389 protein-coding genes, 15 tRNA genes, 4 pseudogenes and 3 CRISPR repeat arrays (1 of these 411 only partly in view) are annotated in these 461373 nt (G+C 70.3%); of the genes and pseudogenes, 142 read left to right on the forward strand and 266 right to left on the reverse strand.

Going from position 1 to position 461373, the window contains the following annotated elements; translation table 11 throughout:
* The first annotated feature begins 45 nt into the window (after positions 1-45).
* Positions 46-423: a DUF1330 domain-containing protein gene (locus KIK06_RS13385; RefSeq protein ID WP_268643368.1), complete on the forward strand. Its 378-nt coding sequence runs from the start codon at positions 46-48 to the stop codon at positions 421-423.
* A 72-nt stretch (positions 424-495) separates the two neighbouring features.
* On the opposite strand, the gene KIK06_RS13390 is transcribed toward KIK06_RS13385, so the two are convergent.
* From KIK06_RS13390 to KIK06_RS13455, 14 genes are all read right to left on the reverse strand, one after another.
* Positions 496-1608, reverse strand: a complete 1113-nt coding sequence (locus KIK06_RS13390) for a vanadium-dependent haloperoxidase (protein ID WP_268643369.1) — start codon at positions 1606-1608, stop codon at positions 496-498.
* Between the two features lie 654 nt (positions 1609-2262).
* A complete protein-coding gene (locus tag KIK06_RS13395; RefSeq protein ID WP_268643370.1) occupies positions 2263-3240 on the reverse strand; it encodes an NAD(P)-dependent alcohol dehydrogenase in 978 nt (325 codons plus the stop codon).
* A gap of 3 nt (positions 3241-3243) precedes the next feature.
* Entirely contained in the window at positions 3244-3513 is a 270-nt protein-coding gene (locus KIK06_RS13400; RefSeq protein ID WP_268643371.1) for a hypothetical protein, read from the reverse strand.
* Entirely contained in the window at positions 3513-3863 is a 351-nt protein-coding gene (locus KIK06_RS13405; RefSeq protein WP_017597988.1) for an ArsR/SmtB family transcription factor, read from the reverse strand. The genes KIK06_RS13400 and KIK06_RS13405 overlap by 1 nt, the downstream gene beginning before the upstream one ends.
* 260 nt (positions 3864-4123) lie before the next feature.
* Entirely contained in the window at positions 4124-5413 is a 1290-nt protein-coding gene (locus tag KIK06_RS13410) for a thymidine phosphorylase (protein WP_268643372.1), read from the reverse strand.
* Positions 5414-5496: 83 nt separating this feature from the next.
* Complete coding sequence (locus tag KIK06_RS13415; protein WP_017597986.1) at positions 5497-5928, reverse strand: cytidine deaminase; 432 nt, start codon at positions 5926-5928, stop codon at positions 5497-5499.
* Entirely contained in the window at positions 5907-7169 is a 1263-nt protein-coding gene (locus KIK06_RS13420; RefSeq protein ID WP_017597985.1) for an ABC transporter permease, read from the reverse strand. The genes KIK06_RS13415 and KIK06_RS13420 overlap by 22 nt, the downstream gene beginning before the upstream one ends.
* Positions 7166-8719, reverse strand: a complete 1554-nt coding sequence (locus KIK06_RS13425) for an ABC transporter permease subunit (RefSeq protein WP_268643374.1) — start codon at positions 8717-8719, stop codon at positions 7166-7168. The genes KIK06_RS13420 and KIK06_RS13425 overlap by 4 nt, the downstream gene beginning before the upstream one ends.
* A complete protein-coding gene (locus KIK06_RS13430) occupies positions 8716-10326 on the reverse strand; it encodes an ABC transporter ATP-binding protein (RefSeq protein ID WP_017597983.1) in 1611 nt (536 codons plus the stop codon). Before KIK06_RS13430 ends, KIK06_RS13425 begins: the two co-directional genes overlap by 4 nt.
* Before the next feature lie 160 nt (positions 10327-10486).
* Positions 10487-11542 carry a BMP family lipoprotein gene (locus KIK06_RS13435; protein WP_017597982.1) on the reverse strand — a complete coding sequence of 352 codons (1056 nt, stop codon included), beginning with the start codon at positions 11540-11542 and terminating at the stop codon, positions 10487-10489.
* 336 nt (positions 11543-11878) lie between these two features.
* Positions 11879-12610 (reverse strand): alpha/beta fold hydrolase, encoded by a 732-nt coding sequence (locus KIK06_RS13440; RefSeq protein WP_268643377.1) that lies wholly within the window; start codon positions 12608-12610, stop codon positions 11879-11881.
* 139 nt (positions 12611-12749) lie between these two features.
* Positions 12750-13094, reverse strand: coding sequence for a biotin/lipoyl-containing protein (locus tag KIK06_RS13445; RefSeq protein WP_268643379.1), 345 nt, complete (start codon positions 13092-13094; stop codon positions 12750-12752).
* 6 nt (positions 13095-13100) lie between these two features.
* Positions 13101-14120: an alpha-ketoacid dehydrogenase subunit beta gene (locus KIK06_RS13450; RefSeq protein WP_017597979.1), complete on the reverse strand. Its 1020-nt coding sequence runs from the start codon at positions 14118-14120 to the stop codon at positions 13101-13103.
* Positions 14117-15157 carry a thiamine pyrophosphate-dependent dehydrogenase E1 component subunit alpha gene (locus KIK06_RS13455; protein WP_017597978.1) on the reverse strand — a complete coding sequence of 347 codons (1041 nt, stop codon included), beginning with the start codon at positions 15155-15157 and terminating at the stop codon, positions 14117-14119. Before KIK06_RS13455 ends, KIK06_RS13450 begins: the two co-directional genes overlap by 4 nt.
* Positions 15158-15966: 809 nt before the next feature.
* On the opposite strand from KIK06_RS13455, the gene KIK06_RS13460 reads away from it, so the two are divergent.
* A complete protein-coding gene (locus KIK06_RS13460) occupies positions 15967-16458 on the forward strand; it encodes an Lrp/AsnC family transcriptional regulator (RefSeq protein ID WP_017597977.1) in 492 nt (163 codons plus the stop codon).
* Positions 16459-16474: 16 nt separating this feature from the next.
* On the opposite strand, the gene KIK06_RS13465 is transcribed toward KIK06_RS13460, so the two are convergent.
* The 7 genes from KIK06_RS13465 to KIK06_RS13495 form a co-directional block, all read right to left on the reverse strand.
* The gene (locus tag KIK06_RS13465) at positions 16475-18142 is read right to left on the reverse strand and encodes a phospho-sugar mutase (RefSeq protein ID WP_268643381.1); all 1668 of its coding nucleotides are present in this window, start codon (positions 18140-18142) and stop codon (positions 16475-16477) included.
* A 192-nt stretch (positions 18143-18334) separates the two neighbouring features.
* Positions 18335-19132 (reverse strand): purine-nucleoside phosphorylase, encoded by a 798-nt coding sequence (locus tag KIK06_RS13470; protein ID WP_268643383.1) that lies wholly within the window; start codon positions 19130-19132, stop codon positions 18335-18337.
* Complete coding sequence (locus KIK06_RS13475) at positions 19129-19773, reverse strand: GNAT family N-acetyltransferase (RefSeq protein WP_017597974.1); 645 nt, start codon at positions 19771-19773, stop codon at positions 19129-19131. Before KIK06_RS13475 ends, KIK06_RS13470 begins: the two co-directional genes overlap by 4 nt.
* Before the next feature lie 58 nt (positions 19774-19831).
* Entirely contained in the window at positions 19832-20743 is a 912-nt protein-coding gene (locus KIK06_RS13480; RefSeq protein WP_026127491.1) for an aldehyde dehydrogenase family protein, read from the reverse strand.
* Positions 20736-22166, reverse strand: coding sequence for an aldehyde dehydrogenase family protein (locus KIK06_RS13485; RefSeq protein ID WP_017597972.1), 1431 nt, complete (start codon positions 22164-22166; stop codon positions 20736-20738). The genes KIK06_RS13480 and KIK06_RS13485 overlap by 8 nt, the downstream gene beginning before the upstream one ends.
* 4 nt (positions 22167-22170) lie before the next feature.
* Positions 22171-23112, reverse strand: coding sequence for a deoxyribose-phosphate aldolase (deoC, locus tag KIK06_RS13490; protein WP_017597971.1), 942 nt, complete (start codon positions 23110-23112; stop codon positions 22171-22173).
* 281 nt (positions 23113-23393) lie between these two features.
* Entirely contained in the window at positions 23394-24782 is a 1389-nt protein-coding gene (locus KIK06_RS13495; RefSeq protein WP_017597970.1) for a sugar porter family MFS transporter, read from the reverse strand.
* A 243-nt stretch (positions 24783-25025) separates the two neighbouring features.
* Between KIK06_RS13495 and KIK06_RS13500 the strand changes: the two genes are divergently transcribed.
* Positions 25026-25703 carry a hypothetical protein gene (locus KIK06_RS13500; protein ID WP_017597969.1) on the forward strand — a complete coding sequence of 226 codons (678 nt, stop codon included), beginning with the start codon at positions 25026-25028 and terminating at the stop codon, positions 25701-25703.
* A gap of 125 nt (positions 25704-25828) precedes the next feature.
* Here the strand turns inward: KIK06_RS13500 and KIK06_RS13505 are convergent, their stop codons facing one another.
* The 5 genes from KIK06_RS13505 to KIK06_RS13525 form a co-directional block, all read right to left on the reverse strand.
* Positions 25829-27085, reverse strand: a complete 1257-nt coding sequence (locus tag KIK06_RS13505) for a heparan-alpha-glucosaminide N-acetyltransferase domain-containing protein (protein ID WP_268643385.1) — start codon at positions 27083-27085, stop codon at positions 25829-25831.
* Between the two features lie 82 nt (positions 27086-27167).
* On the reverse strand, positions 27168-29240 hold the full coding sequence (locus KIK06_RS13510; RefSeq protein ID WP_268643387.1) for an acetoacetate--CoA ligase: 2073 nt from the start codon (positions 29238-29240) through the stop codon (positions 27168-27170).
* 266 nt (positions 29241-29506) lie between these two features.
* On the reverse strand, positions 29507-30181 hold the full coding sequence (locus KIK06_RS13515) for an HAD family hydrolase (protein ID WP_017597966.1): 675 nt from the start codon (positions 30179-30181) through the stop codon (positions 29507-29509).
* 80 nt (positions 30182-30261) lie between these two features.
* Positions 30262-30882: a DUF4126 domain-containing protein gene (locus tag KIK06_RS13520; RefSeq protein ID WP_268643389.1), complete on the reverse strand. Its 621-nt coding sequence runs from the start codon at positions 30880-30882 to the stop codon at positions 30262-30264.
* A gap of 147 nt (positions 30883-31029) precedes the next feature.
* On the reverse strand, positions 31030-32421 hold the full coding sequence (locus KIK06_RS13525) for a hypothetical protein (protein WP_268643390.1): 1392 nt from the start codon (positions 32419-32421) through the stop codon (positions 31030-31032).
* Positions 32422-32745: 324 nt separating this feature from the next.
* Between KIK06_RS13525 and KIK06_RS13530 the strand changes: the two genes are divergently transcribed.
* Together KIK06_RS13530 and KIK06_RS13535 are read left to right on the forward strand one after the other, a co-directional pair.
* Positions 32746-33036, forward strand: coding sequence for a metal-sensitive transcriptional regulator (locus KIK06_RS13530; RefSeq protein WP_017597964.1), 291 nt, complete (start codon positions 32746-32748; stop codon positions 33034-33036).
* Positions 33037-33159: 123 nt separating this feature from the next.
* On the forward strand, positions 33160-33516 hold the full coding sequence (locus KIK06_RS13535) for a hypothetical protein (protein WP_268643392.1): 357 nt from the start codon (positions 33160-33162) through the stop codon (positions 33514-33516).
* Between the two features lie 24 nt (positions 33517-33540).
* On the opposite strand, the gene KIK06_RS13540 is transcribed toward KIK06_RS13535, so the two are convergent.
* Positions 33541-34917, reverse strand: coding sequence for an NAD(P)/FAD-dependent oxidoreductase (locus tag KIK06_RS13540; protein ID WP_268643394.1), 1377 nt, complete (start codon positions 34915-34917; stop codon positions 33541-33543).
* A 266-nt stretch (positions 34918-35183) separates the two neighbouring features.
* Between KIK06_RS13540 and KIK06_RS13545 the strand changes: the two genes are divergently transcribed.
* Both KIK06_RS13545 and KIK06_RS13550 read left to right on the forward strand, forming a co-directional pair.
* Positions 35184-35603 (forward strand): hypothetical protein, encoded by a 420-nt coding sequence (locus KIK06_RS13545; protein ID WP_268643395.1) that lies wholly within the window; start codon positions 35184-35186, stop codon positions 35601-35603.
* Between the two features lie 141 nt (positions 35604-35744).
* Positions 35745-36782 (forward strand): alpha/beta hydrolase, encoded by a 1038-nt coding sequence (locus KIK06_RS13550; RefSeq protein WP_017597961.1) that lies wholly within the window; start codon positions 35745-35747, stop codon positions 36780-36782.
* A gap of 55 nt (positions 36783-36837) precedes the next feature.
* Here KIK06_RS13550 and KIK06_RS13555 read toward each other — a convergent pair whose 3' ends face one another.
* Both KIK06_RS13555 and KIK06_RS13560 read right to left on the reverse strand, forming a co-directional pair.
* Positions 36838-38310, reverse strand: coding sequence for a catalase (locus KIK06_RS13555; protein ID WP_268643396.1), 1473 nt, complete (start codon positions 38308-38310; stop codon positions 36838-36840).
* A 97-nt stretch (positions 38311-38407) separates the two neighbouring features.
* Positions 38408-39022, reverse strand: a complete 615-nt coding sequence (locus KIK06_RS13560; RefSeq protein WP_017597959.1) for an SACE_7040 family transcriptional regulator — start codon at positions 39020-39022, stop codon at positions 38408-38410.
* A 134-nt stretch (positions 39023-39156) separates the two neighbouring features.
* Between KIK06_RS13560 and KIK06_RS13565 the strand changes: the two genes are divergently transcribed.
* The 5 genes from KIK06_RS13565 to KIK06_RS13585 all read left to right on the forward strand — a co-directional run bounded on the left by KIK06_RS13565 (position 39157) and on the right by KIK06_RS13585 (position 45646).
* The gene (locus tag KIK06_RS13565) at positions 39157-40767 is read left to right on the forward strand and encodes a carboxyl transferase domain-containing protein (protein ID WP_268645979.1); all 1611 of its coding nucleotides are present in this window, start codon (positions 39157-39159) and stop codon (positions 40765-40767) included.
* A gap of 7 nt (positions 40768-40774) precedes the next feature.
* Positions 40775-42868, forward strand: a complete 2094-nt coding sequence (locus KIK06_RS13570; RefSeq protein WP_268643397.1) for an acetyl/propionyl/methylcrotonyl-CoA carboxylase subunit alpha — start codon at positions 40775-40777, stop codon at positions 42866-42868.
* Positions 42865-44022: an acyl-CoA dehydrogenase family protein gene (locus KIK06_RS13575; RefSeq protein WP_268643398.1), complete on the forward strand. Its 1158-nt coding sequence runs from the start codon at positions 42865-42867 to the stop codon at positions 44020-44022. The genes KIK06_RS13570 and KIK06_RS13575 overlap by 4 nt, the downstream gene beginning before the upstream one ends.
* A gap of 478 nt (positions 44023-44500) precedes the next feature.
* On the forward strand, positions 44501-45178 hold the full coding sequence (locus tag KIK06_RS13580; RefSeq protein WP_026127488.1) for a hypothetical protein: 678 nt from the start codon (positions 44501-44503) through the stop codon (positions 45176-45178).
* 309 nt (positions 45179-45487) lie between these two features.
* Positions 45488-45646 (forward strand): hypothetical protein, encoded by a 159-nt coding sequence (locus KIK06_RS13585; RefSeq protein ID WP_017597951.1) that lies wholly within the window; start codon positions 45488-45490, stop codon positions 45644-45646.
* A 175-nt stretch (positions 45647-45821) separates the two neighbouring features.
* Here the strand turns inward: KIK06_RS13585 and thrS are convergent, their stop codons facing one another.
* Complete coding sequence (gene thrS / locus KIK06_RS13590) at positions 45822-47798, reverse strand: threonine--tRNA ligase (protein ID WP_268643399.1); 1977 nt, start codon at positions 47796-47798, stop codon at positions 45822-45824.
* A 501-nt stretch (positions 47799-48299) separates the two neighbouring features.
* On the opposite strand from thrS, the gene KIK06_RS13595 reads away from it, so the two are divergent.
* Complete coding sequence (locus KIK06_RS13595; protein ID WP_268643401.1) at positions 48300-48599, forward strand: PGPGW domain-containing protein; 300 nt, start codon at positions 48300-48302, stop codon at positions 48597-48599.
* Positions 48600-48739: 140 nt separating this feature from the next.
* Here KIK06_RS13595 and KIK06_RS13600 read toward each other — a convergent pair.
* Positions 48740-48813 (reverse strand) — tRNA-Val (locus tag KIK06_RS13600).
* 475 nt (positions 48814-49288) lie between these two features.
* Here KIK06_RS13600 and KIK06_RS13605 point away from each other — a divergent pair.
* Positions 49289-49711: an SsgA family sporulation/cell division regulator gene (locus KIK06_RS13605; RefSeq protein ID WP_268643402.1), complete on the forward strand. Its 423-nt coding sequence runs from the start codon at positions 49289-49291 to the stop codon at positions 49709-49711.
* 91 nt (positions 49712-49802) lie between these two features.
* Here KIK06_RS13605 and KIK06_RS13610 read toward each other — a convergent pair whose 3' ends face one another.
* Complete coding sequence (locus KIK06_RS13610; protein WP_268643403.1) at positions 49803-50645, reverse strand: aminotransferase class IV; 843 nt, start codon at positions 50643-50645, stop codon at positions 49803-49805.
* Between the two features lie 399 nt (positions 50646-51044).
* On the opposite strand from KIK06_RS13610, the gene KIK06_RS13615 reads away from it, so the two are divergent.
* From KIK06_RS13615 to KIK06_RS13635, 5 genes are all read left to right on the forward strand, one after another.
* Positions 51045-51476: a roadblock/LC7 domain-containing protein gene (locus KIK06_RS13615; RefSeq protein WP_017597946.1), complete on the forward strand. Its 432-nt coding sequence runs from the start codon at positions 51045-51047 to the stop codon at positions 51474-51476.
* A 180-nt stretch (positions 51477-51656) separates the two neighbouring features.
* Positions 51657-51729, forward strand: a tRNA-Gly gene (locus tag KIK06_RS13620).
* A gap of 63 nt (positions 51730-51792) precedes the next feature.
* Positions 51793-51865 (forward strand) — tRNA-Gly (locus KIK06_RS13625).
* A gap of 45 nt (positions 51866-51910) precedes the next feature.
* Positions 51911-51985: transfer RNA gene (locus KIK06_RS13630), tRNA-Cys, on the forward strand.
* Between the two features lie 21 nt (positions 51986-52006).
* Positions 52007-52080, forward strand: a tRNA-Val gene (locus KIK06_RS13635).
* A 247-nt stretch (positions 52081-52327) separates the two neighbouring features.
* Here the strand turns inward: KIK06_RS13635 and KIK06_RS13640 are convergent.
* A complete protein-coding gene (locus tag KIK06_RS13640; protein WP_017597945.1) occupies positions 52328-54079 on the reverse strand; it encodes a Na+/H+ antiporter NhaC family protein in 1752 nt (583 codons plus the stop codon).
* Positions 54080-54453: 374 nt separating this feature from the next.
* Between KIK06_RS13640 and sph the strand changes: the two genes are divergently transcribed.
* The gene (sph, locus tag KIK06_RS13645) at positions 54454-55377 is read left to right on the forward strand and encodes a sphingomyelin phosphodiesterase (protein ID WP_268643406.1); all 924 of its coding nucleotides are present in this window, start codon (positions 54454-54456) and stop codon (positions 55375-55377) included.
* Between the two features lie 162 nt (positions 55378-55539).
* Positions 55540-55857: an SHOCT domain-containing protein gene (locus KIK06_RS13650; RefSeq protein WP_442789769.1), complete on the forward strand. Its 318-nt coding sequence runs from the start codon at positions 55540-55542 to the stop codon at positions 55855-55857.
* Positions 55858-55901: 44 nt separating this feature from the next.
* Here the strand turns inward: KIK06_RS13650 and KIK06_RS13655 are convergent, their stop codons facing one another.
* From KIK06_RS13655 to KIK06_RS13665, 3 genes are all read right to left on the reverse strand, one after another.
* Complete coding sequence (locus KIK06_RS13655; protein ID WP_268643407.1) at positions 55902-56786, reverse strand: SCO6745 family protein; 885 nt, start codon at positions 56784-56786, stop codon at positions 55902-55904.
* Positions 56787-56906: 120 nt separating this feature from the next.
* The gene (locus KIK06_RS13660; RefSeq protein ID WP_442789770.1) at positions 56907-58334 is read right to left on the reverse strand and encodes a TrkH family potassium uptake protein; all 1428 of its coding nucleotides are present in this window, start codon (positions 58332-58334) and stop codon (positions 56907-56909) included.
* Complete coding sequence (locus KIK06_RS13665; protein ID WP_268643409.1) at positions 58331-59071, reverse strand: response regulator; 741 nt, start codon at positions 59069-59071, stop codon at positions 58331-58333. Before KIK06_RS13665 ends, KIK06_RS13660 begins: the two co-directional genes overlap by 4 nt.
* A 277-nt stretch (positions 59072-59348) precedes the next feature.
* On the opposite strand from KIK06_RS13665, the gene KIK06_RS13670 reads away from it, so the two are divergent.
* Positions 59349-62006, forward strand: a complete 2658-nt coding sequence (locus KIK06_RS13670; RefSeq protein WP_268643410.1) for a sensor histidine kinase — start codon at positions 59349-59351, stop codon at positions 62004-62006.
* Here KIK06_RS13670 and KIK06_RS13675 read toward each other — a convergent pair.
* Positions 61996-62757 carry an SDR family NAD(P)-dependent oxidoreductase gene (locus KIK06_RS13675; protein ID WP_268643412.1) on the reverse strand — a complete coding sequence of 254 codons (762 nt, stop codon included), beginning with the start codon at positions 62755-62757 and terminating at the stop codon, positions 61996-61998. The genes KIK06_RS13670 and KIK06_RS13675 overlap by 11 nt on opposite strands.
* Positions 62758-62877: 120 nt before the next feature.
* Positions 62878-63450 carry a TetR/AcrR family transcriptional regulator gene (locus tag KIK06_RS13680; RefSeq protein ID WP_017597931.1) on the reverse strand — a complete coding sequence of 191 codons (573 nt, stop codon included), beginning with the start codon at positions 63448-63450 and terminating at the stop codon, positions 62878-62880.
* A gap of 129 nt (positions 63451-63579) precedes the next feature.
* Between KIK06_RS13680 and KIK06_RS13685 the strand changes: the two genes are divergently transcribed.
* Positions 63580-64536, forward strand: coding sequence for an SDR family NAD(P)-dependent oxidoreductase (locus KIK06_RS13685; RefSeq protein ID WP_268643413.1), 957 nt, complete (start codon positions 63580-63582; stop codon positions 64534-64536).
* A 201-nt stretch (positions 64537-64737) separates the two neighbouring features.
* Positions 64738-65247 carry a DUF7144 family membrane protein gene (locus tag KIK06_RS13690; RefSeq protein ID WP_017597929.1) on the forward strand — a complete coding sequence of 170 codons (510 nt, stop codon included), beginning with the start codon at positions 64738-64740 and terminating at the stop codon, positions 65245-65247.
* Positions 65248-65348: 101 nt separating this feature from the next.
* Here KIK06_RS13690 and KIK06_RS13695 read toward each other — a convergent pair whose 3' ends face one another.
* Positions 65349-67166 carry an AMP-dependent synthetase/ligase gene (locus KIK06_RS13695; protein ID WP_268643415.1) on the reverse strand — a complete coding sequence of 606 codons (1818 nt, stop codon included), beginning with the start codon at positions 67164-67166 and terminating at the stop codon, positions 65349-65351.
* A gap of 116 nt (positions 67167-67282) precedes the next feature.
* A complete protein-coding gene (locus tag KIK06_RS13700; RefSeq protein ID WP_017597927.1) occupies positions 67283-67729 on the reverse strand; it encodes a carboxymuconolactone decarboxylase family protein in 447 nt (148 codons plus the stop codon).
* Positions 67730-67904: 175 nt separating this feature from the next.
* Between KIK06_RS13700 and KIK06_RS13705 the strand changes: the two genes are divergently transcribed.
* Entirely contained in the window at positions 67905-69317 is a 1413-nt protein-coding gene (locus KIK06_RS13705) for an MATE family efflux transporter (RefSeq protein ID WP_268643417.1), read from the forward strand.
* A 65-nt stretch (positions 69318-69382) separates the two neighbouring features.
* On the opposite strand, the gene KIK06_RS13710 is transcribed toward KIK06_RS13705, so the two are convergent.
* Positions 69383-70867 carry an FAD-dependent monooxygenase gene (locus tag KIK06_RS13710; protein WP_268643418.1) on the reverse strand — a complete coding sequence of 495 codons (1485 nt, stop codon included), beginning with the start codon at positions 70865-70867 and terminating at the stop codon, positions 69383-69385.
* Positions 70868-70987: 120 nt separating this feature from the next.
* Between KIK06_RS13710 and KIK06_RS13715 the strand changes: the two genes are divergently transcribed.
* Positions 70988-71560, forward strand: a complete 573-nt coding sequence (locus KIK06_RS13715; protein ID WP_268643419.1) for a TetR/AcrR family transcriptional regulator — start codon at positions 70988-70990, stop codon at positions 71558-71560.
* On the opposite strand, the gene KIK06_RS13720 is transcribed toward KIK06_RS13715, so the two are convergent.
* Complete coding sequence (locus KIK06_RS13720) at positions 71557-72192, reverse strand: TetR/AcrR family transcriptional regulator (protein ID WP_017597923.1); 636 nt, start codon at positions 72190-72192, stop codon at positions 71557-71559. The genes KIK06_RS13715 and KIK06_RS13720 overlap by 4 nt on opposite strands.
* A gap of 162 nt (positions 72193-72354) precedes the next feature.
* On the opposite strand from KIK06_RS13720, the gene KIK06_RS13725 reads away from it, so the two are divergent.
* Positions 72355-73530: an acyl-CoA dehydrogenase family protein gene (locus KIK06_RS13725; protein ID WP_268643421.1), complete on the forward strand. Its 1176-nt coding sequence runs from the start codon at positions 72355-72357 to the stop codon at positions 73528-73530.
* Positions 73531-73625: 95 nt separating this feature from the next.
* Here KIK06_RS13725 and KIK06_RS13730 read toward each other — a convergent pair whose 3' ends face one another.
* The 3 genes from KIK06_RS13730 to KIK06_RS13740 form a co-directional block, all read right to left on the reverse strand.
* Positions 73626-73997 carry an FKBP-type peptidyl-prolyl cis-trans isomerase gene (locus KIK06_RS13730; protein WP_017597922.1) on the reverse strand — a complete coding sequence of 124 codons (372 nt, stop codon included), beginning with the start codon at positions 73995-73997 and terminating at the stop codon, positions 73626-73628.
* Between the two features lie 93 nt (positions 73998-74090).
* A complete protein-coding gene (manA, locus tag KIK06_RS13735) occupies positions 74091-75281 on the reverse strand; it encodes a mannose-6-phosphate isomerase, class I (protein WP_268643423.1) in 1191 nt (396 codons plus the stop codon).
* A gap of 350 nt (positions 75282-75631) precedes the next feature.
* Positions 75632-76183 (reverse strand): TetR/AcrR family transcriptional regulator, encoded by a 552-nt coding sequence (locus tag KIK06_RS13740; RefSeq protein WP_268643424.1) that lies wholly within the window; start codon positions 76181-76183, stop codon positions 75632-75634.
* 172 nt (positions 76184-76355) lie between these two features.
* Here KIK06_RS13740 and KIK06_RS13745 point away from each other — a divergent pair, with 172 nt between their 5' ends.
* Positions 76356-77987, forward strand: coding sequence for an MFS transporter (locus KIK06_RS13745; RefSeq protein ID WP_268643425.1), 1632 nt, complete (start codon positions 76356-76358; stop codon positions 77985-77987).
* Between the two features lie 257 nt (positions 77988-78244).
* On the opposite strand, the gene KIK06_RS13750 is transcribed toward KIK06_RS13745, so the two are convergent.
* Positions 78245-79441: a molybdopterin molybdotransferase MoeA gene (locus tag KIK06_RS13750; protein WP_268645986.1), complete on the reverse strand. Its 1197-nt coding sequence runs from the start codon at positions 79439-79441 to the stop codon at positions 78245-78247.
* Between the two features lie 215 nt (positions 79442-79656).
* Between KIK06_RS13750 and KIK06_RS13755 the strand changes: the two genes are divergently transcribed.
* From KIK06_RS13755 to KIK06_RS13765, 3 genes are all read left to right on the forward strand, one after another.
* Positions 79657-79729 (forward strand) — tRNA-Gly (locus tag KIK06_RS13755).
* 36 nt (positions 79730-79765) lie between these two features.
* Positions 79766-79836, forward strand: a tRNA-Cys gene (locus KIK06_RS13760).
* A 14-nt stretch (positions 79837-79850) separates the two neighbouring features.
* Positions 79851-79927, forward strand: a tRNA-Val gene (locus tag KIK06_RS13765).
* A 270-nt stretch (positions 79928-80197) separates the two neighbouring features.
* Here the strand turns inward: KIK06_RS13765 and KIK06_RS13770 are convergent.
* From KIK06_RS13770 to KIK06_RS13780, 3 genes are all read right to left on the reverse strand, one after another.
* Complete coding sequence (locus KIK06_RS13770; protein WP_268643426.1) at positions 80198-80416, reverse strand: BldC family transcriptional regulator; 219 nt, start codon at positions 80414-80416, stop codon at positions 80198-80200.
* Positions 80417-80451: 35 nt separating this feature from the next.
* Positions 80452-80622 carry a hypothetical protein gene (locus KIK06_RS13775; protein WP_268643427.1) on the reverse strand — a complete coding sequence of 57 codons (171 nt, stop codon included), beginning with the start codon at positions 80620-80622 and terminating at the stop codon, positions 80452-80454.
* Positions 80623-80961: 339 nt separating this feature from the next.
* The gene (locus KIK06_RS13780) at positions 80962-81468 is read right to left on the reverse strand and encodes an ATP-binding protein (RefSeq protein WP_268643429.1); all 507 of its coding nucleotides are present in this window, start codon (positions 81466-81468) and stop codon (positions 80962-80964) included.
* Between the two features lie 188 nt (positions 81469-81656).
* Here KIK06_RS13780 and KIK06_RS13785 point away from each other — a divergent pair, with 188 nt between their 5' ends.
* Both KIK06_RS13785 and KIK06_RS13790 read left to right on the forward strand, forming a co-directional pair.
* Positions 81657-82541 (forward strand): helix-turn-helix domain-containing protein, encoded by an 885-nt coding sequence (locus KIK06_RS13785; protein WP_268643430.1) that lies wholly within the window; start codon positions 81657-81659, stop codon positions 82539-82541.
* Complete coding sequence (locus tag KIK06_RS13790; RefSeq protein WP_268643431.1) at positions 82538-82732, forward strand: DUF397 domain-containing protein; 195 nt, start codon at positions 82538-82540, stop codon at positions 82730-82732. Before KIK06_RS13785 ends, KIK06_RS13790 begins: the two co-directional genes overlap by 4 nt.
* 75 nt (positions 82733-82807) lie before the next feature.
* Here KIK06_RS13790 and KIK06_RS13795 read toward each other — a convergent pair whose 3' ends face one another.
* From KIK06_RS13795 to fxlM (KIK06_RS13815), 5 genes are all read right to left on the reverse strand, one after another.
* The gene (locus tag KIK06_RS13795) at positions 82808-83740 is read right to left on the reverse strand and encodes a thiopeptide-type bacteriocin biosynthesis protein (RefSeq protein ID WP_268643433.1); all 933 of its coding nucleotides are present in this window, start codon (positions 83738-83740) and stop codon (positions 82808-82810) included.
* Positions 83741-83796: 56 nt separating this feature from the next.
* Positions 83797-85041 (reverse strand): lanthionine synthetase C family protein, encoded by a 1245-nt coding sequence (locus KIK06_RS13800; protein ID WP_268643434.1) that lies wholly within the window; start codon positions 85039-85041, stop codon positions 83797-83799.
* Positions 85038-88118 (reverse strand): lantibiotic dehydratase, encoded by a 3081-nt coding sequence (locus tag KIK06_RS13805; RefSeq protein ID WP_268643435.1) that lies wholly within the window; start codon positions 88116-88118, stop codon positions 85038-85040. Before KIK06_RS13805 ends, KIK06_RS13800 begins: the two co-directional genes overlap by 4 nt.
* 85 nt (positions 88119-88203) lie before the next feature.
* A complete protein-coding gene (locus KIK06_RS13810; protein WP_268643436.1) occupies positions 88204-88410 on the reverse strand; it encodes an FxLD family lanthipeptide in 207 nt (68 codons plus the stop codon).
* Between the two features lie 53 nt (positions 88411-88463).
* Positions 88464-89708 carry a methyltransferase, FxLD system gene (gene fxlM, locus KIK06_RS13815; RefSeq protein WP_268643438.1) on the reverse strand — a complete coding sequence of 415 codons (1245 nt, stop codon included), beginning with the start codon at positions 89706-89708 and terminating at the stop codon, positions 88464-88466.
* A gap of 224 nt (positions 89709-89932) precedes the next feature.
* On the opposite strand from fxlM (KIK06_RS13815), the gene KIK06_RS13820 reads away from it, so the two are divergent.
* The gene (locus tag KIK06_RS13820) at positions 89933-90658 is read left to right on the forward strand and encodes an HAD family hydrolase (RefSeq protein WP_268643439.1); all 726 of its coding nucleotides are present in this window, start codon (positions 89933-89935) and stop codon (positions 90656-90658) included.
* On the opposite strand, the gene KIK06_RS13825 is transcribed toward KIK06_RS13820, so the two are convergent.
* Entirely contained in the window at positions 90628-91890 is a 1263-nt protein-coding gene (locus tag KIK06_RS13825) for a hypothetical protein (RefSeq protein WP_268643441.1), read from the reverse strand. The two genes, KIK06_RS13820 and KIK06_RS13825, sit on opposite strands and share 31 nt — an antisense overlap.
* A 235-nt stretch (positions 91891-92125) precedes the next feature.
* Positions 92126-92520: direct repeats of the CRISPR family, unit length 29 nt; unit sequence CGGTCCATCCCCGCGTCTGCGGGGCTCAC.
* 816 nt (positions 92521-93336) lie between these two features.
* Between KIK06_RS13825 and KIK06_RS13830 the strand changes: the two genes are divergently transcribed.
* Positions 93337-94710: a DUF2254 family protein gene (locus tag KIK06_RS13830; RefSeq protein ID WP_268643443.1), complete on the forward strand. Its 1374-nt coding sequence runs from the start codon at positions 93337-93339 to the stop codon at positions 94708-94710.
* Positions 94711-94721: 11 nt separating this feature from the next.
* Here the strand turns inward: KIK06_RS13830 and KIK06_RS13835 are convergent, their stop codons facing one another.
* Positions 94722-95681, reverse strand: a complete 960-nt coding sequence (locus KIK06_RS13835; RefSeq protein ID WP_268643444.1) for a GlxA family transcriptional regulator — start codon at positions 95679-95681, stop codon at positions 94722-94724.
* 70 nt (positions 95682-95751) lie between these two features.
* Between KIK06_RS13835 and KIK06_RS13840 the strand changes: the two genes are divergently transcribed.
* Positions 95752-96729: an NADP-dependent oxidoreductase gene (locus KIK06_RS13840; RefSeq protein ID WP_268643446.1), complete on the forward strand. Its 978-nt coding sequence runs from the start codon at positions 95752-95754 to the stop codon at positions 96727-96729.
* Between the two features lie 72 nt (positions 96730-96801).
* Here KIK06_RS13840 and KIK06_RS13845 read toward each other — a convergent pair whose 3' ends face one another.
* The 7 genes from KIK06_RS13845 to KIK06_RS13875 all read right to left on the reverse strand — a co-directional run bounded on the left by KIK06_RS13845 (position 96802) and on the right by KIK06_RS13875 (position 104690).
* Positions 96802-99045, reverse strand: a complete 2244-nt coding sequence (locus KIK06_RS13845) for a xanthine dehydrogenase family protein molybdopterin-binding subunit (protein ID WP_268643447.1) — start codon at positions 99043-99045, stop codon at positions 96802-96804.
* Entirely contained in the window at positions 99042-100046 is a 1005-nt protein-coding gene (locus KIK06_RS13850; protein WP_268643448.1) for an FAD binding domain-containing protein, read from the reverse strand. Before KIK06_RS13850 ends, KIK06_RS13845 begins: the two co-directional genes overlap by 4 nt.
* The gene (locus KIK06_RS13855) at positions 100046-100627 is read right to left on the reverse strand and encodes a (2Fe-2S)-binding protein (RefSeq protein ID WP_268643449.1); all 582 of its coding nucleotides are present in this window, start codon (positions 100625-100627) and stop codon (positions 100046-100048) included. Before KIK06_RS13855 ends, KIK06_RS13850 begins: the two co-directional genes overlap by 1 nt.
* A 215-nt stretch (positions 100628-100842) precedes the next feature.
* A complete protein-coding gene (locus KIK06_RS13860) occupies positions 100843-101631 on the reverse strand; it encodes an SAM-dependent methyltransferase (protein ID WP_268643450.1) in 789 nt (262 codons plus the stop codon).
* Positions 101632-101794: 163 nt separating this feature from the next.
* Positions 101795-102166: a cyclophilin-like fold protein gene (locus KIK06_RS13865; protein WP_268643451.1), complete on the reverse strand. Its 372-nt coding sequence runs from the start codon at positions 102164-102166 to the stop codon at positions 101795-101797.
* Positions 102167-102246: 80 nt separating this feature from the next.
* A complete protein-coding gene (locus tag KIK06_RS13870) occupies positions 102247-103461 on the reverse strand; it encodes an MFS transporter (RefSeq protein ID WP_268643453.1) in 1215 nt (404 codons plus the stop codon).
* A 236-nt stretch (positions 103462-103697) separates the two neighbouring features.
* Entirely contained in the window at positions 103698-104690 is a 993-nt protein-coding gene (locus KIK06_RS13875) for a LacI family DNA-binding transcriptional regulator (RefSeq protein WP_017597906.1), read from the reverse strand.
* A 254-nt stretch (positions 104691-104944) separates the two neighbouring features.
* Between KIK06_RS13875 and KIK06_RS13880 the strand changes: the two genes are divergently transcribed.
* From KIK06_RS13880 to rpsN, 5 genes are all read left to right on the forward strand, one after another.
* Entirely contained in the window at positions 104945-105367 is a 423-nt protein-coding gene (locus tag KIK06_RS13880) for a CBS domain-containing protein (protein WP_017597905.1), read from the forward strand.
* Between the two features lie 242 nt (positions 105368-105609).
* On the forward strand, positions 105610-106704 hold the full coding sequence (locus tag KIK06_RS13885; protein WP_017597904.1) for a GTP-binding protein: 1095 nt from the start codon (positions 105610-105612) through the stop codon (positions 106702-106704).
* Between the two features lie 13 nt (positions 106705-106717).
* The gene (rpsR, locus tag KIK06_RS13890; RefSeq protein WP_268643454.1) at positions 106718-106978 is read left to right on the forward strand and encodes a 30S ribosomal protein S18; all 261 of its coding nucleotides are present in this window, start codon (positions 106718-106720) and stop codon (positions 106976-106978) included.
* Between the two features lie 42 nt (positions 106979-107020).
* A complete protein-coding gene (rpmB, locus tag KIK06_RS13895; RefSeq protein WP_017597902.1) occupies positions 107021-107257 on the forward strand; it encodes a 50S ribosomal protein L28 in 237 nt (78 codons plus the stop codon).
* Between the two features lies 1 nt (position 107258).
* Positions 107259-107564: a 30S ribosomal protein S14 gene (gene rpsN / locus KIK06_RS13900; protein ID WP_017597901.1), complete on the forward strand. Its 306-nt coding sequence runs from the start codon at positions 107259-107261 to the stop codon at positions 107562-107564.
* Positions 107565-107591: 27 nt separating this feature from the next.
* Here rpsN and KIK06_RS13905 read toward each other — a convergent pair whose 3' ends face one another.
* A complete protein-coding gene (locus KIK06_RS13905; protein ID WP_268643455.1) occupies positions 107592-108044 on the reverse strand; it encodes a hypothetical protein in 453 nt (150 codons plus the stop codon).
* 115 nt (positions 108045-108159) lie between these two features.
* Positions 108160-108783 (reverse strand): LysE/ArgO family amino acid transporter, encoded by a 624-nt coding sequence (locus tag KIK06_RS13910; RefSeq protein WP_268643456.1) that lies wholly within the window; start codon positions 108781-108783, stop codon positions 108160-108162.
* A 72-nt stretch (positions 108784-108855) separates the two neighbouring features.
* Between KIK06_RS13910 and KIK06_RS13915 the strand changes: the two genes are divergently transcribed.
* Positions 108856-109752: a LysR family transcriptional regulator ArgP gene (locus KIK06_RS13915; protein WP_268643457.1), complete on the forward strand. Its 897-nt coding sequence runs from the start codon at positions 108856-108858 to the stop codon at positions 109750-109752.
* A 230-nt stretch (positions 109753-109982) separates the two neighbouring features.
* A complete protein-coding gene (locus KIK06_RS13920) occupies positions 109983-111188 on the forward strand; it encodes a PucR family transcriptional regulator (protein WP_268643458.1) in 1206 nt (401 codons plus the stop codon).
* Positions 111189-111199: 11 nt separating this feature from the next.
* Here the strand turns inward: KIK06_RS13920 and KIK06_RS13925 are convergent, their stop codons facing one another.
* Positions 111200-112168 (reverse strand): LLM class F420-dependent oxidoreductase, encoded by a 969-nt coding sequence (locus KIK06_RS13925; protein WP_268643459.1) that lies wholly within the window; start codon positions 112166-112168, stop codon positions 111200-111202.
* A 263-nt stretch (positions 112169-112431) separates the two neighbouring features.
* Here KIK06_RS13925 and KIK06_RS13930 point away from each other — a divergent pair, with 263 nt between their 5' ends.
* The 4 genes from KIK06_RS13930 (at position 112432) to KIK06_RS13945 (ending at position 115584) form a co-directional block, all read left to right on the forward strand.
* On the forward strand, positions 112432-112962 hold the full coding sequence (locus KIK06_RS13930; RefSeq protein ID WP_268643460.1) for a YbhB/YbcL family Raf kinase inhibitor-like protein: 531 nt from the start codon (positions 112432-112434) through the stop codon (positions 112960-112962).
* A gap of 247 nt (positions 112963-113209) precedes the next feature.
* On the forward strand, positions 113210-114205 hold the full coding sequence (locus tag KIK06_RS13935) for an ATP-grasp domain-containing protein (protein WP_268645989.1): 996 nt from the start codon (positions 113210-113212) through the stop codon (positions 114203-114205).
* Positions 114206-114219: 14 nt separating this feature from the next.
* Positions 114220-114990: a 3'(2'),5'-bisphosphate nucleotidase CysQ family protein gene (locus tag KIK06_RS13940; RefSeq protein WP_442789825.1), complete on the forward strand. Its 771-nt coding sequence runs from the start codon at positions 114220-114222 to the stop codon at positions 114988-114990.
* Between the two features lie 126 nt (positions 114991-115116).
* On the forward strand, positions 115117-115584 hold the full coding sequence (locus tag KIK06_RS13945; protein WP_086003002.1) for a DUF1707 SHOCT-like domain-containing protein: 468 nt from the start codon (positions 115117-115119) through the stop codon (positions 115582-115584).
* Positions 115585-115878: 294 nt separating this feature from the next.
* Here KIK06_RS13945 and KIK06_RS13950 read toward each other — a convergent pair whose 3' ends face one another.
* The gene (locus tag KIK06_RS13950) at positions 115879-116373 is read right to left on the reverse strand and encodes a DUF3145 domain-containing protein (protein WP_026127479.1); all 495 of its coding nucleotides are present in this window, start codon (positions 116371-116373) and stop codon (positions 115879-115881) included.
* A gap of 475 nt (positions 116374-116848) precedes the next feature.
* Here KIK06_RS13950 and KIK06_RS13955 point away from each other — a divergent pair, with 475 nt between their 5' ends.
* From KIK06_RS13955 to KIK06_RS13965, 3 genes are all read left to right on the forward strand, one after another.
* A complete protein-coding gene (locus tag KIK06_RS13955) occupies positions 116849-117316 on the forward strand; it encodes an RNA polymerase sigma factor (RefSeq protein ID WP_327084684.1) in 468 nt (155 codons plus the stop codon).
* Positions 117313-117735, forward strand: a complete 423-nt coding sequence (locus KIK06_RS13960) for a hypothetical protein (RefSeq protein ID WP_017597888.1) — start codon at positions 117313-117315, stop codon at positions 117733-117735. The genes KIK06_RS13955 and KIK06_RS13960 overlap by 4 nt, the downstream gene beginning before the upstream one ends.
* Before the next feature lie 285 nt (positions 117736-118020).
* Positions 118021-120111 (forward strand): CHAT domain-containing protein, encoded by a 2091-nt coding sequence (locus tag KIK06_RS13965; RefSeq protein WP_268643463.1) that lies wholly within the window; start codon positions 118021-118023, stop codon positions 120109-120111.
* Positions 120112-120143: 32 nt separating this feature from the next.
* Here KIK06_RS13965 and KIK06_RS13970 read toward each other — a convergent pair whose 3' ends face one another.
* The 4 genes from KIK06_RS13970 to KIK06_RS13985 form a co-directional block, all read right to left on the reverse strand.
* A complete protein-coding gene (locus KIK06_RS13970) occupies positions 120144-120797 on the reverse strand; it encodes an MBL fold metallo-hydrolase (protein ID WP_017597886.1) in 654 nt (217 codons plus the stop codon).
* A gap of 129 nt (positions 120798-120926) precedes the next feature.
* Positions 120927-121748: an enoyl-CoA hydratase-related protein gene (locus KIK06_RS13975; protein ID WP_017597885.1), complete on the reverse strand. Its 822-nt coding sequence runs from the start codon at positions 121746-121748 to the stop codon at positions 120927-120929.
* Positions 121749-122043: 295 nt separating this feature from the next.
* Complete coding sequence (locus KIK06_RS13980; protein WP_040688619.1) at positions 122044-122637, reverse strand: DUF5998 family protein; 594 nt, start codon at positions 122635-122637, stop codon at positions 122044-122046.
* Between the two features lie 68 nt (positions 122638-122705).
* The gene (locus KIK06_RS13985; protein WP_017597883.1) at positions 122706-125423 is read right to left on the reverse strand and encodes a bifunctional acetate--CoA ligase family protein/GNAT family N-acetyltransferase; all 2718 of its coding nucleotides are present in this window, start codon (positions 125421-125423) and stop codon (positions 122706-122708) included.
* Between the two features lie 249 nt (positions 125424-125672).
* On the opposite strand from KIK06_RS13985, the gene KIK06_RS13990 reads away from it, so the two are divergent.
* On the forward strand, positions 125673-126608 hold the full coding sequence (locus KIK06_RS13990; RefSeq protein WP_268643465.1) for a carbohydrate kinase family protein: 936 nt from the start codon (positions 125673-125675) through the stop codon (positions 126606-126608).
* A gap of 217 nt (positions 126609-126825) precedes the next feature.
* Here the strand turns inward: KIK06_RS13990 and KIK06_RS13995 are convergent, their stop codons facing one another.
* Positions 126826-129048 carry a RecQ family ATP-dependent DNA helicase gene (locus KIK06_RS13995; protein WP_268643466.1) on the reverse strand — a complete coding sequence of 741 codons (2223 nt, stop codon included), beginning with the start codon at positions 129046-129048 and terminating at the stop codon, positions 126826-126828.
* 238 nt (positions 129049-129286) lie between these two features.
* On the opposite strand from KIK06_RS13995, the pseudogene KIK06_RS14000 reads away from it, so the two are divergent.
* A pseudogene (locus KIK06_RS14000) lies at positions 129287-129892 on the forward strand (glycosyl hydrolase); the annotation flags it as partial.
* A gap of 164 nt (positions 129893-130056) precedes the next feature.
* Here the strand turns inward: KIK06_RS14000 and KIK06_RS14005 are convergent.
* Complete coding sequence (locus KIK06_RS14005; protein WP_268643467.1) at positions 130057-131217, reverse strand: RNA-guided endonuclease InsQ/TnpB family protein; 1161 nt, start codon at positions 131215-131217, stop codon at positions 130057-130059.
* A 52-nt stretch (positions 131218-131269) separates the two neighbouring features.
* Here KIK06_RS14005 and KIK06_RS14010 point away from each other — a divergent pair.
* The 5 genes and pseudogenes from KIK06_RS14010 to KIK06_RS14030 form a co-directional block, all read left to right on the forward strand.
* Positions 131270-131851 (forward strand): annotated as a pseudogene (locus tag KIK06_RS14010) (hypothetical protein); the annotation flags it as partial.
* A gap of 179 nt (positions 131852-132030) precedes the next feature.
* Complete coding sequence (locus KIK06_RS14015; RefSeq protein WP_268643468.1) at positions 132031-134517, forward strand: DNA gyrase/topoisomerase IV subunit A; 2487 nt, start codon at positions 132031-132033, stop codon at positions 134515-134517.
* Positions 134518-134595: 78 nt separating this feature from the next.
* A complete protein-coding gene (locus KIK06_RS14020; protein ID WP_268643469.1) occupies positions 134596-135126 on the forward strand; it encodes a beta-class carbonic anhydrase in 531 nt (176 codons plus the stop codon).
* A gap of 225 nt (positions 135127-135351) precedes the next feature.
* Positions 135352-135678 (forward strand): tetratricopeptide repeat protein, encoded by a 327-nt coding sequence (locus KIK06_RS14025; protein ID WP_026127474.1) that lies wholly within the window; start codon positions 135352-135354, stop codon positions 135676-135678.
* Between the two features lie 119 nt (positions 135679-135797).
* A complete protein-coding gene (locus tag KIK06_RS14030) occupies positions 135798-136952 on the forward strand; it encodes a PLP-dependent cysteine synthase family protein (RefSeq protein ID WP_268643471.1) in 1155 nt (384 codons plus the stop codon).
* Between the two features lie 191 nt (positions 136953-137143).
* Here KIK06_RS14030 and KIK06_RS14035 read toward each other — a convergent pair whose 3' ends face one another.
* On the reverse strand, positions 137144-139249 hold the full coding sequence (locus KIK06_RS14035; protein WP_017597873.1) for a DNA gyrase/topoisomerase IV subunit B: 2106 nt from the start codon (positions 139247-139249) through the stop codon (positions 137144-137146).
* Between the two features lie 460 nt (positions 139250-139709).
* Between KIK06_RS14035 and KIK06_RS14040 the strand changes: the two genes are divergently transcribed.
* Entirely contained in the window at positions 139710-139934 is a 225-nt protein-coding gene (locus tag KIK06_RS14040; protein ID WP_017597872.1) for a DUF7455 domain-containing protein, read from the forward strand.
* Between the two features lie 142 nt (positions 139935-140076).
* Here the strand turns inward: KIK06_RS14040 and KIK06_RS14045 are convergent, their stop codons facing one another.
* Positions 140077-140787, reverse strand: a complete 711-nt coding sequence (locus KIK06_RS14045) for a GNAT family N-acetyltransferase (protein ID WP_268643472.1) — start codon at positions 140785-140787, stop codon at positions 140077-140079.
* Between the two features lie 105 nt (positions 140788-140892).
* On the opposite strand from KIK06_RS14045, the gene yaaA reads away from it, so the two are divergent.
* Entirely contained in the window at positions 140893-141690 is a 798-nt protein-coding gene (gene yaaA, locus KIK06_RS14050) for a peroxide stress protein YaaA (protein ID WP_268643473.1), read from the forward strand.
* Positions 141691-141963: 273 nt separating this feature from the next.
* Here yaaA and KIK06_RS14055 read toward each other — a convergent pair whose 3' ends face one another.
* Together KIK06_RS14055 and KIK06_RS14060 are read right to left on the reverse strand one after the other, a co-directional pair.
* On the reverse strand, positions 141964-143523 hold the full coding sequence (locus KIK06_RS14055) for an RNA polymerase sigma factor (RefSeq protein WP_442789771.1): 1560 nt from the start codon (positions 143521-143523) through the stop codon (positions 141964-141966).
* 349 nt (positions 143524-143872) lie between these two features.
* A complete protein-coding gene (locus KIK06_RS14060) occupies positions 143873-145930 on the reverse strand; it encodes a SpoIIE family protein phosphatase (protein ID WP_268643475.1) in 2058 nt (685 codons plus the stop codon).
* A 453-nt stretch (positions 145931-146383) separates the two neighbouring features.
* Here KIK06_RS14060 and KIK06_RS14065 point away from each other — a divergent pair, with 453 nt between their 5' ends.
* Both KIK06_RS14065 and KIK06_RS14070 read left to right on the forward strand, forming a co-directional pair.
* Positions 146384-146659 carry a hypothetical protein gene (locus KIK06_RS14065; protein WP_017597867.1) on the forward strand — a complete coding sequence of 92 codons (276 nt, stop codon included), beginning with the start codon at positions 146384-146386 and terminating at the stop codon, positions 146657-146659.
* 46 nt (positions 146660-146705) lie between these two features.
* Entirely contained in the window at positions 146706-148310 is a 1605-nt protein-coding gene (locus tag KIK06_RS14070; protein WP_268645991.1) for a hypothetical protein, read from the forward strand.
* A gap of 41 nt (positions 148311-148351) precedes the next feature.
* On the opposite strand, the gene KIK06_RS14075 is transcribed toward KIK06_RS14070, so the two are convergent.
* From KIK06_RS14075 to KIK06_RS14090, 4 genes are all read right to left on the reverse strand, one after another.
* The gene (locus tag KIK06_RS14075) at positions 148352-149149 is read right to left on the reverse strand and encodes a tyrosine-protein phosphatase (RefSeq protein WP_026127469.1); all 798 of its coding nucleotides are present in this window, start codon (positions 149147-149149) and stop codon (positions 148352-148354) included.
* Between the two features lie 50 nt (positions 149150-149199).
* Positions 149200-149940, reverse strand: coding sequence for a nucleotidyltransferase family protein (locus KIK06_RS14080; RefSeq protein ID WP_017597864.1), 741 nt, complete (start codon positions 149938-149940; stop codon positions 149200-149202).
* A gap of 59 nt (positions 149941-149999) precedes the next feature.
* Positions 150000-152447, reverse strand: a complete 2448-nt coding sequence (locus KIK06_RS14085) for an AAA family ATPase (protein WP_268643476.1) — start codon at positions 152445-152447, stop codon at positions 150000-150002.
* A gap of 246 nt (positions 152448-152693) precedes the next feature.
* Positions 152694-153446 (reverse strand): ribonuclease HII, encoded by a 753-nt coding sequence (locus KIK06_RS14090; RefSeq protein ID WP_268643478.1) that lies wholly within the window; start codon positions 153444-153446, stop codon positions 152694-152696.
* A gap of 116 nt (positions 153447-153562) precedes the next feature.
* Here KIK06_RS14090 and KIK06_RS14095 point away from each other — a divergent pair, with 116 nt between their 5' ends.
* The 3 genes from KIK06_RS14095 (at position 153563) to KIK06_RS14105 (ending at position 155251) form a co-directional block, all read left to right on the forward strand.
* Entirely contained in the window at positions 153563-154153 is a 591-nt protein-coding gene (locus KIK06_RS14095; RefSeq protein ID WP_268643479.1) for a DoxX family protein, read from the forward strand.
* 72 nt (positions 154154-154225) lie between these two features.
* Entirely contained in the window at positions 154226-154885 is a 660-nt protein-coding gene (locus KIK06_RS14100; RefSeq protein ID WP_268643480.1) for a hypothetical protein, read from the forward strand.
* Positions 154886-155059: 174 nt separating this feature from the next.
* Positions 155060-155251 (forward strand): hypothetical protein, encoded by a 192-nt coding sequence (locus tag KIK06_RS14105; RefSeq protein ID WP_268643481.1) that lies wholly within the window; start codon positions 155060-155062, stop codon positions 155249-155251.
* A gap of 116 nt (positions 155252-155367) precedes the next feature.
* Here KIK06_RS14105 and KIK06_RS14110 read toward each other — a convergent pair whose 3' ends face one another.
* Together KIK06_RS14110 and KIK06_RS14115 are read right to left on the reverse strand one after the other, a co-directional pair.
* Complete coding sequence (locus KIK06_RS14110) at positions 155368-156816, reverse strand: SPFH domain-containing protein (RefSeq protein ID WP_268643482.1); 1449 nt, start codon at positions 156814-156816, stop codon at positions 155368-155370.
* Complete coding sequence (locus tag KIK06_RS14115) at positions 156813-158492, reverse strand: SPFH domain-containing protein (protein WP_268643483.1); 1680 nt, start codon at positions 158490-158492, stop codon at positions 156813-156815. The genes KIK06_RS14110 and KIK06_RS14115 overlap by 4 nt, the downstream gene beginning before the upstream one ends.
* A 313-nt stretch (positions 158493-158805) precedes the next feature.
* On the opposite strand from KIK06_RS14115, the gene KIK06_RS14120 reads away from it, so the two are divergent.
* On the forward strand, positions 158806-159111 hold the full coding sequence (locus KIK06_RS14120) for a hypothetical protein (protein WP_268643485.1): 306 nt from the start codon (positions 158806-158808) through the stop codon (positions 159109-159111).
* Positions 159112-159129: 18 nt separating this feature from the next.
* On the opposite strand, the gene KIK06_RS14125 is transcribed toward KIK06_RS14120, so the two are convergent.
* The 5 genes from KIK06_RS14125 to nrdR all read right to left on the reverse strand — a co-directional run bounded on the left by KIK06_RS14125 (position 159130) and on the right by nrdR (position 165224).
* Positions 159130-159564, reverse strand: a complete 435-nt coding sequence (locus KIK06_RS14125; RefSeq protein WP_017597855.1) for a CBS domain-containing protein — start codon at positions 159562-159564, stop codon at positions 159130-159132.
* A 168-nt stretch (positions 159565-159732) separates the two neighbouring features.
* Positions 159733-160095 (reverse strand): cytotoxic translational repressor of toxin-antitoxin stability system, encoded by a 363-nt coding sequence (locus KIK06_RS14130; protein ID WP_268643486.1) that lies wholly within the window; start codon positions 160093-160095, stop codon positions 159733-159735.
* Positions 160096-160154: 59 nt separating this feature from the next.
* The gene (locus KIK06_RS14135) at positions 160155-160571 is read right to left on the reverse strand and encodes a hypothetical protein (protein ID WP_017597853.1); all 417 of its coding nucleotides are present in this window, start codon (positions 160569-160571) and stop codon (positions 160155-160157) included.
* A 91-nt stretch (positions 160572-160662) separates the two neighbouring features.
* On the reverse strand, positions 160663-164691 hold the full coding sequence (locus tag KIK06_RS14140; RefSeq protein ID WP_268643488.1) for a vitamin B12-dependent ribonucleotide reductase: 4029 nt from the start codon (positions 164689-164691) through the stop codon (positions 160663-160665).
* Positions 164692-164750: 59 nt separating this feature from the next.
* Complete coding sequence (gene nrdR, locus KIK06_RS14145) at positions 164751-165224, reverse strand: transcriptional regulator NrdR (RefSeq protein ID WP_026127463.1); 474 nt, start codon at positions 165222-165224, stop codon at positions 164751-164753.
* 648 nt (positions 165225-165872) lie between these two features.
* Between nrdR and lexA the strand changes: the two genes are divergently transcribed.
* Both lexA and KIK06_RS14155 read left to right on the forward strand, forming a co-directional pair.
* On the forward strand, positions 165873-166589 hold the full coding sequence (gene lexA, locus KIK06_RS14150; protein WP_017597850.1) for a transcriptional repressor LexA: 717 nt from the start codon (positions 165873-165875) through the stop codon (positions 166587-166589).
* A 94-nt stretch (positions 166590-166683) separates the two neighbouring features.
* A complete protein-coding gene (locus tag KIK06_RS14155) occupies positions 166684-167757 on the forward strand; it encodes an alpha/beta hydrolase family protein (RefSeq protein WP_268643489.1) in 1074 nt (357 codons plus the stop codon).
* Positions 167758-167779: 22 nt separating this feature from the next.
* Here KIK06_RS14155 and KIK06_RS14160 read toward each other — a convergent pair whose 3' ends face one another.
* The 3 genes from KIK06_RS14160 to leuS all read right to left on the reverse strand — a co-directional run bounded on the left by KIK06_RS14160 (position 167780) and on the right by leuS (position 171614).
* Positions 167780-168418: a hypothetical protein gene (locus KIK06_RS14160; protein WP_017597848.1), complete on the reverse strand. Its 639-nt coding sequence runs from the start codon at positions 168416-168418 to the stop codon at positions 167780-167782.
* Positions 168415-169026, reverse strand: a complete 612-nt coding sequence (locus tag KIK06_RS14165; RefSeq protein WP_268643490.1) for a hypothetical protein — start codon at positions 169024-169026, stop codon at positions 168415-168417. Before KIK06_RS14165 ends, KIK06_RS14160 begins: the two co-directional genes overlap by 4 nt.
* Positions 169027-169118: 92 nt before the next feature.
* Positions 169119-171614: a leucine--tRNA ligase gene (gene leuS / locus KIK06_RS14170; protein WP_268643492.1), complete on the reverse strand. Its 2496-nt coding sequence runs from the start codon at positions 171612-171614 to the stop codon at positions 169119-169121.
* Positions 171615-171962: 348 nt separating this feature from the next.
* Here leuS and KIK06_RS14175 point away from each other — a divergent pair, with 348 nt between their 5' ends.
* Positions 171963-173519, forward strand: coding sequence for a long-chain-fatty-acid--CoA ligase (locus KIK06_RS14175; RefSeq protein WP_017597846.1), 1557 nt, complete (start codon positions 171963-171965; stop codon positions 173517-173519).
* A 98-nt stretch (positions 173520-173617) separates the two neighbouring features.
* Here KIK06_RS14175 and KIK06_RS14180 read toward each other — a convergent pair whose 3' ends face one another.
* A complete protein-coding gene (locus KIK06_RS14180) occupies positions 173618-174514 on the reverse strand; it encodes a carbohydrate ABC transporter permease (protein WP_193789744.1) in 897 nt (298 codons plus the stop codon).
* Positions 174515-174684: 170 nt separating this feature from the next.
* On the opposite strand from KIK06_RS14180, the gene KIK06_RS14185 reads away from it, so the two are divergent.
* Positions 174685-174972, forward strand: coding sequence for a hypothetical protein (locus KIK06_RS14185; protein WP_017597844.1), 288 nt, complete (start codon positions 174685-174687; stop codon positions 174970-174972).
* A gap of 47 nt (positions 174973-175019) precedes the next feature.
* Here KIK06_RS14185 and KIK06_RS14190 read toward each other — a convergent pair whose 3' ends face one another.
* The 5 genes from KIK06_RS14190 to KIK06_RS14210 all read right to left on the reverse strand — a co-directional run bounded on the left by KIK06_RS14190 (position 175020) and on the right by KIK06_RS14210 (position 180877).
* A complete protein-coding gene (locus KIK06_RS14190; protein ID WP_017597843.1) occupies positions 175020-175898 on the reverse strand; it encodes a carbohydrate ABC transporter permease in 879 nt (292 codons plus the stop codon).
* 137 nt (positions 175899-176035) lie between these two features.
* A complete protein-coding gene (locus KIK06_RS14195) occupies positions 176036-177316 on the reverse strand; it encodes a sugar ABC transporter substrate-binding protein (protein WP_026127461.1) in 1281 nt (426 codons plus the stop codon).
* Between the two features lie 145 nt (positions 177317-177461).
* Entirely contained in the window at positions 177462-177959 is a 498-nt protein-coding gene (locus tag KIK06_RS14200; RefSeq protein ID WP_017597841.1) for a hypothetical protein, read from the reverse strand.
* Between the two features lie 126 nt (positions 177960-178085).
* Complete coding sequence (locus KIK06_RS14205) at positions 178086-179372, reverse strand: SAM-dependent methyltransferase (RefSeq protein ID WP_268643494.1); 1287 nt, start codon at positions 179370-179372, stop codon at positions 178086-178088.
* Between the two features lie 59 nt (positions 179373-179431).
* The gene (locus KIK06_RS14210) at positions 179432-180877 is read right to left on the reverse strand and encodes an FAD-binding oxidoreductase (RefSeq protein WP_268643495.1); all 1446 of its coding nucleotides are present in this window, start codon (positions 180875-180877) and stop codon (positions 179432-179434) included.
* 280 nt (positions 180878-181157) lie between these two features.
* Between KIK06_RS14210 and KIK06_RS14215 the strand changes: the two genes are divergently transcribed.
* A complete protein-coding gene (locus KIK06_RS14215) occupies positions 181158-181949 on the forward strand; it encodes a glutamate racemase (protein ID WP_193789743.1) in 792 nt (263 codons plus the stop codon).
* On the opposite strand, the gene KIK06_RS14220 is transcribed toward KIK06_RS14215, so the two are convergent.
* On the reverse strand, positions 181892-183427 hold the full coding sequence (locus KIK06_RS14220) for a hypothetical protein (protein WP_268643496.1): 1536 nt from the start codon (positions 183425-183427) through the stop codon (positions 181892-181894). The two genes, KIK06_RS14215 and KIK06_RS14220, sit on opposite strands and share 58 nt — an antisense overlap.
* A 543-nt stretch (positions 183428-183970) precedes the next feature.
* Here KIK06_RS14220 and KIK06_RS14225 point away from each other — a divergent pair.
* Complete coding sequence (locus KIK06_RS14225) at positions 183971-184318, forward strand: hypothetical protein (RefSeq protein WP_017597835.1); 348 nt, start codon at positions 183971-183973, stop codon at positions 184316-184318.
* Positions 184319-184500: 182 nt separating this feature from the next.
* Positions 184501-185025: a DUF6315 family protein gene (locus KIK06_RS14230; protein WP_026127460.1), complete on the forward strand. Its 525-nt coding sequence runs from the start codon at positions 184501-184503 to the stop codon at positions 185023-185025.
* A 66-nt stretch (positions 185026-185091) separates the two neighbouring features.
* Here the strand turns inward: KIK06_RS14230 and KIK06_RS14235 are convergent, their stop codons facing one another.
* From KIK06_RS14235 to KIK06_RS14265, 7 genes are all read right to left on the reverse strand, one after another.
* Positions 185092-187173 carry an ATP-dependent DNA helicase gene (locus KIK06_RS14235; RefSeq protein WP_268643497.1) on the reverse strand — a complete coding sequence of 694 codons (2082 nt, stop codon included), beginning with the start codon at positions 187171-187173 and terminating at the stop codon, positions 185092-185094.
* 160 nt (positions 187174-187333) lie between these two features.
* Positions 187334-187777 carry a hypothetical protein gene (locus KIK06_RS14240; RefSeq protein ID WP_268643499.1) on the reverse strand — a complete coding sequence of 148 codons (444 nt, stop codon included), beginning with the start codon at positions 187775-187777 and terminating at the stop codon, positions 187334-187336.
* Between the two features lie 389 nt (positions 187778-188166).
* A tRNA-Ala gene (locus KIK06_RS14245) sits at positions 188167-188239 on the reverse strand.
* A 110-nt stretch (positions 188240-188349) separates the two neighbouring features.
* Complete coding sequence (locus KIK06_RS14250) at positions 188350-189180, reverse strand: energy-coupling factor transporter transmembrane component T family protein (RefSeq protein WP_268643500.1); 831 nt, start codon at positions 189178-189180, stop codon at positions 188350-188352.
* On the reverse strand, positions 189173-190933 hold the full coding sequence (locus KIK06_RS14255; RefSeq protein ID WP_268643501.1) for an ABC transporter ATP-binding protein: 1761 nt from the start codon (positions 190931-190933) through the stop codon (positions 189173-189175). The genes KIK06_RS14250 and KIK06_RS14255 overlap by 8 nt, the downstream gene beginning before the upstream one ends.
* Entirely contained in the window at positions 190930-191862 is a 933-nt protein-coding gene (locus tag KIK06_RS14260) for a hypothetical protein (protein ID WP_017597830.1), read from the reverse strand. The genes KIK06_RS14255 and KIK06_RS14260 overlap by 4 nt, the downstream gene beginning before the upstream one ends.
* 10 nt (positions 191863-191872) lie before the next feature.
* Positions 191873-193504, reverse strand: coding sequence for an HAD-IA family hydrolase (locus tag KIK06_RS14265; protein WP_268643502.1), 1632 nt, complete (start codon positions 193502-193504; stop codon positions 191873-191875).
* 154 nt (positions 193505-193658) lie between these two features.
* On the opposite strand from KIK06_RS14265, the gene KIK06_RS14270 reads away from it, so the two are divergent.
* Together KIK06_RS14270 and KIK06_RS14275 are read left to right on the forward strand one after the other, a co-directional pair.
* Positions 193659-194687: a LacI family DNA-binding transcriptional regulator gene (locus KIK06_RS14270; RefSeq protein ID WP_040688565.1), complete on the forward strand. Its 1029-nt coding sequence runs from the start codon at positions 193659-193661 to the stop codon at positions 194685-194687.
* Positions 194688-195150: 463 nt separating this feature from the next.
* Positions 195151-196245 (forward strand): amidohydrolase family protein, encoded by a 1095-nt coding sequence (locus tag KIK06_RS14275; protein ID WP_268643503.1) that lies wholly within the window; start codon positions 195151-195153, stop codon positions 196243-196245.
* Positions 196246-196439: 194 nt separating this feature from the next.
* Here the strand turns inward: KIK06_RS14275 and KIK06_RS14280 are convergent.
* Positions 196440-196512, reverse strand: a tRNA-Ala gene (locus KIK06_RS14280).
* A gap of 153 nt (positions 196513-196665) precedes the next feature.
* On the opposite strand from KIK06_RS14280, the gene KIK06_RS14285 reads away from it, so the two are divergent.
* Positions 196666-196959: a GroES family chaperonin gene (locus KIK06_RS14285; RefSeq protein ID WP_017597826.1), complete on the forward strand. Its 294-nt coding sequence runs from the start codon at positions 196666-196668 to the stop codon at positions 196957-196959.
* A 47-nt stretch (positions 196960-197006) separates the two neighbouring features.
* On the opposite strand, the gene KIK06_RS14290 is transcribed toward KIK06_RS14285, so the two are convergent.
* Positions 197007-197597 carry a TetR/AcrR family transcriptional regulator gene (locus tag KIK06_RS14290; RefSeq protein ID WP_268643505.1) on the reverse strand — a complete coding sequence of 197 codons (591 nt, stop codon included), beginning with the start codon at positions 197595-197597 and terminating at the stop codon, positions 197007-197009.
* 142 nt (positions 197598-197739) lie between these two features.
* Here KIK06_RS14290 and KIK06_RS14295 point away from each other — a divergent pair, with 142 nt between their 5' ends.
* The gene (locus KIK06_RS14295; RefSeq protein WP_268645992.1) at positions 197740-199509 is read left to right on the forward strand and encodes an ABC transporter ATP-binding protein; all 1770 of its coding nucleotides are present in this window, start codon (positions 197740-197742) and stop codon (positions 199507-199509) included.
* A gap of 7 nt (positions 199510-199516) precedes the next feature.
* Here the strand turns inward: KIK06_RS14295 and KIK06_RS14300 are convergent, their stop codons facing one another.
* The 3 genes from KIK06_RS14300 to KIK06_RS14310 are packed head-to-tail and all read right to left on the reverse strand — an operon-like array spanning position 199517 to position 202609.
* On the reverse strand, positions 199517-200422 hold the full coding sequence (locus tag KIK06_RS14300) for a carbohydrate ABC transporter permease (protein WP_017597823.1): 906 nt from the start codon (positions 200420-200422) through the stop codon (positions 199517-199519).
* Positions 200419-201267 carry a carbohydrate ABC transporter permease gene (locus KIK06_RS14305; RefSeq protein WP_268645994.1) on the reverse strand — a complete coding sequence of 283 codons (849 nt, stop codon included), beginning with the start codon at positions 201265-201267 and terminating at the stop codon, positions 200419-200421. Before KIK06_RS14305 ends, KIK06_RS14300 begins: the two co-directional genes overlap by 4 nt.
* Before the next feature lie 55 nt (positions 201268-201322).
* Entirely contained in the window at positions 201323-202609 is a 1287-nt protein-coding gene (locus KIK06_RS14310) for an ABC transporter substrate-binding protein (protein ID WP_268643506.1), read from the reverse strand.
* 333 nt (positions 202610-202942) lie between these two features.
* Here KIK06_RS14310 and KIK06_RS14315 point away from each other — a divergent pair, with 333 nt between their 5' ends.
* On the forward strand, positions 202943-204571 hold the full coding sequence (locus tag KIK06_RS14315) for a glycoside hydrolase family 13 protein (RefSeq protein WP_268643507.1): 1629 nt from the start codon (positions 202943-202945) through the stop codon (positions 204569-204571).
* 93 nt (positions 204572-204664) lie between these two features.
* On the opposite strand, the gene KIK06_RS14320 is transcribed toward KIK06_RS14315, so the two are convergent.
* From KIK06_RS14320 to nadD, 6 genes are all read right to left on the reverse strand, one after another.
* Positions 204665-205444 (reverse strand): hypothetical protein, encoded by a 780-nt coding sequence (locus KIK06_RS14320; protein WP_268643508.1) that lies wholly within the window; start codon positions 205442-205444, stop codon positions 204665-204667.
* 296 nt (positions 205445-205740) lie between these two features.
* Positions 205741-206298, reverse strand: a complete 558-nt coding sequence (locus tag KIK06_RS14325; protein WP_268643509.1) for a hypothetical protein — start codon at positions 206296-206298, stop codon at positions 205741-205743.
* A 280-nt stretch (positions 206299-206578) separates the two neighbouring features.
* Positions 206579-206651 (reverse strand) — tRNA-Ala (locus KIK06_RS14330).
* An 83-nt stretch (positions 206652-206734) separates the two neighbouring features.
* Positions 206735-207361 (reverse strand): histidine phosphatase family protein, encoded by a 627-nt coding sequence (locus KIK06_RS14335; protein WP_017597819.1) that lies wholly within the window; start codon positions 207359-207361, stop codon positions 206735-206737.
* 26 nt (positions 207362-207387) lie between these two features.
* On the reverse strand, positions 207388-207786 hold the full coding sequence (rsfS, locus tag KIK06_RS14340) for a ribosome silencing factor (RefSeq protein ID WP_017597818.1): 399 nt from the start codon (positions 207784-207786) through the stop codon (positions 207388-207390).
* Between the two features lie 17 nt (positions 207787-207803).
* Positions 207804-208376: a nicotinate-nucleotide adenylyltransferase gene (gene nadD / locus KIK06_RS14345; RefSeq protein WP_268645995.1), complete on the reverse strand. Its 573-nt coding sequence runs from the start codon at positions 208374-208376 to the stop codon at positions 207804-207806.
* 289 nt (positions 208377-208665) lie between these two features.
* On the opposite strand from nadD, the gene KIK06_RS14350 reads away from it, so the two are divergent.
* Positions 208666-209700, forward strand: coding sequence for a M48 family metallopeptidase (locus KIK06_RS14350; protein WP_017597816.1), 1035 nt, complete (start codon positions 208666-208668; stop codon positions 209698-209700).
* 67 nt (positions 209701-209767) lie between these two features.
* On the opposite strand, the gene KIK06_RS14355 is transcribed toward KIK06_RS14350, so the two are convergent.
* The 4 genes from KIK06_RS14355 to KIK06_RS14370 form a co-directional block, all read right to left on the reverse strand.
* Positions 209768-210496, reverse strand: a complete 729-nt coding sequence (locus KIK06_RS14355) for an alpha/beta hydrolase family protein (protein WP_268643510.1) — start codon at positions 210494-210496, stop codon at positions 209768-209770.
* Positions 210497-210523: 27 nt separating this feature from the next.
* Positions 210524-212887 carry a bifunctional salicylyl-CoA 5-hydroxylase/oxidoreductase gene (locus KIK06_RS14360; protein WP_268643511.1) on the reverse strand — a complete coding sequence of 788 codons (2364 nt, stop codon included), beginning with the start codon at positions 212885-212887 and terminating at the stop codon, positions 210524-210526.
* Positions 212888-213022: 135 nt separating this feature from the next.
* Positions 213023-214639 carry an AMP-binding protein gene (locus tag KIK06_RS14365; RefSeq protein WP_268643512.1) on the reverse strand — a complete coding sequence of 539 codons (1617 nt, stop codon included), beginning with the start codon at positions 214637-214639 and terminating at the stop codon, positions 213023-213025.
* A 21-nt stretch (positions 214640-214660) separates the two neighbouring features.
* The gene (locus KIK06_RS14370) at positions 214661-215818 is read right to left on the reverse strand and encodes an acyl-CoA dehydrogenase family protein (protein WP_268643514.1); all 1158 of its coding nucleotides are present in this window, start codon (positions 215816-215818) and stop codon (positions 214661-214663) included.
* 156 nt (positions 215819-215974) lie between these two features.
* On the opposite strand from KIK06_RS14370, the gene KIK06_RS14375 reads away from it, so the two are divergent.
* Positions 215975-216865, forward strand: coding sequence for a PaaX family transcriptional regulator (locus KIK06_RS14375; RefSeq protein ID WP_442789772.1), 891 nt, complete (start codon positions 215975-215977; stop codon positions 216863-216865).
* Here KIK06_RS14375 and KIK06_RS14380 read toward each other — a convergent pair.
* The 5 genes from KIK06_RS14380 to KIK06_RS14400 form a co-directional block, all read right to left on the reverse strand.
* Positions 216855-217292, reverse strand: coding sequence for a RidA family protein (locus tag KIK06_RS14380; RefSeq protein ID WP_017597810.1), 438 nt, complete (start codon positions 217290-217292; stop codon positions 216855-216857). The two genes, KIK06_RS14375 and KIK06_RS14380, sit on opposite strands and share 11 nt — an antisense overlap.
* Complete coding sequence (locus KIK06_RS14385) at positions 217292-218119, reverse strand: enoyl-CoA hydratase family protein (RefSeq protein ID WP_268643515.1); 828 nt, start codon at positions 218117-218119, stop codon at positions 217292-217294. Before KIK06_RS14385 ends, KIK06_RS14380 begins: the two co-directional genes overlap by 1 nt.
* Positions 218116-218880 (reverse strand): SDR family NAD(P)-dependent oxidoreductase, encoded by a 765-nt coding sequence (locus KIK06_RS14390; RefSeq protein ID WP_268643516.1) that lies wholly within the window; start codon positions 218878-218880, stop codon positions 218116-218118. The genes KIK06_RS14385 and KIK06_RS14390 overlap by 4 nt, the downstream gene beginning before the upstream one ends.
* Positions 218881-219032: 152 nt before the next feature.
* Positions 219033-220004: a hypothetical protein gene (locus tag KIK06_RS14395; protein ID WP_017597807.1), complete on the reverse strand. Its 972-nt coding sequence runs from the start codon at positions 220002-220004 to the stop codon at positions 219033-219035.
* 290 nt (positions 220005-220294) lie between these two features.
* Positions 220295-221569 (reverse strand): glutamate-5-semialdehyde dehydrogenase, encoded by a 1275-nt coding sequence (locus tag KIK06_RS14400; protein ID WP_268643517.1) that lies wholly within the window; start codon positions 221567-221569, stop codon positions 220295-220297.
* 605 nt (positions 221570-222174) lie between these two features.
* Here KIK06_RS14400 and KIK06_RS14405 point away from each other — a divergent pair.
* The 3 genes from KIK06_RS14405 (at position 222175) to KIK06_RS14415 (ending at position 225021) form a co-directional block, all read left to right on the forward strand.
* Positions 222175-223383, forward strand: coding sequence for an AMP-dependent synthetase (locus KIK06_RS14405; RefSeq protein WP_268643519.1), 1209 nt, complete (start codon positions 222175-222177; stop codon positions 223381-223383).
* A 92-nt stretch (positions 223384-223475) separates the two neighbouring features.
* Positions 223476-224441 carry an aldo/keto reductase gene (locus tag KIK06_RS14410; protein ID WP_268643521.1) on the forward strand — a complete coding sequence of 322 codons (966 nt, stop codon included), beginning with the start codon at positions 223476-223478 and terminating at the stop codon, positions 224439-224441.
* 115 nt (positions 224442-224556) lie between these two features.
* Positions 224557-225021 carry a MarR family winged helix-turn-helix transcriptional regulator gene (locus tag KIK06_RS14415; protein WP_268643522.1) on the forward strand — a complete coding sequence of 155 codons (465 nt, stop codon included), beginning with the start codon at positions 224557-224559 and terminating at the stop codon, positions 225019-225021.
* A gap of 65 nt (positions 225022-225086) precedes the next feature.
* On the opposite strand, the gene KIK06_RS14420 is transcribed toward KIK06_RS14415, so the two are convergent.
* The 7 genes from KIK06_RS14420 to KIK06_RS14450 form a co-directional block, all read right to left on the reverse strand.
* A complete protein-coding gene (locus KIK06_RS14420; RefSeq protein ID WP_017597802.1) occupies positions 225087-225320 on the reverse strand; it encodes a hypothetical protein in 234 nt (77 codons plus the stop codon).
* A 125-nt stretch (positions 225321-225445) separates the two neighbouring features.
* On the reverse strand, positions 225446-227005 hold the full coding sequence (locus KIK06_RS14425; protein ID WP_268643523.1) for an acyl-CoA carboxylase subunit beta: 1560 nt from the start codon (positions 227003-227005) through the stop codon (positions 225446-225448).
* A complete protein-coding gene (locus KIK06_RS14430) occupies positions 227005-228060 on the reverse strand; it encodes a 3-oxoacyl-ACP synthase III family protein (protein WP_268643524.1) in 1056 nt (351 codons plus the stop codon). The genes KIK06_RS14425 and KIK06_RS14430 overlap by 1 nt, the downstream gene beginning before the upstream one ends.
* A gap of 141 nt (positions 228061-228201) precedes the next feature.
* Entirely contained in the window at positions 228202-228930 is a 729-nt protein-coding gene (locus KIK06_RS14435; protein ID WP_268643526.1) for an HAD family hydrolase, read from the reverse strand.
* Between the two features lie 48 nt (positions 228931-228978).
* Positions 228979-230064, reverse strand: coding sequence for a ScbA/BarX family gamma-butyrolactone biosynthesis protein (locus tag KIK06_RS14440; protein ID WP_268643528.1), 1086 nt, complete (start codon positions 230062-230064; stop codon positions 228979-228981).
* A 261-nt stretch (positions 230065-230325) separates the two neighbouring features.
* Positions 230326-231387: an aldo/keto reductase gene (locus KIK06_RS14445; RefSeq protein ID WP_017597797.1), complete on the reverse strand. Its 1062-nt coding sequence runs from the start codon at positions 231385-231387 to the stop codon at positions 230326-230328.
* 61 nt (positions 231388-231448) lie between these two features.
* Complete coding sequence (locus tag KIK06_RS14450; protein ID WP_268643529.1) at positions 231449-232990, reverse strand: MFS transporter; 1542 nt, start codon at positions 232988-232990, stop codon at positions 231449-231451.
* Positions 232991-233137: 147 nt separating this feature from the next.
* Between KIK06_RS14450 and KIK06_RS14455 the strand changes: the two genes are divergently transcribed.
* Positions 233138-234757 carry an FAD-dependent monooxygenase gene (locus KIK06_RS14455; RefSeq protein ID WP_268643530.1) on the forward strand — a complete coding sequence of 540 codons (1620 nt, stop codon included), beginning with the start codon at positions 233138-233140 and terminating at the stop codon, positions 234755-234757.
* A gap of 77 nt (positions 234758-234834) precedes the next feature.
* On the opposite strand, the gene KIK06_RS14460 is transcribed toward KIK06_RS14455, so the two are convergent.
* Entirely contained in the window at positions 234835-236055 is a 1221-nt protein-coding gene (locus KIK06_RS14460) for a CynX/NimT family MFS transporter (protein ID WP_040688550.1), read from the reverse strand.
* A gap of 238 nt (positions 236056-236293) precedes the next feature.
* Between KIK06_RS14460 and KIK06_RS14465 the strand changes: the two genes are divergently transcribed.
* Complete coding sequence (locus tag KIK06_RS14465) at positions 236294-236590, forward strand: putative quinol monooxygenase (RefSeq protein WP_017597793.1); 297 nt, start codon at positions 236294-236296, stop codon at positions 236588-236590.
* 107 nt (positions 236591-236697) lie between these two features.
* On the opposite strand, the gene KIK06_RS14470 is transcribed toward KIK06_RS14465, so the two are convergent.
* Positions 236698-237750, reverse strand: a complete 1053-nt coding sequence (locus KIK06_RS14470; protein ID WP_017597792.1) for an aldo/keto reductase — start codon at positions 237748-237750, stop codon at positions 236698-236700.
* A gap of 169 nt (positions 237751-237919) precedes the next feature.
* On the opposite strand from KIK06_RS14470, the gene KIK06_RS14475 reads away from it, so the two are divergent.
* A complete protein-coding gene (locus KIK06_RS14475) occupies positions 237920-238882 on the forward strand; it encodes a cyclase family protein (protein ID WP_268643531.1) in 963 nt (320 codons plus the stop codon).
* 87 nt (positions 238883-238969) lie between these two features.
* On the opposite strand, the gene KIK06_RS14480 is transcribed toward KIK06_RS14475, so the two are convergent.
* The 17 genes from KIK06_RS14480 to KIK06_RS14560 form a co-directional block, all read right to left on the reverse strand.
* Positions 238970-239416 carry a type II toxin-antitoxin system PemK/MazF family toxin gene (locus KIK06_RS14480; RefSeq protein WP_017597790.1) on the reverse strand — a complete coding sequence of 149 codons (447 nt, stop codon included), beginning with the start codon at positions 239414-239416 and terminating at the stop codon, positions 238970-238972.
* A 58-nt stretch (positions 239417-239474) separates the two neighbouring features.
* A complete protein-coding gene (locus KIK06_RS14485) occupies positions 239475-240323 on the reverse strand; it encodes an endo alpha-1,4 polygalactosaminidase (RefSeq protein WP_268643532.1) in 849 nt (282 codons plus the stop codon).
* Positions 240320-241477, reverse strand: a complete 1158-nt coding sequence (gene proB / locus KIK06_RS14490) for a glutamate 5-kinase (protein ID WP_268643533.1) — start codon at positions 241475-241477, stop codon at positions 240320-240322. The genes KIK06_RS14485 and proB overlap by 4 nt, the downstream gene beginning before the upstream one ends.
* A gap of 96 nt (positions 241478-241573) precedes the next feature.
* Complete coding sequence (gene obgE, locus KIK06_RS14495; protein ID WP_268643534.1) at positions 241574-242938, reverse strand: GTPase ObgE; 1365 nt, start codon at positions 242936-242938, stop codon at positions 241574-241576.
* A gap of 132 nt (positions 242939-243070) precedes the next feature.
* Positions 243071-243331, reverse strand: a complete 261-nt coding sequence (rpmA, locus tag KIK06_RS14500; RefSeq protein WP_017597786.1) for a 50S ribosomal protein L27 — start codon at positions 243329-243331, stop codon at positions 243071-243073.
* Between the two features lie 13 nt (positions 243332-243344).
* Positions 243345-243656 carry a 50S ribosomal protein L21 gene (rplU, locus tag KIK06_RS14505; RefSeq protein ID WP_017597785.1) on the reverse strand — a complete coding sequence of 104 codons (312 nt, stop codon included), beginning with the start codon at positions 243654-243656 and terminating at the stop codon, positions 243345-243347.
* A gap of 596 nt (positions 243657-244252) precedes the next feature.
* Positions 244253-247297 carry a ribonuclease E/G gene (locus tag KIK06_RS14510; RefSeq protein ID WP_268643535.1) on the reverse strand — a complete coding sequence of 1015 codons (3045 nt, stop codon included), beginning with the start codon at positions 247295-247297 and terminating at the stop codon, positions 244253-244255.
* Positions 247298-247455: 158 nt separating this feature from the next.
* Positions 247456-248235: a TIGR03936 family radical SAM-associated protein gene (locus KIK06_RS14515; protein ID WP_017597784.1), complete on the reverse strand. Its 780-nt coding sequence runs from the start codon at positions 248233-248235 to the stop codon at positions 247456-247458.
* Between the two features lie 544 nt (positions 248236-248779).
* Positions 248780-250717 (reverse strand): TIGR03960 family B12-binding radical SAM protein, encoded by a 1938-nt coding sequence (locus KIK06_RS14520; RefSeq protein WP_268643536.1) that lies wholly within the window; start codon positions 250715-250717, stop codon positions 248780-248782.
* A gap of 62 nt (positions 250718-250779) precedes the next feature.
* Complete coding sequence (gene rodA, locus KIK06_RS14525) at positions 250780-251952, reverse strand: rod shape-determining protein RodA (RefSeq protein WP_026127451.1); 1173 nt, start codon at positions 251950-251952, stop codon at positions 250780-250782.
* Positions 251953-251955: 3 nt separating this feature from the next.
* Positions 251956-254124 (reverse strand): penicillin-binding protein 2, encoded by a 2169-nt coding sequence (gene mrdA / locus KIK06_RS14530; protein WP_268643538.1) that lies wholly within the window; start codon positions 254122-254124, stop codon positions 251956-251958.
* Positions 254125-254128: 4 nt separating this feature from the next.
* Positions 254129-254689, reverse strand: a complete 561-nt coding sequence (gene mreD, locus KIK06_RS14535) for a rod shape-determining protein MreD (RefSeq protein WP_017597779.1) — start codon at positions 254687-254689, stop codon at positions 254129-254131.
* Positions 254686-255585, reverse strand: coding sequence for a rod shape-determining protein MreC (gene mreC, locus KIK06_RS14540; RefSeq protein ID WP_017597778.1), 900 nt, complete (start codon positions 255583-255585; stop codon positions 254686-254688). The genes mreD and mreC overlap by 4 nt, the downstream gene beginning before the upstream one ends.
* A gap of 1 nt (position 255586) precedes the next feature.
* Entirely contained in the window at positions 255587-256621 is a 1035-nt protein-coding gene (locus tag KIK06_RS14545) for a rod shape-determining protein (protein ID WP_026127449.1), read from the reverse strand.
* Between the two features lie 367 nt (positions 256622-256988).
* Positions 256989-257396 carry a nucleoside-diphosphate kinase gene (gene ndk / locus KIK06_RS14550; protein WP_017597776.1) on the reverse strand — a complete coding sequence of 136 codons (408 nt, stop codon included), beginning with the start codon at positions 257394-257396 and terminating at the stop codon, positions 256989-256991.
* 184 nt (positions 257397-257580) lie between these two features.
* Complete coding sequence (locus tag KIK06_RS14555; protein WP_268643539.1) at positions 257581-257973, reverse strand: DUF4233 domain-containing protein; 393 nt, start codon at positions 257971-257973, stop codon at positions 257581-257583.
* Positions 257974-258003: 30 nt separating this feature from the next.
* Positions 258004-259356 carry a bifunctional folylpolyglutamate synthase/dihydrofolate synthase gene (locus KIK06_RS14560; RefSeq protein ID WP_017597774.1) on the reverse strand — a complete coding sequence of 451 codons (1353 nt, stop codon included), beginning with the start codon at positions 259354-259356 and terminating at the stop codon, positions 258004-258006.
* Positions 259357-259468: 112 nt separating this feature from the next.
* On the opposite strand from KIK06_RS14560, the gene KIK06_RS14565 reads away from it, so the two are divergent.
* Positions 259469-260725: a hypothetical protein gene (locus KIK06_RS14565; RefSeq protein ID WP_268643540.1), complete on the forward strand. Its 1257-nt coding sequence runs from the start codon at positions 259469-259471 to the stop codon at positions 260723-260725.
* A gap of 244 nt (positions 260726-260969) precedes the next feature.
* On the opposite strand, the gene KIK06_RS14570 is transcribed toward KIK06_RS14565, so the two are convergent.
* From KIK06_RS14570 to KIK06_RS14580, 3 genes are all read right to left on the reverse strand, one after another.
* Positions 260970-262397, reverse strand: a complete 1428-nt coding sequence (locus tag KIK06_RS14570) for an LVIVD repeat-containing protein (protein WP_268643541.1) — start codon at positions 262395-262397, stop codon at positions 260970-260972.
* A gap of 202 nt (positions 262398-262599) precedes the next feature.
* Positions 262600-264009, reverse strand: coding sequence for an LVIVD repeat-containing protein (locus KIK06_RS14575; RefSeq protein WP_268643542.1), 1410 nt, complete (start codon positions 264007-264009; stop codon positions 262600-262602).
* 134 nt (positions 264010-264143) lie between these two features.
* Complete coding sequence (locus KIK06_RS14580; RefSeq protein ID WP_026128007.1) at positions 264144-265526, reverse strand: LVIVD repeat-containing protein; 1383 nt, start codon at positions 265524-265526, stop codon at positions 264144-264146.
* Between the two features lie 280 nt (positions 265527-265806).
* On the opposite strand from KIK06_RS14580, the gene KIK06_RS14585 reads away from it, so the two are divergent.
* Positions 265807-266514, forward strand: a complete 708-nt coding sequence (locus KIK06_RS14585) for a DUF305 domain-containing protein (protein ID WP_268643543.1) — start codon at positions 265807-265809, stop codon at positions 266512-266514.
* A gap of 195 nt (positions 266515-266709) precedes the next feature.
* On the opposite strand, the gene clpX is transcribed toward KIK06_RS14585, so the two are convergent.
* From clpX to KIK06_RS14610, 5 genes are all read right to left on the reverse strand, one after another.
* Positions 266710-267984: an ATP-dependent Clp protease ATP-binding subunit ClpX gene (gene clpX, locus KIK06_RS14590; protein ID WP_017600894.1), complete on the reverse strand. Its 1275-nt coding sequence runs from the start codon at positions 267982-267984 to the stop codon at positions 266710-266712.
* Positions 267985-268278: 294 nt separating this feature from the next.
* Complete coding sequence (locus tag KIK06_RS14595; RefSeq protein WP_268643544.1) at positions 268279-268935, reverse strand: ATP-dependent Clp protease proteolytic subunit; 657 nt, start codon at positions 268933-268935, stop codon at positions 268279-268281.
* A 49-nt stretch (positions 268936-268984) separates the two neighbouring features.
* Positions 268985-269617 carry a ClpP family protease gene (locus tag KIK06_RS14600; RefSeq protein ID WP_083924307.1) on the reverse strand — a complete coding sequence of 211 codons (633 nt, stop codon included), beginning with the start codon at positions 269615-269617 and terminating at the stop codon, positions 268985-268987.
* Positions 269618-269825: 208 nt separating this feature from the next.
* Complete coding sequence (gene tig, locus KIK06_RS14605; RefSeq protein WP_017600897.1) at positions 269826-271247, reverse strand: trigger factor; 1422 nt, start codon at positions 271245-271247, stop codon at positions 269826-269828.
* A gap of 227 nt (positions 271248-271474) precedes the next feature.
* Positions 271475-271549 (reverse strand) — tRNA-Pro (locus KIK06_RS14610).
* A 116-nt stretch (positions 271550-271665) separates the two neighbouring features.
* On the opposite strand from KIK06_RS14610, the gene KIK06_RS14615 reads away from it, so the two are divergent.
* Positions 271666-271736, forward strand: a tRNA-Gly gene (locus KIK06_RS14615).
* Between the two features lie 209 nt (positions 271737-271945).
* On the opposite strand, the gene KIK06_RS14620 is transcribed toward KIK06_RS14615, so the two are convergent.
* Positions 271946-272263 (reverse strand): hypothetical protein, encoded by a 318-nt coding sequence (locus tag KIK06_RS14620; RefSeq protein WP_017600898.1) that lies wholly within the window; start codon positions 272261-272263, stop codon positions 271946-271948.
* A gap of 183 nt (positions 272264-272446) precedes the next feature.
* Here KIK06_RS14620 and KIK06_RS14625 point away from each other — a divergent pair, with 183 nt between their 5' ends.
* A complete protein-coding gene (locus KIK06_RS14625; protein WP_026128009.1) occupies positions 272447-272950 on the forward strand; it encodes an adenylyltransferase/cytidyltransferase family protein in 504 nt (167 codons plus the stop codon).
* A gap of 120 nt (positions 272951-273070) precedes the next feature.
* Complete coding sequence (locus KIK06_RS14630; protein ID WP_268643547.1) at positions 273071-274933, forward strand: ABC transporter ATP-binding protein; 1863 nt, start codon at positions 273071-273073, stop codon at positions 274931-274933.
* Between the two features lie 33 nt (positions 274934-274966).
* Here KIK06_RS14630 and KIK06_RS14635 read toward each other — a convergent pair whose 3' ends face one another.
* From KIK06_RS14635 to KIK06_RS14675, 9 genes are all read right to left on the reverse strand, one after another.
* On the reverse strand, positions 274967-275545 hold the full coding sequence (locus KIK06_RS14635) for a hypothetical protein (protein ID WP_040690877.1): 579 nt from the start codon (positions 275543-275545) through the stop codon (positions 274967-274969).
* Positions 275546-275723: 178 nt separating this feature from the next.
* Complete coding sequence (locus KIK06_RS14640) at positions 275724-275924, reverse strand: Rv0909 family putative TA system antitoxin (protein ID WP_017600903.1); 201 nt, start codon at positions 275922-275924, stop codon at positions 275724-275726.
* A gap of 103 nt (positions 275925-276027) precedes the next feature.
* Positions 276028-277371 (reverse strand): magnesium transporter, encoded by a 1344-nt coding sequence (gene mgtE / locus KIK06_RS14645; protein ID WP_268643548.1) that lies wholly within the window; start codon positions 277369-277371, stop codon positions 276028-276030.
* Between the two features lie 258 nt (positions 277372-277629).
* Positions 277630-278733 (reverse strand): PP2C family protein-serine/threonine phosphatase, encoded by a 1104-nt coding sequence (locus KIK06_RS14650; RefSeq protein WP_017600905.1) that lies wholly within the window; start codon positions 278731-278733, stop codon positions 277630-277632.
* A gap of 448 nt (positions 278734-279181) precedes the next feature.
* Positions 279182-279649: a ribose-5-phosphate isomerase gene (locus KIK06_RS14655; protein ID WP_026128010.1), complete on the reverse strand. Its 468-nt coding sequence runs from the start codon at positions 279647-279649 to the stop codon at positions 279182-279184.
* 95 nt (positions 279650-279744) lie between these two features.
* Positions 279745-279888, reverse strand: a complete 144-nt coding sequence (locus KIK06_RS14660) for a hypothetical protein (RefSeq protein ID WP_017600907.1) — start codon at positions 279886-279888, stop codon at positions 279745-279747.
* Between the two features lie 150 nt (positions 279889-280038).
* Entirely contained in the window at positions 280039-281460 is a 1422-nt protein-coding gene (locus KIK06_RS14665) for an aldehyde dehydrogenase family protein (protein WP_268643549.1), read from the reverse strand.
* Between the two features lie 173 nt (positions 281461-281633).
* Positions 281634-281852 (reverse strand): hypothetical protein, encoded by a 219-nt coding sequence (locus KIK06_RS14670; RefSeq protein ID WP_017600909.1) that lies wholly within the window; start codon positions 281850-281852, stop codon positions 281634-281636.
* A 52-nt stretch (positions 281853-281904) separates the two neighbouring features.
* Positions 281905-282552, reverse strand: coding sequence for a mycothiol-dependent nitroreductase Rv2466c family protein (locus tag KIK06_RS14675; protein WP_017600910.1), 648 nt, complete (start codon positions 282550-282552; stop codon positions 281905-281907).
* Between the two features lie 219 nt (positions 282553-282771).
* On the opposite strand from KIK06_RS14675, the gene pepN reads away from it, so the two are divergent.
* Both pepN and KIK06_RS14685 read left to right on the forward strand, forming a co-directional pair.
* Positions 282772-285321, forward strand: a complete 2550-nt coding sequence (gene pepN / locus KIK06_RS14680; protein WP_268643551.1) for an aminopeptidase N — start codon at positions 282772-282774, stop codon at positions 285319-285321.
* A gap of 123 nt (positions 285322-285444) precedes the next feature.
* A complete protein-coding gene (locus tag KIK06_RS14685) occupies positions 285445-285849 on the forward strand; it encodes an SMI1/KNR4 family protein (RefSeq protein ID WP_268643552.1) in 405 nt (134 codons plus the stop codon).
* A gap of 139 nt (positions 285850-285988) precedes the next feature.
* Here the strand turns inward: KIK06_RS14685 and malQ are convergent, their stop codons facing one another.
* Positions 285989-288025 carry a 4-alpha-glucanotransferase gene (gene malQ, locus KIK06_RS14690; protein WP_268643553.1) on the reverse strand — a complete coding sequence of 679 codons (2037 nt, stop codon included), beginning with the start codon at positions 288023-288025 and terminating at the stop codon, positions 285989-285991.
* Positions 288026-288153: 128 nt separating this feature from the next.
* On the opposite strand from malQ, the gene KIK06_RS14695 reads away from it, so the two are divergent.
* Complete coding sequence (locus KIK06_RS14695) at positions 288154-289440, forward strand: MFS transporter (protein WP_268643555.1); 1287 nt, start codon at positions 288154-288156, stop codon at positions 289438-289440.
* A 69-nt stretch (positions 289441-289509) separates the two neighbouring features.
* Here the strand turns inward: KIK06_RS14695 and KIK06_RS14700 are convergent, their stop codons facing one another.
* Positions 289510-290946: an amidase gene (locus tag KIK06_RS14700; RefSeq protein WP_268643557.1), complete on the reverse strand. Its 1437-nt coding sequence runs from the start codon at positions 290944-290946 to the stop codon at positions 289510-289512.
* Between the two features lie 191 nt (positions 290947-291137).
* Between KIK06_RS14700 and KIK06_RS14705 the strand changes: the two genes are divergently transcribed.
* From KIK06_RS14705 to KIK06_RS14715, 3 genes are all read left to right on the forward strand, one after another.
* Positions 291138-291944 carry a nuclease-related domain-containing protein gene (locus tag KIK06_RS14705; protein ID WP_017600916.1) on the forward strand — a complete coding sequence of 269 codons (807 nt, stop codon included), beginning with the start codon at positions 291138-291140 and terminating at the stop codon, positions 291942-291944.
* Positions 291945-292172: 228 nt separating this feature from the next.
* A complete protein-coding gene (ilvD, locus tag KIK06_RS14710; protein ID WP_083924308.1) occupies positions 292173-294035 on the forward strand; it encodes a dihydroxy-acid dehydratase in 1863 nt (620 codons plus the stop codon).
* 110 nt (positions 294036-294145) lie between these two features.
* On the forward strand, positions 294146-295105 hold the full coding sequence (locus KIK06_RS14715; RefSeq protein WP_268643050.1) for an IS481 family transposase: 960 nt from the start codon (positions 294146-294148) through the stop codon (positions 295103-295105).
* An 80-nt stretch (positions 295106-295185) separates the two neighbouring features.
* Here KIK06_RS14715 and KIK06_RS14720 read toward each other — a convergent pair whose 3' ends face one another.
* Positions 295186-295392, reverse strand: a complete 207-nt coding sequence (locus KIK06_RS14720; RefSeq protein WP_017600918.1) for an FmdB family zinc ribbon protein — start codon at positions 295390-295392, stop codon at positions 295186-295188.
* 163 nt (positions 295393-295555) lie between these two features.
* On the reverse strand, positions 295556-296056 hold the full coding sequence (locus KIK06_RS14725) for an HNH endonuclease (RefSeq protein ID WP_017600919.1): 501 nt from the start codon (positions 296054-296056) through the stop codon (positions 295556-295558).
* Positions 296057-296435: 379 nt separating this feature from the next.
* Here KIK06_RS14725 and KIK06_RS14730 point away from each other — a divergent pair, with 379 nt between their 5' ends.
* Together KIK06_RS14730 and KIK06_RS14735 are read left to right on the forward strand one after the other, a co-directional pair.
* Positions 296436-298532: a prolyl oligopeptidase family serine peptidase gene (locus KIK06_RS14730; RefSeq protein WP_268643560.1), complete on the forward strand. Its 2097-nt coding sequence runs from the start codon at positions 296436-296438 to the stop codon at positions 298530-298532.
* 133 nt (positions 298533-298665) lie between these two features.
* The gene (locus KIK06_RS14735) at positions 298666-299109 is read left to right on the forward strand and encodes an acyl-CoA thioesterase (protein WP_017600921.1); all 444 of its coding nucleotides are present in this window, start codon (positions 298666-298668) and stop codon (positions 299107-299109) included.
* Between the two features lie 28 nt (positions 299110-299137).
* Here the strand turns inward: KIK06_RS14735 and KIK06_RS14740 are convergent, their stop codons facing one another.
* The 10 genes from KIK06_RS14740 to cobT all read right to left on the reverse strand — a co-directional run bounded on the left by KIK06_RS14740 (position 299138) and on the right by cobT (position 315979).
* Positions 299138-299662, reverse strand: a complete 525-nt coding sequence (locus KIK06_RS14740) for a globin (RefSeq protein WP_026128012.1) — start codon at positions 299660-299662, stop codon at positions 299138-299140.
* A 98-nt stretch (positions 299663-299760) separates the two neighbouring features.
* The gene (locus KIK06_RS14745; RefSeq protein ID WP_268643562.1) at positions 299761-300525 is read right to left on the reverse strand and encodes an arginase family protein; all 765 of its coding nucleotides are present in this window, start codon (positions 300523-300525) and stop codon (positions 299761-299763) included.
* 128 nt (positions 300526-300653) lie between these two features.
* Positions 300654-302318 carry an energy-dependent translational throttle protein EttA gene (gene ettA, locus KIK06_RS14750; protein ID WP_017600924.1) on the reverse strand — a complete coding sequence of 555 codons (1665 nt, stop codon included), beginning with the start codon at positions 302316-302318 and terminating at the stop codon, positions 300654-300656.
* Positions 302319-302653: 335 nt separating this feature from the next.
* The gene (locus KIK06_RS14755) at positions 302654-303370 is read right to left on the reverse strand and encodes a hypothetical protein (RefSeq protein ID WP_268643564.1); all 717 of its coding nucleotides are present in this window, start codon (positions 303368-303370) and stop codon (positions 302654-302656) included.
* 152 nt (positions 303371-303522) lie between these two features.
* The gene (locus KIK06_RS14760) at positions 303523-304731 is read right to left on the reverse strand and encodes a DUF4192 domain-containing protein (RefSeq protein WP_268643565.1); all 1209 of its coding nucleotides are present in this window, start codon (positions 304729-304731) and stop codon (positions 303523-303525) included.
* A gap of 254 nt (positions 304732-304985) precedes the next feature.
* Entirely contained in the window at positions 304986-306350 is a 1365-nt protein-coding gene (locus KIK06_RS14765) for a sensor domain-containing diguanylate cyclase (protein WP_268643566.1), read from the reverse strand.
* A 580-nt stretch (positions 306351-306930) separates the two neighbouring features.
* Entirely contained in the window at positions 306931-309933 is a 3003-nt protein-coding gene (locus KIK06_RS14770; protein ID WP_268643567.1) for a GTPase, read from the reverse strand.
* Positions 309930-311822, reverse strand: coding sequence for a GTPase (locus KIK06_RS14775; protein WP_268643568.1), 1893 nt, complete (start codon positions 311820-311822; stop codon positions 309930-309932). The genes KIK06_RS14770 and KIK06_RS14775 overlap by 4 nt, the downstream gene beginning before the upstream one ends.
* Before the next feature lie 72 nt (positions 311823-311894).
* Entirely contained in the window at positions 311895-313175 is a 1281-nt protein-coding gene (cobA, locus tag KIK06_RS14780) for a uroporphyrinogen-III C-methyltransferase (protein WP_268643569.1), read from the reverse strand.
* A gap of 218 nt (positions 313176-313393) precedes the next feature.
* Positions 313394-315979 (reverse strand): nicotinate-nucleotide--dimethylbenzimidazole phosphoribosyltransferase, encoded by a 2586-nt coding sequence (cobT, locus tag KIK06_RS14785; protein ID WP_268643570.1) that lies wholly within the window; start codon positions 315977-315979, stop codon positions 313394-313396.
* Positions 315980-316537: 558 nt separating this feature from the next.
* Here cobT and KIK06_RS14790 point away from each other — a divergent pair.
* Both KIK06_RS14790 and KIK06_RS14795 read left to right on the forward strand, forming a co-directional pair.
* Positions 316538-317653, forward strand: a complete 1116-nt coding sequence (locus tag KIK06_RS14790; RefSeq protein ID WP_268643571.1) for a peptidoglycan recognition protein family protein — start codon at positions 316538-316540, stop codon at positions 317651-317653.
* A 189-nt stretch (positions 317654-317842) separates the two neighbouring features.
* Positions 317843-318433 carry a GNAT family N-acetyltransferase gene (locus KIK06_RS14795; RefSeq protein ID WP_268643572.1) on the forward strand — a complete coding sequence of 197 codons (591 nt, stop codon included), beginning with the start codon at positions 317843-317845 and terminating at the stop codon, positions 318431-318433.
* Positions 318434-318669: 236 nt separating this feature from the next.
* Here the strand turns inward: KIK06_RS14795 and KIK06_RS14800 are convergent, their stop codons facing one another.
* Complete coding sequence (locus KIK06_RS14800) at positions 318670-318957, reverse strand: DUF6504 family protein (protein WP_268643573.1); 288 nt, start codon at positions 318955-318957, stop codon at positions 318670-318672.
* A 316-nt stretch (positions 318958-319273) separates the two neighbouring features.
* Here KIK06_RS14800 and KIK06_RS14805 point away from each other — a divergent pair, with 316 nt between their 5' ends.
* Together KIK06_RS14805 and KIK06_RS14810 are read left to right on the forward strand one after the other, a co-directional pair.
* Positions 319274-321571 (forward strand): serine/threonine-protein kinase, encoded by a 2298-nt coding sequence (locus tag KIK06_RS14805; protein WP_268643574.1) that lies wholly within the window; start codon positions 319274-319276, stop codon positions 321569-321571.
* Between the two features lie 77 nt (positions 321572-321648).
* Complete coding sequence (locus KIK06_RS14810) at positions 321649-322614, forward strand: quinone oxidoreductase family protein (RefSeq protein ID WP_268643576.1); 966 nt, start codon at positions 321649-321651, stop codon at positions 322612-322614.
* A 56-nt stretch (positions 322615-322670) separates the two neighbouring features.
* Here the strand turns inward: KIK06_RS14810 and KIK06_RS14815 are convergent, their stop codons facing one another.
* The 3 genes from KIK06_RS14815 to KIK06_RS14825 all read right to left on the reverse strand — a co-directional run bounded on the left by KIK06_RS14815 (position 322671) and on the right by KIK06_RS14825 (position 327485).
* The gene (locus tag KIK06_RS14815; RefSeq protein WP_268643577.1) at positions 322671-323756 is read right to left on the reverse strand and encodes an SPFH domain-containing protein; all 1086 of its coding nucleotides are present in this window, start codon (positions 323754-323756) and stop codon (positions 322671-322673) included.
* Positions 323757-323829: 73 nt separating this feature from the next.
* On the reverse strand, positions 323830-324270 hold the full coding sequence (locus KIK06_RS14820; protein ID WP_268643579.1) for an NfeD family protein: 441 nt from the start codon (positions 324268-324270) through the stop codon (positions 323830-323832).
* Between the two features lie 308 nt (positions 324271-324578).
* Positions 324579-327485 (reverse strand): penicillin acylase family protein, encoded by a 2907-nt coding sequence (locus KIK06_RS14825; RefSeq protein WP_268643581.1) that lies wholly within the window; start codon positions 327483-327485, stop codon positions 324579-324581.
* Between the two features lie 310 nt (positions 327486-327795).
* Between KIK06_RS14825 and KIK06_RS14830 the strand changes: the two genes are divergently transcribed.
* Complete coding sequence (locus KIK06_RS14830) at positions 327796-328305, forward strand: hypothetical protein (RefSeq protein WP_268643582.1); 510 nt, start codon at positions 327796-327798, stop codon at positions 328303-328305.
* Here KIK06_RS14830 and KIK06_RS14835 read toward each other — a convergent pair.
* On the reverse strand, positions 328277-329227 hold the full coding sequence (locus tag KIK06_RS14835) for a cobalamin biosynthesis protein (protein ID WP_268643583.1): 951 nt from the start codon (positions 329225-329227) through the stop codon (positions 328277-328279). The two genes, KIK06_RS14830 and KIK06_RS14835, sit on opposite strands and share 29 nt — an antisense overlap.
* Positions 329228-329782: 555 nt before the next feature.
* On the opposite strand from KIK06_RS14835, the gene KIK06_RS14840 reads away from it, so the two are divergent.
* A tRNA-Arg gene (locus KIK06_RS14840) sits at positions 329783-329858 on the forward strand.
* Positions 329859-330900: 1042 nt separating this feature from the next.
* Here KIK06_RS14840 and KIK06_RS14845 read toward each other — a convergent pair.
* Entirely contained in the window at positions 330901-331833 is a 933-nt protein-coding gene (locus KIK06_RS14845; protein WP_268643585.1) for a hypothetical protein, read from the reverse strand.
* Between the two features lie 568 nt (positions 331834-332401).
* On the opposite strand from KIK06_RS14845, the gene KIK06_RS14850 reads away from it, so the two are divergent.
* Positions 332402-335785: a CHAT domain-containing protein gene (locus KIK06_RS14850; RefSeq protein WP_268643587.1), complete on the forward strand. Its 3384-nt coding sequence runs from the start codon at positions 332402-332404 to the stop codon at positions 335783-335785.
* 329 nt (positions 335786-336114) lie between these two features.
* On the opposite strand, the gene KIK06_RS14855 is transcribed toward KIK06_RS14850, so the two are convergent.
* From KIK06_RS14855 to KIK06_RS15025, 35 genes are all read right to left on the reverse strand, one after another.
* Positions 336115-336804 carry a DCL family protein gene (locus KIK06_RS14855; protein ID WP_268643588.1) on the reverse strand — a complete coding sequence of 230 codons (690 nt, stop codon included), beginning with the start codon at positions 336802-336804 and terminating at the stop codon, positions 336115-336117.
* Positions 336805-337224: 420 nt separating this feature from the next.
* On the reverse strand, positions 337225-338691 hold the full coding sequence (locus tag KIK06_RS14860; RefSeq protein WP_268643590.1) for a tyrosine-type recombinase/integrase: 1467 nt from the start codon (positions 338689-338691) through the stop codon (positions 337225-337227).
* Positions 338692-338967: a helix-turn-helix transcriptional regulator gene (locus KIK06_RS14865; protein WP_268643591.1), complete on the reverse strand. Its 276-nt coding sequence runs from the start codon at positions 338965-338967 to the stop codon at positions 338692-338694. It lies immediately after the preceding gene.
* A gap of 350 nt (positions 338968-339317) precedes the next feature.
* On the reverse strand, positions 339318-339710 hold the full coding sequence (locus KIK06_RS14870; protein ID WP_268643592.1) for a hypothetical protein: 393 nt from the start codon (positions 339708-339710) through the stop codon (positions 339318-339320).
* Entirely contained in the window at positions 339707-340684 is a 978-nt protein-coding gene (locus tag KIK06_RS14875) for a TRM11 family SAM-dependent methyltransferase (RefSeq protein WP_268643593.1), read from the reverse strand. The genes KIK06_RS14870 and KIK06_RS14875 overlap by 4 nt, the downstream gene beginning before the upstream one ends.
* The gene (locus KIK06_RS14880) at positions 340681-341427 is read right to left on the reverse strand and encodes a hypothetical protein (RefSeq protein ID WP_268643594.1); all 747 of its coding nucleotides are present in this window, start codon (positions 341425-341427) and stop codon (positions 340681-340683) included. The genes KIK06_RS14875 and KIK06_RS14880 overlap by 4 nt, the downstream gene beginning before the upstream one ends.
* A gap of 171 nt (positions 341428-341598) precedes the next feature.
* Positions 341599-341967, reverse strand: a complete 369-nt coding sequence (locus KIK06_RS14885; protein ID WP_268643595.1) for a hypothetical protein — start codon at positions 341965-341967, stop codon at positions 341599-341601.
* A gap of 72 nt (positions 341968-342039) precedes the next feature.
* Positions 342040-342840, reverse strand: coding sequence for a MarR family transcriptional regulator (locus tag KIK06_RS14890; RefSeq protein ID WP_268643596.1), 801 nt, complete (start codon positions 342838-342840; stop codon positions 342040-342042).
* An 81-nt stretch (positions 342841-342921) separates the two neighbouring features.
* Complete coding sequence (locus tag KIK06_RS14895) at positions 342922-343566, reverse strand: hypothetical protein (RefSeq protein ID WP_268643597.1); 645 nt, start codon at positions 343564-343566, stop codon at positions 342922-342924.
* A gap of 116 nt (positions 343567-343682) precedes the next feature.
* The gene (locus KIK06_RS14900; RefSeq protein WP_268643598.1) at positions 343683-344309 is read right to left on the reverse strand and encodes a hypothetical protein; all 627 of its coding nucleotides are present in this window, start codon (positions 344307-344309) and stop codon (positions 343683-343685) included.
* A gap of 118 nt (positions 344310-344427) precedes the next feature.
* Positions 344428-345048 carry a hypothetical protein gene (locus KIK06_RS14905; RefSeq protein ID WP_268643599.1) on the reverse strand — a complete coding sequence of 207 codons (621 nt, stop codon included), beginning with the start codon at positions 345046-345048 and terminating at the stop codon, positions 344428-344430.
* Positions 345049-345162: 114 nt separating this feature from the next.
* Entirely contained in the window at positions 345163-345783 is a 621-nt protein-coding gene (locus KIK06_RS14910) for a hypothetical protein (RefSeq protein WP_268643600.1), read from the reverse strand.
* 132 nt (positions 345784-345915) lie between these two features.
* Positions 345916-346158 (reverse strand): hypothetical protein, encoded by a 243-nt coding sequence (locus KIK06_RS14915; protein WP_268643601.1) that lies wholly within the window; start codon positions 346156-346158, stop codon positions 345916-345918.
* A 28-nt stretch (positions 346159-346186) separates the two neighbouring features.
* Entirely contained in the window at positions 346187-346495 is a 309-nt protein-coding gene (locus KIK06_RS14920) for a hypothetical protein (protein WP_268643603.1), read from the reverse strand.
* Positions 346496-347285: 790 nt separating this feature from the next.
* On the reverse strand, positions 347286-349925 hold the full coding sequence (locus KIK06_RS14925; protein WP_268643604.1) for an OmpA family protein: 2640 nt from the start codon (positions 349923-349925) through the stop codon (positions 347286-347288).
* A gap of 85 nt (positions 349926-350010) precedes the next feature.
* Entirely contained in the window at positions 350011-350427 is a 417-nt protein-coding gene (locus KIK06_RS14930) for a pilus assembly protein TadG-related protein (RefSeq protein WP_268643605.1), read from the reverse strand.
* Positions 350424-350801 carry a TadE/TadG family type IV pilus assembly protein gene (locus tag KIK06_RS14935; RefSeq protein ID WP_268643607.1) on the reverse strand — a complete coding sequence of 126 codons (378 nt, stop codon included), beginning with the start codon at positions 350799-350801 and terminating at the stop codon, positions 350424-350426. Before KIK06_RS14935 ends, KIK06_RS14930 begins: the two co-directional genes overlap by 4 nt.
* 62 nt (positions 350802-350863) lie before the next feature.
* Positions 350864-351253 carry a TadE/TadG family type IV pilus assembly protein gene (locus KIK06_RS14940; RefSeq protein ID WP_268643608.1) on the reverse strand — a complete coding sequence of 130 codons (390 nt, stop codon included), beginning with the start codon at positions 351251-351253 and terminating at the stop codon, positions 350864-350866.
* A gap of 223 nt (positions 351254-351476) precedes the next feature.
* Positions 351477-352142 (reverse strand): type II secretion system F family protein, encoded by a 666-nt coding sequence (locus tag KIK06_RS14945; RefSeq protein WP_268643609.1) that lies wholly within the window; start codon positions 352140-352142, stop codon positions 351477-351479.
* Between the two features lie 206 nt (positions 352143-352348).
* A complete protein-coding gene (locus tag KIK06_RS14950; RefSeq protein WP_268643610.1) occupies positions 352349-353251 on the reverse strand; it encodes a type II secretion system F family protein in 903 nt (300 codons plus the stop codon).
* Positions 353251-354567: a CpaF family protein gene (locus KIK06_RS14955; protein ID WP_268643611.1), complete on the reverse strand. Its 1317-nt coding sequence runs from the start codon at positions 354565-354567 to the stop codon at positions 353251-353253. The genes KIK06_RS14950 and KIK06_RS14955 overlap by 1 nt, the downstream gene beginning before the upstream one ends.
* Positions 354564-355487: a hypothetical protein gene (locus tag KIK06_RS14960; protein ID WP_268643612.1), complete on the reverse strand. Its 924-nt coding sequence runs from the start codon at positions 355485-355487 to the stop codon at positions 354564-354566. Before KIK06_RS14960 ends, KIK06_RS14955 begins: the two co-directional genes overlap by 4 nt.
* Complete coding sequence (locus tag KIK06_RS14965) at positions 355484-356020, reverse strand: SAF domain-containing protein (protein WP_268643613.1); 537 nt, start codon at positions 356018-356020, stop codon at positions 355484-355486. The genes KIK06_RS14960 and KIK06_RS14965 overlap by 4 nt, the downstream gene beginning before the upstream one ends.
* Before the next feature lie 220 nt (positions 356021-356240).
* Positions 356241-356747 (reverse strand): hypothetical protein, encoded by a 507-nt coding sequence (locus KIK06_RS14970; protein ID WP_268643614.1) that lies wholly within the window; start codon positions 356745-356747, stop codon positions 356241-356243.
* Positions 356748-357019: 272 nt separating this feature from the next.
* Positions 357020-357385, reverse strand: coding sequence for a hypothetical protein (locus KIK06_RS14975; RefSeq protein ID WP_268643615.1), 366 nt, complete (start codon positions 357383-357385; stop codon positions 357020-357022).
* 1479 nt (positions 357386-358864) lie between these two features.
* Entirely contained in the window at positions 358865-359932 is a 1068-nt protein-coding gene (locus KIK06_RS14980; RefSeq protein ID WP_268643616.1) for a C40 family peptidase, read from the reverse strand.
* Entirely contained in the window at positions 359929-360780 is an 852-nt protein-coding gene (locus tag KIK06_RS14985; RefSeq protein WP_268643618.1) for a replication-relaxation family protein, read from the reverse strand. Before KIK06_RS14985 ends, KIK06_RS14980 begins: the two co-directional genes overlap by 4 nt.
* Entirely contained in the window at positions 360773-363121 is a 2349-nt protein-coding gene (locus KIK06_RS14990) for a type IV secretory system conjugative DNA transfer family protein (RefSeq protein WP_268643620.1), read from the reverse strand. The genes KIK06_RS14985 and KIK06_RS14990 overlap by 8 nt, the downstream gene beginning before the upstream one ends.
* Positions 363121-364962, reverse strand: a complete 1842-nt coding sequence (locus KIK06_RS14995) for a VirB4 family type IV secretion system protein (RefSeq protein WP_268643621.1) — start codon at positions 364960-364962, stop codon at positions 363121-363123. The genes KIK06_RS14990 and KIK06_RS14995 overlap by 1 nt, the downstream gene beginning before the upstream one ends.
* On the reverse strand, positions 364962-365933 hold the full coding sequence (locus tag KIK06_RS15000; protein ID WP_268643622.1) for a PrgI family protein: 972 nt from the start codon (positions 365931-365933) through the stop codon (positions 364962-364964). The genes KIK06_RS14995 and KIK06_RS15000 overlap by 1 nt, the downstream gene beginning before the upstream one ends.
* 24 nt (positions 365934-365957) lie before the next feature.
* A complete protein-coding gene (locus tag KIK06_RS15005) occupies positions 365958-367676 on the reverse strand; it encodes a hypothetical protein (RefSeq protein WP_268643623.1) in 1719 nt (572 codons plus the stop codon).
* A 137-nt stretch (positions 367677-367813) separates the two neighbouring features.
* Positions 367814-368248 carry a hypothetical protein gene (locus KIK06_RS15010; RefSeq protein WP_268643624.1) on the reverse strand — a complete coding sequence of 145 codons (435 nt, stop codon included), beginning with the start codon at positions 368246-368248 and terminating at the stop codon, positions 367814-367816.
* Between the two features lie 84 nt (positions 368249-368332).
* A complete protein-coding gene (locus KIK06_RS15015) occupies positions 368333-369157 on the reverse strand; it encodes a sigma-70 family RNA polymerase sigma factor (RefSeq protein WP_268643625.1) in 825 nt (274 codons plus the stop codon).
* Positions 369158-369843: 686 nt separating this feature from the next.
* Positions 369844-370329: a hypothetical protein gene (locus KIK06_RS15020; RefSeq protein WP_268643626.1), complete on the reverse strand. Its 486-nt coding sequence runs from the start codon at positions 370327-370329 to the stop codon at positions 369844-369846.
* Complete coding sequence (locus tag KIK06_RS15025) at positions 370326-371822, reverse strand: helix-turn-helix domain-containing protein (RefSeq protein ID WP_268643627.1); 1497 nt, start codon at positions 371820-371822, stop codon at positions 370326-370328. Before KIK06_RS15025 ends, KIK06_RS15020 begins: the two co-directional genes overlap by 4 nt.
* Before the next feature lie 111 nt (positions 371823-371933).
* Between KIK06_RS15025 and KIK06_RS29380 the strand changes: the two genes are divergently transcribed.
* The 8 genes from KIK06_RS29380 (at position 371934) to KIK06_RS15060 (ending at position 381259) form a co-directional block, all read left to right on the forward strand.
* Positions 371934-372479, forward strand: a complete 546-nt coding sequence (locus KIK06_RS29380) for an ATP-binding protein (protein WP_442789773.1) — start codon at positions 371934-371936, stop codon at positions 372477-372479.
* Positions 372480-372582: 103 nt separating this feature from the next.
* Positions 372583-373791, forward strand: a complete 1209-nt coding sequence (gene fxlM, locus KIK06_RS15030) for a methyltransferase, FxLD system (RefSeq protein ID WP_268643628.1) — start codon at positions 372583-372585, stop codon at positions 373789-373791.
* Between the two features lie 50 nt (positions 373792-373841).
* Positions 373842-373997: an FxLD family lanthipeptide gene (locus tag KIK06_RS15035; RefSeq protein ID WP_268643629.1), complete on the forward strand. Its 156-nt coding sequence runs from the start codon at positions 373842-373844 to the stop codon at positions 373995-373997.
* 71 nt (positions 373998-374068) lie between these two features.
* Positions 374069-377092 carry a lantibiotic dehydratase gene (locus tag KIK06_RS15040; RefSeq protein WP_268643630.1) on the forward strand — a complete coding sequence of 1008 codons (3024 nt, stop codon included), beginning with the start codon at positions 374069-374071 and terminating at the stop codon, positions 377090-377092.
* A complete protein-coding gene (locus KIK06_RS15045) occupies positions 377089-378366 on the forward strand; it encodes a lanthionine synthetase C family protein (protein WP_268643631.1) in 1278 nt (425 codons plus the stop codon). The genes KIK06_RS15040 and KIK06_RS15045 overlap by 4 nt, the downstream gene beginning before the upstream one ends.
* A 23-nt stretch (positions 378367-378389) precedes the next feature.
* Positions 378390-379199 (forward strand): thiopeptide-type bacteriocin biosynthesis protein, encoded by an 810-nt coding sequence (locus tag KIK06_RS15050; protein ID WP_268643632.1) that lies wholly within the window; start codon positions 378390-378392, stop codon positions 379197-379199.
* Entirely contained in the window at positions 379196-380323 is a 1128-nt protein-coding gene (locus tag KIK06_RS15055) for a hypothetical protein (RefSeq protein WP_268643633.1), read from the forward strand. The genes KIK06_RS15050 and KIK06_RS15055 overlap by 4 nt, the downstream gene beginning before the upstream one ends.
* Before the next feature lie 120 nt (positions 380324-380443).
* On the forward strand, positions 380444-381259 hold the full coding sequence (locus KIK06_RS15060) for a class I SAM-dependent methyltransferase (RefSeq protein WP_268643634.1): 816 nt from the start codon (positions 380444-380446) through the stop codon (positions 381257-381259).
* Between the two features lie 430 nt (positions 381260-381689).
* On the opposite strand, the gene KIK06_RS15065 is transcribed toward KIK06_RS15060, so the two are convergent.
* Entirely contained in the window at positions 381690-382289 is a 600-nt protein-coding gene (locus tag KIK06_RS15065; protein WP_268643635.1) for a hypothetical protein, read from the reverse strand.
* Complete coding sequence (locus KIK06_RS15070; RefSeq protein WP_268643636.1) at positions 382286-382468, reverse strand: hypothetical protein; 183 nt, start codon at positions 382466-382468, stop codon at positions 382286-382288. Before KIK06_RS15070 ends, KIK06_RS15065 begins: the two co-directional genes overlap by 4 nt.
* 593 nt (positions 382469-383061) lie before the next feature.
* Between KIK06_RS15070 and KIK06_RS15075 the strand changes: the two genes are divergently transcribed.
* Complete coding sequence (locus KIK06_RS15075; RefSeq protein WP_268643637.1) at positions 383062-383214, forward strand: hypothetical protein; 153 nt, start codon at positions 383062-383064, stop codon at positions 383212-383214.
* Between the two features lie 104 nt (positions 383215-383318).
* Positions 383319-385181: direct repeats of the CRISPR family, unit length 30 nt; unit sequence GTTGCTACCCCTCGCAGGGGCGATGAAGGC.
* Between the two features lie 135 nt (positions 385182-385316).
* Here KIK06_RS15075 and cas2 read toward each other — a convergent pair.
* From cas2 to KIK06_RS15110, 7 genes are read right to left on the reverse strand one after another with little or no spacing between them, the layout of a single operon-like run.
* Positions 385317-385580 (reverse strand): CRISPR-associated endonuclease Cas2, encoded by a 264-nt coding sequence (gene cas2, locus KIK06_RS15080; protein ID WP_268643638.1) that lies wholly within the window; start codon positions 385578-385580, stop codon positions 385317-385319.
* 6 nt (positions 385581-385586) lie between these two features.
* Positions 385587-386567 (reverse strand): type I-B CRISPR-associated endonuclease Cas1b, encoded by a 981-nt coding sequence (cas1b, locus tag KIK06_RS15085; RefSeq protein WP_268643639.1) that lies wholly within the window; start codon positions 386565-386567, stop codon positions 385587-385589.
* Positions 386567-387064: a CRISPR-associated protein Cas4 gene (locus KIK06_RS15090; protein ID WP_268643640.1), complete on the reverse strand. Its 498-nt coding sequence runs from the start codon at positions 387062-387064 to the stop codon at positions 386567-386569. Before KIK06_RS15090 ends, cas1b begins: the two co-directional genes overlap by 1 nt.
* Positions 387061-390135: a CRISPR-associated helicase Cas3' gene (gene cas3 / locus KIK06_RS15095; protein WP_268643641.1), complete on the reverse strand. Its 3075-nt coding sequence runs from the start codon at positions 390133-390135 to the stop codon at positions 387061-387063. The genes KIK06_RS15090 and cas3 overlap by 4 nt, the downstream gene beginning before the upstream one ends.
* Positions 390132-391160: a type I-B CRISPR-associated protein Cas7/Cst2/DevR gene (gene cas7i / locus KIK06_RS15100; RefSeq protein WP_268643643.1), complete on the reverse strand. Its 1029-nt coding sequence runs from the start codon at positions 391158-391160 to the stop codon at positions 390132-390134. Before cas7i ends, cas3 begins: the two co-directional genes overlap by 4 nt.
* On the reverse strand, positions 391161-392567 hold the full coding sequence (locus KIK06_RS15105) for a hypothetical protein (RefSeq protein ID WP_268643644.1): 1407 nt from the start codon (positions 392565-392567) through the stop codon (positions 391161-391163). It abuts the gene before it with no gap.
* The gene (locus KIK06_RS15110; protein ID WP_268643646.1) at positions 392564-393292 is read right to left on the reverse strand and encodes a CRISPR-associated endoribonuclease Cas6; all 729 of its coding nucleotides are present in this window, start codon (positions 393290-393292) and stop codon (positions 392564-392566) included. Before KIK06_RS15110 ends, KIK06_RS15105 begins: the two co-directional genes overlap by 4 nt.
* A gap of 442 nt (positions 393293-393734) precedes the next feature.
* On the opposite strand from KIK06_RS15110, the gene KIK06_RS15115 reads away from it, so the two are divergent.
* From KIK06_RS15115 to KIK06_RS15130, 4 genes are all read left to right on the forward strand, one after another.
* On the forward strand, positions 393735-393896 hold the full coding sequence (locus KIK06_RS15115; RefSeq protein ID WP_268643647.1) for a hypothetical protein: 162 nt from the start codon (positions 393735-393737) through the stop codon (positions 393894-393896).
* A 624-nt stretch (positions 393897-394520) separates the two neighbouring features.
* A CRISPR array of direct repeats spans positions 394521-395471; the repeat unit is 30 nt; unit sequence GTTGCTACCCCTCGCAGGGGCGATGAAGAC.
* A gap of 615 nt (positions 395472-396086) precedes the next feature.
* Positions 396087-396362, forward strand: a complete 276-nt coding sequence (locus KIK06_RS15120; RefSeq protein ID WP_268643649.1) for a transposase family protein — start codon at positions 396087-396089, stop codon at positions 396360-396362.
* 4 nt (positions 396363-396366) lie between these two features.
* A complete protein-coding gene (locus KIK06_RS15125) occupies positions 396367-397176 on the forward strand; it encodes an ISAs1 family transposase (protein ID WP_268646000.1) in 810 nt (269 codons plus the stop codon).
* Positions 397177-397308: 132 nt separating this feature from the next.
* Positions 397309-398346, forward strand: a complete 1038-nt coding sequence (locus KIK06_RS15130; RefSeq protein ID WP_268646002.1) for an IS3 family transposase — start codon at positions 397309-397311, stop codon at positions 398344-398346.
* Between the two features lie 7 nt (positions 398347-398353).
* On the opposite strand, the gene KIK06_RS15135 is transcribed toward KIK06_RS15130, so the two are convergent.
* From KIK06_RS15135 to KIK06_RS15145, 3 genes are all read right to left on the reverse strand, one after another.
* Positions 398354-398734, reverse strand: a complete 381-nt coding sequence (locus KIK06_RS15135) for an IS3 family transposase (RefSeq protein WP_268643650.1) — start codon at positions 398732-398734, stop codon at positions 398354-398356.
* A 457-nt stretch (positions 398735-399191) separates the two neighbouring features.
* A complete protein-coding gene (locus KIK06_RS15140; protein ID WP_268643651.1) occupies positions 399192-405005 on the reverse strand; it encodes an RHS repeat domain-containing protein in 5814 nt (1937 codons plus the stop codon).
* An 814-nt stretch (positions 405006-405819) separates the two neighbouring features.
* A complete protein-coding gene (locus tag KIK06_RS15145; RefSeq protein WP_268643652.1) occupies positions 405820-409314 on the reverse strand; it encodes a LamG-like jellyroll fold domain-containing protein in 3495 nt (1164 codons plus the stop codon).
* Positions 409315-410027: 713 nt separating this feature from the next.
* Here KIK06_RS15145 and KIK06_RS15150 point away from each other — a divergent pair.
* The 4 genes from KIK06_RS15150 to KIK06_RS15165 all read left to right on the forward strand — a co-directional run bounded on the left by KIK06_RS15150 (position 410028) and on the right by KIK06_RS15165 (position 414053).
* On the forward strand, positions 410028-411794 hold the full coding sequence (locus KIK06_RS15150; protein ID WP_268643653.1) for a stealth conserved region 3 domain-containing protein: 1767 nt from the start codon (positions 410028-410030) through the stop codon (positions 411792-411794).
* 228 nt (positions 411795-412022) lie between these two features.
* Positions 412023-412409, forward strand: a complete 387-nt coding sequence (locus tag KIK06_RS15155; RefSeq protein ID WP_268643654.1) for a hypothetical protein — start codon at positions 412023-412025, stop codon at positions 412407-412409.
* A 232-nt stretch (positions 412410-412641) separates the two neighbouring features.
* Positions 412642-412712, forward strand: a tRNA-Ser gene (locus KIK06_RS15160).
* Positions 412713-413327: 615 nt separating this feature from the next.
* On the forward strand, positions 413328-414053 hold the full coding sequence (locus tag KIK06_RS15165; RefSeq protein ID WP_268643655.1) for a hypothetical protein: 726 nt from the start codon (positions 413328-413330) through the stop codon (positions 414051-414053).
* A gap of 259 nt (positions 414054-414312) precedes the next feature.
* Here the strand turns inward: KIK06_RS15165 and KIK06_RS15170 are convergent, their stop codons facing one another.
* From KIK06_RS15170 to KIK06_RS15185, 4 genes are all read right to left on the reverse strand, one after another.
* Positions 414313-415800, reverse strand: coding sequence for a tyrosine-type recombinase/integrase (locus KIK06_RS15170; RefSeq protein WP_268643656.1), 1488 nt, complete (start codon positions 415798-415800; stop codon positions 414313-414315).
* On the reverse strand, positions 415801-416070 hold the full coding sequence (locus KIK06_RS15175) for a helix-turn-helix domain-containing protein (protein WP_268643657.1): 270 nt from the start codon (positions 416068-416070) through the stop codon (positions 415801-415803).
* 727 nt (positions 416071-416797) lie between these two features.
* Positions 416798-417481, reverse strand: coding sequence for an ArsR/SmtB family transcription factor (locus KIK06_RS15180; RefSeq protein WP_268643658.1), 684 nt, complete (start codon positions 417479-417481; stop codon positions 416798-416800).
* Positions 417482-417626: 145 nt separating this feature from the next.
* Entirely contained in the window at positions 417627-417752 is a 126-nt protein-coding gene (locus KIK06_RS15185) for a hypothetical protein (RefSeq protein ID WP_268643659.1), read from the reverse strand.
* Positions 417753-418920: 1168 nt separating this feature from the next.
* Here KIK06_RS15185 and KIK06_RS15190 point away from each other — a divergent pair.
* Positions 418921-419667, forward strand: a complete 747-nt coding sequence (locus tag KIK06_RS15190) for a hypothetical protein (protein ID WP_268643660.1) — start codon at positions 418921-418923, stop codon at positions 419665-419667.
* A 151-nt stretch (positions 419668-419818) separates the two neighbouring features.
* On the opposite strand, the gene KIK06_RS15195 is transcribed toward KIK06_RS15190, so the two are convergent.
* From KIK06_RS15195 to KIK06_RS15220, 6 genes are all read right to left on the reverse strand, one after another.
* The gene (locus KIK06_RS15195; protein ID WP_268643661.1) at positions 419819-420199 is read right to left on the reverse strand and encodes a hypothetical protein; all 381 of its coding nucleotides are present in this window, start codon (positions 420197-420199) and stop codon (positions 419819-419821) included.
* 792 nt (positions 420200-420991) lie between these two features.
* Positions 420992-421840, reverse strand: a complete 849-nt coding sequence (locus tag KIK06_RS15200) for a replication-relaxation family protein (protein ID WP_268643662.1) — start codon at positions 421838-421840, stop codon at positions 420992-420994.
* Positions 421837-423603: a type IV secretory system conjugative DNA transfer family protein gene (locus KIK06_RS15205; protein ID WP_268643664.1), complete on the reverse strand. Its 1767-nt coding sequence runs from the start codon at positions 423601-423603 to the stop codon at positions 421837-421839. Before KIK06_RS15205 ends, KIK06_RS15200 begins: the two co-directional genes overlap by 4 nt.
* A complete protein-coding gene (locus KIK06_RS15210) occupies positions 423522-424238 on the reverse strand; it encodes a hypothetical protein (protein WP_268643665.1) in 717 nt (238 codons plus the stop codon). Before KIK06_RS15210 ends, KIK06_RS15205 begins: the two co-directional genes overlap by 82 nt.
* Before the next feature lie 635 nt (positions 424239-424873).
* On the reverse strand, positions 424874-425347 hold the full coding sequence (locus KIK06_RS15215; RefSeq protein ID WP_268643667.1) for an SAM-dependent methyltransferase: 474 nt from the start codon (positions 425345-425347) through the stop codon (positions 424874-424876).
* Positions 425348-425382: 35 nt separating this feature from the next.
* Entirely contained in the window at positions 425383-426540 is a 1158-nt protein-coding gene (locus KIK06_RS15220; RefSeq protein ID WP_268643668.1) for a hypothetical protein, read from the reverse strand.
* A 173-nt stretch (positions 426541-426713) separates the two neighbouring features.
* Here KIK06_RS15220 and KIK06_RS15225 point away from each other — a divergent pair, with 173 nt between their 5' ends.
* The 5 genes from KIK06_RS15225 to KIK06_RS15245 all read left to right on the forward strand — a co-directional run bounded on the left by KIK06_RS15225 (position 426714) and on the right by KIK06_RS15245 (position 430884).
* Positions 426714-427262, forward strand: a complete 549-nt coding sequence (locus KIK06_RS15225; RefSeq protein WP_268643669.1) for an ATP-binding protein — start codon at positions 426714-426716, stop codon at positions 427260-427262.
* Positions 427263-427580: 318 nt separating this feature from the next.
* Positions 427581-428375 (forward strand): DNA-3-methyladenine glycosylase family protein, encoded by a 795-nt coding sequence (locus tag KIK06_RS15230; protein WP_268643670.1) that lies wholly within the window; start codon positions 427581-427583, stop codon positions 428373-428375.
* Positions 428350-429816, forward strand: a complete 1467-nt coding sequence (locus KIK06_RS15235; RefSeq protein ID WP_268643671.1) for a B12-binding domain-containing radical SAM protein — start codon at positions 428350-428352, stop codon at positions 429814-429816. The genes KIK06_RS15230 and KIK06_RS15235 overlap by 26 nt, the downstream gene beginning before the upstream one ends.
* On the forward strand, positions 429813-430433 hold the full coding sequence (tmk, locus tag KIK06_RS15240; RefSeq protein ID WP_268643673.1) for a dTMP kinase: 621 nt from the start codon (positions 429813-429815) through the stop codon (positions 430431-430433). Before KIK06_RS15235 ends, tmk begins: the two co-directional genes overlap by 4 nt.
* Before the next feature lie 19 nt (positions 430434-430452).
* Positions 430453-430884, forward strand: coding sequence for an NUDIX hydrolase (locus KIK06_RS15245; RefSeq protein WP_268643674.1), 432 nt, complete (start codon positions 430453-430455; stop codon positions 430882-430884).
* Between the two features lies 1 nt (position 430885).
* Here the strand turns inward: KIK06_RS15245 and KIK06_RS15250 are convergent, their stop codons facing one another.
* Positions 430886-431422, reverse strand: coding sequence for a class IV adenylate cyclase (locus KIK06_RS15250; protein WP_268643676.1), 537 nt, complete (start codon positions 431420-431422; stop codon positions 430886-430888).
* 871 nt (positions 431423-432293) lie between these two features.
* Here KIK06_RS15250 and KIK06_RS15255 point away from each other — a divergent pair.
* Positions 432294-432440 (forward strand): hypothetical protein, encoded by a 147-nt coding sequence (locus KIK06_RS15255; protein ID WP_268643677.1) that lies wholly within the window; start codon positions 432294-432296, stop codon positions 432438-432440.
* 9 nt (positions 432441-432449) lie between these two features.
* Here KIK06_RS15255 and KIK06_RS15260 read toward each other — a convergent pair whose 3' ends face one another.
* From KIK06_RS15260 to KIK06_RS15275, 4 genes are all read right to left on the reverse strand, one after another.
* A complete protein-coding gene (locus KIK06_RS15260) occupies positions 432450-433148 on the reverse strand; it encodes a Crp/Fnr family transcriptional regulator (protein WP_268643678.1) in 699 nt (232 codons plus the stop codon).
* Between the two features lie 55 nt (positions 433149-433203).
* A complete protein-coding gene (locus KIK06_RS15265; protein ID WP_268643679.1) occupies positions 433204-433638 on the reverse strand; it encodes a hypothetical protein in 435 nt (144 codons plus the stop codon).
* Between the two features lie 113 nt (positions 433639-433751).
* Complete coding sequence (locus tag KIK06_RS15270; RefSeq protein ID WP_268643680.1) at positions 433752-434540, reverse strand: class I SAM-dependent methyltransferase; 789 nt, start codon at positions 434538-434540, stop codon at positions 433752-433754.
* 26 nt (positions 434541-434566) lie between these two features.
* Positions 434567-435301 (reverse strand): Crp/Fnr family transcriptional regulator, encoded by a 735-nt coding sequence (locus KIK06_RS15275; RefSeq protein ID WP_268643681.1) that lies wholly within the window; start codon positions 435299-435301, stop codon positions 434567-434569.
* A gap of 222 nt (positions 435302-435523) precedes the next feature.
* Here KIK06_RS15275 and KIK06_RS15280 point away from each other — a divergent pair, with 222 nt between their 5' ends.
* Both KIK06_RS15280 and KIK06_RS15285 read left to right on the forward strand, forming a co-directional pair.
* The gene (locus tag KIK06_RS15280; protein ID WP_268643682.1) at positions 435524-435958 is read left to right on the forward strand and encodes a hypothetical protein; all 435 of its coding nucleotides are present in this window, start codon (positions 435524-435526) and stop codon (positions 435956-435958) included.
* Positions 435959-435960: 2 nt separating this feature from the next.
* Complete coding sequence (locus tag KIK06_RS15285; protein WP_268643683.1) at positions 435961-436221, forward strand: thioredoxin family protein; 261 nt, start codon at positions 435961-435963, stop codon at positions 436219-436221.
* Positions 436222-436256: 35 nt separating this feature from the next.
* On the opposite strand, the gene KIK06_RS15290 is transcribed toward KIK06_RS15285, so the two are convergent.
* The 4 genes from KIK06_RS15290 to KIK06_RS15305 all read right to left on the reverse strand — a co-directional run bounded on the left by KIK06_RS15290 (position 436257) and on the right by KIK06_RS15305 (position 440308).
* Positions 436257-437636: a dihydrolipoyl dehydrogenase family protein gene (locus KIK06_RS15290; protein ID WP_268643684.1), complete on the reverse strand. Its 1380-nt coding sequence runs from the start codon at positions 437634-437636 to the stop codon at positions 436257-436259.
* Between the two features lie 61 nt (positions 437637-437697).
* Entirely contained in the window at positions 437698-438585 is an 888-nt protein-coding gene (locus KIK06_RS15295; RefSeq protein ID WP_268643685.1) for a cytochrome c biogenesis CcdA family protein, read from the reverse strand.
* On the reverse strand, positions 438585-439133 hold the full coding sequence (locus KIK06_RS15300) for a redoxin domain-containing protein (RefSeq protein ID WP_268643686.1): 549 nt from the start codon (positions 439131-439133) through the stop codon (positions 438585-438587). The genes KIK06_RS15295 and KIK06_RS15300 overlap by 1 nt, the downstream gene beginning before the upstream one ends.
* Before the next feature lie 2 nt (positions 439134-439135).
* Positions 439136-440308: a DUF3179 domain-containing protein gene (locus KIK06_RS15305; protein ID WP_268646005.1), complete on the reverse strand. Its 1173-nt coding sequence runs from the start codon at positions 440306-440308 to the stop codon at positions 439136-439138.
* A 453-nt stretch (positions 440309-440761) separates the two neighbouring features.
* Between KIK06_RS15305 and KIK06_RS15310 the strand changes: the two genes are divergently transcribed.
* Both KIK06_RS15310 and KIK06_RS15315 read left to right on the forward strand, forming a co-directional pair.
* Positions 440762-442372, forward strand: a complete 1611-nt coding sequence (locus KIK06_RS15310) for a radical SAM protein (RefSeq protein ID WP_268643687.1) — start codon at positions 440762-440764, stop codon at positions 442370-442372.
* Positions 442369-443193, forward strand: a complete 825-nt coding sequence (locus KIK06_RS15315; protein ID WP_268643688.1) for a class I SAM-dependent methyltransferase — start codon at positions 442369-442371, stop codon at positions 443191-443193. The genes KIK06_RS15310 and KIK06_RS15315 overlap by 4 nt, the downstream gene beginning before the upstream one ends.
* Before the next feature lie 86 nt (positions 443194-443279).
* Here the strand turns inward: KIK06_RS15315 and KIK06_RS15320 are convergent, their stop codons facing one another.
* The 4 genes and pseudogenes from KIK06_RS15320 to KIK06_RS15335 all read right to left on the reverse strand — a co-directional run.
* Complete coding sequence (locus tag KIK06_RS15320) at positions 443280-443675, reverse strand: hypothetical protein (RefSeq protein ID WP_268643689.1); 396 nt, start codon at positions 443673-443675, stop codon at positions 443280-443282.
* Positions 443672-443968, reverse strand: a complete 297-nt coding sequence (locus KIK06_RS15325; protein ID WP_268643690.1) for a DUF427 domain-containing protein — start codon at positions 443966-443968, stop codon at positions 443672-443674. Before KIK06_RS15325 ends, KIK06_RS15320 begins: the two co-directional genes overlap by 4 nt.
* Positions 443969-444073: 105 nt before the next feature.
* A complete protein-coding gene (locus KIK06_RS15330; RefSeq protein WP_268643691.1) occupies positions 444074-444388 on the reverse strand; it encodes a DF family (seleno)protein in 315 nt (104 codons plus the stop codon).
* Positions 444389-445124: 736 nt separating this feature from the next.
* Positions 445125-445526, reverse strand: a pseudogene (locus tag KIK06_RS15335) (type I-E CRISPR-associated protein Cas6/Cse3/CasE); the annotation flags it as partial.
* An 876-nt stretch (positions 445527-446402) separates the two neighbouring features.
* On the opposite strand from KIK06_RS15335, the gene istA reads away from it, so the two are divergent.
* Positions 446403-447911 (forward strand): IS21 family transposase, encoded by a 1509-nt coding sequence (gene istA / locus KIK06_RS15340; RefSeq protein ID WP_017602407.1) that lies wholly within the window; start codon positions 446403-446405, stop codon positions 447909-447911.
* Complete coding sequence (gene istB / locus KIK06_RS15345; RefSeq protein WP_268641605.1) at positions 447911-448702, forward strand: IS21-like element helper ATPase IstB; 792 nt, start codon at positions 447911-447913, stop codon at positions 448700-448702. The genes istA and istB overlap by 1 nt, the downstream gene beginning before the upstream one ends.
* 535 nt (positions 448703-449237) lie before the next feature.
* Here istB and KIK06_RS15350 read toward each other — a convergent pair.
* Positions 449238-449534, reverse strand: a complete 297-nt coding sequence (locus KIK06_RS15350; RefSeq protein WP_268643692.1) for an Imm32 family immunity protein — start codon at positions 449532-449534, stop codon at positions 449238-449240.
* Between the two features lie 73 nt (positions 449535-449607).
* Here KIK06_RS15350 and KIK06_RS15355 point away from each other — a divergent pair, with 73 nt between their 5' ends.
* Together KIK06_RS15355 and KIK06_RS15360 are read left to right on the forward strand one after the other, a co-directional pair.
* On the forward strand, positions 449608-449814 hold the full coding sequence (locus KIK06_RS15355) for a hypothetical protein (RefSeq protein WP_268643693.1): 207 nt from the start codon (positions 449608-449610) through the stop codon (positions 449812-449814).
* Positions 449815-449863: 49 nt separating this feature from the next.
* A complete protein-coding gene (locus KIK06_RS15360; RefSeq protein ID WP_268643694.1) occupies positions 449864-450550 on the forward strand; it encodes a hypothetical protein in 687 nt (228 codons plus the stop codon).
* Between the two features lie 161 nt (positions 450551-450711).
* Here KIK06_RS15360 and KIK06_RS15365 read toward each other — a convergent pair whose 3' ends face one another.
* The 3 genes from KIK06_RS15365 to KIK06_RS15370 form a co-directional block, all read right to left on the reverse strand.
* A complete protein-coding gene (locus KIK06_RS15365) occupies positions 450712-451119 on the reverse strand; it encodes a hypothetical protein (protein WP_268643695.1) in 408 nt (135 codons plus the stop codon).
* The gene (locus KIK06_RS29385; RefSeq protein WP_442789826.1) at positions 451037-451522 is read right to left on the reverse strand and encodes a transposase; all 486 of its coding nucleotides are present in this window, start codon (positions 451520-451522) and stop codon (positions 451037-451039) included. Before KIK06_RS29385 ends, KIK06_RS15365 begins: the two co-directional genes overlap by 83 nt.
* Before the next feature lie 171 nt (positions 451523-451693).
* Entirely contained in the window at positions 451694-452257 is a 564-nt protein-coding gene (locus KIK06_RS15370; protein ID WP_268643696.1) for a dihydrofolate reductase family protein, read from the reverse strand.
* 319 nt (positions 452258-452576) lie between these two features.
* Here KIK06_RS15370 and KIK06_RS15375 point away from each other — a divergent pair.
* From KIK06_RS15375 to KIK06_RS15395, 5 genes and pseudogenes are all read left to right on the forward strand, one after another.
* Positions 452577-452735: pseudogene (locus tag KIK06_RS15375) on the forward strand (DUF397 domain-containing protein); the annotation flags it as partial.
* A 229-nt stretch (positions 452736-452964) separates the two neighbouring features.
* Entirely contained in the window at positions 452965-453546 is a 582-nt protein-coding gene (locus KIK06_RS15380; RefSeq protein ID WP_268643697.1) for a dihydrofolate reductase family protein, read from the forward strand.
* Between the two features lie 35 nt (positions 453547-453581).
* Entirely contained in the window at positions 453582-453956 is a 375-nt protein-coding gene (locus tag KIK06_RS15385) for a YciI family protein (protein WP_268643698.1), read from the forward strand.
* Entirely contained in the window at positions 453956-455179 is a 1224-nt protein-coding gene (locus KIK06_RS15390) for an RNA polymerase sigma factor (protein WP_268643699.1), read from the forward strand. The genes KIK06_RS15385 and KIK06_RS15390 overlap by 1 nt, the downstream gene beginning before the upstream one ends.
* Before the next feature lie 746 nt (positions 455180-455925).
* Positions 455926-458109, forward strand: coding sequence for a WD40 repeat domain-containing serine/threonine protein kinase (locus KIK06_RS15395; RefSeq protein ID WP_268643700.1), 2184 nt, complete (start codon positions 455926-455928; stop codon positions 458107-458109).
* A 214-nt stretch (positions 458110-458323) separates the two neighbouring features.
* On the opposite strand, the gene KIK06_RS15400 is transcribed toward KIK06_RS15395, so the two are convergent.
* From KIK06_RS15400 to KIK06_RS15410, 3 genes are all read right to left on the reverse strand, one after another.
* Positions 458324-459025, reverse strand: coding sequence for a hypothetical protein (locus tag KIK06_RS15400; protein ID WP_268643701.1), 702 nt, complete (start codon positions 459023-459025; stop codon positions 458324-458326).
* A 154-nt stretch (positions 459026-459179) separates the two neighbouring features.
* Positions 459180-460646 carry a tyrosine-type recombinase/integrase gene (locus tag KIK06_RS15405; RefSeq protein ID WP_268643702.1) on the reverse strand — a complete coding sequence of 489 codons (1467 nt, stop codon included), beginning with the start codon at positions 460644-460646 and terminating at the stop codon, positions 459180-459182.
* A 104-nt stretch (positions 460647-460750) separates the two neighbouring features.
* Positions 460751-461373 carry the 3' portion of a hypothetical protein gene (locus KIK06_RS15410; RefSeq protein ID WP_268643704.1) on the reverse strand. 382 nt of this gene lie beyond the right edge of the window, so only the last 623 of its 1005 coding nucleotides appear in the window; the start codon falls outside the window, past its right edge; the stop codon is at positions 460751-460753.

Consider the following 461373-nt stretch of genomic DNA (forward strand, 5'->3'; position numbering starts at 1 on the left):
CGGCGCACGCCCCCTGGCGCGGCCGGTCACGACAAGGAGCCACCGATGGCAGTCGACCCCTCAGGAACCACCCTGTCCGCAGCGCTGTCCGAGGTCCCGGACGGCCCCGTCGTCATGCTCAACCTGTTGCGCTTCGCCCCGGACGGCCGTTCCTTCTACGAGGAGTACTCGCGTCGTGCGGGCCGCTTCCTGAGGAAGTACGGAGCCGAACTGCTCTACGCGGGCGACGGCACGACGCCCCTGGTCGCCGAGGACGGCCAGGACTGGGACGCGGTGCTGCTCGTGCGCTACCCCAGCCGCGAGGCGTTCGGCCGCATGGTCGCCGACCCCGGGTACCAGGAGATCACGCACCTGCGCGCCCGCGCCCTGAGCGAAGCCGTCCTCCAGCCGACCGTTCCGTGGACGTCCGGCCGCGACGCGTGACCCGGTGGCCTCCGACGGCCGCGCCGGGCCGGAGCCCGGTGCGGCCGTCGCCCGCCTCGGAGCGGAGCCCGGTCAGTCCAGGGCGCGAACGACGTGTTCGGCCACCTCGTACCCGTGTTCCAGGGAGCGCTCGTTGGTCAGCCGGTAGTGGCATCCCGCGTAGAGGCGGCTGTCGGCCACCTCCTGGGCCGCCGCGGTGATGCTCGGCAGGTGGCGGGTCACCCCCACGGCGTGCGGATCGTCGGTCGTGGCCCTGTAGTCGAGATCAGCGGTGCCGAAGTGGTGGGAGACCGCCCCCGCCCAGGCCCCCGCCACGGACGCGTGGCCGGACAGGTAGGACGGGTGGTTCGGGGCGAAGTGCCGGCCCCGGGTGTCGGCGGACAACGGCTGCCAGTCCGGATCGGGCGAGGTCCGGTAGTTGCCGTCCGTGTCCGCCATCCGGATGGCGTGGTGGGGACGCCAGTGGTCCACCTCCGTCTCGAACTTGGCGTCCCACGCCGTGATGACCACGTCCGCGATCGCCACCGCGTGGAGGGTGAACAGCCGGGCGGTCTCGAAGGTGGTGGCGTACGGCCGGTGCGCCCGGACCAGGATGCCCGTGTGCTCGTACAACTGGCCCAGCTTGTAGGTGCCGTCCAGATCGTTGGCCCAGAACCGGGCCATCTCGGTCTGGTCGGGCGTGCGCTCGGTCGAATCGGCGCCGCCGAGCGTCCGGACCAGCTCCACCTCCTCGGCGTAGAGCTCGCTGGCCAGGCGTTCCCTCGTGCTCTCGAACCCGCCCCACGGTTCCGGGCGCAACTGGGATCCGCGCCTCAGAACGAACGGCCGCACCCTGCCCCAGTGCGGCTCGATGACGGGGACGCCCGGGTTCGGCCGCCAGTGTCCCGGTTCGAGGACCGGAACGTATTCGACGGTCCGGTTCCAGCCGTCGTCCCTCCGGTGGCGGAGCATGGCCCGTGCGGTCCGCAGCCCGGCGCGCCGACCCAGGTCATGGTCCCGCGACCCCACACGGTAGGCCCCCCGGGCGACACGCAGGTCCTCGGAGAAGTCCAGTCGCGGGAAAAGGGCGTCCAGCGTCGTGTACGCCGCGTGGTCGATCGCCGGATCCAGTGCCCCCTCCCGGCCGCCGATGAGATCGCTCGTGTCCGTCAGGTAGAACTTTCCGCGGGACTCGACGGAACCCACGACATCGCCTATCGCCAAATTCATCATGGCCCCCGCCCGGGAGAGAGGACCCGGTCCGCCAGGGGTTTTCCGAAACGCACCGATGAGGACCTTGTTCCAGTAAAGGACATGGTCCGCAATTCGGATTTCCGCAGCCGCGTTCCCCGCCGCCGCAGGGAGGAAAGTGGCACCGATCGCGGCTCCGGCCATCGCCTTGAGGCCGCTCCGCCTGGTGAATTCGGGCATGTCTCGCGATTCCCATCCATGGTCGCACGAATGTCTCTCGGACGTTCCTGACCGCGAATCGACGCGAGCACGGAACACCCGAAGACACGGATTACTGATGCACGCAACACTCCAATCCGCGATCTTCGGAAAGAGAAGGGCGACAATCCTTCACCTACCGATGTTTGACGCGATCATCACCCGCCTTTTTGACCCCGACGCCACCTCCGGAGAAGGCGATGATTCGATGGCATCCGATAGCCGGACATCACCGGGTCCGACCGCAACGGCCCCGTTCTCGCGCGTGATCCGCGACGACTCGACCACGGACGCCGCGGAGAGGCGCCGGCGAACGCTCACGTGTCGGCCGGCCCCGACCACCGGCTGAGGCCGAACACACGAGGGGCCGCACCGGAACCCGTCCGCTGCGGCCCTCCGGCACCGGTCGGATCAGTCCTCCCCGGACATCCGCATGACGACGGCCCCCTTCTTGTGTCCGGCGTCGACGTACCCGTGCGCCTCGACCGCCCGGTCCAGCGGATAGCTACGGTCGATGACCGCCCGGATCGTTCCGGCCTCGGCGAGCCCCCTGATCAGCACGAGGTCCCTGGCCTTGTCCGGAGCCGGTCTCAGCCCCGTGAGCGCGATGCTGGCCCTCTTCCGCCCGAGCCTCGTCCACATCGTCTGACCCATGATCGCCATGCTGGAGACGGTCGTGAGGTAGTGCCCGCCCACCTTGAGCGCGCGGCGACAGCGCCCGAACGAACTCTTCCCGACCGCGTCGAAGACCACGTCGTAGGCTTCTCGGGCCTCGGTGAAGTCCTCGGCGGTGTGGTCGATCACCCGGTGGGCGCCCAGGGACCGGACCAGGTCGGCGTTGCCGCCGCTGCACACCGCGGTGACCTCGACGCCCATGTGCGCGGCCAGCTGGACCGCCGCGCTGCCGATGCTTCCGGAGGCGCCGTTGACGAGGATCGACCGACCGGGCCGGAGCCGGGCCGCGTCGCGCAGGAAGGGCAGCGCGGTCAGCGCCCCCTCGGACACGGCGACCGTCTCGGCGTGGGTCAGGGCGGAGGACTTCGCGACCACGGGTGCGTCCTGGGGCACGCACACGTACTCGGCGTGGGTCCCGAAGCGGGGGCTGAGGGCGACCACCTCGTCCCCGGGCGCGAAGTCGCGCACGTCCTCTCCGACGGCCTCGACCCGTCCCGCGCAGTCGGCGCCGAGCGTGGGGTACTTGGGGCGGAACGGCCCGAAGGCGAGTCTGGCGGGCAGGGGCTCACCCCGGCGGGCGGCGCCGTCCACAGCGGTGACCGTCGCCGCGTGGACCCGGATGAGCAACTCGTCGGACCTGGGGGTGGGTGTGGGGACCTCCTCCACGTTCAGCACGTCGGGAGGGCCGAAGGCACGGTGGACGACCGCTCTCATGCGCTACTCCACCGTCCGCAGGATCTGTTCGATGGACGTGGCGCGCGTGCGCAGTTCGGCGAGGTCGGCGGCGGTCCGCTGCTGGGAGTCGAGGGTGTTCTCGGCGAGCTGCTCGTACCGGTGGACGAGCTGACGGAGGTCGTCGCGCTGCGCGGCCTCCAGCTTGGTCTTGCGCATGTCGAGGAATCCGGCCATCGCGCCGCCGATGAGGATGGTCGCCATGATCAGCACGCCGAGCCCGAGGATGGCGCCCGGCCAGGTGGTGAAGTCCATCAGGACTGCTCCTTCGTGTGGGAACCCTTGCCCGGGTCCGCTGTGGTGAGGGTGGCGGCCGCCTCGGCCAGGGCCGACGGCGACAGTCGCACGTCGAAGTCGGTGACGTCGTAGTACTTCATGGCCTTGCCGTCGTCGGAGAGCTCCAGGGCCCCGACGATCAGTCCAGCCGCCTCCAGGCGTCGCAGGTGCATGTGAAGGAGGGGGCGGCTGATGCCGATCTCGCGGGCGAGGCCGCTCACGTAGTTCCGGCGGGCGGCCAGCGACGCGATGATGCGCACACGCAGCGGATGGGACAGCGCCGCCAGCATGTCGACCAGCTCGTCGCCGGTGGGCGGTGATGCTGTCATCGCTCTCCTTCACCTGAAAGGTTTCTCTTACATATGAAAGTAGTGTCCGTCCCTTGGGAAAGCAAGACCTTCTCACCGGGATCGCCCGAAACCGGGGCGGGGGCGTCGCCGGACACGGGGCCGGGCGCCTCGCCCGATCCGCATCCGCCCGTGACCCGCGCTCGGGGCCAGGTCCATGACCGACGTATCGGCCCCGAACACACGAGGGGCCGCACCGGAACCCGTCTTCCGGTGCGGCCCCTCGCCGGGTCAGCGCGCGATCAGGCCACGCGGTCGATGACCAGCGGCCGAGCCTCGTACTCCGCGTCCGCCTCGATCTCGAACGCGCCCTCCAGGGCCTCGGCCGCGCGGTCGAACCGCTCGGCCTCGTCCGCGTGCAGGGTGAACAGCGGCTCGCCCGCCGCGACCGTCTCCCCCGGCTTGGCGTGCAGGGTCACCCCCGCGCCGAAGGACACCGCGTCCTCCTTGCGCTCTCGCCCGGCGCCGAGCCGCCACGCGGCCAGCCCCACCTGGTAGGCGTCCAGCCGGGTGAGGGTCCCCGACACGGGCGCCAGCACCACGCGGGTCTCGGCGGCCTCCGGCAGCGGCGCGTCCGGGTCGCCGCCCTGCGCCCGGACGATCTCCTTCCACGACGCCAGCGCGCTGCCGTCCCTGAGCGCCTCGGCCGGGTCCTTGACCCCGTCCCGGCCGGGCGTGAGCCCGGCGGCGGCCAGCATCTCCCGGGCCAGCGCCACGGTCAGCTCCACCACGTCGGCGGGGCCGCCCCCGGAGAGCACCTCGACCGCCTCGGCCACCTCCAGCGCGTTGCCGACCCGGCGGCCGAGCGGCGTGGACATGTCGGTGAGCAGCGCGACCGTGCGCACCCCGTGGTCGTTGCCGATGTCCACCATCGTGCGCGCCAGCTCCCGGGCGGAGTCGACGTCCTTCATGAACGCGCCGGAACCCACCTTGACGTCCAGGACGAGCGACCCGGTGCCCTCGGCGAGCTTCTTGCTCATGATCGACGCGGAGATCATGGGGATCGACTCGACCGTCCCGGTCACGTCGCGCAGCGCGTACAGCTTGCGGTCGGCGGGCGCGAGCCCGGTCCCGGCCGCGCAGATGACGCCGCCGGTGCCGGAGAGCACCGCGCGCATCTCGTCCGTGCTGAGCGAGGCCCGCCACCCGGGGATCGACTCCAGCTTGTCCAGGGTGCCGCCCGTGTGCCCCAGCCCCCGTCCGGACAGCTGCGGCACGGCCGCGCCGCAGGCCGCCACGGTGGGCGTGAGCGGCAGGGTGATCTTGTCGCCCACGCCGCCGGTCGAGTGCTTGTCCGTGGTGGGCCGCTCCAGGTCGGAGAAGTCCAGCCGGTCACCGGACGCGAGCATCGCCTCGGTCCAGCGGCTCACCTCGCCCCGGTTCATCCCGCGCAGGAAGACCGCCATGGCCAGCGCGGACATCTGCTCCTCGGCGACCTCGCCCCTGGTGTAGGCGTCGATCACCCAGTCGATCTGTTCGGGAGTGAGCTCCGCGCCGTCGCGCTTGGCCCTGATGATCTCGATGACGTCCATGTCCTGTTCCCCTTCTTCGCGGAACCGTGGCTGAAAAGGCGTCTCCCCGGCACCGGATCTCCGGCGCCGGGGAGACGTCCCGGTCACTGCGTGAGGTTGTGCGGCCCGAAGGCCTGCGGAAGCACCTGGTCCATGGTCAGGACCCCCTCGGGGGTGTCGACCAACAGGTGCGGCCCGCCGTGTTCGTACAGCAGCTGTCGGCAGCGCCCGCACGGCATGAGGGTCTCCCCCTCGCCGTCCACGCAGCTGAACGCGGTCAGCCGCCCGCCGCCGGAGGCGTGCAGGGCGCTGACCAGACCGCACTCCGCGCACAGGGCGAGCCCGTAGGAGGCGTTCTCCACGTTGCAGCCGCTGACGATCCGACCGTCGTCGACCAGGGCCGCGGCGCCCACCGGGTACCGCGAGTAGGGTGCGTAGGCGTTCCCCATGGCCTGCCGGGCGACCGCGCGCAGCGCCGCCCAGTCCACGGTCCCGGGATCCGGGGCTGTGTCCGTCATGACCGGCTCGCCCTCCACTGCTTACCGATGCCCGCGGGTGGCCGCAGGCTCTGCGAGGCCAGCGACAGCACCAGCAGGGTCGCGATGTGCGGGCTGTAGGTGGCCAGCTCCCGGGGCAGGGAGTCGGTGGTGAAGTACCAGACCAGCAGCAGGAGACCGGCCAGCGCACCGGCGACGGCCAGGCCCTTGCGGTCGGAGCGGACCTGCCAGATCGCGACCGCGAGCAGCGCCACCGCCAGGAGCAGCAGCAGGGCGTGGATCGCCTCGCCGCCACCGCGCACCTGGAGGGCGTCGGTGTAGCCGAACAGGCCGGCGCCCATGGCCAGGCCGCCGGGCCGCCAGTTGCCGAAGATCATCGCGGCCAGACCGATGTACCCGCGGCCGCCGGTCTGACCCTCCTGGTAGATGTTGGACGCGACGATCGCGAGGAACACGCCGCCCATGCCCGCCAGGCCGCCGGAGATGACCACGGCGATGTACTTGAAGCTGTACACGGGCACGCCCAGGGACTCGGCGGCGTCGGGGTTCTCACCGACCGACCGCAGCCGCAGCCCGAACCTGGTCTTCCACAGCAGCAGGTAGGTCACCGGGATCATGAGCAGCGCGATGAGGGTCAGCGCCGACATCCGCGTGGTCAGTCCGATCACCAGCGACGCCAGGTCGCCGACCAGGAAGATCCCGCTGTCGGCGACGGGCTCCAGCACGCCCGGCAGCCACGGCAGGTTCAGGGTCGGGAACGACGGCGTCGTCGGGGACTGCGCCGCGCCCGCGCCGGGCACGTCCGAGTAGAGCAGGATCGACATGTACCGCATCGCGCCGAGCGCGAGGATGTTGATCGCCACACCGGAGACGATGTGGTCGACCGCGAAGGTCACCGTGGCCACCGCGTGCAGCAGGCCGCCCAGCATGCCGCCGAGCACGCCCGCCATCAGGCCGATCCAGGGGTTGTCGAAGGACCACGCGAAGTAGGCCCCGAACCACGTGCCCAGGATCATCATGCCTTCGAGGCCGATGTTGATGATGCCGGAGCGCTCCGCCCACAGACCGCCCAGACCGGCCAGGCCGATGGGCACCGCGAAGGCGAGCGTGGTGTTGATGGTGCCCGCGTCGGTGAGCATGTCCTGGCCCGTGATGACCCGCAGCCCCGACAGGGCCACGAACACCGCGCAGGTCAGGGTGAGGAAGCGCCACCTGGCCCATCCCCGAGGACGGTACGGCGACTCGTGCACCGCCTCCGTGACGTTGAGTTCCTGGCTCACTGTGCCTCCCCGCCGCGTTCGCCGTCGGTCTTCGGGCCGGTCTCGCCCTCAGCGCCGGACGTGGGCGCGGCGCCCACCGGTTCGGCGGCCACGGTCGTGGCGCCGAGCTGCTTGCCGATCTGCTGCTGCTGGTAGCGGCGGCCCCAGCGGTGCACGACCTCGTAGACCACGACGACCGTGAGCACGATGGTGGCCTGCGCGATGACCGCGATCTCCTGCGGGATGTTGTCGAAGGGCAGGATGTTGGCCGCCTGGGTCAGGAACGACCAGAACAGGGCGGCGAAGACGATGCCCACCGGGTGGTTGCGGCCCAGCAGGGCGATGGCGATGCCGATGAAGCCGATGCCGGTGGGGAAGTCCAACGCGTAGTAGTGCGCGCTCCCCAGCAGCTGGGGCAGGCCCACCAGACCGGCGACCATGCCCGAGAAGAGCATGGACAGGAACACCATCTTCTTGACGTTGATGCCGCTGGCCTCGGCCGCCGACTGCGACTGGCCCGTGGAGCGCAGCTCGAAGCCGAATCGGGTGCGGTTGAGCATCACCGAGTAGCCGACGCCGACCGCGACGGCCAGGAACACCAGGCCGAAGATCTCCCGGTCCGAACCGAGGAAGAACGCGGGGATCCCGGGGACCCACGACGACTCGGGCAGCGGCGGGGTACCGATGTTGTTGGTGCTGATCTGGACCGCGAGGCGGTCGGTGCTCAGCAGGTAGGCGGTGATGCCGGTGGCGATCGCGTTGAGCATGATCGTGGAGATCACCTCGGACACGCCCCGGGCGACCTTGAGGTACCCGGCGATGCCCGCCCAGGCGCCGCCCACGGCCACCGCCACGACGATCATGACGAGCTGGCTGAACGGCGGCGGCAGGATGAGGTAGCCGCCCACGGCTGCCGACAGCAGGGCCGCCAGCCGGTACTGGCCGTCGACACCGATGTTGAACAGCTTCATCTTGAAGCCGATCGCCACGGCCACGGCGGCCAGGTAGTAGGTGGTGCTGTCGTTGATGATCTGCACCATGCTGTCCGGCCGGGTGCCGTACTCCAGCATCCGGGCGAACGTCGCCATCGGGTCGATGCCGCTGAGCAGCAGCACGAGCGCGGTCACCGCGATCGCGATCAGCCCGGCCGCGAACACGGCGGCGAAGGACAGCGCCAGCAGCGCCGACAGGCGGTGGAACAGCAGGAAGGTCAGCGCCGAGCCGATGACGGCGCCGACGGCCGCGGCCACCGGTTCGATCAACTGCAGGTCCAGCAGCCACGCCGACAGCAGCCCGGAGACCACCGACAGCACCAGGGCCGTCGGCAACACGAGGGTGTTGTGCAGCGCGGTGCCCTTCTCGTCCGTCCCGGCGGCGGCGACACGGCGCTCGGGCGGCACGATGTTGTGGGTCACGGCCACGAAGGCGAAGGCCGCGGTGACGCCGATGATCAGCGCCGCCCACCACAGCAGCGCCATGTCGAGGGCGAACGTGACACCCGTGCCCAGGACCACCGCGATGGCGAAAGCCGCGGGTCCGGGGAGCGGGCGTCGGTTGTCAGAGGTCTTCACGACTCGCCCCCGTCCTCGTCGGCACGGTCAGTACCCTCAGCACCGCTGTCACTCTCCGTGGAACCGCCTCCCGCGCGCAGTCCGGCGCCGGTCATGGCCGAGCCCAGCTGTTCGGGGGTGACGGTGGTCGGGTCGGCCTCCGCGACCAGGCGGCCGCGGAGGATCACGTGGATCGTGTCGGACATGCCGATCAGCTCGTCCAGGTCGGCGGAGATCAGCAGCACCGCCAGGCCGGCGGCGCGGGCCTCGCGCAGCTGCTCCCAGATGGCCGACTGGGCGCCCACGTCCACACCGCGCGTGGGGTGCGCGGCGACCAGGAAGCGCGGCTGACCGCTCATCTCCCGGCCGATGATGAACTTCTGCTGGTTGCCGCCGGACAGCGCGTCGGCGATGACGTCGATGTTGGGCGTGCGCACGTCGTACTCGGCGACGATGCGCTCGGAGTCGGCGCGCGCCCCCACCCTGTTGATCCAGGGTCCGCGCACACTGGGCGCCTTGGTCTGGTGGCCCAGGATGCGGTTCTCCCACAGCGGGGACTCCAGCAGCACACCGTGCCGGTGACGGTCCTCGGGGATGTAGCCGACACCCGCCTCGCGGATGCGCAGCGTGGACCAGCCGGTGACGTCCTGGCCCTCCAGGCGGATGCGGCCCGAGGCGAGGTGGCGCATGCCCATGATGGCCTCGATCAGCTCGGACTGGCCGTTGCCCTCGACACCGGCGATACCGACGATCTCGCCGCGGTGGATGTCGACGCTGACCTCGTCCACGAGCGGGCGCCCCTCCGGGGAGCGGACGGTGACCCCGTCGAGCGAGAGCACGACGTGGTCGGTCACGGTGGACTCGCGCAGCTCCGGGACGGGCAGTTCGCCGCCGACCATGAGGGTGGCCAGTTCCCGGGCGGTGGTGGTGCTCGGGTCGGCGGTGGCCACCGTGGTCCCCCGGCGGATGACGGTGATGTCGTCGGCGACGGACAGGACCTCGTCGAGCTTGTGCGAGATGAAGATGACGGTCAGGCCCTCGCGCTTGAGCTCGCGCAGGTTGTCGAAGAGCTCGTCGACCTCCTGCGGGACCAGGACGGCGGTGGGCTCGTCGAGGATGATCGTCTCGGCGCCCCGGTAGAGGACCTTGAGGATCTCCACCCGCTGGCGGTCGCCGACGCCCAGGTCCTCCATCAGGCGGTCGGGCTCGACGCCCAGGCCGTACTGGGCGGACAGCTTCTGGATCTCGGCACGGGCGCGCCTGCCGATGCCGTGGCGGCGCTCGGCGCCCAGGACCACGTTCTCCAGGACGGTGAGGTTGTCCGCGAGCATGAAGTGCTGGTGCACCATGCCGATGCCGTGGCGGATCGCGTCGGAGGGCGAGTGGAAGCGCACCTCCTGACCCTTGACCGTGATGGTGCCCTCGTCGGGGCGGTGCATCCCGTACAGGGTCTTCATCAGCGTGGACTTACCCGCACCGTTCTCGCCGACGATGGCGTGCACGGTACCGGGAGCCACGGTGATGTCGATGTCGTGGTTGGCCACGACTCCGGGAAAACGCTTGGTGATCCCGTGCAGCTCGACGGCGGGGGTTCGGCTCGACCCGCCGCCCGATGACGTGCTGCTCATCTGTCTCCTCGTGGAACTGGCGGCGGGGCGTGGGGGGCGTGTCGGCCTCCGGACGCCGTCGTCGCGAAGCGGCAACCGGCAGCGGCACCGGGCGCGGGTCCTCCGCGCTCCGGTGCCGCCTCCGGTGCGGTGCCACGGGACCGGCCCGTGGCGCGGCGTGTTACGGGGCGGTCGGGACCTCGATCTCGCCGTCGATGATCTGCTGCTTGTACCCGTCGAGCTCCTCGACCAGCGGATCGATGAGCTCCTCGTTGGACTGGGTGTAGTCCACACCGCCCGAGGCCAGGTCGAAGCGCTGGATGCCGCCCTCGACGTCGCCCTCGACGGCGTCCTGGATCAGCTCGTACACGGCCACGTCCACCTGCTTGATGGCGGAGGTGAGCACGTACGGCTTCTGGTCGTCCTCGGCGTTCGCGTACTGGTCGCTGTCGACACCGATGAACAGGAAGTCGTTCTCCACGGCGGCCTGGAGGACACCGTTGCCGGAGGCCCCGGCGGCGTGGTAGACGACGTCCGCGCCGCGGTCGTACTGGGCCTGGGCGGTCTCGCGGCCCGCGGCGGGGTCGCTGAAGCCGCTGAAGTCCGGCGGCTGGCTGATGTAGTCGATCTCGATCTCGATGTCATCGCTGACGTGCTCGGCACCCGCGACGAACCCGGCCTCGAACTTCTGGATCAGCGGGGTCTCGACACCGCCGATGAAGCCGACGTGGTCGTCCTCCGTGGACAGCGCCGCGGCGGCGCCGGCCAGGAAGGAGGCCTGCTCCTCGGCGAAGACCAGGCTGGTCACGTTGTGGAGGCCCTCGATCTCGGAGTCCACGATCGCGAAGTGGACGTCGGGGTACTCCTCGGCGACGGCCTGGACGGACTCGGCGTAGGCGAACCCGACGGCGATGACGACGTCGAAGCCCTCGTTGGCCATGGTCGCCAGGCGCTCTTCCTTGGCGGACTCGGGCTCGCCGTCGGCGGGCTCGAAGTCACGTGTCTCCACTCCCAGAGACTCGGCGGCCTGGGTCAGACCTCGGTAGGCCGAGTCGTTGAACGAGCGGTCGCCACGTCCGCCGACGTCGTAGGCCAGGCCGACGCGGACGTCGGAGGTCTCCTCGCCGCCGTTGCCGCCGCCGTCACTGGCGTTGTCGGTCGCGTTGTCACACGCGGTGAGGGCCAGCACACCCGCCGCCGCGGCGGCGGCGAACTTGGCCGCGTTGCTGCGCTTCACTTCGGTAACTCTCCCCTTCGCCCTCTCAGCGGCCCGCATTCATCACGGATCCGACCTGAGTTCTGTTGCCGGACAATATCCGCTGGTGGAAAGTACACGTGACATGCGGACTGAGTTGTTATGAAGGCGAGAGCTGAGAGACACGACGCCTCACCCGACTCTTGCCGGGCAAGCCCCGTGTGACGGCGGCCAGATTCCCGTTCCTCCTTATCCGACCTGAGGTTCTCCGGCGCGGAGAGGGGTTTTCACACCCCGCCCCCGGTCGATTACCATGTGTCACACGCCCCCGCCGGAGCCACGACGCGACTCCGGCGGAGCCATCCGGTCTAGACCGGACTATCCAACCAGGAAGTCCACGACGGCCTGCTTGAAGACACGCGAGGACACCGCGTTGGCGTGGTCTCGCCCGGGGATCTCGACATGCGTCCCGCCGCAGCGGACCGCCAGGTCCTCGGCTCCCGTCGCGAGCGTATCCCGGGCGCCGGAGACGAGCAGGAGGGGCACGCCGACGGGCTTGGGGTCCTCGGTGAACGGGCGGGCGGCCTGGCCTCGCGCGCAGGCGGCCAGCGCGTCGGCGTCGTTGCCCGGGAGCCCGGCCACGGTCCGGAAGACCTGGTCGAAGGGGGTGTCGCCGGCGCCGGGTGCGGACAGGTCGGCGTCGGCGAAGGCGTTGACCGGTCCGAAACCGCCCAGGGCGGCGCGCCGCACCCGGTCGGGGGCGGTCAGGGCCAGGTCCCAGGCCAGACGGGAGCCCATGGAGTAACCGACCAGGTCGACCCGGTCCACCGCGAGCTCGTCGAGCAGGCCCAGCAGGTCGGCGGTGAAGCGTTCGGGCAGGTAGGAGGCCTCGTCGAGGGGCTTGTCACTGGCGCCGTGACCGCGCAGGTCCGGGCCCAGCACGCGCAGTCCGGCTCCGCCGAGCGCCTGCGGCCATCCCGCGGCGGACCAATTCATACCGAAGTCGGTGCCGAATCCGTGCAGAAGTAGGACCGGCACGGCACCCGCCGGTTCACCCGGAGGCAAATCCGCATAGCGCATTGTCACGTCACCGACCAGATTCGCGGTCATGATTCCCCAATCGATTGTGGACTTGGTGTTTCACCCAGGAAAAACCGAAGGCCCAATCAGATGTTCCTATAAACGCCACCGGAGATTTCCGGTATACGTTTGTGGTTACATCCGAACGGGCCTTCTGACGTGGTGGTCCTCAGTCCGTCGGCGGCTTCAGCCGCACGCGGCGCGCGGGCTTGGCCTCCTCCGTCGGGACCTTTCCGACGATGCCCGCCTGAGGGGCTTGGTCACTCACCGTGACGGCGAAGGTGACGAGGGGTGCCCCCACCGGGACGACCTCGTCCTCCTCCGCGTGCAGGGTGACCACCCTGCCCTCGGTCGGCGAGGGGATGACCACGGCGGACTTGGTGGTCTCGACCTCCACCAGCGGGGCGTTGCGCTCGACGCGGTCGCCGACGGCGACCTGCCACTCCAGGACGGTGGCCTCGACCAGTCCCTCGCCGAGGTCGGGAAGGGTGAAGGTGGTGTTGTCCTCTGCCATGGTCGTCTAGTACTCCAGGGTCCGTTGCACCGCGAGCAGGACGCGGTCGATGGTCGGCAGGTACTGCGGCTCCAGGGGACCCGCGGGATAGGGGACGTCGAATCCGGTGACGCGCTGGACGGGGGCGGACAGGTCGCGGAAGCAGCTCTCCGTGACCAGGGCGGCCACCTCCGCGCCCAGTCCGGCGGTGAGCGGGGCCTCGTGGACGACGACGGCGCGCTTGGTGCGGGCGACCGAGGCGGCCAGCCCGGCGGCGTCGATCGGCTTGAGCCAGCGCAGGTCCAGCACCTCCAGGTCCACGCCGTCCTCCGCCGCCAATTCGGCGACCTGGAGGCAGCGGTGCACCATGGCGCCCCAGGCGATGAGGGTGGCGTGGCGTCCGGGGCGGACGACACGGCTGGTGCCGATCGGAGTGGTGGGTTCCAGGAGCTGGACGGGTTTGCGGTCCCAGTAGCGGGCCTTGGGCTCCATGAACACGACCGGGTCGTCGGAGCGGACCGACTGGAGCAGCAGGGTGTAGGCGTCGCCCGCGTCGGAGGGGGCGGCCACCTTGAGTCCGGGCGTGTGCGCGAAGAGCGCCTCCAGGCTCTCGCCGTGGTGCTCGGGCGCCTGGATCCCGCCGAAGGAGGGCAGGCGCAGGGTGATCGGCATGGGCGCGGCCCCCCGGGTCCGGTAGTTCATCCGGGCGACCTGGTTGACGATCTGGTCGATGGCCGGGTACGCGAAGCCGTCGAACTGGAGCTCGGGCACCGGGCGCCAACCGTTCATGGCCAGGCCGACCGCCATGCCCATGATCGCGGACTCGGCCAGGGGGGTGTCGAAGACACGCTGGTCGCCGAACTCCTTCTGGAGCCCGTCGGTGACGCGGAAGACGCCTCCCAGGGCGCCGACGTCCTCACCGAAGACGAGGGTGTCGGGGTCCTCGGCGAGCAGGACCCGCAGGGCGCGGTTGATCGCCTGCTGCATGGACAGTTCGACGGTGGTGGCGGTCGCGGGGGCGTCGGCCCGTTCGATCAGCTCGGTCACAGCTCGACCTCTTCCTGCCAGACACGGCGCTGCCGGGTCAGCTCGTCGGTGGTCTCCCGGAAGACGTGCGTGAACAGCTCGGAGCCGTCCGGTTCGGGCGCGGCGGCCACGCCGTCGCGGATGGCCTCGGCGCGCGTCCTGGCCGCGGCGTCCACCTCGGCGAGCGACTCCTCGTCGGCGTGCCCGGCCTCGACCAGGGCCGCGCGCAGCAGGTCGAGGGGGTCCCGGCGGCGCCAGCGCTCGGTGTCGGCCTCGTCCCGGTAGCGGCCGGGGTCGTCGGAGGTGGAGTGCGGCTCGACACGGTAGGTCAGCGCCTCGATCAGGGTGGGGCCCTCGCCGCGGCGGGCGCGGGCCACCGCCGCGGCGGTGGCCTGGTACACGGCCCCGGCGTCGTTGCCGTCGACCAGGACACCGGGCATCCCGTAGCCCTCGGCTCGCGCGCGGACCGAGCCGCCGGCGACCTGGCGGTGGTTGGGGACCGACAGCGCCCACTGGTTGTTCTGGCAGAAGAAGACGACGGGGGCGGCCATGACCCCGGCGAAGTTCATCGCCTCGTGGACGTCGCCCTCCGAGCTGGCCCCGTCCCCGAAGTAGGCCAGGGCGACGCCGTCGTCGCCGCGCAGCCGTTCACCGACGGCCCAGCCGACCGCGTGCGGCACGGGTCCGCCGACCACGGCGTTGATCGCGCCGAAGCGGGAGGCCATGACGTCGTACAGGCCGCCGTGCCACAGGGCGCGGTGGGTGGCCATGTAGCCGACCATCTCCACTCCGTAGGCCAGGGCGGAGGCCATCTCGCGGTAGGTGGGGAAGACGAAGTCCCGCTCGGGGTCCATGGCCGCGGCGCTGGCGACCTGGGCGGCCTCCTGACCGCGCACGGACACGTAGGCGGGGAAGACGCCCTGGCGCTGGAGGGCGATGGCCTCGGCGTCCAGGTCGCGCGCGGTCCGCATGTGGCGGTAGAGCGCGCGGGTGAGGTCGGGCGGCAGGTGGTCCACGGCGATGGATCCCCGGCCCTCCGGCTCATCGTCGGAAGGCACTGGGCGCGCGGCCCCTCCCTCTCCGCGAAGCGGACTCTGGGGCGATGGCGGGCGACGGGTGGGCATGGTCGAGCGGCTCCCAACGTGGCCCCGCGCGTGGTGACGCGGTCGGGGCTCGGGTGTCACGGTCCTACCCGTGATTCTCCGGACATCTCGACAGAATAGCTAGATACATGGCCATAGTTGATACAAATGAGGACGTAGAGCAGCCAAATGTTCTTAGATGTCTAACATGGGCACGCAGTCTCGGCAGAAAACGGCACATCATGCGATACACCGCGAACCGGACCTCGCTCCACCCTGACTCCACACCGACCGGAACTCGGGACGACCGTGCCGCGCCCCCACCTCGAAGGCACGCCACGCGAGGACGGAATCACCGCGCGTAGTGCACCGAGCGTAGCCGTCGCTCCTGGCCACATGTGGACAACGTGCCGCCATGAGCGGGAATCAATGCGACAAACAGCAACAGAAAGGACCACAAGAGGAGAAGTTCTGTCACGTTTGCCGAAGCGCGGTGTAGTTACTCACGGGTCAGGGAAACCCCCGCCCCAGCGATGTCATCCACCTTGAGTACAGTCAGACTCCCCCGACCCGACACCACTCCCGTCGGGCCCGCGCGAGGTCTCCCGGAACGTTCCTCCGCGGTTATCCCCCTCCCGGGACGGCGGCGCCCACCCTCGGCCGCCCAATCTCGCGGACTGAGATCCCAATGGACGAGAACAACGTTTACCTGGTAGTTCGTTAGCCCCGGTCAAAGACGACGGAAGGGGCGGACACTGGCACAAGAGCACACGAGGAGCACGCACATGGCCATGGGCGACCAGCGCAGGAGCGGCCGGCGGCCGGACTCCACCGACCAGACCATCCTGAGCGCCCTCGCCAAGGACGCGCGGACCGGGATCACGGAGATCGCCGCACTGGCCAACGTCTCCAGGGCCACGGCCTACAACCGGATCAAGCGGCTCACCGACGAGGGCGTCATCCGCGGGTACTCCGTGGTGACCGACCACGCCAAGATGGGGCTCGGCGTCACCGCGCTCGTCCTCATCTCCGGAAGCCAGCCGGACTGGCGCGCCAACCGCGAGATCCTGTCCTCCTACCCCGAGATCGAGTACTGCTGGTACGTGGTGGGATCGGCGGACATCGTCCTCCTCGTCCGCGTCTCCGACACCAACCAGCTGCGCGACCTGATCCTCACCCGGCTCCAGTCCCTCCCCGGTGTGACCGACACCCAGACGCTCACCGTGATCGACGAGGTCGTCCACCGCCCCGTCGTGGAGCCCCCCGAGTTCGAGTGAACCGCCCGAGGCGGGCTCAGGCCCCGACCACCCCGGCGACCGAGGACACCAGGTCCGCGAGCAGCGCGGCACCCCGCGCACGAGCGGCCGCCACGTCCGCGTCCGCGTCCAGAACCACCTCGACGTAGGCCTTGAGTTTGGGCTCGGTGCCCGAGGGCCGCAGCGTCACCCGACCCCAGACACCACCCTCCAGCCGGAAACGCAGGGCGTCGGTCGGGGGAAGCCCCTCGTGGCCCCCGGAGAAGTCGTCGACCCCGGCCACCTTCAGGGGACCGAACTCCGTGGGCGGCTCGGCACGCAACCGCCGCATCGCCGCCGAGATCACTGACAGGTCCTTCACTCGCACCGAGAGCTGGTCGCTCAGGTGCAGGCCGTACCGGCGCGCCTGGTCGTCCAACAGATCCACCAGCGTGCGCCCCTCGCGCCGGGCCTCGGCCGCGAGCGCCGCCATCACCAGCGCCGCGCCGATACCGTCCTTGTCGGCCACGGGGCGGCCCCCGTCACCGCCGACGCAGTACCCCAGCGCCTCCTCGTAGGCGAAGACCGGCCGCCGACCGGGACCGCCGGCCCGGGCCAGCCACTTGAACCCGGTGAGGGTCTCCTCGTAGTGCACCCCCCGGTCGCGGGCGATCTTGCCCAGCAGACTGGAGGACACGATCGAGGTCGCCACCGCCCGGTCGGCCCCGGAGGTGTGGTCGAGCACGTACTCGGCCAACAGACCGCCGACCTCGTTGCCCGTGAGCAGCCCGTGGCCGGGCACCGCGACGGCGAGCCGGTCGGCGTCGGGGTCGTTGGCCAGCACCAGGTCGGCCTTCCCGGCCCGCCCGGCCTCGATCGCCAGGTCCATCGCCCCCGGTTCCTCGGGGTTGGGGAACTCCACGGTCGGGAAGTCGGGATCGGGGGCGAACTGGACGTCGACCACGGACGGGCGGGCGAACCCCGCCCGCTCCATGGCGGCCAGCAGCACCTCGCCGCCCACGCCGTGCATCGGCGTGTAGGCGATGGCCAGGTCCCGGTCGGCGCCCAGCGGCAGGGCGGTGACCGCCGCCAGATAGCGCTCGACCGCCTCCTCCCCCAGGACCGTCCAGTCCCGGCCCAGCGGCAGGTCACCGAGCGGTCCGACGGCGTCGATGGCCGCGGAGATCTCCGCGTCGACCGGGGCGACGATCTGGGCGCCCGCGTTCGGGCCGTCCCCACCGACGTAGACCTTGTACCCGTTGTCCCGCGGCGGGTTGTGGCTGGCGGTGACCATGATCCCGGCGTCGGCGCCCAGATCGCGCACGCCGAACGCCAGGACGGGGGTGGGCAGGGGGCGCGGCAGCACCGACACCCGGTGCCCGGCCCCGGTGAGCACCGCCGCGCTCGCCTCGGCGAAGTCCGCCGAACCGTGGCGGGCGTCGTACCCGACGACCACGTGGCTCCCGGCGGCCAGCCAGGCGCCGATCCCGGCGGCCGCACGCATGACCACGGCCCGGTTCATGCGGCCCGGGCCCGCGCCCAGCTCTCCCCTCAGTCCGGCGGTACCGAACTCCAGGCGGGCGGAGAAGCGGTCCTCGAGGTCGGCCAGGGCCGCGGCGTCACCGGACTCGACGCGGTCCAGCAGGGCGCCCAACTCCTCACGGGTGGCGGGGTCGGGGTCCTCGGCGAGCCACTGTCGGGCGCGGGCGACGGTGTCGGCGGTCATCGGAGTCCTTCGTTCTGGGTCGTGTTCGTGGAACGGTCACCCCAGGGGGTGTTGCTCGGGCGCCGCAGGGGTTCTCCAGGATCGAGGCTGCGCCGGAGGCGTCGGGCGCGGGCGCCCGCCCCGCCGCGGAGCGGTCCCGGGCGGTGGCGGGCGACGGGCGGGCCGAAGCGGCAGGCCCCGCACGAACACCGGCTAGAGCTTGGCCACGATGTCGGCGAGCAGGCGGCCGACCGTCCCGGCGGCGTCGCGCCCGGTGGCCAGCACGTCCTCGTGGTCCAGATTTGCGCCTTCCAGCCCGGCCGCCACGTTGGTGACCAGGGACATCCCCAGGACCTGGGCGCCGGCCGCGCGGGCGGCGATGGCCTCCAGCACGGTGGACATGCCGACGAGGTCGGCGCCCATGGCCCGCAGCATGCGGATCTCGGCGGGCGTCTCGAAGTGCGGACCGGGCATCGCCGCGTAGACACCCTCGGGCAGCTCGGGGGCGACCTCGCGGGCCAGGGCCCGCAGTTTGGGGCTGTAGGTCTCACTGAGGTCGACGAACTCGGCGCCGGTCAAAGGTGAGCGCGCCGTCATGTTCATGTGGTCGCAGATGAGCACGGGCGAGCCGACGGAGTAGTCGGGGTTGATGCCGCCCGCGGCGTTGGTGAGCACGATGGTCGTGGCCCCGGCGGCGACGGCGGTGCGTACGTTGTGCACGACGGCGTCGGTGCCGTGCCCCTCGTACAGGTGGGTGCGGCCCAGGAAGGCGAGCAGGTTCCGTTCCCCGTCGCGCACGCTGCGCAGCGTGCCGCTGTGGCCGTCGACGGCGGGCGGTAGGAAGCCCGGCAGCTCGGCCGTGGCCACCTCGTGGGTGGACTCGCCCAGAAGGTCGGCGGCGGGCGCCCAGCCCGAACCCATGACCAGGGCGACGTCGTAGCTGTCCACTCCGGTACGCGAGCGCAGCTCGGTCGCGGCTTCCTCGGCGATGGCCTGGGGTGTGCGGGTCACTGCTGGTTCTCCGTTCGTTCGGGCCGAGGCTTCGGCAAAGGACGGTGGCACGCTCCCGTGCGCACGGGCCGGGACAGGACGAGCTGCGGTCCGCTGAGGTCGTCGAGGTGGGTGCGCCCCGTGGGGGCGAACCCGGCCGACCGGTAGGTGCGCCGACCCACCTCGTTGGCCTCGTTGACGCACAGCACGATCTCCGTGGCGCGGGGAGCTACCCCAGCCACGAGCAGGTCGAGCAGGGGCGCGGAGCAGGCTGTCCTGCCCACACCGAGACCCTGCCACGCGGGGATGACGTAGAAGGCGCGTAGGAGCACCGCGTGCTCCGGCGTGTCGACCAGGTCGCGCAGGTGGCCGACCCGGTCGACGATCCCGAAACCGGCGCAGGCCTCGCGCGCCGTCTCGGGATCGGCGGCGTCGGCGCCGGTGCGCACGACGGCGAACGGGACGCGCGCGGGGTCGGCGTCGGCGCTCGGCAGGGTCTGTACCGGAAGTCCGGTGTACCGGGACTGTCCGGGTGCCAGGCGGTGGCGGAGCACCGTCTCCCGCAGCACGGCGACCTCCGCTGCGGTCCGGTCGAGCCGGACCAGGCGCAGGCCGCGCACGCGTGCCGTGCCCGGGCGCTCGGTCGGTGTGTGGGTCGCCACGATCGCTCCTCGTTGGCCGCGTCGGACCGGGACCCGGACGGGCCCCGGTCCGCCAGTGTTACACCCCGATCGGGTGCCAGACCGTCTTGGTCTCCAGGAACGGCGTCATCCGGGCGGTGCCCGGGTCGGGATCGAGCCAGGCGTCCTCTCCCCCGTCGGCACCGGGCCCGGGCCGCAGGACCCGGGTGAGGGTGGTGGCCGCGGCCTCCTCGAACTCGGCCGCCAGGTCCCCGGCACCGGTCAGGTCCAGGGCGTTGACGTCGGCGTGCGAGGCCAGGTGCGGACCGATCTCCGGCACCCGTCCGGTGAGCAGGTTGACCACGCCGCCCGGCACGTCCGAGGTGGCCAGCACCTCGGCCAGGTCGACCGCGGCCAGGGGCGCGCTCTCGGAGACGACCACGACGGCGGTGTTGCCGGTGGCGATGACCGGCGCCAGCACGGAGGTCAGTCCGAGCAGCGGGGCGCCCTGCGGCGCGAACACGGCCACGACGCCCGTCGGCTCGGGGGCGGAGTGGTTGTAGTAGGGGCCGGAGACGGGGTTGGCGCCGCCCAGCACCTGGGCGACCTTGTCCGTCCAGCCCGCGTAGTAGACCCAGCGGTCGATCGCCGCCGAGACGGCCTCGTCGGCGGCGGCGCGCGACAGCCCCTGGGCACGCTCGGCACCGGCGGCGAACTGGTCGCGGCGCCCTTCCAGGACCTCGGCGACCCGGTACAGGATCTGTCCCCGGTTGTAGGCGGTGCGCGACGACCAGCCCCCGAAGGCCTTGCGCGCGGCCGCGACGGCGTCGCGCGCGTCCTTGCGGGAGGCCAGTGCGGCGTTGGCGAGGTGGTCGCCGTCGGTGGAGGTCACGGGGTAGCACCTGCCCGATTCCGAACGCGGGAACGCCCCGCCCAGGTAGAGCTTGTACGTCTTGCGGACCGCCAGGCGCGGGGGCTTCGGCGCCTCAGCGGTCCTGCGCTGCTTAGCCAAGGTAGGCCTCCAAACCGTGCCGTCCGCCCTCGCGGCCGTATCCCGACTCCTTGTAGCCGCCGAAGGGACTGGTCGGGTCGAACTTGTTGAACGTGTTGGACCAGATGACGCCCGCGCGCAGGCGCTCGGCCGTCCACAGCATGCGGGAGCCCTTCTCCGTCCACACGCCCGCGGAGAGTCCGTACGGGGAGTTGTTGGCCTTGGCCACCGCCTCCTCCGGGGTACGGAAGGTGAGTACGGACAGCACCGGCCCGAAGATCTCCTCGCGGGCGACACGGTGTGCCTGGCTGACGCCGGTGAGGACGGTGGGGGCGAACCAGTAGCCGGCCGACGGCAGCTCGCAGGACGGCGACCAGCGCTGCACGCCCTCCTCCTCGACGGTGTCGGTCAGCTCCCGGATCCGCTCCAGCTGGGCGGCGGAGTTGATCGCGCCGATGTCGGTGTTCTTGTCCAGCGGGTCGCCGAGTCGGAGCTTGCCGATCCGCTCCTTGAGCTTGGGCAGCAGCTCGTCGGCGATCGACTCCTGGACCAGCAGGCGCGACCCCGCGCAGCACACGTGGCCCTGGTTGAAGAAGATGCCGGAGACGATCCCCTCGACCGCCTGGTCGACGGCGGCGTCGTCGTAGACGATGTTGGCGCCCTTGCCGCCCAGCTCCAGGGTCACGCGCTTGCCGGTGCCCGCGACCGAGCGGGCGATCTGGCGGCCGACCTCGGTGGAGCCGGTGAAGGCGACCTTGTCGGTGCCGGGGTGTTCCACGAGGGTCCGCCCGGTCTCGCCCGCGCCGGTGACGATGTTGACCACGCCCGGGGGCAGATCGGCCTCCTGGCAGATCTCGGCGAAGACCAGCGCGCTCAGCGGCGTGGTCTCGGCGGGCTTGAGCACGACCGTGTTGCCGGTGGCCAGGGCCGGGGCGATCTTCCACGCGAGCATGAGCAGCGGGAAGTTCCACGGGATGATCTGGGCGGCCACGCCGAGGGGGCGCGGGTCGCGGCCGAGCCCCGCGTGGGCGAGCTTGTCGGCCCAGCCCGCGTAGTAGAAGAAGTGCGCGGCGACCAGGGGGAGGTCGACGTCGCGGGTCTCCTTGATGGGTTTGCCGTTGTCCATCGACTCCAGGACGGCGAGCTCACGGGAGCGTTCCTGGATGATCCGGGCGATCCGGAAGAGGTACTTGCCGCGCTCGGCGCCGGACATCCGGCTCCACACGGTGTCGTGGGCGCGGCGGGCGGCGGCCACCGCCCGGTCGACGTCGGCCTCCCCCGCGACCGCGAAGCGGGCGAGCTCGGTCTCGTCGGCGGGGTTGACCGTCGGCAGGGTCCCAGCGCCCTCGGCGGGGGTGAACTCACCGTCGATGAACAGGTCATAGGTGTCGCGCAGGCGGACGACGGAGCGGGACTCCGGCGCGGGCGCGTAGTCGAAGATCACGGCTCTAGTCCAGCGTGTAGTAGTCGGGGCCCGGGTAGGTGCCGGTGCTGAGCCTGGTGCGCTGCATGAGCAGGTCGTTGAGCAGGCTGGAGGCACCGATGCGGAACAGGTCGGGGGACAGCCAGTCGGGACCGGCGACCTCGTTGACCATGACCAGTTGGCGGATGGCGTCCTTGGAGGTGCGGATGCCGCCCGCGGGTTTGACGCCCACGTGCCTGCCGGTGGCGGCGTGGTGGTCGCGCACGGCCTCCAGCATGACCAGGACGACGGGCGGGGTGGCCGCCGGGGACACCTTGCCCGTCGACGTCTTGATGAAGTCGGCGCCGGCGTGGATGGCCAGGTGGGAGGCGCGGCGGACGTTGTCGTACGTGACCAGTTCGCCGGTCTCCAGGATGACCTTCAGGTGCGCGGTCGCGCAGGCCTCCTTGACCGCGACGATCTCGTCGTACACCTTCTTGTAGTCGCCGGACAGGAAGGCGCCGCGGTCGATGACCATGTCGATCTCACTCGCGCCGTCGGCCACCGCGCAGCGGGTGTCGGCGAGTTTGACCTCCAGGGGCGCGCGCCCGGCCGGGAAGGCCGTGGCGACCGACGCGACGCCGATGCCGGTGCCCCGCAGGGCCTCGACGGCGGTGGCGACGCGGTCGGGGTAGACGCACACGGCGCCCACCTTGGGAACGGTCCGGTCGGCCGGATCGGGGAGGGCGGCCTTGGCGCACAGGGCGCGGACCTTGCCGGGCGTGTCGGCGCCCTCCAGAGTGGTGAGGTCCACCATCCGGATGGCCAGGTCGATGGCCTGCCGTTTGGCGGTGGTCTTGATGGACCGTGTGGCCAGGTCCTGGGCACGGGTCCGCGCTCCGACCTCGTCAACGCCGGGGAGTCCGTGGAGGAAGACCCGGAGCGCGCGGTTGGTCGTGGCCTCGAATGCGGTGTGGGGCACGGGCACCTACAGCTCGATGGAACGGTGTGTTCCGCTGTGGCCAGCGGAAACGGGCTCTCCGGCGCGGTACGGGCATCCCGTCCGGGCCGTCAGGCAGTCACCATAACCCCGGTCCGCGCGGGCGTCAGTACCCGCGCGGACCGCGCCGACCAAGGTTGGAGGAGCATCCAACCCGACAGAGATGGAGCATTAGGATGATCCTCTAACTTGGCCGCGAAAACCCCCATAAATCGCCCCTCGCCCCCGAAGGCCACCCGCCGAGACGAGGAGCGCGGTCTAGACCGGACTCATCCCATCTCCTCCAGCGAGCGGCCCTTGGTCTCGGGCACCCACCGGAGGACGAACGGGATCGAGAGCAGGGCGAACAGCGCGTACAGCACGTAGGAACCCGACAGGTTCCACTCCGACAGCGAGGGGAAGCTGACGGTGATCAGCCAGTTGGCGACCCACTGCGCGCACGCGGCGACACCGAGGGCGGCGGCCCGGATGCGGTTGGGGAACATCTCGCCGAGCATCACCCACACGACCACGCCCCAGGAGAGGGCGAAGAAGAGCACGAACGCGTGTGCGGCGACCAGGGCGACGGCGCCCTGGAGATCGGGCAGGGCGATCCCGGCGGCGGTCTCGGTCGTGAAGGAGAACGCCCACGCCGCCAGGCCGAGCGAGACGGCCATACCGGCCGAACCCACCACGGCCAGCGGCTTGCGGCCGACCCGGTCGACGAGCAGCATCGCGATCACGGTGCCGATGATGTTGATGATCGACGTGGTGAACGAGTAGAGGAAGGAACCGCTCGGGTCGACACCGACCGACTGCCACAGCGAGGAGCTGTAGTAGAAGATCACGTTGATGCCGACCAGCTGCTGGAAGACCGACAGGCCGATACCGACCCACACGATGGGCAGCAGACCGGCGCGACCGCCCATGAGGTCGCGGAGCGTGGACCTGTGCTCGCTGCGCATCCGCTCGTCGATCCGGGCGACCTCGGCGTCCAGGTCGACACCGGCGGGCTCGACCGTCGCGAGCACCCGCTTGGCCTCCTCCCTCCGCCCCCGGGCGACCAGGTAACGCGGCGACTCGGGGATGCGCAGCGCCAGCAGTCCGTAGACCACGGCCGGAACCACCTCGACGCCCAGCATCACCTGCCAGGCCTCCAGGCCCATCAGCGTGCCGCGCTGCTCGCCCCCGGCGAGAGCGAGCAGCCCCCAGTTGACCAGCTGGGAGATGGCGATGCCCAGGACGATCGCGGCCTGCTGGAACGAGGCGAGCCGCCCCCGGTAGGCGGCCGGCGCCACCTCGGCGATGTAGGCCGGGGCGATGACCGAGGCCATCCCGATGGCCACACCGCCCAGGGCGCGCCAGAACGCCAGGTCCCAGACCGCGATGGGCAGCATGGAGCCCAGCGCGCTGATCGTGAACAGCACCGCGGCGAACTGCATGACCCTGGGCCGGCCGACGCGGTCGGCCAGGCGGCCCGCGGCCATGGCGCCCGCCGCCGCGCCGAGCAGGGGGATGGCGATGACCGCGCCGAGCAGCCCCGACCCGACACCGAACCTGCCCCGGATCCCCTCGACCGCCCCGTTGATCACGGCGCTGTCGTAGCCGAAGAGGAAACCGCCCATCGCCGCCGCCGCGGCGATGAAGACGACGTAACGCAGGTGAGGGCCGGCCGACATCCTCGGTCTCGCCGGTGACGTGGTGCTCACGTGATCTCCTTGCCATCGTCAACTTGAGGGAAACGCCGGATGATGGCGCTCACAACTTCAAGAAGTGTAAACAAACTAGTGATGCAAGGCACAAGTCAGGCACAACATAGAAACCTTGTGTTCAAGGAATAAACACACGAGACCCCACCTACAGGGCGACAGTGGCGCAGGTGTGATCTGCATCATATGAGCGGCCGCCAGTAATCTGTGGGCATGGCGGAGTTCCGAATCAGCAGTGACGACCAGATCGACCTGCGCAGGATGGCCGCGGCGCTCGTGGAGTCCCAGGGATGGGCGCGCGAGGAGGTCAGCATCTGGGACACCCGCCGTGGCGAGGTGATCGTGACCGTGGACGACGCGCTGCTGCGCGGTCCACAGGAGGACCCGCTCAACCGCCCTCGGCACACACCGCACGACGTCCACGCGGCCTGCGAGTGGCTGCGGCGCGAGGACCCGTCACTGCGTCGCGTCGACTTCCCGACCCTGCGGCGGGAGACGGCGCGCTTCTTCTCCGCCGGGTGGACCCTGGCCGACGTGCGGCACGCGCTGGCCCACCGCCCCGACCACACGCCGTGGGAGAAGGGGCCGGAGGGAACGGACTGGCTGCGCGCCCGCCTGGGGGCCTGGCGCACCCCGGACGGGGACATCCGCCCCTCGAGGTCCCAGGAGGCGGCGCAGCTGCGGGTGATCAGCCGCGCGGGGCTGCCCATGGACATCGGCCTGCCCGAGGACGCCGAGGTCGCCCACCGGCCGGTGGCGCGTCCGGAGGTGGCACGGTCGGCCGCCGACGACGCGCGGCGGCTGATCCAGCAGAACACCCGGACCACGACCGACTCCCTGGCCCACCGGGACCGCACCGCCGACCACATCACCCGCCCGGATCGGACGTAGGCGGTGCCCGCCGTCTCGGCCGGGCCGGACGCTCGTTCCTCGCCGGGGCGCAGGCAGCCCTGACGGCACCCGTACAAGGACCACCGCGGTCACCCGCTCCCGGGGAACGGGCCCGGTGACCGGCCTCAGCCGCCCCTCGCCTGTCTGGCCTCCGCCACGCTCACGTCCACCCCGTCGGCGATCACGCCCAGGAGGGACTCCAACGGCCCCCGCCCCACGGCGATCCGCCACAGGACCGCGAACACGGCCGCCCCCAGGACGAACCACTCCAGCAGCCACGGAGAGCGCCACTCCCCGCTCGACAGACCGATGACGACGGCGATCGCGAACAGATGGCCGGTGTAGACGGTCAGCGGCATCCGCCCCACCGACGACAGCGGGTACATGAGCCGGCGCGCGCGCTCGGCCAGCCACACACACGCCACGATGACGATCAGCGCCTGGCCCACCGCCTGGGCGATCTCGAACGTGGTGCCGGTGTGCGGTGTGCCCACCGCCAGCCACCACCAACTGTCCGTCGGCACCTGACCGGAGATGGAGTACATCTCATCCTCCACCCCGGCGCGCAGTGACTCCAACAGCACCGGATCGGTGGCCACGGTCGAGGGCCGGCCCACCGTCATCGGTCCTCCCGCCACCGCCAGGCGATCCAACCCGCCCAGCGGGTGCAGCAGGAGCCACGATCCCCCGTAGGCGAACACGCTCAGCCCCGCGCCCACCGCGAGCAGCCGCCACCTCACGGCGGTGGCGGACAGGTCCGTGCGGCCGAGCGCCATGCCCGCGTACACGAAGGCCATGAAGGTGATCGCCGGGTAGTAGCCGGTCAGGAGGAACTCGGTGACCGAACCGAGCGAGGACAGCCGGGGTTCGGGCGCCCCCATGGCCGAACGCAGCGCGAACGACACGGCTGGACCGACGACCGCGAGCACGCCCGCCACCGCCCACAGCGCCCCGGCGCGGAGCCGCACCAGCGGCAGGGCCAGCAGGAAGTAGCCCGCGTAGTAGGTGAGGATGATCGCGACGGGCACGCCCATCAGGTCGAGGAGGACGCCCAGCAGGCCGATGACCGCCGCGCGGGTCACGACGCGTACGGTGGCGCCGCGCAGCGCCTCACCGTCCGAGGGCGTGGTGCGGCCGGTCATGAAGGCCAGGGACAGTCCGGCCAGGAGGGCGAAGAGCGCGGAGGAGTTGCCGCGCACGAACGTGTGCAGGGCGGTGGCGCCGTCCTCGGGCAACAGCCCGACCGAGGCCACCCCCAGGTGCACGGTGAACATCCCGAACACGGCGAGGGCTCGGGCGGCGTCGATACCGTCGATCCTGGGGCTGGGGACCGTGGAGTCGGTGGCGGCTCTGGGACTGTCGTCGGATCGGTTCTGGGCCACGTTCGTCAGGCTATGCCCATACTTTCATCCGGCCCAACCCCGCGGGCGCGTGGTCCGACGCACCCGCGGGGAGGCCGACGCCTCAGACCTGGCCGGACGGGCGGTCGGTCAGCCGGGTGAAGTAGTCGAGCGCCTCCGGGTTGGCCAGCGAGTCGCGGCTGACCACCTTGTCGGGGCTCTCCCCCATGAGGATCCGCTTGACCGGGACCTCCAGGACCTTGCCCGACAGGGTGCGGGGAACGGCGCTGATCGCGCGGACGCGGTCGGGCACGTGTCTGGGTGAACAGTCGGTGCGCACCCGACGGGCGATCTCCTTGGGCAGGTCTCCCTCCAGGTCCGCGCCGGGGCGCAGGACGGTGAACAGCTCGATCTTCGACGACCCGTCCTTTTGGGGAACGTCCACGACCAGGGCGTCGACGACCTCGTCCAGGGCGAGGACGGCACGGTAGATCTCGCTGGTGCCCATGCGCACGCCGCCGCGGTTGATGGTCGAGTCGGAGCGGCCGTAGATGATCGCGGTCCCCCGGTCGGTGATCTCGATCCAGTCCCCGTGCCGCCAGATCCCCGGGTAGACGGAGAAGTAACTGTCGCGCAGCCGCTCACCGTCCGGGTCGCCCCAGAAGCGGACCGGCATGGACGGGGCGGGCTGGGTGACCACCAACTCGCCCACCTCGCCGACGAGCTCCTTGCCGTCCGGGTCCCAGGAGGCCACGGCGAAGCCGAGCGCCCGGGACTGGATCTCGCCCTCGTACACGGGCAGGGTGGGCGTGCCGCCGACCAGGCAGCTGCACACGTCCGTGCCCCCGCTCGTGGAGAACAGCCACAGGTCGTCACCGAACTCCTCGTACACCCAGGTGAAGGCCTCAGGGCTGAGCGGGGACCCGGTGGAGCCGATCGCGCGGAGCGCGGACAGGTCACGCCCCTGGCGCGGGCGCACGCCTTCCTTCATGCAGGACGACAGGAACCCCGCACTGGTGCCGAAGACCGTGACGCCCGCCCGCTCGGCGAGGTCCCACAGCGCACCGAGGTCCGGCATGGGAGGTTCCGCGGCCGAAGGCCGTCCGTTGAGGGTGGTGGGCGACGGGTGGGCCGGGCTGCCGTCGTACAGGACGATGGACGCCTTGGTCAGCAGCACGCTGGCCAGGAAGTTCCACATCATCCAGCCCGTGGTGGTGAACCAGAAGACCCGGTCGTCCTCGCGGGCGTCCAGGTGGAGGTGGAGGTTCTTGAGCTGTTCGAGGAGGATCCCGCCGTGGCCGTGCACGATGGCCTTGGGCAGGCCCGTGGTGCCGGAGGAGTAGAGCACCCAGAGGGGGTGGTCGAAGGGGACGGGGGTGAACTCCAGCTCGGGTTCGGCGCCGTCGGCGGACGCGGGGCCCTCCAGCGCGCTCCAGGGCTCGGTGTCCGCCACCTCGGCGCCGGGGGTGAGGTAGTCCAGCAGCACGGTGTGCTCGACGGTGGGCAGGGCCTCACGCAGCTCCGCCACGACGGGGCGGCGGTCGAAGTCCTTGCCCCCGTAGCGGTACCCGTCCACGGCCAGGAGCACCTTCGGTTCGATCTGCGCGAACCGGTCGATGACGCTGCGCACGCCGAAGTCGGGCGAGCAGGAGGACCACACCGCGCCGAGGGAGGCGACCGCGTAGAACGCGGCGATGGTCTCGGGCAGGTTGGGCAGGTAGGCGACCACCCGGTCGCCCGGGCCCACACCGCGCTCACGCAGGCCGGCGGCGATCGCGGCGGTGCGGCGGCGCAGTTCGCCCCAGGTCCACTCGCCCAGGGGACGCAGTTCGGTCGCGTGGCGGATGGCGACCGCGTCGTCGTCACGGCCCTCGAAGATGTGCCGGGCGTAATTGAGGGTGGCGCCGGGGAACCAGCGCGCGCCCGGCATGATCCGCTCGGCGAGGACGCTCTCGTAGGGGGTCTGCGACCGAACTCCGTAGTACTCCCAGATCGCCTGCCAGAACCCCTCGATGTCGGTGGCCGACCATCGCCACAGGGCGTCGTAGTCGAACGCCTCCAGGGTGGTCGCGCCCTCGCCGAAGGCGCGGACCCCCTTGTGTTCCGTCGCCCAGCGGGCGAACGCGACGATGTTCGAGGAGTCGGCCGTGGCCTCGTCCGGCTCCCAGAGCACACGGGGCACGCTGCTCTCCGTCATTGGCCAGCCTTCCCAGTCGCATGGCTGTGTGTGAATGTGAGACCCATATAACACCACCGTGTGGTCGGGCTTCCGCCCCGCCCCTCGGGGTTGCGAAGGACGGGGCCGGACCCGGATCCGGCGACGGGATCGCAGGTCACCACGGCCGTGTGGGAGATGTGGCGGGTCCACCCACACAAGGGCGCGAGGGGGTGGGAAGGCCATCTTGACGACCACGGGAAGGCCGTGTGATGGGATGACCGGACGTCACGCGGAGTGACTCTGGGTCAGACTCCACGCAGGGCCGCGACGGCGGCGACCGGCGAGTCGACGACCGTGGCCCCGGTCGCCTCCAGCCGTTCCCGGGCCATGAGCCCGCTGGCGACCAGGAGCGCGTTCGCCCCGGCCTCGTGCGCGGCGCGCGCGTCGTCGTCGATGTCCCCGATCAGCACGACCTTGGCGGGGTCGACCCCCTGCCGGTCGAGGTGGTGCACGAGGTGCTCGGCCTTGGAGTCCTTCACGGTCGCGAATCGGCGACCGTCCACGCGGGTGAAGTGCGCGTCGAGGCCGCGCTCGGCGATCAGCGGGACCAGGTGTTCGTGGGAGGCCATGGACAGCAGTGACTGCGTGCCTCCGCCGCCGACCCAGTCGTGCAACACGTCCGGTACTCCGTCGGCCAGTGTGCAGCGGGGCAGGTGCTCGAGGTAGCTGCGATCGTAGAGCTCCTCGGCCTCGTCCCACTCACCGTCCTCGAAGGCACGGCCCAGCAGGTCCTCGTAGCAGGGAATGAGGGGACGCCGGAACACGGAGCGCCAGTACTCCATCTCCACGGGCGCGCGGCCGAACCTGGCGCACACGGCGTTCACCGCGGCGAGGTTGGCGTGGTTGTCGTCCAGGAGGGTGCCGTTCCAGTCCCAGACGATGTGGGTGATGTCGCGTCGGTCAAAAGTCGTCTCAGCCATTGTGAGCACCTTATGGGCAGCGGGTCGACACCGGAATGCGTCGTTCGCCACCCCGCCACCCGGTCATCCCCCTGGTCGTCTCAGGTCACGTCCCGTCCGGCGGCGCGTTCCTCACGCCGCCGCGCCCTCAGCCGGCGCCTGCGCCGCACGGCCCAGACACCGGTCAGGACCATGCAGGGGAACACGATGAGGATGAGGATCGGCAGCACGATCGCCAGAACCGCCGTGACGGCGCTGACGACGTCTTCGATCACGGAGACCACCGGGCCGCCCACACCACCGGTCAGGGTGTTGACCACCGGCCGGGACACGGCCTTGAGGACGTGGAAGACGAGTGCGACGACGACACCCGCCAGGACCGCGCTCCAGTCGACGCCGTCAGCGGCGGCCGTGGCGCCCAGGTCGGACAGCTCGACGGAGGTCGCGCCCGCGCCGAACGTGACGCCTCCGGCGGAGGGGCGGATCACGGTCTGGACGGCGTCGTTGAGGCTGTCCAGGGCGGGGACCTTGTCGGCGACGAACTCGACCACCAGAAGGACCGTGAGGCACACGAGGGTGACGGGGTGCTCCAGCCACGACCAGGTGGGCCCGAGGGGGACGAGGTCGGTGAAGCGGGCGAGCAGGCCGACCAGGAGGAGGGGAATGTAGGCGTTCAGCCCCGACGCCGAGGACAGCCCCAGGCCGGTGAGGGTGGCGATCATGCGCTTCCTTCGTGTTCTCCGTGGCGGAGGGGGCGTACCCGTGGCACGCCCCCTCACTACGCCGGTGTACACGTGTTGACGCGCATCCGCCGCCCGCGGTTTCGGCCCGGGGCACGGGCCCGCGGTCCGGCCCCGGGGCAGCCCGGATCAGCTCCGGCGCCTCCGAGCGGCGATCAGCGCGGTGACACCGGCCGAGACGACCACGAGTCCGGCGACGACCATGGCGGCGATCCCGGTCCCGGTCAGCGCGAGACGGTCACCGAAACCGCCCTCGGGCTGGACCACCGTCCACTCGTCGGCGCCGCCCGTCCCGAACTCGGTCTCGACGTCGGACCCGACACCCGCGTCAGGCCCGGTGTCCGTGCCGGACTCGGCGTCGACCACCGCCCGACCGTCCTCGTGCGAGAGGCGGTGGGAGTCATACGGGTAGTACGGATCGTCCGTCGGCGACGGCGTCGGGTTCGGAGACGGCTCAGGGCTGGGCTCCGGCGAAGGCTCAGGGCTGGGCTCCGGGCTGGGGCTCGGAGACGGCGAGGGCTCCGGGCTGGGCGAGGGTTCCGGACTCGGGCTGGGCTCTGGGCTGGGCTCCGGCGAAGGCTCCGGGGTGGGCGAAGGAGTCGGTTCCGGACTCGGCTCCGGGCTCGGAGACGGCGAGGGCTCCGGACTCGGCTCCGGGCTCGGAGAAGGACTGGGACTCGGGCTCGGAGAAGGCGAGGGCTCCGGGCTGGGCGACGGGTCCAGTGGAGCGCAGTCCATCGTGACATCGCCCAGGACCAGGTCGAAGAGCATCACCGTCTCTCCGGTGGGCTGCCCGCTCTCGTCCAGGAGTCGGGCCGTGGCCGACAGGGCGAGCTCCGCGTGCCCCCGGCTCCCCTCGACTTCCTGGACCTGCTGGGTGGTCACGGAGACCCGGACACCGGACGTCCCCGGCCCGTAGTCACCCGTGAAGTCGAGGGCGGTCGTCTGGAGTTGCTGGGAGACGGGGACCGACCGCCCGAAGACCGACACGGACACCGCCGCGGTCAGGAAGATGGGGTCGTGCGGGTAGGTGCAGTTGACGCTGTTCTGCCAGGTGGCGACGTCCAGGACCTGGGTGAGTCCGCCAGCGGCCGGTGTCCCCTCGTTCACGATCACCTGGGCGGGTCCGGCCGTACCCTCGGGCTGCGGCACCAGCAACTGGGTGAACGCCCCGTCGGCCCTGGCACGCGCGCTCGACGGGTTGAGGGTGGTCTCCACGACGGCGGTCCCCGTCGCGGAGGGGACGTTGGCGTCGATCACCGACGCGGGCCCGGAACCGACGACCCACTCCTCCGTGGCGTCGGCGCCGCCGACCTCGACCACGCCCCGGCTGCCCGTGACGGCTCCGGGGCCGTAGACGTCCGGATCCAGCGTGAGCTGGGCCCACGTGCTCGTCGCGTAGGGCGTCGCGGGCTGGGCCTCCACCTTGGGCATGCCGAAGGTGGCGCCGACGACGATCAGCCCGGACGCAGTCAGCGCCGAGACCGACGCGACAGCGCCTGTCCGAGCCTTTCTCAGCACAGTTTCACGAAGCGTATTCAAAGAATCACCCTATGTAGTTAATGCTGGCCAGACTGTCCAACGTTAGCCAGCGGATGTGGGCGCGGCCGGAGCACCAGACGACGACACGCGTCAAGATCGGGCAAACTTCAAGGACCGGAACCGAGAGCCGGCGAGCGGGCGCCCCCACCCGATTCGCGTGGAGAACCTCCCCACGCCGAACCGGCCGGAACGCGCGCACTCCGGCCGCGCGCATCGGAGGAATACACCCGAACCCTCCGCCATTGAATACCGCGTAGGGGTATACTCATCGCATCTGAACAGGGACGACACGGAAACGGCGACATGGCGGCAACGCACGGCTACAGCAACGACAAGCAGAGTCACATCAACCGACTGCGCCGCATCGAGGGACAGATCCGCGGCCTCCAGCGCATGGTCGAGGACGACCAGTACTGCATCGACATCCTCACCCAGACCTCGGCGGTGAACAAGGCACTGCGTTCCTTCGCCCTGTCCATGCTCGACGAACACCTCAAGCACTGCGTCGCGCACGCCGTCGCCAGTGGCGGCGACGAGGCCGACGAGAAGGTCCGCGAGGCCTCCGAAGCGATCGCCCGACTGGTCCGTTCCTGACCCCCGACCCCCGCGGCCTCCCCTCGGCCCGCGCGGCGCGACGAACGTGCCGCATGTCCCCCACCCTCCCGTCCTCCGCCCCAGGAGAACAGCCGTTCCCGCGAGATCGAACACCGACTGGCCGTGCCCGTGCTCGTGTCGGCACTCGCCTCCGTGCCCGCCGTCTTCCTCGGCCCATGGGTGGTGGAACCCGGTCGACCGTCGGTGGTGTGGTCACGCGGCTCGCCGGGCTCCTGTCTCTGGGTCGGGTGGGCCGTGCTCTTCGCGCTGGCCGAGAACCGGCGCGCGTGGCTGCGCGAGCACCCGTGGATGACGGTCATCGCGGCCGCAACGGTCCCCGCCGTCCTGTTCGCGCTCGGCCCCGGCCCTGGTCCCGCGGCGGCGGACGGGGCTGAGCACCCCTGGCGCCGTCTCCGGGACCTCCGCTCCCCCGAAGGTCCCGAACACAGGCGGAGCTCCGGGGGCACCGGGCCCCGGTGACGGCGAACCGCCAGAGCCCGGTCCTCAGTCCTCGCCGAAACGCGCGCGCAGGTTCTCCATCAGCCGGGCGCCCTCCCTGCGTGAGGTGTCCACGTCCAGGTAGTCCACAGCCTCCTTGTCCACGAACGAGGACGGCCTACCGTCGTCCGCGAACCCCAGTCGGGACACCTCGCCCCCGGTGAACGCGCGGATCGCCCAGTTGGACAGGATCCGGGCTCGGGCGGGCGTGGAGGGCACGGACGCCAGGTGGTAGCCGCGTGTGGCCGCGAGCGCGGGCGGTCCGCTCAGGTCGAACTTGAGCACGCGGGCCAGCGCGTCCTTGCCGCTCAGGTCCACGACCAGCCCCATGTCACGATGCCGGAACTCCTGGAGCGGGCGCCCGAGGATGGAGGAGACCACGTTCGCGGCGACCGTGGCGGCCTGACGGCTGGCGTACTGCGCGGTCGGAGGGCAGTAGGTGTGCTCCGTGTGGGCGAGATTGGGAACCGCGGCGGCGTCGCCGAGCGCGAACACGTCGTCCAGTCCGGGGACCCGCAGGTCGGTGCCGACCTCCAGTCGCCCGCGCTCCGTGGGCTTGCCCAGCGTCTCCATGAGCGGGCTCGGCGCGACACCGGCCGTCCAGATGAGGGTGCGGCAGGGCAGGGCCCGCCCGTCGGTCAGGACGACCTTGTCCGCGGTGACGTCACGGACGGTGACCTTGAGCTTGACCTCGATGCCCATGCCGCGCAGCATGTCGAGCGCCTTGCGGCCGAGGCGGTCGCCGAGTTCGGGCAGGACCTTGGGTGCGATGTCGACCAGGTGCCAGCTGATCGCCGACCGCAGTTCCGGGTACCGGCGCGCGGCCTCCTCGGTGAGCCGCAACAGTGAGGCCGCGGTCTCCACTCCGGTGTAGCCGCCCCCGACCACGATGAACCGGCAGCGTTCCTCCCGTTCGATCGGGTCGCGGCTGTCGTTGGCCAGTTCCAACTGGGCGAGTATGTGATCGCGCAGCAGCACGGCTTCGGCGAGGGTCTTGGCTCCGTAGGCGTGCTCGGTCAGCCCGGGGATGTCGAAGGACCGGGTGAGCCCGCCGGGCGCGAGGACCAGGCGGTCGTAGGGGCACGGCGCGAGCTCACCGGTCGAGCGCCGGACGACGACCATCCGGTCCGCCGTGTCGACCCCCACCGCGTGTCCGGGGATGAGCCTGGTGTCGCGGGTGAGCCGGTGCACGGACATCGCGACGGACTGGGGAGTGAGCAGCCCGGACGCGACCTGGGGCAGCAGCGGGCTGTAGAGCATGTAGTCGTGCGGGGCGACGAGGGCGATGTCGGCCATCCCCCTCGGGATCCGGCGTTCGAGGTGACGCAGGGTGTGGAGCCCGCCGAAACCCGCTCCGACCACCACGATACGAGGCCGAGACATCAGTTCACCGTTCCTTCTGCGCGTCTGGTCACCACCGAACGCGGGCGTACCCGTCGGCGGGTGTCCGTACGGCCCCGCGAGGACGACCCGCACGAGAGGTTTGCGCGCCTTTATTGACCTTTGTCCGTGTCCACGAAAGCCATACGGGCACTTCAGCACCCCGTAACCCACACATGACCTGACAAGACGGACACTTGTTGACTGTGTGTGGTTATGAGATCACAGAATGCATGACCACGTGAGACCGAAGGGAGCAGGGAACGCGTATGCGTGCGTTCACCAAGATCGCCGTCGCCTCGGCACTGGCCGGGGGACTGTCCGTCGTCGGGCTGGGAAGTGCCCTCGCCCAGCCGCCGGACGACCCGGTGGAGACGGTGGAGGAGACCACCGAGGGGGTCACCGAGACCGCTGAGGCGGCGGCCGGGGACGTCCCCGAGCTGTCGCCGGAAGCGGCGGCCCTGCTGGAGGACCCGGCGGTCCAGGAGCTCCTGTCGAACCCGGACGCCGTCGAGCTGCTGAGCGACCCCGACGCGCTGGCGGTCATCGAGCGGCTCCTCGCCACGGACGACCCTCTCGGCACCCTTGGAGCGGTCGACACCGGCGCGGTCGAGGACGTCACCGAACCCGTCGGCGGCGTGGAGGACACGGTCGGTGGGGCGACCGACCCCGTCGGCGGCCTGGTCTGAGCCGCGGTTCACACCGCACCCCCCGGGGCGCCCGCCTCGGGGGGTGCGGCACGCGTGGACACCGCACACCGCACGTCCGACCGCGGCGCGGTCGCGCCGCACCGATCCGACACCGATTCCCATCCCACGGGAGACACAGCGATGACCGCAAGAAAGATCGTGCTGGAGGACGCGGCACGCGCGTTCGCCGACGCCAACTCCACGGAGCCGTTCATCTACCAGCTCCCGCCGCACGAGGGCCGCGAGGTCCTGGAGAACGTCCAGAGCGGCTACGGAGTGATGAAGCCCGACGTCGACGCCGAGTGGACCACGATCTCGGGAGGACCGACCGGGCAGGTCCCGGTACGCGTCGTCCGGCCGTCCGGCGCCACCGGAGTGCTTCCGGCGATCCTCTACATCCACGGGGCCGGGTGGGTCTTCGGCAGTTCGCGCACCCACGACCGCCTCGTCCGGGAGCTGGCCGTCCGCACCGGGGCCGCGGTGGTCTTCCCCGAGTACGACCGCTCGCCCGAGGCCAGGTACCCGACCGCCATCGAGCAGAACTACACCGTCGCGCGGTGGGTGACGCGCCACGGCGCCGACAGGGGGCTGGACGCCCAACGCATGGCGGTGTGCGGGGACTCCGTGGGCGGCAACATGGCGATCGCGATGACCCTGATGGCCAAGGAGCGCGGTGACGTGCACCTGCGGGGGCAGGCCCTGTTCTACCCCGTCACCGACGCGAACTTCGACACCGGGTCCTACCGTGAGTTCGCCACGGGCTACTTCCTCAACCGGGACGGGATGATCTGGTTCTGGGACCAGTACACCCAGGACCCGGAGCAGCGCGCCGAGATCACCGCCTCACCGCTGCGCGCCTCGATCGACCGGTTGCGCGACCTGCCGCCCGCCCTCGTGCTCAACGGGGAGGCCGACGTGCTCCGCGACGAGGGCGAGGCCTACGCCAACAGGCTGCGCGAGGCCGGGGTCCCGGTGACGGCGGTGCGATTCCAGGGCATGATCCACGACTTCATGATGCTGGACGCTCTGCGCGAGACCCACGCCAACCGGGCCGCTCTCGTGCTCGCGGCGAACTTCCTCGGCGAGGTGCTGGAGACCACGGCCGCGGTGCCCCGCCAGCGCGCCGAGAGCGCGCGATCGGGGTCCTCCGCCGAGGCGGGACGTCCCACAGGATCCTGACAGAACCGACGGGGCCGCGGGAGAAACTCCCGTGGCCCCGCCCTCGTGGTCCCGTTCAGCCGCCGTTGAGCTCGGTGGCCACGCGCTCGCCGATGTCGGAGTCGATGTCACGCCAGTACTTCAGCGCGCGGGAGAGCACGCCCTGGTCGGTGACCGTGGACATGTGTCCGGCGATGTTGGACACCAGGCGCGCCCTGGCCGCGTCGTCCATGACGTCGTTGATGAGCGCCCGGGGCTGGACGAAGTCGTCGTCGTCCCGGTGCCGGCTGTAGGCCTCGCGGACCAGCTCGCCCGCCTCGACCTGCCAGCCCGTCGGGTCCACCCCCGTCTGGTCCCCGGCGTCGGGGCCGCCGAAGGAGTTCGGGTGGTACACCTGGGCGGTCCCCGGCGGGTAGGAGCGCATCCGCCCGTCCTTGGAGTAGGAGCGCACCGGCACGCGCGGCCGGTTGGGCGGGAGCTCGTCGTAGTTGACGCCGATCCGGTACCGGTGCGTGTCGGGGTAGGAGAACAGGCGGGCGAGCAGCATCTTGTCCGGGGACGGACCGACGCCCGGTACCAGGTTCGACGGCTCGAAGGCCGCCTGCTCGACGTGGATGAAGTGGTTCTCCGGGTTCTCCTCCAGCGTCATCCGCCCGACCTCGATCAGCGGATAGTCGCCGTGCGGCCACACCTTGGTCAGGTCGAAGGGGTTGAACCGGTAGTCCGCCGCGTCCTCCAGCGGCATGATCTGCACCTTCAGCGTCCACGACGGGTGGTCGCCGCGCTCGATCGCCATGTACAGGTCGCGCCGGTAGTGGTCGGCGTCGGCCCCGGCGAGCCGGTCGGCGTCGGCCTGGGTGAGGAAGTCGGCGCCCTGGTCGGTGACGAAGTGGTACTTGACCCACACCCGCCTGCCCTCGGCGTTGACCCACATGTAGGTGTGCGAGCTGTAGCCGTTCATGTGGCGGAAGTTCTTCGGGACGCCCCGGTCACCCATGAGCCAGGTCACCTGGTGCGCCGACTCCGGGGACAGCGACCAGTAGTCCCACTGCATCGTGTTGTCGCGCAGCCCCGTGCGCGGGTCGCGCTTCTGGGAGCGGATGAAGTCCTGGAACTTCTGCGGGTCGCGCATGAAGAACACCGGGGTGTTGTTGCCGACCATGTCGTAGTTGCCCTCGCGGGTGTAGAACTTCAGCGCGAATCCGCGCGGGTCCCGCCAGGTGTCCGGGCTGCCGAGCTCGCCCGCGACGCTGGAGAAACGCGCGAGCATCGGGGTCTGTCGGCCCGGTTGGAACACGTCCGCCCGCGTGAACTCGCTGACGTCGTTCGTCACCCGGAAGGTCCCGTAGGCGCCGCTGCCCTTGGCGTGCACCACCCGCTCCGGGACGCGTTCCCGGTTGAAGTGGGCCATCTTCTCGATCAGGTAGGCGTCGTGCAGGACCAGCGGCCCGTCCCGGCCCACACTCAGCGAGTGCTCGTCGCTGGCCACGGGCGTACCCGCGTTGGTGGTGGTGATCGGCTCACCGCTTCGTCCAGGGCCCTCGACCATGGAACTCCCCCCTCGTCCACGCTTTCGCGTCCCCGGAGGTCGGGGCCCCGGGGACGTGTCCGAGGCGTGGCCTACCCGGGGGCCGGTCAAGGTACGGTCAACGCGCGGACGCGGGGCCCAAAGCCCCGGCGGAGGGCGGCGGTTCGGGAACGGTGAGCGCGGCGGTGCCCATGGTCAGCAGGAGCTCGGCCATCCGGTCGCGTGGCAGTTCGCCCAGACTGTGCGGGGTGGAGTTGAGCAGGCCGAAGGTGGCGTGGACGGCGGCGCGCAGGGTGACGCGCGAGGCCTTGGGACGCAGCGCGGCCAGGACGTCCACCCACTCCTCCACGTAGCCGCGTTGTAGTCGGCGGACGCGGCGGCGGTCCGCCTCCGTGAGGTTGCCCAGTTCCCGGTCGTGGACGGTGATCAGCGCGGGTTCGTCCAGTGAGAAGGCGATATGGCCGCGCAGGAGCAGCTCCAGGGCCTCCTCAGGGGCCGAGGCGCGTGCCACGAGCTCCGCGCCGCGCCGGGCGAGCCGTTCACTGATGTCGACGAGGACCTCGCCGAGCAGGGCCTCCTTTCCCGGGAAGTGCCGGTACAGCGCGGGACCCGTGGTGCCCACGGCCCGGCCGAGTTCGTCGATGGTCACGCCCCGGTACCCGCGTTCGGCGAAGAGTCGGGCCGCCGCGCCCAGGATCGCCGTTCGGCGTTCGATCGTCGGTCTCGGCCCCATCCGCCCCGCCTCTCGTCGATTCCGCGGCGGCGCGCCGCCCCGCCTCTGGACACCCATGTTAGTAGTTATTAACATCACAGAAGTTAGTGAGCATTAACATCCCTCCACGAGAGGACACCATGAGCAGGGCATCCGTGCTCGGTTCGGCGGTCGACACCGCCGGACCCGCGTTCGCCGCCAACGACGCGGCGAACCGCGCCCTCGCCCTGGAGCTGCGGGAACGGATCGCCACCGCAGCCCTGGGCGGCCCGGAGAAGACCCGGGCACGCCACGTCGAACGCGGCAAGCTCCTACCGCGCGACCGCGTCGACCTCCTCCTCGACCCCGGCTCCCCGTTCCTGGAGATCTCCCCGCTGGCCGCCTACGGCTTGTACGGGAAGGACGGGCAGGACGCGCCGGGGGCGGGGATGATCGCGGGCGTCGGACAGGTGGCCGGTCGCCCCGTGGTCGTGGTCGCTAACGACGCCACGGTCAAGGGCGGCAGTTACTACCCGATGACGGTCAAGAAGCACCTGCGCGCGCAGGAGGTGGCTCTGCACAACCGCCTGCCGTGCGTCTACCTCGCCGACTCCGGGGGCGCCTTCCTGCCGATGCAGGACGAGGTGTTCCCCGACCGCGAGCACTTCGGACGGATCTTCTACAACCAGGCCACCATGTCCCGGCTCGGCATCCCGCAGATCGCGGCCGTGCTGGGTTCGTGCACGGCCGGGGGCGCCTACGTCCCGGCGATGAGCGACGAGGCGGTCATCGTCCGCGAGCAGGGCACGATCTTCCTGGGCGGGCCCCCGCTGGTCAAGGCCGCCACGGGGGAGGTCGTCACGGCCGAGGAGCTGGGCGGAGGCGACCTGCACTCCCGGGTCTCCGGCGTCACCGACCACCTGGCCGACGACGACGCCCACGCCCTCACCCTCGTGCGGCGCGTCGCCGACACCCTGGGGCCGCCCGGCCCCCCGGCCTGGGAGACGCGCGAACCGCGCCCGCCCGAGCTGGACCCCGAGGAGCTGTACGGGGTGGTCCCCTCCGACACCCGCACCCCCTACGACGTGCGGGAGGTCATCGGCCGGATCGTCGACGGCAGCGAGTTCACCGAGTTCAAGGCCGAGTACGGCACGACCCTGGTCACCGGGTTCGCGCACCTGCACGGCCACCCGGTCGGGATCATCGCCAACAACGGCATCCTGTTCGCCGAGTCGGCGCTCAAGGGCGCCCACTTCATCGAGCTGTGCGACCGCCGCGGCATCCCCCTGGTCTTCCTCCAGAACATCTCCGGCTTCATGGTCGGCCGCGACTACGAGGCGGGCGGGATCGCCAAGCACGGCGCGAAGATGGTCACCGCCGTGGCCTGCGCCCGCGTCCCCAAGTTCACCGTGGTCGTCGGCGGATCCTTCGGGGCGGGCAACTACAGCATGTGCGGCCGCGCCTACTCCCCCCGGTTCCTGTGGATGTGGCCTAACGCCCGGATCTCGGTGATGGGCGGCGAACAGGCCGCGTCCGTGCTCTCCACCGTCCGCCGCGACCAGCTGGCCGCCCGGGGCGAGGAGTGGTCGGCCGAGGACGAGGAGGCGTTCAAGGCGCCCATCCGCGACCAGTACGAGGATCAGGGCAGCCCCTACTACTCCACCGCCCGCCTGTGGGACGACGGCGTCATCGACCCCGTCGACACCCGCGAGGTGCTCGCCATGGCCCTGTCCGCCGCCCGCCACGCGCCGCTGGAGCCGGTGGGCTACGGCGTCTTCCGGATGTGAGGAACCCGTGACCACGACCTCCGTACCCACGGCGACCGTACTCGTCGCCAACCGGGGCGAGATCGCCCTGAGAATCCTGCGCACGCTACGGCGGATGGGAATCGGATCGGTGGCGGTGTACACCGACGCCGACGCTGACGCGCCGCACACCCTGGCCGCCGACCTGGCCCTGCGGGTCGACGGCTATCTGGACGCCCCCGCGATCGTCGCCGCCGCCCTGGAGGCCGGGGCGACGATGGTCCACCCCGGCTACGGCTTCCTGTCCGAGAACGCCGACTTCGCCCGGGCCTGCGCGGACGCGGGCCTCACGTTCGTCGGCCCGCCCGCCTCCGCGATCGAGGCGATGGGCGACAAGATCCGCGCCAAGGACACCGTCGCCGCCGCCGGGGTGCCCGTCCTCGGCGGGTTCACCGAGAAGCCCGGACGGCCGCTGTCGGACGAGGAGCTGGTGGTGGCGGCCGAGTCCACGGGCTACCCGCTGCTCATCAAGCCCTCCGCGGGCGGGGGCGGCAAGGGGATGCGGGCCGTCCACTCCCCGGACACGCTGCTGGCCGACGCCGCCGCGGCGCGCCGGGAGGCGCTGGCCTCGTTCGGGGACGCCACGCTGCTCGTGGAACGCCTGGTCCAGCGCCCCCGCCACATCGAGGTCCAGGTGCTGGCCGACCGCCACGGCAACGTCGTCCACCTGGGCGAGCGCGAGTGCAGCCTGCAACGCCGCCACCAGAAGGTGGTCGAGGAGGCGCCCTCACCACTGCTCACCGGGGCCCAGCGGGAGCGGATGGGCCGGGCCGCGGTCGCCGCCGCCCGGGCCTGCGGTTACGAGGGGGCGGGCACGGTCGAGTTCATCGCCGAGTCTGCGGCCGACGGCGAACTGTCCTTCTCCTTCCTGGAGATGAACACCCGCCTGCAGGTCGAGCACCCGGTCACCGAGGAGGTCGTGACGGTCGGCGGCGTACGCGGCGTCGACCTCGTCGAACTCCAGGTGCGTGTGGCCCTGGACGACCCGCTGCCGTTCGGCCAGGACGACGTGGGCTTCGAGGGCCACGCGGTGGAGTCGCGGATCTACGCCGAGGACGCCGACCGAGGCTTCCTGCCGAGCGGCGGACCGATCCTGGCCCTGTCCGAGCCCTCCGGCCACGGGGTTCGGGTGGACTCGGGGATCGCCGAGGGCGGCGAGGTGACCTCCGCCTTCGACCCCATGCTCGCCAAGGTGATCACGTGGGGCCCCGACCGCGCCGAGGCGCTGCGCCGGATGGACGCGGCCCTGGCCGGCTACCTGCTGCTGGGCTGTGTCACCAATACCGCCTACCTGCGTCGACTGCTCCGTCACCCCCGTGTCGTGGCCGGGGACCTGAGCACCGACCTCATCGCGTCCTCGCCCCCCGAACCCGCTCCGGACCGCGTTCCGGAGGAGGTCTACGTGGCCGCCGCCCTGGACCATCAGCTCGACCTGGAACCCGTCGCCACCGCCGACCGGTTCGCCGTCCCCGACGGGTGGCGGATGGGCGGCCCCGCGTGGACGCGGTGGCGGCTGCGTGCGCCCCGGCACGACTCCGCGGTCGTGTACGTGCGCCGGGTGGCGGCCGGGTCGTACCTGGTGCGGGTGGACGGGGAGGAGACCGCGCCCGTCGCGGCCCGCGCCCGCCGTTCCTCCGACGGCAGGCGGCTGACCGTCACCCACGCGGGGCGCACGCGCTCCTACACCCGTGTCCACGACACGGCCACCGCCCACCGCTGGCTGGGTGCCGACGGCGTGGCGTGGACCCTGCACGAGGAGCCCGTGGCCGCCGCCCTGCGCGACGACGAGGCCGCCGCCGACGGCACCGTGCGCAGCCCCATGCCGGGCACGGTGCTCGCCGTTCCGGTCGAGGTGGGGCAGCACGTCACGGCGGGCACCGCGCTGGCCGTCGTCGAGGCCATGAAGATGGAGCACTCCGTGCCCTCCCCGATCGACGGGACCGTCACCGACGTGGCGGTCCGACCGGGCGCGTCCGTACCGATGGACGCCGTCCTGGTGACCGTCACACCCGACGGGACGGAGGACACCACCGCCGACCCGTCCGAACCCACCCCCGCCACCAGCGAGGAGACCACACGATGAACCGCCATGAGCTGTCGACCGAGCACGCTGACCTCCGGGCCTCCGTCGAGGAGTTCGCACGCACCGAGGTCGCGCCCGTGATCGGTGACTTCTACGAGCGGGACGCCTTCCCGTACGAGGTCATCGCCAAGATGGGGCGGATGGGCCTGTTCGGGCTGCCGTTCCCGGAGGAGTACGGGGGGATGGGCGGGGACTACTTCGCCCTGTGCCTGGCCCTGGAGGAGCTGGCCCGGGTCGACTCGTCGGTGGCGATCACGCTGGAGGCCGGCGTGTCGCTGGGCGCGATGCCGATCTTCCGGTTCGGCAGCGAGGAGCAGCGGAAGACCTACCTGCCCAGGCTGTGCTCGGGTGAGGCGCTGGGCGCGTTCGGGCTGACCGAGCCGGACGGCGGGTCGGACGCGGGCGCGACCAAGACCACGGCGCGGCTGGAGGACGGCGAGTGGGTGATCAACGGGACCAAGTCGTTCATCACCAACTCGGGGACCGACATCACGGCGCTGGTGACGGTCACGGCGGTGACGGGACGGCGTGAGGACGGGCGGCCGGAGATCTCGTCGATCCTGGTGCCCTCGGGGACACCGGGGTTCGCGGTCGGGCAGAAGTACTCGAAGGTGGGCTGGAACGCCTCCGACACCAACGAGCTGGTCTTCGAGGACTGCCGGGTGCCCGAGGCCAACCTGGTGGGGGAGCGTGGACGGGGGTACGCGCAGTTCCTGCGGATCCTCGACGAGGGACGCATCGCGATCGCGGCGCTGTCGGTGGGGCTCGCCCAGGGCTGCGTGGACGAGAGCGTGCGCTACGCCCACGAGCGGAGCGCGTTCGGTCACCACATCGGGCACTACCAGGCGATCCAGTTCAAGATCGCCGAGATGGAGGCGCGGGCGCACACGGCGCGGCTGGCCTACTACGACGCCGCGTCCCGGATGCTGGCGGGCGAGCCGTTCAAGAAGGAGGCGGCGGTCGCCAAACTGGTGGCCTCCAACGCGGCGATGGACAACGCGCGTGATGCCACGCAGGTGTTCGGCGGGTACGGATTCATGAACGAGTACCCCGTGGGCCGGTTCTACCGGGACGCCAAGATCCTGGAGATCGGCGAGGGCACGAGCGAGGTGCAGAAGATGCTCATCGCCCGTGAACTGGGCCTGCCCGCCTGATCCGCGGCAGTGGAAGGCCCTCGGGAACGGTGGTGTTCCCGGGGGCCGGTTCCGTCCGTGTTTCGCGGGCCGGTCCGGGGACCGCGGCCGTGGCCGGTTCCGGACAGCCCGAACTGTCCGTGCCCACCGGGTGACCGTACGGTGTACGCGGCGCGAACGAACCGTGGGCCCCATTCCGACCGAGGGAACGAACCCGCTGGTCACAGCGGTGACCACACGGACGGTGGTGGAGCGGGGGCCCGTCGTGGTGCCGGTGCCCACAGGGATCCGCGCGGGTCTGGGAATCGCACGGGGTGTGCGTGACCCCCGGGACCGGCGGGGGTACGACCGGATAGGGGTGACAAGCACCCACGATCAGCACAGAATGGACTCACACGGCCAGGCCCCCTCATACCGGGTCCCGTACCCGAACCGCGCACAGCGGCCCCGCCACGGGTGACGAGGCCGTTCCACGTTCCCCAGCCGGAGGAGACACCGGATGGAAGGCGCTCTGTCAGTGATCGCACTGGTGGCCGTCGTGGTGTCGGCGGGCGCGATCACGGTCGCCGCGCATTTCCGCAAGGACCGGGCGGCCGAGCTCCGCTCCTGGGCCCACGAGCACGGATGGCACTACACCGATCACCATCCGCGGCCCCTGGAGGACACGGTGCTCCCCCGGGCCGTCCACGGCCAGCACGCGCGGTCCCAGTACGTCCTCACCGGGCGGCGCGGAACTCATCTGGTCACCGCTTTCGAGTACACGCACGCCGCCTCGGCGAGTGACCGGCGGGGCACCGGCCGCTCGCGGCACACGTACCGGATCGTGGCCGTGCGCACACCGGGCCCCAACGCGGAACTGGAGATCCGCCGACGCGTGGTGCCCCGTCCGGTCGCCGACGGGACCGAGCCGATCGACGCCGTGTTCGATCTGACCTTCCACACCGCGGGCAGCGACACCGCGTTCACCCGCGCGGTCCTGGACCGGGCGACCAGAGCCTGGCTGCTGGCCGACACCCGTTCCCGGTCCCTTCCCGTGCGCTTCTCCGGCGACCACGTCCTGACCTGGGCGCCCATGCGGCTGGATCCGGACCGGGCGCTCACCGCCGCCGACTACCTCATCGACCTCGTGAACCGGGTGCCGACGACGGCGTGGCACGGCCGCCCGACCGGCCGTTGACCGGCGGGCCGGGGAGGAATCGGAGCCTGCCGACCGACGGACGAGAACTCCGCGCGTGCGGTGCTCGTCCGGGCGGGGCTGAGCCCGGCTGGCGCCGAGGGCGAAGGCCCCGGGCGTCCGCGGGGCGTTCGGGCGGCCTGAGCCAGGAATCCCCACCTATCCCATGAGGGGAGGGAACTCATCTGAGAATCCCCTTCCTCCGGGGAGGGGGCAGTCACAACCGTGTGTACGTGGGACGGAACATGCCGTGCCAGGTGTGAAGGCAAGATAAAATCCGGCTTGCCCCAACGCACAAGGAGTATCATCCCCATGAGCGACCCCAACGCCACGCACAGTATCTCCCGGGCGGAGCTCTTCAAGGACGACGACGAGGAGCGGACCGCGCCGGACCCCAACGCCACGGCCCGGATCTCGCGTGAGGAGCTCTTCAAGGACGACGAGCCGCCGGCGCCCCGAAGCGAGCGCTGACCCACCGCCCCGTCCCGGGTGCGGCGGCCAATCCCCGCCCCGAAACCTCGGGCACGATGTCCTCTGGCAATCGTCGGTTGGCGGCCCACTCGCGGCACGGGGCGCGTCCGGGACGTGTTCCGCGGATACGACGAGCGCCCATCCGGACGTCCGGATGGGCGCTCTCGTGTGTGGGTCAGCGGCGCTCGCGTACGGCGGCCACGATCTCGGCCACCGCCTCGTCGATCGGCACCCCGTTGTTCTGCGACCCGTCCCGGTAACGGAACGACACCGCGTTCTTGCTGATGTCCTCGTCACCGGCCAGCAGCATGAAGGGCACCTTCTGCTTCTGGGCGTTGCGGATCTTCTTCTGCATCCGGTCGTCGCTGGCGTCCACCTCGACCCGGATGCCCTCGGCCCGCAGCTTGGCCTCGATCTCGCGCAGATAGGGAACGTGCTCGTCGGCGATCGGGATGCCGACGGCCTGGACCGGGGCCAGCCACGCCGGGAAGGCGCCCGCGTAGTGCTCCAGGAGGACGGCGAAGAACCGCTCGATGGAGCCGAACAGGGCACGGTGGATCATCACCGGGCGCTGGCGGGAACCGTCCGCGGCGGTGTACTCCAGGTCGAAGCGCTCCGGCAGGTTGAAGTCCAGCTGAATCGTGGACATCTGCCAGGTGCGCCCGATGGCGTCCTTGGCCTGCACCGAGATCTTGGGACCGTAGAACGCGGCCCCGCCCGGGTCCATGACCAGCTCCAGACCCTGCTTCTCCGCGGCCTGGCGCAGGGTGTCGGTGGCCTCCGCCCACACGTGGTCGTCACCGATGTACTTCTCCGGGTCCTTGGTGGACAGCTCCAGGTAGAAGTCGTCGAGCCCGTAGTCGCGCAGCAGGTCCAGCACGAAGGTCAGCAGCGAGTCGAGCTCGTCCGCCATCTGCTCCTTGGTGCAGTAGATGTGCGCGTCGTCCTGGGTGAACCCCCGGGCTCGGGTGAGGCCGTGCACCACGCCGGACTTCTCGTACCGGTACACGGTGCCGAACTCGAACAGGCGCAGCGGCAGCTCACGGTAGGAGCGCCCGCGCGCGTCGAAGATCAGGTTGTGCATCGGGCAGTTCATCGGCTTCAGGTAGTAGTCCTGACCGCCGTCGAGCTGCATGGGGGGGTACATGCCGTCCGCGTACCAGTCCAGGTGCCCCGACTTCTCGAACAGGGTGCTCTTGGTGGCGTGCGGGGAGTAGACGAACTCGTAGTCGCCCTCCTCGTGCCGCTTGCGCGAGTAGTCCTCCATCACACGGCGGATGATCCCGCCCTTGGGGTGGAAGACGGCGAGACCGGAGCCGATCTCGTCGGGGATGGAGAACAGGTCCAGCTCCGAGCCGAGTTTGCGGTGGTCGCGCTTCTCCGCCTCCTCCAGGAAGGTCAGGTAGGCCTTGAGGGCGTCCTTGTTCTCCCACGCGGTGCCGTACACGCGCTGCAGCTGCGGGTTGGTCTCCTTGCCCCGCCAGTAGGCGGCGGCGGTGCGCATGAGCTTGAAGGCCGGGATGACCTTGGTGGTGGGCAGGTGCGGCCCCCGGCACAGATCCTTCCAGCACTGCTCACCGGTGCGCGGATGGATGTTGTCGTAGATGGTCAGCTCACCCGCGCCGACCTCGACGCCGGCGCCCTCGGCGGCCTCGGCCGCGTCGCTGCCCTTGATGCCGATGAGCTCGAGCTTGTACGGCTCGGTGGCCAGTTCGGCGCGGGCCTCCTCATCGGAGACGACCCGGCGGTCGAAACGCTGCCCCTGCTTGATGATCTGCTGCATCTTCTTCTCGATGCTCTTCAGGTCAGCGGGGGTGAACGGCTCGGCGACGTCGAAGTCGTAGTAGAAACCGTTCTCCACGGGCGGGCCGATGCCCAGCTTGGCCTCGGGGAAGAGCTCCTGGACCGCCTGGGCGAGGACGTGGGCGGTGGAGTGGCGCAGGATCGCCCGCCCCTCCTCGGAGTCGATGGCGATCGGCTCGACCACGTCGCCGTCGGCCAGCTCGCGGTCGAGATCGCGCGGCTCACCGTTGACCATCGCCGCGATCACGGTCCTGCCGTCGGCTTCCAGGGCCTGACCCGCCGTGGTCGTGGCCGCCACCGCACGCGGGGTTCCGGCGAGGGTGATGTGCAGCTCAGGCGCGGCGGACACGGTGACTCCTAGGGATGTGTGGTTCGTGGTCGGCGCCGGGGCCGCCGCGTGCGGGCGGCCAGGCGTTTCGCGTCCGATGGTATCGGCTTCGCGTACGCACCGCTTCGCGTTGTCCACAGGCCGAGGGGCGGTCACGACCCTCGATTCGGTCGCATGATTTCGGATACGCGGGATGGTCCCCGGACACACCCCTACGAAGGAGGAGGAAGGAGCAGCATCACCGATCCCCACCGAATCTGTCATGGATCGTCACGGTATTCCCGGGATCGCTGGCTCCCCCACCGTGGAGCATTGATCAACTCACTGAGATCGGTGACAATCAGCTGACATCCGATCGCCCCCAGCCCGACCCGAATCCGCCCACTCGTTCCGACCGAATACTGTGAGCGCATGTCACCGAGCCCTTCCCAAGGTCCGCCGGCCCCGGAGACATCCCCCTCTTCTGCTCGTGTTCGCCGATGGCGGCGGCTGCGGGCGCGGTTCCGACTCTTTCGCCGACGCATGCACTCGCATCCGGCTCTCCACCTGACCTGGCGCGTGGTGGTCACCACGGTGGCGGTCCTCGTCATCGTGGCCGGTCTCGTGATGATGGTGTTCCCCGGCCCCGGAGCGGCCTCGGTCGTCCTCGGCCTGTTCATCCTGAGCTCGGAGTTCCACTGGGCCCACCGGCTCCTGCGCCCCGCGCGCACGTGGTTCCGCCGCGCGGAGCGGTTGGGCAACCGCCTCAAGGACGACCTCCTGAGCCGCCTCCGCGCCCGCAGGGCCGCCAGGAGGGGCCTCACCGCCCCCGACCCCGACTAGGGCACCCGGAACGCCCCGCGCGTGGGTCCGCCGTCCCTTCCGGCCCGCCCGCCCGGCCGGGGCGCGGGAGCCGCGGCCGCGCGGATCGCGGACGACGAAGGGGCCGGCCCCGTTTCCACGGAGCCGGCCCCTTCCTCATGTGGGCGATACTGGACTCGAACCAGTGACCTCGTCGGTGTGAACGACGCGCTCTAGCCAACTGAGCTAATCGCCCTTGAGCTGTTGCCCTGTCCGCCCTGTCGGCCGGACAACAAAGACTCTAGCGCATCTTCGGGGGTGGTCCGCGCACCCGTCCGCACCCCCGGGATCTCGGGTGTGTGACAGAGGCCACATTTCACCCCGGAAGCCCGCCCGGTCCTGCCAAGATGTGGCCCGGATCCCCGCTCTGAGAAGGAGATCCGGCCCCCGCGGAACCCGCGGGGACCCCCATCTCATTACCCTGGCGTGACGTGGGCCACCCGACATTGGGAAATCTTTGGTTTCCCCTGGTCATTACAGTGACGAAGGATCGGGAAGCCGCCATGCGGCACGCTGGCCCCGAGGAGCGGACAGCGCGGTCTCCGGTCCCACCCGACCAAGAAAGTCTCCGTACTCACGTCATAGTCCGCGGACGGCCGCGTTGGAGCGAGTGAGACGGCAACCGACCCGCGCCGCAACAGCAGGGCCGGACGAGAAAAGGTTTGGCGAACATGAACAGTAGCGACACCACTGCCACCGCCGAGCTGGGCCTGCGGCTCGTGGTCCCCGAACGCACCTCGGTGCCCCTGGTCGCGCGACTCGACTACAGCTCGAATGACCCGTACGCGATTCGGGTCGCCTTCCACACCGGCGAGGACGACCCCGTCGAGTGGATCTTCGCCCGCGAACTCCTCACCGTCGGCATCGTGCGCCCGGTGGGCGAGGGCGACGTCCGCGTGTGGCCCTCCAAGGACGACAGCGGGGACCGTACCGTGAGCATCTCGCTCTCCTCCCCCTTCGGGCAGGCCGAGTTCGACACCCAGGTCTCGCCGCTGGCCGAGTTCCTGCACCGCACGTACGAGATCGTGCCCGCCGGCCAGGAGCCCACGTTCGTGGACCTGGACGAGGAGATCCAGCAACACCTGAACCCCTGACCCACCCGCACGGACACGACTGGGGGACGGCGCCCGACGGCGCCGTCCCCCAGTCGTGTCCTCAGGCCTCCGGTGGCCTTCCCGGAACCGCTCAGGGGTCGATGAGGGCCGCGGCCCGCTCGGCGAACACCGCGGCCGCCTTCACGGTGACCGGACCCGGCCCCGCGCAGACCTCCCGCCCGTCGATGCGCAGGATCGCCTGGACGTCGCGCCCGGTCGACGTCAGGAAGGCCTCCGAGACCTCGGGGAGGCGTTCCATGGGTACGTCCTCCTCCTCACCGCCGAACCACTCCAGGACGAGTTCCCGGGTGATACCCGCCAGCGGCCCGGCCGACAGCGGCGGGGTGACCAGCCTGCCGTCCAGCACCACGAAAACGTTGCTCCCGGTGCCTTCGCAGAGGTTGCCGCTCACATTGCGAAAGACGGACTCGGAGGCGCCTCTCGCCCTCGCGTGCGCGAGCGCGCGCACGTTGTCGGCGTAGGAGGTGGTCTTGAGGCCCGCCAGCGCACCGAACTCGTTGCGCGGCCAAGGCGACAGGGCGACCTCGGCCGTGGGCGCGATCGTCGGGAACGGGCTGACGGCCACGATCGCCGTCTGCTCTCCCGACAGGCGGTCCGACCCCAGCGGTCCGGTGCCGTCGGTGACGGTGATCCGCACGCGCGCGTCGGCGATCTCGGGGTTGGCCGCCAGCGCCAGGGCCACTCCGTCGGCGATCAGGTCCAGATCGGGTTCGGCCAGGCCGAGGCCGGTGGCGGAGCGGGCGAGCCTGCGCAGGTGCCGCGTGAGCGCGAACGGGCGCCCCTCCCGGGCCCGCACCGTCTCGAAGACACCGTCGCCGACCGTGATGCCGTGGTCGAACACGGGGATGAGCGCCTCGCCCTCATCCACGACCGTGCCGCGGCCGAAACCGGCCCCGGCGATCCACACCTTCATCCCAACCCCCAAGTCCTGTCGTGCCCCCTCGGGCGATGACACACCGTCGATCCTGCCACCCCCGTCCGACCTGGGACGCGACCACCCCGACCTCGGCCGCCTCCCCGTACCCGTGACAGCGGCGGCTTGGCAAGCCCCGTGTCCGGCACCGGCCGCCGGTCTGCTTTCTGATTCGCTGTTCACACGGCATCACGACTGGTCACGGGACCGGTTCCCGCCTCCGGACCACCCCGGTCACGGCCAACGGACCGGACAGATAAGTTACGAATGACTATCATCTGGGCAACGCTTATGCGGGACCGGTGCACGCTGTCGACCGCCACCCCCACAGGGCGGGACAGCCGCGCACCGCGCGCGAGTCCCCTCACGCCCGACCGACTGACAGAGCAAAAGAGAGCCATGACCCCACCGAGCACTGCACGTGGAGAACTCAGCTGGCTGCTGGACGACCTCCTCACCCGCGCCTCCGGTACGCAGCACGCCATCGTCCTGTCCACCGACGGACTCCTCATGGCCACCTCCAGCGGGCTGGAACGCCCGGCCGCCGAACACCTGTCCGCGATCGCCTCGGGGCTGCACAGCCTCGCGGGCGGAGCGAGCAAGCAGTTCTCCGCGGGCGGGATCCGCCAGAGCATCATCGAGATGGACCGCGCCTTCCTGTTCGTGGCCGCGGCGGGCGAGGGCGCCTGCATGGCACTGATGTCGGACGCCGACAGCGACGTCGGCCTCATCGCCTACGAGATGAACAAGGTGATCGAGAGGGTCGGCCAATACCTCTCGGCGCCGCCACGCCCGGACATGCCGTCCACCCCCGCGCACGTAGAGAAGTAGGTAGGGAGCGTCATCCGGGCGGGCCGACCGGGGCGGGCCGCGGGCGCGAGGCCTGCCGCGGGGGGAGCGGTAGCACGCCCGGAGAAAGCCGATTTCGCGCTTGGCCAGGAATCCGCTACAGTTCTTAACGCAGCGAGCGGGGCGGCCGGCAGGACCGGCCGGACCGGAAGGACTCGCCGCGCGGACGTGGCTCAGCTGGTAGAGCATCACCTTGCCAAGGTGAGGGTCGCGGGTTCGAATCCCGTCGTCCGCTCGGAAAAGGTGTGGTTCCCTCCCGGAGTGGACCACACCGATCCGGGCCGAGCCCGGATCACACGCGGACGTGGCTCAGCTGGTAGAGCATCACCTTGCCAAGGTGAGGGTCGCGGGTTCGAATCCCGTCGTCCGCTCGAGGAGGCCCGCACGGGTCGGAGCAGGCCCTCGTGCCCTTCCTTGCCGGAGTGTCCGAGTGGCTTAGGTAAGGGACTGCAAATCCCTGCACACGGGTTCGATTCCCGTCTCCGGCTCCATGGATCTCATCCTCCAGATGAGGGCGGTTAGCTCAGTTGGTTAGAGCGCTACCTTGACACGGTAGAGGTCACAGGTTCGAATCCTGTATCGCCCACGGACTCAGGACGACCCTGCTCGGGGGCCTTTGGCCGCCTCGCAGGGTCGTCCGTCGTGTTTACCGGGGGGAGACCCCCGAGCTACCCCCCTGCGGTTGAGGTCGCGCAGATCGACGAGGTGGGCGGGGCACTCTCTCGCAACGCGGGGCTTCGCCCCAGAGGTTGTCGTTGGCTTGCCCAGGGTCCACTCCACTCCGGAACGACCCTGTTCGCGCGTGAACGCGCTCGCCGGGTCGTTTCGTCGTTTCACTCCACCTTCCGCCCCAGGAACCTCAGCCCGACCACGGCGACCACCGCGCACAGAACCAGCGCCGCCCACCAGGGCAGACCGAGACCGATCGGGAGCAGCCCCAGCACGAGTACCACCCCGGCCACGGTCAGGGCGTACGGCAGCTGCGTGCGCACGTGGTCGATGACGTCGCACTGGGACGCCAGGGAGGAGATGACCGTGGTGTCGGAGATCGGCGAGCAGTGATCGCCCCACACCGACCCCGCGAGGATGGTCGAGACAGCGGCGAACAGGATGGGGTGGCCGTCGGGCGCGGCCAGACCGCGCGCCTCCAGGGCGGCCCAGGCCAGCGGAACCGCGAGCGGCGTCAGGATGCCCATCGTCCCCCAGCTCGTCCCGGTGGCGAAGGCCACCGCCGCGGCGATCACGAACAGCAGGGCCGGAAGGAGGAACAGCGGGATCGCCTCACCGAGCGCGCCCGCGATGAACTCCGCGGTGCCCAGCCGGGCGGTGAGGTCGGACAGAGCCCAGGCCAGGGTCAGGATGATGACCACGTACAGCACGCACTTGAGACCCGCGAACCACGCGTCGACGATCTCGCCCATGGTCAGGATCCGCTGCCCCATGCTCATCGCGGCCGCCACGACCAGTCCCAGGAGCGACCCCCACAGCAGCGACGAGAACGGGTCACCGGCCCCCACGATCTCGATGACGGTGTCGCCCTCCCCGGTGGCGAGCAGTCCGACCACCGTGGTGACGACCAGGACCAGGATCGGGACCAGGGCGTTGACCAGCCTGCGCGGCGTCTCCTCGGCCGGGGCCAGTTCGTCCGCCTCCCCTCCGACGCCCAGGTGGGATCCCTCGCGCAGGACCTCCCCCGTGGAGCGCGCCCGGCGCTCGGCGGCCAGCATCGGACCGAAGTCGCGGCCCGTCAGAGCGACCGCGAAGACGAACACGATCGCCAGGATCGGGTACAGCGCGTACCGCAGCGACTCGACGAAGACCGCGAAGCCGTTCATGGCCAGGCCCGTCCCGGCGACGGCGTCGTCGATCAGCACCACCTGGAAGCCGATCCAGGTCGACAGCAGCGCGAGTGTCGCCACCGGCGCCGCCGTGGAGTCGACGATGTAGGCGAGCTTCTCCCGCGACACGTTCAGCCGGTCCAGGATCGGGCGCATCGTGTTACCGACCACCAGAGTGTTGGCGTAGTCGTCGAAGAAGACGGCCACGCCCAGGCCCGCGGTGACGGTCTGGCCCCCGCGCGGGGTACCGGCCCACCGGGTCACCGCGCGCACGATCCCGTCGGTGCCGCCGTTCTTGCGGATCACCCCCACCAGGCCACCGATCATCAGCGTGAACACCACGATCATCACGTGATCGGGGTCGGCGAGCGCCTCGACGGCGTACACGCCCGCCGAGTCGAGCAGTGAGGTCAGCAGGCCGGCCGGGGACAGCCCCTCCAGGAGCCACGCTCCCAGCCAGATACCCGCGAACAGGGCGGGCAGGATCTGCCTGGTCGCGAGCGCGAGGCCGATCGCCAGGAGGGGCGGCAGGATCGACCACCAGCGGCCCGTCGCCACGGTGTCCGCCTCCTGCGCGGGGTCGGCGGGTACGGGCGCGGCCCCCACCCCGGAGGCGAAGGCGCCCAGGGCGACCACAGCGACGCCGGCGAGCAACAGCGCGCCGCCGCTGCTCCGCCACCGCCCGGGGCGCGGCGCACGGGGTCCTTGGGCCCGGCCGTCCTCCGTGGTCGGTCTGATCCGTGTCATGGCCGTTCCTTCCGGGCGGGTACCGTCGGGCGGGCTGATGTTCCGGGCGTAGGTGCGGGGTCATCGGTGATCGACGGGTACCTCGACAGTCGCCCACCTCAAGGCGCCGAACGCCGAACGACCGCGCGAATTGTCCTTTTGGGGAACGGCCTTTACCGTCGCCGTCGACGGCACCGGCTCCGAGTGCCGGTGCGCGGCCCGTCCTCGGCGGCGGCCGGCGTGGACTCAGGGGCACCACGCTCGCACCCATGGTGAAGGGACGGGTCACGGGGGTCCAACGGCCACGCTTTCGCTACCGACAAGTAACCCACTGGTGCCCGGTTAGCGTTCTGGGATGGTCAGGCTGTGCCCTCGTGTACAGACGAATTGCCCCCATGATTCTCGCCGCACTCATCCCCCTCCTCGTCGCGGCCGTCCCCGCCTCAGCCGACGACGGACGGACACCCCGCATCACCACCTACAACGCCTACCTGCTGCCCACCGCGCTCTACCCCAACTGGGGCCAGTCGATCCGCGCCGACCTGATCGTCCAGGACGGCGTCGTCTCCGGCCAGGACGTCGTGGTGCTCCAGGAGCTGTTCGACAACTCCTCGGCCGCCATCCTGCGCGAGGGGATCTCCGAGGAGTACCCGCACGGCACCCCCGTGGTCGGCCGCTCGCGCGACGGCTGGGACGAAACCTCCGGCTACCGCTCCTACACGACGACCAACGGCGGTGTGAGCATCCACAGCACGTGGCCGATCACCCGGCGGGAGCAGCACATCTTCACCCGCGCCTGCGGCTCCGACTGGTTCGCCAACAAGGGCTTCGCCTACGTGGAGCTCGACACCCCCGACGGCCCCCTGCACGTCCTGGGCACCCACATGCAGTCGGAGGACAGCGCCTGCTCCGACGGTGAGGACGAGGAGATCCGCACCCACCAACTGGGCCAGATCCGCGACTTCGTCGACGCCACCGTCCCCGACGACGAACCCGTCTACCTCGCCGGTGACCTGAACATCGTCGGCGGCGGCCAGGAGTGGGAGCAGGCCCTCAAGCGGCTCGACGCCGTCGAGCCGACCCACGCGGGCGCCCCCTACTCCTGGGACACCGAGACCAACTCCATCGCCCGCTACAACTACCCGGACTGGCCGTCGGAGCACCTCGACCACGTGCTGCCGATCCGCAACTCCGCCGCGCCCGCGTCCTACGTCAACGAAACGCGCGACGTGCACAGCGAACCGTGGACGGTCTGGTCGTGGGGCCGGTCCTACACCTACGAGGACTACTCCGACCACTACCCCGTCTTCGGCGGCTGAGCTTTGTCGTGACGTTCCTCGGGCGCGCTTTCCGGACCCCTCCGGAGCGCGCCCCTCGTCGTCTCCGCGTCCGGGAGCGCCCTGGGCCGACCGCGCGCCCGGGAGTAGCGTGGAGGGGGAGTTCCTCCTGATGGACGCACCCGGACGGAGTGAGGAGCCATCATGTGGCAGATTCTACTGTCCGTCCCCGCGAACGGGGATGGCTGGGGAGACCATCCGTGGCCGATGGGTCCGGGAATGATGAACCCGTGGCTGATGGGCGGTTGGGCGATGGGCGCTTGGGCTCTCGGCGCCCTCCTCCTCATCGCCCTCGTGGTGGTGCTCGCGGTCTGGCTGGGCCGGTCGGGAGGCTCCCGGGGCGCGGCCGCACCGGGTCCGTCGGTGACGGACTCCGCGCTGGCCGAACTCCGACGACGCTACGCCACGGGCGAGATCTCCCGTGAGGAGTACTTCCAGAGGAAGACCGACCTCGAGCAGTGAACCGGCCGGACGGCGTCGCGCGCCGTCCGGCCGGTCCTGGGCGCTCAGGAACGCTTGGCCGCCCTCCAGGGCATGAGCTCCTCGATCAGCGGCCGTGACAGCGGCGCGCCGAGTTCGGCCAGCTCCGCGCAGCCGTCCGAGCCCAGGACCGCGTAGGGCGCACGGGCCGACCGGTCCGTGGCCTCCTCGATCTCGTCCCTGCGCCGCCGCCCCTCGGGGGTCAGCGCGGGATCGGACTCGTCGGTGATCCACCCCTTTTCGCGCAGTCGCTCCGTGGCCCGGTCCCACTCCTCGTCCGACCACGCCCTGGTGGTCTTCAACAGCTTCGTAGGCAGGGCGTTTCCGGCCACCACGTGCGTGATCAGGGCCTCCAACCCGCTCAGGCCCGCCAGTGCCAGGGCGGCGACGTGACCGTCGCCGCGGTACTCGCGCAGCCGGGTCTGCGCGTGCCACAGGACCATGTGCGGTTCCTCCGGCCAGGGCAGGGCGGCGTGGGCGGCGTAGAGCGGGCGACCGGCGACGTCGTCGGCCACCGCAGCGGCCGCGCGGCGGGCGAGTTCGGCCGCGCGGGCGAGTTCCGGCGAGTCGACGGTGTCACCCAGGACGCGGCGCAGGGTGGCGTCCGCGGCGGCGTGGCGAGCGGCGAGGATCCGTTCGGGTGCGGCGAGCTCCCACACCTGGGGGACGGTCGAGCGGACGATCTCGGGGTTGAAGTTGTAGAAGGTGGCGGCCACGACCTCGGCCGACACCGGGCCCATCGCGGCGGCGCGCGGGCCGAAGTAGGCCGCCCAAGCCTTCAGACCCAGCTCCTCGTAGGCCGCGGTGGCCTCCGGCGAGAAGTAGATCATGGAGTGGTAGGGCTCCAGGGACTGCCAGGCACGGCGGGCGTCGCCGGTGCTCACCGTGTCCCCGGGGATGTGGTCGCTCATGAAACGCGGGTCTCCTCTCGGCGCGGATCGGGGCCGCACCGGAACGCAAAATACCGACCGGGAGGTATGGGGGTCAACGGATCCGCTCGGCGCCTGTGGACGACCGCGGGGCGACACCGCCTAACCGACGATCGGGCGCTCCTCGGGGAGTTCGTAGCGGCGCGCGCGCCGACGCAGCGCGAGCGCCGAGGCCAGGGTGATCGGACCGATCCTGCCCACGAACATGAGGAAGACGATGAGCACCTCCCCAGCCGCCGGAAGTTGGCCCGTGATGCCCGTCGACAGGCCGACCGTGCCGAAGGCCGAGGTCACCTCGAACAGGATCTGGTCGAGCGTGAACGGGGTCATCATCATCAGCGCGAGGGTGGACGTCATGACCAGGCCGACGGCGAGCAGGACCACGGTGGTGGCCTGCGAGGCGACTCCCGTGGCCAGACGGCGGCCGGCCACGTGGACGCTCGGCTCGCCGCGCACGTTCGCGTAGACCACGAAGGCCAGCAGGGCGAAGGTGGTCACCTTGATCCCGCCCGCGGTCCCGGCGCTGCCACCGCCGACGAACATCAGGATGTCGGTGACGAGCAGGGTCGAGGTGTTCATCTCGCCGAACGGCAGGCTGTTGAACCCGGCCGTGCGCGGCATGACCGCCTGGAAGAACGCCGCGAGGATCCTGCCCCGCAGGTCGAGCACGCCCATGGTGGCCGGGTTGTTCCACTCCAGGGTGAGGAAGGCGACGAACCCGACCAGCAGCAGCACGGCGGTGGTGGTCAGGGTGATCCTGGCGTGCAGGGACCAGCGGTAGGCCTTGCGTCCCTTGCGGGTGAACCACCACAGCTCCACCCACACGGGAAAGCCCAGACCGCCCGCGATGACCGCGAGCGCCACGGGAACGCTGATCCACGGGTCCGCCACGAACCCTTCGAGGCTGTCGGAGAACAGGGCGAACCCGGCGTTGTTGAAGGCCGAGACCGCGTGGAACACCCCGAGGTAGAGGGCGTGGCCCACGGGCTCCCCGTAGCCGAGCCACCAGCGCAGCCAGAGGACCGCCGCGAGGATCGACTCCGCCACGACCGTCACCAGGAGGACGCCCGTCACCAACTGGCGTACGTCCCCCAGGGTCAGCGCCTTGGCCTCCGACCTGGCGCGCACGGCCATGCGCAGCCCGAGTTTGCGGCCGACCACCAGGGTCAGCACCGTGGCCAGCGTCATGATGCCGAAGCCGCCGACCTGGATCAGTGCCAGGATCACGACCTCACCGAACGTGGACCAGTACACGGGTGTGTCCACGACGATCAGGCCGGTCACGCACACCGCGGAGGTCGCGGTGAACAGTGCTGTGACGAACGGGGGCGCCTCCCCCGTCTCCGTGGCGACGGGCAGTGACAGCAGGACCGTGCCGACCAGGATCACCGAGGCGAACGCCCCGGCCGTCAGCTGGGGCGGCCTCGCCCACCCGGACAGCCCCCGGAGGGCGCGGTCGGCCCGTCCGCGCGCCCTCAACCGCAGCCGGGACAGGCGCGACCCCACGCGCCCCCGACCCCGCGTGATCACTCCCGGCCTCCGCGTGCGCCCTCCGCGCCGCCGAGGCCGCCGCCCGCCGCCCCGGAGGGGAGGAAGCGGTACCCCAGACCGGGGTCGGTGATGAAGTAGCGCGGGCGCGGCGGGTCGGGCTCCAGCCGCTGCCGGATCTGGGTCATGAAGACCCTCAGGTAGTTGGTCTCGCGGCCGTAGGCCGGACCCCACACCTCGCGCAGCAGGTGCTCGTAGGTGACCAGGCGCCCGGCCTCCCGGGCGAGGACCTCCACGATGTGCCACTGCCGCGGGGTCAGGCGGACCCGCGTGCCCGCCCGGAGGACCTGCTTGGTCGCCAGGTCGACCGTGAAGTCGGCGGTCTCCACCACCGCCTGTTCCTCCGGTGGCGTGGAGCGCCGCATCGCCGCCCTGACCCGGGCGAACAGCTCGTCCATGCCGAACGGTTTGATGACGTAGTCGTCAGCGCCCAGGTCCAGGGCGCGCACCTTGGTCGCCTCGGTGTCGCGTCCCGACAGCACGACGATCGGCACACCCGACCAGCCGCGGAGCCCACGGACGACGTCCAGCCCGTCCAGGCCGGGCAGGCCCAGGTCGAGCAGGACGAGGTCGGGGTGGTGCCGGGCCGCGAGGCGCAGCGCGGCCTCACCGGTTCCCGCCAGGTCGGCGGTGTAACCGCGTGCCCTCAGGTTCACCTCGAGGGTCTTGCGGATCCGCGGGTCGTCGTCGACGACCAGGATGTGGTGTGTCGTGTCCATGGGGGCGTTCAGTCCTCCACCCGAACGGAACACCAGGTCAGCGTCCGTTTCGGGCTTCTCGTGCGGAGACGATGGTATGCCGTGGCGCCGCCGGGTCACGCGCGACGGCACCGGGCGGGCACCGGATCGACTCTGGAGGACCGTGACCAGGCCCGACAAGCGCGACAATGCCCTCTTAGCGCCTCAGGGCCGGAAATTAGCGGTTCGTTAGCGGCAATCCGTCAGAAATGCCCGGTCAGCGACGTAAGAATGGGTTCCCGGAGAGGGGGCCGCACCGATGGAACGTGGCCGACTGCGCATCTACCTGGGCGCCGCGCCCGGCGTGGGCAAGACGTGTCGGATGCTGGAGGAGGCGCACCGGCGCCTCGGCCGCGGAACCGACGTCGTCGTCGGCTTCGTCGAGACGCACGGGCGCGTCACGACGGCGGCGATGCTCGAGGGTCTGGAGGTCGTCGCGCGCCGGACCGTCACCCACCGCGGCGGCGCTTCCGAGGAGATGGACCTGGACGCCGTCCTGGAACGCGCGCCACAGGTCGTCCTGGTCGACGACCTCGCCCACACCAACGTCCCCGGCGGCGCCCACACCAAACGCTGGCAGGACGTCCAGACCCTGCTCGACGCGGGAATCACGGTGCTGTCCACCGTGGACGTCCAGCACCTGGAGTCGCTCAACGACGTCGTCGCCCGGATCACGGGCGTCACCCAACACGAGACCGTCCCGGACGCGTGGGTCCGCCAGGCCGGGCAGATCGAACTGGTCGACATGACCCCCGAGGCACTGCGCCGGAGGATGGCGCACGGCAACGTCTACGGCCCCGAGGGGATCGACGCGGCGCTGGGCGGCTACTTCCGGGTCGGTAACCTCACCGCCCTGCGCGAGCTCGCGCTGCTGTGGCTGGCCGACCGGGTCGACGCGGAGCTCGGCCGGTACCGGGACGAGCACGACGTCGCCACCACCTGGGAGGCGCGCGAGCGGGTCGTGGTCGCCCTCACCGGTGGTCCCGAGGGCGAGACCCTCATTCGCCGGGCCACCCGGATCGCCGCCCGGAGCAAGGGCGCCGACCTCATGGCCGTGCACGTGGCGCGCGGCGACGGGCTGGGCGGCACCGACCCCTCACGGCTCGCCCGGCAACGCGTGCTTGTCGAGGACCTGGGCGGGACCTACCACCAGGTGCTGGGCGAGGACGTGCCGACGGCGCTGATCGAATTCGCGCGTGCGGTCAACGCCACGCAACTGGTGCTGGGCGCCAGCAGGCGCGGCAGGGTGGCCCACATGATCTCACCCGGGGTCGGGGTCACCACGGCCGCGGTGTCCGGGTCGATCGACGTCCACCTGGTCGCCCACGACGGGACGAACACGGGCCGGCGGTCGGACCCGGCACCGGGCGCGCTCTCCCGCCGCCGCAGGCTGGCGGGCTTCGCCCTGGCGCTGACCGTGCTGCCCCTGGTGGTGTTCGGGATCGGCCTGCCCCGCGACGAGAGCTCGTTCCCCAGCGGTGTCCTACTGGTACTCGCGACGGTCACGACCACGTCACTGGTCGGCGGTATGCGACCCGCCGTCGCAACGGCCCTGGGCGGCTTCCTGCTGCTCAACTTCCTCTACACGGAGCCGTACCGCACCTTCGCCATCGGCTCGCCGCAGCACCTGCTCGCGCTCGTGGTGTTCCTCGTGGTGGCCGTGTCGGTGAGCGTGGTGGTGGACCGGTCGGCCCGCCGCACCCGGCAGGCCGCCCAGGCCGGCGCCGAGGCCAGGACACTGGCGGCCGTGGCGGGCGCGGTTCTGCGAGGATCCCGCCCCTTGGAGGCCCTGCTCGAACAGCTTCAGGAGACCTTCTCCCTGACGTCGGTGGCGCTGGTCGAGCGGTCGCCCGGCGCGCCGGCCGCGCCGGCCGGACCGGACCACCGCACGGACCCGGACCTGTGGACGGTGGTGGCCGCCGTCGGGAATCCCCCGTCGCCGGCCCCCGGCGGCTGTGACGTGGACGTGCCCATCGACGACTCCCTCGCCCTCGCCCTGCACGGCCGCCGCCTGGCCGCGGGCGACCGGAGGATCGTCGAGGCGTTCGCCGCGCAGGCCGCGCTCGCTCTGCGCCAGGGCAGGCTGGCCGACGAGGCGGCCGCGGCCAGACCCCTGGCCGAGGCCGACCGCATGCGCACCGCCCTGCTGGCCGCGGTCAGCCACGACCTGCGCGCCCCCCTGGCCTCCGCGAAGGCCTCGGTCACCAGCCTGCGCAGCACGGAGGTGAGCTTCGGCCCGGAGGATCGGGCCGAACTCCTGGCCACGGCCGACGAGTCCCTGGACCTGCTGACCGCCCTGGTCGCCGACCTGCTGGACATGAGCCGCCTCCAGGCGGGGGTGATGGGCGTGTCCGCCACCGAGCTGCCCCTGAAGGAGAGCGTGCTCCGCGCGCTGGACGAGCTGGGTGAGGGGGGACGGTCGGTCCGGGTCGACGTCCCGGCTGAGCTGCCCCTGGTCACGGCCGACCCGGGCCTGCTCGAACGGGTGCTGGTCAACGTCGTCGGCAACGCGCTGCGGTTCAGCCCGCCCGACGCCCCGCCCACGGTCACGGCCGCGGCCTTCGAGGACGGTGTCCGGGTGCGGATCGTCGACCACGGGCCCGGCGTTCCGGAGCAGGAGATGGGGCACATGTTCGTCCCCTTCCAGCGGCTGGGCGACACCGAGCACGACGCCGGTCTCGGTCTGGGGCTGGCGCTCTCGCGCGGGCTGGTCGAGGCCATGGGCGGCGCGATGGTGCCGGAGACCACCCCGGGCGGCGGCCTGACCATGGGCCTCACCCTCCCGTCGGCGGCCGACGGGAGGGAGGACCCCGTGCGGACCGGGAGGGCGGACCCGCACGGCGGCGCGGCGGGCCGCCTCCCCGCCGGCGGAGGCCGGGACGGAGAGGGCCCGCCGCGTCAGGGGCTCAGGCCGTGACGCCCCCGTCCACCACCAGGTCGTGGCCGACCGCGAAGCCCGCCTCGTCCGAGGCGAGCCAGAGCACGGCGGAGCTGATCTCGTCGAGGTCGCCGATCCGCCCCACGGGGACGGAGGAGGCGAACCGGGCCGCGCGCTGTTCCTCGCTCTCACCCGGGAGCAGGGACATCGGCGCGTCCACGGGACCGGGGCTGACGGCGTTGATCCGGACGCCGTCGCCGATGTGGTCGAGCGCCGCGGCGCGGGTCAGGTGGCTCAGGGCGGCTTTGGAGGCCCCGTAGGCCGCCATTCCGGCCAGCCGCTGGTGGGCGCCGATGTTGGAGGAGGTGTTGACGATCGCCCCGCCGCCGTGCGCGCGCATGTGGGCGATCTCGTGGCGCATGGCGAGGAACACACCGGTGACGTTGACGTCCAGGACGCGCCGCCACGTGTCCGGGTCCAGGTCGGCGACCGGGGCGGCCTGGCCGAGGATCCCGGCGTTGTTGTGCGCGACGTCGAGCCCGCCGTGGCGCTCCACGACGGTCGCGACCATGCGCTCGACCTCCTCCTCACGCGTGACGTCGGCGCGGATGAGGTCGGCCCGTCCGCCGTCCTTCGTGATCAGCGCGACGGTCTCGGCCAGGTTCGCCTCGGTGGTTCCGGCCACCACCACGGTGGCGCCCTCACCGGCGAAGGCGCGGGCGGTGGCACGGCCGATGCCGCCGCCCCCTCCCACGACGAGGACGGTGCGGTCGGTGAAACGCGCGGTCATGTGGGTCTCCTCGGGTCGGTCCCTCCGACGCGCGCTCTGGCTGGGTCGGAAGGAAGCATTTTTCCAGAATGATCGTTCTTGAATTTGGGCATGAGAACGCCCGGGAAGGGCGTTGGCCGCTCAGCCCAGAGCGGCCAGCGCCTCCCGGGCGGCGTCGCGGATCCTGGCGGGGTCGTCCGCCCCCCGCGCGGCCACGCGCATCCCCTGGAGCAGGACCAGCAGGAACCGCGCCAGCGCGCGGGGGCTTCGGTCCTCGGACAGCTCCCCCTGGGCGCGCGCCCGCGTCAGGGCCGAGGTCAGCGCGGTCTCCACAAGGTTCCAGTTGGCCTCGACCCGGCGCCCGACCACGGGGTCGCACGGGGCCATCTCCACCGCGGAGTTGACCACGAGGCAGCCGTCGCGGTCGGTGACGGCGTCCTCGGCGTAGCGCTCCACGATCGAGCGGACGGCCGGCAGGACCGGCCCGGGCTGGGAGAGCAGGCCGACGAAGTCGACCCCCTCCTCCACGTACCGGTCGTGGGCCCGCACGTACAGCTCGTGCTTGCCGCCGAAGGTCGAGTACAGACTGGCCCTGCTGATGCCCAGGTGCTCGACGAGGTCGGCCATCGAGGTCGCCTCGTACCCCTTGCGCCGGAACAGGTCCACGGCCTTGCGCAGAACGGCGTCCGGATCGAACTCCTTGGTTCTCGCCATGTCCGTGACCCTAACCCTTTCGAGAACGATCGGTCAAGAAAAGAGGTGCGTCCCCAGCGGCCGCGGGTACGCGTCGACGCGCGCCCCGTGGTTGCCCTGGAGCGCGCTCCAGGTCCTAGGGTGCGGGGCATGACGACACCGCAGAAGACGATCGGATCCGGGTTCGGCCCGCGCAGCACCGCGAAGGAGGTCCTGGAGGGGATCGACCTCACCGGCCGGACGGCCGTGGTGACCGGCGGCTACTCGGGGATCGGGCTGGAGACGACCCGGGCCCTGGCCGCCGCGGGCGCCCGGGTGGTGGTCCCGGCCCGCAGGCCGGAGTCCGCGGAAAGGGAACTGGCGGGGATCGAGGGCGCCGAGGTCGACACCCTCGACCTGTCCGACCTGGACAGCGTGCGCGCGTTCACCGAACGCCTCCTGTCCACGGGCCGCACGATCGACGTCCTCGTCAACAACGCCGGGATCATGGCCTGCCCCCGGTGGACGGCGGGGCCGGGCTGGGAGTACCAGTTCGCCACCAACCACCTGGGGCACTTCGCCCTCACCAACCGGCTGTGGCCCGCCCTCGCCGACGGCGGGGCCCGGGTCGTGTCGGTCTCCTCGGCCGGGCACCACAACTCGCCGATCCGCTGGGACGACCCGTGGTTCGAGGACGGCTACGACCGCTGGAAGGCCTACGGTCAGGCCAAGACCGCCAACGTGCTCTTCGCCGTCCACCTCGACCGGCTGGGCGAGGCGTCCGGCGTGCGGGCGTTCTCCCTGCATCCGGGCGCGATCCTCACCCCGCTGCAACGCCACATGGCCAAGGAGGAGATGGTCGCCAACGGGTGGATCGACGAGGACGGCAACCTGGCCGACCCGTCGTTCAAGACCCCGGAGCAGGGCGCGGCCACGCAGGTCTGGGCCGCCACATCGCCTCAGTTGGCGGGGATGGGCGGAGTGTACTGCGAGGACTGCGAGATCGCCGCGCCCGCGGGAACCGACGACACGCGCCCCGGGGTGCGCTCCCACGCCACCGATCCCGGACAGGCCGAACGGCTGTGGGCGTTCTCCGCCGAACTCACGGGGGTGGACGCCTTCGCCTGAGGCCTGTCGGCCCCTCTCGGGGCGCCCCGTCCCGTCCCGACCGGTTTTGCCGGATCCGAAACGAACGCTGGGCTCCCGGTGACCGACCCTGTCGGATGATGAACGAGCGGTATGTGTACCAACGCACTCGTCTGTGACACCCGTGGAGCCGTACCCGGAGTCCGACCTCGGTCCGTCCGGACGGCCGGTTAGGAGCACGCCATGCGGACATCATCCGCCAACGGCTGGCAGTTCTTCGTCGCGACACTCATGATCGTCATCGGTGCGATCAACATCGTGCAGGGCGTGGTCGCGCTCGTGACCCCCGGTTTCTACGCGGTGACGGAGACCGGCATGCTCGTGTGGGAGTACGGGGCCTGGGGCGCGCTCCTCGGCATCTGGGGCGCCGTCCTCGTCATCGCGGGTCTGGCCGTGCTGTCGGGCAGCACCTGGGCCCGGGTGTTCGGCGTCGTGCTCGCCGCGATCAACATCATCGCCCAGCTGGCCTTCCTGGTGGCCATGCCGCTGTGGTCGGTCGTCGCGATCGCCGTCAACGTCCTGGTGATCTACGGCATGACCGCCGGATGGCCCTCAGCGGAGGAGATGGAGCCCGAACGTCAGGAGGCCGCCTACCGCAGCGGCTACCGGGCGGCCCACGAGGCGCCGCGCGGCGCGAAGAGCGCGCAAGGGTCGACCGAGCAGTCCAGCGGACGCGAACAGACGACCGGCTGACCACCGTTCGCCGGATCCCGGCGCCGTTCCACCGGAGCACCGTCCCCGCCCGACCATCCCGGGCGGGGACGTTCCCGTGTCCGGCCCGGTCCGACCGCCCTTCACCCCTCGTAGAGGCGGTCCAGCGCGGCGCGGTGGCGCTCGACCACCACCCTGCGGCGGAGCTTGAGCGTCGGTGTCAGTTCCCCGCTCTGCGGCCCCCACTCCTCCGCCAGCAGTACGTGGCGCCGGATCCGTTCGGGGCGGCTGAGCCGCGCGTTGGCGGACTCGACCGCGCGCTCCACCTCCGTGACCACGACCGGGTGTTCGACCAGGGAGCGCACGTCGCCACCGGTGTCGATCCCGCGCGCCTCGGCCCACACCGGAGCGGTCTCCGGGTCCAGGACGAGCAAGGCGACCAGGTAGGGGCGGCCGTCACCATGGGCGAGTGCCTGCCCGACCAGCGGATGCTCCTTGAGCGCGCTCTCCACCAGGGCGGGCGACACGTTCTTGCCCCCGGAGGTGATGATCAGCTCCTTCTTGCGGTCGGTGATCCACAGGAACCCCTCATCGTCGAGGCGTCCGACGTCGCCGGTGGCGAACCACCCCTCGGTGTCCGTGGCGGACGCCACCGAACCGTCCGCGCCCAGGTAGCCCTGGAAGAGGGAGGGGCCCTGGACGAACACCTCCCCGTCGTCACCGAGCCGGACCCGTGTCCCAGGGATCGGACGTCCGACCGACCCCGTCCGGAAACCGGTGCGCGGGCTGTTCACCGTGGCCACACCGGAGGTCTCGGTCAGCCCCCACGCGTCCATGACGCGCACGCCGAGCCCGGCCCAGAAGCGCAGGACCTCGACGGGCATCGGCGCCGAGGCGCAGGAGGCCCAGGTGACGCGGTCGAGTCCCACCTGGGCGAGGATCGGTTCCAGGACGCGGGCGCGCTCCCGCTCGAAGCGCTCGCCCAGGTCGGCGGGGATCCCTCCGCCGCGTTCGTGGTGAACGGCGTACTCGGTGGCCACGGCCCGTGCGCGGTCCACGGCGGCGCGTCGGTCCTCCGGCAACCGGGCCAGGCCCGCCCGGAGCGCGGAGGCCAGCTTCTCCCACACGCGCGGGACCCCGAAGAACTGCGGTGGCCGCACATGCCTGAGGACGTCGGGAAGGACCGCCGGATCCTCGCACATCCACACGTGCGACGCGCGCACCAGCGGCAGGTACAGGCCGAGCATGCGCTCGGCGATGTGGGCGAGCGGCAGGTAACAGATGTGGGCGGCGTGCCGGGGCGCCTCGATGACCGCGTCCAGCGCCACGGCGTTGCTGAGGACGTCGCGGTGGGTCACGGCGACGCCCTTGGGGTCGCCGGTGGTCCCGGAGGTGTACATGACGGTCAGGAGGTGGTCGGGGGTCAGGTCGCGCCAGCCTTCGGCCGCCGCCTCCCCCGGCGCGGCGGCCGCATCCGCCAACCCGGTGTGGCCCCGGTCGGGCTCGGCGCCGTCCACGACGACGAGCCGTTCGAGCGGGACGTCGTCCACGTGGAGGAGGTCCTCCCAGGGTTCGGCGGTGGCGGAGTCGCCGACCACGGCGAGGCGGGCCCGGCTGTGCCGTGCGATGTAGGCGATCTGGCCGGGGGCGGAGGTGGTGTAGACGGTCGTGGTGACGGCTCCGAGGTGGACCAGGGCGAGGTCGCAGAGCCAGTGCTCGGGACGGTTGCCCATCATGAGGAGGGTGTGGTCGCCGGGTCGAACGCCGAGGGCCGCGAGGCGCCCGGCGAGGTCGGCCACCCGGTGGCGGACGCCGGCCCAGGTGAGCGTGGACCACTCGGAGGAGTCAGGGTCCTTCCAGGACAGCGCTGGCAGGTCGGGATGGTCGGCGGCGTTGCGCCGGAGGAGGGAGCAGATCGTGTGGTCGGTGGTGTCACGGTCGACGGAGACATCGGAGGTCATGCCGAACTCCCGGAGTTCGTCCTGACGGGGTCAGGAGGGAACCGACTGCGTCGGTCCACTGTCACACGAACACGCGCCTGCGGGGAGGGGTTCGCGGGAGCGGCCGTGACCGCGGCTCAGCGCCTGCGCGGGTGCAGTCCGCTGGTGATCGCGAGCCGGTTGTAGAGGTTGATCATGGCGATGGCGGTCATCAGCGCGGCCACCTGCTCGTCGGAGAAGTGCCCGGCGACGGCGGTGTAGGTCGCGTCGGACACCCCGCCCTCGCCCATGCGGGTCATCTCGTCGGTGAGCGCCAGCACGGCACGTTCGGCGTCGGTGAACAGGTCCCCCGCCTCGTGCCAGGTGGACACCTGGAAGAGGCGCTGCTGGGTCTCGCCCGCGTCCAGCGCCCGCCGGGTGTGCAGGTCGACGCAGAACGCACAGCCGTTGAGGATCGAGGAACGCAGTTTCAGCAGTTCCAGGAGGGTGGTGTCGAGGTGCTCGCCGACGACCTTGTCGACCTCGTCGAGTTTGCGGTACGCCTCGGGAAGCTTCTTGGACCAGATCACGCGCTTCTCGGCCATGGTGCCCTCCCGTGACGGCCTCGATCCCCCGCGCCCGCGCGGGGTGTGTCGGCGTTCACGCTACCAACCGACCGGGCGCGGATCCCACCGACCGCCGCCGCCGCGTGTCCGGGGCCGACTGCTACCTTCCGTACCGACCCCGCCACGGAGCACCGTCCGCCGTCGAAGGGAGCACATGTCCGAGCGACCGGCCGATCCCCCCGTCCCCGTCCCTGGATCCGGCGCCCGGGTCACCGGGCCGGAGGCGCCCCGCGGCGGCGGCGCTCCCGGGGACACGCCGCCCGAATCCGTCGGCCGCCTGGCGCGCGCCATCGCGGGCAAGGCCGTGCCGCTGTACCTGTCGATGCTGGCCACGATGGCCGGAAGCATGGTCACCGCAGGTGTTCTCGGCAATGCCGGCACCGCCGCGCTGGCCGCGCACGCGCTGGTCGTCGCCGTCCTCAACCCCGTGCTCATGTTGACGCAGGGCGCCCTGCGCGGGTCGATGCCCTTCGTCGCCGAGCACGAGGACGACCCCGACGCGCTCGCCCCGGTCGTGCGGCACAGCGCTCTGCTGGCCGTGCTCATGGGGTCGCTGGGCGGCTCACTCGTCGCGTCGGTGCCGCTGTGGGCCGGACCGCTGGGGGTCGCCGAACCCACGGTGGCGGCTCTGGGGACCTACCCCCCGCTCATGGGCGCGTGGGTGGTACTGGCGGCGGTGAAGTCGTCGATGACCGTGCTGCTCATCGGGTTGGGGCGTGGTCGGAGCGTCCTGGCCCTGAGCCTGGTGAGCACGGGGACGGCGGTCGTGCTGACCCCGGCCCTGATCCTCGGCGCCGGGCCCGCTCCGGAGTTGGGGCTGGCCGGGGCGGCGGTGGCGTTGCTCGTCGACGGGGGCCTCACGGTGCTGCTGGCGATGTACGTCGTCCGCCGGCGCACCGTCCTGCGGGCGATCCCGGTCTGGCGCGGCGCGCCCCGGTGGTCCGGTGTCTGGGTGATCGCGCGGGTGGGTCTGCCCACGGGCTCGACCCTGCTCGTCAAGTTCGGGACGATGAGCGTGCTGGCGATGGCGGTGGCCCGGACCACCGCCGCGGACGCGGCCACCCATCAGCTGCTGGTCGTCATCGCCTCATTCGCCTTCCTGCCCGCCGTGGCCGCCGGTCAGGCCTCGATCCCGTTCACCGCCAGGGCCGCCGGGCGGGGCGACCGGGCGGGGGTGCGGCGCTCGGTGGCGGCGGGCTACCTGGTGTCGCTGCCGGTCGTGGCGTTGAGCACCGCGGCGATCTGGGTGGCGTCGGCGCCGGTGGTGGGGCTGCTCACCGCCGACCCGCAGGTACGGGCCGGGGTGGCCGCCCTGCTGCCGGTGCTGTTCGTCGTGACGGTGCTCGACGCCGCGCAGTCGCAGCCCGGCATGGGTCTGATGGGGATCCGGAACACGCTGCCGTCCTTGTACTCGTTCGCGGTCTGCTACGGGCTGCTGGCGCTGGCCGCGGTCCCGCTCGCCGGGTTGGGCGGGCTCACCCTGCTGTGGGCCGCGTACGCGGTGGCGACGCTGGGTCTCGTGGTCGGGCAGGGGCTGGCGTTCCGGCGGCTGTCGGCCCGCGTGTGAACGGGTGGCCCGGCCCCGGGAGGCCGGGCCGCGAAGGCGCGTTCGGACGGTCACGAGCACCGGCCTCAGCGGATCGCGGGCGCCGTCCCGGCCCACTCGGTGAGCACCCGGGTGAGGTCGTCCGATCCGGAGGCGCGGCCGCTCCAGGCGGTGTGACCGTCGGGTCGGACCAGCAGGACGTCGGCGCCGTGCGGCAGCGCCCCCTCGGCCCGCACCGCGTGGACCCGCTCTCCCCAGGGCTCGGCGGCGGTGGCGGCGGCACCGTTCGGCGAGGTGTCGACCAGGGTGAAGCGCACCGCGTCCATCAGCGCGAACAGCCGCGTGGGCGCCCCGTCGACCCGCAGGTCCAGGTCGGGCACCCGCTCCCCCGCGCCCGTCGAGCCGACCAGGGTGTCGGGCAGGTCGTAGGAGAACCCGATGCCGGACATCATGCCCAACACGGCGCGGGACACGCGCTCGTTGGCGACCAGCCGGGGCACCACGTAGGGACGCAGGGCGCGGACCGGACCGGAGGCGACGACCATGCGGGTGACCGTGTCGGTCAGACGCAGGGTCGCGCGGCCGACGGGGTGGCGTTCGGCCTCGTAGGAGTCGAGGAGCCAGGAGGGCGCCCAGCCCCGCTCGACCGCCGCCAGCTTCCACCCCAGGTTGGCGGCGTCCTGGAGTCCAGTGTTCATACCCATTCCGCCGATCGGCGAGTGGACGTGCGCGGCGTCGCCGGCGAGCAGGACGCGGCCGACGCGGTAGTGCTCGGCTTGGCGGCGCTCGCTGAGGAAGCGGGTGGACCAACGCATCTCGGCGGCCCGGACCCGGCCCCGGGTGAGGCGGTCGAGGGAGGCGTTCAGCTCCCCCTTGGTCACGGGCTCGGTGAGGGGCGCCTCCTCACGGGTGCGGTCCCACACCACGGCGCGGAACCAGCCGTCTCCGAAGGGCGGCAGCAGAGCGAAGCCGTCGGCGGCGATGAACGGGTTGACCGCGTTGGGCAGGTCGTTGTCCAGGCGGACGTCGGCGATCATGATGTGCGTCTGGTATCTGCGGCCGGTGAAGGGGACGCCGATGAGGCCGCGGACGGCGCTGTGGGCGCCGTCGGCGCCCACGACGTGGTCGGCCCGCTCGGTGTGCTCGCCCTCGGCGGTGCGGACGGTGAGGGTGACGCCGTCCCCGTCCTGGGTGAGACCGATGACCTCGGCGCCCCGGACGATGGGAACGCCCAACCGCTCGACCCTGCGCCGCAGCAGGATCTCCGTCCGGGCCTGCTGGACCATGAGGACGTAGGGGTAGCGGCTGTCGAGGCGGCTGATGTCGACGGAGAAGCCGCGCGTGCCGAAGCTCGCGCGCAGCTCGGGGACGGTGAAGCCCTGCTCCACGAGTTCGTCGGCGATACCGCGGACCTCCAGCAGTTCCAGGGAGCGGGCGTGGACGGCGAAGGCCCGGGTCAGGTTGGACTCCTCGGCCCGGCGCTCCAGGATCGTGACGTCCACCCCGGCCTCGGCCAGGTCTCCGGCGAGCATGAGTCCGGTGGGGCCGGACCCGACGACGATGACGCTCATGACGTGCTCCTTCGGGGGTGTGGTGCCGCTCGAGCAACATCCGGTACTCTTAGTTCCGGTATCTTCAGTACCGATACTATGAGTACCGGAATCAAAGTCAAGACCCCGAAGGTGGACATCATGAGTGGAGGTCGCGGAGGCCGCCGCCCCGACCCGGCCGTGGACGCGTCGATCCTCGACGCCGCGGCGGAACTACTGGTCGAGCGCGGTTTCGACCTGACCTTCGACGACGTGGCCGCACGCGCCGGCGTCGGCCGTACGAGTGTCTTTCGCCGCTACGCCACCAAGCGGGACCTCGTGGTGGCCGCGGCGGAGAGCATCACGATCGACCGCGTGGAGGTGCCCGACACCGGCTCCCTGGACACCGACCTGTCCGCCGCGGTGACGACGGCCTACACCCTCTTCTCCCAGCCGCGGCTGCAGGCCATGGCCCGACACGCACTCGCGGCGACCCTCCTGGACCAGGAGGGCGGGGCGGTCCTGCGCACGATCCTCGCGCGGCGACTGGACATGGTGACCGGGCTGCTCGACCGCGCCGTCGCACGCGGCGACCTCGCCCACTCCGGGAACGCCCCGCTGGTCGCCGACCTGCTGTCAGGGGTGATCATGGCCCGGCTGGCCTCGGGCGCGCCGCTGCCCCGGGGCGAGGACGCCGAACGCGTCGCCCGCGCCCTGGCGGCGGCCGCCCGCTAGGACTCCGCGCGCACGCGCTCGAAGAGGGGGGTGAGGCCGTCGAGGAAGGCGGACAGCGCCAGCTCGAAGCTGGCCTCGTCGATCTCCGCGGCGTGGTCGGGCAGCCGGTGCGCCTGGGACAGGTTCGGATAGCGGTCGCGGTACACCCGCACGTCGTCGTCGAACCCACGCGCGAAGGACTGGGTGGCGGCGCCCACCACGAGGTACTTGGTCGAGGCCCCGATCATCGTGGCGTAGCGCGGCGGCCAGCCCGCGCGCACGAGACCGCCGTGGACCGCGTTCGCCCGACTCAGCGCGTCCTCCCGGCGTCCGGGGCCGGCGGCGATCACCGGCACCAGGTTGGGGTGCGCGGAGAGGGCGGCGTGGTAGGAGCGGGCCCAGGCGGCGACACCCCCGCGCCAGTCCTCCTTCTCGAAACCGGAGACGTCGACCCGGGAGGTCACCTCGTCGGCCACCTCACCGAGCAGCTCCTCCTTGGTGCGGTAGTGGCTGTACAGGGACGCCGCCTGCACGTCCAGCTCCTGGGCGAGCTTGCGCATGGACAGGCCGTCCAGGCCCTCCCTGTCGATCAGCTCCAGGGCGGCCGCACGGATGGCCTGCCTGCTCAGGATCGGCGTCTTGGGTCGGGCCACGGACTGCTCCCCTTCTCGGTTCTCGCGGCGGACGGTCCGGCCACCTCGGCCCGATCATCGCACGTCCGGATGGCATCCGTGACCGCCCGACCCCTTGCACACCGGGTGGGGGAGGTCGTACTCTCACATAACCGAACGCCGTTAGGTTATTGGGAGCAGGCCGTGATCGACTTCTCGTTGAGTGAAGAACAGCGCGCCGTCCGCGACTGGGTGCGGACCTTCGTGGAGCGCGAACTCATCCCCCTGGAGAACGAGGTGTTGCGGCGCGAACGCGCGGGCCACACCCCGGGACTCACCGCCGAGGAACGCGACGGACTGCGCGCGCTCGCCCGCAAGTCCGACTTCTGGGGAGTGGAGACCCCGGTCGAGTACGGCGGGATGGGCCTCGACCCGATCACGGCCGCGATCATCGAGATCGAACTGGGCCGGTCCTTCGTCTCGTTCCGGTTCGGCGGCGAGGCCGACAACATCCTCTACCACGCCAACGACCAGCAGAAGGAGCGCTACCTCCTGCCCACGATCGAGGGCGAGCGCAAGTCCTGCTTCGCCATCACCGAGCCGGGCGCCGGATCGGACGCCAAGGCGATCCGCACCCGGGCCGTCCGAGACGGCGACACGTGGGTGATCAACGGCGAGAAGACCTTCATCACCGGCGGCCACGAGGCCGACTTCGCGATGGTCTTCGCCGTCACCGACCCCGACAAGGGCGCGAACGGCGGTGTGACCTGCTTCCTGGTCGACCGCGACATGGGCTGGACCTCCGAGCCCATCGACACCATGGGCGAGCGTCGCCCCGCCGCCCTGGTCCTGCAGGACGTGCGCGTGCCGCACGAGAACATCCTCGGTGAGGAGGGGCGCGGCTTCGCGCTGGCCATGCAGTGGATCGGCAAGGGCCGCTACCTGCTGCCCGCCCGCGCCCTGGGCGGGTGCGAGCGGCTGCTCGGCATGGCCATCGAGTACGCCAAGACCCGGGAGACCTTCGGCGCGCCGATCGCCGACAGACAGGCGATCCAGTGGATGATCGCCGACTCCCAGACGGAGATCGAGGCGCTGCGTCTGCTGGTCCTGCACGCCGCCTGGCAGGTCTCGGTCGGTCGCGACTCCCGGCACGCCCAGTCCATCGCCAAGCTGTTCGGCGGGGTCAAGGCCAACGAGATCGTCGACCGCGTCATGCAGATCCACGGCGGCATGGGCTACACGCGCGAGCTGCCGATCGAACGCTGGTACCGCGACCTGCGGCTGCTGCGGATCTTCGAGGGAACCGACGAGATCCAGCGCCGCACGATCGCCCGCGACCTGCTCAAGGGCCATGTAACCGTGGGCGCGACCCTGAGCTAGGGGCGGGAACGGGACGGGGCCCGGTCCGCGCCTTCCGCGCGCGGTCCGGGCCCCTCCTGCGTGTCCGGTGCCACGCGGCACCGGACACCCGGGTCCTACTTGACGCCGACCAGGTCGACGACGAAGATCAGCGTCTCGTTCGGCTTGATGGGGCCCACGCCGCTCTCACCGTAGGCCAGGTGCGGGGGGATGACCAGCTTGCGGCGGCCGCCCACGCGCATGCCCAGCACCCCCTGCTCCCAACCGGGGATGACCCGGCCGGCGCCGAGCTTGAAGCCCAGCGTCTGGCCGCGGTTCCAGCTGGCGTCGAACTCCTCGCCCGTGGAGTGGGCGACACCGACGTAGTGGACGTCGACGTTGCTGCCGTGACCGGCCTGCTCGCCCTCACCGATCGTGATGTCGGTGATCTCCAGGTCCGCGGGCGGCGGGCCGTCGGGCATGTCGATCTCCGGACGCTCAAGCGCCATGGTGGTACCCCTCGTGTCTCATCGGCGTGATGCGGAAAGGGCCCAGGGTATCGGCGCGAACGGGTACTCCGTGGCGAACTGCCCGGCCGGGGGTCAGTACGCCTGGTCACCCACGGTGGCCGCGACGACGTGGCCGTGCCCCTCCACCTTGATCGGGCCGTTGTCGGCCCGCACGAACACCGACTCGCCGCGTTGGAGGGTGATCCCGCGACCGACCTCGGCGACCAGCTCGACCTCGCCTCGCAGCGCCAGCACCACGGTCGGCCCCTCTCCGGGCAGGTGGGCGGCCACGCGGCCGGGGCCGATCTCGTGGAGGGCGAACTCGGGGGCGGCCGGTCGGAACTCGCGGCGGCCGTCCATGAGGCCGGGGCGGGCGTAGGGGATCGGCAGGACCGAGAAGTCCACCACGTCCAGCAGCTCGGGGGCGTCCACGTGCTTGCACGTCAGCCCGGCCCGCAGCACGTTATCGGAGCTGGCCATGACCTCCACGGCCGTACCCCGCAGGTAGGCGTGCATGTTCCCGGCGGGCAGGAAGAGCGCCTGTCCGGGCCAGAGGGTGACCCGGTTGAGCAGCAGGGCGGCCACCGCCCCGGGATCGCCGGGGTAGCGGTCGGCCAACTCGGTGATGACCCGAGCGTGCGCGCCGCGGCCGCCGGAGGCCGACCACTCGGCGACGAACTCGCCGATCAGCCGCTCCCGGTCCGCCGCGGACAGCGTGAGCAGGCGGGTGAGGGCGGAGCGCAGGGCGTCGTGGGTGTCGGGGGCGGCGAGGTCCTCACGCAGCAGTCGGGCCAGAGCGCAGTCCAGTCCCTCCAGGTCGGCGCGGGCGGCGGCGGGTTCGCGGAAGCCGCACAGTGCCTCGAAGGGTTCCAGGGCCAGGAGGAGCTCGGGTTTGTGGTGGGGGTCGCGGTAGTTGCGGTGCGGCGCGTCGACGGGGATGCCCGCGCGCTCCTCGGCGTCGAAGCCCGACCGCGCGCGCTCGGCGTCCGGGTGCACCTGGAGGGACAGGGGCGCCTCGGCGGCCAGGAACTTCAGGAGGAAGGGGAGGCGGGCGCCGAAGCGTTCGGTGGTCCTGCGCCCGAGCACGCGGTGGGGGTCGTCGGCGATGAGGCGGGGCAGGGATCTGGGGCCTTCGTCACAGTGCGCGGTACTGGGTGCGCCGTGGTGGGCGCCCAACCACAGTTCGGCCTGGGGCGTGCCGTCCGGCTCGGTGCCCAGGAGCCGCGGAATCGCGGTTCGCGCGCCCCAGGCGTACGGCCGTACCTGGTTGGTGAGCCTGTGCATCGGCTCCCCGCCTTCCCGTCTGCGTGTTCTCACCCCGTGGACGCTCCGGCGAGGCGGGACCAGTCTCGCGAAGCACGGCGGCCGGGTCGACCTGGCGTGCCCCACTCACTGAGGTAGTGCACACTTCACCTCGCCAGGTGGGCGGGCACCCGACGACCGCGGGGCCCGGTTGCGGCTACGAAGTTACTGGCAAGTAAACCACGATCGGGGGCGTGTGAACAGCACCACACGGTCACCTCCCCCACACCCTTTCGGCACGACCGCTCCACACGGCCGGGACAGGGTGGGAGCCGCTCCGTGTCGGTGATCCTTCCCAGGCCGTGGCACCGGACACACGTCCTCGCGTCGGCTCAGCGGGGGCGGCGCACCCTGTCGGAGGCCTCGACCAGGCGGTCGAACATCTGCTGGCGCAGCGCCGGGTCGGGCTGGGGCAGCCCGGCGATCGCGGCCATGTACAGGCCGTCGCCCGCGCGCAGGATGATCTCGGCCAGCACCGGGTCGGTGAGCTCCTCGTGCAGGAGTTCGCCCCACCGCGTGAAGAGGTTCTGGACCAGGCAGACGGCTTCCTCGGACAGATCCTCCTGGCCGCGCAGCGCGGCGATGACGGCCCAGTAGAGCTCGCGCTCCTCCGGACTCTGCGGGAGCGAGGTGCGCAGGAACACGCGGACCACGCCCTCGCCGCCCTCACGGGCCTCGCGAAACTCCTCCTCGGCGAGCGCGCTGAGGCGGTCGATCAGACCCGTGAGCAGGGCGGCCTTGGAGGGGAAGTGGTACAGCAGGCCGCCCTTGGAGACCGATGCCGCACGCGCGACCGCCTCCAGGGTCACTGCGGTGTAGCCCTCGTTGATGAGGATGTCCTGGAGGGCGTCGAGGATGCGGTCACGGGTGTTCGATGCGTTCACGATTGACACTGTACCGGCTGGACGGTACTGTACCGTCTGGACGGTTCAAGAATCCCGGAGTGTGTCTCCGGTCGATCACCCTCCCCCGCCGATCCGGAACCCCTGTTCCCGTCCGGCGGCACCGCGCCTCCGATCCGTGCGGCGCGCCACTATCGAGACGTAACGAGGAAAGATGAGTTTCGGCAAGGCCGGCCGCGGCCTGATCCCCACGCTCGGCCCCCGAGGGGCCGCCCCCGCGCTCGCGGGTCCGCGTGAGTGGGCCGCGCTCGCCGTTCTGGTCCTGCCCGTCGTCCTGATCTCCGTCGACATGACCGTGCTCGGGTTCGCGGTTCCCCAGCTGAGCGAGGAGCTGCGGCCCAGCGCGGGCCAGCTGCTGTGGATCATCGACATCTACGGCTTCATCCTGGCCGGACTGCTGATCACCATGGGGTCCCTGGGCGACCGCGTCGGCCGCCGCCGACTGCTGATGGTCGGCTCCGCGGCCTTCGGCGGCGCGTCCCTGCTGGCCGCGTTCGCGCCCACCCCCGAGGTGCTCGTCGTGGCCCGTGCCCTGCTGGGCGTGGCGGGCGCGTCGCTGATGCCCTCCACCCTGTCCCTGCTGCGCAACACCTTCCTCGACGCCCGCCAACGGCTGCTGGCCATCGCCATCTGGGCGTCGGGCTTCTCCGCCGGAGCCGCGCTCGGCCCGATCCTGGGCGGATGGCTGCTGGAGCACTTCTCCTGGGGTTCGGTCTTCCTGATCAACCTGCCGGTGATGGCGCTGATCCTGGTGTTCGTCCCGCTCCTGGTCCGCGAGTCGCGCGATCCGCGACCGGGGCGGATGGACCTGCCCAGCGTGGTGCTGTCGATGGCGACGATGCTGCCCGCCGTGTACGGGATCAAGAAGCTCGCCACCGAGGGGCTCGCGGTGGTGCCCGCCGCGAGCCTGGTGGTCGGCCTGGCCCTGGGCGCCGTGTTCGTCCGGCGACAGCTGGTCCTGGAGGATCCGCTCATCGACGTGGACCTGTTCCGGTCGCGGGTCTTCAGCGTCGCGGTCGTCACGAACCTGATGATCGTGTTCTCACTGGTCGCGTCCCTGTTCTTCCTCACGCAGTACCTCCAGTTGGTGCTGGGTGTCTCGCCGATGCGCGCGGGGTACGTGCTGCTGCCGGGGCTGGTGCTGTCGGTGCTGGCGAGCTTCGTCGCCGTGCGGGCCGCCCGTCGGCTCAGCCTGGCGACGGTGATCGGCTCGGCCCTCGTGGTGACCGCGTCGGGGTTCGCGGTGCTCGTGTTCGCCTCCGCGAACGACACCGCCACCGGTGTGGCGGTCGTGGCCGTGGGCTTCGGCCTGATCGCCACCGGCGCCGGTTTCGCCGAGACCCTGACCAACGGGGCGATCATGTCGGCCGCCCCGCCGCGGCGCGCCGGTGCGGCCTCGGCGATCTCCGAGACCGCCTACGAGCTGGGCGGCGCACTCGGCGTCGCGGTGCTGGGCAGCGTGCTGACCGGTTTCTACCAGTCCGGGCTGGCCGGGGTCGAGGACGTTCCCGCGCCCGCCATGGAGCGGGCGCGGGAGACCCTGGGCGGGGCCGCCAACGCCGCGGCCGACCTGGGTGGGACGGCCGGCGGCGACCTGCTGGACGCGGCGCGGACCGCGTTCACCGGCGGAATGCACGTGACGAGCGTCATCGCCGCGCTGATCGTGCTGACCGCCGCAGTCCAGGCGTGGGTGCTGCTGCGGAAGGAGACCGCCCCGGCCGCGGAGGGCCAGCGGGACGGGGACGGCGCGTCGGCCGCGCGGCCGCGGGAGCGGTCGCGCGGATAGGCCGTGTTTCTTGGGTCCTCCGCTGCGCTTCGGACCGTGTTCGGGCGCCCCAACGGCCAGGGATGCCTCATCCTCGGCCACGCCTGACGCTCGTTCCTCGCTCGCGGATCGCCTCGTCGTGCAGCACCCTGGCGGCACCCGAACGACACCCCTGCGGGTGACCGTTCCAGGAACAGGCCCTGGCCGGACGGGCGTCGGCCCCGGGGAGTCCTCCTCGGGGCCGACGCCCGTCCGGGGCCGGTGGTGCCCGTGACCGGTCAGGGCAGGCGGACGAGTTCCACGTCGGAGCCGTCCCAGCCGGGCGGCACCACGGCGTAGGCGTCGGCGTTGGCGGCTCCGCGCAGGCTGCCCGGGCGGTCGTGGCCCACGGGACGGGCACACCCTCCGGACACGCGCACGGGGACGAGACGGGTGTCGTGGGGGTGCGGGCGCACGTCGCCCTCCAGCGGCACCGACGCGGTGTCCAGGCTCGGGTCCGGCCGCCCCGCCATGGCGGTGACCAGGGGGACCAAAAGTGTGAGCGCCGCGACGAGGGCGGCGCCGGGGTTGCCCGGCAGGCCCACGAACGCGGTGCCGTCGGCGTGCGCGAGCACCTGCGGGTGGCCCGGCCGGCAGGCGACGCCGTCCACGGCGACATCGGCGCCGAGGTCGGTCAGGACCGCGCGGAAATGGTCGGCGGGACCCTTCGACGACGAGCCGCACACGGCGACCACGTCGGCGCCCGTCCCGGTGAGGGCCCCGCGCAGGGTCCCCCGGTCGTCGCCCAGGCGGAGCACGCGCGTGACCCGCGCCCCCGCCCACCGCGCGACCCCCGGCAGGACCGGGCCGATGGCGTCGCGCACGGTGCCCTCCCCCGGCAGCCCGGAGTCGGCGACCTCGTCGCCGGTGACGATCACGGTCACTCGGGGCCGGCGGACGGGCAGGGTCTCGTGGCCGAGGCTGGCGGCCAGGCCGAGCGCGGCCGGGGTGACCACGGTTCCCCGTGTGAGAACAGTCTCTCCCGGCGCGATCTCCTCGCCCGACCAGCGCACGTGCCGCCCCGGGGTGACGTCGCCCGCGACCCGCCCCTCCCCGACCGTCGCCCCCTCATAGGGCAGGACCGCCTCGGCGCCCTTGGGCACGTGGGCGCCGGTGGCGATCTCGACGGCCTCACCCGGACGCAGCCCCTCGCGCGGCGTCGGCGCTCCGGCCAACCGCCTGCCCGCCAACCGCCACGGCCCCTCCCCCGCCACCGCGTAGCCGTCCATGGCCGAGGCGTCGTAGGCGGGCAGGCCGACCAGGGCGCGCACGTCGTCGCCGAGGACGGCGTCCAGGGCGTCCTCCAGGGGGATCTCGCGCGGGGGAAGTGCGAGTTCGAGGCCGAGGCGGCGCGCCGCCTCACGGGCCTCCCGCCACGACCGCTGTGCGCCGTGTCCCGGGTCTCCCGTCGTGGGGACGCCCCCGGTCCCGTCCATGCCGCCTCCCCCGTCGTTCGCGCAGGTGCTCTCCATTGTTCACCCCTCGGTATGACGCGGACGTTAAGCGCCGCTCACGCCGTGGCTCGGGCCCCGGACGAGGGGACGCGCACCGGTCGCGCGCTGGGCCGATTTGCCGTCTGCCGACTTTCCGCTAGAGTTCTTACCAGCAGCACGGCGGGGGCCACGGAAACGGGGCCCGGGCCGAGCGGCAAGCGGACGTGGCTCAGCTGGTAGAGCATCACCTTGCCAAGGTGAGGGTCGCGGGTTCGAATCCCGTCGTCCGCTCGGAGGAGACGCGGGGCCTCGCGCCCCGCGTGTCTCGGTGGAGTGGCCGAGAGGCGAGGCAGCGGCCTGCAAAGCCGTCTACACGGGTTCAAATCCCGTCTCCACCTCCCATGCTTCACACGGGCGGTTAGCTCAGTTGGTTAGAGCGCTACCTTGACACGGTAGAGGTCACAGGTTCGAATCCTGTATCGCCCACCAGCATCACCCTCGAAACGGGCTCCTTCGGGAGCCCGTTCTCGTTGTGTCCGGGGTTGCGTTCCTCGGCCTCCGACGGCGAAGCGAAGAGCCTGCCGCGCTCCCGGTCCGTGGTCGACAGGCGGTGCCAGCAGTCACTCTCGAAACCTACAGATCCCGTGCACCCGAAGCAGGACTCCGGGCACACGGGACCATCGGATGCGACGTCGATCCCGGCAACAGTGATCAGCCAAGCTGACCGTGCGACCGTTCCACGACCGAGGGTCGCCCCGATCAGGGGCCGGACTGGTCGGTTCCGTACAGGAAGGAACGCACCTCGACCTCGCAGTAGCGGCGGTGGCCGCCCAAGGTGCGGAACGAGCGCAACTTCCCCGACTTGGCCCACCGCGTGACCGTCGCGGGGGCCACGTGGAACATGGCCGCTACCTCAGCGGGGGTCAGCAGGGACTCCGGCTCGCGGGTCGGCAGAGCACGCCTGTCAGTCTCGGCCATGTCGTCGTCTCCTCGCGGTGTCGGATGCAGGGCGCTCACCTCCCGATCCCCAGCGCGAGTGCGCCACGGACCAAGGCGGCGAGTTCGTCGAACTCCCCTGGCGCCCCCTTCTCCTGCTCCCACTGCTGGAAGGGCGGGCGGGGCAGGGTGTAGCGCCGAGGGTCGGTGGGGTCGTCCATACGGATCGGCTGCGGCGCGGGCAGCAACTCGATCTCCTGGTGCGGCGTTCGCGACAGTGGCGTTCGGGTCGGACGTCGTCGGCAGTGGCGGCCACGTGGCGGAGCGAGCATCCGCTCGAGCCACGTGCGCACTTGGGCGATAAGGTGCATTTGTCAGCGCTCCATGAAGCGTTGGCCACACCCCGGGGCCGGCTGCACGGCCGCCGGGGTCGTTCAGTTCGTGAAGAGGGACTCGGGCGTTCCAGGTGGGAGAAACTGCTCGCCCCGTGTGGACCTCGACCACCTGGAGGGTCCGCGGTACGCCGTCGCGTCGGGGACGCGCTCGTCGGTCCGGACTTTCGGTACACGTGGGCGGTCCGACCAGAGCTAGACCGCTGGGGCCGAGACGCTGTCGCGCGCGAAGCGCAACAGGATCTCCTTGCCCCCGGTGACACTGGCCCCGGTGGAGGTGGAGCGCACCCAGCACTCGCCTCGGCAGGCCGTACGGGCGAGGAACAGCCCTCGACCGTGCTTCTCGCTCCACCTCGGGATCGCCGGACACCTCAGGCGCTCCTCGACCGGCAGGGCCGTTCGGGGGTCACCGTCGCCCACCCCGACCCACAGGGCTCGGTCGTCGAGGTAGAGCCTCAGCCGCCAGGGCTTGGGCGCGTAGCGCTCGGCGTTCGCCACCAACTCACCCACGGCTTCCTCGATCTGCGGCACCTGCTCCGCGTGGGAGCCGAAGCTGCCCACGATGAGACGGGTCGCCTTCCGAGCGAGCCTGGCGGGCAGGCAGCCGTCCACCAGCTCCAGGTGACAGACGCACTGCTCTGCGGTCGGGAATCGGATCAGCGCGGATGGGCAGCCACCCGCGGTCGACATGTTCTTGGCCATGACAGGCCTCCGGAGAGAACTTCTCTGAATCCAGCCACCCGAACAGGAATGGGTGGCATGCTTACGCCCATGATGACTACGCAAGACTGAGAATGCAAGGTATGCGTTCTCAATCTTTCAAGGATCGGAGTAGCATGAGCCCGAGAGTGATCGCCGCGCAAGCCATGCCCAGGAACGGGAGTGTGGACATGCCAGCCAAGAAGCCGACCCGCACCCTCCGTATGAGGAGACTCGCCGCGGAGCTGCGCAGGCTGAGGGACTCCGCCGACCTCACTCGTGAGGACGTGACCGAGGCGACCAGGATCAACGGTTCGACGCTCTACCGGATCGAGTACGCGCAGGCACGCCCCCAGCTCCGCACACTCCACACCCTGTGCGACCTGTACAAGGTGAGCGACGACAAGCGCGACGAACTGCTGGCGCTCACGAAGAACTCGGGCCAGCAGGGGTGGCTGGAGACCTACCCCTCCGAGCTGCCGACCGAATACACCAACTACATCCTCTTCGAGTCCGAGGCCCGGACGATCCGCAACTACGAGAGCCTGTTCGTCCCCGGTCTCCTCCAGACCGAGGACTACGCCCGGGCCGTCGTCAGGGGAACACTGCCCCTGGCCACCGACGACCAGGTCGAGGACCGTGTCCGCGCCCGCGTGAAGCGACAGGAGCTGCTGCACAGGAGCGACCCGCTCCGGTTGCGTGCCGTCGTGGACGAGGCCGTACTGCACCGAACGGTGGGCGGTCCACGTGTGATGCGGGAACAGCTCCTGCACCTCGCCACCATGGCCAAGCTCCCGCACATCGAGTTGCAGGTCATCAGGTTCGGAGCCGGTGCCCACCCCGGCATGCCCGGATCGTTCGTGCTGATCGACTTCCCGGATCCGGCCGACCCCGCCGTCGTCTACATCGACAGCATGGCCGGTGACCTCTTCCTCGAGGGAGAGGTCGACATCGACCGCTACTCCCTGATGATGGAGCAGCTGGTGGGCCTGGCCGACAGCCCGGACTCCTCACGGAAGCTCGTCGCGTCCATGGCCGCGGGCATGATGGAGAAGGACAAGGAGGCAGCAGAATGACGACCAGCAGCAGAGAACCGGCCGGTGCGTGGTTCACCAGCAGCTACAGCAGCGGCAACGGCCAGTGCGTCCAGGTCCGGCACCAGCCCGAAGGAGCGGCCGTCCGGGACTCGGTCCATCCCGGCAAGGGGACACTGAACTTCTCAGCCGTGGAGTGGACCTCCTTCCTGGAGGACCTGAAGGCACGGTAGGGAACCCCATCGACCGCCAGGCAGGGTTGCCTGGCGGTGCGGAGTGCCTCGCGTTCCTGGACGACACGGAATCCGTCAACACGACGGATCGAGGATGGCCGCCCGCGCGGCCCAGGCGAGGACACTCTGCGTGCGAGGGGCGAGGCCGAGACGGTTCCAGTGGAAGATCGCGTGATAGGCGATCACGTGACGCAGCCCGCGATCGAGGACGCCTTTCCGGGCTGACGAACCCAGGGCCTGACCCGCGACGCGGAAGGCATCGGCGTGTTCCGAGGCGAACGCCGCAGTTCGTGTCTCACCGAACAACGGTCCGTCCGGCGCGGTGTCGGCCATCAGGATGGTCCTGACATCCGCGGACAGCACATACAACCGGTCGGACGGTACATCGGCGGGGAGAGGGCGTTCCTCGGCGATCCGGTGCCACACGTCGCCCTGCTCGTACCACTCCAGCCCGGCCGCACGCATCAGCACCGTGAGCAACAGGACGGAGAGTTCACGGTGGCCGATGGGGGCCGCCTCCCGGGAGGCGAGTTCCAGGATCGAGCGGCTGTCGGCGTGGAAGAGTCGGTGCGCGACCGCGACCCCTTCAGCCCCTCCGAACGCTGGGGTCTCGGGTTCGTACACCCCTGGCCACCAGGCTCGGACGTGTCCACTGGAGACCAGTCCGTCCAGGACTTCGGCGAGCCGGACCCTCGCTTCGAGGCCGTGGGTGCTGGTGGACAGCCGAAGCCGCCAGCAGGGGTACTTGCGGATGAACCACCACACTCCCCCGTACTGCTTCTCCATGCGAAGCAGGAGAGGCAGGAGGTGGGTGGCGGCGATGTCGTCCGCCGCAGCCCAGTCGGTGAACTCGACGTAGGTCTGCCGCCAACCGGCACCGCTGTGCTCGTGAACGGCTCGGTGTCCGGCCTGGAGGAAGACTTCGGTGGCCATGGTCAGGTCGTCGGTCTCGATCCCGTACCGGGCGGCGGTTCGGTCCGGGGGTTCCCCCTGCAGAACCGTGAGCACGGCGCGAGCGGTGGCGTCCGCCTTCTCCGTCGGTAGGTCGCCGGGCGGCGGGGGTCCTAGTCGATGAGCAGGCATGCGTCCCATCCCGAGATCGGCGCCGTGTCTGTGGTCAGGGTCATCAGGGCGAGGGCGGTACCTGCGGCCCCTTCGAGGAACCCCGGGTTCTCGCTCGCTCCCTTGAGGTGGACCTGTTGGACCAGGGCGTGGCCCAGGTCCAACAGGTGTGCGGCCAGTGTGGGGGTGGAGGCGTCGCGGGCGGCCCGCCATACGGTCTGGTAGACGCCCGCCCAGCCATGGCACAGACCGGCGTCGATGAGACGTGCCGTCTGGACGGGGTCGGCCAGGCAACGGTCGAGCGCATCCTCGAAGGCACGTTGGCGGTGGGTGTCTCCGGTGGCGATCGCGGCGAGCTGTCCCGCTCGGGCGATCCCGGGAGTGCCGTAGCACCAGCTCGGCCGTGCCGGGCCTGGCTGGAGGGGATGCCCGGTCCGCAGCTCGGCGGTGGTGACGTGCTCGGGCCACCACGGCCCGGTCGGTCCCTCCTGCCGCCAGGCGTCGAGCCACCCGGTGATCGCGGCGAGGGCCTCCCTGTGCCGGTCCACCCACCGTCCGCGCCGCCCGGCCTGCGCCAGAAGCATCAGCGGGCCGGTGATGCCGTGTGCTGCGCCGTGATTGCTGTGACCGCCGTAGGCGTCGCTCGGTACTTGCTTGTGGGGATCGTGGGTGACCCACCAGCCGGGGCGGGTCTCACCGTCGACGCGCAGGGGTCGGCTGAGGGCGACGAGGTAGTCGAGGACGCGTTCGAGAGCGGCACCGCCGGGGTCGCGGTGCAGGAGGTAGGCGCCGATCCCGGTGAGCCCGTGGAACAGGTCGTACTCGCCGAAGACGGGGAGTTCACCGCTGCGGATGCGAGCCATCGCCCTGTCGACGCGGCGGTGGGCGAGCTCGGTGACGTGGTGATCCATGAGCTGTCGGGCCTCCGCGTATCGTGAGTCGTCACCCTGGGCGACGGCAGTGAGAACGAAAGCGAGGGCCGGAGCACCCATGAGGAGGCCAACGGTGTCGGCGGCACTGATCTCCCCCGACGCGGCGTGGGTGATCCACCGACGGGCCACCGACCAGGTGCCATGTCCGGTGTGGGCACGCTCGATGTGCACCAGCGCGGTCCCGGCCGCGCCGTGGGCGAGGGACTGTCCCCACCATCGGTCTCCCTCGGGTGCTGGTCCGGGTCCCGCCAGGCGTTCGGCGAGCTCCTCGACCAGGAGGGCCGGTGTGGTGGGTGCGGTGTATGACGTGGTCACTGAACCTCCGTCCTGTGGGCGAGGTGGCCGAGCGCGCAGGATCGCGCCAAGGCGGTAGTGGCGCGTTCTCGGTCGGGATCGACACCGAGGGCGCGGACGTGATGTTGGTGGAGCAGCGATCGCAGTACCGCGAGCGGGTCTCGTTCGACGGCCAGGTGCTCGCGGTACGAGGCGAGCGCTTCGGCTCGGGTCTCCCAGGCGTCGGCCACGTCCTGGCCGCCGGGGAGGGAGCGGAGCCGTGTGTGATCACCCGGCCGTTCGACCAGCGCACGCGCCTGTTCGCGTACCCGGCGATCCACTCGACCTGGTTGGCGGGGCAGGTGTTCCACGAGCCAGGACATGCCCTGTTCAGGGCTGGTGGCGAACGACGCGGACAGGTCGACCATGCTGGCCGCGGCGAGGGCCTGTCCATCGTGTCCGGCCTTCTCCGCCGTGTGGATCTGTGCCAGCGCGGCGGCCGAGTCCGAGGAGAACACGGCTTCCGCCGCGTCCATCACCGGCCCGTGGCCGTAGCGACCGGTCTGCGGCTCATGGGTGGCCAAGGTCAGCCCGGAGACCAGACGGGCGTCGCGCAGCCCCTCGGCCCAGTCGTGTGCCTGCTCGGCCGCCCAGCCGTAGACGTCCTCGTCAACGAGGCGTACGTACAGCTCCAGGTACTGGTCGGCGTCGGGGCGTAGGAGGTCGCGGTGGCGCCCGAACCACCACCGTGGCGCTTCGAGGTCGTGCAGCAGCGGCGGCAGGTGGTGGGTGAGGATCTCGTCGTAGCGGTGGGGGTGAGCGTGGACCTGGGCGTACAGAACCGGGGAACGGCCGGGAAGGTGGGCCGTGCTGGAAGGGGGCGACCTGATACTGGCGGTGCGTCGTACGGGCTCGAGTGCGGACGTACCCGTGTGGGTGAGGACGAGGAGCAGTTCGTGGGGTCGGCCGATCCAGCCCAGTTCCTGGGCGGTGGTGGTCTCGCGCAGCTCCAGCCGCGGGTGGGCGTCCAGCCGGGAGCGGAGCAGGCGTCGGTGTAGTGGGTGGGACAGGTCCAGGGGTAGGCGCTGATCGTGCTCGACCACCGCCACACGCTCGGGTACGCGTAGCCGGATTCGCCATGCCGCCAACGCCGCTTCCCAGTCCTGAGCGGTCGCGGACGGGCCGGGGAGGTCATGGCGGTCGAGGAGCCATCGGGCCGGGAACAGGACAGTGTCGCGGTAGCGGACGCGTGGCAGGTAGGGCAGGTACGTGGCGACGCCGAAGTCAAAGTCTCGGTAGACGGCACAGCGGGCGGTAGTGAGCTCGGCCAGGAAGCGGGCGAGCGGTGGAGTGTGAACCCCGGCTTCCAAAGCGTGTGTCACGCGGGGTTCGACGCGTCGGCCGGTGGAGAGCTGGACGAGGTCGAAGCGGCGGGCGTCGGCGGTGACCGCCAGGTCCGACAGTGGCACGATCCCGCGGGCGGGTTCGCGGTGTTCGCCGAGGGGGATGACGTGCTCGAGCAGCTGGGTGGTGCGCGCGACGTTGTCGTTGCGGCGCCGACGGGGTGCGAACGACAGCTGCGCGGCGACAGCGTCATCCGTGACTCGGTAGGTGGCGGCGAGGCGGTCCCGTTCGCGCTCGGGCAGCAGGTGCGTGGCTCTCCCGGCCATGCTGCTGCCCGGTCGCGGCGCTCCCGTCACGACCAGGCGGAACCTCCCCTGAGTCAGTGCCTCCACGGACGGCGCGCAGACCTGTACGGACACCTCGATCCGTGGCGCGCACATCGGGTCCGCGCCGTCGTCGTCCGCCAGTTCGTCGACCACCCGCCGGGTCAGGACGATCTCCTCACTCCCCTCCAGCAACGCCTGTTGGACGAGGGCGAGGATCGTCTCGTCGCGGTCCTGCACCTGCCGCGCGGCACGCCGGTGCGCGGACCCCAGGTACCCGGCTGGTAGTCCGAGTCCGCTGTCGGCGACCAGCTCCTCGACGGGGACCACCGCCCCCGGGCCGTACCGTGCCCGGAACCGGGCGTGGTAGTCGCGCCATTGGGGGTAGCCGAACCGGTGGGGTGTCAGCCGGTAGAGCACCCCGACCGCCTCCTCCGCTTCACGCACCAACCGCTCGGGGACGTGCACCTCGCAGTCCAGGGCGGTGTCCACGACCAGGGGTACCGGGGCGATGTCGCTGAGGTTTCGCATCCGCTCCACCAGGTGCGCTCGCTCCGGGGCCGAGGCCGTGGTGCCGTGACCGGTGAGATCGTCCCGGACCGCGTACAGGTCCTTCACGAGGGGTGCGATCTCGTCGATGTCGTGGGCGCCCACGGAGTCGAGCTCGGCGCACACATGACCCAGCGTGTCCAGGTGGGTCATCGGCGGCCACAGGCTGGTGATCAACAGGTTCTGGGTGAGCAGGCCGTCCAGGACCGCCGCGATCCGGTCGTCGCCCGCGGTTGGGAAGCGCTCGGCCAGTCGAGCGCGGAGTTCGGCGTAGGGAAACGGGGAGTCGGCGATCTCCAGCGCCGCTGTGACGGGGCCGGTACGGCGTACGGACACCTCGATGGGGGCCATGTGGTGCGTACGGCCGTTCGTTGGCGGCCCCGGTGCGACGATCCGATCTCCCCGTGCTCGCGCCGTGTCGTTGGTGACCACCCGTAGCCGGTGGCGTAGCTCCCGGCACCGATGCAGTCGGTCGATGACGTCGGTGAGCCACTCGGCGTCGGTCCTGAGCAAGACCTGGTGATCGCCTCCCCACACGACACGGGGAGCGTTCGTGACCTGCACCACCGCAACACCCGCGAACAGCCCGAAGGGGGTGGGGCGCCGCTGCCATCGCAGCAGGTAGGAGGCCAGCGACACCAGGGCCTTGCGCGCCCGCCTCTCGTCTGGGCACTCCCCCGACAGCACATCCTCGATCCGTCGGCACAACGCTGGGCTGGCCATGCCCATCGCGTCACGTACCTCGTTCCGCGCCCACACGCGAGCGGCCCATGCCTTCCCCGCTGCGAGCCCGCCCTCCTCGAACAGGTCGACGTCGTCGGGCAGGTCCAGTCCTCCGGGGTCGGTGCTGGCGCGCAGCAGGGCACCACCCCGCCACCGGTAGGTGAACGGTGATCTGGGCACGACCGGTCCTTCCTTGCTGGGGGTGCGGCGAAGGAGAACGTCGGGGTGGCGGGAACGGTCTCCCGCCACCCCGGGGGGGCTGGAATCAGAAGGGGTCGGCGACGTAGGAGTTGCAGGCCGACGCGCCGTTCTGGCACGTGTTGCCGCAACCGTCACTGGTCGAGCACTGGAGCTTGCCGTTGGGGTGGGTGGCCACGACGACCTTCACGTCGAGCGTGAACTCGTCCTCGACGTCGGTCTCCGGGAATCCGGCCACGGCTGGGCTCTCGCCCAGGACAGCGGTGATCGTCATCGGAAGCGCTCTCCTTGTCTACGAGGGGTGTGGAACGGCCCGGCCCTTGGCGCTCATTTCGCCGCGGGCCAGGAGAACACGACGCGGCTGTGCTCCTTGTCGATGACCGTGTCCCCGAGCAGCCGCTCCTCGAGGGTGTCGGCGGGAAAAACGGTGATCAACGGACCGGGTCCGCCCCGCTGCTCTCGGCTCCACGCACGCAGGTGCGCGGCCACCTTCTCCGCGAACTCGGCGCCCTGCGGCCCGAAGGCATGCACGCCGTACTCGACGAACAGGCCGTCGTCCGTGCGACGGGTGAGCAGGTAGGCGAAGTTGCCGTCCTCGACCGCGGCCATCGAGAAGGAGGGGTGGTTCGGCTCCACCAGTCCGGTGTCCAGGTCCGGGTCGACGGCCATGACGCAGAAGCCCGGCAGCATCGTCGCCAGGTAGAGCTGCAACGTCCCGATCGGTTCCCGAGGCTCGACCTTCACCCCGGTCCAGGCCTCCGCTCGGGGTGTGCGGACCGCGTTGTCCAGCAGGTGCGGGTTCACGGGAAGTCCGTCGTCGAACCGCAGCCCGATCTCGCCGGTGCCCCGCACCAGGAGCAGTTGCTCATCGTGGGCGCCCGTGCCCTGCATGGGGACGAAGCCGCAGACCAGGGCCGAATCGCTCACCAGATGGTCACCGTGGCGGGCGAACCCGATCGAGCGGGTCAGGCTGCGTGTCCGCAGGGGCACCACGAGTCGCCCGTGCTCCGCGAGTTGGGAGATCCACGCCGGGGGAATGTCCCACGCTCCGGCGGTGACGATGATCCTGTCCCAGGGCGCGTGTTCGGATACACCGTCCTCGGCATCGGTGTGCAGGGTGTGGACCCGTTCGTAGCCGGTCTCCGCCAGCAGTCGCCGTGTTCGGGAGGTCACGTCCGGGTCGATGTCGACCGTGACGACGTCGCCGGAATCGCCCACCAGCTCGGCCATGAGGGCGGCGTTGTAGCCGCCGGAGCCTACTTCCAGCACCTTCATGCCGGGCTCGATCCGGGCCTGCTCCAGCATCATCGCCTGGACCTGCGGCGCGGACACCGAGCTCAGGGAGATCCCGTGTTCGTCCCGCTTGGTGACCACGGCGGTGAAGGGCTCGTACGCCTCCTCCAGGGTCGCCTCGGGCGCGAACCGGTGCCGGGGAACCGCGCGCAGCGCCTGTTCGACGCGTGGAGAGAGCAGGAGGCCTCCCAGAGCGTCGGGCTCCTTGAGGCTCTCCACCATCGCGTTGCGCAAGTCCTCCGCTGACCTGGTGGTTCCGTCCACCGCGCCTGTCGTCACCCGGATCCTCCCTCGTCGGTTCCTCGACGACAGCAGTCTTCCGTCTGGAGGGTCAATGGCCTATGCGCGCACGCATAATCTCCACGTTCGAATTATGCGATGCGTTCGATTCTTGCACCTTGAACTGTGAGGACAACCCCAACAAGTACAGGGATCCGGTTCGGGAACGTTCCTTCTTCGCTCGGGAGGGTTGAGTTCGAATCGGGGTGTGCGACGATGCGATCGTGACGCCTTCTCTGACGAACCGCCTCATCCTGTGGGATATCGACCACACCCTCCTCTCCATCGGCCCGGTCAGCCGGGAGATCTACGCCGTGGCCTTCGAGACCGTCACCGGATCACGCCAGACCGCCATGGTCGACATGGCCGGACGCACCGAGCACGCCATCATCCGCGACACCCTGAAGCTGAACGGCCACGAGCCCAACGACGACCTCGTGGACTCCTTCTATGACGCCCTGGGCCAAGCCGCCCTGGGGTTGACGGACCGTATGGTCTCCCAGGGGCGTGCCCTACCCGGCGGGCGGGAGGCGATCAAGGCGATCGGGGAAGCTGGGGGCACGCAGAGCCTGGTCACCGGCAATATCCGCTCGATCGCTCTGGCCAAGCTCCAGGCGTTCGGACTTTATGAAGGGCTGGAACTCGACACCGGCGGCTACGGTGACCACAGCAGCGACCGGGCGCGGCTGGTCGAGTTCGCGATCGCCCAGACCAGCGCCGTCATCGGCACGACCTTCAGCCCCTCCGCCACCGTCGTCATCGGCGACACCCCCAACGACGTGCACGGAGCCCACACAGCCGGGGCGTATGTGGTCGCGGTCGCGACGGGACACAGCAGCCGCGCGGAACTACTCGACGCCGGGGCGGACGCCGCCCTCGAGGACCTGCGTGACACCAGGCACCTGCTTCAGGTGATCGCTCAGCTCACCGGTTCCCCCGCTGAAGACTGAGGTGTGGTCAGGCCCTGGGAGCGGCACAGGAACCGCTGTGCGGGCTCGGCCACCTTCCACACGAGGACTTCGGATCGGAACTCGCCAATGCGATCGTTGACACGCGGGGAACGGATCGTCTCCGCCAACTCCACAGCCTTCGTCGCGACGGCACACGCGGTCTCGACGTCACCCAAGGCCAGATGTGCTCGCGCTACACGGACCAGATAGTGGGACTGATCCCGGAGCCGGTGCGGAGCTCGCTCCTTGAGCAAGGTGAGAGCGGAGTTGAGTGCGGTGATGGCTTCGTCGAAGAGGCCCAGGTCGAGGTAGGTGGCTCCGGTTTGGGCGGCCACCTCCACCTCGTCCACATAGGACACCCACACGGGAGACTCCCCGGCACGACGGGCGTGGTCAAAGGCGGTGTGCATCCGTTCGATGCTGGATCGGGCGTCGCTGAGGTTGCCCAGCTTGGCGTGGGCGCGTGCCAGTCGCGCGTGCAGCGTCGAGGTGACCAGCGGGGAGGCCGCCGCGCCGATCTCCACGGCGGTTCGCGCCAGGGCCAGAGCCTGCCGGGGTCTGTTCAGGTAGGTGTCCTGCAAGCTCCAGTAGGACAGTGCGCTGGCCGCGAGATCGGTGTCACCGGTTTCGTGCCCGGCGTAGATCGCCGTGGTCAGATGCCTACGGGCGGCTCCGTGGTTTCCGGCGTCCATCGCGATCCACCCGACCATCTGGCTGAGCGGGCCGAGCGTGTCCATACCGCTGCCGTCGCGATCCACCGCGGCGGACAACTGCGAGAGGTACCGGTCGAGGGGTAGAAACAGATCTCCGCCTCCCACCTGGTCGTCCAGGGAGACAATCGCCGCAAGCACACCGTCCGCTTGGTGAGTGATCCGAGCACGCTGGGGAGATCTGGTGGAGCGCCAAAGGTTTTCCTGAAGAGTGAGCAGGTCACGGGGGAAGCCTCGGTCCGGTGCGTGCCCGGGAGAAGGAACAGGGGTCTCCTGCGGTGTGGTCAGCTCCGGGTTATCCCCCACACCAGGCGCTCCGAGCCCTTCGAGGGCCTGGTAAGCCCTGCGGCGGTCGGTGAGGCCGCGTCCGGCCTCGGCCCGGGTGATGGTGCTCTGCGCAACCCTGCACATACTCGCCAGGGCTTCCTGCGTCAGGGACGACACCCGGCGCCGCAGGAACCGCACCACGGCCTGGGCGTCGCGTTCGCGCACCGCCACGATCACCTCTGGATCCCGCCACACCCACGCGGGGATACAGGCACACGCGCGCGAGTCCTCGCCGCGAGGACGGCCGCAGTTCCTGCACAGCATCGGGCTCTCCCGTCGTCACCTGGGGGCGTGATGAGAAGCGGTCAAGCGTAACCACTCGATGAGCCTCTCTCAACGAGTTCCATTTCCATACGCGGCTGAGGTTCAGGGCCTGGGCAATGTCTCCGATCTGATCGAACTCAACTGTTGACGGTGACCCGAGCACCATCAGTTCATCCCCGCGTCTGCGGGGCTCACTCCTTGCGCGATTCGTGTGGGCATGATGTCTCCGGTCCATCCCCGCGTCCACGGGGCTCACACAGCGAGCTGTCCGCTGTGGGTGTAGAAGTGCGGTCCATCCCCGCGTCTGCGGGGCTCACACAGCGAGCTGTCCGCTGTGGGTGTAGAAGTGCGGTCCATCCCCGCGTCTGCGGGGCTCACCAACCTGTCGGCTCTGCGGAAGTCAGACGAGTCGGTCCATCCCCGCGTCTGCGGGGCTCACATCACCACGAAGAAGAAGGAAAACATGTACGTCGGTCCATCCCCGCGTCTGCGGGGCTCACGAGCGCGCCCATGCGCCCGTGTAGCGGCCCTCCGGTCCATCCCCGCGTCTGCGGGGCTCACAGCAAATGACCTGCAACAACGCCAAGCGTTATCTTCCCGCAACATCAGATAGCGATGACAGGACCGCACACCACTCAGGTTCGCCGTTGCACAGCGAGAACTCGAACATGTGCGAGTAGAACACCACCGCTACGCTCCCCCACGAGCAGAAGTATGGTCACGACGCCGACCCACCGTGGCCATCGAAGAACTCCATCCTCATCACCCTTTCATGATGCCCAAGTGATCTCCACGGGGAGAGAGCCACCCTCGAGGGATCTCCGGGAGACGCGAAGATCCCACAACAAAACCCTCTGAACTTCACGGATGCCTGTCAGCGCAGGTCGCTGAGACCTTCGAACCACCTTGAAACGGTAGAGGTCACAAGTTCGAATCCTGTATCGCCCACCAGCCGCCCCCACGCACACGGCAGATTCTCGGAATATCCCGACAAACCACAACGCCGTGTTCCCACGCGCTCCGCACTCCCGCGGCGGGCTCGCGCACGGCTTCGCCAAGACGGTCCCAAGGGGAGCACCGCTGTTCTCCGTACCCCGGTCATCGGGGTTCCGTGCCCGGTCGCGGGCGTCCGCGATGATCGGGGGAACCGAGCGGCGGAGGGCCCATGCCGGACGAGACGACCCCCGAGCGCGGCCGCCGGGCGTCGCGCCACCGCCTCCCGCGCGGGAGGGACACCGGTCACGTGCCCGGGACGAACGTTCCCATGGGTCGCGCCGACCACGGCGCCCGGAGTCACCGACCACCGACGAAGGACATCCGCGTCCGCGCGGTCCCGTCCGCGGGCGGGCCGGTGACCGGAAGGCACCGGAGCGCGACGTGAGCGGTCCCGACACTCCCGCGTCCCGGCGCCGTGCCGGGCGCCGCCGTGAGAGCCGGGCCGAACGCCGCGCGTGGGCCCGCCTCCGCTCCCACCTGCGCGGCAGGTCGATGTGGGGTGTACCGTTCCGCCTGTTCCTGACCGCGATCGCGGTCGGCCTCCTCGTCCCGTGGTTCGACCGTGCGCTGGCCCGGGTGCTGCGCCCCTACCCCGACCTCGACACGGGGACCATCGCGGGCATCCTGGGCACGATCTCCGGCGCGATGATGACCCTGTCCGGTCTCGTCTTCACCGCGCTGACCGCCGCGATGAGCTTCAGCACCACCTCGCTGTCGGTCCGCATCGTCCCGGTGTTCAGGCAGGACGCCGTCATCCGGTGGGGGCTGGGGCTGTTCGTCGGGACGTTCATCTACTCCCTGATCGTCGCCGTGGGCATCGCGACGGGAGTGCACGACCGCAAACCGTGGGTGGCCACCTCCGTCGCCGTGATCGCCACGGTCGGGTGCGGGACCATGTTCATCGCCGTCGTCGTCCGGGTCTGCCAGCAGCTGAGTCCCGCGATCCTCCTCCGACGCCTCGCCGCGGACGGCTACAGGGGGATGGGGTTCGACCCCGCCCCGTTCCACACCGAGGCGGCGACCGTGTCCGGGCGGCACCTGCCGGAGGGGCACGTCGTCCGCAGGACGAGGGCGCTCAGGCACGGGGACACCCTGTTGGCGGTGCACACCCGGCGGCTCCTCGACATCGAGGCCGGCTGGGGCATGCGGATCGAACTCGTCCCCATGGCCGGCACGGCGGTGCGGTACGGCGGGATCCTGTTCAGGACGAGCGCGCCCACCTCGTCGTCCCAGAACGCCCGGCTGCTCAGGGCCCTGGCGTTCGGCGACACCTACTCCCCCCACAGCGGGCCCTTCGGCGCGATCAGGTCCATGGCCGACATCGCGCTCAAGGCCCTGTCCCCCGCGGTCAACGACCCGACCAGGGCCGTCCAGACGCTCGACCGGATCGAGGACATCCTGGCGAGACTGTCCCCCCGGATCGCGGCGGAGCAGGACGCACTCGCGGGCGACCCCGACGCCACCATCGTCCAGGCGTGGTCCCGCGGCTGGGAGGACCACGTCGCGGCGGGGACCGACGAGATCCGGCAGTTCGGCACGTCCTCAGTGCAGGTCCAACGACGCCTGCGCGCGCTGTACACCTCACTGCTCGCCCAGTGTCCCTCCGAACAGCACCCGCCGCTGCGGGAGCGGATCGACGCGCTGGACCGCGGCGCCGGCCGGTGGTGGACCGATCCGCTGGACCGGCGGCTGTCCGCCGCCGACCCGCAGGGCCTGGGCACGGAACGCGGGCTACCCCCCGAGCGGACGAGCTGACCGGGGCGGGTTCAGGAGGCGTCGGCCAGCGCGCCCCGGAACGTCCGGCGGTAGGCGAGGGGCGTCACGCCGATCGCGGCGCGCAGATGCTGGCGGAGCGAGGTCCCCGTGGCGAAGCCCACCAGCCCGGCGATCTCGTCCACCGGCAGATCCGTGGACTCCAGCAGGTGCCGGGCCCGCAGGACGCGCTGCTGGATCAGCCAGCGCCCCGGGCTCACCCCCACCTCCTCGTTGAAGCGGCGGACGAACGTCCGCAGGCTCATGCGGGCGTGGTCGGCCAGCTCCGCGAGGGTGAGCGGCTCGTGGAGACGCTCCAACGCCCACTGCCGGGTGGCGGCCGTGCCGTGACGCGGGTCCTCGGGCATCGGCTGCTCGATGTACTGGGCCTGGCCACCGTCCCGCCACGGGGGGACCACGCAGGTCCGTGCGGCGCGGTTGGCGACCTCGCTGCCGTGGTCCCGGCGCACCAGGTGCAGGCACAGGTCGACCCCCGCGGCGGCGCCCGCCGAGGTCAGCACGTCACCGTCGTCGACGAACAACACGTCCGCGTCCAGGTCCACCGCCGGGTACCAGGAACGGAACACGTCGGCGAGCCGCCAGTGGGTGGTGGCCGGCCGGCCGTCGAGCAGGCCCGCTCCCGCCAGGACGAACGCACCGGTGCAGAGCGAGACGAGACGCGTCCCGGGCGCCACAGTCCCCAGCGCCTCCCTGACCGCCTGGGAGGGTTCGCGGGTGACGTGAGCCATGTCGACCGACGGGACCACCACGGTGTCGGCCGAGGCCAGGACCTGCGCCCCGTGCTCGACGGCGATCGAGAAGTCGGCGTTGCCGCGCACCGGACGGCCGTCGACCGAGCAGGTCACGACCTCGTACCGGCCGGGGGCGGCGCCGAGGACGCGGCTCGGGATCCCCAGTTCGAACGGGTAGACGCCCTCCAGGGCCAGGACGGCGACACGATGGATTCCGGTCATGGCAGGATCATATCCAAAGATGGCAATCATGCCATGGCACCCCTTGGTCGGCGGCGGCCAGGATGGACACATGACGACGACGAACGACACCGCTCCCGACGCCCCGACCATGCGGGCGATCAGCCAGGACGCCTACGGTTCCCCGGACGTCCTCACCGAGGTCCGGATCCCGCGACCCTCCCCCGGCCCCAGCGAGATCCTGGTCTCCGTCCGCGCCGCCGGGGTCAACCCCACCGACTGGAAGCACCGCGCGAACAGCCTGTTCCTCAACCGGCTCCCACTCGTCCTGGGGTGGGACGTCTCCGGCGTGGTCGAGGAGGTCGGCTTCGGCGTCACCCTCTTCAAGCCCGGTGACGAGGTCTTCGGCATGCTTCCCTACCCCCACGGGGTCGGCTCCCACGCGGAGTACGTGACCGGGCCCGCCCGCGCCTTCGCCCGCAAGCCCGCGGGGATCGACCACGTGCAGGCGGGCGCCCTCCCCCTCGCGGCCCTCACCGCCCATCAGGCGCTCGTCGACACCGCCGGGGTCGCCTCCGGGCAGCGGGTGCTCGTCCACGCGGCGGCCGGAGGCGTCGGCCACCTCGCGGTACAGATCGCCAAGGCCCGTGGCGCCCACGTCATCGGCACCGCGAGCGCGCCCAAGCACGACTTCCTGCGGGGAATCGGGGCCGATGAGGTGATCGACTACCGGTCCGTCGACTTCACGGAGGCGACCGGCGACATCGACGTGGTCCTGGACCCGCTGTCCGGGGACACCCGGGCCCGCTCCCTGGACGTGCTGCGGCCCGGCGGGACCCTCGTGTCGATCCTTCCGGGCGGGTCACCGCAGGAGGCGGAGAAGGCCGCGCGGCTGGGTGTGCGGGTCGAGACCCTCCTGGTCGAGGCCGACCACGCCGGGATGGGCGCGATCGCGGACCTGGTGGACAAGGACGCCCTGCGGGCCCACGTCGAAGCCTCCTTCCCGCTCGCCGAGGCGGCCAAGGCGCACGAGTCCGGTGAGACCGGGCGCGTGACGGGCAAGCTCGTCCTCGTGGTCGGGGAGGGCTGACCCACCCGCCGGACCGCGACGGCGGCCGGGGCGGGGCTGCGCGCCCCGCCCCGGCCGACCCTCGGGTCACGGCTACGCCAGCACCGACTCGATGGTGATCGGCAGGTCGTGGAAGCGGCGCCCCGTCGCGTGGAACACCGCGTTGGCGATCGCCGGGGCGACGCCCACCTGGCCCACCTCACCGACGCCCTTGACACCGAGCGGGTTGACGACCCGGTCCTCGACCTCGATCATCTCCACCTCGACGTCCGGCGCGTCCGCGTTGACCGGCAGCAGGTACTCGGCCAGGCTCGCGTTGGCCCACCGGCCCTGCTGGGGCTCCATGTGGGTGGCCTCCAGGAGCGCCTGCCCCACCCCCCAGAGCATGCCGCCCATGAGCTGGCTCCGCGCGGTCTTGCGGTTGAGCACCCGTCCGGGCGCGAACACCCCCGTCAACCGGCGCACCCGGACCAGGCCGAGGTCCGGGTCGACCCCCACCTCGGCGAACTGGGCGCCGAAGGTGGCCATGCCGTAGCCGGTGTCCTGCGCGGGCGGCTCCCACGCGCCGAGCGCGTCGGCGTCGAACATCATGTGCCGCCGCAGCAGGTCGGAGTAGGTCTCCCCGGTCTCCGGGGTCTCACGCAGGAACATGCGCCCCTCGGCCACCGCGACCCCGGCCGGGTCGGCGCCGTGCAGCGGGGACTCCGGATCGGCGAGCGCCTGTCCGACGAGCTGGTCCCGCAGCGCCGTCGCGGCGGTGTGCACCGCGGCGCTGACCGCACCGGACCCGGCCGAACCGACGGCGGCCACCGTGTTGGGCAGCTCGGTGTCCCCGTAGTGGACGGCGACCGCCTCGGTCTCCACCCCCAGGGCCTGCGCCGCGACCTGGGCCATGATCGTGCCCACGCCGGTGCCGAAGTCGGAGGAGCCGGTCTCGATGACCGCCCTCCCGTCGGCGTACACGCGCGCGCGGGCCCGCTGAGGGCTCATGGGCGTGTAGACGGGGTAGATCGCGCTGGCCATGCCCGTACCCACGAGCCAGTTCCCGTCCCGGCGTGAACCGGGGATGGGGTCGCGCAGCCTCCAGCCGAACAGTTCCGCGCCGCGCTCGTAGCACTCCCGCAGCCCCTTGCTCGACCACGGATTACCCGTCCCCGGGTCGGTGTCGGCGTGGTTGCGCAGCCGCAGCTCGATCGGGTCGACGCCGAGCTCGTAGGCGAGCTCGTCCATGGCCGTCTCCAGTGCGAAGACACCCGACCCCTCACCGGGGGCGCGCATGAACGTCGGCGTCATGGTGTTCGCCCTGACCAGACGGAAGACACCCTCGTAGTTCGGGCAGGCGTACAACTGCGCCGTCGGGCCGATCGACGGCTCGGCCCAGTCGTCGAAGGGCGAGGTCGGCGAGATCTTGTGGTGACGGATCGCGGTCAGCGTCCCGTCCTCGCGCGCCCCCAGGGTCAGGGTGTGCTCCTGCTCCTCCCGGTGTCCGGCCCCGGTGAACATCTGTTCCCGGTTCAGCGACAGCGTGACCGGCGCCCGCACGTGCTGGGCGGCCATCGCCGCGAGGGTGGGGTGTGCGTGGATCATCGCCTTGGAGCCGAAGCTCCCGCCGACGAACTCGCTGACCACCCGGACGTCCGACGGCGCGATCCCCAGCAGTTCGGCGACGCTGAGCCGGGTCGCCGTGGGGCCCTGCGTGGTGTCGTACAGGGTCAGCCGGGTGTCCTCCCACACCGCGGTGGCGGCGTGGGTCTCGATCGGGTTGTGGTGGTTGGCCGCGAGGTGGCAGGTGCGCTCCATGACCACGTCGGCCTCGCGCAGCCCGGCCTCGACGTCGCCGCGCTCGACCCGCCCGGGGGCGAGGCCGGCGAAGACGCGTTCGGGTTCGTAGGCGTCGTCGCGCCCCTGCTCGATCGTGGTGACCGCCGGTTCCAGCGCGTAGGTGACCCCGACCAGCTCGGCGGCGTGCTCGGCCCTCTCCAGCGTGTCGGCGACGACCATCGCCACGGGCTGACCCGCGTAGTGCACCCGTTCGTCCTGCATCGGGAAGAAGCTCTGGCCGTGCGCGGTGGTGCCCGCCAGTGAGGCGATCGGCCGCGGCTCGACCGCCACACGCGGCAGGTTGTGATGGGTGAGCACGGCCAGGACACCGTCGACGGCCAGGGCCTCGGAGGTGTCGATGTCGGTGACGCGGCCGTGGGCGATCTCCGAGACGACCAGGACCGCGTGGGTGGTGCCCGGCGGGCGCTGCTCGGCGGAGTAGCGGGCGGCGCCGGTGACCTTGGCGTGGCCGTCGACCCGGTCGACGGCCCGGCCGATCTGTGATCCGGTGCTCATGCGTTCCCTCCCCGTCCTCGCTTTGACTCCACCGTCTCCAGGGCACGCACCATGGTCCGCTGGGCGAGTGTGATCTTGAAGGAGTTCATGCTCCGGGGTACGGCGTCGGCCAGCTCCGCCACGGCCGCGTCCTCGAACGCGGCCCGCCGTGCCGGGGCTCCGGTGAGGATGGCCTCGGCGTGCCGTGCCCGCCACGGCTTGGTGGCGACCCCACCCAGTCCGATACGGGCCTCGGCGATGATCCCTCGCTCGATCCGCAGGACCACCGCGGCCGAGGCGAGGGCGAACTCGTAGGATTGGCGGTCGCGCACCTTCAGGTAGTGGGAGGTGCGAGCCGCGGGGTTCGCGGGTACCTCGATGGCGGTGATCAGCTCGCCGTGGGCGATCGGGTGTTCGCGATCGGGCGTGTTCCCCGGCAACGGGAAGAAGTCGTCGAAGGCGACGGTCCGCGAGCCGTCGGGGCCCCGGAGGTGGACGATCGCGTCGAGCGTGGTCAAGGCCACCGCGACGTCGGACGGGTGTGTGGCGATGCAGTGCTCGCTGGTGCCCAGGACCGCGTGGGTGCGGTTGAACCCGTTCATGGCCGCGCATCCGCTACCGGGTTCACGTTTGTTGCACGCCTGGTCCACGTCCCGGAAGTAGGAGCAGCGCACCTTCTGCATGAGGTTGCCGCCCATGGTGGCCATGTTGCGCAGCTGCGCGGAGGCGCCCTTCTCCAGGGCCTCGGCGATGACCGGGTAGCGTTCACGTACCGCGGGGTGCGCGGCCACGTCGCTCATCCTGGCCAGACCGCCGAGGCGCAGCCCGCCGTCGGGGAGGTCCTCGATCGCGGCGATGGGCAGGTCGTTGATGTCGACCACGCGGCGGGGTCGGGCGACCCGGATCCGGAGCATGTCGACCTCGGTGGTTCCGCCCGCGAGGAACTCGCTGCCGGGGTCGCCGCCGACCTCGGCGATGGCCGTGGCCACGTCGGACACGCGCTTGTAGGCGAAGGAGCGCATCACCGACCCCCTTCCCGCGTGGCCTCGTCCGCGTCGCGCACCTGCCGGATCGCGGAACGGATGTTCGGGTAGGCGGCGCAGCGGCAGATGTTGCCGCTCATCCACTCGGCGATCTCCGCGTCGTCGGAGGCGTGCCCCTCCTCGATGAGGGCGACGGCCGACATCAGCTGGCCGGGTGTGCAGTATCCGCACTGGAAGGCGTCGTTGTCGACGAAGGCCCGCTGCATCGGGTGGAGGCGGTCCTCCTCGGCCAGCCCCTCGACGGTGGTGATCTCGCGCCCCTCGCAGGCGACGGCCAGGGTCAGGCAGGCGACCACGCGGCGTCCGTCGACCCAGACGGTACAGGCCCCGCAGGCCCCCTGGTTGCAGCCCTTCTTGGGGCCGGTGACATCGAGGCGCTCGCGCAGGGCGTCGAGCAGGCTCACCCTGGGTTCGACGCGAACCCCGTGCGTGGTCCCGTTGACGGTCAATGTGATGTCGACCGGTTCCGGGCCGATCTCGGCATCCCTGGGCCGGATACCCCTGGCCTGCTCCGGGATGCTCGGTGCGACGGTTCCGGTGCGGTTGCTGGGCGGCTTCATCGGAGCCCCCTCGGGAGCGGCGTGCGGTGCGTACTCATTGCGATCCCCCTGGTCACGCTGGTGCCGTGGCGCCACGGACGACTCCTGAGGATGCTCTCAACCCGATGTGTACCGCGCGTGTGAATGAGCCCCAGTGGATGGCAATATCCCGCAAAGATCCGCTGGGGCGGGGCCCGTTCGGGCGGCGGGGTCACGGCCGCCGCCGAGTCCTCGGGTCAGGGCTTGCGGCCCACTCCGCCGAACTGGGCGATCTCGCGTGCCTCGCCGACCTCGGCCGGGTCCGGGCGCCAGAACGGGATCGAGCACACCCCCGGTTCCAGGAGCTCCAGACCGTCGAAGAAGGCCTCGATCTCCTTGACGCCGCGCAGGTGGTAGGGGATGGCCGCACCCTCGTTCCACGCCGCGGTGGCCGCCACGATCGCCTCGCCGGTGTTCGTGCTGTCGCACATGGCGAAGAAGCTGCCGGGGGGAAGCGCCTCCTGGTAGGTGCGCACGATCTCGTGGGTGCGCTCCTCGACCGGCTGGTGGCCGAGGGTGCCCAGGCAGGTCAGCGCGATCGGCCGACCGAAGTCCAGGTGTTGGCGCACCTGGCCCAGGAGCGCCTCGGGCTCGCGCAGGTCGGCGTCGATGTAATGGGTGGTTCCGGAGGTGACGCCGGTGAGCAGGGCACGCGCGTGGGCGAGCACCATGGGGTCGTTGTCGACGTAGACCACCCGGGCGTCCGGCGCGACGGACTGGGCGACCTCATGCGTGTTGTTCACGGTGGGCAACCCGGTGCCGATGTCCAGGAACTGCCGGACCCCGTGCTCCCGCGCCAGGTGGGTGACGACCCGGACGAGGAAGGCCCGTTCGGCGCGGGCGATCTCGACGATCTCGGGGAAGGCCCGTTCGATCTGCTCGCCGAGTTCGCGGTCGACCGGGTAGTTGTCCTTTCCGCCCAACCAGTAGTTCCACACCCGCGCCGAATGGGCCACGGTCGTGTCGATGGGGGGAGTGTCCGTCATGGGCGCCTCTCGCCAGGGTCGTGGTGGTGTTCCGGCCTCGCATTCTCGTGCTCCCGGAACCCGCCACGCAAGCCGGACCGCCTACACCGCAAGGCTTCCCGACGGAGTCGCCCGTCGGCCCGGGGGCGTGTGCGACCTCGCCCCCGGACCGACGCGCGGGCCCTCACCCGTCGCGCTCGACCCTGACGGTGTCGCCGTCGCCGACCTCGGCGAGGGCGCGGTGGTCGCCGTCGATCCGGCCGAGCACGTTGGCCGCGCTGGCGAGTCTGCTCTCCGGCCCGACGGAGATCGGCGTGGGGCCGAAGGGCAGGGCGAGCGCCGATCCGGCCAGCCAGTAGCAGACGGTGCCGGGATCGACGGTGTCGGTCGCGTCGTCCTCGCGCTCGGCCTCCACGGGGACGGCGAAGTACACCTCGTCGCCCCACGTGTTGACCGACGACTCGATGGGCAGGGCGTCCCAGAGGGCTTCGGAGGTCGGGGTGCTGTCGAGCGTGGCGGTCACCGAGCCGCCGGCCCAGGAGATGCGGATCCTCATGTGACCTGTGTATCGGGTGGCGATAGCGGAGCTCACACCGGGGTATCCATAATGCAGATATTGAATTCCGAATTGCGGAACTACTGTGCGGCCTGGAGGCCGGATTCCGCCTCCCGCGCCCCCTCCGGGTGCCCGCCCGCCCGGGGACCGGAACGGTCCAGCGAGGCGGAGAACAGTGCGACACCGAGCCCGACGAGGGCCAGGACCACGCCGATCACGGCGGGCGACGTGTACCCCAGCCCCATGCTGATCCCCACCCCGCCCAACCAGGCGCCCCCGGCGTTGGCGAGGTTGAAGGCCGAGTGGTTGGAGGCCGAGGCCAGCGAGGGCGCCGCGGCGGCCTTGTTCATCACGAGCACCTGGAGCGGCGTCACCACGGCGGACCCGGTCGCGCCGAGGGCCAGGACGGCGATCGCGGCGGTCCAGGGGTGGTGCACCGCGAAGACGAAGAGGGCCAGCACGACCGCCAGGCAGACGAGGGCGCCGTGGATCGTCGGACGCAGGGCCCGGTCGGCCAGCGGGCCGATGACCAGCGAGCCGATCGTCATCCCGGTGCCGAAGAGCGCCAGGACGAACGGCACGCCGCCGGGCGCCATCCCGGCCAGCTCGGTCATCATCGGCGAGATGTAGCTGTAGACCGCGAACACCCCGGCGAACCCGAAGACCGCGGTGGTCAGACCGAGGAGGACCTGCTGGCCGCCCAGCGCGGACAGCTCGTGTCGGAGTCCTCCCCCGCCGAACGCGGACGCCGGCATCCGGGGCACGAAGAGCGCGATCCCCACCAGGGCGAGCGCGGCGACGGCGGCCACGGCCAGGAAGGCCACCCGCCAGCCGAGGAGCTGGCCCAGGAAGGTGCCCGCGGGGACGCCCACGATGTTCGCGACGGTCAGACCGAGGAACATGCGCGCCACCGCGGTCGCCCTGCGGTCGGGGCGGGCGGTGTGCGCGGCGACCAGCGCGCCCACGCCGAAGAAGGCGCCGTGCGGAAGGCCCGCCAGGACCCGGGCGGCGAACACCGTCCCGAAGCCGGGGGCCACGACGGTCGCGACGTTGCCGAGCAGGAAGAGCCCCATGAAGATCAGCAGGACGGCCTTGCGCGGCACACGCGTGCTCAGGGCCGTGAGCAGCGGCGCGCCGACCACCACTCCCCCGGCGTAGGCGGAGATCAGGTATCCGGCGGTCGCGACCGGGACGTCCAGATCCGTGGCGACCTCGGGCAGCAGACCCATGATCACGAACTCGGTAGTACCGATGGCGAACGCTCCGACGGCGAGAGCGAGCAGGGCCAGAGGCATGGGTGTGCCCCCTTTCACGACGGTGGACGCGGGGTGGGCGTGCGAACGGGAACCCAGGGGTGTGGGCCGACATGGTCGGGGCGGACCCCGACCACCGATTTGGCACGTGCTAAATCCAGGGTCGCAGCTCTCCGGGGCCGAACCCAACCACTCGGACGTGTGATCTCCCTCGCGGCGGCCGGAAGGCGGGGCACGGACCCACCCGCGCGCGGGTCCGCCCCGGCGGCGGATCCGGGTCAGCGCGCGTCCGGCCTCGGCGGCCCGGTGCTCCCTCGGACGCTGAGCGTGGGCTCCAGGACGACGTGCCTGGCGTCCGTGCGCCCCTCGTCCAGCCGCTCGGCCGCGCACCCCATCGCGATCCGCGCCATCAGCGCCGCGTCCTGCCGGACGGAGGTGAGGTCGACGAAGGACAGGCGAGCGGTCCGGCTGTCGTCGTAACCGACCACGGACACGTCCCGCGGAGCGTGGACGCCCGCGCGGACGAACGTCTCCAACAGGCCGAGCGCGCAGCGATCGTTGCTCGCGACCACGGCGGTGGGCAGGCGGTCGCGCGTCAGGAGTGCGCGAGCCGCCCGCGCGCCCGACTCCTCGGAGTAGTCGCCCGCGATGACGTCGGCGAACGGGCCGAGGCCGTGGGCGCGCATCGCCTCGGCGTAGCCCTGCCTGCGTTCCGGCGCGCCGGGCAGGTCCGCGCCGTCGACGTGCGTGATGGCGCGGTGCCCCAGCGCGACCAGGTGGTCCACCGCCTGACGCACCCCGTCGGCGTCGGCGGTCCGGACGCTGTCGGTGCCCTCCACCCCCGTGCGCTGACCGATCTCCACCACGGGGACCTGCGCCGCGATCGTGGCCAGGTGGGCGGGGGCCGCGGCGGAGAGTCCGATGAGGATGAGGGCCTCACAGCGCAGACCCAACAGGTCGTCGATGGACTCGCGCTCATCCCGCGTGGACAGCAGAGCGCTGAGCACGACGCCGTAGTCCAGTGCGGCGGCGGCCGGGTAGACGGCCTCGACGAGGTGGACGTCGAGCGGATGCTCCATGGTGAACAGCACCCCGACCTGGCGGCTGCGGGCCCGGCGCAGCAGTCGGGCCGTCTTGTCCGCGCAGTACCCGATCTCCTCCGCGGCCCGCAGGACCCTTTGCCGCGTCGCCGCGCTCGGCCCGGGGCGGTCGCTCATCACCAGGGACACCAGCTGCCGGGACACCCCGACGCGCGCCGCGACGTCGGCCATCGTCGGCCGACGCGCGGGAATCCCTCCTGACCGCGCGCCGCCCGTGCTCCCGGTTTCCGGCATCCCGTCCCCTCACCGCCCGGCGTCTCGTGCCGCCGATGGTAGCGGCATCGGCGAGGATCCCCGACAGGGGCGGGAAACCGGCGTCGGCACAGGCTCCGACCTGCTCCGAAGCGCGCCCCGCCAGGTTTGGCCCCTACGGGAACGGCTAGGGGTCCAATGCGGGACGCACACCGAAGGAAGGGAGAGGGATCATGCCGAGGACCATCTCCGAACTGATGACGAGCCCCGCGCGCACGGTCGGGCCGGACACGTCCCTGCGGGCCGTGTCCCGCATCATGCGGGACGAGAACGTCGGCGACGTGATCGTGACCCACGAGGACGGCTCGCTCATGGGCATCCTCACCGACCGCGACATCGTCGTGCGCTGCCTGGCGGCCGGCGGGGACTGTGACACCCAGACCGCGGGCGCCACCTGCAGCGCGCACGTGGCGACGGTTCCGCCGCAGTGCCGGGTCTCGGAGGCCGTGGACATGATGCGGTCCAAGGCGGTGCGCCGCCTGCCCGTGGTGGACGACGAGGACGTCGTGGGGATCATCTCGATCGGCGACCTGGCCCAGGCGGTCGACGAACACTCGGCGCTGGCCGACGTCAGCTCCGCCGAACCGAACCGCTGAACTCCCACCGCGGGACGGTGCCCTGACCCGAGCGGGGCACGGGCGCCCCCGGACAGTGAGACGGCCGCCACGTCCCACCGGGCCGCCCACGGGGGACGGCCCGGGGCGTGGCGGTCCCGCACGCCCCCTCCCCCTCGCCCACCGACCCGTCGGCTCCGGGGTCGGTCGCACGTAGGTTACGATAATGATTATCGTTTCCATTTTAAGAACGGAGGTCACCCCCGATGGAGCCGACAAGCCCCATGCGCGTGGCCGTGGTCACCGGACTGCACCGCGCCGCGCGCGGACGGACGGTGGACGCGCTGCTCGCGGCGGTGCCGAGGTCGGTGGCGGTCCACCACGACCTCGAGGAGATCAGTGAGGGGCGCGTCCACCGCGTCACCCGCGACCGCTGGGGACCCCTTGACCGTACCCCGGTCGAACTGGACCACCTGTGCGCGTCGTGCACCCTGCGCGAGGACCTCGTGCCCCTCTTGCTGCGACTGGCCGCCGAGGGTGAGCACTCCCTGTGCGTCGTGGAGGCCTGGGACGTCGTCGAGCCCCGAACGGTCGCCGAGGTCATCGCCGCCCAGCGCGAGCTGGACCTGGTCGCCGCCCTGACCGCGGTGGCCGCCGACCGCCTGCTCCCCGACCTGGCCACACACGACGACCTGCGCGACCGCGGCTTGGACATCGCGGTGGAGGACGATCGGACCGTCGCCGAGGTCCTGGCGCACCAGATCGAGTACCCCACCGCCGTGGTCCTGCACGGGACCCGGCACCGCGACGAGGCGCGCTCGCTGCTGGAACAGCTCAATCCGGCCGCCGCCGTCGTCACGCCCGGAGCGGGCCTGGCCGATCTCACGCACGGCCGGTTCGACCCCGAGGCCGCCGCCAATCGCACCAACCCCGCGTGGGCGCGGTACAGCCCGCGCACGGACGGCCGGGTGAGCACCGTGACCTGGTCCCGCAGGAGGCCACTGCATCCCGAGCGCACCCATGAGGCCCTGGAACGGCTGGTCTCGGCCGGGTTGCGCAGCCGGGGGCGGATCTGGCTGGCCAGCCGACCCGACACCCTCCTGGTCTGGGACGCCCACAGCGACGCCCTGGTCCTGGAGAGCGGCGGCCCGTGGCTGGACGCCCTGCCCGGAGCCGCCATGGAGATGGTTTCCGAGGCGCGGCGCTTCGCCGCCCGGCTGGACTGGGACCCGGTCGTCGGGGACCGAGGGCAGCACCTGGCCTTCACCGGGGTCGACCTGGACACCGAGGGCCTGGTCGCGCTGCTCGACTCGTGCCTCATCACCGAGGAGGAGACCGGGCGGCCACTCCGGAACGACCCCTTCGCCGACGCCCTGTGAGAAAGGAATCCCCATGAGCGCCACACCCCGGCGGGCCGGCGGGCGCGGCCCGTCCCGCAGGTTCGCCAACCCGCTCGGCGACGCCGACCACGTCGACTACAAGGACGTCGATCTGCTGCGCAGGTTCATCTCCGAGAAGGGCAAGATCCGCAGCCGTCGGGTCACACGGGTGACCGCCAAGCAGCAGCGGCTCATCACCGCCGCGGTGAAGAACGCCCGCGAGATGGCCCTGCTCCCCTACCCGTCCAACACTCCAGCGACCAGGAAATCCTGATCGCGCACAGGAAACCCCGACCGAACGACCGAGAGGAACACCGTGTCACGCGTCTGCCAGGTGACGGGCCGCGCCCCGAGCTTCGGGAACGCCGTCTCCCACTCGCACCGGCGCACCCGCCGCCGATTCGACCCGAACATCCAGAGCAAGCGGTACTGGCTGCCCAGTGAGAACCGCTACGTCCGACTGCGGGTGAGCGCCAAGGGCATGCGCGTCATCGACGCACAGGGCATCGAACGGGTGGTCGCCCAGATCCGGGCGCGCGGGGAGAGGGTCTGAGATGGCCAAGAAGAGCAAGATCGCCCGGAACGAGCACCGCGGGCGCGTCGTGGCCCGGTACGCCGAGCGGCGGGCCGAACTCAAGCGGATCATCCGGAGCCCGGAGACGGGCCCGGAGGAGCGTGCGGCCGCCGTGCGCGAGCTCCAGCGCCAGCCCCGCGACGCCAGCGCGACGCGCGTACGCAACCGGGACTCGGTGGACGGCCGTCCGCGCGGGTACCTGCGCAGGTTCGGGCTGTCCCGGATCCGGTTCCGCGAGGCGGCCCACCGCGGGGAGCTGCCCGGCGTGACCAAGTCCAGCTGGTAGGCGTGAGCCCCGGGGCGTGCGGACGGGTCAGGCCGTCCGCACGCCCGTGACGCGCTGGAGCGCCAGGGCCGCGAGCCCGCACAGCCCGCCCGCGATCGTCCCGGTCACCAGGCTGCTGACCACCGCGAACCCTCGGATGATGACGGCCTGTGCCGCCGGGGCGAGGTCCGCGAGGTCGCCGCCGAGCGCGGGTGGGTCGTCGCCCCACGAGATGTTCCACAGCAGCTGGTGTCCGAGGGCGAGGAAGACACCCGAGATCAGCCCGACCGCCAACAGGGTCACGAGGGGGTTGGGCACCCGCCGGACCAGGACCACGGCGATCCACACCAGCGGGGGCACGAAGACGAACACACCGTTGACGAACGTGCCCTCCTCGAGGACGGACAGGTCGTGCAGGACCACCCGGGGCACCGAGAGCAGGGCCAGGAGCACGAGTACGGGGAACGACAGGCCGAGGGCGGCCCTCTTCTGAACGGTCATGGGACCAACGTAGGAGCGGGGCCGCGACCGGCGCGTCGTCTCCGAAGCGCGTCCCGCTACGCCGGGAGGCGTGTCCCGGGCCGCCCCTCGACGTAGGGCGTGTCCGCGGGCGGAGTCAGCCGCCGAGGGCCAGGCGGGCGCCCAGGGAGAGCATGACCACGGCGATCACCCCGTCCAGGACCCGCCACGCGCCCGGCCGGGAGAACACCGGGCGCAGGAGCCGGGCCCCGAAGCCCAGGGCGAAGAACCACAGGAAGCTGGCGGTCACGGCGCCGCGCACCCACCACCAGCGCGCCTCCCCGTCCTGCTGGTTGGCGACGGAGCCGAGGAAGACCACCGTGTCGAGGTACACGTGCGGATTGAGCCAGGTCAGGGCGAAGGCGGTGACGACGGCCGGCCCGAGCCGCAGGGAGCGCGGTGCCCCGTCGGAGGTGAGGGCGCCGGGACGCATGACCCGGAGCGCCGCGAGCAGGCCGTACACCACCAGGAACCCGGCGCCGAGGACGCGCACCGCGACGAGCGCCGTCGGCACCGCTTCGATGACCGCGCCGACGCCGAGGACCCCGGCGGTGATGAGGACGGCGTCCGACAGGGCGCAGACCAGGACCACGGCCAGGACCGTGCGGGGGCGACCGTCGATGCCGAGCCGGAGGACGTAGGCGTTCTGGGCGCCGATGGCCACGATGAGGGCGAGCCCGGTTCCCAGGCCGAGCACCGCCGCGAGCAGGGATTCGTTCACGTCCGGAACGTTAGGATCTCCGGAGTGTGCAGTAAAGCTAAACTTTCTTAGAACCCTTAAGAAAGGCTAAGGATGCCCTTCCAGTTCGACCACCTGCGCACCCTCACCACATTGGTGGACGAGGGGACCTTCGAGGCGGCCGCCCGCCGGTTGCACGTGACCGCCTCGGCCGTCTCGCAGCGGATCCGGACGATGGAGCAGACCGCGGGCAAGGTCCTGGTGCAGCGCACCAACCCGGTGGCGCCCACCGCGGCGGGCGACGTGGTCCTGCGCTACGCCCGGCAGGTGGTCCTCCTGGACGGGGACGTGCTGGCCGAACTCCAGGCCTGGGAGGGCGGCGCCGACCGGGTCCCCGTCCCGCTGGCGGTCAACGCCGACAGCCTGTCCACGTGGTTCCTGGAGGCGCTCGCCGAACTCCCCGCCGACCTGGGCGCGGTGTTCGACGTCCACCGGGAGGACGAGGAGCACACCACGTCGCTGCTGCGCTCCGGGGCGGTGATGGCCGCCGTCACCTCGACCCCGGAGGCGGTCCAGGGGTGCGCGGTCGAGGGCCTGGGGACCATGCGCTACCAGGCCGTGTGCGCTCCGGGCTTCGCCGCCGGGCACCTGGGCGACCCGGTCGACGTGGAGCGGCTCGTGGACGCCCCGGTGGTCAACTTCGACCGCAAGGACGAACTCCAGGACCAGTTCCTGCGGAACCTGACCGGACACGAGCCGAGCGCGCCGTGCCACTTCATCCCGGCCTCGACGGACTTCGCCAAGACCATCCTGCTCGGGCTCGGGTGGGGGGTGGTGCCCGAACAGCAGTGCCTGGCGCAGATCGAGGCGGGGCGGCTGGTCGCGCTCGCGCCCGACCACCCGGTGGACGTGCGGCTGTACTGGCAGCGCTGGAACCTGCGGTCGCCGCTGCTGGACCGGGTGTCGGAGGGGGTGCGGGCCTCCGCCGCCGCCCACCTGCACCCGCTGTAGCCGTGGTGGCCCCGGTCGCCGAGCGACGGCGCGGCGAGGGGGCGGGGGAACGCACGCGCCGCGCACGGTGCGCCGCGGACCGGGGTTGTCGGCGCGGCGGCCCTCTGGTGGGATGGGACCGCGGTGCGCCGCCCCCGGCGGGCCGCGTCAACGATGGGACTTTCTGGCGCACGGAGCACGCGCGGGCGTGCCACGACCGGCCTCGGCCGTGCGTCCGCGCCGGAGGTGGCATGTCGTATCCGCGGTGGCAGGAGACTGCGACGGACCCGTTCTCCCGGTTCCCCCCGGGTGTGGGCGCTCGGCTGCGCCCCCTGGTGCCGGGGCTGGCGCGGAGCACGGTCGAGGCGGTCCGACGCCGCGCGGAGGCGCACGGCCCGTCCTTGGATCCCGGTGAGGCCGAGGCGTGGCGCGGGCTGATCGCGTCGGCGGCGTACGCGTTCCTCGACCGGGCCGAGGGCGGCCGCCCCTTCGACGGGCCCGCCGGCGTCACCGAGGAGTTCCGCGCGTTCGGAGCCGGTGAGGCTCGCGGCGGGCGGACGCTGGAGCGCCTGCACACCGGGACGCGCACGGCGGTGGCGATCGCGTGGCGGCGGCTGGCGGTCACGGACGCGTTCACCCGCCAGGACGTGGTGGTCCTGGGCGAGGCGCTGTTCGCCTTCCAGGAGGAGGTCACCGCGGCCGCCGCCGAGGGCCACGCCGAGGTACGCCGGGCCGACGCCGACCAGCGCGAGCGCGGACGGACACGGCTGCTGGAGGAGTTGCTGGCGGGGGTCGGCGGCGACAGCGGAGCGGTGCCGGCGCTGGCCCGGGCGGCGCGGTGGCGGGTCCCCGACCGGGTGGCGGTGGCGGTGCTGCTGCCCGGGAAGAAGTCCGCGCCCCCCGCACTGCCGTCCGACGTCCTGGTGGACCTGGAGCGGAGCGAGCCGTGCGCGTTGGTGCCCGATCCGGACGGGCCCGGACGGCTGCGGACCCTGGAGCGATCGCTGCGCGGCGGCTCGGCGACCCTGGGACCGAGCGTGGCGCCGGAGGAGGCGCCCGTCTCACTCTCGCGGGCCCGTGACCTGGCTGACCTGGTCCGTTCCGGGGTGGTGCCCGGGGGTGGCGTCGTACGGTGGGCCGATCACCTGTCGACTCTGCTGCTGTCACGGGACACCGCTCTGATGGCGGAGCTGGCGCGAAGGCGACTGGCTCCGATGGCGCGGCTCCGGTCGCCCCAGCGGGACCGGATGGCCGACACTCTGCTGGCGTGGTTGGAGACGGGGTTCAACGCCAACGAGGCGGCGGTCCGGCTGCGTGTGCACCCGCAGACCGTACGGTACCGGATACGCAGGTTGGACGAGCTGTTCGGCCCGCGCCTGCGTGACCCGGGGGCCCGGTTCGAGCTGGAGCTGGTGCTGCGCGCCCGCCGCCTGCTGGGGCCGTTGGAGTCGCGTTGACCCCGACGGCGTCAGGTCACGGGGGCGAGCGCGCGCACGGCGGCCACGGGGTCGCCGGGCACGAGCGGCGCGATGACGGGGGTGGTCACCCCGGCGTCGGCGTAGGCGCGGATCCGCTCACGGCAGTACTCCGCGGGGCCGTGCACGATCAGGTCGTCCACGACCGAGTCGGGGATGGCCTCCAGCGCGCCCTTGCGGTCGCCCTCGTCCCACGCCTTCCACATGGGGGTGAGCTCCTCGCGTCCGAGCCATTCGTGGAAGGCCCGGTAGACGGGGACGTTGAGGTAAGCGGAGATGGCCCAGCGGCCGATGCCCCGGGCCGTGTCCGGATCGGTGTCGGGGATCGCGAAGATCCGGGCGACCACCTCCCGGTCCCGCCCGTCCTCGGCGGCTCCGCGCACGTGGGGGGCGACCGTGCGCACGTCCTCGGCGGACAGCCAGTTGATGATCGCCCCGTCGCCCTCGCGTCCCGCCAGCCGCAGCATGCCCGGTCGCAGGGCCGCGACGAACAGCGGAGGGGCCTGTTCGGGCACCGCCCCGAGGGTGAACCCCTGAACGGAGAAGGTGTCGTACTCGGCCTTGACCTTCGCTCCGGTCAGCGCCTCGCGGAGGAAGCGCAGGGTGTCGCGGATCCGCTTGTAGGGCTCCGTGAAGGGGATGGAGTTCCACCTCTCCACGATGACGTTGGACGAGGTGCCGATTCCCAGCGCGAAGCGGCCGGGCGCGGCGGCGGCCATCGCGGCGGCGCTCATCGCCAGGGTCGCGGGACCGCGCGTGTACACGGGAACGATGGCTGTGCCCAGCCGAAGGCTCGGCGCCCACACACTGGCGAGGGCGAGCGGTGTGAAGGCGTCGGCGCCGTTGGCCTCGGCCGACCAGACGTCGGTGTAGCCGAGGTCGGGCAGCTGCTCGATGACGGACCTCTGTTCCAGGAGGGGGACCCCCTCCAAGGGGATGGTGATGCCCCAGCGAGCGGTCATGGCGACTCCCTGTCGGTGGATCGGATACCGAATCTGGTTCGTGTCCGCTGTCGCCCCCGACCATACCGCGCGGTCGGTATGTCGTCTCCCCCGGGCGGTGCCGTCCAACACGGCGAGTACCCGGATGCGACGGAGTATCCCCGTGAGGCGTATGTTCAGAGAACCTGACGGAACGCCGTACCCGGCGCGGACCGACGTACCGGCACGACGTCGTGTCCGTCAGGTACCGGACCCACTCCCGCGAACGAAGGAGGACCCCGATCGTGGCCATGCCACCCTCCCCCTACGACTTCCTGCCCGAGCTGCCGACGTTCACCCTGACCAGTGACGACGTAGCCGACGGGAAGACCCTGTCCAAGCCCCAGGTCAGCGGGATCATGGGGGCGGGCGGCGAGGACGTCTCGCCGCACCTGTCCTGGAGCGGTTTCCCCGAGGGGACGCGGAGCTTCGCCGTCACCTGCTTCGACCCCGACGCGCCGACCGCCAGCGGATTCTGGCACTGGTCGGTGTGCAACATCCCGGTCGAGGTGACCGAGTTGGCGGCGGGCGCCGCGAACAGTTCCGGTCTGCCGGAATCGGCCGTGACCGTGCGCAACGACGCCGGGGGCCACGGCTACGTCGGCGCCGCGCCGCCGCCCGGGCACGGACCGCACCGCTACATGTTCGCGGTCCACGCCGTGGACGTGCCCCGCCTCGACGTGGACGCCTCGGCCAGCCCCGCCTTCGTCGGTTTCAACCTGTTCTCGCACGCCATCGCGCGTGCGGTCATCGCGCCCGTGTACGAGCGCGCCTGAGGACGGACCGACCTGATCGGGGGCGGGTGCGCGGCGTCGCCGGGCACCCGCCCCCGCCCCTCTCCCTCCCGGGGGCGTGGGATACACGCGCGAGGGGCCCTTTCGGTTGACACCGCAACCGGATTCGGCCAAGACCGGGGTGAACTCCGCCCGGGCCCCCTAGGCTCGTCGCACGGTCGTCCCGACCGCCCCCACACCCCGGGAGGGATCAGCGGTGCCCCAGCAACCAGCGACGAGGCCGACGGTCGTGGTGACGACGGCGGGTTCGGCCCCGACCCCCGGCACCATCCTCCACCTGCGCGAGGCGGGGTTCCGGGTGGTCGCCACCGACATCGACCCCGCCGCACCCGGCCTGTACCTCGCCGATCGCGGATACCTGGTGCCCCCCGGCGACGGCGACGCCTTCCTGCCCCGGATGCGGGAGCTGTGCGCACGGGAGCGGGCGGTCGCGGTGGTCCCCCTCGTGGACGAGGAGCTGGTCCCGATCGCGGCGCTCGCCGACGACGGAGTGGCCGTGCTGCTCCCCCGGGCGGAGTTCGTCGCGACCTGCCTCGACAAGGCGCTGCTCATGCGGCGACTGGACGCGGCCGGGATCGGTGTCCCCCGCACCTGGTCGGCGACGGACTGGCCGTCCGACGCCGCGGACGCCCCCGGCGGGTTCGTCGTCAAGCCCCGCAGCGGCCGGGGCAGCCGCGGCGTGGCGGTCATCGGCTCCCGTGAGGACCTGCCCCGGGTCGTGTCCGAGGGCGGGTACGCGGCCGAGGACCTCATCGTCCAGGAGTGCGTCACCGGCCCCGAGTTCACGGTGTCGGTGGTGGTGTGGCGCGACGGCCGGGTGCAGGCGGTGGTGCCCAAGGAGGTGGTCCTCAAACAGGGGGTCACCCGGTACGCGGTGACGCGCCGCGCCCCGGCGGTGGCGGAGTCCTGCCGGGCCGTGCAGTCGGCCCTGCGCGCCGACGGGCCGTTCAACGTGCAGTTGTGCCTGGACGCCGAGGGCAGGCCCCGGATCTTCGAGATCAACCCGCGCTTCTCCTCGACGGCCGCGTTGACGGCGGCGGCCGGGGTCGACGAGATCGCGGGCCTGCTGCGACAGGCGGTCGCGGACGGGCCGCCGCTGACCGACACGTGGCGGGAGGGCGTGGCGATGGTACGGCGGTGGACGGACGAGTTCATCAGCGAGGAGGAGTTCACCTCGCACGGCCTGTCCCCCGCTCCCGAGGCGGCCGGGACGGTGTCCCGGTGAACGGCGCGCACCCGATGGCGGAGGCGGCCGCGGCGGCGGTCACGGAGGTCGGCGCCCTGCTCAAGGAGTGGCGCACCGACCCCGACGCGCTCGGCGGTGTCTGGGAGGGGAGCCAGTTCAAGGCACGGGCCGACGCCATGGCGCACCGCGCGCTGTCCGAGCGGCTGTCGGCGATCGACCGGGAGGTCCCCGTGGTGAGCGAGGAGGACCCGGCGTCGCTGGTCCGGGAACGGCCGCCGCGCTACTGGTTGATCGACCCCATCGACGGGACCGCCAGCTACACCCACGGGTTCCCGGGCTACGTCACCCAGGCCGCCCTGGTGGTCGACGGCCGACCCGAGGTGGCGGCCGTGTTCGCCCCGGAGACCGCGACGCTGTACACGGCCGTCCGGGGCCGGGGCGCCCGGCGGAACGGCCGGCTCCTGACCGAGGGCACGCAGGCGCCACCCGGGACGGGTGTGCTCACCGACAACACGCCCGAGCCCCGGGGGATCGCCCGGCGGATCTACGACCACTTCGGGTACGGCGGCTACCTGGAGAGCGGCAGCATAGCGCTGAAGCTGTGCAGGGTGGCCGAGGGGTCGGCGCATCTGTTCGTCAAGGACGTACCCGTGCGCGACTGGGACGTGGCCGCGCCCTCACTCGTGCTGGAGGAGGCGGGGGGCCGGGTCACCCGGCTGGACGGGTCCGGGTTCGGTTACCGGGGGAGCTACGAGCACACGGGCCTGGTGGGCGCCGCCGACCCCGCGACGGCCCTCGCCGTCATCCGCTGGTTAACGTCCTGACCTGCGCGGACATCAGACGTCAGGAGAGATCTGAGGGAAACCGCGAACCGGCCCCGCAGCGCCCTTCCCCGCATCCGACACGGCGCGTATGGTGTGGTCACCAACCGCGCTTGCTGGGGGTGGGAAGTGGGGCACCGACGTCTGCCTCCGCACCAGATGCGCGCCTCGGACGCCGAACGCGACCGTACGGTCGACCACCTCACCGTCGCGTTCGTGGAGGGTCGCCTGGACCTGGAGGAGTACGACCGCCGGGTGGGCCTGGCCCTGTCCTCGGTGCTGGTCGGGGAGCTGTGGTCGCTGACCACGGACCTCCCCCGCCCCGAGGGCTCGCGACCGGAGCCGGGCCCCGCCTCGGACCCGCGCCGGGAGCACGGTTCCGCCGCCGGGGACCTCGCCCCGACCGTGCCGGTGCGCGAGTGGGGCGACGAGTGGCGGTGGTGGGCGGGCGTCGCGGCCGTCCTCACCGCCGTGTGGGCGGTGGTGAGCCTGACGGCGGGTGAACTCGTACCGTACTGGCCGCTGGTGCCGTTGGGTGTCTGGGGGGCCGTGCTGGTCGCGGCCACCATCTGGCCCGGCGAGGACGGGCCGCGCTGAGGTTCCGGGCAGTGGCGAACCGGGCCGGTCACACCGCGGCCCCTTCGAGGCGGTCCCGGCCCTGCTCCGCGCCCCCGCCGGTCCCGGCCTCGGGCCACCGCACCGGGATCCGTGGCTCGTCCACAGCCCCGAGGAAGCACCTTGTCGAGCACCACACGACGGGAGACCCTAGATAAGGGGGTTCTCGATCCCCACCCGCCTCGTCGTGTCCTCAGGCCCTCCAGGCGTTCTCAGGTCCCCCGGGCGTCCCTGTCGCGCACCGCCCCGGATGTCGCGGTCCCGGCCCTGGCCGCCTCAGCCCACCGCGTGGAGCCAGCGGACCGGGGCTCCGTCGCCCGCGTACCGGAACGGCTCCAGCTCCTCGTCCCAGGCCCGCCCCATGAGGTGTTCGATCTCCGCGGCCAGGTCGGCGCCGCCCGCCGCGGATCGCGCCATCGCGTCGCGCAAGCGCCCCTCGGGCACGAGTACCTCGCCCGCGGCGCTGGTGATCGCGGTGAACATCCCCAAGGACGGCGTGTAGCTGTAGCGCACGCCGTCACACCCGGGCGACCCCTCCTCGGTCACCTCGAAGCGCAGGCGCTGCCACGAGTTCAGCGCCGAGGCCACCTCACCCGCGGTCCCCGGTCGGCCCTGCCAGTTCAGCTCGGCGCGGTGGTGGCCGGGGGCCGCCGGCTGCGCGACCCAGTCGAGTTTCACGGGTACGCCAACGACGCCCGCGACCGCCCACTCGACGTGTGGGCACAGCGCCGCGGGCGCTGAGTGGACGTACAAGACGCCACGTGCGGACACCGAACCTCCTGATACGAACGAGTGCGCTTCCCCGACGCCCTCGTACTTCACGAGAAGGTTGCAGACCCGCCTGAACACCTTTCGCCCCATTGTGCCCTAAGGGCTCTCTGGGTACCAGCGGTAACACCGGGATTTGCGGTGTTCCCACCGCGCCCAGGGCACCCAGGGACTAGCGTGACACCCGGAGCGGACAGGGAGTCTGATCATAGTGGGGGCGGGTGTGCCAGACCAGCCGTACGAGGGCATGAGCAGCCCCTCTTGCTCCCGGGGCACAGTGCTGTGGACCGATACCGGGAACGAAACCCCTTCCGCCTTGCCGGTTCCGGCCACTTCCACCCCGGAATCCACCGACCCCGCACCTTCCGAATCCGCTGACCCCGCACCTGCCGAATCCGCCGATCCCCCCGTTCTGGAACCCAGCGACGCCGACCTCGTCCGAGGCGCGCGGGAGGGCGACCCGCGGGCGTGGGAGGGTATCGTCGACCGCCACCTGCCCCTCGTGAACGCGATCGCCCGCTCCTACCGCCTCCCCGCCCCCGACCGCGAGGACGCGGTCCAAACCGTGTGGCTCACCCTCAACCAACACCTGCCGCGGCTCCGCTCCCCCGACCGGCTCCGCGCCTGGCTGCGCCGCGTCACCAACGACGTGTGCGCCCGCCAGCGCCGCCACGGCGCACGGCAGAGCCCGGTCGCCCCGGACGTCCTCACCCGCCTCCCCTTCCCCGACGGCCCCGACCTCGAATCCCAATACCTGGATCGGGAGCGGCACGAGGAACTGCACAGGGCGATCCGCCATCTGTCCCCACAGGACCGGATCGTGGCCCTGAGCCTCCTCGACGACACCCCGCGCGACCCGAACGCCCACGACGGCCCCCGCGTCGACGCCAACCAGCGCCGCCGTGTCAGGCGCCGGCTCCGCCGCATCCTGGAGGACCCGCGTTGAGGAAACCCACCGACCGCCTCCCCCCGTGGGCCACGGCCGGCCGGGACGCGGCCCTGGCCGCCTTCGACCGCCGCGACGACACCGCCGACCTCGCCGAGCTCACACTCCAGACACCGCCGGTCCCCGAGGACGCGCGCGGCACCGACGGTGCCCTGCTGACCACACTGCGGTTCGACCACGGTGACCTCGCCCTGGACCTGAGGATCCGTGTCCACGACACACACCGCTCCCTGTCCGGGCTGGTCACCGGGGACTTCGCGTTCGCCACCGTGGACATCCGGTACCCGGGCTCCGCCGATCGCCTCCGCGTCGGCGCCGACGGCCGCTTCTCCGTGTCCGGACTCCGGCGTGGGCCGCTCAGCCTCGCCCTGCACCGGACGGGCCACCCCCCGCTCGTCACGGGCTGGTTCGCCGTCTGAGCCCCGACGGAGCGACGGGCGGCCCGGAGACCGGGCACTCCGAGGGCGTCTGTCACGCACCGGCCGCCACAGAACAGGACACTCCGAATGCGGGTTCGGAACACACACGAACCCGGTGCGGTGCACCCGCCTTCACCCCGTTCGTCCGCGTTCGCCCCCGGCCCTTTTCCACAGGTTGTCCGCCAGGGCTCCCCCGCACGCCCGCCCGCTGCTATCAGTGGTTCCGAGCGGTTCCCGCGGCGCACCGGGCCCGAGCCACCCCCTCGCGAAAGGCGGCGCGCACACGTGACCTCCAACGTCCACCGGTCCGACCCACCGTCCGGCCGCCACCTCCTGGCCCGGGTCAGGCGCGGGGTGCGGCTGGCACGCAGCGGCCTGTTCGAGACCACGGCCGACCTCCTCACCGACACCCACCGCCGCCTGCGCGGCCACCCCGTCGCCGAGGACGCGCCGGTCCTTCCGGGAGTCCTGGTCAACCTGGGGTTGGCCCAGACCATGTGCGGCCGTTTCGGCCAGGCCGAGGACCACCTCGCCGAGGCGCACACGCTCACCAGCGAACGCGGGCTCCCGCTCATGGGCCTGGTCGCGCGGCACAACCAGGGGTGCCTCGCCCTCTACCGGGGCGACACCGTCACGGCCATCGACACCTTCCTGGGCCTGCTCCCCCGTCTGCCGGCCGCGCGACGCGAGGCCCTGCACGTGGACCTGGCCGAGGCCCTGCTGTCGGAGGGGCTGGTCGAGGAGGCCGCCGCCACCCTTGACGAGGGGCCGTGCGTCGAAGACGGCTCGACCTCCGCGACCGCCCTGCTCGTGGAGGCCAAACTGCGTTTCCTGGAGGGGGACCGCCAACGCGCGGGCGAACTCACGCGGAAGGTGCGGGGCACGTTCGGACCGGGATCGCTGTGGTACCGGCTGGCGGCCCGTCTCGAACGCATCACCCTCGCCCCCGCACGGCCCACGCGGACGAGTCCGCGCGCGACCGCGAGCGCGGTTCCGGGATCGACCCCGGTCGGCCGGGCCAGGAACGGTCTGCGCATCCGGATCCCCCTCGCCGCCCCGTCCGCGCCGTCCCACGGGCGGGCCGCCCCTCGGCGGGCCCTGGACGTCCTGGAGCGAGGGACCGCGCCCATCCCCGGCCCATGGCTGGGAGCCGCCGCCCACGACCCCCATGTCGTCCGCGCCGGCCTGGAGCTCGCTCTCCTCGCCGGGACGGCCGCGACCGCCCTGGAGTGGGCGGAGCTGACCCGTACCTGGGCGGCCGCGCACGTCCCGGGGCCGCACGAACCCGCCGCCCCGGCCCTGACCGATCTGGCCGGGCGGTACCGTGCCGCCCTCGCCCACGGCCGAGGACCGCGGGCCGACCATCACGCGCGGCTGTGGGAGGCGGCCCGATGGCGCGTGTGCCGCACGCCCGCCGAGGGGCGCGCCGCACCTCCCGCACCGGAGCCGGTCACCGCCGAACTGTTGGACAGGCTGGGGTCGGACCGGGCGTTCGTCCACCTCACCTGGGCCGGGCAGGACGCCGTCGCCCTGGTCGCGGTGGCCGGGAAGGTGCACGCGCGCCCCCTGGGCCCGCTCTCCCCCACCGTCCATGCCCTGGCGCGGTTCACGCACGCGCTTCCGGCACCGGTGGGCCGCCTTCGCTCGGTGTCGGTCCGCGACGCCGCGGCGGAGGTGTCCCGGCTACTCCTGGCGCCGGTCCTGCCCCTGGTCGGAGACCGTCCGTTGGTGATGGCGGCCGATCCGCGCCTGGGCGACCCGCCGTGGGGGATGCTGCCCGCCCTGTGCGGACGGCCGGTGGACCTCGTGCCCACCGCACGGTTCTGGGTGGAGCACGCCGACCGGGCACGCCCGCCGTCGGAGCGTGTCCTGCTGGTGGCCGCACCCGCGCCCGACGGTGCCCGGCGGGAGGTGAGCGCGCTGACCCGCGTGTATCCGGGAGCACGTGTCCTCGACGGGGAAGGAGCTCGGTTGACCGAGGTGCTCACCGGGTTCGCGGACGCCGACATCGTTCACCTGGCCGGGCACGGCCACGTCCCCGACCGCGTACCCCTGCTCGCCTCGGTCGACCTGGCGGACGGCCCTCTGCTCGCCCGCGACCTGACCGGACTCACCACCGCGCCCGCCCTGGTGACCCTCTCGACCTGCTGGAACGGGCGCGGTTTCGGCGGTGTCACGGGAACCCCGTCGGGGTTCGTCGGCGCCCTGCACGCCCGCGGCGTACACACGGTGGTGGCCAGCCCGGTCCCCGTCCGGGACGCCGAGACAGAGGAGGCCATGGTGCGCTTCCACCGGGCGTTGGCGGCGGGGGTCCCGGCGTCCGAGGCGGTGGCCCTCCACCTCGGACCGGCCGGGTTCTGCTGCTTCGGCGCCTGATCGGACGCCCGGGCCGGTGGCTGCCCGGGCGACTACCAGCCGCGCTCGCTCCACTCCGGGAGCTTCGGGCGTTCGGCGCCCAGCGTGGTGTCACGTCCGTGCCCCGGGTAGACCCAGGTGTCGTCGGCCAGCTCGTCGAACAGGCGCTCGCTCACGTCGGCGAAGAGGGAACGGAAGTCCTCGTCGCGCAGCGTGCGGCCGACCCCGCCCGGGAACAGGGAGTCACCGGTGAACAGGTGGGTGTGTCCTTCGGGGTCGTCGTAGCGCAACGCGATCGACCCCGGCGTGTGCCCGCGCAGGTGGATCACGCTCAGGAAGCACTCGCCGACGGGCACCCGCGCGCCGTGTTCGACGGGCTCGTCCACGGACACGGGGAGCTCTTCCCCGTCGACGGGGTGGGCGACCGTACGGGCGCCGGTCTGGCCGACGACCTCGGCGAGGGCCCTCCAGTGGTCCTGGTGGCGGTGGGTGGTGATCACGCGGGCCAGTCCCCGCTCACCGATGAGGTCGAGGATGCGATCCGCCTCGTCGGCGGCGTCGATCAGGACACCCTCACCCGTGGCCCGGCAACGCAGCAGGTAGACGTTGTTGTCCATGGGGCCGACGGCGAGTTTGGCGATCGTCAGATGCGGTAGTTGGCGCAGGTCGGCGGGACCGCCGACCCTGGTATCTCCGGAGTAGCTCACTCCCCCATTGTGGCCCGTCCGCCGACGGCGACGCACCCGGGCCGAGATCGGACGCCCGGGTCACCGGAGCGTCCGACCTCTGGCCGCGGTCGGACGCGGCAACGGCGGGCCGCGGCCCCGCGGGGTCGGTTACTGGGCCCAGCGGGGAGGACGCTTCTCGAAGAAGGCCGCGCGGCCCTCGGCCGCGTCCTCTCCGGCGAAGAACTCGGCGGACAGCTCTCCCATGCGGGTGAAGGCCTCGGTGCGCCGGTCGACGGTGGCCAGGGCGCCGGAGCCGAGGTCGTCCAGGAGCTGCTTGGTGCGCGACAGCGCGCGCGGCGCCGACCCGCGCAGCCCCTGAAGGACCGCGTCCACGGCGTGCGTCATGTCCCGGTCCGGAACCGCCTGGGTGATCAGCCCGGCCTTGGCCGCCGCTGAGGCGTCGAACAGCTCCCCGGTGAGGAAGTAACGGCTGAGCTGGCGCGAGTGCATCCGCGCGGACACCGGGACGGAGATGATCGCCGGCACCACGCCGATGCGCACCTCGGTGAAGGCGAACGTCGCGCTCTTGGGCGCCAGCGCGATATCGGCGGAGGCCACCAGCCCGATCCCGCCCGCACGGGCAGCGCCGTTGAGTACCGCGATGACGGGTTTGGGGGCGCCCATGATCTGCTCGAAGATGGCCGGAAGCTCCGGCGCCGGTTCGACCGGCTCACCCCGAAGCGCCGCGCCGACCTCCTTCAGGTCGGCCCCGGCGCAAAAGACCGGCCCGGTCCCCGTGAGCACGATCCCGCGCACCTCGTCGTCGGCCATCGCGTCGGAGAGGGCCTTGGACAGTTCCGAGCGCAGCCGGGCGGACAGGGCGTTGCGGTTGCGGGGGGAGTCCATGGTGACCGTGGCGATGGCACGGTCGACGGTCAGGCGTACCAGGGGGGCGTCGTCCGGGGACTCCGGGGACGGGTGCTGCGTCATCGCAGACTGACCTTTCTCCGTGTGGGCGCGCGTCCGGGGGGACGCGGCGCGCACGTGCCCGGTTTGTGGCCTGGCACGTCTCGCTTGTGGCGGTATGCACGAATCCGGTTCAACCTTAGACGGATGGATTATTAAGGCACCACGCCTCCCCGCACCGTGTTCATTAAGTCCCTGTCACGGTTGTGTTTTTGGGTGCTCACCCGCCCGCCCGTCGCCCTCCACCACCCTCAACGGACGCCTCCGGCGCGGCTTCTCCCTCTTCGTCGCCCTCCACCACCCTCAACGGAGGTACCGGCTACCGGGCCGTCACCGCGGAGAGGGCGTCGGCGAAGTTCATCATCGCCGAGACCGCGGCGGCCCCGTCGGCGGCCTCGCTCACGCGCAGGGTGAGCGGCTCGGCCGTGATCGCCCCGGTGTACCCGTGGTCGAGTTCGCAGGTCTCGTCCGCGCAGGAGGCGGGTTCGAGGTCGATGTGAGCGGCGGTACCCCAGTTCACGGACAGGTTGACGCTCAGCACCAGCTCGCTCGGCAGGCTACCGGGCGTGTACTGGGCGGGGTTGGGGACCACCCGGGTGAGCGCGACCGACTGGACGTTACCGATCTGGATGCTGTCGGTGGTGGTCGACGCGTGCGAGGCACCGCCCGGCTCCGTGGGCGGGTGCTCGTCGGTGTGACACACCACGAGCCGGGTCGCGGTCAACAGCATCACGGTGATGTGCCGCCGCATCTCCATGGCCGGGTCGAAGGTCGCCTCGTGGTGGACGATGAAGGCTTCGGCGTCCTCGTCCCCCAAAGCCGTGGCGACGGCGTCGATCACCAGCGTGGGGTAGTACCCGCTCCGCTCGATCTCCAGCCGCCAGTCGGTGGACACGGCACGTGATTTCCTCATACTCCTATCCTGCCCTCTCCGGGCGACACTTCGCGACCGGGACGGCCAACGCCCGGACCAGCCCATGATCAGAAGGTCACCCCTCGCAGTCGGCGGGGGCCGACGTCGGGCCGGACCTCGGGAGCCTCACGCAACCACATACGTGCTCCCAGCACGTGCGCCCCGGTGGCGTTGACCAGAACCGGGTCCAGGTCCACGTACCCGATCTCGGGGAAGGCCTCGACCAGGCGCGACACCCGGATGAGCAGCTCCTCCAACGCCTCCACGTTGGGCTGTTCAGCCAGCGAGGTCGCGCCGGCGGGCAGTCCGAAGAGCAGGGGCGCGGCCCGGACGGCGTGGATGAGGTCGGCCGCGTCCATGTCCGTGAGGGGCGCCAGACGGAAGGAGCGGTCGTCGAGCAGCTCGGCGGTCACGTCGGCCAGTCCGAAGGAGACCACCGAACCGAACGACTTGTTGTCGCCGGCACGGACCACCGTGGGCACGCCGGGGGCGGCCATGCGCTGCACCACGAGATCGGCGTCCGCGCCGAAGCGGTCGTGCAGCGACAGGTAGGCGCTGCGCACATCGTCCGGGGTGCGCAGGTCGGCGCGTACGAACGTGCCGCCCGCCCGGACCCGCAGGTCGGGGGCGTCGGCCTTGACCACGACGGGGTAGCCGAGTTCACCAGCGGCCACCACGGCCTCGTCGGCGGACGTGACCGGGATGTCGGGATAGGCGGCGATGCCGTAGCAGGCCAGGAGGTCGCGCGCGTCCTCACTGGAGATCGCCGTCTCCTCGTCGTAACGGCGCTCCCCGCCGAACCAGGCGATCGTGTCCTCGCCGGGCGTGCCCTTGAGCGCGCGGGCGATGGTGGCGCGGGCCCGGGCGCGGTCGATGTCGGGCAGCTCCGGGTGGCGTCCGGGCTTGCGGTCGCGCCACTGGGCGTAGCGCGTGGCGTGGGCGAGCGCGCGTACCGCGTCCTCCGGTGAGGGGTAGGAGGGGACCGAACCGCGCAGCGTCTCCCCCCGCTCACCGACGTGGCGCAGCTCCTCGGGGATGCCCTGGCGGGCCAGGTACGTGGTGACCACCGGTTTGTCCGATCCCAGGGAGCGGGCGCGCAGCACGCGGGCGACGTCGTCACCGATCGGCTGGAGGGCGGGGACGAAGACGACCACGACCGAGTGCACGTCCTCCGCCGCCAGGGCGGTCTCCAGGGCCAGGTCGAAGTCCTCCGCCGTGGCCTGCGGGCCGAGGTTGACCGGCTCGTGCGGCTTGAGCCCCTGGCGCACGGCCGCATCCTTGACCAGGAGTTCCAGGGAATCGGAATTGCCGATGATGCCGACCTTCGGCCCCTCCGGCAGAGGTTGGTAGGCGAACACCTGGGCCGCGTCGAACATCTGCGTGATGTCGTCGACCCGCACCACGCCCGCCTGCTGGAACAGCGATGTGACCGCGTAGTCGGGCAGCGCGAGCCCGCCCGCGGCGTGTCCGGTCGGGGTGGCCTGAGCCGACCCACCGCTGCGCACCGCCACGACCGGCTTCTGCTTGGCCAGGCGACGGGCCAGCCGGGTGAACTTGCGCGGGTTGCCGAGCGACTCCAGGTACTGGAGCACGACCTCGGTGGCGGGGTCCTCCTGCCAGTACTGGACCAGGTCGTTGCCGGACACGTCGGCGCGATTGCCCGCGGAGACGAAGGTCGACAGCCCCATACCGCGTTCGGCGACGCGCTGGAGGATGGCGCGGCCGAGAGCGCCCGACTGGGAGAAGAAACCGATGGGCCCGCGTGGGGGCAGATCGGGGGAGAGGGTGGCGTTGAGTGAGACCGCCGGGTCGCTGTTGGCGATGCCCAGGCAGTTGGGTCCGACGACGCGCATCCCGGCGGCGCGGGCGGTACGCACGAGTTCGTCCTGTCGGGCGCGGCCCTCGGGGCCGACCTCACCGAACCCGGAGCTGACCACGACGAGGCCGTGCACGCCCTTCTCCGCGCACTGCTCGACGACCTCGGTGACGGCCTCGGCCCGTACCGCGACGACGGCCAGGTCGACCTGGTCGGGGATGTCGAGCACGGACGGGTAGGCGCGCACGCCCACGACCGCCTTGGCCTCGGGGTGGACCGGGTAGACCGGGCCCTGGAACTCACCGCCGAGGAGGTTGCGCAGCGCGGTCTGCCCGATGGTGTGCGCGGTGCGGCTGGCACCGATCACGGCCACGGACTCCGGGAAGAGCAAACGGGCGATCGAGCGCGACTCGGCGCGCTGCTCGCGGGCCTGCATGACTTCCTTCGCGTCATCCGTGGGCTGGAGGTCCAGGGTGAGCCGGATGACGCCCTCGTCGAACGTCTGCTGGGCCGTGTACCCGGCCTCACGGAAGACGTTGATCATCCGGCGGTTCTCGGGCAGGACGTCCGCGATGAACCGGCGCACGCCGCGCTCACGGGCGGCGGCGCCGATGTGCTCCAACAGAACCGAGGCCAACCCGCGCCCCTGGTGGGCGTCCTCCACCACGAAGGCGACCTCGGCCTCCTCCGGGGCGACCTTGTCGTAACGCACCACAGCGACGAGGGAGTCGGAGATGGTGGCCACCAGCGCCACGCGGTCCTCGTAGTCGACGGTGGTGAACCTGCGCACGTCACGGTCGGACAGCCGCGGGTAGGGCGCGAAGAAGCGGTAGTAGATCGTCTCCGGGGAGAGGCGTGAGTGGAACTCCCGGAGGAGGTCGGCGTCGTCAGGGGTGATGGGGCGCAGGTGCGCGGTGCCTCCGTCGGTGAGGACGACGTCGGCTTCCCAGTGGTTCGGGTAGGACTGCACGACTGCGAGACTAGACGACATTCGGTCGAATCTGGGGAAAGTCCATGCGGGAGGCCCGAAATGACGGGGTGCCGGTCCACCGCGCCGGAGGTCTCCGACACGAGCGGTCCGGTCGCGACGCACCGCCTGACGTGTCCTGTCGTGTATCCATGGCGCCGTCACTTCGTTACACGCCGCTGATCGTTAACCTGTTAACGTCGTGCGAGCACGGATTCTCACAACTCGGTGGTGGCTGGCGAAATGACACGAGTGGTCGTAATCGGTGACCTCATGACCGATGCCGTCGCGCAGGCGTTCCACCCGTTGGCCCGCGGCAGCGACACGCCTGCGTCCGTGACCATGTACGGCGGCGGTTCCGGCGCGAACATCGCCTCGTGGCTGGCCGTCGAGGGCGTCGACACGACGTTCGTGGGCCGCCGCGGCTCCGACATCACCGGCCGGACCCGTGAGATGGAGCTCATGGGGTACGGCCTGGACTCGCGCATGGTGATGGACCCGGAGCGGCCGACCGGAACGTGCGTCGTCATGATCACCCACCGCGGTGACCGGACGATGCTGAGCGACCCCGGCGCCAACGCCCGGCTCCAGCCCGAGGACCTGCCCCGCGACGTGTTCACCCCGGACGCGCACCTGCACGTGTCCGGGTACACCCTGATCAACCCCGACTCCCGGCGCGCCGCCCGGGTGGCGCTGCGCATGGCACGCGAGAGCGGCATGTCCATCTCGGTGGACGGCGGCTCCCACGCCCCGCTGGAACGCGCGGGCGCGGAGGACTTCCTGGAGTGGACGCAGGGCGTGCGGCTGCTGTTCGCCAACCTCCCCCAGGCCAAGGTGCTGTCCGGCAAGGAGGAGCCGGAGGCCGCCGCCAAGGTGCTGACGGCGCACTACCCCAACGTCGTGCTCAAGCTCGGCGAGGAGGGCGGCCTGTGGGCGTCCAAGACCCGCGAGGGCGTGGTGTCCGCCCCGGCCGAGCCGGTCGATCCGAAGCCGGGGTCGGTCGGCGCCGGTGACGCGTTCATCGCCGGGTTCCTGCCCGAGTGGCTGGCGGGCCGCCACCCGAAGGAGGCACTGGGTCGGGCGCACCGGCTCGCGGCGCGCGCCCTGCACCAGCCGGGTGCCCGCCCCGATCTGGGTGAGGGACAGCCGGTCCGCCGCGGCGCGCCGCGGGGACAGCGGCTGCGGTAGGCGGCGCTTGTTCCTGGCCTGCCCGGAGCCCGCCACCGGCCGGGGCCGCTTCGCGATGGGGCGGGCACCCTCAACCGACGTCTTCGACGCGACACCCACTCTGCACGAGCCCCCGAACGGCCAGGATCCTGCCCGTCCGTCGCCCTCCGCCACCCTCGACCGGCGCCTTACAGCGCAGTGACCTCCTCAACGACGGGCAGCATCCACCACACACGCCCTAGCCCCCGTTCGTGGCCAGGGTGAAGGGCAACACCTCGGGAGCCCCGGCCCGGCGTAGGAGGGCCGCACCCACGGTCAGGCTCCACCCCGTGTCCGTGTGGTCGTCCACCAGCAGCACCGGGCCCGGTGTTCCCGCTTGGAGGTCCACCAGACGCTGAGCCGTCTCATCGCCCAGAACCAGCTCCGAGTACACCTGGTGCAGACGCAGAGCGCTGTTGTGCCGTCTGGGCCCGGGGCCGCTCTCGGACCGGTACCCCAGCGCCCCGACCGGGGCCAGACGGCCCAGGTCGCAGAGTCTGCGCGCCAGGTCGGTGATCATCGCCGGCCTGGTGAGCGAGGGCATGACCACCACCCCCACCGGTCGGCGCTCCCATCCCCACGTGGCCAGGACCCGCACGACGCCCTGGAGCACGCGGTCGCTGACCGGTTCGTCGGGAGCGTCCTCGGCGAGGATGCGGCGCAGTTCGGTACCCCAGCCGACATCGGTGAGACGGGCCAGGGCCCGCCCCTCACCCGCGCGCAGCTCCTCCTTGATCTTCCCGGACAGTGTCACGCCCAGGGCGTCCATACCCGTGGGCCACTGGCGCCGGGGCGTGATCGGGGTTCCGGGCCGGTCCAGATGGTCGGCGGCCGCCGCGCGCCGCCCGGGATCGACGTCGGTGGGCCAGTACTCTCCGGTGCACACGTCGCAGCGTCCGCACGGCTCGGCCTGCGCGTCGTCCAGTTGACGCCGCAGGAACTCCATCCGGCAGGTGTCGGTGGACAGGTAGTCGAGCATGGCGCGCTGCTCCCGCTCGCGCGCCTCGGCGACGGCGGCGTAGCGTTCGGCGTCGTACTCCCAGGGCAGCCCGGTGGCGGTCCAGCCGCCGCGCACACGCCGGACCGCGCCGTCCACGTCGAGGACCTTGAGCATCTGCTCCAGCCTGGTGCGCCGCAGGTCCACACGGGTCTCCAGGCGCGCGACGGACATCGGCGCCCCCTCGGCCGCCAGGACGGCGAGGGTCTCGCGCACGGTGGCCTCCGGCGGGAAGGAGAGTCCGGCGAAGTACTCCCAGATCTGTGTGTCCTCCCGGCCGGGCAGCAGGACCACCTCGGCCCGTTCCACTCCGCGGCCCGCGCGTCCGACCTGCTGGTAGTAGGAGATCGGTGACTGCGGGGCGCCCAGGTGGACGACGAATCCGAGGTCGGGCTTGTCGAAGCCCATTCCCAGGGCACTCGTGGCCACCAGCGCCTTGACCCGGTTGGCCAGCAGGTCGTCCTCGGCGCGGCGCCGCTCGTCCGGGTCGGTCTGACCGGTGTAGGCGCGTACGTCCAGCCCCTGTTCGGAGAGGAACCGCGCGGTCTCCAGCGCCGCGCTGACGGTGAGCGTGTACACGATGCCCGACCCCTGGATCTTGGGCAGGTGCTCGGCCAGCCAGCTGAGCCGGGCGGTGGGGTCGGGCAGGCGTGCGACGGCCAGCCGCAGGCTCTCCCGCTCCAGGGAGCCGCGGAGGACGAGGGTGTCCTGACGCGTGTCACCCGAGCGGAGCTGTTCGGCGACGTCGCGGGTGACGCGCTCGTTGGCCGTGGCGGTGGTCGCGAGGACCGGGACGCCGTCGGGCAGGTCGTGCAGCAGGGAGCGGATCCTGCGGTAGTCGGGGCGAAAGTCGTGTCCCCAGTCCGACACGCAGTGCGCCTCGTCGATGACGACCAGGCCCGCCCCGGCGGCCAGTTCGGGCAGGACGCGGTCGCGGAACTCGGGGTTGTTCAGCCGTTCCGGGCTGACCAGCAGCACGTCCACCTCCCCGGCGGACACGTCGGCGTAGACGGTCTCCCACGCGGTGGTGTTGGCGCTGTTGATGGTGCGCGCCCGGATCCCGGCGCGCTCGGCGGCGGAGATCTGGTTCCGCATCAGGGCCAGCAACGGGGAGACGATGACGGTGGGCCCCGCCCCCTCGGCGCGCCGCAGGGCCGTGGCCACGAAGTACACGGCGGACTTGCCCCAGCCGGTGCGCTGGACGACCAGTGCTCTGCGACGCTCGGCGACCAGGGCGTGGATGGCGGTCCATTGATCCTCGCGCAGCCGCGCCGACTCCCCCGCCAACGCGCGCAGGTGCCGTTCGGCCGCCGCGCGCAGCGCGCCGTCGTGGGCCGGGCCCCCGTGGTCACGGGAGGCGTCGCGGCCGACGGGCCCGTCCGGGTCGGTCTCGGTGGTGTGCGCGTCGCCAGCAGGTGTCGCCATGCGTTCCTTGGTACCAGAGCGGAGGGACGTCGGAGCGGTTGTCCACAGCCCCGGCCGCCCGAACGGGGCGGGTTCGGCCCCCGTCTCCCCGGGACCTCCACCGACCACCACCTTCGGTAACGACCCGATAACTCCTCCGTCTGCCCTCATTGCCCACGGGTCACCCTTCCACCCACACTCGACCCCGACGTCCTGGGAGCGCTTCCATTCCCTACCCGCTACCGGAAGGAATGCCCCCATGAGAACCCCCCGCCCACCCGCGGACCCGCCCCCAACGCCGCTCAGCGTCCGCGCACGCCGCGGAGTGCTCGCCACCGCGACCGCCCTGGTCTGCGCCGCAGCCGTGACGGCCGCCCCACCTCCCGCCTCCGCCGCCGACGGCCCCGTCGGCTCCGGCGGCTCCGGCGGCTACACGGAGGGTCTGCCCGAGGGAGCCCCCGGTCCCTCGGACCTGAACGGCACGCCGGTCGCCCCCAAGGTCACCGACGACTTCGACGGCCCCGCCCCCACCAACGAGTGGTGGTCGTCGCTCATCTTCCAGCGCTACCCGGACAACCCGTACGGCGAGAACCTGTTCGCCCACCCCTTCAGCTTCCGCCCCCGCGCCGAGGGACTGGAGGTCGGCTATCCGGAACAGCACCGGATCGTCGCCGACGGACTCAAGGACGAGTACCCCCACCCCGCCGACCTGTCGATGGGCGTGGACGGCCTCACCTCCCCCGACACCAGGGTGGCCGACCACGGCGACTGGACCGTGACCCCCCGCTGGGAGGGGAACGGCCGGACTCTGCGCGTCACCGTCGGCCAGGGTCTGCCCTTCTCCTACGCCGACACCACGGGCGGCCTTCACCGACGTACCAGAGGAGCACTACGGCTTGACTTCCTCCCCTTGTCTGAGGGGATTCCGACCGGACCCAACGGCCTGGCCAGTGCCGCGCGCCTCACAGCAGCGGCTGGTTCCCGCTTCACCGACATGGCATCCCAGAGGTCTCCGCGGACTGGCACGGTTCACCCCGAAGGGCTAGTCCATCCGCGCATCAGGGTGTTCTGTGCCGCGTTCACGTCAGCATGGGCTGTGTGCCCGCATCCGGTGCACCGGAACCGCGATTGGCTCTCTCGCGACGCCGGGTCCACATGCTGGCACTCGACACAGGTCTGCGACGTGTAGGCGGGATTGACCTCCATGATCCGGGTCCCCGTGTGTCGGGCCTTGTTCACACAGGCGAGCTTGAAACCGTGCCACCCCTTGGCCAGGATCGCCCGGTTCAAACCCGCCTTCTGCCGAACGTTGTGGCCGGGAGCACCAGCGGTCCCCTTGGCGGACCGGGTCATGCCCGCCGTGTTCAGCTTCTCCAGGACCACGACCGCGTTCTTCTCGCACAGCACGTGCGCGGTCTGCGCAGCGAAGTCGGCACGCCGGGCACGCACCCGCCCGGTCAGTCTCGACAGCGCCACCTTGGTCCTGGCCCGGTTGGCGCTCCCTGTGCGCTGACGGGACAGCCGTCGCCGCAGACGCCGTTCGCGCTCGTGCTCCTTCGGCGACTGGAAGACCCGGTCGAACAGGTCCCCGTCACTGGTGGCCACCGCGACCGCGACCCCACGGTCCACACCCACCGCCGAGTCCGGCGCCGTGTGCGTCTTGGGTGTGCACTCACCGTCCTCGCACAGCAGCGACACGTACCAGTGGGCGCCGTCCCAGGAGACCGTGGCCGACCGGACCACGCCCTTGGGGGCGCGGGACCACCGGAACCGCACCCACCCCAGCTTGGGCAGCTTCACCCGGCCCCACCTACGGCCCAGCCGCTCCACGATGATCTGTTTGGCATCAGGGAACCGGTAGGAGGGCTTCCACCGTCCCTTGGCACGCCAGCGCACGTGGAACGTGCCATGGTCCCGGCAGGCACGGTCCAGATCTGTGAGGGTCTGCTGGAGAATGTGGGACGGTGCCGCCTTCAGCCAGGTCTCCTCGCGTTTGGCTTCGGCGAGTTGGGCGGCTTGCAGGTGGTAGCCGCAGAACGGCTGGTCGTATCCGCGCCGCCATCGTTGGACGGCCTGGCGGCGTTGATCAAGGGCGATGTTCCACACCGCACGGCAGATGTCGCCGTACTCCTCGCACCGCCCGGTCTGTTCGTTGGTGAGCGCCAGCCGATACCGGAACCCTGTCAACACCGTGGAAACACCTCCCCTCGATCCAACACAGCACCGTAATGGCGGCCACCGACATTCCGGGGGGCGCGGCTGCCCCGACGGCCCCCGCGCCCTGAGCCTCTTCGAGGAGCGGTGGACCTCGTACGAACCCGAGGCGGGTGAGTCCAGGCCGCACACCTACCAGTGGGTGTCGACCCTGGCCGAGGTGGGGACCGTGGACACCGCCGTCACGGCGGACACCGCGCACTACGCGGTCTTCGACGACGGCGGAGAGCGCACCCACACCGCGTTCAACCCGTCCGACACGCCGTTGGCCGTGACCTTCTCCGACGGAACTCGGCTCGACGTGGAGCCGCGCTCACTGGCGTCCACCACGGGTGAGGGCGGTGATCCCGGCGGCCCCACCGCCCTCTCCCTGCCCGTGGACTCCGGCGACGCGGTCGCCAACGCGGTCCAGATCCGTGTGGTCTACGACCTGGAGGGCTGGGAGGACTACACCCACGGCCGGGGACCGCTGAGCGCTGAGGGGTCCCTCGGCGACCTGAACGGCGGATCCGTCCGCGTCGAGCTGTGGAGCGCCCTGGGCGAGGCCCCCTCGACGGTCCTGACCGGGGCCGAGGACGGCGCCACCGTCACGATCCCCTTCTCCGACTGACGTCGGGGGCGGGGCCGACACGGCCCGGCTCCCAGCGTGGGGTGGTTTCCGTACCTGTTCGTGTGCGGGGCGGAAACCACCCCACGCATGCCCAAAACCCCCACAGTCGCACGGGTCACACGCCCCCAACCACGGGCCGACGTACGTTTCAGTCTCTGGAACAGGACAGAATTACGGTCATGGCCCGTACAACTTCCCGTCCCCCCGAGGATCTCGCCGAGAAGATCATCGACATCGACGTCTCCGAGGAGATGCGCGGCAGCTTCCTGGAGTACGCGTACTCGGTCATCTACCAGCGCGCGCTACCCGACGCCCGTGACGGCATGAAGCCCGTCCAGCGGCGGATCCTCTACCAGATGAACGAGATGGGGCTCCGCCCCGACCGCGGTCACGTCAAGTGCGCCCGCGTCGTCGGTGAGGTCATGGGCCGCCTGCACCCCCACGGCGACAGCGCCATCTACGACGCCCTGGTCCGGCTCAGCCAGTCCTTCGCCATGCGCGTACCGCTGGTCGACGGCCACGGCAACTTCGGTTCGCTCGGCGGCGACGACGCCCCCGCCGCCATGCGCTACACCGAGGCCCGTCTGGAGCGCAGCGCCGAACTCCTGGTCTCGTCCATCGACGAGAACGTCGTCGACTTCAAGCCGAACTACGACGGCCAGGAGACCGAGCCGGAGGTGCTGCCCGCGGCCTTCCCCAACCTCCTGGTCAACGGAGCCTCCGGCATCGCGGTCGGCATGGCCACCAACATGGCCCCGCACAACCTGGGCGAGGTCGTCGCCGCCGCACGCCACCTGATCGCCCACCCCGACGCCACCCTGGAGGAGCTCACCGAGTTCGTCCCGGGACCGGACCTGCCCACCGGCGGCACCATCGTCGGCCTGGACGGCGTCCGCGACGCCTACCGGAAGGGCCGGGGCACGTTCAAGACGCGCGCCACCGTCTCGATCGAGAAGGTGTCCGCCCGCCGCACCGGCCTGATCGTCACCGAGCTCCCCTACAGCGTGGGCCCGGAGAAGGTCATCAGCCGCATCAAGGAGCTGGTGCAGTCCAAGAAGCTCCAGGGCATCTCCGACCTCAAGGACCTCACCGACCGCAACCAGGGGCTGCGCCTGGTCATCGAGCTCAAGAACGGGTTCAACCCCGAGGCGGTCCTGGAGGAGCTCTACCGGCTCACGCCGATGGAGGAGTCCTTCGGCATCAACAACGTCGCCCTCGTCGACGGCCAGCCGCAGACCCTCGGCCTGCGCGAGCTGCTCCAGGTCTACGTCGACCACCGGCTCGACGTGGTCCGCCGCCGCAGCGAGTTCCGCAGGAGCAAGCGTCAGGAGCGTCTGCACCTGGTCGACGGCCTGCTCGTCGCGCTGCTCGACATCGACCGCGTGATCGCCCTGATCCGGGAGGCCGACGACACCGCCGCCGCCCGCGAGTCCCTCATGGGCGCCTACGAACTGTCCGAGATCCAGGCGCGCTACATCCTGGACACCCCGCTGCGGCGTCTGACCCGCTTCGACCGGCTGGAGCTGGAGACCGAGCGCGAGCAGCTCAACAAGGAGATCGCCGAGCTCACGTCCATCCTGGAGTCGGACAAGAAGCTGCGCCGCGTGGTGTCCAAGGAGCTCGCCGAGGTCTCGAAGAAGTTCGCCACCCCGCGCCGCACCCAGCTGCGCGAGAGCGACGGCGCCGCACGTGGCGCGGTGGTCCCCCTGGAGATGGCCGACCAGGCCTGCCACGTCCTGCTCGGCGTCGACGGCACCGTCGGCCGCAGCAAGGGCGCCGCCCCGCCGAGGATGTACGAGGGCCTGCGCACCAGACACGACGCGATCGCCACGGCCGTGCCCACGACCTCGCGTTCGGACGTCGGTCTCGTCACCGACCTGGGTCGGATGATCCGCGTTCCCGTCCTGGAGATCCCCGAACTCCCCGATGAGAGCGACGAACGACCGCCCCTGGCCGCCGGCCTGGACGTGGGCGAGTTCGTCGAGCTCGACGGGGACGAACGGGTGGTCTCGGTGGTGTCGATGGACACCTCCGGGCCCGGCTTCGCCGTGGGCACCGAGGGGGGTGTGGTCAAGCGGGTCGCCCCCGACTTCCCGCCCAACAAGGACGACTTCGAGGTCATCACGCTCAAGGACGGCGACCGCCTGGTCGGCGCCACCCAGCTGTCCACCGGTGAGGAGGACCTGGCGTTCGTCACCTCCGAGGCCCAGCTGCTGCGCTTCTCCGCGACCACCGTGCGCCCGCAGGGCCGTCCGGCGGGAGGTGTGGCGGGCGTCCGTCTGCCGGAGGAGGCGCGTGTCCTGTGGTTCGGCGCGGTCCACTCCCCCGAGGACTCGGTCGTGGTGACCGTCTCCGGTTCCTCCCACGCGCTGGAGGGCACCCAGGCCGGATCGGCCAAGGTCACCCCGTTCGAGGCCTATCCGTCGAAGGGTCGGGCGACCGGCGGGGTACGCTGCCACCGTTACCTCAAGGGCGAGGACACGCTGCTCTTCGCCTGGATCGGCAGGGCGCCGGCCCGGGCTTCGCGCGCGGACGGCAAGCCCGTGCGGCTGCCCGACACCAGCGAGCGCCGCGACGGATCCGGCGAGCCGCTCCCGCGTGCCATCACCACGGTGGGAACCGGGCGCACCAGTGTCGGGATCACCGCCCCCGAGAACAGCGTTTGAGTGTGTTGCAACACGCCGTGTACATGGGCCTGGTTCCATGTACACGGCCCATGACCATGGAGACAGGAGTGACCCGACGTGAGTGAGTCCCACGACCCCGCCCCCGCGCAGGGCGCCTTCGACGACGTGTTCGCCGCCAACGACGACTACGTGGCCGAGTTCGCCCTGCACGGCCTCAAGCCCGTGGCCGCCCGGGGACTGGCTCTGGTGACCTGCATGGACTCCAGGATCGAACCCCTGGACATGCTGGGACTCAAGCCCGGCGACGCCAAGATCCTCCGGAACGCGGGCGCCCGGGTGACCGACGACACCCTGCGCACGCTCGTCCTGGCCGTGTACCTGCTGGGTGTGGAGCGGGTCCTCGTCCTTCCCCACACGCGCTGCAGGATGGCGTCGGTGCCGGGTGACGACGCCGTGCACGACCTCATCCAGGAGAAGTACGGGGTGGACACCCGCAGCCTGGAGTTCCACACCAACAGCGACCAGATCGGCGCGCTCAAGCACGACCTGGAGCGGATCCGCCACCACCCGCTGCTGCCCGCGGGCCTGCCGGTGGCCGGCGCGATCTACGACGTGGACTCGGGCCGGATCACCCCCGCCGACGTCTGACCCGCGGCCTGGCGCCCCGACCGCATCCGTCCCCCGGAGGGACCGACGGCCGTGCCCGTGTGTGCACGCGGCACCGTCCGGGGATCTCTCCAGTGGGGACGGGTGCGGCGGGGTGGTGCTCCACGAGTGCGCGCCGTGCCGTTTCCTCCCCGTGTCTCGTCTGGGAATGCGGTCACCACGGTGGCCGTTGTGATCCGGGACGGCCCCGCCGTCGAGAGGAGCACCGTGGAAGAGAACACCTACGAGATCTTCAACCGCGCACGCATGTTCATGGAGCTGGGCGACCCGATCTACGCCGCCCGCACCCTGGAGCCGATCGTCGAACACGAGCCGAACAGCCGCTCCCTCCTGGAACTGCTCGGCCGCGCCTACTTCCACTCGGCGCAGCTCAGGAAGGCCGAACGGACCTTCCGCAGGATCATCGAACTGGACCCCGTCGACAACTGGGCCCACATCGCGCTCGCGCGCACCCTGGAACGCCAGAGCCGCCACGAGGAGGCCTCGACCTACCGGCGCATGCACGCCGCGATGTCCGGCGGGTCCCTCGACTGAACCGCCCTGGGCGCCGCTCCGCCGATCCGGCGGGGCCGCCCGCGCGGCTCTCCCCGACACCCGCGCACCCCGGGCACAGCGGGGCGAAGCGCCGGTCCGCAGCGGCTACGCTGCTGATCATGGCACGTCCGACAGCCCCCGACAGCCCTGATCCCTCCCATGACCCCGCGTGCGTGGACCGGTCCAGCGATCGTGCCCGCGCCTGGGCCGACGAGGCGGTCCGCAGGGTCGTCGCCGACGCCAACCGCTCGGCCGACACGCACCTGCACGTGTTCCCGCTGCCGCCCGAGTGGGGCATCGACCTGTACCTGAAGGACGAGTCGGTGCACCCCACCGGCAGTCTCAAGCACCGCTTGGCGCGTTCGCTGTTCCTCTACGGGCTGGCCAACGGCTGGATCACCGAGGGCACCACCATCGTGGAGGCCAGTTCGGGCTCCACCGCCGTGTCGGAGGCCTATTTCGCGCAGTTGGTCGGACTGGATTTCGTCACGGTCCTCCCCCGCAGGACGAGCCCGGAGAAGATCGCGCTGATCGAGCGCTACGGGGGCCGGTGCCACTTCGTCGACTCCCCGCCGGACATGTACACCGAGGCCGAACGGCTCGCCCGGGAGACCAACGGCCACTACATGGACCAGTTCACCTACGCCGAGCGCGCCACCGACTGGCGGGGCAACAACAACATCGCGGAGTCGATCTTCGAACAGCTCTCGATGGAGCGCTACCCCTGCCCCGAGTGGATCGTGGTGGGCGCGGGCACGGGCGGCACGTCCGCCACCATCGGCCGCTACCTGCGCTACCGGCGGTTGGGCACCCGACTGTCGGTCGTGGACCCGGAGAACTCGGCGTTCTTCCCCGGCTGGGTGACCGGCGCGACCGACTACGCCACGGGGATGCCGTCGCGGATCGAGGGCATCGGCCGCCCGCGTATGGAGCCGAGCTTCGTCCCGTCGGTGATCGACCTGATGATGCCGGTGCCCGACGCCGCGAGCATCGCCGCGATGCGTCACCTGCACGAGGTCACCGGCCTGTGCGCGGGCGGCTCCACCGGCACCAACCTGTGGGGCGTGTGGCACCTGGTGGCCAGGATGCTCCGTGAGGGCCGCAAGGGCAGTGTGGTCACCCTGATCTGCGATGGCGGCGAACGGTACCAGCACAGCTACTACGACGACGCCTGGGTGGCGGAGCGGGGCCTGGACCCGGCCCCCTACCGTGCGGCCATCGATCGGCTGCTCGAGAGCGGGGACTGGGCCCCGCCGAGCCCGCCCGGGACCTAGGTTCCTGGACGGGCCGAAGCGCGGCGGCAGGCCCCAGGGAGTTTGACGTTCGGGCGTCGGCAGGGTTCTGCACGACGAGGCGAGCCGCGTAGCGAGGAACGAGCGATAGGCGCCGCCGAGGAGGAAGAATTCCTGCCTCTTTGGGCGCCCGAACACGGGCCAAAGCGAAGCGGAGGCCCCAAGAGGCACAGTCAGGTGTCGATGCGGGCGACGTCCAGCTCTTGGGCGCCCTCCTGGATGAACCTGCGGCGGGGCGCCACCTCGTTGCCCATGAGCAGGTTGAACACCGAGGCGGCTTCCTCGGCCTGCTCCACCCGGATACGGCGGAGGGTGCGCCGACGCGGGTCCATGGTCGTCTCGGCCAGCTGGTCGGCGTCCATCTCGCCCAGACCCTTGTACCGCTGGACCGGTTCCTTCCAGGAGATCTTCCGCTTCTCCAGGTCCAGCAGCGTGCGCGACAGCTCGGCGTCGGAGTAGGTGTAGATGTAGCGGTCCTCGGGCCTGGCGCCGCGCTTGCGCCGGGTGTTGGTCAGCTCGATGCGGTGCAACGGCGGGACCGCGGCGTACACCCGGCCCGCCTCCAGCATGGGCCGCATGTAGCGGTAGATGAGGGTGAGCAGCAGGCACCGGATGTGCGCGCCGTCCACGTCGGCGTCGGCCATGAGGATGATCCGGCCGTAGCGGGCGGCGTCGATGTCGAACGTGCGGCCCGATCCCGCGCCGACCACCTGGAGGATCGCGGCGCACTCGGCGTTCTTGAGCATGTCGGTGACCGACGACTTCTGCACGTTGAGGATCTTGCCCCGGATCGGCAGGAGCGCCTGGAACTCGGAGTCGCGGGCCAGCTTGGCGGTTCCCAGCGCCGAGTCGCCCTCGACGATGAACAGTTCGCTGTGCTCCAGACCCTCGCTGCGACAGTCCACGAGCTTGGCGGGCAGCGCCGAGTTCTCCAGCGCGTTCTTGCGCCGCTGGGTCTCGCGCTGCTGGCGTGCCGCGAGCCGGGCCTTGGCCGCGCCGACGACCTTCTCCAGGACCGTGCGCGCCTTGGCCTTCTCGGCCTTCTTGGTGGAGGTGAGGAACTCGCGCAGCTCCTTGCCGACCACCTGGGAGACGATCCGGGAAGCCGCGGAGGTGCCCAGGATCTCCTTGGTCTGCCCCTCGAACTGCGGTTCGGGCAGGCGGACGGTGACGACCGCGGTCAGGCCCTCCTGGGTGTCGTCCTTGGTGACGGGGTCGTCATTGGTCTTGAGCAGCTTGGTGGCGCGCAGCTGGTCGTTGATCACCCGGACCAGGGCGCGCTCGAAGCCGTTGAGGTGCGTGCCGCCCTTGGGGGTGGCGATGACGTTGACGAAGGAGCGGACGGTGGTGTCGTAGCCGGTGCCCCAGCGCAGGGCCACGTCCACGTCCAGGCGGCGCTCGACGTCGGCCGGGACCATGTGTCCGGCGTCGTCCAGGACCGGGACGGTCTCGTTGAAGGTGCCCGAGCCCTGGATGCGCAGGACGTCGCTGACCGGCTCGTCCGGCGCGAGGAAGGTGCAGAACTCGCTGATACCGCCGTCGAAGCGGAACTCCTCGGTGTAGGCGGGCTCACCGTCCGCGCGCTCGTCGCGCACGGCGATGGTCAGACCCGGGACGAGGAAGGCCGTCTGGCGGGCGCGGTCGAGGAGGGACTCGCGGGCGATCTCGGCGCCCTTGAGGAAGATCTGCATGTCCGGCCAGAAGCGGATCCGGGTGCCGGTGATCTTCTTGGCGACCTTGCGGACCTGCTCCAGTCCGGAGACCGGCGTGAACTCGGCGTCGGGCCCGGCCCCCGCGAAGCGGCCCGCGATGCCCCTGCGGAAGCTGATCGCGTGCGTGTGCCCCTGCCGGTCGACCTCGACGTCGACCCGCGCGGACAGGGCGTTGACGACGGAGGCGCCGACGCCGTGCAGGCCGCCGGAGGCGGTGTAGGAGCCCGAGCCGAACTTGCCACCCGCGTGGAGCTTGGTCATGACCAGCTCGACACCGGACAGGCCGGACTTGGGTTCGGCGTCCACCGGGATGCCGCGGCCGTCGTCGCTGACCGAGACGGAGCCGTCGGAGTGGAGCGTGACGTCGATCCGGCCGCAGAAGCCGCCCAACGCCTCGTCGACGGAGTTGTCGATGATCTCCCACATGCAGTGGGTCAGGCCTCGGCTGTCGGTGGAGCCGATGTACATGCCCGGCCGTTTGCGTACCGCCTCCAGGCCCTCCAGGACCGACAGGTGCCGAGCGGAGTAATCCTCGGGGTCGTGGACGGCTGCGGTCAAGGCGGTCACTCGGACATCTCCTGCGTCTTGAGGGCCTTTGGAGCTCTGATGCGGTGCGTGCCCTTTGTACCGCGCCGCACCGACGAAAGGGGGCAGGCCACGGCGTGCCGGTCGGTTTCCACGTGGTGGAGTGAGCGGGGTCGTGGGCCACCTGAGTCGCGTCCGGCGTCGTCGCCGGGGGCCGCCCGTGTCGGGCCGCGTGGACGCGGCGACGGGTGCTGCCCCGCGCGAGACTACCACCTCCTGTGGATGCGACCTGGATACTCCCACTTTCTGGGGATGCCGGAGCCACACAAGGGGTATCAACAAGGCAGGGAACCGACAGCGGGCGACAAAGACCCCATCTCGTTCATCCGGGGAGCCAACCGGGCGGATTCCGCTGTCGGCGTACAGCCGAACCGGTTGGGAACGTCTGGGGGCGGTTAGATGTTGTCAGAGGTGACTAACGCCGAGTATTGAGGATGGCGAAGTGACTGGAACCCTTGCCCCCACCCAGCAGCTGACGGCTGCCGACCGTTGTGACCGCTGTGGTGCACAGGCGTACGTCCGAGTGCTCTTGAACTCCGGCGGCGAGCTTCTCTTCTGCGCGCACCACATGCGGAAGCACGACGAATCCCTCCGCAAGATCGCCTCGGACATCCAGGACGAGACGGACAGGCTCCACGAGAGCAAGGCCACCGCCGACGAGCGTTAGCCACGAACGGACAACTTCACACGGAAGTACGGAACGTGCGGCGGCGGCCCCGGAAGGGGTCGCCGCCCTCTCTCGTGTGTGACACGGGTGCACCACGGCCCCGGTGGGCCCCGCCTGCGGTTCGACCACCGCCCCGCGTCCCCTACGGTTCGCCCACGCGGTAGTGGTAGCGGTCCACCTCGCTGAAACCCGCGCGTTCGTAGGCCCGCAACGCCGCCGCGTTGTCCTCCAGGACCAGCAGGTAGGCCCGCTCGGCGCCCCTGTCCCGCCCCCAGGCGAGCAGCGCCCCGATGATCTCCCGGGCGAGCCCGAGCCCCCGGACCTTCGGCTCCGTGAACATGTTGTACAGCCCGACCCATCCGTCAGCGGCCGCCGCACACCCCCGGGCCCCGCCCGACGTCTCCACGGCGTACCCCATGACCGGGACGCGGTCCATGATCCGGTGCTGGCCCTCCGCGACCCGCGTGTCCACGCCCTCCGCCGACCACAGCGCCCGCCACCGCGTGTCGGGCCGCGACGCCACCTCGACCCTGGCCTGCGCCAAAGCCGCGGAGTCACCCACGTCACCGATGTCGCGCACCATGACCATGGCGGCGCGGCCCTTCGTGTACCCGCGTGCGGCCAGGTTCCGGTCCAGGTCGTCCATCCCCCTCCAGACCTGTACCGCCGGGGGCGCCCCGCGCTCACGGTAGAACCGCTCGACGGTCTCCACCCGTGCGGCGGCCGGGTCCAGGAGCACGGCCGAATTGGCGCGGAAGGTCACCCCGCCCGCGTAGCCCAGGTGCCATCCGTCGGTGACGCACACCTCCTCCGGCGGCCAGTCCCTGGCGATCCTGCGTGCCCACGCGTGCATCCCGAGCCCCTCGACGCTTCCGATGATCCGACGATGCTAGTGGCGACCCCGTACCATGGCAGGGCCGATCCGGCTCTCCACCCGCAGTACCAGGGAAGTCCCACCATGCTCATCTTGCTGCCGCCGTCCGAGGGCAAGGCCACCTCCGGCGAGGGGCCGCGTCTGGACCCGGCCTCGCTGACCCTCCCCGAACTGACCGGGGCCCGCGACGAGGTCGCGGCGGCGCTGGCCGAGGTGTGCTCGGGCCCGGAGGAAACGGCCCTGGAGGTCCTGGGCCTGTCCCCGGGCCAGGCGGACGCGCTCAAGCGCAACCTGGACCTGGCCACCGCGCCGACCCTGCGCGCCGCCGACCTGTACACGGGCGTGCTCTACGACCGCCTGGGGCTGCCCTCGCTGCTCGACTCCCCCGCCGCCGAACGCACGCGCGAGCGCGTCCTGGTGTTCTCCGGGTTGTGGGGCGTGGTCGGGCCCGAGGACAGGGTGCCGCCCTACCGCCTGTCGATGGGGGTCACACTGCCCCCGCTGGGCGGACTGGGGGCGTACTGGCGGCGCGCCATGAGCGGCCCGCTGGGTGGGCTGGCCGAGGACCGGATGCTGGTCGACTGCCGCTCGTCCGCCTACGCCGCCGCGTTCCGGCCGAAGGGGGCCGCGGCCGAGCGCACGGTCGCCGTCCGGGTCCTGCGCGAGCGGGTCGTCGACGGGCAGACGCGCCGCTCGGTGGTCAGCCACATGGCCAAGGCCACGCGCGGCGACATCGCGCGCGTGCTCCTGACCGAGGGGGTGGACGCCACCACCCCGGACGAACTGGTGGCCGCCCTGCGCGACCTCGGGCACACGGTGGAGCTCCAGCCCGCGGCCAAGCCGGGGACCGCGCGCGCCATGGACGTCGTCATCCGCGACTGACCGGCACTGACACACGTAGGGGGACGACCGCGACGGTCGTCCCCCTACGTCATGCCTTTATCCCGCACCTACACCCCGGGTGACAGCATGGCTGCTGTCGGATGGACGTCGACACACCCTGGAACACATGGGGGAAGCGCCCGGTGCGCCCGAGGACACGCGGGGATCGCCACACCCGCGGGCGGCGGGGCGAAAGCGGACCGGTGTGCCGTCCCGAGGGATCGGGGCGGCACACCGGAAACGGCCTTTCAGGTCGTTGCTACCCGGACCGGCCTAGTCCAGGTAGTCACGGAGCACCTGCGAACGCGACGGGTGACGGAGCTTCGACATCGTCTTGCTCTCGATCTGCCGGATGCGCTCGCGGGTGACCCCGTAGACCTTGCCGATCTCGTCTAAAGTCTTCGGCTGGCCGTCGGTGAGACCGAAGCGCATGGAGACCACGCCGGCCTCGCGCTCGGACAGGGTGTCCAGGACCGAGTGCAGCTGCTCCTGCAGGAGCGTGAAGCTGACCGCCTCACCCGGCTGGATGGCCTCGGAGTCCTCGATGAGGTCACCGAACTCGCTGTCGCCGTCCTCGCCCAGCGGGGTGTGCAGGGAAATCGGCTCACGGCCGTACTTTTGGACCTCGACCACCTTTTCAGGGGTCATGTCCAGTTCCTTGGCCAGCTCCTCCGGGGTGGGCTCGCGGCCCAGGTCCTGGAGCATCTGGCGCTGGACGCGGGCCAGCTTGTTGATGACCTCGACCATGTGCACCGGAATGCGGATGGTGCGCGCCTGGTCGGCCATCGCGCGGGTGATCGCCTGGCGGATCCACCACGTGGCGTAGGTGGAGAACTTGAAGCCCTTGGTGTAGTCGAACTTCTCCACCGCGCGGATCAGACCCAGGTTGCCCTCCTGGATCAGGTCCAGGAACAGCATCCCGCGCCCGGTGTAGCGCTTGGCCAGCGACACGACCAGTCGGAGGTTGGCCTCCAACAGGTGCTTCTTGGCGCGGCCACCGTCCTCGGCGATCCACTCCAGCTCGTCGCGCAGCTCGAAGCTGAGGACGTCGCCCTCCTCGGAGAGCTTCTCCTCGGCGAACAGCCCGGCCTCGATCCGCTTGGCGAGCTCGACCTCCTGTTCGGCGTTGAGCAGCGGCACCTTACCGATCTGCTTCAGGTAGTCCTTGACCGGGTCCGCGGTGGCACCGGCCGCGACCACCTGGGCGGCGGGAGCGTCGTCGTCATCGTCGTACAGGACGAAGGACTCGTCCTCGGACTTGGGCACGGTGGGCGCGCCGACGGCCTCGGGCTTGGCGGGCTTGGTGTCCTTGTCCGTGGCGTCCGCCGGGTCCTCGACCAGTTCCAGCTCGGCGCCGGTGTGTTCGAGGTCGTCCAGCCCCTCGTCCGCGAACTCCCCCGCGGGCGCCAGTTCGAGGTCCTTCTTGGCCGACTTCTTGGTGGCGGTCGCCTTCTTGGCGGTCGTCGTCTTCTTGGCCGTGGTCTTCTTCGGCGCCGCCTTCTTGGCGGTCGTCGTCTTCTTGGCCGGGGTCTTCTTGGCAGCCGTGGTGTCGGTGGGCGCGTCCTCGGCGTCGGCCGAGCCGACGACGGCGGTCACCGTCTCCGGCTGCTGCTGGGCGGCCGCGGCGCGCGCGGGCTTGGCCGACCGCGTGGCCGTGGTCTTGGTGGACCTGGTCGAGGTGGACCGCGTGGTCGCCGTCTTGCGCCGGGGAGCCTTGCGCCGCGAGGAGGCCGACTCGGGCACTCGTACGGTCACGTCCTCCTTGGCGAGGATGCGAAGCACGGACTGCGCCTGCGACATCGGGATTTCGGCCTCTTCGAAGGCACGGCGCACGTCCTCGGGCTCAAGAAAGCCCTGGGACCGCCCACGCTCGATCAGCTGCTGAATGACGGGCTCTTGCAGTGACTCGGACTGCTTCGAGCGAGTCGAACTGGCAGATGACACAAACACCTCTCGAACGGACGTGTGGCGAGATTGTCGGACCCGGTTGGTCCGCCTGGCCGGGACCGGGCGCGCGCCCTCTCCCACCTGCGGCCTGGGATCGTCCCCACTGGGGCGGGGAAGCCGTTTGTCTATCAAGCGTATGCGCTCTCGGAGGTCATCCCCCTGGAGGATCACCCCCGCGTCGCGGGGCGGAACGGCTTCTTCACTGTAGGCAAGGCAATGGACTTGTTCGTACGGTCTACCGCTCCGACGCGGAGTCGATCACCGGAAGCTGAACGGCGAGCAGTGTGACGTCGTCGTCCTGCTCGTACCCTTCGAGCATGCTCTCAACAAGGTACTCCAGCATCTGATGTGGGTCGCCCACAGCCTCCGGGGGCGCCGAGGCGGCCACGCGGACCAACTCGTCGAGACCGGAGGCGACGGACCGTTTGCGGTTCTCAACCAGACCATCGGAGTAGAGGGCGACGGTGTTACCGGGTTGCACGAAGAATTTGTGGTGACCTCTGGGAGTGCTGACCCCGAGCGGCGTGTCGGGCTCCCCTTCGAGCAGCGAGGGGCCCGCGTTGCCCGCGACCACGAGCGGGGGCAGGTGTCCCGCGTTGCTCAGGTCCAGCTGGCCGGTGACCGGGTCGAGGACGAAGTAGACCAGGGTGGTGACCTGGTCCATCCCCTCGGTGGCGTCGAACATCCGGTCCAGCCCGGTGAGGACGTCGGCGGGTTCGGGCATGTTGAAGGCCAGAGCGCGCAGCGCGTTGCGGATACGGCTCATCCCCGCGGCGGCGGGAATGCCCTTGCCCATGACGTCGCCGAGCACACCGGCCACGCGCCCGCAGGGCAGCGGGAAGGCGTCGTACCAGTCACCGCCCACCTGCACGTGCTGGGAGCCCGAACGGTAGTAGGCGGCCAGGCGCACCCCGCTGACCTCGGGGAGCTCCTCGGGCAGGAGGCTGTGCTGAAGCGCCTGCGCGGTGTCGTGTTCGCGCTCGTAGAGCTGGGCCCGCCCCACGGCCAGGGCGCACTGGCCGGCGAGTGCCTCCAGGAACACGCGTTCCTCGTCGGTGACCTCGCGCGGCGCGGTGAAGGACAGGCGCAGCGCGCCGATGGTCCGGCCCGCGATCGCCATCGGCAGGGCGACCCAGGCGCGTTCCGGGGTGGCCTCGACCAACTCGTCGACCTCCGGCGCGCCCTCGAACAGCGCGCGCAGCTCAGCCGGGTTCGCGGCCAGGCACGGCGCCTGGTCGGCGACGGCGCGGGCGGCGGGGTCGGGGTGTTCGAGCGAGAACGAGGCCCGGGGCGGCGCGTGGGCGTGTTCGGTGGCCATGGCGCGCAGGCGGAGACGGTCGCGGTCGTACAGGACGACACGGGTGTGGTCGGCGCCCACACCGGAGTGACCGATCTCGGACATGGCCCCCACGACGTCGTCGACGGTGAGCGCCTCAGCGAGGTCGGAGGTGGCCTTCTGGAGGCGGGCGGTGCGCATGGCCGCCTCACCCAGCTGCTGGTTGAGCCGCTGGCGAAGTTCGTCAGCCTCGCGTTCGGTGGTGACGTCCACGAACGTGCCGATCCACTCGACAGTTTCGGTCCCGTCCTTGATCGGATTTGCGCGCGCCCGGTAATGGTCGTAACCGCCTGAGCGGGTCCGCACCCGGAACATGGCGTCGAAGGGGGTCACGTCCAGCACGGCGTCGTTCCACGCCCGCTCGACCCGGGTGCGGTCGTCGGGGTGAACCGCCCCGAGCCATCCCCGTCCCAGGTAGGCCTCGACGTCCTGACCGGTGACGGAACGCCACTGGGGACAATCCTCGTGCATGTCTCCGCCGGGTCCGGCCGCCCAAACGATCTGGTGGCCCGCCTGCAGCAGGGCACGCAACCGCCGTTCGTCGCGTCGGGCCGCCGCGGACTCGTGTTCCCGAGCGGCGATGAGTCCGACCTGGTCCTCCCCGGTGTCAGGGTCGGCGACCGGGAACCAGGTCAGGTCCCAGACCTGTCCCCGCGCGGTCCGGAACCGGTCCCGGACCGCGTCTCCACCGCCGCGCACGGCGGCCAGGGAGGCGCGCTGGGCCGCGGCTCCGGCCGCATCGCCCGACTCCTCCAGCAGTTCGGCGGGGGTTCGGCCCAGGCACTGGGCCGGAGCGAGGCCGAACATGGTGGCGAGCCGCTGGTTGACGGTCCCCAACCGATCGTCCGAGCCGATCAGGGCGAATCCGACGGGGGCGTCGATGAGAAGCGATTTCACCGCGTCTGGCAGTTCTGCCCCCTCGATCCGGGGTGGCGGAATGGACGTCTCGGCGCTCACCTGCTCGACACCTCCGGAACCGTCGGACTCCCCATCCGTTTTCGTTGGGGACGCGACTCCTCTCGGCCGCTGTCACCGCTCAAGCATAAGACACACCCGCCCCCGCGCAACGGCCCCTGTGGACGGCCCGGCCCGGACACGGAAGGTCAGGAGCGGGCCACACCCCGCCCGTGAAACGGTCAACCGGCTGTTTTCCTCCGGCGTTTCGCCACCATTGCGCGGTCGGCGACGTGCGACCGGTTTCCGACGTGAACTCCGAAACCAGGTCACTATGTGCCTGAAAAGTCCAATTCACACCGTTGAGCTGCGTTGATGGAGGGACCAGAGTAAACGCTGTCCCCCCAAGGTTTTGTCAACAGCGCACCGCGACGGGGGTTGACAGTCCGTTCAGAACAAGTGGAATGGGTGGAGGTCACCGTCCAGGCCATCTTCCAGCAAGGGGTGTGAGCGAGAATGCTCCAGACCTTCCCGGTCCAGGATCTCAGGCGGATCTCGGCGAGGCTCCACGACGAGTTCAGCGACCTGTCCCATCGTTGTGTCGAGCGCTGTGTCAGTGACACATGGAACTGCGTCGAGCACCTGGGCATCGCGGTCACTCCGCACCTGGTAGAGAGGGTCGCCCGCGAGCACCTGGAGGCGATGATCAACTCCGTGCCCCCGCCCCGCCGTCCACAGGCGGGGCCACGTTCCGGCGGCACTGGCATACCCTCAGGTGGTGCCCACCCCTGAGCCTCCCACCGGACCCGAACCTGTTCCCGGCGCCGTCTTCGACGAGATGCTGCGCGCCGCCCGAGCCCTGCTGGCCATGCGCGACCCCCTGGACGCGGAGCTGGCCTTCAGCGAGATGCTCGGAAGCTGGTGGGGGGAGCACGTCCCGGGTGTGGACGTCGAGCGGCTCCTCGGCGAGGGGTTGGTCGCGCACGCCACCGCCTCCGGCAAACCGGCGGGGCTGGGTGTGCTGGCGGCCGTCAGCGCCCTGGGCACTTCCCCGGCCCAGCGCCACCTGGCCGAACAGGGGATGATCGCGCTCAGGGAGCGCGGCCTCCAGGTGCCCGAGTGGGCCTCCCAGCTCGGCGCCGTCACCCCGCTGGCCGCCTACGTCCACGGCGACCGGTTCGGTGACACCGACGACGTCGTGTGCGTGTTCGGCCGGGGACGGGACGGGGGCGCGGCGGCCCCACCGCCGGAGCACGCCCTGATCCTGGTGGTGGACCACAATGGCGGCGGGCTCCTGCGTGACGCGTGGGTCACCTCCAAGGTCGACCAGCTACTCGACCAGTGCCGGGCCCGGGCCGAGGAGGACGACTCCACCCGATTCTCCCCGTTGGGCCTCGGCGCGGCACGCGCCCTGCTCACACGCGCCCTGGAACGGACCGACCTGGTCGTGAGCGGTGCGTCCGCCGATCCCGGCGCGGGCCCCACGGTGCACGCCGTCGGGCTGGGCGCGGCCGATCTCATCGGCGGGTCCCTGGCCGCCCACTACGCGTTCGCCCGCTCCCGTGTCCGGGCTCTCCCGGCCCCGGACGGCGACGCCCCGCCCGTCCCGGTATGGCGGCGCGACAGCCGCGCCGTGCTCGCGGCGCGCTTCCTGGCCTCGGACGAGGCCGCCGGTCTCTCGGACTCCTACGCCGCCAGCCGCTGCGCCGACCACATCATCGCCTACGGCTGCGACGTGGACTCCGGACGGCCGCTGCGGGTCAGCCCCCGCAAGGCGGAGGCGTTCCTGCTGCACTGGCTGCCCGGCCGCGTCGTGCTGCTGCCGGAGGAGCAGGAGGCGATGCCGCACGTCCTGGCGGCGTGGGTGCGTTGGGCGGGCGCGCTCTCGCGCTTGTCGGAGGCCGCCGTGGGCGCCACGCTCGACGCCGTGTGGGAGTCCACCGGCCCCTTCGTGCGCGTCTACCGGGACCCGGCCCGCCCGCTGGGGCTGCGTCAGGAGGCGGTGCGCCGCCTGCTGCCCGACGGTGACTTCGCCGCACTCGCACGGCGGATGTTCGCGTTCCCGTTGCTGGCCAGCGAGATCGTCGCGGGCGCACCGGAGGAGTTCGACCCCGCCACCCGGCGCGGCCGCCGGGCGCTGCTTCGTCTGGACCACTACGGCGAGTACGAGGCGGCCACCCCGCACAGCGGCCGCCACTCCAGCGGGCAGGACCACTGGTACCGCCCGGTGACCGGGACCGACCCCGAGCGCGAGCGGGAGCTGGACCGGCACGAACGGCTCGCCGAACGGCTCTGGCACGGGCGTCCCGCGCACCTGTGGCGGGCGGCGCGGCGCCTGCTCGACCGGGGCGTGGACCGGCCCACCGTGCTGGCCGCCCTGGGCTCGGAGCTGGAGGCGGCCTCCGACGAGACGGACCTGCGCCGCCGCCTGGACTCGCTCTAAGCCCCTGCGGGCGACGCCCGAGCCCGCGAGCCCGCATCAATTCAGTGCAGCATGCGTTCCCGCAGCCGCTCCACGGTGCCGTCGGAGAGCCGGAGACCCTCGGTGACGTAGGAGTCGAAGGATCCGTACACCTCGTCGACCCGCGACAGCGCGGTGTCCAGGTACTCGGAGCGGACCCGTGTCATGGGCGCCAGGTCCTCCCAGTCGAGCCCGCTGTTCGCCGACAGCTTGCGCATCCACCGTTCGGTGCTCTCCTGGCGCTCGTTGCTCACCAGGTAGTCGGCGACGATCGTCACGTGGTCGACGCCCAGCAGGCGCAGGAGCAGCGCCGCTCCCCAACCGGTGCGGTCCTTGCCCGCGCTGCAGTGGAAGACGAGGGCGGTGGGGCCCTCGGCGGCGCGCTCGACCAGGTCGCGGTAGCCCTTCAAGGCCGTGGTGTCCGTGACCAGTGCCCGGTAGACGGCGTGCATGAAGCGTTCGGCCGCGCCGTCGCCGAACGTGGCGCGGGCGGCCTCGGGGTCGGCGAGTACGTCCTCGAGGTTGGCCCCGACCGTGTCGGGGTCCTGCACGGCCACGGCCGCGTACTCGGCCCCGGCGGGCGTGATGTCGGGCAGGCTCGCCCGCGCGCGGGGCGTGCGCAGGTCGACCAGCTGGCGGATGCCCAGGCCGTGGTAGACGGGCAGATCCTCGTCGGAGACCGAGTGCAGGGCGTCGGAGCGGAAGAGGACACCGGTGCGGACCGTGTGTCCTGAGGTGGTGCGGTGGCCGCCGAGGTCGCGGAAGTTGGGGGCGCTGGGGAGGATGAATCCGTCTTTTGTCACGTTCGTGACGATACCCACCCACCCCAGCACCGGGTCAGCCCGTGTCCGACGTCCCGGGGAAGAAGCGTTTAACGGGGCTGCTCGGCCTCGCGCATGGCGGTGATCGCCTCGCCCGCCTCCTTGACGTCCTTGGCGGTGTCCACTCCGCGCCAGAATCCGTCGATGCGGTAGGCCGTCAGTCGGCCCTCCTCGGCGAGGTGGGGGAAGGTGGAGGACTCGTGGTCGCCCTTGGCCGGCAGCAGGGGGGTGATCCCCGGCTCGAACAGGTAGACCCCCGCGTTGATCCACACCGGTAGCAGCGGGCTCTGGGTGAACCCCTCGATACGGTCCTGGTCGTCGACGTCGACGATGCCCCACGTGGTGCGGAACTGCGACAGGGCCAGGGTGGCCAGCCCGCCGCGCTCGCGGTGGTGGGCGGTCATCGCGTCGAGCGGGAACCAGGTGAGCACGTCACCGTTGAGCGCGAAGTAGGGCGCCTCCTGGTCGCGCAGTCCGGTGGCGGCGTAGCGGAGGGCGCCGCCCCGGCCGAGCGGTTCGTCCTCGACCAACAGGGTGATCTGCGGCCCCTCCGTCCGGGCGGACAGGTGGTCGCGCAGCACTTCGGCCTTGTAGCCGCAGGAGACGACGACCTGCTCGACGCCGTGGGAGACCAGCCACTCCAACTGGTAGTCGATGATCGGGCGTCCGGCCACCTCGACCATCGCCTTGGGTCGGGTGTCGGTGTAGGGCCGCAGCCGCGTGGCCTGGCCACCGGCGAGGATGAGCGCCTGGGTGACGGGAGGCGCGGAAGGTGAGGGTGTCGCGGTCATGGATCGGACCCTAGCAGTCGGGCGCACGGGCTCCGAGGCCGTGTGGCGGGGCCCGCTTCTCAGGCCTGCTGGGTGGCGTCGGCGTAGGCCAGACGGACGTCGGCGCTGGTGACCACGGTGAGCTGGGCCGCGGTGGCGGTCTCGCCGACATCCCGGGAGACCCGCAGGTCGCGGTGGGAACACGCCCTCTCGAACAGGGAGCGGGCGAAGCGCCCGTTGCCGAGCTCGTCGATCCAGCCCTCCGCGCACACGTGCGTGAAGATGCTGTGCAGGTCCTCGCGCGCGCCGTCGTCGAAGGCGTCGCCGGTACGCGCCGCGACCGCCTCGGCGATCGCGGTCAGCTCCTCGGCGGTGTAGGAGGGGAAGCGCACGCGTACGTTGAACCGCGAGGACAGGCCGGAGTTGGAGGCGAGGAAACGCTCCATCTCACCGGGGTACCCGGCCAGGACCACGACGAGCCGGTCCCGGTCGTCCTCGGCCCGCTTGAGCAGGGTCTGCACGGCCTCGGCCCCGAACGCGTCGCCGCCACTGTAACCAGGGTTGACCAGGGAGTAGGCCTCGTCGACGAACAGCACCCCGCCCAGGGCCCGGTCGACCAGGCGGTTGGTGCGGATCGCGGTGGCGCCCAGGTGCTCACCGACCAGATCGGCGCGCTGGGCCTCGACCACCTCGGCCCGGCCGAGGAGCCCCAGCGCGGAGAAGACCCGGCCGAGGACGCGCGCGACCGTGGTCTTGCCGGTTCCGGGCGGCCCGGAGAAGACGAAGTGCCGCATGGGCGCCTGGTTGAGCAGTCCCTGTTCCTCGCGGAGCTTGGCGACCCGGAGCTGGGCGACGATCGAGCGGACCTGTTCCTTGACCGGTTCCAACCCGATCATGGCGTCCAGTTCGGCCATCGCCTCCTCGATGCCGGGCACCGTGCCGAAACCGGGCAGGTGGGAGGTGAGTTCGCCGTAGGCCGCGGCCACGTCGGCGGCGCGGACCGTGATGAGCTCCTCGGCTTCGGGGCGCGGCGCGGGTTCCCCTCCCCGCGCACCGGCCGTGACCACACGCACGTCGCGGGCCTGGGCGGCCTTCTCCACCACCGAGCGGGCGAAGCGCCCGTTGCCGAGCTCGTCGACCGCCTCGATCCGCACCGCCTGGTCGAAGCCGCGCCGAAGCGACCGGGCCGCGTCGTCGTCGAGGCTGTCGCCCCGTTGGGCCACGAGGGACTCGGCGATACGGAACAGCTCGTCCGCGGAGTAGCTGGGAAAGGTGATGCGGGTGGCGAAGCGCGAGGCCAGACCGGGGTTGGAGGCCAGGAAGGCGTCCATCTCCTGCTCGTACCCCGCGAGGACGACCACGAGCCGGTCCCGGTCGTCCTCGGCCCGCTTGAGCAGGGTCTGCACGGCCTCGTTGCCGAACCGGTCAGGCTGGCCGTCTCCCTCGTTGACCAGGGAGTAGGCCTCGTCGATGAAGAGCACCCCGCCCAGAGCCCGGTCGATGAGCTCGTTGGTGCGGATCGCGGTGGCCCCCAGGTACTCACCGACCAGATCGGCGCGCTGGGCCTCCACGACGCGTGCGGTGGGCAGCAAACCGAAGGAGTGGAAGATCGTGGCCAGGGCGCGGGCGACGCTGGTCTTACCGGTGCCGGGAGGGCCGGAGAAGACCAGGTGGCGCAGGGGCCGCTCGACCGGGAACCCGGCGTCGGCGCGTAGCCGGGCGGCCTCGATGGAGGCGGCGAGTCCCCGGACCTGCTGTTTGACGGGGTCGAGGCCGATCATGGCTTCCAGCTCGGCCAGGGCCTGGTCGACCGGCACGGGCTCGGTGCCGTCGTCGGAGGCACCCCCGCCGTGTGTCGCGCGGTTTGCGTCGCCCATACGGCCGCGTACCGGCTCGGAGTCGGTCCGGGCCGCGCGGCCACCGCCCGGTCGGCTGTCCGTGGCCGGCCTCGCACGGGCGGAACCGCCCTCCTTGACGATCTGTCGGGAGGCGGCCAGCCGCCACACCAGGCAGGCCCCGGCGGCGACGTAGAGCAGCGCGATCCCCCAGGAGGCGGGGAGCGGGGGGATCACCATCCCCGCCAGGGCCAGGGAGAACCCCGCGACGAGTCCGGCGGTGAGGGACAGCGCCGCGGTGTGCCACACGGGGAACTCACGCACACGGCTCGCGGCGAGGACGACGAGCGGGGGCACCGGGAGGAGCAGAAGCGTCACCGGTTCCCCGACGAGCGGGATCTGGAACAGGGGAACGGCCACCGTCAGCCACACGACGCACACCAGCACCGTGACGAACGCGTCGAGGGAGCGCATCAGGGCCGCGAGGAGCAGGAGGAGGGCGAGGGTGACGGTGACCGTGGCCAGGACCGGCAGGCTCACCACGAGGGCGACGACGGCGACCACCGTGACCAGGACCAGAGCGGCCACCAGCCGCCTGCCGGGGGGGACGCGGTGGTACAGGGCGCGCACCCGCGCGAGGCCGGACGCGCGTCCCGGTTCCGCGGCGGCGGTGGAGTGCGTATCGCGCGTCATCCATACCCTTCCTGCCTGGGGGTCCGTGGGAGGTCGGCTCTCCTGACCGTGGGGGCCGGGCCGGGGCGGCGCCGGAGGGGACCGGTTCCACAGCCATGGCTACGGCCCCAGCCTTGCCCGAAGTGGTGTGGATGTCCAGTGCGAGGCGGCGTGTCGCGCCCGGGGGACCCGGATCCGGACCGGGCCCCGTTCCCGTCCCGTGGCACGGACGCGCCGGTCCTCGGGCGGCCGCCGTCCGCACGGGCCTCACAGCAGGGACAGCTGCTCACCCTGGTCCTCGGGGCCGCCGCCGCGCGCGCCGGGCGCCGACCCGGCGGTGGGCGCGGTGCCCTCGCGATACGTGCGCAGATGGCGCCAGCGGGGCAGGGCATCGAGGTAGGACCAGCTCAACCGGTGGTGCGGGGTGGGACCGGACTCGGCGAGGGTCGCGCGGTGGACGGGCGAGGGATACCCGGCGGCGCCGTCGAAGCCGTATCCGGGGTGGTCGGCGTCCAACTCGGCCATGAACGCGTCCCTGCGCACCTTGGCCAGGATCGCGGCGGCCGCGACGCTCACACATGTCAGGTCGCCCTTGACCTGGGTGCGCACCCGCCAGGGGCGGCCGATGAAGTCGTGGCGGCCGTCGAGGATCACCGCGTCGGGGCGTGCCGACAGGCCCTCGAGAGCGCGCCGGGCGGCGCGGTGCAGCGCCTCGGTCATCCCCACCTCGTCGATCTCGGCGGGCTCGGACCAGCCGAAGGCGTGGTCGGCGACCCAGGGGGCCAACCGTTCGGCGAGTTCCCGGCGGCGCTTGGGGGTGAGCCGTTTGGAGTCGGTCAGCCCCGCGGGCGGGGCGCCCTCACCGGGCACGGCCGCGCAGACCAGCAGCGGGCCGGCCCACGCACCGCGCCCGACCTCGTCCATCCCCGCGACGATCCGGGCGCCGCCCGCACGGAGTTCGTCCTCCACCTCGAACGTGGGGGCTGCGGGCGGGACGGCTCTCGTGGATGCGGTGCTCACCCGACCACCATAGGGGTTTGCGCGACTCACCGGGCGTGACGTCACGCCACCCACGGCTACGTTGGGTAGTTTTCGCTTGTCGGCACAGCCACGATCGAACCCCAGGAGGGGTGGACATGCTGTCCACCAGGAGCCGCCCCCGCGTCCGCCGAGGAAACCTGTACGACGTCGTCGCCGCCCTCACCCGGGTGGGAGCCGGCTGGATGTTCGCCGAACACGGCCTGGACCTTCGGGGGCGGACCGGCGAGGTGTCCGCCCGGCTGCCCGACCCCGGATCGACGGTCGCGGGCGCCCTGGCCCCCGCACTTCCGGCGTTGCTGATCGGGTTGTCGATCGCCTTCGCCGTGGGACTGCTCACATGGCTGTCCGGCCCCCTCCTCGCGGCGGTCGCCCTGGTCGGCGCGCTCACCGCGCAGAGCGGCGGGGCGGACCCGTCCCCGTTCGGCTCATGGTCGACGACAGCGCTGGTCACCGCGGTGTGCGTACTCATGGCCGTCCGCGGCGGCCGCTGGTCATGGGACCACCTGATACTGACCCCCGCGACCGTCGACCCCTCCCGGTCCGGCGCCCGGACCCGAGCCCCCGCCCGAGAGGCGGCGCCCGCCCGGCACGATGCTCCCCCCTTTTCCCCCAGACGCCCCGAACACGCTCCGCCACTGCTCTATCCTGTGGGTGAGGCCGCTCTTGGACGGCCGTCTCGACTGTGACGCGGCCGGTTCGACCCTTCGGCGTGCCCGCCGGACCGTGTCGCGAGGACGCGGATTCGACGGAGGGAACGCATGTCCGCCGCAGGTTCCGGTTCGGCCCCTGACGGGTCCGTGGCCAAACTGATCGAGATCGCGGAGCCGCCGACTCTCGGCCAGCGCCTGATCAGCTGGGCCTCACGTCCGCCCGGCCGGCTCTACATCCCCGCGTGCGCGGCCGTCGCGCTCATCCTGGTCTTCGAGGACAGCGTTCCCGCCGGGCACCTGCCCGCGTTCACCGTCGGCCTGGTCTGCGGGCTGCTGCTCGCCGCGATGGGCGCTCTGCGGTTGGGGATCGCGCTGGCCGTCGCCCGCCCGATGATTCGCCACTACTGGCTGCGGTGGGTCTCCGCGCCGCTGATCGCGGCCACCGCCCTCGGACTGTCCGGTGCCGACGTGCCCCTCCAACTGCGGATGGCGGCGTCCACCGACCAACTGCTGGAGCTCGCGGGACGGGTCGAGGACGGTGGGACCGCCGCGCGCGACGGCGCGTGGACGGGGGCCTATCCGCTGGAGGAGGTCTCGGTCTCCGGTGACCTCATCCACTTCACGGTCGACGGCGCCGGGCTGCTGGACCCCGCGGCCGGATTCGCCCACAGCGCGCAGGACCTCCCCGTCGGCGTGTTCGTCCCGGGGCAGGGCTCCCGGATCTACGAGCACGTGTCCGGCGACTGGTACGTGTGGGTGAGTCACTGAGGGAGGTTCCTCCCGCCGCACACGAAGGCACGACGGCGCCTTTTCCGGGCCTTTTGCCGCTCGCTGCCGTGCTCACACCCGGCTCTCACCTTGGGTCTGTAGACAGGGGGCATCCCCCGGGAAGGGTCCCCTGACCCCTCCTCCACGGCTCCACCGACCCCGAGGAGATGCCCCATGCGTGAGTTCGCCCTCACCCTCCACCTGCGCATCCATGACTCCATCACCGCGCTGCGCCGAGCGCACGCCACCGGTGACGACGACCTGGCCAGCAGCCTGGCGGGCGAGGTGGAGGACCTCGTGGAGATCGCCGTACGCAACGGCATCGACATCGCGGCGGGCTACGCCTCCCTCTCCGTCGTGGGGTGAGGACCAGCCCCTCATCCGCCACGAGGAGGACCGGACGAACATGAGGACCCGCGACGGGCGTCGCGGGTCCTCGTCGGTTCCGACTCCGGCGGCCGGGCACCGAGCCGGGGCGGGGGTCAGCGCCGGCCGTACCCCTCGCCGCGTTCGAACTGCTGACGCATCGCGACGTCCTGCTGACGCTGGTACTCCTCCGCCATCCGCTGCTGGCGCTCGGCGGCGGCCGCGACCGTGCCCTGGGCGGACTCCAGCACGTCCTGAGCACCCGCCGCGGACGTGACGGAGGCGTCCCGGTGCGGTGCCGTACCGTCGAGCACCCTCGGCAGCAGCTGCGCGGTGAGCAGGGTGGACAGCGCCGAGGAGTCACCCGAACCGGTCTCGGTCTGCACCACCACCGGGCGCGGCGCCCGCTCCGCGAGCGCGGCGCCCACGTCCAGACGACGGCGGGCCAGTTCGTACTCCAGCACCGCCCGGTTGTCGCGGTAGGCGGTGGCCAGCCGCCGCTGGGCCTTGGCCTCGTTCTCGGCGGCGACCAGGTCGGCGCGGCCACGCGTCTCGATCTCGTACCGCACCCGCTGCGCCTCGGTCTCCTGCTCCTCGAGCATCTGCGCCACGTCCTTGCGCGCCTTGTTGAGGGAGGCGTTGACCTCGACGATCTTGGCGTCACGGGTCTTCTTGGAGCGCTCGATGTCCATGAGGAGGGTGTCGATGCGGCGCTTGCGCGTCAGCTCCCACTCCTGCTCGTAGGCGACGAGCTCCTTGGCGACCCGCTCCCGGGTGGCCAGGTGCTGCTGGTACTGGTTGGGCAACTGCACGTCGGGGATGTTGCAGCCGGTGATGCGCACGCCGTACTTCTCCAGCTGGGAGTTGAGCAGGCGCCGCATGTCCTCGACGTTGGATCCGCGCAGGTCGTAGGCGGACTCGGTGTTGACCAGCCGGCTGCGCTGGCGGATGGCGTCCTGGACGGCGCTGGAGAGCACCAGGTCGAAGTTGCTCGCCCCGATGATCGTCACGAACCGGGTCGGGTCGATGATCTGGAACTTGAGGAAGAACTCGATCGACTTCAGCGGCACGTTCTCCCGGGTCGGGCACGCCAGGACCGGAGCCGTGTAGGGGATCTCGGTACGGGTGTCGACCACGAAGTCCACCCGGGACCAGGGGTGCCACAGGTAGTGGCGGCCCGGCCCGATCTCACCGACGATGGCGCCGTACCTGGTGAGGATTCCGTGGGTCCCCTCCTCGATCTCGACGATCGAGCCGCGCCACCACCACAGACCGGCGACGGCGACGCTCAGCAGGCCGACGAGCATGGTGGGGATCGCCAGGAGGGTGTAGAAGATCTCGCCGGCGCCGAGCGTGGCGTTCAGAGCCATCATCAGCGCCGAGCTGAGGGCGAACAGGCCGAACCAGAGCGGCACGGTCCAGCGCAGGCCGCGGGTGTCGCGCGGGATGACGACGGGGACGAGCACGCCCTGGTCGCCGCCGCGCAGCAGACCGGCCAGGTCTCCCCAGGAGGCGAGCGACTCCTTGATGCTGGAACCGCCACCGGTGTTCACGGACTGGCTCATCGGGAAGAACCTCCCTGGTTGGGTCCGAAGTCATCGGTGTCCTGCGGAGCCTCCGCGAGGCGTCCGTCGATGGCCTCCTCCGAGACCGACTGGCGGATCTCCTCCACCAGGTCCTCGCCCGGGTCCTCGCCCTCCGCCGGCTGGCGCCGCTGGGGGTCGGGGTCCGCGACGAGGGCGCTGATCTCCTGCTCGCGTTCGGCGATGCGGGCGGAGATCTCGCTCAGTCGGGCGCGGATGGCCTCCATGTCCGCTTCGGAGAACAGGGAGGTGTCGCTCTGGCCGATGATCTCCTGGGCGATACGCAGGTAGTCGACGGAGGCGGTGTCGCCCGAACCGATCCGCAGGACCTGCGGGAGGCTGTCGGCGACGGCCTCCAGCTTGTCGAGGAGGTTCTCGCGGAAGCGGTAGTTGAGGATCTCGGGGGCCTCGGCGGCACTGACCGCGCGGATGTCCAGGGCCTGGGCCTGGAGGAGGGCCGAGTTCGCGTTGGCCTCGGACTCGGCCTCGACGAAGCGCTGGCGGGCCAGCGCTCGCGCCCGGTTGGTCTCGCGCTCCAGGGCGGTGTCCATCTGCGCCTGGTACTGGGCGATGTCCGCCTGGATCGCCGAGAGCGTCTCGTTGAGGGTGGCCAGCTCCTTGTTCAGGTCGCCCTCGTTCTGCTCCTTGCGCAACTGGAGCTCGTACTCGAAGGTGTAGGCGTCCTTGGCCACGCGCACCATCTCCGGCGCCGCCAGGTCCATCCGGTACTCCTGGCTGGAGGGCTCGGCGTGGGTGATGTTGGCGCTGGTCAGGATGACGATCCCGCCGAACTGCCGGTTGAGCTGGTCGAGCAGGGCGTGGGTGCTCTCACCGACCATGTCGTAGATCGCCGAGGCCTCCTGCTCGTAGATGAGGCTGCGGGTGGTCTCGCTGATCGCGTTGTTGAGCTTCTCCTGGAAGCCGTGCACGCCGCCCAGGGTGTAGACGAAGCCGGTCGCGTCCGCGATCCGGAACTGGACGAACAGGTCGACCGAGGCCTGGACGCCGCTCTTGGTGGGGGCGGAGCGGATGGGGGCGTTGAAGGGGTACTCGCGCGTGGTGTTGACGATGTAGGAGACGCGCTTCCAGGGGTTGAGCAGGGTGACCCGGCCGGGGCGGAAGTTGTCCTCCCGCTTACCGAAGCGGGTGACGATCGCCTCGCAGCCCTCCGGGACCATCACCATGCCCTGGCGCCACCACATGAACGCCGTGACGGCGACGGTGACGATCCAGTAGTGGATGCCGAAGAAGGGGTTGAGGAGGGGGTTCGCCCCGGTGAGCGAGGCCGGGATGAGGACGGCGAAGGCGCCGAGGAGGCCGAGGACCACCAGCGCGATCGCCGGGAGCATCGTGAGGAACGTGCGGCCGCGGGGGATGACCATGGGGCAGATGACGTGGACCGGGCCGCTGTGGCCGCGCTCGTGGTAGCTGCGGTTGAGCGCCTCACCCGCGTTGTTGAGCGAGGTGGTCTTCTGTTCGATCCGGGTCCCGACGGACTCGCCCTGCTCGCGTGCGGCGATGAAGTCGCGGGGGTCCAGGCCACCTCCCCCGTCGGACTGGTCCGAGACCTGTTGGACGGCGCTGGCCATCACCTGGCGCGGATCGCCCCCCTGGGCGACGGCGTCGGCGGCGCCGCGCACGGTCTGCGCGAACGACATAGGCGTGGACTCCTTGCTGGCGGAGACGGGGAACTATCGGGTTCGACGCGGCGTACCCCTGCTCGGTTCCAGGTCGGAGTGGGTACGCGAGCAGGATCGGCCGTAGTGGACAGGACCAACTGTCCCATGGGTCACGCCCGAAACCCATTGCTCGTGTCCTGAGTGTGACCGGCGCGGACACCGGGGCTCTCCGGCGCGGTGCCCCTGAGGGGCCGCCCCACGTGCGTGCCGGATGGTGGTGCCCGCGGACCGGGGGTTAACGTCGTTCGCGGGGCCGCGCCACGAGGCGGCCACGACGAGGAGGAGCCATCCGATGACTTCGGTACCGACCGCAGCACTGACCACCGCGGGGCTGATCGGCGGCTACGCCACCGCCCGTGCCACCGGCAACCGCCCGCTGGGCGGGGTGGTGCTGGCGGCCTTCGGCGCGGCGGCGTTCGAGACGTGGCGCCGGCGCTCGGGCGTGGGGACCGCGATCGCGCTGAGCGGGGTGTACGTGGGGGCGTTCGGTCTGGCGCACCCGCTGGCGAAGAAGGTCGGCTCCTGGCCCGCCGTCCTGGGCGTGACCGCCGCGACGGCGGCCGTCGCGGTCGCCGTGGGGGACCGGGCGCACGAGTAGGGAGCCGGCCCCGGGGGGTCAGGCGCGGCGGCCCTGGATGTAGGCCTCCAGCGCGGCTCGGTCGTCCTCCAGCACGCTCAGGCGGCTCTTGACGACGTCGCCGATGCTGACGATGCCCACGAGCCTGCCCCCGGAGAGCACCGGGACGTGGCGGAAGCGGCGCAGGGTCATCGCCTCACTGACGTCCTCGACGGTGTCCTCGGTGGTACAGGTGAAGACGTCGCCGGTCATGATGGCTGCGACGGGGGCGGCGAGGAGTTCGGGGCCGGAGCGGTCAAGACCCCGGACGACGTCCCTCTCGGAGACGATGCCGACGACGCGGTCGCCCTCGGCGACGACGACGGCGCCGATCTCGTGTCGGGCGAGTTCGGTGAGCAGGAACGCGACGGTCGCGTCGGGGGCGACACTGACCACCTCCGTCCCCTTGGACCGGAGGATCCCGGAGATCAGCATGGCGGACCACCTTCCGCTGGCGGGGGCGCTCGGTCCCGAAGGGTTACCCGCTCCCCCGCCCCGTCAACCACAGGTCTGGACCAACCGTGCGCTCTGTGTGAAGCCCCGGACCACCGCCCCGCTCACGGGCTTCACGGCTCAACGGACGCGGCTCCCCGAGGCTCGGCCTCAGCCGCCCCCGATCCAGTACCGCTGAAGCCTGACGAGCGCCTCCTCCTTGCTCATCTGCGCAATGTCCGCCTCATGGAGACCGAGCTTGGAGATCAGCAGGTGAACGAGGTCGGCGGGCAGTGCCTCCGCAAGCGGTACGGGTACTCCCCGGTCAGGAGGGGCACCATCACGGACGCACGCCCAGAACGCGGCCTCGTCGACATCGAGCTGGTCCCGGAGGATGTGCGCCCACATACTCCTCCCGCAGTCGGTCCGATCCGCAGGTCGGGACACCCTGGTACGCAGGATCCGACCGTCCGGCAGGTCCAACTCGTAGGTGATGTGGTGGGTTCCGGTACCACCGCGGGTGTTTCGTACCACCCTCCACCCTTCTGCCTTGCAGAAGCGGTCATGGTCCTCGCGTGTGGGCCGTGGCCAGGTCACTGCGCCTCCCCCACGAGCCAGTCGCGCAGCTGCCCATCACTGCTGAGGCTGATCAGCTGGACCAACCCCCAGTTCTCCCGGTGGTTGGGAGCGTCGAGCAGGTGGTCCTGCCAGTCCTCCGCGTACTCCCTCAGGGCACCGACCATCTCGCTGAGGGCCTCGTCGAAGGACCCCCCGTCAGCGGCGACGGGCAGTCCCGGAATGAACACGGACCAGCCTTCGGCCTCGGACACCACCTGCGCACGGGACGGGGTGACCGTCGCGAGGCAGTGGCGCAGTCTCTCGACGTCCACGACGGCGGTTCTGACCGACTCCCGCCGGACCGTGGCGACCCGACCGCTCTCCGCCGCGTCCAGGAGGTTCTTGAGGTGGGTGCGAGCCTCGGTGTAGCTGTCGTAGTGCACGGATGCCATGGCGGAACCTCCATCAGAGCGGGCTCTCAGACTGCCACCAAGGGTTGAGTACGCCAAGTACGCGAAGTACTTATCCCTCGAACGCACGCGGTCAGCTGCACCCGCTGGTGGCGCCGCAGCCCTCGCAGGCGTAGCAGCTACCGGACGGACGCATCTTCGTGCCGCAGGTCATGCACAACGGGGCGTCCGCGACGAAGCCCTGCTGCCGCTCCATCAGCTCGGTGCTGGAGTGCGGCTCCTCGGGGTCCGGCCCCTCCTCAGCGGCGGGCGGCGCGCCGGTGTCCCGGGAAGCGTCGTCCCGGGCCGCCCGGGTGGCGGCCGACTGGGCGAGCGACTCCACCTCGGCGGCCACCTGGGACGGGTCCTCGCCCTCGGCCCGGGCCCTGCGCTCGTCGGCCGAGAGCACGCCCAGGGCGGCGCGTTCCTCGTAGGGCAGGTGGTCCAACGCGAGGCGGCGGAAGATGTAGTCCATGACCGACTGCGCCATGCGGACGTCCGGATCGTCGGTCACACCGGCCGGGTCGAAGCGCATGTTCGTGAACTTCTCCACGTAGGTCTCCAGGGGGACCCCGTACTGGAGCGCGATGGAGACGGCGATGGAGAAGGCGTCCATCACCCCCGCCAGGGTGGACCCCTGCTTGCCGAGCTTGAGGAACACCTCGCCCAGACCGTCGTCAGGGTAGGAGCCCGCGGTGATGTAGCCCTCGGCGCCGCCGACGGAGAACGAGGTCGTCTCGCTGGGGCGCTTCTTGGGCAGACGGCGGCGGACCGGGCGGACCTCCTCGGCCGCCGGGGGCTCGGCCGCGCTTCCCGCGTCCCCGGCGGCGCGGGTGGACAACGGCTGCCCGACCTTGCAGTTGTCCCGGTAGACGGCGAGCGCCTTGAGCCCCCTGCGCCAGCCCTCCAGGTAGAGGTGCTCGAAGTCGGCGACCGTGGCCTCCTCCGGGACGTTGACCGTCTTGGAGATGGCCCCGGACAGGAAGGGCTGCACGGCGGACATCATGCGGATGTGGCCCATCGGCTCGATGTAGCGGCGGCCCATCGCGCAGTCGAACACCTCGTGGTGTTCGGGGCTCAGCCCGGGCGCGTCCACGACGTGGCCGTGCTCGGACACGTACTCGACGATCGCCTCGATCCGCTCGTCCTGGTAGCCGAGGGTGCGCAGGGCGCGCGGCACGGCCTGGTTGACGATCCGCATGGACCCGCCGCCGGCCAGTTTCTTGAACTTGACCAGCGAGAAGTCCGGTTCGATGCCGGTGGTGTCGCAGTCCATCATGAAGCCGATGGTTCCCGTGGGTGCGAGCAGGCTCGCCTGGGCGTTGCGCCAGCCATGCCGTTCCCCCAGGCGCAGGCATCGCGCCCACTCCCGGGTGGCCGCCTCGTGGATCGGCTCCTCCAGTGTGCCGACGGTGCGCAGGTCGTCGTTGGCGGCGGCGTGCTTGCGCATGACCCGCTGGTGCGCCCGGGCGTTGCGTTCGTACCCGTCGTAGGGTCCGACCGCCCCGGCCAGTTCGGCGCTACGGCGGTAGGCGGTCGCGGTCATGAGCGAGGTGATCGAGGCGGCGACGGCACGGCCGCCGTCGGAGTCGTAGGCGTGGCCGGTGGCCATCAGCAGGGCGCCGAGGTTGGCGTAGCCGACACCGAGCTGGCGGTAGGCACGGGTGGTCTCCCCGATCCGCTCCGTGGGGAAGTCGGCGAAGGCGACGGAGACGTCCATCGCCGTGAGAACCAGCTCCGTGAGCCGGGTGAACGTCTCCACGTCGAAGGTGCCGTCCTCGCGCAGGAACCTCAGCAGGTTGATCGAGGCGAGGTTGCAGGAGGAGTCGTCCAGGTGCACGTATTCCGAACAGTTGGCCACAACAGTGCTACCCACGATGTAGGAGTGGTTGCGGGGTTCGGTCAGGTTGTAGGTCGTCTCGAACCCCTGGGACTCGCGGGAGACCAGACGGACCGAGCTGTCGGTGTTGTACACACGACGGAAGTCCAGAGCGTCCTGGAGCCTGTCGCTCTTGCTCTCGATGGTGAAGTTGACGAGAGCGGAGAAGTCGTACAGGAACCTGCTGGAGATCCGCAGATCGACGAACGGACCATCGCTTCCGTAGGTGACGGCGCTGCCGTCCTTGCGCACATAGGAGAACGTGTCCGGCTTGCCGTCGGAGGTCTTGTAGACGCGGCTGGCGATCCCGAAGGGAGCGAGCAGTTCCTGTACCTCGCGCGCGAGCCGCTCGGAACGGGTGCTCAAACCGACGTAGCGCGTCCCGTTGGGCTGGTCGACCGCACAACCGTCGGCGTCGAACAGCCCTCGGAGGAACTCCAGGACCGTGTCCTCAGGTGCCTCGAAGAGCGACGCGGGAACGCACTTGTCCGCCGCGCGGCCTCCGAGTCCGAGGGCACGCACGAACGCCGCCATCGCCTGACGTGTGACCCTGAGCTGCTGGGTCCCGTTCGGTTGGCGGCTGGGCTTGCTGCGGCGCCCGGTGAGGCGTTCGATCAGAGCCTGGTGACGGGGGAGCACGGACTCCTGTTCCTCGGCGGTGCCGTAGACGGTCACGACACTGGCCTCGCCGACCGACCCGTCCCCCACGAGCCAGCCGAGGTAGTGGGCGAGGTCCGCGTCCTCGTCCCACTTCTCGGGGAGGGTGAGTGGGGTCGTGCCAGGCCTCTCCGACGCCGAACGGGCGGCGTCCAGCGCGGCTCTGGGAATCTGGCGAACGGGGTTGGAACGAGGAGCGTACCGGAAGGAGCGGACGATGCGGTCGTCATTTCCCAAGTCCTGCGCCCGGACCCATCCCCGGTTGCTGGTCCACACACGATGACTGGGCGTACAGCGCAGAGCCGAGCCGTCGGAGAAGCGCAACTCGACGATCTCGTTGGTCCCGGTGACCATGTACCGGGTGGGTACCGTGGCCACGACCGAGTCACACGTCTCCCCGGCAGCCGTGACGTCGTTGGTGTAGACCGAGAAGGACTCCCCCCGGGCGGCACGCTCGACGAGCTGACCGATGGGGATGTGCCCCCGGTCGGTCAGTACCCGCTGATCCGCCGGGAAGCACGGGTTGCTCGCGCTGATCCGGCCGGTCTCCGGGTTGGTGTGCCAGTCCTGGATGGCCCCGTCGTACTGGATGCCCGGATCGGCGCACTCCCAGGCGGCGCGGGCCATGCGGTGGAACAGCTCCCCGGCGTCGACGGTGGCGATGACCTCGCCCGTCGTACGGGAGGTGAGACCGAAGTCGGCGCCGCTCTCGACCGCGCGCATGAACGCGTCGCAGACCCGGACCGAGTTGTTGGCGTTCTGGTACTGGACGCTGAACATGTCGGCGCCGCCCAGGTCGACGTCGAAGCCCGCGTCGCGCAGGGCGCGGATCTTGTGCTCCTCGTGCGCCTTGGTCTCGACGAACTCCTCGATGTCGGGGTGGTCGACGTCCAGCACGACCATCTTGGCGGCCCGACGGGTGGCACCGCCGGACTTGATCGTCCCGGCCGAGGCGTCGGCGCCGCGCATGAAGGAGACCGGCCCCGAGGCCATGCCGCCGGAGGAGAGCGGTTCCCGGCTGGAGCGGATGCGGGACAGGTTCACACCCGCGCCGGAGCCGCCCTTGAAGATGATCCCCTCCTCCTTGTACCAGTCGAGGATCGACTCCATGGTGTCGTCGACGGAGAGGATGAAGCACGCCGAGACCTGCTGCGGTGAGGTCGTGCCGACGTTGAACCAGACGGGCGAGTTGAAACTGAACAGCTGATGGACGAGCGCGTACTTGAGTTCGTGGTCGAAGGTCTCGGCGTCCTCGTCCCCCGCGAAGTAACCGTGCGAACGGCCGGTCTCGGTGTAGACCCCCACGACGCGGTCGATGATCTGTTTGAGGCTCCACTCGCGTTCGGGGGTTCCGAGCGCCCCCCGGAAGTACTTGCTCGCCACGATCTGGGTGGCGTTCATCGACCACGAGGTGGGGAACTCCACACCGCGCTGCTCGAAATTGACCGTTCCGTCGCGCCAGTTGGTCATGACGACGTCACGGCGTTCCCATTCGAGGGTGTCGTAGGGGTGGACACCGGGTGTGGTGAGGACGCGCCTCATCCTGAGCCCCTCGGGGCCCGTCTGGTCACTCGTGCTCTTCGTCATGACGGCATTCCCCCCGAGAACGCGTCGACGGCACGGCTCCCGGCCGTGCGGTGGAGGTGTTACTCCCCGTCCGCGCCGGACCCGACCTCGTGGTCCTGGCGCAGGCTGGCGATCTCGGCCTCGAAGTCGGCGAGGCTCTCGAAACCGCGGTAGACGCTGGCGAAGTGCAGGTAGGCGACCTCGTCGAGTTCGCGCATGGGACCGAGGATGGCCAGTCCGATCTCATGCGCCGGCACCTCGGCCAGTCCCCGGCTGCGGATCTCCTCCTCGACCCGCTGGCCGAGCTTGGCGAGGGCGTCCTCGGAGACGGGGCGGCCCTGGCAGGCTCTGCGCACCCCGGCGATGACCTTGGTGCGACTGAAGGGCTCGGTGACGCCGGAGCGCTTGGCGACCATCAGAAGGACGGTCTCCTGTGTGGTGAATCTGCGCTCGCACGCGGGGCAGGACCGGCGGCGGCGGATGGCCGCACCGTCGTCGGTGGACCTGCTGTCGATCACCCGGGTGTCCGGATGGCGGCAGAACGGACAATACATCCCTGTTCACCTGCTTCCCTCGCGACGACCCGCACATCCACTTAACCACAACTTCTGGGCTTCCACCCCACCAACACACCCAGATGTTGTGGTCGAACCTCAACGACCACGGATGAGGCCGCGACCTTCGACGAACACGCACCCCGTGCGCGCCCGGGCGGCCGCGCACGGGAACACGGACACCGACGCTCGGAGGGGGAGGGGATCGGCGGACGACCCGCAGGGGGTGGACCGGGCCGCCCGAAACCCACTTCCCAGGGTACCGCCGACGCGCCGCCCGACCGCCGCGGACGGGCCGCCCGGAAAACGCGATCGCCGCCCCCGCAGGCGATCGCGCACGAACACCGACGCGGGGCGACCGGGCCCGCTCGTACACGGGCGCGCTCGTGTTGGCGCATTCCCGGGACACCGGGACGGGTACACGTGTACACGTAAGTGGAGGCCAGGAATTGACCGCGAAAACGCGCGAGCAATTGTCCGCAGCCTCGAACGCTTGTTTGATATCACCGTCAGCAACGACTAATGTTGACGTTGATTTCACTCCGGTTTCGCCGTCACGTGGACCCCAGGGTCGGCGCGGTCGCGGATCGGACGTGGCCAGTCACACAAGCAGGCCCTGACCGAACCGAACGCCGAGGAGGCCCGGCCGTGCCGGAGGAGAATCCCGGAACCACCACCGTCCTCTCGCCCGTGGGCGATGCGGACGGGCCGACGCCCGACGCTCCCAAACTCACGGCGCGTCAGCAGAGCGTGCTGAACTGTATCCAGCGGTACGTAAGGGAACGCGGTTTCCCGCCCTCGATAAGGGAAATCGGCGACGCCGTCGGCCTGTCCAGCCCCTCCAGCGTGGCGCACCAGCTCAAGGTGCTCCAGCGCAAGGGCTACCTGCACCGCGACCAGAACCGCCCCCGCGCCGTCGAACTGCGCACCCCCGGCCGCTCGTCCGGCGCGAAGGCGGACCCCGCGGAGTTCACCGCCGACGCCTCGCGTGCCGCCGCCGTGCCGCTCGTCGGCCGGATCGCCGCGGGTGGTCCGATCCTGGCCGAGGAGTCCGTGGAGGACGTGCTCTCCCTCCCGCGCCAGCTGGTCGGAGAGGGACGGCTGTTCATGCTCACCGTGGTCGGCGACTCGATGACGGACGCCGCCATCACCGACGGCGACATGGTCGTGGTCCGCCAGCAGCAGGACGCCAACAACGGCGACATCGTGGCCGCCCTGCTGGACGACGAGGCCACGGTCAAGGTCCTGCGCCGCGAGGACGACGGCCACGTGTGGCTCCTGCCCCGCAACGAGGCCTACGAGCCCATCAACGGGGACGACGCCACCATCCTCGGCAAGGTCGTCGCGGTCATGCGCCGCGTCTGACGCCGATCCCGCGTCCCCGGTCCGTCCGCGTACCGGGGACGGACCGGTCACAGGACGGCATACACGGCCTCCGGGCACGCCCTAAGCTGGGGGCGTGTCCACACCCACCACCTCCCCCGCGCACGGCCGCTGGCGGATGCTCGCCGTCGTCGGCGCGACCACCGGCCTCCTGTTCTCCACCGCCTGTTCCGGCGAGGACCCCTCGGTCCCTCCGCCCGGCGTCAGCGGGTCGGCTCGGGACCTGTCGTTCACCGTGGACGGCGCAGAGGTGTTCGCGACGTTCACGGCGCCCTCGGACACCACCGGGACGGTGCCCGCCGCCCTCATCGTCTCCGGCAGCGGCCCCACCGACCGGGACGGCAACGCACCGACGCGACCCGACGCCGACACCAACCTGAACCTCACCCGTGTGCTGGCCGAGGCCGGTGTCGCCTCGCTCCGCTACGACAAGCTCGGCAGCGGCGAGACGGGGGCCGACGGCCTCGACCCGGACGATCCCATCGCCCCGGAGGTGTTCGACCGTCAGGTGGTCGCCGCCTTCGGGGAGCTGCTGGCCCAACCCGAGGTGGACCCCGAACGCACCGTCGTCGTCGGACACAGCGAGGGCGCCCTGTTCGCCCTGCGCGCGCACGAACTCGTGGACGCCTCGCCCGCGCTGGTCCTGGCCGCCCCGCCCGGAACCCGCTACCTGGACCTCATCGACCGCCAGCTCACCGAGCAGATCCGCGTGGGTGAGGCCCGCGGGCAGCTCGATGAGGGCGACAGTGTCACCCTGCTCTCCGACGCCCGCGCGGGACGTGCCGCGCTGCGCGGTGGACGCGCCCTGCCCGACGACCTGTCGCCCCTGTTGGAGACCGTCTACTCCGAGCGGAACTCGGCCTTCCTGACCTGGATCGACGCCTTCGACCCCGTCGACCTCGCCCGGGACGTCCCCGAGGGCACCCCGGTACTGGTGCTGTGGGCAGAGCAGGACGCCCAGGTCTCCCGGGCGGACGTCGACCGCCTCATGAGCGGGTTCACCGACGCCGAACGCGTCGACGTCCCCGACGCCGACCACGTGTTCCGTGAGTTCCGGGACGAACCCGGCGCGGCCGTGCTCGACGCCGACCGCCCCTTCGCCCCGGAGGTCGCCCCCGCGTTGGAGGAGTTCCTCGACGGAGCCTGGTGAGCCGTCTCGCGGGGCGCCCTGGTCAGGCGGGCAGTTCGGCGATCACGGCCCGGGCGAGTTCCTCGGCCGTCTCCCGTCCGTGCTCCGCCTCCGCCGCGCGCGCGACGCCGTAGTCGGCGGCGGCGCCGTAGCAGGTCTCCACGTACAGGTTGGACACGCGGGCTCCCACACAGGCGAACGGGAAGTCGGACTCGTCAGTCCAGCTGACCGCTTCGTCGCCGATACCGTCCACCGCGGTGGTGTCCTGGTTCGCGGTGGTGTTCCGCAGGTTCTCGGCGGCCGTCTCGATCCCGCCCGGGTTGGGCGCGGCGACCATCACCAAGGTCGCGAAGGAGGGCACCGCCTCCCCCGGCCCCTCGGGGGTGGCCCACCGACACTGCCATCCGGTACCGAACGTGTCCTGCTGCCCGCCGACCGGCGCCTCGAGCTCCAAGACATGGGAGGGCACCGACGCGGCGAGGGCCTCGGTCTCTCCCACCGCGCACTCGGGTGCGGCCTCGAAGTCACCCGACTCCAGGGCCTCACGGTTCAGGACGAACCACACACCGCCCGCCACGAGCAGGACCGCCACCAGCGTCAGCGCCACGACACCGGCGATCGCGCATCCCCGGCTCTGAGGCTGGGCCCGCGGGACGACCGGACGATGGCCTTCCGGGTTCACAAGACCTCCACGAGTTGCTCCGCGACCCGCACCGTCAGCTCACGGGCGTCCTCCCGGTCGGCGGGCCCGTCTCCGGAGACACCGGAGTAGGCCACCCGGACCAGCAGATTGTCAGTGTAGAAGGCCAGGTCGGCGGTGCCCTGCGCCCCGTCCGTCCACACGTGCCCCTCGACATCCGACGGGAGCCGGACACCGTCGCTCGTCCGGGGCACCAGAGCCGTCAGAGCCCGTTCGGCGTGTTCGGTACCCGCGACGGGCACTTCCCCGGAGGTGTCGGTGAACAGCGCGGAGAACTCCACCCGCAGCACACCGGGGTCCTCGGCGGTGCCCAGCGAGGTCCACGCGCACAGCGCGGTGTCACCGCCGGGCCGCGGCCCGGACTCGATGGTCTCAGGAACGGCGTCGGGCAGGGCCTCGTCGACCACGGACGCGGGTACGGCGGCGCAGTCGGGGGCGGTGGTGTGGACGTCGTCCGCGCCGGGGACGTCGGGGTCTCCTCCCGCCAACACGAGTCCACCGCCGATCGCCGCGGCGGAGACCAGCGCGGCGCCACACACGATGACGGCACCGCGTACCAGCGGACCACCCGACCTACCGGATGGGGACACCCGGCCACCGCCTCCCTGTCAGTCGTCACCCACTCCGGCGTGTCACACGGAGGCGGCGGTCGCCGAACGCGACCGCCGCCTCCGTTGCCGGATCAGCCGACGACGATGTTCACCAGCTTCGGCGCGCGCACGATCACCTTGCGGATCTGCTTGTCGCCGATGAATCCCTGGGCCTTCTCCGAGGCCAGCGCGAGCCGCTCCAGCTCCGCCGGGTCGATGTCGGGCGCCACGGTCAGCTTGTCCCGAACCTTGCTCTGCACCTGCACCACGCAGGTCACGGACTCCTGGACCAGCAGTTCCGGGTCCGGATCGGGCCAGTTGCCGACGGCGACCGTGCCCACGTGCCCCAGCCGCTCCCAGCCCTCCTCGGCCACGTAGGGCGCGAACAGGGACAGCGCCACGGCCACGAACTCGGCCGCCTCGCGCACGGCCGGGTCGGCCGCGCCGGGGCCGGAGTCGATCGCCTTGCGGGCGGCCGAGACCAGCTCCATGGTGCGCGCGATGGCCACGTTGAACCGGCGCGCCTCCACCAGCGTGGTGACCTGGTCGATGCTGCGGTGCGTGACCCGGCGCAGCTCGGTGTCGCCGGCGGTGGCGTCGGCGCCGGGCGCGCTGGCCGCGCCAGCCTCGCACATCACGCGGAACGCACGGTTGAGGAACTTCTGCGCGGCGGTGCAGGAGACGTCCGCCCAGTCGACGTCCTCCTCGGGCGGGCTGGCGAAGAGCATGGTCAGACGGACCGCGTCGACGCCGTAGGTGTCGATCTCCTGGCCCAGGTCCACACCGTTGCCCAGGGACTTGGACATCGCCCTGCCCTGGTTGATGACCTGGCCCTGGTTGGTCAGACGGCGGAAGGGTTCGGTGAAGCCCACCATGCCCATGTCGTGCAGGACCTTGGTGAAGAAGCGCGCGTACAGCAGGTGCAGGGTCGCGTGCTCCTTGCCGCCGATGTAGTGGTCGACCGGACCCCACTTGTTGACCGCCTCGGTGTCGAAGGGGGCGGTGTCCAGGTTCGGCGAGCAGTAGCGCAGGAAGTACCAGGACGAGTCGACGAACGTGTCCATGGTGTCGGTGTCGCGGTTGGCGGGACCGCCGCAGGAGGGGCAGTCGACCTCCACCCAGTCGGTGGCGGCGGCCAGCGGCGACACGCCCCGGGGCGCCAGCTCGGCGCCCTTGAGTTCGGGCAGCGTGACCGGCAGCTGTTCGTCGGGGACGGGCACCTCACCACAGGAGGGGCAGTGGATGATGGGGATCGGCGTGCCCCAGTAGCGCTGACGGGACAGCAGCCAGTCGCGCAGGCGGTAGTTGACGGTGGCGTCGCCGGTGCCGCGCTCGGCCAGCACCTCGACGATGCGGTTGATCGCGTCGGTCTTGGTCAGCCCGTCCAGCGGCCCGGAGTCGCGCAGCGTCCCCTCGCCCGCCGTGGCCACACCGGTCTCGGCCGGGTGGGGCTCGCCGGTCTCCACGACCACCTTGACGGGCAGGTCGAAGGCCAGGGCGAAGTCGAGGTCGCGCTGGTCGTGGGCGGGCACCGCCATGATCGCGCCGTGTCCGTAGTCGGCCAGGACGTAGTCGGCGGCCCAGACCGGCATGCGCTCGCCGTTGACCGGGTTGACGGCGTGGCGGCCCAGGAACACACCGGTCTTGGGGCGCTCGGTGGCCTGGCGCTCGATGTCGGACAGCTTGGCGACCTCGGCACGGTAGGCGTCGAAGGCCTCGCGCTGCTCGGGTGCGCACAGCTCGTCCGCCAGGTCGGCGTCGGCGGCCACGACGAAGAACGTGGCGCCGTAGAGGGTGTCGGGGCGGGTGGTGAACACGGTCACCGGCTCGTCGCGGCCCTCGATGGCGAAGTGGACGTCGGCGCCGGTGGAGCGGCCGATCCAGTTGCGCTGCATGGCCAGGATCTCGTCCGGCCAGCGGCCGCCGTCCAGCTGGTCCATGTCGTCCAGCAGGCGCTGGGCGTAGTCGGTGATCTTGAAGTACCACTGGTTCAGGCTGCGGCGCACGACGTCGGAGCCGCACCGCTCGCACCGGCCCTGGACGACCTGCTCGTTGGCCAGCACGGTCTGGTCCTGGGGGCACCAGTTGACCTGGCCGTCCTTGCGGTAGGCCAGTCCGCGCTCGAAGAAGCGCAGGAACAGCCACTGGTTCCACTTGTAGTACTCGGGGTCGCTGGTGTGCAGACGGCGCGACCAGTCGACACCGATCCCGTACCGACGGAACGAGGCCGCCTGGGTCTCGATGTTGGCGTAGGTCCACTCGGCGGGGTGCGAGTCGTTCTTGATCGCCGCGTTCTCGGCGGGCAGGCCGAAGGAGTCCCAACCGACGGGGTGCAGGACGTTGTCGCCGCGCTGGAAGCGGTAGCGGCCGATGACGTCGCCGATGGCGTAGGCCTCGGCGTGGCCCATGTGCAGGTCGCCTGAGGGGTAGGCGAACATGTCGACCACGTAGCTGCGGGGCCGGGCGTCGGTCGGGTCCTCGCTGGCCTGGAACGGAAGCTCAGCGGCCCAGCGCGCCTGCCACTTGTCCTGGAGGGCGCGGGCGTCGTAGGTGTCGCCCGTCTTCTGGTCGCCGTCTACCGCTGTCATCGCTGATGTTCCCTTAGCCGGTCTCTGGGTCGGTCGCACGCGGACATGCCGAGCTGGGCCGGGCGTCCACTCGTGCAGTTTCCAGGTTAGCGGTACACGCCCGGGAGCGCAGACGGCTTCGTTCCCCGTGGACGACCTCCGCCAGCGCCTCGCCCGGGCCGGGCCCGGGTGTCCGGGCCGTGAAGGCGACGCGGACCCTGGAATCCCTTTCCGAACACTGTTAGGTTTCGATCCGATCCCCGTTCGCCACACCGACCGGCTGGTTTGTTACTCTGCCGTTCACGTGACGCGGACCACGAGACCCAGACCACACCTGGGTCCGTCACTCACTCGTAGCGGGAGGCCCCCATGCTCAATCTGTCTGTGCTTCTGGAGGACGGCGCCCGATCGGTTCCCGACAAGGAGTGCCTGGTCTTCGGAGACCTTCGCCTCACCTACGCCCTGACCGACATGATCGCCAACCAGGTCGCCAACCTCCTGGTGGCCAGGGGCGTCCGGCCCGGCGACCGCGTCGCGCTCGCCAGCCCCAACCTTCCCTACTTCCCCTTCGTCTACTTCGGAGCCCTCAAGGCCGGCGCCGTGGTCGTCCCCCTCAACGTGCTCCTCACACCGCCCGAGATCGCCTACCACCTGGAGGACTCCGGCGCCAAGGCGCTCTTCGCCTTCACCGGCTCCCCCGAACTCCCCCTGGGCGAGCGCGCCTTCGAGGCCTTCAACCAGGTGGACTCCTGCGAGACCTACATCGACCTGCCCGCCTCCCCGGGCGCCACCGAGTCCGCCATCGAGGGGGCCGAGACGCTCTGGAAGGCCCTCGACGGCCAGCCCGGCACGTTCGAGACGGTGCAGGCCAACTCCGACGACACCGCCGTCATCATCTACACCAGCGGCACCACCGGTAGGCCCAAGGGCGCCCAGCTGTCCCACCACAACCTGATGATGAACGCGATCGTCTCGAGCGACCTGGTCACCGCGCACCCCGACGGCCGGGACGTGTCCCTCGCCGTCCTGCCGCTCTTCCACATCTTCGGTCAGACGGTCATGCTCAACTCGGCCCTGTACCGGCACGGGACCCTGGTCCTCATGCCGCGCTTCGAGCCCGACGAGGCGCTGCGGCTCATGGACGAGGAGGGGATCACCGGGTTCGCCGGGGTGCCCACCATGTACTGGGGCCTGCTCAACGCGGTGCAGTCCGCGGAACCGGGCACCTACGACATCGGCAAGATCGCGGGCAACATCGTCGACGCGATCTCCGGCGGCGCCTCCCTTCCCGGGCAGCTCGCCGAGGACTTCGCCAAGACCTTCGGCGTCGGAATCAAGGAGGGCTACGGCCTGTCCGAGACCTCTCCGGCCGTGGCCTTCAACAACCCCAGGGTCCGGGCCAAGACCGGTTCCATCGGCCTGCCCGTGTGGGGCGTGGAGATGAAGCTGATCGACCCGGAATGGAACGACGCCGGGAACGAGGGCGAGATCGCGGTGCGCGGCCACTGCGTGATGAAGGGCTACCACAACCGGCCCGACGCCAACGCGGAGGTCATCAAGGACGGCTGGTTCCGTACCGGCGACATCGCGCGCCGGGACGAGGACGGCTTCTACTTCATCGTCGACCGGTCCAAGGACATGATCATCCGCGGTGGCTACAACGTCTACCCGCGTGAGATCGAGGAGGTCCTGATGACCCACCCGGAGGTCAGCCTGGCCGCCGTCGTGGGCGTCCCGCACGACACGCACGGCGAGGAGGCCAAGGCCTACGTGATCCGGGAGGCCGACGCCGCGCTCACCGAACAGCAACTGGTCGACTGGGCCAAGGAGCGCCTCGCCGCGTACAAGTACCCCCGCCAGGTCGAGTTCCGCACGGAGCTGCCCATGACCGCCACGGGCAAGATCCTCAAGCGCGAACTGCGCTGACCCTGTTCCCTTCCGCCCCTCCCCGCGCCTCCGGCGGCGTGCGGGGAGGGGTGCGCGCGTCCACGGACCGCCCCCGTGCCCTCCCGCACGGCCCGGGCTCAGCCCTTCACCGCCCCCTGGACGAGACCGGCGACCAGCCAGCGCTGCACGAGGACGAAGAAGACCATCACCGGAAGCGTGATGATCGTGGACGCGGCCATGACGTGCCCCCACTCGTTGGCGTACTGGCCGAAGAACTGGCGCAGCCCCACCGCCACCGTGTACCGGTCGCTCTGCTGCATGAAGGTCAGGGCCAGCACGAACTCGTTCCACGCCACGATGAACGAGAAGATCGCCGTGGCCACCAGGCCGGGCGCGACGAGGGGGAGGAGCACCGACCAGAACATGCGCGGCCACGACGCGCCGTCGATGTAGGCGGCCTCCTCGACCTCCCGGGGCACCGCGGCCACGAACCCGCGCATCATCCACACCGCCAGGGGCAGGGACAGCGCCACGTACACCACGCCCAGCCCCAGCACGGTGTTGAGCATCCGCAGGTCGCGCACCTGGAGGAACAACGGGATGACCAGGGCCTCCAGCGGCACCATCTGCACCACCAGGACGAGCACCAGTACCGACGTCCGGAACCGGAACCGGAACCGCGCCACGGCCACCGACGCCAGCAACGCGAGGAGGCACGCCCCCACGACGGTGATCGAGGCGACCGCCAGCGAGTTACGCAGGTAGAGCGTGAAGTCGCCCTCGGTCATCACGTACGTGAAGTTGTCGAACGTGACGTCCGTCGGCACCAGCGCGCCCGTTCCGGAGGTGCTCCGGTCGGAGAAGGCGCTGACCAGCATGAAGTAGACGGGAAAGAGGGTGAAGGCCAGCAGGACCACCACCCCCGCCGCCCTGCCCGCGCCCCGGAGCCTCCGGGGCGGCCCGCCCCTGCGGCGGGCACGGGCGACGCGGTCGTCCCAACGTCGGTCATCGGGTGCGGCTACGCGCGTGGCCAACACGGCTCCTCTCCCCGGTGCCCCGCACCGGACCTGGTGGGGTGGTGGGCCGCCGGAAGGGGGCCGTTAGACTCCTGCTCTGTTCGTGGAGGGGCGCCCGTGGCGCCGAGGCGAGGGCGAAGGGGTGAGGGCCGTGTCGGCGTGGTCAACGGAGACGGCGGCGTGAGCCCGTGAGCGAGTCCGCCGGTCCCTCCCCCACCGAGGTCGTCATCAGCTGGATCCCGCACGACGCGCGATTCCGCGACAGCGCCGTGCGCCACGCCCTGGCCGACCCCTCCGGACAGCGCCTGTTCGTGTACGTGAACAACCTGGTGAACCGGAGCCACGACGACGGACGCCCTCTGGGGGAGTACGACCTGCGCACGATGGACGCGGTCCTGGAGGACCTGGACCGTCGCCCCCTGGCCGCCGTGGACTGGCGGAGGGTCCGCGAGAAGCTCATCGAGGGGGCCGCCTGACCGAGGTCGGGTCCCCTTCCCTCCCGCCGTTCCCACGGGCCGTCCGGTCATCGCAGCTCGTCCTCCCGGAACAGGGCGCGCAGGTACAGCACGGTGATCCCCAACAGGAGCAGCGTGAGCAGGACCGCGACGGCCGACCCCGCCCCGTAGTCGTTGTGGCCGAAGGAACGCACGTAGGCCCACACGCCCAGGTTCAGCATCCGCGATCCTCCCACGTCCCCTCCGGGCATGAGGTAGATCTGCGCGAACACCTTGAAGTCCCAGATCGTGGAGAGCACGGTCACCACCGCGAACACCGGACGCAGCACGGGGAAGGTGACGTGCCAGAACCGCTTCCAGGCGCCGGCGCCGTCGATCAGCGCCGCCTCGTGCAGGTCCCTGGGCACGGTCATCAGTCCCGCGAGTACCGTGACCGCCACGAACGGGAAGCCGCTGTGCACCACGTTGAGGGTGACGATCGCGTAGAAGGACAGACGGTCGGCGAACCAGTTGTACCCCTCGGGCCCGAGCACGCCGAGGGACGTCAGCGCCTGGGCGACGACGCCGTCGTCGACGTCGAAGATCCAGATCCACACGTAGGTGCCGCTGACCGCCGGCATCGCCCAGGCCACCATCACGCAGGAGACGACGACCACCCGGGTGAGCGGGCGCAGCGTGGACAGCAGCAGCGCCACCAGCGTGCCCAGGACCACGGTCGAGACCACCGCGACCGCGGCGAACACCACCGTGTTGGGCAGGGCGACCCGCCACAGGTACGGATCGCCCAGGAGCGCCGCGTAGTTGTCGAACCCAACGGGGTCGGACTCGCCGGAGACCAGGTTGCGCAGGTGGAAGTCGCGAAAGGACAGCCACACGACGCGCGCGAGGGGGAACAGCAGGAGCGCCCCGACGACCGCCAGCGCGGGCGCGAGCAGCGCCCACGGCATGAGGGTCCTGCGAGCACCCGCGCTCAGGAACGGCGGCCGCCGTCGGCCGCGGCCCCTCGGCGGAGGCGCCCCCTCGGCGTCGCGGACGGTCTCTTTCGCCTCACGCGTGTTCCCCAGCCCGACCGGTGTGCCCACGCTCAGCCTCCGTTGAGGATGCGTTCGATCTCGGCGGCGGCCGTCGCGGTGGCCTCGTCCACGGTGGCGTCGCCGTTGAGGATGCTCTGCTGCATGGCGACGATGACCTTCTCGGCCTCCACCCGGCCCCAGGCCGGGGCGACGGGGGTGCCGCGACTGGCCGTGATGAGCTGTACGGCGAAGGGCCGGACCAGTGGGTCCTCGGACTCGGCGAACGCGGTCACGGCCTCCTCACGCCCGGGGAAGAAACCGGTCTCCTCGGCCCAGCGCGAGGAGAACTGGTAGCTGGTCAGGTGGTCGACGTACTCCCAGGCGACCTCCTCCTGCCCGGTCCCCTCGAACACCGACAGGAGGGAGCCGCCCGCGAAGGAGTCGGTGTAGCCGTCCTCCCGGCCCGGGATGACGAAGACGCCGAGCCGGCCCTCCAGATCGGGATTGGACTCCAGGATCGCCTTGGGGTTGGCGCTGCCGGAGATCGCCATGATGGCCCGTTCCTCGGCCAGGGATTCCATCACGTCGATCTCGTTCCAGTTCACCGCGCCGGTGGTGGAGACGCCGTCCTCCAGGGCCAGCCCGGTGAAGAAGGACATCCCGGCCCGGCCGCCGTCACTGTCGATCTCCGACACCCACGTACCGTCGGACGTCTGGACGGCGAGTTCCGCGCCTCCGCCCCAGATCCAGGGCATGACCGAGTACTGCGCGTCACCGGGGATCGGGAAGGCGATCATGTCCTCCTCCGCCTCGGAGAGCGCGATGGCGGTCTCCCGCAGCTCGGCCCAGTTCTCGGGGACCTCCTGGTCGTGCTCCTCGAAGATGTCGGTGCGGTAGACGATGGAACGGATGGCCGCGTACCACGGAACCCCGTAGATCCGGTCGTCGATCCTCCCCATCCGGAGCAGGCTCTGGGTGTAGACGTAGGGGTCGTCGACGTAGCCGGACAGGTCGTGCAGGGCGCCGGAGTCGGCGAACTCGGGGACGAAGGTCGTGCCGAGCTCGACCACGTCGGGCACCGTACCTCCGGCGATGGCGGTGGAGATCTTGTTCTGCGCGTCGCTCCACGGCACGAACTCGACGTCGACCCCGACGCCCGTCTGCTCGGTGAACGCCGCGTTGGCCGCGTCGAAGTAGGCCGTCTCGTCGGGGTTGGTGCCCTCCATGATCCAGACGACGAGGTCGTCGGACACGGAACCGCCCGTGCCCATGCCGCAGGCGGTGCCGACGAGGGCCAGGGCCATCGCCGCGGCGGGGAGGTGAACGTGAGTGTGTGCTCGTCTGCGTGCCATCGGCGCGCCTCCCGTTCCTTTCGAGGGTCCCCCGGGGGATGGTAGGAAACCTACGTAAAGAAGCGCCCCGTGTGAAGTAAACAACAGATCCTTGTGTCTCAGCTGTTAGGAGAGGATGGCCCCGGCGTCCGCGCCCGGACCGCCGTCAGTCCTCCGCGAGGCCGGTCACCTGGCGGAGGGTGGCCACGAGTTCGGGGCGACGGTACACGGCCAGTCCGATGGCGGCGCTGAACGCGGCGAGCATGTGCACGAAGACCATGGGGTCGCCCTGGGCGAACCGCTCGGCGGCCTCCTCCTCACCGATGGAGTGCGCCTCCCACGCGGTGCTGACGGCGAACTCCAGCTCGGGTGGGAGCATCTCGGCGACCGTGCGGGCGACGGCCTCGCGCGAGTCGGCGGGCTTCCACACCACACCGGTCTGCTGGACCCGGCGGCTCAGGAAGGCGGAGATGACCTTCAGTTCCGACATCACGTCGTCGACGTCGTCGGCCGCCTGAGGGATCACCTCGTCGAGTTCGTCCCGGTTGCGGTCGGCGTAGGCGCCCACGAGCGCGATCGCCGTGCGCTTGACGCGGTCGGGCAGGTCGGGCGCGGGGGTCTCGCCGCTTTGGGGCGCGTTCTCTTCGGAGGGCTCGGAGGACACTGTCGGGTCCCTTCACGGTGCTGCGGGCCGGTGTGAGGCTTCCATCATGCCGTCACGGAACCGTTCGCGCGTGACCGACGGGCCCGTGTCCCCTCCCGGCGAACAGGAGGGGACACGGCGACGCGCTCAGAACGCGGGACGCAGGGGCATGCGGGCGTCGGCGCCGTCCAGGCGGACGCCGAGGATCTGGTGCAGTTGCACGACGTTCCGCTCGAAGCCGAGCACGCATCCGGCCATGTACAGGCGCCACACCCGGGCGGTGCCCTCGCCCACCAGGGAGACCGCCTCGTCCCAGTTCCGGTCGAGGTTGGCGCCCCAGTGGCGAAGCGTGAGGGCGTAGTGCTCGCGCAGGTTCTCCTGGTGGCGGATCTCGAACCCCGCGTCGTTCATCGAGGTCTGGATGGCGCCCGGCCCCTCCAGCTCGCCGTCGGGAAACACGTACCGGTTGATGACCCCCTTGGGGTCCATGGCCTTGAGGTCGTTGCGCGGGCGGGTGATGCAGTGGTTGAGCAGCCGACCGCCGGGGACGAGCTTGGCGTACAGGGACGCGAAGTAGGAGTCCAGGTTGCGCGCACCGATGTGCTCGGTCAGCCCGATCGAGCTGATCCGGTCGTAGCTGCCGTCGGAAACGTCCCGGTAGTCCATGTGGCGGACCTCGGCCAGCTCCGACAGCCCCTCCTGGGCGATCCGCTTGGCCGCCCACTCGGCCTGTTCCTTGGACAGGGTGACGCCCAGCGCCTTGACCCCGTGTTCCCGGGCGGCGTGCATGACCATGCCGCCCCACCCGCAGCCGACGTCGAGCAGACGCATGCCCCGTTCCAGACCGAGCTTGCGCGAGACCAGCTCGTACTTGCGGAACTGGGCGCTCTCCAACGCCCCGTCGAATTCCTCCACTCGGCCCAGAGCGCCGTCCTCGTCGTCGAAGACGGCACAGGTGTAGGTCATGGACGGGCCCAGGACCAGCTCGTAGAAGGCGTTGGACACGTCGTAGTGGTGGTGGATGACCTCGGCGTCGCGTTCCCTGGAGTGCCGCCAGCCCATGGCCGCGAGCCTGCCCACACGCATCTCCTGCGGCGGCGGCGCCACACGGTTGACGAACTTGACCCAGCCCACGGACCGGACGATGCCGGCCAGGTCGCCGAGGGAGAGGTTGACCCCCTCGGCGAGCACGAAGTCGGACATACGCCTCAGGACGGTGTACATGTCGCCCTCGACGTCCAGGTGACCGGACACGTAGGCGCGGGTGAGGCCGACCGCGTTCGGTGACTGGGCCAGGTAGTTGACGGCGACCGGCGTGCGCACGTGAAGGGCGACGTCGGAGTTCGGGGCTCCGGCGGAGCTGCCGTCGTAGGCGGTGAAACGGATGGGCGCGTCGGGGCCGACGACCCGCTCGAAGATCTCTGCAAGCCGCACGTTCTCGTCCTCCCTCTCCCGGGCGCGCCCCTGGAGGGGACCGCCCGGTGTCTGCGGTGTCAGCGGTTGCGCACGCACTTGGCGTACAGGTCGAGCAACCGTCCCCGGGGGTCGTAGGACTCCTTGAGACGGGAGTAGGCGGGCCCGTTGTAGAGGCGCCAGAACTCGTCCTCGGCGTAGAAGGCGTCCGAGTAGAGCGACTTGTGGCCGCCGAGCCGCGCGACCTCCTCCTCCACCAGGCGGTTGTGGTGCGCCCGGCGCTGGCGGGGCTTCATGTCCACCAGGCCCCAGAACCCGAAGTTCACGTAGAGGCGGTCATGGTCGAGGGGGTAGAGCGGCCACACGTGCTCGCCCTCGGCCGCCCCGGCGTGCCGGGGCTCACGGAGGCGGAGAGGGCACATCCACACGGGGGTCATACCGATCTCGGAGTGGAAGAACTCCAGGAACTCCGCGCCGCGTTCCACGCCGACCTCGACGTCCTGGATGAGCGGCTCCTGTGGACGCCTGCCCCGGTAGTGGTTGAGCAGGCGGGAGAAGTCGGTGCGCCGGTCCCAGGCGACGAGTCTGCGGTAGACGTCGGAGCGTTTGAGGGACCGCGGCCACAGCGGCCGGACGAGGGGGTGCTGCGTGCCGAAGGCGCGCGAGCACCAGAACCAGTCGGTGTCCCACCGCCACAGGTAGTCATGGGTGGTGAGGTAGTCGCCGGGGCCGTTGCCCGCGTGGCGCCGGATGGACTGGTAGTAGATGTCGGTGCCGGTGTAGTCGCTGGCCCAGGGCGCCTGGTCGGTGAAGCGGGCCAGGCTGAGGTAGAGCTCGTCGGGGCCGAAGGCGACCCCGTCCACGAAGTCGACCGGCTGGCCGTCGTGCTCGGCGTCGGCGCAGATCCTCGCGAGGGCGTCCATGGCCTCGGCCCCGTCGTGGAACCGCAGGTGGCGAAGGTGTACGTAGGGAGAGACCGGTTCGAGTTCGATCCGCAGGCGCAGGCTGTATCCGAGCGTTCCGTAGGAGTTGGGGAAACCGTGGAAGAGGTCGGCGTGCTCGTTGTCTCGGGTGGCCGTGACGACGTCACCACCGCCGGTCAGGATCTCCATCTCCTGGACGGACTCGTGGGGCAGGCCGTTGCGGAAGGACGAGGACTCGATGCCGAGGCCGGTGACCGCCCCGCCGAGGGTGATGGTGCGCAGCTGGGGGACGACGAGCGGCATGAGGCCGTGCGGGAGGGTCGCGGCGACGAGCTCCTCGTAGGTGGTCATCCCGCCCACGTCGGCCAGGCGCTCCACCGGGTCGATGGAGATGACACCGGAGAAGGCGGACACGTCCAGCGGCGGAGCGGTGGTCGGTTCGCGGAAACGGAAGAGGTTGGAGGTGGGCTTGGCCAGCCGCACGGGGGCGCCCTCGGGCAGTTCCCGGTACTCGCGGCGCAGCCGCTGAACCGCCGCGATGTGCGCGGCCAGTCCTGGCCGATCCCCGGTGACGCTGCCCGTACCCTGCTGTGAAGTTGCCATCTTCCCGCTCCCGGTCTCGGCGCACGTGACGCACGGCGTTGTTCGACCCGAGGCCCGCCGGAGGGTGCGCGGGAACGGGCCGATGCCCCTCTGTTCTACCTACGGGTAACGGCTTCGTGCCACCCCATTTGTGACCGTGTCTCCGCCCGGGTCCGTTCACCTGGGCATTGTCCGGGCCCACTCCGGGTGTGGCGTGGAACACCCCGGGAAGGACGGCACCGCGCCGACCGGAGGCGCGTGGGGCGCCGCCGTGGGGACGGCCCGACTAGAATCAGCTTCCGTGCGCATCGCTCTCGTAGACTCCGGTATCGGGATGCTGTCCACCGCGGCCGCCCTGCACGCGGCCAGGCCGGACGCCGACCTGGTGCTCTCCATGGACCCCGACCACATGCCCTGGGGTCCACGCACGCCCGAGCAGGTGATCGGCCGCGCGCTGGCCGGGGCTCGCTCGGCGTGCGCCGCCCTGGGCGGGGACGGCGCGGACGCGGTGGTCGTCCCGTGCAACACGGCCTCCGTGCACGGGCTCGCCGACCTGCGGGCCGAGTTCGAACCAAGGGTGCCGGTCGTCGGGACGGTTCCGGCGATCAAGCCCGCCGCGACCGCCGGCGGACCGATCGCCGTGTGGTCGACGACCGCGACCACCCACAGCGCCTACCAGCGCCGGCTCGTGGAGACCTTCGCCGCCGGGGTCGAGGTCACCCAGGTGGCCTGTGTCGGCCTGGCCGAGGCCGTGGAGTCGGCCGACCCGCGGCTGATCGACGAGGCCGTGGCCTACGCGGCCGAACGGACGCCCGCGGACGTGCGCGGGGTGGTCCTGGGATGCACGCACTACGACCTGGTGAGCGAGCGCGTCACCGCTGTCCTGGGCCCGCGGGCCCGGCTGTTCACGGCCGCCGACGCGGTGGCCGCCCAGACCCTGCGCAGGATCGGCGACCTTCCCCCGAGTGACCACGTCGGCCGGGTGTCCGTGCTCGCCAGCGGGCGCCCCTCCCGGCTGCCCTCCGCCGCGCTGGCCTATCCGGCGGGGCGAGCGCTGGCCACGGCGGCTCCGACCCCCGGGGCGGCCCGGTAGTCGTCACCGTGCGGCACCCCCGCGGCGAGGGTACGCACCAGGTCGCGCACCCCGGCGGTGTCGTTGTCGTGCATCAGCGTCTCCAGCAGCGAGAGCGCCGCGCGCTGGTCCCCGGGGCGCTCGCGGACGTGGCGCCACTGCGGTTCGGTGGCCGCGTCGGAGAGCATGAGCGTGCGGCCGACCTGCCCGAGGGCGGTGAGCAGCGGAGTGTCGTGCGGAATGGCCGCCAGCGCGGCGTTGACCTGCTCGGCCTGCTCCTCGGGGTTGACCTCGTCCGAGGGCTGGGCGCGCAGGTACTCCAGGATCCGGTCGGCGGAAGCCAGCGGTTGGACCGGCGCCATGGCCCCGATCATGGCGCGCACCTCGTCGAGGTCTCCGACGATCTCCTCCGTTCGGCCCAACTCCCCGATGAGCCGCTCGGCGCGCTGGGCCGAGCACGTGGCCACCCAGTGCGCGCCGCGGCCCGCCGCCAACCGGGCGGCGGCCAGGGCCAGTTCGGCGCCGCGCCGGGGCGCTCCCACCCGTTCGAAATAGCGCGACCACGTGGTGACCCGCACACCCAGCCGCCAGTCGTTGCGGACCGCGCCCTGGCACACGAGGTTCTCCACCGCCTCCACCCAGGCGGGGCGCAGGCTCGGGTGGGCCTCGGCTTCCTCGACGGTGGGCAGGGGGACGATGGCCTCGCGGGACGGGTACAGGCCCAGACGCACCAGCCAGGACAACAACCGCGCGCGTTCGAAGCGGATCAGGCGGCGCAGAGCGACGTGGCGGCCGCCATGGGTGTCCGCCCCGAGGGCGACCTCGGCTTCGAGCCGGTCCAAGGCCTCCAGGGCGTCGGTGTGTTTGTCCTGGTGGCGCAGGGCTCGAACCAGTGTGAACACGCCCTCCGCGCCGAGGAACGCGGGCCCGGTGGCGGTGTGCTCGAATCGCCGCAGGTCGGCCTCGGCGCGGTCCGGTCGTCCTTCGTCGATGAGCAGGTGGGCACGGGCCAGGCAGAACGAGGGCCAGGCGGGGGTCTGTTCCCATCCGGCCAGCCGCCGCGACGACAGCAGTTCGGCGCGCTCGGACGTGGTGCCGCCCGCGTCGACGTTGGCGTGGCAGCGCACGAGCGTCTCCAGCGCGGAGACGGCCAGCGGTCCGTGCGCGCGCGGGTCGGGTACGCCCTCCGCGGCGGCGACCGCCTGGTCCAGGGAGCGCCGCCCCTCGGCGAGGGCACCCACCCGCACGGCCAGGGGCCAGTGCGCGAGGTAGAGCAGCGTCGGCGGCCCGAAGACCCCTGGCACCTCGGCCCGGTCACCGCCCGCCTCGGCCACCAGTCGGCGCGCCGTGCGCAGGGCCGAACGGGCGACGGCCTCCACCCGGGCCGCCTCCCCCTCCTCGCACAGCCTCGGCAGGCTCATGACCGCCTCGGCGAGGTCGACCTGTCCGGTCGCCCGCAGGCGGCTCGCGGTCTCCCCCGCCCATGTCCACATCGGCATCATCAGTTCGTCGGGGCGGACGCCCCGGCCCTCAGGACCGGAGAGGAAGCCCCTGCCTCCTTCTGCGTGGTGTAGGCGTAACCGTCCGCGCGCCGGGGCGGTCGGACGTTTCGGTGTCCCGTGCCCCGCACGGTGCCGTGGACGGTGCTGACGTCGAACCCGCCGGTGTGCGCGCCCGCCTTCTTCCCGGCGGGCGCGACGGCCCGGACCGGTCGGTCCGCCGTCCCGTGTGGAACGTGGCCAACGGGTCACCTCCCTCGGGTGTCGGCTGGTACCGGCAACGGCGGGCCTTGCACCACTCGGGCCGGGAACCCCGCCTGAGGACGGGGGATCCCGGTACCGCTCCCCCTGTCGCGCCATGTGAGAACAGAACGTAGCAGCGCGGTGACGGAGCTGTCCGGAAAACGCGTGAAACCGGTGCTCTCCGGGCTACCCGCGGCCGCCCGGAGGGCGGTTGAAGCCCTAGAATCAGGACCAACCGGCCCCCGACAGCGGGGGCGTCGGTGTCTGACCACCCGCTCCACCAGGAAGACGTGAACGCCCATGGGATGGCGAGACCGCTTCGGACTCCGCAAGGCCAACCGCAAGGGCAAGGCCCGCTTCGACCGGGCCTCCGAGGACGACGACATCAAGGCCCTCATCGAGTTCGCCAAGAGCCGGGTCGGCGTGGAGTTCTTCGTCGAACCCGAAACCTTCGCCACCCGGACCACCGCCGTGGCGGTGGCCACCGACGGTGAGTGGATCCGCCGCCGGTGCGGCTCCCCCGACGTCATCCGCAAGGTGGCGAACCGCATCGCGACGCCCGCCTACGACGTTCAGATCGTCGGATACCCGCAGCGGATGCGCGACTGGAGCGCCCGCAACAAGCGCGGGCTCTCCATGGACGACTGACCGCCCGCCTTCCAGCGGGAAGAGTGAGACTGAGCACGCCGACCTTCCGGCCCTGGTCGGGGCGAAACCCGCGACCGGGTCATTTTGGGCATTGATGACGACACCTTGCCGCGACTTCCTCGCCGAACGGGTTCCCTAACGGGCATCTTCCATCGCATACTCGCCTGGGAGGGGGGACTCTGATGAAGCAGGATCTCACTGCCTTGTGTTGCGAGTGCGGCATGATCCGCGAAGTGAGCGACTACCAGAGCGTGGGCGAGGCCCAGTCGGCCTACGGCGTGGCCCGCTGCGTCGTCTGGCGCAAGTGCCGCACGTGCGGTTACCGCACGTACCACGCCTACCTGCGCGTTGACGAGGACCGCGATGAGCTGGAGGACGCGCTGCGCCTGGACGGCGCCCTGGCCGCCGAGGCGTTGGAGGAGGAGGTCGAACAGCTACGGCTGTGCGGGGTGGAGGTCGGCCACGCCCCCGTCCCCGCGATCTGGGACGGACAGTCCGTCGGAATGGTCACGCAACGGCTGACCGACCAGGCCTACTCGATCGTGCTGGACCCGGAGGCCTCGGTGGTGTCCCGGCTCAAACTCATCGACATGATGTGGAACGAACTGCTGGTCGGCGAACACGACGACCGGTGGTACATCCAGGAACCCGAGGACGACTCCCCCGGATACGCCATCCGCCTCTTCGGATTCCGGGACCGCCGCTGACCGCGAGACAGGCACAAGGCTCCGCTCACCCGCCACCGCGTGTGGCGGGTGAGCCCTCCCACCGGGTCAGCCCGACGCCGCCGCCGGTTCGGTCCGTTCCGACAGGCGGCGCAGCGCCGCCCGGGCGACCGTCGGGTCCGTGGTCCCCCAGTAAGGCGGCAGCGACGCGCGCAGGAACCCCCCGTAGCGCGCGGTGGCCAGCCGCGGGTCGAGCACAGCGATGACCCCGCGGTCGTCGGTGGAGCGCAGCAGCCGCCCCGTGCCCTGGGCGAGCAGCAGGGCCGCGTGGGTGGCGGCCACCGACAGGAAGCCGTTGCCGCCGTGGGCCGCGACCGCGCGCTGGCGGGCCGAGGCCAGGGGGTCGTCGGGGCGGGGGAACGGGATCCGGTCGACGATCACCAGTTGCAGCGAGGAGCCCGGTACGTCCACTCCCTGCCACAGTGACAGGGTCCCGAACAGGCAGGACCGCTCCTCCTCGGCGAACCGGCGGACGAGCTGACCTGTGGAGTCGTCGCCCTGGCACAGGATCGGATGGTCCAGCCGTTCACGCAGCGCCTCGGCGGCCTGTTGGGCGGCGCGCATGGAGGAGAAGAGCCCGAGTGCCCGGCCGTCGGCGGCTTCGATGAGCTCGGTGATCTCGTCCAGGTAGGCGTCGGCCAGGCCGTCCCGGCCGGGCGGGGGAAGGTGGGTGGCCACGTAGAGGATGCCGCTGCGCCCGTGGTCGAAGGGGGAGCCGACGTCGAGACCGCGCCAGCGGGGCTCCCCCGCCGCGCGGTGCGGGCCGTCGTCGTCGGGGTCGGGCACCTGGTCGGGGCCGGGGTCGGTCTTCCCGGCGGCGGCGCGTTCGGCGGCCTCCTCGGTCACCTCGCGGCCCAACCCCCACTGGCGGGCCAGGGAGGTGAAGGAACCGCCGAGGGTGAGCGTGGCTGAGGTGAGCACGACCGTGCGGTCTCCGAAGAGCTTCTCCCTCAGCAGCCCGCCCACACCGAGCGGCGCGACGTGGAGGGAGGGCGGACGGGACGGGCCCCTGGTCAGCCAGACGACCTCGGTGCGGTCGCGCAGGGGAGGCGCGTAGGACTCCAGGACGCTGACGGCGGCGTCGTGGACCTCCCCCAGCGCGGCCAGGGCCAGGCGCCGGTCGGAGGCGGTGTCGGGGTCGAACTCCCCGGAGGACGGACCGACGGCGTTGACGCAGGCGGCCGCGGCGTCGCGCACGGCGGCGACGGCACCGGCAAGTCCGTCGTCGATCTGGTCGAGTCGGCCGTCGGGGGCGTCGGCGAGCATCAGGCCGAGTCCGTCGGCGCACTCGGCGAGACGCTCGCTGATCCCGGGTTCGACGAGGCGTCCGGCGCGCTTGGCGGCGGTGCTCACCGCGCGCTCGGTGAGGTTCTCCGTCGCCACGGAGGTGGCGCGGTCGACCAGTTCGTGCGCCTCGTCGATCATGATGGTGTCGTGCTCGGGCAGGATGTGGTGGCCCTGGGTCATGTCGATGGCGAGCATCGCGTGGTTGGTGACCACGACGTCCACGCCCTGGGTGGCCTCCCGGGCGAACTCGGCGAAGCATTCCTGGCCGAAGGCGCAGACCCGCGCGCCCACGCACTCGTTGCCGCCCACGGAGACCTGGCGCCAGGCGAGGTCACTGACCCCGGGCACGAGTTCGTCGCGGTCGCCGGTGACGGTCTCGTCGGCCCACTCGTGCAGCCGTGCGACCTGGCGCCCCAGCGAGGAGAGCTGCCGGGGGTCGAAGAGCTCGGCGTCCTCAGCTTCCTCGTCAGCCGTCTGGAGGCGGTTGCGGCACAGGTAGTTGCGCCGCCCCTTCAACACGGCGAAGGTGGGCTCGCGCGGCAGCAGCGGGGCGAGCGCGGCGGCCAGGCGCGGCAGATCACGGTCGATGAGCTGGTTCTGGAGCGCGATGGTGGCCGTCGAGATCACGACGGTGGTCTCCTTGGCCATCGCGTGTCTGACGGCGGGCACGAGGTAGGCCAGGGACTTGCCGGTACCGGTGCCGGCCTGGACCACCAGGTGTTCGCGCCGGTCGACCGCCTCGGCGACGGCGTCGGCCATGGTCGTCTGACCCTCACGACGGCTGCCGCCGAGGGCGTTCACGGCGGCGTCGAGCAGGGTGGGAACGTCGGGGAGATCTGCCACGGATCGACAGTACCCGTCGCGGGCGACAGCCGGGGCGTTGTCCACAGGGCCCCGGTCGGCGGCTCCGGCTCGCGCCAGGGGGCGACGGCCTCCTCCGGCGCGTCCATGGCCTGGGGCGTCCCCGGGGCAGGGGGGTGGCGAAGGCGTCCCGGAACCGGCCTCAGCGCAGCCCGGCGAACAGGCGGCCGATCTCGGTCTCGGCCCGCAGCACGGTCGGCAGCAGCTCGGATTCGATCCAGGCGCGCTCCTCCCGTCGCGCGGGACGCGAACGCGGACCGAGGTCCTGGGAGAGCACGGTCAGGGCCGTGCGGATACGGCGGACCCGCCACAGATCCGGGGAGTCGGCGGGCTCGCGGAGAGTGTGCTCGGAGAGGAGGTCGTAGCTGTCGCTCAGCACCTGCTCGACCTTGTCGACCGCGGCGACCCGGACCACCTGGTCCCACTCGGCCGTGGTGAACGGCTCCGTGACGGTCCGCCGAACGGCGGGAGCCGGCGCGGGGACGTGGACGGCGGGCGCGGACTCACAGTTCCGACAGGAGGCCGACGACGGTTCGGCGCGGCGGAGGAAGGCGGGAAGGGAGATCCGGGTCCACAGACTGCGCATTGCACCCCCGTGTGCGTCGGTTTTGGGGATTTGTCTGTTTGGACGCGAATGGCGACGAGCCGGTTCCCTCGCACACGAGGTTTTCGGATCGGGAACCCGGCACACCGGGGGTCCGGGGGGTCGTCCCCCGAAAAACAGATGCGGGCCGCGGCGAGCCGGTCGAAGACCGGCGAGCAGCAGCCCGCAACTCGTGGACCTTAGACAACCTAACTACGACCCACGGGGCACAACCCCGCGTTGTCAGGGTATGGCCCATCCACCCCACCGATCAGCGCGACCTGGGCCACAGGGGGTTACCTCGGGGGGTTCGGGGGGTCTCCCCCCGGTCAACACGAAGGACGACCCGGCGAGGCGGCCGAAGGCCTCCGAGCAGGGTCGTCCTGAGTCCGTGGAGCTATGGGGATTCGAACCCCAGACCTCCTCCATGCCATGGAGGCGCGCTACCAACTGCGCCATAGCCCCGTGCGAAGCAACGAAGAAGAGTCTACCGGACGACGCGGGGTGGAATGACCGACCGACGGCGGGCGCCCCGTCCCGGGTTCCCGGGGCGCCCGCGGTGTGGACGTTCGTGTTCAGACGGCTCCGCCGAGGAGGGGGAAGGCCCGGCCGACGGTGAAGCAGACGGCCACGAGGGCCAGCGTGGCCCCCAGGAACAACGCGTCCCAGCGGTCCGCCCTCAGCGCTGCGAGGCGGATCCGTCTGCCGTCGGGGTGCTCGGCCGCGTAGGTGAACCCCCGGGTCTCCAGGGCCTCCACCGTGGTTCGCGTCCGCTTGGCCGTGTTGAGCATGAGCGGGTAGAACGCGGCCACGAGCGTCGTGGCCGTACGGACGGCCACCCGCCAGCCGAGGAACCCCTTCGAGGCCAGGGGCGCGGCGCGCAGCCGGTGCCCGTCGACCACGGTGTGGAACTCCTCCATGAGGACGGGCAGCATCCGGTATCCGTAGCTGACTCCGAAGCTGACCATGGCGGGCGCGTGCAGGCTCAGCAGGGCGTCGGAGAGCTTCTCCGGGTCGAGCGAGACGAACGCAGCCATGCTGGCCAGGCTCACGGTCGCCAGCTTCAGGGTGAACTCGGCCATCGCCAGGACGGTACTCGCGTCACCGCCGAACAGCCACGCGGCGAACAGGACGTACAGGCCCTCCAGGACGAAACCGATGACGAACAGTCCCAGGATCAGCGGACCGACCCTGCTGAGCACGACGGCCGCGGCGCACACGGCGAACAGCCCGGCGAGCACGGTGACGTTGTGGGTGAACCACGGAACCACGGCGAGGATCAGGTACCAGCCGATCACGACCCGGGGGTCTCTCCCGGCCAGCAGCCCGCCACGGGTGGCGTAGGCGGTCCGGAGCAGTTCGAGTTTGACCCACTCCACCGAGAGCCGGTCGCGTTCCCTACGCACGCTCCCCCACCTCCTCCGCCGGGATCCCACCCAGCCTGCTCACGAGTTCCGGCACCGACAACGGCGGCGGCGCCACGCCCAGGGCCAGCCCCAACCGCGTGACCTCGGGCGCCACCAGCCCCACGGACTCCATGAGCGCGGTGTCCGCGAACAGCCCGGCCGGATCGGTGTCGGCCGCGACCCGTCCCCCGTCGAGCACGAGGACACGACCAGCCCACTCGGCGACCAGATGCATGTCGTGGGTGGCCACCACCGTGCACCGAATGGTGCCGGAGAGCGCGTCCAACATGGCGATGACCGCGTCACGGCTGGCGGTGTCCAGGCTGGACGTGGGCTCGTCCAGCAGGAGCAGGGCGGGGCTCGTCGCCAGCCCGACGGCCAGCGTCGCCCTGCGCTGCTGGCCGCCGGAGAGCAGACGGCCGTCGCGCCCGGCGAGACCGGACAGCCCGACTCGGTCGAGGACCTCGGCGACCAGGGTGTCGGTGTCGGTTCGGCCGCGCCCCCTCGGGAACATGGCCACGTCCTCGTACACGCTGTCCTTGAGGAACATCTGCTCGGGGCGCTGGTAGAGGTGGCAGACCCGGTCGGCGAGAGCGTTCGGCCGTACCGTCCGGGTGTCGGTTCCGCCGACTCGCACGGTCCCCTCCCTGGGCACCTTCAACCCGGTGAGCAGGCGCAGCAGCGTGGACTTGCCCGCCCCGTTGCCACCCACGAGGGCGACGCGCTCCCCGTCGCGCAGGGTGAGGTCGAGGCCGTCCAGGACGACGGACAGGTCTCCGCCGACGCCGCGGTAGCCGTGCCGTACTCCGGCCAGTTCCGCGACCGTCTCCCCCGTGGGCTCCGACCCCGCCACCCGCACGGCGCGGCGGTCCGGCGGAAGGGCGTGCGGGTGTCGGCTTCGCAGCCGGTCGGCGGCCTCGGTCACGGTCAGCGGGGGTGGGGCGGCCGGATCGAGTCCGCGCGCCACCCGTACCACCTGGGGCGCGGGAATCCCGTGGCGTTCCAGTTCCTCGGCCCGGTCCATCGCCGCACGGGTCGGCAGGTGCCAGACCGGCGCGCCGTCGGCCATGAGCACCACGGAACGGGCGTACCGGGCCACGTACTCCGCGTGGTGCTCGATGACGACGACCGTGGTGCCCAGGCGGCGGTTGAGGTCCTCGAGCACCTCGTAGATCCGCGCCGCCCGGGCCGGGTCGAGTTCGGCGACCGGCTCGTCCACCACGACCACGCCCGGGCGCAGCGCCATCACGCTGGCCAGCGCGACCAGGTGCTGCTGGCCTCCGGACAGTTGCCAGGTGAACCGGTCCGCGAGGTGGGCGACGCCGAGCAGCTCCATGGCCTCGTCGGTGCGTTCACGATGGTCGGGCAGGCCGAAGTTGACGGGGCCGAAGGCGACCTCGTCGCGTACGGTGGGCCGCACCAGTTGGTTGCCGAAGTCCTGGTAGACGTATCCGACGAGGTGGGACAGCGCGCCGACGGACACCTCACGGGTGTCCCGGCCCAGGACCCTGACCCGACCCTCGAAGGTTCCCGACCAGTAGTGCGGGACCAGTCCGTTGAACGTCTTGCAGAGGGTGGTCTTGCCGGACCCGTTACCGCCGACCACCGCGACGAAGTCGCCGCGCTCGATCCTCAGGTCCACTCCGCGCAGGGTGTCGTGGTCGGCGCCGGGGTAGCGGAAGGCCAGGTCCGACACCTCGACCGCGGGCGCGTCGGCGGGCCCCGGCCCCGTGGCGGCTTCGGTGGAGGTCATGGCCGCCGCTCCCCCACCTGGCGGTCCTGGGCGGCGCGCCGTCCGCGCGACCGCAGGACGAACCGGACCGAGACGACCAGCCCGACGAGCACGATGAGCGCCGCGGACGCGCCGACCCACAGGAAGCGGGCTCCGTAGAGCTCGACGAAATCGGGTTCCCACACGCCGAAGTTGTCCACGATCTCATTGGTGAACGCCGCGATCATCGCCACGAAGGACAGGAAGACGGCGAGCAGGAGGAACGCACCCGTCCCGCGTTCGGCGAGCGGGATCCGGTGCCGGGCGTCGCGCGGCGCCAGGCCGAGCAGCGGCTCGATCCTCCCGTGCAGCCGGGGCCCCAGCGCCATGGCCGGCAGGACACCGAACAGGACGCCGCTGATGACGAGGGCGACCGCGAAGTCGACTCCCTCCAGGACGAGGACCGACTCGGGCAGCCCGGGCACGGAGTCGGCCTCCTCGACCCCCACCCACACCTTGGCGACGTCCACGGTGGCGGACAGCATCTTGTCCACGACGACCGTGACCACGCTGGCCAGGGCGAGCTGCCACCTGCGGCCCGGGTCGCGGACCAGGCAACCGGCGACGTAGAGGGCCAGGAACATCTGGAGGTAGCCCTCCAGTTCCCCGATCCCGGAGAAGTCACCCATGAGGAGGTCGGCGAAGACGATCTCGCCGAGGGGCGCTCCCAGGGCCGCGTACAGCGGGTGGAAGAGGGCGACCATGAGCACGGGAACGAAGGTCAGGTAGGACACCCCGAGTTCGACGGGGCCGACCTGGATCTCGGGGAGGACCTCCGTGACGATGTTCGCCAGTCCGAACAGCGTCATCGAGAGAACGAAGACCATGAGCTTCTGACCGGAGTTGAGTTCCGGCGGACCGGGGCGGCCCCGGAGGTCGGGGATCGCGGCGGTTCGGGAGGAGTCGGCCATGACGCGCCTTTCAGGTGCTGGAGGGGGTGAGGGGGAGTGGTGTGTCGGCCCACAGGCCGAGGAGGTCGTGCATCTGGTCGATGACGTGTTGGGGCCGTCGCTCCGGCGGTCCGGTGAGCGCGGCGTCGATCTCGTCGTCGTCGGCCGACCCGCCGCGCACGACCACGGCCGTGCCGACCCCGGCCGCGTGGGCCGCCGCGACGTCGCGCCAGGGCTTGTCCCCGACGAACCAGCAGTCGGCGGGGTCCACACCGAGGGCGGTGACGGCGGCGCGGACGGTCGCGGGGTCGGGTTTGCGACGGCCGAGTTCGTCGGAGTAGACGTGGGCGCCGACGAGGTGGTCGAGACCGAAGCGGTCGAGCTCCTCGCGCGCCGCCCGACCGCACACGGTGTTGGAGACGATCGCGACCGGGATCGCGCGGTCGGCGCAGAACTCCAGGACCTCACGGACCCCGTGGCGCGGCACCGCCCGGCTCTTGGACCGGGCGTACTCCAGGGTGAGCTGGGCCGACTCGGCCAGGAGCAGGGCACGGGCGCGCTCGGGCAGGTCCCGCCCGACCATGTCGTGCCAGAACTCCCGCGGGGTGATCTCGGGGATCGGCCCCGCGTCCGGGTGACCGGCCTTCCAGGCCCGATAGCGGTCACGGCCCTCGCGGACGAGGGCGGCGACGGCGTCGGGGGTGGTCGCGTACCCGACTCGGCCGAGCCGTTCGGCGACGCTCCCGGCGAAGGAGTTCCAGGCGTCCGGGGTCGGTGTGGACAGGACGACGACCCCGCCCTGGTCCAGCAGGAGGGCCCCGGGGGGACGCCCCCCGGCGGGAGACCGGTGGTCGGGCGCCGGGGAGGGGGCAGCGGACACGGGGTGGCTGTTGCGGAGGGGGGACACCAGGCCCTCCGGGGTGTCCAGGACGGCGTCGGCCCGGTCACGTACGGGGTAGGGCGGGGTGTCGGTGTGGTGGTGGCGGGTGAGGACCACCGCGCCCACACCCGCGCGCCGCCCGGCGACCACGTCCCGGTCCTGGGTGTCGCCGACATACCAGCAGCGCTCGGGGGCCGTGCCGAGCGCCCTGGCGGCGAGGCGGATCATCTCGGGGTGGGGTTTGCGGACACCGACCTCGTCGGAGTAGACCTGCACGCCGAAGTACTCCTCCAGGCCCGCCTCGCGGACGAGGGCCCGGTGGGAGCGGCCGGAGTGGGCGTTGGAGACCATGCCGACGCGCACCCCGAGGTCGCGGGCGGCGGCGAGGAGGTCGCGGACGCCCGGCCGCACCTCGTGTTCGGACAGCAGGGGGGACATGGCGGCCAGGAGCCCGGCGGCGTCGCCCGCCAGGACCTCCCGTGCCCGCGCGTCCAGGTCGGAGGCGAGGAAGTCGACCCAGATCGTACGGTGGTCGAGTTCCTCCGGGGTGCGGCGCCGTCCGGCGGCGTTCTTCCAGTCCTTGAGCGCGGCGAGCCCGGCGTCGAGTGATCCACGCAGCAGCTCGACCGCCACGTCGTGTCCGGCGCGGGCCAGGACACCGTGCAGGTGGCGGGCGACGGCGGCACGGCCGTCGGGGCGCTTGCGGGTCTGGAAGACCACTCCGCCGAAGTCGAGGAGGAGCGCCTCCGGGCGGAGGAGCAGGGGCGGGGGAGGGTTGTCCACGAACGTCTCCTGTCGGGTCGGGGCCGCGTTCACCAGCGACCCTAGGCACGCGCCACCGACACCGCGGATCCTGTGGATGACCCCGGGGGAAACGAATCTGGAACGTTCCAGATTCGAATGGGCCGTCCCGTCCCGAACACGACACAATGGTGGGGTGACGACCACAGGCGGAGGCGGGCGGACCCGGCGCGGCGGACGTCCCACGATCGTGGACGTCGCCGCCGCCGCGGGGGTGTCCAAGTCGCTGGTGTCCCTGGCGCTGCGCGGGGACGACGGGGTGAGCGCCGCGACCAGCGCCCGCATCCTGGCGGCCGCGGAACGGCTCGGATACCGCTCCAACGCCCTTGCCCGGGGCCTGGTACAGGGGCGCACGATGATCCTCGGGGTGCTCCTCACCGACCTGGCGAACCCCTACCACACCGAGGTCGTGGCGGGGGTGGAGGAAGCGGCGGAGACCAGGGGCCTCACCGTCCTCCTGGCGCACGGACGACGCGACCGGGCACGGCTGACACACCAGCTCGACGCGCTGTTGCAGCTGAACGTGGACGGCGTGGTCGTGGTGAGTTCCTGGGTCGAGCCGGACGCGCTGGCCGACGCGGCGCGCCGCGCCCCGGTCGTGATGGTGGGACGCCCCGACCGTTTCACCCGGGGTGTGGACACCATCGCCAACGACGACCGCGCGGGCGCGGAGGCGGCGGTCCGGCACCTGGCCGGGCTCGGGCATGAGCGGATCGCCCACCTGTCGGGATCACGGCGCCCGGCCTCGCGCGCCCGTCGTGAGGGGTATCGGGAGGCCATGGTCTCCCTCGGGGCGGAGAGGCACGTGGCCGTGTGGGAGACCGGCGACGACCCGCGCGGGCGGGAGCGCGCCGCCCGGGCCCTGCTGGCCGCCCGGCCGACGGGGGTCTTCACCGTCAACGACCTGGCCGCGCTCGCGGTCCTGGACCAGGCCCACGCGGAGGGGATCGCCGTCCCGGAGGAGCTGTCGGTCGTGGGGTACGACAACACCGCCCTCGCCGAGACCGTACGCCCCCGCCTGACCAGTGTGGACCAGCCTCGCCTGGTGATGGGGGGCCTGGCGGTGGAGATGGTGGTGGAGCGCCTGTCGGGGCGGAGTGAGGACCGGCACGAGGTCCTCTCACCGAACCTCGTGATCCGCGCCTCGACCGCTCCCCCGGCGTAGGTTCCCCTCCGAGCCGGCCCCGAAGCCGGGGCGCCAGGCACAACGAGCCCGATGATCCGGCCCGAAACGGAGTCGTCGCCGACCGCCGCGCGCCCGGCACCCGCGCCGACCGGCGCCCCGCCCGTCCGCGAAGCGGCCATGCGGACGACAGTCGGCCCAGCCATTCCGTCAGCAGTCGCCGTTCGGCGCGGCTGAGGACGTTCCGGCCGGGCGGCGCGGCGCGCGGCGGCGTGGATGATCCGGGCCGCGAGGTCCTCCTCGACGCGCGGTTCCTTGATCGGACCCTGCCGGTCGGGGGCGACGTGCTTGGCCGCCGGGGCTCGGGTCAACAGGCATGTATCAACGATAACGCCATCCAAGCATCGCTTTTTTATCGATGTTAACACAATAGTGTTGACAGTGTAATTATCATCGATAACATTTAGGTCATTCCATTGGAAACACGCGTGTGAGGAGCACCGCCATGCCCGACCGCCTGCGGATCATCGGAGTGGAAGAGACCGTCGTCGTACCCGCCGTCTATGAGGCGTACCTGCGGGCGGGATCACCGCAGATCCCCGCCCGCGGCTTCGGGGACGGCCCGATCGCCGAGAACCTGCGCGAGGTCGGTGAGCGGCGGCTGGCCCACATGGACGACCAGGGCATCGACGTCGCCGTGCTGTCCCTGTCGTCGCCGGGTGTGCAGGACCTGCCGGAGACCGACGCGATCGCCGTGGCCCGTGAGGCCAACGACCAGCTCGCGGAGATCGTCGCCTCGCGCCCCGACCGCTTCCAGGCGTTCGCCGCGATCCCCACCCAGTCACCGGCCGCGGCCGCGGCCGAGCTGGAACGCGCGGTGGGCGAACTGGGTTTCCCCGGCGCGATGCTGTACGGCCGCACCGGAGACAGACTGGCCGACCACCCGAGCAACGACGAGCTCTACGCCACCGCCGAGCGGCTGGGTGTGCCACTGCACTTCCACCCGCAAATGCCGGTCCAGCCGGTGATCGACGCCTACTACTCCAACATCGGCCAGATCGGCACGCCGCTGGCCGGGGCGGCGATCGGCTGGTATTACGACCTGGGCGTGCAGTACCTGCGGATGATCTTCTCGGGCGTCTTCGACCGGTTCCCCGATCTACAGGTGATCGCCGGACATTGGGGCGAGGTCGTCACGTTCTACCTCGACCACATCGGATTCTTCGCCGAGGCCGGTGGCCTTCAGCGGCCGCTCGCCGACTACTTCACACAGAACTTCTGGGTCGCCGGCAGCGGCACCAACAGCCCCCGCTACCTGCGCTGGACCGCCGAGGTCATGGGCACCGACCGGATGCTGTACTCCACCGACTACCCCTTCACCTACGGCTTCCGTCCTGGCGGCTTCCCCTACGTCGACACCAGCGACGGCGCCGCACGCTCCTTCCTGGAGGGGGCGCCCTTCACCGACGGGCAGAAGGCCGACATCGCCCACCGCAACTGGGAACGCCTCACCGCCCGTGCGACCGAGCGCCCGGCGGTCCGAAGCCTGGCGACGGCCGGCGGCGACGCCCTCTCCGACGGTGGAGGGGGTGCTGCGTGAAACCCGTTCGGCGCGCTTCCCGGCCCCGGCGTCGGCCGAGGGTTCCCAAGCGGTCCAGAGCGGACCTTACGCAAGCCAACGACGACCCCCGGGGGAAGCCCCGCATCGGGGGTCTGGGGGTCGTCCCCCAGAAGAAGCGACGAGACGACCCGGCGAGCGCGGTCACGCGCGAGCAGGATCGTCTCGGAGTCGAGTGGAGCTATGGGGATTCGAACCCCAGACCTCCTCCATGCCATGGAGGCGCGCTACCAACTGCGCCATAGCCCCTGGTGTGCCGGGCGGTTCCCCCGCTCGGCGTTGGGAACACTCTACCGGAGTTCGCGAGTGGGTCGCGCCATCGGCCTCCGCCCTGGGCGGGGAGGACCCGTGGGCGGGGCCGAATACCCTGGAATGGTGCCCGAATCAAAGCTTGAAATCCAGATGCTCCATGACCGCCTGTTGGTGAGAGCGGTCCCGGACAAGAGCGAGCGGCGCAGCAGCGCCGGTCTGGTCATTCCGGACACGGTGAAGCTGGCGACGAGGCTCGCCTGGGGTGAGGTCTGCGGCGCCGGAACGGGCGCCCGTCACGTCAAGACCGGCGATCGCGTGCTGTTCGACCCCGAGGACCAGGGCGAGGTCGAACTGAACGGCGAACGTTACGTCATCCTGCGCGAACGCGACGTGCACGCCGTCGCCAACGAATCCCCCGAGCGGGGAACCGGCCTCTACCTCTGATCCGTCGCCCGCCGCGCCCTCCCGCGCGGCGGGCTCCACCGCCCGGTTCACTTCCGCGGTTCGGTGGACACCGCCTTGACCAGGGACAGCAGGCACATGTTGAGTGCCTCGAAGGCGGGCACCCTGGCGACCCAGACGTAGGTGGCCCCGGCGTACAGGCCCGACCACAGCAGCTGCTGCGCCCACAGCGGCGTGATCCTGGGGTCGATGGTGCCGTCCTCGTGCCCTCTTTCGACGAGCTCGTACAAGGCCAGGTCCGCGGGACTGTTCCACTCCTCCTGCGGACTCTGCCGTGTGGCGTCGTGATCCCCGAAGGCGGCCATGACCGCCTTGCGCACCCCGAAGTACTCCGCGACCAGGCGGGAGAAGGCCTCGATGGCGGTGCCGTCGGTGGTGCGCGCCCGTTCGGTGGCCTCGTTGACCAGCTCCTCGACGTATTCCCCCAGGGCACAGATGAGGTCCGAGCGCTCGGGGAAGTAGCGCTGGAGCGTGCTCCGCGCCACCCCGGCGGTTCTGGCCACATCCGACAGCGGCGCCGCCGAGTTCTCCCCCAGGACCTCGACCGCCGCTTCGAGGATCGCCCGGCGGGTGCGCGCGCGTGTCCTCGTCTCATCCATCGCAGAAGCCCTGTTCGCCATGGCCTCCATCCTAGACCGGCAGATAATCAGTTGACGATAATGGGTCAGTCATGACCTAATTCAAGTCATGGATGATCAATCACCGGACACTGTCGCCCGTTCATCCTCGGACGAGAGCGAGCCCCGATTCGCCCAGTTACGCGTGCTGTGGTCGTTCGTGCGCCCGCACCGGGGCACCCTCCTCCTCGGCCTGGTCCTGGCCCTCTTCGGCTCGGCCCTGGAACTGGCCAGCCCGATGGTCATCAAGCTGGTCCTGGACACCGTCACCAAGGGGGGTGGGCTCGGCGCGCCCGTCACGCTCCTGCTCGGCCTGTTCGCGGTGGGGGCGGTCCTGGGTCTGTGGCACTGGATCCTGCTGGGCACGATGTCCGAGCGGATCGTCCTGGACGCCCGGACCTCGATCGTCCAGCGTTACTTCCGCGCGGCGATCCTGTCGCTGAACAAGCGACCGCTCGGCGAGCTGGTCACCCGTGTCACCTCCGACACCGTGCTCCTCAACAAAGCCGTCGGCCACAGCGTGGTCAGCCTCGTCAACGGCACCGTCCTGCTGGTCGGCACACTCGTCATGATGGCCCTGCTCGACCTGGTCCTGCTGGGCACCGCGGTCGTCGCGGTCGTCGTCGTGTCGGTGCTCTTCATGACCCTGATGCCGGCGATCGCCCGGCACCAGGAGCGCGCCCAGGCCTCGCTCGGTTCCATGGGCGGTGTCCTGGAGGGCGCCCTGCGCGCCATGCGCACGGTCAAGGTCAGCCGGGCGGAGGAGCGACTCGGCGACCGGATCCTGCGCGACGCCCAGGAGTCGGCCGAGCACAGCGTCCGCGCGGTGCGGCATCAGGCCGTCGCCATGACGATCGCCTTCAGCGGGGTGCAGCTCGCCATCATCGCCATCCTCGGGTTGGGCGCCGTGCGCGTCGGCGCGGGAACGATCGAGGTCTCCACCCTGGTCGCCTTCCTGCTCTACGCCTTCACCCTGATGGGTCCGGTCTCGGAGCTCTCCCAGAGCGTGACGGACCTCCAGTCGGGCGTCGCCGCCGCGAGACGGATCCGCGAGGTGGCGCGGATCCCGCTCGAACCGGAGGCGGACCCCGGTGCGGCGGGCACGCCGGACGCCGTCGTCTCCCCCTCCGGGGGCTCCGACGACGTCCTGCTGGAGCTGCGCGGGGTCACCGCGAGGTACGCGCCCGGCACGAAGGCGGCCCTCGACTCGGTGGACATCACCGTGCCGCGGCGCGGACACACCGCGATCGTCGGCCCGTCGGGGGCGGGAAAGACCACTGTGTTCTCCCTCCTCCTGCGCTTCCTGGAACCGGAGGGTGGCCGGATCCTGCTGGACGGCCTCCCCTACCGGGAGCTGAGCCCGGCCCGGGTGCGCGAGCGGTTCGCGTACGTGGAACAGGACACACCCGTGGTGCCTGGAACTCTGCGGGAGAACCTGGTGTTCGGCCGACCGGACGCGAACGAGGCGGACATCGGCCGGGTCCTGCGTGAGGTGCGGCTCGCGGACCGGGTGGACGCCTTGGCCGACGGACTGGACACCCCCGTCGACGCGACCTCGTTCTCCGGGGGCGAGCGCCAGCGGGTCGCGCTCGCCCGCGCCCTGTTGTGCTCGGCGGACGTGCTGCTGCTCGACGAGGCGACATCCCAGGTGGACGCGATCACCGAGGCCGCCGTCACCGAAAGCGTGCGCCGCCACGCCGAGCGGGCCGCGGTGGTGACCATCGCGCACCGCCTGTCCACGGTGATCGGCGCCGATCGCATCATCGTCATGGAGGAGGGTCGGGTGCGCGCGAGAGGCACCCACCGGGACCTGTTGGAGCGGGACGCGCTGTACCGGGAGCTGGTGGCGGCGCTGCGCATCGGCGGTGTCACCGAGGACGGGCCCGAGGTTCCCGAGGCCTCACCCGCGCGGTGACTTCCGTTCACCCCTTGACGGCCCCCGAGGTCAGGCCCGCCACGATCCGGCGTTGCAGAAGCAGGGCGAAGACGATGAGCGGGATCGAGACCAGGACCGAGGCCGCCATGATCTGCCCGATCGGGTTCTCGTAGCCGACCCGCTCGAAGGTGCCCACGAACACCGGGACGGTCTGCACGTTGAGGTCGTTCGGGGCGAAGGAGAAGGCCAGCAGGAACTCGTTGGTGGCGTAGACGAAGGTGAGGATCGCCGCCGCCCCCACTCCGGGGGCGGCCAGCGGCGCGACCACCCGTAGGAAGGCCTGGAACGGCGTGGCGCCGTCCACCTTGGCCGACTCCTCGATCTCCTTCGGGATGCCCGAGAAGAACGTGGCGAGGATGAAGATGGACAGTGGCAGGGTCAGCGCGACGTAGGGGATCACCATGCCCGTGTACGTGTTGAGCAGGTTGATCCCCGTCCACTGGTTGAGTTCCAGGTACATCTGGTACAGCGGGTTGACCAGGGCGACCGGTGGGAACAGCGTCGCGACCAGAGTCACCGCCAGGATCACGAACTTGCCCGCCAACGGCAACCGGGCCAGCGCGTACCCCGCCAGGGAGGCCACCGGGACGCAGACCACCGTCGTCACCGAGGCCACGATCAGCGAGTTGCGCAGCGCGAAGTGGAAGCCCTGGCCGATGATCTGCCGGTAGTTGTCCAGGTCGAACGGCCCCTGGAGGATGTTCGGGTCGGTCAGCGCCACCGATCCCGTACGCAGGCTGGTCATCGCCATCCACAGGAACGGGAACAGGCACCAGCCCAACACCAGGAGCAGCCCCAGCGGCTTGAGTGCGTTGACCGCCGCCGGGGGCGTCCCCCGACGGCGCGCGGTCCCCGGCCGGGTCGGGGCCGCCGTCCGCGTCCGGCCCGTCATCGCCTCTCCTTCCGTGCCACGTCGCCCACCATGTGGCGGCCCATCCGGCTGATGAAGGCCAGTCCGACGAGCATGACGACGACGAACGTCACCGTGGACAGCGCGTTGGCGTACCCCGGTTTCGGGTCAGCGACCAGGAACCGCTGCGCGTACACCGACAGGGTCGCGACCGAGTTGGAGTACCCGGCGAACACGTACGCGAAGTCGAACATGCGCAGCGCGTCCACCGTCCGGAACAGCAGTGCGACGACGATCGCCGGGCGCAGCAGCGGCAGGGTGATGTGCGAGAACCGCTGGACCGCGCCCGCTCCATCGACCTTGGCCGCCTCGTAGTAGTCCTTCGGGATGGTCTGGAGACCGGCCAGGAGCAGCAGCGCCACGAACGGCGCGGTCTTCCACACGTCGGCACTGATGATGCCGACCATGGTCCAGGTGGGGTCCCGCAGCCAGTTGATGTCGGTGCCGAGTACCGCGTTCACGAAGCCCGGATTGCGATCGAACATGTACCGCCACACCTGGGCGGCGACCGCGGTGGGGATCACCCAGGGCACCAGGATGACCGCCCGGGTCAGGCCCCGGCCAACGAACGCCTGGTGCATGATCAGGGCGAACGCCATCCCGATGGCGAACTCCAGCGCCACCGACGCCACGGTGAACACCAGCGTGTTGCCCACGGCGTTGTAGAAGCCGGAGTCGCTGAGCACACGGAGGTAGTTGTCGAGGCCTACGGGCTCGCGCCGGAACCCGCGGATCCGGTACAGGCTGATCCCGATCGCGTAGAGGACCGGGAAGAGCGCGATCACGGCCATGAAGGCGAACGACGGGGTGAGGAACACCCACCCCATCGCCCGTTCTCCCAAGCCCTGTCGCCTGCGGACGTTCGTGGTCGTGGTCATGGCCCTACTCTTGTTCGAGCGCGGCGTCGGCCGCCTGGTCGACGTCCTCCAGCGCCGCGGCCGGGTTCTCCTGCCCGATGTAGGCGGGGTGCAGGTTGTCCTGGATGGCCAGGGACAGAGCGTTGTATCCGGGCACCGGCGGACGCGCGTGCGCCTGGGCGAGAACCTCGCCGAGCAGCTCCAGACGCGGGTCGTTGACGTCGTCGTAAGCACTGGTCAGGGTCGGAGGCAGACTGCTGTCGGCCAGGATCGTCTGGGCCTCGGGGTCGGTGGCGGCCCACAGGACGAACTCACGGGCGAGCCCGGGGGTGTCGCTGAGCGAGCTGACGGCGTTGTTGAGCCCGCCCAACGCGCTGGTGGTGCCCTCACCGGTGAAGGTCGGCAGCGGAGCGACCGCGAAGTCCCCGGCGACCGCGCTGCCCTCGCCCTCCAGGAGCGGGACGGCGTAGGGCCAGTTGCGCATGTAGACGGCCTCGCCCGCCTGGAAGAGGGCACGGGCGTCGTCTTCGACCATCGAGTCGAAACCCTCGGCGTAGAAGCCGGTCTCGTAGGCCTCGGTCATGAAGTCCAGTGCGGTCTCGGCAGCGTCCCCCTCCAGGAAGGTGCTGTGCTCCTGGGCGTCGTCGAACAGCTCGCCGCCCGCCGACCAGTACAGCTCCAGGAAGTTGACGACGAAGCCTTCGTAGCGGTCGCCCTGGCCGACGTAGGCGGAGACACCCGCTTTCCCGGCCGCCTCGGTACCGGTCTCGTAGAGCTCCTCCCACGTGGTGGGCGGTTCGTCGATGAGGTCGGTGCGGTAGTAGAGGAGCGCGCCGTTGGAGGAGTAGGGCAGTGCGTACAGCTCCTCCCGCCACTGGGCGCTGTCGACCGCGCCCGCCAGGCTGGTGCCCTCGATCCTCGGCCTGAACTCCTCCAGGCTCTCGAGGTAGCCGAAATTGGCGAACTCTCCGGTCCAGATCACGTCGAGTCCGAGGACGTCGAACCCCCCGGCCTGGCTCTGGAGATCCTGGAACAGGGCCTGGCGCTGCTCGTCGGCGGTGGGTGCCAGGAAGAAGATGTCGACCCGCCGGTCCGGATTCTCCTCGTTCCACAGCCGGGCGACGGCCTCGTGAATCTGCCGGTCGGCACCGGTGAGCGCCCAGACGAACCGCGGGTCGTCGGCCAGACCGGCGGTGCCGCCGCCCCCGCCCGGCGGTTCCCCGCACGCGGCGGCCACGGTCAGGACCAGTGCCCCGAACCCGGCGGCGCAGGTGCGGACCGCCGCCCCCGCACGCCGTGCGATGACGGACATGGCGCTCTCCTTTCGCGCCGGCCGGAGACGGGCGCGCGGTGTCGAGCCAGTCGTGGACCAACCGTGAGGCTCTCCGGAAGGAAACAGTGCCGTCACCCTCATCGTTCTCTAACGTGGTCCGCATGTCCAACAGGCCCGCGAGCACGCGTGATGTCGCCCGGCGGGTCCGTCAACGCGTCCAGGAGTCGGCCGATCGCGACACGCTCGCCTGTCAGGTCCGCGAGGTCCGCTCCTGGCGGGGCCACCCGCCCGGATCATCCTCCGGCGCTCCATCGCGGCCGTGAGGGGAACGCGCGGTCTGCCCCGACGCACAATCGACCACAGGGGGAACTCATGCAGCAGTGGTGGCGCGACGCGGTCCTCTACCAGGTCTACCCGCGCAGTTTCTCCGACTTCGACGGTGACGGCGTGGGCGACCTCCCAGGGATCACGGCCCGGATGGACCACATCAGCGACCTGGGCGCCGACGGGATCTGGCTGACCCCGTTCAACCCCTCGCCATGGGCGGACGGCGGCTACGACGTCGCCGACTTCCGGGACGTGGATCCGCTGTTGGGAAGCCTGGACGACTTCGACACCATGGTGCGAGCGGCCCACGAGCGCGATCTTCGCGTGGTGATCGACATCGTGCCCAACCACACCTCCGAGGCACATCCCTGGTTCCGCGCGGCCCTGGCGGCCGGGCCCGGATCGCCCGAACGCGACCGGTACGTCTTCCGGGACGGCCGGGGGCCGGACGGGGAACTGCCACCGTCCAACTGGCGGTCGACCTTCGGCGGCCCGGCCTGGACCCGGGTGCCCGACGGGCAGTGGTACCTGCACTTCTTCGCCCCCCAGCAGCCCGACCTGAACTGGGACGACCCGCGGGTGCGCGACGAGTTCCGCGACATCCTCCGGTTCTGGAGCCGCCGCGGGGTGGACGGGTTCCGCGTCGACGTCGCCTACGGGCTGGTCAAGGACCTGGCCGAGCCGCTGCGCGACCTGGTCCTGGTGGACGGCGGCCGGTACGAGGACATCGCGGCCAACCCGGACCATCCGCTCATGGACCGCCCCGGGGTCCATGACGTCTACCGGGACTGGCGCCGGGTCCTGGCGGAGTTCGACCCGCCCCCGACCACCGTCGGCGAGGTGTGGCTGCCCGCCGACCGCCGGATCCGCTACACCCGCCCCGACGAACTGGACCAGACCTTCAACTTCGACTTCCTGCTCACTCCGTGGGACGCCGGCTCCTATCGGCGCGTGATCGATGCCTCCATCACCGACGCCGCGCGGACGGGCACGGTGGCGACGTGGGTGACCAACAACCATGACCTGGTGCGTCGGGTGTCGGTCCTGGGCCTGCCCCCTGGCACCGACCTACGGACCTGGCTGCTCGGTGACGGCCGCGACCCCGCCCCGGACCTCGATCTGGGCACGCGCCGCGCCCGTGCGCTGGCCCTGCTGATGCTGGCACTGCCCGGGTCGGCCTATCTCTACCAGGGGGAGGAGCTGGGGCTGCCCGAGGTCGCCGACCTTCCCCCCGAGGCGTTGGAGGACCCGCGCTGGCCACGCAGCGGGCACACCGACAAGGGAAGGGACGGCTCACGGGTCCCGCTGCCGTGGACGGTGGACGGCCCCTCCCACGGCTTCGGTGACGGAGGTTCCTGGCTCCCCCAGCCCGCGGGGTGGGGTCGTTGGTCGGTGGAGGCTCAGGCGGGGGATCCGGGGTCGACTCTGAACCTGTACCGGCGGGCGCTCGCCGCACGGCGGGGGTTCTCCGCCGACGAGTCCCTGACCTGGGACGCGGAGCTGGACGGCGGTCCCCTCATGGCGTTCTGGCGCGGAGCGCAGACACTGGTCCTGGTCAACACCGGTCCCGACGCGGTGCGGCTTCCGCCGGGGGAGGTCCTGGTGGCCAGTGCCGAACTGGACGGGGCGCTACCGGGCGACACCGCCGTGTGGTTGCGCCGCCCGCGCGGGTGAGGAGCTCGGTCCGCCCCTCACGGTGAGACAACGGGGCGGGGCGCTCGCAACCACGCCCCGCCTCGGAACACGGACGTTCCCGACCGCTCCCGGTCAGCTGAGCCGTCGGACGCCGAAGGGCTCGAAGTCGTAGAGCTGCTCATTGATCCGGAGCCCGTCGACCGCGCCGACGAAGGCGTTGTCCCTGCCCTTGCTGATGGCCAGGCTGAAGGTGATCTCCGCGTCCGGCAGCTTCTCCTTGAGCTCGGCGAACGAGCACGGGCTCGACCCGGTACAGCCGATCGCGGGTCCCGTCGCCCCGGTGGCGAACCAGGCGCTGCCGTCAGCGTCGGCGCGATATTTCTGCCACACGTTGTTGGACGGGGTCGCGGGGGCTGACGGACTGTTGGAGCTCTCGGGCAGATATACCAGGCTTGAGAAGGTCACGTTCGGGTCCAATCCGGGGTTGACCTCCAACAAGGCGCCCGGCAACGAGACACCCGACAGGCTGTCCATTCCGACGAATATCCAGTAGTTCAGCTTCCTGATGTCCGCGAGTCGCAGACCCGCGAAGTCCGTCTCGTTCCCGAAGTCGATCTTCTCCGTGCCGTCGGCGACGATGATCCCCAGACTGCCCCTGCCGAAGGGCGGCGGCTGAGTCGCCGCGGGGCCGCCGTCCGTACGACCGAAGGGGCCGTCCCGGAACACGGCGTTCGGCGAGCCCAGCGTATTCCGGCCGATGACACCCCACGTGAACGGCCGAGCATGGGAATGGGACTCGGCGGTCTCCTTGCCCTCCCCCTCGGCCGACGCGGGCGCTCCCGCCACCACGAGGGCGCTGCCCACCACGGCCAGGCCGGACAGGACGCATGTCAGACGCTTGGCGATTCTCATGAATTCTCCTCCTGGATGAATTCCGTCCCCATATCGCTAAATATTCGGAAGGACAGAGCCATGACGCACCGGGTGGAGAGCGACACGGAGTCCTCAGGTCGATCACCTTAGATCCGGAAACTTCCAGCCAGATCCAGCAAAACCCAAGGATCCGAGAACGGTGGAATATTTGGAATTTCCTTTACGGAGCAAAGTGAGATGAAATTTATCGAATCACTTCATCTCATGAAATCCCTACTTGTGGACTGAAAAGGGCCGAGGCGGCGCGCGTGAGGGAGAGCCGGGCGCGGCGGCCGTCAGTCCAGTTCACCGACGTGGAGGACCACGACCCAGTCGTCGGTGACCAGGAGGTAGTCCACCCACAGGAAGTCGTACTCGCAGCACCTGCCCGCCGAACCGGTCAGCGCGTGGGCCCGCCGCACCTCGCCGAGGCCCGCCTCCAGCTCCAGGGCGAGTTCTTCGACGTGCCACCGCATGCGCTCACGCGGCCCCCTGAGCATCGACATCCCGCCCCGACGCCGCGCGATGTCCCTGAACAGCGCCTCGTACCACACCCCGCGCAGCTTCCGCGCCTTGTGGAGTCGTATCTCGAAGGGCAGCCCCCGGTACACCCGCCGTGCCAGATCCTCCGCGTCCTCCCGGCCCGCGCGCAGCCGTGCGCGCGGGATCACACCGGTGAGGTCCGCACTGAGACCGGTCGCGTTGCCGCACCCCTCCCAGACACCCGCGATCCTGTCGGCGTGCCGTTGGACGCGCTCCTCGACCTCGTTCGCGTGCGTCCGCCACTCCCCGTCGACCCCCTCGCTGATTCCCACACCCGGTTCGACGGTCACCGCGCCCCCCGGTTCCGTCACCGGAGGGACGAGGCACCGTGCCGCGAAGCGCGACGGCCAGGCGTCGGTCGGCACATCGGGGGTCCGGGGGGTCGTCCCCAGAAGAAACGACGAGACGACCCGGCGAGCGCGGCCAGCCCGGACACGACCCGAACCCGAGCCGACGCGGGCCGTGCCGCCAAACGCGACGGCCGAAGGCCGAGCGGCACACCGGGGGTTCGGGGGGTCGTCCCCCCGGCAAACACGAAGGACGACCCGGCGAGGCGGCCGAAGGCCCCCGAGCAGGGTCGTCCTGAGTCCGTGGAGCTATGGGGATTCGAACCCCAGACCTCCTCCATGCCATGGAGGCGCGCTACCAACTGCGCCATAGCCCCGTGTGGGAGTCGTGCGGGTGTGTCGCCCGCCGACTCCCAGAACCTTAGCGGAATCCGGCGCGAACGTCGAAACGGAGTCCTGGTCAGGCGTCGTCGCTGAGCACGACGGGCTCTGGAAGGCTCGCGGCGTTGTGTTCCATGAGCCGCCATCTGTCCCGTCTGCGTTGGAGGACCGACCAGCAGCAGTTGCTGAGCGGGCCGAGCACCTCCCGCTGCCCGTCGGGGATCCCCAGCATCCTGGAGATACCCACCCGAACCGCGGCGCCGTGGCTGACGACGACCAGCAGTCCCCCGGACGGCGTCCGCTCCAGCGCACGGTCGACGGCCGCGGTCATCCGGTCTCCGACATCGGAGATGTCCTCCCCGTCGGGGATGTCCATCACGGCGTGCTGGGCGGGCCAGCGGGCGGACAGCTCCGCCCCGGTCAGTCCCTCCCAGGAGCCGCCGAAGCGTTCACGCAACCCTTTGTCGTACTCGACCGCGACCCCTGACGCACGGCTGAGGTACCCGGCGGTGTCGGCCGCCCTCCGCAGGTCGGAGGCGACGATGACGTCGGGTTCCAGAGTGGCGAGCACGCGGCCCGCCCGTTCGGCCTGGGCGTGGCCGAGCCGGTCGAGTTCGATGTCGGTCTGTCCCTGGAAGCGGTTCTCGACGTTCCAGGCCGTACGTCCGTGCCGCCAGAACAGCACGCGGGGGATGGTGTCGCTCACGTGGTCGCGTCTTCCTCGTTCGGCGGCTACTGCTCGTCCAGCGGGGTGCGCTCGGCGCCGCGCGCGTTCTCGGGAAGGCTGATCTCGGGGCAGTCCTTCCACAGGCGTTCGAGGCCGTAGTACCCGCGCTCCTCCTCGTGCTGGATGTGCACGACGATGTCCGCGTAGTCCAGCAGCACCCAGCGGCCGTCCCGCTCGCCCTCGCGCCGCACCGGCTTGGCTCCGGCCTTGAGGCGGAGCTGGTCCTCGACCTCGTCGACGATCGCGCGGACCTGCCGGTCGTTGGGCGCCGAGCACAGCACGAAGGCGTCGGTGATGACGAGCTGGTCGCTGACGTCGTAGGCGATGATCTCCTGCGCGAGCTTGTCGGAGGCGGCCTCTGCGGCGACCCTGACCAGCTCCAGCGCCCTGTCGGTGGCTGTCACGTTGTGCTTGCTGCCTTTCAGCTCTCTCGGTAGAGCCCGGTCTTGTTGATGTAGCGGACGATGCCGTCGGGGACCAGGTACCAGATGGGTTCGCCCTTGCGGACCCGCTCCCGGCACTCGGTCGAGGAGATGGCCAACGCGGGAACCTCCACCAGCGAGACCTTGCCCTCGGGCAGCCCGGAGTCACTGAGATGGTGCCCGGGACGGTTACAGCCTACGAAATGCGCGAGCTCGAAGAGTTCGTCGACGTTGTGCCAGCTCAGAATGGCGCCGAGCGCGTCGGCTCCGGTGATGAAGTACAGCTCGACGTCGGGGCCGTAGGAGGCGCGCATCTCACGCAGGGTGTCCAGGGTGTACGTGGGCCCGGCGCGGTCGATCTCGATGCGGTCGACCCGGAACTGGGGGTTCTCGGCGGTGGCGATCACCGTCATGAGGTAGCGGTCCTCGGAGGGGGTGACGTTGTCGGGGTCCTTCTGCCAGGGCTGGCCCGTGGGGACGAACACGACCTCGTCGAGGTCGAAAAGGTGGGCCACCTCACTGGCGGCGACGAGGTGCCCGTGGTGGATGGGGTCGAAGGTGCCACCCATGATGCCGACCTTGGTGGGGGCGGCTCCGGCCCTGGTGGGCGCGCCGGTCGCTTCGTTGGCCACTGTGCGCTCCGTTTCGCCGTGGTCGTGGTCGTTGCCGGGATCGGCCAACCGAGATTAGCCGACGGGGTGTACCGTCGTCGGCGCTTTTTCCCGATATGCCCCTGGAACTGGGTCAACGAGTGGTGGGACGGGTTCCTTCCCCGCGGTTCCCGAAGGATCGGCGAATCACGTCATATCTCGATTGCCCGAAACCGTGGCCAACCGCCATCGCGACGCATAGCATGCCGGTATGGCGAACTCACCAGACCGCGTACGCGTCCGGCTCTCCGAGATCTCACCCCGCGCCTACGAGCACCCGGCCGACCGGGGCGCCCTGGTCGCGCTGCGCTCGCTGCGCGGGTTCGACGAGGTGTTCAAGCGCATGTCCGGGCTCTTCAACGAGCGGGCTCTGCGCCTGATGTTCCTGTCCAGCGCGGTGCGCGTGGGCCCCACCCAGTTCCCGCACCTGCACGACTACGTGCGCGACGCCGCCTACGTCCTGGACCTGGACGAGGTTCCCGAGCTCTACGTCCAGATGAACCCCAAGCCCAACGCGATGGCGATCGGCAGCCAGAAGCCGTTCATCGTCATGACCACGGGTCTGTTCGACCTGCTCGACGCCGAGGAGCAGCGGTTCGTCATCGGCCATGAGGTCGGCCACATCCTCAGCGGCCACGCCGTCTACCGCACGATGCTGCTGGCCCTGATCCAGCTCGCCGCCCGCGTGGCGTGGATCCCGCTGGGCTACATCGGCCTGCGCGCCATCGTGGCCGCGCTGGAGGAGTGGTACCGCAAGTCCGAGCTGTCCTGCGACCGCGCGGGCGTCCTGGCCTGCCAGGACCCCGAGGCGGGCAAGCGCGCGCTGATGAAGATGGCGGGCGGCTCCACCCTGGCGGAGATGAACCCCGACGCCTTCCTGGAGCAGGCCCGCGAGTACGAGCGCGGCGGCGACGCACGCGACAGCCTCCTCAAGCTACTCAGCCTCAGCGGGCAGACCCACCCGTTCGCGGTGGTCCGCCTGGCCGAGCTGCACCGGTGGGTGGAGGACGGTTCCTACCAGCGCATCCTGGGCGGTGACTACCCGCGCCGCTCCTCGGACCGCGACGCCAGTGTCGGCCAGGAGGCCCGCAACGCCGCCAACCACTACAAGGACGCGTGGGAGCGATCGGAGGACCCGCTCCTGGGCACCCTGCGCGACGTCGCCGGAAGCGCGGCCAGCGCGGGCGGGAAGATCTTCGACACCGTCGCCGACCGCTGGCGGGGCGGGTCCGCCCAGAAGTCCTGACGGGTCCCGGACGTCCGGACGCGCCGGCGGCCGACCGGACACCCCGCCCCGGTCGGCCCGGGAGCGCTCAGCGCCGGTCGAGGCGGTCGCGGACCGCACCCCAGGCGGGGTGCGCGGGGTCGATGACCGCGAAGTGGTCGGCCCCGGCCACCTCCCGGTAGTCCACCGCGTCCCCGGCCGCGCGGGCCGCCGCCACGTAGTCGCGGCTGTGCGCCACCGGGACCCGGTCGTCCGCGTCGCCGTGCACGACCAGCTGGGGCACCCCGACAGGAAGCCGGTGGCGGGGTGATGTGGTCTCGTACAGACCCGGGTCGGGATCGGGGCCCAGGAACGGTTCGACCGCGCCCTCGCCCAGCCCCGCGTCGGCGCAGCGCCGCAGGTCGGTGATCGGGGCGAGCGCCACCACGTCGGTGACGGGGGAGTCCACCGCGGTGAGCAGGGCCAGGTGCCCGCCCGCCGAGTGCCCCACCGACGCCACCCGGGAGGCGTCCAGCGCGCCGTCCTCCCGGTCGATGGTCTCCGCGAGCAGCTCCAGCGCGCGGGCGACGTCGTCGCGGGTGCGCGGCCACCCTCCCCCGTCGGCCCCCGTGCGCCGGTACTCCACGTTCCACACGTCCCACCCGGCGGCGCTCAGGTCCCGGGCCAGCGGCTCCATGAGACGGGCGTCGTGCAGGTCGCGCCACCATCCTCCGTGCAGCAGTACCGCGACCGGCGCGGGCCGGTCGGCTCCGTCGGCGGGGGCCCACCGGTGGACGGTCTGGCTGGGGTGCTCCCCGTAGGTGAGGGTCGTCGGCACGGGCCTCTCCATCGTCGTGGGCGGGCGTCATCGGCCGGGGCGCCAGCGCCGGTGGCGGGTGGCGTCGGCTCCTGGGGAACGTAGCAGGTCGAGTCGGGGGCGGGGCCCGTCGGTGCGGCCCGTGGGCGGTTTCCGGCTACCCGCCCGGAAGGGAGGCGGCCAGGTCGCGCCGGGGCCCTCATACCCCTGGTCGGCGGCGGCGTGCAGTGTCCAGTGCGGGTCGTACAGATGGGGTCGTCCCAGAGCGCACAGGTCGGCGCGACCGGCCAGGATGGTGGAGTTGACGTCGTCGTGGGAGGAGATCGCCCCCACCGCGATGACGGGGACCCCGGTCTCCCGGCGGATGCGTTCGGCGAAGGGCACCTGGTAGCTGCGGCCGCGCGCGGGCCGTTCGTCGGGGGTGACCTGTCCGGTGGAGACGTCGATGGCGTCGGCCCCGGCGGCGGCCAGGGCGCGGGCGACCTCCACGGCGTCGTCGGCGGTGGTGCCGCCCTCCACCCAGTCGGTGGCGGAGATCCGCACGGTGAGGGGTTTGTGGTCGGGCCACGCCGCCCGGACCGCGGTGAGCACCTCCAGGGGGTAGCGCAGACGGGCGGCCAGGTCGCCGCCGTAGGCGTCGGTGCGGCGGTTGGTGACCGGGGACAGGAAGCCGGACAGCAGGTACCCGTGGGCGCAGTGCAGCTCCAGCAGGTCGAACCCGGCCCGGTCGGCGGCGAGCGCGGCGGCGACGAAATCGTCGCGGATCGCGGCCATGGCGGCGGCGTCGAGTTCGCGGGGGACCTGGTTGACGCCCTCCCGGTACGGGATCGGGGACGGCGCGACGATCGGCCAGTTGCCCTCCGGGAGCGGTTCGTCCATCCCCTCCCACATGCGCCGGGTGGACCCCTTGCGTCCGGAGTGGCCGAGCTGGACGCCGACACGCGCTCCGCTGTGAGCGTGCACGAAGTCGGTGACCCGGCGCCAGGCGGTCTCGTGTTCGGTCCGGTACAGGCCGGAGCAACCGGGGGTGATGCGCCCCTCGGCCGACACGCACACCATCTCCGTCATGACCAATCCGGCGCCGCCGAGGGCCTTGCCGCCGAGGTGGACCAGGTGGAAGTCCTGCGGGGTGCCGTCCACGGCGGAGTACACGTCCATGGCCGAGACCACCACCCGGTTGGCCAGTTCCAGTCCGCCCAGGCGGAAGGGGTGGAACATGGGCGGGCGGGGTGCGACGGGGGCGGCGCCGGCGCGGTCGGCGAACCAAGCGTCCACCTCGGCGACGAACTCGGGGTCGCGCAGGCGCAGGTTGTCGTAGGTGACCCGGCGACTGCGGGTGAGCAGGTCGAAGGCGAACTGGACGGGCTCCTGTCCGACGTGGCGGCCGATGCCCTCGAACCACTCCATGCTGGCCTGGGCCGCGCGCTGGGTACTGGCCACGACGGGGCCGCGCTCGGTCTCGTAGGCGGCCAGGGCGGAGGGGACGGTGGGGTTCTCGTGCAGGCAGGCGGCCAGGGCCAGGGCGTCCTCCATGGCGAGCTTGGTGCCCGACCCGATGGAGAAGTGCGCGGTGTGCGCGGCGTCGCCGAGGAGTACGACGTTGCCGTGGTGCCAGGAGCGGTTGCGCACCGTGGTGAACCGCTGCCACCGGGAGTTGTTGGGCAGCAGGCGGCCGCCGTCGAGGACGTCGGCGAAGAGCGTGGAGCAGCGGGCGATGCTCTCGGTGTCGCTGCGGCCGGGTCGGGGGTCGCAGCGCTCGGCGAGGTCGGCGAAACCGGCCGCCCGCCACACGTCCTCGTGCGTCTCCACCAGGAACGTGCTGGCGTCGGCGGAGTAGGGGTAGCAGTGCAGCTGCATGACGCCGTGGGGGGTCTCCAGGACGTGGAACCGGAAGGCGTCGAACACCCGGTCGGTGCCCAACCACATGAACCGGTTGCGGCCGTGTTCCAGGGTGGTGCCGAAGGCGTCGGCGTAGGCGGCGCGGGTGCGGCTGTGCGCCCCGTCGGCGGCCACCACCACATCGTGGGCGGCGGCCAGCTCGTCGGCGGGTGGGGCGTGGACGCCGGTCCGCACGCGCACGCCGAGCTCGGCGCAGCGTTCGCGCAGGATCCTCAGCAGGGTCCGGCGGCCGATCGCGGAGAACCCGTGGCCGCCCGAGGTGACGACGGCGCCCCGGTGGTGGACGTCGATGTCGTCCCAGCGGGCGGACTCGGCGGCCAGGGCCGCGTACACGTGGGGGTCGGCGTGTTCGATTCCGCCGAGGGTCTCGTCGGAGAGCACCACCCCGAAGCCGTAGGTGGCGTCGGCCGGGTCGCGTTCGTACACGGTGATCTCGTGGCCGACGTCGAGCTGCTTGGCCAGGGCGGCGAAGTAGAGTCCTCCGGGGCCCGCCCCGACACACGCGATGCGCATGGGGTCCGCCTTCCTGTCAGTGGTCGCGTTCGCCCTGTTCGGAGCTGCCGGGGCAGGTGCCTGCCAGGGCCCGTGCCGTGGAATGGTCGCCCGGGCACGGTCCGGAGCGAGGCGGAAGGGCCCGGAGAAGACCGCCTAGCGCAGCCGGAACCGCTGGAGCTTTCCGGTGGCGGTCCGGGGTAGGACCGGGCGGAACTCGATGGAGCGCGGGGTCTTGTACGGGGAGATGCGTGATCGCACGTACTCCCGGAGCCGCTCCGCGCGGTCCTCGTCGGGGGTGAGGCCGTCGCGCAGCACGACGTAGGCGCGCACGACCTGGCCCCGGTCGGGGTCGGGTACGCCCACGACCGCCGTCTCCTCCACGTCCGGGGAGGTGAGCAGGGCCTCCTCGACCTCGGCCGGGGCGACGTTGTACCCGGCGGTGACGATCATGTCGTCGCTGCGCGCCCGATACCATAGGTAGCCGTCCGCGTCGCGGACGTAGGTGTCTCCGGTGAGGTTCCAGCCGTCGCGGACGTAGTCGCGCTGGCGGTCGTCGTCGAGGTAGCGGCAGCCGACCGGGCCGCGCACGGCCAGGTGTCCGGGCCGCCCGTCGGGTACGGGTCGGCCGTCGTCGTCGAGCACGACCGCCTCGAACCCGGGAACCGGTCGCCCGGTGGAGCCGGGGCGTGTGTGCTCGTCGGTGGAGGAGACGAAGATGTGCAGCATCTCGGTGGCGCCGATCCCGTCGAGCATGCGCAACCCGGTGGCCTCGTGCCAGGCGTGCCAGGTGGCGGCGGGCAGGTGCTCTCCGGCGGAGACGCAGCGCCGCAGCCGCGAAAGGTCGTGGCCGTCGAGCCGCCCGAGCATGGCGCGATAGGCGGTGGGGGCGGTGAACAGGACGCTCACGCCGTGCTCGGCGACGGCGCCGAGCAGGGCCCCGGGGTGGGGCCGTTCCAACAGGACCGAGGAGGCGCCCGCGCGCAGGGGGAAGATCAACAGGCCGCCGAGCCCGAACGTGAAACCGAACGGCGGACTGCCGGTGAACACGTCGTCGGGGGTGGGCCGGAGCACGTGCGCGGAGTAGGTGTCGGCGACGGCGAGGACGTCGCGGTGGAAGTGGACGCAGCCCTTGGGGGTGCCGGTGGTCCCGGAGGTGTAGGCGATCATGCACGCGTCGTCGGCCGCCACGCGCACGGGGGCGAACCCGGCCGGTCGGACGGCGGCGCGTGCGGTGAGGTCCTCGGATCCCGCTCCCCCGTAGGCGATCACGTGCGGAGTGGACGCCATCACGGCCGCGGCGGCGGCCAGGTCGTCGAGGAAGCGGGCGTCGCACAGTGCGTGGGTGACGCGGGCGGAGCGCATGACGGCGGCGAGTTCGTCGGTGCGCAGGACCGGCAGGACGGTGACGACCACTCCCCCGGCCCGCAGGATCCCCAACCAGCAGGCGGCCGTCCAGGGGGAGTTGGGGCCGCGCAGCAGGACCCGCTGCCCCGGGACCAGGCCGGTGTCCTCGACCAGGACGCGCGCCACCCGGTCGGCCCGGTCGCGCAGGGCGCCGTAGGTGAGGCTCTCGCGTTCTCCGACGAGGCAGGGGCGGTCGGCCCCGTGGGTGGCGATGGTCCCGTCCAGGAGCTCCTCGGCGCAGTTGATCCGGTCGGGATAGCGCGGCGCGGGCGGATCGAGGACGAGTTCGGGCCACTGCTCGGGCGGCGGGAGGTGGTCGCGGGTGAAGGTGTCGACGTGGCCGGTGGGTGACAGGGTCGGCGGCATGGGGACCTCCGCGGTCAGGGCCTACGAGGTGGGTGGGGTGCCCGGGATCGGGGGCAGGTGGCGGGCGATGATCTGGCGCTGGACCTCCGAGGCGCCCTCGTAGACGCGCGGTGCGCGGACCTCCCGGTACAGGCGCTCCAGGAGGTGGCCGCGGCGCAGTGCGCGCGCGCCGTGCAGCTGCACGGCGGCGTCCACCACGTACTGGGCGGTCTCGGTGGCCAGCAGCTTGGCCATGGCGGCCCTGAGAGTGACCGCGTCGCCGCCGGTGTCGTACTCCTCGGCCGCCGCGTAGACGAGGAGGCGGGCGGCCTCGACCCGGGTGGCCATCTCGGCGAGGGTGTGGGCGACGGTCTGGAGGCGGTCGAGGGGCGCGCCGAAGGCGTGGCGGCCGCGTGTGTGCTCTCGGGCGGCGGCCAGAGCGGCGTCGGCCATCCCGACCGCGAACGCCCCGACGCTGGGGCGGAAGAGGTCGAGGGTGCGCATGGCGACGGAGAACCCCTCGTCGGGACGGCCCACCACGTCGTCGGCACCGACGGGGACGCCGTCGAGGACCAGGTGGCCCAGAGCGTGCTCGGAGAGCATCTCCAGCGAGGATCCGGTGAGGCCGGGGCGGTCGGCCGGGACGAGGAAGGCGGTGACGCCCCGGGCTCGGGCACCGGGGGTGGTGCGGGCGAAGAGGGTGTAGAAGTCGGCGTCGGGGGCGTTGGAGATCCAGGTCTTCTCACCGTGCAGGCGCCAGCCGCCGCCGTCCGGTTCGGCGCGCAGCGCGAGCGCGGCGGCGTCGGAGCCCGCGCCGGGCTCGGTGAGCGCGAAGGCGGCCACGGCCTCGCCCGCGGCGACGGCGGGGATCCAGCGGCGTCGCTGGGCGGCGGTGCCGGACTGGAGGAGGGGGTAGGCGCCCAGGCCCTGGAGGGCGAGGGCGGTCTCGGCGTGGGTGTCCACGCGCGCCAGGCGCTCCCGGAGCAGGCACAGGCGGGTGGCGGGAGCCTCGCGGAGGGGGCCGCCGTCGTGGGCGCCGGGGAACAGGGCGGGGAGCAGGCCCAGGTCGCGGAGGCGGCGGAGCAGCGGTCGGTCGACTCGGCCCATCGGTTCCCCTGGCGGGGTGGCGGCGAGCTCCGCGGCGCGCTCCCCCACCCAGTCGGCGAACGCGCGGTCAGCGTCGTTCAGAGCGAACCCCATGGGCGACCTCGACTCGGATAGTGATCCATCCCACGTTCCGAATGTACAGGACTGACGACGACCGTCAAGAGATCGATATGAAGTTCTCTGCCGACCCCGCCCTTGCCTCGGCGTGAGAACGGGTGATGGGAGGACTCACGAAAGAGGCACTATCGTGTGGACGTGACGGAGAGCAGTGAACAGACACACGTGTCCCCCGAAGGCGGAGACGGCGACGGACGGGTCAGCCGACGGCCGCGCTCGCTCATCGTGTCGTTCTTCGGCACCTACGCCCGCGACCTCGGCGGATGGATCGGTGTGGCCGACCTCATCGCGCTCATGGCCGGCCCCGGCGTCGACGCGCCCTCCGTGCGCTCGGCGGTCTCCCGACTCAAACGGCGCGGCCTGCTCGTCTCCGAGCGGATCGGCGGAGTGGCCGGCTACCGCCTGTCCGAGGAGGGGCATCGGGTCCTGGCCGAGGGCGACCAGCGCATCTTCGGGCACCGGGTCGCCCGGACCGACGACGGTTGGGTGCTCGTGGTCTTCTCCGTCCCCGAGTCCGAACGCGACCGCCGCCACGCCCTGCGTACCGCGCTCACCCGACTCGGTTTCGGGACCACCGCCGCCGGGGTGTGGATCGCCCCGGCGCACCTGACCGACCAGGCCCGCCGTGTCCTTCGCGGTCTCGGTCTGGAGGGGTACGTGGATCTCTTCCACGCCGACCACCTCGGTTTCGGCGATCCGGCCGAGGCCGTGGCACGCTGGTGGGACCTGCCCGCGCTCCAGGAGATGTACCGGCGCTTCCTGACCGAGCACGAACCCGTGCTGGAGGCGTGGCGGCGACGCGGCGGCCGCGCGGGGACACCCGAACCGGGCCCGGCGGCGTTCGCCGACCACCTGCGCGCGGTGGACGCCTGGCGGCGGATGCCCTACCTCGACCCCGGGCTGCCGCCGGAGCTGCTGCCGGACCCGTGGGCGGGCAGCAGGGCGGCGCGGGTCTTCTTCGACCTGCACACCCTGCTGCGCGCCCCGGCTCTGGAGCACGTCCGCGCCACCGTCAGGGGGTAGCGGGCTCGGGGACGACCCCGACGCCGACCAACTCCACCAGGGCGTCGGGGTCGAACAGCCCGGTCACGCCGAACAGGGCCATCGCCGGGTAGTGGCGGCCCAGACGGCCCCGGTAGGCGCGGCCGATCTCCCGGGCGGCGGCGCGGTAACCCGCCACGTCCGTGGTGTAGACGGTCAGGTTGACCAGGTGCTCGGGGGAACCACCCGCGGCGCCCAGCGCGGTCAGGACGTTGGCCAGGGCGAGGTCGAACTGGGCGACCAGCCCCTCGGCGGCCACCCTCGCGTCGGGGCCGGTGGCGATCTGCCCGGCCAGGTACACGGTCCGGCCCCGTGCGGGGACCACGGCGTGGGCGAAACCGGAGCCCGCTCCCAGCTCAGGCGGATCGACCAGGGCGTGGGGTGTCGGAGGAATGCGTGCGTCCGCCATCAGCGGCCCTTCCACTCGGGTGCGCGCCGACCGGTGAACGCCGCGTGGAACTCGGCGTAGTCGGCGCTCTTCATCAGCAGCGCCTGGGTCATCGCCTCCAGCTCGACCGAACCCGACAGGTTCATGTCCAGTTCGCGCGAGAGCAGCGCCTTGGTCTGCGCGTGGGCGAACGCCGGACCCTCCGCCAGCCGGGCGGCCAGCGCCGACACCGCGGTGTCCAGCGCGCCGTCGTCCACGAGCTCGCTGACCAGTCCGCAGCGGTCCGCCTCCTCCGCGCCGACGGTGTCGCCGAGCATGAGGAGTTTGGTGGCGTGACCGAGGCCGACGACGCGCGGCAGCAGGTAGGCGGCGCCCATGTCCGCCCCGGCCAGGCCGACCTTGGTGAACAGGAACGCGAACCGGGCCGACCGCGTCACCACCCGGAAGTCGGCGGCCAACGCCAGTACCGACCCGGCGCCCGCGGCCGTGCCGTGGACGGCGGCGATGATCGGCACCGGACACTCCCGCATCGCCTTGACCACCTCACCCGTCATCCGGGTGAAGGCGAGCAGGTCGTCGGGGTCCATCGCCAGGGTGCGCCCGATGATCTCGTGGACGTCCCCTCCCGAGCAGAAACCCCGGCCCCTGCCGCGCAGCACGAGGGCCCGGGTGTCGCCCCGGTGGGGCAGTTCGGTCAGGAGGTCGCGCAGGTCGGCGTAGGCCTCGAAGGTGAGGGCGTTGAGCCGGTCGGGGCGGTCCAGGGTCACGGTGGTGACCCCGTCGGCGTGGTGGACGTCGAAGTGGTTCCAGTCCTCGGTCAGGGGGGCGGACGCGCGGAACGGGCTCACGTGTGGGTTCCTCCTCCGTCGATGGTCAGGGACTGGCCGTTGACCGCGCGCGCCAGGGGGCTGGCGAAGTAGGACACGGCGGCGGCCACCTCCTCGGGTTCCAGGAGTCGGCCGAGGGGTGAGGCCGAGGCCAGGGCGGCCTCGGCGTGGTCCCGGTCGCGGCCGGTCCGCTCGACGATCCGCGCCACCGAGCGGTCGGTCAGGGGACCGCGGACGAACGTGGGGCACACCGCGTTGCTGGTGACCCCGGTCCCGGCCACCTCGGCGGCCACGGCACGGGCCAGCCCGATCATGGCGTGCTTGGAGGCGGTGTAGGCGGTCGTGTAGCGGGTGCCCACCAGGGCCGCGGTGGAGGCGACGAAGACGATGCGGCCGTGGTCGCGTTCGAGCATGCCCGGCAGGAGGGCGCGGGTCATGAGGAAGGCCGAGGTGGCGTTGGTCCGCAGGTGGCTCTCCCACAGGTCGAGCCCGGTGCCGCGCAACGGCGCGGTCGCGGCCGTCCCCGCGTTGTTGACCAGGACGTCGACGGGGCCGAGGGCTCCGGCGGTCGTGGCGACGGCGGCCTCGTCGGTCACGTCGCAGACCCGTGCGGTGACGTCGAGTCCGTGTGCGTGGCTCTCTCGCTCCAGTGCCGCGAGCCGACCGGAGTCCCGGCCGAGGGCGACCACCCGGTATCCCTCCGCGGCGAGCGCGCACACGACCGCTCGTCCGATACCGCCCGATCCACCGGTGACCACGACACGCCGCACGGAGTCAGCCATGGGTGGACTGTATCACCCAACTTTGACCGTCGTCATTAGGACGACATACCGCGATAGCGCACACAACGCCCCGAACCACCCCGCACACGCGACGCGGCGCCGACGGGAGAACCGTCGGCGCCGCCGGGAGCGCACCCCGGGGGCACAGCCTCCTAGAAGGCGGGACCCGCGGCCATGGCCTCGTCGATCGTCTCGGTACGGGCCTCCTCGACCTGCTCGACCAGGCCCTCCTCGTGGGCCTCGAACTCCTCCGTCACGGCGGCGGCGAAGGAGCGCAGCGCGACCTCCTCGGTCAGGATGTCGCCGCGAACGCGGTTGTTGTCGCCGACCTGGGCGACGGGCTGGTTGTCGGACGTGGACAGGTCACCGCCGACGATGTTGTTGTCCACGTACACGCCGCCGGTCACACCGGTGACGGTGAGGTCCCCGTCGACGTAGTTGAGCGACTCGCAAAAGCCCTCCTGCTCACCCGCGCCGACCGCAACCGGGCCGCCACCGCCGGAGTAGGTGGCCGCGCCCAGCACCTCGCTGTCGCACAGGATGCCGCCGCCGGCGGAACCGGTGACGGACAGGTCGCCGCGGACGGCGGTGTCGTACACGTCGACGTACTCGGTGCCGTCGGCGCTGACGTCGCCGCCGATGCGGGAACCGCTGACGTAGACCTCACCCACCTCGGAGTCGAGGCCCTCGACCGAGGAGTCCACGACGAAGACGAAGCCGTCGGTGCTGCCGCCCTCGGCGGGAACCGCGCTCACCCCGGCGCCACTGGTGCTCTCCTCCAGGTGGGTACCGAAGGAGCCGTTGTTGACGACGCTGTCACCCAGGGTGGTGCTGGAGGCGTCGAAGTAGCCGTTGCCCTGGACGGTCACCTCTCCCTCGATCTCACCGCCGATGATGTGCAGGTTGGCGTCCGCGCGAACGGTGACGTCGCCCTGGATGACCGTGCCGTCCAGGTAGCAGCTCTCCCCCTCGGGGACCGCGAGGTCGGTCGGGAGGGTGACCGCACCGCCGTGACCCGAGCACAGGGTGACGAGGTCAGCCTGCGCGGGGGTGGCGACGAGCGCGACCCCGCCGACGGCGAGGGAGGCGGTGGCGAGCGCCGCAGCCTTACTCGGAAGCTTCATTCGGGGGTGTTCCTTTCATCGTGACCATGGGGGCGGCGTTCCGAAGGGCGGAGCGCCGGGACACACGCAGGAACGTACCGATACCTAGGCGATTTGGGAATACTTCTGAGGCGAATAATCTCGTTTGTCTAGGTTTCGACCGGGGAAACTGCACATGCATCAAGCATTCGCGGGACCCTCCTGTGGCATATGAGACACATGGTGTGTTTGTGTAGTTTGGCGTTCCCTGATACACGGCGGGGGTCGCCGGGCATGCCCGGCGACCCCCGCGTGGAAAGATCCTATGACTCCTACTTCAGGTGTCCGTCGCCCGTCACAACGTACTTGGTCGACGTCATCTCCGTGAGCCCCATCGGCCCCCTGGCGTGCAGTTTCTGGGTGGAGATACCGATCTCCGCGCCGAATCCGAACTCACCGCCGTCGGTGAAACGGGTGGAGGCGTTCACCATGACCGCGGCCGAGTCGACCCGGGACACGAAATACCGGGACGCGGAGAGCGAGTCGGTGACGATGGCCTCCGTGTGCCGGGTGGAGTACCGCCGAATGTGGGCCAGGGCGTCGTCGATGGTGGGCACCACGCGTACGGCCAGGTCCATGGACAGGTACTCGGTGGCCCAGTCCTCCTCGGTTGCCTCGACCACCGTCGCCGAACCGCCCGCGGCCCGGGACACGGCCAACACGCGGGCGTCGCCGTGCACCGTGACGCCGGCCTCGGCGAGGGAGTCCAGCACCCGGGGCAGGAACGTGTCCGCGACCGCTTCGTGCACGAGCAGCGTCTCGGCCGCGTTGCACACCGAACAGCGCTGCGCCTTGGCGTTGGTGGCGATCGCGACCGCCTTGTCGAGGTCGGCGTCCTCGTCCACGTACACGTGGCACAGGCCCTCCCCCGTCTCGATCACCGGGACCGTGGAGTCGCGCACGACCGCCTGGATCAGCGAGTTGCCCCCGCGCGGGATGAGGACGTCGACCAGTCCCCGCGCCCGCATGAGCGCGGTGGAGGACTCGCGGGTGCGACCAGGCACCATCTGCACGGCGTCGACCGGGACACCGGTCCCCTCCAGCGCCTCGCGCATGATCGAGACGAGGGCGGCGTTGGAGGAGTAGGCGGAGGAGGAACCGCGCAACAGGGCGGCGTTTCCGCTCTTGAGGCACAGCGCGGCGGCGTCGACCGTGACGTTGGGCCGCCCCTCGTAGATGATGCCGATGACACCGAGCGGCACCCGAATCTGACGCAGGTCCAGGCCGTTCGGCAGCACACCGCCACGCACCGACTCCCCGACCGGGTCGGGCAGCTCGACGATCTGGCGCACGGCGTCGGCGACGGCCTCGATCCGCTGGGGGGTCAGGGTGAGGCGATCGACGAAGGCCGGCGTGGTCCCCTCGCTCCGCGCACGCTCCACGTCCTCGGCGTTGGCGGCGGTGATCTCGTCGCTCCTCTTGACGAGGGCGTCGGCGACGGCGAGGAGGGCGGCGTCCTTCACGGCCCGGCTGAGCGGGGCGAGGTCGACCGCCGCGTCCCCGGCACGTTCGGCCACCGCGTGGACCTCGCGCTCGATGTCACTCATGGGTGCTCTCTCTTGTGGTCGGGAGGCGCCCCCGCGCGCCGGCGGCACGGCATGCCGCGCACGGCGTCGCACCAGGGCGTCGGTTTCCAGGGTATATGCCGCCGGTCACCCCCGCCCGGCACCCCGCACGTGCGCCGAGGCCGCTTCCTGGCCCGTGGCCAGTTCAACCCCGAAGTGACCTCCAGGACACATTCCATTTCCTTCTGGTTACCCCATGGTATTGAAAGCCCATGTGACCAACCTCACAACCTTGAAAATGATCTTGAACCCTTCCGGGCACCGCCCCCGACAAGAACTGATAACCATACGCATTCACCCGATCACAAATAAAGAGACTTTACCCTGGCCGGTTGTCGTAGGAACCTGCTTTACTGTTCGAGTGACACCGACCCCAACCCTGTCGGCCACCGAAGGGAACTTCCGGGAGTGTTCCCGGCAGTTCTAGTTCATTAACCGCACCGCAACCACTCCGGTCGGCCGCTTACGGCCACCTGAGAATAACTAGGAATGCGAGTACGAGAATGACAATAACTTCCGGGGCAGAGGAATCACATGACGAGGCCCGGTCTCTGTCCCATGCCCTGGCCCGCCTCTCCAGAATCCCGGTGGTCCGCGACAAGTACAGCGACTACGCCAGCCGGAGCCGTCCACCCCGCCTGACGGAACTGCCCACGCTGACCCGGGACGAACTGGGCGAGGCCACCGACGCCCTGATGAGGGACGCCCCGACCGCCCTGAACCGTGCCTCGCTGCACATCATGGGCGGGACGACCTCGACGATGCGCATGGGGGCGCTGCCGGCCGACCTGTACCTCGACGAGATCGCCCCGTACGTGAACCCGTTCGAGCCCGGCGACCTCCTCGCCAGCCTGACCACGCCCTTCCACATGCGGGCCTCGCACGACCTGCACACCGCCCTGGCCACCCGGGCGGGGGTGCCGACCCTGTCGATGGACGCGCCGACCGACACGATGATCGGCCCCTACCTCGACCTGTTCGAACAGCGGGGCGTGACCGCGCTGGCCACCACGCTCGACACCATCCGCCGCCTGCTCCGGTTCTGCGCCGCGGAGGGACGCGGCCTGGACTTCCTGAGCAAGGTGGTCTGGAGCGGCCCGGCGCTGGATTCCGACACCCGCGCGCTGATTCGGTCCCAGTTCCCCCACCTGCGCACCTGGGCGCTCTTCGGGTCGGCGGAGACCTGGATCATAGGGCACAGCGGCCCCACGTGCTCCGACGACACCCTCCATCTGCTCCCGCACCAGTACACGGAGATCGACGACGGCCGGATGCTCGTGACGGTGACGCACGAGAAGGCGGTGATCCCCCTGCTCAGGTACGACACCGGGATCTCGGCGGAGTGGACGCGCTGCGGGTGCGGCCTGCCCGGCCAGGCGATCCGAACGCACAACCGCATCGACGCGCCCCTGGGACGGCTGACCCGGCTGGTCTCCCCGCTCGAGCTGGTGACGCTCGCGCGTCAGCTGGACTCGGTGGACCAGGCCCAGGTCGTGGTGGTGGACCCGCACACCGAGGACGAGCGGCTGCACCTGCGGGTCCGGCTGGTGCCGGGGGTCGAGCCCGACCTGTACACCAGCGAGTGGATCCGGCACCACGTGGTCTCCGGCTGCCTGGCCCTGTCCTCGATCACGGACGGAGCGCCCGAGGTGTTCGAGGTCGTTCCGGCTCCCCGTCTCCTGTTCACGTGCCTGGGCGACGGCGCTCCCGCGGTGGTCCTCCGCCAAGGACAGAGATATGTAGTTCCATCGACACCTGCGATTAATAAGAATACTTATGATAGATTGATTACGTAGATTCAGGAGGGGCGAGCGCCGCCCGTCGCCCCCCCACAGGCGGCGAGCCACTCCTGGGTCGTGCCGATCGATCCCGACCACAGGAGTGCGCAATGCGGACCGTCCCGCTGACCGCCAACGGCCCCACCGTGTCCGCCCAGGGACTCGGGTGCATGGGGATGAGTGAGTTCTACGGCCCCGGCGACGACACGGAGTCCATCGCGACCCTCCATCACGCCCTCGACCTCGGTGTCACGTTCCTGGACACGGCCGACATGTACGGCCACGGAGCCAACGAGGAACTCGTCGGCAAGGTCGTTCGCGAGCGGCGCGACGAGGTCGTCCTCGCCACCAAGTTCGCGATCGTCCGCGACCGGGACACCGGAGAGCGCACGATCCGGGGCGACGCCGAGTACGTACGGTCCGCCTGTGACGCGAGTCTGCGCCGTCTGGGGCTGGACACGATCGACCTCTACTACATGCACCGCCGTGACCCCGGTGTGCCCGTCGAGGAGACCGTGGGGGCGATGGCGGAGCTGGTGGCCGCGGGCAAGGTCCGCCACCTGGGACTCTCCGAGGTGAGCGCCGAGGAGATCCGTCAGGCCCAGGCCGTCCACCCGATCGCCGCCGTCCAGACCGAGTACTCGCTGTGGACCCGGCACGTGGAGGACGAGGGGATCCTGGCGGCCTGCCGGGACCTGGGCATCGGCTTCGTCCCCTACTCCCCCCTCGGGCGCGGCTTCCTCACCGGGAAGTTCACCTCCACGGAGGGGCTGGCCGAGAACGACTTCCGCCGGGGACAGCCGCGGTTCTCCGAGGAGAACTCCACCCGGAACCGGGAGCTGCTCGCCGTCGTGGAGCGGATCGCCGAGGCGCACGGCGCGACCCCCGGCCAGGTGGCCCTCGCCTGGGTGCACGCCCAGGCCTCGACGTGGGGTCTGCCGGTCGTGCCGATCCCGGGCACCAAGCGACGCGGCCGCCTGGACGAGAACGTGCGGGGCGCCGAGCTGTCCCTCACCCGGGAGGACCTGGACGCGCTCGACCCCATCGCCGCCGCGGTCGCGGGCGAGCGGTACTGAAAGCCCTCCCTCCGGGGCAGGTGTGCACACGCCTGCCCCGGGTATCGCCTTGGTGCCGGTTCCCGGAGGGACCGACGAGCACGGAGGGACAACTGCCCTGATATACGATTCGCAGATGACCCAGCTTCCCATGGACCAGCGGATCGGTCATCACCTGAAGCGCGCCGAGCAGGAGCTGATCGCGGCCAAGCACGCGGTGCTGCGTCAGTTCAACCTGTCCGTCCCGCAGTACACGGTACTTCTCGTGCTGTCGGAGGAACCCGGCCTGTCCGGCGCGATCCTCGCCCGGCGGTGCCTGGTGACCCCGCAGACGATGTCGTCCGTCCTCGCAACGCTCAGTCGGCGGGAGCTCATCGAGCGCAAACCGCACCCGCTGCACTCACACATCCTGGAGACCCGGCTGTCCGAGAGCGGTCACGCCCTGCTCAAGCAGGCGGACGAGGCGGCGGTCCGGGTCGAGACACGACTGAGCCAGGCCTTCACCAAGGCCGAGGAGGAGGAGTTCATCCGCTTCCTGGCCCGGTGCGCCGAGGCCTCCGCCGAGGCCCGCACCGAACTGGTGGACCTGAACGAGGCGTGACCCCGCGCCCCCGGGGTTCACAAAGCACCGTGTGCCGCGAACCCCGGCGAACGGCCCCGGAGGTGTCAGCCCCAGGAAAGCTCCGGCCCGGACTGCCAGGACCCGGCGGGCCGCGCTGGCCGCGGCGCCGGTCGGTGGCCCGCGCCGCCGGACCGCCGCCTCTGCTCCGCCCGGATGGTGGTCCGCAGCGCCTCGGTGAGCGCCCGCACCTCGTCCGGCGTCGGCCGCCCCCTCAGGATGTCCAGGATCAGGATGTTCTCGGCCACGAGGGCCTCCTCTGCCTGCGTCGTCTCACTCATACGGGTTCCCCTTCGAAAGGCCGTGGCCGGGCCGCCGTCGGCTGACCGCGGTGTCGGTGTGAGGGGGACGGGAAGGCGGGGTGTCCGCCGCGCCCCCGGACGGTGGGGACGCGGCGGACACCCGGTCACATCGGCGGATTGCCGTGTTTGCGGCTGGGGCCCTCCGCGTGCTTGGCGCTGAGCGCCTCCAGCGACCCGGCCAGGACCTGCCGGGTCCGGGCCGGGTCGATCACGTCGTCGACCAGTCCGCGCTCGGCGGCGTAGAAGGGGTGCATGAGCTCCTCCTCGTACTGGCGGATCCGCTCCGCGCGGGTCGCCTCCGGATCGTCGGAGGCCGCGATCTCACGGCGGAAGACGACGTCGGCGGCGCCCTGGGCGCCCATGACCGCGATCTCGTTCGTGGGCCAGGCGTAGGACAGGTCAGCGCCGATGGACAGCGAGTCCATGACGATGTAGGCGCCGCCGTAGGCCTTGCGCAGGATCACCTGGATCCGGGGCACGGTCGCGTCGCAGTACGCGTACAGCAGCTTCGCCCCGTGCCGGATGATCCCCTCGTGTTCCTGCTCCCTTCCGGGCAGGAAGCCCGGCACGTCGACGAAGGTCACGAGCGGGATGTTGAAGGCGTCGCACATCTGAACGAAACGGGCGCCCTTCTCGGAGGCGTCGATGTCCATCGCCCCGGCCAGGACCGAGGGCTGGTTGGCGACCACGCCCACGAGCCGGCCCCCGATGTGGGCGAGCCCGACCACGATGTTGGGCGCCCACCGCTCGTGGGTCTCGAAGAAGTCGCCGTCGTCGACGACCTCCCGGACCACGTCCCGCACGTCGTAGGACCGCCGGGTGTCGGCGGGCACGATGTCCACCAGCCCCTCCGAGACCCGGTCGACGGGGTCCTCGCTGTAGTAGGACGGGGCCACCTGCCGGTTGTTGGCGGGCAGCAGCGACAGCAGGAACCGCACATCGGCCAGGCACGACTCCTCGTCGTCGTAGACCATGCCCGCCGCGCCCGAGCGCAGGGCGTGCACGTCGGCCCCGCCCAAGCCGTCCGCGGTGATCTCCTCCCCGGTGACGGCCTGCACGACGTCGGGACCGGTGATGAACATCTGCGAGGTTCCGCGCACCATGAACACGAAGTCGGTGAGCGCGGGCGAGTAGACCGCCCCGCCGGCACACGGGCCGAGCATGACACTGATCTGCGGAACCACCCCCGAGGACCGGACGTTGCGCTGGAAGATCCCGCCGTACCCGGCGAGCGCGACCACGCCCTCCTGGATGCGGGCGCCCGCGCCGTCGTTGAGACCGACGATCGGGCACCCGGCCTTGAGCGCCATGTCCTGGATCTTGTGGATCTTCTGCGCGTGGGCCTCGCCGAGCGCTCCGCCGAACAGCCGGAAGTCGTGCGCGAACACGAACACCTGCCGGTCGTGCACACGCCCCCAACCAGTGACGACCCCGTCGGTGTGGGGGCGTCTGTCCGCCAACCCGAACCCGGTGGCCCGGTGCCGGCGCAGCGGCTCGACCTCGACGAAGGTGCCCTTGTCGAAGAGCAGGTCGATCCGTTCCCGGACGGTGAGCTTGCCCTTGTCGTGCTGGCGTCGGGTGGCGGCCTCGTCGCCCTCCCGGACCCGCTCGTGGAGCCGGGCCAGTTCCGTGACGCGCCGACGCGCGTCGCTGGAGGCGGACATCACACGGACGCGGAGGCCGGGGCCGCCGCGCCCAGGGGGACGGCCTGATGGACGGGGGCCGGGGTCAGGGGGATCGGGCTCCACCGTACGAGGGCGAGACCCACGCTCATCCCTCCGCCGAACCCGGCGAGCAGGACGAGGTCGTCCTCCTGGAGCACCCCTGACCGGTGGACCGTGTCCAGGGCCACGGGGATCGACCCCGCCCCGGTGTTGCCCTGCGTGTCGACGGTGAGGTGCATGTGGGCGTAGTCGAGGCCGAGCGAGGGCCAGATGTCGGAGAGCATGGCTCCGTTCGCCTGGTGGGGGACGAAGTGGCGAACCTCGTCGCTGGCCACCCCCAGGCTCTCGAGTGTCCGGTGGATGGTCTCGGGCAGACGCCGGACGACGTAGTCGCGTACGCCCCGCCCCTCCATCTTGAAGAAGTGCTCTCCCCCGCCCAGGGTCGCCGCGGAGGCGGGCATCCGCGAGCCTCCCGCGGGAACCCGGATCAGGTCGTGGTGGTCGCCGTCGGTGCTCAGCTGGGCGCCCAGGACGCCGTCGCGGTCGTAGGCGGGCCCCAGGACGACGGCTCCCGCGCCGTCGCCGAACAGGGGGGCGGTCTTCCGGTCGCCGTAGTCGAGGATGCGGGAGTAGATGTCGCCCCCGATGACCAGCGCGTAGGCCTCGGCGTGGGGACGCAGCAGGTGCTCGGCCACAGAGAGGGCGTAGACGAACCCGCTGCACACGGAGTTCACGTCGAAGGCGGCGGCGCGGTGGGCGCCGAGCAGGTGCTGGGTGATGCTGGCCGTCGCCGGTTGGGGGTGGTCGGGGGTGGACGTGGCGACGATGATGTAGGCGAGCCGTTCGGCGGGGACGCCCGCCTGGGCCAGCGCCCGGCGGCCCGCCTCGGCCGCGAGGTCGGAGGTGGCCTGGTCCGGCGCGGCGCGTCTGCGCTCCCGGATCCCCGTCTTACGGCGGATCCACTCATCGTCCACACCGGCCGTGCTCGCGATCAGATCGTTGCCGACCACTTCGGCCGGAAGATAGGAGCCCGTACCGAGGATGGCGATCGTCATCGTGCTGTCTCCTTCTTGCTGGGCTGTGGATGACGCTCCTGGCCGGGCCGTCCCGAGCCCGGCCAGGGCGGTCGCCTCGCCCTGTCGGGGAGCGGTCGGCCAAAGCCGCGGATTCCCTCCCGACGGGACGGCGCGCTCCGCCTACACGGCGGCTCTGTCGGTCGGCGAGGGGGCGACGGTGAGTCTGATGCGCTCCCACCCGTGCGCGTCGGCGTGCGCGCCGAGTACGGGGTCATGGCCGACGGCGACCGGGTGCCCCACAGCCGACAGCAGCGGCAGGTCGCTGGAGTGGTCGCCGTAGGCGGTGCAGTCGGCGGGGCGGACCCCGCGTACGGCGGCGGCCGCCCGGGCCGCCGTCCCCTTGGTGGCGCCGATCATCGGCACCAGGACCTCACCGGTGAGCTGGGATCCGCGCAGGGCGGGTCGGGTGCCGAGGGCCCAGTGCGCCCCGACGGTCTCGCGGATCGGCTCCAGGCAGGCGAAGAAGGACCCCGACAGCAGGACGACCAGATCGCCCGCGGCACGGTGTCGGCGCAGTCGCTCCACCACCGGGTAGTGCCAGAAACCCGGTTCGAGGGACCTGGCGGCGAACCACTCCCGGCCCATCGCCCGCAGGCGGTGGGCGGACTCGCCCCTCATCAGCCGGTAGTAGCGGCGGTTGACGTCCTGGCGGGGCGCCCCCTGCGCCGCCGCCTCACGCAGCTCGGCCACGACCCGTTCGTAGGCGCCGGGCGGGCGGGCGCTGTTGTGGAAGTAGAACTCCAGGAACGAGAACATGCTCTTGGGGGAGATGAGTGTCTCGTCCACGTCGAAGAAGGCGATGCTCGGTGTCCGTGCCCCCGTACCGGGCGCTCCGCCGCTGGCGGCCATGTGCGTCTCTCCTGCCTGTGGAAGTGGCGTTCGTACCGTCGGTCCGGGTCAGGAGGGCAGGCGGACGAGTCCGATGTCCAGCCGGCAGATCGACTCGTCCCGCTGACGGACGTCCACCTCGACGGGGATCGGGCCGGTGGCGGAGTCGGAGGTGGTCGGGTACTCCACCGTCCCGCCCTGGGTGTAGTAGACGTCCGTGCCGGCCTCCTCCGCCGGTACGACCCGGGCGAGGAGGTCGGTGCGGGGCTCCAACTCTCCGAAACTGCTGAAGGACGCGATGATCTCGGCGGGGTAGGTCTTGGCCGGTGAGGCCCCCCTGGTCTCGAGGAGTGCGTTGAGGGCCAGCTGGCGCCCGGCCTCGGCCAGGACCATGCCCGGGAGGTGGTCCTGGGCGTGGTCGAACATGCTCGGGTGCTGCGGCAGTACCCGCAGGGAGGCGGAGGTGACGTCCACGTCCGTGCCGAGTCCGGCCAGCACCACGTTGTCGCTGTTGCCCCGTCCCACCAGGTAGGGGGCGGGGGCCTCTCCGGCGACGGCGAACTCGAAGGTCGCGGTGGAGGGCACCGGGGCGCCCGACCGGTTGCTCAGCCTCAGTTTGCCGTAGCTCTCGGGGGACTTGAAGCGCAGGCCCACGACGGCGCTGCCGACCTCGGCCCCGTCGACGAAGAGGCGGAAGCGGCAGTCGTATCCGACCACGCGCCCCTCCTTGACCCGCTTGTCCTCGACCGAGCAGAGCATCTTGAGCGCGCAGGGCAGGGGCCCCACGACCATCCGGTCCGGCCGGGTGATGCTGACGCCCAGGGTGGTGAGGACGAACTTGTGGTCGAACGGCACCCCGTAGTGGGAGTGGGCGATGGCCAGGCCCACCTGTCGGCACGCTTCGAGCAGCAGCACCGGGTCGTGGAGGCGGGGGCTCAGCAGGTGGTCACCGAAGTAGGCGTGCGACCGGGGGAGCTGGGCCGCCGCCGCGTGGGCGTCGCCGCCCAGGGACTGGGTGTCGGTGACGAAGACCTCCGCGAGGGACTCCCGGTGGACGAAGGCGCGGTCGAGGGTGCGTGCGTAGTCCAGGCTCGGGTCGTCGGCTCGGTCGACCGAGGTGTCGACGTCGAGGAGGCGCTGCGTAGGCATCTGCATGGTGTGTCTCACATTCCTCTTGCTCGTGGACCTGGGAGGCGGGGAGGCCGCTGGGGCGGAGCGGCCTCCCCTGGAGCGTGGAGCAGTGGACGGGGCAGGGTCGTGCGCGGCGTCCCACCGGGGGTTCGCCCCCGGCCGCCGTCGGACGGGCGGTCCGATCCCCGGTACCGCTGAGGGTGCCCGCCCGCCGCGGAGCCGCCCCGGGCGGTGACGGGCGGGGGCGGGCCGAAGCCGAGGCGGCGGGCCCGGAACAGGCACCGACTAGGGGTAGACGTCCCCGGCGACCTTGCGGTCGGCGCCGACGGTGCGGATGTGCCAGTAGGGGTAGGGAGCCGGCGTCTCACTCACCTCGTCGAGCCGGGCCACCTCCTCCTCGGTGAGCGTCCACTCCATCGCCTTGAGGTTGTCCTCCAGCTGGTGCGGCTTGCTCGCGCCGATGACGGCCGAGGTGACGCCGGGCTTGGCCAGCAGCCAGTTCACGGCGGCCTGGGCGATGCTCGCGTCCCGCTTCTCGGCGATCTCCCGAAGCGCGTCGACGATGTCGTGCGCCTGCTCCTCGTCGGTGAGCGGGGCGGACTCGGCCGCGGTGGCGTTCGCCAGGCGGCTGCCCTCGGGGCGCTCACCGCGCTTGTACTTACCGGTGAGGAAACCGCCCGCGAGCGGGCTCCAGGCGGTGATGCCGACCTTCTGGTCCACGGCCAGCGGCACGATCTCCCGCTCCAGGTCGCGAGCGGCCAGGTTGTAGTAGCCCTGGTAGCAGACGAACCGGGACAGGCCGCGCAGCTCGGAGACCGACAGCGCCTTCATCAGATGCCAGGCGGCGAAGTTGGACACACCGATGTAGCGGATCTTGCCCGCCCGGATCAGGTCGTCCAGGGCGCGCAGGGTCTCGTCCAGGGAGGTCCGGGGGTCGAACCCGTGGATGTGGTAGAGGTCGATGTAGTCGGTGTTCAGGCGGCGCAGACTCGCCTCGACGGCGGCGTACAGGTGGTGGCGGGAGGCACCCAGGTCGTTGGGGTCGTCCGTGATGCGCCAGCGGCCCTTGGTCCCGATCACGACCCGGTCGCGGACCTTCTTGAGCGCGGCGCCGAGGAACTCCTCGCCCATGCCGTTCTTGTACACGTCCGCGGTGTCGAAGAAGTTGATCCCGGCGTCCAGAGCCGTGTTGATGAGGGCGAAGACGTCATCGTCGTCGACCGTGCCGAACTCGGCCCAGTCCCTGTCGGGCGCTCCCAGGAACTTGGCGCTCCCTCCGAAATTGAACGAGCCGTAGCACAGCTCGGAGACGGACAGCCCCGTGTCTCCCAGATAGCGGTATCGCATGTGAAGTGTCTCCATTCTTTGGTGTGGTGGACGGATTCGCCCGAAAGGATGGGAAATGGGTCTAGTCGGTCTTGCGGAGTTCTCGTTCCTTGACGATGAGGAACGTCACCACCGCTCCGGCCAGGGCGAGGACCGCCAGTCCGAGGAACGTGGTGTGCATGGCCGAGGTGAGGCTGGCCGAGATCGCCTCCAGCGCGGGTTCGCGCTCGTCGGCGGCCAACTGGGCCAGCCCGGTGTCCAGCCGCCCCTGGGTGGCCTCTCCCGCGAGGGTCCGCTCCTGTTCGGCCGTGGCGAAGGGCAGGTCGAGCGAGCGCAGCGACAGGCTGGTCAGCAGTGACCCCGCCCCCGCGATGGCCACGCTCTCGCCGGTGATGCGCATGGTGTTGAAGATCCCGGAGGCCATACCGGCGCGTTCGACCTCCACCGTGCTGACGGCGGCGTTGTCCATGACCCCGAACGCGCTGCCCACACCGATGCCGAACAGGGCCAGGGGGGCGATGAGGGCGGTCCAGGACTGGCCCGGTTCGAGGACCATCAGCCACAGGGAGCCACCGGCGATCAGCAGTGAGCTGAGGGCGAGCATGACGCGCAGGGGAGCCTTGGCGGCGATCTGTCCGGCCACCAGTGGCAGGAGCAGCACCGGCAGGGTCAGGGGGAGGAGCAGCGCACCCGCCTCCGTCGAGCCGAAACCGCCCACGCCCTGGAAGAAGGGCGGCAGGTAGACGAGCAGGACCACGAATCCGAAGGTGATGGTGAAGGGCTGGCAGACCACCACGACGAAGGTCGGGCGGCGGAAGAGCGCGAGGTCGAACATGGGCCGCCGGACCCGCGACTCCACGACGATGAAGGCCGCGAGGAAGGCGACGAAACCGACGACCGCGCCGATCGTGCTCAGGCTGAGCCACCCAGCCTCGGCACCCTGGACGAACGCCAGTGACAGCAGGAAGAGGCTGGCGCTGAACGTGATGACGCCGCCCCAGTCCACGCTGGTCGCCTCGGGGTCGCGCGACTCCCGGATGGCGCGGACCAGGAGGAGCACGATGACGCCGAGCACGACGTTCATCAGGAAGACCGCGCGCCAGCTCGCGATGTTGACCAGCACGCCCGCGACGAGCGGCCCCAGTGCCAGGCCGAATCCGAAGGAGCTGCCCAGGACCCCGAAGGCGCGTGCCCTGGCCGCGCCCCGGAACCCGTCGGCGAGGACCGCGGCGCCGCTGGTGAGGATTCCCGCGGCCCCGACGCCCTGCACCGCCCTGGCCACGTCGATGACGATGATGTTCGAGGACAGTCCGATGACCGCGGCCATGGCCATGAACACCACGACACCGATGACGAGGATCCTGCGGCGGCCGAACCGGTCGGCCAGACCGCCCGCGGCGAGCATGAACGCCGCGAAGGTGACGTTGTAAGCGTTCTGCACCCACTGGGCCTGCCCGACACTGGCATCCAGTTCGGCCGCGAGCTGGGTGAGTGCCACCGCCGGAGCAGTCACGGCGAGCGGCAGCATCACGCTGGCCAGGGCGACGGCCACGAGCGTGGCGGCCCCCTGCCCCCTGGTCAGGGCGGCCTGAGCCCCCTGTCGTTCCGTTGCGTCGATCGCCATTCCCTTGCCCCTCGATCGATTACTTATGAGCATCTACTCGCGTAGGAGTATAAGGTATCTTACTATCATCGTCAATCTTATGGCGACGGCGGGAGCGAGGAAGCCCCTGACCGGACATCGACACCCGATCGATCGGAGCCCACCGAAATGCCGTTGACCAGTGATGACAGCACCGCAGCCAGTGAGCCCCGCCCTCCGGCCGACCCAGCCGACGTCCTGGTGGTCGGCGCCGGCCCCGTGGGACTGACCGCGGCATGCGAACTCCTGCGACGGGGGGTACGCGTGCGGCTCGTCGACCGGGCGGCCGAGGCGTCCCCCTTCCCCAAGGCCCTCCTGCTCTGGCCGCGCACGCTCGACATGCTGGAGGACCTCGGTTCGCTCGACGCGGCCAGGAAGGCCGGCATCGACATCAACACGTTCCGCTACTACTCCTCGGGCGCGCCGCTGGCCTCGTTCACCTTCCCCGAACACCTGACGCCGCTGTGCCTGCCGCAGAGCGAGACCGAGCGCGTCCTCCACGAACGGCTGCTGGAACTCGGCGGTCGGGTCGAACGCGGTGTGCGGCTGCTCGCCTTCGACGGAATGGACTTCTCCGGGGACGTCACGGCCACCGACGGGGTGACCGCGATCCTGGAGCACGCCGACGGAACCGTGGAGCGCTACCGCGCGCCCTTCGTCATCGGAGCGGACGGCGCGGGCAGCGCCGTGCGGGCGCAGATCGGCACCGGGTTCAGCGGCAGCACCTACGAGTCGGCGTTCGCCCTCGTCGACTGCCGCATCGAGGGCGACCTGCCCACCGACGAGGCCCTCTACTACCAGTCACCGCAGGGCGCGCTGGTCATCGTCGCCCTCCCCGACGGGGTGTTCCGGTTCTTCGCCAGCCTCCCCCCGGGAGAGAAGGTGAGCGTGGCGCTCCTCCAGCGGATCGCGGACGAGCAGGGTCCCGGCGGCGTACGCCTGGTCGACCCCGTGTGGGAGTCGGTCTTCCGCGTCCACCGCAGGCACGCCGACGACTTCCAGAGGGGCCGGGTCTTCCTGGCCGGCGACGCCGCCCACGTGCACAGCCCGGCGGGCGGCCAGGGGCTCAACACCGGCATGCAGGACGCGCAGAACATCGCCTGGAAGCTCGCCGCCGTGATCGGCGGACAGGCCGCCCCCTCCCTGCTCTACACCTATGAACAGGAACGCAAGGACGTGGCCCGGCAGGTGGTGCGCGACACCGACATCCAGACCCGGGGGTGGATGCTCAAGCACCCGCTCCAGACCGGAGCCCGTGACGCGGCGTTCCGCGTCCTGGAGCCGGCCATGGAGCGCCACTACCTCCCGGTGATGGCGGGGTACCGCTTCCGGTACACCCCCACCCGCAGCACGCAGGAACCGGCGTGGCCCTCCTCCTGCCTGCTGTCCCAGCACCGACCGGGGGCCATCCGGGTCGGTCACGCCCTGCCCCGCGCACTCGCCGTCGCCCTGGGCGTCGGCGGCGAGGAGCGGCACGGCGATGACGCCGTCTGCGCTCCCCGGTGGACGCTCGCCGTCACTCCGGGCCGCCCCGGGTTGGCTGAGGACCTGGCGCGAGCCATCGCGAACCGCCCGGAGGTCGCGGTGCGGACGCTGGCCCCGCGGGACGCCACCGAGCACCGGCTCTGCTCAGCCACCGGTTACCACCTGATCCGCCCGGACGGCTACGTCGCCGCGCACGGGCACGGGGACGACCGGGCGCGACTCCGCGCCGAACTCGCGGCCCACCTCGGAGCCGCCCCCCGCTGACCGTCCACCGCGTACACCGAAGCGGGGCACCGGATTCCCGATCCGGTGCCCCGCGACCTTCCGTGTCGTGCCCGGTGTCAGCTTCCGGCCGCGACCTGCTCGCTCGTCCGCGAGGCCAGGACCTTGCGGTCCCGGCTGACGAGCAGACCGATGACCAGCTCGACCGGGGCGAGCACGATCAGCAGCACCAGGGCCGGGGTCCAACTGCCCGTGACCGACCCGATCAGGCCGAACAGGAGCGGACCGCACACCGCGCCCACGCCGTAGCCGACCGTCTGCACCATGCCCGACAGCTGGGCGGCCACGCCGGGGTCGGGCGAGCGCAGACCGATGAAGGTCATCGCCATCGCGAACCCGCCGCCCAGGGCCAGACCGAGGACGATGGCCCAGAACGTGGCGAGGTCGGGCTGGACGATCAGTCCGAGGTTGGCCACCGCGCCCAGGACGGCGACCGTGACGGTCACCGTCGCCGGACGCACTCGCCCGGAGAGCACGGGGGCCAGCACCGCGGCCGGGATGCTCACCAGCATGCACAGGGAGAGCACGGCGCCGGCCTCGGCGGCCCCGCGGTCGATGAGGATCGTCGGCAGCCACCCCAGGGCGGTGAAGAAGGCCAGGGCGCGAAGCGCCAGGTAGAGCGTGGTCTGCCAAGCGACGGCGTCACGCAGCAGCTTGCCCAGGACGGGGGGCGGCGCGGCCGCCCCATTCGGCTTCCCCTGGCTCAGGGCCAGGGGCACCCACACGACCAGGGCCAGGATCGCCAGCCCCGCCCACAGCACCAGGGCGGTGGGCCAGTCGACGCCGAGGCCGTCGCGCAGGGGGACGGTCACACCGGAGGACAGAGCCGCGCCACCGCTGAGGACCGCCGTGGCGAGCCCCGTGTAGAAGCGGATCCGGTCGGGGAAGGCGCTCTTGACCACGGCGGGGATCAGAACGTTTCCGATGGCGAGTCCGGCACCGGCCAGGACGGTGCCGACGAACAGGGTCGGCACGGCCGGGACGAACCGGATGGCCAGGCCGATGACGATCAGGACCAGCGCCAGCGTGACGGCGCTGTTGACACCGATCCTGCGGGCGAACGCAGGGGCGAGCAGGGCGAAGACGCCCAGACACAGGACCGGGAGAGTGGTGAGCAGGCTGATGGTCGCGCCGGACAGGCCCAGGTCCTCCTGGATCTGGCCGAGCAGGGGGGAGACGCTTCCGATGGCCGGGCGGAGGTTGACCGCGAGCAACACGAGCCCCACGGCCGTCCAGAGGAGGTTGGACGTCGCCCGGACGCCTTGTTGGTCTTGTGCCACGAGTTCCTCACTCAACGTGTCGGTGATGCGACTGGCCTGGCACAGGGGGTCAGACCAGAAAGACCAAGAGACCTGATACCCATCTATTAGCGATCAGGTAACCAAGATCTGCTAGATATAAGATAGCGTATCCCATGAACCGCCTGGATCGGCTTCCGTACGGAACGTCATCCACCGCCTCCCCGGGGGCTTCGGCGGGGGAACACCAGGACAGAGCAGGACCCAGAAGGGAAAGATCGTGGCTTACCACATCGCCGTGAAGTTCGACGTGCCCGCCGAGCACCGCGACGAGTTCATCGCCGCCGCTCTGGAGGACGGCCGGAACTCGAACGCCGACGAGCCCGGCACGCTGGCGTTCAACCTCGTCGAGGACGAGGAGACCGCCAACCGCTTCTACCTGATCGAGGCCTACGAGGACGAGGAGGCCTTCCAGGTGCACTGCGACGGAGCGCACTTCAAGAAGTTCTTCGACATCATCGGCAGCTGGGGCCAGGAGGGCCCCGAGTGGCTGGTGCGGGGCACCCAGCACGTCTGATCCCCAACCCGACACGAGTGCCCGTGTGGTGGAGCTCCACCACACGGGCACTCTTCTCATCTCCCTCCTCCGCCGCCCAGGAGGCGGAGGAGGGAGACCGACGCCTTCTACCCCTGCGGGGTCACCGGACCCTCGCCCGCTCCGGTGCGCACCGTGGCCTCCGCGATCTCCGACAGATCGGCCTCGGTCAACTCCAGCGAACCGGCGGCCAGCCACGCGTCGATCTGCGCGGGCCGGCGCGCGCCGACGATGGCGCCGGTCACACCGGGCCAGGCGGCCGCCCAGGCCACCGCGACGGCCGCGACCGTGGTCCCGTGCCGCTCGGCGACGGGCTCCAGCGCCCGGGCCAGGGCGAGGTTGGGCTCCAGGTTGGTGGTGAAGTCCACGTGCCCCCGCCGCCAGTCGGCGGCGTCCAGTGCCTCGACCCGTTCCCGGGAGAAGGCCCCGGTGAGCAGTCCGGACTGCATGGGTGAGTAGACGATCACACCGGTGCCGTTCTTCGCCGCCCAGGCCACCTCACCCGCGTTGGAGCGGTTGATCGCGGAGAACGGCGGCTGGACCGCCTCGACGTGGGCGACCGCCTCAGCCCGCTCCAGGAGCGGCACGTCGTGGTTGGACAGCCCGATGGCGCCTACCTTGCCCTCCGCCTTCAGCTCCGCCATCACCGCCCAGTACTCCTCGATCGGGGTCGCCTGGGGCGCCGGGCCGCCCGACTCCTCCCCGCTGTACTCCAGCGAGGCGCCCGTGTCGGGCCAGTGCACCTGGAACAGGTCGATCCGGTCCACCCCCAGGCGGGAGAGGGAACCCTCCACCTCGCGACGGACGCTGTCGGGGCGCATGATCCGGTGCGGGGGCGCGCCCGGGTCGTCCTCGTCCCAGACCAGACCGCACTTGGTGAAGACGAGGGGACGGTCGGCCTCGGGGAGAGGGGCGACGGCCTTGCCGACCACCTCCTCGGAGTGGCCGAGACCGTAGACGGCCGCGGTGTCGATCCAGTTGACGCCGTTCTCGACGGCGTGGCGGATGGCGGCGATCGACTCAGCGTCGTCCTGAGCCCCCCACGAGTAGCGCCAGCCACCGCCTCCGATCGCCCAGGCACCCAGGCCGACCCGGGTGATGTCCATCCCGGTGTCGCCCAACGGGCGGGTCTGCAGGCTCATTCGCGTACTCCCATCGGTCGTGTCAGTGCGTCTGAGCATCAGAACCCATGTTCTCACATGAAGGCAGATGTTTGCTCGAAATCAATCATCTATCAGGGTTCCTTCATCCATAAGAGTACGTATACTTATCTGGACTCGCACACACGCCGACCTGGAAGAGGTGCCCCCCATGTGTGGACCCGAGCTGATCCGCAACGCCCAGAGCAGTCTCGCCAAGGACAGCGCCGACACCGCGACGATGACGGCGCCCCGACCGACGACCCCCGAACCCGCGGCCCCCGCCCGACCCGCCAGCGCGGGGGTGGGCCGACGCCGGATGCTCACGGGATCCGCCGCCGTGGGCGCCCTCCTCACCGGCATCGGCGCACTGGGCGTCGGCAACAGCGACCCCGCCTACGCCCAGGCCCTCAACGGCGTCTCCGCCTCCCGCCTGCGGGTCACCAACCTCAGCCACGCCATCCACACCGACTTCCCCGTCTACTCCCCCTTCGCTCTGGAGCCCAACATCTTCCAGACCGCGTGGGTGGACGACGACGGCTACAACGCGCTCAAGCTGGAGATCGACGAGCACACGGGGACCCACATGGACGCCCCCTGGCACTTCTTCGACAACGACGACGCCCTGCGCAACGAACAGATGGACCCGGCGAACCTGGTCTGCCCCCTGGTCGTGATCCGCATCGCCGACCGCGCCGAGACGGACCTGGACGCCGAGGTCACCGTGCGGGACCTGCGGAACTGGGAGCGGCGCTACGGCCGCATCCCGCGGCGCGCCCTCATCGCCATGGACTCCGGCTGGACCCGACGCGTGCTCAGCGGCCAGGCCGACATGCTGAACCGCGGCAGTGACGGGATCCCCCACTTCCCCGGGTTCAGCGCCGAGGCGTGCGCCTGGCTGCTGAACCACCGCGACGTCGCCGGCATCGCGGTGGACAGCCCGAGCCTGGACCCGGGCCCCAAGTCCGTCTCCGACCCCCAGGCCCACATCCTGATGCTGGGCGCGAACAAGTACGGCCTCGAGATCACCGCGCACATGGACGAGGCCCCCGAGTGCGGCGCCATCGCCGTGGTCGGTGTCATCAACACCAAGGGCGGGACCGGCGGCCCCACCCGCCTCCTGGCCGTCCACTGACCGAACCGCCCCCCTGGCACTCGGCCCCCGAAGACGCCGGTCTTGGCCGCCGGCGCCCTCGGGGGCCGTTCACGTGCCCCGACCGGATCAGCTCCAGCCGTACCGTCCCCGCAGTACGTCCGCGACCAGACCGAACCGCTCCTCGTCCAGGACCGCGGCCTCCCGACGGATGCCGTCCTCCTCGAACTCGAAGAGACGGTCCACCCGAACGTGGGAGTCCCGGCCCTCGCGGTCCCAGGATCCGCTGCCGATGGGCAGCCAGTCCTGGCTCTCCCACGCCTCGGGGCTCTGGGACGAGAGCATGAGACCGTGCAGTCGGCCGTCCTTGCGCCCCACGACGAGCATCGGCCGGTCCTTGCCCTGGGAGGGATCCTCCTCGTAGGGGACCCACGTCCACACGATCTCGCCCGTGTCGGCGAGACCGTCGCGTTCGGGAGCGTAGGCGATACGGGTCGCGTTGCGTTCGGTGGGGATCTCACGGACCTGGCCGTGCTGGGGGTGCGGGTCGGACCCGCGCGCTGTGTCTTCGCTCACAGGAGGCATCCTAGGCGGTGCCGGCGGCCCGTGGAACGACCTCGGCCCGCCGTCCGCCTCAGCAGGCCTCGAAGAGGTGTCCGGGCTCGTCGGACACGACGAGATCGCGGTCGCGCAGGATGGTGCTGGCGGGGGACTCCGGGTCGGCGCACGCCTCCTCGAAGGGGATGTCCAGGGTGTCGGGGTACTCGATGGCCAGGACGGCGTCACCGTAGACGTCGGTGTAGGCGGAGCACTCCTGGTAGGCGACGCACTCCTCGGCCACCGCCAGGTCGAACCCGGCCTGCTCGTGCGCCCGGTACGTCAGCTCGGCGGCGTTCTTCTGGGCCGCGTCCATCCCCAGGGCGTGCGCCGCCTCCACCAGTTCGGCGGCCAGGGCGAGGGCGTCGTCGGCGTCGAAGGCTCCCCCGGAACGGGTGAAGGAGTCCAGGTTGTCGAACTCCACGGCGTCGAAGCCCCGCTCCGCGCAGTCCGCGACCGTCTGGCCGACGACGTCGGCGACCTCCCCTCGGCGTTCCTCGGTGGACACGTCCAGCAACACCTCGTCCGGCCAGTCGGGGTCGGCGACGAACGCGCCGTCGGCGTCCCGCAGCAGCGCGTCGGGATGCTCCGACACCCACCGCTCCAGGTCCTGGGGTTGGGTCTGGAACGCGTTGACGTAGCAGACCGAGTACAGGTCCGGCGCGGGTTCGTCGCTGGAGTCGCGCACCACCGCCACCACGTCCGGCGCGGGTTCGTAGCCGCCGCCGAGCTGGTAGTCGAACGGCCCGACGGGCACTGACGGCTCCGGAACCCCCTCCTCGCTCGCGGAACCCGTCGTCCGGGACGCCTCGGTCGGCGCACACCCGACGCACAGGACCGCCAGGGCCAGGGCACCCGTCCACCGGAAGGCGTAGGGAGGCGTCACAGGATCACCAGATCGTCTCGGTGCACCAGTTCGCGCTCGTAGGAGGGACCCATCTCCCTGGCCAGCCACCGCGTCGACCTACCCATCATGTCGGGGACTTCGGAGGCGTCGTAGTTGACCAGACCGCGCGCGACCACGGTGCCCTCCTCGTCGCGCAGGTCCACCGGGTCGCCCGCGCTGAAGTCGCCCATGACCTTGACCACGCCCGCGGGCAGCAGGGAGGCCTTCTCACTCACGACCGCGACCACCGCGCCCGGGTCCAGGACGAGGCTTCCCCGACCGGCGGTGGCGTGGGCGAGCCACAGCTGACGGGTCGAGGGGCGGCGGCCCTCGGCCGGGGCGAAGAGGGTGCCCACCCGCTCCCCCGCCAGGGCGGCGCGCGCGTTGGCCGCCGAGGTCAGCACCGTCTGCACGCCCGCCTCGGTGGCGATGCGCGCCGACTCCACCTTCGTCACCATGCCGCCGGTGCCCACACCCCGCTTGCCCGCGCTGCCGATGTCGATGCCGTCCAGGTCCCCGGGGCCGCGCACGAGGTCGACCACGGAGGTGGACGGGTCGGAGGGGTTGCCGTCGTACAGGGCGTCCACGTCGGAGAGCAGGACGAGCGCGTCCGCGCGCAGGAGGTGTGCGACGAGGGCGGCGAGGCGGTCGTTGTCGCCGAACCGGATCTCGTGGGTGGCCACGGTGTCGTTCTCGTTGACGATCGGCACCGCCCCGATGTCCAACAGACGGCGCAGGGTGCGCTGCGCATTACGGTGCTGCACCCGCCGCATCATGTCCTCCACCGTGAGCAGGACCTGGGCGGCGGTGAGGCCGTGCCCGGCCAGCTCGGCGGTGTAGGACGCCAGCAGCAGGCCCTGTCCGACGCTGGCCGCCGCCTGCTGCGAGGCCAGGTCGCGCGGGCGCCGGGTCAGTCCGAGGGGGGTCATCCCGGCGGCGACGGCTCCGGAGGAGACCAGGATGACCTCCTGCCCGAGCGCGCGCCGGGCCGCCAGGACCTCGACGAGGTCGCGGATCCGGCCGGAGTCGATGCGGCCCTCGGGGGTCGTCAGCGACGACGACCCCACCTTGACCACGACCCGCCGCGCGTTCGCCACGGCCTTGCGGCCCGCGACCTCGAGTTCGTCGATGTGTTCGGTTCTCACGCTGTCCACCGGGGGCTTTCCATCCGTGGCACGGCTCCAGGCTCGATCGCCGTGCGCGTACCTGAGTGTGGGTCCGGCTGGTGTGGAGCGGTGTCCCCGCGCGGGTCAGCCCAGCCGGGTGTCGGTGCCGCGCGGGCCGGACGGGACGGCCTCGGCGTCGGTCGACGGGTCCCAGTCGAAGACCACGGAGTCCTCCTCGGTTCCGATGTAGACCTCGGCCCCCTCGGTGGCGCCGGCCTTGGCCAGCTCCTCCTCGATGCCAAGGCGGTTGAGGCGCTCGGCCAGGTAGCCGACGGCCTCGTCGTTGGAGAAGTCGGTCTGACGCACCCAGCGGGCGGGCTTGTCGCCGCGCACACGAAAGGCGTTGTCTCCCAGCGGCACGACCTCGAACGGGGTGTCGCCGATCATCTTCGGACGGATCACGATCCGGGTGGGCTCGGCCACGGGAGCGGCCTCACGGGCGGCGGCCACCTGCTCGCCCAGGGCGAAGGACAGCTCGCGCAGCCCCTCCCGGGACGCGGCGGAGACCTCCAGGACGCGGTACCCGCGCTCGACCAGCATCGGCCTGACCAGTTCGGCGAGTTCACGGGCCTCGGGCACGTCCACCTTGTTCAGGGCGACGATGCGCGGGCGGTCGGACAGGTCGACGCCGGTGCGCTCACCGTAGGCGACCAGCTCGGCCTCCAGGGCCTCCAGATCGCTGACCGGGTCGCGACCGGACTCGTAGGTCGCGCAGTCGAGTACGTGCAGCAGCGTGGAACAGCGTTCGATGTGGCGCAGGAACTCCAGGCCCAGGCCTCTACCGTCGCTGGCTCCGGGGATGAGGCCGGGCACGTCGGCGATGACGTACTGGACGGCGCCCGCCTCGACCACCCCGAGGTTGGGGATGAGGGTGGTGAAGGGGTAGTCCGCGATCTTGGGCCGCGCCGCGGAGAGGGCCGCGATGAGCGACGACTTGCCCGCGCTGGGGAAGCCCACCAGGCCGACGTCGGCGATGGTCTTCATCTCCAGGCGCACGTCGAAGGCCTCGCCCTCCTCGCCCTTGAGGGCGAAGCCGGGCGCCTTGCGCTTCTTGGAGGCCAGTGCCGCGTTGCCCAGACCGCCGGAGCCGCCCTTGGCCAACACGAGCCGGGTCCCGTGGCCGACCAGGTCGGCGACGACCTCGCCGTCCATGTGGGTGACCACGGTGCCGTCGGGGACGGTGAGCACGAGGTCGTCACCGTTGGCGCCGGCGCGGTGGCCGCCCTGCCCGGGGGTTCCGTTCTGGGCGCCGCGGTGGGGGCGGCGCTGGTAGTCCAGGAGCGTGGCGGTCTGGGCGTCGACCTCCAGGACGACGTCACCACCGCGGCCTCCGTTCCCGCCGTCCGGCCCGCCCAACGGCTTGAACTTCTCCCGGTGCACGGAGGCACAGCCATGCCCGCCGTTCCCGGCCTTGACGTGCAAGACCGCCTCGTCGACGAAGTCAGGCATAGCTCTCCCCGTTACTCGTGCGGCCCCGCCCGGCGACGGAGACCGCGAACCACACGCGTCAACCAGTGACAACGCGAGGGGCGGGCCAGTGTTCCCTGGCCCGCCCCGAAATCCACAACGTCCGCGCGTGACCTACTCGGCGGCGGCGGGAACGATGTTCACGGCCTTGCGGCCGCGGTAGTTGGCGAACTTGACCTCGCCGCCGACCAGGGCGAACAGCGTGTCGTCGCCACCACGGCCGACGTTGGCGCCCGGGTGGAACTTGGTGCCGCGCTGACGGATCAGGATCTCGCCGGCCGAAACGGTCTGACCGCCGAAGCGCTTGACACCAAGCCGCTTGGCGTTGGAGTCACGACCGTTACGGCTGGACGAAGCGCCCTTCTTGTGTGCCATCTCTCCAGGCCTCCTACTTCGCCGCGATGCCGGTGACGCGCACCTGGGTGTGCTTCTGGCGGTGACCCATGCGCTTCTTGTAACCGGTCTTGTTCTTGTACTTCAGGATGTTGATCTTGGGACCAGTGGTCTCACCGAGAACCTCGGCGGTGACCGTGTACCCGCTCAGCTTGTCGGCCTCGCTGATGACGTCGTCACCGTCGACGACAAGGATGGGCTGCCAGGTCAGGGTGGCGCCGGCCTCCTCGGAGACCCTGTCGATGTTCAGGACGTCATCGACGGACACCTTCTCCTGTCGGCCGCCCGCTCGCACGATCGCGTACACCGGGTAACTCTCTTCCTGCTCGCTCAACGAATAATGCACTCACTGGGACCATTCCCGGGGGAAGTCCAGGCCCGCTCGCGCGGGGCCCCCGGGTCAGCCCTGCCTGTGCCAGGCCTGGCTGTGAAGGGGCCGCTCCCACCGTGGTGGGAAGAAGCCTCGTTCCACGATCCACTGATCGCCTGTAGCGGGGCGCGGGGATCTGAGGGAAACAAACCCTGCGTGGAGAGCACTTCGGTGTCGGGGCGCGTGATCACACGGAGCGCGCCGACGCACCGCCCATCAGATTACCACTGACCCGCCGCGGGACTGTACAGCTGCTTGCTTTGGGCCTCCGCTCCGCTTTGGCCCGTGTTCGGGCGTCCCCAAGGCAGGGATGCTTCATCCTCGTCCTCGCCTGCCGCTCGTTCCTCGCTCGCGGCTCGACTCGCCCACCCGTCGCCCGCCGCCACCCTCAAACGACGCCTTCGGCGCAGCACTCACTCGAAGCACCCTGCCGACGCCCGAACGGCAACCCCCTGGGGTGACCACCCCGGGGATCCACAGCGCGCGTCCGTCCCCCTGGAGGGTCCCAGGGGGACGGACGCGACGGGTGTGGCTTAACCGGCCTCCACCGCGGTCGGCGAGGTGGCCGCCGCCTTGGTACGCCGGGTCCGACGGCGCTTCGGGCGCTCCCCCGCCTCGTCCTCGGTACCGGCGGCGGGTGCCTCCGGCTCCGGGGCCGTGTCCTCGGCGGGCGCCTCGGCCGCCGCACGGGCGGTACGACGCGTCGTGGTCCGCCTGGTCCGGGTCTTCTTCACCGGGGCCTCGGGCTCCGCCTCGGTCGGCTCAGCGGCCTCCGCAGCGGGCCTCTCGGCCGCCTCCTGGGGCTCGGCCCCTGCGGGCTCCCCGGCAGGAGCGGTCCGGGCGCGGTCGTCCCCGGTCGGTTCCTCCGCGACCTCGGCGCCCTTACGGGCGCGGGTGGTCCGCTTCCGGGTCCGCTTCGCGGGCTTCTCGGCGGGTTCGGCGGGTTCCTCGGCGGCGGGCGCGGGCTCGACGGGCTCCTCGGCGATCCCGGCCTTCGCGGCCGTCGCCTTCTTCTCCGCCTTGTCGGCCCTCTTCTCCGCCTTCTGGGCCCGCTCCTGCTTCTCGGACTTGTCAGCCTTCTCGGCCTTGTCCTGCTTCTCCGCCTTCTCGGCCTTGTCGGCCTTGTCGGAGGGCTGGTCCGCCTCGCCCTTGCCCTTCTTCTTCTTGCGGCCGCCGTTGCCGCCCTTGCCCTCCACCGGCTCGGTGGACAGCACCAGGCCGCGGCCGCTGCAGTGGTCGCACGAGTGCGAGAAGGCCTCCAGGAGCCCCTGACCGACCCGCTTACGGGTCATCTGCACCAGGCCGAGCGAGGTGACCTCGGCCACCTGGTGCTTGGTGCGGTCCCTGGACAGGCACTCCAGCATGCGGCGCAGCACGAGGTCGCGGTTGGACTCCAACACCATGTCGATGAAGTCGATCACGATGATGCCGCCGATGTCGCGCAGCCGGAGCTGGCGGACGATCTCCTCCGCCGCCTCCAGGTTGTTCTTGGTGACGGTCTCCTCGAGGTTGCCGCCCTGACCGGTGAACTTGCCGGTGTTGACGTCGACCACGGTCATGGCCTCGGTGCGGTCGATGATCAGCGACCCACCGCTGGGCAGCCACACCTTACGCTCGAGGGCCTTGTTGATCTGTTCGTCGATCCGGTAGGCGGCGAAGACGTCGCGGTCCTCGGTCCAGTGGGAGAGCCGCTCGGACAGGTTGGGCGCCACGTAGTCGACGTACTCGTGAACGGTGCTCCACGCCTCCTCGCCGGAGACCACCAGGCTGGAGAAGTCCTCGTTGAACACGTCCCGCACGACTCGGACCGTGAGGTCGGGCTCACTGTTGAGCAGCGACGGAGCGCTCGCCGACTTCGACTTGCGCTTGATGGACTCCCACTGGTTGGCCAGGCGCGAGATGTCGCGCTCCAGCTCCTCCTCGCTGGCCCCCTCGGCGGCGGTGCGCACGATCACGCCCGCGCCGGACGGCATCACCTTCTTGAGGATCTGCTTCAGACGCGCGCGCTCCTTGTCGGGGAGCTTGCGGCTGATCCCGGTCATGGAACCGCCGGGCACGTACACCAGGTAACGGCCCGGGAGGCTGATCTGGCTGGTCAGGCGGGCGCCCTTGTGCGCGATCGGGTCCTTGGTGACCTGCACCAGGACCGACTGGCCCGACTTGAGGACCGATTCGATGCGCTTGGGCTGGCCGTCCAGGCCGAAGGAGTCCCAGTTGACCTCGCCCGCGTACAGGACGGCGTTGCGGCCCTTGCCGATGTCGACGAAGGCGGCCTCCATGGACGGCAGGACGTTCTGCACCCGGCCCAGGTAGACGTTGCCCACGTAGGAGCGGTGGGTGGCCCGGTCGACGTAGTGCTCGACGAGGACGTCGTCCTCCAGCACCGCGATCTGGGTGCGGTCGCCGTTGCGGCGGATCACGAGGTCGCGCTTGACCGACTCACGGCGCGCGAGGAACTCCGACTCGGTGACGATCGGGGCGCGGCGGCGGCCCTGCTCACGGCCCTCGCGGCGGCGCTGCTTCTTGGCCTCCAGCCGGGTGGAGCCGCGGACCGCCTGGACCTCGTCCTCGATCGGCTTCTCCTGGCGCGGCTCACGCACCTTGACCACGGTGTTGGGCGGGTCGTCAGTGGTGGTCTCGGTGGCGGAGCCGGCCCTGCGGCGCCGGCGGCGGCGACGACGGCTGCCGCGCTCGCCCTCCTCGGCGGCGGGCTGTTCGGGCGTGGTCTCGGCGGTCTCCTCCGCGGTCCTCTCGCCCTCGCGCTCCCGTTCCTCGTCAGCCCGGCCCGCGGTCTCCGCGGTCTCTCCACCGGTCTCCTCACCGGTGCGTGAGCGGCCCCGGCCCCGGCCCCCGCGGCGGCGGCGCCGGCGGCTCGGCCGCTCCTCGGCGGTGTCGGCTGCCTCGGCGGCCTCGGCGCTCTCGGCGGGCTCCTCGGCCAGGGCGTCCGTCTCCTCGGCGGACTCCTCGTCCTCAGCCGGTTCGGCCTCGGCCGACTCGGCCCGCGCGGGCGCGCCCTGCTGGGCGACCGGCGGTTGGAAGAGCATCGTGGGCGACTGGAAGACGGCGCCGCCGCCCCCGGGGGCCTCCTCGGTACCCGTGGACGAGGCGGCCTCGTCGGCCTTCGGTTCCACGGCCCGTGCCTCCTCGGCCGGAGCGGGCTCTGCGGCCTTGCGCCTGCCGCCCTTGCGCCCGGCGGTCCGGGGCTCCTCGGCCGGGGCCGCCTCGGCGTCCTTCTTCGCGGTGGCCCTGGTGGTGGAGCGCTTGCGGCGCGCGGGCGCCTCCTCCGCGGGGCTGCCGGCGGCGCGCACGGTGCGCTTGCGCGGAGCGGCGGCCACGGAGGTCTTCACCGTGCCCACCTCACCGGACCCGGCGAGGGTGGTCACCGGCTGGGAGGGGGTGGTGGCGGTGTCGTCTGGCTCGGGGGGCGGTCCAGCCGCACGGCGTGCGCCCTTGGCGGACGCGGGTGTGGTCACCCGCACCCCGCCGTCCCCCGGAGGGGGCGTCGCCGCCTTGGCGTCGGTTGTTTCAGTTGTACCCGCGGCGCCCTCGGCGCCGTTCGTGGGCTCGTTGTCGAGCATCCGGGCGGTCTCCCGTCAAAGTCCTCGGGCGCGCCGCGACCTCTCGGTCGGCGGCGCGGCTCACGAGAACTGTCGTCGCTGTGTCAGCGCCGGCGGCACCGGAGTGTCGCCGGGGCAAAGTCCTGTGGTCGCGCCCATGTACCCCAAGGTGGGGCCGCTCATGGGCGCGGTCCCGTCATGGGCGCCGACGGCCGTGGTGCGTTCTCGCTCCGCTCGTCACCTTCGCCCACGGATCCGGTGCCCACGGTGGTGTGGGCGGCGGGCCGGTCCGCGGTGAGCGGGTCCGCGATCGCACCTGTCGTCTCGTCAAGTGGCCCCTGCGCCAGCCGGGTCATCAGCGGTGATGACGGCGGCGCGAGGTCGGCCACGAGGCGTAGGCCGGTCAGCACGTCGTCTGGTCGGACGGCAGGTGTCGTGTGCCGAACGACCATTCGAAGTATGGCATATGTCGCGTGTTGTTCCCCTGGGGCGCGCCCGTCGGGCACGCCAGCCACGTCGAGTCGGACCACCGCCGGGCGTGTGTCGAACCGGCGTCGGCCCTTCTTCGTCATCCGTTCCACCTCGACACTGTCGGCGGCCAGGAAGGCGTTCGCCGCCGCCGCGGCCGCGTCGGGGTCGACGCCCGCCAACTCCACCCGCCACTCCGAGGCCTGGAGCCGGTCGGCGAGCCCGGAGCTGCCGGCCTCGACGACCTCGACGATGTCCACACCCTCGGGCATGGCCTCGTCGATGTCGGCTCTGACCCGTTCGGGGTCGCGTTCCTCGACCAGGGTCAGTTCGAGGTACTCCGCGTCACTGGCGACCCCGGTGGGGGCCGCACCGGTATAGGAGACCTTCGGATGCGGCGAGAAGCCCGCGGAGAACGCGACCGGGACGTCCGCCCTACGCAGAGCGCGTTCCAGCGCCCGGGCGATGTCGCGGTGACTGGCGAATCTCATGCGGCCCCGCTTGGCGTAGCGGACGCGGAGCCGTTGGCCGGGTCTGGTGGTGGAGGGTGAGGTGGTGCCCTCGGATGCGGGGGGCAGCTCAACTCCTTTCCTCATGCCCCCGGTGGGGTCGGCGTGCGACCTGAAGGGGCTGTTCCTCAGTCCTGTTCAGCGTACGGTGCGCGGTGGTGCACATGCGCCAACAGGACCACGCATACCGGTACCTCCCCCACTGACCTGCGGTCGAAAAGTCCCGATGCCATCCGGGCGGAGAGCGAACCGGTATTCACCACCAGAACGCGGAGGCCCCGAAAAAAAATCCGGAGAAAATCCGGATCCGATGGCAACCCCCCAACCGCCCCGCGAGTCCTACTACACGTACGGCCCGGCGCGAGCGGGGCGCCGGGCCGTACTCCTTCCTCCCGGAGGGCTCCCCCACAGGGGTAGAGCGTCCGGAGCGCGCATCCTACTGGAGAGCCCTCCTCAGCGACCAGAGCGCCCCCAGCCCCTCCCGGCGTCCTCGGGGCGCCGCCCGGGAGCGCTTGGGGGCGGCCCGCTACTTCACGGTGAGCGGGAGCAGCGGCCGTCCGTCCGAGGGGGCGTTGATCTGGATCTCGGTTCCCATGCTCGGGCACACACCGCAGTCGTAGCAGGGGTTCCACCGGCAGTCGTCGACCTCGACCGACTCCTCCCCGTGCAGCGAGTCCTGCCAGTCCTGCCACAGCCACGAGCGGTCCAGCCCCGCGTCGAGGTGGTCCCACGGCAGGACCTCGTCCTCGTCGCGCTCACGGGTGGTGTACCAGTCCAGGTCCACCGGTTCGCCGGCGAGGGCGGTCTCGGCCCCCTTGGCCCAGCGGGCGTAGGAGAAGTGCTCGCTCCAACCGTCGAACCGGCCGCCCGAGCGCCACACCTCCTCGACGACCCGGCCCACACGGCGGTCACCCCGTGAGAGCAGTCCCTCGATGATCGACGGGCGCCCCTCGTGGTAGCGCAGCCCGATGGACTTGCCGTACCTGCGGTCGCCCCGCAGCCGGTCGCGCAGCTTGCGCAGGCGCGCGTCGACCACCTCATGCGAGGTCTGCCCCGCCCACTGGAACGGGGTCTGCGGCTTGGGCACGAACCCGCCGATGGACACCGTGCAGCGGATGTCCTTGCGGCCGGTCACCTCGCGGCCGGTACGGATCACCTCGGTGGCCAGGTCGGCGATGGCCAGGACGTCCTCGTCCTCCTCGGTGGGCAGCCCGCACATGAAGTACAGCTTCACCTGGCGCCACCCGGCCTCGTAGGCGGCGGTCACCGTGCGGATGAGGTCCTCCTCGGTGACCATCTTGTTGATCACCCGGCGCATCCGCTCACTGCCGCCCTCGGGAGCGAAGGTCAGGCCCGAGCGGCGCCCGTTCCGGGTCAGCTCGCCCGCCAGGTCGATGTTGAAGGCGTCCACGCGTGTGGAGGGCAGGGACAGCCCCGTGTTGGTGCCCTCGTACCGGTCGGCCAGCCCCTTGGCGATGTCGCCGATCTGGCTGTGGTCGGCGCTCGACAGGGACAGCAGGCCCACCTCCTGGAAACCGGTGGCCCTCACCCCCTCGTCGACCATCCTCGTCACGGTCTCCTGGTTGCGCTCACGCACCGGACGGGTGATCATCCCCGCCTGGCAGAACCGGCAGCCCCGGGTGCACCCGCGGAAGATCTCCACGCTGTAGCGCTCGTGCACGGACTCGGCGGTCGGCACGATGGGCTTCTTGGGGTAGGGCCACTGGTCCAGGTCCATCACGGTGTGCTTGTGCACCGTGCCCGGCACACCCGGGCGGTTGGGCGTGTAGGCGGCGATCCGGCCGTCGGAGTGGTAGGCCACGTCGAAGAAGCGCGGCACGTACACCCCGCCCGTCGCGGCCAGCCGGAGGAGGAGTCCCTCCCTCCCGCCGGGTTCGCCCTCCTCCTTGAACTCCCGGATGATCTCGGTGATCGCGAGCGCGACCTCTTCGCCGTCGCCCAGCACCACGGCGTCCAGGAAGTCCGCGATCGGCTCCGGGTTGAACGCCGAGTGGCCGCCCGCCAGCACGATCGGGTGGCCCTCGCCCCGGTCCGCGGAGCGCAGCGGGATACCCGCCAGGTCCAGCGCCGTGAGCAGGTTCGTGTACCCCATCTCGCTGGCGAAGCTCACCCCCAGCACGTCGAACGCCGACACCGGGCGGTGGGCGTCCACGGTGAAGTGCGGGACGCCGTGCTCGCGCATCAGCGACTCCAGGTCCGGCCAGACCGCGTACGTGCGCTCCGCCAGCACGCCCTCGCGCTCGTTGAGGACCTCGTAGAGGATCTGCACACCCTGGTTGGGCACCCCGACCTCATAGGCGTCCGGGTACATCAGCGCCCAGCGCACCGAGGTGTCGTCCCACTCCTTGACCACGGAGTTGAGCTCGCCCCCGACGTACTGGATGGGCTTGCTCACCTTCGGCAGCAGGGGTTCCAGCCGCGGGAAGACGCTTTCGACGGACATGGTGAGACCTTCGGTCGATGGCGGACGTGCGGTTTCTCCAGGTTACCGACGCACGGAGCGGTTCACTCGAACCCGCGGTCCCGTGAGCTCACGGCCAGAACCAGGCCGAGCGCCACGAGGTTGGCGACGATGGCGGTGCCCCCGTAGGAGACGAACGGCAGCGGCAGGCCCGTGACCGGCATGATCCCGAGCCCCATACCGATGTTGATGAAGCTCTGGAAGGCGAACCACGCGGCCACCCCCACACACAGCAGGCGCGGGTAGGGCTGGTCGCACCCCTGGGCGATGCGCAGGATCCGCCAGAAGACCACGGCGAACAGCACGATCATCGCCCCGGCCCCCACGAACCCGAGCTCCTCGCCCGCCACCGTGAAGATGAAGTCCGTGTGCTGCTCGGGCACGAACCGCCCGTGCGTCTGCTCCCCCTGGAACAGGCCGGTGCCGTCGAACCCGCCCGAGCCCACGGCGATCAGCGCCTGGGCCGAGTTGTACCCCGCCCCCTGCGGGTCCGCCGACGGATCCATCAGCGTGGCCAGCCGGTCCAACTGGTAGGGCTCCAACAGGTCGAACCACCAGACCGCGACACCGGTCGCCACCCCGCACGCCAGCATGCCCGCCACCCACACGATCGGGGCGCCCGACATCGTGAGCATCCCCAGGAAGATCACGCCGAGCACGAGGGTGGTCCCCAGGTCGGGCTGCAGCAGCACCAGTGCGAGCGGCAGCGCGAGCACCAGCAGGGCGTACAGGACGTCCCGGGTCATCGGCTTGGTCTCGCCGTCACGGGGTTCCCCGAGGAGGGTGGCCATCATGAGCACCAGACCGACCTTGGCCAGCTCGCTGGGCTGGAACTGGAACCCGCCGAGCACGATCCAGCCGCGCGATCCGTTGATCACCGCGCCCAGGGGCGTCAGCACCAGGATCAGCGCGACCACCGTGGCGCCGTACACCAGGTGCGCGTAGGCGCGCACGGCCCGGTAGTCGACCGAGGCCACCGCGAGGCACAGCGCCCAGGCCACCGCGAGGTGGGCCAGGTGGCGGCGCACGTGGCCGGTGGCCTCCAGCGGGCCGCTGCCGTCACCCGGCAGGGTCGCCGACCACACCAGCAGGGAACCGACGGCGCACAGCGCCAGCGCGGCGCCGATCAGCGTCCAGTCCAGGCGGCGGGCGGCCCCCGCCGCGGAGCGGCCGATCCGGGCTCGGGACGGGCCCGACACGCCCACGTGTGTACTCATCGCTCACCGGTCCAGGAGGTCGATGGAACCGTCCGGACGGACCGTGGGCAGGCCCACCCAGGGGGCGCCGCCGGGCAGCGCGGGTTCGGCACGACCCTCGTCGTCGCCCTCCTCCTCGCCCTCGTCCTCGGCGTCCTCCCCCTCGGCGTCCTCGGCGGAGAAGCCGTAGATGCCCTCGTAGATCTCCCGGGCGATGGGCGCGGAGGTCGCGCCACCGGTACCGCCCTGGGAGACCAGCACGACGATGGCGAACTGCGGGTCGTCCGCGGGGGCGTAGGAGGCGAACCACGAGGACACCTGGCGGCCCACGACGTCGGCACTGCCCGTCTTGCCCGCGACGGACACCCGGTCCTGCGGGAAGCCGCCGAAGGCCCCGCTCGCCGTACCCGCCTTGGGCACCTCGGTCAGCGCCGCCTGGAGGTAGCTCAGGGTCTGGTCGCTGACGGGCAGGCGCCCGGCCACGACCGGCTCGATCTCCTCGACCACCGAACCGTCGGCGGAGACGAACGCCTTGCCCACGCGCGGTTCGTACAGAGTGCCCCCGTTGGCGATGGCCGCGTAGGCGTTGGCCAGTTGCAGGGGGCTGACCAGTACGTCGCCCTGGCCGATGGCGAAGTTGACCGCCTCACCCGCGCGCCACTCGAAGCCCTCCACGCAGTGCTCGTGGGCCAGGCGCTTGAGGTAGGCCGCGTGTGAGGGGTCGGTCTCGGCCACGTCCGGATAGCCGTGCTCGGCGCGGTAGCAGTTGTTCTCCCGGTTGGCCTCCCAGAAGGTGCGCTTCCACTCGCGGTCGGGGATGCGCCCGCTCGTCTCGTAGGGCAGGTCGATCCCGGTCGGAGACCCGAAGCCGTAGCCGCGGGCCATGTTCGCCATGGCCTCATCCGGCTCGCCCTCCGGGTGCAGTCCGCCGTCGCGGAGCCACAACTGGTAGCCGAAGTTGTAGAAGACGGTGTTGCAGGAGACCACGATCGCCCGGTGCAGCGTGATCGAGCCATGGCCCTGCCCCGCGTAGTTGGCGAAGTTCTGGCCCCCGATGTTGACCGAACCGGGACAGGCGTAGGTGCTGCGCAGCGAGTACCCGCTCTCGGCGGCGGCCGACAGCGACGACACCTTGAACGTCGAACCCGGCGGGTACTGGCCCTGGAGCGCCCGGGAGAGCAGGGGTTCGCCCGCCTCCTCGCTGAGCATCTCGTCGAAGGTCTCCTGGTCGATCCCGCCCTGCCAGACGCTGGGGTCGTAGGTCGGCACGCTGGCCATCGCCACGACGCCGCCGGTGCGCACGTCCAGGACGACGGCGGCGCCGGCGTCGGCCTTGTAGCGGGGCCTGGCCGCGGCCATCCCCTTGGCGAGGGCCTCCTCCGCGATCCGCTGGACCTCCAGGTCGATGTGGGTGACCAGGTGCATCCCGGGTTCGGGCGGCCGGTCGGAGATCACCTCCATCACCTGGCCGTGGTTGTTCACACCGAGCGTGCGCAGGCCGGCGGTGCCGCGCAGCCGCGTGTCGTAGACCTTCTCCAGCCCGTCGCGGCCCACCTGGTCGATGCCGGTGAACTGCGTGCGCAGCTCCTCGCGGGCCTCCAGCTCCTCCTGGGTGACCGGCTGGAGGTAGCCCAGCACCTGTCCGGCGAGCGCGCCGTTGGGGTACTCGCGCAGGGCGTGGGCCTGGGCCGTGATCCCGGGAAACTCGTCGGCCCGCTCCATGATGTGCAGCGCGACGGGCGCCTCGACCCCCTCCGCCAGGGTGACCGGCTGGTAGGGCGAGCCCGGCCAGCAGGGGCGCTGGACGTCGGGGCCGCACAGGCGCATCCGCTGCCGGAGCTCCTCCAGCGGGACGTCGAGCACCCCGGCCAGGTCGGACAGGACGGCCTCGCCGCCGTCGTCCATGCCGGTGAGCTCGTGGTAGTCGGCGGACACGACCAGCTCGGTCCGGTTGCTCACCAGGGGACGGCCCCGGGCGTCGAGGATCTGGCCCCGGGTGGCGGGGACGACGAGCCGCTGGTGGTGGTTGGAGACGGCGAGTTCGCGGTAGTGCTCCCCCCTCGGCACCTGGAGGTACCACAGGCGTACCCCCAGCAGGGCGAACAGGGCCACGACCAGGACCTGGACGAGGACGATGCCCACCGTGCCGAGCTTGCGGCCCGGCAGGGAGGGGTCCACGGGTGGTCTGCGCACGGGATCACCACCCTCCCAGACCGGTTGGTCCCTGGATGGTGGCGAACTCGTTCTCGGTGAACGCGTTGCGGATCCACAGCAGGGGCACCGTGACCAGCGGGGAGACGAGCGTCGTCAGGACCGTGCCCACCCCCACGGCGACCGCCGTCGCGCCGAGGGACACGCGCGGGTCGCCCATCACCAGTCCCACGGCCGCGTATCCCAGGCCCACGCCCAGCGATGTCACCGCGGTGACCCCGATGCCGGTCCACGCCGAGGGCGGGGCGCCCACCGCCCCCGGGGAGCCGGTGTTGGCGCGCAGCAGGGCGACCAGGTAGGCGGCGACGCACAACACGAGCGCGTAGCGGCCCACGGCGTGTTCGGCGGGCGGAAGCAGGTCCATCGCCAGGCCGGCCGCGAAGCCCGCGCTCGCCGCCACGGCCGGAGTGGTGGTCAGGGCCACCGCGACCAGGGCCGCGACCACCAGGTCGGGGCCGGGGCCCCAGTCGAACTGGACCCGGTTGACGGCGGTGGCTTGGACGAGCACCGCGACGGCCACGATGACCAGGGTCGCCGCTGACCTCATCGGTCCCCCTCGGGTTCGGAACGGGGCGGAAGGACGGAGTCGCGCGGATCCTCGGCGGGACCCGCGACCACCACCCCCACCAGGTCGAGCGAGGCGAAGTCGACGGCGGGGGCGATACGGGCGAGCCGGCTCAACGCGCCCGGCGCGGACTGGACCTCCTCGACGGTGCCGATGGGGACACCGGGCACGAAGGGCGCGCCCTCGTGCGATCCGAGCGTGACGACGCGGTCCCCGGCCTCCACCGGGTCCTCCATGTCGAACAGTTCCAGGGTGAGCTCGGCGTCGGGGCCGCCCGGGAGCGCGCCGCCCCGGACGACGCCGATCTTGCGGGTGTCCTCCAGGCGCGCTCCGACGGCCGAGGCGACGTCGGTGGCCAGGACGACCGTGGAGGTGCTCGCTCCGGCCTCGACGACACGGCCCACGAGCCCGTGGCCGTTGACCACGGTCATGTCGGGTCGAACACCGGAATCGGTGCCCACGTCCAGGGTCACCGTGTGGGCGAGGCCGCGCGCGGTGACGCGGGTGACGGCCTGGGCCGGGACGATCTCGTATCCGCCGAGCCCGGACAGGTGAAGGAGTTCGTCGAGCTGGTCGGCTCGCTCCTCGTCGTTGTCGACCGCCTGGAGCCGGGCCTCCAGCTCCGCGTTGGCCTCCTCCAGTTCGGCGATGCGCTCGGCCGCGTGCGGGGCTTGGCGCAGACCGTCGTAGAGGGACACGGCGGGGGCGGCGGCCCAGCCCACCCCGGCCGCGGCGGGGGTGAAGACGTACTCGCCCGCGGCGCGGCCGACGGAGGTGACGGGGTCCGCGCCGGGTCGGGAGTCCAGGACGAGGAGGGCCACGGCCGCCACCATGAGGACGACGAGGACGAGCCGGGACCTGGGTGAGTCGCGGAACATGTCACCGCCGCCGTTCGGGGACCAGGACCTGGTGCAGGCGCTCGTAGTTCTCCACGCAGGTGCCCGACCCGATGGCCACGGAGTCGAGCGCGTTGTCGGCGACGTGGATGGGCATGCCGGTCTCGTGCAGTAGGCGGTCGTCCAGTCCGCGGAGCAGGGCACCACCGCCGGTGACGGCCACGCCCCGGTCCATGATGTCGCCGGACAGCTCGGGGGGACACTTGTCGAGGCTGGTGCGGACGGCGTCGATGATCGCGGTGACCGGTTCCTCGATGGCCTGGCGGACGTCGGTCTCGGACAGGACGATGGTCTTGGGCAGTCCGCTGATGAGGTCGCGCCCGCGCACCTCGGCCTGCAGCTCCTCGGCCGCCGTGGGGTAGGCCGAGCCGATGGCCATCTTGAGTTCCTCGGCGGTGCGCTCCCCGATCATCAGGGAGTACTCCTTCTTGGCGAAGGTCATGATGGCCTGGTCGAGTTCGTCCCCGCCCACGCGGATGGACTGGGAGGTGACGATGCCGCCCATGGAGATGACGGCGACCTCGGTCGTTCCGCCGCCGATGTCGACGACCATGTTGCCGGTCGGTTCGTGGACGGGGAGCCCGGCGCCGATGGCGGCGGCCATGGGCTCCTCGATGATGTAGACCTTGCGAGCGCCCGCCTGGTATCCGGCCTCCTTGACCGCGCGGTGTTCGACGGAGGTGATCCCGCTGGGGACGGCGACGATGACGCGGGGTTTGGCGAAGTGGCGGCGCCGGTGGATCTTCTGGATGAAGTAGCGCAGCATCCGCTCGGTGATCTCGAAGTCGGCGATGACCCCGTCCTTGAGCGGGCGGATCGCCGTGATGTTGGTCGGTGTCCGGCCGATCATCTGCTTGGCCTCGATGCCGACCGCGACGATCCTGCCCGTGGAGGTGTTCACGGCGACGACCGACGGCTCGTTCAGTACGATGCCGCGCCCGCGTACGTACACGAGCGTGTTGGCCGTTCCCAGGTCGACGGCCATGTCCCGGCCGAGAAAAGCAAGGTTGTTCGGCATGTAACGTCCTCAGGCGCCGTGTCGGACGCGGTTGACCGGCGCGACCATAGGTAGTCGTTCCGGCACGATCGGTATCCAGCACCCGTATCGTAACGGACCGCACTTACGACGTTACGCAAACACACCGAATTGTTGCCTGGCCCCTGGACGAAGGCCGATATACCTGACGGTTCAGCCGTTCCCGGCCACCGCCCCTTCGTCGCCCCGGAACCGCCGACGGCCTCCGATCCGGGGCCGGAAGGCGGTGTCACCCGTCGACCCTATCGACGCGAGCTCCTCCGTGCCGGGGATCGGGCGCATCGGCCCGAACGCGCCGAGCGCCCGGCCCGCGGAGGTACGCGGGCCGGGCGCTCGGCGAGGACCTGGATCAGGCCAGGTCGGGGAAGAACAGCTTGATCTCGCGGTCGGCGGAGTAGGTGGAGTCCGAGCCGTGCACGATGTTGGCCTGGACCTCCAGGGCGAAGTCGCCGCGGATGGTGCCGGGGGTGGCGGAGACCGGGTCGGTGGCGCCGGCCAGGGCGCGGAAGGCCTCGACCGCGCGCTCGCCCTCGACCACCATGGCCACGAGCGGGCCGCCGGTGATGAACTCGACCAGGGAGTCGAAGAACGGACGCTCGGCGTGCTCCTCGTAGTGCGTCTTCGCGGTCGGGACGTCCAGCGTGCGCAGCTCCATGGCGACCAGCTTCAGGCCCTTGCGCTCGATGCGCGAGATGACCTCGCCGACGATGTTGCGGCGAACGCCGTCCGGCTTGATGAGAACGAGAGTGCGCTCCACGGGCGGTACAACTCCTCTGCTAGAGAATCCGCGTGGCACGGTGGGCGCACGCCCACGGCGACGGCCGCACGCGGAGAACGGGGTGGGTGGGTGTCACGGGAGGCACGGCCTCGATCGGGGACACCCCCCGGGAAGGGACCGGCCACAGGCCCGGACCCGCGCCACACTACCGCGTCAGACCGTCCTACGCGGTGCCGCTGGCCGCTCGGGCCTCCTCCAGCTCGTTCTCGTCGCCCTCCTCGGCCTCGGCGCGCGCCTCGTGGGCCGCGCGCGCCTCGTCGACCCTGCGGCCCATGATCACGCCGACCACCCACAGGGAGCCGAACACGACCGAGATCAGCAGCATCCCCGACACCAGGAACGCACTGCACAGCATGGCCGCCTGGAGGGCCCAGGCGGCGTAGTGGGCCCAGGTGTACCGCTGGAGGGCGCTGAGCACGAGGGCGGCGACGGCCAACCCTCCCCAGACGCCCACGGCCAGGGTGGTTTCGATGCCTTCGAGGTTGATGGCCACCGGTATGGCCAGTCCGAGGATGATGACCTCGAAGGCCAGGACGACAGCGCAGACTACGCGCACGGCGGGTTCCCTTCGTGGATTCGTCCGCCGCTACTCCCCCGCGCCCCGCAGCAGGTGCACGGCGTCACCGGAGGTGACGACCGACCCGGTGACCAGGACACCGGCTCCACCGAACTCGGTGCCGTCCTCGGCCAGGCCCACGGCCCGGTCGATGGCGTCGTCGAGTCGGGGCGCCACGTGTACGCGGTCCTCACCGAAGATCTGCTGTGCGAGAGCGGACAACCGCGCCGGTTCGAGAGAACGCGGCGAGGAGTTGCGGGTGACGACGATTTCGTCGAGCAGTGGTTCAAGGGGTTCCAGGATCCCCTCCACGTCCTTGTCGGCCATGATCGCGACGACGCCGACCAGCTTGGCGAAGGAGAAGGCCTCCTCGACGGCGGTCACGGTCGCGGTCATCCCGGCCGGGTTGTGTGCGGCGTCGGCGATCACGGTCGGGCTGGTGCGCACGACCTCCATCCGGCCCGGGGAGTCGACCCCGGACAGGGCCTCACCGACGATCGCGGGGTCCAGGCCCCCGGCGTCCTCACCGGTGGCGGCGAAAGCCTCCACGGCGGCGATGGCGACGGCGGCGTTGCCGGCCTGGTGGGCGCCGAAGAGAGGTAGGAAGAGCTGTTCGTAGCCACCGGTCAGACCCTTGACCGCGACCTGTTGTCCACCGACCGCCACGTCGCGGGCGGTGACACCGAACTCCAGGCCCTCGCGGGCCACACGAGCGCCGACCTCGGCGGCGTGGCGGACGAGGACCTCGGCGGCGGGCAGCGGCTGCTGGGCGAGGATCGCGATGGAGTCGGGCTTGATGATGCCCGACTTCTCCTCCGCGATGCCCTCCAGCGTGTCGGGCAGGTACTCCGTGTGGTCGATCCCGATGGGTGTCACGACGGCGACGTCGGCGTCGATGACGTTGGTCGCGTCCCAGCGGCCGCCCATCCCGACCTCGACCACGGCCACGTCCACCGGGGTGTCGGCGAAGACCGCGTAGGCCATGGCGGTGAGCAGCTCGAAGAAGGACAGGGGCGCGTCGTTCATCCCGTCCGCCATGTCCACGTAGGGACGGATGTCGTCGTAGGCCTCGACGAACCGCTCCTGCGAGACGGGCTCCCCGTCCACGACGATGCGTTCGCGCACCGTGCGCAGGTGGGGGCTGGTGTAGCGGCCCACACGCAGGCCACGGGCGCGCATGAGCGCGTCGATCATGCGGGCGGTGGACGTCTTGCCGTTGGTACCGGTCACGTGGATGACCCGGAAGCCGCGCTGCGGATCACCCAGCAGGTCCAGCAGGGTGCGGATCCGGTCGAGCCGAGGGTCGATCTCGGACTCGGGCGTGCGGCCCATGATCTCGGCGGTCACCTCGGCGTAGCGCCCAGCGGCGCTCGCGCCGGTCACGGCGTCTCGGTGGTCGGGATGTACACGCCGGTCAGTTTACGCGTCTGAAGCCGCATGTCATCCCCCGAGTAGGGCAATCACTAACCCGTTCGACGCAAAGCATACTGAGAACATGCGAACCCTTGACCCCTTCTTCACCGAGTGGGCCCGCAAGCGCCCCGGACAGACCCGCAGCCGCGAGCGCGCGCGACTGCTCATGGCGGCCCTGGACCTGGATCCGGCGGCGGTGCCGGTCCTCGGTGTGGTCGGATCCAAGGGCAAGGGCAGCACCGCGACCTACGCCTCGGCCGCGCTGTCGGCCGCTGGTCTGCGCACGGTCCTGTGCACCGGCCCGAGTTTCCGCTCCTACCGCGAGCGGGTGCGGGTCGACGGGGTGTCCCTCACCGACGCGGAACTGGACGCGTTGGGGGAGCGCATCGAGTCCGCCAGACTGACCCTCCCCCCGGTGGAGGCGACCGGCGGGCACCTGGCGCCGAGCGGGCTGTTCCTCGTCGCCGCGCTGCTGCGGGCGCGGGAGGTCGGCGCGGACGTGTGCGTCCTGGAGGCGGGTGCGGGAGGGTACCGCGACGAGCTGCGCGTGATCGGGCCGGACGTCGTGGCCCTGGGCAAGGTGTTCGGCGAACACCTGGGGGTGTTGGGTGACACCATCCCCGAGATCGCCGGGGAGAAGGCCCGGGTCGCCGGGGACCGCACCCGCGCGCTGGTGAGCCTGCCCCAGACCGCCGAGGTGACCGACGCGGTGGCGGACGCCCTGGTGGAGGCGACCGGCGGCCGGGTCGTGGCCGAGATCGTGGATCCCGGCGCGGAGGGCGTCGAGCCCCCGGTGGAACTGCGCCCGGCCGGGCTGTCGGCGGCCTCGGGGGTTCTGGGAACGGCGGCCGCGCTGCGGATGCTGGACGTCCTGGGGCGTCCGCGCCCCCCGCGCGAGCGACTGCGCGAAGTGCTGGGCACGGTCCGGCTGCCCGCGCGCCTGTCCCGGCACCGGGTGCCCGGTTCCGGGTCGGCCGAGATCGTGGTGGACTCGGCGATCAACGGGGAGGGGGTCGCGGCGGCGCTCGCGCACGCCCGCACCCTGTGGGGTGGGATCGACCACGTCCTGCTCTGCCTGCCCGACCACAAGGACGTGTCCGGTGCGGTCGCGGCGCTGGGGGACGTCCCGGTCACGACGGTGGTCCTGCCCGAGACCCACCTGCGGTTCGAGCACGCCCTACCTCCGCACTGGCGGACGATGCGGGCTGAGGAGTTGTCCCCCGGCACGGTCGCGGCCCTGGGCGACCGCCTGCTGGCGATGGGCACGGTGTACTTCACCGGCCGGGTCCTGGAGGCCGTGGACGCGCCCACCGACCGGCTGTTCGACCCGCTGGACTGAGGGCGCCCGGAGGAGGCGGGGCCGGGGACACGCGGTCCCCGGCCCCTCACCGTGCTTGCTCTGGTCCTCCGCTTCGCTTCGGACCGTGTTCGGGCGCCCTCAAGGCAGGGATGCTTCCTCCTCGGCCACGCCTACCGCTCGTTCCTCGCTACACGGCTCACCTCGTCGTGCAGCACCCTGCCGGCCCCCTCACCGTGCTTGCTCTGGTCCTCCGCTTCGCTTCGGACCGTGTTCGGACGGCCGGTCAGTCGCGTCCGTGGCCCCGCCCCGGCCGGTAGACCGGCTGGGACTGCGGGTTGAACTCGTCCATCACGACGCGCTCGGCCGCGCGCAGCCTCGGGTCCTCCAGGCGCAGGACGTCGAGGCCCCGCACGATGTCGGAGGAGTACACGTAGCCGTTGTAGTAGTACGTCGACCAGGTGTCGTTGTCCTGGACGCCGTCCTCGACACGGGAGTCCATGTCGAAGTAGCCGATCTCACGCGGTTCGTCCGGGTCGTTGAAGTCGATCACCGACACACCGCCCTGGTACCAGGACTGCACGAAGTAGTCGCGGCCCGGCACGGGGATCAGCGAACCGTTGTGCGCCACGCACACCTGGTCGCCCTGGTGGCGCTCGATCTTGAAGTAGCTGGCGAACTCCAGGGTGGGCTCGTCGTCATCGCCCCCGATCGTGTAGACGGCGTCCGCGCCGCGGTCACCGCCGATCTCCTCGGTACAGGTGGGGGCGCCGCCGCCGCCGAGCTCGTCGGTGAACACCACCGTGTCGCCGCTGTTGGTGAAGGTCGCCGAGTGCCAGAACGCGAAGTTCTCGTCGCGGACGACCTCCGTGACCACGGGGTTGACCGGGTCGGAGATGTCCATCAGGATGCCGTCACCCATGCACGCGCCGGCCGCGATGTCCTTGGCCGGGTACACGGTGATGTCGTGGCAGCCCTGGGTCGGCAGCAGCAGACCGTCCTGGTCGTGGTTGCCGCCCTCCGGGAACAGGACCGGCTCGTTGACGATCGCCGCCTCCTCGGGTGCGTCGTGCGGCACCTCGATGACGGTGATCTTGTCGTGCGGGGTCTGGCAGTTCGGGAAGGCGTCGGAGGGCGAGTAGGAGGACACGTAGATGATGTCGCTCCCGCCGTCCTCACTGGGCACGAGGGTGTTGGTGTGCGAACCGCAGTCGGTGCGCACCGCCGCCACGTACTGCGGGTCGGCCTTGTCGGAGATGTCGAAGACCCGGATGCCCTCGAACCCGTCCGGGTCCGTCCTGGGCGTCGCCGGGGCGCCGCACTCGTCGCTGGCCCTGGGGTAGTCGACGGAGAAGTACAGCAGGTCGCCGCTCACGCTCACGTCGCCCTGACCACCGGGGCACAGCACCTCGGAGACCACCCGGGGCGACTCGGGCTCGGAGATGTCGTAGACGACGAAACCGTCGTAGTTGCCGCCGATGGCGTAGTCGCCGGTGAACGCCAGGTCCGAGTTGACGCTGCGGACGGCCTCGGGCTTGGGCACGTTGGTCACGTGCGTGACGTTGTCGCTGGTGATGCTGTCGGCGGGCGGTGTGTCCGCCAGGGCCGTCGACGGAGCCAACAGCCCTGCGGTGAGTGCGACCGCCGCCGTCGCGGCCAGGGTCGCTGACCGTCTCAGGCCGCGTCGGGACCGATGGGTGGAGGGTGCGCGCATGGGTCTCCTCGTGCGCTCGGGGGGTTGTGCGGGGCTCCCGGCCCGGTGCCGGTCCTCCCGCTCCGGATGGGGGCGTGTCCGGGACGGTCCGCCCCGGGCGCGCCCCGGTCGGGGACGGACGGCGGGGCCGCGACCGTGGCGGTCGCGGCCCCTCTCCCGTTGCCCTGGCTCCCCAGGAGGAACCGCCGGGAGGTCCGTCGGATCAGCGTCCGTGGCCCCGGCCCGGTCGGTAGACCGGTTGGGACTGCGGGTTGAACTCGTCCATCACGACACGCTCGGCCACCCGGAACCTCGGGTCCTCGAGCTTGATGACGTCGAGTCCGCGGGTGATGTCGGAGGAGTAGACGTAGCCGTTGTAGTAGTACGCCGACCAGGAGCCGCCCACGACGAGGTCGCTGTCGTCGATCGGGTCACGGTCGAAGTAGGCGATCTCGGTCGCGTCGGTGGGGTCGTTGAAGTCGATCACCGACACGCCGCCCTGGTACCAGGCCTGGACGAAGAAGTCACGGCCGGGGGTGGGGATCAGCGAACCGTTGTGCGCCACGCAGTTCTCGGTGTCGGCCTGGTGGCGGGGGAGCTTGTAGTAGCCCTCGAAGGCCATCTCGGGAGCCTCGTCGGTGCCGCCGATCGTGTAGATGGCGTTGGCGCCGCGCTCGGGACCGACTCCCTCGTTGCAGGTGGGGCCGCCGCCACCGCCGAGCTCGTCGGTGAACAGCACCGTCTCGCCCCGGTTGGTGAAGGTCGCCGAGTGCCAGAACGCGAAGTTCTCGTCGCGGACGACGTCGGTGACCACCGGCTCCGCCGGGTCGGAGATGTCCATCAGGATGCCGTCACCCATGCACGCGCCCGCGGCGACGTCGCCCTCGGGGTAGGCCGTGATGTCGTGGCAGCCGGAGGTGCCGGCGTTGCCGCCGTCGGGGAAGAGCACGGGGGTGTCGAGGACCTCGGCCGAGGCCGGGTCGTCGAGCGGGACCTCGATGACGGTGATCTTGTCGTGCGGAGGCTGGCAGTTCGGGAAGGCGCTGCGGGGCGAGTAGGAGGACACGTAGACGTACTCGTGCTCGCCGTCCTTGCCGGGAACCAGCGTGTTGGTGTGCGAACCGCAGTCGGTGGGCACGGCGGTCACGTACTGCGGGTCGGCCTTGTCGGAGATGTCGAAGACCCGGATGCCCTCGAACCCGTCCGGGTCCGTGCCGGATGTCGCGGGGGCGCCGCACTCGTCGCTGGCCCTGGGGTAGTCGACGGAGAAGTACAGCAGGTCGCCGCTCACGCTCACGTCGCCCTGACCGCCGGGGCACAGCACCTCGGAGACCACCCGGGGCGACTCGGGTTCGGAGATGTCGTAGACGACGAAACCGTTGTAGTTGCCGCCGATGGCGTAGTCGCCGGTGAACGCCAGGTCCGAGTTGAACGCGTCCATCGCCTCCGACTTGGGGACGTTGGCCACGTGGGTGACGTTGTCGCTGGTCTCGGCGTCACTGGTGAACGTCTCCTGGGCCAGTGCGCTGGAGGGTCCCAGCAGTCCGGCGACGAGGGCCGCCGCTCCCGCGAGGGCGAGTCCGACGGCGCCGCGCCCGGCTGGGGCGCGAGGGGGGCGGGGGGATGACGCCATATGTACTCCTGGTTCCGATTAGAACGAAACACGAAGAACGTACACAGTTAAAGGTCGGAATGTATAGGGGGAGACAAAAGAAACATGATCGTTAACACTGTGTCCCCCTCGCCCGGTCCTCCTGCACACCCTGCCTAGGAACCCGGCAGCGACGGCTGGGACTGCGGGTTGAACTCCACGAGCGCGACGTCCTCCGCGGGCGTGAGCCGCGGGTCGGTGAGGCGCAGCACGTCCAGACCTCGCTGGATATTGGACGAGTACACGTGTCCGTTGTAGTAATAGGCCGACCAGGATCCCGCTGTACGCAGGGTGTCCGGGTCCCAGGGACCGCGGTCGAGGTAACCGATCTCCTCGGGGTGGTCGGGGTCGGTGAGATCGATGATCGACACCCCGCCCTGGTACCAGGACTGGACGAAGAAGTCACCGCCGGGAACGGGGATCAGCGAACCGTTGTGCGCCACACAGTTCTCTGTTTCGGACTGGTGGCGTGGCAGTTTGTAGTAGCTCCGGAATTCGAGCGTGGGCGTCTCACCCGAGTGGTCCACCGAGTACACGGCGTCCGCGCCGCGCTCGGGTCCGACCTCCTCGGTGCACACGGCCGCCGTTCCTCCGCCCAGTTCGTCGGTGAAGACCACGTTGGCCGCGTCATTGGTGAAGGTGGCCGAGTGCCAGAAGGCGAAGTTCTCGTCGCGCACCCGGTGGAGCACCACCGGGGCGACCGGGTCGGAGATGTCGAGCAGCAGCCCGTCCCCCAGGCACGCGGCGGCGGCCAGCCCGCGCTCGGGGTAGGCGGTGATGTCGTGGCAGCCCGTGGTGGTCGCGTCGCCGCCGTCGGGGAAGAGGGCCGGTTCGCTGACGATCGCCGCCTCCTCGGGTGCGTCGTGCGGCACCTCGATGACGGTGATCTTGTCGTGCGGAGGCTGGCAGTTCGGGAACTCCTCCGAGGGTGAGTAGGAGGACACGTAGACGTAGTCGCGTCGTCCGTCCGCGGCCGGGACCAGCGTGTTGGTGTGCGAACCGCAGTCGGTGCGCACCGCCGCCACGTACTGCGGGTCGGCCTTGTCGGAGATGTCGAAGACCCGGATGCCCTCGAAGCCCTCCGCGTCCGCGGGGGAGACGGGCGCCGAACCGCACTCCTCGTCGGCCCTGGGGTAGTCGACGGAGAGGTACAGCAGGTCGCCGCTCACGCTCACGTCGCCCTGACCGCCGGGGCACAGCACCTCGGAGACCACCCGGGGCGACTCGGGCTCGGAGATGTCGTAGACGACGAAACCGTCGTAGTTGCCGCCGATGGCGTAGTCACCGGTGAACGCCAGGTCCGAGTTGTAGGCCGCGGAGTCGGCCAGCGCGACGGGCTTGGGCACGCTGGCCAGGTGCTCCACACCGCCGCCGAGGACGGGGACGTCGTCCGCGAACGCCCCCGGGACCGCCGTCCCGAGGACCAGAGCGCAACCCGCGCCGAGAGCACCCCACCGCACCGCAGGACCGACTCCGCCTCGTCGTGTGAACGCGGCCATGACAGACACCCCCAGCGGCTACACAAAGCAGTCAATTAACTACCTTGTGTTTTACTCTGGATAGAGCGCGCACTCCAGACGAAACGCCGAGATCGGACATCCCTCCCGGATTCCACTCCCCCTCCACCTGGAACGGAGTCCCGAGGGGAATCGCGAGAATCGGGCCGACACGTTGCCGGGGCTGGACAAAACACCCAAGCAGTGAGTAGAAAACCGGCAGGGTGTCACGCTGGCACCACTTCGCGGACCCCCATCCGCCAACCCCGTCTGGAGGACACCCGTGCGTCGTCTGGCACTCGCGGCAGGAACCGCGCTCACCCTGCTCGGAGTCTCGGCCTGCACCGACGACGGACCGGGGTCGGCCAACGTCATCGCCCCCGGAGCGCCCGGCGAGTCCTCCTCACCCGCCACGTCCGACCAGATCGCCGCCCTTGCCGAGGAGCAGGGCCACAACGCCGCCGACGTCAACTACCTCGTGCTCATGATCGAGCACCACCGGCAGGCCCTGGAGATGGCCGACCTGGTTCCGGACCGGCACCAGCGGGACGGGATCGACAGCATCGCCGACCGCATCGCGGCCGCGCAGGGACCCGAGATCACGGCCATGGAGAGCTGGCTGGAGGAGAACGTCCTGGGCCCGGCCCGGGAGAACCCCGCCTACCGGAACTTCTGCGGGCTGGAGGGCGACGGCTCCCACCACGGCGGAGGGGAGGAGGACCTGCCCGGGTGCGACCTGGAGGTCGACCACGACGACATGCCGGGGATGGCCTCCGAGGAGGAGATGGCGGAGCTGGAGGCCGCTGAGGGGGACGAGTTCGACCGGCTCTTCGTGGAACTCATGACCACCCACCACGAGGGCGCGATCATCATGGCCGAGGACCTGCTCGCCGAGGGGCACGACCGCACCGTGACACGGATGGCCAACGACGTCATCGCCGAGCAGACCGCCGACATCGAGCGCATGGAGCAGATCCTCGAGAACGAGTGACCGCTCCGCGATGGTCACCCGGTGCCCGACGAACCGCGCGGGGCCGGGCGGCCCGGCGCCCCCCGAGCGCCCCCTCCGGCGGGGTGTGCTCCCGCGGCGCGCCCCACCGCCGGACGCGACCGTGGGCGTCCCCGGGCTCTGACACACGACGATCCCCGTTCCCGACGGCAGGGGGAACGGGGATCGGGGTTCGGATCAGGCGGACTTCTCCTCGGGACCGGCGTCGCGCTGGTTCCTGGGGACGATGGTGGGGTTGACGTTGTCGATGACCGTCTCCCGCGTGATGATCACCTGACCCACATCCTCACGGGAAGGCACCTCGTACATCACCGACAACAACACCTCCTCGATAATCGCCCGCAACCCACGCGCACCCGTCCCCCGCACGATCCCCTGCTCGGCGATCGCCTCCAACGCGTCCCGCGTGAACTCCAGCTCCACATCATCCAGCTCGAACAACCGCTGGTACTGCTTCACCAACGCGTTCTTCGGCAACGTCAGAATCCGGATCAACGCCTCACGATCCAGATCATGCACACTCGTGATCACCGGCAACCGACCCACGAACTCCGGAATCATCCCGAACTTCAACAGGTCCTCCGGCATCACCTCACCGAACAACGCCGACTCGGCCACCTCGGACCGCGGCCGCAGCACCGCGTTGAACCCCATCCCCTGCTGGCCCGTCCGCGACTCGATGATCTTCTCCAGACCCGCGAACGCGCCACCACAGATGAACAGCACGTTCGTCGTGTCGATCTGGATGAACTCCTGGTGCGGATGCTTGCGGCCCCCCTGAGGCGGCACACTCGCCGTCGTCCCCTCCAGGATCTTCAACAACGCCTGCTGCACACCCTCACCCGACACGTCCCGGGTGATCGAGGGGTTCTCACTCTTGCGAGCGACCTTGTCCACCTCGTCGATGTAGATGATCCCCGTCTCGGCCTTCTTCACGTCATAGTCGGCCGCCTGGATCAACTTCAGCAGGATGTTCTCCACATCCTCGCCCACATACCCCGCTTCCGTCAGCGCCGTGGCGTCCGCGATCGCGAACGGCACGTTCAGAATCCGCGCCAACGTCTGCGCCAACAACGTCTTCCCAGACCCCGTCGGCCCCAACAGCAAGATATTGGACTTGGCGATCTCCACGCCCTCGTCGCCAGGACGCTCGCCCTCCGAGCGCACCCGCTTGTAGTGGTTGTACACCGCCACCGACAGGGCCTTCTTCGCCTGTTCCTGACCGATCACGTACGAGTCCAGGAACTCGTAGATCTCCCGCGGCTTGGGGAGGCTGTCCCACGTGAGCTCGGTGGCGTCAGCGAGTTCCTCTTCGATGATCTCGTTGCACAGATCGATGCACTCATCGCAGATGTACACGCCGGGGCCAGCGATGAGCTTCTTCACCTGCTTCTGGCTCTTGCCGCAGAACGAGCACTTCAGCAGGTCCCCGCCGTCGCCGATGCGTGCCACCCAGCCACTCCTCAAAACTAAGGCCGCCCCGTCGGTGCCGCTCACGCGAACCGTGCGGAAGTCAAGCTTCCGACGCCGTCCACGACCGGAGGCCACGGACGAGGCGATCTGTGTGTCGCTCTCCGCCAGACTAAGCGAAAAACCGGACCGGCTTCACCACCGGGCTGTCCCAGGCGGGTCAAAGACCGGTCCGGCTCGCTGGCTTCCGACCCGCCGAACTCCCCCGAATCACCGGGAACGGACGGCCGAGACCGAATTCGGCGCCGGCCGCCCCGGAGAGCGGCCGGCGGGGTCCTACTTCAACGACGCCTTGCGGTAGGGCAGGACGAAGTCGATGAGCCCGTAGTCGACCGCCTCGTCGGCGGTCAGGATCTTGTCGCGCTCGATGTCCTTGGACACCTGCTCGACCGAGCGCCCGGTGTGCCGGGCCAGCGTGGTCTCCAGCTGGGAGCGGATCCGGGTGATCTCGTTGGCCTGGATCTCGATGTCGCTGGCCTGACCGTGCATGCCCTCGGTGGCGGGCTGGTGGATCAGGATGCGGGCGTTGGGCAGCGCGCCACGCTTGCCCTTCGTGCCGCCCGCGAGGAGGATCGCGGCGGCCGAGGCGGCCTGGCCGATGCAGACCGTCTGGATGTCGGGACGCACGAACTGCATCGTGTCGTAGATGGCCATCAACGAGGTGAACGAGCCACCCGGGGAGTTGATGTACATCTGGATGTCCCGCTCGGAGTCAAGCTGCTCGAGGGTGATGAGCTGGGCCATCAGGTCGTTGGCCGACGTGTCGTCGATCTGCACGCCGACGAAGATGATCCGCTCCTCGAAGAGCTTGTTGTACGGGTTCATCTCCTTGACCCCGTACGACGTCCGCTCCACGTAGGACGGCAGGACGTAGCGGCTCTGCGGAGCCATCGAGGCCGCGCCGCCGATGAGACTGGGGTTGAACTCGGTCATTTCACGCCTTCCACGCACTGCGCCGTTCCTGGATGCAGGTCCGACGGGATCAACTCTCGGAACGGTCCGCGGTCACGTCGAGCGTCCCCTCGAGGACCTCGTCGATGAAGCCGTAGTCCTTGGCCTCCTGCGCGGTGAACCAGCGGTCCCGGTCGGCGTCCTTCTCGATCTGCTCCGGCGACTGCCCGGTGTGCTCGGCGATCTTGCCGATGAACATCTTCTTCACGTACAGGAGCTGGTCGGCCAGGATCCGGATGTCGGAGGCCGTACCCCCGATGCCGCCGGAGGGCTGGTGCATCATGACCCGTGTGTGCGGCAGGGCGTAACGCTTGCCCGGGGTACCGGCGCACAGCAGCATCTGGCCCATCGAGGCGGCCAGACCGATACCCACGGTCCGGACGTCGTTGGGGATGTACTGCATGACGTCGTAGATCGCCATACCCGCCGTGACGGAACCGCCCGGCGAGTTGATGTACATGGTGATGTCCCGATGGCGGTCCTCAGCGGACAGCAGCAGGAGTTCGCCGACGAGACGGTTGGCGATCTCGTCGTCCACCTGGTCGCCGAGGAAAACGATTCGCTGGCGCAACAGGCGCTGAGGCGTCTGCTCAGTAAAAGGGGAAAACTGCGGCTCCGACGCGCGGGCGCCGAATCGCGGGGACTCTTCAAAGGTCGGAGGCACTCTCGTCACCTGCTCCGGAATCGAAACGGTTGCGATACAGCGACACTAACGCCGACGGGTACCGGGCTCGCACCGATACCGTGTCTGTTCGCTTTGAGCGCAGGGTGGAACAAGCTTCACACAGGGCTTTCCTCCAAGAGCGAACGACGAACGGGCCCCGCCCGACCGGAAGGTCGAACGGGGCCCGTGGGCGCGCGGCGAGCGGGGACTACTTGGTGTCCTCGCCCTCCTCGTCCTTGGCGTCCTCGGTGGACTCGGTCGCCTCGGCGGCGGCCGCGGCGGCGGCCTTGGCGGCCTCCTCGACGGCGTCCTCGGCGTCCTGGCCCTTGTCCTGCTCGACAACGTTGCCGTCCTCGTCGGTGACCTTGGCCTCGGCCAGGACCAGGTCCATGGCCTTGCCGCGGACGACCTCGGTGAAGGCGACGCGGATCTGGTTGGACTCGACCAGGTGCTGGGCGAGCTGGTCCGGGCTCACGCCCATGCGCTGGGCCTGCTCGAACACGTACTGGCTGAGCTCGCCCTGGTCGGCGCTGAGCTCCTCCTGGAGGGCGAGCTGGTCGAGGATGAACCCGGCCTTGACGGCGGAGCGGGCACCGGTGGTGAGCTCCTCCTCGAACTCCTCCTCGGTCTTCTCCTGCGACTCCAGGTAGGCCTCCTTGGTGAGGCCGCCCTGGGCGAGCTGCTGCTCCAGGCTCTGGCGGCGGCGGGTGATCTCCTCGTCCACGACCGACTCGGGCAGCGGGATGTCGACCGACTCGATCAGCTTCTCCAGGGCCTTGTCACGGGCCGCGGAGAGCTGCTGGATGCGGCGGACCTCGCCCATGCGCTTGCGCACGTCCTCGCGCAGCTCGTCGATCGTGTCGAACTCGCTGGCCAGCTGGGCGAACTCGTCGTCGAGCTCGGGCAGCTCCTTGACCTTCACACTGTGCACGGTGACGGTGACGTCCGCCTCCTTGCCCTCGTGCTCGCCACCCACCAGGGTGGTCTTGAAGGTCGCCTCGCCACCGGCCTCCATGCCGCGCAGGGTCTCGTCGAGGCCCTCCAGCATGGTGTTGGTGCCGACCTCGTAGGAGTAGCCGCTGACCGCGACGTCCTCCAGCTTCTCGCCGTCGATGGCGGCGGAGAGGTCGATCGAGACGTGGTCGCCGTCCTCCACGGGGCGGTCGGCCCCGACGAGGGTGGAGAAGCGCTCACGGAGCGTGCCGACCTGCTCGTCGACCTGCTCGTCGGTGACCTCGGCGCTGTCGACGGTCACCTCGATGCCCTTGTAGTCCTCCACCTCGAACTTCGGTCGGATGTCGACCTCGGCGGTGAAGGCGAGCTCGTCGTTGTCCTCCAGCTTGGTGACCTCCACGTCGGGCTGCCCGAGCGCGAAGAGCTCCTCCTTCTGGATGGCCTCGTTGTAGAGCTCCGGAACGGCGTGGTTCACCGCTTCGCTGATCACCGCGCCGCGGCCGACGTAGCGGTCGATCAGCCGCGCCGGCGCCTTGCCCGGGCGGAAGCCCTTGATCCGGACCTGCTTGGCGAGCGACTTGTACGTCACGTCGAAAGCGTGCTCGAGCTCCTCAAAGGGGACCTCGATGGTCAGCTTGACCCGGGTCGGGCTCAGCTCCTCGACATCGGTCTTCACGGGGCGGTACTCCTAGTTTGCCGGCTGGTGTCCGCGTCGGCCCGCATGCGCGCCACACACAACGGCGAACGGCACGCGCGCACCCCGGCCAGTCTGGTGACCGCGTTCTCCTGGGGTGCCCTGCGACGGGCTGGGACTTACAGTTTCCTGCTGATCGCACCAAGTCTAGGGCAGACAGACAGGGGGCCACGGCGCACGGCCGAGAGCCGCTGCCACGGATGGTCTCGTCGGGGTGGCGGGATTCGAACCCGCGGCCTCATGCTCCCAAAGCATGCGCGCTAACCAAGCTGCGCTACACCCCGTGTGCCTGACGACGATCGCACACCCACAACCGGTGTGCGATCAACGCCCCAGAGACTGTACTCTTGTCTCCGTCGGCTCCACGAGTCTAGAGGAAACTCAGGGGCTCCGGCGCCACGCGGGCGTAGTTCAATGGTAGAACTCCAGCCTTCCAAGCTGGCCATGCGGGTTCGATTCCCGTCGCCCGCTCCGCGAGAGGCGAGCTGTGTGCCATCCGGCACCGGCTCGCCTCGCCGTTTCACCAGGGGGACGACCCCCACACCCCCGCTCCGCGAGAAGCGAGCCGTGCGCCATCCGACACCGGCCCACCTCGCCGTTTCACCAGGGGGACGACCCCCACACCCCCGCACCACGAGAAGCGAGCCGTGCGCCATCCGACACCGGCCCACCTCGCCGCCTCAGAGCCTCTCGGCGACGGTGACCCGGAAGTGGAACTCGCTCGTCATCCCGGTGACCCGCACGAGGTACTCATCGGCGCTGATCCGGTACACGGCCCGGTCGCGTTCCGACCAGGGAAGCGGCGGCGCGTGCTCACGGGCGCTCCTGGCCGCCTCCTCCCTCGCCTCCTGACGGTCCCCGAACGCCCTCTCCGAACCGAGCCGCCAGCGAATCGACTGACCGTAGCTGCTGTTCTCCTCGACGAGCACCGCCCACGACATACGCTCCGCCTCCTCCTCGCTGATCTCGACGCCGGATTCGACCCACCCGACTCCCATCCGGTTCCCGGTGATATCCGCCACACCCCGCCGCGTGAGGCCCCACGGCGACGCGAATCCGGTTCGGTTCCGACCCCGGAGAGTGGAATAGCCGTGCCGGACGGGTACGTTGATCCTTCGGGTGAGCCCGTCGGCGCGGTCCAGAGCACGGGTGCCCTCGACACTCCGCGGAACGGTGACTGGATGACGGACACGAACGCGACGGGCGGCGCGACGACCCCCCTCAGCGCGCACTGGTTCGAACCCCACGAGCTTCCCGAGCGGCCGGTCGTGGTCACCGGGGTCTTCGACGTCCTCCACGTCGGACACGTCCGCTTCCTGCGGAGCATCGCCGAACGCGGACTCCCGCTGGCCGTCGGCATCGAGTCCGACGAGCGCGTGCGCGCCTGGAAGGGCCCCGGACGCCCGGTCAACCCCGCCGAGGAGCGCGCCGAGACCATCGCCGCCCTCGGGTGCGTCGCGGCCTCCTTCGTCATCCAGGGACCGCCGGAGGTGGCCGACTGGGCCGCCTACGCCGACGTCCTGCGCCCCCTCGCCCCCGCCGCCCTGGCCTACACGGCGGGCGACCGCTACACCCAGGCCAAGATCCTCGGCGCCGACGCCCTCGGCGCGCAGGCCTGGGAGCTGCCCTTCACCCCCGGCCGCTCCACGACCGCCGCGCTCGGCCGCCTCGCCCACTCCCTGTAACCTCCCCAAACACCCCTCCTCCGGTCCGGAGGACCGCCTCCCTCCCCGCGGGAAGCGCCCCACCGGTACCGGTGTTGACGCATGCGTGGCGAACCGGCGAGACGAACGACGAGGCAGCTCATGATGTCAGGCAGGCCCTCCTACAGGGCCCTGGTCAACGACGGGAGCGCCCGAGGCCACCAGCTGCCCCCGGGCATCACCCGCCGTATCATCTCCTACGCCCACCCCCACTGGCGGGCGATCGCTTCCTTCCTCCTGGTCACGGGCGTGGGCGCGGGCATCGTGGTGGCCAACCCGCTGATCCTCAGAGCGATCATCGACCAGGGCATCCTGCCCGGGAACACCTCGCTCGTGGTGTGGCTGGCCGTCGCGGCGGCCGGACTCGCGGTCCTGGAGGGGGTCTTGAACCTCCTCGGGCGGTGGCTGTCCGCACAGATCGGCGAGGGCGTCATCTACCAGCTCCGCACCCAGGTGTTCACGCACGTCCAGCGGATGCCGCTGTCCTTCTTCACCCGGACGCAGACGGGATCGCTCATCAGCCGTCTCAACACCGACGTGGTGGGCGCCCAGCGGGCGATCACCTCGGTCCTGCAGTCGGTGGTGTCCAACCTGATCAGCGCGACCGCCGTCATCGTGACGATGGTCGCGCTGTCGTGGCGGGTCACGCTGGTGGCGCTGGTCCTGGTGCCGCTGTTCGTCGTCCCCGCGAAGCTGATCGGCCGCAGGCTCGCGCACATCTCGCGCGAGGCGATGGACACCAACGCCGACATGAGTTCGCTGATGACCGAACGGTTCAACGTCGGCGGGGCGATGCTGGTGAAGCTCTACGGCCGCCCGGCGGAGGAGTCGGCGGGTTTTTCCCGCAGGGCGAGCCGCGTCCGCGACCTGGGCGTGCGCCAGGCGGTGTACGGCTCGCTCCTGTTCAGCCTGCTCGGGCTGATCACGGCACTGGCCATGGCGATGGTCTACGGAGTCGGCGGTGTGCTGGCGATCGGCGGCGCGTTCGAGGTCGGCACCCTGGTCGCGCTGACCACCCTCCTCGCCCGCCTGTACGGACCGGTGACGACGCTGTCCAACGTGCACGTGGAGATCATGACGGCGCTGGTCTCCTTCGACCGGGTCTTCGAGGTCCTCGACCTGGAGCCCGGCATCGAGGAGAGCCCGAACGCCCGACCGCTGCCGGACGGCGCGCTTCCCGTGGAGTTCGAGCACGTGTCGTTCCGCTACGCGGGTTCCGGGGAGCCCTCGGTCGCGTCCCTGGAGGCGACCCCGCAGGCGCTGGCCGACGGTGACACCCAGGTGCTCAGCGACGTCTCCTTCCGCGCCGAGCCCGGCACGATGGTGGCGCTGGTCGGCCCGTCCGGTGCGGGCAAGACCACGCTGACCCACCTGGTGTCACGGCTGTACGACCCGACCGGGGGCCGGGTCCTCGTCGGCGGACTCGACCTGCGTGAGGCGACCGGGGACTCACTCCGCGAGGCCGTGGGCGTGGTCACCCAGGACGCGCAGCTGTTCCATGACACGGTCGGCGCCAACCTGCGCTACGCCCGCCCGGAGGCCACCGACGCCGAACTGGAGGAGGCGCTGCGAAAGGCGCGGTTGGGGCCGCTGCTGGCACAGTTGCCGGGCGGCCTGGACACGATGGTGGGCGACCGCGGCTACCGGCTGTCCGGCGGCGAGAAGCAGCGGCTGGCGATCGCGCGGCTGCTGCTCAAGGAGCCGTCGGTGGTCGTGCTGGACGAGGCGACGGCGCACCTGGACTCGGAGTCGGAGGTGGCCGTGCAGGAGGCGCTGTCGGCCGCGTTGGCGGGGCGCACGTCGCTCGTGATCGCGCACCGGTTGGCGACCGTGCGGGAAGCCGACCAGATCCTGGTGATGGAGGACGGCCGGATCCTGGAACGGGGGACGCACGAGGAGCTGCTGGGGCTGGGCGGCCTGTACACGGCGCTGTACCGTACGCAGTTCGCCCCGCAGCGGGGATAGCGGGAGCCGAGGGGCGGAGGGGCCGGGAGGGGACTAGCGGTTCTTCTTCCCGCCCTTCTTGTCCTTCTTCCCCTTCTTCCCGCCGTCCCGCTTCTTCTCGCTCTTCTTGCCCTTCTTGTCCTTGGACGCCTCGCGGGTCTTCCCCGCGGCCTTGGCGGCCTTCTTCCCCGCCTTGCGCTCGGCCTTCTTGCGCTCCTTCTTGGCGTTCTTGGCGTTCTTGGACCTCTTGCGCTTCTTCGGCTTCTTGGCGTCCTTGGAGGTCACGCGGTCGACGAGCACGTCGGGCAGCGGAGCCAGCCCCGGACCTCCCCGGAAGATCCAGTCGTCGATCGCCTCGACGAGCGCGTCGTCGGTGATCTCGCCGAGCCACACCGGGCGGCCACCTGCGGCACGGCCCTCCTGCGAGGGCTGGACGACCACGACGTTGCCCTGGAAGCAGATCCCCAGGCACTTGCTGGTGCGTACGGGGACGGTCCGCCCCGACCGGTCGTCGATGGCGCTGAGCCGGGCGAGCTGCGCCTTGTGGTCGACGCCCGGCACCTTCTTCTTCCTACCGCAGCAGCAGCCGCGGCAGACCGTGAGCTGGCAGGGTCGCCCGCCGAGTTCGCCCACACCTGCACCGCCTCACATTAGGTTCGCCTTACCTCACCAGCGTAACCTCGTGACGAAACAGGTCTGACCAGCGGATACAGGGTCTCATTCGGGCAGTGCGAGCGTGGGAGCGCCGAGGGGCGGGCCAGCGCGTCCGTGGACCCGCCGTGCCCGCCCCCCGGGTGGGCGACACGCCTGCCTACTTGTCCCTGTCCTCCTCAGCACGCTTGCGCAGGTACTCCGTCGCGGCTCCGGCGCCCTTGTCGATCTTCTCGTCGTGGGCGCCGCCCGTGGCCTTCTTCGCGGCCTCGGCGGCCTTGTCGACGACCTTCTGCGCCTTGTCGGCGTTGTCGTCGACGGCCTTCTTCAGCCGGTCGAACGCATCTCCGGTACCGGACATGGAATCCCCCCTAGATCCGTCCTGCTCCTACCGCGATACCCGCTTCACCCGCCGTTCATGCGGAGAGCAGTGACACCGGCACGGTACGTACCGGACACACGCCTCAGATGCCCAGGACCACACGGGCGATGGAGAAGTAGATGATCAGTCCGGTGGCGTCGACCAGCGTCGCGACCATCGGCGAGGAGACGACCGCCGGGTCCACCCCGACCTTGCGCGCCAGCAGGGGCATGGACGATCCGATGATCGCCGCCCACGTGCACACCGCGATCACCGAGCAGGAGACCACCAGGGCGACGTCGAAGCCCACCAGGAGGGATCCGATCCCCAGCGCGAGCACGGCCAGGACGACACCGAGGAGGAGACCGACCCGGCCCTCCTTCCAGATCACCGCCGGGAGATCGCGTACGCGCACCTCGCCGACGGCCAGGGCCCGCACGATCGCGGTGGCCGACTGGGCGCCGACGTTACCGCCGGTCCCGATGAGCATGGGCACGAACATCGCCAGGGCGGTGACCGCCTCCAGCGTGTCCTCGAAGACCTGCATGACGTTGACGGTCAGGGTGGCCGCCACGATGAGCAGCATCAGCCACACCACCCGCGCCGCGACCAGGCGCACCACCCCGACCGAGACGTAGTGCTCGGCGACCGGACTGGCACCGGACTGGCGTGCCATGTCCTCGGAGTCGGCCGCCTCGATGACCTCCAGTGCGTCGTCGAACGTGAACAGGCCGACGAAGCGCTCCTCGGAGTCCACCACGGGCAGGGAGACCAGGTTGGCCTCCTGGATGAGGCGGGCGGCGTCCTCGACCGGCTCGGTGGCGCGCACACGCGGCGCGAGCACGTCGACGAGGTCCTTGAGCACCGTCTCGTCGTCGCTGATGACCAGGTCGCTGAGACTGACCGTGCCCATGAGGCGGCGGCCGTCGCTGACGACGGGGAGGGTGTAGATGGTCTCGGCGTCGGCGCCCTTGGCCCGTACGACCTCCAGCGCGCGGCCCACGGTCAGGTCCCGGTGGAGGATGACCGTCTCCGGGGTCATGTACCGGCCGACGGAGTCCTCCGGGTAGCCCAGGAGCGCCGCGGTCATCTTCCGTTCGGCGGGGCTCAGCCCGGCCAGGGCGCGGGTGGCGACCTTGGCGGGCGCCTCCCCGATGAGGCGGGCCCGGTCGTCCGGGTCCATCTCCTCCAGGAGTTCGTGGAAGGCGGTGTCCCGGAGTCCGCTGAGGACGATCTGCTGCTGACCGGGGTCGAGCTCCTCGAAGACCTCCAGCTCGCGGTCCTTGTCCAGGAGCCGGAAGGGGATGATCGCGTCGCGGTCGGCCATGCGGGTGAGTTCGTCGGCGATCTCGTAGGGCCTGTGTTCGGCCAACCAGAGCCTGATGCCGGTCAGGTCGTTGTTCTCGACCAGTTCGTTGAGCTCGTCAGCGCGCTCGCCGTCTGCCATGCGAAGCACCCCCCTGCGTGTCCAACGCCGCGCGGGCACGCCCGCGGGCAGCCTGTGTCGTCTCGTCTCCTCCGGCGGGGCACCGCCTCCCCGCGCACGGGGACGGTCGGCCGCGCGTTCGCACGGCGGAGCCGAGGGGGCGGAGAGGGTGGGCACGGCGGCCCTGGGAGGGTCGTCGGCCGCGCCGGGATCGGAAGTCGGATCGACCCTATCGCCCGGGGCGGCGCGGGGCCGCACGCGAGGACCTCGGCGGGGGTGTCAGTCGCGCCAGAGGACGACCAGTGCGCAGTCGTCGTTCTTGTCCTTGCTGAGGACGTCGACGACCTCACCGGCGCCGGTCGCGAAGCCCTTCGCGACGACTGACTCGGCCGCGCCGAGGAGGCGGTCGATCCCCGCGTCGAGGTCCTCGCCGGGGGTCTCGATGAGGCCGTCGGTGCAGAGCATGATGGCGTCACCAGGCCTGAGCTTGCCCTCGACGGAGGTGTAGGTCATCTCCGGGATGACCCCGAGGACGACGCCCTTGGCCTCGGTGGTGCTCCACAGGCCGCAGCCGCTGTCGTAGTGCAGGGCGGGCGGGTGGCCGGCGGAGGCGATCTGGAACTCGCCCGTGTCCAGGTCCACGCTCAGGTGGACGGCCGTGACGAATCCCTCACCCGCGCCGTCGCGGATGAGGTAGTCGTTGCAGTGGGCGAGGAAGTCCCGGGTGGGCACGGCGCCGATGAGGCCGCTGAACGCGCCGGAGAGCATCAGCGCCCGGGTCCCGGCGTCCACGCCCTTGCCGGAGACGTCGACGACCGCCACGTCGAGCCGGTTCTCCCGGCGGTTGGAGACGACGAAGTCGCCGCCGAAGGACGACCCGCCCGCCTGGCGCAGGACCGCGGTGCGGCCCCAGCCCGCGGGCACCTCGGGCAGCCGGCCCTGGTGCCGCAGCCGGTCGCGCAGGTCCAGCAGCATCATCTCACCGCTGAGTCCCTGCACCCCGAGGCGCTCGCGTACCCCGGACAGCAGGTAGGACAGGACCGCGGTGACGCCGATGGTGACCAGCAGACCGGGGCCCACCTGGCCGAAGTCGAGCATGAACGCGACGAACAGGAGCACGGCCGCGACGACGGTGAACAGGAAGGCGAGACTCTTGCGCTTGAGCAGGAGACCGCCCGCGAGGACGGTGAGGATCGTCGAGCTGGGCGGGAACCAACCGGTGGGACCCCATACGGCGCCCACTCCGATCCCGACCGCGAGGGTGACCAGGGTGATGAGCACGAGCCGGTACCGGAAGAGCACCTTGCGCCGGAGCACCGCTACGAGCCGCTGCGTGGTCGTACGCAGCAGCCGGGTGGTCTTGGCGGTCGGTGTGGGCTTCATGTGTCCCCTGGATCGGCACTCCCGCGGGCACGCGGGCGGTTCGGTTCTCGGTCGGTACGGCCCGACGGAGGCGGAGGCTCTCGGTACGGGGCCGGGCGGTGGTCGGGTGCGGGGCACGCCCTGATCTCCGTGGCCGGGGGGCGCCGTCGTCGCCGCGCCGCGGACGATGCGAGGCCGGCCACTGTGCACGAACTGTAGCGCGGGGGCGCGAACGTGGCACGTGCAACCAGCGGTGTTCTCTCCCATAACCACAGGTTTAGGTTGAACCGATAACCGAGAGTAGGGTTTCGGCCGCTGTTCCTCCAGGAAGCTGGTGGGTTTTCCGGGACGATCATCCTCTCTCGGACAGGACCGTCCGACCGGGCCTTGTCCGAGGTGAGGCACGCGAGCCCGGGCACGGACGCGCCCCCGCGCCGGGTCGGCGCGGGGGCGGACCGGACCGGGGTACTTACGGAAGGGGCGGGAGTTCGCCGGAGTCCTCGTAGGCGGAGAGCATCCCGATGCGACGGGTGTGCCGTTCCTCGTCGCTGTAGGGCGTGGAGAGGAACACCTCCACGAAGCGGGTGGCCTCCTCCAGGGAGTGCATCCGGCCGCCGACGCCGAGCACGTTCGCGTCGTTGTGCTCGCGCGCCAGGCGGGCGGTGTCCTCACTCCAGGCCAGGGCGGCGCGAACGCCCTTGACCTTGTTGGCGGCGATCTGCTCGCCGTTGCCCGATCCCCCGATGACGACGCCGAGCGAACCCGGGTCGGAGGCGACGCCCTCGGCGGCGCGCAGGACGAAGGGCGGGTAGTCGTCCACGGCGTCGTAGAACGCCGGCCCGGCGTCGACGACCTCGTGCCCGCGCTCCTTCAGCCAGGAGACGAGGTGTTCTTTGAGCTCGAAGCCCGCATGATCTGATCCAAGGTAAACACGCACGTGCACAGTCTGGCAGGTCACGCGGGCGGCGAGCACCGCGCCCCGCCCCCTCCGGCGTGGACGGGGCGGGGCGCGGAGTGTTCCGGAGGGTCCCCTCAGGAGGTGGCGGCGGCCGCGACGCTCAGACCGAGGGCGGCGAAAAGCGCCATGGAGACCAGGGCGATCAGGTTGTACACCACCATGGACTTGACGTCCTTGGCGAGGGGTCCTGCCTTGGAGACCGCGGGCTTGTTGCTCAACTCACACCTCGATTGGATTCGACCAGGGGATGTCCGGTCCGCATCTTTCCACACCCCACAACGCGTCGATCACCGGGGCCGATTCCTCGCGCACCGGATCCGGTCGTGTGAACCTGGGCATATCCGCCCAGGTGAGAGCCGGAACCACGGTCAGAGCTGGACCGACTTGATCTCGCAGAACTCGTCGAGACCGGCCAGGCCCCACTCGCGTCCGTTGCCGGAACGCTTGTAACCGCCAAAGGGCGCGCGCGGGTTGAGCGCACCGCCGTTGACCTCGACCTGTCCGGCGCGCAGCCGCCGGGCGACGGCCAGGGCCCGGTCGGGATCGCCCGACCAGACGGCCGCGTTGAGCCCGTACACCGTGTCGTTGGCGATGGCGACCGCCTCCTCCTCCGTGTCGTAGGGGATGAGGGCGAGCACCGGACCGAAGATCTCCTCCTGGGCGATGCGCATGTCACCTCGCACATCGGCGAAGACGGTCGGACTGACGTAGTAGCCGCGCCCACGCCCCTCGACCGGGTCGGCGCCGCCGGTGACCAGGCGGGCGCCCTCCTCCACTCCGACGCGCACGTAGTCGCGGACGCGGTCGAGCTGGGCGGCGGAGACGAGCGGGCCCATGCGGGTGGCCTCGTCCTCGGGGTCGCCGGGGGCGTACTTGGCGGCGGACTCGGCGGCCAGGCGCACGGCCTCCTCGTAGGAGTCGCGGTGCACGAGCATGCGGGTGAGCGCGTTGCAGCTCTGCCCGGTGTTGCGCATGACGTCGGCGACTCCGCGCTTGACCGCCTGGGCGAGGTCGGCGTCGGGCAGCACGACGTTGGGGGACTTGCCGCCCAGTTCGAGGGCGACGCGCTTGACGGTCTCGGCCGCGACCTGGCTGACCCTGGTCCCGGCGCGGGTGGAGCCGGTGAAGGAGACCATGTCGACCCCGGGGTGGGCGGCGATCGCCTCGCCGACGACCGGGCCGGTCCCCGACACCAGGTTGAACACACCCGCGGGCAGACCCGCCTCGTGCAGGACCTCGGTGAGCGCGTAGGCGGACAGCGGCGCCACCTCACTGGGTTTGAGGACCACGGTGTTGCCCGCGAGCAGGGCGGGGACGACCTTGAGCACGATCTGGTGCAGCGGGTAGTTCCACGGGGTGATGGCGCCGACGACGCCGATGGGCTCGCGCAGGATGAGCGAGTTGCCCTGGCGCTCGCCCTCGAAGTAGCGGTCGCCGACCTCCTCGACCAGGTCGACGAAGGTCCGGAACATCAGGGCGGGCAGCCCCGCCTGGACCTTGCGCGCGAACCCGGCGGGCGCGCCCATGTCGCGGGTCAGGATCGCGGCGACGTCGTCGAGGCGGGCGTTGTACAGCTCCAGGGCCTTGGCCATGTGCGTCACCCGCTGGCCCGGGGTGAGTGCCGACCACGCGGGCAGGGCCGCCCGCGCGGCCTGGACCGCCGCGTCGACGTCCTCGGGGGCTCCGGCCGGAACGATGTCGATGACCTGCTCGGTCGCCGGGTTGAGCACGTCCAGGCCCTCGCCGGAGGCGGACGTGCGCCAGGCGCCGTCGATGTAGAGGGATCGCATGCGCCCACTCTCGCAGAACGCGATTCTGGTTGGCCAGCGTTCGGGGCCGGGCCGGTGGTTTCCCGGAAGGCGCGTGCACGCCCCCGGGTGTGCCGAGCGGGGTGGCGGCGCGGGGGCGGCCGGGGGAACGGAGCCGGGCCGTGGTGCCGCGCGGGCGCCCCGGCCCGGCCGGATCAGTCCCAGTGCGGCGGGCGTTCGGCGATCAGCCGCGCGGTGTCGTCGTCGGGGCCGTCCTCGCCCCACCCCAGGGACCGTTCGTCGCTGGTGGTGTCGGGCAGGATGTCGAGGTCGTCGAAGAAGTCGACCGTGCGGTCGCCGTCGGGTCCGGACATGGTCACGCCCCCCTGGTGGGTCCAGCCGTCGTGTCCGCGGCGCGGACGGGTACGGGTCACGGGTGCCTCCGGGCGGGTCCGTGCCCGCCCGGATCAGCACCCTAGTCGAAAGTCAGTCGAAACTCGGCTCGGCGGTGCGGGTGCGCTTGAGCTCGAAGAACCCCTCGACCCCGGCGACCAGGCGCACGCCGTCCCACAGTTTGGCGGCCTCCTCGCCCCGCGGCGTCGGAGTGACGACGGGACCGAAGAAGGACACGCCCTCCACACTGATCACGGGCGTGCCGACGTCCTCACCGACCAGCCGCATCGCCTCGGCGTGGGAGGCGCGCAGGGCCTCGTCGTATGCGTCGGAGCTCGCAGCCGCGGCCAGCTCCTCGGGCAGACCGGCGTCGGCCAGGGCGGCGCGGTAGGTCGCCTCCTCACGCGGCTCGCCGTGCAGGTGGAACCGGGTGCCCAGCGCTGTGTACAGATCGCCCAGGACCTCCGGGCCGTGCTTCTGCCCGGCCGCCACGCACACGCGGACCGGCCCCCAACCCGTGTCGAGCAGTCGGCGGTACTCCTCCGGCAGGCCCTCCCTGCCCTCGTTGAGCACGGACAGGCTCATGACGTGCCAGCGCACGCGGACCGGGCGCACACGCTCGACCTCCAGGAGCCAGCGGGAGGTGATCCAGGCCCACGGGCACAGAGGGTCGAACCACATGTCGGCGTAGGTGGTCCCGTCCTCGGAGGAGGTACCGGGGTGGCTGGGGGACTGCGTCATCGCTCACTCCTCGTCACTGTGGGTGGGGCGGCCGCACGAGATCCGCCGAGAGTGGACAACCACCCGCGCTGGTTGCGCATTCCGCGCCGGCGCGTGGCAGGATCGGGATCGAGTTGATGACGACCACCGGCCCCGGCGAGGCTCGCCCCCCCACGCGAGCCCGTCGCGGTCGGAGACGATTCCGGCCGGCGAGGACGGCGGCCGTGAAGGGAGCGTGGCGTGGCGGGGAACCTGACACGGGACGAGGCTCGGGAGAGGGCGCGGATCCTGAGCGTCGACTCCTACACGGTGGAGCTCGACCTGACCACGGGTGACGAGACCTTCCGGTCCACCACCGTGATCCGCTTCTCCAGTTCGGAGGCGGGCGCCCGGACCTTCGTGGACCTGACCGCGCCGAAGGTGCTCTCGGCGACGCTCAACGGCCGCGAACTGGACCCCGGGGAGCTGTTCGACGGCGAACGCCTCATCCTGCCGGAGGTGGCCGCGGACAACGAGCTGACCGTCGTGGCCGACGCCGCCTACATGCGCACCGGAGAGGGCCTGCACCGGTTCGTCGACCCGGTGGACGGGTCGGTGTACCTGTACACCCAGTTCGAGACGGCCGACGCGCACCGCATGTTCACGTGCTTCGACCAGCCCGACCTGAAGGCGACCTTCGAGCTCACGGTCTTCGCCCCCGACTCCTGGCACGTCGTGTCCAACAGCGCCCCCGACGTCGAGCGCGAGGCCGCCGGGGCCGGGGGCCGGGTGCGCTGGCACTTCCCCGCCACCCCGGTCATGTCGACCTACATCACCGCGCTCATCGCGGGCCCCTACCACGTGGTGCGCGACGAGCACGACGGCATCGACCTGGGATTGTTCTGCCGCGCCTCCCTGGCCGAGCACCTGGACTCCGACGCCCTGTTCGACGTCACCAAGAAGGGCTTCGACTTCTTCCACGGCCTGTTCGACCTGCGCTACCCCTTCGGCAAGTACGACCAGCTGTTCGTACCCGAGTTCAACGCGGGCGCGATGGAGAACGCGGGCGCCGTCACCTTCCTGGAGGACTACGTCTTCCGCTCCCGCGTCACCGACGCCCGGTACGAGCGCCGCGCGGAGACCATCCTCCACGAGATGGCCCACATGTGGTTCGGCGACCTGGTCACCATGCGCTGGTGGGACGACCTGTGGCTGAACGAGTCCTTCGCGACCTACGCCAGCGTGTACTGCCAGGCGAACGCCACCCGGTGGACGGACGCCTGGACGACCTTCGCCAACGTGGAGAAGGCGTGGGCGCTGCGCCAGGACCAGCTGCCCTCGACCCACCCCATCGCGGCCGACATGGTCGACATCCAGGCCGTCGAGGTCAACTTCGACGGCATCACCTACGCCAAGGGCGCCTCGGTGCTCAAGCAGCTCGCCGCGTACGTGGGCGTGGACGCGTTCTTCGCCGGGGTGCGCGCCTACTTCAAGGAGAACGCCTTCGGCAACACCGAGCTGAAGGACCTGCTGCGGCACCTGGAGGCCGCCTCCGGCCGTGACCTGTCGGGCTGGTCGCGCGAGTGGTTGGAGACCACGGGCGTCAACACGATGCGGCCGGACTTCGAGGTCGACGCGGACGGGAACTTCACGTCGTTCACGATCGTGCAGGAGGCGGCCGAGGAGCACCCGACCCTGCGCTCGCACCGGTTGGCGGTCGGCCTGTACGACCGCACGCCGGAGGGGATCGTGCGCCGCGAGCGGGTCGAGCTCGACGTCAGCGGCGCCCGCACCGAGGTGTCCGAGCTGGTCGGCAAGGCCCGGCCGGACCTGGTCCTGATCAACGACGACGACCTCACCTTCACCAAGATCCGCCTGGACGAGCGGTCTCTGCGCACCGTGATCGAGGGCGTCGGGGAGATCACCGAGTCGCTGCCGCGCGCGCTGGCCTTCGGCGCCGCCTGGGACATGACCCGCGACGCCGAGATGGCCGCCCGCGACTACGTGTCCCTGGTCCTGTCCGGGATCAGCGGCGTGGACGACGTCATGGTCGCCCAGACCCTGCTGCGTCAGGCCACCGCGGCGCTGATCAACTACGCCGACCCGGCGTGGCGCCCGATCGGGTTCGAGAAGCTCGCCGACCGTCTGCGCGACCTGCTCAACACCGCCGAGCCGGGAGGTGACCTCCAGCTCGCCTACGCCAACGCGTTCGCGGGCGCGGCGCGCACCGACGCCCACCTGTCGCTCCTGCGGGGGCTGCTGGACGGCGCGATCACCATCGACGGGCTCACCATCGACACCGACCTGCGCTGGACGCTGCTGCGTCAGCTGGTCGCCGAGGGCAAGCTCGGTGAGGAGGCGATCGCCGCCGAACTGGAGGCCGACCCGACCGCCACCGGCCAGCGCCACGCGGCCGGCGCCCGGGCCGCCATCCCCACCGCGCAGGCCAAGGCCGCCGCGTGGGAGCGCATCGTCGGAGCCGACCTGGCCAACGCGGAGTTCCGCGCCACCCTGCTCGGCTTCACCGAGCCCGGCCAGGCCGAGCTGTACCGCCCGTACGTGGAGAAGTACTTCGCCCAGCTGGCCCCGGCCTGGGAGAAGTGGACGGGTGAGTTCGCGCAGTCCTTCGCCGAGATGATGTACCCGAGCGGTCTGGTCGAGGAGGCGACGCTGGAGCGCACGGACGCCTACATCGCCGAGAACGACCCGGCCCCCGCGCTGCGTCGTCTGCTGGTGGAGGGCCGCGCGGGTGTCGAGCGCGCGCTGCGCGCCCGCGCCAAGGACATCGCCACGGGCCAGAGCCGGTCCTAGGGCACGACGGCGAGGCCCCGGGGACCAGTCCGGTTCCCGGGGCCTTCGCCGTGGACGGGGTCCTGACCCCTCCGCGACCGGGTGGCGGAAGGACGCGGGGGCATGGCTCCTACGATGCTGTTCATGGCACGTTTCGAGGATCTCCGGTACTCCTTGTGGGACACCGGAGGCGGGTACACCGCGCAACCGCCCCTCACCGAGGAGGCGATCGCGAAGGCCCAGCGGCTGCTGGACGTCACGCTTCCCGGCTCCCTGCTCGACCTGCTGCGCCATCGGAACGGCGGCGAGGTCGCAAAGGACTGGAACGCCTTCCCCGTCGGCGGGCCGACCTCCTGGAGCACCGACCACGTCCCCTTCGACCGCGTGATGGGCATCGGCGGCCGCGAGGGGACGCTCTCCCTGCTCGACAGTCCCTACCTGGTCGGGGAATGGGGGTCCCCGCCGGAGTGGCCCTGGTCTCGGGTGACGGACCGTGCTGGACCGGGCTCGACCACCGGGCCCGCGGCCGAGCCGGGGAACCATCCATGACCTGGTTCGAGGCCGACCTGAACACGGAGCTGGCGCTCGCCCCGGACTTCCGGTCCTTCGTCCAGGGCCTCACCGCCGCCCGTGACCTCGAGTGAGGCCCCGCCCCGTCCCGGCGGGGCGAACACCACCCGGTACGCCCCTAGAGCATCCGGCCCTGACCACCGCCGACCGGGCCCAGGGTCCGACGGATGCGCGCCACCGTGCGCGGGTCGGCGAGCAATTCGTCGACGAGCACCGGCTCGCCCTCCCCGCTGGTGAGCGGGATCCGCCAGTTCGGGTACTCCGTGCTCGTGCCGGGCTGGTTCTGCATCCGCCGCTCCCCCACCACGTCGGTCAGCGCCACACCCAGCATCCGCGCCGGGGTGGCCACCAGGTAGGCGTGCATCGCCGCGACCACCGAGGCGGGATCGGTCACCGGATCCACGTCCTCATCCAGCAACCCCAGCTCCACCAGCAGCGACCGCCACCGCTCCACACGGGCCTCGGAGTCGGCCAGCTCCTCGGACAGGGGCCGGTCGAGCAGCCCCAGCCGGTCACGCAACTCGACGTGCTCACCCGACAGGAACGACGCCACCGGAGGCAGGTCGTGGGTGGCGACCGTGGCCAGGCAGTCGGTACGCCACTCCTCCGGGCCGAGTGGCTCGCCCTCGGCGTCCTGCTCGAACCACAACACGGAGGTGCCGAGGATTCCCCGGTCGGCGAGGTGTTGGCGTACCCAGGGCTCCACGGTGCCCAGGTCCTCGCCCACGACCACCGCGTCCGCGCGGCGGGCGGCCAGGGCGAGCGTGCCCACCATGCCCTCGTGGTCGTATCTGACGTAGGTGCCCTCGGACGGGTCGGCGCCCTCCGGCACGCACCACATGCGGAACATGCCCATGACGTGGTCGACGCGGACCCCGCCCGCGTGCCGCAACGCCTGGCCGATGATCTGACGGAAGGGCGCGTAACCGAGTTCGGCCAGGCCCCGCGGGTGCCAGGGCGGCTGCCCCCAGTCCTGACCGCGGCGGTTGAACTCGTCCGGTGGCGCGCCCGCGTGCAGGCCGCCCACCAGCGCGCCTGCGTACATCCAGGCGTCCGCGCCGCCCGCCTGCACACCGATCGCGAGGTCGTGCACGACGCCCAGGTCCATGCCGCCCGAGCGGGCGGTGATCTGCGCCTGCGAGAGCTGTTCGTCCAGCACCCATTGCAGCCAGCGATGGAACTCCACGGCCGGCCAACGTTTGAGGGCCTCCTCCCCCACCGCGCGCGCCTCGACGTCACGCAGGTGGGCGGGCCAGGACCGAAAGTCACTGCCGTACTCCTCGGCCAGGGCGCACCAGGTGGCGAACTCGACCAGGGGCTGGCCCTCGCGTTCGAGGTAGGTGCGCAGGGCGGCCTCCCGCCCCGGGGCCCGGGGCACCTGGAACAGGACCTCCAGCGCGGTGCGCTTGGCCTCCCAGACCGCGTCCCGATCGAGCAGGTCGGCGGTGCGGCCGCGCTCGCGCAGGGGGCGGGCCAGACGTTGGATACCCTCCCGCTGGGCGGGGTCGAGCCGGGCGTACTCGGGGATGTCCTCCACACGGACGTAGAGCGGGCTGGCGTAGCGGCGGCTGACCGGAAGGTAGGGCGAGGGTTCCAGCGGGCCGACGGGCTCGGTGGCGTGCATCGGATTGACGAGCACGAAGTCGGCGCCGAGGTCGCGCGCGCCCCAGTCGGCGAGTTCGGCCAGGTCACGCAGGTCACCCGTGCCCCATGAGGCACGGGAACGGACACTGTAGACCTGCGCCATGAGCCCCCACAGGCGGCGGTTCCCCCGCAGGGCGCTGGGTTCGATCCGGTCGGGGACCACCAGCAGCGGCGCGTCGTGTTCGGCTCCGCCGTCCTCGACCCGCAGCGTGTGCACACCGAGCGGGAGTCCGGGATCGAAGGGCAGCACGGAGCCGTCAGCGGTCTCGACGGTGCTGCGCGAGCCCTCCGGCAGGACCAGGTCGGGCCCCTTGCCCTCGCGGACGACCACGGCCGGGGGCAGCAGCCGCCGTCCGGCGTCGGAGACCGGTCGCTCCGGATCCACCCCCAGGGCCGCCAGGACATGGCGGATCGTGTCGGGGCTGACGGACACGCGCTCGCCCCGCCAGTCCTCGTAGGTGGTCGCGACACCGTACTGCTCGGCCACGCGGGCCAGCTGAACGTCCCTCACAGCAACCGATCATGCCCTACCCGGGCCCGTGTACACCGGAGGACCGCCCGGCGTGGGGCCAGAACGTCGGCTCGGCTCTGCCGTAAATCCGATCGCCGCCCGTCAGCGCGCTGTGCATAATGAACGGGGTGCTGTCCAACTACCGGCGTGTCTTCGCCGTTCCCCATGTCCTGTCCCTGCTGACCTGGTCACTCGTGGCGCGCTTCTACATGCCCGGGTTGATGATCGCGGTCACCTTCCTGGTCGAGGAGTGGACGGGGTCCTACACCTTCGCCGGGTTGGTCGCGGGCGCCTTCACCCTGGGTATGGCGCTGGTCGGGCCGCTGCGCGGCAGGATGGCCGACCGAGGTCGCAGCGACCGGCTGGTGCTGGTGTGCGGGGTGGTGTTCAGCGCGGGTCTGCTCGCGCTCGCGCTGATGCCGGGGGCGCTGTGGTGGCTGGCGGTACCGCTGGCTCTGTTCTCCGGGGTGTTCGGCTCCCCCGCGAACCAGATCGTCCGGGCCCTGTGGCCGCGGCTGACCTTCGGCGCCGAGCGCAACGCGATCTACGCGGCCGAGGCGACCACGCAGGAGCTGCTCTTCGTCTTCTCCCCCGTGCTGACCGCCGGCGTGGTGGCCTACGCCGGTCCCCGGTGGGCACTGGCGCTGCTGTCGGTGCTGGCGCTGGCGGGCGCGGTCGGGTTCGCGCTCTCCCTGCGACGGGCGGGGGTGAGCAGCCCCGTCCCCGGTCAGGACGCCTCGGCCTCCTCGGGGACCGCACCGAGGAGGAGCCTGCTGCGCTACCCGGCTCTGTGCGTCCTGCTGCTGATGTCCCTGCTGCTGGTCTGCGGGATCGTGGGTGTGGACCTGGTCGTCGTGGCCTGGGCCAACGAGTTGGACTCACCCCATTACGTGATGGTGCTGGCGTCGGTGTGGGCGCTGGGTTCCCTCGTGGGCGGCGCGGTCGCCGGGGGGTTGAAGGGGCGGCCGCGACTGATGCGGCGAAGTCTGGCCACCGCGCTGGGCCTGTCGGTCCTGGTGCCGTTCATGCCGCCGGTCGTCCACCTTCCCACCCCGCTGTGGATCACGCCGTTGCTGTTCCTGTCGGGGGTGGCGATCGCGCCCACCGTGGCGGCCGTGATGGGTCGGCTGGGCGACGTCTCCCCTTCGAACCGCCGCGCCGAGGCGTTCGGCTGGTTGGCCTCCGGGATGGGTGTCGGCAGCGCGGCCGCGGGCCCGATGATCGGGGCGTTGATCGACGGCTTCGGGGTGGCGGGTGGCGCCGCGGGCGCCGCTGTCGTGGCGTCGCTGGCCGCGGCGCTGAGCGTGTTCGTTCCCGCGTCCGGCACGGAGGCGGGGTCCGGGTCCGAGCCCGCTCCGGAGGGGTCCGTGGCGGGCGCCGCCCGGAACGTGGACACGGCGCGGGAGGGCGCCTGATCCTCGCCCGGGCGGACCGTCCGTAGGGGCCGCGACCGCCCGTGCCGGGACCGGTGCCCCGGCGCCGCCCTATCCCAGCCCCGGCGGGACGCGGTGCGCCCAGGGCCGGGCCTCCTCCATCTGGGCCGACAACGACAGCAGCGTGCCCTCCCCGCCCATCCGGCCGGTGAGCATGACCCCGATGGGCAGTCCGTCCGGCGACCAGTGCAGGGGGACGCTGACGGAGGGCTGTCCGGAGACGTTGTACACCGACGTGAACGGGGTGAACTCGGTCATACGGCGGAACTCCTCCTCCGGGCCGCCTTGGTCGAAGTGTCCGATCGGGACCGGCGGCAGTGCCAGGGTGGGGCTGAGCAGCACGTCGTAGGGCTCGGTGGCGGTGATCAGTGAGCGCACCCCACGCTGGAGCCGGGCGCAGGCCGCGATGTAGTCGGGGACGGGTGTGGCGCGGGCGCGTTCCCGCAGCCACCGGGTGATCGGTCTGAGGTCGTGCTCGCGGTCGGGGTCCACGGGGCTGGCCGAGGCCATCGCGGCCCAGAGCACGCCGAAGTCCTCCGGGAAGGTTCCGCCGAAGTGGGCGTCGCCCGGCGTGGGGATCTCCTCCACCTCGTGGCCGAGCTCGACGAGCAGGTCGCCGGCGGCGTCATAGGCCGCCCGGACGTGGGGGTGGACGGGGGCGTCGACGCTTCCGGCGTCGGCGTAGCGGCCGACGCGCAGACGCCCGGGGGCGCGGCGCGCGTGGTCGGCGAAGGTCTCACCCGGGGGGAGCGGCGGGGCGCCGTAGAGGTCTCCGGACCGTGCGCCGGCCATGGCGTCGAGCAGGAGCGCCGCGTCCAGCACGGTGTGGGTGAGGGGACCGGCCGTGGACAGGCCGACCAGGTCGGGTTTGAGGGGACCGCCGGAGATCCGCCCCCGCGTGGGCTTGAGGCCGAACAGTCCGCACGCGCTGGCGGGGATGCGCAGGGATCCGCCGCCGTCGCTCCCGTGGGCGGCGGCGGCCAGGCGGGCGGAGACCGCGACGGCGGCACCGCCGCTGGAGCCGCCGGGGGTGCGGTCGGTGTCCCAGGGGTTGCGGCTGGGCGGGGCGACGTCGTTCTCGGTGTAGCAGGTGGACCCGAACTCGGGGGTGTTGGTCTTGCCGAGGAGGAGGGCTCCCGCGAAGCGCAGCGCGGCGACCGCTCCGTCGTCGAAGGGCGCCGGCACGGGGTCGACGGCCCGTGAGCCGAAGGTGGTGGGTGATCCGGCCAGCAGGTCCAGGTCCTTGATGGGAAGTGGCACGCCCAGGAGTGGGGGCAGGGTGTCCGGCGTGTCGCGCATGACCCGCTTCTCCGCATATCGGGCCTGTTCAAGCACGTGTTCCGGACTAACCGCAACGAACCCGCCGTAGGTCGGATCGAGTCGCTCGATCCGGTCCAGACAGTGCTCAGCGATCTCACGAGGGGACAGCTCTCGACGGCGTACCAGGTCGGCGAGTCGGTGTGCCGGAAGTTCGTGGATCTGGGTCATGATCCACCAGATTAGCGGGCACGCCACGGGGCACCACGGGAGTGGCGGCCCCTCTCTAGAGAGACCGTCGAAACGGTGGTTCTTCCCCGCGATCCGGTTCCCGAACACCCCTGCGGCCCGGAAACGCGGGAAGAAAAGTGTGAGAAGTCATGCACTAGGACTCGGATATGGATGGAACTAACCTGTCCGACGTGGAATCGGCAACGACAGAGAACGATCGCACCCAACCGAACAGCACACCGTCTCCGGCGGAAAGCCCAGAAGAGCTCTTTTTTCCCAACCAACGCAAGAAAACCGACAATTCGGGCGCACGGGCACTCTACGGAACCCTGAAGTCCAACGACACCGCCCGTAAGTGGGCCATCCGCGCGGCTGTCGCCGCGGCGGTCGCGCTGGCACTCGGCCTACTCGCCTCCGACTGGCGGATCGGCGTCACCCTCGGCCTGTTCACCCTGGCCGGGATCACCGTCTACAGCGCCCGGCGCGAGTCCGAGATCCCCCGGTGGCGCAGACCCTCGGCCGCCCAGCGCAAGACCGAGGTCCAGCTCAAGGTGATGAAGCAGCTCGGCTACCGCGTCCTGCACGCGCGCGCGGTCCCCGGCGGCAACGGCCAGATCGACCACTTCATCGTGGGCCGCCGCGGCGCGTTCGCCATCGACTCCGAGTCCTGGGACCGGCGCCTGCCCCTCCGCAACAAGCTGGAGAAGCTCTACCACGGCCGCTTCAGCAAGAACGAGCGGATCGACGAGGCGCTGGAGGAGGCCGAACGGGCCACGGAGCTCATCAACCGGGAACTGGGCCGCGAGATCAAGGTGCGCGCCGCACTCGCCATCTACGGTCCCGGGATGCCCTGGGACAGCCACCGGCTGCGCGGCGTCGACATCATCACCGGAACCAAGGTCCGCAAGTGGCTGCGCACGGGCCGGGACCGGTTGAACGAAAGCGAGATCGAGGAGATCTACGAGGCGGCGAAGAAGGTCCTGCCGCCTCGCCACTGAAACCGTCCGCTCAGGGAGGGCCCAGGAGGAGCCACGGCGCCGTGGTTCCCCCCGGGCCCTTTCGCGTGTCCACACCCCCACCAGCGCACCCGATCCGCCGCGCCGCGATCGCCCACCCACCCACAATCTCACGATACGGACAGCCCGTCTTTGACTGCGAGACCGCACCACCGCTTCGGGGCGACTACCATCGAGGGGAAACACCCGGAACCGATGGGAGCCCACCCCATGCCCGCGCTACGCTCACGCACGGTCACACACGGCAGGAACATGGCAGGCGCACGCGCCCTCATGCGCGCCACCGGCGTAGAGCGCGAGGACTTCGGCAAGCCCATCGTGGCCGTGGCCAACAGCTTCACCGAGTTCGTCCCCGGACACGTCCACCTGCGCCAGGTCGCCGACGTGGTCGCCGGCGCGATCCGCGAGGCGGGCGGGGTGCCGCGCGAGTTCAACTCCATCGCCGTCGACGACGGCATCGCCATGGGCCACAGCGGCATGCTCTACTCGCTGCCCAGCCGCGAACTCATCGCCGACTCGGTCGAGTACATGGTCAACGCGCACTGCGCGGACGCCCTGGTGTGCGTCTCCAACTGCGACAAGATCACGCCCGGGATGCTGCTGGCCGCGCTGCGGCTCAACATCCCCACCGTCTTCGTCTCCGGCGGCCCCATGGAGGCGGGCAAGGTCACCGTGGTCGACGGCACCGCCACCACGGTCCGCAAGCTCGACCTGATCAACCCGATGATCGCCTCGGCCGACGAGAGCGTCTCCCAGGCGGAACTGGACGAGATGGAGGAGGCGGCCTGCCCGACCTGCGGGTCGTGCTCGGGCATGTTCACCGCCAACTCGATGAACTGCCTGACCGAGGCGATGGGTCTGGCCCTGCCCGGCAACGGCACCGTGCTGGCCACCCACACCGCGCGCCGCGCCCTGTACGAGGACGCCGGACGCCTGGTCGTCGAGGCCGCCAAGCGCTACTACGAGGACGACGACGCCTCCGTCCTGCCGCTGTCCATCGCCACCCCGGCCGCCTTCGGCAACGCCATGGCCCTGGACGTGGCCATGGGCGGCTCCACCAACACGATCCTGCACCTGCTGGCCGCCGCGACGGAGGCGGGGGTCGACTTCGGCCTCACCGAGATCGACGCGGTCTCCCGCCGCGTGCCGTGCCTTTGCAAGGTCGCTCCGAACACGGAGAAGTACCACATCGAGGACGTCCACCGCGCGGGCGGCATCCCCGCCATCCTGGGCGAGCTGGCCCGGGGCGGCCTTCTGGACACCTCCCTGCCCACCGTGCACGGCAAGACCGTCGGCGAGTTCATCGCCGAGTGGGACGTCGCCACCGACACCGTCAGCGACGAGGCCGTGGAGCTGTTCCACGCCGCCCCCGGCGGGAGGCGCACCACCAAGGCCTACTCGCAGAGCACCCGCTGGGACAGTCTGGACACCGACCGCGAGAAGGGCTGCGTCCGGTCCGTGCCGCACGCCTACACCAAGGACGGCGGACTGGCGGTGCTCTTCGGCAACCTCGCCCCCGACGGCGCGATCGTCAAGACCGCCGGTGTGGAGGAGGAGCTGTGGACCTTCTCCGGCCCCGCGAAGGTGTTCGAGTCCCAGGAGGACGCGGTCGAGGGCATCCTCACCAAGCAGATCGAGCCCGGCGACGTGGTCGTCATCCGCTACGAGGGCCCCAAGGGCGGCCCGGGCATGCAGGAGATGCTGTACCCGACGAGCTTCCTCAAGGGCCGCGGCCTGGGCAAGGCGTGCGCGCTCATCACCGACGGCCGCTTCTCCGGCGGCACCTCGGGGCTGTCCATCGGACACGCCTCGCCGGAGGCCGCCGCCGGGGGCGACATCGCCCTGGTCGAGGACGGCGACGTCATCAGCATCGACATCCCGAACCGCGGCATCGTGCTGGAGGTCGCCGAGGACGAGCTCAGCGCCCGCCGGGAGCGACTGCTCAAGGAGCTGGGCCGCTTCCAACCGCGCGACCGCCAGCGCCCGGTGACGGCGGCGCTGCGCGCCTACGCGGCCATGGCCACCTCCGCCTCGACCGGTGCGGCGCGCGACGTCTCACAGATCGAACGCTAGGTGTATTGACCACGGAGGTTGGTAACACCCACCCCGGCTGACACACGACAAGAGGGCCTTCGGTAACGGTGTGGATTGCGACGTCTACACCAAGCACCAGAAGGCCCTCGATGCCCCACGCTACCCACACCAACGCCAAACTCACACCCACCGGACGCCTGGCCCTGGCCCGCTGTGTCGTCGAGGACGGCTGGCCCCTGCGACGGGCCGCCGAACGCTTCCAGGTCAGCACCACCACCGCCAGGCGGTGGGCCACCCGCTACCGGATGCTGGGCCAGGCGGGCATGCACGACGCCTCCAGCCGCCCCCACCACTCGCCCCGACGCACCCCCACCCGCCGCGAACGCCGCGTCATCAAACTCCGCCTCACCCGCCGATGGGGACCCGCCCGCATCGGCGGACACCTTCGCATGCACGCCTCGACCGTGCACCGGATCCTGACCCGCTACCACTGTGCCCGTCTGGCCCACACCGACCGAGCCACCGGACGGGCGGTGCGCCGCTACGAACGGGCCCGGCCCGGCGAGCTGGTGCACGTGGACATCAAGAAACTCGGCAACATCCCCACCGGCGGCGGCCACAAGACCCTGGGGCGCGCTCAGGGCCGCAAACACCGCTCCAAGGTCGGGTACGCCTACATCCACAACGCCGTGGACGACCACACCAGGTTGGCCTACAGCGAGATCCTGGCCGACGAGAGGAAGGAGACCGCGACCAGCTTCTGGGAACGCGCGCATGCCTACTTCGCGTCGGTCGGCATCACGGTGGAGCGGGTGCTGACCGACAACGGGGCCTGCTACAAGTCCCACGCCTGGCGCGATGTGCTCGCCGACCAGAAGATCAAGCACAAGCGCACCCGCCCCTACCGGCCCCAGACCAACGGCAAGGTCGAGCGGTTCAACCGCATCCTGGTCGAGGAGTGGGCCTACGCCCGCCCCTACACCAGCGAGGCCGAGCGGCGGGAGGCGTTCGGGCAGTGGTTGCATCACTACAATCACCACCGGTTCCACACCGCACTCGGCGGCCCTCCCGCCTCCCGTGTTCCTAACCTCTCAGGTCAGTACAGCTAGGCGGCGCCCGTCCCGGTCCCGCGCGGGACCGTGGTCGGGTGCCCCCGAACCATCAGCCCCTGACGGTGACCGCCCCCAGGTCAGGAGCAGCAGCCGCCCCCGCAGCACCCTCCGCCACCGGAGGGCGCGGGGGCGGCGGCACGTCCGCCCACGGCCACGGTCGACAGCAGGCGCACGGTGTCGTCGTGGCCGCGCGGACAGTCGGCGGGATCGCTCGCGCGGGCCATCGGGCGCGAGACCTCGAAGGTGGTGCCGCACTCGCGGCAGCGGAAGTCGTATCTGGGCATGCGGTCAGAATACGGCCCCTCGCCCGCCGAACGGATGCGGCGGCCGGCCCCGGGGCCGCGCCTCCCGCGCGACCGCCCTCCGCCCCGCCCGGACACGGGCGGGGCGGAGGGCGAGGGGGTACCGCGGGGCCGGACGGGGACGCGTGGCCCCGGCCCCGGGGCGTCAGGCCGCCAGGTGGGCCATGTAGGGCTCCCACTGGGGGTCGCCGTGCAGGTCACCGTTGATCAGCCGCCAGTGCGGACCCTTGGGCACCTTGGGGGTGATGTGCAGTTCCCATCCGAGCTCGTCCAGGAACTTGTCGGCCTTGCGGTGGTTGCACGGCTTGCACGCCGCCACCACGTTCTCCCACACGTGCGCCCCGCCGCGGCTGCGCGGGATGACGTGGTCGATCGTCTCGGCCTTCTTCCCGCAGTAACCGCAGGTGTGCCGGTCCCGCCGCATGAGGGCCACCCGCGTCAGCGGCACCCTGCGCCCGTACGGAACACTGATGTAACGTCTGAGCCGGATGACCGACGGCACGTTGTACGACCGCGTGGCCGAGTGGAGCACCGCCCCGGCCTCGTCTCCGTGCACCACCTCCGCCTTCTCCCGCAGAACGAGCAGGATCGCCCTGCGCAGGGGAAGGGTCGTCAGTGGTTCGAAGCTGGCGTTGAGCAGCAGCACGTGTCGGCGGGCGGTCGGTGGGCCGCCCTCCCGGCCGCTTCGGGCGCTCATCGCTTCGCCCCGGCCGCCGCGTACAGCGGCCGTGTCTCTTCCCCGGCCAGCCGATAGGCCAGCCAGGAAACCTCCCTGTGCACCGATCCGAGGATCGGTGGTTCCGTTCGCCTTGCCACACGGACCTCCCGGTGGTTTCCGCCGAGCTCGCGTCCCGCATTCAGTTTGCGTGGTCAGACCGCTTCAGCGCCACCCCAATTTTCGGCAGGACGCCCGGAAAGCGCGTATCGCCGCTTTCCTCCACTCATTGTGCGCCGCCCACACCGCGTTTCACGGTGCCGCCGCGCCGAACACCGGGCGTGAGATATGGGTGGATAGGGTGCGAAGTATGCGTGAACTTCGCTACCCGCCGGCAGAGCGGCTGGACATCGTCGACAACCTGCACGAACACACGGTCGCCGACCCCTACCGATGGTTGGAGGACCCCCAGACCGCCGCGACCAAGGAGTGGTCCGCCGCCCAGGACACCCTCTACTCCACGGCCTCCTCCGGGTTCGGCGCGCGCGACTGGTTCGGTGAGCGGGTCCGGTCGCTCATGGGCGCCGGGCACGTCGGCGCTCCCGTGTGGCGGGGCGAGCGCCGATTCTTCTCCCGTCGCACGGCCGACCAGGAACACGGAGTCCTCCACGTCCAGGACGGCGACGGCCCCGAACGCGTCCTGATCGACCCCGGAGCCCTGGACCCGAGCGGACTGACCACCCTCGACTCCTGGAAGCCCGACCGTTCCGGACGGCTGCTGGCCCACCAGCTCTCGGAGGGGGGCGACGAGGAGTCGGCCCTGCGGATCATGGACGTCGACACCGGTGAGACCGTCGACGGACCGATCGACCGCACACGCTACAGCCCGATCGCCTGGCTGCCCGACTCCTCGGCCTTCTACTACGTACGGCGGCTGCCCGCCGACCAGGTCCCCGAGGGCGAGGAGGGCTACCACCGGCGCGTCTACCTGCACCGGCTGGGCACCCCCACCGACCAGGACGTCCTCATCTTCGGCCAGGACCGCGACAAGACCGAGTACTTCAGCGTCACCGTGAGCCGCGACGGGCGCTGGCTGATCCTGCTGGCGGTCCGCGGCACCTCCTCGGCCACCGACATGTGGATCGCCGACCTGTCCGAGGGCGGCCCGGGCGCGCCCCGGCTCGTACCCATCCAGGAGGGCGTGGACGCCGCCCTGTCCGCACACGTGGGCCGGGACGGACGCCTGTACCTGTACACCGACCGCGACGCCCCGCGCGGACGCGTGTGCGTGGCCGACCCCACCACCCCCGGTGCCGAGCACTGGACCACCCTGGTCGCGGAGGATCCCGAGGCGGTCCTGGAGGACTTCGCGATCCTGGACGGACCGGAGATGGAGCGGCCCGAGATCCTGGTCGGCTGGAGCCGCCACGCGATCAGCGAGGTCACCCGCCACGACCTGGCCACCGGCGAACGACTCGGCGAACTGGAGATGCCGGGCCTGGGCTCCATCGGCGCGCTCATGGAACGGCCGGAGGGCGGCCACGAGGCCTGGTTCGGCTACACCGACAGCACCCGCCCGTCATCGGTGTACCGCTACGACGCCCGCGGCGGCGCCGTGTCGCACTGGGCGGACGCGCCCGGACGGATCAGCGACCTGCCGGACGTGCGCACCGAGCTGGTGACGTACACGTCCAAGGACGGAACCCCGGTGCGCATGCTCGTGGTCTCGCCCGCCGAACCCGCGGACGGTCCCCGGCCGACCATCCTGTACGGGTACGGCGGCTTCCGCATCTCCCTGACCCCCTCCTACTCGGCGTCGACCCTGGCCTGGGTGCGGGCCGGAGGCGTGTACGCCACCGCCAACCTGCGCGGCGGACTGGAGGAGGGCGAGGAGTGGCACCGCGGCGGGATGCTCGCCAACAAGCAGAACGTGTTCGACGACTGCGCCGCGGCCGCCGAGCACCTGGTCGCGACGGGGGTCACCACTCCCGAACGGCTCGCGATCATGGGCGGGAGCAACGGCGGGCTGCTGGTCGGCGCGATGGTCACCCAGCGCCCCGACCTGTTCGCCGCCGCGGTGTGCTCGGCCCCGCTGCTGGACATGGTGCGCTACGAGGGCTTCGGTCTGGGCCAGCTGTGGAACGTGGAGTACGGCAGCGCCGACGAACCCGAGGAACTGGGGTGGCTGCTGGGGTACTCGCCCTACCACAACGTCCGTGAGGGCACCCGCTACCCGGCGACGTTGTTCACCGTGTTCGACAACGACACCCGGGTGGACCCCATGCACGCCCGCAAGCTGTGCGCGTTGATGCAGTGGGCCACCTCCGCGTCCCCGCAGGAGCGTCCGGTCCTGCTGCGGCGCGAGTCGGAGGTCGGCCACAGCTCTCGCTCGGTGAGCCGGAGCGTGGCGCTCAGCGCCGAACAGCTGGCCTTCCTCGCCCACCATCTGGGGGCGTCGGTGGCCTGACCGGCGGCTTCGGCCGTCGTGGGGAGATCCACGACACACGCCAGGAGCCCGGTCAGTGGAGCGGTCTCCCGGGGGGATTGGGACAATCGGTGAAGTCCGCCCCCCAGGAGCCGCCCACGAGAGGAACCAGGACGTGACACAGATCGAGACCGCGGGCAACGGGACCGAGACCCTGCCGCAGCGGCACGTCCACCTGGCCCAGGTCCGCTACGCCGACCTCGACCCCCAGCACCACGTCAACAACGTGCGGATGCTCACCTACCTGGAGGACGCCCGGATCTCGTTCATGCGCTACGGCGGCATGGTCGAGGAGGGCGAAGAGGTCTTCGGCGCCATGGTCGTGGCCCGCCAGGAGGCGGACTACGTGGCGCCGCTGCTGCCCAGGAAGGACCCTGTGCGGGTGGAGCTGTGGGTGACCGAGGTCCGCAACGCCAGTTGCACGCTGGCCTACGAGATCCGCGACGACACGACCGTGTACCTGCGCGCCAAGACGGTGCTGGTCGGGTTCGACGTGCCCACGCAGAGCGCCCGGCGGCTCAACGGCACCGAGCGTGCCTTCCTCGCCCAGTACTCCTGAGCGAAGGGGTGCCGGGCCGCCCGGTCCCCTACTTCAGGGAGATGGAGACGGTCTCGCCCCCGTCGTCGTCGCGTCCCTCCTTCGAGGCCACCGACAACGACGTCGGGTCGGCCACCGCCGGAGCCGTGGCCTCCTCCGGGACGTTGACCATGCTGTGCGCCGCCATGACCATGTACTCCCACATCTGCCGGTCGAGGACCTCGTGCAGTTCCAGGGAGTCCATCGCCGCGCGCATGAGCTCCAGCCAGCGGTCACGCTCGGCGGCGCCGATGCGGAACGGGAAGTGGCGCATCCGCAGCCGCGGGTGGCCGCGCTGTTCGTTGTACGTGCGTGGACCGCCCCAGTACTGGATGAGGAACAGGCGCAGGCGCTCCTCGGCCGGGCCGAGGTCCTCCTCCGGGTACATGGGCCGCAGCAGGGGGTCGGCGGCAACGCCCTCGTAGAAGCGGCGGACCAGGCGGGTGAAGGTCTCCTCCCCGCCCACGGCCTCGTAGAACGTCGTTCGCACCGGCCCCTCGCCCTGGTTCTGGTGATCATCTCGCGCGGAAGTCATCGCCCACCAGGGTATGCGACATCCCCGGCTCCGGTCTGGGGGTCGAGGCGATGGGAATATCCCCGGCCCGGTCCGCCCGATCGCGGCTCTCCCCGCCCTCAGACGCCGCCCCGCAGGAGAGCGGCGAGCAGTCGGGCCCGGACGCCGCCGGGCAGGTCCTCGTCGCGGTCCGGCCGCCAGGTGCATCCGACACTCACGGCGGCCACGCGGCCGGTGTCCCGAATCCGGCCGACGGCCTCGACGACGGCGTCGGCGCTCGGCCCGCCGGGCGTGGGGAAGAGCATCCCTGGTACTTCGTCGGGGTCGATGACGTCCAGGTCCACGTGGAGCAGGAGCGGCCCGTCGGGGAGGTCCTCGGGTCCGACGTCGGCGACGGCCCGCTGCCGGACGGCCGACCCGCGCAGGTACTCGGCCTCGGGCGGGTCCAGGTCGCGTCCGTCCACCAGGAGGAGGCGTTCCTCGGGGATCCGCCGCAGACCGAGGCCGTCGGTCGCGGGGGCGGGCCGGTATCCGGCCAGCACGCGCAGCGGGATCCCGCCCGCGTAGCCGGAGGCGCTGGTCTCCATGGTCTGGACGTCGCCGTGCGCGTCGAACCACACGGCGGACGGATCCACGCCCGCCCTCTGCAGTCCGGCGGCGGTCCCGAGCGCGACCATGCAGTCACCGGACAGGACCGTGGGGCACCGACCGGCCCGGACGTGGTCCGCGACGCGTTCGGCGACGGCCTCGTGCAGGACCGCCATGCGGCTCCACACGTCGGCGTCCGGCAACCGCGCGATCACCCTCTCCGTGTGCCCGCGCCACGGAGGCCGGAAGTCGGGCAGGTACTCGTCGAGGTGGTAGGGCACCCACAGAATCGTCATGACGGGACGATAGCGACATCCCCGTCGGTCGGTACACCGGGTTTCCCCGTCCCCGCGGGTCCGCGGTACGCGCAGGGCCCCGCGGACCAGGCCGGAACCGGTCCGCGGGGCCTTGCGCGCGACGGGTGTCAGTCGCGGGTGAGCTTGCGGTGCGTGACCGCGTGCGGGCGCGCGGCCTCCGGGCCCAGGCGCTCGATCTTGTTCTTCTCGTAGGACTCGAAGTTGCCCTCGAACCAGAACCAGTTGGCGTCGCCCTCCCACGCGAGGATGTGCGTGGCGACGCGGTCCAGGAACCACCGGTCGTGGGAGGTGATCACGGCGCAGCCGGGGAAGTCCAGCAGCGCGTTCTCCAGCGACCCGAGGGTCTCCACGTCCAGGTCGTTGGTGGGCTCGTCCAGGAGCAGGAGGTTGCCGCCCTGCTTGAGGGTGAGCGCCAGGTTGACGCGGTTGCGCTCACCACCGGAGAGCACGCCGGAGGGCTTTTGCTGGTCCGAACCCTTGAAGCCGAACGCGGCGACGTAGGCGCGGCTGGGGATCTCGACCTTGCCGACCTCGATGAAGGTCTCGCCGTCGGAGATGGTCTCCCAGACGTTCTTGGTGTCGTCGATCCGGCCGCGGTACTGGTCGACGTAGGAGATGTCGACGGTCTCACCGACGTTGATCTTGCCCTCGTCGGGGGTCTCCTCGCCGACGATCATCTTGAACAGGGTCGTCTTACCGACACCGTTGGGGCCGATGACGCCGACGATGCCGTTGGGCGGGAGCGAGAAGCTCAGGTCCTCGATCAGGACGCGGTCGTCGAAGCCCTTGGTGAGGTTCTTGACCTCCACGACCGTGTTGCCCAGGCGCGGACCCGGCGGGATCTGGATCTCCTCGAAGTCCAGCTTGCGGGTCTTGTCGGCCTCGGCCGCCATCTCCTCGTAGCGCTGGAGGCGGGCCTTGCTCTTGGTCTGGCGGGCCTTGGCGTTGGAGCGGACCCACTCCAGCTCGTCCTTGAGGCGCTTGGACCGCTTGGCGTCCTTTTGCCCCTCGACCTTCAGACGGGCCTGCTTGGTCTCCAGGTAGGTGCTGTAGTTGCCCTCGTAGGGGTAGAACTGGCCGCGGTCCAGCTCCAGGATCCACGTGGCGACGTGGTCGAGGAAGTACCGGTCGTGGGTGATCGCGACGATGGTGCCGGGGTACTTGGCCAGGTGCTGCTCCAACCAGTTCACGCTCTCGGCGTCGAGGTGGTTGGTGGGCTCGTCAAGGAGCAGCAGGTCGGGCGCCTCCAGCAGCAGCTTGCACAGGGCGACGCGGCGCTTCTCACCACCGGACAGCTGGGTGACGGAGGCGTCCCCGGGCGGGCAGCGCAGGGCGTCCATGGCCTGGGCGAGCTGACTGTCCAGGTCCCAGGCGTTTCGGTGGTCGAGCTGCTCCTGGAGCTTGCCCATCTCCTCCAACAGGTCGTCGGAGTAGTCGGTCGCCATCTTCTCGGCGATCTCGTTGAAGCGGGTCAGCATCGCCTTGGTCTCGGCGACCCCGTCCTCGACGTTCTCCAGAACGGTCTTGTCGGGGTCGAGGCGGGGCTCCTGGGCGAGCAGGCCGACGGTGAAGCCGGGCATCAGACGCGCCTCACCGTTGGACGGCTGCTCGATGCCGGCCAGGATCTTCAGCAGCGTCGACTTACCCGCACCGTTGGGCCCCACGACGCCGATCTTGGCCCCGGGCAGGAACGACCCCGAGACGTTGTCAAGGACGACCTTGTCGCCGTGCGCCTTGCGCACGTTTTGCATGGTGTAGATGTACTCCGGCATGTCTTCCAGACTAGGGTGTCGGCGCCTGTGCCGAGACCTGTCCGGATGCCGCTGCACGGCGGTTCTCCGGGGCTCGGCGGGTCACGCACTGGAACGCCTCGCACGGGCCCGATCTTCCCGTCGGAGCGATGCGCGTGCGCGACCTCCACCCGGCGACCGGGTGGGGAGCTCGTCGCCGGTCCACGCCCCCGTCACTCCCCCAGGGTGTCGGTCACCCGTTTGCCGCGCTCGCCCTCGGTGGTCGTGAAGCTGTCGACCGCCTCACCGTGGCGGGTCCTGGCGACGTAGTCCAGTCGGGCGCCTCGACGGCCCGTCGACCGTGCCGTCCCCGTGGCTCAGGGCGTCAGTGCCGCACTCACCCGGGACAACCGCTCCGGCGACCACGCGAAGTGGTTCCCGGGATTGCGGGACGACCAGCCTCCGTCGTTGGTTCGCGAACCGTCCTCGGTCGTGGTCCACCGCACGGGACCCCACGGCCCCTGGCGTTCCAGGAGGGCGGCCGCGAGCGCGTCGGGATCCTCCACACCGGTCCGGGACCGCAGCGCCGCCGCCAGGCGTTCGGCGGCCCCGTCGGGCACGGCGGAGTCCCCGAACGCGGGCAACAGCAGGAGCAGGCGGCTGTCCGGGTCATCGGTGCTGCCGCCGGGGAGGGTGTCGGCGGCGGCGACCAGCTCCGGCCAGGACAGCCCGGGACCCATGAAGTGCCCGTCGACACAGGCGAGCGGTTCGGCCCGGTCCCACCCCGGGCCGTGCAGGAGGAAGTCGGTTCCCGGGTCGTCGTCCCCGGTGCGGTGGACGACGTACAGACGACCACCGGTCAGCGGAACGGTGAACGTCGGCCAGCCCCCGTTCTCGTGTAGACGCTGGTGGAAGTCGTCCGCGGCGTCGGCGTCCGCGCCGAACAGCAGCTCCTCGGTCTCCTCGTCCTCCACCATGGAGTACAGGTGCCCCAGCCAGAACAGGGGCTGGTCGACAAGTTCGGGACGGTGGGTCAAGGGATCGTCGTCGTAGCCGGGTGGCCGGTCCGGGTGCGAGCTCGCGTTGTCCGCCATGCGGCCCAGCATGCCACCCGCCGGTGACACCGCCGGGGGCGGGCAGCGCGGGAACCCGGCGGCGCGGAGACCCGGCGACGTATCAGCCGAGGACGGCCGTCACCGTCCAAGGACCCGGAACCTCCGTGAAGCGGACCGCGGCGCCCGCGCGGTCAGCCACCCTCACCCCAGTCCTCCTTCCCCTCCGCCCACCGGGGCGCGGCCTCCCGCCACCGGCGCACCGGCAGCCCCCAGGCCAGGGCCCGGTTCATGAGCAGCGCCATCGAGTACCCGGGATCCGCGGTCAGGGCGACGTCGAGGGCGGCCGACGCCAGCGCGCGGTCGTCTCCCTGCCAGGCCGCCACCGCCAGCAGTGCGGCCGGAGCCGCCCGCAGGCGTTCGGGAACGTGCCGCGTGACCCGGCTCCAGAGCCGCTGGTGCGCCTCAGCGCTCGTGGCGGTGATCCTGGCCCACACCTCGTCCCGTACGCGCGTCTGTGTCAGGTACACGCCCAGCGCGGCCAACCCCTCCGGATCGGTGACCCCCTCCGACCGGTACTCCGCGCGGACCGCGGCGCGGACTTCGGGCAGCCCGAGATCGACGAGGGCGTCGGAGCCGCGGACCACCCGCTCCCGAACCCGTGCCGCCACCTCCTCCGCCGCGGCGGCCACCACCGTGCCGACGGAACCGGGGACCGGTTCGAGGAGGGAGCGCACCCGCGCGGCGTCGGTCGCGGCCGTGTGGAACGGCCTCAGGGGCGCGATCCCGCGCAGGACGGCGTCGGCGGGGGCGGTGGACCGGTCCACGTCGACCACCGTGCCCTCGGGCGGACAGCAGGAGGGGTCGGAGCAGGTGTAGGACCAGTAGCGGCCACCGGTGACCCGGAGCGCGTCCAGGACGGTGATCCCGCGCTCCCGCGCCGCCGCCAGCAGACCGTCGACGTGCGCAGTGACCGACCCCGGCGGCCCGAACGCCACGATCAGCAACGTGTCACAGCGTTCCGCGGCGACGTGGTCGACGGCCGGGGGCGCGCTCCGCGACCCCGGAGGTGTCCCGTCACCGTCCAGGTCCGCGCGCAGAACCGCGCGCACACGCCCGTCCCGGAGCGCCAGGACCACGATCCCCGGGTCGGGCGGATCGCCCGCGAGGTAGGGCAGGGCGGCGATCACGTCGGTCGGGGTGGTGAGCCTGAGCGCGCCGAGGGGGCCGTCTGGCGGGCCGGTCGCCGTGTTGGCGGGAGGACGGGGCGGGGGGACGGGGGTGGGCTCGTCCCCGAGGCGGGAGGGGTCGGCGTCGTGCCCAGCGGCGCCGTGGCGGTCGGGATCGCCGTGGCGGTCGGGGTTGAAGGGATCTACCGGGTGTCCGTGGTGATCGAAGCGCATGGTTCAACGGTGCGTGACCGATCTGTGACGCGCAATGGGCATCCGGGGCTTGTGGACAACCCGCCCGCGCGGGCCCGCGAACGCCTGGCGGCCCCGGATCACCGCCGACCACGGCCCGCGCACCGACGCGGACCCGGGCCGTGCGAACCGCACGGGGAGCGTCCGTGTGGGATCGGCCGGTCCACCGGCACGGCGGACCGGGGAAGGACCGAGGGCCGCGGGAGCGCGGCAGACCCTTCTTCCGGATTCCCCGGTCAGTCGACCTCGCCCACGGGACCGCCGCGGCCAGGCAGACCGCCGCCCTCCCTCGGGCCGGGGATCTTGTTCGGCGCCCCCGGACGACCGGCGGGCAGGCACACCCGGTTGCGCCCGGTCTCCTTGGCCCGGTACAGCGCCAGGTCCGCCGCGGTCAGCAGTTCCACGAGGTCGTTGCCGTGCTCACCGATGACCGCGGCCCCGACCGAGACCGTGATGGACACCGGAACGTCGTCCACCGAGATCTCCATGCACCCGACCTGCGAGCGCAACCGCTCCGCCGCCTGCCACGCCTCCGATGTGTCGGCCCCGGGCAGCAGCACCACGAACTCCTCGCCGCCGAAGCGGCCGAGCAGGTCGGACTGGCGCAGCTGCTGTGCGATGGTCGTCGCCACTCCCAGCAGCACCTGGTCGCCGAACAGGTGCCCGTGGTTGTCGTTGACCCGCTTGAAGTGGTCGATGTCGATGATCAGCACGGCCGCGTACCCCCGCTGCGCGCGCGCCCTGGCGATCTCCACCGACGCCTCCTGCTCCCACGTCGGCGCGTTCAACAGCCCCGTCTTGGGGTCGGTGCGCGCCGCCATCTGCAACTGCTGGAACAGCAGGCTGCGCTGGAGGAGCAGCACCGGCGGGACCGCGATGGCCAGCAGGAACAGGGTGAGCTGGGCGAGGATCGCCACGGTCACGCCGACGCATAATTCGACGGCGTCGACCGTGCACGCCTCCCGGTCCCACATGGGCCGCAGCGTCGCGCCCGGCCCCATGCTGATCCGCGCGGCCAGAGCGACCAGGAGCGTGTTCAGCACGGTGAACCCGGCACAGCACAGAACCGCGATCAGCACCCCCGCGCCCGTGGCCAGGCTGTCGTGCGCCTCCGACGCGCCGCCCATCGCCTCCCACAGCCCGTCGGCGGCCACCCGGTGCCACACCACCGACGCCAGGAAACCCGACAGCCCGATGGCCGTGGCGTTGAAGACCCTCCGGTGCGCCAGAGCCCGCCTGGCCCGCAGCTGCAGCAGCAAGAACACCGGGATGGGGACGATGAGGGAGTACACGGGCGGCAGGAGCAGCACGACCGGGAACCACCACGCGCCCAGCAGGTCGCGCGCGAACCCCGCGGGCACCCCCAGACGACGGATCGCCTCCACACAGATCCCCGCGCACATGGTCAGCGCCAGGAAGGTCACCACGTCCGCCAGAGTCACGGTCGTCAGTGCCGCCGCCGCCCCGAACAGGAACAGCGCCGTGAACAGGAGCAGTCCCATGTAGACGATCAGGCCCCGGGGTTGCTGGAGGATCGGCCAACGCGACCGTTCCCCGGCGGCCGCGTCCTCCGCCGCCAACGGCTTCTCCGAGATACTCACGGCTCCATCCTCCCTCCCTGTGTCACGCTCCGCAGTCCGACCCCTACACGTGCTACTGATAGGCGAACCACCTCCTTCGGTTCTCCCTTCGACGACCCGATTTCACGCTGAGTTCCGCGTCGCCGCCACGTGACAGCCGGCCCGGCCACCACAAGCACAGGTGAGTACGTCAGCACGGCACGACGCGCCACCCCCACCACTTTACATTACGTTGGGTAATAGCTTAATTGCTGATTGTATGATCGGCGCAGGCAGCGACTAGATTGGCTCGGGATACCCGGGGAGCGCGGGGCGGGGGTGGAAACCGGGCTTCGAGACGTTCTACCGTAGGATCCGGCTTCGATGGCCGTTTTCGGACACGAGGTGCCGACCGACCCAGCGTCCCGCCCCTTGGGGGACCGGCACCGCCCGATCGGAGGAGGACACATGTACAACAGCGTGCACTGGACCTGAGACCCGACACGGCAAGACCCGGGGGCGGGTGGCACGCGACGTGCCACCCGCCCCCGGGCCGTTCGGACGGCCCCCTGGAACCGTCCCCCATCCGTGTCCGCGCCCGACGGAGCGGGACCTCAGGGCCTCACGACGACGCCCTGGCCACCTCGTGCGCGGCCCGGAACGCGCGGTACCGCGCCAACTCGGCCTCCATCGGTTCGATCACCCGCTGGCGCGCGATCGCGGCGACCCGCTCCCCGGCCGCCCGCTCCACCTCCTCGCGCCGCTGGACCGCCGCGACCTCGACCAAGTTGCCGCAACCCACCCCGGTCAACCAGCCGACCAGCAGGGACGCCGCCACCAGGGCGCCCGAGTAGCCGACGAACACCGGATCGTCGAACATCACCATCCCGGTGAAGCCGCCCGCGAGCCAGCTCGACAGCGCCACCACCGCCCACACCAGACCCAACCCGGCGAAGGCCAACAGGGCGTACTGCGCCGACCGCGCCACCCTCCACCAGGGCTGGTACTGGTCGGGGGCGCCGACCGCGCCCGAGACCGCATCGCCCAACTCCGCCGGAAGCTCGGCGGACCCACTGAGCGCGGCCGTGCGCATACGGCGCCGCCACAGCGAGGGCATCCCCTCCGAAACTCCGTCCGCCGCCTCCCCCAGAACCGTCTCCAGTTCGGCGGAATGCGCGTCGATCGGACCGTTCACACCCGTGTCGCCGTCGTGGCGCAGGAAGTCGAGCTGGACCGCCGACAGCGGGTCCTTGCGCAGCTTGCCCGCCATGCGGGCAACCGGCCAGCCGACCTCGCGCCTACCGCGCTTGACGTCGTTGGTCTCGGTCACGTCGGCCACGGCCCTGACCCCGGCCGCCCCGGCGAGCCCGCTCCGGACGCGCTCGGCCACCGGTTCCGGCACGGTCTCGGGGATCTCCCCCTCGCCGTGGAACTCCTCGAAGGCCACCACGACCTGGTCCAGGTCGGCGACCAGGCGGTCCACCAGGGCACGGCGTTCGCGAACCGTCTCACCGAGGAACTCGCGCAGGTCGCGAATGCCCTTCCCCGTGACGGTCGAGGTGGTGATCACCCGGGGGTGCACACCCGCCTCGGTCTCCATCAGGCGCCGCAGATCGGTCAGCAGCTCCTCCAGCTCGTCCGGTTCGACCCGGTCGACCTGGTTGAGGACCGCGACCGTAACGGCACCGTGCCCGGCCATCCGGGCCAGGTAGCGGTGGTGCACGGCGGCATCGGCGTACTTCTGCGGGTCCAGGACCCACACGAGCAGGTCCACCGAACCGATGAGCCGGTCGGCCTCGGCGGTGTGCATACTGCGCACGGAGTCGTGGTCGGGCAGGTCGAGCAGGACCAGCCCGGTCAGCTCGGAGTTGCCCGCGTCCAGGACGCCGGTACGCGAGTGACGGTAGCGGGTGGGAACACCCAACCAGCTCAGGAGCGCGTCGGCCCCCTCATGGCCCCACACGCAGGCGTGGGCCTTGGACGTGGTGGGGCGAGTGACGCCGGTCTGCGACAACTCCAGGCCGCACAGGGCGTTGAACAGCGATGACTTCCCGCTGCCGGTGCCGCCGGCCAAAGCCACAACGGTGTGCTCCCCCGACAGCCGCAGACGCGCACCCGCGTGGTCGAGCAGCTGCGTGGAACGGGAGACAACCTCCTCGGGCAGGTCGTCCTGGCCGAGTTCGGTCAGGGTGGACAGGGCGTCGAGACGCTCGACGAGCTCGGCCCGGGTGACCGTCTTGGCGGACCGCCAGTGGTCGTGCGTGGTCGGACGGTACTCGTCGTCGCCCTCGGCGTCCTCAGAGCCCCGGGCGGCGGTCCGCTCGGAGGCGTCCGCACCGTCCACGCCGGATGCGTCGGCCTCGGGGGCGGCCGGCTCCGCGACCGAGGTCTCGGGAGCAGGCTCGGCCCTGGACAGGCCGGTGCCCGGATCCGCCGCCAGATCGGACTCGGCGGCGCCCACGGCCCGGAAGGCACCGGAGACCGCCGACGGCCCGGGGACACGGCGGGGCAGAGGCCCGCCGTCCTCCTGCTCGGCCACCGGCCGCGCACCCGTCTGGGCGGTCACCCGGGGATCGGGGGCCGGTTCGCCGGCCTCCTCCCGGACCGGGGCGTCCTGATCGGCTCCCGCGAGCCCGACCGCGGGCCGATCGTCACTCCGTTGACCGTCACTGCGCTGTTCCACAGGTGCCTCAGCCGCATCAAAGGCCTCAGGCGCCTCAGACGAGACCGCTCCGGCGGAACCGCGATCCGCCTCGGCCACGTCACCGTCCCGCCCCGGAGCCGGAACCCACTCCGGAGGTTTGGGCACCACGGGGAAGGCCCCGGTGGTGCGTCCGGCGATCTGGGCGTCCTCGGCCGCCTCGGCGAGACTGCCCACCCATCCGGCCAGACCGTCCGGGTCGTCCCCCTCGTCCTGGCCGTCGCGGAGAATCCCGGTCTCACGCGCGCTGCCGGCCCCACGCACACCGCGCCGGCCCCGCTCGCCCCTGGTTCCGCGCGCACCGCGCGTCCCGCGACCGCCCCGGGAGTGGGCGACGCTCCGGGCGCCACGGCGCTCCCGGTCGCCCTCACCCGCGTCCTCGCTTCGCTCCTGGCCGACCCCGGCCACGTCGTCAGCGATGTCGGCGCCCTCCGGGGCCAGGTGGTCCCGGACCTCACCCGGCTCAGGACGACCACCGGGGTCGCCCCCGTCGCCGAGATCGCCAGGGTCACCGTGGGGGCCGCCCGCCTGACGCGCGTCGGGGCCACCGCTCCCATCACCACCGGGCACGTCGCCACCGCGAGCCGCGGACACGCGCGCGTGCCGCCCCGGGCCCCGACGGGGAGCGTCCGGTTCCCCGGCCTCCCCCGCCGGCGCCGCGTCCGGATACCCCAGGATCCCGTCGTGCGCGGCCTCCGCCAGGGGCTGGCCGGCACCGGGGCCGGAACCGGACCCACGGCCGGGGTGTTCGGGAACCGGCATCGTGTAGCCGCGCCAGGGGCCGTTCTCGGCCGACGCCGACGCGCCGCGCGGCGCCTGGTCGTCACCCAAGGCTTCGGAGCGGCCCGTCGGTTGGACCTCGTCCCCGGAATCGGAGGGACCGGTCTCCCCGGTCGCCCGCGCGGGGTTCCACTGAGTCGTCATCGTGAAATCTCAAGGTTGTACGTGGCCTGATAGAGCTGGACGGCACTGTCCTTCGAGGGGATCCCGGCCGATGCCAGAGTGCTGTCGAAGGGCTTGCGCTCCTGCGCGAGCAGCGCCTCGACACGTCCGCGCAGGTTGTCACGGGCCGCTGTGCCCATGCTACGGAGGGACTGCGCCCCGAACAGCCCCTTGAGCAGTCGCTGTGGGGAGGGCCCCGAGGACTCCGCGGCGTGCGCACCGCCTCCGGACCGGGACCGCTCGTATCCCAGCAGGTCCATGATGAGGACGAGCGCGACGATGTCGTGGTCGAAGGTGACGAACCGGGCCACCGAACGCTTGGTCGCGCCGCTGGCCGCCGTCATCTGCGCGACCTCGGCCTGCCACTCGGCGAGCTCCTTGCGGAACCGCTGGGCCAGGAGCCCTCCGCCGGGAAGCGCGAGCGCCTTCGCGGCGAGCTCCTCACCCCCCGGCATCTCCCGCCACCGCGCCTCGATCTCGTGCCCGGCCCGCTCGGACGCCGACACCACCAGCGCCGACAAGGAATCGCGCACGGCCTCCTCCAGCGCACTGACCCGCTGCCCCCGCTCGAGCGACTCCGCGCGGCGCCGCCGCGCCCGCTTGCCGCGCAGCCGCAGACTCCTGGCGAGCTCGCCACTGGCGGCCACCTCCTGCCACCGCGCGAGGAGGGAACCGCTGAGCAGGGAACCGTCACCGAGCCCGGCGTCCACGTGGCGGCGCGCCCCGTCGTAGGCGTCGTCCACGGCGGCGCTGAGCACCTGGCCCGCCTCCACCTGCGTCTCCACCTGCCGAGCCAGTTCGGGCACCCGGGAGCGGAAGCTGTCGATGACACCGACGAAGGTGCGGCGCGAGACCCGGTCGCGCTGGTCGGCCTCACCCGCCACGTCCGCCAGGTAGGTACGGATGTGGTCGGCGACGTTGGCGGTGAAGCGCTCGCCCTTGACCTGATCGGTCTCGGGGATCGCGAACCGCGCCGCCGCGCCCAGACCGTTGGCCTCCAACATGGCGCCGAAGTGGTCGAGCAGCTGGCGGCGGCCCTTGCGCGGAACCCGGGAGAGCACGACGGCCAACGACGTGTCCCGGTCGCGCGCCACCTGGAGGAACTCCCACACGCGCGCGTCGGCGTAACGGGTGCTGGTGGTGACGAACACCCACAGGTCGGCCGCGTCGAGGAACTTGGCGGCGAACTCGTGGTGGGCGGCCACCGCCGAGTCGACGTCCGGGGTGTCCAACAGGGCGACCCCGCGCGGCATCGCCTCACTCGCCGCGAGCACGAGCATGCCGTCCTTGCCCGGCATGGCCAACCCCTGCTGGCGCACCCGGGGCAGCGCCGGAATGAAGGACGCCTCACTGAACCAGTCCACGTCGGCCGGATTGCACGCCAGGACCGGACTGTTGGTGGTGGGGCGACGCACGCCGGTCGTGGTGACCTGCTCACCGACCAGGCTGTTCACCAGCGTGGACTTACCCGCACCGGTGGAACCGGCGACCGCGATCAGCAGCGGGATGTCGGGCCGCCGCACCCGGGGCAGGACGTAGTCGGACAGCTGCGCCAAAACGTCGGCCTGAAGCACCCGCCCCTCCTCCGCGGCGGGCAGGCCGTCAGCGAACTCCAGGTCGCGGATCTGGACGCGCAGCGACTCCAGAACCCGCTCGAAACGGTCGTCCTCCCAGGTGGAGGCGCGGTGCTTGGCCGGTCCGGGATCTGTGGGAGCGGCGGCACCACCCGAGCCCCCGCGGGCGGCGGTGCCAGCCGCGGATACAGAACCTGGGCCCGGAGCGGGATGGTCGGAGGTGGCGGCCGGTCCGGTACCGAACCGGTCCGAGGCACCGGAGCCACTGGCGTCCGGTGCGGCCGACGGCCGGGTCATGATCGGTATGCCCTCCTCATCGGTGATGACGGTCCCCCACCGCACGGACGCCGAACGCCGCTGGCGGGGGTCTCACTGGAGATCGCGCCCGGTCGCCAGTCGACGCGTCTCGAACTGGGTCCCCGTGTGCAGTATGTCAAGATCCCGCGCCGTTTTGACCACTTCTCCAATGATCACCACCGCCGGGGGCCGCACTCCGGCCGATCGGACCGAGTCGGCGATGTCCGCCAGCGTACCCGTGACCGTGCGTTGGCCAGGCAGCGTGGCCTCCTGCACCACCGCCACGGGGGTATCCGACGGACGCCCGTGATCCACGAGCGCCTCGGCGATCGCCTCGATCCGCTCGACCCCCATGAGCACGACCACCGTTCCGCCCGCCCGGGCCAGCCCCCGCCAGTCGACGGTGGAGCGCTCGTCCCCCGGAGCCACGTGCGCCGAGACGATGTGCACGTCCTGGGCGACCCCCCGGTGCGTGGCGGGAATGCCCGCGCTCGCCGGAGCGGCCAGCGCACTGGTCACACCGGGGACCGCGATGACCGGCACACCCGCGGCGGCGCAGGCGGCGGCCTCCTCCCCACCCCGGCCGAAGAGGAAGGAGTCCCCGCCCTTGAGCCGGACCACGAACCTGCCCCGACGGGCGCGGTCGACCAGGACGTCGTTGATGTCCTCCTGGCTCATCGACCGGCCGTAGGGGATCTTCGAGGCGTCGACGATCTCCACATCCGCCGGGAGGCGGTCCAGCAGCGAGGTCGGCGCCAACCGGTCGACCACCACCACATCGGCCTGGGAGAGCAACTGCTGCCCGCGGACCGTGATCAGGCCGGGATCACCCGGCCCGCCCCCCACCAGCGCGACACCACTGAACCGCTCGCGGCCGCGCCGAGCGTCCAGGGTGCCGTCGGCGAGCCCGTCGGTGATGGCGTCACGCAGCCCCGCGGCCCTGCGCGGGTCACCGGAGGCGACCACACCGACGGTGATCCCGCCCGCGGTCCCGGTGGCGGGCGTCCAGGCCGAGGAGAAGTGCCGGTCGTCGGCGCGCACGCACCACACCCGGGCGGCCTCGGCCTCCTCGGCGACCGCCGCGTTGACGTCGGGGGCATCGGTGGCGGCGTGCACCAACCAGAAGTCGGGGGCCTCGGGACCCGACACGTCACCGGGAGCGTAGACCCGCCGCTCCCACGTGATACGCCCCGCGGCGGCGAGGTCCTCCAACGCGGCCGAGACGGAGGGCGCCACCAGGGTGACGCGCGCACCCGCCTCCAACAGGACCGGGACGCGACGCCCGGCGACCCGTCCCCCTCCGACCACGAGGACGTCGCGGCCCCTCATGCGCAAACCCAGCAGATAGGTCACGGTCGCGCCCCTTCCGTCGTCAGTACCGGCCCCCGGCGACGACGGCGGGGTGCGCGGACGGTAGTACCCCATCGCGCCGCCGGCGATGTATCGCGATGGTGTGCATCACCTTGTCAAAGCGGTATTACACCTGAGTAAACCGGTGCGCGCGCCCAGTGTGAACCCGACCGCACCCGGCTGCGGCACGACCGGGTACGGGCACCTCGGGCACGGATCCCTCAGTCGAGAGTGGACACGCCCGCGTCGTCGAAGGTCGCCACATCGCGCAGGACGCGCGCCGACGCCTGAAGGATCGGCAGCGCCAACAGGGCGCCCGACCCCTCCCCCAGCCGCATCTCCAGGTCCACCAGCGGGCGCAGGCCCAGGTGATCCAGGGCGAGGGTGTGCCCGGGCTCGCTGGAACGGTGGCCGGCGAAGCACGCCTGGACCGACTCCGGGGAGATGGCCGCCGCCGCGAGCGCGGCCGACCCCGCGATGACCCCGTCGAGCAGGACCGGAACACCCAGGGCCGCACCGCCCAGGACGAACCCGGCCAGGGCCGCGTGCTCCAGACCGCCCAAGGCGGCGAGGGTGCCGATCGGGTCGGCCGGGTCCACGGGATTGGCCGCCAGGGCGCGCCGCACCACCGACACCTTGTGCTCGAAGGTCGCGTCGTCCACACCGGTCCCCCGACCGGTGGCGTTCTCCGGCTCGGCCCCGGCGAACGCGCACACCAGCGCGGCGGCCGGCGTCGTGTTGGCGATCCCCATATCCCCGGTGACCAGGCAGCGGTTCCCCGCCGAGACGAGGTCCCGAGCGACCTCGATACCGCCCTCCAACGCCCGCAGGGCCTGCTCACGGGTCATCGCCGGACCCCGGGTGAGGTCGGCGGTACCGCGCGCCACCTTGCGGGGCAGCAGACCGGCGGCCCGGGGCAGATCCCCGGCCACACCCACGTCCACGACGGTCACCTCCGCGCCGACCTGGGCGGCGAAGGCGTTGACCACCGCGCCCCCGGCGAGGAAGTTGTGCACCATCTGGGCCGTGACCTCCTGCGGCCACGGGGTCACCCCCTGGGCGTGCACGCCGTGGTCCCCGGCGAACACCGCGACCGCGACCGGTTCGGGGATCGGCGGCGGGCACACGCCCGCCAGCCCGGCGAGCCGGACCGACACCTCCTCCAGGACCCCGAGCGAGCCCCGCGGCTTGGTCATGCGGTTCTGCCGGTCCCTGGCCTCCTCCACCGCGCGGGTGTTCAGCGCTCCGATGGCGGCGATGGTCTCCTCCAGCAGACTCGTGGGCTCCTGGCCGGGCAGACCGCGGCGGCCGTAGCGGTCGCGGTGCACCGCCCAGGACAGGGGGCGTGCGCCCACCGCGCCGTCGGGTCCGGCCGCCGGCTCGACGGGGAACTCCTCGACGTAGCCGACGCAGAGGTAGGCGACCACCTCCAGGTGCGGGGGAAGGTCGAGGACACGGGCCACGTCGCGCTCGTCGACGTGACTGATCCAACCGACCCCCAGCCCCTCCGCCCGCGCGGCCAGCCAGAGGTTCTCCACGGCGAGCGCGGGCGAGTACCCGGAGCTCAGCGGCTGGGCGTGACGGCCCAGGGCGTGGCGGCCGCCCCGGGAGGGGTCGACGGTGACGGCGATGTTGAGCGGGGCCTCGACGATCGCCTCGACCTTCAGGCCGGTCAGCGCCCGGGCCCGGGACCCGGGCAGCGCACGTGTGTGGTCGTCGCGCTCGGACTCGGCCAGGTCGCGCACACGGGCCCGCACGGCGGGGTCGTCGATGACGACGAAGTCCCAAGGGCGCGCGTCACCGACGCTGGGCGCCTGGTGCGCGGCCTCCAGGACGCGTGTGAGGACGTCGTCGGGGACCGGGGTGGAACGGAAGCCCCCGACCACGTCGCGGCGCTCGTTGATGGCCCGGTAGACGGCGGCGCGCTCGGGGCCGCCGTAGGCGTGGTCGGCCGGGGGGCCGGAGGCGGTGGGCGCCGTGGCGGCCTGGGGGCGCGGACCGGTGTGCCCGGGCTCCGGGCGGGGCTCGGCTGCTTGCTGTGCGTGCACGGTGTTGCTCTGCTCCGCTTCGGTGGTCGTGGGACGCGGCTCCGCGGGTCCCGGTGCGGTGGTTCGCGCGGGTGGTTCGGCGGCGGTGGGCGCCGCCTTCGGGGTACGCCCGTGGTCGCGCCCGTTCCCGTGAGCCGGAGCCGGGGCCCGGTCACCGCCCCGGAACGGGATGACGTTGGGGCTCGGCCGGTCGTCGGCGGGGGTCGGTGCGTGAGCGGAGGCTCCACGCGACCGGGTGGCCTTGGGTCCGGCGGGCACGGACTCCCCCTCGGCCTCCGTGAACGCGACGGTGTCCGCGGGTGCGACGTCCGCGGGTGCGACGTCCGCGGGGTCGGAGACACCGGGCTCGGAGACGCCGGGCTCGGAGGAGTCGGCCTCGGAGGGGTCGGAGGGCTCCGCGTCGGAGGGCTCCGCGTCGGCGGGTCCCCGGTCCGGGGCGCTGGCGGTCTCCTCCGCGCCCGTGGGGGCGGCGGATTCCTCCGGAAGGCGCTCGGCGTCTCCCTCCCGGTCCCCGGGGCCGGGTTCGGCGACCGTCGGGATCGGTTCCGTGGGCGCGGACGTGGCAGGTGCCGGGGCGGACGACCGCGGGGGCTGGCGGAACGGGTTCGTTCCCCCACCTCGCCGGGGTTGGGTTCCGCGCCCCGACTCGGGCAGTCCCTCCAGGAGGCCGCCGAGACCCGGGGCCGCCCGCCCGCTCCGTTCCCGGGACTCCTCCCGGCCGCCGTCACGCCGGGCCGACCCGCGGTCACCGTTGGTCATGATCGCTCCCCGAAGAGGTGTGCCGACTGCCCTTTGTCCACCTGATCCGACATAGACCCGTAAGCGTAGTCCGCGACGTTCGTTCCGTTCACCCGGGTCCCCGCCGGTCGCTCAGGCCCCACCGGGGATGACCGTCCCAACCGCTTTCCGGGTCCACCGTCCTCCCTCGAGGATGCCCCGACCTTCGGGTTGGGGAGAAATCGGAGAGCCCCAGCCACGGGACAGCGACGGCCGGACCGTCCCGGGCCGTGCGTCGGCCACCCCCGGTCGGAGCGGGTCGGACCACAGGCCGGAGGCGCCCCGCAGACGTCGAAGCCCGCCCCGGCGCACCGGCGGCACCGACGGCGCCCGACGATCCAGAGGCACCGTGCCCCGCCGGGAGGAACGTACCCGGCGCGCCGAAACCCCCTACGGGCACGAGCTTGTGCAAGGCTGTGCGAACCTCCCCACGCCCCCGGGAAGGGCCCGCACCCGGCTAAGCGTCGGGCCGCCGACGCCGGGTTCGTGTCCCGCCGCCGGCGGGGCCCACCGACCTCCGCCCGCTGAGAAGGACGAAGCATGCGACGCCGTTCATTCCTCGCCGGTTCCACCGCCCTCACCGGCCTGACCGCCCTCGGCGCGACGCTGCCCGCGCGCGGTCCCGCCCTGGCCGACACGGCCTTGGAGATCCCCCGTGTGATCGCCGAGCCCTTCCCCGGATCCGACGGCCTCGTCCGGCCGGGCACCCCGTTCGACGTGGTGACGGTGACCCGACCGGTGACGGCCGCCACCGAACCCGAGATCCGCTTCGAGACGGGCGCGGGCCTCGGCACCTGGGAACCGCTGCACCTGCACACCTCGGGCCGGGACGACCGGGAACCCGTCTCCTCCGCCGTCGTCCGCGCCCCCGAGGGCGCCACGGGCTACGAGGTGCGCGGCGGCGCCCGAACGTCGGCGCTGAACCTGAGCGACGGGGAGGCACTGCGGTTCGACGGCCCCGCCCGTACGTCCCTGTCGGCCCCGGATGACGGCTACCAGACCCTGGGCGGCTCCTCCGGACGCCCGTCCGTGCGGTTCGTGACCCGCGCGGGCTGGGGAGCGGACGAGTCGTACCGCTTCGACGACGAGGGCAACGACCTCTGGCCCGCCGAGTTCCACCCGGTGCAGGCCCTCACCGTGCACCACACCGCGCTGGCGGGCAGCGGCGACCACGCCGCCGACGTGCGGGCGGTCTACCACCTGCACGCGGTCCAGCTGGCGTGGGGGGACATCGGCTACCACATGCTCATCGACCCCGACGGCACGGTCTACGAGGGTCGCCACTCGGGTGAGGACCGGGTTCCGGTCTTCTCGGAGTGGCCCAGGCCCGGCCGGGCCGCGTCGGTGACGGCCGGCCACGCCTACACGTTCAACCACGGCAACATCGGTGTGTGCCTGCTCGGGGACTTCACCGACGAGCTGCCCACCCAGGCGGCGCGGGACTCCCTCGTCAACGTCCTGCGCGTGCTGTGCTCGGTGACGGGCCTGGACCCGGCGGCGGAGATCGAGTACGTCCACCCGGGTACCGGCGCGGCGACTCCGGCCCGGACGATCTCGCGCCACCGCGACTGGCTGGACACCGAGTGCCCGGGCAACGCGTTCTCGGCGGTGTTCGACACCGAGATCCGACAGCGGGTCGTCCGCGGGCGGGCCTGACGCGGCGCCGGACGTCCGTCCGGCGGGTGGACGGGGTCGAGGAGGTCGCCGTCTTTCGGGAACTCCTCACCTTTGGCGCGTGGGAAGACGAACAGCACCTTTACGGCGTAGATCACATCAATGGGGCAACACCGCTCCCCTGCGCATAGGGTGTGCGCACCATCCGACGACCGAGGACCCACGACACCCATGCCCGAGACCCCGCCGCCCTCCCCCGCGCAGCGGATCCTGCCCTCCGTGATCCTGGAGACGGAACGGCTGAGACTACGCGCGTTCGTCGAGGAGGACGTCGACGACGTCTTCCTGATCTACACCGACCCCGCCCTCCAGCGGTGGGTCCCCCTCCCCGAACCCGGCGTCCCCTACACACGGGAGAACGCCGAGCGGTGGTGCGGGGAGGTCGCCCCCGCCCTGCGCGCCAACGGCGACGGGCAGCACTGGGCCGCCGTGGAGAAGGACACCGGCCGTCTGGCGGGATCGATCGGCCTGCTGCGCACGGACTGGCCCGCGATGCGGACCGAACTCGGCTACTCGGTCTCCCCGTGGGGCCGCGGCCGCGGGTTCGCGACCGAGGCGACCGTGGCGGTCTCGCGCTGGGCGATCAACCAGGGCTTCCAACGGATCGAGCTCAAGGCGGCCACGGGGAACGCGGGGTCGCGGCGGGTCGCGGAGAAGGCCGGGTTCGTCCTGGAGGGGATCGAACGCAACGCGATGCCGCTGCACGAGGGTCGCACCGATCTGGCCGCCTACAGCCTCGTGCCCTCCGACCTGGCCCGCTGAACGGACCACGGACACCGGCGGGAGCGTCCACGCCGCGCGTGGAGGGGTCGGCCCCGGGCACGCGGCACGGACCGGGGCCTCTCCCGGCCGCGCCGTCACGCCCCAAGGTCGACCCCGGGCACGCGGTACGGACCCGCGCCAGCGGCCGGAGGTCCTGGCGAGCCGGCAGCCGGCGGGGCCCGTCCGTCGGCGCGTTCCCGAGCCGGGGCGCGGGCCCGCGTCCGGACGAGACCTCCTCAGTCCCAGACCCGGGACAACAGCCACTCACCGGTCGCGGTGTCGTGGCGCAGTTCGTACACCCCCTGCGCGTGAGCGGTCCCCGCTTCCACCCGCCAGTGGCGCCGTTCGGGGACCCGGGGCGCTCTGGCCGGACTCCAGTCCATGCGCACGGTCACCCAGTGGTCGAGGATCCTGCGCACCCCGAACACCCGCCCGTTCCAGGTGAACCTGGTCGGACGCCCGGCGTCCTCGACGACCGTGACCTCCGCCCCGTAGTACCGCCCCACCGCACGTCCCCTCACCATCGACCGCCCCGTCCCGACACACGCCCCGGACCGCCCGCCCGGGGGAAGAACAGACCGGCGTTCGAACGTGTGTTCTAACACTAGCGAAATCGGGGCGCCCGTGGAACCGTTTCGCGTGCGAACGCATCCACCCCGACGACCCCCCGCGGCGGGACGGCCCGCTGACCGCACCGCCCGGACGACCCCGTGCACACCCCGCGGCCAGGAACGCCCCCCGACCGGACCGCCCGGCGCCACCCTGCCGGAACGCGCCGCCGCGGCGACATCGGTACGCTGTTGGACGCGAATCACCCGATCCATGCGAGGACCCCCTACTGTGACGTCGAACGGGCATCAGAGCGGCACCCCACTGCGCGCGGGGGACCCACGAGAACTCGATGGCTATCGGATCGTCAGCCGCCTGGGCAGGGGCGGCATGGGAACGGTCTACCTCGCTCGTGACGCCTCGGACCGCCCGGTCGCCGTCAAGCTCATCCGCCCCGACCTCGCCGACGACGAGGCCTTCCGCCGGCGCTTCGCGCGCGAGGTCGAGTCCGCGCGGCGGGTGGCCCGGTTCTCGACCGCGGGGGTGATCGACGCCCGCTTGGAGGGCGATCCGCTCTTCATCGTGTCGGAGTACGTCGCGGGTCCCAATCTCGACGAACAGGTCCGCGCGGACGGACCGATGGTCGGAGGCACCCTGGAGAGCCTCGCGTTGGGGGTCGCCGCGGCGCTCACCGCCATCCACGGCTCCGGGGTGATCCACCGCGACCTCAAGCCCGCCAACGTCCTGCTGTCCACCGTCGGCCCCAAGGTCATCGACTTCGGCATCGCCCGTGCGCTGGACGGCACGGACGGCGGGATGACCCGCTCCAGCGAACTCATCGGCACACCGTCCTACCTGGCGCCCGAACTACTCGACGGCCGCAAGGCGGGCCCGGAGGCCGACATCTTCGCCTGGGGTTGCCTGGTCGCCTTCGCCGGGACCGGGTCCGCGCCCTTCGACGCCGCGACCGTCCCGGCCGTGCTGCACAACATCACCTCCGCCCCTCCCCGGCTGGACGGTTTGGACCCGAGCCTGCACGCCCTGGTCACCGCGGCGCTCGACAAGACGCCCGCGAACCGACCGAGCGCCAAGCGGATCCTCGCCCGGCTGACCGGGCAGGACGACCCCGCGGAGGCCGAGGTCCGGCGCACCATCAGCACCTCCTGGGCATCACCGGGCGCTTCCCCGGTTCCGGGCGCGGCTCCCGACGGGGCGGCTCCGGAACCCGCGGACGGAACACCGCCCCACGGAGACGTGACCCCTCCGGGTTCGATCGCCCCGACCGGTCCCCCCAGCACGTACGGCGTGGACCCCACGGCACAGCTGCCCCAGGCGCCCCCCACACCTCAGGACCCGAACCAGATCCCGCCGACCGAGTTCATGTCGCCCCCTCCCCCCGGAACGGCGTACCCGCCCTCCGGCCCCCAGCCGACCCTGCACGGCGGTCAGCCGCCGCAGGTCCCCGGCTCGGGCCCCCAGCGCACCATGCACCAGGGCGGTCACCCCTTCCACCAGGCACCGGGCGCGGTCCCCGGATACCAGGGGCCGTCCGGCGGACACCCGCCCCAGATCGCCCACCCGCCCGGACACTCCCCGAGCGGGGGCCAGCACGGGTTCGCGACGGGCGGCCCGAACGGGCCCGGAGGCCCCGGTGGGCCCGGAGGGCCCGGAGGTCCCGGAGGGCCGCCGCCCGCCCCGCAGGGAAACGGCGCGCCCCGGCCCCAGCGTCAGCTCCGGCGCCGCAACGGCCGCCTCCTGGCCATCGGGAGTGGCGCGCTCGCGCTCGTCGTGGTCGCGGGCGCGGGAGGCTACGCCCTGCTGTCGGGCGGCGACGGACAGCCGGAGAACACGCAGGAGATCTACGGGGAGAACTTCGCGATCGACCCGGACTGGAACAACGGCGTCTACGACCCGGAGGACGAGCGGGACGACGGGTACTGGGCGGACCGCGGAATGCTGCTCATGCTCGACCCCGAGAACAATCCGAGCCGCGGGGAGATCACCCCCATCGACGCCGAGCTCCCCGAGTCCGTCCTGGTCAGAGCCACGGCACACGTGGTCGAGGGGCCCGGCCAGGCCATGTTCGGGGTGCGCTGCTGGGACAACCGGGACCGGCGGGGCGAGGAGTCGCGCAGCATGTACGAGGCCCTCCTGCGCCACGACGGACAGCAGGCCGAGATCCGCCGGGTCGTCATGGGCGGCGACGACCCCCGCTCGGAGCCCCTCGACGAGACCTTCGACGTCCCCGGCTACGAGCCCTACCCCCTCTACGACGACGGGCGCGGCGCCCAGAGCACGGACGACGCGGACCCCTACGACATCGGCGCCGACGACCCCCTGGTCACCAACACCGTCGCGTTCGCGTGCGAGTACTCCGACGAGGGCGGCGAGGAGACGATGCGGCTGCGCATGTGGGTCAACGGGGAGCTCACGGCCGAGGCGGTCGACGACGACCCGCTCCCGGACGACGCGGAGGAACCCGAGGACCGGCACCGGGTGGGGGTCGTGCTCCGCGGCGGGCCCGGGAGCGCCCCGCTCGGCGTGCTCTACACGCACTTCTCCGTGCACGAGATCCTCCCCGACGAGTAACCGGGGCGCCGGTGCGCGACGGCGCCGGGTCCGGCTGGCATGATGCGGGCAGTCGGACCCAGCGAAGGAGTGGACCAGTGCGCGCCATCGTCATCGAGGAACACGGCGGCCCGGAGGTACTGCGGCTGACCGAGGCGAACGCCCGCGAACCGGGGCCGGGAGAGGTCCTGGTCGACGTGGCCGCCCGCGGGGTCAACTTCATCGACGTCTACCAGCGTGAGGGCCAGTACGACGTCCCCCTCCCCTTCGTCCCGGGGATGGAGGCCGCCGGTGTCGTCGCGGCCGTGGGCGAGGGGGTGCACGACCTGTCCGTCGGCCAGCGGGTCGGATGGGCGATGTCCCCCGGAGGCTACGCGGACCGGGCGGTCGTCAAGGCCTCCGTCGCGGTTCCGGTCCCGGACGACGTCTCCGACGAGCAGGCCGCGGCGCTTCTCCTCCAAGGACTCACCGCCCACTACCTCACGTACTCCGTGTACCCCGTGGCCGAGGGGGACACCGTCCTGGTGCACGCCGCCGCGGGCGGAACCGGTCTGCTCATCACCCAACTGGCCAAGGAGCGGGGCGCGCGGGTCATCGGGACCGTGTCCACCGAGGAGAAGGAACTGCTCGCCCGGGAGGCGGGCGCGGACGAGGTCATCCGCTACACCCAGACCTCGGTGGCGGACGCGGTGGGAGACCTCACCGGCGGCCGGGGAGTCGCCGCGGTCTACGACGGGGTCGGCCGGAGCACCTTCGACGCGAGCCTCGCGTCGCTGCGCCCGCGCGGAGTGCTGGCGCTGTTCGGTCAGTCCAGTGGGATGGTGCCGCCCGTCGACCCGCTGCGGCTGACCCAGGCCGGTTCGGTATACCTCACGAGGCCGTCCCTGGCCACCTTCGTGGCCGAGCGCGAGGAACTGCTGGGACGGGCGCGCGACCTGTTCGGACTGCTGGCCGGCGGGCGGCTCGACGTTCGGATCGGCGGACGCTACCCGCTGGCCGAGGCGGGACGGGCCCAGAGCGACCTCGCCGCCCGAAGGACCGCTGGGAAACTCCTGCTCGTCTGATCCCCGGGCCGGGGATTCGGGGGCTCGGCGGGCCCTCCCCGGCTCCCCGGCTCCTCTCAGGACTCCTCACGCGGATTCGGCATCGCGCCCATGCCGGCGCCCGCCCTGCGCACGTCGTCGCGTGCGTCGGCGACCGCGCGCTCGGCCGCCTCGGCGGCCTCCACCGCGGCCTGCTCTGACGAGGACCGCTCCGACTCGTCCCCCGCCGTGAGCCGTGCGGGTCCGGCCTCGGCCCCTTCCGCCTCCTTCTCCGTGGAGGGCACGGAGGCGGCGGCCTCGCCCGAGAAGGCGTGGGTGACGTTCTTGATCGCCTCGGTCAGCTCGCCGGGGATCACCCAGAACGTGTTGCCCTCGCCCTGGGCCAGGTGCGGCAGGGTCTCCAGGTACTTGTAGGCGAGCAGCTTGGCGTCGGCGTCGTTGGCGTGCACCGCCTGGAACACCCGCTCCACGGCCTTGGCCTCACCGTCGGCGCGCAGGATCGCGGCCTGCTGGTCGCCCTGGGCCTCCAGGATCGCCTGCTGCCGGGCGCCCTCGGCCTTGAGGATCCGGGCCTGGCGCTCACCCTCGGCGTGCAGGATGGCCGCGCGCTTGTCGCGGTCGGCCCGCATCTGCTTCTCCATCGCCTCCTTGATGGTGGGCGGTGGGTCGATCGCCTTGATCTCGACCCGGTTGACGCGGATCCCCCACTTGCCGGTGGTGTCGTCGAGGACGCCCCGCAGACGGGTGTTGATCTCCTCGCGCGACGTGAGCGTGCGTTCCAGGTCCATGGAGCCGATCACGTTGCGCAGGGTGGTGACGGTGAGCTGGTCGATCGCCTGGAGGAAGTTGGCGACCTCGTAGGCCGCGGCCTTGGGTTGGGTGATCTGGTAGTAGAGGACGGTGTCGATGTTGACGACGAGGTTGTCCTCGGTGATCACCGGTTGGGGTCGTGAGCTGAAGACGTGCTCACGGAGGTCGAACTTGGTGTTGACGCGGTCGACGCCCGGGATGATGAAGTTCAGCCCTGGGTTGAGCGTCCGGATGTAGCGGCCGAAGCGCTCGATGTTGTAGGCCCGCGCCTGCGGGACGATACGGATCGCCGACAGCGCGATGGCCACGAGGATGACCGCGAGGATGACGAAGGGAATAACCGGGTCGATCATGTCCGCACCTGACCTTGGGGTCGTGGATGGGGATCGGGACTGTTCGGAGTTGCGGTACCCGTCGCCGGCTGGCTCAGGGCAGGGCCTCCCGCGGGTAGACCACGGCGGTGGCGCCGTCGATCTCCATGACGTCGACGTGCGTGCCGACCGGGATCACCAGGTCCTCGTCGATGCACCGTGCCGACCACTCCTCTCCGGAGAGTTTGATCAGTCCTTGGTCGCCGTCGACCTCCCGAAGGACGACGGCGGAGCGGCCCACCAGGGCGGCGGCGCCCGAGCGGGCGTCGGGTCCGCGGGTCATCTGCCTCTGGATGATCGGGCGGACCAGGACGAGACCGGCGGTGGCGGTCGCGGCGAACCCGATGATCTGCACGGCCACGGGCAGTCCGATCGCGCCCAGGAGCGCGGCGACGAGCGCCGCGACGGCGACGAGCCCCAGCACGAAGGTCAGTGTGAAGGCCTCGGCGATTCCGAGGGCGACAGCGAGGATCATCCAGATCAGCCAGTCAGGCATGTTCTGCGGCCCTCCCGCGACGTATCGGGTAATCCTTAAGCTACCCACACGAGCCGGACGAAGCACGCGATTCAACGGAGTGATCGGCGGTGCGGCCGTCGATGCGGCGGGATGGACGAAGGATGAACGTACGTACGAACAGTGCTGGCTGAACGGACGTACGCAGAGCTGCCGGTCCGTGTCGGACGAACACGCGGCCGCGGCCCGCGGCGGCCCCTGTGGGGAACCGCCGCGGACCGCGGCCGTGTTCGCTCCGGGCCCGCGCTCCGCGTCGGCCCGTGTTCGGCCGGCTCCTCGGGGCACGGGGGTCAGCGTCCGCCGGAGAACTGGTAGACCATCTGGTAGGTGGGCCGGTTCTGCCAGGCGATCGGCCACATACCGATCCCGCCGACCGCCTGGTGGACCACCGCGTCGGCGCAGACCTGATCACCGGACGAGCAGGGCCCGCCACCCGGGTAGACCTCCTCGGCGGGGACGGCCGCCGCGTCCGCGAGGGTGTCGAGCAGGACCGTGCGGCAGGAGTCGAGGTCTCCCCCTCCGCAGTAGGTCTCGCCCAGGGGTCCCCGGACCTCGTGGCCGAGCACGGCGCGCAGGTCCTTGTCGACGTAGGACCACCAGCCGTACTGGAAGGCCGAGCCGACGTGACCGTTGCCGGAGGGCGACTCGTCCACGCGGGCCGCGCGGGTCAGCTCGGTGTAGAGGTCAGCGCCGAGCCCCGGCTCGAACTGCCCCCGGACCAGGCGGGGCCACCAGGCGTCGAGCACACGGATGGCGTCGGCGTGCGCGTAGTACCCGGCGTCCCGCTGGGGCTCGCGCCGCAGGGAGCCGGACTCGTGCCAGGCGCGCAGCTCCTCGACCGTGGCGGCCAGTTCGGGGTCGTCGACCTCGGCGGAGTCGATGACCTCCAGGAGCAGCGGCAGGACCTCCTGGGCCCGCAGGTCGGCGGTCCCGGCCTCCATCATCACCCGGGTGAGGGAGGCGGTGGTGAACCGGTGACCGCTCTCGACGAGTCCGGAGACACGCACGTCGAGGAGGTCGCCGCGGTGCACGGAACCGGTGGACCAGCCGGAGGTGTACCCCTGGGCGGGCTTGTTGTTCCAGTTGACGATGTAGTCCGGGTTGATCGCCTGGGGGTGGTCGGACAGCGGGTGGTAGTCGGCCCCGTTGGTCACCGGGTCCCAGCCCGACCAGCCCGCGCCGGAGGAGGCGTCGATCGGCAGGTTGGGGTTGGTGCCCTCGGAGCGGACCGGGTTGGCGCCGGAGTTGACGAAGGCGATGTCCTCGTCGTCGACGTAGTGCCAGTTGAAGGCGTAGCCGACGTCGTAGGCGGCCTCGGTGAAGGTCTCCGCCGAGGTGATCTCGTCCGGGTCGTTGAACCGCTGGAAGCCGATGATGGAGTCGACCTCCCGCATGTAGGTGGAGCGCAGCGAGGTGAAGGCGACCGGGGCTCCGTCGACGGTGGCGAAGGACCGCACGAGACCGTACTCGGAGCGCAGGGAGGTGAGGGTGTACCCGCCCGCCGGAGTCTGGTCGGCGACGGTGGGCTCCCAGTCGTTGGAGACGCTGAGTTCCTCGAAGGGGACGCAGTCGCCGGCGCTGTCGACGTAGGAGCGGGAGCCGGTGGTCGGAGTGGACCCGTCGGTCTCACAGAGGTCGACGGTGAAGGTGTCGGTGAGGTCCTGGCCCGCCGAGGTGGCGCTCCAGGCGTAGTCGACGCCCCGGCCCATCTGGACGTAGAAGCTCACTCCCGCGAACGAGGCGCCCCGGGCGCTGATGCCGGGGCCCTGGAGCTCCTGGAGCATGAGCAGCTGCGGGGAGAAGTAGCCGGTCTGGGGGCCCATGACGGCGACGGGGTTGCCGCTCTCGGTGTGCTCGCCGGAGACGAGCAGGGCGTTGGACATCCCGCGCGGGTCCGTGAAGCCGTCGGGCAGGACGCCGTCGTTGAAGACGCCCTCCAGGGAGTCCACGTCACCGTCCTCGGCCATCTCCTCGACCTGCTCCTGCTGGGACTCGGAGAGGTCGTCGAGCGTGGGCGGGTCGGCGGCGTCCTCGGGTTCGGACTCCTCCGCCGACGGAACCGCCTGCGCGGCGAGCGGGTCGGCGGTCTCACCGGAGGCCGCGGAGCCGTACTCGTCGTGGACGATGTCGTAGTGCTCGACGGACCCGGGGTCGGGCACGACCTCGCCGACCGGGCTGTCGGGAGTACCGGTGTAGGGGAACTCGCCGTCGACGCTGACCACGGCCTCGGGGTCGTTCTCCATACGCCAGTCCGCCCAGAGCTCGGCGCCCTCCTCGGCGCCGTAGCGGTCCTGGAAGTTGGCCAGGACGATCGCGGACCGGACCTCCCCACCGCCGCCACCGCCGAAGATGCCGCCGACCATGGAGGCGATGCCGACCACGTCGGTGGGGGTGAAGGGTTCGATCTCACCGGCGTTGGTGATGGCGTCCTTGTGCCCGGTCAGGACGTACTCGCCGGGGAAGTAGCGGCCCTGGTCGGACTCGCGGATGTAGGTGTTGACGCCGTCCAGGTAGGCGTCGACGTCCTCCAACGCCTGGCGTCCTCGCTCACCGCTGGCCGCGACACGGTCGATCTGGGCCTGTTTGTCCTCCTCGGTGTAGGGCGCGGTGCGCCACAGGTCCTGTTCGAGGGCCCGGTTGCCCGCGGCCCCGCCCGCGAAGGGGGTGAGTTCGCCGCGGCCGACCCTGCGCAGGACGTCCATGAGGAAGAGGCGGTCCTCGGCGGCGGCGTACCCCGCGCCGAACATGGTGCCCTCACGGGTGGTGCCGGTGATGTGCGGGATGCCGTGGCCGGCGTCCCTGACGATGGTGACGTCCTCGCGGGGCCGGTACTCGCGCCCCACGTCGCCGGAGGCGACCCCGAACGTGGAGTCGAGGAAGAAGTCGTCCAGTCCGTCCTCGGTGAGGCCGTCGTAGTGGTGGACGAGGTTGTCGTACATGTCCAGCTGGCTGGACGAGTGCGGTGGCCGGGTGCCGAAGAGCTGGTGGCCGAGGATCTCGGCGAGGGTCGCGTTGCCGTTCTGCCCGGGCGGCAGGATGTCGTGGCATCCCTCGGGCGCGCAGTAGTCCTCGGGAACGAGGGCTTGGGGATCGGCCGAGGCCGAGGTCGCGGGGAGTGCGCCGGCGGTCGCCGCCGTGACCGCGAGTGCGGCACCCGCCGCACCGGCACGCAGCCGTCTACTGAGTCGGGGGAACACGTGCTGTCACCACCTGGGGGTTGGCGATGGGTCAGCGGAATGTTACGCACAGGTAACCTAATCGCGAAAGACTTTCACGTTTTGCGTCGCGAGGCGAACGCGGCACCACACATCACGCGGGTTTGAAGTGATCTGCGCCACAAGCAGTGCGAATCATGGGAGTACGGCCCGTGCAAGCACCGTCATCACCGGTCGCGTGTGGCCACATCCGGCCATCCACCGCCGTGTCCACGACGCCCCAACTGCACGCGGATCCCACCCGGCGTCCGTTTCCACCCGACGGGCCCGGGGGCTCTGACACAATCGCGGCATGAACCAGTACCCCAACCCCAATCCGGGCGACCCGTGGCAGCAGCCCGGCGGCGAGACCCCCGGCTGGGGGCTTCCCCCGGAGCAGCACATGGGCGGGGCGATCGAGCCCTACCAGTCGGGAACCGGTGGATACCAGCCCCCCGTGCCGCAGGTTCCCAACGAGACCCCGCTGATGACCATCGGAGACATCGCGGTCTCCCAGAGCACGGTGATCACACCCGCGGGACGCTTCCCGATCAGGGGCACGGTGTGGACGGTCACCGACATGAGCCGCACCGAGAGGAACACGCCGACCTGGGCCGTCATCACGGCGATCCTGGTCTTCTGGTGGACGTGCCTCCTCGGCCTGCTCTTCCTCCTCGTCAAGGAACAGAAGACACACGGGCACGTCCAGGTGACCGTCCAGGGCCACGGCACCTACCACGCCACACAAATCCCGGCCGTGTCCCCGGCCACGGCCCACCAGATCAACGAGCAGGTCAACTACGCGCGCAGCCTCGCCGCGTGACGCCTCCCGCCGCCCTGGCCGGCGAACCGGGCAGGGCGGCCGCACCCGCCGAGACGAGGAGGGCCAGGACGTTGACCGCCCTGGCCAGGCGCACGGCGCGACGGATGTCGGCGACCCCCGCGGACGGCCCGTCCCCCAGGAGGGGACGGCGCTCCTCGCGCCCCGAGTACACGTTGACACCGCCCAGGGTGCGTCCGAGCGCGCCCGCGAAGGCGGCCTCGCACTGACCGGCGTTGGGGCTCGGATGCGCGTCGCCGTCACGACGCCACACCCGCCAGGCGTGCTCCACGTCGCCACCCACCACGGGGGCGGCGAGCACGGTCAGGAGGGCGGTGAGGCGCGCGGGTCCCCACCCGGCGAGGTCGTCCAGGCGCGCCGAGGCCGCGCCGAAACGCGCGTAGCGGGCGTTGCGGTGGCCGACCATGGCGTCGAGGGTGTTCACCGCGCGGAACCCGGCGAGTCCGGGAACCCCGGCGAGCGCACCCCAGACGAGCGGCCCGACGACGGCGTCGGAGGTGTTCTCGGCGACGGACTCCACCACCGCCCGCGCGATCGCGTCCCCGTCCAACTCCGAGGGGTCGCGGCCGCACAGACCGCTGAGGAGCGCTCGGGCGGACTCGAGGTCACCGGCCTCGAGCGCGTCGGCGACACGCTCGGCCTCACGCCCCAGCATGGCGCCGCCGAGCGTCGCCCAGGTGGTGACGGCCGTGGGGACGACGCCCCGACCGGCCAGGAGCCCGCCCCCGACCACGGGCAGGACGGCGCCCGCGGTGAAGAGCGCCCCGGCAGCGGTGGAGTCCCGGTAGACGAGCCGTTCCCACCTGCGGGCAGCGGCGCCGAAGAGCGCCACGGGGTGTCCCTGACGGGGGTCCGGCACCACGGTGTCCAGCAGGAATCCCGCCAACAGTCCTAAAGATCGCACGCGACCACGGTAGCCGCGTCAACAGCGGCCCCAGACAACCCCAAACCACAGCAAACCAGCGTTTGCCACGCAATGTATTCGCCCATACACGTAGAGCGCCCTACAGTCGACCCTGAAGGGAAAACCACATGCTCGTCACGCTGGCGTCCATGATGCTCCTCGCGGGTCAGTGGTGGATGTTCTGACCCGCCGGGCCGCCCCGGACGGAGGCGGCCCCGCCGGACTTCGCGAAACGCCAGCGGCGCAGCACGGCATCGGGGGTTAATCACCGGTAACGTGGTGCACGAGGCCCATAGCACCCGGTTTGGTGGAGCACGAGTGGTAACGAGACGCATCTACGAATGACCGTAGTTGGTCAGACTTTGCCCTCCTGTGGGCGACATCAGACAAATACCCTAGAATGTCTCCCCGGGAGCCACCGGCACCACGACACGGACCCTCCGGCCGCAGGTCGCCGCCCCCGGCCCCCGCCCACCCACGCGGAGACAGCGCTCCGCCCGCACCAAGGGTAACGGCACGGCAACGTGCTGACACGCAGGGCGACAATTGAAACAGGCACCCGTAGCTCAGTGGATAGAGCGCCGGACTTCTAATCCGATGGCCGCAGGTTCGAATCCTGCCGGGTGCGCCACAAAACCCCAGGTCAAACGGGGTATGCGAGTCGAACAGGCGAGGTGCGGGGCCCGTCTGGGGGCGGATTTTGCTCCTCGTGTGCTCCCCAGTGCAAGGTCCCGTACAGGTGGACCCCCACCTCGCGGAGCATTTTGCCATCCCGTGACCCTGCAGGGCGTTCCGGGGACGGTGCCGTGTCCGCGCGCCAACGCCCCGGCAGGGACGGACACGGCCGTGTAGCGCCGCGCCCGTCCCAACACCCCCACCCCTACCCCCAGGGCCGTCCCAGGGTGTCAGCCGCCCACACGGACACCACGCCCTGCGGCGACCAGGGGATCGGGGCGCACCTGGATCTCGAGGGAGGTCCCCATGGCGAACCTCTGGCCGCACTCGCCACGACCTTTCACCCCGACACCACCCCCCTGGCTCTACGCCTGTGAACCAGCGATACCGCGTCTCGGAACTAGGCACCCCGTCTGGGACGGCCCTACGTACCACCCGAGGCGCGGGATGGCCCCCTGCCGTCAACGGGAGTGGCTACGTCGATGAGAACGGGGAACGTTTCGGGATGGCTTCGGGGAACGGTCTGTCTCTGTCCGCACTGGCTGATGTCGACGAGTTCGGAGAACGGTCGGGCCCGGACGTGAGGATCTTTGTTGAAGCCTCGGCGGCAGGACGCGCGGGAAGTTGCGCTGTGCGTCCCGTCCGCAACTGTCCGGCGGCCGCAGCAGCCGCGCAGAGGGTGATGGTGCCGCCGGGGTGGAGCGTGGCGTTTGATAGTGACGGCCAAGGCGAGAGCCCTGCGGCGTTGTAGGTGGTGTCGGCCTGCAGACCTCCGCCGACAGCGGGCCCTGACAGCCCTTCAGCGGTGTCTTCCGGCGCGAGGCTGCCCTGCCGCCTGTTCCCGGATCCGGCTCTGTGCGCCCCGGGGCCTGCGACCGGAAGCCATCGATTCCGGGGCTGGGTCCATTCACTGACCCGACGTCCATCCTACTGAGCGGCTGCTCACAGCTCCCGGTTTTTCGCGCCGAGCAGTATCACCACGGGGCCGCACCCGTCGGTTACCCCTGTTCCGGTGGGGGCGGGAGTTGGGTCCGCAAGTGCTGGGTGAGGACGTCGCCAAGGCGGGGGGTGGGGAGGCCATCGTGGTCGATGCCGAGCTGAGCGGCCAGCGAGACAGTGTACAGGCGAGCGGCGGCTTCCAAAAGGCGAGCATATGTATCGGTCGCGGCGCGGAGACGGTAGCGAGCGGTAGCAGCGATGACAATGGCAAGAAGAGCGGTCGGCCACGACAAGAAGGCCAACGGGAGGTACAGCAGTGACCACCCGGCCAGGGTGGACGCACGGGACAAGGCGGTACGGGCCTCAACGACCTGGTCGCGAACCCGATTGGGCAGGACTAGCCACAGAAACGGCCATACCAGGGCTAGGTCGAGATGGTAGTCGTGGTCCAACCGGATTGCTACAGCGTGTATCCGATCGCCGCTCCAACTCGGCCGCTCGGGCCGTTCCACCGCGATCCGGTCCCGGTCCCGGGCTGCCCGGCGCCGAGCCAAACGGTCAGGCCGAGCCTCGGGCCAGGGATCACGTGCCCGGTCAAGCTCGTTGCGGTGGGTACTGTCCTTTTCATCCCACCGGCCTTGCCGCTTAGTGACCCACCAGTCAGCCAGGTTCGATAGCGGGCGACGCCAAGCATGCCAGTCCGTGGCCAGCGCGGCCCTTTCAACGAGTGTCCCCAAGGCTTGGGCAACCAGCCCAACCGCGGCGGCACCAGCCAGGAGCGTGGCCAACAGCACCGCTTGACCGCCGAAGCTGGACGCGATCGGGGACTGGGCATAGGCGGTGATCTTCTCTCTGAGCGGGCCGACGTTCCAGGTGTGGCCGAGGATGAGGGCGGTGGCGGCGGCCGCCAGGTAGAGCGCGCCGGGGAGCACCAGCAACGACAGCCACCGCTCAGCGAGCTTCTTGCCGAACTCGGTCAGCAACTCGCCCATCAGGGGAGCCGTTGCCTTTCCAGTTCCTGCCCGTTAATGCTACAGCGAGGCGTAGGCTGGGCAATGTCGCTGCGGTTGCGCCCAATACAGTATCCGAGCGGGCACCTGTACACGATCTCCAGGCTCGGCACCCCATTCGCTTTGAGGCTGCGGTCAGCGGGCCCATACACGCCCTGTTGGTCTTGTTTGACCCGCACTGCGTCATGCAGATCACGCAACAGGAGGATGAGGGTCTGCTTGTTCTGCTGCGGCTCGGTCTGCAGAGCAGACAGTAGCCGCTGTAGAGGGGTTGAGGCATCAGTCCCGTCATCGCCTAGAGCGGCACGGAACTCGCTCATATGCTCGCACGCATACGCCAGCCTGGTCGAGAACCGCTTTCTGTCTTCTTTTGTTATCAGTTTCTCCATTAATCCCCCAAAGGGCGAGTACGAGGGAACCTCACTGGGAATCCTGAGCCCGCGATGTCCACCAAGGTAACGTTTCAGCACGTCACAGGATTCACCAAACAGTGTGGACGGCCCTGTCTCCAAGGGTAGACACAGTCTGAGGAGAAAACGGGGAGGCGCGCATGGGGCCGAACCAAGAACACACAGCCGACCCGTACACAGCGCTGAAGGCAGCGGTGGAGCACCGGTTGCAGCGGGTACAGGACTTGGAGGAACTGGCACCGGTTTTGGAGCCCCGGGCCGTCCAGGAAGCACGCCAGCTCATCGCGCTGGCGCGCGACAACGATGACCTACAAGCCCGGTTCCTGCTTGGCTTGCTGCACTGGTACCGCTATCTGGCTCTGCCTGTAGGCCAAGACCGAGAGGATCTGCAGACTGCCATTGAGATGCTCACGCCCTGCTTCATTGCTGGCGCTGCTTCCCAACTTCCCGAGCAATTGCTGCCCACTCTTGCTGACCAGGTGGACTCCTCTACCTTCCCCCTACTCCGGCGTGTATCCACCTCTACCGACCTCGGCTTGGTTGCTACCGCTGTCGCACTATGGCAAGACATCCTGGATTCCACCCCAACCGGCCACCCTCGCCGGACTGGACGCCTGGCCAACCTCGGAGCTTCTCTACGAATCCGGTTCGTGCTGACCGGGGAGTTGACCGACCTCAACGAGGCGGTCACCTACCTTCAGGAAGCGGTGGACATCACTTCCACTGACCACCCTGACCGCGCGATGCGTCTGTCCAACCTCGGGATTTCTCTGGCAACCCGGTTCGTGTGGACCGGGGAGTTGACCGACCTCAACAAGGCGATACAAGCAGGCCAGGAAGCGGTGGACATCACTTCCACTGACCACCCTGACCACGCAATGCGTCTGTCCAACCTCGGAGCTTTTCTGACAACCCGGTTCGAACGGACCGGGGAGTTGACCGACCTCAACAAGGCGATACAAGCAGGCCAGGAAGCGGTGGACATCACTTCCACTGACCACCCTGACCACGCGAGGCTCCTGTCCAACCTCGGAGCTTCTCTACGAATCCGGTTCATACGGACCGGGGAGTTGACCGACCTCAACAAGGCAGTCACCTACCTTCAGGAAGCGGTGGACACCGCCCCCACCCCCACCGATCGCTCCATGCACCTGTCCGACCTCGGAGCTTCTCTGGCAACCCGGTTCATGCGGACCGGGGAGTTGACCGACCTCAACAAGGCAGTCACCTACCTTCAGGAAGCGGTGGACACCGCCCCCACCTCTACCGACCACATCACCCGCGCGATGCGTCTGTCCAACCTCGGAGCTTTTCTGACAACCCGGTTCGAACGGACCACGGAGTTGACCGACCTCAACAAGGCAGTCACCTACCTTCAGGAAGCGGTGGACATCACTTCCACTGACCACCCTGACCGCGCGATGTGCCTGTCCAACCTCGGAGCTTCTCTACGAATCCGGTTCGAACGGACCGGGGAGTTGACCGACCTCAACAAGGCAGTCACCTACCTTCAGGAAGCGGTGGACACCGCCCCCACCCCCACCGATCGCTCCATGTACCTGTCCAACCTCGGAGCTTCTCTGGCAACCCGGTTCGAACGGACCACGGAGTTGACCGACCTCAACAAGGCGATACAAGCAGGCCAGGAAGCGGTGGACATCACTTCCACTGACCACCCTGACCGCGCGATGTGCCTGTCCAACCTCGGAGCTTCTCTACGAATCCGGTTCGAACGGACCGGGGAGTTGACCGACCTCAACAAGGCAGTCACCCACTTTCAGGAAGCGGTGGACGTCGATGTGGCAGCGCCGTCAACCCGTATCCGGGCAGCCCGTGCGGCGAGCGAGCTCACAGCCCGGGCTCAACCACACCAGGCGGCGGAACTGCTGGACCGCGCGGTACGGTTGCTGCCCGAGGTTGCACCACGTCACCTTGAGCGGGCAGACCAGCAGTACGCGCTAGGCGGATTCGCCGGGCTGGCCGCCGACGCGGCCGCGCTGGTGCTCGATGACCCCACCACGCCCGCCAACGAAAAAGCGGGGATGGCGTTGCGGCTGCTGGAAGCTGGCCGGGCGGTGCTTCTTAGCCAAGCGCTACATGTCCGTACCGATCTGAGTGACCTCGCTGATCGGTACTCGAACTTGGCTGCCCGATTCATCGAACTGCGTGTACTGCTCGACCAGACCTCCGATGCCCCTGTTCCCATCACCGCGCAGCGTGGAGATGGGAACAGCTCATCCGCAGAGCCGGACCGCACCGTGCGGGACCGGCGGCGACTAGCAGACGAGTTTGCTGACCTACTAAACCAGATTCGTTCCCTGCCCGGGTTCGAGTCCTTTGCGAGGCCGCCGTCCATTGAGGAACTCCTCGCCCAAACTGCACACGGTGCGGTGGTGATGTTCAACACCAGCCGGTACCGCAGTGACGCGCTACTGCTCACTCAGGAGGGCATCACCTGCCTGCCACTGCCCAGACTGCCCATCAAAACGGTGATCGATCAGGTCAACGCATTCCATCGGGCCCTGCACCTTGCCGGCCACGGTCCTGCACCGCACGAACGGCAGAGGGGTCAACGCCAGTTGGTCCAGATCCTGGGCTGGCTGTGGGACAACGCCACTGGCCCTGTCCTGGAGGCTTTGGGCCACCACTGTCCGCCCGCATCCGACGAGCGGTGGCCCCGGGTGTGGTGGGCGCCCGGTGGACTGCTGGGTCTGCTGCCCGTCCACGCTGCTGGCCACTACACCAGCCCGCCCGACACCGCCGCCCGGGCCGTGATGGACCGGGTCGTCTCCTCCTACACCCCTACCGTCGCCGCTCTGCGTCACGCTCGCCAGCACCCTCCCGACGCCACGGTTGGGCGGGCGTTGATTGTAGAGATGCCTACGACACCGGGTGTCTCCGGTCGCTTGGATTATGTGCGCACTGAGGCCAACAGGCTCGATGCCCGCCTGCCCGGTTCGGTCAGGCTCACCGAACCCGACCCTGTCGACACCTCTGCCCAGCCTGCATCCGGTAGTGATGGTGCGAGCACTGTCCCGACCAGGGAAAAAGTCCTCAACCTGCTGCCCACCTACCCGATCGCGCACTTCGCCTGCCACGGCGTCAGCGATCCCACCGACCCCTCCCGTAGCCGCCTGCTGCTGCACGACCACGACACCGCCCCGCTCACAGTCTCCGCCCTCGCCCCTGTCCAGCTCGACCACGTCCACCTGGCCTACCTGTCGGCCTGCGAGACCGCCGCGGCAGCCAGTACTGAGCTCATCGACGAGGCCATCCACCTGGCCTCAGCCTTCCAACTCGCCGGATACCCCCACGTCATCGGCACCCTATGGGCCATTAACGATGACATCGCCGCCGACCTGGCCAACGACTTCTATACCGCCCTCACCACCAGCACAGGAAACGGCTCTACTCCTGATGTCAGCCAAGCAGCCCGCGCATTGCACCACGCTATCCGCGTGGCCCGCAGCAAGTTCCCTGAAACGCCTTCCCTCTGGGCTGCCTATCTCCACGCTGGCGCATGACCCAGAGCTACGGGCCTGCCTGATCTGCTCGTTCGCCGAGTGCCACCGCCGGGTGTTGTACCGGCCGATCCAGGAGAACACCGCCAACCGGGCCGCCCTGGTGCTCGGCCACCAGCGCCCCACAGCCACCACATCGGCCCCGCCGGGACAGCTGGCATGCCTGTCCTAGCGGGCGGCCACAAAACGCCCGCAGCTGGGCTGTCCTGACCCCCGTTGCCACCCAGGGGCCTGGTCGCGCCGACAAGGCCGCCTGTGGCCGTAAGCGGCCCGATTCCGTTACAGCGCGCCTGAACCCGCCCCGGTCTCCATGGCCACCAGCAAGCACCGTTTCAGCCAGGAAACCGTTTGCCTTTGCGTAGAGTCGACAGGTTGGCTTGCACCGACACGATTCGAAGTTTGGCTTCCTGGAAGTGGTAGGCGCACCATTGCGAAGCGATCTCTCCGTTCGTGAAGCGCTGAGCTATCTCTCCCTTCCCTGCAGGCAGGGACATCAGCTCGAAGGCGTCCCAACCCCCACATTGGTCCACGAACCGCTGCACCAACTCATAAAACTCAGGATCCTCGTGATCGACATGGCAGTCCCCAGGGTGAGCGATCTCCGTGTCCTCGATCTGGCACTTGACGGGATCGGCCCTGGCGAACTCGGCTGCGCGGAAATCCTCGATCTGTGACTTGATCTCGTGGCGCATCGCCGCAGCGACGCGCTGGGCGTGGGTTTGCCCATCGATCAGCTTCGTATAACCGAGGTCGTCCTCTGTGCCGCCTGTCCGGATGATGAAGAACGAGCGGCTGCGTGGGTACTGGGGGTTCGCACGCACCTCGAAGCGTTCGATTCCCGGACCGATCTTCCGAGGCGGATCAGAGTGCATCTGCACGAGGTCCAGAAGGAACTGCTCATCCTCGGGTTCGGTGACCGAAGTACCGATTTCGTAGTGGTGCAGGATGCGCTTGCACTCTGCTTTCGCCGCAGTTTTCGAGGGAAACCAACGGCCCCCAACAGGGATAGGTTGAGCTGCCATGCGCCCATCTTGACAGCCATCCTCCCGCAAGCAGAATCGGCAGTGGGAGGCCTTGCTCCCTAGCGAGGGGGCAAAGCGGCCACATCCTCACCCGGCTGTTCGTCAAGACCGGATGCCGTTCACAGGGCATGAGAAAATCCCAGACCGAGCGGAGCGAAGCCCTCTCTGTCAGTTTCCTAGTCCACAACCGGATACGTGTGCTCAGCCCACACCACCCGAGAGGCACACAAGCGAACAGGTCCTGCACGCTGACAGGATGAACTACCCGAGGTGTCCTCCGCCAGGGGACCTTTGATCCGATGGGATGACACCCCCGAACATGAGGAAACCCCAGGCCAGCACGGGTGAGTCTCCCGCGCAGCCCGGGGTCGGTGGCGTCTTCTCGCTCCTGGTGTGCTCCCCGGTCGAGCTACGGCGCCGCTATGCGCGGACCGGCCGGAGAAGGGCCGCCGTTGCCTCGGCCGCTGCCTTGGCGACCTCGGGGAACACCGTCTGGTACGTGTCCTGCGTGAAATGGGTAGTCGCGTGGCCGAGTTCGGTGGAGACCACCTTCACGTCCGCCCCCGCAGCCAGCGCGAGGGAGGCGGCCCCGTGGCGGAGCCCGTGCAGGTGGATTGGCGGCAACCCCGCCGCCCGCACGATCCGGTTGAACCAGCGGGTCACCACCCCCGGATGCCACCCCGACCCATCAGGCTGGGTGAACACCAACCCCGAATCCACCCACCCCTGCCCCGCCTGGAGGCGGGCTTCGTTCTGGAACCGCTTCCAGGAACGCAACACCTTGACGGTGTCCTTGTCCAGAGTGATCGTCCTCCGTCCGGCCGCGCTCTTCGGAACGGTCGTGATCGTCTTCCACCCCAGCGTCACCACCTGGGTGCGGATGTCGACCTGACCATCGGTCAACCGGGTATTCGCCCACGGAAGACCCACGGCCTCGCCTCGCCGCAGGCCCTTAACGGCGATCAGGTGGAACATCGGGAACAACCACCGGTACTTCTTCGCGTGGGTCAGGAAGGTGATGGTCTGCTCCGGGGTCCACACCATCACCTCCCCTGGTACCTGCCCGTCGATCTGCCACTGGCGCACCCGCTCCGGTGTCCACACCAACGGCTTGCTGCGCGGACACGAGGGAAGACGCGCGTGTGAGGCGACGTTCACGGCCACCGGCAGGTCCGGGCGTCGCACCGCTTCGGAGAACGCACTCCGCAAGGTGGCGCGGATGCGGTGTTTGGTGGACAGCGAGATCACCCGCCGCCCCCGCACGGACGCCCTGACTTTAGGTTCGTCGGATTCGCGGCACTCCAGGATCCGCTGGTTGTTCTCCTCGATCGCGGCGAACATCTCCTCCACCTGCCAGGACGTGAGCTTGTCCAGACGTGTGGCCCCCAGGTGCGGCACGAGGTGGTTACGGATGTGCCCCTCATAGGAGGCCCGGGTCTTCAGCGCCAGATCGGGCTTGCCGTCCAGCCACTCCTTGAGCCACTGCGCGACGGTGGGGACCTTCTCGCGGGTACGCGTCCCCGCCCCGATACGGCGTTTGACCTCGACCGCCTCCGGCAACGGGCGACGGGCCTTGAGCGCTTGCTGGATGAGGTCGGCGACCTGCACCTCGACGTCCGCCTCGTCCTCGGCCAGGCGGATCAGCGCCTTGAGATGATCCAGCTGGGCCTGGGCCTCCTCCTGGGACGCCACACCGCCCCGGCGTGCCTGGCGACGTTTCCCCTCACCGGTGCGCGGCAACTCCAACTGGAAGGCCCACTCGCCGTGGCGGGGGTTCCACGCCCCGTCCTCACGGCGCAACTTCGGGCACTTCGTACCCAGCGGCTTGCCGGTGGCCTCGTGGCGGCATCCACAGCGTTTGAACACCGACCCGTCCTGAGAAGCCATCTACGGCCTCCCTTTCCTGTCGTCCTCGCGCGCACCACACCCGCACCCACCGCGGTGGAAGACCGTGACGTCCAGGCCGAGGTGGGCCAACACCCCCGCCGTGGGCACCACCCACGCCCTGCCCGCCCGATGCACGGGCACCGGGAAGGCGCCTTGTCGGAGGAGGCGGTAGGTGGTAGTCCGGCCCAGGCCAAGCATCCGACCGGCCGTGACCGGGTCCAAGGCCACCGGCAGGGAGCCGATCTCGTCCAACGTCACCGGAGTCGCCTCCTTCACCTGCCCCACCTCCCCACCGTGGTTGACGTGCACGAATACGGTGCGCGGCCCCGCATGTCGCGGGGCAGCAGACATCCACGCTCGACCTCGCCGAGGTGGTCAAGCGGATTCGCTATGTTCGCCATCGGTTTCACGCTCCCCCGTTCACCACCCACCCGATTCGGGCGATATGCCGTTTTCACTGGTCAGGGCGTGTGTGCGGCCCTGTCGGCCCCACCACCCCCGGATGGGGTGGTGGGGCCAGCCCGGGGCGGTGGGGGCGACGTGGGGCCACACAGCGCCCCACACGCGCCCCCGTGGCCTGCCCGCCAGGGGCGGGGGTGTCCCCCGCCCCTGGCGGCGGGTGTGGGTCAGTCCGGGCGGACGTGGCCCGTGTAGGTCAACCACGCCCGGTACTGGGCACGCACCTTCTCCGGGATCGCCACCACCCGATACCGGGCGCTGCCCCGAACGTGTTCGACCACCAGGTGCTCCCCCTCCCAGGTCGGCATCACCCCCAACACGGCACCGGCCCGGGAGACCTCCGCGAACGCTTCGGCGTCGCAGTCGGTGCGTGGGAAGTAGGCGATGTCCACGCTCATGTGTGGGCTCAGCGGCAGATGCGGGTGCGCTTCGAGGAAGTCGGCCAGCTCCCGCAGGTCGCCGATGATCCGAGCGCGCCGCTCACCACTGGCGGCACCACGGAACCGGTCCGGGGAGCGCCCCACCTCGAGGGCGTGGTCGCAGTCGTGGTCGTGGGTCATGCCGCCTGGACCTCCTGCTCGCTCGTGGGGTTGGTGAAGACGAGTGCGTCCTCGTGCTGGATCACGTGCACCGGAACCCCCGCCTTGCGCAGGCGCCGGGTCTCGATGAGTTGGAAGAACGAGGTTCGCGACACCGCCTCGCCGTCGCGCAGCGCGCACAGCAGCGCCACGCACCGGTCCACCTGCACCAGCCCCGCCCGCCGGCCCGCCTCGGCCACCTGACCGGGAAAGTCCACGAGGTGGCCGTCCTTGCGGAACGGGCGGGTCGTCACCACGACCACCCCGCCAGGAGCCAGCAGCGGGCGGCACGCCGCCAGAATCCGGGAAAACGAACCCAACAGGACCTCGGGCTTCTGGTAGGCGAGGTTGGCGACCTTCTCGTCCCGCTCCCGGGCATAGAGGTGGGCGTACTTCTCCACCGCGGTTGCGCCGTCGCGTCGGGAGCGGACCTGGCCGTGGGTCATCGACCCGTACGGCGGCGAGGTCAACACCAACCGCACCCGACCCACCAAAGGCGAGTCAGCCAGCTCGGTGGCGACCGCGGACCCCTCGCCGGTGTGCACCCGCCCCTGGCCTCGGGCTCCTTGGATGGTTGCGGTCTCCAGGTTGAAACGGGCGGTGGAGGCCCACTTGGGCTCCAGCTCGATCCCCACCGCGTCACGTCCCAGGTGGACGGCCTCCACGAGGGTGGTGCCGATCCCGCACATCGGGTCCAACACCACCTCCCCCGGGCGGGTGTAGGTACGGATGGCGTGCTTGGCGATCGCGGGCAGCATCTTGGCGGGGTGTTCCACCGACAACCGCGAATACCTCCTTCCCCGCTGCTGACGGGCCTGGTGTTGCCCGGTGATCCACACCGACCAGCCCGCCCCCGAAGCCCGCTGCGGGCCCTGGTCGTGCTCATCGCCTTCGTACGGGTGGCCGTGGCTGCGGTGCAGGTGGCCGAGATCGTCGCCATAGTGGTCCTGGTTCACGCGCCCGCCTCCCCGCGGCTCTCCGCGGTGGTGGTTCGTCGTCGCTTGGGGAGTCGGAACACCGACACGTTCAGGTGCGCGGGTGAGGTGATGGTGGCCGCCGCTTGGGCGACCGAGGCCGGCAAGGCGTCCCCCACCTCCTCGTCGTCGGGATCCAGGTCCCGGCCCCGAACGGGGATGGTGGCGCCGAGCCCTTCCTCGCAGATCGGGACGGTCAACGCGATCACGTGCTGCACGTACACCAGCCCCGCGCACGCGGCGGCCCGCACCACCCCAGGAGCGGGGTCCACCACCTCTCCGGTGGGGGCGTGCCCGATGGGGGTGATGACGGCGACGATCCCGCCCGGGCGGGTGAGGGTCGCGGCGAAGGCCACCCGTCCCCGGGTGCGGCGTTGGTGCCCGCGCCGGTTCTCCTCCCAGGCAGCGGGCAGGAGGGCGATAGTCAGGTCGGCCCAGGCCACCCCGAACACCGCCGCCTCCTCGCTCTGGTCAGCGACCGCACGGGCGGCCACCTCGGCCGAGCGCCCCCGAAGCTTCGCGATCGCCGCCACCCTGGCGCCGCTCCCGGTCAGGTCCGCGACCACCTGCCCGGGGCGGGTGTACTCGCCCACCAGCCGGTGCGCCAGGCGGTCCGGCACCACCTCGCCCGTCGCGGGGTGGGTGGGGTGGTGTGGGGTCGGTGCGCACGGCCACACCGCCAGCGGCGGTCGACCCGTGGGGGTGTCGTAGCTCTGGTGTGTCATCAGGTGCACCCTCCTTCTTCTTTTTCGCCCTGATGACCTCCTAGGAAGACGCCCCCACCGCGAATGCGACACCGACCCCGGAAAAGTTCAGGGGAAGCTGAAGGCCCGGGACCCACACCAGCCGGACGCTGGTGTGGGTCCCGGGCCTTCACCCGGTGGTGTGTGGTCGCCTCAGTCGCCCGTCCGGTGGAGGCGGCAGGCGCATCCGGCCTCCTGCACCATGTCCCTCACCAGCAACGGGAGTGGGAGGGCGATGATCACCGCGAGGTGGTCCAACGGGGTGCCGTGACAGCACCGGCCGGTGACCGCATCGTGGACCGCGAGGTGGTGGCCGCACACCCCGCACACCGTCCCCGGGCCCTTGTCTTCCCGGTGCACGATGCCGGGCCACCGGTTCTGGACGTAGTAGGTGCGCAACAGCCGGTGGGTCCGGTTGACCACCCCAACCAGGGTGACCGTCACGCACAGGGCGACCAGGACCACGGTGTACTCCCATTCCACACAGCCCAGGTCGGTCCAGGGCCACATGCCATCAAACACTTCATACTCCCTAGGGGTATTTGGAAGGTGGGGGTGTGGGCTGGTGTTCACCCACACCCCCGGGGCGGGTTACTAGCTCGCGGCCTTGGCGGACCGGTAGCGGCGCGGTCGGTCGCAGGTCTGCACCGCGTAGCCGTCCTTGGCCAGGCGGGCGAGGTTGTTCTGGATCGCCCCGATCGACCGGCCCTGCAACAGGTGGCTGATCATGGTGGCGGTGAACTCCTCACCCGGGGAGGAGTCGAGGATCGCCCGCACCATCAGCTTCAACTCGCCCGGGGCGAGCCGGGTCGACCCGCTCACCGGGTTCACGTCCGGCGTCGTCGTCACGTGGGCCCGGGGCGAGGCCGCCCGGGGCGTGGGCGAGGTGGCCGGGGTGTTCTGCGTGGGGGCGGGCTGGGCCGGAACGTCCGGGGTCTGCGAGGTCATCGTGGCCACCTCCTCGTTCGGGGTTTCCTCGACCGGGGCCTCACCCGTGCGCGTCTGTGGGACAGACTCCTCCTCCCGCGCCTGCGGGGTAGGCGTGACCGGCTCGGATGCGGTGTCCGGGGCGGGGGCAGATTCTGCGGGTACGGTGTCGGCCGAGTCCACCTCCGGCTCCTCGCCCCCGTCGTCGTTGGTGGTGTCACCTTCGGTGGAGGTGGCCTGCCAGGTGTCGGGCAGGCGACGACGTCCGTCGCGCCCGCCCGGGGTGCGCACGGCCAGCCCGTCCTTCTCCAACGCGGGCAGGTGCTTGCCCAGGGTCGACCTGCCCACCCCCGCAACCTCGGCCAACTCGGTAACGGTCACGGGTTCGGTGGCCTCGGCCAGGGCGGTCAGGATGAGGTCGCGGGTGCGGGGCGCGGTACGGCGCGGGGCCGACGTGGTGGTGGTCATGACGAACGGTTCCCTTCGGGTTGCGGGTTGGGTGGGGTCGCCCCGCCCCTGGTGGTGGGGCGACCCGGCAGAAAGCGGTGGTCAGGCGCGGGTGCGGCGCTGGTAGGTGTCCACCGCCTCGCGTACCTGGTGGGCGGCGGGCTCGGTCATGAGCGGGTTGGAGATGTGTCGGGGCCATCCGGTCGCGTGGTGGCCCTGGTCATAGACCCGTACCAGGGACAGCGCGCCCCGGGGGTGGGCGTAGGGGACCTTGACCGTGACGGTCAGGCGCGGGTGGGCCCGGTCGGCGTAGTGGTCGGTGAAGGCCCGCCGTTGGGCCACCGTGGAGTAGCGGGTGCGGCCGTTGAGGTCGAACCCCCGGGCGTTCATCTCCTGGCGCAGTCGTACTGCGGTGCGGTGGATGTAGGCGGCCTGGTGCAGCCACTCGTCGAGGCAATCCCGGGAGGTCTCGTCGATGGCGGGCACCAGGTACTCCCAGGCCTGGTCGGCGAACTCCTCGGTGAACAGGGGCAACTCCCTGACTAGGTCGCCGTGCCCGTAGACGATGAAGCGGGTCCGGTCGGCCGGGTCGACCCTGCGCGAGTGCACCGTGCGGAACTCCCGGTCCAGGGCGTCGGCGATGATTACCCCGCCCGGGCCGATCTTCTCCAAGGTGCGCACCATCCGGTCGGTGACCTGGGTGTAGGCGAACCAGTCCCCGGCATAGGCCTTCATGTAGTCGTACACAGCAAGCTCCTTCGTGGCAGGCCGAACACAGCGCTCGGCGCGAGATACATGGGTGTTGGGTGGCCGGGGCCGCCCCGCCCCTCGGGTAGGGGGCGGCCCCGGGTGGTGTCAGCGGGCTAGGACTCCAGGTGCGGCAACACCTCGCGGACCGTGTCGTGCAACACCTCGGCGGTGGCATCGACGCTGTCGGCGGTCAGTTCCCCGGACCCGTGTGCCAACGGCCGGGTGTAGGCCTGGTACACCTCGAGGGTGAAGGGCAGGGGCGGCGGGCCGAAGGCGGCGGGGAACAGGTTGAGTGTCACGGCCATGTTGGGCGTGTACACGTAGGAGTCGACGACGGCCCCGTCCTCGCGGAACCAGGAGCGGCCGTTGATCTCGAACCCCTGGGCGCGCATGGCCTGCCGCATCTGGATCACGACCGGGTTGACCCGCACGGTGTCGGCCAACCAGTCGTCCATCATGTCCAGGACGGCGTGGTCGACGTTGTGGGCCACGTCCTGCCAGGTGAACCCCTCGGGCTTGGTCAGGTCGGCGACCAGGTCGGCGTAGCCGTACACGATGAAGGTCGACTGTGAGGTCAGGTCCAGGGAGCGGGAGTTGACGACCCGGTAGCGGCGTCGGGGCACGTCGGCGACGATCACCGCCTGGCGTCCCTTGGCGAGCAGCTTCTTGAGCAGGCGCTCGGTGATGCGGGCGTGGGCGAACCATTCCCCGGCGGTGTCGGTGGTGATTCCTGCGATCACGGTGAGTCCCTTCTTGTGGGCGCGCCGAACCACACGCTCGGCGCGAGATACATGGGTGTTGGGTGGCCGGGGCCGCCCCGCCCCTCCGGATAGGGGCGGCCCCGGGCGGTGTGCGCGGTTAGGGGCGCAGGTCCAGGTGGGCGCGGGCGCGCACGGGGGCCTCCCTGACCGGGTCGGGCACCCCGGTCCGGGTCAGGGGCATGGGCCAGGCCCCAACCTGGTGGCCGTGGTCGAACATGGTCAGCAGGGCCCGGCCTCGGGTGGAGGTGTACTGCACCGCGCACGTGGTGAACGTGATCCGGGGGTTGTCCCGGAAGGTGTAGGTGTCGGTGACTGTGGTCAGACTCGCCTCGGTGCGCCCGTAGACCGGGCGGCGGTTCAGGTTCATCCCGTTCAGGCGCATGTCGTCGCGCAGGGCGCGGATGAGGGCCCCGGTGCGCATGGTGCGGTGGGCCCAGTTGTCCAGGCAGTCCCAGGTCTGCTCGGTCAACGCGTGGGCGATTCCGGCCAGGTTCCCGTCGTAGTGATCGAGGTCGTGGGCGAGGTCGCCGTGGCCGTAGAGGATGACGTTGGCGCGGTTGCCGGGGGCGAGCATCTGGGCGCGGGTGGCCTCGATGATGTTCTGGTTCAGCCCTGCGGTGATCAGGGTGCCCGGACCGGCCTGGCGCAGGTGGTCGAGCATGTCGGTGGTGACTTCCTGATCGGCGAACCGGTCACGCATCGTACGAACGATCGTCACGGTGAGTCCCTTCGTGTGGACGCGCCGAACACAGCGCTCGGCGCGAGGTGTGTGGGTTCGGGGTGGGGCCGCCCCGCCCCCGTGAGGTGGGGTGGCCCCGAGGGTGCGGTGCGGTTAGCCGTTCAGGTCCAGGGCCTGCCAGACCGTGCCCGCGATCAGGTCCGAGGCCGCCCGGTAGGTCAGCGTTCCGCCGGTGTCCAGAGCCAGGTCCGCGACCGGTCGCGCCTCGTCGGTCGGGTTATGGCTGAGGATCCGGGTCGGTTCCTGGAAGGCCCAGGTCATGGTCACCTCTGCGATCCGGTCGCAGTCGGCCAGGCGGTAGTAGTCCGTCATCCGGGGCAGCCCCCGCGTGCGCGGCTCAACGGTGGGGGCCTGCGTCAGGTATACGCACCAGTCGGCCAGGTGGCTGCGCAGGTCCTCACACATCAGGTTCATGGCGCGGACCTCCGGCCACGTGGTCAGCCAGTCGGTGGCGATGTCGGTCAGGTCCTCGGCGAGGTCCTCATCGGTGGCCTTCCGTCCCTCGGCCGTGTAGAGGTCGGTCAGCTCGCCCAGCCCGCGCTGGGAGGTGATGATCATCCGGGTCGGGACGATCGCCTTGCGGGGCAGGACCGCTTCGACGTTGCCTGTGTCCTCGTCCCAGGTCAGACACGCGCTGGGCGCGGCCTCGCGCAGATCGGCGATGTGGTCGGGCGTGATGTGGATCGGCGTCCGGTAGGGCATACTCGTGCTCACAGCACACTCCCTTTCATGGGTTGTTGTGTAAGGCCCGCACCCGACCCGAGACGGGTTGGTAGTTCGTGCCGGGTGGGCGCGGGTGTCTTCGGTGGGGCCGGTCTGAAGGTGGCCGCCTTCAGACCGGCCGCATCAGGCCGAGGTGAACTCCTTCAGGGGCACGAACACGACCGGCCTCACGGTCTGGGCCCCGCTCTTGGTCTGACCGGGCAGGTCACCGTAGGTGGCGCATAGCGTGGACCCGTCCCGGTGGCTGTAGTCGGGCCTGTTCCAGCTCGGTGCCCAGTCGGTGGGCGGGAGGTTGCGCACCCGCTCCAGGCATTCCGGGCACGTCATCAGCGAGCCGAACACCCGAGGTGTGGTCCTCTTCGTCATCACGTCCTCCTTCGTCGTAGCGGTGGATTCAGCGCCGTGCGGTGGCCGGAAACCTCCGGTGCGCGTGCAGTTGGAACAGCACGCTCCCCAGGTCCTCGCGGTACCGTTCGGCCCGGGCGTGGTCCTCACCGGCCCGGCGCGCCGCCGGGCTCGTCGGTTGGGTGCGGTGCAGGTGCACCGCCCGCCCCCGTGCGGCCAGCTCCCGGTCGATGGCCTCCTCGTAGTCGGTGGCCAATTCCCGGGCGCGTTGGGCCCGGGCCCGGTTGGCCAGCTCGGCGTCCGTCGGTGGTCGGGGCGGTACGAACACACGCCCGGTAATGATTGCGATAGCGCGCATGGTGCGCATTCGGTAAACCCCCTAGAATTGCCGGGTGTTCGTGTTGGCGGTCCGAGGTTCACTTGGTTGACCGGTGTTTGTCAACTCGCGTCGAGAACCTTTTTCCACCCACCCCGGAAACGGTGTCCGTTTCGGGGTGTGACCCAAGGTGAACTTGGGTGGCGCGGGTTTGTCAACTCGCGTCGCGGAAGAATCTTCCACCCCACCCCGGGCGGGTGAACCGCCCCGGGGAGCACGCCAATAGGAACTTGGTCGGCGCGGGTTTGTCAAACCGCTTCGCGGACTTTTTCGCGGAAACTTTTCCGCGCGCGACCACAGGGAGGAACCGCGCCCGCGCGCGTACGCGCGTGAGGGCATCCGCCAGGCGGTGGTGGGCGATCATGATTTTTATGCGTGCCGCTGTTCTGGGTGATCATAGAAAAGGCACACAACGGGCGTTGTGTGCCTGTGGTTGTTTTTTATGAGTAGTGGCGGAGGAGAGGAGGGGGAGGGGTGGGTGGGGGGAGAGATAGGGGCTGAGCGGGGGGCGGGGCGGGCCGGGCCCGCCCCGGACAAGGAGGGGGTCGCCCGCCCCCTACGTGAAGATGACTACCCACTGGGTATAAGTCTGGATTGCGAAAGGCCCACCCAGACCGGGCTTGACCTGCATGGATAGTCGCCTGTGGGTGGGCCGATCTAAGCGGCCCGCTTACCGGAACAGGCACAGGACCACTTACCGGCGTACTTACCGGCGGCGTCACAGGACCACTTACCGGACAGCATCACACACCCCTTCCTCGCCTCGACCCATTCAGGTCGTGGAGGGTGTGGCCCCCGCGCCGCGCTCGAGGTTCTCCAAAAGCTCTCTACTGCGCTGGCTCGGTTGACTCTTGACAGCCTTCAAGGATTCAGCCAGGGAATTATACGCTCGGTGCACCGAATCCATGCGCCCCATCGAAGCGTAGACTTCCATTAGTTCCTGATACAGAGCCTCGTTTCGAGTGTCTATGGAGATCACCCTCTCCAGTAGTTCGACGCGCTCTTCATGGCCAGGCACCTTCCGCGCCAGGCGCACACACGTATCCGCAAACATCATCTGCCAATGGCGGCGAGAATCTTCAATCCACTCGCCTTCCACATCACAGAGAAGATGCGCCTTATACACACCGACCAGTCGCCGCAGGTCCTCTTCTTCGCTCTCCGACCGGTGATTCTTGATCCGAGCGTAGGCTTGCGCGAACTCCCAGACGTCGACATGGAAGAATTCTTCTTGTACCCGGTAGCGCCCCTTGTCCTGCAAGACGATGGGGGAGTTCGTACCCAAGGCATCCCGCACAGGTTTCCGGAGTCGGCTCACGGCATTGTGTACGGCCTTCCTCGCGGCATCGTCCTCGGCGCCAGGGGCGAGGACCTGCGCCGCCTCCGCAAGACTGACCCCGTTTGGGTGCAGCGCGAGAAGCGACAGCAGCGTCCGTGCTGCCGTACGCGCTCCGGTCAAGACGTCCCGACCGTTGACCTCACACACCAGGTGCGGTGCGAACAGCCGAATGGTGACCTTGGGCTGACTCCCCTCAACTTGATCCGTCGCGTCCCTTTCAGGGCCGGGAGCGTGTTCTGACTCGGCGCGGCGCTCGTGGTCGTCACTGGCCTCGGGGTGTTCTTCTCCAGAGCTCGCAGGTACCTGGGGCTGTTCCGGTTCCTCCTCGCCCTGGCCGGGTGCCTCCCCCTCCGTTTCAGCAGTGTGTTCCATAACGGGTGGGGGTTCCTTGTCGCTGGGGGCGCCTTCGTGCTCCTCCCGGCCCTGTGGTGGGCTCCACAATCGCAGAGCACCCTCGCGAGTCACCTCCCCCTCCAGGGTTCGAACCCGCACCCGGTGGGTGTCCCCGCAGTCCACCGTGGCCCCGACGTGGTCGGTGCCGCCGAGAGCGCACACCAGCACCCCAGAAGTGGCAGTGAGCACGGCTGGCAGCCCCTTGTCGGCGTCCAGGTCGCTCGCTTCCACCAAGACCAGCACAGGCGGAACGATGGCGACAGGTGCGCTGGCCTCGTCGCCGCGCTCGTCCTGGTCTCGTGCGCAGGTCAACAGCTCCGCCTCCACCACAACCAGTGCGTGAGCGAGGTCGGAGGCCACCTGCACACCCCCCAGCGGCGTTCCTGCTGTCAGGAGGGCCGTGGCGACCGGGCGGGTGGCGATAACGGGTCCAGGGGCGTGGCCTGCGGCCAGGGCCGCGAGCACACGCACCGCGTTGACTCCGACGAACGCCACACCCCCAGCGCTGTTCACCCGGACCGTGTCAGCAACGAGCAGGTAGCCGTCCTCGTCGACGACACCACGCGCGAGCCCTTCGGCGTCCTGGCGCACCAGGTTCTCCTGGCTCAGTGAGGTGTCATCGGTGACGGCTCCCGCCGAGAGGTCCTCAGAACCGGTCAGCGACCCACCACCAGTAGCTGGCTTCCGACGCGTCGCCGATGCCCGTCGTCGTCCAGCCGCGTAGCCGACCCCCGCACCGATCGCCCCGGAGACCAGCCCGACCCCGGCGAGGTCAAGCACGGTGTTCTCCTCGGCCGCGGTGGTCACACCAACCCCCTCCCGCTCCGGAGCGGAGGCCGCCTCCGAAGAGGTCTTGAAGGTGGCGTCGGCCCCGGACACCGCTGATGGCTCGGGCACAGGGGCGGGGGTGGTGCGTTGAAGGGTGTAGGAGATCTCCACCCGCCGATACTCGCCATACGACGCGCGAGGATGCGACGGAGGTTGGGCAGCCCCCATCCCGACCACCTGGATCTCGACGTCGGCGTCCAACTGGTCGGCTAGGTGGTCCGCGACCGCCTGGGCGCGCTGCTCGGACAGGCCCCGGTTGTAGGAGGGGTCACCGATCGGGTCGGTGTGCCCGGTCACCACGACCGGCTCCTCCGAGTGCCCGAAGTCGGCGATCAACCCGATGGTCGGCTCCAAGGACTCGGCCATCCCTGGGGTGAGGTCGGCCGAGTCGAACCCGAACCCCGCCAGGATGCTGGTGCGGTCGAAGACGTCTCCCGGCTTCGCTTCCTCCCCCACTTCTGAGGTCTCCTGGGCCGGAGGCGTGGCGGCCACAGTTGGCGCTTCGGCCACCGCGTCCGTCGTGTGCGCCGCCAGAGCCGTGGTCTGAGTGGAGGTCGCGGTCGCACCCCCGGCCACCAGCACCCACATCAATCGCACCAGCCCCACCCGGGGCACCAACCCGCGCGCTACGGCGATGATGTCCAAGGCGACGATCACCAGGTGGACCGCCCAGACCGCCCACAGGAACACGACGAAGAAGGCGAGCACGACCTCGTCGGGGAGGCTCCCTCCGCGCAGGTACTGGAGGAACCACACCCAGGTGGTGTCCTGGCCCAGCGGCCACTCCAACCGGGTCGCCAACCACGGCGGCCCCACCAACAGCACCACCGTGACCAGGACTTCCCCCGCCACGGACCACGCACTTCGCGGCATACCTAGCCCCTTTCGCTCTCTTCCGATCTGTTCCGGGACATGAGCCGCATGCCCCAGGGCGGCATCACCCCAGCGGGGGGTGGAGCGCGGTCGCGGTGGCCTCGGCCTCGATCTCACGGGACCCAACCGGCAACAGGGCGGGGGTGAAGGTGCTACGGGCCAGCACGACCACCCGGTTGTCCTCAACGACCACCTGACCGCCCAAACCTGCTGAACCCAGGTGGTCGAGGGCGGCCTGGCTGGCCCTGTCGGCGTCCAGGACCGGGCTCCCCCCGGCAAGGCTCGCCGAGCCGTCCAGCTGGTGGGCTCCGGCACGTGCCGCGGAATGCGCCACCGACAACAGCTCCGCCTTGGCCACCAGCATCTGTCCCGCCTCCCACACCAGCGCGAACACGATCATCACGACGGGCACGAGCATGAGCAGGAACACCGACGCCTGCCCCTCGTCCTGACCTCGCCACCGCTCTGTCAGTCGGTTCATGGCTCCTGTCCTCGGTAGGAATCGATCGGTGAGGTAGCGGTGGCGTACAGGGTGCGCTGCCCGCCAAGGCCGCCCAGGTCGATGACGGTGACCGTGCACGCCACCTCCACCGACACAGAGCCACCCGCTTCGAACCGTGTGGTGTCCACGGCGGCGGTAAAGGGGGTGCAGGCCACGCCCCGATCGGCCAGCTCCCGCTTGGCAGTCCCCCATGCCTGGGCGCGAGCGGAGACCGTGTCACGTTGCAGCGAGGCAGCACGTGCAGCGGACGAGGCGGCGCCCTGGACGATCAAGGAGGCCGAGACCTGACGTCCAGCGATAACCACCAGCACCAAGACCACGACCAGTACCGGGGCCAGCAACACCAGCTCCACCGACGCACTCCCGGAATCGTCACGATGCCCGAGCCCACGTCGCGCACACTGAATCAGAGCGTTCATGGTGTGAGGCGCTCGACCGGGCCGGACAGCTCCGAAGCCACCGGCAACCCGACCCCCGGCAGCAGACTCGCGCTTCGCGCTGTCACCTGCACACTCGCGAGGTCGACGGTGCGCTCGACCTCGACCTCCACCCGACGGAGCATCCCGCCGCCCAGCTGGGTCTGGGCCTGCTCGGCCCGCTCGTGGGCCAAGGCGGTGGAGCCGTCGAAAGCACGGGCCGCCGCTAGGGTCTGGGCGGCGATCGCCTGGGCACGGTGCTGGGCATGCGCCCACACCCCCACCTGCGCCACCCCCACCACCATCACGAACACGATCGGCAGGATGAACAGCGGCTCTGCGCTCCCCCGGTCACTGCGGCTCCCCCACCGCTGGTACCGCCTGGTCATCGGTTCACGCCCAGGTCGATGGACTCGGCCGCCGTGGTGAACTCCCTCACGAGGATGCCTCCGACGACGGTGGCGATGGTGATCGACACCATGATGATCAGGATCCAGTCCGTGGTCGCCGACCCCGCATCCGATCTGACACCGCGTGACGATATGAGCCAGGTGCGTACACGGCTGTGGGCACGCCGAAGGAGCCCTTGCATCAGCAACCCTCTTTTTCTGTCTAGAAACCGGCCATCACGTGGGTGAGGGCGACATAGCTGATCAGCACCAGGAACCCGGCCACCAGGCCCGTGGTGGGCAGGGTCATGCGTTCGGTGGCCGCGTGCGCGGCGGCCTCGGCCTCCGCCAAACGGCGGGCCCGCAACGACGACGCCTTCGCCGTCAACGAGGTGCGGGTACGCGCCCCCGACGCACCGCCCAACCGCAACGACGCGGCCAGCTCACCGAGCTCGCGCACCCCCGTCTCCTGGACGAGGGACTCCAGGCCTTCCCACTCGGGCCGGTGGCGCAGGGTCGCAACGTGCACGGCCTGGCGGAGACGCTCCGGAGCGCGGCCGTGCCCGTGTTGAAGGGCGGTGGTGAGGGCGCTGGTGGTTCCCGCGCCCGCCGCCAACCCCATGACGACCAGGTCAGCCAGACCGGAGACGACGGCGCGCAGCTCGGCCCGGTGTTCGGCGGCAGCGTGACGAGCAGCCAGATCCGGGGCCAGGAAGCAGACACCAGCAGCCAGTCCGGCGAGCAGCCACGCGACCCCAGGGGTGGGAAGGACCGCACCGCCGACCGTGACCAGTACCGCTGCCAGCAGGACTCCGACGCAGGTGGCTGCGGCCTTCTCCGCCCGGTAGGCATCCACCGGCGTTCCCAACACCTGAAGGGTTCGGGTCATGGCCGGACCAGGGATACCCGCCCTGGCCATGAGGCGTCCCGCACGGTGACCCATCCGCTGCGCCCACCCTCGTCCGGCAGGAGCCAACGGCTTCGGAGCCGGGCGAGGTGTGAGGCGTTCGACGAGCGTGGGACGACGTAGACCGTAGGCGGCGGCGAACACTCCGGCCCCCAGGAAGGTTCCGGCCGCGCCCAGCATGAGAACGCTCAACGGACGCCACCTCCTACCGTGGCGGCTTCCACGGAGGCGGGGCGGAAGGGGCGCGGTGTCTTCGGCGGTGAGGCGAGGCGGGCCAACCAGAAGAACGAGGCCGCCCACAGCCCTCCGGCCAGTGCGAGCACGAGCTGGCCAGACAGCGTGCCCAGTGGCTGGAGGAAGGCGGGGTTGAACGCAGCCATGCCCAGGAGCATGAGGGTGGTGGCGGCAGCGATGATGCGCACCGAGGAGCGCACCCTGGCCCGCGACGCCGACACCCGGACCACCGTCGTGGCCCTCTCCCGCGCTGTTTCCGCCAGCCTGGACAGGGACCCGGCCACGTCTCCGCTCTGGCGGGAGGCGCCCATGGTCAGGGTGATCGCGATCAGATCCCCCAGGTCGGAGTCGACCTTCTCAGCGAACACCGTGGCGGCCTGCTCCATCGACTGTCCGGCGCGCAGCCGGGCCTCCAACGCCTGGATGTGCTCGCGGATCAGGTCCGGGGCGACGGGCACGGTGGCGGTGATGGCCTGGTGCAACCCCGAGGCTGCGGTGATCATGTCGCGGAGCTGTTCGGCCCAGGAGGCGAGGGCTTCGGCGAGGTCAGCTTCGGCCCGGGCCGTGGTGTCGGGGCCGAGCAGGGCGGGTATCGACCACCCGGCCGCTGCGGCGAGCACGACCCCGATCGGCCACCCCGTGACCACACCAACCACGGCCCCAGCAGCAAGGGCTCCAAACATGCGCATCCACAACCGGCGCTGGCGCAGAAGAGTGGTCCAACGGCGTAGCGAAGGCGCGGTGGAGACCGTGTGCCAGGAGACGAAGCTCAACGCGTAGACGGCACAGACGGCCCCTGCCCCCAGCAGGGCTCCGCCGAAGGCCAGTCCCCCAACCGTCCAATCCCAGCCGGGCATCACACCCACCCCCGCCCCATGAACCCGGCCCGGAGCAGGCGCTGGCCGACCGAACCGCTGGGAGCGCACGCCACGGTCCCGACGGGTTCGTCGACCGCTCGAACATACAGCTCGTTGGAGATGACCTGCTCGCCCTCCGACCCCACGACCTCTCGGATACTCGTGACCACGCGCTCCCCGGCCGGGGTGGTGTCGATGTGGGCGACCAGGTGCACCGCCGTCCCCACTAGGGATGCTGTCGCCGAAGGTGTCAACCGTTCCGGGGCTTGTGCGCAGTAGGCGGCCAGTTTGGTGAACACCTGCTGTGAGCTGGAGGCGTGGATGGTGGACATCGACCCGTCTGTGCCCATCGACATCGCGTTCAGCAGTGCGAGGGTCTCCGGGCCTCGGGTCTCTCCGACGATCACCCGGTCCGGGCACATCCGCAGCGCCGCCCGTACCAGCTCGGCCAATGTCACCTCGCCGACCCCTTCGATGTTCGCGGGACGGCCCTGCAAGGCGACCACGTCCGCATCTGTCAGGTGGCGGTGCAGCCCCAGTTCGAGGGAGTCCTCGATGGTGATGACCCGCTCTCCATCGAGCAGGCTCAGCAGGGCGCGCAGCAGGGTGGTCTTGCCCGCGTTCGTGGCACCGCTGATGATGAGGTTCGCTCGGGCCCGGAGCGCCGCGGTGAGCAACTCGCGTGCGGTCTGGTCGACCATCCCTGAGCGGGCCAGGTCCTTCAATCGCAGGTGGTGGGTGGGGTGGCGGCGGATCGTCACTGTCGGTCGAGCCGCGATCCCGGGCATCACCGCCGACAGCCGGGAGCCGTCCTCCAGTTCCATGGACAGGATCGGCGCGGCCACATCGAAGCGGCGCTCCCCACCGGGGGCGCGGGCAGCGACCCGCTGAACGAGCGCGACGAGGTCAGCGTCGGTGTCCGCCACCGCTGAACGGTGCTCTCGGCGGCCTCCGCCGAAGTCCACGATCACCGGATCGCTGCCGATCACGTGGATGTTCTCCACGTCCGGCTCGGCGAGCAGCTCCTCCAACGGCCCCAACCCCAGGACATGGTCCAGAACCAGTTGGCGCAGCCGGGCCTCGTCCGCTGGTGTTAATCCTGCTGTTCCCTGGATCAGGGCGGTGCGGGCCCGTTCCTCCAGCAACCGGTTCACGAGCTGGGCCACCCGGTCCTCATCCACCGCCTCGCCGGGGGTGGTGATGAGCTGTTCGGTGACCCGGACGGCCAGGGCCACCGCGGTAGCCCGAAGGGAGACCTCGTCCGCCCCTGCTTCCCGAGGCGACGGGAGGCGCGGGATGTCGTTCGTCGCCGTCACGCTATGTTCACCACCGTCGAGTCACGCTGTTCTTTGGACATGCCGAGGTCCTGTTCCTTCTGTTCCTCGTGGGACAGGCCGAGGCCGGAGAAGTCGTCACACAGCTCGGCCAGGGATTTGGCGGCTTTGATCAACGGCATCCATTCCAAACTGTCGGGGTCGCGGCGTTCGGACCACCAGGCGGCCAGCCGGTCCCGCAGCCGGGCCGGTGGGCGGTACTCGCCCTGGACCAGGCCCGCCCCGGTGGGGTCGTGCGGGATACGCGCCCACACCGGCAAACCCGACGCCACCTTCGACACCTCGCCGTCGGAGTGGGGGCAGGGGCCGGTGATGGCCAACCCCACGCGCGCTCCCTCTTCACGGAGTGAGGCCAGGATCGGGGCGCACGCCCGCAGCCGAGCGGCGTGCCCCACATCGCCCGCTTGGGTGAGGACCACGACGACATCGGCGTGACGGACCAGCAACGCCCCAGCAGACCCCGGCACCGCCCTCCCCACATCCACCACGCTCACCCGCCCCGTCCGCAGCAGGCTCGGGTTGTGGGCCAGCACGTCCACCGCCCGCCCCGCCTCCAACGGGTCAGCCGGAGCCGGTACCACCCGCAGTCCGCCTGGGAGCTCGACCGCGTGGTTCACCAACGGAGCGTGGGCCGACGACGCACCCTCGACTCCTGCCTCCGCCCACACATCCGCAGGCAGAGACACCGGTACTGGTGTGCGGGAGGCGGCGGCCAATGACACCACCCCCGCCGGAGAGTCGTGGAGGTCGATGCCGTGCCAGGCCGCCAGATCCCCACCGGAGGCGTCGGCCTCCACCAGCACCGGAACCGTCACCGGGGACGAGGGCCAGGCCGCCGCCAGGGCGGTCGCCAGACTCGTCACCCCCGGAGCCCCGCCCAGGGAGCACACCGCGACGATCATTCCCCACCTCCCATCACCGCGACCGCCCGCGCATCGTCGTGCGGGTTCAGGACTAGGAGCTGCGCTGGCGCCTGGGCCACCGCACGGGAGACGTAGGTGGCCTGGTTGCGGGACATCACCACCTCCACCACCTGCTGCCCGGCCCCGAGGGTGTCCTCGTCGGGCACGACCCGGTGCACCGACCCCGTGACCGCACGCAGCGGACCGTCCGCATCACCATCGCCTCCTGTGGGGGTGACCACGTCCACGGTGGCCCCTGCCTCCAGGCCCTGGGGCACCGTGGACACGGGAACCGCCACCACCGCCTGCCCCAGATCCGGCCACACCACGCGATCCCCGACCGAACCATCCACCAACAAAGAACCCGCGAGCGTCGGCCGGGTCAACACCTGTCCCTCCACCTCCTGCGGGGACAACATCCGCACTCCGTCAGCCTCGGCCACCTCGACCGACCTCACATCGGAGGCGGTGAGCACGTGCCCGGCCGGGAGATCGGCCGCCAGCACCGCGACCGGACGCGCGTCATCCAACACCCACCCAGCCCAGGCCCCGGCCATACCTCCCGCACCGATCAACCCTGCCGCGAGCAAGGCCCACTTCCACCGGCGGCGTGAGAGGGCCGCCAGCCGCACCGACTCCCATTCCTGTCCGGTGTTCTTCTCATCTGTTTTGCTGGTTTCCCGATCGGTTTGTTTGGGATTCGCGAGCGCGACCATCCCTCCCCCTTCCGTCCTCAACGTGATTGCTGCGCTGTCAGCGGACGTCAGTGACGACCGCGTGGATCTCACTCACCGGCACCGCCACCGTCGACGCGGTGGCCAGGTCCTCCAACTCCCCGCCCCGCCCGTCCGTGGTCGACCATGACACCGCCCACTCCCACACCGCCGTCAGATCCACCCGAGCACCAGCGCCGCCCGGGGGCAGGGTGATGTAGGTGTGGCCGCAGTCCGGAGACCCCTCTTCCCGGTAGACCTGCGGAGAGAACACCGTGCCCGGCACCTCGCACACCACCTCGCGCCCGTCACCGGTGTCCCACACCACCCGCCGCGGAGAGGCGACCACCGTCACCGATCCGGCGCTGACCGACGCGGTCGCCGACACCGGCTCCCAGTCCTGCTCGTCGATCCACATCCAGGCGGGCAGGTTCACGAACCTCGGCCTGTCCAGAGGCGGCGCGGTCCCGATGTCGGGCTCGGGCAGCCGCATCCTCGCCCGGGCCTGCTCAGCCAGCGCGCCTGGGTCAAACTCCGACTCCGCCACCCGAGGCTGTAGGACCCCCCTGCACCGGGTCGTTTCCGGAGTCACACAAGGCGTCTCAGAAACACCTGTGTTCCCGATCTCGCCGGACGGCGTACTGGGCAGGGGCGGCTCACGGGGTGGGCTGTGGATGGTGACCTGACATGAACTGCCCGAGCAGTCGGTATCGGCGAGGAAGTCGTGGGTTTCGGCTGCGGCGGGCCGCGCAGACAAGACCAGGAACACCACAACAAACCCCACACCGAGCGTTGCCCCTGGGTGTGGGAACTTTCGGGTCAGCATGATCCGTAGTCCTCCAGCCAGAGGTCGTCCACGCGCCAGCCATGGTCGGTGGAGACAACCGAGGCGGAGACGAGGCGCTTTCTCTCCCCCACATCGGCGGGTTCGCCTTCGTCCGTGACCAGCCACCCCGAGCTGTCGACGCAATCCTCGACACGCACAGTGACAGGATCGTCATCGAGCTCGGTGGCGACCACCTGGGGATTCAGTACTGGTTCCCCTATCGCCACCACTCCTTGGAGCATCGCTGAGGTGAGTTCAAGTGCCTGCCCCGAGGCGTACTCGTCCAGATCCGGGTGGCCGACCGTGCCTTCGTGGGAGCCTTCGACCACCGTCCCCCACATCCCGAGGTAGGCATCCACCGCCGCCTCCTCCGCTGTCGGAGACGGGCTGGCCTGCGCCGTAAGAGTGGGGGGCGTGGGCATCGGCTCGCTGCTGGGATCGCTCTCCTCTACCGCGCATCCCGCCAGGACCAACGCTGCCGCCACCCAACCCGTCACAGGCCCGCGCATGCCTCACCGCCGTTTCCTCACCGGGCACGGCCCCAACACCGCGCTTTCGATGAGTGACACTAACCACACTCAGAGTAACGACACAACCAGTTTTCGGGTACTCACAGTGACCAAAAATGTGAAGAGAACCACCGCGATCTGATGTCGCACGCCCTACCTGCGCAAACACGAAGGCGAGGCAAACGAAAGGGCCCGCCTCCAGCAAGGAGACGGGCCCGAATCACCGCTCGTTCGTCACGCCACGGGCGTGCGTTGCGCGTGCCATTGGCGAATCAGCCCCGCCAATTCGTCCCACTCGCCAGGAGTTCCCGAATCAGTACCTTGGTCACACGCACGAGGTGTGGACGCTGGCTGGAAAGAAGCTTGGGGAGACGTTCGTCGCCGTTCGGCGCGTTGGCGCTGTTCGTGCGCGACCAGATAGGGGCGCACCGCCCGCACTCCGTCGTCGTCCTCACACCACCCGAATTCCGGCAGCTCCACCACGGTGTCGGCCGAGGTTTCCGTCTCGCCCCGGGTGAACAGGTCCCACGCCCGATCCGCGTGAGTGCGCCGCGCCTCCTCGTAGTGCTTGGTCCACTCCGGTTCACGGTCCGGAAGTGAGGTCGGTGGACTCGCGGGTTCCGGTCGCGCGGGCGAAGGCGTCGTGCTGGTCAGCGGGGCTGGGCGTGACGGTGGTGCGGGTTTCCTTCCGGCGATCGTCGCGAGTACCGCGCCCACGGCCTGCCGCGCACGGCTGGCCCATCCTTGTCGGCGCCTGCGGTGCCGACCCGTACCATGGCTCATAGATCTTCCTCCTGCTGCTGTCAGGTGGTGGATCACGCCTCGGTCGGTGCTGCTATCACCGTCCGAGGCGGCTCTCTGTTTGGGTTGTCTTCTCGACGATGGCGTGCTCGTGTTTTGGGCCGGAGAGGTGTCAATGGCCCCGAATGTCGGCCGCCCCTCGGAGCTGCGCTTCCTCACCCCGCCCGACACGACGCGATCAGCTCTGCTATCTGGTGTCAGCCCCCGGCGAGGACAGGTCGAGGTGGGTGTTTCTCAAGCCGCATACAGGCATGGCGAATGACCCCATTTCAGGCATACAAATAAGACCGGATAATTAGGAATGGTCGTGTTCACCCGGGATGACCAGCGGGTTTGATGTTTCCCCATACTCGCGAGAAGTTTCAACCCGCTTGGTTCAGAAAAGTCATGGCACACGAAAAAAGATGGGCGCTCGACACCGCCGTCAGGTGTGAGGGACTCAGCCGTCCCGACAGACGTCCAACACGTCGTGGGCGCGGACACCCCCACGCAGGGGGTGTCCGCGCCCACAGCGGCGGTGGGGGGCTGTCAGCCCGGTCGGACGGCCGCCACGAACCGGGCACGGTAGTACTCGCCGTTGACCGGCTCGACCCGCACGAACCGTCCCGTTCCTGGGGCGTTGACCATCTGCCCGTCACCGACGTACATCGTCACGTGTGAGGGCGACCCACCGGGTGCTCCGGTGTCATAGAACAGCAGATCCCCCGGCCGCACCTCCTTGAGCCCGACGCGCCTTCCCGCGTGGACCTGGTCGGTGGTCACCCGCGGAAGGCCCACACCCGCCGCCTCCCACGCCCGCATCACCAACCCCGAGCAGTCGAACGTCCCCGGCCCCGTGCCACCCCACAGATACGGCTTACCGACCTGGGCCAAAGCCCACTCCACCGCGACCCGCCCCTGCGCGCTACTGGCCTCCGTCCCCGAACCGGGTGCTGAGGCCGAGTGGGCGGCCAGCTCGGCGTAGGCGTCGATATGCCCCCTCACCTCCTCCACGTAGGACGCCGAGCGGTTGTAGCGCAGCAGCGCCGCCTCGAGATCGTCCTCGTCACCGAAGTCCACGACCGTTGCGTGCGGGTTGCTGACGCACAGGTACACCGCCGCACTCCACGCCGCGTCGACGACGTTGTGCGGATCCGCGACGCCGTCACCGGTGGCGTCGAAACCATGGGACGCCCAGGTGGATGGGAGGAACTGCATCGGCCCCACCGCCCGGTCGAACTCCACATCCCCGTCCCACACCCCGCCGTCTCTGTCGGTGTGCGCCGTCGTGTTGCCCCCGGCCCCCGACCCGTCCAGACGAGGGCCGATGATCGGCGGGTGCACCCGCCCCTCCGAGGAGATCTTGTGTCCGGCCGCGTGGTTCGACTCAACCTTCCCGATCCCGGCCAGGACGGGCCACGTCATCCCCACACACCCCGGATACTCGACCTCCAACTGCCCCGCCGCTTGGGCGTAGGCGCCCAACACCACATCCGGGATCCCTTCCACTTGGCCGGGAACGGGAGCGGCCCGATGCTCGGTGTCCGACAGTGCGCCGATGAATACCGGCACCACCAGGAAGACCGCCCCCGCCGCACCCATCGCGAGTCGGATCACCCTCCTCCCTGCCCCTGCTCGGGGAGGGGGTGGCGGCGGGCGATGTCCACCAATCTCAACCGGTCTCCAGAACCCGAGGAGCCCACGACCCGCCACACCGCTTCTGCCGGTCCCTGCCCGGTGATCTGAGCATGAGTGGTCACATACACCCCGACCGTTTCGGAGACGTCCTGGGCCAGCGTCGTCTCCACGTGCTGGGCGCGCTGGTCGGAGTGGACCGCGAACAGCACGATCGAGGGCACCTCGCGGTGCCGTGCCAGGTTCGCGTACCCCACCATTTTGCGGCGGACCTTGGACAAAGGCTCGGTCCCGGTGTCGTACTCGAAAAAAGCGCGCAGGACGCTCTCCTCCTGGCGCCAGCGCACGTAGCCGTCCGGGCGAATGCGTGACCCCCACTGGCGCGCGCACTCGCGCTGGCCGTACCAGCGCACCAGCTTCCCTGGTCCCCGGCCGGCCTCGGCGAAACGCACGAAGCTCTCGGCCAGCCCCTCGATGTGCCCGAGCTGCCTGGAGTAGCCCAACCGCTCTGCTTGGTCGGAGTGGAAGTCCAGGTCGGATACCTGGACGTGGCGGTGGTAGGCCAGCAGCTCCGCCCCTGTGGGGGCGAGGATCCAGTGGTCGGGGAGTTTGCCTCGCGGCGTGTACCGGCGGAACCGGTCCAGTACCCCGTAGCGGTGCAGGAGCTGCAGACGCCGCCTGGCCCTCCGGGCGCACGCTTCGGGAAAGTGCACCCGGGTGATCTGATGGGTGGTAAGCGTCTGGTGGTCATGGACGTCGCCCACGATCGCCATGTCGCGTTCGGTCAGCCGGGTCATCAACGACACCAGCGTGTACCCGTGCTCAGTCATCCAGCAGCTCCTCACCGAACTCCTCCGACGAGGCGGCCTCGTCTGCCGTCTCCGCGCCATGACGGCGCGCGGCTTCACGGACCTGCGTCGCCCGACCCGGGATCGGGGGTGGGAGGGGGCGGGTGCGCACCGTCGCCGCCCCCTGTTCCTTCGCCTCCACCAGCGGGCGCACCGCCGCCTGGTAGGCGCCCAGGTTCGTCAGGTCGTAGTCCCCCAGCACCGGCAGCGTGTGCTGGCACAGGCTCGCGGCGTCGTCAGGGGAGGCGGTGAAGTAGACCTTCGTGCGCGCGTTCGCCGACACCGCCTTACGCAACTCGGCGGGGAGCTGTCCGAGCTCCTGGTGGGCGAGCGTCAGCCCGAGCCGGTAGCCGCGGGCCTCGGCCAGCATGTCCTCCAGCGACCCGGGCAGGTTCAGGAAGTTCTGGCACTCATCCACGTACGCGCACAGATCGCTGCGCCGGTGTTCGGGGGTGTAGATGCGTGCGGTGACCGCCTGCCACGTGGCCGCCAGCGCGAACGACCCGATCAGGCTCGAAGTGTCCTCACCCAGCCGTCCCTTCGGCAAGCGGAGCAGCACCAGGTGGCCGGTGTCGAACAGGGTCGGCAGGTCGATCGTCGACGGCCCCGACGCGACCACCTGGCGCACCCACCGGCGCAGCAGAGCCGTCCGCAACTTGTTGAGCACAGGCCCCGTGACCGCCGAGCGGGCGGACTCGGTCAGCGCCCCGTACCAGCCCCAGAAGTCGGCCAGGGCAGCGTCCACGCCGGACTTCTCGGAAACCAGCGTCATGACCTGCTTGCGCAGAGCGTCGTCAGCGAGCAGGCGCGGGATGTGCCCGAGAGTGAGGGTGGGATCCTTAGCCCTGGTCAGGGTGAGTGTGGCGGCGCGCAGGATGTCATCAGTGCGCGGCCCCCAGTAGTCGGAGTAGATGCGGCGGAAGATCCCCACCACCGTGTCCGAGACGAAGTCCGGGTCCCCGCCCTGCAGCAGGTTCAACCGGGGCGGCAGCGCCTTGTCGTCGGGGTCGAACAACACCACCCGGTCGATGGCGTGTTCGGGCAAACGGGCCAGGATGTCGGTGACCAGGTCCCCGCGCGGGTCGATCACCAGCCCGGCCCGCCCCGCCTCGGCGTCTTGGAGCACCATGTTCGCCAGCAGGGTGGACTTGCCCGACCCGGTCTTGCCGAGGATGTGGGTGTGCTGACGCGACTCGGCCACCCCCACCGCCACCGGACGGTCAATTCCGGCGTCGGCATCGCCGATCACCCTGGTGCCCTCACCTCCCCGCGGAATCGCGGGCGAGGGTGCGGCCGGTCGAGCCCCAGCACGGATCAATCCCGGGACCGTGCTGTCGGTGGGCAGGTGAGCCACCCCTGCCAGCTCGCTGCTGGTGAGCAAGAACCCATAACCCAGGAACCGGTTGGTCGCCCACCAGGCGGGCTTAAGCATGAAGCGGCGATCCAGGTGGTTAGCGCCGCCTGTGAACGCCGCGAAGCTCGACGCCACCCCATGCGCCCGCCCACGCAGCCGTTCCTTGGCGGCCTCACCCTGGTGGGTAGTGGTGAGGATGTAGGCGACATCGCACGCCAACCGAGGGCTGGACGCCTTCGTCAGGATCGCCCGCACATCATCCCCCGTGCCGGGCAGCAGTGGTGGGCGCGTGGTCCGGGCGCTGGTGGTGGGGTCGATCGCGTCCAGGGCCATCGCCCCGAGGCCGGGGTGGCCGTGCAGGCGAGCCGCCGCCTGGCGGGCCCGGGCCAGCCGCCATCCCGTCGCCGGGCGAGCGGTGATGCGCACCAAGGCGTACTCGCCCTCGGCCAGATCCTCCAACGCCCCCAGCAGAGGGCGGGCCGGGTCAGTGGTGAACTTCGTGCGCAGCGGGAACACCTCAGCCCGCCCCAACCTCAGGTGTCCGCCCGTGGTGTAGGCCCCCTCCGGGAGCGGGGATGCGTCGGGGGTGAGGTGGTGGGTGGAGGTGGTGGCGCCGGGCCAGGCCGAGCTGATCGCCCGCTCGACCGCGCCCGGTGGGACGGTCCCGGGCACCCACACCTGGAACCGCACCCCAGCAGCGGAGGCCACAACCTCCAGCGCGAGGTGGGGTTGGATCAGCCAGCGGGACCAGCGGGGCTTGAGCAAGCCCAGGGTGTGGTTCCAGAACTCCGTGGCGTTGTCCAACGTGGCCTGGGGCGGGGGCAGGATCTCCACCATCCGCGCATCCTTCGACAGGTAGCGGTGGCGGGCCCACCTCACCCCCAGCACCGCGGCGACCACCACCACACCGGCTATGGGGATCACGCCGAGGAGGAGGAAGAACCCTCCGCCCAGTAGGAAGTCGACCATCACGCCACCGCCCCGTCTTCGAACTCACCCGTCCCGCTGTCGGGGTGGGCGTCCCGGTGCTTGTTCTCCTCCCGCTCCTGTGCCGCGAGTGCGGCCAGTTCTGCGGGATCGGAGGTGATCAGCCGGTGCTCGGCCGGTGAGGCGATGGGGCCGAACCCCACCCGCTGGTGCCCGGCCACCAACAGCGCGCTGCCTCGTGCGGCGGTGGCGACCAGGTGGGACTCTCCCGCCGAGAGATGGAAGGTCTCACTCACCTGGTCGAGGTTCTGCGGGGCCTGTTTGAGCAGGATCTGGGTGGCGGCATTGGCCACGACCACCCGCCCCAGGTCGGTGCCGAGCACGTCCCCCACGTCCTGGGTGACCAGGGTCAACCCCGCCCAGTGCTTGCGTCCGGCCTTAGCGAGCCGGGCGAGGTAGCGGGCCGCGGCCGGATCCTGAAGCAGGAGCCAGGCTTCGTCCACCACGACCATGCGCGGCCCCGTGCGGGTGCTGGTGGTGACGTGTCGCCAGATCGCGTCCAACGCCAACAACACCCCCACCGCGCGAACCTCGTCGGGTAGCTCCTTGAGGGAGACCACGGTCAGATGCCCGTCCACCTGGCCGGTGGAGGGCCCGTTGAACAGGGCCGCGTGCGACCCGTGAACGAAGGGATCCAACCGGTCCGCCACCTGCCCAGCGGCCTGTCCGAGCTCATCTGCCGCACCGGGGGCGGTCGCGACCTCCTCCAGCGCCGCGGACAGGTCAGCGAGCACGGGCGCGGGCCGTGTCCAGGTGGTGGTGTCACGGGTGATCCCGGCCTCGGCGTAGGCGGTGATGATCGCCCGATCCAGCACCGCCTTCTCCACCGGGGAGAGTTCGCCGACCATCGCGGTGATCAGGGTGTGCAGGAACAGCGCCCGGTTCGTGAAACCCTGCGCGTCGGCCTCAACGGGTGGGAGGGCGAAGGGGTTCAACCGGTCTTCCTCCACCCCCAACCGGAGGGTGGTGCCGCCGACCGCTTCGGCCAGACGGCAGTACTCGCCTTCGGGATCGATGACCGCGACCTGCACCCCCACCAACAGCGACCGCAGGACCTCGAGCTTGGCCAGGTAGGACTTGCCAGCCCCGGAGCGGGCGAGGATCACGCTGTTGTGGTTGTCCAACCCTCCGCTGAACCGGTCCCAGGCCACGACGCCGGAGGAGTGGGTGTTGGTGCCGTAGACCACCGTCGTCTCGCCCAGGTCCGCGACCAGCTCCGGTGAGGTGAACGGCAACAACGTGGCGACGGCGTCGGTGTCCATCGACCGGCCCATCCCCAGCGCATCGGTTCCGAGCGGGAGGGTGGAGATCCACCCCTGCAGGGAGCGGAACGTCGCCGGGACCGCGTCCACCAACAACGAGGCGCACAACGCGTGCACCTGCCCGAGTTCGGCCTCCAACGCCTCCAGGGTGGGGGCGTGCACGGTCACATACACCGCCACCTGGAACAACCGGCCCTGGCCGGTCGCGATACGGTCGGCGATCTCAGCGGCGTCCATCGCCGCCGCCACCTGGCGCGGATCCTCCACCCGCCCCTGGGAGGCGCTGGTGCGGTGCGCCGACTCCAACCGCGCCCGCCGCTTCCGCAACCGGGTCGCGGCCGTCGACGCCGGGACCGGAACCAGGTGGAAGGCGATGTCGAGCTGCCCGGGGTAGGTGAGCAGCGGCTCGGCCCACCCCACGCTCACCTGGCGCGGGAACCCGACCACCGCCAGGGTCTGGCAGACACCTCCCTCGACCTGAAGGTGGCGTGCCCCCACGTGGACGGCGGGCCCTCCCAGTGCCGGTGACCCGGATCGTGTCCAGGGCTTGTGGAGTCCCATCAACGTTCCCCTCCCTCTCGTTCGTGTGCGTGTTCGTCGCGGATGTCGGTGTCCGAACGCGCATCGGCACCCGGATCGGAATCGGTGACGGTCTGACCAGGGGCGGCCATCGCTTGGCGCAGGAGCTGCTCCGCCTCGACGCCTCCCAGGACGTAGGTGCGGATACCGAGAGTCGCGAGCCGATCAGCGGTGTCCTGTGCGGTGCGTCGCAGAGCCGCCCCCGCCCGGTGGGCGGGGCCGGTGGCGGTGACCACGACCACCACCTGCTGATGCGACAGCTCATGAGTGCGGGCCAGCTCGTCCAGGAAGTCGGCGTGCGCCACCGCGGCCTCGGCCAATGCCCGATGCGGCAGATGGCTGGTGTTGTCGCGAACCATCGCCGTGAAGGACGACAGGTCCGCCTTGCGCCGCTGCACCAGGACCTGCACCGGCTCGGACAGCGCGTCCACCACCCCGGCGAAAGCGGCCAGGGTCTGGTCCTGTTCACGCCCCGAGGCGAGCTGGAAGGGCAGCGTGGTGCAGAAGATCATCACCGCGCACCGCCCACCCAGATCGATCACCCCCTCCGGGGTGATCGCGGAGGCCGGAAGCCGGAGCGGCGCCAAACGGGGTGCGCGGGCCAGTCGGGGCACCCATCGCGGCAACTGTGGAATCTCCCCCGACGGTGCGCCCACCAGATGCTTCGGCGACCGCGCCCATGCCAGCGCGCTGGCCGCGACCCGCTCCAACCCTCGACCGTCGCGCTCACCCAGGGCGACCGCGATGGCTACCCCCAGGACGGGGGCCAAGGCCAGGGCGAAGACCCACAGCGGCACTGTCTCGCGCAGGAGCAGGTAGGCGCCCCATGCCCCCACGAGGACGGGGGCGATGATCAGGCACTGACGGGCGGTCAGGTTGAACAGGACGGGTTCAGCTCGGTCGATGTCGGCGGGGATACGCCCCTGCCACGACGACGGCTCCTCAGAAACCACGCCACTTCCTTCCTTCTCGGACGATCACTGCGCGTCCCGCTTGGGGCGTGGGAACAGCCCGTACTGCTTCCACCTGCGTTTGGGGTTGGGAAACAGGGGCCGCTGCCCCTTGACGTGCGCGGGCCGCCTCGGCTCACGCTGCTGCCTGACCCACACATCGGCGACCCGTTCCGGGGCACGCCGCCCGGGCACCCGCACCGGCGGCGGGGTCGGCAGCACCCCCTGGCGCCATCGGCGTTGAGGAGGTGCTCCCGCTGCTGACGGCCCCGCCTGCGGCGAAGCCGGGCTGCGGAACAGCACCTGCTGCCCCGTCCGGGGTGACCCCGGCATGCGCCCCTCGACCAGAGCCCGGCGCGGCGGGGCGGGCGTCCCCACACGGGGGTCGGGAACCGGTGGGAGAGCACGCGGTCCCGGCAGGCCCGCTGGTCCGGGTGGTCCACCGTGGGGGCGGGGCCCGGACGAACCTCCGCCTGGCCCAGGGAGGGCAGGTCGGGGGCCGGGAAGAGCGCCGATGGGTTCAGGTGGGTCGTGTCGGGGCCGGTACCACCACGCCTGCGAGTGCAACGGCTGCACACCCTTGGGCGGGCCCGGGGTGTAGCGGGGCAGTTTCCTGCCCGGGGTGCGGCCCGGCCAGCCCAGGTGGGGCCATTTCAGTCCGAGGTTGAGCCCATGGGTGAACACCCCGGGCATGCGCAGGTTGCCCAGAGACCGGAAGGCCAGCATCCACGCCAGGTTCCGCACCAGGGCGGCGATCGGTGAACTCCCCGGATGGGTCGGCTCCCAGATCAGCTTCTTCACCCAGGCCGGGATCCGGATCTGCGTATACAGCAACACCAGAAGCAGCATGATCTGCAGCAGCCAGTCCGCACCGCCGACGTCGTCGGCACTGTCGGTGGTGGGGTTCAGGGCGCCGAAGAGGGTCATCTGCCCTTCGAAGAAGAGCCGCATCATCGTGATGAACACCAATGACTGGGCGATCGGGATCGCGCACAGCCCCGCCATCAACTTCCACCACAGCTCGGCGATCCGGTTGGTCTGCGGCAGCGCATGAAACATCAGGAGCACCGGTGCGGCGATCACCAGCACGATGACGGTGCAGATACGCACCGCCTCGGTGACCATCCACACCACCAGCAGCACCACCGCGACCACCAGAAGCAGGATGGTGAAGACCACCGCTTCGGCCAGCAGCGCATCGAGGCGGTCCCGGAAGTTGACCGCCGCTTCGCGGGCGTTGATGCCATCAGCGCCGATGGCCGCCGCCACACCGTTGGACAAGCGCACGATCTCCGTGGACACCCACAACGACAGATTCGAGGCGACGAACGCGAACACGATGCGGGGCAGGATCTCCCCGACCGAGTAGCGGTCCTGGAAGGTGCGGTAGCCCATGACCACCAGACCGCCCGCCACCACCACCAAAACGAACAACACGTTCGCGGTGACCAGGATCCCGGCGTGCAGGGCCTTCATGCCCTCACTCGGCAGCGGGGTGTGGAACGCCTTTTCTGCGAGCCACCCCAGGGCGGGGTTCAACCCGGAGATGACGAAGTCGGCGAACCAGTTGGACACATGACAGCCCGGATCGACCAGGCCGCAGTCGAACACGTCCCCGTCGGTGTCCAGCTCCACCGCATCCTCAGCCGGATCCCGCCCGCGCAGGGGCGGTTCGCCCTCGCGCGGGTCCTCCGGGGGTGGGAGCGGATCATCGGTGATCTCCCGCTCTTGTGCGGGCTCCTGCACCGGTTCGTTCTCCGGTTGCGGGTTTGGCTCCACGTCCTGCGGTGGCGGCAGTGGGTCATCCGAAGGGGGAGGCAACGGCTCGTCCGCGGGTAGAACCGGGCCGGACGGGGCCTGCCGCCTCCACCACTCTGCGGGGCTCACTCGCCGCCCCCGCCCACGGCCACGATCCAGTTCAGGACGTCCATCAACACGGTCGCCAGGACCGCGATCCCGTACCCGATCGCCGCCCCCGACAGGGCGCGCTTGGCCCCATCGATCTGCCCCGGTTCACCGTTGGCGACCAGCCACCGCACCCCCGCGATCGACAAAAACAAGGTGCCAAGCGCCGACGCGAGGGCGATGAGCACCAACCGCACCCGATCCACAACCTGACGCAGCTCGGCGGTCGACTGCCCCGCCCCCGTAGCCTCACCCCCACCTTCACCAGCGTTCTCGGTGTCGGTGGCCCACGCCCACGAGGCGTCCTCTCCCACCATCACCCACCACACGGCCACCCCAACGGCGGCCAGTGCCACCGCCGCCCACCGCCACTGGATGCTGCGCTGCGGTGTGTGCGCACCCCTCGTCCTCACCCGGCCTCCTTGGACGTCGCTCCCTGGCGGGGAACCAGAACCCCGCCGGTGTTGCGGCGGGGTCTGGTTCCCGAAATCAACCTCCTAGGAAGCCACCGGCCAGGGCCGATGCGACAACGGGCGCCCGGATTTCATCGGCACGACCTCGGCGGGCGGCGTCCGGTCGACGCCAGCGGTGTCCACGAGCGCGTCACCGATGGCGACCTGGCCCGTGCGTATGGCTGTGATCAGGCGTTCCTCGGCGCGCTCGCGTCGCTTCGCGCACGCCTTGTAGGACACGCCCAGCTCGTCAGCCACCCGGGCCAACGACACCCTCTCCAGCCGGGTGCGGGCGATCAGTCGGGCCTGGGCCGCCGAGAGCACCCCCACCCGGACCGCGGCGACCAGCAACAGGTCGGGGTTGCCCGCCACGGCACCCCGGCAGGTGGCCTGCTGGCCCGCAGCTCCGGCCGGAGTCGGCGCGTCCAGCTCGCGTTTGCGTGCCGAGAGCGCGCTCCGGTAAGCGGGACGGGTCAGGTACCAGACCAGGCGGGCGTAGTCGGTGTTGATGGTGCGCACCTGGCGGATGGTCTCGGCCAGGATCGCCGACTCCACCTCGGCGGCGGACCCCCGGGACAGGCCTCGGCAGGCGCGTCGGGCGGCGTTCCTCAGCGCGGGCATGCACAGCCCAAGAGCGCCCACCATCCAGTCCTGGGAGTGCCGTGCGGCGCGGATGGTGTGCCGCCACACCTCATCGCGCACCGCGTAGGGGGTGTCCTCGCCCATCAGGACGTCACGGAGTTCGTACAGCGAATAGGTGCGGTCCTCAAGCCAGGGATGGATTTGGCTTCCGGGCAGGGTTAGGTGGGTGGGTGCCAGGTGAACGAAGCGGGTCTCAACGACCGCCAGCGGTGATGGCGCAAAGGCCACGGGTGCCTCCTCGAATCGCAACGAGAAACGACACCCGCATCAAAACAAACGCGATTCTCAGCAGACACTCAGAATGTGATCACCGAACGCTCAGCCCATACTCATGAGGAACTCACCAAGGCAAAGAAACAGTAAAGTTCGGGGGTTGAGCAGCAGCCAGATCCACAAGCCTTCACCCCTGCGGACCTCTCGCTCACTCATGATGACCTGCATAGACGTCAAGGTGAGCAGTCCGCGAGCATCCTCTCAGGCGACCCTCACCCACACCGCTCGACAGGCCGGGGAAGATTCTTTCGACACGCGCGACGGAGAGCCCGGTGAGGTGTTTTTCATCCCGCGACTTCGGGATGCCGCTCCCGTACTCATGATCTACTCACATCGTCGTCATTCTGTGCTCACTCATGAGGTGTGGGTAGCGTGATTTGCCACAATACGGCGGCAAACCCACCGAGGCGGGTGTCTGCCCACCGAACCGAGGCAGGATCAAACACGGGGTTCTTCCCGAACTCGTTCTTCTGTTCAGCAGTAAGGCAAGGTCGGGGCGCTCACCTTTGTGAGTGAAACGTTTTCCTTCCGTGGCCGACCGTGTGGCGTACTTCGAGCAGCATTGCCGGTCAATGACCTTGACGAGCACTGGCCCGAACACGGACGAGGTTCGGGCCTTCTGCTGCACGCGACTCTTCGGTCTACTTCTCCCGCGCCGTCCCCGAGGGCCAGATCACGTCCACTGGCACCCCACGGTCGCGCGCGGCCTCAACGGCGTCCCCCGTGCCGCCCTTACCGTCGGAGGGCTTGCCGTCCCAGACCGCGAAGAGCCGGTCGATTCCGCCGAGGACAGTCTCGTTGGCGTCCTCGTAAGCAGCCCGTCCAGCGGTCTTGTGCGGCATGTAGCGCACGAGCGTGGAGCGCATCAACAGATCGTCGAACTGGTCCAGGTTATGCGGCTTGACCTTCGTCTCCCGGTAGTCGACGGAGGGCAGGACGACTTCGAGCTGTCCACCGGCGGCGAGCACGGCCAGGGCGAAGAGCTGGTCCGCCCCGCGAGCCAGGCAGGAGACACCAACAAGGGTGTCATCGGCGTAGGAGGCCAAGGCGTCGTCCAGGGCCTTCTGTACCAGAGGGACGCTGTCGGCCGTCAGGTTCGAGTGACCGGTGATCCCGATGCGTGTCATGCCAACTCCTTCGCGTTCGCCTGTTCGGCCAGCAGCGTAGTGGAGAGCTCTGCACGGGTCGCGGCCACGGAGGGTTCGCGGTGGAAGGCGGCGGCTTCCCGGTACCAGTCGTGGAGGCGTCGTCGCACGCGTCCGGAACCGAGGTCGCGTTCGAGGTCGGCGGCCCGGTTGATGACCCGAGCGGCCTCCTCCGGCTCTCCGAGGACGAGGTAGGTACGGCCCAGGCCGATCAAGTCGAACGCCCTGTTCCTCCGTTTGGCTGGGGCGCGCAACCGGAGGGCCTGATTGATGTAGGTAGCCGACGCCTGCGCGTACCGGTGTCGGGTGGCCTTGTCGTCCTGGGTCAGGGCGAGGTCCCGGTAGCGGGCGCCGACGACCCCCGCGAGTTCGGCGTGGTCGAAGTTGCGCGCCCAGGCCGGAAGCTGCTGGGCGGCTGCGTCGCTGAGAAGGTCTTCGGCTTGGGCGACCGATCGGGTGTAGGCCGCGGTGCGCCCCATATTGGCGTAGGACCAGCCCTCCCGGGTGCGTAGCAGAGAGAGAACCGGCAACGGTGCGTTGTGCGTTTGGGCGCTGTCGAGGGCAATCCGGGAGATGTCGAGGGCGTCCTGGGGGTTGTGGGTGTCGAGCATCTGCCGGGCCATGTCGGCGAGGACCCCGACGCCGTACAACCGGTGCTCGGGGCCTGCTTGGTGGACAGCTCGTAGCGCGATCGTGTAATAGCGCTGCGCGGTTGGGTGGTCTCCGGCGTCGTAGGACATCGACGCAGCGATCTTCGACAGTTCGGCCATGACGACGAACAGCCGTTCCTGCACCGGGGCCGGTTGTCCAGTCTCGGCTAGTTCGGAGACTTCGGAGAGTTGACCGACAACGGCCTTGCGGCGAATACCCAGGCGCCATCGGTCGTCCCAGTGCCGGAGTGCGGCGGTGGCGGCCTCGATCCGCTGGAGCTCCGCTTCCCCGAGTGAACCACGCCTGTGGTCGAGGATTCCGGATGTCGGCAGCAGCCAGTGTTCCAAGGTTTCGGTGAGCGCTGTGCCGATGACGAGCGTGCCACCAACGGCCAGGGCCTCTCTACGTTTCATCAGGTCCTTCAGCGTGATCTCGGCGATGTCGTCAACAGTCCTGGACGCTGACCATAGATCACCCGAATCCGCAGGTGGAGAACCGGATGGGGAGTTGCCTCCGGGGTATACGCCGTGTGCATCGGCAAGGCCGAGCAGCCTGCGGCTCTCGTTGGGCATGCCGAGGCCGTCCGCCAAGCGCTGCCAGCTCCGGAGCGCCGTGACCTGTTGCCGCCCCGCCATGATCCGGCTGACGTGCGGTTGCGCGAGGTCGACGGCGGCGCCGATCGTCTGCTGGCTCGCGCCGCAGTACTGGCGGACGAGTCGGAACAGGGCCCCGGCGTCGTGGTCTTTCAGGGCGTGCACGACGTCGGTGCGGGACCAGAAGGTCAAGGGGACGGACAGGCGCTGCTGGGGCTGGGGGGCACTCATTCCATACCGCCTGTGTATATCGCTGCGGGATTCCTTGTGTGCTGGGTCACGACGTTACATCGCGGTGAGACTTCCCGTCCTGGGAAACAACCGTCCTGCCGAGGTGAAGAGATGGCGATCGTTCTCGCCCAGCCGTGCACACCGGTCCCGCTGCCACGGCGCATCCTGCCCACCAGGCCCGGAGGGTGCGCGGTGGAGTACGGGTCTGACCCGCGTCTTCTGAAACAGGCCCGGCGATGGGCGTGGACAGCCAGTCGGCTTCCCCGAGACCAAGCGGACCCGGTCGTGAGCATCGTGGACGAGCTGTTCTCGAACTCCTTGCGTCACACCGCCTCCGGACTGTCCCACGGCACGACCTGGTTGGAGATAGCCCCCTATGCCGACCGGATATATATCGCGGTCACCGACAGGGGAACGCCACCAGGATGTCCCTCCGGGGAGCCGCGTCTGCTCACGGCCGACGACGACGGGGTTCCCTCGGGGTTCGGTCTGCACCTCGTCGACAGGTTGGCTGTCGCGTGGGGGTGGTTCGGGGGTTCGCAGTGCCACACGGTGTGGGCCGAGGTCGTGCGACCAGCCACTGGCCAGAAGACGCTTTGCGTGGCGGAAGCTCGCAGGCTCACGCAAGCGAGGGGCCGACGCAAAGAGAACCTCTAAGGATTCGGCCGCACCCATGAGGTCGAACACGGCCACCAACCCGCACCCCGATACCTGCACTGCTACGTTCAGCCACCATCCGAACACGATCGAGAGGATTTCTGTGCCTGACGACAAGGCCCACGAACTGCGCGCGGAGATGGTCGACACTCTGCTTCGCCTTCAGCAGGAGTGGGGAATGCCCCCCATCTCCCCCCAGGTCGAAGCCGTGCTGCGGAAGGTCCCTCGCCATGAGTTCGTGCCTGAGAAGTCGCTGAAGGACGCCTACGCGACCGACTACGCGATACCCGTCAAGAGCACCGAGGGCGGGCTGATCACCAGCTCGATGTCGGCGGTACGGGTGCAAGCGATGATGCTCGATCAGGCCGGTCTCGAACCCGGTATGCGGGTGCTGGAGATCGGCAGCGGCGGCTATAACGCCGCGCTGATCGCCGAGCTGGTCGGCCCCGAAGGCAAGGTGACCACCATTGACATCGACCCCGACGTCACCGACCGTGCCCGCCGCTACCTCGACGCCACCGGATACAAGGACGTGCGGGTGGTGACCGGTGACGCCGAGTACGGGGGCCAGGAGTTCGCCCCCTACGACCGGATCCTCGTCACCGTGCGGGCCTGGGACCTGCCCCCAGCATGGATCACCCAACTGACCGGGAACGGCCGCTTGGTCACCCCGATGCGGCTGCGCGGTGTGAACCGCACCGTCGGACTCGACCGCGTCGGTTCCCACCTGGTCAGCCGCCCCGATCACCACCTCGTGGTGTTCGTGCCCATGCAGGGCGCCGGAGCACACGAGGAACGCGGCATCCCCGTACAGGGGGACGACATCGCCCTGTACGACACAGAGGAGCCCGTGAACGTCGCGGCGCTGGCTGAGGCCCTGCACGGCCCACGCAAGGAGTTCTGGCCGGGGATCGAATTCACTCACCCCGACCGGATGCACCTGTGGGCAGCGATCCACGTCGACCGGTACGCCATGCTGCACGTGGCTGGCGACGTTCTCGACCATGGTCCCGCCGGGCCAGTAGCCCGGCAACCGGTCCCGGTGGTGCTCGGCGACGACGGAAGCGTGGCCGTTCGGGTCAAGCGCGAACTGGGTGATGGCCGGTTCGAGGTCGGGGTGTACGCCTACGGCCCCCACGGCGAGGACGCCGCCCAGGACTACATCGACATCCTCCGCGCTTGGGATCGCCGTAAGGATCCCCTGGCGCGTATCGAGGTCTGGCCAGCCGGTACGCCCGACGCCGACCTCCCCACAGACCGGGTCCGGGTCTTGGACAAACCGCACACGCGCACTGTCCTGTCCTGGCCCTGAACACACCCCGCCTCCCGGGGTGTGCCCCTCTATCCGAAAGGAAGGCAACCATGCGGACACCGCAGGAACACCACCAGGTCGACGCGGACGGGTTCGACCTGGACGTCGAGGTCGTCGAGGGCGGCCCCAAGCTGGACGACCTGCTCAACCTGACCGGTGATGGCTGTGGCACCACGTGTCAGAGCGCCTGCACCTCCTGCCCGTAGCCGTGACACACCACCCACCACTGAGCCCGGTGCCGCCGCCAGCGGCGCCGGGCCGCGCCTAAGGAGTGCTCGTGCAACCCCGATTCACCGCACACCGGACAGGGCTGGTGCGCGCCTCCACGCTCCGCAGCGCCCGAGACCTTCCCCGGTGGCCCGAGGCCCCCGCCGACAGTCCCGATCACCGCAGTGAGTGGATCGCGTGGTTGCGGCAGGTGCGTGACCATCCGGTGGTGGGTCCAGCGATTCGTGAGGCCAGCCCCGCCCTCGTCCAGCGGCTTGACCAGATCTGCGGCGAAGGCGGCCACGGTCGCGACATCGCGCGGGTGTCCCGCTCGTGTGCCCGGTATGTGCTGCGTTCCCAGAGCCGGGCCACACCGTTCGGTCTGTTCGCCGGGGTCGCCCCGATGGCGTTCACCTCCACCGTGTCCGGGGGAATCGGCGATGACCACCGGCCTGTGGCACGGGTGAACGCCACCTGGATCGATGCGGCCGTCTCCCGTCTGGAGTCCTGCGCAGCGGAGTTCACCTCCCGCCTGACAGTGGTCGTCAACGACCTGGCCGTGGTCCGGGACGGGCGTGTCATCGTCGAACACCGCCCGCGTTCGGGTGCTGACCGCGGCACATGCTCGTCGCTGCGTCTGACCGCACCGCTGCGTCTCGTCATGGGGCTGGCCTCCAATCCCATCCCACGATCAGAGGTGGAAGCCGTGCTGGCCACAGCGTTCCCGGGCCGGGAAGATGCGGCCCGCACCATGGTCGACACACTCGTGGACCACCGTGTGTTGTTGACCTGTCTGCGCCCGCCCATGTACACCCCGGACCCCTTGGAGCACCTCATCGGAGCGATGCGGGATGCCGATGCCGACCGGTATCCGCAGGCCGCAACGATCCTCGCCCGCCTGGACGACGCCCACCAAGCCCTGTGCGACCACGACGACGCGCCCACCACCAACGGCCGCGCGGCCGCCGCCGGGCGAGCACACGAGGCGTTGGCGAAGGTGACGCCCGAAGCCGCCTCGGCCGTCGTCGACCTGCGCTTGGACAGCGATCTGACCCTGCCGCGCACCGTCGCGTGGCAGATGCAGGGCGCCGCTGCGGTCCTCGCTCGCCTGGCCCCCGAGCCGCGAGGCACCGCCGTATGGCGCGACTACCACCGCCGTTTCCGTGAACGGTACGGGGTCGGCGCGAGGGTGCCTGTGGCCGAGCTGACCGACCCCGACCGCGGGCTCGGCCTGCCCGCCGGGTTCTACGGCTCCCGGCTGCCATCGCCGCCCGCCGAAGCGGTGTCCGACCGCGACATCGCCCTGCTCGATCTGGCCCAACGCGCCGCCTCGGGAGGTGAGAACGAGGTCGTGGTGGACGAGGCCGTCCTGGACCGCCTCGGCTCCCTGCCCGAGGCGGTGTGGCCGCACACCGAGTTGCGGGGGCGCGTTCACGCCACCAGCCGAGAAGCACTCACCAATGGCGAGTTCCGCATCGTGGTCGCCGGAGTGTCCCGTGCGGCGGGCACCACCGTCGGCCGCTTCCTCGACCTGCTCCCACCGGCCGACCGGGACGACCTGACCAACCTCTACCGGCGTCTACCCACCCTGAGGCGGAATGCGATCACCGCTCAGCTCACCTGCCCCACGAGGTCCGGGCGCGGAGACCAGATCTCACGCACCCCCCGTGTGCTGGAGACCACACTGGCCCTGGGACAACACCATCCGTCAGAACCGGACGCCCTACGCCTGGACGAGCTCGCCGTCACCGCCGACGCACGGCACCTGCATCTGATCTCGACTCGCCACGATCGACCCGTGGAACCGGTGGTGTTCAACGCGATCGAGTTCACCCGCGCTGCCAACCCACTGCTGCGGTTCCTCGCCGAACTGTCCTACGCGCGTGCCACCGTGTCCCTTCCCTTCTCCTGGGGAGCCGCCGGTCATCTACCGTTCCTGCCCCGGGTGCTATGGCAGCAGTGCGTCTTGGCCCCCGCCCGTTGGCGGCTGGACGCCTGCGACCTTCCCAACCCCCGAGCGTCGTGGCGTGAGTGGACCGACCACCTGAACCGGTGGCGCACCACTCACCGCGTACCACCCCAGGTGGAATTCGGGGACAACGACCAACGCCTCCACCTCGACCTGCACCAGCCCGCACACCAAGACCTGGTGCGCACCACGCTGAACCGCAACAGCCAGGTGTTCCTGCGTGAAGCCCCCACCAGCCAAGACCTGGCATGGATCGGGGGCCGTGCCCACGAGATCGTCACCACCCTGACCGCGGAACTGCCCCAGATCCCGGTTCGATCCCGCCCCGGCTCGGCCCACCCCCGCGCTGCCGAGCACCTGCCCGGCGGCCCCGGCTGGTGCTCGGTGAAGCTGTACGGCCACCCCGACCGCACCACCCACCTAATCACCGACGAACTCCCGCGCCTGGCCGGTGCCGGGGCACCCGAAGCGTGGTTCCTGCGCTACCACGACCCCGACCCCCACCTACGCCTCCGGATTCGGATCGATGGCCCCGACCAGCTCCGGGTCGTGCACTCCTGGACACGCGACCTCCGTGAGCGGGGCATGGTCGCCGCCGTCGTTCACGACACCTACACCCCCGAGGCCGGCAGGTTCGGGCCCGGCGCCGCGATGGCCGCTGCCGAGGCGTTGTTCGTCGCTGACTCTCGCGCCGTGGCGGCTCAGCTCTCCACCACCCCAGACGAGACCGGCACGCGGGTGTGGGCGGCTGTGAGTATGACCGACCTCGCTCACCACGTTCTCGGGGACGAGCCCGCCGCCCGTACCTGGCTCATCGCCCACGCGCCTCCGGGCACCACCGACCGGGCCGAAGCCGTGCGGACGATTACGCTCACCAACCCCAACCTGGAGGGTCATCCCACGCTGATCCAGGACGTCTGGCGTCAACGCACTGAAGCCGTACACGCCTACGCAAAGGCCCTCATCGACCTTGGCCTCACCGCTGAGGACGTGCTACCGGACCTGCTCCACCTCCACTCGACACGCCTGTTCGGCCCCGACCCCGACGCCGAGCGGTCGTGTCTGGCGCTGGCACGGGCCGCCGCCCTGAGTTGGAACGCCCGCATCAAGGAGACCGCTCCGTGAACGACACCATGACCGCTGTCCAGGCAGCCACCACGGCGGAGCGGGCGCACGCCGCCGCCCAGACGATCCTGGACAGCCTCGCCGACCCTGACCGGGTGCAGTTCTCGGCGGCGGCTTCGCCGCTACGGACCCGTCCCGCCTCGGTGGGCGGCGGGGCCGCGGGGGTGGCTCTGGCTCACATCGAAGCCGCGCGCGCTGGCCACGGATCATGGGACACCCCCCGAACCTGGCTCACCCGTGCACTGTCCGTGCCGGTGAACGGCGGGGACACCGCCACCCTGTGGTCCGGCGCCCCTGCCTTGGGCCTGGTCGCCACCATCGCCGCGACCTCACCCACCCACCTGACCACCGCACGCAAACGCCTCGACGAGGCCACCGCGCGCCTCACTCAGCACCGGTTGAAGCAAGCGCACACACGGATCAACCGCGGCGAGGGCCCGCCCCTGGCCGAGTTCGACCTCATCCAGGGCCTGGCCGGGCTGGCGGTGTACCACCTGCACAGCCACCCCGACACTGAGATCACCCGGCAGGTGCTCGCCTACCTCGTCCGCCTGTCTCTGCCGCTACCCGAAAGTCCCGACCAACCTCCTGGCTGGTGGACCGAACAATCCCCCCACAGCCGCGTCGAACCGCAGTTCCCCGGCGGCCACCTCAACATGGGCATGGCCCACGGCATCGCCGCCCCGTTGGCAGTACTGTCGCTGGCGGCACTGCGAGGAGTCACTGTCGACGGGCATGTCGAGGCGATCGAACGGATCTGCTCAGTTCTCGACACCTGCCGTCATACCGGTCCCGCGGGGGTGTGGTGGCCCTATTACCTCACCCCCGAACGATGGAGCAGCGGCCCGAGCACCAACGCCTCTGTTACCGGTCAGAGGCCCTCCTGGTGCTACGGCACCGCCGGTCTGGCCCGAGCCCAACAACTCGCCGGGCTCGCCCTGGGCGACGACGACCGACGAGTCATAGCTGAACAGGCGATGGCCGACTGCCTGCGCGACGACGACCAGCTCAACACCCTCACCGAACTCGGGCTGTGCCACGGGTGGGCCGGGCTCTTGCACTGCGCCTGGCGCATCAACGACGACGCTCCCGACACGCCCCTGACGGCGGACCTGGACCGGATCGCCGCCTGCCTCCTCACGCGGCTGGAGCTCGACAACGGCCAGGACCCGGAGTTCCTCGACGGCCGCGCCGGGATCGCGCTGGCCCTGCACACCTACGCCAACGGCGTCGCCCCTGGTGTGCCGTGGGACGCCTGCCTCGCCCTGGCCTGACACCCCCTTAGGAGAACCCGCCCATGACCCACACCTCCGACACGTGGTTGCAGGCCACCGTCAGCTTCCCCGACCCCGCCACAGCAGAACACGTGAGCATCCGCCACCTGGCCGCCGCGCTGGACGGCCTCACCTGGTTCTTCGTTCGTAAAGGAGCATGGCGATGTCGCATCCGCCTACCCGAGGACGCTGAGAAGCAGGAAACCACCCAAGAGCGGGTGGCCGGGCAACTGGACGAGCTCGCCACCACCGGCACCATCCGCAGCTGGACCCAAGCCGTCTACGAGCCCGAAACCCGCACCTTCGGCGGTGAGACCGCCATCGACACCGCCCACACCCTTTTCTGCGCCGACACCCACCACACGATGAGATTCCTGGCCACCACGAGGTCCGGGAGGGACCGGCGCCGGGAGGTGTCACTGCTGCTGTGCCGTGCCCTCATGCGCGCCGCTGGCCTGGACCACTACGAGCAGGGCGACGTGTGGCACCGCGTGGCCGCCACCCGCCCCCTACCCTCCGACGGCCCGCATCCGACGGAAGAGTTCCACCACCAGGTGCACCGGCTCCTCAGTGTCGACCCCGGCCCCGGCGCGGTGCACTTCACCACCGGGGCCTTCGCGGGTTTCGCCCCTTGGGCTCGGGGCTTCCAGGCCTGCGGGCAGGAGCTGGCCGCCCTACACGCCCAAGGCCGTCTGAAACGGGGGCTACGCGCCATCCTCGCCCACCACATCCTCTTCCACTGGAACCGGCTCGGCATACCCGGCCCACAGCAGGCGGTCCTCTCCCACACCGCCGCCCGCGTCATCTTCGACCCCGAAACGGTGGGCATATGACCCAGGACCTCTCACTCCCTCCCGCGATCCGCTATGTCCCGCTGCTGCCCCGCGCACGGCCCCCAGCGCTCCCCCTCCGACAGCGCATCAAGGAACTCCACGACCTCGCCCGCGCGGCCGCCACCGCCGAGGACCCGACTGAAGGGCTCATCAAAGCCTCCGAGGCGATGAACAAGGCGGCGTTGATCGCCAGCGACACCGGGCAACCAGTGCTGGCCGAGCGCCTGTGCTGGGAACACCACGACCTGTTCGCCCCAGCCGCGCCTCTGCCCGTGCGGGCTGCGACTCTGGCCCTGCAACCTCTGGTCAACCTGGGCCGCCTCGCCATCCGCGCCGACCAGTTCGATGACGCCCACCAGACGTTCGACGCCCTGTTCGCGGCCATGACCCACGGGCGCACGGCCGTGGTTCAAGGCCGCACGTGCGCGGTCGCCGACCTGGTCGCCAGCCCACCCGAGCGCGCCGAACTGCGCCGATTCCTGTGGACGGTCCTGCTCGCTGACGGCACCCGAGCCCTGTGCCAAGCGGGTCGGTGGCAGGAAGCGCTCGCCCACCTGAGCCACCACCACGGCATCGGCCACCGCCTGTTGGACGGCCGCCAAGTCGCCGTGGTCGCTGCCCTCCACCGCCACGAGCCGGACACGACGCACACCCTTCTGGAGGAGGCATCCTGCTCCGCACCATGGGAACAAGCCGTCGCCGCCTGTCTGGCCACCGCGGCCGCACGCGCGCGAGGCCACGACCCCACCGACGCCATCGCCGCCATGACCGACGCCATCCTGAACCTGCCACCCATCCCGGGCGGGACGGTGTTCACCACTCGTGTGGGGACGTTGGCGTGCGAACTGGCCCCGCATCACCACGCCTTGGCGGATCACCTCATCCACGGAGTTATAGACAGCGACGACGCCTACGCGGTAGCCACGGTCCTGAGCTCCCCCGCTGTCGAGACACACCTGAGCCCCCGGCAGCGCGAGACGCTGCGTGCACGCGTCAACCACGCGAAGCTGAACAGAACCAGCCTGTCTTCGTCACTGACGCAGGACTTGGCGCTCGTCTCCGAAGACGCCGCTGCGCATCTCACCCGCCACCTGAAACGGATGCTCACCCATCCTGCGTCGTGAACCGTCGTGGCGCCAGAGCCTCCATCACACCCCGAACGAAACACAGCGGGCAGATCACCGCCTTCTGTGAACGCCCCGGACCGTTGACCGTGCAGGACTGAACCTGGACAGGATGGATCCATGGACTCCACGCGCGCACTCACCCAGGCGACGACCGATGCGTCAGTCCTGACCACGGACGCCTACCGCGACGACCGCCACCTGGGCGCCCGCCAACGCCTCTACGAGTTCCAACACCCGACCTTCGACATCGCCGCGATGGCCCTGGAACAACTCTCCGGGCTCGGCGGCACCTGGGTTGACGTGGGTTGCGGCAACGGCCGCTATCTCGACCGCATCCGCTCCCAGCGGCCCGACGTGCGCGCGCTGGGGGTGGACCTGTCCCTCACGCTGCTGCACGATGTGCCCGGTCCGGTCGTGTGCGCGGACGCCTGTCGGCTTCCCCTGGCGGACCGCTCCGTGGACGCGGTGCTGGCGATGCACATGCTCTACCATCTGCCCGCCCCGGACACCGGGCTGGCCGAGTTCGCCCGTGTTCTCAAACCGGGCGGTGTGCTGCTCGCCTCCACCAATGCCAGCATCGACAAGCGGGAACTCGACGAGCTGTGGTCCACCGCCGCCGGCCAGGTGCTGGGGGTCGACCGCGGGCCCCAGCGGATCAAGCTCTCCGACCACTTCCCCCTCGAACACGCCGAGGACGCCCTACGGGCTCACTTTGCCCATGTGGTGGTCCAGGAGCTGTCCGGTGTCATCGAGGTGTCCACGGCAGAACCGGTGCTCGCCCATCTGGCGTCGTACCGCACCTGGGCCGAACAGGCGGGTGTTCCCTTCGACGCCGCCCTGGCCCAAGCCGCCTCCAATCTCCACTGGCACCTTGAGCAACACGGCAGCTTCACCATCAGCACCCGGCAAGGACTGATCTCGGCCCACACCTGACCGGGCAGTCAAAGGCCCACCCCTTGCCTGGCTCTCTTGGAAACACCCCCACGGTCAAAGGCGATAGCTGCCGGGTTCACAAGCACGACAGGCAGCGGCGCCTCGGGACGCGCAAGAGCCTCCCATGAACCTATTGATTAACACCTACCAGGGAACGCGATGTCTTCAGCCTCAAGTACAAGCGCACCGTGCGCTGGGCGATCTCGATTAGGCCAAGGAGGTCGTCCACATCACTCTGAGCGAGGCGCGTGTGGTCAGGGCCGCCCACCAGGAGGTCATTCAGCTCACCCACGCACTCCAGATGCTCGGCACCGACTGGGCACACCGACACGGCCCGGGTTCGCGCCCGACCCCCACGGTGAACCTCATGGACACACGGTGCGGTGCGAGGGCCGCCAGGACGCTCATTCCTGACGGCCCTGCGGTGGTGCTACCAGAGCGGGGGAATGGGCACCAGAACCACGGGGGGTCTGCCCCCTTCGTCCTCGTCCAGGCGACGCCAGGCGGTCACCCACCGCTGGAAGTCAGCTTCAGCCCCGCCGCACGCCACGATGAACGCGTTCAACAGGGTGTACTTGGGCAGCTTGTCCGAACGCAGCGCCTCGCAGAACGCCGCCGCCGAGTACAAGCCCCCACGCTTGGCCATCTGCCGAAACGACGGAGACCCGGCCCAGCGGCGGTAGCGGCGCATCACGTCCACGAACTCGGCGGGGGTTTCCGCTTTCATCGGGTCGGGTTTGCGGTCGTGGCCCGGCAGGTCGGGAACCGCCCGGGTCCGCGGCTTGGGGATCAGCGGCTCAGTCTGGGCTTCGGTGTGGTCGTGGTCGGTCAGGACGAGGGTCGTCCGGTGGGGTGTGGGGTGGCTGTCGCGGGGCGCGGCCGGGATGACCGGGACCTCGCCCCACCAGATGCCGTCCGCGTCCTTGCGGACTCGGCGCGGGAGCGCGTCCGGGAGCGGCCGGTATCCAGGGACGGGCCGGTAGCGGATCAGGGACTGGTGGGGGCCGGAGTCGGCTTCGCCGGGGGTCATCGGGTGGCCCCGGTGGGAAGGACACGGTGGGCGGCATCGGCGGCCAGCCCGGTCCCGACCACGGTGATCAGGAGGGCGGTGACCAGGTCGTGGCCGGTGGCCTGGACAGCGAGGGCGACGATGAGGATCAGGATCATCACCAGGACCCGGGCTGCCTGCGGGGTGAGGGAGATGGACATGGGTTCCCTTTCCGAAAGGGGATCACAATGTCGGCTGGACAGCTACACGACCGGAATCGAACGGGTGGAGGCTGTGTTTGGAGACGCCGCACCCGGGGGGCGCGTAGCCGGAAGGGCCGATGCGGTGGAAACTACCTGAACCCGGGGTCAAGGCGCACAGGGTTGCAGCGTGCTATGTCCAGGTAGGGGATGTTTCCGTAGCAAAGTCATAGAACGAGCCTGGTGGTGCGTGCTGACCCTGGCGGCGTTCGGTGGTGTTCACGATCGTTCAGAATCGTTCAGGAGCGCACCGATACCGTTCTAAGGCTTTGGAACCCGGTGGTTCTGGTAATAAGCGAATCGTCAGACGGAAACCCATCGGGCGCAGTATCGTCTGACATGAACTCCGGTTACGGTCGTTCCGTATCCGGTGTGGGGTTGTCTCGGCTGGACATCGGCCGTGCCGGGGACTGGAGACCTCCGCGCGGCTGTCGGAAGGCACCCCTGGTGGCCGTTCCCGGCTGCGCTTCCGCCTGGTTGCCGGGGACGGCCCTCACCTCAACTTCGTTTGTGGACACCGGCGCATTGTTCGTGCTGGCGGGTACATCACTGGCATGGAAGACGAGTTCGACGACCCGGTCGAGGCCATCCGGGACCAGGAGTGGTGGGACGGTCTCTCCCCCAGCGAACGCGCGTTGGTGGACCTGTTGACTGACCGGCTCGTGGATGCCGAGTGGGACAGCACATACGCCCCTCACCTGAAATAGTGAGGACACCGACTGCCCTGTACCACGCCTCCTCGGGCCGTGACACTAATCTTTATTGGGAAATTGACTTTCTCCAGTTCGTTGGTGAAATACGGGCACATCTTGTTGCTACCCCTCACAGGGGCGATGAAGGCCTTGGACGCCCCGAAGCAGTTCGAGGCCGTACACCCGTTGCTACCCCTCGCAGGAGCGATGAGGACCTGGCCGCCACCCTGTCCGGGACCGCCGCCGTCGGTTGCTACCCCTCGCAGGAGCGATGAGGACGTGGGCCCCGGTGGCGGGCCACGTCTACGACGCCCAGTTGCTACCCCTCGCAGGGGCGATGAAGGCGTTGGCGAAGCGCGCCATCTGCATGGCGGCGTCCTGTTGCTACCCCTCGCAGGGGCGATGAAGGCGTGCCGAGACGAGGACGACACCGTGTACGTCGCCAAGTTGCTACCCCTCGCAGGGGCGATGAAGGCGACGTGCACACGGTGGAGCCGCTCGGCGGCATCGTGTTACTACCCCTCGCAGGGGCGATGAAGGCTCGGGTCGCCGGGCGGACGCGTTCGTCGCCTTGGTGTTGCTACCCCTCGCAGGGGCGATGAAGGCCTCCTGGGAGGAGGTCGCCCAAGTCGTGGGTCTGGTTGCTACCCCTCGCAGGGGCGATGAAGGCCCCACTACCCGTGCGACCTGTGCGGGCGCCCGTCCGGGTTGCTACCCCTCGCAGGGGCGATGAAGGCCTGTTCGCGTTGCGGGTGGAGGTGGTCACCACCTGTTGCTACCCCTCGCAGGGGCGATGAAGGCGGGACGCCTCGGGGAACTCCTCGTCGTCCTCCCACAGTTGCTACCCCTCGCAGGGGCGATGAAGGCGACCTTGCGGCCGTGCGCCCCGTAGTGCTGGGCGAGTTGCTACCCCTCGCAGGGGCGATGAAGGCCCGGACACGCCTTCGGCGGTCTCGGTGAGCGTGACGTTGCTACCCCTCGCAGGGGCGATGAAGGCCCGGACATCGCCCTCGGCTTCGACACGCCCATCCTGTTGCTACCCCTCGCAGGGGCGATGAAGGCGCCCGGGGAGCCCATCGTGTTCCCGCTCCAGGACGGGTTGCTACCCCTCGCAGGGGCGATGAAGGCAGTCTCGATGGATTGGAGCCCCTCATGGCTTGGGTGCAGTTGCTACCCCTCGCAGGGGCGATGAAGGCTAGCGTTCCGATCAGCGTGGCCTCGTCGGTGATGTGTTGCTACCCCTCGCAGGGGCGATGAAGGCCTCGGGCAGCGGGGTCCATGACGCCGTCGGGGTCGAGTTGCTACCCCTCGCAGGGGCGATGAAGGCCCTCCAGCGGCCAGTACGCCACCGGCAGGTAGTCCAGTTGCTACCCCTCGCAGGGGCGATGAAGGCTGCAGGAGCAGGGTGGCCAGCGGTCCGAGCAGCCCCCGTTGCTACCCCTCGCAGGGGCGATGAAGGCGGGACTGCCCGTTGCCGGAGGCGGCGCCGAACAGGTTGCTACCCCTCGCAGGGGCGATGAAGGCCGCTCCGGACCAGAGCCGCGGTGGCCACCAGGAGCGGTTGCTACCCCTCGCAGGGGCGATGAAGGCCAGTGCGGTGTCGGCGGCCAGCTGGCCGGACGCGCGGGGTTGCTACCCCTCGCAGGGGCGATGAAGGCTGCTCGGGGTCGGTCACGGTCACGGTGGCGTACATGTTGCTACCCCTCGCAGGGGCGATGAAGGGCTGCCACGTGGCATCGTTCCCGCCGAACGCCATAGTTGCTACCCCTCGCAGGGGCGATGAAGGAGGCGGGTTGACCGTCATGTCGGCGGTCCTCGTGGAGTTGCTACCCCTCGCAGGGGCGATGAAGGCATCTCCGCGTACGCGAACACGTTGACGGACGGCCCGTTGCTACCCCTCGCAGGGGCGATGAAGGCCTTGGGGTGCTTGTGGGTGTGGGCTCCTGTTCCGGGTTGCTACCCCTCGCAGGGGCGATGAAGGCCGAGAGTAAAGCCGCAGGCCACACCCGCTCCCTGCAGCCGTTCCCGGGGGTGTTTTTCAGCGACCCTCCGGTCCTGCACGCCACCCCGGCGTGTCGCTGAAAACCCGCCCCCCCCCCGGGCGGCACCAGCACTGGTCACAGGATGTCGCTCAGTTCCGCTCGAGCGATGCCCCAGGACATCCGCCGCGGGCTCACCCCCGGCGGGAACGTGTAGACGAGCACATGGTCGTGCCCGTCGTCGATCACGTCCTTGACCGCCCGCTCGAACCGCTTGACCTGAGCATCGCTGAGCTGCCCCTCGAACACACTGCGTTGGACGTGGTGCAGATACAACCGGCAGGTGCGCAGGATCGCGGGGTTGCGTTCCTGCGCGGTGTCGTAGACCACCACAACATGCACCGGCTCTCACCACCAGATCCGGAACGGCTTGTAGACATCGCCTTCCAAACACGCCCGCGTCATCTTCAGCGCCTCCAGGTACAGCAGCTCGTCGTAGGCCACCGGCCGGTTCAGCTCCCGGTGTTTGACCGTGGTCGCGAACTCATCACGCACCGCGGCCACGACCAGCTTGCGGCCCGCGTCGGTGAGCATGGCCTGGTTGGAGTCCACGTCGAAGTGGTGCTCCTTGAGCTGGTTGCGGGTGGCCATGCGCACCAGAAGCCGCTCGGCGAACAACGGTTTGAACATCTCGGCCACGTCCAGGGCCAGGGAGTGGCGTTGGCGTTCCATGGTGCTGTGCAAGAACGCGATCCCGGTGTGCAAGGGGGTCAGGCGCAGCGCGGTGACGGTGCGCGCGTAGACGATGCCGTTGACGTAGCTGATGAAGGCGTTTCCGGCGTTCTTGGGTGGGCGGCGGCTACGACCGTGTAGCTGCAGCCAGTCGGGGAGTTTGGTGTCGAGCACCTCCCACGCGCTCCGGCGGAAGTTGCCCTCGATCCCCATGAGTGAGGCCGCATCGGAGGCTGCTGCGGTCTTGTCCTTCAGGACGGTGTAGGGGGCTTTGAGCAGGTCGCGGTCCAGGACGCGGCGGATGTTGAAGGCGGTGGCGCGCACGATGTCGCGGGCGATACTCACGGACCTGGTGGTGTCGGTGGCCAGAGCGACCTGGGCGATGACGGTCTCACCGGAGGTCGCGGTGTCGGCGGCGGTCAGGGAGCCGGAGTAGTCGCCGTAGTAGCTCAGGAGGTGGACGTTGATGTGGTGCTGGTTGAGCAGGCTCACCACGGAGGTGTTGACGTCCACGGGTTTGCAGGCGATGACGTCGCGCACGTCGGTGATGGGGATGCGCACGTCCTGGCCGTGTTCGCGTTCGATGAGCAGGGACTGGTCCTTGCGTCGGATCCGACAGGCCGAGGTGAGCCAGTAGGTGCGGGCGGCGGAGGGCATCACTGGCTCCAGCAGTAGTCGAAGTAGCTGCACCCTCGGCAGCGGGTGCGGGAGAGCCGGGGTGGGCAGGTGGGTTGGGCGACGGTGTCGCGGACGGAGGCGATGTCTGTTCGGGCGCGTTCGTCCCAGTCGGGTTGGTAGGGCATGCGGTGGGTGCGGCGGGTCTTGGGGTAGTGCAGGATGCCGCCTTGGGTGTCCACTCCGACGGTGCGCAGCCGGTAGCAGTAGTGGACGACTTGGGCTTCGTCGGCCGGGGTGGGGCGGGAGGAGGATTTGATCTCGTGTACCCACAACTGGCCGTCCAGGTCGTCCAGGCGGGCCGCACCGAGGTCGATGGGGTGGGCGCGCCGGTAGGAGGTGTCGTGGACGGCTTCGCCGAGCTGGACGGTGGCGTTGGTGGCTTCGGGGCGAAACCCCCGTGCGTACAGCCACAGTTGGCGTGGGCAGTGGTAGAGGTACTTGACGTGGACCCCGCCCACGTCCTGGTCACCAATCACAGGAGCACCCCCGGCTGGTAGGCATTGGCCGTGGTGCCGTGGGCCGGGTGGATGGCTCTCAGACCGCGATCGGGTTTGTAGACGGCGTCGATGAGCAGGACGTTGAGTGTGCGGTCCCACATGCCCAGGCCTCGAGCGTAGTTCGGGAGCGGGATCAGGTACTGGGAGGCGAGCAGCGGCCCGGTGCCCCGTTCCTCTCCCTCGATGCGACCGGTGAGCGCTTGTTCGTAGGCGTCACGGTCCTCGGTGAGGATGCCGTCCACGCCGTCGAACATCTCATCGAAAGCGTCAGAGAGTTCGCTGGTGTCGTTGAGGGGTGTGAGGAAGTCCAGGAACTCGTTGGTGAACGTGGTGACCGAGTCGTCGACCTTGGCCCGCCAGCGGTGTCCCCAGTCGGTGTCGTACACCTGGTTCAGCCAGTCGGTGAACAGGCGCTCATCGAGGGCGGCCCCGTCGTGGCGGGCGAGGATTTCCCAGGCCAGGCGGGTGGGTTCGGCGTCGTAGACCTTGTCGGCGAACTCCGGCCCGCCCTTAGCGCGGGGTGCGTAGGTGGGCTGGTGCACGACCACCGGGGCCAGGGCGGGCAGCTGGCCGAGCCGGTTGGTGCGGCCGAACCGTTGCAGGAGGGCCTCCAACGGGGCGGCGGAGGTGTGCAGGACGTCGAAGTCCACGTCCAAGGACACCTCCACCACCTGGGTGGCCACCAGCAGGCCGGGCTGGCGTGGCTTCCTGCCCGAGCGGAAGCGATCGTGGATGCGCTTTTCGATGCGGGTGCGGTCACCGGTCTTGAAGCGTGAGTGCAGCAGCAGCGCCGCGTCCTCACCGTGCAGGAGCCTGGCGGTGGGGGCGAGCCGGTCGTACAGGTGCCAGGCGTCGGCGACATTGTTGGCGATCACCGCGACGCTGTGCCCTTGGGTGAGGGATTGTTCGATCTCGGCGATGCTCTCCTGGCTGGTGAGGTGATCTTGGCGCAGGTGGAGTCGGTGGCGGCGCGGCCAGGCGTCGTCGCTGCGGGGTGTGACCGTCGTGATGTCGCGGGTGAGGACGTTGCCGATCGCGTCGGTGAGCTGTTGGGGCATGGTCGCGGAGACGATGCCGATCCTGCCGCCGAGGCGTTCCCACTGGCCCATCATGGCCAGGATCATGCCGAGGCGGCCGGGCTCGTAGGCGTGCAGTTCGTCGAAGACGAACGTGGAGTTGGCGGTGTCGATGAGGGTGCTGGCGTGCGCGGTGCCTCCCAGGGCTCCACGCAGGAGCTGGTAGGGGGTGGTGACGCGGACCAGTTCGCGGAACAGGCGGCTGGCGTTGGCTTTGGCGACCGCCCGGGACGCCTGTCGGCGCTGGCGTTCCTCGTCTTCGTTGGTGCTCTGCCCAGGCTCGTGGTCGTTATCGTCGCAGGCCGCGGTGGCCAGGTAGTAGCTCGCGGCGCGTGAGTGCACCACCCCGACCTGGTCGGGGCCGAACGCCTCGCCCAAACGGGTGGCCATGGCGTTGATGGAGGCCAGGTAGGGCAGCGAGTAGAACAGCCGGGGTGTCGCGCCCGCATCATCGCTGAGGGCTCGGGTTTGGGTGGTGGCCCACAGCAGTGCCGCTTCGGTCTTGCCCTGGCCGGTGGGTGCGCGCACCATCACGTGGCCGGGGACGGTTTCGGCGGCGTCCTGGTGGGGGTAGGTGGCTTGTCCTTGGAGGGTGAGCTGGGTGCGCAACTGGTGTGGGTAGTCGGTGCTGGTCAGGGGGTGAGTGGTGAGGAGTTGGCCGTGGGCGGAGGCCACGTGGTCGGCCAGGGTGATGGCGCCTTGGAGCAGGGCGGCGGTCAGCCCGGCCTCGTCGGTGGGGCTTTCTCCCCCGCACCACTCCTTGAGGATGTGGTCCAGGAACCGGTGGGTGGCCTTGGCCAGCACCGCTTCGTCGACCGGGTCCGGGTCGGGTGCTCCGGCGCGGCGAGCCAGCCACTGCGCTAGGGCATTGGCCGAGGAGGCGTCCACGGGCCCGAAGGTAGCGGAGACCTCGTCCGGGCTGCCCAGGGACCGGTACTCACTGCGGATGGACCCCTCACCTCCGGCAAGGGGTCGGTGGTGAGTGAGAGCGGCGAGGCCGATCCAGGTGCGGTCCTCCTCAGATAGGTGGGCCAGGACGTGGTCGATGAAGGCGAGCGAGTAGATCTCGTGCCGCTGGCCCCACGGTCTCGCGGGTGGGGGGTTGCCGACCATCGTCTGAAACCCCTCAGGAACCTTGCCGGCGTCGTGGAACAAGCACGCCAGGCGCGCCCACTCCCAGAACCGGTCCGGCACTTCGGGTAGGTCGCCGATACGGGTGCGCAGCACCTTCAGGGCTCGGGTGGTGGCGTCCAGGTGGGTGGTCAGCGCCTCCCCCTGCTTTTCACCACGCTGGGGGCTTTTGGCCCAGATGTGGGGCAGCTCCACAGGAGACGGGTGGGCGGCATGGGGGTGCAGACCGGCCAGGGGCACGACGGCTTGGCCGTCTCGGGTGCGCAGCTGGCTGTCGACCTGGGCGGGGCTGCCCGCAGGGGCGTACCGGTAGGTGCCCCACTGGATGCGGGACCGGTCGGTGCTGATGGCGTGTGGCATGCGCAGCTGCATGCCCGACGTCGACACCTCAACCGGGAGCAGGGCATGGCCCTGGTGTCCGGGGCCCTCCTCCACGGTGATGCGACGGGCCCGGGCCGAGGCCAAGTCCTGGCTACGGCCCAACCGCAGCGGCCACACCGGGCGGCGGACCGCCCTCTCCCACACGTCCAAGTCGTCGAGCACCCACAAAGTGAGGGTCACATTGGCGAGGAACTCGTGGTCCTTGGGGGTGGCGTCCCGCTTCTTTCCCTCAGCGTCCAAGGGGTGGTAGGTCTCCAGGTCCACCCCCCTGCCGCGGGCAGTGAAGGCCATGGCCACCCGGGTGTCGGTGGGCAGGTGCTCCCACCCGCCCACCGCCGCCGCGAGCAGACCGGTGACGGTGGAGGGGGGCGGGCAGGGCAGGGTGACCTGGACCCCCGAGTAGAGGGGGTTGCGAAACGAGGCCACCGGCGCGGTGATGATGATCTCCAGGGCGTCGGTCATGCGGTGGGGTCCTCGAACCAGGCGTCGCGCTGTCCGGCCTCGATCTCCTTGGCCAGGGTGTCCATGACGGTGCGGGGGTGGTCGATCACCACGCTGCCCGCGGCGATGTCCTCGGCCAGGTCACGGCGCACCTGTTCGCGCTGGTCCCCCAGGAACCCGGGCGCCCACCCCACAAGGATCGGGCCGTCCAGTTCCTCGGCCCAAGCGGCCTTCTCCTCGACGAAAACGTCGGTGTCGAAGACCGCCGTGCCGTTGCGCAGGCCCAGAACACGGGTGAAGGGGTTGTTACCGCCCTTGAGGGGGGCGAGCAAGATCAACGAGGGGGCGCGGTCGCCGTAGTGCAGGGCCCGGCTGGCGCCGCCCTGCACCCTGGCCAGGGTGCGCAGCAGCACCGCGACCCGGCGTCGGCGTTCGGCGATCGGCAACTGCAGGCAGTCGATTCCGCGCAGGAGCTGCTCGGTGGCTCCGGCCTGAGTAGCTTCGGTTGCGGCGGCCGGGGCCAGGGCGCGGCGCAGCCCTCCGCCGTTCTGTTCGAAGGTGCCCGCCCTGGGCAGGTCCAGGAGCACATCACCGGCGAGTTCGGTGGTGTAGTGCTCGTGTTCGTGGATGACCGGGTCCTCACCAGCTTTGAAGCCACGGCTCATGGTGCCGAAGTCGGTGGTGATGCGGCGGGAGGCGAGCGAGACCAGGGTTCCGGTGGCCAGGACGGTGTCGCGCTGGTAGCTCTCCTTCTTGATCGCGACCATGTACCCGAACAGGTCATCGTCCAGGTACAGGTCCGGGCGGCCGGCCGTGTAGGCCTGCTGTTTCTTGCCCTTGCCCTCCTTGGTGACGGGCGAGCGCTGCTCGTTGGCCGGGAGGGAGTCGCGCAGCCAGCGGCGGAACGCTTGGGCGGAGGTGTAGGGGACACGCTCGCCGCGGCCGGTGGTCAGCGACTTGACCTTGGCCGTGTTGTCCTCGCCGCGCCCGTTGTTGGGGGCGCCCGCGGTGATGTCCAGGGCGATCTTGCCCACGAGGAAGGTCATCTACTCGTTCTCCGCTTCCAGGTCGTCGCCGGTGATCTGGTCGTCGTCAGTGGTGTCGTCGTGGTCGGTGCCCCGCCAGGACGGATTGAGGTCGTGCAGGTGGTTGAGCACACCGATGAACAGCAGGTCGCGGTGGAGGAAGACCTGGTCGCCGTCGTCGAACAGCAGCCGCCACTGGCGTTCGGTGATGAACGGGTCGGGCTCGGTGGTGCGCAGCGTACGGTCGATCGACTGGTTCCGCAGCCAGGTCTTCAGGGTGGCGAGCTTGCGGCGGGCTTGCAGGAACTGTTTGAACTTCGTGTTGTCCTCCGTGTTGAGGACGTGGGCGATACGTCGGGCGAGCTGGTCGATCTGGTCCAGGTTGGTGGTGGACACCTGCAGCACCTTCGTGGCGTAGGAGGAACATGTCGCGGACAGAACGGGGGTATGGGCGGAGATCCCGTCCTGGCCCAGAGCGCGTTCGCGCAGAAAGTGGGAGACGGTAGGGATCACCCGATCGGGAAGGTCGAAGAGGTTGCGCGCCAGCATCGACCGGCCCGGGACCTTCTCCCACCGGTGGCTGCGCCCCAGCAGGCGTAGCTCGTGGCGGGGCAGGGACCGGATCCACTCGGCCAGGGGCTGGTCCATGTGGTGGACGGCCAGGTCCTGCTCCTTGTTGCTGTTGGTGAACACCAACAGCTCCACCCCGTCGGTCACGGTCTCGTCGTAGCCGCGCAGCCGTTTGAGCCCGGCGAGCTGGCGGGCGTAGGAGGGGCGCTCCCCGGCGGGGGAGCCGGTGATGGCGTGTCGGCGGGTCTGGTCGACCTGGAACTTGGTGGTCGCCCGGAGCAGGTCGTCGTCCCAGGTGTGCAGGGCTGTGGCGCGACCTCCGCCGATCGCGCACCCGTAGGGCAGGGCGTAGAAGCTCAGCAGGCAACCCCGACACAGCGCCATGCCCTCATGGGAGGGAATGGTGGTGTTGCGGTCCGAGGCTCGCTCCAGCAAGGGGATGTCGACCTTGCCGTAGAACCCGCACGCCGGGTGGTCGCACAGCACGCATCGTGCCCCGACCTGGGGTTCGACCTCGGGGAGGTTCCGCCACTGGTGAAGCTTGTCCTTCAGCTGGTCGCCGAGGAGGGATTTGCGGTTGGTGGTGTTGATCGGGCAGTTGGGCCACAGCAGGTAGCTGACCCCCAGCCAGAACCCGTGCGGACCCTTGGCATCAGTGATGGAGGTCGTGCGTTCCAGGTCCGCAGTCATGTGCGCGTTAGCCGCACGTAGGTCCTGCTCGGTCAACTCGCGCGGGTGCACGACTTTCCGCAGAGGGACCTTCTTGGGGTGAGCGAGAACGGCCAAGGCGAACGCGCCGACTCGCTGCAGGGGGTGGGCGGTGAGCCGCACTCCGAGCGCGGTGGTCGTGGTGCTCACGCGATCACCCATCCGAACCCGGCCGCGTTCGCCTGACCCAGCCCCCAACTCCAGATGCTGCGCAGCGTCTCCGGGGCCCCACGAAGCTCCGCCTCCACAGCGGCGCCCGGTTTGTAGCCCTGGCCTACAGAGAAGCTGCGTTTGGGGCCGACCCAGGTGATCGCCTGGACCGTCACATCGGGATCAACCCCTACAGTTGCGGCTTTACGGCGTAGATTCGCTTCGAAGTAGGTAGGAAACTCCGGTTCGGTCGGCAACACCCACGCCTGACGGGTCGCGCGTCGCCCATGCTCGTCCTGACCCGACCCCTTCATCACGACCGGAGTCGAGGTCCTCAGCAGTACTGTTCCCGATACGAAGTCCGGGGGCGGGAGAACATCGACGGTCTCCACGCGGAAGGCCGTACCTCCCCAGTCCAACACCGACTGGCCGGCCAAGCCCTTGGCCAGGCCCTCAACGACCTCCGGCAACGGGCTGCCGATCTCCAGCACACCGGTCCCGCCCACTGCGTAGGTGCCGCGATGGCGGCGCGCAGAGGGGAACACCGGGGCGCTGTGGCCGAACGGCGTCATACCGGTCTGGCCCCACCCGTGCTCGTGGAGCCTCTCTCCGAGTTGCGGCGCTCCTCGGGCAAGCAGGTCATAGATCAGGCCGCGACCCGGGCGCAGCACGTTCTCCCAGTTCAGAGACTTCGCAGTAGTGCGGACTGTCAATCGCAGACGCAAGGGTCACCTCCTCGTACTCGTTGGGGAATCGAGCAATCACGTTAGAGAGCACCAACGACAAGAAGGAGACTGAGCCAGTGAAGTGACCGCATCAGGCCAATAACACCAAACCCCACACACGACAATCACGAATCTGATATAAGCCAGCCGCATTATCCAAAATGCCCCATTTTGGCGCATTTCTTGCAAGAGAACCCAGCAGAGAGGCAACGAAGGCACGGCACGAGCACGGACGCGACTATCACGACAGGCAGTTACTACCCCTCGCAGGGGCCATGAGGACAGGCCCTGTACCAGGCGATCATCCAGTCGATCATGTTGCTGCCCCTCGCAGGGGCGATGAAGGCGGGCAGGCTCACGGGGCCACCCCCATTGCGTCGGGTTGCTACCCCTCTCGCAGGGGCGATGAAGGCCGCGGGCGCGGATCCGCTCCAGCGTGCTGATGGTGTTGCTACCCCTCGCAGAGGCGATGAAGGCCATCGACGCCAAGCGGGTGGAGGGTGCGCTGTGGCGGTTGCTACCCCTCGCAGGGGCGATGAAGGCGCTCGGGGCCGTGGGGGGCCTGGGTGATCAGTCCGGTTGCTACCCCTCGCAGGGGCGATGAAGACCCGGGGCACGGTCACCGTCCGCCCCGGTGGCCGGATGTTGCTACCCCTCGCAGGGGCGATGAAGGCGGGTGGGCATTAGTGCACGTCCCTGCTGAGAAGTTGTTGCTACCCCTCGTAGTGGCGATGAAGGCATGACGCCCCCGCGCTGCGCCGCGCCCTGGACGCGTTGCTACCCCTCGCAGGGACGATGAGGGCGCACCTCTGCGGCTGGTGGACCCGTTGCAGGGGTTGCTACCCCTCGCAGGGGCGACGAAGGCGACGATCACCAGCTCGCGGCGGCTGCTGATCGTGGTGTTGCTGCCCCTCGTAGGGACGATGAAGGACCGTGGCGCGGAGACCGTGACGAACGCGAATGGCCGTTGTTACCCCTCGTGGGGGGCGATGAGGACAGGCATGTGGACCGACGTATGGTGCGGCATGTTCGTGTTGCTACCCCTCCTAGGGACGATCAGGACCGACCGCGTCGACGCTGGTGACGGAGCCGAATTTGTTGCTACTCCTCGTAGGGGAGATGTGGACTGTGGAGGGATCGCGGCGCACCGACCCCGTGTCCCCGTTGTCACCCCTCGTAGTGTCTATGAGACCAGGGCCCCGATGGTGGCGATGGAGCTGATGAGGTCGTTGTTACCCCTCAGTGGGGCGATGGAGGCTCGTATTCTCCCACGTAGACGCGGCCCCCGTGTCCAGTTGCTATCCCTCGCAGGGGCAATGAAGGCCCGCCCCGGCCGCCCGGCTGGGGACACACCCGACGTGTTGCTGCCCCTCGTAGGGGCGATGAAGGCCGGTGCGGGCGGTGCTGTAGCCGACCAGTCGGCTCAGTTGCTACCCCTCGCAGGGGCGATGAAGACCATCTCCGGTGAGACCCCCGGCTGGGCCTACTGCACGTTGCTACCCCTCGCAGGGGCGATGAAGACCACAGGACACCTCCACCTGGCGGGTGCACGTCCAGCGTTGCTACCCCTCGCAGGGGCGATGAAGACGTCCCACAACCCAACGTGTGCGTCGCCGCACTCATCGTTGCTACCCCTCGCAGGGGCGATGAAGACACCGTGTACCGGGCCCGCACCCGCGTCTCCAACTCGTTGCTACCCCTCGCAGGGGCGATGAAGACCGTCTACGGCGCGACCCTCGGTGAGTGGATGGCCTAGTTGCTACCCCTCGCAGGGGCGATGAAGACTGGTAGATCATGGCCTTGTAGCCCGGGGACAGGTGTTGCTACCCCTCGCAGGGGCGATGAAGACGCTTCCCGGAGGCGTGCCGCGGGTGCGGTGCCACCAGTTGCTACCCCTCGCAGGGGCGATGAAGACTCGCTTGAAGTTCGGGCGGATGCTGAAGGAGGAGCGGTTGCTACCCCTCGCAGGGGCGATGAAGACGGCCAAAGCCGCGTCCGTGCTCGCGGACCTGATCCAGTTGCTACCCCTCGCAGGGGCGATGAAGACCTTCGAGGGGCGGTTGATCTTCTGGTGCTCCTCCCAGTTGCTACCCCTCGCAGGGGCGATGAAGACGTCGAACGGGGGTTGGCCGCGGGCCACGTCGGACGCGTTGCTACCCCTCGCAGGGGCGATGAAGACCCGACGGTAAAGTCCCTGGCCACAGCACGTACGGCTCATCGATCCGAGCCAGATTTTTCAGCAGCCCTCCGGTAGTGCAGATAACCCCGGCGTGTCGCTGAAAACCACCCTTGAACTCAACCACGCTCAACATCCAACACCACCCCTCCGACAGACCACCCTCACACGCTGGACGCAGAGTCGAACCCGACCAGGTCAAATCGAGTCTTCGGTTACGCCTTAGCCAAGACGATCCTCTGGCAGTGCCATGTAGACCAAGTCTCCTACAGTCGGCGTGGCCTCCTGAGCTTCCCCATCACCTGGTTGGAGTCGCAGAGGATCAGCCACGCCGCCTGTCTGCCCACCTCAGAGAACGGCGGCATAGGTGCCCGTGGTCAGCACGACGCAGGAATCACGAGCGACGGCTCGTCGGTTCACGGGAGTGACGGGAGGCGATCCCAGTGCACACTAGAGCCTGAACCTCCCGGCTCAACCCAGGGCTGTTTCAAAGTCGGGATCGTGAGCCATCAGCGCTGATCACAGCCTTGTAGCGGTCCGGTCGAAGCCCCACCAACGAGCAACGGAGCCCGCTAGAAGATCAGGGACTCTCACATCTCTGACTTCCAAGGGACTCCGTTGCGCTCCCAGTCTGCCATGCCCGCCACCGCCCCCGTCGGCCTTGCCGACAAGCTCGCCGCTCTGGCCGATCCCCGCTCGCCGCGGGGCCGCCGCCACAGCCTGGCCAGCGTCCTGCTCTGCGCTCTGTGCGCGATGCTCGCCGGAGCCCGCCACCTGCGGGCGATCGGCCAGTGGGCCGACGCCGCACCCCAACACACCCTGCCCCGCCCTGGGAGCGCGCACCGCCCCGTCCCCGGCAACCATCCGCCGCGTCCTGCTCGCCCTGGCCCCTGATGCCCTGACCGCGCTGACCGGGCCCGAGGCCCTTCAGGTCGTGGCTGTGGACGGTAAGACCCTGCGCGGATCAGCCACCTCCACCGCCCCGGCGGTGCATCTGCTCGCCGCCCTGACCCCCGACCGGCACCTGGCCGCCCAGGTACGGGTGCCGACGGGCACCAGCGAGATCGACGCCCTCGCCCACCTGCTGGCGGGCGTGGACCTGACCGGCGTGGTGGTCACCGCTGACGCCCTGCACACCCAGATCGACACCGCCATCCATCTGGTCGAGGAGTTGCACGCCGACTACGTGTTGGGCGTCAAACGCAACCAGAAGGCCCTGTTCGAGCAGGTCAAAGCGCTGCCCTGGGCTCAGGCCCCCACGTTGGGCACCACCCGGGCCCGCGGCCACGGACGGGCCGAGACCCGAACCATCAAGGCCATCGACCTCGCGGGCCGGACGGACTTTGCGCACGCGGTCCAGGCGGTACGGGTGCGCCGCCACGTCACCGAGCTGCGTACGGGGAAGGTGTCGTGGACCGTGGCGTATGCGGTGACCTCGCTTGAGGTCGGGCGGGCGGACGCGGCCCGGATCGGCGCGTTGGTGCGCGGGCATTGGGGCATCGAGGCCTGGCATCACGTCAAGGACGTCTCGTTGGGTGAGGACGCTTGCAAGGTCCGCTCCGGTCATGCCCCCGACAACCTGGCCGTACTGCGAGCGGTCGCCCTGGTGTTCTTGAGCCGATTGGGTCAGGACACGGTGCCCGACGCGATCCGGTGGGTGTCGTATGAGGCGTTCACCCGCCCGCTGGACGTGATCGGGCTCCCGTGACCAGCGCGAACATCACCGCTCACCAAGAATGAAACAACCCTGGACCGAAGCAGCCATGGAAATCCTGGGAAAAGCACACGCGCTCTTGGAGATCGTATCCGAGAGCGCGGACTCGGAGAACTCGTAACCGAGATCCGCGAGGACACACGGACCCAACTCGAACCGCATACAGGAATCAAGGAGTCCTGCCGCCCGTCGGGTATCAACCGCTCGACCCACTACCGCAACCGGAACCGGAAACAAACCGCCCCGGAAGAACCCGTCAGGACGCCTCCCCCGAACCGGCTGGAGACCGAAGAACGCGAACACATCATCGAGGTCCTCAACAGCGCCAGGTTCCGGGACAAGGCTCCCCGGCAGGTGTGGGCGGCCCTGCTGGACGAGGGCACCTACCTGTGCTCGATCTCCACGATGTACCGCCTACTGCGCGAACGCGGCCAGAGCCGGGAGCGGCGCGCCCAGGCCACTCACCCGCCCAAGACCAAGCCCCACCTGGTGGCCCATGCCCCGAACCAGGTCTGGAGCTGGGACATCACGAAACTGCGCGGCCCCGGACCGGGAAAGTTCTTCGACCTGTACGTCATGATCGATATCTATTCGCGCTACGTGGTGCACTGGGAGGTCCATACCAGCGAATCCGGGCGGATGGCCCGGGAGTTCGTGGAGAACTGTATCCGCGCCAACGGGGGGATCGCAGCCGAAACGATCCATTCCGACAGGGGGACTGCGATGACCTCCCTGCCGTTGGCCGAACTGCTGTCCATGCTCGGCATCGCCAAGTCGCACTCGAGGCCGAAGACCAGCAACGACAACCCCTACAGCGAGGCGGCCTTCAAAACATTGAAGTATTGCCCGGTGTTCCCCGGGCGGTTCGGATCGTTCCAGGACGTCCGACGGTTCTGCCGTTCCTTCTTCGAGTACTACAACCACGAGCACTACCATTCCGGGGTCGATCTGCACACGCCCTTCACCGTCCACATCGGGACTGCGCACGCGATCCAGCACAAGCGGGCCGAGGCGATCGAGGCGTTCCGCGCGGCCAACCCGCAGCGGTTCACCCGCCGACCTGCGCTGCCCGGGCTTCCCGAGGCCGCATGGATCAACCAGCCAGACGAGGCGGAGACCGCACCCGCGGCGCGTCAGGGCTCTGACCTGCGCGAAGCGGCCTGAGGATCGCTCACCCCTGTCCGATTCGACTTGACACACTCCGAAGCCCCAGCTCGCTGGCGGTGAAGTCCCGCTCCCGCAGGTCGGACAAGACGGCGTGCACCTTCTTGCGCAGATGCAGGCCAACAATTTCTGCCACCCGCATCAGGTGGGCCAACCGCTTGTGGTTGACCTCATAGCCCTGCTCACGCAGCTCAACGGTGATCCTCAGCTCCCCATAGGCTAGAACAGCGTCGTGGATTGCCTTGATCCGGGCGATCAGTTCCGCGTCATGAGCGGCACGCGGAGCGCATGCCGCCAGGCCGTCGGGCCAGGCGTAGACCGTCTCGGTACTAACGCCCAGGTCGCGGGCGATATGCGTGTTAGTGCCGCCCTCGGCGCACGTCAGCACGACCCGTACCCACAACGCCAAGGCCTACGGCGTGGTGGTCTGTCTGGTCCATCCCAGCAGCACACGACGGTCGGTGTCAGGCAGCTCCAGCAGCAGTGGTTCGTGAGACGGCATCCACCGATACTACTAGTGGCAAAGGCACTTACAACTCAGGACACTAGAACCACCCAAAGACAACGAGCCGATAAATTACCCCAGAAAGAAGAAAAGCTCCAGCCAGGAACAACGCCACCCCCAACCCTCCCCAAAAGAGAGAAGACAGCATCCTGTTTGCGGAATCGATAGAACCGCCGCGGGATTTTTCCCACCCCTTCAACATAAAGGAAGATGGCGAAAGGGATGATCTTTGAATATGATCCCAATTCTTATAGTTGCCTCGACCGGCCAAAATCAAAAGGATGCCCATAGTCATAAGTACGAGCGACAACAGTAGATACACTAGCACTGGAAATAACTCCTACTTGCCGTATTGGCCAGGGAAAAAACTGGGGATAACGAAACCCTCAAGATCCCCGGAGGGACGCCTGCCCTCAACGACAGTTCCCCAAAGATCAGGAATCCTTGTCAGATCAAGCCCACCCGCACTCCAATCTGCCCCAACCTGGAATCCAAATCCAGCCTCAAGCGTCACTCTTCCACCTCGCACATGGTTGATTCCTCGTTCTCTCACAGTCTGCCCCCCGACACAGGCGCCGACGTAGTAGGAGGCACACGCTGCCAGAGTCAAAGGTCCCGCTTCCCTCGGGTCCAAATGCGCGTAACCGCCATATGTTCCGACACCGACCCCGAATCCTCCGACCGACGTAGAGATAACCCCATCCTGGAATTCTGCTCCAACGCAAACGACGGCACAGTAGGATCCGCCATATACAGCATGGTCAAAAGTTGACTCCAAGAGGCTTGACGCCTCATTCAGAGCCCTTTCCGGGGCGCTGATTTCGTGATTCTCATACCGCGGCTGAGGAATTGGCTTATTGACATTACGATACCTACTCCAACTTCCAGTGTTGGGGTTGTAGCGTGAAGAGTTGTAATTATTTCCCGGCCCGAGAATATAACTCTGGCCAGCAGTCACTCTCCAGCCTCCCCCCTTGGAGTACTTCCAGGTCATGGTAACAGTTGCACCAGACTGCTTTTTCTTGTACACATTCGTCCAGTTACCACTGTTGTAATTGAAACAAATACCGTCAGCCAAGGTGCAGGCCGACAGCCCTGTCCCGTCCCAGTAGGTGGCCGGACTGTTGTTGGCGTAGGCATACCCGTTCATCGTCTGGGCATCGACCAGATTCATCAACGGGTCCACCGAGATGAACCGCCCCAGAGCCGCGTCATAAGCGCGTGCTCCCAGCTGAGTCAGCCCCGTGGAGGCGTCCATGGTGCCGTCCACGAACCCGCGCTCACCCGGCCAGGAGCCCTCACTTCCCCGGGCCTGGCCGAAGGCGGTCATACGCCGCTGAGCGACCTCACCCCACACGGCGTCCACCGTGATCTCGCCGGTGCCGTGGTGGTCGGAGAACACCCAGTGCAGGCTCCCGTCGTCCTGCCGGACCGCGACGGTCTGGCCCGCGTGCTCGTAGTAGCGGGTGGCCTCCTCGGTTCCCGCGGACGGGTCCCAGGTCACCTCCATACCCGGAAGGTACAGGGTGGTGGCACCGTTCGCCCTGCGCAGCAGCCGTTCGCCGTCGGCGTCGTAGACGTACTCGGTCGAGTTCAACCCGTCGGAGACTGCGGCGAGTTCACCTTCGGCGTCCCACTCCAGGGTCTGGTTGCGCTCTGCGGTGACTCGGCTGGTCATGTTGCCGGCCGCGTCGTAGTCGTAGGTGTGGGTGGAGAGGTTGCCCGCGCTGTCCTGGTCGACCTGGGCCACGGCGTGCGCCGGCCCCTGCTCGAGCGCCGAGTAGGAGCGTGTGGTGTTCCCACCCAGGTTGTACTGGGTCTCCTCGACGCGGTTGCCGGTGGCGTCGTAGGTGTAGGCGTGCCAGTACGGGGAGGCCCCGCCCAGGTTCTGCACGTCGGGAACTGTGTCGCAGGCCAACTCACCGGTCGCGTTGGGGGTCCAGGCCTGGGTCAGGCGGCGCAGGTGGTCATAGTCGAAGCACTGCACGTCGTTGGACTGCTCGGCGCTGGTGGGTTCGTCGTTGATCCGCAGCAGGTTGCCGGTGTCGTCGTAGCCGTAGGTCTTGGTGGACAGCGACCCCTCACCAGCCTGGTGGACGACGCTGGCCATGGACAGCCGGTCGGTCTTCTCATCGAAGTCGAACGTCTGCCAGGTGCGATCCGAGCCCAGCACACCGCGGTAGAACTCGCGCTGGACTAGGTCGCCGACCTTGGAGTAGAGCGTGTCGGTGACGATGTCCTCGCCCGCCGACAGGGTGGTGGGGTTGCCCAACTCGTCGTAGTCGTACACCACGGCCTCACCCGGCAGGCCCCCGGTCGGGGGCAGAGCGACCGACCGGACGCTGCCGTCTGGGTAGTACATGGTGCGGAACAGGTACGAACCCGCCAACTCCTCCTCCGAACTGGGGATGTCCACATACCGGGCGCGTTCGCGCCCCACGTCGTCGTAGCCCACGATCCGGGTGGTGTAGGCCTGGCCGTCGTGGTGTCGGGTGGCGGTGGCCAGCTTGCCCTTCATGAGGGTGTCGTAGGTCCACGAGGCGCGCAGGGGGCCGGTGGCGGAGTCCTCACGCAGGTGTGTGGTGCGTCCCAGCGCGTCGTAGGTGGTGTGCAGCACCTGGCCGCGGGCGTCAGTGGTTTCCACCACGCGGTCGAGGTCGTCGTAGACCATGGTGGTCACGCCGGTGTCCGGGTCGTCCTCGGTGATCTTGCGGCCCAGCAGGTCGTAGGTGTAGGTCCAGGTGTTGCCGCCCGGGTCGGTGACCGTCTCCAACTCACCACGCGCGGTGTGGGTGTAGCTGGTCGTGTCGTACTCGCCAGTGGGCTGCTCACTGTTGTGTTTGCGTACCTCCACGACCTGGCCTCGGGCGTCAGTGATCGAGGTCGTGCCCGTGCCGCCCTCGGGGGCCGTGGTCAGGGTGCGATCTCCCTGGTGCTCGACGCTGGTGCGCCACTGCTCCACGCCTCGGGACATGTGGATGGTGTCGGTGGCCCGGTCGGCACCGTCGTAGACGGTGCGGGTCCAGCGGGGGATCTCGTCGGCGTTGGCCACAATGAACAGTGCGCTGCTAGGGACCTCGGCGTTGTAGTAGGGGTCGCGTTCGGTGACGGTGTTGCCGCGCGAGTCATAGAAGGTATCGGTGACCACGCGTCCGCCGCCGGGGGCCGGGGCCTGGGTCTGGCGCTGGCGCAGGAACCCGTCCAGGATCTTGTAGCTGGTGGTGTAGTCGCCGTCGGCGTTGAGGGCGTGGGTGGTCACCGTGGTCGGAGTGTCCTTGGCAACCTGGTACTCGAACCGCAGGGACGGAGTGAACCCGAGCTCGCGTTTGCGGTCGGCGAGCCAGACGTCGGTCAGCCTGCCGAGGGGGTCGTAGGCCAGTTCGGTGGTGTTGCCGTCGGCGTCGGTTTCGGCGATCACCTGCGAACGGGCGTCGTATTCCTCGACCGTGACATGGCCCAGGGGGTTGGTGGTCTCCACCTTGGTGTCGTGGCCACCGGCCAGGGCGGCAGTGTAGTCGGTCGTGGTGGTGTTGTTCTCGGCGTCGGTGACCGAGACGGCCCGGCCGTAGTCGTCGAACTCGGTGGCGGTCACGGTCTGGAAGACCGGTGTGGTGCCGTCGTAGTCGGCCACCCGCTGGGTCTGGGTGGGGCGTCCCTGGGTGGGGGTGTCGCCGAACGCGCCGCCATCGTAGAGGGTGCGGGTGTGAGTGATGACATCGTCCACCGACGCCGTCGCCTCGCAGTCAGCGGCCACGGTGCGGGTCTGGGCAACCAGGGACAGCAGGTGCGCGCTGGTGTTGCGGGCGTAGGTGGTGTTGGTGCACCGGTCATCGTCGGGGTCAGCCACGTCCCCTTGGTCGTGGACCTGGGTGATCATCCCGTAGGCGTCGAAGGTGTTGACCGTGCTGGTCTGACGGAACGACCCGTCAGCTAGAGCGGTGTAGGTGTCGATCCGTTCGGTGTTGACCATGTGAGCGCCGCGCTCGTCCCAGGTGTGGGAGCTGGTCGCCGTCTGGTCCTTCCACGGGGTGGTGATGGTCTTGGAGACCACGTCCCCGCCCACGCCGTTGCGGACGATGGTTTCGCGGGTCTGTCCGTTGAAGACAGGGTCGTCGGCCACGCTGGTGCCGGTGGAGTCGGTGACCTGGGCCGAGCGGGTGCCGTCGGGGAGGTGGTCGCCGTCCATGCCCTGGTAGAACAGGTGCTCGGTCTCGGTCTGGACCTCGTCCGGGTGGCCGGTGCGCACGATCACCCGGTCGTAGCCGCGCCACTGCGACCAGGTGCGCTTGTCCTGGTCGACGAACCCGTCGTCGTCCATGTACCGCCAAGCGGGGGCGCCGACGTAGTCGTAGGTGGTGACCTGGTCCGGCTGCCCGCCGACCAGGTCGACCTCGACCAGCTGCTGCACGGTGTACTTGGCGAACCAGTCGGTGATCTCCTCCGCACCCGCTTGGTGGGTGCGGATCACGGGGAAGCAGGTGCTGGTGTTGGCGTGCGGTTCAGGGGTGCTGCCCGCGGTGCAGTCGGGGGTGGCGTAGTTGACATTCACCTGCCCACCGGTCTCGGTGTAGATACTGGTGATCCGCCACTTGTTCATCGGCGCCAGACCGTCGGTGGTGGAGTCGATGCGGTTGGGCATCGGTGTCCCGGCGAAGGTGATGGCGGGGTAGGACTCGGTGCCGCCGACGTGGCCGGTGTGGGTGATCGAGTCCAGCCACAGGGCCGGGTCGGTGCCGTCCCCCGGGTCGGGGAACTTGTGCTCGAACTTCCAGGTGTCGACGGTGGTGTAGTCGGTGCCGTCGTGGACCTGAGTGGTGATCTGGTCGAGCCTCTTGGTGGTCCAGAAGGTCGGCGAATGCTGGCCCGCGCAGTCGGTGCCGCACTCCTGGTCGAGGGGGGTGTCGGGCCAGTGCTCAGCGTTGTCCTCGCTGCGGTCGGCGACCGCGCAGTCGAAGTTCTCGTCCGACAGGCACCGCTCGGACACGGTGTAGGTCACCCGGGCGGGAGCGGTGGCGTGCGGGGCGTCCTCGCGCAACCCGTAGTCGGTGCGCACCAGGTAACCGCCGCGGTCGTAGTCGACCGGATCCGAGGAGAAGTTGCGGCCGTAGTTGTTGGTCTCGGCCTCGTAGTAGTTGGCCAGCGCGTTGCCCTGGGCGTCGACCACGTAGTCCAGGTTCCACCGCCAGGCCTGGTCGCACCAGGCGTCGTCCAGGGTGGCGTTGTAGCAGGGTTCGCCGGAGTCGTTGCCGAAGACGGGGACGGTCCAGGCGGAGTTGGTCTCCTCGTCACCGGTGGTGTGGCCGGGCAGGCGGTTGAGGCCGAAGAAGTACTGGGTGCCGTCGGCCGTGGTGACCTTCCAGTACTCGCCGTCGTTGTCACCGTTGGTGGTCCCGGTCAGCCGTTCGACCTTGGAGCCGTCGTCGTTGCGCGGGGTCCACTGGCCGTCGTCGTAGACCAGGTCGGTGGCCTGGCCGCCCAGGTTGAGGGTGGCGTTGTGGTGGGACCAGCACTGGTCGGGGATCTCGGTGCCGTCGTCCTGGCAGGTGGCGTAGCGGCGTTCAATGTAGCCGGGGTGGTAGTCGAACCCTTCCCCGATCCAGGAGGTCTGGTTGTTTGTGGTGGAGATCCGGCCGTCCACTGACTGGGAGGAGTAGGACAGGCCGATCTCGGGTTTGAGGCCGCCGGCCACGTTCGGGGCGGCCATCGGGTAGTTCCAGGAGAACCCGCCGGCTTGTGTGCCCACGTTCCAGGTGGAGGAGGGGCTCAGCGAGGTGGCGGTGTAGTCGCCGGTGGCCTCACCACTCGTGCTGGTGGTCGTGGTGGCGGCCGCGGTCAGCAGGGTGCCGGAGGAGGTGGCCGGGGCAGTGGCGGTCAGGGTCTGGGTCTGGGTGTCGTTGACCGAGTCCAACTCGTGGGAGGCCAGGCAGTCCGCCTCCTCCTCGGTGCCCTCCTCACAGGGGGTCAACGCGATCAGGGACAGGCGGGAGCCGTAGTTGGCCCCGTAAGCGGTGGCGAAGTCGGCGTAGTCCACCTCCACCTCGACCGGCCCGGCGGAGTCCACCCCGTCGGTCCGCGTCAGCCTCAAGGTCAGACCCGACAGTCCCAGAGCGGCGGTCTCGTCCCTGTCCAGGACCTGAACCTCGACACCGGTCACGGGCTGAGGCTCCGTTTCCTCGACAGGGTCGGCGGTGTCACTCTCCTCAGTTGCATCAGGGGCGGAGTCCTCATCCGACGGTTCGCCGTCCTCGGTAGTCCCCCCGGATTCCTCGTTGTCCTCAGGCTGTTCCGGTGCCCCGTCAGGTCCAGGCTGGGGTGTGGGGTCATCGGGGTTCGGAGTGGGCTCCCGTTCAGGGATCCCTTCCCCTTCCTGGTCCGGGGAAGCCGAGTCAGTTCCGTCTCGGCCCTCTTCCGGTTCCTGGGGTATGCGTCGCTCGGCGGTACCTCCACGGGGGTCCGCCTCCTCCGGCGTGTTCACCTCCGTCGAGAGGGGGGAGTCCCACTCCTCGAAGTCCTGTCCGTGCACCGCACCGAGACTGATAGCCGCCTCATCGTCCTCCGCCGGAGCGGCGAAGGCACGGGCGTCCGGCTGTTCCAGGTCGACCGCCGCTGTCCCGGGATCAGGCCACTGTGCCTCGTCCAAAGCGGGAACAGAAGCATCAGCCGCAGCGCTGTCCTGCGCGATCGCCTCCTGAACGGCCGCCTGCCCGCGCACCGACGCCATCTCGGCGACCTCGGGCCGGGAGTTAACCGCCATCGCGGAAGCGGGCAGTGACGCGACCAGACCCGTCACGGTGACCAGAGCGGTGAAGGAGACGAACGTCTTACGGACACGCCTGCTGGCGGGCACACGGGACGCGGATTTAACGGAATGAGCCGTGTCGGACACGTGGGGGAACCTCCCGCCCACCAGACCGGAGTCCGGTGGGCAGATCGTGTGTCAAGGGATTACGGGGTGGGGGACGTGTGAGTCAAGACGCGGGAAGGAAGCCCCACATGATGCTGCTGAGGTCGCTTTCAGTCAGTACGCCCTGGTAGAGGTGGACGTCACTGATGTCACCCGACCACGCGTCGGCGAACGCCTGCTCGAACTGGGCGCCACCGATCACCGTGGGTCCGTTCGCGTGCCAGGCGGCGGGCACATCCGCCGTGCCCTGCGACATGCCGTCGACATACAAGGTGATCTCCCGCCGTGTGTGGTCGTAGGTGGCGGCCAAGTGCGTCCACCGGCCGAACTCCGGGGCGTCATCCGACAAGGCACGGTGCCACCCGGAGGCCCCGATCTCGTCGGACGGTGGCACCTTCATCACCCAGTTGTCCCAGTCGTAGGAGTACTGGTAGCTGAGGTAGAAGCCGCTGTGGGCGATGCCGTTCTGGGCCACCGCCGTGGCGTTGTGTCCGACCTCGTCCAGACGCACCCACGCGGCCACGCTGTAACTGCGATCGGTACGCACCGTGGGGTCTTCAGTGGTGATGTGCTCCTGCTGGCTCGCGTCCAGACGGACCCCGGGGGTGAAGGTGACGTCGTTGAACGCCTGGTTCCACGCGGTCTGGGGGTCCCCGTGCAGGGTGCCGTCCAGGCCGTGGTCAGAGGAGTCAGCCACTGCGGTGCCACCGGTCTCGTCAAGGAGCCAACGCCCTTCCAACGCAGCCGGTTGGTTGGCCAGGCTCCACGCCTCCGACCGCGACTCCTCGTCCAAAGTCTGGTCGGTGACAACCCGATCCCACACGCGCACGTCGTCGATCGCACCAGGCCAGTGGTAGTCCTGTACGCCCTGGTAGATTCCCCGGCCAATCGTCAGCCCGGACCCGGCGTTCCAGGCATCGTCCTTGACCGCGGTGGACTGCTCGACCCCGTCGACGTACAGCGTCAGCTCACCGGTGGCGGAGTCGAAGATCCCCAGCAGATGCGTCCACACTCCGAGTTCGACCGGATCCGTGGAGAAGGCGTAGTTCCAGCCCGTGCCACCGCCTTGGGTCACCTCGTCCGAGGGTGCCATCTTGAACACCCACCGCTCGGTGCTGTACCCCTGGTATCCCAGGTGGAAGGCGGACTGGTGCACACCGCCCTGAGCCACTGCGGTCGCGTTGCCCGAAGGACGTTCGTCCAAGCGCACCCATGCCGACACCGAGAACGTCTCGCTGGTGTCCGCTACGGGCACATCAGTCGCCAGTGCCTCAGAAGCACCGTCCAAGCCCGTCGCCGTGCCTTCCAGCCGGTAGGAACCACCGGAGTTCTCCCCTACGCGGCCACGGGTCCAGCCGACGGAACCGGTCGCCGTCGCCGTTCGGCCCTGGTCCATGACATCGGTCGCGGTCGTGCCCTGTCCCTCGTTCAAAGGGAAGTAGGACACCGGATCCGCAGGTGGGGCGACCGTGAACGTGTAGACCAGGCCGCACTCGGAGGAGTTACCGTGCGCGTCGGTGATCCGGGCGTGGATCAGGTTCGGGCCGGACCGGTGCGGCGTGACGGGAACGGTGACCTCCTCGCCCGGGGTGTCCAGGTCGATGGTGGTGGAGCAGGAGGCGTCGTTGACGCTGTAGTGGTAGGCGGCGGCGTCCTCGACCCCGTTGTTGGCGAAGGTGAAGTCACCGGTGCGGCCCACACTGCCGTGTTCGTCGTCGCCTGCGGGGTAGTCGGTGGAGGTCACCACGGGTCCGGTGTCAGGCTTGGAGGTATCGACCGACAGGTAGCACCACTGCGACCACGGACCCCAGTTGACCGAGTCCTGGCCTCGTCCGCGGTAGGCGATCAGTTCCTGCTCGGGCAGACCGGAGACGGTCACCGACCGGTAGCTGCCCTCAGGCCACGTGGCCACCGTGGCACTCGTCGAGTCGGCTGAACCGAGCGTGGTCTCGGCGCCGTCGATCTTCCACTCGAAGTGGGCCTTGACCTGCTGGCCTACCCAGTAGGAGTCACGGTCTCGGATCTGGGCCCGCAGCGTGACCGTGGTGTCGTTGATCAGCCTGGGGTTGGCGGGGTCGGTGGAGCACACCCCGCCCAGGGAGTCGGAGACGGTCGAGGTGATGGGTTGCTCGGGCGGGTGGTTGTAGTCGACGACCAGGACCGGCGGGTCGGTGTCGATGTTAAACCTGCGCCAAGCCGTGGTGCCAGCCTCGTCGCGTTCCTTCAGTCGCAGGTAGATGTGCGATTTGTTGTTGTCCAGACCCCACTGGTAGGCGTCGGTGGCATCGAACTCCACGCCGCTGGAGGCGGGGCAGGTGGCCCAGCCGCCGGTGACGTTCTGGGTGTCCAGGTGGTCGCGGGCACTGGGCTGGTTGTTCCACGTGGTGTCGGAGTCGAACGCGTCGACCCGGTGGAGCTGGACGTGGGAGTCGCTGTTGCAGTCGTAGGCCCAGTCGACCTCGGTGCGCAGGGTCGCCGAGTTGATGATGGTGTTCTCGTGCTCGGTACGGCCCATGGTGGTGAACTGGAACAGCGCCCGGCGGGTGTAGACGCGGTCCCATTCGATGCGGCCCACACCGACGGACTCGACGCTGGGGTTGAAGTACTCCTGGTTCGGAAAGGCCTTGTCCACGTAGGCCCAGTTGGGGCGGGACGCGCTGACCGACGGGTCGATGTAGACGGGGTACTCGGTGGCCTCGTCGGTGAGCATCTGCTGGTCCGGGACCAGACGGATGGCATCCACGTCGACGGTGGTCTCCACCGGCTCTATGAGAGAGCCGGACAGCGGTGCGACGGCCGGGTCCTCGGCCGGGGCGGCCTCATCGGCTCCCGTGGAGTCCCACATGGAGGGGGCCTGGATGGCGAAGACGCTGCGGCCGCCCTCGTCACCGGTGGCCTCCAGGTTGCCGTGGTCGTCGACGGTGACCGTGACGCCGTTCGTGCCCAACGCCAGCTGAAGTTCGGCCAGCTCAGGGGCAGCTGCGGCCTCGGGGGTGTGGACCACCAGAACTTGCGTGAATCCCTCGACCCCGGCGGTCAGCACCAAGTCCACGTCGGGCAGCACGTCCGCGTAGGTGGCCTGGTTCCCCTCCAGGGTAGGAGTGGGTAGGTCGTCGATCCAGTCGAGCTCGACGCTATTGGAGCCCACACCGATCCGTGCCATCGATGTGTCCCCGCCGCCGGAGAAGGCGATGTCCGTCCCCGCTGCGCGCGGGCGGACCATGCCGTCCTCTGCTGTGACCAGCGTGGTGTCGACGTCCACCCAGCCTTCGTCGGAGCGGACACGGACCGGGACCGCGTGGGTCTCCATGGTCAGCGTGCCGTCGGGGTTGGCGAAGTGCTGGGTCTTCTCGTCAGTGAGCCCCTCGATCTCCACCCGCTCCCCGGTCTGCTCGGCAAGAGCCAGGGCGTCCTGCTCTTCAGCGGTGGTGGGGTCGCCTCCAGCCACTCCAGGGGCGGGTTCTTCGGGGTGGGCATGGGCTGGCACTGCCGTGAGCAGTGTCAGCACCAGCGTGGCGGCAGTGGTGACCGCCGCCGCTCGGGTCAAGGGGCGACACATGGGGGATGCCTCTCGCGGGGTCGTACAACAGCATCAATTCGGACATACAGGACGCCGGGATTGTCGGGAGACGCTAACAGACACACGGCGACGCCGATCCCGCGCCTACCAGCAACTTCGCACCTGCATGTTTACGGTGAAACACCGTCCGAACTGGTTCTTCGATCCCAATGGGGCGAGGTATCCGAAATCCATCGCGGGCAAATCTGGTGACCTACATCACAATGACAGCGTCTGTGTAAGTCACAGCTTTAGAACAGAACAGCAAAGCATCGAATCGTCCCTGCGACTCGGAACCGAGCCGACGAAGCACCACACGATCAGTCATGTGCGTCAAGTCAGCCGACAAGCCCTGCCACTCGGCGGCCTGAACCCTCGCTTCGGCTCCGAACCGCGACGGAGCCAGTGCGCGCCAGCCTGAAGCGCTTGAGCTCGGGGGCGATCACTACCCCGCTGCGGCGCGAGCACTCTCGGAGACCCAGACAGCCAAGGGATCGCGGTACGGGCTCACGGCAGATGCCAGCAGGTTGCCCTGGATATCCCGGATGCGATCGAGGGCGAGCATCCCGAGTGAATCTCAGTCTCATATCGACGCGAACGCCTGGAATGCACCATTCGTCCCTTACATGAACACATGGCACGTATGCTCCATTGAGTGGTACAGAGTCCCACCTGGAAGCCGCTCCCTGACCTCAACCGAAGGATCTCTCCCCATGGCCCTGGCAACACGTGTGAAGCGAGCCGGTGAACGACTCCTGCCTCCCGCTGCCAAGGCACGCCTGGAGGAGGAGCGCCGCCAGGCAGCCGAACAAGCCGCCGAGGAACGCCGCCAGGCAGCCGAGCGGAAGCGGCTGGCCAAGATCGCCCAGCGACGCCAGAACCTCCTCGACGGCGATCCGACGGTGCGGACCTTCACCGCCGACGGCACCAAGCTCCTGGGGCGGGTCGTGGACGACTTCACCGCCGCCGACGCCTCCGCGCACAACCTGCGCCTGGTCACCGACGCCCTGGAGAAGGCCGGAATCGACCACTTCCTCGTCCGCGGCCGCTCCCCGCTGCGGCACGTGGTCGGCGTCCACCGCGCAGAACGCAAACGCGTCCTGGAGACCATGCGCGAGCTACACGCCTCCAGCACCCTGTACGCGGTCAAGCCCGGCCCCCAAGGCAGCGCCGCGGCCGCCTGCGCCTACGTCGACGGGGCCCTCGACGAGCAGATCAAATCCTCCCTGACCATCCGCTTCGCCGAACCCCTCCTGTCCCCCACCGGACGCGTCCTGGCCGGGTTCGAATACGGGTGCGACGTGGAGTTCTGGCGCGACGGCGCCATCCTCCTCCAACGCGACAACACCCACGAGATCCTGGCCAAACTGCGCTCCCAGACACCCCACGACGTCCTGGCCGACTCCCTGGTGGCCCCGCGCCGCAACAAGGTCGCCGACGTCCTGCCCCGCTCGGAGCAAAAACCCGCCACGCTGACCGTGGCCGGACGCCAGCACCCCACCTTCGAACCCTTCACCTGGACATTGGTGGACCAGGTCGACTTCCCCGTGGACGTGGTCTACACCTGGGTCGACGGCGAGGACCCCGAACACGCCGCCAAGCGCGCCCGCCACCGGAAGGGCGGTACGGCCGGTCTGGCCGCCAACGCCTCCCGGTTCACCAGCCACGACGAGCTGCGCTACTCGCTGCGCTCACTGCGGATGTACGCACCGTTCGTGCGCCACGTCTACCTGGTCACCGACAACCAGGTCCCCGCATGGCTGGACACCGACGCGGCGGGCATCACCGTGGTGGACCACCGCGACATCTTCGCCGACCACGAAGCGCTACCCACCTTCAACTCCCACGCCATCGGCACCCGGCTGCACCACATCGAGGGGCTGTCGGAGCACTACCTGTACTTCAACGACGACGTGTTCCTGGCCCGCCCCGTGCGGGCGGAGGACTTCTTCCACGCCAACGGCATCGCCCAACTGCCCTTCTCCCCCTTCCAGTTCGGCGTGGGCCAACCGGTCGAGGGGGAGGTCGCACCGAACTCGGCGGGCAAGAACGTGCGCGCCCTGTTCGCCGAGCAGTTCGGACGCCAGATCACCCACAAGTTCAAGCACACACCGCACCCGCAGATCCGCCAGGTGATGCTGGACCTGGAGGACAGGTATCCCGAGGAGGTGGCGCGCACCACCCGCTCACGGTTCCGCTCCCTGTCGGACGTGGGGTTCGCCGCGACGATGCACCACCACTACGCGCTGCTCACCGGCCGGGCGGTACCAGGCGAGTTCCGGATGCGCTACGTCGACATCGGCGCCCCCGACGCCAGGGAGCGCCTGGACCGGTTGGAGACCTCCGAGGAGGTGGACTTCTTCTGCCTCAACGACTTCGACACGCCCCCCGAGGCCCAGGAATCCGTGCACCCAATGGTGGGCGACTTCCTCCAAGCACGCTTCCCCTTCCCCTCCCCCTACGAGAGGACGACAGGGTAGGCACGCGGGCATGGGCGGCAACCGACGGGGCCGCCCGCACGACGGGTGTGCCGGGATGCGGTTCCGGCACACCGGAGCCTCCATCGCTACCAGCACAAAGAACTCGCGGATCCAGGGAGATTGCACGCTCTCGCCGCCCCGTACCCTCATCATGGTCGTGGCGGGGCCACGTCCCCACCGCCCCCCGTTTCCCTGGAACCGTGCGTGCATTCATTGGAGGAGCCGACCGTGACCGCATCCTGCAGTGTGTACCTGTACGGCACACTGCCTGAGAACGTTCGTCTGCTGGCTGAGTGGGCACCGCGGCTACACGATGGCACCCCGGTTGCCGTCTACATCGAGCCCACCGATGACAGGTTCGCGATCGGGGTGGATGTCGATGACGTGGACACCGGGCTCACCGTCCTTGCCGAGCTACGCCAAGTGTGGCAGCAAGCTCGCCAGGTCTTGGGACCGGGCAGCCTGCCGCTGACGCAGGCCGTCGTCGAACACGAGGACTCTCAGCAGCACTGGAATGCCATGGACCACTGGTGCCAGGACAAGCGCCTGGCCGACTTGCGAGCGGACGGGTTCAACGGCATGACCGAAGCCAGCCGCCGTGCTCAGGGGTCGTGAGGTGAATTGGACAGTTCCTCCGGGTACTTGACCGGCTCAAGGATCTGCCACCAAGTTTGATCCCCGAATGACCACCAGCGAGAACCTCGCGAGGTGCCATCGGACGCCGCCCACCCACGATTCGTGCTCCGTTTATGCTCCGGAGTTCCGTACTGACACGACATCGGGCGGCATCACACGGCCTCAGACGGCATAGCAGATCGGATGGGGTGACACGAAACGGCACGAAAAGGCACGTGACGGCACCAGATCACCGGACTTCTAATCCGATGGCCGCAGGTTCGAATCCTGCCGGGTGCGCCACAAAACCCCAGTTCAGAAGGGGTGCGCGAGTCGAACAGGCGAGGCGCGGAGCCCGGATCCGGGCCTGAAATGCTCCGCGTGTGCTCCCCAGTGCAAGGTCCAGTACAGGTGGGCGAGGACCTCGCGGAGCATTTTGCCGTCCCGTGACCCTGCGGGCGCGCCGCATGTCCGCCCACCAGCGCCCCACAGCCGCCCCGACAGCGCCGCCCCAGGGCTGCGGGTGTCCCTCCCGCCTAAACACCTAACGCCCCTACCTTGGGACCGTCCGGGCGTGTCAGCCGCCCCCACGCCTTGACACGGGCACCCCATCATGCGGGAACCAGGACTGTCACCGGCCAGCGTTACCCTGCCCTGGTACCGCCACCCAGGCCAAAGACCCGAAGGCGAGGCGGAGGAGAAACCTGACAATCGCTGGTGGCCTGCACACCAACGCCACGAAGAAGCACCTCTACAGCCAAACGCGGGAGCCCGATATCCCCGGCAGGTCGAAGATGGGCAAGGATGAGCTCGTACGGGCGCTGCACGGGGAAAGCGAGCGGAGGATATCCGACTCGGGCCGGTCGTCCTGACCCACGCTCGCTTCCACAACGGACAAAGTGATGACGGAGGCGGTTAGTGCGACTCGATTACCGTGTGGGGGACATCCTCCAGGTCTCCTGCCCCTCCACCGAGGTACGGATCACTGGTAAGTCGCGGAACGAGGTGACGGTCGAGTGGCCCTGGTGGACCACCGACCCGGACTGTGACTGGCTCGAATGGAACGGCCGGGTCGCCCTCGCCGCCAACCCGGATTCCCATGATTGGGAGCACGAACTCTTCCGTATCGAACCGACCGCAGAGCCCCTCTCCATAGGCGGCACCTGCCGTATCGGCATCCCGCCCACCACCGTGCATGTCGTGGATGTCGGACATTTCGACCCCCCGCTGGAGACGGGACGGCTCCCTCGCCCCCGAACCGAGGTGGTGGTCATACGGGCCGGGCTTTCATACGACGCCGAGGTCGAGTGGGAGGGCTATGGGATCGACCCCGAGGACGACATCCCCATCACCTTCGACCTACTGTTCCGCCCCTACGCCTGTCTCGTCACCGGTGACGAGGTGGCCGATGCCGCCGGGCGCGCGTGGCGTTTCGACGCCCCTTGGGACTGGTCCCCCTTCGACGGCGGCGAGCTTCGTGAACCGACATGGCCGCTGATGCTCCTCAGCCGCAACGGCGGTGCGGACCCGGCAGCGGCAGCGGCCCTCGAGCACGCGACGAGGACCGGCTCGCACCGTCGGGAAATCACACGTTGGATCGATCTGGCCCGAGCGACCCCCACCCGAGCCAATCCCGGCGCGTGAGCAACCCACACACCCTGACAGAGAGTAGTGGGCCTGGGCCAACGGGGTGGATCCCTCGATTCACCGCAGGTCCACACGCTGACGACGGTGTCCTGTTCCCAAGACCACGCCGGAAGCTCCCGCTTCCAGGGCCAGGGGACCTTTGATCCGATGGGATAACAACCCCGGGAACGAGGAAACCCCAGGCCAGCGGGGTGAACATCCCGCGCAGCCCGGGGGCGGAGACGCCTTTTCGCTCCTGGTGCGCTCGCCGGTCCGACTACGACATCGGTGTCCTCACCGGAACCGGCCCACCCCGCAGCAGCGACGCCGTCGCTTCGGCCGCTGCTTTCGCCACGTCCGGGAACACCGTCTGGTAGGTGTCCTGGGTGAAGTGGGTGGTCGCGTGCCCCAACTCGGTGGAGACCACCTTCACGTCCGTCCCCGCGGCCAGGGCGAGGGACGCGGCCCCGTGGCGCAGCCCGTGCAACGTGATCGGCGGCAACCCCGCCGCACGCGAGATCCTCAAGAACCAGTCACTGACCTGCGCCGGGTGCCACCCCGAACCATCATCGCGGGTGAACACCAACCCCGTGTCCTCCCAGTTCTTCCCAGCCTGGAGTTTGGCCTCCAACTGAAAGCGCCGCCAAGCGCGCAGCGCTTTGATGGTGTCCGAGTCAAGGGTGATGGTGCGCTGGCCCGCTGCGCTCTTCGGCGTGCTCGTCACCGTCTCCCACGCGAGCTGGACGACCTGGACGCGGATGTCGATCTGCCCGTCCATCAGCCGGGTGTTGGACCACGGCAACCCCACAGCTTCCCCTCGTCGGAGGCCTTTGGCGGCGATGAGGTGGAACATCGCATACAGCCACCGGTACTTGCGCGCGTGGACCAGGAAGGTACGGGTCTGCTCCGGAGTCCACACCATCACCTCCCCCGGCACTGTCCCATCCGCCTGCCACTGGCGAACCCGGTCGGGGGTCCACACCATCGGCTTGACCCTCGGGCACGACGGCAACCGCACGTGTGAGGCGATGTTCACCGTCATCGGGAGGTCAGGGCGGCGCACCGCGTCGGACAGCGCGCTGCGCAAGGTGGCGCGGATACGGTGCTTGGTGGACAGCGAGATGGCCCGCTGACCGCGTACCGACGCCTGCACCTTCGCATCGTCCGATTCGCGGCACTCCAGGATGTGCGTGTTGGCCTCCTCGATGACCGTGAACATCGCCTCCACGTGGCGGGCCTGGAGTTTGTCCAGACGGCGCCGGCCCAGGTGTGGGACGAGGTACTTGTTGATGTGGCCGGCGTAGGAGGCACGGGTACCCGGAGCGAGGTCGGGTTTGCCGTCCAACCACTCCGTCAACCACGCGGCAACGGTAGGTACTTCGGCCCGTACGTCCGCCCCGGTGCCGATGCGCTTGCGGACCTCCTCCAGGTCTGGGAGGGGTCGGCGGTTGGCGGGCGCGGTCTGGATCAGGTCCGCGATCTGCACCTCGATGTCCTCATCCCCTGATGCCAGAGCGAGGAGCGCTTTGACTTGGTCCAGCCCTTCGACGGCCTCGGTGTGGGTGGCCAGCCCGACCCTGCGTGCCTGACGCCTCTTGCCGTCGGTGGTGCGGGGGAGTTCGTACTGGAACGCCCACGCCCCATGGGACGGGTTCCAGCCCCCGCCCTTGCGCTTGAGCTGGGGACACGTCACCCCCAACGCCTTCCCGGTCGTCTCGTCGCGGCACCCGCACCGTTTGAACGTGGACCCTTCACGAGTGGCCATCTACGACCTCGCCTTCGTCTCGGTGGTCTCGCGCGACCCGCATCCGGAACAACGGCCGCCCACCGGCAACCCGAGATAGGCGAGTACTCCCGCCGTGGGGATGACCCATGTTCTTCCGGTCCGGTGGGCGGGGACGGGGAAGGCTCCTTGGCGTAGGAGCGTGTAGGTGGTGGTCCGCCCAATGCCGAGCATCCGCCCAGCCGTCCCGGGGTCCAGCACCACCGACAACGAGGCGACCTCGTCCAGCCTGACCGGAGTGTTCACAGCCACCTCGTCCACCTCCTCCCCATCTCTGGCCTGCGCAGATACGGTTCGCGGCCCCGTGTTGGACAGGGCAGGACGCATCCACGCTCGACCTCGCCGAGGTGGTCAAGCGGATTCGGCGCGTTGACCGTCCGATGGGCGAAGGACCTCACCCCAGCGCCCGTTTCGCGGGGTTTCACCCGATTCCCGCCACCCGCCCATCCGGCGCGGGAACCGGGGACAGCCAGGGTCGGGCCGTCAGACGGCCCGACCGCCCCGATCAGCGCGTCCTGGGGTGATGAGCCCGCCCCGGGCGCCAGGGCCGACGTCGGGGCGCTGGTGGCCCCACACGCCCCAGGCCGGGACAGCCCCACACGGTGATCCGAACGACCCCGCCCCCAAGGACCGTCCGCTGGCCAGGGCCGTGGTGTCAGGTACAGGTTTTCGGGTCTTGCCATCGGCGAACCTCTTCCTCGCTCGTCCTCGCGCCCTGATGAACTCCTAGGAAGACGTCTTCGCAGCGAATGCGACACCCGCCCCGGGAAGAGGGCACGACCGCAAGAACCCGACTGGCCTCGCGCAAGGCCAGTCGGGTGTCGATGAGGTGGGTCAGGTGTTGCTGGCGAGTGTGTGGGCGAGCCGAACGCATGGGCAGCCGAGCCGCTGCATGAGATCGAACACAATACCCTCCCTGGGTATTTACCGGGTGGGGGTGTGGGCTGTAATGCGCCCACACCCCCCGGGGGGGCGGGTGTTAGCTGGCGTTCGGGGCCAGGGCCTTGGTGGTGAGGTAACGGCGAGGCCGCTCACGGGTCAGCTCGGCCGACCCTTCGGCCACCAGGCGGGCGAGGTTGTTCTGAATCGCTCCGATCGACCGCCCCCGGAGGAGGTGGCTGATCTGGGTCGCCCCGAACTCCTGGTTCGGGTCGCTGTCGAGGATGGCCTGGACCATCAGCTTCAGTTCCCCCGGGGCGAGCCGGTTCATGCCGCTCACCGGGTTGACCGCCCCAGCCTCGTCCCCATCCAGCCGGTGGGTAGTCACCGGCGCGACCGCGGGACGCTGGGGCGAGGTCGACACGGGCGTCTCTGCCTGGGCAGTAGCCGGGTCCGTGGGAGTGACCGGAGCCTCGCAGGCGTCGACCGCGTCGGGATCGGTGTCGGTGGCCTGCTGGTCACCCTCGGCCTCTGCCTCCGGAGTCAGGACAGCACCCGTGGTGACCATCGTCCAGTGGTCGGGCAGGCGCCGCCTACCGTCGCGGCCGCCCGGGATCCGGGTAGCGGCGCCTTCCTTCTCCAGGTTGTTGAGGTGCTTGGTGATGGTCGAGCGGCCCATCCCGACGGCGTCGGCGAGTTCGGTGACGGTGACCGGTTCGGTGAACATGCCCAAGGCGGTGAGGATGCGATCGCGGGTGTGCGTGGTCGAGCGGTGCGAAGTCATAGCGGCAGTCCTTATGGTTGTGGGTGTTGGCTCGCGCCCGCCCCGGAAGTGGGATGGCCTGTCGCACTGGTGCTGGGCGCGAGTGGTGACGGGTTCGGCTCCGGGGAGGGCGCGTTGTTGGCGCGCCGCCCGCCCCAGGGCCGGGCTAGAGCCTCGGCTGGTTGAGGCCCACCTGGGTGCGGTGGAGGTGGAGCAACACGTCCCCGAGTTGGTCGCGGTGACAGGCGAGCACCCACCTGGCCGATCCGTGAATGGCGTGCGCAGTGCGCATGTAATAACTCCTGATCTTTTGCTGTACTTCTCTTGGGCGACCCGAGGTTCACTTGGGGGTTGTGTTTTGTCAACCCGCCACATAAACCGGTTTTCAGCCCACCCCAGAAACCGGCCTTCCGGTTCAGGAGCGATCCAAGAGGAACTTGGTCGAGGCGGTTTTGTCAAACCGCGCAGCGAAATTTTCTGAGCTCCGGTCGTGTGGGTTGAAGGAGACACAGGAGCACACGAGATGGGGCGGCGTTGAGGCACGGTTCATGAGGCCGAGCTGGGCGATCATGTTTCCATGAACGGCACGGTTCCGGATGATTACCCGAACACGCCCAAAAGGATGATGTGGACATCATTTATTTATGGGACAAGTGGAACGGTGGGGGGAAGGAGGGAGGCCGACCAGGTATGAGAGCAGATGGGCGGGGGCGGGCGGCGCCTGCCGAGGCAGGGGCCGCCCGCCCCCTACGTGAGATGACGACCTACTAGGTATTCAGTCGGGGCACCCATAGGAGTAGGCGAGAACACCCTGACCTGCGGTGAGAGCGGGGTGGGGGCACTCCGTTCTAAGGGGAGTAGGCCATGGAGCACTCTCACCACCCCTGTTCACACCATGATCAGCACCTCGGAGCGATCGCCGAGGGCGCGCACGGCGAACGGCGGCTGGGCACGTGACCACCACCTCCCCCGTCGGCTTGTCCTTTCGGGGATGAACGGCAAAAAGTAGCTCTCCCCGACATGGGAGATCTAGAGGTCCGAGGTGGCTCCTATGCACTACTCTCATGCCATCCGAATGAGCTGACTTTCTGATCATCGCCTATCGAGTTTTCTCCTTTTTCAACACCCCCAGCCACACAACGACGAACCTCGCAGGATTGCGCAGAAACCTTCACTGCACTCCTCCGTGACACTGATATGAGGGGGAATCCAGGGATGCTCAATGCGTTTCTTTCCCCCCGAGATCAGCTGTCGGATTCCTGCGACGACCGAGTGTATTTCCCTCATGGGAATGACCGCCGTTGATGCGGTGGTCAGCAGTCCTATTTCACGTCCGGTTCCGGTTCCGGTCAGCACGGGGCGGGCGCCTACGTGGTCGGTGAAGGCCGCACCCCTGCTGTCGGAGCCGCGGTGTAGCTTCACCACACAGCCGACTCCCCTCTCTTCTGGACGGGCCGACCATGGAGTTCCACGCCCCCGGACGCCCCGGGGACCTGCCCCCGTTCGACACCCTCTGGGCCCGCGCCGCCGCGCTGGCCGCCCTGGAGGCGGGCGGCAGCAAGAACCAGCACACCTATGCCGACGCGGTCGTGCACCACGACGACGCAGGCGGTAACGAGTGGAGGCTCGCGCGGATCGCGGGCGGGCGCGGGGTCCTCGTCGGCGCCGACCACGAGTGCGACGACCATGTCGATATCGAGGGCTACGACCCCTACGCCGGTCCCGACTGGCTGCCCTGGACCTGGTTCACCGAGTTGGAGAACCGACGTGAACAGGGGTTCGCCTACTGGTGGGACGGGGCCGTCTGGGCGCGCATCGACTACCCCGATCTCATCGACGATGACGGCCTGGGCTTCCTGCTGCCTCACCTGTCCACGGCAGAGAGGGCGGCCAACCAGGTTCTGGAGTTTCTTGACGTGGGCTCTTTCTCGGACGCGTGGGAGGAAGGGTCCCCTCTCGTGCACCGTGTACTGGAACTGGCAGAGCGGGGTACCGGAAGCGAGGAGGAGTGGCGTGCGGCCCTGGGCGGGGTCCTAGTCTTCGCCGCGCGCCAGGACTCGCAGTACGTGGACTGCGAGGAGGACGAGTTCGATGTGGCCCCTGCTCTGGCGGTGGCCCGGGCGACCGGCCTGGTCAAGGGATCGGAGGCCGAAGTCAAGCCCGCCGGGGAGGGCCGCCCCGAGGGCTGGGTGCCACGCCTGGGGTAGGCATCGCTCCCGGACGATCCGGCACCCGCTCCCACCTACCCAGCGTGTGACCACCCTTGACGTGTGACAACACCCGCAGGAGACACCGAACGCGGCGGGGGTGGTGTCACCGAACGTGTGGTGACACCACCCCCGAGGAGCGAGTCTGTGGTCAGCCGGTCATCGTCTGCCACTGTCGGATCAGGCGAGCCAGGTCGTCGAACTCTCCGGCTTCCCTCTTCTCATCACCGGAGCCGGACGGGACGGGTACCACCCTGTGGCGGCCCACTCCCCTGGACTCCCCGTGAACCGACTCCCTGGGCACTCGTTCACGCAGTCGAGCCATACGTTCCTCGTGCCTGACCAGGTAGGGGCGCACAGCGCCGATCCCGGAGTCGTCCACGCACCAACCGCGCTCAACCTGCCTGGGCCTGCAGGGTGGGGGCACCACTCCCGCCTCCAAGGCGGTGTTGTCGAAGGCGTGCGCCCATGAGGTGAAGTGCTGGTTGCTCGCCGTGCGGTAGTTCGAGACCCATCCCGGATCATCGGCCACTCCCGTCCCAGCGGGCGGAGGCGTAGAGGGCGCCTGTTTGGCCACACACTCCTCACGGGGACGCTGGGAGCGGGCGTCCCGGGCTCTGCTTGCCTCTCTGGCCGCCGACGGGCCGCCTGCGGGCGAGAGGACACGAGCGCCAAGAGCGCGGCGAGCCACCACCGTACTCGGCTGGCCCACCCCCGTCGACGCCTGCGGTGCCTTCCAATAGACTCGGCCACGGTTACCTCCTGAAATAGCGCAGGTGGAAATCACGCCCCGGACTGGTGTTGGCAGCACCACCCGGGGCACCTTTCTTTACACATCGATTCCTGGGGACACAGGTGCCTTGCCCGCCTCGCCCCGGAACGGGTTGGGGCGGGTGTCAATGGCCCCGGGTTCGCACGCACCCGGAACTGCGCTTCCTCACCTCAACCGCCCCAGGAGTCGGCGTTCGTTCGCCCCACCCCAGGCAGGTCATCCCAGGTAGATCGGACTACCGAGACTGCTGTTGGAGCTCACGTCTCGAATGTCCGCAAAGTCGATACCGAACCTGGAAACGCACACAAAAACTCGCATTTCAGACATAGGGGAACTCCGGATTCCAGATCGAAAAGAGCACGAAAGAATCGCCGCCGCACGTGGCAGTGCCGATCGTTCCTGACAGGAACGAGAATCTTCAACCGGAATTCGTCAGAACAGTCACGGCACCCCGAAAATCTTCAGAAACGGTCGTGCGGGCCGCGTGCCCTGCGCATGACTGCGGCCGCCCGTCCAGGAGGCTCCTGAACAGGCGGCCGCTGGTGCGCCGCGTCAGTCGATCGGGTGGCGTTCGGCGACCTGCATGAGCGTCAACCGGTCCTGGCTGTGGGCGGGCCTCCACACCGCAACCGCCGGTCCCGGTTCGGCGAGATCGGCGTACGTGGCCAGATAAGCCCCCGCCCGACTACTGCTCCTGGGGGCGAGCACCCTGGCCAGGTTGGTCTCCCTGACCCGCGAGTGCACGACGAACAGCACCACCGAGGCAAAGCGCGTCGCCCGCGCGAGGTCGGCGTAGCCGGTCATCTTGTCCCGCACCATCGCCAAGGTCTCCGAACCGGTGTCGTACTCCACGAACACGTGCGCCTGCTCCCCCTCCTGCTCCCATCGCACGTAGCCGTCGGGGCGCACGTAGCGGCCCCACCGCTTAGCGCACTCGGCCTCGTTCAACCACTGCGCCAGCTCCGCACCCGGCGTCTGGCGGGCCGCGACGGTGAAGGCGACCAGGCAGTCGACCAGCCCGAGCATGTGCCCCAGGCGGGGTGAGTCCGCGACCCCCGCCGCCCGATCGAACCGGTAGGAGACCGCCTCAGCTCCCCTCTTCTGGGCGAGCAACCGGGCACCGGCTGAGCCGAGCACCCAGTGGTAGGGGCTGCTCCCCCGCAGCGACAGCGGCCGGAAGCGGTCCAGGAGCCCGCAGCCGTGGAGCCTGCGCAACCGGAGCCGCACCGACCTCTCCCCCGCGCGGGGGAAGTAGAGGCGGTGCAGGTGCTCGGTGGTCATCACCTTGTGGTCGTGCACCCCGCCCAAGACCTGAAGGTCCCGGGGCATGATCCGCCCCCGGACCAGCGACGAGGGACGTACCTGGCTGCGCTCCACATGGTCCTTCGCGTGCCCCCTCACGTGCGCTTCCCCCTCCGGGTGTCGCTCACCGGAAAGGGCCGCCGCTGGAACAACGGCCTCCCCGGGGACGGCCCCACCCCCGAAACAGGAGGCTGCGTAGCTGTCTGCGGGGCGTGACGCCGTGCGGCCTTGCGCACCAGGGTCGCCCGACCCTCCACCCCGGACGGAAGCGGGCGGGTGCGCACCGTCGCCGCCCCCTGCTCCTTGGCCCCCACCAGCGGGCGCACCGCCGCCTGGTAAGCACCCAGGTTCGTCAGGTCGTAGGCCCCCAGCACCGGCAGGGTGTGCTGCTGCAAGCTGGAGGCGTCGTCCGGGGACGCAGCGAAGTAGATCTTCGTTCGCGCGTTCGCCGACACCGCCTTGCGCAGGTCCGCGGGAAGCTGCCCGAGCTCCTGGTGAGCGAGCGTCAGCCCGAACCGGTAGCCGCGGGCCTCGGCGAGCATGTCCTCCAACGAGCCCGGCAGATTCAGGAAATTCTGGGCCTCGTCGATAAACGCGCACAGGTCCTTGCGCTGGTGTTCTGGCGTGTGGATGCGGGCGGTGACCGCCTGCCAGGTCGCCGCCAGGGCGAACGACCCGATCAGCGAACTGGTGTCCTCCCCCAGCCGCCCCTTCGGCAACCGCAGCAGCACCAGGTGCCCGGTGTCGAACAGGGACGGAAGGTCGATGGTGGACGGGCCCGAGGCCACCACCTGGCGCACCCACGTGCGCAGCAGCGCGGTACGCAGCTTGTTCAACACGGGCCCCGTGACCGCTGAACGGGCCGAGACCGTCAGCCCCGTGTACCAGTCCCAAAAGTCCGCGAGCGCCTCATCCTCACCCCCTCCCCGAGCGGTGACCTTGCCCATCACCTCGTTGCGTAGCGCGTCGTCGGCGAGCAGGCGCGGGATGTGCCCCAACGTCAGCCCGGGATCCTTCGCCCTGGTCAGGGTGAGTGTGGCGGCGCGCAGAATGTCATCGGTCCGCGGCCCCCAGTACTGGTCGTAGATCCGGCGGAAGATCCCCACCACCGTGTCCGAGACGAAGTCCGGATCCCCGCCCTGCAACAGGTTCAGCCTCGGCGGTGGGGCGTTGTCGTCGGGGTCGAACAGCACCACCTTGTTGATGGTGTGTTCGGGTAGGCGGGCGAGGATGTCGGTGACCAGGTCACCGCGCGGGTCGATCACCAGACCGGCCCGGCCCGCCTCGGCGTCCTGCAGGACGAGGTTGGCGAGCAGCGTGGACTTGCCCGATCCGGTCTTGCCGAGGATGTGCGTGTGCTGCCTCGATTCAGGCACCCCCAACGCGATGGGACGGCGCACACCGGCGTCGGAGTCGCCGACCACCCTGGTGTTCTCCCCGCCCCTGGGCACCACCGGGCTGGGTGCGGTCGGGCGGGCTCCGGCCCTGGCCAGGCCGGGGACGCACGTGTCGGTGGGTAGGTGCGCGATCCCGGCCAGCTCGGCGGTGCAGAGCAGGAACCCGTTGGCGAGGAACCGGTTGACCGCCCACCAGGTGGGTTTGGGCATGAAGTGGCGGTCCAGGTGGTTGGTGCCGCTGGTGAAGGCCGCGAACCCAGAGGCCACACCGTGGGCTCGCCCCCGCAACCGTTCCTTCGCGGCCGCGCCCTGGCGGGTGGTGGTGAGGATGTAGGCGATATCGCACGCCAACCTGGGGCTGGACGCCTTGGTCAGGATCGCCCTCACGTCATCACGTGTCCCCGGCAGCACCGGCATTCGCCGGGGCTGCGAGGAGACGGTGGGGTCCACCGCGTCCAGCAGCATGGCCCCAGGCCAGGGTGGCCCTGGCGTCGGGCCGCGGCCTTGCGTGCCCGGGCCAACCGGAGTCCGGTCGCCGGGCGCGCGCTGATCCGGACCAGGCAGTGCTCGCCCTCCACCAGGTCCTCCAGTGCCCCCAGGAGGGCGCGGAGCGGGTCGTCGTCGAACTTCGTGCGCAGCGGGAACTCCTCACCACGTCCCAGACGCACCAGACCTCCCGTGGTGTACGCCCCTTTTGGCAGGGGCGACTCACCGACAGTCAAGTTGCGTGTGGAGGTCGTCGCGCCGGGCCAGGCCGAGGCGACGGCCCGCTCCACCGTTCCTGGCGGCACGATCCCGGGCACCCACACCTGGAAGCGCACCCCGGCGGCGGAGGCCACGATCTCCACGCACAGGTGCGGTTGCACCAGCCACCGCGACCAGCGGGGCTTAAGCAGCCCCATGGTGTGGTTCCAGAACTCGGTGGCGTTGGCGAGGGTGGCCTGCGGTGGCGGCAGGATCTCCACCAGGCGGGCCTCGCGCGACAGGTAGCGGTGGCGGGCCAACCGTGCCGTGATCAGCGCGGCGGACACCGCGAGGGCTATGAGCGGGATCATGGCGATGACCGCGTACACCCCGCCTCCGACGAGGAAGTCGATCATCCGACCACCTCCCCGCGTCCCCGCACCGCCGCTGTCGGGACGGTCGGCCGGACCTCCAGCAGCCGCCTCCTGGAGCGCTGTTTCTTGCGGGTCTGTGTTGTTCTCACCTGGTCGACCTCCGTCATCACGTGCCCTCGACCGTCGAGGGCTCCGGCACCGGGGCCATCCGCCGGGGGCTGCGCGTCGCCGCAGCACCCCCGCTTCCGGTTGCCCTGATGACCTCCTAGGAAGACGGGTGCAAGGCGAATGCGACATGCTCGTGTGAACGATGCGTCGGAGGGTCGACACAAAAGCGGTCGAATCGGACGTCGATTTCCGCAATACGCCGTCAGCTTGAAGTTTCCGCGCGTACAGATCCGCGGGTTTCCCCGGGTGTTCCAAAGGCCGGTGAGGTTGGTCAGTGGCATTCGCCGTTGAGGACACCATCGTGAGAAGAGCGATCGAGGTAACCGAGCAACTGCACGGCACTGGTCGCTTCAAGCCCCGCCTGGTCTTGTCGGTTGAAGCCAGCGCTCCCGCTCAAGGATCCAGTCCTGTACGGGCCCGACGAGGGCTGGAGCCGCTACTGCGGCAGCGGTGTACTGCCGACTGGCCACGGTCTGACTATCAGTGCGGGGATGTTCGTCCCACGGCGACTACCGGGGCGGCGTCGCCCAGTAGTCCGAGAGCATCTGGCCGGGCCACGCGGGTTGGCGGACCTCACCACGAGGGCCGAACTCGGCAAACCACGGAGCGATGTCCAGAATGGGGGTTCCGTCGACCGCGTCCAGGTCTTCCACGTAGAGGTCGCGTCCTTCGACCTTGAGCAGGCGTGGGTGGGAGATCGCGAGTCGGGCGGGGCGGCGGTGGTTGCGGTGAACGAACGTCCCGGTCTCCGGCCAGTCCGTGTTCCCTCGCGGGTGTCGTGAACCCAGGTGCACATCGTCCTCTGACCCGTGGTGGAAGTGCCACACGACCTGGAGGTGGGAGAACTCCTCCAGTCCCTTCAGGGTGTCCAGGGGCAGGTCCGCGTTGAGCCGGATGATCGACTGGATCCCTCCCCAGTAGTCGTCGGCGACCTGCGAGCGTCCACCGACGACGGTGGCGATGGGAGTGAGGGTGATCTCCACTGGAGGGTCCTTCCAGGGGCCGGTACCGGGCCAGATCAGGCTACACGCAGGACTTCGGCGGCTCGAAGGTCAACCTCTCGGACGGCGCTGATGCCGCGTCCCCGCACCGTGCTCAACGCGGTTCTCATGGTCTGGACCGTGTTCTTCGCCCGGCCCGAGCGCACGCCCTCCATCGCGTCCAGCGCCCGCGACCAGGTGGCGCAGGCTGCTTCGATCTCGCCTCGGGAGGCCTGGATCTCCCCGAGGTAGCCCAAGGTCACGGCGTGGGTACGGCTGAACGCGGCGCCTCGGAGTTGGACGCTGCGCTCGAACTCGCGCTGTGCGCTCCCCAGGTCGCCCATCGCTTGGAGGGTGCGGGCGGTCTCATGCGCGAGGCTGGCCCTGCCGAAGAACCAGACCCGGGCGGGCTCGGTGTCGGGAGTGGCATCGGAGAGATCGTCCTCAGCCCGCAGCAGGGCTTGGGAGGCACTCTTGGTGTCGCCGACGCGGGCCAGGCTACGTGCGTGGACGACGCCCAGCAGCGCGCGCTCGCGGGGACCAGTCGCGTCGTAGCAGGAGGTCGCGGCTTCGGTGAGGTTCGCGGCTTGCGGGTAGTGCCCCAGATCCAGGGCTTGGTGGGCCAGTGCCCGCAGGATGTGACCGACGAGTGCCCGGTCCCCGGCCTCGGCGGCGAGCTTGGCGGCCAACTGGAGGTAGCGCTGCGCTGTGGCGTGCCGGTTCGCGTCGATGTCGTCGGAGGTGACGGTTCCACGGGTCGTTGAGCGGGCCCGTGCCCTCTCCAGGCACTGCCGCCACCAGGACTCCTCTGGCAGAGCGAGCCCTGCCACGGAGTAGACAGCGGTGCCGATGAAGCCTCGTCTGTCCACGCTTCTCCCCAAGTCGGCCAGCGCCGTCAGGGTATCGGCTCCCCAGATGGCCCCGGCTGACGGGATCGGGGACCTGCCCAGACCGATCTCCTCCAGCCGTACTGGCCGACCCAGTCCTCGGGAGAGCGTTTCGCACAGGACAGCGGGGGCCGGGTCTTGCGGTCGGGTGCCGGAGACCCACATCGAGATGGTGGAGCGGCCCACGCTGACCAGGTCGGTGTGCCCCATTTCCTGGGCCACTCTCACGAAGCGGCTGGCGGTCTGCTGCTGGGACCAACCGAGCTCGGCGATGAGGGACTTCAGCTTGTCGTTGTGGCCACGACGCATTCCGTCCTCCGAAAACCCCTTGGCAGCGTTGGCACTGTTCGACGGCGCATACCCGTACCGATCAAACGCGCGCAGTGGTTATCTCACCGTAGCGACCTGGATCACATGCGTGAAGCGATTCGTGTTCTCTGGCCGATCCCGGTCGCAGTTCCTGTCCTTTATGAGGAGTTGCCGTGTCAAGGATCGAAATGCCGCTTCCGCCGCTTCCTCTGCCCCGGTTCGTCAGGTCGGACCAACCCAATGTGCTCGCTGTGGAGTACGGCGCCGACTCGCGACTGGCCGCGCAGGCACGGCGCTGGGTGTGGACGGCCAGCAGGCTCCACCGGCTCCAGGCCGAGCCCCTGGTCTGGATCGCCAACGAACTCTTCGCCAACAGCCTCCGGCACACCCGCTCCGGGCTGCTGGGCGGGAAGACGCGGTTGACGCTCACACACCTCCCGAACCGTCTGCGCATCGCCGCCACTGACGAGGGGCCCTTGCCTGATTCGGTGCCCGGCGAGCCTTATCTCAGTGCGGAAACCGAGGCCGCCCCCCTGGGCTTGGGGTTGACGTTGGTCAGCGCTCTGGCGACCGCGTGGGGCTGGCACGGGGATCAGCACGGACACACGGTGTGGGCGGAGGTGGCACGCCCGAAGCCCGGCAAGCCCATCATCCATTTCATGCCGGCCGTTACCCGCCACGCCGTGACCGCACGCCTTGAGGCGGTGGCGGGTGAGTGCTGAGCGTGCCCCGCGGGTTCTGTCCGTGTATCCGGCCACCGGTGCTGTGCGTGTGCTGTCTCCTTTCGAGGCGGCATGGCTCACGACCTCTCGGCGTGACCGGATGGTGCATCTGGTCCCCGTGGGGAGGCGGACACACCAGGAACTCGCGAGACTGCTTTTCGAGACCGACCCACTTATCGGGAACGTGACCCGTCAGTATCGGGTGGTGCGTGATCCACGCACGCAGCGTGTGGTCGGTCGCGGGCTCTCCTCTCGGGGAGAGCAGGCACTGGCCGCGCTGATATCCCGGCTGTCCCGTGACTGACCTCGGAGGACTTCATGCGCGTGATCGTTGACCATCCTGGGTGGACCCCCGCTCCCGAGCTTCGCCGTACCGTGCGCACCGAGTACGGCGTATGGATCGCGACCGCTGGTTCGGCCCTCATCCTCGACCGGGTCGGAGAGGGCCACGGCCCGGATCCGACCGTAGACATGTACTCCCCGATGAGCCTCGGCGGGTCGATCCCCGAGAGCCTGCGCTCCGCTCTGGAGGAGCAGGGTCCGGTGCAGCGGTTGCGTACCGCCGACCTGTGGGAAGCGCTGGCCACCGCGATCATCCGCCAGGTGATCCGCGCCGACCAGGCCCGCCTGATGTACCACCGGTTCTGCGCCGCCTACGGCGCCCCGCTCCCGGGGGCCGGACTCTCCGCCTTCCCGCGTCCCGAGACCGTACTCGCCCTGAACGAGGACGACTTCGCCGGACTGGGAATGGCGTTCAAGCGCCGACCGCTGATCGCGGCGGCTGAGGCCTTCACCGAGTCCGGCCCCAAGTGGGCGGAGCTTCCCGCCGACGTGCTGGTGGAGGAAGTGCAGACGGTACCTCGTATCGGCCCGTGGACCGCCGGAGCCGCCGTTGCCGACGTCACTGGTGACTTCTCCCTCTACCCCTACGGCGACATGGCCGTGCGCACGTGGGCGGGCAAGTCCTGCCCCGACATCGACTGGCCCGCCGACGAGGCGACTTTCGCCCGCTGGTGGCGGTCCTTCGCCGCCACACCCGAACAGCTCTCCGCCCTGACCGTGCTCACCCTCGCACTGGGAGGACCCCGTGGACAGGACCAACCCCCTTCATGACCTGATCAGCGGCCACACCCCTGGCCGTTCCCTCGACCTGCTGCTCGTCAACGCGCCCCTGCGCGACTACGCCGAACGCCCGCGCGTCAACGACTACACGCTGCCGGTGCTGGGCATGGGCTACGTCGCCACCTACGCCGCGCGGTGCGGGTTCGCGGTGGGTGTGCTCGATGCTGAGGCGCTCGGGCTGCCGGTCGCCGACGTCGTCCGGACCGTCAACGCAGCCGCGCCCAGGTGGGTGGGGTTCAACCTGCTGGCACCCACCTACGAGATCTCCGCGACCATCGCCGCGGCCCTGGATCCCGCCATCAAGGTCATGCTCGGCGGACACCAGGCCAAGGCCATGCCTACCGAGATACTCGCCGACCCCCGTATGGCCCGTTGCGAGGCCCTGGTCATCGGCGAAGGTGAGACCCGTACCGTCGAACTCCTGCACGATCACCGCAACCGGGGGGACCTGCCCGGGGTGATGTGGCTCGACCCCGTTCTGAAGGCTCCAGTGACAGGCGGTCGGCCGGGGCAGGGCCACCACCTCGCCCCGCCGATCAACGACCTGCCGTTCGTCGACCGGGACTTCCTCACCCAGGACCCGCACTTCGAAGCAGGCCGGTGGGAGGCGAACATGGTCGGCGCCCGCGGCTGCCCCTATGACTGCTCCTTCTGCGGCGCCGCCGTTTCCGCCAACCCTGACATCACGATCCGGGTCCGTTCCCCCGAGAACGTGGTCGCGGAGATGGAGCACCTGCGCGCCGCCTACGGGGTGACCGCGTTCCGCTTCGTCGACGACCTGTTCCTCGGTGCCCGCCGCGTCATCAACACCATGGTGGACGGCTTCGCTACCCATCACGTCGGGGAATGGGCGGTGTGGGACGCCACCGGCCGCATCAATGTGCTCGCCCGCGAGACCAACGCCGCCTTGGACCGCTTGGTCGCGAACGGGCTCAGGGAGGTCGCGCTCGGTATCGAGTCCGGTTCCGAGCGAGTGCTGTCCTACATCGACAAGCGCATTACCCAGGACATGATCCGCTCGGTCGTCACCCGGCTCGTCAGCAGGGGGATCAGCGTGAAGGGCTACTTCATCCTGGGCTTTCCCGGCGAGTCCCGAGCGGAGATGGCACAGACCGTGGACCTGGTGCGGGAGCTGTGGGACCTCACCGATAGCGCCCCCGGCCGTTTCCGCAGCAGCGTGTTCGAGTTCCGCCCCTACCCCGGCACCCCGGAGTGGCACCGGCTCATGGCCTCCGGCCGCTACACCCCCGACCAGCTCCTGGACTACAGCGCCGTCGACCTGACCGACCAGGGCGTGGACGAGGCCATGAGGCAGCGCGACGAGTTCAACTTCTCCTCCAACATCCAGTTCGGCGAAGCGTCCGTGGCCGAGGTCCGCGCCGCGCTGGTCGAACTGTCCCACGGCGAGCACCAGCGAAGGGCGGCGGCATGACGGGACTGCTCGTAGCGGTCGACGGTCCAGGTGGGGCCGGGAAGTCCACCATCGTCAAGGCGCTCGCCGCACGCCTGGCGGACGACGGGCTGCGGGTGCTGGCCACCACTCAACCCTCCACCGGGGCCATCGGTCGACTCGCCCGCAGCGGTACGCACGAGTTCCCCGGCCTGGCGTTGGCCTGTTTGGTGGCAGCGGACCGCTATCACCACCTGGCCGTCCAAATCCGGCCCGCCCTCGCTGACGGGCAACTCGTGCTGTGCGACCGTTTCACCGCCTCCTCGCTCGTCCTCCAAACCGGTTTGGACGAGATCCCGGAGAGGTTCGTTCGAGAACTCAACAGGTTCGCGGAGCCACCAGACCTCCAGGTCGTCCTCACCGCGCCGGCCGAGGAGCTGCACGAGCGCCTGGCCGTGCGTGGATCGCACGGCCGGTTCGAGGACGATCCGGCCAACACGGTCAGGGAGGTCGCCTTGTATGAACGGGTCGCCGACCAACTGACCCGCGAAGGAGTGCTCACCGAAGTCGTAGATACCACGCCCGGCGTGGAGGAGACCGTGTCACACCTCGCCGACCTCATCAGGGCGCTATGGTCGCAGAATCGAGCCGCCGCCTGATCATGGACAGGACCCCGCCATGCCCTACACCAGCGTCATCGACGTGCACGTCATCCTGCACCGGAACGGCGAGATCGTGCTGCTGGAACGGCAGGGCACCGGGTACTGCGACGGCATGCTGCACCTGCCCTCCGGGCACCTGGAGGAAGGCGAGCCCTCGCACGAGGCCGCCGCGCGCGAGGCACGTGAGGAGATCGGGGTCGACATCGACCCCGACCACCTCACCCTGGCGGCCGTGGTCCACCACCGCCAAGATCCCGGGCACGCCCGACTGGGACTGTTCTTCCTGGCCACCGAGTGGGCGGGCGAGCCTTACAACGCCGAACCGGATGAGTGCGGAAAGCTCGTGTGGGTGGACCCGCGGGTGCTGCCGTCGAACACCATCGCCTATCCGGCCGAGGGCGTCCGCGCGTGGCTCGACGGGATGCCGTTCACCCCGCACGGGTGGTGACTCAGGCGGCGGCGCGCACCAGCGTGTCGTAGGTGTCGGTGGTGCGCTCCAGCTCGACGCCGAGCCCCCGCGCCCAGGCGTCCAGCTCGGCCTGGACCGTCAGGCCGTCGCGGTCGTCGTCGATGACGAGTTCCAACTCAACGAACGTCCCCACGTCCTCGACCGTGTCAACGCAGACCCCGATCGGACCGGCGGCCCCGGTACGACGGTGCTTGACGATGCGCACCGTGGGTTCGTAACCCATGGCGAGCACGGCGGCGTGCATCTGATCGCGGTCCGCGACGACCGTCTCGTGCTCGGCGCACTCCATCGAGTTGGCCAGCGGCGTCTTGGTCGTGAAGACGTGCGCTCCGCTGTCCAGGCTGCGCAGCCGGGCGAAGGTACGGCCGACCTTGCCCATCTCTGGCCTCCAGCCCGCGGGGGCGTAGGCCTGATCGTCCTGGAAGACCGGCTCCCCCAGCTCCACCCCAGCGGTTTTGAGCGCGAGCAGGACCTCTTCGAGGTCTTCCACCCGGTACTTCGTCTCAATCTCCCGCATCACGCGCCTCCTGGGCTTCGCTGTCGCCGTGCCCCAGGAGCGTACCGAGGACGCACCAGTCGCATCCGCCCATTGGCCGAAGACCGTCCTGGGGTGGGCTGAGCGATGGACGGTGCGATCCCGTGCCCGAGTCCGCAGGGACACGACTACGTCCCCGACCAAACTCCGGTCCGCCACGGACGCACGGCCACGGCCACCTGCTCTCGCTGCGGAGACACCATCACCGCGACCCGGTGAAGGCCCCTTCGCATCAACGAGCGCTCCCAGAACGGGAGTGACGGTTGCTCGGCTCTCAGGAGTGGCAGGAGGCCATCTCAGCACACACCGCAGCCTCTATCAGAACAGGTACGAGACACTCCCCCGCTGAGCGCCCGGCATCACAGGGCGTGATTGGAGTGGGGTCACCTGCGGCTCCGCCCGCCCGGCTGCGCGCGGGTGGTTTCGGAGGAGTCGCATGGGGCGGCACCAGCCACGCCGTCCGCTCAGCCGCCTCCGGCGGCATGGTGCCGGCCGGACCCAACGTCACCTTCGGCGGCTTCCAGGTTCACACGAGTGCCGGGAGGCGATCCCGGCACACGCCGCAACCTCCACCAGCCGCGATACGAGACATCATCAACGACATCAAAGCCCGCCAACCGCCGGTCCAAGGCATCCCCGTGGTGCGTTCACGCCGAGGACCTCGCAGGCGACGTCCGGCCAAGCTGCACGGCGACGAGGCCTACCACTCCTGGGAGAAGCGCCGGTGTCTGGACGCACGTGACATCAGAGTGCGCCTGACCCGCCCTGGTATCGAGTCTTCTCACGGATTGGGCGGGCGCCCTACAAGATCGGGCGCCCGATCGCCTGGCCGGGTTCCTACGGCAGGTGGAACGTGCGCTGGAAGCACACGGCCGCCATCTTCCTGGCCATGCTCGGCATTGCTTGCATCCTCATCTGCTACAGGCACCTGGCCAAGCACACCGGTGGCTTTCGAGATGAGCCCTTAACCACTGTCATCGCCGACGCGGACGCACACTGACACCGACCCTCACACCGTCCACACTCCTGAACGGCTCCCGTCAGCGAACACCGACAGCCCCGGCCGGTCGAGGACCAGGAGCGTCCCCCGGCGCGGACGTACCAGCCGCCGTCGCGCCAGCTCTCCCAACGCTCGCGTGGTGCGTTCCCTGGTGGTGCCGGTCAGACGGGACAGCTGCTCGTGGGTCAGGCGCACCGCGACGGGCCGGTGCCCGGGGTCGAGCGGCTCGACCAGTCTGCACAGCGTCGCCGCGGTGCGTTCGGGGACACTCTTGCCCACGGTGTCGGTCAGCCGCTCCTCCAGCTCCGTGATCCGTGCTCCCAGCTGCTCGATGAGTCGTACGGCCACGCGCGGATCCCACAGCAGGAGCTGCCTGACGTCGTCGGTGCTCATCACACACAACCGGCCCTCGCTGACGGCCTCGCACCAGGTGCCGTTCATCCGTAGTCCCAGCAGGGCCATGTGACCGAACACGGTTCCGGGCCCGGCGATGGCGGTGGTGACGGTCCGCCCGTCCTCCAGGACCCGGAAGAGCCGGACGTGTCCGCGCTGGACGACGTAGAGGGCCTCCATAACCTCGTGGGAGACACGCACCGTCTGACCCGGCCAGATCGAGCGCGGGGGGATGCGGGCGCTGATCTGCTCCATCCGCTCCTGTTCCAGGTCCTGGAACAGCGCGCTTTCGGACAGGCACCAGTGGTCAGTCACGGCGGCTCCGTCCGCGTCTACCCCGGGTGGAGCCGCCGGTACGGGATCGGTCCAGTCAGGCCTCGCTCCGACTCAGTCCGTACAAGGCCAGAGCCGTGACCAGGCCATAGGCGAGGTGACCGATGAGGCTCATCATCGCCACCGTGTTCATGGGGAACAGCGGCATGCCCAGCGCGGCGGGCATCAGGATCAGCGCGCCGAGGACCCACCACGCGGCGCCGTAGACCAGACCTGCCGCGATGGTCACGCCCGCCCGGTCGGCGACGGCGCCGGCCAGCAGCCCGAACACCAGACCGATGGCGGCCGAGATCGCCAGGTGGACCACCGCGCCGACCAGGGCGCTCTGGCTGCCGACGAGCATGGCGACCATCGGGAGCATGCCGGACATGGCCATGAGCACGCCGAAGACCACACCTCCGGCGAGCCCGGCGACCATGCCCCGCCAGGCGTGGGTGAGCGCGTGCGAGCGCGCGTGCGCGATCGTCGACATGGTGGCACCTCCGTGTGTTCGGCCCCACCCCACGCACGGTCCGTACGGTGGGCGGGGCGCGGAACGCTCACCAGCCAGCCCACCACAGTGTCTCCGGTACGGGTCGGATGCTGTCAGCGGTCTGACACTCTTGTGCCCTGCCGTCCCTTACCGGGCGGACGGGCCACCACCCTGGCCAGGGGGAGGGGAAGGGTGCGACCGGGTGCCGCCCACTGGGTCAGTGACCGCTCGGCCCCGCGGATCCGCCGGTCGTCCACGTGGGGAAGGTAGAGACCGCGCACCAGGAGCGAGGTGTGCTCGGGCTGATCCATGCGCAGACCGAGGACCCGCCTCTGTCGTGACAGGACGGTCCACCCCCGTGCACGGAGCAGCGCGGCCGTTCCGTCGCACGCGCGCGGTTCCGGCCAGGGCAGGTGGTGCGTGCGCAGGGCGGCCAGCACCCGGCCCCAGGCCATCAGTCCTCTCGGGGACGGGCCCGGCCGTGCGGGGGTGAGCGCGACCAGCAGTCCGCGCGGTGCCAGGATCCGTTCGATCTCGCCCAGCGCGGTCTCCATGGGACGCAGTACCTGGAGGGTCATCGCGGCGCACACCGCGTCGACCGACCCGTCACGGAAGGGGAGGGCGGTCGCATCCGCCATGACGAGCGGCCCTCGGTTGAGCGCCGCCGCGTACGCCAGCTCCTCCGGTGAGGAGTCCAGGCCCACCCACCTCTGCTCGGGGAGCCGGTCCCGGGTCGGCGCGGAGCCGCACCCCAGGTCGACGACGGCGCCGCCTCGCCCGCGCAGCGGCTCGACCAGCCACGTGTGGGGGTCGGCGTCGGCCAGTGCGAGGAGCCGCTCGGTGATACCGGGGGACGCCCCGTGGAAGCGCGCCAGGTAGTCGGCCCAGGCACGGTCGTCCATCGACCACCTCCGCACGGTCTCGCGGGTCAGGTGCGGCCGTGTACACGGCGTGCCAGGGCGCGACGGTCGACCAGGTCGATCGCCGCGTAGCGGACCCCGATCAGCCCGGCCTTCTCGAACTCCTTGAGGACCTTGTTCAGCGACGGTCTGCGTACCCCCAGCATGGCGGCCAGGGTGCGCTGGGGAAGCTCGACGACGTCCCCGTCGGCCTCGTCCAACAGCAGCTGTGCCGTCTGTTGGGTGAGGGAGCGGCCGAGCAGCCCGAGGATGCGCATGTGGCTGGTGTTGAGGCGTTCGGCCACACTCGACAACCAGCGCCGGGCCACGGCGGGGTGGGTGGCCAGCAGGCGCTCGAACTCCTCGGGGTCCAGTTCCAGGATCTCGGCGTCCTCCAGGGCCCGGCCGGTGTAGGGCAGGGGCATGTCCAACAGGAGTTGGATGTCGCCGTCCACGTCCCCGGGGCGCAGGATCTGCACCACGACCCGGCCAGGGCCGGATCCGGCGGTCAGTTCGACGTGACCCGAGCGCACGATCCACACCCCGGCCGTGTGCGGTTTGGCGCCGAACACCAGTCCGGCGCGGGGCACGCTGCGTCTGCGCAGGATCGACGCGAGCGCGGTGACGTCGTCTCCGGTCAGGGGCGTGGCGTGGCCACGACCCACACAGCGGGCGACCCAGGCGGCCTGCTGCAGGCGGGGGTCCTCACGGCCTCCGAGCAGGCTCAGGGCGCGGTTCATGGCCGCTGGTGTCTGTGGGGACATGGGGATCACGGTTCCTCGTCGCCAGAGGGCGTGTCCTTCGGCGGGGCGCGCCGTGCGGACGGTGGTGTCGATCGGACGTTATCCCACGTTGGGGCGGCGCACGCGGTTTCCTGGGGATTCGGCGTTGTGTGCCCGCGGGCACAGACGCGCTACCGGTCCGGTCGGTTGTGTGGGACGTGCAACGTTCCCAGGGGCCCTGCCCCGGACCCTACGGAGGTAGAGATGTCGACCATCGCCCAATCCCCCACGCCACTGGTGACGCGTGTGTGGCGGGGCGCCGTCGCCGGTGTCGGCGGCGGCATAGTCTTCGGAATGCTCATGGCCATGATGGGCATGCTGCCCATGATCGCCGGCATGGTGGGCAGCGACAGCGCCCTGGTCGGGATGGTGGTGCACCTGGTCATCTCGGCGATGATCGGCGCCGGGTTCGGTCTGGTGGCCGGGTCGCTGGCCGACCGGATCGGCGCGGTCCTCGCGGCCGGTGCGGGCTACGGGATGCTGTGGTGGGTCCTCGGCCCGCTGGTGGCGATGCCCATGATGATGGGGATGCCACTGTTCATGATCAACCAGATGACGATGATGAGCCTGATGGGGCACGTGATCTACGGCCTGGTGACGGCCGGGGTGCTGTTCGCGCTCAACCGCCGAAAGAGCTGAGCATGCCGCCGCCGCTGCGCGTGTTCGTGGCCCCGGGTTGTGCGGGTTGCGCACGCGCGTTGGAGCTGGCCGCGTTCGTGGGGCGGCGACGTCCGACCCACAGCGTGGAGGTCGTCGATCTGACCGATCCCCGGGCTCGGGTCCCCGACTCGGTGGTGGGCACCCCCGCCTTCCTGATCGGAGACCGCCTGTTCTCCCTGGGCAACCCGGATCCGGAACGGCTCCTCACGGAGATCGACCATATTAACGAGGCGACGGGGTGAGGGACCCGCGCTGATCGGTGCCCTCCTCGGCCCGATCAGCGCAGGCCCTCGACCGGGCGCGCGACGCGTCCGCCGTGGCCGCCCACGAACTGGGCGGCGGCCTGTTGCACAGCGACCGCGTGCGTGGGGTAGGCGTGGACGGTCTGGGCGAGCCGCCCGGCGAACATGCCGGTGCGCATCGCCAGGGCCAGCTCGTGGACGAGCTCACCGGCGCGTGCGCCGACGACGGTCGCACCGATCACCCGGCCGCCGCCGGTGTGGCCGAGCAGGCGACGGGGCCGGGTGATGATCCTGACGAAGCCGTCGCCGCGCCCGTCCGTGATCGCGCGGTCCACCTCGGCCATCGGCAGGTAGGCGACTCGGGCGTCCGGGTGGGTGCGCGCCGCCTCCCGCTCGGTCACCCCCACCTGGGCGACCTCGGGGTCGGTGAAGACCACCCGGGGAACGACCGCGTCGTCCAGCCGTACCCGGTCCCATCTCGCCAGCGCGTTGCGGGCGGCCACCCTTCCCATCAGGTGGGCGGCGTGGGTGAGCGCGTACCTGCCCGTGACGTCGCCCGCCGCGTACACCCGCGAGGGCGAGGTGGTGGCCAGGCGGTCCGTGGTGACCACGGCACCGGTGTGGTCCAGGTCGATCCCGGCGGCACCGGTCCGCAGCCATGCGGTGTTGGGCCGCCGACCCACCGCCACGAGGACGCGTTCGGCTCTCACGTGTTCGCCGTCGGTCAGCTCCAACCGCACCCCGCCCGCGTCCGACGTGGCGCGCACCGCCTTGACCGCCGTGCGAACGACGACTCCCTCGTCCGCGAAACGCGCCGCGATGACCGCCGACGCCTCCGGATCCTCCGAGGGCAGGAGACGGCCGGCCGCCTCCACCACGGTCACCGCGCTGCCGAGCCGGGCGAAGGCCTGGGCGAGTTCGCAGCCGATCGCCCCTCCGCCGAGAACCACCAAGCTGCGGGGGCGCTCGCGCAGTGCGAAGACGGTGTCGCTGGTCAGCGGCGCCACATCCGGCAGCCCAGGGATGTCCGGGACCAGGGGCGCGCTCCCGGTGGCCACGACCACGCGATCGGCGGACAGGACGCGCCCGTGCACCTCGACCTCGTCGGGGGAGAGGAACATAGCGCGCCCGCGCATGACCTCGATCCCCTCCGCGCGGAGGGCGGCCTCGTCCTCGGTCGCGGCGACGCGGCCCACCGCGGCGCGCACCCGGCGCATCGCCGTCGCGAAGTCCTCACCCCCGGCCGCCGCCGCGAGCAGCGTCTTGGACGGGACGCACCCGGTGAACGTGCAGTCCCCTCCGGGCGGTCCCTCGGTCACCAGCACGGGGTGTGCCCCCAACGCCCGGGCCGTGCGCGCGGCGGACAGCCCCGCCGCTCCGCCGCCGATCACCACCAGTTCGCGTGCCCGGCTCATGTTCCGCACCTCCCCATCCAGACGGAGAGGACTCCTACCAGAGGCCGGTGGGGCACGGGCTTCACCGGTCCGCCCCCTTCTCGGCGTGATTTCGCCCCGCCGTGCGGCACCGCCGGGCCCACAGCGCCCCGGCCGCCGCGACCAGGACCGGCACGGCCAGGACCAGGAGAACCCAGAGCACACCGGCCCCCTGCAACCGCCGGATGAGCTCGCCCTGCCAGCGCACGACGGCGTCCACCACCGGGTCCCCCGCCGCCGCACCCGCCAGGACGCGCAGCTCGAACCAGCCGTAGTAGGTGACATAGGCTCCGGCCAGCACCAACAGGGCGCCGCCCGCCCGTGTGACGTAAGGGAGCGCGCGCCGCAGGTACGTGACCACCGAGTCGCGGGCCAGCGCGACCGAGACCGTCAGGGCCCCGATCACCAGCGCCATCCCCAGCGCGTAGACCGCGAACACCCCGAGCAGACCGGGAACCCCGCCGCTGGCCGTGGCGCTCGTGGTCAGGGCCAGGAACGGCGCGACGGTGCACGACAGCGACGCGATCGCGTACGTGGCGCCGTAGACCGCCGCCCAACGCAGCGAACGGGTCGGACGTCCGGGGGCGGGACGCGGCAGCAGGATCCCGACCTCGCGCCCGGCCAGCAGCCAGATCCCCAGCCCGACCAGGGCGGCGCCGATCACCAGGGTCGCCCAGGGAAGGTGCCGCTCCACCGACAGGGCCAGCGGAACGACCGCCGCGCCGAAGAGGGCGAACACGGCGGTGAAGCCGCCGGTCATCACGGCGGTCGTGGCCAGGGCCCGACCGAGTGTCGACAGCCGACCACCCGGGTGTCCGTCGTCGGAGGAGACCAGGAGACCGACGTATCCGGGCAGCATCGCGAAGCCGCACGGGTTGAGGACGGCGAGCACGCCCGCGGTCAGCGCGATCGCGTAGGGCAGGGGGTCCATCAGCCTCCGTCCCGCCCGGCCAGGACCTCGGTGCGCACGTGCTCGTCCAGGTCGTCCTCGGCCAGGGTGCCCGTCACGGTGGTGAACGTGCCGTCCGGGCGCAGGAACGCGAAGGCGGGCTGGCTGGCGACGCCGAACCCGGACCAGACGGTCCCGTCCGCGTCGACGATGTGCCTCAGGCCGTCCGTGGAGGTGTCGGCGGTGAACTGACGCATTTCGCCGACCTCGCCGCGTCCGGCGACACCGACGAACTCCACCTGGCCGTCGAAGCGGTCGGCGGCCTCCACCACGCCGGGCGCCTCGGAACGGCACACGACGCACCAGGGGGCCCAGAACCACAGGACGACCGGTTCTCCGCGCAGTTCCTCGCCCTCGAACGCCTCCCCTTCCAGGGTCCGTGTCTCGAATTCGAACGCGGTCTCCTGGGTCCCTTCCTGCCCGTTCGTGGTGCCGGAACCGGTCTCGGGCTCGGTCGTCGCGCACGCGGACAACCCCAGGACCGCCGCGAGCACGGCGGCGGCCGGGCGGATACGCGGGCTGCTTCTCATCGTCACCTCAGGATCTCGGTCTCGGGAGTGAAGCCCACCCAGGCGAACCAGAAGGTGTCCAGGTGGTCGACGGGGGTGAGCCTTTCGCTCTCGAGTTCGCCGTCCACGGCGTGCCCAAGGACGTTCCAACGGCTGCCGGTCTGGTGGTCGGTGAAGCCGTCGTCGTCGGCCGTGAAGGTCAGCTCGCGCCCGTCCAGGGTCGGCCGGAACACCCCGGTGACGGCCGTCTCCCGTCCCTCGGCGATCACCGCCTCGTCCAGGGCCGAGGTCGTTCCCGGGCGAGCCCACACCGTGACGGGCTCGCCGTCGACCTCGGCCGCCACCACACCGGACTCCAACACGTGGTCCACGGGAACGGCCAGTGCGGTGTCGTCGGAGCCGATACCGACGACCCGCGACTTGGCGGGCAGACGCGGATCGGCGTCCGTGTCCAGAAGGAAGGGCTCCGTGCCGGGGTCGTCGTAGCCGACGTAGGGGTTGTGCCCGTAGTCGCGTTCGTGCCCGGTGTCCCGGCTGAGCACCGCGCCGTCGGGGTAGGCGCCGCGCCACTGCTCCCAGGAGACCACGGCCACGCTCACCCGGTCGAGTTCGGTGCCGGTCAGCGTGCCGGCCACGGCGCGGCCCTCGATCTGGGGCCACAGTGAGTGGGTCTGGCGGTCGAACATCACCAGGTCGGAGTTGTAGAGCATCCCCGACACCCCGAAGTCGAGGGTCCGATCGCCCACCCTGCGGTCGAAGGCGAGCGCGGAGTCGCACAGCGGGCAGTAGGTGACCGCCACGGGTACGCCGCCGATGGTGTCGTTGACGATCTCGTGCCAGATGAGGATGCGCACCGGATAGGCGCGCTCCTCACCGCCCGCGGACACCGCCATCACCGGATCGGTGGCCTCCAGCCAGTCGACCTCTTCGGCGTCCTCGAAGGCGGGGTCGGTCAGCGCCGGGATGCCGTCGGGCGGTGGGCCGCCGCTCAGCAGCCGGTCCACGTCCACGAGGGGGTCGGGGAGCCGGGGGTCCGCCGGGTCTTCGACGGCCGAGGGCACGTCCTCGTAGGGGCCGAGGTCGGAGGACGGGGACACGGAGGACGGTCGCTCGTCATCGGGGGGAGCGGCCTGGCAGGCACCGACAGCCAGAGCGAGGGCGACCGTGGCCGCCGCCCGCCGCACGGTTGGTCCCATCCTGCGCACGGATCCCTCCCCGACCTCTCGTGCTCCAAGTCTGGCCACGGGCGCCCGCGCGGTTCGGCCATGTGTCAGCGGGCGGACAGTCTCACGGCGAACCGCCCGGTATCGGCACCAGGATGGCCGCACCAGGCTGGACGGCGTGGGGAGGGGACCAGGTGTCTGAGGCGGTCTTCCACCGGCGACCGGGGCGTCCGTTCTGTTCGTCCCTGCGTGGGCGGCTGCGCGACGCGAGAGTACGGCTACCCGAAGTGGGCATCTGGCAGGACGGCGTGGCCGTCGCACGGGTCCTGCCGCGACGGCGATGAGTGTCCGTGCGCCGACACTCTGCCCACGTGTGTCCGGCGATTCGCGGTGGACCGCCGCGTGGCGCGGACCGGACTGTTGTGGGGGTGGGGAGGGCCCGTCCCGCGCCCCACCAGCACCATCGACACGGAAGGCGGGCCGCACATGGCCGACAGAGCACGCGATCGGGACGAGGTCTTCGTCGAGTACACCAAGAGCGTCTGTCCAGTGTGCAAGGTGGTGGTCGACGCGCAGGTCAACATCCGAGACAACAAGGTCTACCTGCGTAAACGGTGCAAGGAGCACGGCTGGTTCGAGGCGCTGGTCTACGGTGACGCCCAGCTGTACACGGACTCGACCCGCTTCAACAAACCGGGCACCCTGCCACTGACCTTCCAGACCGAGGTCAAGGACGGGTGCCCGTCGGACTGCGGGCTGTGCCCCGAACACAAGCAGCACGCCTGCCTGGGCATCATCGAGGTCAACACCGGCTGCAACCTGGACTGCCCGATCTGCTTCGCCGACTCCGGACACCAACCGGACGGCTACTCCATCACCCGCGAACAGTGCGCGCGCATGCTCGACACCTTCGTCGAGGCCGAGGGCGAACCCGAGGTGGTGATGTTCTCCGGCGGGGAACCCACCATCCACAAGGACATCCTCACCTTCGTCGAGATGGCCACCGACCGGCCGATCAAGATCGTCAACATCAACACCAACGGCATCCGACTGGCCACCGACACACGGTTCGCCGCCGCCCTGGCCGACCTCAACGGCCGAGGCGGGACCACCGTCAACGTCTACCTGCAGTTCGACGGGTTCGACGAGGCCACCCACCGCGCCATCCGCGGCAGGGACCTGCGCGAACGCAAGAGGCGCGCCCTGGACAACTGCGCCGAGGCCGGGCTGACCGTCACCCTGGTCGCCGCGGTCGAACGTGACCTCAACGACCACGAACTCGGCGACATCATCGAGTTCGGCATCGACCACCCCGCCGTCCACACCGTCACCTTCCAACCGGTCACCCACTCCGGTCGGCACGTGAAGTTCGACCCGCTCACCCGGCTGACCAACTCCGACGTCATGGAGATGATCACCGAGCAGCGGCCCGACTGGTTCCAGCCCGGGGACTTCGTGCCCGTCCCCTGCTGCTTCCCCACCTGCCGGTCGGTCACCTACCTGCTCGTGGACCGCAAGGAGGACCGGACCGACGTTGTTCCCCTGCCGCGCCTGATCGACGTGGCCGACTACCTCGACTACGTGAGCAACCGCGTCCTGCCCGACCCGGAGCTGCGTGCCTCCCTGGAACGGCTGTGGAGCGCGTCGGCGTTCATGAACGCCCCCGACACCATGGAGGGCCTGGCCGCGGCCACCGCCAACGCCGAGTGCGCGGCCTGCGGCATCGACCTGCCGCAGGCGGCCAAGGACCTGGGCGACAAGGTGTTCATGATCGTCGTCCAGGACTTCCTGGACCCCTACACCCTCAACGTCAAGCAGCTCATGAAGTGCTGCGTGGAGGAGATCACCCCGGACGGGCGGATCATCCCCTTCTGCGCCTACAACTCGGTGGGATACCGCGAACAGGTGCGCGCGAGGATGTCCGGTGTCGAGGTCGCCGACGTCGTCCCCAACGCCCGCCAACTGGCCGACGTCACCGTGGAGTCGCCCTACGGGTCCCGCATCGCCCGCACGGAACAGGGCACCGGCACGGACGTCGAACCGGGCGTCGCCCCCGACCGTACCAATGTCGGCCGCCGGGCTGTGGAGGAGTCATGACCGACCGACCACCGCCCGTCCCCGGCCCCGACCCCGAGGCGGTCAAGTCCTGCTGCGCCGCGGCCTACGGCACCGACGCCGTAGCCCTGCTACTCGGGGACTCCTACCATCCTGGAGGCCTCACGCTCACCCGCCGCCTCACCGACCACCTCACCCTCACCGCCGGTTCCCGAGTGCTCGACGTCGCCTGCGGTCCCGGTACCACCGCCCGCCTACTCGCCCTGGAACACGACGTGCGGGTCGACGGTGTCGACCTCGGCGCGGCCACCGTCGAAGCGGCACGGAAGGCGACCGAGGAGTCAGCGCTCGCCGACCGGGTCCGTTTCCACGAAGGCGACGCCGAGCGGCTCCCGGTTCCCGACGCCGTCTACGACGCCCTGGTGTGCGAGTGCGCCCTGTGCACGTTCCCCGATAAGACCGCCGCGGCCGCGGAGTTCGCACGCGTGCTGCGCCCGGGCGGCCGAGCGGGGATCACCGACGTCACTGTCGCCGACGGCGGACTTCCCGACGAGCTGGTGGGCATCACCGGATGGGTGGCCTGTGTCGCCGACGCCCTCCCCGCCGACGCGTACGCCGAACTACTGCGCGCGGCCGGACTGCGCGTCCTTCGAATGGAGTCCCACGATGGGGCCCTGGTGCGCATGATCGACCGGATCGACGCCCGGATACGGCTGCTCTCCATGACCGCGCCCGCACGTCTCACGGAGGCGGGAGTCGATGCCGACGCGCTCGCCCCCTACCTGACGGCCGCTCGGCGGGCCGCCGAGCGGGGCGGTATCGGGTACGCGCTCCTGGTCGCGGAGAAGCCCGGAGGCGGGTGAGTCCTCCGTCGGGTGCGCAGCCGGCAGTGTGCCACGGCCGATGGCGAAGCGACCGGAGGTGTCCGGTGGATCCACCGGTCCGAGGCTCAGGCGAGCGTTCCCAACCAGGTGGTCACCGCGTAGAGAACCGCGTAGGTGGCCACCGAGACGCCCAGCGCGAGCGCGATCCTCCCCGTGGCCTTGCGCGCACCATCCAGCGAGCACATCCGCTTCCGGTACAGCGACCACCAGACCAGCGCCACCAGTACGGCCAGACCCCCCAGGCGGAACCACCAGGCGTAGCCGTCGTAGAGGTCGGTGGCCCACACGAACGCGGTCCCGGCGCTGACCACGCCCAAGAGCGCCAGCACCGTCGGTCCCACGCAACACATGATCCCGACCAGCCCGGACACCAGGCCGATGCGTACCGCGGCCAGCGGCCGACGCGAGTCCTTCGCACCGGCGCCGCTTTCGGGTTCCAGGTCGGGGGAGGCCGCGCTCATCGGTCATCCTCCCGCTCGATGCTCACTCCGGGCCAGAACGCGACGTGGTCCCTGATCCGGCGGGCCAGCGGGCTGGGGCGCGGGTAGTACCAGGCGGCGGCCTCGTAGGTTCGGCCGTGCACGGTGACGTCGTAGTATCGCGCGACGCCCTTCCAGAAGCACAGGCTTCGGGACCGGGACTCGGAGAAGTGCTCCCGGCGCAGAGACTCCGGGGGGAAGTAGTGATTGCCCTCCACCATCACGGTGCGAGGTGCCTCGGCCAGCACCTCACCGTTCCACATTGCTCGGATCATCCCCGTCCCTTCGTGCGCCCACCATCGTCAGTCCAGCACATCGGGTGGTGGGACCGTGTGAAGGCGGAGTGTCAGCGACGTGACAACGCGCGTGTGGACTCGTGGTCACGCCTCGGTGAGTGCGCGAACCAGTTCCTCCGCGGTCGGGGCGCCCGAGAGGCCCTCAGGTGAGGGGTAGACGCGACAGGCGAGGCCGAAGGTCTCCCCGTGGTCGAACGGATCGCGCCCGTTCACACGGATCGTGGGTGAGCCCGGGAAGTGCAGATCGTGGGCTTCCTCCTCGGTGCCGACGACGACCAACTCGACCTCGACCGACGGGAGACCCACGCGGGTGAGTGCTTGGTGCAGGCGCTCGCGGGCCAGGCGCCAGTTGGGGCAGCCGTCGAAGAAGAGCAGTCGCACGTTCATCTCTTCATCCATCTTTCCACCGCGCCTTGCCGTTCACCAGCGCCGGTTCTCCCACACGCCTCCACGGGCGGCCCTTGGCGATGACCTCGTAGGCCCGATGCTCGCTCTCGGCACATGTCAAAGCGAACACCTCCCGTATCAGCCAGATCACCGGCTACCGCGCCGATGGCCGGCAGGATACCTACCAGGTGGTGGAAGCGCGCGACGGAAGAGACTCTCATCGCCCTGGCGAAAATGGGTGGACTCTCCCTGCGAAACTGCCCGAGAACGCCCCCAACCATCGGACACGGCTCACCAACTGTCTGCGCTCCGTTTTTGCTCCACAGTTCCGCACTGACACGACACCCGCCGGCATCACACGGCCCCAGACGGCACAACGGATCTGATGGGCTGACACGAAACGGTACGTAGCGACACACTTCTCATCCGATGGGCGCAGATTCGAATCCTGCCGGGTGCGCCACAAAACCCCAGTTCGGATGGGATTCTTCAGCTCACCTCAGAGGAGTTGTCACGCTGGTGGGTCCAGGGTGGGACCGAGACCAGACCCAGCCGATCTCCCCGTCCTCTCGACCGCCGAGGGGCCCTCCCGCAATCCCGGAGCACCAACCACGCGGTCCACTCAGCGACGCCAACGTCGCCGCGCCATGCCGCAGACCGTGCAACCGCGCCGGCGGCAACCCGCTCTCGGTGTTCAACTCCCGGAACAGGCACGGCGAACGCTCCGGAACACACGCGGCGTCGCGACCTACTGCGATGCCAGCGGGCTGACAAGGAGCAGCCCGGCACCCGTGGCCGTGCCCGCGCCGACACCGCTCAGACACAGCTCCTGGAGCGCCTCACTGTCCCGCACCACGGCCTCTCCGGTGAAGTGGTACCGAGCGGGCCTGCCCCCAAGACGTTTCCACTTCACCGAGGTGACGCCCACCGCACCCGCGAACTTGCCGGCCAACCAGTCCTCGAACTCCTCCTCCGCGAGAGGGACCCGCTTGCCGCGCGGACGTGACCCCTCCCCGGCGGGCCCCGTCTCGCGCTGCGCGGTGGGCGCCGTGATGAGCTCCCAGCGGACGCTCTCTCCCTCGAAGTGCCTGGGCGTCGGGTTGATCGTCGCGGAGACCGCACCGGGGACCTTGCCCCAGGCGGGTGCGGTGCAGCAACGCGCAGAGGTTGCTGGTCCAAGAGTTTCTGCAGGACTGGGAGCGGGTTTCGTGACCCCCCTACCGGAGCGTTTGTGGTCAGGATGGGAGATCGGACTGGGGGTTAACCACAGGTTTGTCATGCGGATCGCGTAGTCCAGCACCAGCCGGGCCACCTCGCTCCCGACACCCTTACCCCGGGACTCCCCCAGCTCTACAGGGTAAGGCGCGCTAGCATCCACGCTGGCCTGCCCGGCGATGTGGGAGGACGCGCTGCCTGCGGCGCCGACGGCAAGCTTGCGATCCGCCGCACTCGGGAACCGAGGGGGCTCCCTTTGAGGGTGGACTTCTCCTCAGAGTCACGTGTCCGATACAGCCAATCCTCAGAGGGGAACGCCCAGTCTCGAAGAAACTCGGGAGGTGCCATCGGACGCCGCCAGCCCCCGGTTTGTGCTCCGTTTGTGCTCCGCAGTTCCGTACTGACACGACACCGGGCGGCACCACACGGTCTCAGACGGCACGGCGGATCGGATGGGGTGGCATGAAACGGTACATAGCGACACGTGACGGCACGTAACCAGCGAACTTCTAATCCGATGGCCGCAGGTTCGAATCCTGCCGGGTGCGCCACAAAACCCCAGTTCAAACGGGGTACGCGAGTCGAACAGGCGAGGTGCGCAGCCCGGATTCGGGCCTGAAATGCTCCTCGTGTGCTCCCCAGTGCAAGGTCCCGTACAGGTGGCCACCCACCTCGCGGAGTGACAGCGGACAGTAGATACTCCCCATAGGCGGCCACTTAAGGCCCCGCCCACGGCCACGACACTCCCCACTGATGGCCAGATACCTCCCCGCCTGACCAGGACAAACACCGGTCGGCGAGGGTTGACCGGGTGAAGAGCAGCAGGGAGATCATGGAAATCCTGGAGGCCTACGACCTCACCGGGAGTTACCGGGCAGCGGCCGAACTGGCCGGGTGCGACCACCACACCGTCGCCCGCTACGTCAAACTCCGCGAGACCGGCCAAAGCCCCGAGCAGCGCACCCACCGCGCCCGCCCCATCGACGACTACCTCGACAAGATCGAGGAACTCGTCAACCGCTCCCAAGGCAGGGTCCGCGCCGATGTCGTCCACCGGCGCATCACCGCGATGGGCTTCACCGGCGGCGAGCGCACCACCCGGCGGGTGGTCGCCCAGGTCAAGGACCGCTACCGGGCCGGGAAACGGCGGGTGTTCCGGCCCTGGATCCCCGAACCAGGCCTGTGGATGCAGTGGGACTGGGGAGAAGGCCCCAAGATCCGGGGGCGGCGCACCCACCTGTGGTGCGCCTGGCTGGCCTGGTCCCGCTACCGCGTGATCATCCCGGTCTTCGACAAGACCCTGCCCACCGTGGTCGCCTGCCTGGACGCCACCCTGCGCCGACTCGGCGGGGTGCCCGCCTACGCCCTCACCGACAACGAGAAGACCGTCACCGAAGCCCACATCGCCGGGATCGCGGTCCGCAACCCCGAGATCGTGCAGGTCGCCCGCCACTACGGGATGACGATCCGCACCTGCGTCCCGGCCGACCCGCAGACCAAGGGCGGATCGGAGGCCACAGTGCGCATCGCCAAGGCCGACCTGGTGCCCACCGACGTCAACCTGGCCGAGGGTTTCCGCACCTTCGGCGACCTGGAAACCGCCTGCCGCGCCTTCACCGACCAGGTCAACGACCGGATCCACCGGGAAACCCGCCGCCGTCCCACCGAAGCGTTGGCCGAGGAGCGCACCCGGCTGCACCCGCTGCCCGCCGAACCGTTCACCATCGCGTTTGGCACCACAAGGCGGGTCAATTGGGACAGCACGATCTCGGTGGAGGGGGTTCGCTACTCCGTCCCCCACCACCTGGTCGACACCCGTGTCTGGGCCCGCTTCCACGGCGAGGAGCTGATCGTCACCGCCGTCGGCGAACGCGGCCCCGAGGAGGTGGCCCGCCACGGGCGCTCCACCCCGGGCAACCCGAGCATCAGCGACGACCACTACCCCGAGCGGGGCGACAAGGAAGGCGACCGCACCCCCAGAGCCCACAGCGCCGAGGAGGCCGCGTTCCTGACCCTGGGGCCCGGAGCCGCGTCCTGGCTGGTCGAAGCCGCCTCGGTGGGCACCCGCCGGATCAAGCCCAAGATGGCCGAGGCCGTCGCTCTGGCCAAGCTGCACACTCCGGCCGAGGTTGACCGGGCGCTGGGGACCGCGGCGATCGCGGGCCGGTTCGCCGAGAACGACCTGATCGCCATCTTGGCCCACCAGGCCGGACGCCCTGCCGCCGAGCCCACCCGCGCCAGCGAGGACCACAGCCTGCAGCCGGGCACCTCGGCCTGGTCCTCCTTCGGCCTGCCCCGCGACGACGAGAGCGAGCAGTGATGAGCACCCCGATCCGCACCGTTGCCGGACCGCCCGCCGAGCCGATGGCCGAGGCCGTCGAGCTCACCCGCCGGTTGCGGCTCCCCTACCTGCGCAAGGCCATGGCCGACGTGATCCCCACCGCCAAGGCGCAGCGGTGGGACCCAGCCGAGGTGGTCCGCGTCCTGCTGGCCGAGGAAGCCGCTGGACGCGACCAGACCAACCTGCGCACCCGCCGCAAGCGGGCGAACTTCCCCACTGGCAAGACGTTCGGGGACTGGGACGAGACCGCCTCCTGCATCGCCCGACCCACCCAGGACGCGCTCAAGACGCTGGAGTGGGTGGCCAGGCGGGAGAACCTGAGTATCTGCGGGCCCTCGGGGACGGGCAAGTCGCACTTTTGCGAGGCGCTGGGGCACGCCGCGGTCGAGGCGGGGATGACGGTGGCCTGGCACACCATCGAGGACCTGGGGGTGCTGGTTCGCAGGCACCGGGCGGACGACTCCATGGCCAGGGCCGTGACACGGCTGCTGCGCGCGGACTTGATCGTGGTCGACGATATCGGGCTGCTACCGGTCTCGGCCGATGCGGCCGAGGGGTTCTACAGGCTGGTGGACGCCGCCTATGAGCGCAGGTCGTTGGTGGTTTCCAGCAACCTGCACCCGTCGGGGTTCGACGAGATCATGCCCAAGACGTTGGCGACCGCGACGGTTGACCGGCTCCTGCACCACGCCCATGTCGTGGTGACCCAGGGTGACAGTTTCCGGCTTGCTCAGGCGACCTCGGGAGCGGGGGTGAAGGCGTTGAGTTGACCTCGGACACCACCACGGCGGGGACTTATCTGGCCGCCGTTGGGGAGATCGGCCTGGCCGTCAGTGGGGAGAACTACTGGCCGCCTGCGGGGAAAACACACTGGCCATTGACAGCGGAGCATTTTACCCACCCGTGACCCTGGCGGCCCGACCCAAACCCAACCCGTACCCGACCCCGGGGTGGCCCCGTGTCCGCCCACCAGCGCCCCGCAGCCGTCGCGTGGGGCACCGCTGAGCCCCGGACACGCCCGTCGCTCCACCAACCGCATACGGCCGTTTCAGCCGAAACCCCTTACCCGGCAGGGGTTCCCGCGCCACAATCGGTCACACGACCAAGGCGAGGGAAGAACGAGGCGACGTCGTCGACACCTAAGGCGGGCATGTCTCCGGCGGCACCGTCATCAAGGGCAAGAAGCATGACTGCTCCTCCTTCCACCCCTTCAGGTGAAGTGGCCCGCCCGTCTCGGTACCTCGCCCAAGGCTGCCGCCCGCCACCAGCATTGTCAGAGTCTTCTGGCACCTATGTAGCGCACGTCTACCCCTCCTCTTCATCGCAGCGCTCCAGGACCAGACCCGCGGAGCCCTCTTCGAGACCGTTGCGCTCCTCAAGATGCAGATGGGCTCCGTCCGGGGTTCCGTCCTCGGCGAGTGTCATCAGATGGCCAGCCAGGGTGCGCAGCCCCGCGGCGTTCGCCTCGATGACGATTTCGCTTCCGAGGTTGCGCACCTCAATGCGGGCGTCGTCCTCCCACGTGAAGACCCTTATAACCCCATCAACCACCACATTGACGTGAGTGGTCATTGGCGGGACGCCGGTCGACTCGTCAGACATGGCACCATCATGGACCACTTCCGCTCACGTCATCCCCAAACCCAGCTGCCACGACGTCACGCACGTGCCAGGGATGAAGTCCGACGGTTTCCAACAGTGGAGCCTGACCGACGCCTTCCCCGTCGAGTGCCAGTGCGGCACCCCCATGCAACACCTGCTCCAGATCGACAGCAGGGAACCGGGCGGACTGGACCGACTCGTCATCGGCCGAGGCTACTCCCTGAGCCTCCACCACTGCCCCACCTCCCCAGAGCACCCCCACCACACCGTCATGCAGTAGCCCCCAGGCAGAAGCCGACCGGAGAGGAACACAGCGAGATCATGCCGACATGATCGATACGATCGATTCCCCAGACTGGGGTCTCGTTCCCGGCCCTGCGAACCACTACCGCCCTGCGACCGTCCGTGACGGCCTCCAGGGGCTCACCCGTGCTCGCGGGCACACAGATGCGGCGTCGGCAGCGTCCCTCTTGGCGGGTGGAGGGATCATCCATGACCACAGCGGAACAGTCCTCCCCAGCGCCGTCCCTGCGACCCCGATCCTGCTCCAGATCGCGGAAGAAGGCTGCAACGCGGCGCAAGCGGCCGCGCTGGAACTCATCGAGGACGCGCTGGACTTCCGCCCCTGGCCAGGGTTCGCGCGCACCCGGGACCAGGTCCGTCTGTGCTGCGCGATCGCCGATCACGTCCACGCCCGCGCTCCCGCCTTGGCCAGGTTCGGCGACCGAAGCCGTTCCCTGCTCAGGGCGGCGCGGGAACACTGGCGGCTGGACATCGAGGAGACCTACGTCGAAGGCACCGACACCCTGGTGTTCGGCACCGCGACTGGATCACTGCCGAGGGCTCCTCAAGCAGCCGAACTCCACGCCGGTGGCGACATAACCCGTGTGAGCACCCTGATCATGGAGTATCCGGCAATCGAGGGCCACGCACAGGTGTGCGTTCGTCTGGCTGACACGAAGCTGCCGGAGACCCACTCCAGCGCCAGGTTGTACAACGCATCCTGCGGCGAATAGGACGCACAACGATCAGACCTTTCTGTTTCGTTCCGGGTTTATTGGAGGCTGGCATGTACCGGATTCCGTGGAGCCGTGTTTCTGGATTCTCAGGCCACGGTGCTCGGTCGTCTGTTCTCGAACTCTACGGGTGTCAGTCAGCCGATCTCCGGGTGGCGGCGTTACCGGTCGTGGAAGATCTCCAGGTACTCGAAGATCGCGTTGGCCAACTCCAGGCGGGTTCGCCACCTGCGCCGATCCAAGAGTTCGACCTGCATGCGTGACCAGAACGAAGCGATGACCGTGTTGTCATAGCAGTCCCCGATCGACCCCATCGAGGGCACCAGACCGGACTCTTTGGCCCGACGCGTGAAGGCCCAGGACCCGAACTGGGTGAGTTCAGCGTGCACACGCCGCACCCCGTAGACGCCGCCTGTGGCGGCGTGGATCTGACCGATGGTGTCGGTGAGCAGCACATGCCGGATGGCGCGGGCCGACGGTGCTCGGCTACGCCAGGCATAGAACCCCGATTCCGACACTCCCAGCACCCAGACGGCGACCTGGACCGGATGTCCCTCGGTGGCCACCACCACGATCGCCTCGAACCGTCTTTTTCCGGCCCACCTTCCCCAACAGTGCACTGGCTCGACGGTGGATCGCCAGCTCGGCCTCCAATTGGGCGATGCGCTTGTTCGCCGCGGCCAGTGCGGTCTTCTCTGCACTGGTCAGCCCCGGGGCCAAGCCCCGGTCGATACGGTCCTGGCGCCGCCAGGCGTAGACGGTTTCGGTACTGATTCCCAGGTCGCGTGACAACGTCGGCGACGCTGCGCCCGGCCTGGACCAGGTCCAACACCTTGCGGCGGAACTCGGCGGGCCATCCACGACGTCCCACGATGCCTCCTTGAGGTCACGTGGTCCCAGAGTCCAGGAATCCGACTCCGAAAAACGCGGGACACACCACAACGACCGGACGCCGCGACAGGAGTACCTCACTAGCTGGAGAGCCAACAGCCACCGGTCCGGTCACCCGTCAGGGGATCCCTATCCGGACAAATCGTCTGCGATGAAGAACAGGATCCGGCAAGGACGTCACGATCGCCTCGGAACACAGCGCCACGAGATCATTGGGTGGCCCAAAGCCCGAGCTGATCCGCCGTCGGGCACTCAACGCCTGGTCTCGTACCTGGTCAGCACCACGCCGTCGGGAAACGTCCGGGTCTCCACCAGGCTCAGGTTCACCCAGTTGTCCAGGGCCGTGAAGAACGGCGTGCCGCCGCCCACCAGGACCGGATGGGTGACGATCGCGTACTCGTCGATCAGCCCGGCCCGCATGGCCGCCGCGGCGAGTGTGGCACCACCGATATCCATGGGGCCGCCGTCGTCGTCCTTGAGCCTGGTGATCTCGGTGACCGCGTCGCCGGTAACCAAACGGGTGTTCCAGTCGACCGTGCTGGTCGTCGAGGAGAACACGACCTTCGGCATGTCCCGCCAGCGGCCGGCGAACTCGATCTCCGCCGGTGTGGCGCCCGGCTGCTTGTCGGCGGTCGGCCAGTGGGAGCTCATCGTCTCCCACAGTTTGCGCCCGTACAGCGCCAGGCCCGTCGTGTCCACCCGGTCGGACCACCACTGGAACAGCTCGTCGCTTGGCACGCTCCAGCCGAGGTCGTCGCCGGGCGCGGCGATGTGGCCGTCCAGGCTCAGGTTCATGCCGTAGGTCAGTTTCCGCATGGCGTCATGCCTTCCATGAATCGGTATTCGGCGTACAGACCAGCACAGCGAGCAAAAATCATCGGTCAGGCCGCACCGAGGGTCAGTCCACGCCAGGTGAATTCTCTGCACGGAAAGAAACCTGCGACGTACCGGCGGGTTGAGACGAACCCACCGCCACCGGTGTGACCTGCGCTGGTGCAGAAACTCCGTACGATGGAAATCTCACTGACCGGAGGCTAAACATACACGTACTGAGCCCAGCTGTACCAAGATCAAACCCTGCCAACTCCTTGACGCATGACAAGCGAACGCTGATGCAGAACCGTCATGGCGCAAGTCCTCCTACAGCGGAGGAGGCCAGAACTGCGTCGAGGTGGCGGAGCTGCCGACCGGTTCCACCGTCCGCGACTCCCAGAACCCCGACCACACGCAGCTGGCCTCTCCCGCCTCCGAGTGGCGCACCTTCCTCCGCCAAGTGAAGGTTCAAGACCACTGACCTCCTGCGTCACGTCGGCCCCGGAACACCCACCGGGGGCCGACGTATGTCCAACTCGTCGCGTGAACGTTCCACGCTGGGTGACGGGAGGCGATCCCGACACCCGCCGACATCACCGGTATGAGGTACGAATTTCCGCGCGGGTGTCTGTCAGGCTCTCCCTGCCTCGTCATCACTGTGTCGGGCCACATATCGGGGCCCGCGAAGCCACGAGGCGAGGAGAACGACCATGGGCACCATCAGTGTCTTCGAGAGTGTCACCCTCGACGGCGTCCTGCAGAGCGTGGGGCGTCCGGACGAGGACACACGCGGCGGTTTCCGCCACGGCGGGTGGGGCGAGGGCTACGCCGACGAGGTGATCGGACGGTTCGCGGGGGCGAGCATGGGCAGGACCACCGCCATGCTGCTGGGCCATCGAACCTACGACGACCTACTGGGACACTGGACGTCGGTGCCGGAGCCCAACCCGTTCACCCGGGCTCTGCTGAACCAGGACAAGTACGTCGCCTCGCGTGACGCGGGCGCCGAACTCGCCCACCCCAACTCCACCCTCCTGTCCGGGGAGGCAGCCGAGACCGTGGCCGCACTCAAACGGGACGTCGAGGGTGTGATCACCGTGCTCGGCAGCGGTGAGCTCGTGCGTTCCCTGCACGCGGCAGGACTCGTCGACGAATACGCCCTGCTGATCCACCCCATCGTGCTCGGGTCCGGCACTCGACTGTTCGGCGACGCCGATCGCGGCGACCTGGTGCTCCGGGAGTCGGTCACGTCCACGACCGGTGTCGTGATGGCGCGTTACCAGACCGATTGACCAGTGGCCCACCATGATCGTGTGAGGATACGGACATGCGCTACATGCTGTTGTTCCACTACGCCGAGGAGGCTAGGGAATCGATCGGCGAGGAGGCGATGGCCGCCGGCATGCGGGCCTTCGCCAGCTACACCGCGACCCTGGAGCAGGCGGGCGTCCTGGTGAGCGGTCAGGTGTTGCGGCCGTCGACCAACGCGACCACGCTCACCCTGGTCGACGGAGAGCCGCGGATCCAGGACGGGCCGTTCGCCGACACCAGGGAGCAGCTCGGCGGGGTGGTGATCATCGACGTGCCGCATCTCGACGCCGCCCTGGAGTGGGCACGGCAGGCGCCGCCGCTGTCGTGGGGTTCTGTCGAGATCCGGCCCGGTGCTGTGCATACCGAGGCCGGGGTGTGGGTTCCGTCGTGATGACAGGTGCGATGGCGGCGGAGGTCGCCGAGTACACCGCGCGGACCTCGTACGGTCGGTTGGTGGCGCTGCTGGCGGCCTCCACCGGCGATCTCGAACTGGCCCAGGACACCCTGGCGCAGGCGTTCGAGCGCGCCCTGGTCACCTGGTCCAGGGACGGTGTGCCGGACAACCCGGAGGGCTGGCTGCTGACGGTGGCACGGAATCACCAGCGAGACGTGTGGAAGTCCGCCGCGCACCGCCGCGACCAGCCGTGGGAGGCCGCCACAGACACGGGCGCGGACTGCGTCTCTCCCCTGGACGACCTCGACCCGGACGCGATTCCGGAGCGGCGGTTGGCCCTGCTGTTCGTCTGCGCGCACCCGGCGATCGCCGCGAACGTGCGCACGCCGCTGATGCTGCAGGTCGTGCTGGGGTTCGACGCCCGCGACATCGCCCGGGCGTTCGCGGTTCCCGCAGGAGCGATGTCACAGCGGTTGGTGCGCGCCAAGCGGCGGATCCGCGACGCCCGGATCCCGTTCGCCGTGCCCGGACGGCGGGCCATGCCCGAGCGCCTGCCGCCGGTGCTCGAGGCGATCTACGGCTGCTACGCGCTCGCCCGGCCCGGGCGGAGCGACGGGGAGTCGCTCACCGGCGAGGCCCTGTACCTCGCCGTGACGACGGCCGCCCTTCTCCGAGACGAGCGTGAGGCATGGGGTCTGGCGGCGCTGCTGGCACTGGCGTCCGCGCGGAGAACACCCGAGGGCGTCTATCTGCCCTTGGACCAACAGAATCCGGCCGGGTGGGACCACGCCCTCATCGCGCGAGGGGAGGAGTATCTGCGGCGTACCGAATGCCCTGGACAGGTACCGGGCCGGTTCCAGCTCGAAGCCGCGATCCAGGCCGTGCACTGCGATCGGGCACGAACCGGTGATATCGACTGGCCCGCGCTGCGCACCCTCTACACGGCACTGGTCGCGGTGGCGCCGAGCCTGGGAAGCCGCGTCGCGCACGCGGCCGTCGTGGGGCGCACGGGTTCTCCGGAGCAGGGGTTGGCGCTACTGGACGGGCTGCCGAGCGAACGCGAGGGGTTCCAACCGTTCCACGCGACACGGGGCGACCTGCTGACGAGACTCGGGCGGCGTGAGGAGGCCGCCACGGCCTACACCCGGGCGGCCGCGCTCAGCGACGCCCCCGCCACCCGCGCCTTCCTCGAGCAACACGCGAGGACGCTGAGAGGGTGAGGCCCTGAGCGCCAGCGGTTCGAAACGACGAGGCCGACACCCGTCATCGTAGCCACCAGCCCGGAAACCCTCTCAAAACGGGCAGCATCACGGAAACAGAGGTACCTCGCGAGGTGCCATCGGATTCCGCCAACCGGGTGTGTGCTCCGTTCGTGCTCCGCAGTTCCGTACTGACACGACACCCAGCGGCATCACCCGTCCTCGGATGGCGCGGCGGGTCGATTGGGGTGACACGAAACGGCACGAAGTGCCACGTGGCTACACCAGATCACCGGACTTCTCATCCGATGGCCGCAGGTTCAAATCCTGCCGAGCGCGCCACAAAACCCCAGTTCAGGCGGGACGCGCGAATCGAACAGGCGAGGCGGCAGGCCCGGATCCGGGCCTGAAATGCTCCTCGTGTGCTCCCCAGTGCAAGGTCCCGTACAGGTGGGCACCCACCTCGCGGAGCATTGTGCCGTCCCGTGACCCTGCGGGGTGTGCCCCGTGTCCGCCCGTCAGCGCCCCACAGCCGTCGTGTGGGGCACCGTTGGGCCCGGGTGCGCCCTGTCGCCCCACCGGCCGCATACGGCCGATTCCACCGAAACCCCTTACCCCACACGGGTTCCCGCGCCACAATCAGATGGCACGAAGCACACCGCAGAGAACCAGACCCCAACCCCACCCACCGGTCCACCAACCCACGAGTCCTTCACCTGACACACCGGGCACCCACCACCAGCCCTCCCCCTGGCAGAAAGCCCCCCGTGGAACCCCTTCACCCCACCGACCCCCCACACATCAGCGAATACAAGCTCACCGCACGCCTGGGTACCGGCGGCATGGGCCAGGTCTACCTCGCACGCACCACCTCCGGACGACAGCTCGTCGTCAAGGTCATCCGCCCCGAACTCGCCAACGAAACCGGCTTCCGCGCACGCTTCGCCCGCGAGGCCGAGGCCGCCCGCCGTGTCGGCGGCTTCCACACCGCCCAGATCATCGACGCCGACCCCCACGCCGACGCCCCGTGGATCGCCACCGCCCACATCCCCGGACCCACGTTGACGGAGGCCGTGCGCGAGAACGGGCCCATCACCCCGCCCGCCCTGCACGTCCTGGCCACCGGCCTGGCCGAAGGACTCAAGGCCGTCCACTCCTGTGACCTGGTGCACCGCGACCTCAAACCCGGCAACATCATCCTGGCCGACGACGGCCCCCGCATCATCGACTTCGGGATCGCCCGCCCCCTGGACGCCGACAGCATGACCACCCACGGCGCCATCTTCGGCACCCTGCCCTACATGTCGCCCGAGCAGACCGACGGCTCCCGCGTCGGCCCGGCCTCGGACCTGTTCTCCCTGGGCACCGTGCTCGCCTACGCCGCCACCGGCACCAACCCCTTCAACGGCGCCACCATGGCCCAGACCCTGCGCCGCCTCATCAGCCCACCACCCGACCCCGGCGACATCGACCCGGCCACCCGGGACCTGATCACCGCCTGCTGGAACCACGACCCCGCCCAACGACCCACCCCGGACCAGATCCTGGCCCGCTTCGCAGACCACGACCTTCACGACTCCTGGCCACCGCCTCAGCCCACCGCACCGTCCCGTCCCGAACCGGCCACCCGTCCTCTACCGACACCGCCGATCCCGACACGATCCAAGGAAGAGTCCTCCCCCGCACCACGCGAACCCCGAGTCACACCCCCCGCTGCAACCAAGACGAAGGGGGAGGGCGACGCTGTCCCGCAACGCGCCGAAGCCCAAAGCCCTCCTCCGAACGCTGGGAAGACCTCCCTCGCGAAGGCCACCCCCCTAACAAAGGCACGTCCTGACCAACACCGTGGGAAGCGAAAGGTCAGGGCATCGTGGTTCTACGGGATATCCGCAGTCATCGCCGCGGTCGTCCTGCTCTCGTGGTACATCTCCAACCCGCGCCTCGGTGAGTCCGGGGCGAGCGAACCTGGCATGGGTAAATCCGAGGCAGATGAGTTCAGTACGTCTGAATCCAGCGCGCTGCTACCCACCTCGATTACCCGCATAGGCTACGGAGACGCGTATTCAGTGGCGTTCAGCCCAGACAGTACTACAGTCGCCACCGGCCGCACCGATAGCACTGCCGAACTTTGGGATGTCACCACCGGCGAACTCATCACCACTATCACGAGCAACGAATCATCGATGCCAGGCAACAACACTATATTGTCGGTGGCTTTCAGTCCGGACGGATTCATAATCGCGACCGGTAATTCATTTGGCACTGCTCAACTTTGGGACGCCAACACCGGAGAACCGATCACCACCATCACTGGACACGACGAAGCCGTATATGCGTTAGCTTTCAGTCCCGACAGCACCACGATCGCCGTCGGTAGAGAGTATGGCAGTTCCACTTCTGACAACGTTGTCGCCCAGTTACTGGATACTGAGACAGGCGACCTGATCACCACTCTTACCGGGCATAACGGCTCCGTGGTTTCGGTGGCTTTCAGTCCGGACGGCACTGCGCTCGCCACCAGCAGCGCAGACGGCACCGCCCGACTCTGGGACGCCAACACCGGAGAGCCAATCACCACCATCACTGGACACGACGAAGCCGTATCAGCGGTGGCTTTCAGCCCCGACAGCGCTACACTCGCCACCAGCAGCGCAGACGGCACCGCCCGACTCTGGGACGCCAACACCAGAGAGCCAATCACCACCATCACTGGACACGACGAAGCCGTATCAGCGGTGGCTTTCAGCCCCGACAGCGCTACACTCGCCACCGGCAGCACAGACGGCACTACTCGACTCTGGGACACTGAAAGCGGTGACCTCATCACTAGTCTGGACGACTACGGAAGTCGGGTTCAGTCGGTGGCTTTCAGCCCCGATGGCGCCCTGCTCGCCACTGCTAGCACCAATACCGACCGAAGTGGCTCTGTCCGAATATGGGAGCTCAACTGATCTCCAAAAATATCAGTTTTTTACAGCCTAGCAGAGGAGTTTGAATCTCTTATCGAAGTAGCAAATTCTCGTATCCAATAGCGGACCACGAGAAGGAGGTGTACCTACTTTGAAGGAACCGACCTCCTAAGTTACACCACCTAGCGAAAAACAATCGAGTAGAACCGGATGCAAGCAATACCGCTATCCAACTGGACCTTTGATCCGGTGGGGCTCAGTTCTGGTTCACCGGCCAGACCGCCGCCGGATCACAGTGCTCCGGGCAGGCCAACAGGTAGACCTCGTTCCCCAGAAACAGGTCATAGTGGCCCTCCGCGCCGCTGTCGGGCTGCTCCGGCTGTCCCGGAACAACAGCGAACCCCATATCCTCCGGCACCTGGCACACATACACCAGCTCGGCACCGCACGCGCATTGGTAGTGCTTGGGGTCCTGCGCCCAGGACGGCGTGCCGCCCACCTTGAAGATCTGGGCTCCCTTCCCCCGCTCGTTGAGGGTGTCTGTGAAGGGCCGCAGCGTCAGTGGCCGAGCGCGCAGGGACGGTTCGGACTCCGCCGAAGGCCGCACTGCGCGGCGCTGGAGCAGCACGCGCCAGAACGACTCGTTTGGATCATCCCAGTACCGGGGTGCCAACCGACCGTCATCGGACAGTTCGAGGTCAGCGACCTCGTTGTGCGCGCGGCAATGGAAGACCAGCAGGTGGTCACCACCGAAGGGCCCCAGATCCTGGGGAAGATCCAGTTGGAAGAACAGCACCAGCCGCTCGCCGCAGAAGCACTCCGGCCACTCCTGCCCCTCATCGAGGAAGGGCCAGCCACCCACCGAGTTCCGCGACGGCCACTCCAGCGGCTCGGCACCGATCTCGATCGTGTACGCAGCGAACACCTCCTGAGGAGGTCGCAGATCAGGTTCGACCATCCGCTCACCCTAGAGGAGACCTTTGATCCGATGGGATGACAACCCCGGGAACGAGGAAACCCCAGGCCAGCACGAGTGAGTCTCCCGTGTGGCCCGGGGTCAAGGGCTTCTTCTCGCTCCTGGTGTGCTCCCCGGTCCGGCTACCCCACCGCCGCTACGCGCGGACGGGCCTGAGCAGGGCCGCCGTCGCCTCGGCCGCCGCTTTGGCGACCTCGGGGAACACCGTCTGGTAGGTGTCCTGGGTGAAATGAGTCGTGGCGTGGCCCAACTCGGTGGAGACCACCTTCACGTCCGCCCCCGCCGCCAACGCCAGGGACGCGGCACCGTGACGGAGCCCGTGCAGGTGGATCGGCGACAACCCCGCAGCCCTCACGATCCGGTTGAACCACCGGGGCACCACCCCCGGATGCCACCCCGACCCATCAGGCTGGGTGAACACCAACCCCGAATCCACCCACCCCTGCCCCGCCTGCAGGCGAGCTTCGTTCTGGAACCGCTTCCAGGAACGCAACACCTTGACGGTGCCGGAGTCCAGAGTGATCGTCCTCCGTCCGGCCGCGCTCTTCGGCGTGGTGGTGATCGTCTTCCACCCCAAGGTGACCACCTGGGTGCGGATGTCGACCTGACCATCGGTCAACCGGGTGTTCGCCCACGGAAGGCCCACGGCTTCGCCTCGCCGGAGTCCCTTGACGGCGATGAGGTGGAACATCGGGAACAGCCACCGGTACTTCTTCGCGTGGGTCAGGAAGGTGATGGTCTGTTCCGGGGTCCACACCATCACCTCCCCCGGCACCACCCCATCGATCTGCCACTGGCGCACCCGCTCCGGTGTCCACACCAACGGCTTGGTACGCGGACACGACGGCAACCGGGCGTGCGAGGCGACGTTCACGGCCACCGGCAGGTCCGGGCGCCGCACCGCTTCGGAGAACGCACTCCGAAGGGTCGCGCGGATGCGGTGCTTGGTCGAGAGCGAGATGACCCGCTGGCCCTTCACCGACGCGCGGACCTTGGCGTCGTCGGACTCGCGGCACTCCAGAATCCGCTGGTTGTTCTCCTCGATCGCGGCGAACATCTCCTCCACCTGCCACGACGTCAACTTGTCCAGGCGTGTGGCCCCCAGGTGCGGCACGAGGTGGTTACGGATGTGCCCCTCATAGGAGGCCCGGGTCTTGGGTGCCAGATCGGGCTTGCCGTCCAACCACTCCTTCAGCCACTGCGCGACGGTCGGGATCTTCTCGCGGGTACGCGCCCCGGCCCCGATGCGGCGTTTGACCTCCGTCGCCTCCGGCAACGGGCGACGGGCCTTGAGCGCCTGCTGGATCAGGTCGGCGACCTGCACCTCGACGTCCGTCTCCTCGTCGGCCAGGCGGATCAGCACCTTGAGGTGATCGAGCTGGGCCTGGGCCTGCTCCTGCGAGCCCAAACCGCCCCGCCGCGCCTGATGCCGCTTCCCCTCACCGGTGCGCGGCAACTCCAGCTGGAAGGCCCACTCGCCGTGGCGGGAGTTCCACGCCCCGTCCTCACGGCGCAGCTTCGGACACTTCGCACCCAGCGACTTGCCGGTGGCCTCCTGGCGGGATCCGCAGCGTTTGAACACCGACCCGTCCCGAGAAGCCATCTACGGCCTCGCTTTCCTGTCGTCCTCACGCGCCACCCGCACCCATCCGGCACGGGAACCGGAGGCGGCCGGGGACGGTGTCGCCGACCGCCCTGAGCGCGGGTTCAAGAGCTGTCGCCCGGCCGCGTCACCCGCAGCTGGCGAAGCAGGCCGCCGTAGTCCTCGTCGTCGTCGCTGATGAACATCGGAAAGGAGCCGTCGACCAGCGCGACGCCCTCGACCTTGAGCCCCGAGCTGCGCGCGAGCTCCTCCGGCGGGCTGACCGGACGCAGCCGGGCGCCGATGGGTCCGCCCGGGCGGACCACCGCGGCACGGTACACGGCGCTGTCGAAGGGGCCGAGGTCGCCGGGATCGTACGCGGACGAGATGTAGACGTTGCCTCGCCTGTCGATGTCCATACCCGAGGCGGGGCGCGCGTCCGGCGGTGCGCTGGCCGTGAAGGAAACCGACGTCCACTCCCCGCCGAACCTGATCTCGCCGTTCCTTCCGATCGCCAGGCGGGTCATGTTGACGTTGGTGGTGTCGCTTCCCTGCGCCCGCTCGGCGTACACGAAGTAGTCCCTTCCGCGCACCGTCGCGACAGCCGTGGCCTCGACGTTCACCAGCGGTTCGGGCGTCCTGGGCCAGGGCACCGCGCCCGCGATGGTGATGTCGAGGTCCTCGTCCCACCTGGCGAGGTAGATGGTGGGGTCGGGGTCGTCGCCGTCAGCGTTGCTCTCCACCAGCA

Origin of the sequence: Nocardiopsis sp. EMB25 (assembly GCF_026797795.1) — a bacterium.
In the GTDB taxonomy this organism is placed as follows: Bacteria; Actinomycetota; Actinomycetes; order Streptosporangiales; family Streptosporangiaceae; genus Nocardiopsis; species Nocardiopsis lucentensis.

Bases quoted from the DNA above. Each gene is read 5' to 3' on its own strand.
- KIK06_RS14100 (WP_268643480.1), top strand. From the start codon at position 154,226: ATGTCCGCCGCAGGTTCCGGTTCGGCCCCTGACGGGTCCGTGGCCAAA.
- KIK06_RS14685 (WP_268643552.1), top strand. From the start codon at position 285,445: ATGGCACGTTTCGAGGATCTCCGGTACTCCTTGTGGGACACCGGAGGC.
- KIK06_RS15270 (WP_268643680.1), bottom strand. From the start codon at position 434,540: ATGGACGACCGTGCCTGGGCCGACTACCTGGCGCGCTTCCACGGGGCG.
- KIK06_RS13685 (WP_268643413.1), top strand. From the start codon at position 63,580: ATGACGACACCGCAGAAGACGATCGGATCCGGGTTCGGCCCGCGCAGC.
- KIK06_RS14915 (WP_268643601.1), bottom strand. From the start codon at position 346,158: ATGACGAAGAGGACCACACCTCGGGTGTTCGGCTCGCTGATGACGTGC.
- KIK06_RS14855 (WP_268643588.1), bottom strand. From the start codon at position 336,804: ATGGCAGCTCAACCTATCCCTGTTGGGGGCCGTTGGTTTCCCTCGAAA.
- KIK06_RS14390 (WP_268643516.1), bottom strand. From the start codon at position 218,880: ATGGCTGACTCCGTGCGGCGTGTCGTGGTCACCGGTGGATCGGGCGGT.
- KIK06_RS13465 (WP_268643381.1), bottom strand. From the start codon at position 18,142: ATGACCGCCGACACCGTCGCCCGCGCCCGACAGTGGCTCGCCGAGGAC.
- KIK06_RS15380 (WP_268643697.1), top strand. From the start codon at position 452,965: ATGGGCACCATCAGTGTCTTCGAGAGTGTCACCCTCGACGGCGTCCTG.
- KIK06_RS13575 (WP_268643398.1), top strand. From the start codon at position 42,865: ATGAACCGCCATGAGCTGTCGACCGAGCACGCTGACCTCCGGGCCTCC.
- KIK06_RS14110 (WP_268643482.1), bottom strand. From the start codon at position 156,816: ATGAGCCAGTCCGTGAACACCGGTGGCGGTTCCAGCATCAAGGAGTCG.
- KIK06_RS13840 (WP_268643446.1), top strand. From the start codon at position 95,752: ATGACGACGACGAACGACACCGCTCCCGACGCCCCGACCATGCGGGCG.
- KIK06_RS15020 (WP_268643626.1), bottom strand. From the start codon at position 370,329: ATGACACGCATCGGGATCACCGGTCACTCGAACCTGACGGCCGACAGC.
- KIK06_RS14300 (WP_017597823.1), bottom strand. From the start codon at position 200,422: ATGACGGGCCGGACGCGGACGGCGGCCCCGACCCGGCCGGGGACCGCG.
- KIK06_RS14715 (WP_268643050.1), top strand. From the start codon at position 294,146: ATGCCCCACGCTACCCACACCAACGCCAAACTCACACCCACCGGACGC.
- rpmA (WP_017597786.1), bottom strand. From the start codon at position 243,331: ATGGCACACAAGAAGGGCGCTTCGTCCAGCCGTAACGGTCGTGACTCC.
- KIK06_RS14815 (WP_268643577.1), bottom strand. From the start codon at position 323,756: ATGATCGACCCGGTTATTCCCTTCGTCATCCTCGCGGTCATCCTCGTG.
- KIK06_RS14845 (WP_268643585.1), bottom strand. From the start codon at position 331,833: ATGGGCGAGTTGCTGACCGAGTTCGGCAAGAAGCTCGCTGAGCGGTGG.
- KIK06_RS14565 (WP_268643540.1), top strand. From the start codon at position 259,469: ATGCGAACCCTTGACCCCTTCTTCACCGAGTGGGCCCGCAAGCGCCCC.
- KIK06_RS15205 (WP_268643664.1), bottom strand. From the start codon at position 423,603: ATGCTGCTGGACGCGGTGGACCCCACCGTCTCCTCGCAGCCCCGGCGA.
- mreC (WP_017597778.1), bottom strand. From the start codon at position 255,585: ATGTTCCGCGACTCACCCAGGTCCCGGCTCGTCCTCGTCGTCCTCATG.
- KIK06_RS14755 (WP_268643564.1), bottom strand. From the start codon at position 303,370: ATGGCGGACAACGCGAGCTCGCACCCGGACCGGCCACCCGGCTACGAC.
- KIK06_RS15185 (WP_268643659.1), bottom strand. From the start codon at position 417,752: ATGCGCACTGCGCACGCCATTCACGGATCGGCCAGGTGGGTGCTCGCC.
- KIK06_RS13510 (WP_268643387.1), bottom strand. From the start codon at position 29,240: ATGACGGAGAGCAGCGTGCCCCGTGTGCTCTGGGAGCCGGACGAGGCC.
- KIK06_RS13770 (WP_268643426.1), bottom strand. From the start codon at position 80,416: ATGGCCGAGACTGACAGGCGTGCTCTGCCGACCCGCGAGCCGGAGTCC.
- rpsN (WP_017597901.1), top strand. From the start codon at position 107,259: ATGGCCAAGAAGAGCAAGATCGCCCGGAACGAGCACCGCGGGCGCGTC.
- KIK06_RS13410 (WP_268643372.1), bottom strand. From the start codon at position 5,413: ATGGACGTCATCGAGATCATCAGGGCCAAGCGCGACGGCGCGGAGCTC.
- KIK06_RS14455 (WP_268643530.1), top strand. From the start codon at position 233,138: ATGCCGTTGACCAGTGATGACAGCACCGCAGCCAGTGAGCCCCGCCCT.
- KIK06_RS15150 (WP_268643653.1), top strand. From the start codon at position 410,028: ATGGCCCTGGCAACACGTGTGAAGCGAGCCGGTGAACGACTCCTGCCT.
- KIK06_RS13850 (WP_268643448.1), bottom strand. From the start codon at position 100,046: ATGCGCTCCTTCGCCTACAAGCGCGTGTCCGACGTGGCCACGGCCATC.
- KIK06_RS14760 (WP_268643565.1), bottom strand. From the start codon at position 304,731: ATGCGCTTCGATCACCACGGACACCCGGTAGATCCCTTCAACCCCGAC.
- KIK06_RS14595 (WP_268643544.1), bottom strand. From the start codon at position 268,935: ATGACCGAGTTCAACCCCAGTCTCATCGGCGGCGCGGCCTCGATGGCT.
- KIK06_RS14305 (WP_268645994.1), bottom strand. From the start codon at position 201,267: ATGGGGTGGGTGTTCCTCACCCCGTCGTTCGCCTTCATGGCCGTGATC.
- KIK06_RS14095 (WP_268643479.1), top strand. From the start codon at position 153,563: ATGCTGTCCACCAGGAGCCGCCCCCGCGTCCGCCGAGGAAACCTGTAC.
- KIK06_RS13790 (WP_268643431.1), top strand. From the start codon at position 82,538: ATGACGACCAGCAGCAGAGAACCGGCCGGTGCGTGGTTCACCAGCAGC.
- KIK06_RS15295 (WP_268643685.1), bottom strand. From the start codon at position 438,585: ATGGACCCCCTGCCCTACGCGATCGCGCTGACCGCGGGCGTGCTCGCC.
- KIK06_RS14880 (WP_268643594.1), bottom strand. From the start codon at position 341,427: ATGACACACCAGAGCTACGACACCCCCACGGGTCGACCGCCGCTGGCG.
- mgtE (WP_268643548.1), bottom strand. From the start codon at position 277,371: ATGGCAGACGGCGAGCGCGCTGACGAGCTCAACGAACTGGTCGAGAAC.
- KIK06_RS13595 (WP_268643401.1), top strand. From the start codon at position 48,300: ATGCACTCGCATCCGGCTCTCCACCTGACCTGGCGCGTGGTGGTCACC.
- KIK06_RS14450 (WP_268643529.1), bottom strand. From the start codon at position 232,990: ATGGCGATCGACGCAACGGAACGACAGGGGGCTCAGGCCGCCCTGACC.
- KIK06_RS14620 (WP_017600898.1), bottom strand. From the start codon at position 272,263: ATGGGAGTCGGGTGGGTCGAATCCGGCGTCGAGATCAGCGAGGAGGAG.
- KIK06_RS15305 (WP_268646005.1), bottom strand. From the start codon at position 440,308: ATGGGACCAACCGTGCGGCGGGCGGCGGCCACGGTCGCCCTCGCTCTG.
- KIK06_RS13445 (WP_268643379.1), bottom strand. From the start codon at position 13,094: ATGGCAGAGGACAACACCACCTTCACCCTTCCCGACCTCGGCGAGGGA.
- KIK06_RS15115 (WP_268643647.1), top strand. From the start codon at position 393,735: ATGGTGTTGCTACCCCTCGCAGAGGCGATGAAGGCCATCGACGCCAAG.
- KIK06_RS13905 (WP_268643455.1), bottom strand. From the start codon at position 108,044: ATGACCGTTCAGAAGAGGGCCGCCCTCGGCCTGTCGTTCCCCGTACTC.
- KIK06_RS14175 (WP_017597846.1), top strand. From the start codon at position 171,963: ATGCTCAATCTGTCTGTGCTTCTGGAGGACGGCGCCCGATCGGTTCCC.
- sph (WP_268643406.1), top strand. From the start codon at position 54,454: ATGATTCTCGCCGCACTCATCCCCCTCCTCGTCGCGGCCGTCCCCGCC.
- KIK06_RS14140 (WP_268643488.1), bottom strand. From the start codon at position 164,691: ATGACGAAGAGCACGAGTGACCAGACGGGCCCCGAGGGGCTCAGGATG.
- KIK06_RS15385 (WP_268643698.1), top strand. From the start codon at position 453,582: ATGCGCTACATGCTGTTGTTCCACTACGCCGAGGAGGCTAGGGAATCG.
- KIK06_RS13650 (WP_442789769.1), top strand. From the start codon at position 55,540: ATGTGGCAGATTCTACTGTCCGTCCCCGCGAACGGGGATGGCTGGGGA.
- KIK06_RS14510 (WP_268643535.1), bottom strand. From the start codon at position 247,297: ATGCTCGACAACGAGCCCACGAACGGCGCCGAGGGCGCCGCGGGTACA.
- KIK06_RS13670 (WP_268643410.1), top strand. From the start codon at position 59,349: ATGGAACGTGGCCGACTGCGCATCTACCTGGGCGCCGCGCCCGGCGTG.
- KIK06_RS15025 (WP_268643627.1), bottom strand. From the start codon at position 371,822: ATGAGTGCCCCCCAGCCCCAGCAGCGCCTGTCCGTCCCCTTGACCTTC.
- ilvD (WP_083924308.1), top strand. From the start codon at position 292,173: ATGCCCGCGCTACGCTCACGCACGGTCACACACGGCAGGAACATGGCA.
- KIK06_RS14240 (WP_268643499.1), bottom strand. From the start codon at position 187,777: ATGCGCAGTCTGTGGACCCGGATCTCCCTTCCCGCCTTCCTCCGCCGC.
- KIK06_RS14990 (WP_268643620.1), bottom strand. From the start codon at position 363,121: ATGGTCGACTTCCTACTGGGCGGAGGGTTCTTCCTCCTCCTCGGCGTG.
- KIK06_RS14870 (WP_268643592.1), bottom strand. From the start codon at position 339,710: ATGACCCACGACCACGACTGCGACCACGCCCTCGAGGTGGGGCGCTCC.
- KIK06_RS15370 (WP_268643696.1), bottom strand. From the start codon at position 452,257: ATGCGGAAACTGACCTACGGCATGAACCTGAGCCTGGACGGCCACATC.
- KIK06_RS13975 (WP_017597885.1), bottom strand. From the start codon at position 121,748: ATGACGCAGCACCCGTCCCCGGAGTCCCCGGACGACGCCCCCCTGGTA.
- KIK06_RS14920 (WP_268643603.1), bottom strand. From the start codon at position 346,495: ATGCGCGCTATCGCAATCATTACCGGGCGTGTGTTCGTACCGCCCCGA.
- KIK06_RS14730 (WP_268643560.1), top strand. From the start codon at position 296,436: ATGCGTGAACTTCGCTACCCGCCGGCAGAGCGGCTGGACATCGTCGAC.
- KIK06_RS14030 (WP_268643471.1), top strand. From the start codon at position 135,798: ATGGCACGTCCGACAGCCCCCGACAGCCCTGATCCCTCCCATGACCCC.
- KIK06_RS13780 (WP_268643429.1), bottom strand. From the start codon at position 81,468: ATGGCCAAGAACATGTCGACCGCGGGTGGCTGCCCATCCGCGCTGATC.
- KIK06_RS13845 (WP_268643447.1), bottom strand. From the start codon at position 99,045: ATGAGCACCGGATCACAGATCGGCCGGGCCGTCGACCGGGTCGACGGC.
- KIK06_RS13655 (WP_268643407.1), bottom strand. From the start codon at position 56,786: ATGAGCGACCACATCCCCGGGGACACGGTGAGCACCGGCGACGCCCGC.
- rodA (WP_026127451.1), bottom strand. From the start codon at position 251,952: ATGAGTACACACGTGGGCGTGTCGGGCCCGTCCCGAGCCCGGATCGGC.
- KIK06_RS15230 (WP_268643670.1), top strand. From the start codon at position 427,581: ATGCGCGTGATCGTTGACCATCCTGGGTGGACCCCCGCTCCCGAGCTT.
- ettA (WP_017600924.1), bottom strand. From the start codon at position 302,318: ATGCCGGAGTACATCTACACCATGCAAAACGTGCGCAAGGCGCACGGC.
- KIK06_RS15265 (WP_268643679.1), bottom strand. From the start codon at position 433,638: ATGTCGACGATCGCGCACGCGCGCTCGCACGCGCTCACCCACGCCTGG.
- KIK06_RS13865 (WP_268643451.1), bottom strand. From the start codon at position 102,166: ATGAGGATCCGCATCTCCTGGGCCGGCGGCTCGGTGACCGCCACGCTC.
- KIK06_RS14370 (WP_268643514.1), bottom strand. From the start codon at position 215,818: ATGGGGTTCGCTCTGAACGACGCTGACCGCGCGTTCGCCGACTGGGTG.
- KIK06_RS14415 (WP_268643522.1), top strand. From the start codon at position 224,557: ATGACCCAGCTTCCCATGGACCAGCGGATCGGTCATCACCTGAAGCGC.
- KIK06_RS14580 (WP_026128007.1), bottom strand. From the start codon at position 265,526: ATGGCCGCGTTCACACGACGAGGCGGAGTCGGTCCTGCGGTGCGGTGG.
- KIK06_RS14230 (WP_026127460.1), top strand. From the start codon at position 184,501: ATGAAGCAGGATCTCACTGCCTTGTGTTGCGAGTGCGGCATGATCCGC.
- KIK06_RS14105 (WP_268643481.1), top strand. From the start codon at position 155,060: ATGCGTGAGTTCGCCCTCACCCTCCACCTGCGCATCCATGACTCCATC.
- KIK06_RS14365 (WP_268643512.1), bottom strand. From the start codon at position 214,639: ATGCCGCCGACCCTGTCACCCACCGGCCACGTCGACACCTTCACCCGC.
- KIK06_RS14850 (WP_268643587.1), top strand. From the start codon at position 332,402: ATGGGGCCGAACCAAGAACACACAGCCGACCCGTACACAGCGCTGAAG.
- KIK06_RS15310 (WP_268643687.1), top strand. From the start codon at position 440,762: ATGGCCGACAGAGCACGCGATCGGGACGAGGTCTTCGTCGAGTACACC.
- KIK06_RS14515 (WP_017597784.1), bottom strand. From the start codon at position 248,235: ATGAGATTCGCCAGTCACCGCGACATCGCCCGGGCGCTGGAACGCGCT.
- KIK06_RS14665 (WP_268643549.1), bottom strand. From the start codon at position 281,460: ATGCGATCCCTCTACATCGACGGCGCCTGGCGCACGTCCGCCTCCGGC.
- KIK06_RS14435 (WP_268643526.1), bottom strand. From the start codon at position 228,930: ATGGCCGCCAGCGGCGGAGCGCCCGGTACGGGGGCACGGACACCGAGC.
- rpsR (WP_268643454.1), top strand. From the start codon at position 106,718: ATGAGCGCCACACCCCGGCGGGCCGGCGGGCGCGGCCCGTCCCGCAGG.
- nrdR (WP_026127463.1), bottom strand. From the start codon at position 165,224: ATGTATTGTCCGTTCTGCCGCCATCCGGACACCCGGGTGATCGACAGC.
- KIK06_RS14945 (WP_268643609.1), bottom strand. From the start codon at position 352,142: ATGACCCGAACCCTTCAGGTGTTGGGAACGCCGGTGGATGCCTACCGG.
- KIK06_RS14350 (WP_017597816.1), top strand. From the start codon at position 208,666: ATGGCGAACTCACCAGACCGCGTACGCGTCCGGCTCTCCGAGATCTCA.
- KIK06_RS15325 (WP_268643690.1), bottom strand. From the start codon at position 443,968: ATGATCCGAGCAATGTGGAACGGTGAGGTGCTGGCCGAGGCACCTCGC.
- KIK06_RS14430 (WP_268643524.1), bottom strand. From the start codon at position 228,060: ATGACGATCGCCATCCTCGGTACGGGCTCCTATCTTCCGGCCGAAGTG.
- KIK06_RS13745 (WP_268643425.1), top strand. From the start codon at position 76,356: ATGAGTTTCGGCAAGGCCGGCCGCGGCCTGATCCCCACGCTCGGCCCC.
- KIK06_RS14220 (WP_268643496.1), bottom strand. From the start codon at position 183,427: ATGCCGATGTGGACATGGGCGGGGGAGACCGCGAGCCGCCTGCGGGCG.
- KIK06_RS13665 (WP_268643409.1), bottom strand. From the start codon at position 59,071: ATGGACACGACACACCACATCCTGGTCGTCGACGACGACCCGCGGATC.
- KIK06_RS14440 (WP_268643528.1), bottom strand. From the start codon at position 230,064: ATGCAGATGCCTACGCAGCGCCTCCTCGACGTCGACACCTCGGTCGAC.
- KIK06_RS13615 (WP_017597946.1), top strand. From the start codon at position 51,045: ATGACCCCACCGAGCACTGCACGTGGAGAACTCAGCTGGCTGCTGGAC.
- KIK06_RS15035 (WP_268643629.1), top strand. From the start codon at position 373,842: ATGCGGACACCGCAGGAACACCACCAGGTCGACGCGGACGGGTTCGAC.
- KIK06_RS13440 (WP_268643377.1), bottom strand. From the start codon at position 12,610: ATGACCGCGAATCTGGTCGGTGACGTGACAATGCGCTATGCGGATTTG.
- KIK06_RS15180 (WP_268643658.1), bottom strand. From the start codon at position 417,481: ATGACTTCGCACCGCTCGACCACGCACACCCGCGATCGCATCCTCACC.
- KIK06_RS14775 (WP_268643568.1), bottom strand. From the start codon at position 311,822: ATGACCCGGCCGTCGGCCGCACCGGACGCCAGTGGCTCCGGTGCCTCG.
- KIK06_RS14195 (WP_026127461.1), bottom strand. From the start codon at position 177,316: ATGGCACGCAGACGAGCACACACTCACGTTCACCTCCCCGCCGCGGCG.
- istB (WP_268641605.1), top strand. From the start codon at position 447,911: ATGAGCACCCCGATCCGCACCGTTGCCGGACCGCCCGCCGAGCCGATG.
- KIK06_RS15330 (WP_268643691.1), bottom strand. From the start codon at position 444,388: ATGGATGAAGAGATGAACGTGCGACTGCTCTTCTTCGACGGCTGCCCC.
- KIK06_RS15350 (WP_268643692.1), bottom strand. From the start codon at position 449,534: ATGTCTGACGAGTCGACCGGCGTCCCGCCAATGACCACTCACGTCAAT.
- KIK06_RS13585 (WP_017597951.1), top strand. From the start codon at position 45,488: ATGAGCGACCCCAACGCCACGCACAGTATCTCCCGGGCGGAGCTCTTC.
- KIK06_RS13885 (WP_017597904.1), top strand. From the start codon at position 105,610: ATGCGCGTGGCCGTGGTCACCGGACTGCACCGCGCCGCGCGCGGACGG.
- KIK06_RS13690 (WP_017597929.1), top strand. From the start codon at position 64,738: ATGCGGACATCATCCGCCAACGGCTGGCAGTTCTTCGTCGCGACACTC.
- cobT (WP_268643570.1), bottom strand. From the start codon at position 315,979: ATGACCAACGGTGACCGCGGGTCGGCCCGGCGTGACGGCGGCCGGGAG.
- KIK06_RS14940 (WP_268643608.1), bottom strand. From the start codon at position 351,253: ATGACCAGGCGGTACCAGCGGTGGGGGAGCCGCAGTGACCGGGGGAGC.
- KIK06_RS14120 (WP_268643485.1), top strand. From the start codon at position 158,806: ATGACTTCGGTACCGACCGCAGCACTGACCACCGCGGGGCTGATCGGC.
- KIK06_RS13810 (WP_268643436.1), bottom strand. From the start codon at position 88,410: ATGACGATCACCGCTGTCCTGGGCGAGAGCCCAGCCGTGGCCGGATTC.
- manA (WP_268643423.1), bottom strand. From the start codon at position 75,281: ATGCACAGGCTCACCAACCAGGTACGGCCGTACGCCTGGGGCGCGCGA.
- KIK06_RS13870 (WP_268643453.1), bottom strand. From the start codon at position 103,461: ATGCCTCTGGCCCTGCTCGCTCTCGCCGTCGGAGCGTTCGCCATCGGT.
- KIK06_RS14675 (WP_017600910.1), bottom strand. From the start codon at position 282,552: ATGACGCAGTCCCCCAGCCACCCCGGTACCTCCTCCGAGGACGGGACC.
- KIK06_RS15250 (WP_268643676.1), bottom strand. From the start codon at position 431,422: ATGCGGGAGATTGAGACGAAGTACCGGGTGGAAGACCTCGAAGAGGTC.
- KIK06_RS13545 (WP_268643395.1), top strand. From the start codon at position 35,184: ATGCGTGCGTTCACCAAGATCGCCGTCGCCTCGGCACTGGCCGGGGGA.
- KIK06_RS14410 (WP_268643521.1), top strand. From the start codon at position 223,476: ATGCGGACCGTCCCGCTGACCGCCAACGGCCCCACCGTGTCCGCCCAG.
- KIK06_RS13610 (WP_268643403.1), bottom strand. From the start codon at position 50,645: ATGAAGGTGTGGATCGCCGGGGCCGGTTTCGGCCGCGGCACGGTCGTG.
- KIK06_RS14570 (WP_268643541.1), bottom strand. From the start codon at position 262,397: ATGCGCGCACCCTCCACCCATCGGTCCCGACGCGGCCTGAGACGGTCA.
- KIK06_RS13995 (WP_268643466.1), bottom strand. From the start codon at position 129,048: ATGGCGACACCTGCTGGCGACGCGCACACCACCGAGACCGACCCGGAC.
- KIK06_RS13705 (WP_268643417.1), top strand. From the start codon at position 67,905: ATGTCCGAGCGACCGGCCGATCCCCCCGTCCCCGTCCCTGGATCCGGC.
- KIK06_RS14720 (WP_017600918.1), bottom strand. From the start codon at position 295,392: ATGCCCAGATACGACTTCCGCTGCCGCGAGTGCGGCACCACCTTCGAG.
- KIK06_RS15245 (WP_268643674.1), top strand. From the start codon at position 430,453: ATGCCCTACACCAGCGTCATCGACGTGCACGTCATCCTGCACCGGAAC.
- KIK06_RS14320 (WP_268643508.1), bottom strand. From the start codon at position 205,444: ATGAGAATCGCCAAGCGTCTGACATGCGTCCTGTCCGGCCTGGCCGTG.
- KIK06_RS13750 (WP_268645986.1), bottom strand. From the start codon at position 79,441: ATGGACGGGACCGGGGGCGTCCCCACGACGGGAGACCCGGGACACGGC.
- yaaA (WP_268643473.1), top strand. From the start codon at position 140,893: ATGCTCATCTTGCTGCCGCCGTCCGAGGGCAAGGCCACCTCCGGCGAG.
- tmk (WP_268643673.1), top strand. From the start codon at position 429,813: ATGACGGGACTGCTCGTAGCGGTCGACGGTCCAGGTGGGGCCGGGAAG.
- KIK06_RS14545 (WP_026127449.1), bottom strand. From the start codon at position 256,621: ATGCCGAACAACCTTGCTTTTCTCGGCCGGGACATGGCCGTCGACCTG.
- KIK06_RS15055 (WP_268643633.1), top strand. From the start codon at position 379,196: ATGACCCAGGACCTCTCACTCCCTCCCGCGATCCGCTATGTCCCGCTG.
- KIK06_RS14135 (WP_017597853.1), bottom strand. From the start codon at position 160,571: ATGGCATCCGTGCACTACGACAGCTACACCGAGGCTCGCACCCACCTC.
- KIK06_RS14115 (WP_268643483.1), bottom strand. From the start codon at position 158,492: ATGTCGTTCGCGCAGACCGTGCGCGGCGCCGCCGACGCCGTCGCCCAG.
- KIK06_RS14065 (WP_017597867.1), top strand. From the start codon at position 146,384: ATGCTCCAGACCTTCCCGGTCCAGGATCTCAGGCGGATCTCGGCGAGG.
- KIK06_RS13520 (WP_268643389.1), bottom strand. From the start codon at position 30,882: ATGATCGCCACCCTCACCGGCCTGGGGCTGTCCTCGGCGTCGGGGCTG.
- KIK06_RS14630 (WP_268643547.1), top strand. From the start codon at position 273,071: ATGATGTCAGGCAGGCCCTCCTACAGGGCCCTGGTCAACGACGGGAGC.
- KIK06_RS13500 (WP_017597969.1), top strand. From the start codon at position 25,026: ATGGCGGAGTTCCGAATCAGCAGTGACGACCAGATCGACCTGCGCAGG.
- KIK06_RS14800 (WP_268643573.1), bottom strand. From the start codon at position 318,957: ATGGTGAGGGGACGTGCGGTGGGGCGGTACTACGGGGCGGAGGTCACG.
- KIK06_RS13980 (WP_040688619.1), bottom strand. From the start codon at position 122,637: ATGAGGAAATCACGTGCCGTGTCCACCGACTGGCGGCTGGAGATCGAG.
- KIK06_RS14445 (WP_017597797.1), bottom strand. From the start codon at position 231,387: ATGCGATACCGCTATCTGGGAGACACGGGGCTGTCCGTCTCCGAGCTG.
- KIK06_RS14640 (WP_017600903.1), bottom strand. From the start codon at position 275,924: ATGTCCGGTACCGGAGATGCGTTCGACCGGCTGAAGAAGGCCGTCGAC.
- KIK06_RS15320 (WP_268643689.1), bottom strand. From the start codon at position 443,675: ATGAGCGCGGCCTCCCCCGACCTGGAACCCGAAAGCGGCGCCGGTGCG.
- KIK06_RS13495 (WP_017597970.1), bottom strand. From the start codon at position 24,782: ATGTCGGCCGGCCCTCACCTGCGTTACGTCGTCTTCATCGCCGCGGCG.
- KIK06_RS15280 (WP_268643682.1), top strand. From the start codon at position 435,524: ATGTCGACCATCGCCCAATCCCCCACGCCACTGGTGACGCGTGTGTGG.
- KIK06_RS13405 (WP_017597988.1), bottom strand. From the start codon at position 3,863: ATGACAGCATCACCGCCCACCGGCGACGAGCTGGTCGACATGCTGGCG.
- leuS (WP_268643492.1), bottom strand. From the start codon at position 171,614: ATGACAGCGGTAGACGGCGACCAGAAGACGGGCGACACCTACGACGCC.
- KIK06_RS14830 (WP_268643582.1), top strand. From the start codon at position 327,796: ATGAACCAGTACCCCAACCCCAATCCGGGCGACCCGTGGCAGCAGCCC.
- KIK06_RS13430 (WP_017597983.1), bottom strand. From the start codon at position 10,326: ATGAGCAGCACGTCATCGGGCGGCGGGTCGAGCCGAACCCCCGCCGTC.
- KIK06_RS15275 (WP_268643681.1), bottom strand. From the start codon at position 435,301: ATGTCCCCACAGACACCAGCGGCCATGAACCGCGCCCTGAGCCTGCTC.
- KIK06_RS13715 (WP_268643419.1), top strand. From the start codon at position 70,988: ATGAGTGGAGGTCGCGGAGGCCGCCGCCCCGACCCGGCCGTGGACGCG.
- KIK06_RS13540 (WP_268643394.1), bottom strand. From the start codon at position 34,917: ATGTCTCGGCCTCGTATCGTGGTGGTCGGAGCGGGTTTCGGCGGGCTC.
- KIK06_RS15355 (WP_268643693.1), top strand. From the start codon at position 449,608: ATGAAGTCCGACGGTTTCCAACAGTGGAGCCTGACCGACGCCTTCCCC.
- KIK06_RS15060 (WP_268643634.1), top strand. From the start codon at position 380,444: ATGGACTCCACGCGCGCACTCACCCAGGCGACGACCGATGCGTCAGTC.
- KIK06_RS13860 (WP_268643450.1), bottom strand. From the start codon at position 101,631: ATGACGGACACTCCCCCCATCGACACGACCGTGGCCCATTCGGCGCGG.
- cas3 (WP_268643641.1), bottom strand. From the start codon at position 390,135: ATGACCGACGCCCTGGAGATCATCATCACCGCGCCGGTGGCCTCGTTT.
- KIK06_RS14740 (WP_026128012.1), bottom strand. From the start codon at position 299,662: ATGACTTCCGCGCGAGATGATCACCAGAACCAGGGCGAGGGGCCGGTG.
- cas1b (WP_268643639.1), bottom strand. From the start codon at position 386,567: ATGCCCTCCGCCGCCCGCACCTACTGGCTCACCTCGGCCTGTCGGATC.
- KIK06_RS13940 (WP_442789825.1), top strand. From the start codon at position 114,220: ATGGCGGAGGCGGCCGCGGCGGCGGTCACGGAGGTCGGCGCCCTGCTC.
- KIK06_RS29380 (WP_442789773.1), top strand. From the start codon at position 371,934: ATGGCGATCGTTCTCGCCCAGCCGTGCACACCGGTCCCGCTGCCACGG.
- KIK06_RS13695 (WP_268643415.1), bottom strand. From the start codon at position 67,166: ATGACCTCCGATGTCTCCGTCGACCGTGACACCACCGACCACACGATC.
- KIK06_RS14700 (WP_268643557.1), bottom strand. From the start codon at position 290,946: ATGACCCAGATCCACGAACTTCCGGCACACCGACTCGCCGACCTGGTA.
- KIK06_RS15285 (WP_268643683.1), top strand. From the start codon at position 435,961: ATGCCGCCGCCGCTGCGCGTGTTCGTGGCCCCGGGTTGTGCGGGTTGC.
- KIK06_RS14520 (WP_268643536.1), bottom strand. From the start codon at position 250,717: ATGTCCGTCGAAAGCGTCTTCCCGCGGCTGGAACCCCTGCTGCCGAAG.
- KIK06_RS13395 (WP_268643370.1), bottom strand. From the start codon at position 3,240: ATGAGAGCGGTCGTCCACCGTGCCTTCGGCCCTCCCGACGTGCTGAAC.
- obgE (WP_268643534.1), bottom strand. From the start codon at position 242,938: ATGCCTGACTTCGTCGACGAGGCGGTCTTGCACGTCAAGGCCGGGAAC.
- KIK06_RS13880 (WP_017597905.1), top strand. From the start codon at position 104,945: ATGCCGAGGACCATCTCCGAACTGATGACGAGCCCCGCGCGCACGGTC.
- KIK06_RS15300 (WP_268643686.1), bottom strand. From the start codon at position 439,133: ATGAGAAGCAGCCCGCGTATCCGCCCGGCCGCCGCCGTGCTCGCGGCG.
- KIK06_RS15075 (WP_268643637.1), top strand. From the start codon at position 383,062: ATGGAAGACGAGTTCGACGACCCGGTCGAGGCCATCCGGGACCAGGAG.
- KIK06_RS13700 (WP_017597927.1), bottom strand. From the start codon at position 67,729: ATGGCCGAGAAGCGCGTGATCTGGTCCAAGAAGCTTCCCGAGGCGTAC.
- KIK06_RS13605 (WP_268643402.1), top strand. From the start codon at position 49,289: ATGAACAGTAGCGACACCACTGCCACCGCCGAGCTGGGCCTGCGGCTC.
- KIK06_RS14275 (WP_268643503.1), top strand. From the start codon at position 195,151: ATGCCCGACCGCCTGCGGATCATCGGAGTGGAAGAGACCGTCGTCGTA.
- KIK06_RS14960 (WP_268643612.1), bottom strand. From the start codon at position 355,487: ATGATCGTCGCGGTGTGCTCCCTGGGCGGGGCTCCGGGGGTGACGAGT.
- KIK06_RS13785 (WP_268643430.1), top strand. From the start codon at position 81,657: ATGCCAGCCAAGAAGCCGACCCGCACCCTCCGTATGAGGAGACTCGCC.
- KIK06_RS15190 (WP_268643660.1), top strand. From the start codon at position 418,921: ATGGAGTTCCACGCCCCCGGACGCCCCGGGGACCTGCCCCCGTTCGAC.
- KIK06_RS15220 (WP_268643668.1), bottom strand. From the start codon at position 426,540: ATGCGTCGTGGCCACAACGACAAGCTGAAGTCCCTCATCGCCGAGCTC.
- KIK06_RS14085 (WP_268643476.1), bottom strand. From the start codon at position 152,447: ATGACGCGCGATACGCACTCCACCGCCGCCGCGGAACCGGGACGCGCG.
- KIK06_RS13915 (WP_268643457.1), top strand. From the start codon at position 108,856: ATGCCCTTCCAGTTCGACCACCTGCGCACCCTCACCACATTGGTGGAC.
- KIK06_RS13530 (WP_017597964.1), top strand. From the start codon at position 32,746: ATGGCGGCAACGCACGGCTACAGCAACGACAAGCAGAGTCACATCAAC.
- KIK06_RS13560 (WP_017597959.1), bottom strand. From the start codon at position 39,022: ATGGGGCCGAGACCGACGATCGAACGCCGAACGGCGATCCTGGGCGCG.
- KIK06_RS14475 (WP_268643531.1), top strand. From the start codon at position 237,920: ATGTGTGGACCCGAGCTGATCCGCAACGCCCAGAGCAGTCTCGCCAAG.
- KIK06_RS14190 (WP_017597843.1), bottom strand. From the start codon at position 175,898: ATGCCGTGGGCGCTGCTCGCGCCCGCGCTGGCGGTCGTCGGGGCGCTC.
- KIK06_RS14420 (WP_017597802.1), bottom strand. From the start codon at position 225,320: ATGAGTGAGACGACGCAGGCAGAGGAGGCCCTCGTGGCCGAGAACATC.
- KIK06_RS13640 (WP_017597945.1), bottom strand. From the start codon at position 54,079: ATGACACGGATCAGACCGACCACGGAGGACGGCCGGGCCCAAGGACCC.
- cas7i (WP_268643643.1), bottom strand. From the start codon at position 391,160: ATGACCTTCCTCGTGGGCAAGATCGCCCTGGACATCACCGCGGGCGCC.
- KIK06_RS15400 (WP_268643701.1), bottom strand. From the start codon at position 459,025: ATGGTCGAACCTGATCTGCGACCTCCTCAGGAGGTGTTCGCTGCGTAC.
- KIK06_RS14625 (WP_026128009.1), top strand. From the start codon at position 272,447: ATGACGGACACGAACGCGACGGGCGGCGCGACGACCCCCCTCAGCGCG.
- KIK06_RS15210 (WP_268643665.1), bottom strand. From the start codon at position 424,238: ATGATCGACTTCCTCGTCGGAGGCGGGGTGTACGCGGTCATCGCCATG.
- KIK06_RS15290 (WP_268643684.1), bottom strand. From the start codon at position 437,636: ATGAGCCGGGCACGCGAACTGGTGGTGATCGGCGGCGGAGCGGCGGGG.
- KIK06_RS14290 (WP_268643505.1), bottom strand. From the start codon at position 197,597: ATGGCGAACAGGGCTTCTGCGATGGATGAGACGAGGACACGCGCGCGC.
- KIK06_RS13920 (WP_268643458.1), top strand. From the start codon at position 109,983: ATGTCGTATCCGCGGTGGCAGGAGACTGCGACGGACCCGTTCTCCCGG.
- KIK06_RS14260 (WP_017597830.1), bottom strand. From the start codon at position 191,862: ATGGCCGACTCCTCCCGAACCGCCGCGATCCCCGACCTCCGGGGCCGC.
- KIK06_RS14795 (WP_268643572.1), top strand. From the start codon at position 317,843: ATGCCCGAGACCCCGCCGCCCTCCCCCGCGCAGCGGATCCTGCCCTCC.
- KIK06_RS15050 (WP_268643632.1), top strand. From the start codon at position 378,390: ATGACCCACACCTCCGACACGTGGTTGCAGGCCACCGTCAGCTTCCCC.
- KIK06_RS14285 (WP_017597826.1), top strand. From the start codon at position 196,666: ATGCTCCATGACCGCCTGTTGGTGAGAGCGGTCCCGGACAAGAGCGAG.
- KIK06_RS14985 (WP_268643618.1), bottom strand. From the start codon at position 360,780: ATGACTGAGCACGGGTACACGCTGGTGTCGTTGATGACCCGGCTGACC.
- KIK06_RS14575 (WP_268643542.1), bottom strand. From the start codon at position 264,009: ATGGCGTCATCCCCCCGCCCCCCTCGCGCCCCAGCCGGGCGCGGCGCC.
- KIK06_RS14045 (WP_268643472.1), bottom strand. From the start codon at position 140,787: ATGCACGCGTGGGCACGCAGGATCGCCAGGGACTGGCCGCCGGAGGAG.
- KIK06_RS13400 (WP_268643371.1), bottom strand. From the start codon at position 3,513: ATGGACTTCACCACCTGGCCGGGCGCCATCCTCGGGCTCGGCGTGCTG.
- KIK06_RS14015 (WP_268643468.1), top strand. From the start codon at position 132,031: ATGGCCCGTACAACTTCCCGTCCCCCCGAGGATCTCGCCGAGAAGATC.
- KIK06_RS13925 (WP_268643459.1), bottom strand. From the start codon at position 112,168: ATGACCGCTCGCTGGGGCATCACCATCCCCTTGGAGGGGGTCCCCCTC.
- KIK06_RS14255 (WP_268643501.1), bottom strand. From the start codon at position 190,933: ATGACCTCCACCGAAGCCGCCACGGGGCCGGGGCCCGCCGACGCGCCC.
- KIK06_RS14860 (WP_268643590.1), bottom strand. From the start codon at position 338,691: ATGGCTTCTCAGGACGGGTCGGTGTTCAAACGCTGTGGATGCCGCCAC.
- KIK06_RS13385 (WP_268643368.1), top strand. From the start codon at position 46: ATGGCAGTCGACCCCTCAGGAACCACCCTGTCCGCAGCGCTGTCCGAG.
- KIK06_RS14770 (WP_268643567.1), bottom strand. From the start codon at position 309,933: ATGACGACTCAGTGGAACCCCGCGCGGGCGACCGGGGAGACCGGTCCC.
- KIK06_RS14210 (WP_268643495.1), bottom strand. From the start codon at position 180,877: ATGGCAACTTCACAGCAGGGTACGGGCAGCGTCACCGGGGATCGGCCA.
- KIK06_RS13855 (WP_268643449.1), bottom strand. From the start codon at position 100,627: ATGAAGCCGCCCAGCAACCGCACCGGAACCGTCGCACCGAGCATCCCG.
- KIK06_RS14400 (WP_268643517.1), bottom strand. From the start codon at position 221,569: ATGAGTGACATCGAGCGCGAGGTCCACGCGGTGGCCGAACGTGCCGGG.
- KIK06_RS14470 (WP_017597792.1), bottom strand. From the start codon at position 237,750: ATGAGCCTGCAGACCCGCCCGTTGGGCGACACCGGGATGGACATCACC.
- KIK06_RS13580 (WP_026127488.1), top strand. From the start codon at position 44,501: ATGGAAGGCGCTCTGTCAGTGATCGCACTGGTGGCCGTCGTGGTGTCG.
- KIK06_RS14225 (WP_017597835.1), top strand. From the start codon at position 183,971: ATGGGATGGCGAGACCGCTTCGGACTCCGCAAGGCCAACCGCAAGGGC.
- KIK06_RS14790 (WP_268643571.1), top strand. From the start codon at position 316,538: ATGCGACGCCGTTCATTCCTCGCCGGTTCCACCGCCCTCACCGGCCTG.
- KIK06_RS15070 (WP_268643636.1), bottom strand. From the start codon at position 382,468: ATGTCCATCTCCCTCACCCCGCAGGCAGCCCGGGTCCTGGTGATGATC.
- KIK06_RS14380 (WP_017597810.1), bottom strand. From the start codon at position 217,292: ATGGCGGACGCACGCATTCCTCCGACACCCCACGCCCTGGTCGATCCG.
- KIK06_RS13460 (WP_017597977.1), top strand. From the start codon at position 15,967: ATGGCCATGGGCGACCAGCGCAGGAGCGGCCGGCGGCCGGACTCCACC.
- KIK06_RS15145 (WP_268643652.1), bottom strand. From the start codon at position 409,314: ATGTGTCGCCCCTTGACCCGAGCGGCGGCGGTCACCACTGCCGCCACG.
- KIK06_RS15390 (WP_268643699.1), top strand. From the start codon at position 453,956: ATGACAGGTGCGATGGCGGCGGAGGTCGCCGAGTACACCGCGCGGACC.
- KIK06_RS14745 (WP_268643562.1), bottom strand. From the start codon at position 300,525: ATGACGATTCTGTGGGTGCCCTACCACCTCGACGAGTACCTGCCCGAC.
- KIK06_RS14080 (WP_017597864.1), bottom strand. From the start codon at position 149,940: ATGACCGCGACACCCTCACCTTCCGCGCCTCCCGTCACCCAGGCGCTC.
- KIK06_RS15170 (WP_268643656.1), bottom strand. From the start codon at position 415,800: ATGGCCACTCGTGAAGGGTCCACGTTCAAACGGTGCGGGTGCCGCGAC.
- KIK06_RS13730 (WP_017597922.1), bottom strand. From the start codon at position 73,997: ATGGCGCTTGAGCGTCCGGAGATCGACATGCCCGACGGCCCGCCGCCC.
- KIK06_RS13550 (WP_017597961.1), top strand. From the start codon at position 35,745: ATGACCGCAAGAAAGATCGTGCTGGAGGACGCGGCACGCGCGTTCGCC.
- KIK06_RS14820 (WP_268643579.1), bottom strand. From the start codon at position 324,270: ATGCCTGACTGGCTGATCTGGATGATCCTCGCTGTCGCCCTCGGAATC.
- KIK06_RS13555 (WP_268643396.1), bottom strand. From the start codon at position 38,310: ATGGTCGAGGGCCCTGGACGAAGCGGTGAGCCGATCACCACCACCAAC.
- KIK06_RS15360 (WP_268643694.1), top strand. From the start codon at position 449,864: ATGATCGATACGATCGATTCCCCAGACTGGGGTCTCGTTCCCGGCCCT.
- KIK06_RS13675 (WP_268643412.1), bottom strand. From the start codon at position 62,757: ATGACCGCGCGTTTCACCGACCGCACCGTCCTCGTCGTGGGAGGGGGC.
- KIK06_RS14995 (WP_268643621.1), bottom strand. From the start codon at position 364,962: ATGGGACTCCACAAGCCCTGGACACGATCCGGGTCACCGGCACTGGGA.
- mreD (WP_017597779.1), bottom strand. From the start codon at position 254,689: ATGAGGTCAGCGGCGACCCTGGTCATCGTGGCCGTCGCGGTGCTCGTC.
- KIK06_RS14395 (WP_017597807.1), bottom strand. From the start codon at position 220,004: ATGAAGCTTCCGAGTAAGGCTGCGGCGCTCGCCACCGCCTCCCTCGCC.
- KIK06_RS14360 (WP_268643511.1), bottom strand. From the start codon at position 212,887: ATGCGCATCGCGTGTGTCGGGGCGGGCCCCGGAGGACTCTACTTCGCC.
- KIK06_RS15315 (WP_268643688.1), top strand. From the start codon at position 442,369: ATGACCGACCGACCACCGCCCGTCCCCGGCCCCGACCCCGAGGCGGTC.
- KIK06_RS14950 (WP_268643610.1), bottom strand. From the start codon at position 353,251: ATGCCCGGCTGGGATTGGACGGTTGGGGGACTGGCCTTCGGCGGAGCC.
- KIK06_RS14315 (WP_268643507.1), top strand. From the start codon at position 202,943: ATGCAGCAGTGGTGGCGCGACGCGGTCCTCTACCAGGTCTACCCGCGC.
- KIK06_RS15065 (WP_268643635.1), bottom strand. From the start codon at position 382,289: ATGACCCCCGGCGAAGCCGACTCCGGCCCCCACCAGTCCCTGATCCGC.
- KIK06_RS13680 (WP_017597931.1), bottom strand. From the start codon at position 63,450: ATGGCGAGAACCAAGGAGTTCGATCCGGACGCCGTTCTGCGCAAGGCC.
- KIK06_RS14890 (WP_268643596.1), bottom strand. From the start codon at position 342,840: ATGACCACCACCACGTCGGCCCCGCGCCGTACCGCGCCCCGCACCCGC.
- KIK06_RS14425 (WP_268643523.1), bottom strand. From the start codon at position 227,005: ATGTCCGCCTCCAGCGACGCGCGTCGGCGCGTCACGGAACTGGCCCGG.
- KIK06_RS13710 (WP_268643418.1), bottom strand. From the start codon at position 70,867: ATGAGCGTCATCGTCGTCGGGTCCGGCCCCACCGGACTCATGCTCGCC.
- KIK06_RS13515 (WP_017597966.1), bottom strand. From the start codon at position 30,181: ATGGCTGAGACGACTTTTGACCGACGCGACATCACCCACATCGTCTGG.
- KIK06_RS14125 (WP_017597855.1), bottom strand. From the start codon at position 159,564: ATGCTGATCTCCGGGATCCTCCGGTCCAAGGGGACGGAGGTGGTCAGT.
- KIK06_RS14930 (WP_268643605.1), bottom strand. From the start codon at position 350,427: ATGAACCGACTGACAGAGCGGTGGCGAGGTCAGGACGAGGGGCAGGCG.
- KIK06_RS14310 (WP_268643506.1), bottom strand. From the start codon at position 202,609: ATGTCCGTCATCGCACGGCGTGCGGGGGCGGCGGTCCGCACCTGCGCC.
- KIK06_RS14070 (WP_268645991.1), top strand. From the start codon at position 146,706: ATGCTGCGCGCCGCCCGAGCCCTGCTGGCCATGCGCGACCCCCTGGAC.
- KIK06_RS13835 (WP_268643444.1), bottom strand. From the start codon at position 95,681: ATGACCGGAATCCATCGTGTCGCCGTCCTGGCCCTGGAGGGCGTCTAC.
- KIK06_RS15405 (WP_268643702.1), bottom strand. From the start codon at position 460,646: ATGGCTTCTCGGGACGGGTCGGTGTTCAAACGCTGCGGATCCCGCCAG.
- KIK06_RS14650 (WP_017600905.1), bottom strand. From the start codon at position 278,733: ATGAAGCCCACACCGACCGCCAAGACCACCCGGCTGCTGCGTACGACC.
- KIK06_RS13875 (WP_017597906.1), bottom strand. From the start codon at position 104,690: ATGGCCGACGTCGCGGCGCGCGTCGGGGTGTCCCGGCAGCTGGTGTCC.